Here is a 461,373-nt window from a genome sequence, read left to right as displayed (position 1 = left end):
TCGCGCCCAGCGCGCCGAAGGCCAAGCCGGCGTCCAGCGCCTCGCCGGCGCGCGCCGCCGGCTCCGCGGCCGCGTCCGCGGACGCCGGCGCGCCCGAGCTGCCGCCGCTGCCGCTCCGGGAGTTCCAGGAGGCCGACTTCTCCGAGAGCGACCGGAGCCGCGACCCGTTCCGGAGCTTCGAGTCGCTCTTCGCCACGCAGGCCCGGGGGCGGGTGACGATCCAGCGCCAGGTGCTCGTGGATCGCTTCGCGCTCGACGAGCTCAAGCTGGTCGGCGTCGTTTCGCGCGCCCCCGCCCGCGCGCTGCTCACCGATCCGACGGGGCTCGGGTGGGTGGTGAAGGTGGGCGACTTCGTCGGCAAGGCCGAGATCGTGCACGCCGGCGGCCCGACGGGCGTCGACGTGGCCGTGAACTGGCGGGTCGACCGGATCCGCGACTCGGACGTCGTCTTCATCCGCGAGGACCCGTCGCACCCGGAGATCCCGCCGACCACGCGGGTGATCGCGCTGAGGCCGCTCGGCGACGCGGACGAGTCGTCCTTCGGTTCGCCCTGACCGCCACGAATTGGGCCCGATCCGGGCACCCGAAGTAGCCTCCCGGCAGCGTGACGCAGATCTCGCGTCACCGCGAAGCGGGAGTGCAATGAAGAGCAATCGAGACTATCGCCCGAGGCGGGGCGCGCTTCGCCGTGCTGCGGCACTCGGGATGATGTTGATCCTCGCTCCTGCGGGAGACGCGGACGCCGCCGCCCCGATCCGGGTGAGCGACGTCAGGCTCACGGCGCCCTCGGAGGACAGGGCCGAGATCGTGGTCGCGACCAGCGGCGCGCCGCGCTTCTCGGCGCGCGTGGCGGACGGCGGCAAGCGGATCCTCGTCGACCTCGAGGGCGCCGAGGCGGCCGGCGCGCCCGGCGCGATCACGGACGGCAACGCGATCGTGGCGGGGGTGATGACCCAGGGGTTCGGCGCGGCGGCGCAGCGCACGACGCGGGTGCTCGTGCAGCTCGGGCGCCCGGCGGCCTACCGGATCCGCGCCGAGCAGGGCGCGCTCGTGATCGAGCTCGCCGCCGCCGACGCGACCGCGCCGATGGCGGCGCGGGCCCCGGTCTCGCGCGAGGCGGCGGCGCCGGCCCGCGAGCCGGCGACGATCACCGACGTGCGCTTCGAGCACCAGGCGACGGTCGACCGGGTCATCATCGAGCTCTCGTCGATCCCGAGCTACCGCGAGTCGACCGGGAGGGCCGGCCGCCGGGTGATCGAGCTCAGCGGCGCGCGGCTCCCCGACGCCCTCCAGCGCAAGCTCGACGTCGGCGCCTTCGGCGGCCCGGTGCGGGCGATCTCGGCGTTCCGGCGCAACAGCGACGGCTCCAAGGTCGTCGTCGAGGTCGAGCAGGCCGAGGGCGCCGCGGGCGCGCTCGCGCGCGAGGGCAACGCGCTCGTGCTCAGCGTCGCGAAGGGGGCGCTGCCCTCGACGCTCTCGGGGATCGGCGTCGACGGGGGCGCGGCGCGGCGGACCCGCACGGTGGCGCGCGAGGATCTCCTCGGGGACGCGGCGCCGAAGGTCGAGACCTCGTTCGACGGGGCGGCGAGCAGCCAGGAGTCGCTCGTCGAGCCCGACCAGGCCGGCGCCTTCACGCCCGCGCTCGCGGGGCAGCAGCGGCGGTTCACGGGGCGGCGGATCGACCTCGACCTGAAGGACGCGGACATCCACAACGTCCTCCGGCTGATCTCGGACGTGGGGCGGGTGAACATCGTGACCGCCGACAACGTGAGCGGGACGGTCACCATCCGGATGCGCAACGTCCCGTGGGACCAGGCGCTCGAGACGGTGCTCCAGGCCAAGGGCCTCGGCGTGGTCCGGCAGGGCAACATGATCCGCGTCGCGCCGATCGCCGATCTCAACAAGGAGCGGGAGCTCGCGATCGCGCGGCGCAAGAGCGAGCTCCAGCTCGCGCCGATCGAGACGCGGCTCATCCCGATCAACTACGCGGAGGCGAAGGACCTCCAGGATCGCGCGAAGGACATGCTCTCGCCGCGCGGCTCGCTCGCGGTCGACGAGCGGACCAACGTGCTCATCGCGCGCGACGTCGCGGGCAACCTGAACCAGATCGAGGAGCTCGTGCGCTCGCTCGACACGCAGACGCCGCAGGTGCTGATCGAGGCGCGGGTGGTGGAGGCGACGAGCCGCTACGTGCGCGACATCGGCATCCAGTGGGGCGGCGACGGGACGTTCAGCGCGGCGACCGGCAACCCGACGGGGCTCGTGTTCCCCTCGGCGATCGGCGTCGCCGGCGGCGCGACCGACACGAACACCCCGACCGGCGGCCTCTCGCCGTTCTCGAACTCGGTCTCGAACCCGAACTTCGCGGTGAACCTGCCGGCCATCGTCGGCGCCGGGCAGGGCGGCGCGCTCGGCTTCACGCTCGGCTCGATCAACAACACCGTCAACCTCGGCGTCCGGCTCTCCGCGGCCGAGGCGAGCGGCATGCTGCGGATCATCTCGAGCCCGCGCATCCTCACGCTCGACAACCGGGAGGCGCGGATCAGCCAGGGCACGCTGATCCCGTTCTCGCAGATCAGCGCCCAGGGCGTGCAGACGACCTTCCAGGAGGCGAAGCTGCAGCTGCTCGTCAAGCCGCACGTCACGTCGGACGGCAGCGTCGCGATGCACGTGAAGATCAACCGCGACGAGCCCGACTTCAACCAGACCTCGGCCCGCGGCGACCCCACCATCCTGAAGCGCGAGGCGGAGACCGACCTCCTGATCATGGACGGGCACACGGCGGTGATCGGCGGGATCTTCACCCGCAACACCGGCCGGAACCTCGATCAGGTGCCGTTCTTCGGGGACATCCCCGTCCTCGGCCTGCTCTTCCAGCGGCGCCGCGCGAGCGACACCCGGAGCGAGCTCGTCATCTTCCTCACGCCGCGCATCGTGAACCGCGCCGAGGCGCTCGGCCGCTAGCCGCGCCGGGGCGCGCCCGCCGCGCGCCCCGTTTGCCTCCGATCCCCTCGGACCTCCCTCAGACGCGCTTCCGCCGGGTCGCCTCCCGCATCTGCGGGACGGCGGCCGTCACGACGCCGCGCAGCCACGCCCGCGCGGGATCGTCCTCGGTCCGGCCGTTCCAGGCCATCGCGATCTCGATGGGCGGCAGCTCGAACGGCAGGTCGAAGGTGCGGAGCGGCATCAGGCTCGAGAACGCGCGGCCGAGGCGCGTGGCCACGGTGGCCACGAGGTCCGACGACGTGACGACGTGCGGCAGGAGGAACACGTGCGGCACCGCGATGACCTCGCGGCGCGCGACGCCGCGCGCGGCGATGAGGTCGTCCGCGCCCCCGTCGTCGGCGCCCTGCCGGGGGACGACGGCGTGCCCGAGGGCGGCGTAGGTCTGGAGGTCGACGCGCCCGCGCGCCCTCGGGTGGCTCGCGCGCGCGAGCCCGGCGAAGCGATCGTCGAAGAGCGCCGCGCGGCGCACGTCGGGCGGGAGCGCGCCCTCCGGGAAGGCGCCGATCGCGAGATCGATCTCGCCGTTGCGGAGCGCGTCGGCGGCGCGGGCGTCGAGGGGGAGCAGGTGGAGCGCGAGCTTCGGTCCGGTCTCCGCGAGCACCTCGTTGAGCTGCGGCAGCAGGAGGAGCTCCACGTACGCCGTCGTGGCGATCCGGAACGTGCGCTCGCTCTCCCTCGGCTCGAAGGGCGGCCTCGTCCCGCCGAAGAGGCTCGCGAGGTCGTGCATGATCGCCGCGACCTGCGGGGTCATCGCCTCGGCGCGCGAGGTGAGCGCCATCTGCCGCCCGACCCGGACGAGCAGCGGGTCGGAGAACAGCTCGCGCAGCCGCGTCAGCGCGTGGCTCATCGCGGGCTGGCTGAGCCCCACCCGGCGGGCCGCGTGGGTCACGCTGCGCTCCTGGAGCAGGGCGTCGAGCGCGATCACGAGGTTGACGTCGATCGCCGAGAGATTCACCCGCGGAATGATAAGCGAATCACGCATCCATGCGATGGATACTTACGTTTTCTTGCGCGCGGGCGTGCGCGGGGGCGAGCGAGCGCACAGGAGCGTGGGCGGCGGGGTGCCTGCGGCGCTGTCGTGCGGCCAGCGCGGCTGCTAGGGTCGCCCGCGGCTCCGCCCGACCGGCGGCGCCCTGCGGAGACCATGACATCGACCGTTCTGCTCGGGGGGATCGACCACTTCCACCTCATGAACGATCGCGCCATGCGCGCGCGCGGCCAGGCGGGCAATCACTGTCTGTTCGTGCTCGAGCTCGACGGCCGCCTCGACCTCGGCCGGCTCGCGGCGCGCCTCGAGCGCGCGACGCGGGCGCTGCCGGAGCTCCGCTTCCGGCTCGACAACAGCGTGCTCGGGCGGGTGGGGCGGCCCCGCTGGGTGGTCGATCACCACCGGCGCGCCCCGGAGCCGCGCCTCCACGAGGTCGCCGGCGAGCGCGAGCGCGCGGCGCGCGTCGAGGCGCTGCTCGCAGAGCGGATCTCCGGGGAGCGGCCGTGGGCGCTCGACGTCGTGCGCGGGGCGGGGGAGGGCGACACGGTCGTGCTCCGCCACCACCACGCGCTGACGGACGGCAGGGGCGCGGACCGGCTCGTCGCGTGGCTCGGCTCCGGCAGCGGCGACGCGCCGGACGACCCGCCGCTGCGGCAGGAGCGGCACGACGCGCCCGAGCGCCTCCTCGCGGCGATGGGCCGCGACGAGCGGCTCGCCCTGGCGCGCGCCTACAAGGCCCACGTGCTGGCGCTCGGCCGCGCGCCCATCCTGTCGCTCGCGCGCGCCTGTCCGGGGGTGCGGGCCGCGACCTCCCGCGTCGCGCGGCTCGCGCTGTCGGCGGAGGAGACCCGCGCCTTCGATCTCCGGGTGCGGCAGCGCGCGCGGCTCGCCGAGACGAGCCTGATGCTGATCGCGGCGGCGCGGCTCGCCGACCGCGCGCTCGTGGCCCGCGGCTTCGCCCCGCCGCACCACGTGGTCCCGCTGCCCCTCTCGCTCGATCCCAAGGGGGGCGCGCGGCGGCTCTTCGGCAACCACCTCACGATGGTCCTGCTCTCGCTCGGCCGCGACGAGCTCTACGACGACGCCCGCGCGGTGGCCCGCGTGGCCGAGCAGCAGCGCGCGATGGTGCGCGACCGGCTCGATCTCGCGATGGTCGCCGCGCTCGATCTGGCCCGCTGGCTCCCCGGGCCGGTGTACCGCTGGCTCGGCGACCAGCCGTTCGAGGGCGAGCTCGCCTCGCTGATCGTCTCGAACCCTGGCGCCGTGACGGTGGACCGGTTCGCGGGGCTGCCGGTGCGCTCGGCGTACCCGCTGCCTGCGGTGGTCACGCCGCCGGGCTTCCAGGTCATCTTCAGCCGCTTCGGCGGGCGCCTCTCGGCGTCGATCGTCTATGGCGACGGGCTGCTCCGCCCGGACGAGGCGGCGGCGATGCCGGGCGCGCTCCGCGCCGAGCTGCTCGGAGAGCCCGCGCCGCCGGCAGGCGGCGGGGTATAAGGGCCGGCGTCATGCGCACCTTCGACATCGTCATCATCGGCAGCGGCATCGCCGGCGGCTTCCTCGCGCGGCAGCTCCGCCTCGCGCGGCCGGATCTCGGGGTCCTCGTGCTCGAGGCCGCGGGCGCGATGGAGGACTACAAGGTCGGGGAGAGCACGGTGGAGGTCGCGGCGAACTACATGGTTCGCCGGCTGAACCTCGGCACGTACCTCTACCAGCACCAGCTGCCGAAGAACGGGCTCCGCTTCTTCTTCGACGGGCCGGGCAAGGATCTCCCGCTCCCGCGGATGAGCGAGATCGGCTCGGACCACATGCCGTTCCACCCGAGCTTCCAGCTCGAGCGCGCGCGGCTGGAGCGCGATCTCGTCGCGATGAACCGCGCTGCGGGCGCGGAGGTCGAGCTCGGCGCCAAGGTGGTCGACCTCGCGATCGACGGCGGCGGGCGGCACAAGGTGGTCTACGAGCAGGGCGGCGAGCGGCGCGAGGTCGCCTGCCGCTGGGTGTGCGACGCCTCGGGCCGGCGGCACGTGCTCCTCCGCAAGCTCGGCGTGAAGGTGCACAAGGAGACGCGGCTCAACACCGCGGCCGCGTGGGGGCGTTACCGCGGCGTCGCGGGGCTCGACGCGGTCACGGACGCGGCGTGGCGGTCGCGCGCGCGGTACACGTCGCGCCACCTGTCGACGAACCACTTCATGTACGACGGGTACTGGATCTGGTTCATCCCGCTCGCCGGCGATCTGATGAGCGTGGGCGTGGTCTTCGACAAGGACCGCATCGGCGAGGGGAACGCGCCGGCCGGCGCGCTGCCGGGGCCGCGCACGCGCGCGGACTTCGAGCGCTTCCTCGGCGCGCACCGCGCCGTGCGCGAGCTGCTCGAGGGGGCGGAGCTCGAGGATTTCCAGGCCTACGCCCACCTGCCGTACCACGCGGACCGGTACTTCTCGACCGACCGTTACGCCGTCACCGGCGAGGCGGGCGCGTTCACCGATCCGTTCTACAGCCCCGGCTCTGATTTCATCGCGACCGCGAACGAGTTCATCACGCAGATGATCCTCGCCGACGTGGGTGGCGACCGGGCCGGGTTCGAGGAGCGGGTCGCGGCGTACGACGCGTACTACCGGTTCAAGTACGACAGCACGCTGCGGCTCTATGAGCGCATGTACCCGGTGTTCGGCAGCTTCGAGCTCTACCGGCTGAAGTACCTGCTCGATTTCAACAACTACTACAACCTGGTCGTCTGGCCGTTCATGGCCGACCGCGTGACGGACGTCGGCTGGATCCGGGAGGAGCTCCGGTTCACCGATCTCGTGCTGCGGGCCCTCTCGACGATGGGCGATCATTTCTCGTCGCTGGCCGCCGACCTGCGCGCGCGCGGCGAGTACTTCGCGCAGAACGAGGGGCGCTTCGCCAACGGGCTGAACGGCGTCGTGCAGCTGGAGACGCGGCTCGGGCCGTCGATCGACGAGCGGTTCCGGCGCGAGCAGGTCGATCGGGCTTACGGGAGCGTCTTTGCGGCGCTCGTGGAGAGGCGGCTCGCCGAGCGGGGCCTGTCCGATCGTGCGCGCCTCGTCTCGGAGCTCAAGCTCCCGCAGGTGCTCACGTTCCGGGACATCACGCCCGACCGGCTCGCGCGTCTGCTCGATCGCATCGGCGAGCGGATGACGAAGGATTTGCGCGCCGAGTTTCCGGACGCCGGGGTCGAGCGGGTGGATCTCGGTTCGGGCGGTGAGGTCTCGGTGACCGGCCCTGCGGAGGGGACCGAGGTGCACGCGGCGGTCCTCTCCCGGGCGCGGTCGCTCTGGGACGCCTCGGCGGGCTCGCTCGCGCACGTCGCCCTCTGATCCGGGGACAAAAAAGCGCCGTTTCCGATGTACAAGCGCCCGTTCCGCAGTATCACAGCGGCCGATGCGGTGGCGAGCGGCAGGTGGGCGTTTGGGTCAGTGGACGGTCTCGGTGGCGCTCTCGATCAGCGCCATCGGCGCGTGTGTCGGCGCGGCTACCGAGGGCGGCGCGCAGCCTGCGTCGCCGCAGGCTCCGTCGCAGGGGTGGGTCACCGCGGCGTCTGAGGCGGATGCCGGTCCGCGGTGTCCGCACGGCGCGCTGGAGGATCCGCACCATGGTTTCGTGCGGTGTCTCGAGCCTGGCGAGGCGGATGCCGGCTGGCTTCCGCCGCCCCCGCAGCCCGAGCCTCCTCCGGACGACGCCGGCGCCCCGCCGCCCGACGGCGGCCCTATCGACGGCGGCGCCCCCGACGCCTCTATCGTCTCGGCCCCTCCTCCGCTCGTGGAGGTCAAGGAGCCCGAGTTCATGAACGGCGACGTCCCGAACGTGGCCAAGCGTCTCGAGAAGGTCTCCTCCGACCTCGCGAAGTGTGTTGCCGACAACGGCGGTCTCTCTGGCGCGACGGGCACCATCAAGCTCCAGTTCCTGGTCCGCGTGCGTGGCCGTGCCGAGGGGGTGGAGATCCTCGACGCTCGCGGCGTGACCCCCGATGCACAGCGCTGCATCCGTCAGTTCCTCAAGAACCGCGCCATCGGCACCCCCAGCGCCGACCCGGTGGGCGTCACCGTCACCCTCTCCCTCCGCGCCTCGAAATAAGAAAAATAAGGACCCCACCCCCCTTGGAAGAGCCGGTGCGGGCAGGGGGGCTCGCGAGCGGGCGGGCGGGGGTGGGCCCCACGAATCCGAGGGCCGGCCCGCATCGCAGCGCTCACCTCCCGGACCGCGTTCCTCCGTCCAGCCGGCCATAGCCCTCCAAAAGGCCCGAGTTCGTGGGGGGACCCCCGCCCGCCCGCTCGCGAGCCCCCCTGCCCGCACCGGCTCCGTAGCCGCCGTGGGTTGACGCCGCCCCCGCCGCTCCTATCCTGCCGCGCCGCCGTGCCCGACCCGATGCTCACCCGCGAGATCGCCCGTCGAAAGACGTTCGCGATCATCTCCCACCCCGACGCTGGCAAGACCACGCTCACCGAGAAGCTCCTGCTTTACGGAGGCGCGATCCAGCTCGCCGGCGCCGTGAAGGCGAAGAAGGCGCGGGCCCACGCGGTCAGCGACTGGATGGAGATGGAGCGCGAGCGCGGCATCTCCATCTCGACCAGCGTCCTTCAGTTCCCGTACAAGGGCCGCCTCCTCAGCCTTGTCGACACCCCCGGCCACGCCGACTTCAGCGAGGACACCTACCGCGCCCTCATGGCGACCGACGCGGCCATCATGATCCTCGACTGCGCCAAGGGCGTCGAGGCGCAGACGAAGAAGCTCTTCCGCGTCTGCAAGCTCCGGCAGATGCCGATCTTCACCTTCGTCAACAAGCTCGACCGCCCCGGCCGCGACCCGTTCGAGCTCATCGGCGAGGTCGAGGAGGTCCTCGGCATCGGCGTCTACCCGGTCACCTGGCCGATCTCGGCCGGCGGCAAATTCCGCGGCGTCTACCACCGCGAGCGCAAGCAGGTGTTCCTCTTCGAGCTCGTCGCGCACGGCGCCGAGATCGCCCCGATGGAGGTCGTCTCGCTCGACGCGCCCGAGCTCATCGAGGCGCTCGACGAGGAGGGCGCGCGCCAGCTGCGCGAGGACATCGAGCTCATCGACGCCGCCGGCGACGCCCTCGACCGCGACAAGCTCGCCCGCGGCGAGGTCACGCCGATGTTCTTCGGCAGCGCCATCACCAACTTCGGCCTGCCGCAGTTCCTCGACGCCTTCATCGAGCTCATGCCCCCGCCCGCGCCGCGCGGCAGCGACAAGGGCCCCATCGCCCCGGACGACGAGCGCTTCACCGCCTTCGTCTTCAAGATCCAGGCGAACATGGACCGCGCCCACCGCGACCGGATCGCGTTCCTCCGCGTCTGCTCCGGCCGCTACGAGCGCGGGATGAAGGTGCACCACGTGCGCCTCGACCGCGACATCCGGCTCACCAACCCGGTGCAGTTCATGGCCCAGGAGCGCACGCTCGTGGAGGACGGCTTCGCGGGCGACATCATCGGCGTCTTCGACCCGGGGTTGTTCCTCATCGGCGACTCCCTCTGCAGCGGCTCGCCCGTGAAGTACGCCCCGCTGCCGCAGTTCCCGCCGGAGCAGTTCGCCCGCGTCGTCATGATCGATCCGATGAAGCGCAAGCAGCTCAAGAAGGGGCTCGAGCAGCTCGCGCAGGAGGGCTCGGTACAGCTCTTCCGGCCGCCGGAGGGGCGCGAGGGCGAGGCGATCCTCGGGGTCGTGGGCGAGCTCCAGTTCGACGTCGTGAAGCACCGGCTCTCGGCCGAGTACGGCGTCGACGCCCGGATCGAGCGGCTCTCGTTCAGCCTGGCGCGCTGGGTCGAGGGCGAGCCGGTGCCCCTCGCCGAGCTCGAGTCGAACCTCTACGGCTACGGCGCCCTCGACGTGCACGGCAACGCGGTCGTGCTCTTCAAGGGCGACTGGCAGCTCGAGGCCTGCGCGAAGGCGTTCCCCAAGACGCGCTTCGTCGAGCTCGGCGGCTCGATCAACCCCGTGTAATCAACCCCTTGGCGCAGAGCGGCGCGCGCCGCTCTGCGCCGCGGCGCCGTTAGTCCGAGAGCAGCGCCCGGAGGTGCCGCACCGAGGGCGAGCCGTGGCTGAGCAGCCGGTCGTGGTAGGCGCGCTCGGTGAAGCCCGGCTTGCCCTGGTGCTCGGCGCGCAGGCGCATCATCTCGGTGAAGCCGTGGAAGTACGTCGTGAGCTGCGCGCTCGTGAGCCGGGCGCGCCGCCACTTGCCGACGGCCTCGCCCTCCTCCTGGAACGCGTCCCGCGTCATGAGCGCGATCGCCTCCTTCTCGTCCATCGCGCCCGCGTGCACGCCGTGGTCGATGATGGCGTTCGCCGCCATGCGCAGCACCATCTTCTGGCGCTGCATCCGCACCTTCGGGCCGCCGAAGCCGTGGTGGGCCATCAGCCACTCGGTGTAGACCGCCCACCCCTCGACGAACGGGCCGCTCGAGAAGACCGCGCGGAACTTCGAGGGGAACGCGTTGTTGTGCATGAGCTGCAGGAAATGGCCCGGCATCGCCTCGTGGATGGTGAGGTCGGCGAGCATGCTCGTGTTGTACTCGCGGTAGAACGAGTCGACGCGCGCCTTCGGCCAGTCCTTCGGCGTCGGCGCGATCGCGAAGACCGTCTCCTGCTTCGCCTCGAGCGGCCCGGACGCGTCGCAGTAGGCGATCGCGACCCCGCGGCGGTACTCCGGCATCTCGATCACCCGGCAGGGCTCCTCCGGGACGCGCACGAGGTCGCGCCTGCGGACGAAGTCGGTCGCCTCGGCGAGCAGCCGCTCCGACGCCTTCACGATGGTGGCGTTCGTGGGGCGATCGGCCGCGATCGCGTCGAGGACCTTCCGGATCGCCGTCATCTTCTCGTCCTGCGCCTCGACCCTCGGGAACGGCTGCTTCCCGAAGAGCTCCGGCCAGAGCTCCCGCGAGGTCTCGAGCATCTCGTCGTGCGTCGCCGCGAGCAGCGCGCGGGCGCTCGTCACCACGCCGTCGATGTCGACGGACGCGTCGTCCAGCGCGAAGCGGAGCTTCTTCTCGAAGCGCGCGCGGCCCAGCCGGAAGTCGCCGTTGCTCCGCGGGAGCAGGTCCTTCTCGAGGAACGCCTGGAAGCCCTCGAGCGCCGCCGCCGCGGCCTTCGCCGCCGTTTCGAGCTCGGCCTTCTGGGCGGGCACGGACGCGAACAGCGCCGGGAGCTCGGCCTTGCAGAGCGCGATCAGCCCCTGGTTCTGCGCGATCGCCGTCTCGGTGTGGATGCGCGGCGGCGCCCCCGCGAGGCGCTGCTGCGCGCTCCGGACGAGCGCGGGGATGCCCGAGAGGCGGCCCTGCAGGCTGCGCATGCGCTCCTCGAGCGGCGCGAAGCTCCGCGTGATCAGCGGGTCGAGCCCGTCGCCGATGAGGCCGGTGGCGACCATCGGGTTCCACGTCGCCTCGCGGAGCTCGTCGATCGCGAACAGCCAGGAGCGCAGCTGGTTGTCGATCATCGCCGCGTCGACGCGGCTCTGGAGGCCGAGCCGATCGAGCGGCAGCGCGGTGAGCTCCGACAGCGCGCGCTCGATCGTGCGCCGGCGCGCGGCCTCGCCCTGCTCGGTGATGTCGGGCCACGCGCCGTCGTACCGGTGGTCCCCCGCCTCGGTGGCGCGGACCGGCTCGTCGCGCAGGTACTCCTCGAGCACGCGCGCCGACAGCGCCGCGAGCGCCTGCTCGGCGCCGGCCGCCGCGTCGCCGGCGCCGGGCCGCGCGTCGGCCGCGCTCACGACGGGCTCCTTGGCCCCGGGCGGCGCGGGCGGCGGGACCGCTGGCTCGGCCGACCCGCACGCGCAGAGCAGCGCGACGAGCAGCAAGAGGCCGCCGCGGAGCGGCCGCCGGGCGGTGGAGGGAGCGTCGGACGGATCATGGTGTCGCACCTCGGCGTTCTTAGCGAAAGCCCGCGAAGAAACTAGCGAAAGCTGGCGGCGAGGGGAACGCGCGCGCCGGGGGGAGGAGCGCCGGCCTCACGGCGCGCTGCCGAGCGACGCCTTCGCGAGGCTGGAGATGGCGTCCATGTCGCCCTGCACCGCGTCGAGGAGCGGGCCGAGCGCGAGCCGCAGCTGCTTCGAGTTCGGGTGCCGGAGGATGCGCGCCACGCTCTCGGCCGCCAGCTCGCTCAGATCGTGCTCCACGTAGCGATCGATGTGGGCGCTCGACAGCGCGAAGCCCGGGAAGGCGGTGCGGCAGAGCGCGTCGACGAGCTCGCCCACGAGGCCCGGCGGGATCGCCGCGGTGCTCAGCGCCATGCGGGCCTTCTGCGCGCTGATCGTGCACGACTCGGCGCGCAGCTGGCTGATCACGGGCGAGCCGAGCACCGCGTGCCACCGGGAGAGCTCGGCGGCCCGGCTCGCCTCGAGCTCGCCCGGCGGCGCCTCCGAGGCCGGCAGGAGCGCCGCCATCTGGTCCGCCGCGCCCGGATCGATCGCGACGCGGCGCACGATGATCAGGTCGTGCGCGCGCAGGCACCCGAGGAGCAGCCGCGTCGCCGCGTCGCGCAGGAGCGGCGCGAGCGCGGCGGCGATGACCGTGGGGGGCGAGCCGACGAGCCCCGGGCTCGACCCGCGCCCGTTGCCGGCCCCCGCGCCGCGGAGGCGGTAAGCGCCCGAGCTCGGCGGCGAGCGCACGCTGGACGGGGGGATGCTCGACGGCGAGCCGTGGCCGAGCGCCGGCGGCGGGCTCGGCAGCTGCCCGACGTTGCGGCTGCTCGGCGGCGGCGGCGCGCTGGTGGGCATGCCGCCCGGCGGCGGCCGGCTCGACGGCGCGCGCGTCCCGGCGCTCCGCAGCGGGTCCGCGACGAGCGGCGGCACCGGGGTCAGCCGGTTGCGGCGCGACTGCGTGGTGCGGTCGGTCACGACGTGCAGCGACGCGAGCTCGATCGCGCGCAGCGCCGGGACGCCGCGCGGCGCGCGGGCGGCGATCGCCGCGGCGAGCTCGGCCTCCCTGCCGAGGAGCGGCTCCTGCTCGCCGGTCTCGCGCAGCAGATCTCCGGCGATCTGCGCGCACCGCTCCGCGGCCTTGCTCGCGGCGCTCTGCGTCTGCGGGTCCTTGAAATAGAGCGTTAACTTTCCCCGCACGGTCTCGCGGCGCGTGGTCGCCGTGACGACCTGCGAAGCGCTCTCGACGTTGGCAGGCTCGCGGCTCCCGAAAGGCCAGAATCCCATGCGGCCATTGTCGCGCGATCCTGGGCCCGGGCGCGAGCGCTTCCAGCGGCTCGCGCCCTCACGCCCGCTCAATGGCGAGGAGGAACCGATACATAGCGATTGCCGCGCTCGTAGAAGCGCCACGGTTTCTTGGCCCACGCACCTGCGTAGTCCACGTTGATGCGAGGTGACCTACCAATGGGCCCAGCCGCGCCGGGGAGCAGCGAGAGCTGGGCGCCGCAGACATCCATCCCGTAGGCGGCGCGATCGAGCCCCAGCGCCTTGCAGAGCTTCCCGGGGCCGTTGGTCAGCTCGACCCGCCCGGGCGCGACGCCCCGCCTGCGGCTCATGAGCGGGAGCCCGAGCACGGGCTCGATGGCGCGGACGAGCACCACGTGCGGCTCCCCCTCCGAGGCCACGACGATGTTGAACGCCCAGTGCATGCCGTAGAGCATGAACAGGTACGCGTAGCCCGCCGGGCCGAACATGACCTCCGTCCGCACTGTCCGCCGCCCTCCGGCGCTGTGTGCGGCGAGATCTTGCGGGCCGCGGTAGGCCTCGGTCTCGACGATCCGGCCGGCGGCGACGCCCTCGGGCGTCCTGTGGACGAGCACCTTGCCGATGCACGCCCGCGCGACGATGAGCGGGGGTCGCGCGTAGAAGTCGCGGGGCAGCGGCGACGCTCCTTCGAGGAGCGCGGCGGCTCGGTCGCGGGGGGCGGGCGGCTCGGGCGTGGGGCGCGTGGTGGGCACTCGGCTCTCCGGCGGACGTCCGGCGCGCGGACGAGCGCGCCGTCAGGAAGGGTGGCCCGGGCGCGTCGCCCGGAAGCGCTCGTCGACGAACGCGAGCACGTCGTCGCGGTGCTTCGTGGCCTGGAGCTCGTGATGGAAGACCGCCGCGACGCGCAGGTCGGGCGCGATGACGTAGGTGACCCGCCGGGCGACGCCGATGAGCGGCCAGAGGACGCCGTAGGCGCGGCTCACGCTGCGGTCGTCGTCGGCGATCATCGGGAAAGGGACCTTGTGCGACTCGGCGAACCGGCACTGGGTCCGGTGATCATCGGTGCTGATGCCGACGAGGCTCGCCCCGGCGAGCGCGAGCTCGACGTGGTTGTCGCGGAACTGCCGGGTCTCCACGGTGCATCCGGGGGTGAACGCCTTCGGGAAGAAGAACACGACCGTGCAGAGCCCGCCCTGCCGGGACAGCACGAAGCGCTGGCCGTCCGTGGCCAGCTTGTCGATCTCCGGCGCGAGCTCACCGACCTTCAGCATGCCGCCGCAATCTGCCGCAAGTCGCCGCCCGCGTCGACAGGCGAGGGGGCGCCGCGCGCCGGCGCCGCCGGCCGCGATCCGCGCGGTCCTCCGGAGGACGTCACGTGTCGATGCCGAGCCGCTTCAGCCTGTAATAGAGGGTCGTGCGCTGCATGCCGAACTGGCGCGCGACCTCGGCCTTGTTCCCGCCGCAGCGCTCGAGGGCGGCGAGGAGCTCCCGCCGCTCGATGTCGTCGAGCTGCGAGCTCAGGTCGAGCTTCGGCCGCGACGAGGCCGGCGCGGCGAGCGCCTTTCCGGCCGCGTCCGCCTCCGGGTCCGCGGCCTTCGGCGGCCGGGCGGGCGGCTCGGCCGGCTGGGGGCGCGCGGTGAACGCGAGGTGCTCGGGCAGGATCACGTCGCCGCGGGAGAGGATGGCGGCGCGCTCGACCACGTTCTCCAGCTCGCGCGTGTTCCCCGGCCACGCGTAGGCCGTGAGCTTCGCGATCGCCTCGTCCGAGAGCGACGTGGCCGCGCGCGCGTTGCGGCGCGCGTACTTGCGCAGGAAGTGCTCGGCGAGGGCGCGGACGTCCTCGCGCCGCTCCCGGAGCGGCGGCAGCCGCAGCGGGAACACCGAGAGCCGGGAGACGAGCTCGGGCAAGACGCCCGCGCGCGCCCACGCCTCCTCGATGCCGGGCGTGAGCGACAGGACGACGCGCACGTCGACGCGGGTGGTCTCGGTCGACCCGAGCCGCTCGACCTCGCCGTCGGCGAGCACGCGGAGCAGCCGCGCCTGGAGCGAGGGCGTGAGCGGCGCCGGCTCGTCGAGGTAGATCGTCCCCCGGTGGGCGAGCTCGAGCCGCCCGGCCCGCTCGGTGAACGCGCCGTCGAAGGCGCCGCGCCGCCAGCCGAACAGCTCGCGCTCGAGCGCCTCGCCGCGGAACGCGGCGCACGTCACCTTGACGAACGGCTGCTCCTCGCGCGGGGAGCCCACGTGGATCGCCCGGGCGACGACCTCCTTCTCCGCCCCCTCCTCGCCCTCGATCAGCACGTGCGTCGCCGCCTTCGCCACCTCGCCGATCCGGGCGGCGACCTCGCGCATGGCGTCGCTCTCGCCGGCGATCTCCCCGAAATCGATCGGGTCGCGCTGCTCGCGCTCGAGGTAGCCGGCGTAGTGGGCGAGCTGCTCCCGCAGCCGCCGGTTCTCCCGGACGGTCGCGACGCCGGCGATCGCCTGCCGGAGGACGACGGCGAGCTCCTTCGAGTTCCAGGGCTTCTGGACGTAGCGGTCGACCGCCCCCGAGTTGACCGCGTCGATGAGCACGGTCATGTCCGCGTAGGCGGTGAGCAGCACGCCCGCGGCGTCCGGCCGCCGCTCCTTCGCCTGCTTGAGGAACTCGATACCGCTCATCTCCGGCATCCGCTGGTCCGCGACGATCACCGCGGGATCGAGCCGCTCGAGGAGCGAGAGGGCCTCGGCGCCGCCCAGCGCGTAATGGAGCTTGAACGACTTCCTGAAGGCGAACCGGAACGCATCGAGGTTGTCCTGCTCGTCGTCGACGACGAGGACGTCGAAGCTGTTCCAGTCCAGATCGCGCATCGGGTGGCCCTGCCTCCCAGAGTTACTACAGCTCGGCGCGACCGTGACAGCGGAGGTGGCGCCGCCCGGCCGCCGGCGCGGGCTCAGCCCCGGGGCCGCGCGGACTGCCGCGGACTGCCGCGGTCCGCCGGCGGCGTTCCGCGGTCCGCCGGCGGCGTCCTGCCGTCCGCCGTCCCGAGAGGGGGCGTCCTGCGGTCCGCGCCGCGGCGCGGACCGCACAGGACACCCCGACGGAGGCGAGCGTTCGTCCGGCCGCGACGCCGGCGGCGCCGGGGCGGATCGATTTCTCCGCCGCCCCAGAAATACGCGGTAAGCTCCGCGCCCGCCCGCGAAGAGGGCGGGCTGGGCGAGCCCCACACGGAGGAAGCCGGATCATGCTCGAGGACATCATCAAGGAGCTGCGCGAAGGGATCGACAAGGCCATCGAAGCTCTCCGGCGAGACCTGGCGAAGGTGCGCACCGGGCGCGCCAACGCGGCCATGCTCGACGGCATCCGCGTCGATTACTACGGCGTGCCGACGCCGATCGTGCAGATGGCCACGGTGTCCGTGCCGGAGCCCCGGCTCATCACGATCAAGCCCTGGGAGAAGAACCAGGTGAAGGCGGTCGAGAAGGCGATCCGGGAGAGCGATCTCGGCTTGAACCCCCAGGTGGACGCGGATCTCATCCGGCTTCCGATCCCGCCGCTGACCGAGGAGCGGCGCCGCGAGATGGTGAAGCTCACCAAGAAGAACGGAGAGGACTGTAAAGTTGCCATCCGGAAGCATCGTCGAGACGCCAACGAGATGATCGACACCCTCGAGAAGGACGGCGAGGTCAGCGGCGACGAGGCCGACCGGTCGAAGAAGAAGGTCGAGGACGTGGTGGCCGAGGGGACGAGGCAGGTCGACACGGTGATCGCGACCAAGGAAAAAGACATCCTGGACGTGTGAGCGGGGCCGCCGCGGCGCTGGCGGCCGAGCGCGAAGGTCGGGCCGCACGATGCGGCGTCCCTGGTCATCGCGCGATGGGCCCGGGTCCTCGGGGCGAGGGGGCGCGAGGGGGCGCGTGGTCCGCGGCCACGTGGCGCCGCCCGGCGTGAGCGGTGGCGCCGCGCGCGCCTCGTCGAGGACGGCCCTGCCTGGAGGTGCCCCGCAGCCCTGCCGGCGGGGCCCGGGGCTGAGCCGGCGCCGGCGCCGGACCGACGCCCGGGCCGACAATGAAGCGTTCAACGAAAAAGAGGCTTGCGGTCCCCCCGGTCCGAGTCGGTAGGATCAGGAAGGTCGGCGAGTGGACGTCTGAAGACGCCCATTACGGTGCGAGAGGCCCTGCTTGACAGGTTTTCGGTAGCATGAAACGGTTGGTGCTCGAAGCCAAAGGCCCGGAGCCGTCTCAAGGATTCCCGAGGTTATGCGAGCGATCGCTTCAGGAATGACGGACGTTGGTCTCCAACGCGACCACAACGAGGACAGCTACGCCGTCCTGTCGGAGTATGACCTGTTCATCGTCGCGGACGGCATGGGGGGCCACCGCGCGGGGGACGTAGCGAGCAGGCTGGCGACCGAGTCCATCGCGGACTTCTTCCGGTCCACGTCGCGGGAGGACGCCACCTGGCCATTCCACTTCGACACCAGCCTGTCGGAGGAGGAGAACCGGCTCCAGGCGGGCATCCGGGTCGCCAACCGCCAGATCTTCGAGCGCAGCATCCGGTCGCGCGACTGCGCCGGGATGGGCACGACGGTCGTGGGGGCGCTCTTCTCGAAGAAGAAGAACCGCATCTACGTCGGCCACGTCGGCGACAGCCGCGCCTACCGCGTCCGCAAGGGCTCGATCAGCCAGCTCACGCGCGATCACTCGCTCTTCAACGACTACATCATGGCGATGCCCGAGCTCACCGAGGAGCAGCGGGCCGAGCTCCCGCGCAACGTCATCACCCGCGCGCTCGGGATGAACGACAGCGTCGCGGTGGACCTGATCAGCGACGAGCCGCAGCCCGGCGACGTCTACCTGCTCTGCTCGGACGGCCTGAGCGGGATGCTCTCGGACGATCAGATCCTCCAGATCGTGAGCTCGACCGAGGAGGTGCCGGAGATGTGCCGCCGCCTCATCGCCAAGGCCAACGAGAACGGCGGCGAGGACAACATCACGGCGCTCGTGATCCGCATCGACGAGCAGGACGAGGCCGAGCTCCCGAACAGCGCGACGATCGGCCCGCCCGCCGACTCGCAGCAGGTCAACATGGGCGAGCGGTCGACGGTCCCGGCGGCGTCGGCCTCGCGCTCCGAGAAGAGCTGACGCGCCAAGGGGCGCGGCATGCGCCCGCGCGTCCCGGCCTCGCGCTCCGAGGAGCGCCGCCGCGCGGGGGGCGCGCGCTCAGCCCCCCGCGCCCGCGGTCGGCTCAGCTCCCGCAGCTGTCGAGGGCGAGGGCGCCCCGCGTGATCTCGCAGGTGTACTGGCCGTCGGTCACGGACGGGCAGTCGAAGACGACCCAGATCTTGCCCGCGTCGACCCCCTGCTCGCTCTCCGCGTCGAACCAGAACTGGCACGGTTCGTCGGAGGTGGAGTTGAAGGTCGTGCCGCTCGTCTTCGCCGACGAGAAGCTGACGCTGCCGCTGGCGGGCATCTCCTTGGTCGCCGCGGGGCTGATGTCCACGATCTTGACGCGGACCTCCGTGGCGGCGGTGCTGTTCTTGAGCTCCAGCGTCGCCGAGACGTCGAAGGTGCCCGAGCCGGTCACGGTGCAGTCGACCGTGGCGCCCTCGTCGCCGTCGGCGACCATCCGGAGCCGCCGGGCCGCGCTCACCTCGCCGAGGACCTCCAGGTGGTTCCCCACGTTGCAGCTGGCGCCCGGTTTGACGAAGTTCAGGGAGTAGGCGGCGCGCGGGGTGGGCGGCGCCGGGTCGCTGCAGCCGAAGCCGAGCAGGGGTAGAAGGCCGAGCACGGGCACGAAGCCGAGGCGGGCGAGACTCATGGCAAGCTCCGGTGGTGGGTGGCGGCCCCGAGGCCGCACCTCGCTTCTATCGTATTCGAGGGCCCCCGATCAAACGGCGGCCGCGCCCCGCGCGACCGCGCGGCGAGCGCGAGCGGCCGCGCCCCCGCGCCCTGCGCGCGCGATCACCCGCGGGGCGCCTGCGCCTGCGCGTCCTCCAGCGCCTGCGCGACGTCGTTCCAGAGGTCGTCTCCGCCCTCCAGGCCGACCGAGAGCCGGAGGAGGCCGTCGGCGATGCCGAGCGCCTCCCGCGCCGCCGCGGGCACGGAGGCGTGGGTCATGATGGCGGGGTGCTCGGCGAGCGACTCGACGCCGCCGAGGCTCTCGGCGCAGGAGAAGATCGCGAGCCGCTCGAGGAAGCGCGAGGCGACGGGGAGGCCGCCGCGCACGACGAACGAGATCATCGCGCCGGGCGCGCGCATCTGCCGCGCGGCGAGCGCGTGGCCGGCGTGCGTGGGCAGGCCGGGGTAGTTCACGGCCTGAACGGCGGGGTGCTCGGCGAGCCTGCCGGCGATGAGCGCGGCCGACGCGCACTGCTGGCGCACGCGTACGCCGAGCGTCTTGATCCCGCGGAGCACGAGGTAGCAATCGAACGGGCTCGGCACGGCGCCGATCGCGTTTTGCAGGAACGCGACCCGCTCGGCGAGCGCGTCCTCCGAGGTGATGAGCGCGCCGCCGACGACGTCCGAGTGCCCGTTCAGGTACTTCGTGGTCGAGTGCGCCACGACGTGGGCGCCGAGGTCGAGCGGCCGCTGGAGCACCGGCGTGGCGAACGTGTTGTCGACGACGAGCAGCGCCCCGTGCGCGCGCGCGATCTCCGCGATCCCGGCGATGTCGAAGATCTTGAGCATCGGGTTCGTCGGGGTCTCGATCCAGATCATCCGCGTGGCCGGGGTGAGGGACTTGCGGACGACGTCGAGGTCGCTCATGTCGACCGAGGTCGAGGCGATCCCCATCGGTCGCATGACCTTGTCGAAGAGCCGGAAGGTGCCGCCGTAGACGTCGTCGCCCGAGAGCACGTGATCTCCGGGCCGGAGCGTGTGGAGCAGCGTGGCGGTGGCCGCGGAGCCGCTGCCGAAGGCGAAGCCGTGGCGACCGCCCTCGATCGCGGCGAGGCACGCCTCGAGCGCCTTGCGGGTGGGGTTGCCGCTGCGCGAGTACTCGAAGCCCTTGTGCTGGCCCGGCCGCTCCTGGGCGAAGGTGCTCGCGAGGACGATCGGCGTCATGACCGCGCCGCTCGTCGGATCCGGCGGCTGGCCGGCGTGGATGGCGAGCGTGTCGAGGGCGAGCCTGTCGTGACCTAGGTGGGGCTTCATGCGGTCGAGACTTATCCCACGGGCCGCGTGCGTCCACGGTTTTGGCGCCCGCGAGGGCCGGGCGCGCGCGCGCCGCCCGCGCTCCTGGGCCTGAGCTAGCCGCGCGGGGAGGCCGCGTCGCTGGCGCGCGGAGAGGCCGCGTCGAAGGCGTCGAGCAGCGCCCGCGCGCTCTCGACGCGCCGCTCCGGATCGCGGTCGAGGGCGCGGGCGAGCGCGCGGCGCTGCCCCGGCGAGAGCGCGCCCGCGGCGGCGAGCGCGTCGAGGCGGAGGCCCGACTCGCCGATCTCGACCAGCATCGCGGCCTGCTCGCGCGCGCGCGTGAGCGGCGCGCCGGTGGCGAAGGCGACGAGGGTCGCCGCCATGGCGTAGACGTCGCCGCGCGCGGTCGGCGGCGATTCGCCGCGGGCGATCTCGGGGGCGACGAACGGGAGGGTGCCCCGGTCGGCGGTCTCGAGATCGGGATCCATGCCGCGGAACCGCGCGGCGCCGAGGTCGACGAGGCCGACGTCGCCGAGCGGACCGAGCAGCACGTGATCGGGGCCGAGATCGCCGTGGACGAAGCCGATCGGGCCCGCGGCGTCCTCGAGCTCCTGGAGCTCGGCGAGGGTCTCGATGGCGGTCCGGACGACGTGGGCGACGAGCGACGCGGGCGGCGGACGGCCGCGGCCGCGCCATCCGTCGAGCACGTCGCGGAGCGAGGCGCCCTCGCGCCGGCTCTCGAGGAGGAAGGGGCCGTGGCGATCGACGCCGACGCGCGCGAGCGCGGGCAGGGCAGGGTGCCGGGCGAGGGAGAGCGCCTTCGCCTCGCGGACGATGGCGGCCCGCCCGGCGTGCGCGTGGAGGGCGCCGGGGGCGAGGCGCTTGCAAACCAGCGTGGGGCCGGGCGGCGGGCCTCCGAGCCGGACCAGCGCCACGTCGAAGGTGGCGCCCGCGCCGAGGTGCTCGACCAGCTCGGTGCCGTCGGGAGCGGGGTAGGGCATGGGCCCTCAGCCGCCCCCTCCCGGCGCCGGGGCCGCCTCGTCGCATTCGCGCAGCCACCGCAGCGCCTCCTCCGCGCCGCCCTTGCCGCGCACCGCGAGCGCCCACCGCGCCTCGCGCCAGCGCGCCACGAAATCGGCCCAGCGCGCCGGCGCGTCGCCCCGGCCGGAGAGGGCGGCGACCCGATCGTCGATGCGCTGGAAGGGGAACACCGGGTTGCCGAGCCCGAACCGCGCCTGCGCCCAGTGGACCACGCTGATGAAGAGGCCGTACCGGCAGCGGCCGGTCGCCTCGTCGACGCCCACGACCGGCGACCTCCAGTCGAGGTGGATGTCGTCGAGCTCCGGCAGGCGCGGATCGCGCTTGCCCACGCAGATGTGCACCGCCTCCTCATCGGGCCGGTGCACCTCGCGCCAGCTGTCCGCGTCGAGCGGCTCGCCGCCCCGGAGCAGCGAGCCCATGCTCCCCGCGAGGGCGCCGAGCAGCGGGCCTCGCTGGTGCTCGATCCCGCCGAGGATCGTGTCGCGCGCCATGCGGCGACCGCCCGTCCCGGCGCGCTGGCCGTCGAGGCGCTCGCGCATCGCCGCCGGCTCGGCGTAGACCGCTTTGAATCCCGCGCTCCCGCCGACCCACACGTTGCGCAGATACCTGATCTGCGCCCACAGCCCGAGCGCAGGGTCGATATCGCGGATGCGCTCGAAGATGCGCGCCACCACGTTGACGCACGACGGCCCGAACCGGGTGAGCGCCTCGCCGAGGTCGCGGGGCTCGGGGGCGCCCCAGAACGCGTTGTCCAGGTTGAGCTCCGCCCCGGGGCAGCGAGCGATCCGGTCGGCGAGGCTCCTCTCCAGCGCCTCGCGCAGCGGACCCTCCAGCCCGGCGAGGTGCGGGCCCGCGCCTGCGTCGAGTGAGCCGGTCATGCGAACATCGTATCACGCCGGCCGCGCGCATCGCCGTGCCGCCCGACGCGCGCCGCGGTGGGACCCGCGCCGGCGACGCGCGACGGAGCGCGCCGCGGCCCGCGCGGCGAGCTCACCGGCGGGCGTCGCCGCCGCCGCGCGCGCGGCGGCCTGTGGGATGGCCACGCACCTGCACGGGGGGAGGGCGGTGGCCAACTTTTCTTCGCGTCATGCGGCATATCTCTGCGTTCATCGCGAACGTGATAGAAGTCTTGAGAACGGCATGGATCCCAAGATTTTGGAGATGCTCTTCATCGCTGTTAGCAACGGCGTCGCCCTCTTTATCGGCGCTTACGTGGCGCGCAGATCGGCAGATCTCAGCGCGGACCGCCGGGCCGAGCACGAGGAGAAGGCGGAGCTCCAGCGACAGCGGCGGGAGGCGCTCCTGGAGCGGCTGGCCCTCCAGCGGCGCGCGCTCGACGACTACGCGCGGATGATCGTCCGGTGGTCGTCGGCGCCCGCGTCCGGGGCGCCGCGCACGCGGGAGGAGGACCTCGCGGCGGACCAGGAGTCCATCGCGATGTACGCGCAGATGGCCAACGCGTTCGGGAGCCGGCAGTTCGCCGAGCAGGCCGCCGCGACGCTGCACGCCGTGCGCGCCGGCCGCGGCAATGTCCAGGTGTTCCCGTTCTCCGTGCAGATCGCCTCCGCCTGCTACCAGGAGATGATCCGGGCGATCTCCGAGCTCGAGAAGGAGATCGGCCTGCCGGCGCCGCGGTCGCCCGCGCGGCCGTTCCTCCCGGACGAGGAGCTCGCGAAGGAGGCGACTCGGCTGTTCTCCAGGAACGTCGTGGAGCGCTCCGGGATCGATCTCGGCATGGTCGATCAGATCCTGGAGCGCGTCCGGGTGAACCCGTCCGAGGAGGCGGACAGCCCCAGGTAGGGGCTCACGCCTCCGGCTTCACTGGCTCCATCCCAGCCGGATGAGCGCGTAGAAGATGAGGAGGCGAGGCACCCGGAACAGCACCATGGTGAAGAAGTAGCGCGGCGGGATCCGGTACAGCCCCGACAGGTAGCAGAGCATCGAGAAGGGGACCGGCGAGACGCTCCCGATGGCGATGGCCCAGTACCCGTAACGGTCGAACAGCCGATCGATCTTGGGCCGCGTCCGCTCGAGGCGCGCCGCGAAGATGCGGAAGCGCGCGAGGTGGGCGGCGAGCCGGTATCCCGTGCAGCCGGCGAGGAGCGAGGCCACCGAGATCGCGATCATGGGCCCGACCTGCGAGCCTCCCGAGGTGATCGCCGTCAGCATGTAGAACTGCGGCGGGATGGGGAACGAGAACGCGTCGGCGAGGTAGGTCCCGACGAACATCCCGGCGAGGCCGAAGCGCTCCACGAACCCGCGGCCGAGCGCGTCGAGCTGGTCGCGCGCGAGGTGCGCCGCCAGCGCGATGAGGCCGAAGAGCGCGGCCAGGCTGAGCACCAGCTGGACCAGCGTGCGCCACAGATCTCGCCGGTCGTCGCGCGGGCGCGCCTCGCTCGTTGGCTGGCTCAGACCGCCTCCTGCCGGCGGCGCTGGAGCCGCTCGATGATCCGCCTGCTGCGGAGCGTGCTCTGAAAGATGCGCGTCGCCTTCTCGAGGGCGTCGAGGAGCCTCTGCGCGTCGCCGTGCTTGTCGACGGACGCGAACGGCCGGTGCGCGTTGATGACCTCGAACGAGTCCTGCTCGTCCTGATACGCCGAATAGAAGATCACGGGCACTTCGGGCTGCACCTTGCGGATCTGGTCGCAGACCCAGAAGCCGTCCTGCCCCGACATCCGCACATCGATGATCACGGCGCAGGTGTCCTCGGTGAACGCGGCGACCCCGTCCAGGGCCGAGGCGCACACGACGAGGCGATATCGCTCCGAGAGGAGGGCGCCGAGCGGCTGCCAGAGGCCCCTGTCCTCGTCGACCACGAGCACGAGAGGAAGCCGCGTGGACTCGGGCTTCTCGCGATCCGGCCGCTGGGCTGGATCGGCCCCGAGCAGGGTATCGGGTTCCTTGGAGGGCATTCGGCGTGGATCGTGGAGGGCGCGTCGGAGCGCCCATGACACAATGTACCACGCCCTGCGCATCCAGCCAGCGCGGCGGCGCGCTCGGCCGGCGCGCTGGCTCGATGCGCGGCGAGCTCGGCGCGCGGCGCGCAAGAGACGGCGCGGCGCGGGCGTGGCTCCGGCGCGCGGGGGCGCGCCGCGGGCGGCCGCGCCGTGGGCGGCCGCCCGGGATTCGTCTATGCTGGGCGCCGAGGCGTGGCCTCATGGTGAGGCCTGCAGGCCGTTTGCAACGCGCCGCGATCCTGCCGGATCGCGCGCTCGCCTTCTCGTGCGCTGACCCGGTCTGCCGGCCGGCAGCGGGTCGCTCGCCGGGGAGTGCCCCACAACCGAGATGAGCTGCCCATGAAGAACGCAGGACTCCGATCGATTCCCCTCGTCATCGCCGCTCTCGGCCTCTTTGCCGCGGGGTGCAAGGACGAGGACAACTTGCATGCGTGCAGTGAGCTCTGCAAGCACCGCATCCTCTGCGCGGAAGAGCAAGGGGACCCGCCGCCGAGCAAGACCAGCTGTGAGACCGCGTGCCTCGGCCTCGAGGGAGAAGGCCTCGTGGAGCGAACCGAGGAGTGCGTGAACGAGGCGTCGTGCGATTACGTGGCGTGCGCGGACCCCTGAGCCCGGCGAGCGCGCGCGCCGCGGGGGGCGGGGCGCGCCGGGCCTCCCGGCGGGGAGGCCGGCGCGATGACGGCCGGCGCGATGACGGCCGGCGCGATCACGGCTCCGCGTCGCACTCGGGCGCGTCGCGGAGCTTGCCCGAGGCGAGCGGCGCGTCGAAGCGCAGGAGCTCGAGATCGACGAGATCGAGGCGCTTGAACGTCAGGTTCAGCGGGCCGACCGACACGCCGGCTTCCGCCTCGGCGTAGGCGCGCACGCCGCCGTCGACCCGCGCGTCGTACGAGCAGTAGGGCGGCGCGGTCTCCGCGCTGACGCGCGCGTACGCCTGGACTCCGACGTTCGGACCGACGATGCCGTACAGGCGCGACCGGAGCTCCGCGCCGGCGCTCACCTTGCCGGACGCCGTGATCGCGCCGGGCGCCCCGATCGAGGCCGTCCCCGAGGCCGAGCACGAGGGATCCCAGATCGTGCGCCACGTCCCGTTCTTGTAGTCGACCCCGGCCTCGATCTCGGCGGTCGTCTGCGCCTCGGCCGCCACCTCGGCGGCCGTGAACGACAGCCCCACATCGGCCGTCGCCCGCGGCACGACGTTGGTCGTGACGACGATGGGCACGGGCCCCACCCAGAACGTCAGCGTCGGCAGCGGCACGCTCGGGACGCCCCCGGCGAGCTCGAGGAGATCGACCGTGCAGCTCCCCGTGACCGTGCCGGAGCCCTGGAGCGTGGCGCTCACGTCGAGCCTGCCCGAGGCGACGAAGCGGAGCTGCTTCAGCTCCGGGACGGGGTTGATCCCGCCGCGCGGGCCGACGTGGACCTCGAAATCGAGCACCGGAGAGAGCTCGGCCGTGACGTCGAGCGCCGCCGTCCCGTGCGCGGTGACCCCGCACGAGGCCGGGAGCGAGGCCGAGGAGAGCTCGAAGAGCTTCAAGGAGGCGCCGGACGCGATCTTCAGGGCCTCCGCCTGGCTCGCGATCGGCTCGTCGCCCTCCAGGCCGAGCTCGCGGGCGCGCGCGAGGTGCTCGTCGATGGCCTGCGCGTACTCGCGCGCGTCGTAGTGGACGTGGACGTGCCCCTCGGTGATGAACTCCGTGAGGTCGGCGGGGGTCGTCTCGAGCGCGACCCGCGCCGCGTCGAGCGCGCGGACGCGCACGACGCGGGCGAGGTAGCCGCCTCCCTGCGTGCCGCCGAGCACGTCGCCCGCGGCGAACGGCGGCAGGCTGCCGTCGTGGGTGATGACGAGCTCGCGCTCCCCGAGCTCCGCGGCGACGAACCCCGGCTCCTTCTCGGGCACGCGGGCGCGCTCGGACAGCTTGAGCGGCTGGACGACATCGACGGCGCCGGGGGCCGGCAGCTCGGCAGGATCCGCGACGTCGTCCGCCGTGGCGGCGCACGCCGCGAGCCCGGGCGCGCCGATCGCGAGGAAGACGGCGGAGATGAGCCGCGCGGCCAGCGCGCGGCTCCGAGGGAGCGTGGTTTTCATGGGCGCGGACCCTATGCGGGCACTGTGGCGAACCGGTTACAGCGGCGAGACTTGCTGTCTCCGGGAGATGGGATAAAGGCTCACCGCGATGGATGGATATCCATGAATCGATGTCTCCGGGGCTCGCGAAGAGCACTTATTGAATCGAGCGATGTACGGAGCCCCGCGCGACGCGCTCGTGAGATGCCGCGCGACGCGCTCAGGACGTGACGTGCGAGCGCGCTCATGAGGTGACGCTCGACGCGCTCATGAGACGACGTGCGAGCGCGCTCCTGAGGTGACGCGCGAACGCGCTCATCGAGGGCGACGGCGTGGAGCGCGTCGCGCGCTCGGACCGGGGCGCGCATCGCGCTCGCGCGGGGACGGCCGAGAGAGCGGGCTGCGGCTCGCGGGTGGAAGGAAGAAGGCAGAGCGCGGAGATCGCGCGCGTCGCTCCCGCGGGCATGCCGCGTCGGGAGGGCGGCCGGTCGCCGGGCGAGCCGCTGCGCGGGCCTCGCTGGAGGCGCCGCGCTCGTCAGGCGGTCGCTCGCCGGGCGCCGCCGCCTCTTGCGATGCGCAGGGCACGGCGCGCCCGTTCGGGAGGCGCCGCAGCCTGTACCGCGGCGCTCGGGCGAGGAACCCGGCAGGCCCGCCTCGGCGGTCTGCTGATCCGTCGTGATGCGATCAGCCTCCGGGGCACCCGTCGCTTGCTGGGCGGCCTCGGGCTTGTCCTACCTGGGGTGAGTAACGGGATTCGAACCCGCGACAACTGGAGCCACAATCCAGTGCTCTACCAACTGAGCTATACCCACCGTTCTTCGCGGCCCGGGGGCTGCGAAGGCCTGGCAGAATACTCAGCTCCGCGCAGAGTGCAATCGGGTAAACGCACGGCGCGTCGCTCTTTTTGGTCCGGGCTTACTTCCGGCTCCCCCCGGGCCCCGCGTTGCTCCCCGCGCTGGCCCCCCACCGCGCTGCTCCCCCCACCGCGCTGCTCCCCCCACCGCGCTGCTCCCCCCTCCCTGCTCCTCCCGCCTCCCTCAGAGCGTCGCCCACCGGCGCAGCGCGACCCGGCGGGCGCGGTCGAGGTCCGCGCGGTGGCGCGTCGAGATCGGCGCGCGCTGCGCGGGCGGCGGCCCGGATGCGCCCACCGGCTCGTCCGCCTCGCGGCCGGAGGCGGCGATCAGCGCCGCGGCGAGCGAGCCCTCGATCGCGGCCAGGTCGTAGCCGCCCTCCAGGAAGACGGCGAGCCGCCCCCCCGCCTTCGCGGCCGCCATCGCCGCGAGCCGGCGGCCCATCGCCGCGTAGGCCGAGCGCGACAGCTTCATCGCCGCGAGCGGATCGCGCTCGTGCGCGTCGAACCCCGCCGAGACCAGGATGAGCTCGGGCGCGTACTCGTCGAGCACCGGCAGGACGAGCTCGTCGAACGCCGCCTCGTAGACCGCGTCCGTCGCCCCGTCGGACAGCGGCACGTTCACCGTGTAGCCGGCGCCCTCGCCGCCGCCGATCTCCTCGGCGGAGCCGGTGCCCGGGTAGAACGGCCACTGGTGCAGCGAGCAGAACAGCACCCGCGGGTCGTCCCAGAAGATGTCCTGCGTGCCGTTGCCGTGGTGCACGTCGAAGTCGATCACCGCCACCCGCGACAGCCCGCTGCTCAGCGCGGCCCTCGCCGCCACGGCGACGTTGTTCAGGAGGCAGAAGCCCATGCCCGCCTCGCGCGTCGCGTGGTGGCCGGGCGGGCGCAGCAGCGCGACGCCGAGCCGACCGGGGCCGGCGAGCACCGCCTCGACGAGCGCCACCGCGGCGCCGGCGCCCCGCCTCGCCGCGTCGACCGAGCGCGGGACGACGTACGTGTCGGGATCGAGCGCGGCGTAGTGCCCGCTGACCCGACCGAGCGACTCGAGGTACCGGGGCGCGTGGACCCGGGCGAGCTCGTCCTCGGTGGCGTCGCGCGTCGCGACGCGCTCGATCGAGAGGCCCGCCGCGGCGCAGCGCTCGATGGCGCGGCGGGCGGCCTCGAGCCGCTCCGGGCGCTCGGGGTGCGCGCCGCGCGCGCGGTGTTGCTCGAACAGCGCGTCGTCGACGACGTAGAGGCGCGGGGCTTCGGAGTGCGGGTGATTCAAGTGCACCATGAGCTGGGTGGAGAGTTGTAGCAGCGCCGCAGCGGATGGTAGCTTGCCCTGAGCCCCCGAAAGAAGGAGTGGAGACGCAGGATGCGCGGAAAGATCATCGCAGTCTTCGCCGTGATTGTCCTCATGGTCGGAGGGCTCTCGTACGCCCTCACGCGCGCCTCCCTCGCGGAGATGGGGCGGCCGGGCGAGGCGTCGCGCGCGCTCGCGGCCGCCATGGCGCAGCTCCAGGTGGACGGCCTCGTGCTGGAGCGGTGGCTCGCCTCCCACGCGAGCGACCCGAAGCTGCGCGAGCCGTTCAACGCCGGCACCGCCCCGGCCCGCGCCGAGGCGGCCACGAGCGCCGCCAACGCCATCCGGGAGGCGGTCGCCGCCTCGCCCGAGCTCGGCAGGACCCCGCCCTCCCTCGTCGTCCTGGTGGACACGAAGGGCGTGGTGCTCGGACGGAACGGCTCCGCGCTCATGCGCGGGGACAACCTCGGCGCCGTCTACCCGTCGCTGAAGCGCGCCGTCGAGCAGGGGGTGACCGGCTCGGACGTGTGGGTGAGCCGGGCGCGCAACGAGCAGCTGCTCGCGTCCTACGCGCCGATCCGCAGCGACGCCGGGCAGATCATCGGCGCCGTCGCGGTGGGCACCGCGCTGAACGACGAGCGGCTGACCAACGCGAGCGAGCGCACGAGCGGGCGGCTCCTCGTGGTCGCGATGCAGTCGGGCGACGGGCTCGACGTCGTCGCGAAGTCGCGCGACACCCCCCCGCAGCTGGTCGCGGCGCTCACCGCGTCGCCGGCGAAGGACAGCGCCCTCCAGGCGCTGAGCTCCGGGCGGGCGGTCGACATCGGCGGGCTGTCCGGCGAGTACGGCGCCGTCGGGCACGCGCTCGAAGGCTACGGCGACGGGCGGCGGGCGGTGCTGCTCAGCATCGCGCAGATCCGGACGCCGGGGCTCGCGAGCTCGCTGGTCTGGCCGCTGCTCGGCGTCACCGCGCTCGGGCTCGTGCTCGTCGTGATCGCCGCCTACTTCCTGGACGCGTACATCTCGCAGCCGGTGTCCGAGATCGAGGACGGCCTGCTCGCGATCATGAACGGCCGGACCGACCTCCGGTTCGGGATCGAGCACGCCGAGCTCGGCGGGCTCGTGTTCCGGCTGAACTCGCTCCTGAACCAGCTGCTCGGCGTGCAGGAGGACGAGACCGACGCCGAGGGGCGCCCGTCGCGCGCGCCCACGTCGGCGTCGTTCCGGGACGCCCTCGAGGTCGACGAGCGGATGGCCGCGCTGTCCCCCGGCGAGATCCCGGCCGACGCCAAGGCGCTGCTCGAGGAGCCGGAGGACGCCTACTACGCGCGCATCTTCGCCGAGTACATCGCGGCGAAGAGGTCGCTCGGCGACCCGGTGGATCACATCACCCGCGACGCGTTCGTCGCCCGCCTCAAGGCGAGCGAGCAGGAGCTCGGGCGGAAGCACGGCAAGCCGATGCGCTACAAGATCGAGGTGCGCGGCAAGGAGGTCGTGCTCCTCGCCGTGCCGCTCGCCTGACGCGCGGCGCGCGCGCCCGGGGGCCGCGCGCCGCGCCGCGGCCGCTCAGTGCAGCACGGCGTCCGGGCCCTCGTGCGGCTCGACGCGCCCCGACGAGGGCTCGCGGCGGAGGGCGATCACGTCGGAGAGGTCGCAGCCGAGCGCGAACGCGGGCGACGACGTCGTGACGATCCACTGCACGTTGGGGAGCGCCGCCCGCAGGCGGGCGGCGAGCGAGCGCTGCCGGTGCGCCGGCTGCTGCGCCTCGATGTCGTCGATCAGGACCACGCCCTCGGCGAGCCGCGGATCGCCGGTCGGGTGGGCGGACGCGAGCGCGCGGAGCGCCAGCGCGCCGAACGCGATGGTGTGCCGCGCGCTCCGCCCGAGATCGTCGAAGTCGACGCGCTGGCCGTCCGCGCGCTCGAAGATCGGCTCGAGCCGCAGCGGATCGACGCCCACGTACGTCGCGTCGTGGCCCTCGAGCAGCGCCTCGAGCACCTCCCCGAGCGCGCGCTCGAGCGCGCCGAGCCGCGCTGCCTGCGCGTCCGCGCGCGCGTCGGGCCGCGCCTCGGGCTTGTTCTTCGCGCGGTCGCGCGCGATCGCGGCCGCCACCGGCACGAACGAGAGCACCTGCTTCGTCTCGCGGGCGAGGTCGGTGCGCGTCGCGTCGTCGAAGCTCGCGGCGGCGCGCACGTCGTAGCGGAGGATGCTGCGCTCGGGCGTCGTCAGCACGATCGCGGTGCGGGAGAACCAGCGCGCGCCCGAGAGCGCCACGAGGACGAAGCCCCCCTCGGCCGCGCGCCGCTCGAAGAGCGCCTGCTCCCGCCGCCGCAGGAGCGCCGCGTCCTCGGGCTCGTCGAGGCGCGCGTTCGGGCTCGCGACGCGCAGCGGGTGCGCGCGCGCCGGATCGTCGGTCCCGAGCATCCAGTCGGTGACCACGAGCGGGGGCGAGCCGTCGTCGCCGCGCGATTTCAGCTGTGCGACCGCGTACCCGGGCCGCGTCGACGCGATCGCCGACAGGATCGAGGTCTTGCCCACGCCGTCGCCGCCGAAGAGGACCACGAGCCGGCGCGGCGCGCCGTCGGCGTCCTCGAAGGAGAGCGAGAGATCATCGAACGGACCGACGTGGGCGAGGCGGACGCGGGAGAGCAGCACCGCCCGCGAAGCTACCACCGCGCCGCGCGCGCGGAACGCCGCAGCGCCCACCTGCGCCGCCGGTGCCGGCCGTCCGCCGGACGCACGGCGGCGCGGGCGGCGCGGAGGTCGGCGCGCGGAGGCGGGGGCGCGGAGGTCGGCGCACGGCTGCGATCGGCACGACGCGCGCCTTCGACGCGCCGTGGCATGCGCCACGCGTGGATTCCTTCGCTCCTCCAGCAAGCCCGCGCGCGCCGCCGGATGCGCGCGGCGGCGCCCGCGCATCCGGTGGCGCGCGGTGGCGCGGCGGCCTAGAGTCGTTGTCCGGGGTCGTATCGTGCTGCGCAAGCTGCCTCCGCCGGATTTCCGCTACGTGTGGCTCCACCCGGAGCCCGGCTCGACCGGCGCGCTCGCCGCGGCGGGGACCGCGGGGCTCGCGGGGGCCTCCGCGGCGATGTGGAGCGCCGGGAGCCACACGCTCTCGCTGGGGCTCATGGCGGTGGGGAGCGCGCTCGGCGTGCTCGCGCTGGCCCGCGCCGAGCACCGCCTCCGCGCCCAGCGCGGCGCGCGCGAGGTGGCGATGGCCGTCGTGCCCTGGGGCGTCCTCGTCGACCCGGACACCGAGCCGCGCGTGCTGCGGTGGCCCGCCGTGAAGCGGGTGAGCGTCGACGTCTCGCACACGATGCGCGGCGGGACCCCGGCCGTCGTGTCGAGCCTCGTGACGGTGCACACCGCGCGCGACGTGCTCGCCGGCCGCGCCGCGGGCGCGGTGGACCTCGAGCGGCTCCTCGCCAACCTCGAGGGCTACGCGCAGGAGGCGGCGCGGCCCGTCGCCGGCGACATCGAGGGGCAGACGGTGCTCGGCGACGGGGTGACCGAGCCGATCGCCGCGGCGCTGCTGCAGGCCGCGGACGGCGTCTGCGCGACCAGCCAGGGCGCCGCGCAGCTCGCGCTCCCGGGCGGCGGCTACCGCACCGCGGCGGCGCGCGCGGCCGCGCCCGAGACGGTCACGGTGCTGCGCTCGGCGCTGTCGTGGAGCTACGACTGCCCCGCCGACCCGCGGCCGCTCGCGGCGATCCTCGCGGGCGTGCTCGGGGCCACGGAGCTCGTGCCCGAGCTCCTGCGGCTCGCGAGCTCGCCGCACCCGGTGGTCGCCGCGTTCGGCAAGGCCGCGGCGCTCCGCCTCGGTGCGCCGCCGAACCGCGCCGGCTCGCTCGACGAGGTCGCGGCCTTCCTGTTCGAGGAGGACGTCGAGATCGGAAAGCGGTGGATCGCGTCGGCCCCGACACTTTGTTTGCGACCTGGCGCGGAAGCTTGCTAGCTAAAGGGGTCGGCAGCGCGAGCGCTGCGGTTCGAGCGGCCTGCGCGCGGGGGCCCTCGGCCCGCGGGGCCCGGTCCTCACGGCGCGCTGCGTTCGGGTCGTTCACCGCGCCGGGTCGGCTATGAAACGGGCTCCGTCGCCACCGAAGCCGTCTGCGCGAGGAGCACGCCGCGCGCTGGCCGCCGCGTGCCTCCTCGGCGCCTCGCTCGCCGCGTGCGCCGAGCCCCACGCGTCCGGGCCGCCGCCCTCGCAGAGCACCGCGCGCGCCGCGCCCTTGGACGCGCCGATCGCCGCGGCGGCCGCTGCCGCCGCCGCCGTCCCGCCGCTCGCGCCGCTCGCGCCGCACCTGCCCCTCGGCGCGTGGGTCGAGGCCGTGCGGCTCGAGCGCTGGGCCGAGGCGGCGGAGCGGCTCGACGCCCTGCCGATGGAGCAGCGGGCGCTGCCGGCGATGAAGTACGCGCGGGCGCGCGTCGCGCTCGAGCTCGGCGATCACGGCAAGGCCGTGGAGCTGCTCCACGGCCTGGAGCAGGAGCTGCCGCTGCTCGCCCGCGAGGTCTCGCGCTACCGCGCGGAGGCGGCGTTCGAGGTGGGGCCGTTCCTCGCGGCGGCGGCGTACTTCGAGGCCACGGGCAGCGCGCCCGGCCTCGCGCGCGCGGCGATCGCCTCGATGAAGGGCGGCGATCTCCAGAAGGCCCGCGCGCTCGCCGATCGGGCGGTGGTCGCGGCGCAGCGCGCGCGGCGGTCGCGCGACGAGGCGGCGGCGCGGCTCGCGCGGGCGCGGGTCCAGCTCGGCGTGCGCGACGCGGCCGAGCGATCGGGGGACAAGGGCGGCGCGAAGGCCGCGGCGGCGCTCGCGCTCGCCGACCTCCGGTGGATCGTGAAGAGCGCGCCGTCGTCGCCCGACGGGCGCGAGGCCGCGGCGCTCCTCGCCGAGGTGCCGGGGCCGCTCTCGCCGGACGACCGGCTCCAGAAGGTCGACGCCATGGTCGCCGGGGGCAGCGCGGCCGAGGCGATCGCCGAGCTCGACAAGCTCTCGGGCGTGCCGGCGTCGGAGCTCCACCACCGCAGGGCCACGGCGCTGTACCAGGCGCGCGACTACGCGGGCGCGGCCGAGGCGTTCCTCAAGGTCGCGGCCTCGCCGTCGGCGCGCCAGGCGGAGCAGCTGCACCTCGCCGCGCGCTCGCTCTCCCGGCTCCACCGCGAGGCCGAGGCGATCGAGCGGCACCTCGCGGTCGCGCGCAAGTTCCGGAGGACGCGCTGGGGCGAGCTCTCGAGCCTGCTCTCGGCGCGGCTCCTCATGCAGGTCGGCCGCTACGCGGAGGCGGTCGCGCAGTACGGCCGGTTCATCGACGCCTACCCGCGGAGCGAGCGGCGCGACGACGCGCTCTACGAGCGGGCGCTCGCGATGCTCTCGACGAGCGGCGCGGCCCGCGCGCGCAAGCCGCTGGAGCAGCTCGCGCGCGGCGCGCGCCCGGCCGACGCGGCGCGGCTGCGCGAGCTCGCGGGGCTCGCGGCGCTGCGCGGCGGCGATCGCGACGGCGCGGTGCGGCTCTGGACGGAGGTGATGAAGGAGCAGCCGCTCTCGTGGGGCGCGCTGCTCGCGCGCGCGCGCCTCGCGGCGGTGGGCGCGCCCATGCCGCCGCTGCTCGTCCCGGCGTCGCTCCGGGACGCGCGGCCGGTGGAGGTGAAGCTGCCGCCGGCCGCGGCGCTGCTCGCGTCGATGGGGCTCGACGGCGACGCGGAGAGCTACCTCGCCGAGAACGAGCGCGAGGTGACGGCGGCCTACGAGGGGCAGGAGAGCGAGGCGCTCTGCCGGATGTACGGCATGCTCTCGCCCGCGAAGCGCCGTTACCGGGTGGGCACGCAGGCGGTCTCCGCCGCGGCGCTCCAGCGCGCGCCGTCGGAGGCCGATCGCTGGACGTGGGAGTGCGTCTATCCGGAGCCGTACGTCGGCGAGGTGCGCGCGCTCGAGGCGCAGCACGGGCTGCCGAAGGGCCTGGTCCACGCGCTCATGCGGCAGGAGAGCGCGTTCGATCCCGTCGTGGTGAGCCCCGCGAGCGCGGTCGGGCTGATGCAGCTCATGCCGGCGACCGCGCGGAAGGCCGCGAGCGAGCTCTCGCTCGGGTTCGAGCTCGGGCAGCTCAAGAGCGCGCCGCTCAACCTGCGCCTCGGCGGCTTCTACATCGGCAAGCTGCTGCGGACGTTCGACGGGAGCCTGCCGCTCGCGACCGCGGCGTACAACGCCGGCCCCAAGGCCGTGTCGCACTGGCTCGAGGGGAAGATCGACCGGGACACCGACGTGTGGGTGGCGCGGATCCCCTATGACGAGACGCGCGCCTATGTGGGGCGCGTCCTCGCGAACCTGGCGCGGTATCAGTGGCTGGACGGCGGGGACGCGGCCGTGGAGATGCTCCCGCTGACGCTCCCCGCGGACGCGCGCGCCCCCGCCGACGCGTACTGAGGGCGTGAGGGCGGCCGCGCCGCGGCGGCGCGGGCGTTCTTCCTGCGCTGAAATTGCGCTGTGCGCTTGAACTCGAGGCCGGGTGCGCTCACCGTGATGGGGTGGCAGGAACCGCTGGCAGCGACGGCGTGTTCAAGCGCTGCGGGGTGCTCATCCAGCCCTACGCGGACGCGCGCTTCGTCGGCCGGCTGCTCACCTCGGCGCTCGCGTGGCTGCTGGTCGTCTTCTCGGTGGCCTCGCTCGTCGAGCCCATCGCCGGCCGGCTCGCGATGGTGCTCCTGATGCCGTTCGTGCTGCTCGGGTCGCTGCTCGCGCTGCTCTGCCTCGCGTGCCTCCTGTACACGCCGATCGCGTGGCTCTGCGCGGCGGTGGGCTCGTCCGGCGCGGCAGTCGTCCGGGTGAGCAACGCGCTCTGGATCGAGCGCCCCGGCGAGCGCCGGTCGTTCTCGCTGCTCTCGCTCACGCGCGCGCGGCTCTCGAGCTCCGGCGGCGAGGTCGCCCTGATGACCGACGACGGCGACGTCATCCGCGTGCGCGTCGACGACCCGGTCGACGCGGAGCGGCTGCTCGGCGAGATCGCCGCCGGGCGGGCGCGGGGCACGTGGAGCGCCCGGCTCTACGACGACGCGCCGCGGCCGCTCCGGCGCCGGCTGTTCGTCGGCGTGGCGACGCTCGTGTCGCTGATCTGCTGGTCGGTGCTCGATTTCGACCTGGCGCTCTCGCTGGGCGTCATCACGGGCGCCGCGGCGTGGGTGCTCGCGGCGCTGCTCCGGGAGGGCTCGGCGCTCCGCGTGCTCGTGGCGGGCAGCGACGGGCTCTCGCTCCGGGACGAGGCCGGCGAGCGCTTCGTCTCGTTCGGATCGATCGAGCGGGTCGACGAGACCGCGCTCGGGGTCGAGCTCGTGCTCACGGGGGGCGAGGAGCTGCCGCTGACCCTCGTGCCGCCGCAGCTGCTGCGCGATCCCAGCGAGACGGGGCTCAGCATGGTGCTCGCCGAGCGGCGCCGCGAGCATCTGCTCGCGCTCGTGCGCGCGCGGAGCGGGCGCGGCGCGCGCGAGGTGGGGCGGGCGGGCGCGCTCCTCGAGCGCCGCGGCCTGACCGCGCCGGCCTGGCGGGCGGCGCTGCGCCGCCTCGTGAGCGAGGCCGGCGCCGATTACCGCACGGCGAAGCTCACGCGGGAGCAGGCGTTCGCGGTGCTCGAGGACGGCGACGCGCCGGCCGAGCTCCGCATCGGCGCGGCGCTCGCGCTGTCGTCGTCGCGCGACGACCAGACGGTGGAGCGGCTGCGGATCGCGGCCGAGGGCTGCGCGAACCGCGACGTGCAGCTCGCCATCGAGCAGGCGGCCGAGGGCGACGAGGACGACGGGATGCTCGAGCAGGCGCTGTCGTCCTCGGCGGCGCGGCCGCGCCTGGACGCGCCGCGGTGCGCGACGCCGGCCGCGTGAGGTGACGCCGGCCGCGTGACGTGACGCCGGCCGCGCGCGGCTGCCCGGAGGGGCGCGCTCCTCGCCGGGCCAGCGGGCCGGGTCGATTCTTCTCGCCTTCCGGCCTTCCTGTTCTCAGAACTCTCTCCCGGAGGACGCGCGGCTCTTCTAGGCTGTGCCCAGCCGAGCTGCCGCGGGCGCCTGCGCGCCTGCGGTCCTCCGAGGTACCCCCGATGGAAGGCCCGCTCCAGGACCCCTACGCTTCGGTCGCAGCGCACGCGCCGCGCCCCCGCGCGCAGGCCGGCCGCGCCGCGCGGATCGCGCTGCTCGCGGTCGCGTTGCTCGCGTCGGTCGGGTTCGGCGCGCTCGTCGTGGCGCCGCGCCTCCGCGCGCCCGCGCCTGAGAGCACCCTCGTCGCGCGGCCGACGCCCGCGCTCGTCGTCGCGATCCGCGACCTGTCGCGGCTCGAGACCACCGAGGTCCACGTCGAGAAGGTCGTGGATCTGGCCGACCGGCAGAGCCGCCTGTTCGGCCTGGTGCAGGCCACCGACGCCCTCCTGCTCGTCGCGGTCGGGCACGTCACCATCGGCGTCGATCTCGCGCGGATCGGCGAGGGCGACATCGCGATGGATCCGGAGACCGGGGTCGCGCGGCTCACGCTGCCGGCGCCCGAGGTCTTCGCGACCCGGCTCGACGAGGATGCGACGTACGTCTACACGCGCAAGACGAGCCTGCTCGCGCGGCGCAACGAGCAGCTCGAGTCGCGGGCGCGCAAGGAGGCGACCGAGGCGATCGAGAAGGCCGCGCTCGAGGGGAACGTGATGGCGCGCGCGAAGGCGCAGGCCGAGCGGCAGATCACGGCGCTCGCGACCCAGCTCGGTGCGAAGCGGGTGGAGATCCGCTGGCGCGACGTGGGCGTCGGGGGGGACTGACCCGGCGCGGCGGGCGTTCAGGCTGGACCGGGGTTTCGACCCGATGGACGCGGGCGGAGCGCACGCGGCGAGCGTGAGCCACCTTCACCTCGAACCGGCGGTGATGCGGAGCGGCTGAAGGCGACCGTACGTCAACGACCGCCAGAGCCACTCCGCCGGCCCGAAGCGGAAGCGCGACAGCCATGCGCGCGCGAGCAGCGCCTCCAGCACGAAGACGGCGACCGTGATCGGGGCGATGTGGACCGGGCGGAGCCGTCCGGCCAGCCCGAGACCCCAGCCATAGAAGAGGAACGTGCAGATGAGGCTCTGAAGGAGGTAGGTCGTCAGGGCCATCTGCCCGACCGGGGCGATGCGCATCAAGGCGCGGCGCCAGGCGGGCTTCTGCATCAGCAGGACGACGGCGGCCGCGTACGCGCTCGCGAGCGCCATCGCCCCCAGCTCGGCGGGGATGACGAGCGCGATCCCGACGGACTCCGGGACGGCGACGCCGTGGCGCTGGAGGAGGCGGCGCCCGGCCATGAGCGAGGAGCCCGCGAGGCCCAGCCCGAGGCCCCAGGCGAGGAGCTTGCGGAAGAAGGGGAGGCGCTCGCCGGCGTCCTGGAGCAGCCTCGTCGTTCCGGCCCAATAGCCGACGAGGTACCGTCCGAGGACCCACGCGAAGTACCACAGCCAGATCCGCCCCACGTGGTAGTAAGCCTGCTTCACGTGGATCTCGGCGAGCGCGCCGCGGTCATGCCCGGTGATCGCCGCGAACACCTGCGCCCTGAACGCCGCGAGGTCGGCTGGCTCGGGCGTGACGTGCGCGACGACCGCCGAGGCGGCGGGGATGGATGCGACGAGCTGCGGCGCGAGCGTGAGCGCCACCGCCCAGGCGAGGAGCTTCGCGCCCCGCACGCGTCGAAAGAGCGCGAGGCCCACGCCTGCGATCGCGTACCCCCACAGGATATCCCCCCACCAGAGCAGCAGCACATGGCAGACACCGATGAACGCCAGCGCCGCGAGCCTCCGGAAGTGTGTCGGGAGCACGCTGCGCCCGCCTGCCTCGGCGCGCTGGAGCTGCAGCGCGAATCCGAGGCCGAACAGGAAGGTCAGGAGCGTCATCGCCTTTCCGTCGACGAAGACGTTGAGCAGGACGAGGAACACCTCGTCGGCCGGGCCCCTCTGCGCGATGAGCTGGTCGCGCGTCATGAAGGCGCGCCCGCTGAACCATGGCACCGCGTTGGCGAGGAGCACTCCGTAGAGCGCGAGGCCACGCAGCACGTCGAGCGCCGGAATGCGCTCGGCTGCGGCTGTCGGCGCCGCCCCTGTCGCCGCCGCTCTCGCCGGCTCGGCGTCGGCCCGGCTGGTGGCTGTCATCGTCGCAGGATGATAACGGCTGAGGAGGGCGCGCTCGCTAGCGCTGTGCGGCCACCAGCAGGAACATCGGCCGCTCCCGCTCCTCCGCGAGCTCCGGCCGGGCGGCGATCTGCGCGTCCGTCGGGCCCCATTCCTCCACGTGCGCGATGGCGAAGCCCGCGCGGAGGAGCGCGTTGAGCGTGGCGCCGATCGTGCGGTGCTGTTTCACCACGCCCTCGGCCAGCCAGCTCGTCGTGCGCGGGCCTTCCGCGAGGTAGCCATCGATCGGCCACGTCCTGCGCCCGTCCGCCTCGACCCGCCAGCCGGGGCGGCTCGGCGCCGTGTAGATCGGGTGCTCGACCGAGAAGACCAGGCGCCCTCCTGGCATCAGGGCCCGGTGCACCGCCGCGAGCAGCCCGCCCAGGTTCTCGATGTAGTGCAGGGCGAGCGAGCTGTAGGCGAAATCGAACGCCGCCTCCGGCAGGTCCAGCCGCTCCAGGTCCATCCGCGCGTAGGCGATCGCGTCGTCCGAGGTCGCCGACCTGGCCCGCTGCAGCATGCGCTCGGACACGTCCATGCCGAGCACATGGGCCGCTCCGTGCTGCCGCGCCCACCGGCAGAACCAGCCATAGCCCGAGCCCAGGTCCACCACGCGCAGGCCCGTCAGGTCGGGCACGAGCGCCCGCAGCGCCGGCCACTCCGGCGCCCCATCGAGGCCCTCGACGGACCGGCGGAGCTGGCTGTAGGCCTCGAAGAACCCGGGATCGTCGTAGATGTTCTGCGCCACGGCCGCTTCCCTCGCGACCCCGCAGATAGCCGACTCGAGCCTCGCCGTCGTCAGCTTTCGGGCCGCCGGGCGGTCCGGTCGCCGGGGCTGCCTGGGAGGCGCGAGCTTGCGCGCCCGCTGAGCGCGCCGTCCAGGCCGAGGTGGACAGATCTCCGCGATTGCAGCCATAGCGGATGACTTCGAAGGTTCATTTTTCTAAATGGCGCCCTGCCGGCGTCGCCACCCATTCGCAGCCGCGAACCTTGTCCCAGGGGGGCGACCATGCTGCGTATCGTCTGGCCTCTGATTTCCGTAGGCACCGTCGTCGTCTCGCTCGCAGCGTGCGCGCAAGGCACCACCTTGGACCACCCCGTCGACGGGAGCCACGGGGAGGATGGGAGCGCGGGGGGAGCTGGCCCGTTCGGCGCGATCGGGCATGTCGCCGAAGGCGGGAGCGCTCGCGACGAGAGCGGCTGGGATCCGCCGCCGGGGAGCTCTGCCGGCCCGTGCTCGGATGTGACGCACCACATCTATCTCGTCTCGCCCTACCAGGAGCTCTTTTCGTTCCATCCCGCCGACCTGGAGCTCCATCGCATCGGCAGGCTGGGGTGCGGCGATGGCGGCCCGTTCTCGATGGCCGTCGACCGGAACGGCGTCGCCTGGATCGTCGACTGGAACGGGTCGGTCAGCCGGGTCGACATCGCCACGGGTCGCTGCGAAGTCACGCCCTACAAGGTGGAAGACGGGGCACCGTTCCGCAATTTCGGCATGGCGTTCGCCGCCGACGACGGCCCCGACCAGGAGACCCTTTATGTGCGAGACGCGGTCTTCTTCAATGACACGGACGGGGCGAACCCCGCCCGGACGCTCGGCGTCTTCGACAGGCGGTCGTACGCGGTCCGCCCGCTCGGCCAGGGCGCGGGCGCCAACGCGGACCTGACGGGCACGGGCGACGGCCGCCTCTTCGGGTTCGTGAAGCAGCCGGCGGGGGTGTCGTCCGTGAGCGAGCTCGACAAGCTCACCGGCGCCACGCTCTCGGAGAGAGCGCTCCCCGGCGTGACCATCGGCTCCAGCTGGGCGTTCGCGACGTGGGGGGGCGACTTCTGGTTCTTCGTGACCAACGACGAGGACGCGCTCTCGTCCAGGGTCTATCGCCTGGACCCTGACTCCCAGGCCCCGCCGGAGCTCGCGGTGCCCGTGCTCCTGACCGCGGTCATCGGCGCGGGCGTCTCGACGTGCGCGCCGACCGAGGTGCCCCATTAGTCCGTCCGCCGGTCGAAGCGATCGCGCGCGACCGCCGCGCGCGAAGGGCTCCTGGCGATCGCCTTCCGGGTGTAAGCTGCCGGGCGACGAGCGCGTTGCTCGGAACATGAGGATGAGGAGCGCCTGCGCATCGCCCTTGGTCTTGATCGTTCTGGGGATCGTCGCTGCGTGTGCAGCAGAGACCCCGTCGCCCGACTCTCCCTCCGCCGCCGGCGAGCCGCCCCCGGCCCGGGACTGCACCCAGATCGGGTGCGTCAACGGCTTTACCCTCCGGCTCGCGTCCGAAGCGCCCTGGCCTGCCGGTGCGTATCGCTTCGTGATCACCGCCGACGGCGAGACCACCACCTGCGAAGGAAAGCTGCCGCTGCCGGACTGCGCGGCGGGCCGCGCGCTCACGTGCAGCGGCCCGAGCCTGCTCATCGGCGAGTCCGGCTGCGCGTTGCCGCCGAGCGCCCACGGGTTCTCCGAGATCCAGATGAGCTCCGCGCCCGGGCAGGTCACCGTCGAGATCTCGCGCGACGGCACGTCCCTCGCCGAGGCAGACTTCTCCCCATCGTACGTCGAGTCGCGCCCCAACGGCCCTGGCTGCGAGCCCGTCTGTCGCTCGGCCAGCGCCACGCTGAACGTGAAGTAGCGCCCCGCGCCGGCCGGGCGCGGCGCGATCCAGCGGGCAATGCATCGATGAAGGGTCGAGGGGCGGCCCATTCAGATCGATGCTCATTCGATTCTTCCACTTCGCACCAACGGCGCGTCACGGCATGTTGGCGAACCAGCGGTCGAGGATGGTTTGCGCCCGCCCGAGCTCCGAGAGCTCCGTCACCTCGTTTTGAGCGTGCATCGTCCGCTCCATGCCCGGTCCGAAATTCGCCGCCGGGATCTGGAGCGCCGCGAAGCTCGCCACCTCGGTCCACGTTTGCCGGGCCTCGACGCCCTGAACGCCGCTCTGTTCGAGGGTGGCGATGAGCGCGTGGCTCCGGTTCGGCGGCGCCGGCTCGGAGAGCTCCTCGAACCGGACGGCCCCTACTCGGTCCACGAGCGCGATCAGCCGGTCTTGCGAGGCGTGGGAGTCCGTGCTCGGACCGAACGTGTGGTGCACATTCACTTCCAGATGATCCGGCACGACGCTGCCGGATCGGCCTCCGTGCGCCGAGGTGGCGCTCATCATTTCATACCACGTGAGGCCGTCCACGACGTCGGGTACTGGCTCGAACGCGGCCAGGCGGGAGAGCACGCGCGCGAGCTTATGAATCGCGTTCACGCCGGCCCCGGGCAACCCGCTGTGCCCCGTGCGGCCCGCGAACGCCAGCGTCGCGTGCGTGGAGCCTCCCGCGCCGAGCTGAAGCTTGTTGTCCGTCGGCTTGAGCACCAGGGCGAAGTCGGCGCTCCGGAGCTCGGCGTCCTTCGCCATCACCAGCCTGAGCTCGCTCCCGTCGAAGCCGCGCCCTCCGCCAGCGTGAAAAACGAGGGTGATATCGGCGCGCACCGGCGGCCTGCGCCCGGCCAGATCGAGCATCAGGCAGAGGCCGCTCTTCTCGGCGGCTCCAGCGCCAAGCACGCGGCCGTTCTCCGTCCGCGCCTCCCCGCGATTCCCCGCGTTCGCCACGTCGAGCTGCCCGACGAGGAGGACCTTGGGGCCTCCCGACCCGCGCGTGAGCGGCGCCACCAAAGAGTTCCCGTAACGGCGCAGCGGTGAGGCCAAGGAGAGCGATGCGAGACGTTGACCCAGCTCGTCGGCCAGCAAGCGTTCCTCGCCCGTCGGCGAGGGGATCTTGCATAGCCACAGCAAATTCTCGAGGAGCTCCACGTCGACCTCCGATCCGAAGCAACGATGCGGGCTGGCGCCTCGGCGGAGGCGCAACGTGCGCGCCAGCGACCGAGCCGCTCAGCATCGACCCGCTGGCGAGAGACCGTGCAGCACACGTCGCGCGCGCGCAAGGGTCGCGTGCGGGCGCCGCGCAGCGCGCTGGCTCACCGCACATGGCGGCGCGTGGCGCGCTCGCTCAGTCATTCGGCAGCGGGGCGGGGAGCAACAAGATCGCCGTGAAGCCCGGCCCCAGCGGGGTCATCCAGCGCCGCGCCCGCCCGTGACCGAAGGACTGTACCTTGCCCGCCGCCGCGAGGGCGTCGAGGGCCCGCTGCACCGTGCGCTGGCTCGCGCCGAGGGCGAGCGCCAGGGCCGAGCTCGACCAGGACTCGCCGTCGGCGAGGAAGGCGAGCACCGCCGCGTGCTGCTCCTCGACGGGCCGCGCCAGCACGACGACCTCGCGCGCGAGGCGGGGCGCCAGCGCGAAGCCCCGCCGCGTCGCGCTCACGCTGGCCAGAGCCCGCAGCGTCGCGCGGAGCCGCCCGATCTCGACCCGGAGCCGCGCACGATGCGAGTCGTCGGCGCGCTTCGCCTCGAAGGCCGTCGCCACCAGCGTGTCCCTCGGCACATCTCCGGGCCATGCCTCCGCCAGCGCGCGCGCGAGCGCGAACAGGACCGGGCGTCGCGCGAGCGAGACCGCCGTGCGCGCGTCGCGCACGACGTGGCGACAGGCATCCACGACCAGCGCCTCCGACGCCAGCAGCGCCTCCACCTCCTCGAGCAGCAGGGGGCGCGCCTCGCCGCGCGCGATCAGGCGTGCTGCCGGCGTGGTCAGGGTGAGGGCCGCGCCCTCGACCTCCGCCGTCAGCGCGGGGACACCCGCCTGGCGCGCGGCGCGCGCGGCCCGGGCGAGCGCAGCGCGCGCCGGCTTCGTCCGGAGGCGCCGCATCGCGATGCCGGCGACGACCAGCTCGTGGGCGGCCTTGAGCGCGGGCGGCAGGGGCGCCGGGTCGAGCTCGGCGAGCCTGTCCTCGGCCTCGTCGAGCCGTCCGATCAGCAGCAGGCGCCGGATCTCGAGGACCCGCGCATGCGCGGCGTTCACCCGGTCGCCGTGCGCTTCGAGCGTCATCCGCGCCGCGTCGAGCAGCTTCGCGGGCCAGTCCAGGTCGCGCGACGCGAGCGCGATCTCGGCCTCGGCGACCGCGCATCGCGCGCGGGCCACGGCCTCCTTCGCGCCGAAGGCGCGCGCCGCCCTTCGCAGGAGAGACTTCGCGCGCGCGAAATCGCCGAGCTGCGCCATCGCGATGCCGCGCAGCGCGAGCGCAGGCGCGTCGTCGCGCAAGGCGACCCGGCTCAGCGCGCCGAGCGGATCACCCGCCGCGAGCGCGCGCGCCGCGGCCGTGATCAGTGAGTCCATCCGAATCCCGCCACACTTGTAACTCCCGCCCGTTCGGCGCCCGATCCTAAACTACCTCACGACCGATTCAAGGAGTGAAGACGATGACGGCACACATGATCGGGACACGCGAAGACTGGCTGGCGGCGCGGCGCGAGCTGCTGGAGGCGGAGAAGGAGCTGACGCGGCGCAGCGACGAGCTGGCGCAGCGACGCCAGGCGCTGCCATGGGTCCGAGTCGAAAAAAACTACCGCTTCGAGACGGACGAGGGGGCGGCCTCGCTGGCGGACCTCTTCCGAGGGCGCTCGCAGCTCCTCGTCTACCACTTCATGTTTGGACCCGATTACGCGGCGGGCTGCCCTTCCTGCTCGATGATCGCGGACGGGTTCAACGGGTTCTCGGTTCACCTGGCCAACCACGACGTGATGCTCTGGGCGGTCTCGCGGGCGCCGCTCGCGAAGCTGCAGGCGTACAAACGGCGAATGGGCTGGACCTTCCCCTGGGCGTCGTCGTCTGCGAGCGACTTCAACGCCGACTTCAATGTCTGGTTCACCGAGGAGCAGCAGCGCAAGGGGGGTGTCGACTACAACTACCGGCGCGAGACTGCGTTTGTGTGGCGCCCGGGCCAGGAGGGCGGCGGCGAGGGGGCGGAGTCCAAGATCGCGGCCATGTGCGGGACCGACACGGCCACGTTCCACCGCGATCGGCCGGGCATGAGCGCGTTCGTGCTGGAGGACGGCGCCGTCTACCACACGTATTCTACGTATGCGCGCGGCTTGGACGGGCTGTGGGGCGCGTACCAGTGGCTCGACCGCGCTCCCAAGGGGCGCAACGAGACGGGCGTCTGGTGGCGTCGTCATGACGAGTACGATGCGCCGGCGAAGAGCGTCGGCGCGCCGTGCTGCGGGTGATCCGGGCGTCGCTGTCGACGGTGCGACGGGAGGGCGAGATGCCTCGACGCCGGCGCGCTCTCCCCTCCGCGACGAGCTGAATGGACGGCGAGGAGCCTTATTCGCGCACGCGGTTCTGGCGATCGTGGATGCTCACTCCGAAGCATCGCGCGAGCGTCCGGTAAAGCTGCGAGACAGAAGAAGCCCATCGACCTCGACGCGCTGCTCGACGCGCTGCTCGACGCGGTCGAGCGCTACGTCTGATGAGCTCGCCGCGCGCGGGGGTCCCGCGGTCTGATGGACTTGACGCCGTCGGAGGCGTTTGCTCGTCTGGCCGGACGGACGTCCAGGAATGAAGCCAACCTCTCGCACGCACTTCGCTCCCGCCGAGAGCACCGTCGCCGCCGGCGGAGGCCGCCGCCCCGCCATCGCCGATGTCTTCCCCGGCGCGAGCGAGCTGAGCGCGCTTTGCCGGGAGAAGGACTGGGGCGCGACGCCGCTCGGCCCTGTCGAGCGCTGGCCGCAGAGCCTGAAGACCGCGGTGAGCATCGTCCTCAGCTCGAGCTTCCCGATGATCGTGCTCTGGGGGCCGGAGCTCGTGCAAATCTATAATGACGCGTACCGGCTGCTCATGGGCGCCAAGCACCCGGCGGGGCTCGGACAGGCGAACCGGGAGTGCTGGCCCGAGGTCTGGCACATCAACGAGGGCATCTACCCGCGCGTCTTCCAGGGTGAGACGATCTCCTTCAAGGAGACGATGTACCCGCTCGCCCCGCATGGCCGAGTCGAGGAGCATTACCTCACGCTCTGCTACAACCCCGTCCGCGACGAGTCGGGCGCGGTGGGCGGCGTCTTCGTGACGGTCTTCGACGTCACCCAGGAGGTGCGGACGCGGATCGAGCGCGACCGCGCGCTGGCGGAGGCCAAGGCGGAGCGGGAGCGCCTCTATGAGGTGTTCATGCAGGTCCCGGCGATCATCGCCGTGCTCGAGGGGCCGGAGCACACGTTCACCGTGGCCAACCCGCGCTACCTCGAGCTCGTGGGCCGGCGCGACCTGGTCGGCAAGCCGCTGCGGGAGGCGCTGCCCGAGGTCGTCGGCCAAGGGTTCCCGGAGCTCGTCGACTCGGTGCGGCGCAGCGGCAAGCCGTTCGTGGCCCACGAAGCGCTCGTGAAGCTCGATCGCCGCGGCGACGGCGTGCTGGACGAGGTCTACCTCGACTTCGTGTACCAGCCGCTGAAGGACGCGGGCGGGAGCGTCTTCGGCATCATGGCCCACGCGGTGGAGACCACGGAGCAGGTGCTCGCCCGCAAGCGCGTCGAGGAGCTCGCGGCGGAGCGGGCGGCCATGCTGGGGCAGATCGCAGACGCGGTGGTGACCTTCGACAGCGAGGGTCGGGTCAACTTCCTCAACGACATGGCGCGCGCCCTGTATCCCGAGCTCCGCGCCGGGGCGACGCTCGCCGAGCAGCAGGAGCGGCTCCCACTGGAGCGGCTGGACGGCACGCCGTACCCGGCCGAGCAGCTCCCCCCGGCGCGGGCGCGGCGGGGCGAGCGGGTGATCGACGAGACGTGGGTCGTGCGCAGCCCCGGCGCGGCGCCGCGCCGCATGCAGGGCAGCGCGGTGCCGGTCTACGGCGAGCAGGGGCGGCACATCGGCGTGGTGCTCACCGCGCGCGACGTCACCGAGCAGCACCGGCTCCAGCAGCAGCTCGAGCACGAGCGCAACCGGCTGAACGACGTGTTCCTGCAGGCGCCGGCGGCGATCATGGTGACGCGCGGGCCGACGCACGTCATCGAGGCCGCCAACCCCCTTTACGCGCACGTGACCGGGGAGCGCCCGCTGCTCGGCAGGACGGTGCGGGAGGCCTTCCCGGATCTCGTCGACCAGGGCTTCCCCGCGCTGTACGACCAGGTGCTCGCCACGCGCGAGCCGTACGTCGGCAACGAGGCGCTCGTGCGGGTCGAGCGCTTCGGGCGCACGGAGGAGGCGTACTTCAACTTCGTCTATCAGCCGCTGATCGGGGAGGACGGCAGCGCCTTCGGCGTGATGACCCACGCGATCGAGGTCACGGACATGGTGCGCGCGCGTCAGCAGGCGGAGCAGCGGGCCGTGGAGCTCACGCGCCTCACGCAGGCGCTGGAGCAGTCGAACCGCGAGCTCGACCGCTTCGCGTACGTCACGTCGCACGACCTGAAGGCGCCGCTCCGCGGCATCGCGAGCCTGGCGCAGTGGCTTCAGGAGGACGTGGGCGAGCTCCTCTCGCCCGGCTCGCAGGAGCACATCAAGCTGCTGCTCGGGCGCGTCCACCGCATGGAGGCGCTGATTGACGGGATCCTGGCCTACTCCCGCGCGGGGCGGGTGCGCGACGCGGCCGCGCCGGTGGACACGGCGACGATGGTCAGGGAAGCGCTGGATCTCCTCGCGCCGCCGGAGCACGTCCAGATCGCGGTGCAGCCGGGGCTGCCCACGCTGATGGCCGAGCGGGTGCCGCTCCAGCAGGTGTTCATGAACCTGCTCGGCAACGCCATCAAGTTCTCGGCGCTGGCGCGCCCCGATCCCCTCGTCCGGCTCGGCTTTCGGCCGGCGGGCGACGCGTTCGAGTTCTTCGTCACCGACAACGGCCCTGGCATCGCGCCCGAGTACCACGAGCGCATCTGGGGCATCTTTCAGACGCTGGAGGCCCGCGACAAGGTCGAGGGGGCCGGCATCGGCCTCTCGGTGGTCAAGAAGATCATCGAGACGCGGGGCGGCCGGGTGTGGGTCGAGTCCACGCCCGGCCACGGCGCCACGTTCCGGTTCACCTGGCCCGCATAGCGCGGAGGAGCCCCAGGACAGCATGCGGGGCACCGGACGCGTGCCGCGGGGCGGCGCGGCTATTGCAGCGTCATGGTGTAGGAACCATTGGCGCGGAGGCCGATCATCTGGATGACCCGGACGACGTACTCGCCAGGTTGCTCGAAGAGCCGCGATACGTCGTTGTCACCTTCCAGAAGATACTCCTCGAGGGGGAGCTCGTCGGCCGGCGCATCGCGCCGGATCACCTCGACGCGGCCAGTGTCCGTATCCCGCAGCACGATGTGGACGTTGGCCGATGCGCCTGCGCTCACCAGGAACCAATCCTCGTCTTCTCCCTTGGCCAGCTCCCACGTGCCCTCGCCGGCCTCGCCGGCCTCCAGCGTGGTCGCCGTCTCCAGGGACGCCCCGTGATCGTCCGCGTAGAGGGAGATGTAACGTTCGAGCTCTTCGGGTCTCGGGAGCAGCGGCGACGTGACCAGCTGTTCGCCCAGCGACGCTCGGAGGTAGTATGTGCCCGTCTGGCTCGGCTTGAACGAGACGGCCCGTTCCGAGGCCGATGCCACGAGGTTCTGCTGGGCATCGAAGAGCTCGAGAGGCAGGCGGCCACCGAGGGAGTAAAGCGTGTTCGCCTGCAGATCGACGGCGAACATGTCCGCGTCGCCGGGCGGCTCGATGCGCGCGCTCCACTCGCCGGGATCGACCGCGCTGGCCGAATCGGGGCCATCGCCGTGGTCGTCTTCCACGTGGCACAGGGGCCGCGACGGGTCGTCCGTGTGCCCCTCGCACGCGCGAAAATCCCGGAGGAGACCCAAGTAAAGCGAGAGCCAGCGGGAGAAGACCTCATGGTTCTCCTCGTTCATGGTCGACTGATCGACGGCGCCTTGCATCTGGTCGGCTCGAGCCAGCATCCTATCGATCTGTTCGAACAACGTGGGGCTCTGGTTGCGCCGCAGCCAGTCCGCGAACGCGTCTCGGTTCTGTTCGAGCGTGCGCCCCTCGTTGGCCACGTAATCTGGCCGGGACACGCCGACCAGGTCGAAGTCGTAGGGAGCATAAACGATCGCCTTACGATCGACGTCGGCCATCATGACCAGGTTCTTCCCGTCGATCCCGTCGTACTGAATCACGAAATCGTTCAGCAGGTTCAGCAGCACTCGACCATGCTGGTCCACCTCGAACTGCGAGGTGTCGACCCCGGACAGGTCTTCCCATTCCTCCATGCCGCAGCGCTCGGCCATCTCGTCCTCGGGCTCGCGCACGAACGCGAGGTGCGTCTCCTCCTTGCCGGTCGGCGCGTCGTGGTAGGTGAGCCGTACGAGCCGCGTCTTGAGCGAGGGCACCTGAAGCTGATCGAGCACTTGATAAACGGTGTCCTCCATCAGCAGGCGCTGTTCGTAGGTCTCGAGAGAGTCCGCCTTGAGCGTGGGAGACAAGCCTTCCCTGTCCCCGCAATGCGTGACGAACTTCACCGACTTGCCGAGGTGCGCGAAGATGTTGTCTTTCTGCTTCTCCTCGAATTTGAGCGAGAACGGGCGAAAGCCGCAATGGAAGCGCGAAACTCCCCGGGCGATGATGTTCGCGGTGATCGGCGCAGCGCCGCTCTGGTCGCTCAGCTCGATCACGGCCTGCGAGCCCGATTCCTCTTTTGTTGGCGCGCTGTTCAGCTTCGTAAAATCGGCAGAGATCCGCATGTTCAACACGTCGCGGCTCTTGAACATGGGCGATTTTGAGGCGTCGCAGGTGAACATCTGCGAGCCCGGCGGCGTGTCGGCGTGCGGCTCATCGCCGGGGTCGGCGGGCGTCTCATCGCCAGGGTCGGCGTGCGGCTCATCGCCAGGGTCGGCGGGCGTCTCATCGCCATCGGGATCCAAGATGGATTCCTTCGGGTTGTTGGGCGGCTCACTGGAGCATGCCCCGCTCAACGCGAGTCCAGGCAAGAGCAGGGCCGCGAGGGTGATCAAGCGCGCTTGGTTCATAGGACATACATCCATTGCGAATGGTTGGTGCCGCGAGAGGAAGCATTGGCGCCGCGGATGGAATATTCAAACCATGGTAAACGGCAATGCTTTTCTCATGTGCAACTACATCGTTGATGCCGTCAGGGGGCGCGAGCCTTCAGACGATTTGCCGTGGCGTCCTCGGCTCGCTCGCCTGGACACCTGGAGGGGTGTCGTCGCAGAGGTTTCGATCCAGCGAAACGCGATATTTGCTATCGCATGAAAGAGTTTGGACGCGTTCTGCTGCTTGCTCGTCCATCGCCGCTTCCGCTGCGCGAGCGATCCGTGACGCGTCCACGCGCGGCCTCGTCGTGCTTCAGCGCGCGATCAGCTCCCCGTCGGAGGTCCACCCCACCTTCGCGTCGGGCGCCGTGGAGCCCGGCTCCGGGAACCACAGCGTGATGCGACCGCTCGTGGGCTCGCGCTCCGATTCGGGGAACCCGAAATCGGGATCGCCCGGGTAGCTCCGCTGCTCGCCGTCCGCCAGCGTGACCGTCATCTGCCGGATGAGCGCGCCCTCCAGCTCGAACGCCACGCGGCGGCCATCGGCCAGGGTGACGCCGCTGCGACCGATCGATGTCGGCGCGTTCGCCAGCCACGCTTCGCGCATCGCGAGGCGCGGATCGCCGATGCGCTGGGCGTGCTCGCCGCAGGCCGGCGGCGCATCGCCGAGGCGCGCGCACACCGCGTGGAAGAACGCGCTCGCCGCATCATACTCGCGCACGAAGCGATAGCGCGTGGCCAGGATCTCGTCGTCGAAGATCGGAACGTTGGCGAGCGGCTCCGCATCGATCTGGTTCAGCGCGACCTGCACCGCGGCGATCCCATCGACGATGGCAGCTCGGAGCGCGTCCGCCGGCACCTCTTCCCGCAAGGTCCAGATCAGCTGCCGGAGCGACTGGCCTGTCTCGTGATCGGCGCGACCGAAGCCCCAGAACGCGTCCGAGACGGACTGCTCGTAGACGTCCATCCTCCGGCGGCAGTCGACGGGCGTGCCCCCTTCGTCCAGCACCTTGCCATGGCAGGGATCACCGTCGAACACGTGCGCGAGGATGTCGGCGATGGCCTCATTCGCGGCGGTGCTGAGGCGCTCGCCGAGCGGACCGGAGGCGAGCCAGAGGCCGTAGTGCAGCGCATGGCCCAGCTCGTGATTCACGACGTCCCTCTCCAGGTAAGGGTGTGCGCGCGTGGGCTGCGTGGAGTGTCCGAGCAGGATGTAGGAGCAGTTCCTGCGCAGCGGCAGCTCGAACTCGCCGTTGTCGGTTTGAAACGAGAAGGCCCCATCGGGGCCCAGGAGCTGCTCGTGCTTCCGGCGCAGCGCCTGCGCAATGTCTGCCGGGCCGACGTCGGGGTTGTCCGCGTGCTTCTCCACGTCTTCGAGGAAGCCGCGATGCAAGGGTGGCCGCTCGCACGTGAACGCGTCGATTCGCTCGATCGCTGCCCGGTTCGAGGGCGCGCTCGCGACCTCCGCCTCGAGCGCGCGCAGGTCGTCGAAGATGCGCTCGCCGTAGAGCTGCGGCAGGGCCTCCGTCGCGCTCGTCCCGGGCGGCGGAGAGATGAACAGCCGCGCTGGCGCGTGCGGCAGGCTCAGCCCTGCCTCCGCCCAGTACGCGAGGAACGCTCGCGCCGAGGGCAGCACGTCGGCCTCGAAGCGCTCGCGATCGGCCTCCGTGGCAAACGCTGCGCGCGCGACGACCGGCTCGACGAGGGGCGCCGACTGCGGTGTTGCCTCCTCGCGATCTCGGAGATCGAGCCCAGCGCTCGTCATCGGTTCCACGTCACACGCCGCGAGCAGCGGGGCAAAGGCAATGACAATGGCTTTTTTCATGTTGGGTCTCCAGGAAAGAGGGGGGCTCCCGTCGGGCCGGCGCGTCATGCGCCGGCTCGTCAATGGTCCTATTCCGCGCCGTCCCGTGTTCCTTTAAGCTCTGCGGACGATTTCTCGCCCGCCGTGCAGAGCCACAGCCGCCACTCGACGCCCGTCCTCAAGGATCGGTCTCCGGGTCGTCGCAGTCGCGCCGCCCCCAACCGCGAGCGCCCGTGTGGATGCCGCGCGCCGGAGGATGCCGGCGCGCGGCGGCGGCCTGCAGGCTGGCGGGCGGCGGGGGAGGGGCCCAGCTCCAGATGCTGCGCAGGTTTGCGTTACCGCGTAGACTGGCCGCCCGGGCCAGGCAGGCCGGGAAGGATTTCACGATGCCCGCGCACACGCGCCAGTCCCAGGAAAACGACGGTCGCACCCGTCACACGGCCCGCGCGCGCTGGAGCCTCGCATCATGAACCACATCGACGTCCGGCTCGCCTGCGAGCCGCTCGGAGCCTGCGTCGTCCTGGAGCTCCTCGGGCGGGAGGCGATGGATGCGCTCTCATCCTGGGAAGTGGTCGTCGCCATCCCGGGAGAGGTCGATCTCGCCGCGTTGCTCCGCGCCCCGGCCACGCTCGCGATCGTCGATCCGGCCGAGGGGTCGGCGCGGCTCGTCCGCTTGCTCATCATCGAGGCGAGCTTCGATCTTCGCCACGGCCGGGACCGCGTCTGCGCGCTCCGCCTCTCGGATCCTCCGTGGCTACTCACCCAGCGCGGCGGCTACCGCGTCTTCGTCGAGGAGACCACCGAGCAGATCGTCACCGAGGTGCTGACGGGCGCTGGCATCCCCGCGACAGCCATCGAGCCCCGGCTCGCGAGCGCCTACCCGCTGCGGGCCCAGTGCGTCCAGTACGCCGAGGCGGAGTGGGCGTTCGTCGAGCGCCTCCTCGCCGACGAGGGGATCTCGTACTGGTTCGAGACCACGCCCGAGGGCGAGCACCTCATCGTCTTCGGCGATGGCACGGAATCACACGACGGAATCGAGGGCGGCGTGACCCTCCCCTACGCCGGGCCCACCGGGACAGAGCTCGGCTCGCGCGCGCTTTTCTCGCTCGAGTGGGAGGAGCGGGTCGTCACCGATCGGGTCACCGTGCGGGACTTCGACGTGCGGCACCCAGGCGTGTACGTCGACGGCCATGCCGGCGAGGGGGAGCTCGGCTGGCTCGAGTACCCGGCCGGCGTCACCACGCTCGAGGCCGCGACCGCGAGGGCCGAGCGGCGCCTCGAGCAGCTTCAGCGGGACAGAATCACCGTGACCGGCGAGAGCGATTGCTCGCGCCTCAAGCCGGGGCGCATCGTCGAGATCGCGGGCGCGGAGCTCTTCGAGCAGCGGATGCTCATCACCGAGGTTTCGCATCGCTTCGCCCGTCCGCTCCCGGACGGCGGCCGGGCAGTGCCTTACAGAAACCGTATCACGCTCAGGCCCACGAAGTCGTCGGACAGCGGCGCTCGCCCGCCCTATCGGCCCGCGCTCCGCCCCGCGCCCGCGGTGGAGCACCTCGACAGCGCGGTGATCACGGGCCCTCCCGGCGAGGAGATCCATGTCGATGATCTCGGCCGGGTCAAGCTGCGCTTTCTCTGGGATCGCGCCGGCATCCAGGACGATCGCTCCTCGCACTGGACCCGCTGCCTCCAGCTTCCGGTCGGCGCTTCGATGTTCCTTCCCCGCGTCGGCTGGGAGGTCACGGTCGGATACCTCGACGGCTCGCCCGATCGGCCGTTCGTCCTCGGCCGCGTCTACAACGCGACCGCCGTCGCGCCGTACCCGCTCCCCGCGGCGTCGGCGACGACCTCGTTCCAGTCCTGGACCACGCCGAAGAGCGGGATGACCCAGGAGATCAAGATGGTCGACGACGCAGGACGACAGGAGTTCTTCGTCCACGCCTCGAGGGACTTCTCGGTCAAGGTCGGCGGATCGGAGACGATCCGGGTCGGCGGAGACGAGGAGCACTTCGTCGGCCTGTCGCTCACGAGCGAGGTGTTCGGCAGCCACTTCGCCGGGATCGCGGCGATGCAGACGGTCGACGTGGGGCAGGAGATGCTCCTCTCCGTCGAGGGGTCGAACCAGGAGCTCATCGGCGGGGCGGAGCTGATCAACGTCACCGGCAACCGCGCCGTGCTGGCCGACAGCGCGTGTGTCGAGGTGATCGGCGCCGGCTATACGCTGCTCTGCAACCAGTCGAACGTCCACACGGCCGGCGCCTGCACCCGCGTGGTGCTCGGAACCACGTCGCTCACGGGCGGCCTCGGCGTCACCGAGTCGGTGGCGGCGGCGCGCACGTACGTTTGCCGCGGCTCGCGGACGATCACCTGCAGCGGGTATGCCGAGTCGGTGCTCGGCGGCAAGCGGAGCAAGGTGGGCGCGGTCAACGAGCGGGCCGCGGGCAACGTCGGCGTCGAGGCGTCGAGCGGCTCGATCACGGCCGGTACCGTGGAGATCCACGCCGGCGGCAAGGTCTCGATCAGCGCGCCCATGGTGACAATCGACGTCACCGGGAGCATCGAGGCAGGCACGCTGAAGCTGGGCGGCGGCAAGCTCACGACGAGCGGGAGCATGACCGAGGTGAGCGGCGGCACGACCACGAGATCCGGCGGAGGGAAGGTGGGCGGTTGAGCGACCGGAACATTGTCCTGGAGATCCCCGACGTCAGCGCCGAGGTGCGCGTTCATTCGTGCGAGATCGAGGAGCGCGTGGGCGCCCCGACGGTAGCCCATGCGCGCTGCACGGCCTTCGTCAGCGGCGCGCCCGCCGAGCTCACGTCGCTCGATCTGATCGGCCGCGCCGCGACCCTCTCGCTGCACTTCCACGGCGTCGTGCGGCGCTTCGAGCTCTCCGTCGAGGCCGTCGAGGAGCGCGGCGGCCACGCGCGCGTGGCCCTCGCCTCGCCCGTGGCACGGCTCGACGACACACGCGATTACCGGGTCTTCGTGGACGAGAGCGCCACCGAGATCGCGGCGCGCGTCCTCGGCGAGCATGGCGTCCGCCTCGATCTCCGCGCCCGTCGCGCGGCGGCGAAGCGACCCCACTGCGCCCAGGTGTTCGAGAGCGCTCTCGCCTTCTGCGCCCGCCTCCTCGCCGAGGAAGGGATGAGCTGGTTCCCCGACGCGGAGGATCCCGCGCTCCTCCACGTCGCCGACGCGCCCGTGACCTTCCTCGAGACGGGCGTCGTGACTCCGTGGCGCGCCGAGGCAGGCTTCGAGCTCGGGCGGGCCCTGCATGCCGCGCGGATCCGGAGGCGGGTGACGGTCGAGAAGGCCGCGCTCAAGGACTACGATTTCACGCGGCCCATGCTCGAGCTGAGCGGCGCCTCCGGAGACGGCGCGCTCGAGTGGTACGAGTACCCAGGCGGCTTCCGCGATCCGGACGCGGGTAGCGAGCTCGCCGCGATCCGCCTCGCCGAGCGGAGCGCCGAGGCGACCGTCCTCGAGGGCGAAGCCACCGAGCCGGAGCTCCGCGCCGGCGGCATCTTCGAGGTGACGAGCGCGCCCGAGGAGCTCGGGGAGGCGCGCTGGCTCGTGCTCGCGGTCGTGCACGAGGCGAAGGCGCAGGGCGGTCCGGCGGAGCTCCTCTACGGCGCGCGCTTCCGGGCGGTCCCCGCGCGCGGCGGCTTCCGGCCGGCGCGCACCTCGCCCGCCCCCCGCGGCGGCGCCGGCACAGCGGTGGTCACCGGCTCGCCGGGCGAGGAGATCGCCCTCGACGAGCACGGCCGCACCCGGCTCCTGCTCCGCTGGGACCGCCACGGCAGCCCCGACGCCCGGAGCTCCGGGTTCGCCCGCGTCGCTCAGCCCCAGCTCTCGGGGGCGATCTTCAATCCCCGCGTCGGCTGGGAGCAGCTCGTCGGGTTCGGCGATCAGGGCGGAGAGATCCCGGTGATCCTCGGCCGGATGTACAACGCCGTCCAGGCGCCGCCCGCCTCGTTGCCCGCGAAGCAGGTTGAGACCCACTTCGGAACAGCGACCACGCCGGGCGGCTCGAGCGGCAATGGCCTCCGGATCAGCGACGCCGCCGGGCAGGAGGGCTTCGCGATTCAGGCCTCGGGCGACTACAAGGAGCAGATCGAGAACGACAAGGTCGTCGAGATCGCCGTGAACCACACGCGCACGATCGCCGGCGAGCGGAAGGTCGTCGTCAAGGAGCGGGTCGTCGAGAAGGTCGCCGGCGAGCAGTCGATCCAGGTCGGCGGGCTCCGCAAGGTGACCGTCGATTCGAACTATGGGCTCCACGCGGCCTCCGAGACGGTCGCCGTCGGCGCCGCCCGGGTCATCCGCGCGGGCGGCGACTACATCACGAAGACGCCGACGTTCGTCCGGGTGGTGGGCGGAGTGAAGCAGGAGATCGGCATCGAGCACCAGAGCGTCTTCACCAACGGCGTGTCGACGCTGCTCGTCGGCGGCTCGGTGAACACCACCGGCGGTCTGTCGGAGTCGGTGGGCGTCGCCGGCGCGGCCGTGATCAAGGTCTCGGGCGCGCAGACCATCGCCACGGGCTCCTATGGCCTCACCGTGCGAGGGCTCTACGCCGAGAGCTACGCCTCGCGCAGCGCCACGGCGGCGGGCAACATCATGGAGAGCTTCGGCAAGGCCACCTACGCGTCGAAGGGCGCGGCCAGCATCACCGGCTCCGAGGTCGCGATCCAGGCGATCGCGAAGCTCACGATCAAGGCGCAGGGCGTGACGGTCACCATGACGCCCGCATCGATCACCGTCTCCGGCGACTATGAGAGCTGCACGCCGAGCGTGGAGGAAGGGATTCACTACTATGGCTAGATCGCGCACGGTCCAGCAATCGGCCGCCCGCCCCGTCCGGGGCAGGGCAGCGCCCCTCGGCCCCGGGCTCCACCCTGGCGTCGTGGAGATGGCCGTGGCGCGCGGCGACGGCGAGCCGCGCCCCGCGTACCAGGTGCGCACGAGCGGCGGCCGTCGGCTCCTCGCGGCGCTCGACCCCGGCGTCTCGCCCGCGTTCATGGACGAGTGCATGCGCGAGGGCCGCACCGTGGTGCTCGCGGACGCGCCCGCCGGTGTCGGCGGCGCCAGCGTCGCCATCCTGGGCGCGCTGCAGACCGCCTCGGCTCCGGCGCCGGACGCGCACGGCACGCTCGCGCTCGAGGGGCGTCACGTCCGGCTGCGCGCCCGCGAGACGCTGGAGCTCGAGGTGCCCGGGTCGAGCTTCCGGATCGAGCCCGGCGGTGCGGTGCGGCTCGAGGGCGACCGGCTGGTGATCGACATGGCGGCGCTCGTGCGGATCTTCTCGGCGCGGGTGGAGCTGCCGTGAGCGGCGTTGCGTTGACGATCGAGGGCGCTCTCGACCTCGTGCCAGCGCGCCTCGGCGGCGTGGAGCGGCTCGGCGAGGCCTCGGTCCTGGAGCTCGATCTCCACGGCCCGAAGGACGCGCCTGTCGCCACCAGCGCCGTGCTCCGCAAGGCGGGCCGGGTCGTCCTCGACGCCCCCGCCGGGGCTCGGGTGATCGTCGGCGTCGTCACCCGCTTCGTCGTGATCGCGAGCGATCACGAGCACCGCCGCGCCTACCGCATGACGCTCGCGTCACGCTTCGCCCTGCTCGCGCTCACCCGGAGGGCGCGCAGCTTCCAAGAGCTCACGGCGCCGGAGATCGTCGAGCAGGTCGCGCGCGGGGGCGGCTACACGACCGTGCGCAAGGACCTCCACGCCTCATACCCCAAGCTTCGCTTCGTGGTGCAGTATCAGGAGAGCGACGCCGCCTTCATCCGGCGCGTTTGCGAAGAGCACGGTCTCTACTTCCGCTTCGAGCCGAACGGCGACGGCAACGACGAGATCTTCGTCCTCGAGGACGACTCCACCGCGGCCGAGGACGCGACCCCGGACGGCATCCCGCTCGTCCCCCGCAGCGCCCTGGACGATCCGCGGCCGGTCGCGGTGGACGCGTCGCGGCGTCTCCGGCGCGCGGTCGGCAAGGTCACCCTCCGCGACTACAACCCCGACCGGCCGCGGCTATCGCTCGAGGCCAGCGCCTCGGGCGGGACCGGGGCCGAGCAGGAGGTCGAGGTGTACGAGGCGCCCGGCGGCTTCACCTCCCCGGCGGAGGGCGAGGCGCGGGCGCGGATACGGCTCGAGTCGCTGCGCGCCGATGCCGCGCGCGTCTCGTTCGACACGAACGTGCTCGCCCTCTCGCCCGGCGCCGGCTGCCGCCTCATCGAGCCACCGGACGGCCACGGCGTCGTCCGGATCGCGGGCGAGCACGTCGTGACGGCGGTCCAGCTCCGCTGGGACGCCGCCGAGGGCGTCTTCCGGGCCAGCGTGGACGCGATCCCGCGGCGCGTGCCGTTCCGCCTCCCGAAGATCACGCCGAGACCGCGTATCCCGGGGGTGCAGTCGGCCTGGGTCACCGGCGAGCGCGGGCAGGAGATTCACCCCGACGCGCTCGGTCGCGTCCACCTCCGCTTCCACTGGGATCTGCACGGCGAGACCGACCATCGGAGCAGCCTCCCGGTGCGGGTGATTCAGCCGCAGGCCCCAGGAGGGCTGGTGGTGCCGCGCGTGGGCTGGGAGGTCTTCGTGATGTTCGAGGACGGCAACCCCGATCGGCCCGTCGTGCTCGGCCGCTCGTACAACCAGATGCAGCCGCCGCCGCTCGCCCTGCCCGCGAACAAGACGGTGACCTCGATCACGACCGACAGCTCGCCGGGCGCGGGCGCGCGGACGGTCCTCCAGATGGACGACGCCGCGGGCCGCGAGCACCTCCTCGTCCACGCGCCGTTCGCCAAGGACACGTCGGTCACGCGCAAGCACGCGGTGCAGACGCTCAAGAACGAGAACCTCCAGATCGGCGCGACGCTGAAGGCCGACGTCGGCGGCAACGAGTCGCTCTCGGTGCACCTCGGCTTCATGGGCGGCTACGGCTCCCGCAGCGTCAAGGTGGGCGCGGCGCAGTACCAGAGCGCGGGCGGCAATTTCGTGAGCCAGGTCGGCAGCGAGACGGACGTGGTGCTCGGGATGCTGGCGGAGCAGGTCGGCAATCCCGTGAGGGGCGCCGCCAACCTCGCGGTTTCCGCCGCGCTCTCGAAGATCGGCACGAAGGGCGTCGCAGGGCAGATCGCGGCGGCCACGCTCGGCGCCGCCCGCGCCGCCTACGAGGGATATCAGGCCAAGGGCGCGGATGGCGCGCTCGCCGCGGCCAGGGACAGCGCGATGGGGAGCGCCATGGCGCTCCTGCCCGGGGGCGAGGCGATCATGGCGGCGGTGAAGGGCTCGTCGAGGCCGATGCCCTGGGATCACGGCCGCCCCGATCAGGGCACGGCGGCGCCCGGCGGCGGCGGCGCGGGCGCTGGCGGCGCCGAGGGCGGCCCCGCAGGCCCCGGCCCCGGCCACCGCAGCGTCGCCGCGAGCTCCTCGTACACCGAGGCGGTCGGCGCGCTCTACGCGGTGATGACCCCAGGCCCTGTCTCGTGGGTCACCGTCGGCCCGGCGACGACCCTCATCAACGGGAGCCACACGAGCAAGGCCGCGAAGGCGGGACTGCGGGTCGGCGGCGGCCTCGGCGAGTGGCTCGGTTCGTTGAACATCAACAGCACGGGCGTCATCGGCCGGAACGTCACCGGGATCATGAGCTCGGACGTGAAGGGCGCGCTTCGCGTCAACTCGGGGGGCACGTATACGCTCACCGCAAAGAGCGCGCTCACCCTCAAGGTGCAGGGCAACCTCCAGCTCGGGGGCAGCCCGATCACCTTCAGGTGCGGCGCCTCCGAGCTCACGGCCACACCGGGCGGCGTGAAGATCAAATCCCCCTCCATCACGATCACCGGAAGCTCGAGCCAGTCGGGCTCGCTCACGCACCGATGACGCTCTCGGTCCTCGGCCTTGGCCTGATCTCGCCGGCTGGCGCCTCGGCCCGCGATCACGTCTTCTTTCTGCGCGCCGGGGCACCGCCGCCCCCGCCCTCGCCCTTCCTCGGCCCCGACGGCCGCCGGGTCGACGCCCGCTACTGCCCGTGGATGAAGCCCCGGAACGCCGACGCGGACCGTCTCCTCGCCCTCGCCCGGAGCGCCGCCGCCGAGGCCCTCGCCGCGCTGCCCAGAGGTGCCGCCGCGGCGGTCCCTCACTTCCTCGTGACCCCCGCGCCCCGCCCGGGCCTGCGCGAGGAGGCGCTCGCCGGGCTCGCCCGAGGCCTCGCTCCCTCGGCGCAGCGCTTCACGGGGGCGGCCGGCGCCTTCGCCGCGCTCGCTCGGATTGCAGAGCTCATCGAAAGCCGCGCGATCGGGGCCGCGCTCCTCGTCGGTGTCGACTCCTTCGCCGGCCTCGACGCGCTCGCCGACCGGCAGGAGCGACCCCCGAGCCCCTGGCTGCTCGCGCCGCCGCCGCCCTCCGAGGGCGCGGGCGCGGTCCTGCTCGCCTCCCCGGAGCAAGCCTCGCGCTTCGGCCTCGCGGTCCTCGGCGAGATCGTCGCGAGCCGGTGCGCGCCCGGGCGCGCGACCGACGAGGACGACGAGCCCGTCGACGCCGCGTCGATGACCGCGCTCTTTCAGGGCCTGCCCGCATCGAGGCCGATCCAGGCCGTCTTCGGGCAGGGCCGCGTCGACGCGCTCCGCTGCCGCGAGTGGGAATGGACCGCGGCGCGCTCGGCGGATCGCCTCGCCTCGAGCTACTTCGGCCCGTGCCTCGAGGCGGAGGTCGGCGCGCTCGGCGCGGCGGCGGGCGCGATGAACGTCGCCTATGCCTTCGCGTCCTTCCGCCACGGCGCCGCGCCCCCCGACGCCGCCTCGTGCTTCGTGGCCTGGGCCATCTCCCGTGACGGCACCCGCGGCATCGCGCTCGGCTGCGCGCCTCCTCCGCCAGCAGACACGACCGCGGACGGAGCTCGCGTGCTGCTGCCGCTCGCCGTCGAGGTGACCGCGCGGTACGTGGAGCGCGACCCCTTCGTCCCGCCGCCGGAGCCGCCCGAGGAGGAGACGGACGACGATGCGCGGCGCGACGAGGACGTCGCCGGGACGCAGGCAGGGGCGCCCGTGGCGGCGGCGAACGACGTGGATCCGCTGCTCCCGGCCCTGCCACGCGAGATCGCCCCCGCGGCGCCGGTGCGGCTCGACCCCGAGCGGGTGATCGAGCTCGCGCTGCCCAGCTTCTACGCCTCCGTCGTGGCCCACTGCGGGGAGCTCGCCGCCGCGCTCGCCCGCGATCGCCTCGAGGCCCCGCGCGCGTGGCTCCCGTCGACCGAAGCGCGGCTGCTCCGCCAGATCGACGCGATCGTCGCCGCGGGCCCGCGCGCGGTCATCGAGCTCGCCGCCTTCTGGGAGCGCTCGATCGACGACCCCTGGAGGTCGTCCGCGGCCGCGCTCGCGCTCGCGGCGTTCGCGGGCGACGACGCCCTCGCCGCGATCCACCGCGCCATCCACCTCCTGCCGCCTGACGCCGAGGACCACGCGATCACGGTCGCCGAGGCCCTCGCGCACGCGGAGCACCCCGGCCTCGAGGACCTCACGCGCGCGCTCTCCGCGTCGGCGCACCCGATCGCCCGGGCCATCGGCGTGACGCTGCTCTCCTCCCGCGGCGAGATCCCGCGCGCCGCGCTCGGCGTCGCGCTCGACGACGACCACGACGCGGTGGTGCGCGCCGCGATCTGGGCCTGCGAGCGCCTGCCCGTCGCGCAGCGCGCCCGCTTCACGGAGCAGCTCTGGGCTCGCTGCCGCGCGGCCGCCCCGGCGGTGGCCTGGTCGGCTGCGCGCGTGCTCGCGATCGGGGGCGAGCCCGATCTCCACCGCGACGACGCCCTTTGCGCGCGCCTCGGTCCGCGCGCCGCGGAGCTGTTCGTGCTCGCCGGCGGCCCCGCCGACTGGCCGCGCCTCGAGGCCCTGCTAGGCCGCCACCGGCCCACACGCGCGTCCCTCTCCGCCGTGGGGCGGTTCGGCTGCCCCGCGTCTTCCGACTGGCTGATCCGGCACCTCGACGGGGAGCTCGCCGACGACGCCGCGGAGGCGCTGCGCACGTTCCTCGGCCCGCTCGTCCCGGCTGCGCGGGCGTCGGAAGCGGGTGCCTGGCGGGAGGCGCTCGCGGCGCAGCCCCTCGACCCGAGGGCGCGCTACCGGCGGGGCCGCCTCTTCTCGCCCGCGGTGGTGGCGGACGAGTGCGCCTCGGGCGAGCTCTCGCGCCTCGCCCTGGAGCAGCGCCTCGACGAGCTGCGCGCCCGCCTCCACCTGCCCGAGCTCGTCGACGTGAGCGGCCCCCATGCGCGGGCGGAGGCGAACCTCACGACCTTCCTTGCCCTCGCGCGGAGCCGGGGCTGACCGCCGCGCGCACCCCAGAGACGAGAGAGACACCGTGGCGACGATCAACCTCAAGGCCATCGCGACGACGCAGAGCAACCACTTCTGCCCCGGCCCCGTGCCGGCCATCAGCACGTCGCCGCCGACACCTCCGGCCGGTCCGGTGCCGGCCCCGTACCTGTACGCGGCGTACTCGCGGAGCGCGACGGGCACCGCCGACCGCCTTCAGGTCGCGGGCGCGCCGGTGCTCGTGAAGGGCAGCTGGATGAGGGTCGCGCCGCTGGGCAACGCCCCTTCCCAGCCGACCGGCGGCGACGTCGTGACGCACGTCGTGGGCGGCGTGGGCAACGTCTACACCGCGTCGACCAAGGTGATGGCCGGCGGCTGCGGCGTCGCGTGCACCGGCGACCAGGTGCATCTCAACGTCATCGACTCCAAGGCCAACATCTCGCAGGTCAGCGGGGTGCTCCTGATGGCGGCCATGGTCCGGGCCGCCGCGTACGATGGCAGCGCCGTGAACGTGATGGTGACGCTCGATCCGATCTCGGTCGCGTCCGGCGCCGTGGTCGACGAGAACCTGGACCTCTCGATCCCGGGCCTCATCCCGATCGACTGGAAGCGCCTCTACAGCTCCGCGCGCAACCGCGAGCACACGCCGCTCGGGCGCGGCGGCTGGACGCACGCGTACCACCAATGGATCGACGTCGAGGGCGACGTGCTGCGCCTCCGCGACGCGGACGGCGCGACGATCACCGTGCGTGACGCGAAGCCGCGCGAGCCGGCCTTTCACCGGGGCAAGCGCCTCGTGGTCACCCGCGACGGCCGCGGCGGCGCCACGGTCTTCTCCCTCGACACGCGCCTCACGCGGACGTTCTCGCCCGCCGGCGGAGGACGCGCCTATCTCCGCGAGATCTCCAATGAATCCGGGCACAGGGTCGCCCTGGAGTACGAGGCGGAGCGGCTCGTGCGGATCATCGACACCGCGCGCCGCGCGATCGCCCTCACCCACGACGGCGACGGCCACATCGTGCGCCTCGAGGTCTTCCCTCCGGGCGGCGAGGGGGGCGCGCCGGTCTACGCCGTCTCGTTCGCGTACGGCGACGGCGGCGAGCTCGTGCGGGCGACCGATCCGCTCGGCCACAGCGAGTCGTACGGCTACGACGAGCAGCGCCGCCTCACCCTGAAGACGCTCCCGAACGGCCTCTCGTTCCACTACCGCTACGACCCCGACACGGGCCGCTGCGTTCGATCCTGGGGCGACGGCGATCTCCATGCCGGCGACCTCACCTACGATCTCGAGCAGGGGATCACCCGCCTCACCGGCAACCTCGAGCCCCGCGTCTTCACCTGGCGGCTCGCGGACGGCTCGGTGGTGCGCGAGGCCTCGTCCGACGGCCTCCGCGCGCAGGATCTCGAGTTCGACGATGACGGCCTGCTCCTCCAGGCAAGGGACGCGGCAGGCAACACGCTGACCTTCACGCGCGACGCGCGAGGCAACGTCACGCGCTACGACGATCCGCTCGGCCCGCTCGTCGAGCTCGAGTACGCGGACGACCTCCTGGTGCGGCGCCGCATCGGCGGCGTGACGACCGAGCACGCCTACGATCACCGGGGCCGGCTCGCCTCGGTGAAGTACGCGTCCGGCGCGCTCCTGTCCATGCAGTACGACGAGCAGGGCCGCCTCGCCGCGGTCCACGGGCCCGACGGGCTCCGCGGCGGGTTCGTCTACGACGAGCACCACAACGTCGTGGAGGAGCGCACGCCCCGCGGCGGGGTGCGCCGCTTCCGCCACGACGCGCTCGGGCGGCCGGTGGTTTACATCGATCCGCTCGGCCGGGTGACGCGCCGGGAGCTCGACGCCCTCGGCCGGACGCTCGCGCTCCACCTGCCCGACGGGACCACGCTCCACTTCGAGTACGACGCGCTCGGCCGCCTCACGCGCCGCACCGACGCGCTCGGGCGCACCGAGACGTTCCGTTATGCCGGCCTGAGCTCTCCTGTCGAGGTGGTCTCGCCCGACGGCTCGATCTGGTCGCTCTCCTACGATCTGAACGAGCGGCTCCAGCAGGTGAAGAACCCGAAGGGCGAGACCTTCGAGCTGCGCTATGACCGCTCCGGCAGGCTCCGCGAATACCGCGCCTTCGACGGCCGTGTCGCGCGGGCCTGGCACGGCAAGAACGGCCGCCTCGCGCGCGTGGAGAACCCCGACGGCACCTTCCGCGCGCTCCGCTACGACGGCATGGGCAGGATCCTGGCCGAGGAGACGCCGCACGGCGCGATCAAGGTCGAGGCGCCCGACGACCGCACCGTCGAGTATGTCTTCGACGATCCGGCGGGCGTGGTCCGCGTGCGCATCGAGCACGACGCGCTCGGCCGCGTGGCCGCCGAGACGCAGAACGGCCGGACGATCCGCTACGAGTACGACGCCCAGAACCGCTGCACGGCGCGCCACCTGCCGGCGGGGCACGTGACCCGCTACGCCTACGACGAGGAGGGCAACGTCACGTCGATCGATCACGACGGCTACCGTGTGGATCTCCAGCGCGATCTCGCCGGAACGCTGCTGCGGAAGGTCTTCGTGGGCGCGGGCGTGGACGCGCGGCGCGAGATCGATCCGATGGCGCGCCCGACCCGCGACTGGGTCGGCGCCCCCGGGCGCACGCTCGTCGATCGCCTTTACCTGTACGACGCGCGAGGCGCGCTCGTCGAGCGCAACGACATGCGCTGGGGCGTCACGCGTTACCGCTACGATCCGCACGGGATGCTGCTCGACGCGAGCTCGGCGAAGGGGCGCGAGTCGTTCGAGTACGACGCCGGGGGCGCGCTGAAGCCGGCGGGCGCGGCCTGGGAGACGGGGCCTGGCGGGCTCCTGCTCCGCACCGAGGAGGCCGCGTATGCCTACGACGACGCAAACCGGCGCACCCGCGAGACGCGCTCCGACGGCGAGACCGAGTATCTCTGGGACTGCCGCGGCCAGCTCCGCGAGGTCCGGCGCCCTGACGGCTCGCGCGTGCTGTTCGCTTACGACCCGTTCGGCCGCCGCGTCAGGAAGGAGGTCGTCCCGCCGGTCTCGCCGACCGCGCCCGCCTCGGAGGCGCCGAGGCCCCGCGTCGTCGAGTACCTGTGGGACGGCATCTGCCTTGCCGCCGAGCTCGACTCCGAGCGCGGCCTGCGCGTCTTCGTGCACGAGCCGGGGACGATGCGCCCGCTCCTCCAGCAGGAGAGCGGCGTGGTGTACGCGGTGATCACCGACCATCTCGGCACTCCGACCGAGCTCATCGGCCCCGAGGGGGAGGTCGCGTGGTCCGCGTGCCACGCGGCGTTCGGCAGGGTCGTCCAGGCAGCGCGCCCCGAGGGAGGCGCGCCCGTCGCGTCGCCCTTCCGGCTGCTCGGCCAGTACCACGACGAGGAGACGGACCTCTGCTACGTCCGCTACCGCTACTTCGATCCCAAGGTGGCGCGCTTCCTGAGCCCGGATCCGCTCGAGCTGCTCGGCGGCCGCAACCTCTTCGCCTTCGATGGCAGCCCGACCACGCACGCTGACCCGCTGGGCCTCGCCTGCGTCATCGTCGGCAACCCGGCGAGAGACCGGTTCGTCGCCTACTGCATTTCCCGCATCAATCCGAACCCGAACAACTACGCGATCGTGGTGCACGGGACAGCCCATCACGTGGCGGTGCCGGACGCGAACGGGGTCCACTCCTTCCATACGCCGGGCCAGCTCCTGGCCATCGTCAACGCTGCCGGAAACTACAACGGCGCGGCGCTGATCACGCTCAACTCGTGCAACACGGGCCGCATGCCGAACGGCGTGGGCGCGCAGGTCTCTGCCGCTTACCCCAACCGTCAGGTCCTCGCCCCGAGCGACATCGTCTGGGGTCTCGGCGAGCGGATCGCGCCTCAGCAAGGGGTGGCCAACAGCTCGAACTATGTGCCGCGGCCCGGCGAGCCTGACCCCGTCCCCGACCCGGCGCGCCCCGGACAGTGGAACTCATTTTATAACGGCATGCCCCATGTCAACAACCGGCACGACCAGTACACGACGCTGCCCGTGCCGCCCGCGCCTCCGCCGGGCAGCTAGCTCCGCGGCGCCCCAACCGCTCCTGACTGCGTGAGAGGTCTCGCCCAACGGGGCGGCTCGCGGCGAGGCGGTCTGCGTCGCGCGGCTTCTCCAGCGCGGAACCAGGGACGAACCTGGGCGGGGTGCTAGGCTCGCGCGTGGTAAAGGACGACCTGATGCCGGTAGCGACCGCCGAAATCCATGGTGAGCCACAGGTCGCCTTCCTCGCCGGCCACCAGACAAGATGAGGAGAACTGGCTCGGATCCGTGTGGAACGGGATGGGAATACGCTCCCAGTTCCCTCCTCGACCCAGACGGTAGATGCAGAGCGGCGACGTGCGGTCGTGAGAGCATACGACGAGCCCTCCCGACGGCGTGGCCAGGAGGTTGTCCACCCTGTAGTCCCCCAAGAAGGGCGGCAGCATCTGCCATGTGCCCTGGGCGCGACGTGCGATGAAGCGCTCCCCGGATCGCAGCGAGCCCCGCGCGAGGAGCTCGTCGCCTCCACCTCCGGTATGCACTGCGACGCTCTTCTCATCCACGCCGGGTGGCAACACGAGCTTCTCCGGCGTGAGCTCACCTCGCGGGAACACCCACCACCCAGGTTCGAGGCGCGTGGACTGTGTCACGCAAACAATCACGTCGCCGGATCTCGTCGTGCGGAGCCCCATGGGCGGGTTCCAGCCATCCCACAAGAGCTTCTCGGCGAGGACGGGAGGGATGGGCCTGTCCGAGCCGTCGAGCCGCCGGAGGGCGCCGTCGACGCCCATGGCGAGCACCCCACCGGCCCACGTGCAGATCCACGCGAGATCCGGCTGCTCCACCCATCGCCCGCGCTCCTCGTCCCAGCGGACCACCGCGTTTCGCGGAGATGCCGCCGTGATGATCCCCGGCATCGCCGGAGACGGGCCGGCGGCAGCGTGCGCCCGCCATCCCACGTTCGTGGCGAGGGCCCAGACGCGATCAGGCCATCGGCCGGCCATGTCCTTGATCTCTTGCGGAACGACGGGCGGCGGAGACACCCCATCGGTGCTCGGCGCCACCACGACCTCGGTCCTCCGCGGATCGTGGAGCCGCCCGCCGTGGGCCCGCGCCACGTGAGGCCCGGTGACCGCGAAGATCGCTCCTTCAAGGCGGTGAAGCTCGATGGGCTGCTGGGATGATGCGATTGCCGTGAACATGCCGAGATAGACTCCTCCTCGTCACTGCTTGCTTCGGATGCGCTCGCCTGCGGCGCGCAGCTCATCCAGCCACTTCACCCGCAACCGCGGGTCCGCCGCGAACCTCGCCATCCACGCCGAGTCCTCGTCGCGCTTCCCTTCGGGGGTGAGCCCGTACCGCACGATCGTCGCCCGCTCGGCCGCCGGGCTCGCCGCGATCTCCGCGAGCATGGTGACGTAGTCCTTGAGCGAGAGCCGGGGCCCGGGAGCGGCCGGCGAGGGCGCGGACTCAGCGAATGGAAGCGTCTGTTTCGCGATCGCGAAGACCTCGCTCGTGGCCTGCTCGACCGCGCCCGGCAGGGCGCCCGCGGCGGGCGAGGGCGCGGACTTGGCGAATGGAAGCGTCTGCTTCGCGATCGCGAAGACGTCGCTCGTGGCCTGCTCGACGAGGCCCGGCGCGGCGCCCGCGGCCGGCGGTAAGGCCGGATCCTGGGACGGCGGAGCGCCGCGCTCGCTCTCGCGCGGCGCGCTGCCAGCGAAGGGGAGCGCCGGCGCGATCGGGCCCGGGAACGCCAGCGCCGTCTGCTCGTCGAGCCCCTTCCGGACCACCGGCGCACGCGGCGGAGGTGGTGGCGACACCGGCGGTGCGCTCACCGGCTGCAGGAAGGGCAGGATGGGCTCTGCGATGTTGGACAGCGGTTGCGTCTCGCTCAGCGCGACGCTCGCCGTTCTCTGCTTTGCTTGCCCCTTGGCGGCGCGGCGCGGCCTCCGCGTCGGCGCCTTCAGCGTCGGCGGCTCCGGCCGGACCTCGGGCGCCGGACCGGGCGCAGCGGCGAGGAGCGCGGTCGCCTCGTTGCGCGCCTCCTCGTCGGCCGCGATGCGCTCGTGCCAGAAGCCGAGCAGGCGGAAGACGTCGCCCTCGCCGAGGCCGCGTGCCTCGAGGAAGCCGAGCGGGTCCTCCGCGGCCGTGAAGGCGCGGAAGAAATCGAGCCAGGCGCGGAGCTCTGTGTCGAGCGGCGGCACCTTGCGGTCGACGTGCGCCTGAGCGGCCAGGCGATGCTGGTCGCACGCCTCGACCAGCGCCCCGTCCTCCATCGCGCTCTCGGCGAGCCGCGCGGACCACGTCGCCTCCACCTGCGGCCACGCTGCGACCGGGATCGCGGCGTGATCCAGGCTCTGTTCCAGCGGAACGCCCTCGGCGACGTACGCAAGGACCGCCGCGTACGCCGAGAGCGCCACGCCCGCGATCTCGGGATCTGCGGGCGGCGTCGGGTCGGCGGTCCTCTCAGCCATCGCCGCGCACCACCACCTCGCGCAGCACCCGACGGCCCCGGCCGATGGGGAAGACCGCGCGCGCCACGAGCTCCACCCGCCGCGCCTCGGGCTGGAGCAGCACGGTATCGATGGGCGGCCGCGCGACCACGCGCTCCCCGGTGTCGTAGCGCGCGCTCGCTGCCAGCGGGAGCGCCGGGAGCGCGAACACGAGCGGATCGAGCGACATGCCGTGTACGCCCACCGGATCGCCGGGCGCGAGGTGCTCCTCGAACTGCAGCGAGGGGTGGGCGACGTTGCCGAAGCGGACGTCCTGATCGTCGGGCGGGAGCGGCATCCGGGTCGCCTTCCACCGCGCGTCGAAGGTGCCGGCGTATTCGAGGCGCGGGGACCAGTGCGTCATGATCGCGCCGAAGCCCATCGGGGGATGGCGATCCGAAGGTGAGCCGTGGGGCCGGTCCGGGTGCTCGATCTGCGGGGCCGGCTGGTCGACGAGCTCCGCGGCGCTCTTAGCTACGCCGACGCCCGCAGGGTTGCGTAGCTCGATCACCGAGAGGTCCTCGGACATGCCGCCGTAGGCCCGCTCATAGACGATAGGCGTCCGGAGGAAGGGCTGGGCGGGCCCGATCCTGACGCCGAAGACGCCCCGGGAGAAGACACGCTGGCCGTGGACGCGCAGCGGCGTCAAACGCCGCCTGACCTTCACGACGACGTCGAGCACCGGCACCTTCGCCGGGGCTATCGCGTCGCCGGTGACCACCACGTCCGTGCCGAGCTTGGCGACGCCGAGGTCGGACGGGAAGCGGAGGCTGCTCCGGGGGCTCCCGGGATCCCAGGGCTCGTCGGCGATGCGGACCGGGGCCGGATCGTCGGCGAGCGTCGGTCGGCCGCTCCGGTCGACGATGAAGGTGCCCTTGATGATGGCGACGAGGACGTCGTTCCCATCCCGATCGATCAGGGGTACGGGCTGGACTGCGAAGGGGGACTCGTTCGCGACGCTCATGGAGATGTCCGCTGAAAGCGCCCGCATCGTACACGGCGTGGGTTCGCTGATCTGTTCCGCAGCGTCGGTCGTGGCGTCGGCGAGGAACGACGACTGGGCATGAGTTCAGTGTTTTGGGGCTCGATCCTGACGCCGCAGGCGCCGTACTCGTCGGCAGGGCCATTGTGCGGCTCGGCCGCAACGAGGACGCGCGCCTGCTGGCCTGCACCGCGAGCCCGCTGTGCTGGCGCGTCTTGTGGGGCTTCCTGAACCGCGACGGCCCCCGCATCAGAGAGGCGGCGCGCCTGCAGGTGCAGGACGTCGACTTGGATCGCGGCGCGCTGCGCCTCGAGAAGAACAAGACGAACGACCCGCGTCCAAACGTATCTCGTGCAGAGATACCTTTGTCTCCGAGATACCTTTTCGGGCGCTCTCGGGCGACCTCTGTCACGGTTGTTCACGAACCCTACACGGATGGAGGTACGGCATGGCATCGGTGGCTCTCGCGCGTGGCTCGTCACACCTTGCTCTTCGTGAGTCTGACAACAGCATGCGCGCGATCGAGAGGACGACCCTGGAGACGCCCGTCGACGGATCGCGGAGCCCCAGGGCCGTCAGCTCCTCCGCCATGGCCACCGCGACGCTCGCAATCCCGCTGGACGGGCTCACGATCACAGCGCCGCAGCCGGAGATGCTCTCGCAGAAGAACGTCGCGTCGGTCACCGGGATCCCGGCTCGCGTGTTCCTCGACACGATCCGCGCGCCGGGCTTTCCCCTACCGGTCGCGAAGCTCGGCAAGCTGCGCCTGGTCCGGCGCGAGGCGTTCGTCGCCTACCTCCAGGCGCTGGGCGGTGACCGGGCACCGCGTCGAGCCCCAGCGGAGGACGAGCGGACCGGGGTTGCGGCGGTGCTGGCGGCTGCCGGCCTTGAGCCGGTCCAGCAGCCGCGGGCCGGCCGAGCGAGCGCCTCTTCCGAAGGCGCGAGGCGTGGCAGGCTGCCGCCGAGGTAGCGCGGGTCCGCTTGGCGCTGCCAGCGGCGTCGCGTGGGCGTGCGTGGCAGACCGGGGGCCAGCCACGACAGCGCCGGTCTCCCAGCTATCGGTGCAGGGCGCTCCGCGCGGGGCCGCCCCGAGGTGGAGCACCGCCACGCTCGAGGGCGCTGGAGGTCCCTCACGGTGCGGTTCCGCGAGCTCGCCGGCCCTCTCTCGAAGGCGTCTCAGGCGTGGGCGCCGCCGGCGGCGCCGGGGAAGGGGAGCCGGCGTCCTGAGCGAGCGCTCCGGAGCGGGCACCGAGCCGGCCGACGAGCGCGGCGAGCGCGGCTTGCACCGCGGCCTGAGCTTCGTGGAGCGCGTCGAGGCGACGCACCCAGCTCGAGAAGCGCACGCCCTGCGGTCGTCGCGGGATCGGCTCCCGCGGGTCCGGCCCAGCGCCGAGTGCGGCCCGCGCCTTCGTCCGCCGTGCGAGCGCCTGCTCGAGGACACGCTCCTCGGGACGCTGCCGTGTCGCAGGATAGACGAGCCCGGCGCAGCGGCGGCAGCGCAGGCCCGGCGCAGCGAGGTACAGCACGGCCGCCCGCGCGGAGCAGCCGGGACAACGCGCCCAGAGCCGGAGGCCGCCGGAGGCCACGCGGGTCGTCTCGAGCTGCACGGTGATCGTCCCGGCCAGCACGAGGCACGTGCCGGCGATGGCGAGCTCGACATCGGTGTCGACCTCGCCGCGTCGGGCGGCACTGGCAAGCGCAGCGATGTTGACAGAGGCGATCTCAGCGGTCCTGCATCTGCGCACGCCGGCATCGTAGCAGGGCTCGATGCCGAGCCTTGAGAGCAAGCAGCGGAAGGTCAGGTCATCGAGGCCGGCGCGCTCTTACCTTGGCGATGATCTCATCGTGCGGGATTCCACCTCAACGTAGCGCATTCTCCCTCTCCCAGCGCTCCTGCGCCGCAATCACGTCGTCCGCGGCGCGGACACCCGAGACGAAGAGCGCCGCGTGCGCGGGGTCGTCGAGGTCGAGACCAAACCGGAGCATCACGACGCGGTCGCGCGGCGGGACGGCGCGGAGGATCGCGGCGGCGGAGCGGTCGCGGCGTCAGGAGGGCATATTACGAGCATCCCAGCGTTGCCGGCTGACGTCGTAAACGAGAAGTATACTAAGGTGCAGCTCGTCAATATCCGGCTGCCGTGCACGAGAAACGTCCTCGGCTGCCCGTCTTTGGAGTGCAACAGCGGAATCGTCGATGGGACGGCGGGTCTTCCGCAGGGGGCGGCGCAGCGGCGGTGCTCCGTGAGGCCGGCCTCGTGCCGGGCCCCTACGCTGGCGGGCCGCCCGTGCGTGAGCGCGACCGCGAATCGCGCTAGAAGAGCGTCGCCATGCCCCGCAGGCCCACGGGATCGCGCTTCCGCAACGACGCTGGTCGGCTCTACGTCCGCGTCCTCGTCGGCGACAAGGACCGCGAGAGCTTCCCTCTGGATCCCAAGCTGACCGCGGAGCAAGCCGAGAGGCACGAGGAGCTCGTCGTCGACGTGGCCGTGCGCCTGCGCGCCTCGCGCAACGTCGCGCGCGACGCGATCGTCGCGCTGCTGGAGCGTGCTGCGGTGGGCGAGGGGAGGGGGCGCTCCGCGACGTCATCGCGGCGGTCGACGTCGTCTGCAGATGGGGGACGTCGACCTCGGGCGCGGCGCGCTGCGCCTCGAGAACAACAAGACCAACGGCCCGCGCGCCTGGGCGCTGTCGCCCGGCGTGCCGCAGGCACTGTGCGCCCGGCTCGCGCTTCGCGGCAACCGACGCCCTCCGCGCCGCTGTTCGTCAACGAGGACGGCGAGCGCGTCAGCGTCGAGCACGCGGCCGAGCGGCTCCGCGCTCACGTTCAGCTCGCTGGCATCGGTCGCTCGGAGCTCTTCGAGGACTCCGACGAGCGCCAGCAGGTGCGCGCGCACGACACGCGCTCCACCTTCATCACCGTCGCCCTCGCGAACGGCCGGAGCGAGACCCGGGTTGCCGACCGGACCGGGCGCCGGAGCTCCGTCGTGAGCCAGAGGTACCGCCAGGCGGCCAGGACGTTTGCAGAGCTGGGCCTTGGCGAGCTAGCTTCCCTCGCCGAGGCGCTCCCCCAGCTGGGGGGAAAAGCCAGCGGAATAGCCAGCGAAGGGGGTGGCGCGGAGCATGGCGACGCGATAATAACCAGCAAATTCAACAACTTGGCCCCGTGGCGAAATGGCAGACGCGGTGGATTTAAAATCCGCGGCCCCTCGCGGGCGTGCCGGTTCGAGTCCGGCCGGGGCTACCTCATGGGTGACGTGCCGAGCTGGCCCGCGCTGGCGTGATGGGGGGCTCGGTGCTTCCAGCTGAAGCCGCCAGCTCGACCATCCGCGGCGCCAGCTCGACCATCCACGGCGCCAGCTCGACCATCCGCGGCGCCAGCTCGACCATCCGCGGCGCCAGCTCGACCATCCGCGGCGCCAGCTCGACCTGAGCTGCTTGCCCGCTTCGAAGGGGATCAGGTCGCTCTGTGTCCCACGTGGCGCCGACCTGCCGGGGACGCCGCGCCCCCGTCACGGTCTGATGGCGCTTGTCACGGTCTGAAGGGAAGCGGCGCGCGCCCCGTTTGGCGCTCCTCTAGGGCTCGACAAACCAAGTGGACTCGAGTAATGGGAGCGCCACTACATGGATCTGGACATCGATTGTCTGCGTGAGGCGAAGGTAGAGAACGTAGAACGCCTTGCACACGCTCTGGGCGTCAGGCTGCCCGAGCACAAGCGTCATGACAGGCGTGCTTACACCCGCGAGCTCATTCGCGTGGTGATGCAGGGCATCCGGCGCGATGCCGAGCGGTTCCGCAGCCGCAGGTTCTTCGGTCGCAGCTGACGATTCTACCCACACAGTACGCCCCCTGAGCGTGCCGGCTGGACTGTCCGTTCCCGCCGAGCCTTCGCTTGTTGCGTCTCCGCGTTGGTCGTTCCTCGTTCCTGGCCGAACCGTAGGCCCCCGGAGGGGCTGTTCTCCGCGCGGTGTGGGGGATGGGCCGATGTTTGAGCCTTTGCCTTTGCTCCTCCGGCTTGCCGGAGGAGCAAAGGCAAAGGCGAGTTCGGCGGGGCCCCCACACCGCGCGGAGAACAGCCCCTCCGGGGGCCGATCCGCCCGGAACCACCTCCCGACCTCCCGACCTCCCGACCTCCCGACCCCCGCCCCCCGCCCGCCGCCGGCTCCTCGCCGCCGCCCCCTACCGCCCCTGAGGCTTGCTCCGCATCGCCAGCCGGCTCCCCGTCACGCGGCTCCGCGCCGCCAGCAGGAGCGGCGCCGCCGGCGTGAGCGGATCGACCAGGTCGTTCACCTGGAGCATCGCCTTGTCCGTCACCTTCCACGCCGCCGAATGACCCGACACCCCCTGCTGGGGCGACCCCGCCAGATCCAGCGCTCGGCTCAGCTCCCGCCCCACCCGCTCGATCCGCGCGAGCTCCTCCCGCGACGCCCCCCCGTCCTTCGCCGCCGCGTAGATCGCCCGCACCACGCCGAGCAGATCTCGAACGGCATCGAATGGAAACGGCGGGGTGCTGACCGGAATGGGCACTGCGCCAATGTACAGCAACTCGCCGTTCGATGGAGCATTTGCATTCCGATGACGCGCATCAGATTTCCACAGGATCGTCTCAGTTGTAATTTCGAAAACAGAAAAAATCAGTTGAGCGGACCCACCGCCTCCTCTACCGCGGCGATCAGCGCCCCGCTCCGGATGAGCTCGGTCGCCGCCGCGATGTCCAGGTAGAGCGGCCGGTCCTCGACCAGCTCGGGCACCACCCGGCGGATGGCGGCGTGGGCCGCGGCCACCCCCGCGCTCGGGCGGAGCGGGCGCCGCTGGTCCACCCCCTGCGCCGCCGTGATGAGCTCGATCGCCAGCGAGCTGCGGACGTTCTCGATCACCTGCGCGAGCTTGCGGGCGCTGATGCTGCCCATGCTCACGTGGTCCTCGCGGCCGGCGCTCGAGGGGATCGAGTCGACGCTCGCCGGGTGACACAGCACCTTGTTCTCGCTGACCAGCGACGCGCTCGCCACCTGGGCGATCATGAACCCCGAGTGCAGCCCGCTCCGCGGCGCCAGGAACGGCGTAAGGCCCGTCGAGAGCGCAGGGTTGACCAGCTGCTCGACCCGCCGCTCGCTGATGTTCGCGAGCTCCGCCGCCGCCACCGCGGCGAGATCCAGGGCCAGCGCCACCGGCTGCCCGTGGAAGTTGCCGCCCGAGATCAGCTCGGCGACCCCCTCTCCGCCCCCTTCTCCGCCTCCTTCGCCGAGGAACACCGTCGGGTTGTCCGTCACGCTGTTGACCTCCCGGGTCAGCACCTCGGCGGCCCAGGCGAGCGCGTCGCGCGTCGCGCCGTGCACCTGCGGCATGCAGCGGAGCGAGTAGGCGTCCTGCACCCTCGGGCAGTCCGCGTGGCTCTGCATGATCTCGCTGCCCCCGAGCAGCGCGCGCAGGTTGCCGGCCGTGCCGGCCTGGCCCGGGTGCGGGCGCACCCGCATGAGCCGCTCGTCGAACGGGCGCTTCGAGCCCATCAGCGCCTCGAGGCTCACCGCGCCGGCGATGTCCGCGACCGTGCAGAGCGCGGCCGCGTCCCGCAGCGCGAGCGCGCCGAGCGCGGCCATGTACTGGGTCCCGTTGATCAGCGCGAGCCCCTCCTTCGCGGCGAGCTCGATCGGCGCGAGGCCGGCCTTCGCGAGCGCCACCGCGCTCGGCATGAGCTGCCCTTCGAGCCGCGCCTCCCCCTCGCCGATGAGCGACAGCGCGAGGTGCGCGAGCGGCGCGAGATCGCCCGACGCGCCGACCGAGCCCTGCGCCGGGATGCGCGGGCACACGCCGCGCTCGAGCAGCGCGGCGAGCAGGTCGAGCACCTCCGTGCGCACCCCCGAGTGCCCCAGGGCGATCACCTGCGCGCGCAGGAGGATCATCGCGCGCACCTCGGCGTCGCCGAGATCCGGCCCGACCCCGCAGGCGTGGCTCCGCACGAGGTTCCGCTGGAGCGCACGGATGTCGTGATCGGCGATGCGCGTCTCCGCGAGCGCGCCGAAGCCGGTGTTGATCCCGTACACCGCAGGCGCGGCGTCGCCCGCCGCCGCGATCGCGTCGATCGCCCGGCGCGAGGCCGCGGCGCGCTCGCGCGCCTCGGCGCAGACCGCCACCGGCCGCCCGCGCCGCGCGACATCCTCGAGATCCGCCAGCGAGAAAGGGCGGCCCAGGAGCAACGGAGACAGAGAAGGAGAGACGGCGGCGCGCGGCGTGGAGAGGGTCACGGGAGCGCACGCTAGAGCGGCGGATGCCTCGAGAAAAGCCGCTGGCGGCGCGATTCGCGGCGCCGCTCGGCCGCCCGCCAGCGACGGACGAGGCCCGGCAGCGACCCGGCTGGAAAGCGCGGAATCGTGCTCTGCCGCCGGCGGCGGGTCGCCCCGCCGGCGACGGAAGAAGAATCCAGTGCCCCGCAGGGATCGATCCGCCTATCCTGCCGGCGCGCTCCGGCCTGCGCCGGCGCGCGGCCGCTTGCTTCCGATGCGCTTCGCCCTGGCCCACCTCGCCCCCCTTGCGCTCGCCGTCGCGCTCGCCTCGCCGAGCGCCGCTCAGCCCGTCGAGGGCGCGGACGCGGGGCCGGGAGCCCCGCCGGCCGCGGCAGACGCCGACCGCTTCGAGGAGCGGCTCGTGCTGGACACCGGCCGCTCGCCGCCGCCCCCGCCGGACCCGACCCGGTCGACGTTCTCGGTGCAGGGCGAGTACCAGCTCCGCTACCGCGCCATGACCGACCTCCGGCTCCGGGCGCCGCCCCTCTCGGATCCGGGCGCGACGACGCTCGGGCAGAACCAGTACATCGCTCACTGGCTGCGCCTCTCGCCGCGCTTCCACTACAAGGACAAGGCCTCGATCGTGGCCCAGATCGACGTCGTCCGCGGGCTCATCGCCGGCGACACCACGCGGCACGTCGAGCAGGTGCGCGACGCGCGCGCCGCCCTGGCCTGGTACGACGTGCACCCGCGCTACCTCTACCTGGAGGTGCCGTCGTCCGTCGGCGTCTTCCGGGTGGGCCAGCAGGGCGCGCACTGGGGGATGGGGCTCGTCGCCAACGACGGCGATCGCGCGAGCTTCTTCGGCGACTACGAGCGCGGCTCGCTCGTCGAGCGCGTCATGCTCGAGGCGACGCCGATGGGGCGGGCCGGGCCGCTCGTCGTGACCGTCGCGGCCGACCTCGTGTTCGAGGACAACGCGGCCGACCTGCTCGGGAACGACGTCGAGGGGCAGGACGAAGGGGAGGGCGATCGCGCGGTCCAGGCGGTCGTGTCGGCGCTCTGGCGCGAGCGGCGCGGCGAGGTCGGGATCTACGGCGCCCTGCGGCGGCAGGCCCGCGAGCGCCGCGCGAACACGAGCCCGGCCCGGTTCACCGAGGCGCTCGCGGCGGCGGTGATCGACGTGGCCGGCAGGTTCGACGCGCCGGTGCCAGGGGGCGGCGCCCACGTCTACGGCGCGCTCGAGGCCGCGGTGATCCTGGGCGCGGCGTCGTTCGTCCCGCGCGGGCCCGAGCCGCTCGCGGGCGCGGCGGCGGGGCGCGCGCCCGTGGCGGTGCGCTCGGTCGGCGGCGCGGCCACGCTCGGCGCGGTGCACGTCGCGGGCCGCGGGCTGCGGCCGGCCGATCGGTGGGGGCGCGTCGTCACCGAGCTCGAGGCCGGCTACGCGTCGGGCGACGACGACCCCAGGGACGACGTGTCGCGGCGGTTCACGTTCGACCCGAGCCACAACGTCGGGCTCATCCTCTTCGACCAGGTGCTCGCCTGGAAGACGGCGCGCTCGGCCACGATCGCCGAGCGGGAGCTCTTCGCCGCGTCGCCCGAGCCCGGGATCAGGTCGCTGCCCTCCAAGGGCGGCGTGTTCGGCGCCGCCTACGTGAACCCGCGGGTCGTGGTGCGGCCGGCGCGCTGGCTCGACCTCAAGGCGGGCGCGGTCATCGCCGAGGCGACGGCCGACGTCGTCGACCCGCACAACCCCCGGGCGGGCGGCGTCCTCGCCAACTACGACGGCGGGGACAAGCGCCGCCGCGATCTCGGCGTCGAGCTCGACCTCGGCGTCGACGCGCGCATCGCGATGGGCAGGCTCGTCACCATCCAGCTCGGCACCGAGGCCGGCGTCCTCTTCCCCGGCGGCGCGTTCGACGACGCCGCCGGCACGGAGCTCCCCGATCAGTACCTGCTCACGCTCAAGCTGGGCGTGATCCACTGATCCGGCCGGGGCTCGCCGGCCCTCGAGCGAGCTCGCGCGCGACACGGCAGACGAGGGCCGCCCAGGGTGGTAGAGGGCGTCTGCGTGGCGGGTGCGGCGCGGCGGGCGCGCGGCTCGTCGAGGTCGGGCGACGGCGCCGGCCGCGGCCTCGCCCTCCGGAGGAGAGACATGGGAGAGAAACGATGCGCAAACGACTCGCGCTGAGCCACCTTCCGACCCCGATCCAGCGCCCGCGGCGGCTGGCCGAGGCGCTCGGCGTCGACCTCTACGTGAAGCGCGACGACATGACCGCCGGCGCGGAGGCCGGCAACAAGGTCCGCAAGCTCGAGTACCTGCTCGCCGCCGCGCGGGAGGAGGGCGCCGACTGCGTGATCACCTGCGGCGGCCTGCAGTCGAACCACGCGCGCGCGACCGCGCTGCTCAGCGCCTCGCTCGGCCTGCGCTCCGTGCTGTTCCTGCGCACCGCGGATCCGTCGGCCGGGGCGCCGCTCGGGGGCAACGTGCTGCTCGATCGGCTCGCCGGCGCGGAGATCCGGCTGATCTCGCCCGAGGCGTACCGGGGCCGCGACGCCGTCATGGCCGAGGCGGCCGCCGAGATCCGCGCGGCGGGCGGCCGGCCGTACGTGATCCCCGAGGGCGGCTCGAACGGCCTCGGCGCGCTCGGCTACGTGCGCGCGATGGAGGAGATCCGGAAGCAGCTCGACCTCGGCCTCGCGGGGGGCAAGCCGTTCGACGTCGTCGTGCACGCGTGCGGCTCGGGCGGGACGGCGGCGGGCTCGGCGCTCGGCGCGGCCCGCTACGAGGTGGCCGGCGAGGTGCGCGCGATGGCGGTGTGCGAGGACAAGGCGACGTTCGCGCGCGTCGTGGTCGCGATCATGGACGACGCGCGCTCGCTCGAGCCGCGCCTCGGCGCGCCCGCCCACCTCGTGATCGACGACTCCGCGCGCGGGCCGGCCTACGGGGTGTCCACGCCGGAGCAGCGGGCGCGGATCGTGAAGGCGGCGCGGCTGTCGGGGCTCATCCTCGACCCGGTGTACACGGGCAAGGCGTTCTCCGGGCTCTGGGACATGGCCGAGCGGGGCGAGCTCTCGGGCAAGCGGGTGCTGTTCCTGCACACCGGCGGCCTTCCCGGGCTCCTCGCGCAAGGCGCCGACTTCGCCGACGCTGTCTAGGGCGGCCCGCTTCGCCGGCCGGGTCAGGCCCCGCCGCGCCACCACGCGTCGGCCAGCGACGCGTCTTCCAGCGTGTCGATCTCCATGTAGCCGCCGTGCGTGTCGATCTTGTGCAGGGCCGCGCCCGACTCGAGCATGTGCTGGAGCAGATCGATGAGGTAGGCGCGCCGGAACGAGCGGCCCTCGCGGAACTCCGGCCGCTCCGCGAACGCGGCGCGCGCGGCGTCGAACGCGGCCAGCAGCCGCGCGGCGCCCCGCGCCGACAGCTTCATCACCCCGATGAACTCGCCCGTCGCCGCCTCCGACGGGATGCGGCGCGAGATCTCCACGACGCGGTCCCCGTCGGCGCGGAGCTTCTCGGCGTCGGTCTCGGGGTGCTGCGAGCGGTTCACATACCGGCGCCGCCAGTCCGTGTCGCAGGCGAGCGCGATGTCGTGCGGAGAGCGCACCAGATCCGCCACGATCCCGGGCCGGTAGACGATGTCCGCGTACGTCGAGACGAAGCCGCCCTCGAGGTGCTCGCGCGCGCAGAGCAGCGAGAGCAGGATGTTGTTCTGCTCCCAGTCGCGGTTCTCGACGTACGTGAGGTCCGGGTAGGCAGCCCGGATCACCTCGGCCTTGTAGCCGCAGACGAACACGACGTCCGACCGCTTGAAGCCGCCCGCCGCGAGCGCGTCGAGGATGCCGTCGAGCATCGGGCGGCCGAGGATCGGGACCAGCGTCTTCGGCAGCTCTTCGGTGAGGTGACGCAGCCGGCTGCCCCGGCCCGCCCCGATGATCACGGCCTTCACGGCTCCGCCGATACCACGAACGGACTCGGGAGAGCCCAGGGACGTAAGGATCCGCGAGAAAACACGCGGGATCCCGGCCCCGTTATGGAAACGTGACCGTGCGCTGACCCCGTGCCGCGGACCACCGGGCTACGACCCGAGCATGGAGATCGCGGTCGTCCTCATCGCCCACTCTACGCTCTCGGTCTTTTTCCAGACCTTCTTCCTGCACCGGTACGCCTCGCATCGGATGTTCACGATGTCGAAGCGGTGGGAACGGATCTTTCACTTCCTGACGTACCTGACGCAGGGCTCTTCGTACCTGGTTCCGTGGGTTTACGCGATCTTGCACCGCATGCACCACGCGTACAGCGACACGCCGAAGGACCCGCACTCGCCGCGGTACTACTCGAGCGTCGTCCCGATGATGCTCGACACCGCGAAGCGCTACGACGCGATCTACGACGGCACGGCCGACGTGGAGCCGCGCTTCCGCGGCGGCTACCCCGAGTGGCGCACGCTCGATCGCATCGGCAACTCGTGGATCAGCCGGCTCGCGTGGGGCACGGGCTACGTGGTCTTCTACGCGGCCTTCGCCTCGCACTGGTGGCAGTTCCTGTTCCTCCCGCTCCACTGGACCATGGGCCCGCTGCACGGGGCGATCGTGAACTGGTGCGGCCACCGCTACGGCTACCGCAACTTCAACAGCGACGACGACTCCCGCAACACGCTGGCCCTCGACCTGGTGACGCTCGGCGAGCTCTTCCAGAACAACCACCACAAGTACGCGATGAGCCCGAACTTCGCGGTGCGGTGGTTCGAGATCGACCCGGCCTACCAGGTCATCCGCGTGTTCGCCTGGCTGGGCATCCTCCAGATGTCCGACAAGGTCCAGGTCGCCCGTCTCGAGCCCGAGGTCGCGCGGGCCGAAGGGTAGGGGCGACCTTCCCCCCCGGCCGCGCGCGCAGCGCGGCCGGTGCGCGAGACCGCGCGCACGGCGCGGCCGGCCCGCGAAACCGCGGCGCCGAGGCGCGCGGAGGCCCCGCGCGGAGGCCCCCTCGAGGTTACTCGAACAGCAGCCGGAACGCGCCGGGCACGTCCTTAGGCCCGATCTTCACCTTGCGCTCGTTGAACTCCGGGAGACAGGCCTGGTAGGCCGCGTCCACCCGCAGATCGCTCCCGTCCCAGCTCGGCCGCCAGATCTCCATCGTGTCACGCGCCAGGTCGATGACGTCCCTGAACTGCCCGCGCTCCTTCAGGATCTGCGTGCTGAGCCCGTACATCAGCAGCCCTCCCGGGATCGCCCCGAGCGCCGTCGTCGCCAGGGCCGGATAGCAGATGCGCGCCGTCTTCACCCCGAACTTCCCCTGGATCTCCGCCATCGTCTGGCGCTGCAGCTTCTTCGCGCCGGCGAGCGGGCCCATCGCGTAGACCGGATCGTCGCTCGGGTAGTCGTAGTCGCAGAACGACACCACGCTCTCGCCCTTCGCGAGCAGCCCCGCCGCGGCGAGCGGCTCGGCCCACAGGAGCGACGACGTGCCCATGAACTTGTTCGTCCGCTCGATGTCCGCGTCGTTCGCGACGTCCACCTCGACGAGCCCGAGCTTGCGGATGTTCTCGGGGCGCGAGAAATCCGGCACCTGGAGCACCGGGTCGAACGCGACGTCGAGGTCCTTCACCTTCGTCGGCCCGTGCTCCGCGTACCGCTTCATCGCGCCCGCCGCGATGCCGTTCACGAGGTGCACCGCCCGATACCGCTCCTTCAGCGCGGCGACCACCTCGTCGATCACCTGCGGCCTCGTGGCGTCGTTGTTCCAGAAGCGCGCCGTGAGCCCCTCGGCCGCCGCCGCGTCCGTGATCGCCTTCACGTGGTGCGGGCCGATCTGCATCTTCTCGCTGTCGAAGTGCACCGCGAACACGGCGGCCCGCTCCCCGAAGAGCAGCTGCAGCGCGAGCGCCCGGGTGATGCCGTTCGAGCCGCCCAGGATCAGCACCGCCGTGTCCGGGGCGATCTGCGTGCCGGCCGGGCTGATGCGGGCGCGGTGCGCCGCGAGCTGCTCGCTGGCCACGCGCGCGCCGTGCTCGGCCAGCGCGCCGACGAACGAGCGGCGATCCAGGCCGCCGAGAGGAAGCTTCTTGAAGGTCTCTAGGTCATCCATCACGTCCGGCGTCTTACCGTCTCCCGCGGTCCGCGTCACGACTGGACAGCTGGCGCCCGTCCCGGCGCGCCCCCGTCGCGGCGCCGAAGGCGGAGCCCCGCCTCCGTCCGAGCCGTGATAGAAGGATCCCGTGAAGACGGTTCTTGTCACCGGCGGCAGCGGGTTTATCGGGCGCGGTCTCGTGAAGGAGCTGCTCGCGCGGGGGGATCGGGTGACGGTGCTGACGCGCGACGTCGGGCGGACGCAGGCGTCGCTGCCCGGGGCGCGCGTCGTGTCGTGGAGCCCCTACAGCGCGGGGCCGTGGTTCGAGGAGCTCGACGGGGTGGACGGCGTGATCCACCTGGCGGGCGAGTCGATCGTCAAGCGCTGGTCCGAGGACGCGCGGCGCGAGATCGTGAACAGCCGCATCGACACGACCCGCCTCATGGGCGAGGCGATCGGCAAGGCCAAGCGCAAGCCGAGCGCGTTCGTCTGCGCCTCCGCGGTCGGCTACTACGGCCCGCAGCCGGGCGAGAAGGTGCTCGACGAGGGCGCCCCGCCCGGGCAGGGCTTCCTCGCCGACGTCGTGGTCCGCTGGGAGGAGGCCGCGCGCGCCATCGAGGAGCAGCACGGCGTCCGCTCGGTGCAGCTGCGGATCGGCGTGGTGATCGGCGAGGGCGGCGGCGCGCTCGACAAGATGATCGCGCCCTTCCGGTTCTTCCTCGGCGGGCCGATCGGCGACGGCAAGCAGGTGATCCCGTGGATCCACCGCGACGACGTGGTGGCGCTGACCCTGCTCGCCCTCGACAGCGACGCGGTGCGCGGCCCGCTCAACGTGACCGCGCCGCACGCGGCGACCGGCGAGGAGGTCGCGCAGGCGATCGGCGCCGTGCTCCGCCGGCCGTCGTGGCTCCGCGTGCCCGAGGCCGTGGTGAAGCTCGGGATGGGCGACGCGGCCGAGATAGTGACCACGGGGCAGCGCGCCTATCCCCGGCGGGCGGAGGAGCTTGGCTACAAGTTCCGCTACGCCCAGCTGACGCCCGCGCTCGAGTCGATCTTCAGCCGCTGACTTCAGCCGCTGAGCGAGCGGCCCGCGCGCGGCCCGCGCGACGAGCGCCCGCGGCGGAGCGGGCGCCCATCCGCCCCGGCGGCGATGGGTCTGCCTGGGCAGCTGGGCGCCGCGCCGCGGCGCCCAGCTGCTGCCACGCAAGAAGAGCCGCCGGTGGCGCGCTGAGAAGTCGACCGTTGTCGAGCAGCGCACCATCGGGAGCCCGGACGGCGGTTTCCCAGCGCTCCCCCAAGCGCTCCGTCCGCTTCCATGCTTACGACATCGCGCGCCGAGAAGCTTTCGGGATGAGTTGGATTGGCGCGTGCAGGGTATCCCGACTCATGGGCGCAGCGCATCCCCCCATCGCGACGCCAGACACAAAGTCGTTAGGGGAATCCCTTTGCCGCAGCGCACAATCGCGGGGTTGCTCGTCGGAGGCGGTTTTCCAGCGCGTGAGCGGGGGTGAGGGGCGGACGCAGCCAGCTGTCGCCGTCCGGACAGGCAACCACCCCGGCGTCGCCCGGCGCGGGGCGGCGCGGCCGGGGGCGGACAGGCGCGCTCGTACGCTCATGGGCTGATGCCGCGACTCTGGAGGATCTCGCGCACCACGGCCTGCGCGGACGTGGGCAGCTCGGCGAGCGAGGCGCGGGCGAGCTCCACGAACTTCATGCCGCGCGCGCGCTTCAGCGCCTCGACGGCCGCGGCGCGCTCCTCGGCGCCCTCGTGCTGGAGGATGCCGAGGAGCATCTCGCCGGCCTCCAGCGTGTCGATCTTCGCGATCGCGCGCACGGCGCTGGCGCGGACGGCGGGCGCCTGCGACTCGCGGTAGATGCGGGCGAGCGGATCGAAGGCGTGGGCGAAGCGGAGCTCTTCGAGCGCGCGGGCGGCCTCGTGGACGACGGTGGGGTCGGGGTCCACGAGCGCGTCGCGGAGCGTGATGAACGTGCGCTTGTAGAGGAAGCGGGAGAGCGCGCGGACCACGGCCACCCGGATCTTCGGCTCGGGGCGGCGGAACAGGTGCTCGAGCGGCGAGAGGATCGTGTAGAGCTCGACCGTCGCGAGCTGCTCGGCGAGGCTGATGAGCTGCTGCGCGGGCGAGCGCTGCGCCGGGGCGGCCTCGGGCGTCGCGCCCTCGACGGCGAGCGCGGTCAGGCGGGCGAGCATCGCGCGGCGGCGGGTGACCTCGGACCACTGCGCCGGGTCGAGGACGATGTCGCCGCACGCCTGGCTGGCGCTGCCGGCCTGCTCCCACTCGACGAGGTCGATGTGCCAGACGTCGGGGAAGCCGAGCTCGTGGCGGAGGTGCGCCGGCAGCGGCGACGCGTCGATCGGCAGGTCCTGCGCGTTCACGTAGCGGCCGCCGGCGCGGGCGTAGTGCTTCTTCCGGGTCTCCTCGAGCGGCAGCTGCGTGAGGGCGCGGTAGACGCTGCCCACCTTGCTGTACTGCCCCGCCTCGCCGAGCGCGATCACGGCGGCGAGCAGCGCGTTCTCGGCGATCTCGGGCGGCGCGGCGCGCTTCTGCGAGACGGCGGACACCTCCTGCCAGAGCCGGGCCTGCGCGAGCACGGCGAAGTTGGCGACGGCGGTGAGCCCCTCTTTGCGCGCGTAGGCGGCCATCTCGCGGGCGAGCGTGGCGGCGGCGGAGATCTCCCCCTGCTTCTCGGCCGCGGCGACGGCCTCCTCGTAGGACTGGAGCGCGTAGTAGCGCAGGTGGTCCTCGCGCAGGATGCGGATGACGTTCACGTAGCCCTCGAGGACGTGCTCGAAGGCGCGGCTCTCGCGGCCGACGGCGATGAGGACCTGGTAGCAGTCGAAGGCGCGCTCGCGCTGGCCGATGGTCTCGTACCGGTCGGCGGCCTCCTCGAGCAGGTGGACCGAGGCGAAGACGGCCTCGCGCGCGGCCGTGGCGTCGCCCGTGCGGAGCGAGGTGCGGGCGAGGTTGAAGCGGGCGAGGCCGGCGGCGTAGAGGTCGCTGCCCGACGAGGAGAGCAGCTGGGCGAGGCGCGACCAGAGGGCGCGGGCGCGGGCGAAGTCCTGGCCGCGCTCGCGGGCGATGGCGGCCTGCGCGACGAGGCCGGCGGCCTCGTACTCGTCGGCGGCGCGGGCGTAGAGCCGCCTCTGCCGCTCGGGGTCCTGCTCGCGCTCGGCCCAGGCGAGCACGGTGCGCGCGCGGTCGATGGGCGGGACGTGGGCGATGAGGGGGCGCTGGCTGTGCTCGCCGCCCGCGTACCAGGCGACGGTGAGGGCGCTCCTCGGGTCGCCGAGCCGGACCAGCACCTCGCGGAGCTCGTCCGTCATGGCGACGTAGTCGTCCTCGCGGGCGATGGTGTGCTGGAGGGCGCTGAAGAGCGCGTCGCGCGCGCGGGAGAGATCGCTCCTGGCCAGCGCGGAGCGGGCCTCGTCGCGGAGCTCGTGCAGGGGGCGGACGCCTTGGGTCATGCGCGGAGCGAGCGTAGTACACCACGGCGGCGGCGGCCGGAGGGGCGCGGCGAGGGAGGGGCCGTAGAACATCGCATCGCGGGCGCGGCGTGAGGCGCCCCGCGGAACCGCGCGATCCCGGCTGTAGCTCTGGCGGCGGGCTGCTAGAGGGGCGGCCGCCATGAAGCTGCTCCTCCGGATCCTGCCGCTCACCTGCTCCGCCGCTGCCGTCGCCTCGTGCGGCGGCGGGGTGGAGCGCACGCCGCTCGTCGTCGAGGTCGGGAGCGCCGCGGCGCCGCGCGAGGGAGCGCCGGGGTCGCCCGACGCGCCGGGCGCCGCGGCGCCGCGCGACGGGGCGCCGGGCGATCACCGCTTCTGTGGCTGGCTGCACGAGTTCCTCGGCGATCCCGCGTCGACGGAGCTCGGCTACGACACCTTCGCGGCCCGCGCCGAGGCGTTCGACGCCGTCCACCCGAAGTGGTGGCGCGTCGCCTCGCCGACCACGTTCGAGAACCACCCGCGCGGCCGGTCGGCGCCGTTCGCGGGCTTTCACGACCCGCGCGTCCTCGACCGCACGACGCCCGGCGGCGGGCGGACGCGGCTCGTCCCGCTCGTCGCCGCGGTCGACCGGCCGGATGTCGTCGCGGTGCACGCGATGATCCACGAGCCCGCGCTCCGGGCGCAGCACGTGGCGGGCCTCGTGGCCCTCGCGGTGGAGAACGGCTACGACGGGCTCGACATCGACTACGAGCACCTCGCGTCCGTGCTCGGGCCGGGCGAGACCGTGGAGGCCGAGCGGGCCTCGTTCTCGGCGTTCATCGACGAGCTCTCGCGCGCGCTCCACGCGGCCGAAAAGACGCTCTCGCTCGCGGTCCCGGCGGTCGCCTCCGCGACGGGCGTGTTCGACTACGAGGCGCTGAGCGCCTCGGCGGATCACGTGCACGTGATGAGCTACGACTACCACTTTGGCGGCGGCGCCCACGCGGGCCCGGTCGCGCCGCTCGGGTGGGTGGAGCGGACGGTCGCGTACATCGGGGGCCTCGAGGGCGGCGCGCGCCGCGAGAAGTTCATCCTCGGCCTGCCGAACTACGGCCTGCTCGGGCCGGAGGCGCCGGAGGGCGGGGGCGCCGTGGTGGGGTGCGAGCCGCTCGGCAAGTGCCTGGAGCTCGCGGGCGGCGACGGCTACGACACGAGCACCGACCACATGCGCCGGTGCCCGGAGGACGGGGCCGCGCGGTTCGCGGCCGGGAGGGCGCCGAACCAGGTCCTCGCGAGCGGAGAGCACCTCTTCTTCGAGGACCTCGGGTCGCTCGAGGAGAAGGTCGCCGCCGCCAGGCGCGGCGGGCTCGGCGGGGTGACGTACTGGAGCATCGGCGGCGAGCCTGGCGAGGCGGCGTTCTTCTCGATGATCGAGCGCCACTTCCCCAGGTGATCGCGCCGCGGCGCGCCGGGGCGCCTCAGACCTTGAGGCGCCGGGGCGCCTCAGACCTTGAGGAAGATGCCCCGGCGGTGGAGGGGGTAGAGGAGCACGAGCCAGAGGGCGACGGCCGCGAGCGCGAAGGCGAGGGAGGCGTTCAGCGGCGAGAGCCACGACGCGAAGAGGCGCGTGTAAACGAGCTCCAGCGCGCTCGTCCTCGCGCCGTCGTCTCCGGTCCTGCTCACGTGATAGAGCAGGTGTCCCATCATGGTCGAGCCCACGTAAGCCGCGATGGGGTTCGCGCCGAAGATCAGGAACGGAGCGCCCCAGCGCCGCCACCCCTTCAGGTCCACGATCCACACGCAGGCGGCGAGGACGACCGCGGCCACGCCGGCGGTGAACAGCGCGAACGAGCTCGAGTACAGGCTGCGGTTCCACGCGAACCACGGCGCCCAGGCGGCGCCCAGCGCGATCCCCGCGGCGCCGGCGGCGAGGAGCCCGGCGACGCGCGCCTGGAGCCCTACGGGCGCGGTGAGCCAGCGGCCGCCGAGGCTCCCCAGCATCACCGTCATCGCCGCGGGGAGGGTGGGGAGGATGCCCATCGCGTCCCAGCCTTTGCGCGCGATGTGCCCCTCGAGGAAATACCGGTCCACCCGGGCGGCCAGCGTCTCGTGCGGATCGTCGAGCGGATAGAGCCGGAGGACGAGCCAGTAGCCGATCAGGGCCGCGGCGATGATGCCCGCCTGCTGCCGGGCGGTGGTCTTGAGGCAGAGGAGCGCCGCGAGCACGTACGCGGCGCCGATGCGCTGGAGGACGCCCGGGATGCGCAGCGCCGTCAGGCGCTCTTCGGGAAAGAACGGGAACGCCGACAGGAACAGCCCGAGCGCGATGAAGATCGCGCCGCGCCGGACGATCTGGAGGGCGAGCTCGCGGTCGGTCGCGCCGCGCGCGCGGCGCCCGGACATGGAGATGTGCAGGGTCACGCCGACGATGAAGAGGAAGCAGGGAAATATCGTGTCTGCGAGTGTGCAGCCATCCCAATACGAGTGGGCCAGGGGCGGATAGATGGCCGGGAAGCTGTCCTGGAAATTGACCAGGAGCATCGCGACGATGGTCATTCCGCGGAAGATGTCCAGCGATTGGAGCCGCATGCGATGAATGTAGTGCGCGTGGCATGATGAGCCATGACGGCGTCTCTCCATCGTGCGTTGTCCGTCAGCGGCATGACGAGGGCGTTGCTCTGTACGTGCCTGTCCGGCGTGCTCGGCTGTTCGGGGGTTCGCGGCGCCGGCGCGCCTGCCTCGGCCTGTCGGGCGCCGGCTGCCGGACGGTCCTGGTCGCGCGGCCTGGCGGGGGGAGCCGGCGCGGGCCGGGCGAGCGGAGCGATGGCGGCGCGGCCGAGCGGAGCGATGGCCGGCGATCTCGGGCGGGGCGGCGGCGCGCGCCGGGCCGCCGTGCGTGCGCGCGGGGCGAGCGCGGCCGTCTCGCCGCGTGGTATGGTGCGCGCCGTCACAGCGAGAGGAGATTTCTGCCATGGCACGCACCCCGTCCACGATGCTTGAGCTCGGCACTCCGGCGCCCGACTTCCGGCTGCCGGATTTCAACGGAAAGCAGGTGGCGTTGTCGGACTTCACCAGGGAGCGGGCGCTCCTCGTGATGTTCATCTGCAACCATTGTCCGTTCGTCAAGCACGTCCGTCACGAGCTCGCCCGGCTGCGGCGCGACTATCGCCCCGAGGACGTGGCCATCGTGGCCATCAACCCGAACGACATCGTCGCCTATCCGGCGGACAACGCCGAGGCGATGGCGAGGGAGGCGCGCGAGTTCGGTTATACGTTCCCGTACCTCCTCGACGAGGCGCAGCAGGTGGCCAAGGCCTATCGGGCGGCCTGCACGCCGGATTTCTACCTCTTCGGCCCGGATCGCCGGCTGGTCTACCGCGGTCAGCTCGACGACAGCCGCCCTGGCAACGACGTCCCGGTGACCGGCCGCGACCTCCGCGCCGCCATCGACGCGGTGCTCGCGTCGGCGCCCGTCCCCTCGGATCAGCGCCCGAGCATCGGGTGCAACATCAAGTGGAAGCCCGGCAATGAGCCGGAGTATTACGGGCGAACTTCGTAGAAATTACAACCGGCGTACGTCCCAGTGCTCGCCGTGGCGGCCGCTCGACCCGAACCGCCGCCGCCGACGACGCGATCGCGTACCAGAAGCGCTGAGAGAGGGGAGCGACTTGGGCTGCCGGGCAAAACGATCTCGGCGGCCAGCGGGGGTGAGAAGACCTACGCGCGGAGCCGCTCGAGCACGCGCACGGTCGGCTCCGGACGGTGCACCGGATCCGGCCGGCGCGGACGCTTCACGTCGGCAACATAGTACCGGGTGCGTCATCGCACGACATCGGCGTCCTGACGGTGATCGACGCGTCCAGGGGTCGGGCGTCGACGGCTCGACGACGAGGAGATGCCGACCATCACCCCTGTCGGATCCGCCCCCGCAGCCGGAGGTGTGAGCCCTGCCTGGTACGGCGATTGCGCTGCCGCGGGCCGCGTTTGTCATGGACCACAGGGGGCCAGGACACAGTAATGTAGAGACACTGCGCGCGCCTGGGGCCGCATCTCGGGGGGGAGCACCTTGCGAAGCCACGACATCCATCTGCTTGGCAAGCAGATCTTGGCATCGCGCCGAGCTCCACCCCCCTCTGGCGCGCCGATCGACTTGCGCGATCCGAAGGTGGCTTGTCCTCCTACTCCATGAGCACCCCTACGACACGGCATGGCGAAGGCCAGGGCCAAGGGAGTCGACCTCCTATGCAGATATGGATCGATCCGGAGCGCCAGGTGCTGGCGAAGAGCGCCGCGAAGGCGCTCAAGGACAACGCCGTGCACAACCGCAGCGGTCTCCCGCCGTTCCGGTTGTCGCAGGTCGCGCAGCAGATCCTGGACGAGCTGTTCTCTTTCCTCGCCACCGGCGACGCGGCGCCCGTCCTGTCGCTCGGGCACAAGCTCGGGCAGCAGGGGCTCGGGCTGCGCGCCCTCCTCGGGCTGAGCCGCGCTCTCCTGCGCGAGGTCCTGGCGCGCCTGCCCGAGAACGCGCCCGAAGGGCTGGAGCAGGTGGCGCGCGTGAACGACTACCTGACCTTGCTCGTGGATGCGGTGGCGGAGCACGAGAACAGCGCGATCGGCGTCCAGCGCGACGAGATGCAGCTCGCGCTCGAGCGCGCCATCCAGAACCGCGAGCGCGAGCTGCGGCGCGTGATCCTCGAGCTCTCGACGCCGATCATGCCCGTCCACGACCACATCCTGGTGCTGCCGCTCATCGGCAAGCTCGACGCCGAGCGGGCGGCCAGGATCACCGAGTCGCTGCTGCGCGAGGTCGTGGACCGTCAGGCGCGCACCGCCATCATCGACGTGACCGGCGTGCCGTCCATGGACGCGGAGGCCGTCGCCGCGCTCGTGCGCACCGCGCGCGCGCTCGACCTCCTCGGCACCCACCCGGTGCTGGTCGGCATCCGCCCGGAGGCCGCCCGCGCGCTGACCGACCAGGGCATCCCCCTCGCGGGCATCGTCGTCCTGGCCAACCTTCAAAGCGGCATCATGCATGCGCTGCGGCGGGAAGGGCTCGACGTGTGTGGCAGCCCGCTCCCGCAGCGCGCGGCTGCTCGTTCGTACCGCGGCGGCTGAAGGGGCGCGCCGCGCGCTCGCGCTAGGAGGGCACCATGGAGATCGACATCACCAAGCCGCACGTCGGCCGGGTTTACGACTACGTTCTCGGCGGGCACCACAACTACGACGTCGATCGCCGCGCGGCCGCGGCGATCATGAACCTCGTACCGACCTATCCGAAATGGGCGAAGCTCAACCGCTGGTTCATCCAGCTCGTGGGACAGCGATGGTCCGAGGCGGGCATCACGAACGTGCTCGATCTCGCCTCGGGGCTCCCGACGCAGGGCCACCTCAACGACTACCTGCCCGACGCGCGCATCCTGTTCTCGGACATCGATCCCGTGAGCGTGATCTACGGCGAGCAGCTCCTCGCCGACAAGCCGAACATGCGCTACGTCCAGGCCGACGTTCGAGAGCCGTCGTCGCTCCTTGCCGCGGCGGCGCAGTTCTTCGGCGCGGAGCGCCGCGTCGCGGTGGGGTGCATCGGCATCGCGTACATGATGGACGATGAGCGCTTGAGTGACCTCCTGCGGAGGGTGCACGCGTTTTGCGCCCCTGGCAGCGTGCTGGCCCTCAGCTTCATCGAGGCGCGCGCTACCTCCGCTGCGCACCAGCTGAACGGCGCCGCGGCCCTCGCCGGGGTCCAGGTCTACCCGCGCACGCCCGAGGAGATCGCGGCGCTCATGAAGCCATGGAAGGTGCGTGAATGCCGGCCCCTCGTGGCGTGGCTCGATCTCGACAACTTCCTGACCCGGGAAGAGTACGAGTCGAGCCCGTTCGACATGCTGGGCTTGATCGCGCACCACTGAAGGTCCCTCCGCGCCCCCACCGCCCGGTCGATCCCCCCGAGCCCTCGGCCGCGCTCACCCCCGCAAAATCGCCCCCTTCACGCGTCTCCCCCCGCCGATCGTCGACTCCCGCCCCCTTTTACCCCCGTAGGCCCGAGGAGGGAGGTGGCGGTGCACGGCGCCTGGGGGATGGGCCGATGTTTGAGCACGCGCCCTGAGCCTTACCCGCAGGGTAAGGTTCAGGGCGCGTGCGAGTTCGGCGGGGCCCCCAGGCGCCGTGCACCGCCACCTCCCTCCTCGGGCCGGTCTTTCTCGACGAGGATGGCCTTGGCCGCGCTCGCCCTCGCCGCCCCGCTCGCCACCGTCGCGTGGTCGACCACCCAGTGCGCGTCCAGGAGGTCCAGGTAGTCGAGATCGAGCTGCCCCCCCGACGGCAGCATGAACACCGCCGAGATGTGCGCGTGGCTCTGCACCGCCTGCACCATCTCCCGCGGGATGTAGAGCGCCGCGTGCGTGAACAGGTGCACCACCGGCGTGCGCGGATCGTGGTGCCGCGTCAGGTCGAGGTCCGTCGCGAGCTCGGCGAACACGCGCGCCGGGTTCCTGCCGCGCTCCCCCTTGAACGACAGCAGGTGCGCCGTGGGGAGCTGGCCGTTCTTCGCGCGGTAGAGCTCGTAGAGCCGCGCGTCGAAGAAGCGGAACGCCACGTCCTCGCCCTCGAGCAGCAGCCGCTTGCCCGTGGCGATCGCCATCCCGCGGGCGAACGTCTGGCGATCGCCGCGCATCGAGGCCGACGCGTCGATGAGGAGGTAGTGGATGCGCCGCTGCTCGTCCCGGCTCTGCTCGCGCGCGAAATAGAGCACCTCGTTGTCGGCGATCCGGCGCGCGAGCTCCACGTCGTCCCAGGCGAGCTCCGTCAGCACCATGCTGTCGATCGAGCCGCGCGTGCCGAGCCCCGAGTAGCCGTGCGCCGCCGACGTGCCCGCCGCCGGCCGCGTCTTCGTCTCGAGCACGCTCGGCAGGATCTCCAGCGAGAAGTTCACGATGTCGTTCGCCTCGGGCGACGAGAGCGCCGCGAGCAGGTCGACCTGGGCGAGCGCCCCGGCCGACGCCTCCGAGCCCAGCATGCCGAACAGGCGCAGCGTCTCGACGTCGAGCGCGTCCGACATCGTGAGCACGTACAGCCGCGACATGTCGAGCGCCTCCAGCGCCCGCTGCTCGAACTCGCGCCGCGCCGACAGGAACAGGCCGCGCAGCTGCGGCTCGATCCCCTCGAACAGCGCCGCGTCCGCCGGGAGCATCGCGCGGTAGGCCGGCGCCGCGTGGGTGCGCGCCGCGACCGCGCCGAAGAGCCGCGAGAGCACCACCGTGACCAGATCGTCGCTCATCCGGAGCTGCGCCGCGCAGCGCGCGGCCTCGCTCTCGGCGAGCTCCCGGAGCATCGACCGGTACCCGTCCAGGATGCGCTCCGCGTCGCGCAGCCGGCCCGCGAGCTCCCTCGCGTCGCAGCGCGGGCCGATCTCGAGCTGCTCGCGCGGCGTCGAGAAGAGCAGGCCCGCGTCGTGCACCATCGCGAACGGCAGCACCACCCCGAGCCGCTCGAGGCTCTGGTGCCAGCGGATCGCGCGCAGCGCGAGCGACGAGCTCAGCGGGCGGACCTGCGAGAACGCGAGCGTGCCGAGCGGGCCGGCGATCGAGGGGTTGGCGAGCTGCGAGGCGGGGACCGGCACGGCTACAGGTTCGTGACGCAGCGGAAGCCGATGCCCGGCGCGCTCGCCGTCGCGAGCTGGTGGTAGCGGAACGCCGGGTTCAGCCAGAGCAGGACGCCGCCGTTGTAGCCGCCGCCCCGGATCGCCTTGCGATCGCCGGCCGGCGCCCCCTTCGGGTTCACCTGCTCCTCGTCCTTGTAGGTCTCGAACCAGTCCGCGGTCCACTCCCAGACGTTGCCGACGACGTCGTGGGCGCCGAACCTCGTCTTGCCCTTCGGGAACGAGCCGACCGGCGCCGTGCCGTAGAAGCCGTCGTCGGCGTCGTACATGCGCGTGCTCGGCGTGAGCCCGCGCGCCTTCTCCCACGCGGTGCACTCGGTGCCGCACGCGTTCATGAAGGTCTTGTCGCCGGGCTCGTCGCCCCAGGGGAACTTGCGCCCGTCGGAGCCGCGCGCCGCGTACTCCCACTCGGCCTCGGTCGGCAGGCGCTTGCCGTGGACCTCGCAGTATGCGTCCGCGAGGCTCCACGGCACGCAGTTGATCGGGTGCTTCTCGAGCCCCGGCTTGCCGAAGGTGCAGTGCTCGGCGAGGACCGTGAGCGCCTTCTGGTGCTCGGCGTCGGACACCCCGTCCGCCTTCGGGTAGTCGGGCGTGGTCGGGGGTCGCTTGCACTCGCCCTTGTCCGAGCACGCCTTGTAGTCGCCCGCGGTCACCTCGTGGATGTCGATGCAGAAGGTGTCGAGCGTCACCTTGTGCGCCGGCTGCCACAGCTTGAAGCCCGGCTCGTCGGAGCCCATGAAGAACTTGCCGCCGGGCACGAGCACCATGCCGGAGGGGCACTCGGTCCGCCGCGCAGGGACCGCGGCCGCGGCGGTCGCGGCGCTCGCCGTCGCGACCGCCGTGGCGGACGCGGTGGCCACCGGAGCGACCGGCGGCGCCTCCGGCGCGGGCGGCTCGGAGCGGAGCAGGCCCCAGACGAGCGCGCCGCCGGCCGCGAGCGCGAGCGCGGCGCCGCCGAGCGCCAGCGCGGCCTTCGACCTCGGCGCCGCCGCCGACCGCTGCGTCGCCGCGTCGTTCGCGGTGCCGCCCGTGCTGCTCGTGTCGGCGGCGACCGACGTCGGCTTGGCCGAGGCGGCGGGCCCCGGCGCCGTCGCGGGCGCCGCCAGCGTCGCCGCGACCTGCGGATAGGACAGCCGCGGGGCGGAGGACATGCGCGGGGCGGAGCCGCGGGCCGTCTGTGCCCCGGAGGTGGGCGCGGGCGGGCCGTTGCCCGTGGCGAGGGCCCAGGCCGGATCGTCCGGGAAGACGGCCCGGCGCAGCGCCGCCCAGAAGCGGCCCATGGTGGGGAACCGATCCGCCGGCGCGACGGCGAGCGCCTTCTCGAAGACCGCCTCGACCTCGTCGCTGACCGTGAGCCCCAGGGTGCGCGGGGTCGGCCGGCGCGACGGATCGCGGCTCGCGACGGCGAGCTGGAGGTAGTCGTCGCCCTGCAGCGCCGGCGCTCCGCCCAGCATCGCCTCGATCATGATGAGCGCCATCGCGAAGACGTCGGTCCAGGGCCCGGTCGCGCCGTGGGTCCGGCTGAACTGCTCGGGGGCGCCGTAGCTCGGGGTGAACGCGGTGATGTCCTTGCCGGTGTGGGCGAGCGCCGTCGCCGCCGCCGCGTGCTCGGCCATCACCTTGGCGATGCCGAAATCGAGCACCTTCACGAAGGTCGAGGCGTCGCGCGGCGGGCCGATGACGAACAGGTTCGCCGGCTTGATGTCGCGGTGCGCGATGCCGCGCGAGTGCGCGAGCTCGAGCGCGACCGCCGCCGACTCGAGCAGCGCGATGGTCGCGAGCAGATCGCGCGGCGGCGCGCCCCGGGTCGTCTCCTCGTAGAGGACCTGGTCGAGCGGCTTGCCGTCGAGCCACTCGAGGACCATGTAGGGCAGCCACTGCCCGTCCGGCGCGTTGAAGGTGCCGATGTCGCGCGCCTGGACGATCGCGGCCGAGCGGCTGGAGAGCTCGGCCATGAGCTTGCCCTCCTGGATGAACGCCTGGAGCAGCTGCTCGCGCTGCTCGGTCGGCGCGTCCGCGAGGAGGGTGAAGCACTTGAGGGCGACGGGCTGCTTCCAGATGACGTGCTCGGCCCTGTAGACGACGCTGAAGCCGCCCTCGCCGACGGCGTGATCGACCCTGTACTTGTCGGCGATCAGGCTTCCGGCGATGTTGAGCGGATCGCGGCGGTCCGAGTTCTGGCTCATGAGATCCCTGCGCACCGCGGCGGGGCGCCGATCGGAGCGCCTCGTGCGTGCGTCGGGGTCATCTTAGTGGCCCGGCGGCGGCAGGTTGGAACTCTTTCGCGCGGTCGGGCGTCCGCGCCGCCCCCGGCGCCCGCCCTCCGCCGCCGCGCCCCGGCGGGCGCCGCCGGCCGCCCCCGGCGCCCCAGGTGTCCGGTATGACGGATGTTGCCGCTCCCGTGTCCTGGCGCACAGTCGTCGGTTTTTGAGCGCTATTGTCGAAGATTCAGGATGTGTTGACAGATGCCGATGTCCGTTATATTGGACGTCGGCACGGTGGCTCTCCGCTGGCGTGGCTGATCTCAGCTGGGCGCTCGCGCGGCGGTCTGGCGTCTGCGCGTGTGGCGCGAAGCGCAGGCCGCGGGGCGCGAGGGGCCGCCGTCGGCGAGGGCGTGGTGCGCCTTCGCGCCGGCGGCTCGGGCCGCCGGGCGCGCAGCACAGGGTCTGATCCGAGGACAGGACGCTTGAAATCGATCCATCGAAAGAAGTCGCACACGGTCCGCGCGGCGGCGGCGCTCTCGCTCTTCGCCGCCGCGCTCCCCCTCCAGGCGTCTGCGCAGGCGCCCGCGGCGCCCCCGCCGGCCCCGGCGCCCGCGCCGCCGCCCCCGGCGCCGCAGGAGATCGGGGCGGCGGAGGGCGTCGAGCCGCTGAGTCGCCGGGTCGCGGAGCTCGAGCAGCAGCAGCGCGCGCTGCTGGAGCGCCTCGACGCGGAGCGCCGGGCGGCGGCCGAGAAGGAGGCCGCCACCGCGCCGAAGCCGGCGAAGGACAAGGGCGGCGACGTCAAGGTCACGGCCGCTCCTGGAAAGGGCTTCACCGTCAGGACGGCGGACGACACCTTCTCGTCCACGATCCGGGCCCGCGTGCAGGTCCGCGAGACGTTCACGCACACCGCGGAGGACGACACGCACGAGATCAACGTGAGGACGGTGCGTCTCACGACGAGCGGCCATTTCATCTCGCCCGATCTCAAGTACAACGTGCAGCTCGCCTTCGGCGGCAACGACTTCGAGAAGGACAGCCCCTCTCCCATCTTCGACGCCTTCGTCGAGCACACGGGGATCCGCGATCTCAACGTGCGTGTCGGCCAGTTCCTCGCCCCGTTCAACCGGGCGCGGACCCTGCGCGAGGTCTCCATCCAGCAGACCGACCGCCCGATCGCCGTCCGCGAGTTCAACCTCGATCGCGACGTCGGCTTGATGCTCTCGTCGCCCGATCTCTTCGGCCTGGGAGGCAGGCTGCAGTACAACCTCTTCCTCGGCGGCGGCGAGGGGCGCAACCGCTTCGGCGCCCAGGAGCACGGCCCGCTCGCGGTGGCGCGGCTCGCCGTCCGCCCGTTCGGCGCGTTCGACGACGATCAGGACGGCGACCTCTCTCGCGAGGCGAAGCCCCGGCTCGCGGTGGGCGTCACGGGCGCTTACAACCATCAGACCAACCGCCAGCACAGCACCTTCGGCACGACGCTCTCGCTCGGCGCGGCCGACTACCTGCACGGCGCGGCCGATCTCATCTTCAAATACGCGGGCTTCTCGCTCGCGGCCGAGGCCGTCGTGCGCCACGCCGAGCGGGACTCCTTCGAGGGCGAGGTCGACGGCGCGGTCGTGCGGGAGTGGACCCGGTCGGGTTACGGCTACTTCGCCCAGGCGGGCTACCTGCTGACCGACCACGTCGAGGTCGCCGCGCGCTGGGACCAGATCTTCGCGGAGCGCGGCACCGATCCGAAGCTCGTCGATCTCGTCGACGCGCAGGGCAAGCAGGTCGGCGGCGGGCTCAATGTGTACCTGAACGGCTATGCGCTGAAGCTCCAGGGCGATTACTTCTACATCTTCGGCAAGGACGCCTCCGAGGGCCGCCACGTCGCTCGGCTCCAGCTCGACGCGAGCTTCTGAGGGGGAGGGGGCGCCGGAGGGCAGCGTTTTCACGCTCGAGCCATGAGCCCCGGTGCACGCGGCCTGGCCGGCCTCTGGCCTGCCTTGGCCGGCCAGGCCTGGCGTGCCGAGCCTGGCCAGAAACATGCGCGGCGCGGTGGAGAGCACGGGTCTCCGAGGTGCCGCGCGTGGCTTCGTTCTTGCCATGGCGCTCCTCCCCGGCGCGATCGATTGCGCCGTTTCAGGGAAGGAGTTCACCATGGCTCGTTCATTCACCTCCCAGGATCTCGTCGCTCTCCCCCGTCTCAATGCTTCCGAGTCGGTCGTGCTCGCCACGGAGCTCATCACGGTGGCTGACGCGAGGGAGAAGCAGCTCAGGCCGAAGAAGCTCCCGGAGGCGCTCGGGCGGTCCAAGGGCCGCCTCGCCGCCGCCGTCGCCACGCTCGAGGCGCTCACCCGGCCGCAAGGGGGCGATCCGGTGGAGACGAAGACCAAGCCGAAGGCCGATCGCCTCCTCGACAACGCGTGGAGCGGGACGTTCGATTGGCTCGGAGGGTGGTGCAAGCTCCCGCCGGAGCGGAACCCGAGCCTGGATGAGGCGAAGGAGCTGTTCAAGCTCCTTTACCCGGACGGCCTCTCGTTCACCCGGCTCCCGTACAAGCTCGAATGGAAGGAGTCGAAGGCTCGCCTCGACGCGATCCGGAGCGCGCGGCACGACAGGACGTTCAAGAAGCTGGGCGGCGAGGCGTTCCTCGCTCACCTGGAGGAGGCGCACGAGGCCTACGGCCGGGCCCTGCACATCACCGCGCCGAAGCCCGAGAGCGCGCCGACGGGCGACGTGCGCGCCGCGTTCCTGGCGACGCTCGCCGCCCTCCGCGACTACGCGGCCCGGGTCGCCGCGCACGCGGATCCGGACGTGCCCGGCAGCGAGGAGGTCAGCGCGGCGCTGCTCGCGCCGCTCGCGGCGTGGGAGTCGCGGCCCGCTGCATCGAGCAGCGAGGCCGGCGACGACACCGAGGCGCCCTCCGCGCTCGCCGCGCCGCCGGAAGCGGAAGAGGAGGCCCTGGCCGATCCGGCGTGAGTCGAGCTTGAGGCTGTGAAGCGGCTTACGTTTCTGAGAAAAGACAAGCGTTCTTCATAGGATGCATCTCCACGGACCAGAACGCGTTGTGGTCGCGGGCGAGCGCGGTCGCGACGGACCAGAACGCGTTGTGGTCGCGGGCGAGCGCGGTCGCGACGGACCAGGACGCGTTGTGGTCGCGGGCGAGCCGGGTCGCGAGGGGACCAGGTCGCGTCCTGGTCGCGGGCGAGCGCGCTCGCGGGGAGACCAGGACGCGTCGTGGTCGCGGGCGAGCGCGGTCGCGAGGGGACCAGGACGCGTCGTGGTTGTGGGCGAGCGCGGTCGCGAGGGGACCAGGACGCGTCGTGGTGACGGTTCACCGCGGGGGCGCGCCTCGCCTGGCGAAGTGCGCGTAGTAGCGCTGGAAGATGTCCTGCCACCTCGAGTGCTCCGCCGGGTTCCCGCGGAGCCGCTCCTTCCAGGCCGCATCGACCGCCGACCGCATCTCGCCAGAACCCAGGCCGTAGCGCCGGAAGATCTCCTCGGCCGTGGCGGGCGACAGGGCCAGCTCCGCGCAGAGCGCGGCATACGCGGCGAGCGGCAGGATCGTGTCCAGCGCGTCGGGGAGGGGCGCTGTACCTCCGTCGCCGGCCGTGCTCGAGGGCCTGGAAAGCGGCGATGCTGCGGCAGCTCCGGTCCCAGTGGCCGGCGTGGACGCGGTTTGCGTCAGCAGCTCACGGGGGATCGCGAGGTGTAGCGACGTCTCGTGGAGCTCTGCTGCGGCCGGCGGAGCGGGCTTCGACGCTGCCAGAGCTCCGCCAGGTCTCGTGGGATCCGCTGCCGCGAAGGGGATCGCCGGGCCGCGAGGGGGAGCCTGCACCGGTGACGTCTCTGCGACCTCCCGGGGGGCTCGCGGCTGCTGCGGCCGGGCTGTCGGTGGGGACGGCGCGGGAGCCCCCGAGGCTCCGGCCGTGAACGGGAGAGCGGGGCCACGGGGAATGTCCGAGAGCGGCGCGGTTTCCGCGATCACAGGAGGCGGGCGCTTCACCACCTTCGCCGCGCCGGATCGCGGGAACGGCAGCTCCGGCCCTCGCGGAACGTCGGACAAGGGGGCGGTGCCGGTGAGCGACTCCGCAGCGCGAGGAGGCTTCGGCTCGGCCTTTCCGGTCGCGAGCTCGGCGTGCACGAGCACGAAGGGGACCGCTGCGCCTCGAGGGACACCCAGCAGGGGCCCCGTGCCGTGCAGCGCCGCCGGGGCCATGAGGGGCGCCGCAGGGCCGGCCATCGCCTCGGAGGACGGCACGGCAGGCGCGGACGAGGCCGCCGCTCCCCGCGCCTCGGCCATCCTCGACGGACGCAGCACCCGGGGGCCAGCCCGGAGCGGCCCCAGCTTCCCGGGCTTCGCGTGCAGATCCTTGAGCAGCTCGCCGACCTTCGCGTCCTCTGCAGCGCGCCGCGCCCAAAGGCGGCGGAGCCGCGCGACGTCGTTCATGCCCAGGTCGTTCTCCTGCAGCAGCTCGAACGGGGCCGGGTGCGCCCCGAAGGCGGCAAGGAAGCTCGCCCAGGCGGCCGGGTCGCTCGCGAGCGGCTCGACCTGTCGATCCAGCCAGTCCTCCGCCCGTGCCAGCTCCAGCTCGTACGCCGCGAGCAGCTCCGGCTCGGCGGCCAGCCGCTGCTTCCAGGCAAGATCGGCCCGCGCGAACGTACGCGGCAAAAGCCCCTCGATCGCGAGCACGTCCGCGAGCGGGAACCCCTCGGCCACCGCCGCCCTGACGGCCGCGTACCGCGCCAGCGAGATCCCTTCGCTCGCCCCCTGCGCCCCTGCTGCGGGCTTCGTGGCTGCCGCCATCTCCCTGCCTCTACTCGCCGACCAGCACGGTGCCGGAGGCGATCACGCTCCCGTTCGGCGCGTCGGCCGGGTCGTTGCAGGTCATCGCCGGATCCCCGAGGTGCGCGGCGGGCTTGTCGTTGATGAGCACCGTCTTGCTGCTCGCCTGAACCCGGGCCTGGTTCGACGGCGGCCGCTGGAACGTGCCCCCGGGAGGTACGTGCGCGGGCGCGTTCGCCGCGGTGCTGCCATGGATAGCGGCCGGTTTGCCCTCGATCAGCACGTCGCGGCTCAGATCGCCGTTCAACGTCCCGCGGAAAGGCAGCGGCGCCGGCGTGGGCACCGGCCCGCCAGGCGAGGGGAGCATCACCACGTGCGTGTCGATGCCGACGACCTCGTCCCCTTGCTTTGCCGCGGGCTTGCCCGCCTTCGGCCCATGCGCTGGCATGCTCGCTTCTCCTTCTCTTTCTCTCACGGCGATCACCGGCTCACGGCCCGCAGTAGGGCGCGAGCGAGTTCCAGGTCTTCTCATTCTGGGGTCCCCAGCTCTCGCGCTGGAGCAGATACTGCCCCGGCGTCATCCGGCACGGCGGAACCCCGTCGCCCAGTATCCACACCGGATCGTCGCTAGAGGTGGCACCTCGCGCCCGCGCGCTGGCTTCGTCCAGCGGTACCTCGGAGTCCTCCTGCACGGGCTCTCTGGGCGGACTCTCCACCATCTCGGGCAAGAGCCAGCGCTTGTCATGGGTGCGTTGTTCTTCATTGAACGTCGCCACCCGGGCGCGCTGAATCGGTGGACATAGGCCGACCTGCTCCCTCGGCGCTGCGGACGGACGAGGAGCGGCGTGCGCGACGCCGGCTTCAGGCTGGGCTCGTCGCGCCGCTGGGCGGCAGGCAGAGGCAGAGAAGGCCACACCGACTGCGACGAACCCACCAAGGAGAACAAGACGACTCATCTCGCGCCTCATGATACCCGATTGGAACGGTTGGGACACGGCGTCGACCTACATCGCGGCCGCCTGTCGTGCCTCGGTTTCGGCCTGCTTGGCTGCCGCCAGCGCCGCGTCCGCAGCATCCAGCGCCCTCGGGCTGCCACCCTGCGATCGGCGCGGCCATGCGGCGTCCCTCTGCCGGGGGCACGTCGGCTCGATCGGGGGCACGTCGCTGCGGAAAACCTCCGCGCTGTGCCAGGCAGCGGGCGAGCTCCGGGATGCCGAGCGCGCCGCCTCCTGCGACGGGCACGCGTCGCCATTGTCGCTCCGGTGGGCCAGCTCCTTGGCGAACCGCTGGGCGTAGTCATGGGCGACGTCGGCTGCGTGTAGAGCGCGAGCCCGTACATCGTGATTTGGGCGAGCCGGGTCGCGACGGACCAGGATGCGCTCGGCGGAAGGCGGACCGGCGTCCCGGTGGCTCGGGAGAGATCGTGGCTGCCTCCTGCACACGCGACGAACGCTTCCAGCGTCGGCCTGAATTTTCTCGTTTTGTGGAGCGTTTGATGAAGATTCTCGGCGATTGACGCTGCGCGTACAGCATGCGTACCGTGGCTTCGTGCGTCATGTCGCTCTGGCGGGTAGGGCTCGGGGCCGGCGTTCTCTTGCGCTCCTCGTGCTGGGCCTGGTGGGCGTGAGCGGCGTCTCGGGGTGCCTGTACCTGGGGAATCACTGCTGGGAAGAGCAGACGTGCGACGAACCCCCGCCGGCGTTGCCGCCGCCTCCGCCGGATCCGTGCGACGGAGAGCTCGGCGCCGCGCCGCCGCTGGACGAGTGCGGGGTGTTCGTCAGCGCATCGTCGGGCGACGACGCGAGCCCTGGCACGAAGGGCGCGCCGGTGAGGACCCTGAAGCACGCGATCGGGCTCGCCGCGCACGGACGAGGCGACGGGGAGCCGCCGACCCGGCGCGTGTACGCGTGCGGCGAGACGTTCGAGGAGGAGATCTCGCTGCCTTCCGGGGTCGACCTCTGGGGCGCCCGTCGCTGTGGGGACGGCGGCGACTGGTCGTACGCGTGGTCGGTCGTCGGGCCCGATGAGCCGACCACGATCGCTCCGCCCGCGGGGATCCCGGTGCGCGTCCTCGGGGGCGAGGACGCGACGTCGACGATCTTCGGGGTGCACGTCGTGGCGGCGGACGCCTCGGCGCGCGACGGCAAGTCGTCGATCGCGATGATCTTGAGCCAGGGGGCCAGGGCGATCGTGCGGGAGAGCGCGATCGTCGCGGGCAACGGCAAGGACGGGGAGCCGGGCGAGGACGCGCCCAGCGAACGGGCCAAGGACGGCGTGGCGGGGAACGACGGCGCGGACGCCTGCACGGCGGACTTCGCCGTGGGGGCCCTGCCGGTCGTGACCGTGTGCGACGACGGCATCGAGTCCGTGGGCGGATCCGGGGGCGACGGAGGGCTTGATTCGGGGCGCGAGGGAGCGGTCGGGCAGCCCGAGCCGGCGGAGAATCCGGACGGCTATGGCCATCCAGGGGGCGGTGCGGGCAGCCAGCCGTGCTCACCGGGGGAAGACGGCATGAAGGGCCTCGACCGGGAGCGCGCTGCCGGCGCGGCCGGCACCGGCTACCTCGGCATCGATGGCTGGACCGGCGTCCGGGGCGAGGACGGGAAGAGGGGCGGCGTCGGCCAAGGGGGGGGCGGCGGTGGCGGCAGCAAGGCGCGGGGGAACATGGTCGCGTGTGATGTGGGCAGGCCCCAGGGCGGCGCGGCCGGCGGCTCGGGCGGGAGCGGCGGCTGCGGGGGCAAGGGCGGCAAGGGGGGCGGCTACGGCGGAACGAGCGTCGCCATCGTCGCGCTGTACGGCAGCGCGGTGACGCTCGTGGCGACGGAGGTCACCGCGGGCAACGGCGGCAACGGCGGGGTTGGTGGAAGGGGCCAAGCGGGGGGCGTGGGTCGGCAAGGCGGCCACGGTGGCAAGGTCAATGGTGGCAATGGGCACATGTGGCCCGCGTGCCCCGGTGGCTGGGGAGGCGACGGCGGTCGCGGGGGCGATGCCGGGGGCGGCCTCGGCGGTTCCTCTTACGGCGTCGCGTCCGCCGGCGCCTCGGTGACCTTCGGACCGGGGGCCACGGTGCACCTGGGGCACGCCGGCGACGGGGGGCCCGGAGGCAATGCAGCTCCCGGCGAAACAGGCGGCAAGGGCGGCACTGGCGATTCCATGCCCTACCGCCAGTTCGATGTGCCCGATCCGGGACCGCCGCGTTGAAGGGCCCCCTGTGCACCATGCGCCGTCGAGGGAGAACCATGAACATGCCCCGAGCGACCTGTCCGTTGCTTGTCTTCCCGCTCCTCGTGGCCGGGTGCAGCACCGCGCCCGACACCGTCGACCCCAGCGGAGCGCCGTGCGACGGCGCCGCCTCGTGCCACGATGAGGCGCCGCCGGAGTCGTTCTGCCTCGACCGTCTCGCCGCCGATGTGCTGGAGGACGGGTGCGGCGTGTTCGTGGCTGGCCTCTTCGGCAGCGGCGACGATGCGTACCCCGGCACGCGGGAGAAGCCGCTGCGCACGCTCCAGCGCGGCATCGAGCTCGCGCGCACCGGGCGAGGCCGTGTGTTCGCATGTTACGACGGCTTCTTCGGTCCCATCACGTTGCCCTCCGGCGTGGATCTCCTCGGAGGGTACGACTGCATCAACGGTTGGGGGCGCCTCGCCGGCGTGCGCACCATCGTTCAGCACGAGGAGGTGAGCAGGCGCCACGAATTCGTCCTCACCGTGGAACCGGCAAGCGCGGGGGACTCGGGCGCAGCGGACGGGATCTCGACGATCGCCGACGTGGATTTCTTCGCGCAAAGCCCGATTGCCATCATGGTTCGATCCGACACCGCGGTGGAGCTCACCCGGAGCTGGATTCGCTCCTACTATGGAATCGGGGGCGAACCCGGAGAGGGGTGGCCTGGGCTCAACCGAGCCCCCGACGGCGCGCACGGGAAGTACGGCGGCGACGCGTGCTCGGCGGAGACCGTGGCCGGCGGGCCTGCCATCGTGAACCCTTGCGACGGCGGGCTCCCGAGCGTCAGCGGCAAGGGCGGGGACGGGCTTCCCAGCGGCGCCGAGGACGGGGGCGACGGCGCGCCCCGTCCGATGTCGGCTCCCGCGTACTCGGGCGGCGGCGGAGCCGGGGACCCGCCGGGCATGGGATGTCACAACGCGCACTTCGGCAGCTACGGCACGCCGGGCACCGCCGGTGCGGCGGGCAAAGGCATCGGGCGCATCACCGAGACAGGGTGGGAGGGCGACCGAGGCGGCGACGGCACCCGGGGCATGCCGGGCCAGGGCGGCGGCGGGGGCGGCGGCCGGAGGGGAGGGCTCAGCGTGTGCGGCGTGGCGTCCAGGGGAGGCGCCGGGGGCGGATCGGGCGGGGCTGGCGGCTGCGGCGGCCGAGGGGGACGAGGGGGCGGCAACGGCCATCCGAGCATCGGCATCGTCGCGCTCCAGGCTCGGCTCGCCGTGCGCGACATCACGATCGAGACGAACGACGCCGGCCCGGGCGGCGAGGGGGGTCGGCCGGAGCGAGGCGGCAGACCCGGCCGAGGCGCGCCGGGAGGCGCGGTGGGCGATGGCACGTACGGCTGTGAGGGGGGCAACGGGGGCGACGGGGGCGACGGGGGCTATGGCGGCCCCGGCCGCGGCGCCGACTCGATCGGCATCGCCTACCTCGACGAGGACCAGCTCACGGTGGAGGGCGTCACCTTCCTGCTGGGGCCGCCGGGCAAGGGCGGCATCAGCTGGGACTGGGAAGGCAACATGTTCTCGGGCGAGGACGGCGCCGCCGTGGAGACGCTTCGCTTCCCTGAATAGTCCGGGCTCGCCTTCGAGAGCCGGCGGGGGTCATCCCCTGTGCGGGGGGATGCTCGCCATCGGACGGAGCTCCGATGAAGCGCGCGTGACGTAGCAGGAACAGCCATCGACGAGCGAGAGTTGCTCGAAGCGCTCGGCCCGGACATGGCAAGAAGGCGAGCCCGAGGTGCGGAAGGTCTCCGCGACAAGGCTTTCTCGTCCAGCGGGGCAGGAATCCCCGCGCCCGGACGGGCAGGTGAATTTCTTCCAATACGTCTTCGTCGCGATCCTCTAGGAAGCTGGCATGCGCCGTTCCCCGGGAGCGGTGCAGCTCGATGCGAGCACGAAGGAGCGCGACGATGACGAAGAGCCAGGTCCCCCCCGTCCCCGAAGGTCAGACGTGCATTCCTTACCTGACGGCGCGTGGCGCCGCGGAGGCCATCGATTTCTACAAGCGCGCTCTCGGCGCACGCGAGGAGTTTCGCGTCACGATGCCCGATGGGCGGATCGGCCACGTCGAGCTGTCGATCGGTCGAGCCCGGTTCTACCTGTCGGACGAGTATCCCGATCTCGGCGCCGTCAGCCCCGCGACGCTGGGGGGCACCAGCGCGAGCGTGATCGTCTACGTGGAGGACGTCGACGCGCTCGCCGCGCAGGCCGCCGCGGCGGGCGCGACCATCGAGCGCCCGCCGCGGGACACGCCGTTCGGGGACAGGATGGCCTGGCTCCGCGATCCGCACGGCCATCGCTGGGGGCTCGCGAGCCGCATCGAGGCGATCTCTCCGGAGGAGATGCAGAAGCGCCTCTCCGCGACGTAGCTCCGTGTCGAGGAGGTCCGAAGAGCCAGAGAGAGGAACCACGGAGGCACAGAGGGCACAGAGGCAGGGGAATGAAAGCTCTCTCCCTCTTCCTCGGTGTCCTCTGCGCCTCTGTGGTTCAATTCTTCTCCTTCACGGAGCCAGGAACGTCAGGGGCATCGAGCCGCGGTGTGCTCGCCGTTGGCGTCGAAACGGTCGGTCTCGGTGCCGCTCAGCCGGACCACGACGTTGGCGGCGTCGATGCTCACGATCTCCAGCGTGCCGGACGTGAAGAGGCCGCCGATCCGCGAGCAGTCGCCGTCGCCCCTGTCAGGGTCGTTTACATGATAAAGCGATATCAGATGAAAATTCTCATCGCTGAAATCGATGACGCCGGGCACCTGCAGCGTAGGGGGAATACGGAAGCTCACGCGCCATTCGCCGCATTCGAGCGCCGCGTTCGGAGCCGCGCAGGAACGCGCCGGCGCGCCGAGGATGACGAAGAGATCGTTCGGATCGTAGGGAGGCCCGCCGCCCGTGGCGGAGCTGCTATAGGGATCATCCGGCCGCTCGGGGAGCTGACTCCCGAGGAGCGCGATCGCGCCCGCCGTCGCCGACTCGGCGCCGCCCCCGGTGCCGGAGTTACCGCCGCCCCCGACCGGCGAGCCGCCCCCGGTGCTGGAGTTACCGCCGCCCCCGACCGGCGAGCCGCCCCCGGTGCTGGAGTTTCCGCCGCCCCCGACCGGCGAGCCGCCCCCGGTGCTGGAGTTACCGCCGGCGCCGCCGCTGCCGGTCCCGTCGGCGTCATCATCGGGCCCTGCCGCATGACCGCTGTCGTCGCCGACCTCCACGAAGGCGGTGCAGCCGGCGCCGAAGGTCTGGAGCATCATCAGCCCAAAGAACAATGAAATGGATGTGTTCGCGAGGCGTCGCATTCCTGTCTCCCCGGGCCTGTTCGCGCAGCCCGTTGTCATCCCCCTGCCCTTCATGGCCGCGTGGGCGAGAGCTTATGAGAGAAAATCGATGTCGGTCGCGAATCGCGGGGAACCAGGGATGATTCAGGGGAAATCGACGCCGAGCAGGACGTCCGCCGTCCCGGCGAGCGGCGCCATCTGGAAGATCTCGCGATCCCGGCCCTGCGCGTCGACGTAGAAGAAGGTGTCGCGCACGAGCGGCACGATCAGCCCGAGGCCGCCGCCCGCGGTGAGCGGGCCGACGAGCCGCCGGGTGAGACGGACGTCGAGCGCGCCGCCCGCGGTCAGGCGCTCGTCGGCGCGGTCGACGCCGAACCCGAGGCCGCCGACGCGGAGCGCGCCGAGGCGGGCGCCGGCGCACGCGGAGAGCCGCGTGGCGCTCCCGAGCGAGACGGGGCACGCGGACACGAACCCCTCGCCCCAGGAGAAGCGCGTCGAGGAGGCGCCGGTGATCGCCTCGTTCGGGAACCAGACGGCCCCCCCGACCTCGAACGACCAGAACCGGGGCGGCGTGAGGCGCGCGCGGATCGCGGCGGCGGCGCCGGGCGAGGGCAGCAGGCCAAGCCCGAAGAGCGGACCGGCGCCGACCTCGACACGCCACGGCGCCGGCGGCGGAGGCGCCGGCGGCGGGACCGGGATCAGGATGCGCTGCACGAGGATCTCCGGCTGCGAAGGCGCCGGCGCCGGCGCCGGCGCCGGCGCCGGGGGTGGAGGCGGAGGCGCCGGCGGCGCGCCGGGGGACAGCACCGCGCTGGGGTCGATCATGAGCGCGATGGCCAGCGCGAGCTCGTCGTCGATCGCCCCGCAGCGGGGCGACGCCGTGGCGATCTCGCGCGTCCCGAGCAGCGCGCCGTCCGCATCGGCGACCGCGATCACCGCGCGCCACCCGCCGGAGGCGCCCGGCTCGACGCGCCCCTCGATCGTGAGGTCGGCCCGGGCCGCCGAGACGAGCGCCGCGCGCCCGAGGCGCGCCTCCACCGCCTGCGCGAGCGCGCGCGCCGCGACGCACGCCTCGGCGCCCGCGAGCCGGACCCAGCTCAGCGACGCCGTCTGCTCCCCGGAGGACGCGCGCGCGGGGCGCGCCGCGGCGACGAGCGCCGCGGCGAGGAGCGCGAGGCGTGCTGCGCGGCGCGCCATCACTGGCCCGGCGAGGCCACGATCCCGACGTAGGTGGGCTCGGGGACGGCGGTGACGCGGCCGGTCGGCTCGAGGGCGCCCGTCGCCTCGTCGACGCGGAACGCGACGATGTCGTCCGAGCCCTGGTTCGCGACGAGCATCAGCGCGCCGGACGGCGAGAGCTGGAAGTGGCGCGGGGTCATGCCCTCCGTCGGCGCGTGGCCGACCAGCGACAGCGTCCCCTGGTCGGGATCGACCGCGAAGATGGCGATGCTGTCGTGGCCGCGGTTCGACCCGTACACGAACTTCCCCGACGGGGAGACCTGGATCTCGGCGCAGGTGTTGCCCCGGCCGCTCACACCCTCCGGCAGCGTCGAGACGGTCGCCACGACGGAGAGCGCCCCGCGCGACGGGTCGTAGCTCAGCGTGGTGATCGCGTCGGCAGTCTCGTTGATCACGTAGGCGAACCGGCCGTTCGGGTGGAAGTCGAGGTGCCGGGGGCCCGCGCCGGCGGCGAGCGCGACGGCCGCGGGGTCGTTGGGCTCCACCTGGCCCATGTCCGCGTCGAACGTGAGCTGGGCGATGGAGTTGAGGCCGAGGTTGGTGACGAAGGCGAACCGGTTGTCCGGGTCGGTCACGACGTGGTGCGACCTCGGCATGCGCCCGTCGAAGGCGATCTGGTCGACCGCTTCCCCGAGCGCGCCGTCGTCGCCGACGGGGAGCACCGCCGCCGTGCCCCCGCCGTAGTTGGCGACGAGGACGAAGCGCCCGGCGCGATCGAGGGAGAGGTGGGCAGGGCCCTCACCCTGCGAGGATACCCGGTTGAGGAACGAGAGCGTCCCGTCGCCCGCGTCGATCCGGAACGCGGCGACCGCGCCCGACGCCTCGCCGTCCACCTCGTCGAGCTCGTTCACCGCGAAGAGGCGCCGGCGCGCCGGATCGACGGCGAGGAAGGTCGGGTTCATCTCGGCGTCGAGCGGGCCCTCCACGGCCGAGAGCGCGCCGTCGGCCTCGTCCAGGCGGAAGACGAAGATGCCCTTGCGCCCCCCGACATAGACCAGGGGCGCGACGGCAGGCGGCGCGCCGCCGCCGCCCGCGCCGACGCTCGCGCCGACGCTGCCCGTGCCGCTGCCGCCCGTACCGCTGGCCGCCGTCGTGGCGCCGCCCTGGCTGATGCCGCCGCCGCCTCCGGAGCTCCCCGCCGTCGCGCCGCCGTTCGCGGCCCCATCGGCGCATCGGCTGCATCCGAGCCACAGCCCGGCGGCCAGACAGAAGAGGAGGCGCTGCCTCGAGCGGTCCGCGTTCACCGGACATGCGTTACCCCCGGCCGGCGCCGCGGGGCAAGCGCCACGGCGCTCGTCAGGCCCGCCCGCGCAGCGCCCCGGCGGCGGCGCCGAGGAGCGCGCCGGCCGCGATCGGGAGGCCGTGGGCGAGGGCGACGTGGATGAGATCGTCGAGCTCGCAGTGCGTCCCGAGGCCGACCACCACCGCGAGGCCGCACAGGGCGCCGATCGCGGCGCCGCGCCACGCCGGGGCCGAGAGGAACGAGCGGCGCAGCACGAGCGCCGCCAGCGCGAACGGCACGAGCCCGGTGCCGACGGCGCTCGCGATGCACCTGAGGTGCAGCTCCAGCGGCACCGGCGGATCGGCCACGCGCGACGTCGCGACGGCCGCGGCCAGGAACCCGACCGGCACCGCGGCGACGAGCGTCTGGAGCGCCCGCACGCTGGCCGGCAGGCCCCTGGCGCGCGGCCTCAGCGCGAGCAGCAGGCCGAGGCCGGAGAGCGCCGCCCCGACGGCGAGCGGGACGGCGACCCCGGGAGACCCGAGGTCGTCGCGGAAGCCCTCGATCCAGCTGAAGATCAGGATCCAGGCGAGCCCGACCATGCCCGCGATCAGGACGCGGCGCTCGCGCGCCGGGCGCGTCAGCGACGGCTCGGCCGGCGCCGCCGCCGGGGCGGGCGGCGGCCGGGCGACGAGGTGGGCCGCGGGATCGGGGATGTCCTCGAGCCCGCTCAGCAGGTCACGCTCATTCGCCATCGGCACCTCCCCGGACGCCCGGCTGCCCCTTGCCGCGGCGGCCGCTCCGCTCCGGTTTCGCGGCCGCGGGCCCGTCGTCCTTTGCTCTGGCGCCCTTCTCCGCGCCCCTGCCTTCGCCTGGTCCCGCGTCGGACTGCCGCTTGAGCTCCTCGAGCGCGGCGCGCAGCGCCTCGTAGGCGCGGAACGCGCGGAGCTTCACCGCGGTCCCGGTCGTCCCCAGGATCGCCGCGGCGTCCTGCACGCTCAGGCCCTCGTACCGGATCAGGATGAACGCCTCGCGCTGCGACGCCGGGAGGCGCGCGAGCGCGCGCTCGACCGCCCGCGCCGTCTCGGTGGCGATCGCCACCGCCTCGGCGTCGGCGCCGCGCGCGTCCGGCGGCTCCGCGCCCGGATCGCTCGGGAGCCGCTCGGTGCTGCGGTGCTTCTGGGCGCGCGCGTGATCGACGTACACGTTCCGCGCGATGGCGTACGCCCACGGCGTGACGGCGCCGCCCCGGGCGAAGGTCGATCGGGCGCGGTGCATCCGCAGGAACGTCTCCTGCGCCAGGTCGCCGGCGAGCGTCTCGGAGCCGCACATCCGGGTGAGGTACGCGAGGAGGCGCGCCGAGAGCGCGCGGTGCAGCTCGGTGAACGCGCGCGCGTCGCCGCACGCGTACCGGTCCATCGCTGCGTTCAGGGCGAGCTCGTCCATGGCGCCTCTGACGGCATACACCGTCTGCGCGCCGGCGATCAGCACGGCGCGGCGCCCGGCGCGCCGATGGCCGGCGCGCGCGACGGTCCGAGGAGCGCCCCGCGCTCGGCGAGGTCGCTCAGGAGGGCCGCGGCGCTCGCCAGCACCGGGCCGTCGACCGGGTGCCCCAGCGCGGCGCAGCCCTGGACCACGGCGTCGCCGAGCGCGGCGCCCGCGAGGAGGCGGTCGAGGAGCTCGGCCGCGAGCGGCGTGAGCTCGAGGAAGCGCACCTCGTGCCCGGCGTCGCGGTACACGAGCAGGCGCGTGGGCTCGCGGGCCGGCACGTCGCGCGCCGACTCGGCGCCTTGGAGCCGGTGGACCGCGTGCTCGTAGCGCGCGAGCGCCGCGGCCCGCTGGAAGCGCACACCGCGGTCGAGCGAGAGCGCCTCGCCGGGGGCAGGCGCGCCCGGCGTATCCGGTCCGCGCGGCGCGTCCGGGTCGCCCGTCGCGCCGGGGTCGCCCGTCGCGCCGGCGTCGCCCGTCGCGCCGGCCTCTTCCTCGTCCGGCTCGGCGCACGCCGCCGCGAAGGCGGCGAGCTCGTGGCGGGCGAGATCCGCGAGGTAGGCGGGCACCTCCGGGTCCTCGACCCAGCGCGGCGCCGCGAAGGCCACGAACGCGAAGGCGATGTCGCGGAGGTAGCGCGACCGGGGCAGCTCCGCCTCGAGGAAGCGCGCCGCGTCCGCCTCGAACCGGGCGCCGAGCCGCGCCGCGGTCCGCGGGATCCCGGCGCGGATCGCGCCGGTCAGCCCGCGGCGGACCAGGCTCCGGTAGAGCAGCAGCCGCCTCGGCGGGAGCGCGGCCATCGCCTCGAGGTCCGGTCCGTCGAGCCCGGCGCTGGCGAGCCACGCGCGCGGGTCGGCCGCGATCGCCTCGCCGTCCGGCGCGCTCACGCTCGCCTGGAGCGCCCGCTGCAGCGCCGCGAGCTCCGGCGGCGGCCCGTCCATCGCCGCTGGCGCCGCGGTCGCGCCCGGGAGCTCCGGCGGCGGCCCGTCCGTCGCCGCTGGCGCCGCGGTCGCGCCCGGGAGCTCCGGCGGCGGCCCGTCCGTCGCCTCGCGCGCCGCGCTCACGCCCGCGCCTCCCGCGCGGCGAGCCCGCGCCGGTACGCCGCCTCGACCTCGGCGAGCTCCGCGAGCAGCGCGTCGAGCGGCGGCACGTCGTTGTCGCGCTCCAGCACGACCGGCACCGGCCCGGTCCGCGCGACCGCGCGGGCGAGCAGGTCGAGCACCGGCGCGACGACCGGCGCGCCGTGCGTGTCGACGACGACCCCCGCGTCGTCGCGCCATTCGTGCCCGGCCACGTGCATCGAGACGACGCGCGCGGGTGGAATTTTCTCCAGGTACGCGACCGGATCGAAGCCGTGGTTCCTGGCGTTGACGTAGACGTTGTTCACGTCGAGCAGGAGCCCGCAGCCGGCGCGCTCGAGCACCTCGACGAGGAAGTCGGCCTCGTCGAGCGAGGCGCGGCCCGGGACCAGGTAGTAGGTGATGTTCTCGATGGCCATCGGGCGCTCGAGCCGGTCCGCGGCCTCGCGGATGCGGGCCGCGGCGTGGGCGGCGGCCGCGGAGGTGAGCGGGAGCGGCAGGAGGTCGTGCAGGAACCTGCCGTCGACGCCCGAGAAGCAGAGGTGGTCGCTGTGGAACGGCGGGTCGAGCCGATCGACGAACCCCCGCAGCGCGCGCAGGTAGCCGTCGTCGAGCGGATCGACCCCGCCGACCGAGAGGGTGAGCCCGTGCGTCAGGATGGCGCGGTGCTCCCGGACGCGCGCGATCGCGGCGGGGTAGTAGCCGCCGCGGCGCATGTAGTTCTCGGGGGAGAGCTCGAAGAAGGGGACGGCCAGCGCCGCGCCGCGCGCGCGCTCGTTGGGCGCTTGCGCCTCGAGCGCCGCGAGCACCTCGTCGAGGAACTCCCATCGGAGCCCGAGGCCGACGCCGGTGAGCGCGCTTTCGGTCATGGGGGCGCGGGGCGGGCGGGGCCGACCGGGATCAGGCGCAGGTGCCCTGGCCGCAGCCCGCGTGGCCGGGCTTCTTGGCGGCCGCCTTCTTCGCCGCGGGCTTGGGCGCGGCGGTCGGCGTGGGCGGCGTGGGCGCGGTGGCCGCCGGGGTGGCCGTGGGCGCGACCTGCGGCGAGGTCGCGGCGGACTGCGCGCCGCTCGGCGGGGCGGCGGAATCCGGCGCGGCCGGGGCCGCGGGGACGTTCGCGCCCGCGGCGGCGTCGCCGGAGGTCGCCTCGGCCGGCGCGGGCTCGGCCGGCGCGGCGGGGGCGGCCGGGGTCGCCTCCTGCTCGGCGGGGACCTCGGTCGCGTTGACCGGCGCCTGCGCGCCGCCGCAGCCGCCCATCAGCAGGGCACCGGCGCTCAGCGCGGCGAGGCTCTCGTAAATGCTCTTCTTCGACAGCATCGTGTGGCTCCTCTGGTTCTCGTCGTGACGGGCCTGCGCCCACTACGGGCGAGGCGTGATCCGGTTTCCCGGCGGCGCACGGAGCGCCGTGTCATCTCAGAGCCGCCGCGGCGCCGCAATGGCTCCCGGGCAGGCGGCGCGCGCGGCTCACCGCGCCGCGCTGCCCGCCGGCGCCGCGGCTGCGGCCGGCGCCGGGGTCGCGGCGCCGGCGGTCGCGGTGAGCTCGAGCGACACCATCGCCTCCTTGGCGACCTTGGGCGCCAGCACCTCGAGCGTCTTCTGGGCGAGCTTGCCGAACGCCTCGCGCGGCCGGACGTCGTGCTCGGCCAGCCCGACCGAGAACGGCTTCGCGGTCTTCACGGTGACGCCGGCGGGCCTGTCGCCCTCGTACCGGAACGTGGCGATGAGCTCCACGGTCTTCGGGGTCTGCCGCTGGTGCAGCAGGAGGTCGCCCGACGCGGTGACGGTCACCGTCCGCTCCGCGCCGGACAGCTTCGAGAGGTCCTTCTCGCCGGAGGTCGAGATCGACCGGATCGCGAACTGGGCCTTGGCGTTCTTCTCGCGGACGTCGTCGGGCGTGTCCTTGGAGATCTCGAGCCAGGTGCGCGCGTGCTCGTTCTGCACGTCGCTCTTCTTCTCCTCGCCGGGCTTGCCGTCGTCGCCCACGGCGGTCTGGAAGAGCTCGAGCGTGGAGAGGTCGACCGTGATGAGGCCCGTGGTCTTCGTGATGTCGGCGGGATCGACCTGCAACGTCCCCCCGGCGGCGCCCTCGATCCGCCCGCGGATCTTCTCTCGCGGCGCATCCATCGCGAGCTCGACCTTGCTGCCCGCCCGGTCGATCGCGAAGGCCGCCGCGGCGGGCGCCTTCGCTTCCGGGGCCTTGAGCTCGGTCGCGGCGGGCGCGAGGGGCTGCGGCTCTCCCTGGCAGGCGGTCGCGCCGGGCGCGGCGGCCGCGAGCACGACGAGGAGCAGTGTCCTAGTCCGTATCGTCTTCACGCTCGTCTCCTGGGTCTCATGGGGTTGGTGCTCGCGGCCGTGATCGCGTGGCGCTCTCCACTGGAGCAGGAAGGTAGGAGGGCGGGAAGGGCGATCGGAGCTGCCCTGTCTGCCCGCCCGTTCGCTCGATGTCATCGTTGACCCGAGCGATGCCGTGGCCGCGGGGGCGCCCGATCCGGGCGAGCGGTGGCTCGGCGCGCCTCGCTGGATGCTGCGTACGGGTCTACGTGCGAGCGGCGGCGCGGTTTCGGCGGTGGATGCGGCCGTGAGGCGGCGTCCGCGCGGGCGGGCGTGCGGCGCGGGCGAGGGCGTCGGACCCGGGCTGCACAGCCGCGCGTGGCCTGCGGTGTGCACGCGGCGGTCGTCGGAGGCGGAACCGGTCCAGCCGGGGGGAGGCGGAGCCGGGGCCATCCGGGGGGAGAACTGCAATGAGCACGCGACGATTCGCGGCGTCGGCCATGGCTGCCGCCGCCATGATGGCGCTCGCTGGCGCGGCGGAGGCGCAGGGCGCGGCGCGACAGGAACAGCGCGACCGGCCGGCGGGCAACGTCCCTCCGGCGGATCAGCCGCTGATCCGGCGCATCCCCGAGCCCTCGATCGCGGTCGAGGGCGGCTTCGGCATGCTGGGCTACCTGGGAGGGACGGCGGGGGTCGGGCCCACCTGGAACGTGCGCGTGACCGGGAGCATGTCGCCGCGCGTGGCCGTCGAGGGCAACTACATCGGCTCGGTGAACCAGCGCGCGACGCTGGGCCGGTCGCTGGTGCTGACGTCGCTCGACGCGGGGGTGCGTTACAACGTGTTGCGGGCCGACGAGGCGATCGTGCAGCCGTTCGTGGTCGCGGGGGTGGGGTACGCCGGCTGGGCGGGCGAGGGGGGCGATGCGTTCGCGCTGACGGTGCCGGTCACCGTGGGGGTGGAGCGGCTGGTCACGCGCAACGTCAAGGTGGGCGCCCGGCTCAACTTCCGCCCGGCGTTCTTCGACGACCTGACCGTCCGGGGCGCTGCGACCCAGACGGGCGGCGACAGCTGGGCGCTGCTCGCGCACGGCGGCGGCGCGTTCTGACCGGGGTTGAGGCGGGCAGCCCGACCCGGGTTGAGGCGGGCCGACCCAGGTTGAGGCGGGCCGACCCAGGTTGAGGCAGCCCGACCCGGGTTGAGGCGGCCCGACCCAGGTTGAGGCGGCCCGACCCAGGTTGAGGCGCGCGGTCCGGCCGGGGGCCTCTGGCCGCCGAGGCAAAAGCGCCGGACGACCTCGTTCCGTGGAGTAGTCTGCCGGGCGCGCTGGTCGGCGACCTGCCTTCCGGTCCCCGGCCCAGCCTCACCCACGGAGAACGACGGCATGAACACGCGCAGCTGCTCGCCCCGCCGGGGCCTGCTCTTCTTCTTCACGGGGCTCGCGCTCGCCGGGAGCGCCGCCTGCACGCCCCGGCAGCAGGCCACCCAGGGGACGTCGACGACGGCGACCGGCCCGACCCCGGAGCGCGACTGCTCGGTCGGGCCGCTCCTGGATTGCCCCGAGGGCCAGCTCGACGGCTGCGCCAACGGGACCACCTCGGTGCACCGGTGCGTGGAGGCGGGCCCCGGGAAGTGCCTCGACATCCGGGCTGCGCTCGTGAAGTGCCAGGAGGACGAGATCCTGACCCACGACGGCTGCCCCGAGCCCGCCTACATGCAGCGGTGCGCGCCCAGGCCGACGCAGCAGCAGCAGCCGTGACCCGGCGGCCCGCCGGGAGCTCCGCGGGCCGTGTCATCGACGAATACTTCCGTAACTACGCAGGCTTACGCCCCGATCTCCCCGCGGGGAGCTTCGTGTCCGAGATCACCGGCCCCCCCTCGTACGACCCGGCGCCGCCCTCGCTGCCCCAGGTCTCGACCTCGCCGGGGGGCGCGTCCTCTCGCTCGCCGGACGACGTGATCGGCCCGCGGACCCCGGGGACGTCCGCCTGCGGGTGGGGCAGCTTCTCCTCGCTCACCTCGCGCTCGGGCCGCGGGGCGCCCAGCTGGTCGTGCGTTGTCTCGTCTCCCATGTTTCCTCCTTCCGGAGGCCTCTGGGGCCGGCGCGCGCGATCGTCCACTCCCTCCCCGGGCGGCCGCCCCGGCGCTCGCCGCCGGCCTACCCCTCGGCGTCCCCGACGGGGATCGTGAACCGGAACGTGGTCCCCACGCCCACGCGGCTCTCCACCTGGATGGTCCCCCCGTGCGCGACCACGAGCTCCCGGGCGATGGCCAGCCCGAGCCCCGTGCCCTTGTAGCCGTTCCGCTGGCCGCGCCAGAACCGCTCGAACAGGTAGGGCAGCTCGTCCTCCGGGATCCCCGGCCCCGTGTCCGCCACCGAGAAGACGACGTGCTCCTCCCGGTGCTCGCACCGCACCGTGACCGACCCCTGGGCGCCGGTCACCTTGAGCGCGTTGCTCAGGAGGTTCGAGAGCACCTGGAGCACGCGATCGCGATCACACGCGACGAGCGGGACGTCCTCGGCCGACGCGGCGCCCAGGTGGATCCCCTTCTCCTGAGCCAGCGACTCGAACGTCTCGACCGCCTCCCGGCCGATCTCCCGCGGATCCTGCGGCTGCCGGCGCAGCGCCAGCCGGCCGGCGCGCAGGCTCGCGAAGTCGAGCAGGTCGTGGAGCAGCCGGTCCATCCGGTGCGCCGACCGCTGGATCGCCTGGATCGCCTTCGCGTCCCCCTTTTCCCCCCGCGCCGCCGCGCGCTTGGTCATCACGGCGGCCGCGGTGATGATCGCGCTCAGCGGGTTCCGGAGGTCGTGGGACACCGTGGCGAGCACGTTGTCCCGGAGCTCGATCGCGCGCTGCGCGGCCTCGTAGAGCCGCGCGTTGTCCGCGGCGAGCGCCGCCCGCTGCGCCAGATCGTGCGCGACCGCCAGGTCCGCCTCGTCGTAGACCCGCCCGGACTCCGCGGTCGCCAGGATGATACAGCCGAACGTGCGCCCCCGCGCCACCATCGGCACCACCATGGCCGACGTGATCCCGAGCGCGCGGACGAGCCGGCGGAAGGCGGCGTGCTCGCCGAGCGAGGCGAGCAGCGGGTGCGACAGGTCCCGGACGAGCTCCGGGCGCTCGGTGCAGAGGACCTGCTCCATCAGCGCCGCCAGCGCCGGGGGCGGATCCATCTCGCGGAAGAGCGCGCGCGCCCTCTTCACGGTCTCCGGGTCCGCGTGCGTCAGCGTGACCCGCCGCGCCGCCTCGAACTCCGGGAGCGTCTGGATGACGCACCAGTCCGCGAGCTCGGGCACCGTGAGGCGGCCGAGCCGGTCGAGCGTGCCCTGGAGATCGAGGCTGTCGCTCAGGGCGGCGCTCGCGGCCGCGAGGAAGCGCTGCCCCTGCTCGGCGCGCGTGCGCTCGGTGATGTCGAAGAAGGTGACGACGCCCGCCGAGACGCGCCCGTCCGGATCCCGCACCGGCGACGAGCGCACGAGGATGCGCCCCCACGTGCCATCGCCGCGGAGAACGTCGATCTCCTCGTCGTCCACGACCTCGCCCGTCGTGACGGTGCGCGACAGCGGCCACTCCCACGTCTCGTACGGCTTGCCCGACCGCGGGTGGAAGCCGCGGCCGGTGTAGCCCTCGATGCTCTGGATGCCCTCGAACGACTGCCGGAAGATCTCCGTGGCCTGCCGGTTCGTGAGCAGGACGCGCCCCGTCTGCCGCTCGCCGATGATGAGCCCCGCCGGCATCTGCTCGATCACGGTCGCGAGCAGCGCGCGGGCGTCGTCCGCCTGGTGCCGCGACGCGCGCTCCTTCGCGACGAGCTGCGCCTGCACGATGATCCCGGTCGCCCGGCTGGTCATCGTGCGGAGCATCAGCATGTCCTCCTCGGAGAACTCCTCGGCGTTGCGGGAGCCGAGGATCGCGACGCCGATGGCGTGCCCCTCGTGGAGCAGCGGCACGCCGTAGACGGCGCGCAGCCCCCTCGACCGGATCTCGCGCGCGGTCGCGGGCAGGGCCGGGAGCGCGGCGTCGAGCGAGGTGGGCCCGCGCAGCGCGAGCACCGCGCGGGCGAGCTCGCGCGTCGCCTCGAGCGGCGGGCCGAGCAGCGGCCCATCGTCGAGGCCGGCCGTCGCGTGCACCTCGAGGCCGTCCCCGAGCAGGACGATCGCCACGTCCACCGCGGCCGCCGCCTCCCGCGTCGCGCGGATGAGCGCCTTCAGGAAGGTGTCCAGGTCGCTGCTGCCGAGGGCGGCCGCCGAGATGGTGTCGAGCGCCTGGAGCAGGCGCACGCGCGCCTCCTGGTAATGCGACACGGCGCCCGCGATCGCCTCGTCGATCGCCGCGTTCAGCCGGATGAGCTCGCGCCCGCCGTTCCCGCCGCCGTCGCGCTCCCAGAGCTCCAGGATCACGGCGCGGAGCGCCGCGTACTCCATCACCACGTCGGAGAGGTCGTACCCGTGGGCCAGCCGGTTCAGCGCGTGATACCCGGGCATGCCGCGGAGCCTCCGGTCGACCGCGGCCTCCGCGCCCTCGCTCCCGGTGGCCTCGGCGATGTACGCGAGGACGCTCGGGATATGGTCGGTCAGCAACGTATCCGACAGCCGCCGCGCCGGGCTCAGCGATTGGACCCGCTGCTTCCACTTCTCCAGGACCGCGTCGTGATGGCGCTGGATGAAGTCGGAGAGCCGCTTTGGGTTCGGTCTACCGAGCTGCTCCATCGAGGTCCTTACGATAGCGCGAAACCTTGAGCATGTGTTCACCTCGCGCCCCGCCCCGCGCCGCGTGGAGTCGAGCTGGCGGGCGGGAGTCGCTCCCGGGCGGAGCGCGCCGCGGCGCAGAGCCGCGCCCTCAGCTCCGGATGCCCGGCGCCTCGTGTCCGCTCTGGGCGACGTACTCCAGGTATCCGCCGCCGTAGACGCGCGGCCCGTCGGGCAGGAGCTCGAGGACGCGGTTCGACAGCGCGGCGAGGAAGCGGCGATCGTGCGAGACGAACAGCATGGTGCCCTCGAACGAGGAGAGCGCCTCGACGAGCATCTCCTTGGTCGCCATATCGAGGTGGTTGGTCGGCTCGTCGAGCACCAGGAAATTCGGCGGATCGTAGAGCATGATCGCGAGCACGAGGCGGGCCTTCTCGCCGCCGGACAGCACGCGACACGGCTTGTCGATGTCGTCGCCGGAGAAGCCGAATGCGCCGGCGAGCGTGCGGAGCGAGCCGATGGAGGCCTGGGGGAAGGCGGCGACGATGGACTCCCAGACGGAGCGGGTCGGGTCGAGGAGCTCCATCGCGTGCTGCGCGAAGTACCCCAGCTTGACGCTCGCGCCGACGCTCACCTGGCCGGCATCCGGCGCGGAGGCCCCGGCGATGAGCTTGAGGAGCGTGGACTTGCCGGCGCCGTTCACGCCCATGACGCACCAGCGCTCGCGGCGGCGGATCAGGAGGTCGAACCCGTCGTAGATGGGGCGGCCGCCGAACGCCTTCTTGACCCCGTCGAGCCGCGCCACGTCGTCGCCCGAGCGCGGGGCCGGCTTGAACTCGAAGCGGATGGTCCTCCGGCGCTTCGGCGGCTCGACCTTGTCGATCTTCTCGAGCTTCTTCACGCGCGACTGGACCTGCGCCGCCTTGGCGGCCTGCGCCTTGAAGCGCTCGATGAAGCGCATCTCCTTCGCGAGCATCGCCTGCTGGCGCTCGTATTGCGCCTCGGCCTGCTGCTCGTTGATGGCGCGCTGCTGCTCGTAGAACTCGTAATTGCCCGAGTAGCTGGTGAGCTCGCCGCCGTCGATCTCGATGATCTTGGTGACGATGCGGTTCATGAACTCGCGATCGTGCGAGGTCATGACGAGCGCCCCTGGATACTGCTTCAGGTACCCTTCGAGCCAGATGATCGACTCGATGTCGAGGTGGTTGGTCGGCTCGTCGAGCAGGAGCGCGTCGGGCCGCATGAGGAGGATGCGCGCGAGCGCGACGCGCATCTTCCAGCCGCCGGAGAGGGCGCCCACGTCGCCATCCATCATGGCCTGGCTGAAGCCGAGGCCGGCGAGGATCTCGCGCGCCTTGGCGTCGAGCGCGTAGCCGCCGAGCTCTTCGTAGCGGGCCTGCGCCTGGCCGAAGCGCTCGATCAGGCTTTCCATCTCGTCCATGCGCTCGGGGTCGGCGAGCGCGGCCTCGAGCTCGCGGAGCTCCGCCGCGACGACGGAGACCGGGCCGGCGCCGTCCATGGTCTCGGCGACGGCGCTCCTGCCCTTCATCTCGCCGACATCCTGGCTGAAGTAGCCGATGGTGACGCCGCGGTCGATCGCGACCTGGCCGCCGTCGGGCGCCTCTTCCTTGGTGATCATCCGGAAGATCGTCGTCTTGCCGGAGCCGTTCGGCCCCACCAGGCCGACCTTCTCGCCGCGGTTCACCGCCGCGGAGGCCTCGAGGAAGAGGATCTGCTTACCGTGCTGCTTGCTGATGGAATCGAGGCGGATCACGAGGGGCGCTGCCGCGGGGAGGCGGCTCCTTTCCGCGCACGTATACCAGACGGCCCGTCGCGCGACGTGGCAATTTTTCCGCCGCAAGGTGGTGACCACACCGGCGGCTGGCCTGTGATAAATCCACGTCGTGCGCACCTTGGGATGGAGAACTTTGCTTATGAGAGCTCGATTTTCTCTGCTGGTATGCGGAATCTTGGCTGCGGCCGCGAGCGGCTGTGGTGACGGCGCCGATTCTCCCGGATTTTCCTCGGAAGGGGGCGGCGATCCGGGCGGCTCCACCGGGGGCCAGATCGCCACGAGCGGCAGCGGCAGCGGCAGCGGCAGCGGCAGCGGCAGCGGCGGCGTGGGCGCGAGCGGCGCTACGAGCGGCGCGACGAGCGGCGCTACGACGGCGAGCGGGTCAGGCGGCGCGGGCGGCGGCGGGTCCGGGGAGGGCGGGCTCGGCGCGGGGGGCGGCGGGAGCGGCGGCGGTGGCGGCGGCGGCGGCCCGGGGATCTGCCCGGGAGGGCCGTATGCGGCCGATCCGCTGCCCGCGAACCGCAGGGCGGAGCGGGTGCGCGGCGGGTTCGACTACGTCGAGGGGCCGGTCTGGGTTGCCGAGCTCGGCGCGCTGTTCTTCTCGGACATCCACCGCGCGCAGCGGAACCAGGCGCCGCTCAACGGCCCGCCGGCGACCCTGCACCGGTTCACGCCTCCGGGCTCGTTCGAGGTGTTCATCGAGAACAGCTCGACGAACGGCCTCGCCCTGTCCACGGACGGGGAGCTGATCGCGTGCACCCACGACACGCGCGACATCTCCGCCTTCAACCTCGGCACGAAGGCGCGGCGCCCTGTGGCCGAGCTCTACGGGGGCAAGCGGTTCAACTCGCCGAACGACGTCGCCGTGCGGGCCGACGGCAACGTCTATTTCAGCGATCCGGAGTTCCAGCTCACCGGCTGGCCGGAGCTGCCGACGTCGGTGTACCGCGTGTCGCCGTCCGGCGAGGTGAGCGTCGTGGGCACGATGAACGAGCCGAACGGCGTCGCGCTCTCGCCCGACGGGCGCGTCCTCTATGCCACCGAGTTCAGCATCGGCCGGATCCGGCGATATCCGCTGGACGAAGGCGGCGCGCCCGGCCCCTCCGCCGATTTCGCCTCGGGCCTCATGAAGGCCGACGGCATGGGCGTCGACTGCGCGGGCAACCTCTACGTCGGGTGGACGGGCGGCGTCGAGGTCCTCGCGCCGTCCGGCGCGAGGCTCGGCACGATCGAGGGGATGATCGAGGCGTCGAACGTCGCGTTCGGCGGGGCCGATCGGAAGACGCTCTACATCACGGCGGGCGACTCGCTCTATTCGATAGCGATGAACATCCCCGGGTATCCCTACTGAAGGCGTGGCCCGCCGGGCGGCTCCATCCGATTCGACGCCAGGGCGCAGGGCGCGAGGCAGCGGAGAGGGAGCGGCGGGCCTTGCCACTCGGCGCGTGCGAGGGCAAAAGGCCCGCATGAGCAAGGTCCAGATCCTCTCGTATTCCGGGTGCAGCACCTGCAAGAAGGCCTTGAAGTGGCTCGGCGAGCGCGGCGTCGACGTCGCCGTGCGGCCCATCGTCGACGAGCCGCCGACAGCCGAGGAGCTCGCCCGGTGGATCCCGGCCAGCGGGCTCCCGGTGCGCCGGTGGCTCAACACGAGCGGGCAGAGCTACCGCGCCCTCGGCAAGGCGCGGGTGGACGCCGCGAGCGACGCGGAGGTCGCGCGGTGGCTCACCGAGGACGGGAAGCTCGTCAAGCGGCCCGTGCTGGTGAAGGGGAGCCGGGTGCTGGTGGGCTTTCGTGAGGACGACTACGCCGCGCTGTTCGGCTGAGGCCGCATGGGGGCTGCCTACGTCGCTCCCCTGATGTGGGGGCCGCTCCCTCGATCTGCGTCGTCGCGCAGCGGAATCGCCGGCGCCCGGCGCCCGGCGGGCGCGGGGGGCAGGAGGCGGAGCGGCGACAGCCGCGTGCCTCGGCCATGTTCACCGTTCATTCGGGCAAAAGATCGTCCTATATTCGCTTATGAAAACCTCGGGACGACCATGAAAACGAAGATGTTGCGGGCTCTCGTTCGGTGCACCGGCGAATGTACCATCGCGATGCTAGGGCTCGGATGTGCGCAGATCTTCGGCTTCGACAAGGACTACCAGGTCGATGGCGGGGCCTACGGGGGCGGCGGCGCAGGCGGCGGCGACGGAGGGAGCGCAGCCGCGGGCGGCGGCGCAGTCACGGGCAGCGGCGCAGGAGGCGCAGCCACGAGCGGCGGGTCGGGGGGCGCGGCCACGGGCGGCGGCGCAGCGGGCGCAGGCGGCGGGGATCCGTGCAAGGTCTTCGAGGCGATGCCGGGGGAGATCCTCGACCTGTCGCTGATCGACGACATGGAAGATCAAGACCTCTCGATCCCCACGGGGGACGGCGCGAACCCTCGGGCAGGGCTCTGGTTCAAGGACAACGACCTGTCACCGGAGGGGATCCACGAGCCTGAGAACGAGCTCGACCTGATGAGCACCGTTGATCCTCCGCGCGGCGATAGCCTCGTGGCCGTGCACACCAGCGCCAACGACGGCTTCCGCGATTGGGGAGCCGGCGTCGCCTTCTTTCTGGACAACGATGACTTCTACGACGCCTCCGAGTTCCGTGGCATCACCTTCTGGGCTCGCGCCGGGGACAGCTCTGCCGGGAGGATGAAGGTGATGTTCGTCGATCGGCAGACCCGTCACACAGGGGGCATCTGCGATCTCGAGGCGGGTGGATGCTACGACCATTTCCACCAGTACGTCGTGCTGGCGGACGACTGGAAGCGCTTCAAGCTTCCAGCGGCGTGCCTCAAGCAGGCAGGCTTCGGTGATCAGTTCGACGCGCCCGCCATGGACCAGCTCTGGGGCTTCTATTTCTTCTTCGAGCCGGGGCAGGCGTTCGATGTCTGGATCGACGACGTCGCCTTCTACCGGTAGGCGCAGGGAGGGCGCCTCAGGGCGCCGAGGTGAAGCGGCCTTGCCGGACCTGGCTCAGCTCGAACGAGCTCTCCGGGTCTAGGGTCTTGTCCGTCGTGCCGCTGCGCGTGCGGCTGATCACGACGTCCACATCGCAGCTCTCGGGCTCCTGCGAGCTCGTCGCTTCCAGCTCGCCCGCGTCGATGGTGTACGTCCCCGGGTCGCCCCCGACATCGAACGTCTTGGAGAAGATGCATCTGCCGTCCACGCGGATCACCATGTCGTCGCCCGACCCGCTCGGCGCCCACGTGATCGTGAGGTCCTCGCCGCGCGGGACCGGATCCTTGGGCAGCGCCTCGAGGTCGAACGGGTCGGGGAGCGTCCCGGCGTTGTTCGGCGCGTCGTCGTCGTCCTCGCGGTCCAGCCGCACCGTGAGCTCGGTGCCTCCCTCCCCGACGTCGAAGTGGGCCTCGTAGACTCCGGCGCTCTCGGAGGACATCTCGACCTCCTCGCCGTCCGCCGTCGCGGAGATCCGGTCTCCCGCGCTCAGGATGACGTAGGTGTTGCTCTCGTCGCCGCCCGCCTTGAGCGTGGCCTTCACGCTCGTCGACGACGCGCTCTCGGCGGTCGCCTCTATCGTCGCGGAGATCCCTCCGGTGCGGATCTGCTTCGAGTCGAGCGTCTCCGTGCAGCCCGCGAGCAGCCCGGAGGCCGCGAGCCCGAACATCGCCATCGTGGTCTTCGTGATCATGAATTGCCCTTTCCTCATCGCCATACCTTTCCCGCCCGGGCGCGCCGGCCTGTAGTTTTTTATTGATGCTACACCGAATCGTGTCCATCGTGTCCACCGACGAGGCGCACGTTTCCGACGAATCGGGGAGATCCCGACGTGGATTCACCTGCATCGACGCCGCAACCTGGGTGCAGGCTGGATGCCAGGCGACGTGAGCCCGCCGCGGCGGCGTGGCGCGCCGACGCGCGCAGCGCGATGGGCGCCGCGGGCGAGCTGCGTTACGGGCGGGTTGCGCCGGCGGCGGCGGGCGCGCGCCGGCTCACCACCGGCTCTGGACCGCGACGCCGCCGCCGGTCGGCCCGGCGAGCAGCGACCAGCTGACCGTCCCGGCCTGCGGGCGGGGCGCGGCGCTGGCTTGCGGGCCGGACGGGGAAGGCTCCGTCAGGAAGAGCAGCACCGCCGCGCCCGCGAGCGCCGCCCCGGCGCTGAAGCCGATCGTGCTCACGGTCCCCAGGTCCTTCGCGCGGTCGCCGGCGGCCTTCGCGACGGGGGTGTCGCATTCCGCCACGCCGGGGCCGACGTCCTTGCAATCCTTGTCCGCGCGGCTGCTCTCGTTGAGCGCCATCCATCCGGTCACCGAGCCGACGATCAGCCCGCTCACGGCGAGCCCGCCCGCCACGTACGCCAGGACGCGCTGGCCGCTGGGCCCGGACCCCTGCGGAGCCCCCGCGGCGCCCTTCGCGCCGTTCGCGGGCGGCGCGCCGAGCGGGTCGGCCGGCCGAGCCGCCGGCCTGTCGGGCGGAGGCGCCTCGCGGGGGAGCTTCACCTCGAGCGCGATCGTCTTCGCGTCGGACTTGTCGATCGTGAACCGCACCTCGTGCAGCGGCCCCCCCGGCGCCCTCGTCGTCACGACGTGCTCTCCCGGGTTGACGGGGAGCGGGATGCCGAGGGCAGGCCCCTCGAGGGTGACGCCGTCGCGCTGCACGACCGTGCCCGCGGGCGCGTCGTCCGGCAGCGACAGCGTGAGTTGCGGCACGAGCGGCGCGAGCGTGTCGCGCTGCTCGACCGCGACCTTGTAGCGCTCGATCTGCTGGAGCTTCTCGGCCTCCGACATGCGGGAATACAGCGCCAGAAAGTCGTTGTAGCGCGCAACGGCGGTGGCGATGCGCCCCCACTGGGCCTCGCACTCGGCGAGCGTGAACAGCCGACCTGCGCGTGGATCGAGCCGATAGCTCTCGGCGAGGGCAGGGCAACCCCTCGAATGTCGGCCCGCCAGCATGTCCGCGAGACCGCGGTTGAAGAGCGACTCGGCCACGGCCACGGCGTCGGGTTGCGCGCTCGCCGGAGCGGTGAGAGCGATGCTCAGCAATCCGCTCACTAGAGGCGCAGACCAGGCGAAGCGCATCGGTGGATGCAGGAGATACCACTCCTGGTATCGCCGCAGGCAAGAAAACAGCGCTCCGCTGTCGCCGCGTCAGCGCGGGCGCTGCGTCAGTCCGCCGAGTAGAGCGATTCCCGGGGCTTGGCCGAGGAGGACGTCGGCGGCGTCGGCGTGCGCCCCGCGCTGGACGACGGCGCTGCGCTGGAAAGCGGCGCTGCGCTGGACGGCGGCGCTGCGCTGGACGACGGCGCTGCGCTGGACGGCGTGGCTGCGCTGGACGGCGTGGCGCCGCGAGGGTGCGGCGCCGCGCGAGGCGGCGGGAGCGCGTCGTTCGCGCTCGCGGACGCTGCCGCGGCGGCGGGCGCCACGTCGCCGTCCTCGTGCGGCGCGGGCGTCGCGGTCGCGGGCGCCGCGAGATCTGGCGCTGCGGGCGGCCCGGAGGCTTCGCGGAGAGCGGGCACCGGCACGGCGGATGGGAAGGGCGGTATGGAGATCGGCGGGGCGGGTGCCGCCCGGGCCGCCGGCGCGTCGGCCGCGCCGGCGCCCCCCGGAGCAAAGCGCGCGCCCCCGCCCAGCGAGGCGAAGGCGATGGCGCCGCCGCCGATGAGGGCGACGGCCGCGATCGCGACCGTGGACCAGCTCCGCGGCGACGTGGCGGCGACCCTCGTCTCCAGGCCCGTGTTGGAGGACTGGGCGGGCGCCGGCATCGATGAAGCGGGCCCCTGGTGTGCACGCGGGAGCGGCGTGTCCACCACGGACAGGCGCGACGACTTCGCCGGCGCGGGCGCGATGTCGAAGACCTCGGCGAGCGCCTCGATCGCGGCGGATGCGGTCGGAAAGCGCGCCTCGGGGTCGCGCGCCGTAGCCTTCGCGAACCATGCGTCGAAGGCCGGGGGCAGCTCCACCCCGTCGGCCGCCGCGCGCGCGCACGCGGGCTCCTGCGGGCCGTACATCGCGATCACCGCGAACGCGAGCGTGTTGCTGAACTCCCGCATGTCGTTGAGCCAGTAGGCCTTGCCGACGAGGAGCGTGTACGCGATCATGCCGAGCGCGAAGAGGTCGGCGGCCTTCGAGATGGACGCGCCGCTGAACTGCTCAGGCGCCATGTAGAGCGGCGTCCCGAGGGCCGCGGTCGTCGCCGAGTCGAGCGCGGTCTCCGCGACGAGCTTGGCAATGCCGAAATCGAGCACCTTGATGCGGAACTCGTCGTCGTCGCCGAACGCCGCCAGGAACAGGTTCGCCGGCTTGAGATCGCGGTGGACGACCCCGGCGGCGTGCGTCTTGTCGAGGGCGATCGCCGTCTGGCGCATGTAGGCGACGGCCTCTTCCGGCGACAGGCGCCCGAGGCGGCGGATGCGCTTGCTGAGCTCCTCGCCGCGGAGCAGCTCCATGACCAGGAACGGCATCCCGGTCTCCGGGTCGATCCCGGCGTCGAACACCTCGACGATGTGCTCGGTGGCGATGCGGGCGGCGACCCGCGCCTCGAGCTTGAACCGGGCGTGGAACTCGGGGTTCTCGGCGAGGTGCGGGTGCATCACCTTGAGCGCTCGACGGCGCTCCGTCTCGATGTGCACGACCTCGTAGACCGCGCCCATCGCTCCGGTCGCGATGCAGCGCACGACGCGGTACCTCCCTGCAAACAGCCTCCCCTCGATGAAGTTCAGCGACATGGGTCCACCGCGTCGATCGAGCTTACACCATGAGGTCGGACGGCTGCATCCAGGAATGATCGTCGCATGTCCGCCCACAGCGCTCGCCCGGTGTAGGCCGCGCTGGCGCGCTCCGTGCGCTCTCTTCGCAATGTCGCCGCAATGTCGCCGCGGTGTCGCCGCCGTGCTGCCGCCGTGTTGCGCCGCTTGCCCAGCTCGATCTCGGCATGGCCGAGCTCCACGCCCACCAGCTCAGTTACGATGCCGTGGAAGAATTCGAAGTCTGGAGCGACGTCTCCTGCTATCGAATCGACGCGGCTCACGCCGCCGATGTCCCGCCGGGCGCCGGCGCCGCCTCGCCCGGGCAGGGAGCGCCTCCGGCGGTGGCAGACCCGCCTCAGAGCACGAGCACCGCGAGCAGGCGGGGCCCGTGGAACAGGTCGAAGCCGCCGATGTCGATCTTGCGGCCGACCGTGTAGGTCGTCTCGTCTCCACGCCTCGTCGCGTGGATGCTGGACACGATGCCCTGGCCGACCGCCTCGACGTTGTAGGACAGCTCGGTCAGCAGGCGGAGCCGGCTGAGGTACGACGTCAGCCGGAGCCGGAGCCCCACGGACAGGTTGCCGGAGAGCGCGATCATCGTCGCCTCGTCGACCTCGCGCGGGCCGCCCGGGACGGCGGGATCCGCCGAGAAGGCGTAGCGCACCGGTCCGGCGCCGCCGTAGAGACCGAGGTCGCCGAACGGCGCGACCCGCGGCCACTCGCCGTTGCCCATCCGCAGGCTGAAGCCGCCCTGGTAGAAGCGCGATGTCACGCTCTGGGCAGGGCTCTGCCGCTCGAAGACGTAAACATCGCCGGTGCCCGGCTCCCGCTCGCGGAGCGTGTAGAAGATGCGCGGGAGCTTGTAATCCATGTACCGGAAGCCGACGAGCAGCTCCTCGAGGTAGAGATCGTCCGCGGCCTCCGGGAAGAGCTTCGTCACGTCGAAGCCGACGTCGATCTGGCGGACCAGGAGCTGGAACGGCGCGCTCGCCACGGCGCCGGCGTCGCGCCCGGTCGCCGCATCGACGGCGAGCTCGGTGACGTTGCCCGAGGTGAACCGCGCGATCTTGAGGCTCGTGCTGATGCCGACGAGGTCGGCGCCGATGTCGAAGACGTCGCTCGCGAAGCCGTTCAGGCCGATCAGCTTCCCGAGCGAGCTGTCGTACGCGATGTCGCCCCCCGACGAGAACAGCCGGTCCGTCTTGAACCCGGCGTTGAGGCGCGCGGCGTTGCGCACGTGCTCGAAGTCGTACGTGAGCAGCGCGCGGCCGCCGACCATGAACACGGGATCGACGTCGTAGGCGAGCCGCCGCGTCCTGCCCCGGTAATCGTTGATGCCGCCCGAGGAGCTCGGGCTCGCGAGCTGGTGGAAGAAGAGGAGCTCGACGTCGCTCTTCAGCTGGAGGTGGACGGCGTCGAGGCTGATCGCCCGGCCCTGCTCGAGCAGGCTCTCCTGCATCTCGAAGCCCGCCGTGTCCTCGAGCGGCGTCCGCGCCGGCACGGAGAGCGCCTCGGCGCAGGCGGAGAGCGCCTCGCGCTGCTCCTCGAGGACCCTGGAGAGCGCCTCCGCGCGCGCCGCCGTGGCCCCGTAGCCCGGCTCGCCGCGCGCGACGCGCCGGGCTTGCTTCACGACGTACGGCGCCACGGCGAGCGCCTCCGTGTGCATCCGCAGGAGGAACGACGTGACGCGGAGGGCGTCGCGCGCGATGGTCGCGGCGGGCTCCTGCCCCGCGCTCGCCGCGCGGAGCTCGGCGGCCGCGCCCGCGATGTCCCGTTGCGCTCCGGCGAGCGCCCGCCGCCGCGCGGCGACCTTCCCCTTCGCCGCGGCGAGCTCGGGCGTGTCGGGCGCGCCGAGCGGCCTTCCGGCCGAGAGCCGCTCGACGCTCCGCTCCTCGACGGCGAGCGCCCGCGCGTGCTCCGCGAGCGCCTGCCACGCGGCCGGCAGGCGGCCCGCGGCGCTGGATGCGGGCGGGGGCGCCGCGGGCGGCTGCGCCGCGGGCGCGGGCGGGGGCGAGGGCGCCGTGGGCGGGGGCGCCGTGGGATCACGCGCGGCGAGCGCCGCCAGCGCGTCGAACAGCCGCGCGAACGCGGGCGGCGCTGGCCGAGGCGCCGCCGCGCGGGCGAGCGCCTCGTCGAGCTTCACGCGGTAGAGCTTGGCGAGGGGGACCTCGTGCTCCCCGTCGTACGGCGCGGCTTCCTCGAAGCGCTCGCGGAGCCGCTCGCCCTCGTCGTCGTCGAGCCGGAGCGCCGCGATCCACGCGTCGCCCGGGGAGTAGGGGGTGTTCGCGAGGACCTCGTCCGCCAGCCAGACCGCGCGCTCCAGATCGGCCGCGCGGTCGTCGACGATCGCGCGGCGGGCGTCCTCGTTGGCGAAGGCGCGCGCCGCGCGGACGTTGTACGTGGCGGGGACGCACGCCGAGGCCGCGGCTGCGGCGAGGAAGAGGCCTGCGAGCGCCGGGCCCGGTCGCACCGGCGCGAGCCTACCACGGCGCGCGAGCGCGCCTCCACGCTGTCACGCTGTCGACGCACGGGGCGGCGCGCGGGGCGACGCGCGCGGCGCGCGGGGCGAGGCGCGCGCGTCGCCGGCGTGGCTGGCGTGCAGGCGCGGCGTCCGTTCACGAGCGCACTGGACGCCGCGCCGCCGGCCTGCTCAGAATGCGCGGCCGTGGCTGCCAGCCGACCCAACGAGATTGACGGCGCGCGGGCCGAGGCCTTGCTGAGCCGTCCCATCCGCGCAAGACAGCGCAAGACAGCGGTCGCTGACGGAGCATGAGCAACGCGTGAAGGAGAAGAACCGGGATGAATGATGCCACATCCAGCTGCGACATCGGCATGATCGGGCTGGCCGTCATGGGCGAGAACGTCGCGCTCAACATGGCCGACCACGGGTTCAAGGTGGCCGTGTACAACCGCACGGTGCAGGTCGCGAAGGACTTCGTCGCGAGGAACCCGAGCACCCCCGGCGGCCTTGTCTACTGCGAGACGCTGAAGGACTTCGTCCGCGCCCTGAAGAAGCCGCGCAAGGCGGTGATCCTGGTCAAGGCCGGTCCGCCGGTGGACATGGTGGTCAAGCAGCTCATCGAGGCGGGCGTCGAGCCGGACGATATCGTCGTCGATCTGGGCAACTCGCTCTGGACGGACACCATCCGTCGGGAGCATGAGTACGCGCAGCAGTGCAAGTTCTTCGGCTCGGGCGTGTCGGGCGGCGAGGTGGGGGCGCGCTTCGGCCCCTCGCTGATGCCGGGCGGCGATCCCGAGTCCTGGAAGCACCTGGAGCCGATCTGGCGCGCGATCGCCGCCAAGGTCGACCCTGCGACCGGCAAGCCGATCGAGGGCGCGGCCCCTGGCAAGCCGGTGGAGGGCGGCGTCCCCTGCACGGCGTACATCGGGCCGAACGGCGCGGGCCATTACGTGAAGATGGTCCACAACGGCATCGAGTACATCGACATGCAGCTCATCTGCGAGGCGTACACGCTCCTCGACGGGCTGCTCGGGCTGTCGAAGGACGAGATGTCGCGGGTGTTCGCCGAGTGGAACAGCGGCGATCTCGACTCGTACCTCATCCAGATCACCGCGGACATCCTCCAGCAGAAGGACCCTGTCCAGCAGGACAAGCCGTTCGTCGATTTCGTCCTCGACACGGCGGGGCAGAAGGGCACCGGCAAGTGGACGAGCGGCAATGCGCTCGACATGGGCATCCCCGCGAACGCCATCGCCGAGGCGGTGTTTGCCCGTTGCCTCTCGGCGCTCAAGGACGAGCGCGTCGAGGCCTCGAAGCACCTCTCGGGGCCGACGCCGACCCCGGTCAAGGATCGGCAAGGGACGATCACGGCGATCCGCGACGCCCTGTATTGCTCGAAGATCTGCGCCTACGCTCAGGGGTTCCAGCTCATGGCCGCCGCCCAGGCGGAGTACAAGTGGAAGCTCGATTTCGGCACGATCGCGAGCATCTGGCGCGGCGGATGCATCATCCGCGCGCGGTTCCTCCAGAAGATCACGGAGGCGTACACGCGCAATCCTGGCCTGACGAACCTCCTGCTCGACCCGTACTTCAACGATCAGATCAAGCAGGGTCAGGCCAACTGGCGCAAGGTGGTCTCGATCGCCGCGCAGAACGGCGTCTGGGCGCCGGCGTTCATGTCGGCCCTGTCGTATTACGACGGTTACCGCGCGGCCCATCTGCCCGCGAACCTCCTGCAGGCGCAGCGCGACTACTTCGGCGCCCACACCTACGAGCGCACGGATCAGCCGCGCGGCAAGTTCTTCCACCTCGACTGGCCCCACCCCTCCCGCCCTCAGCTCGAGATCAAGGGGACCGGCGGCGGCCACTGACCGCCCCCGCGACCCCCTCCTGACGGCCCGGGCCCGAGCCGGGCCGGCCAGACCGCCGCCCCGGCGAGGCCTCGCCTCAGGTGATGCCTCGCCTCAGGTGAGGCTGATCCGCGGCCGCAGGTTCCGCTCGCGCAGGAACGGCTCGAGGTCGTCCATGATGTCGAGCTGCACCCCCGCCAGGCTCATCGCCGCCGCGATCGTCTGGATCCCCATGCGCCCCAGCTTGTTCATCTCCGGCGGCGGGCGGACCACGATGTGCTCGATCCGGTCGCGCACGCTGAGCCCCCACTGCGTCAGGACCACGCGCGCCTCGGTCTCGTAGCGCACCATGAGCGCCATGTCGTAGATGAAGTACGCCCGCTCCCCCGGGCGCATCACGCCCACGAGCTTCTGGTACGCGTCGACCGAGATGAACCGCGCCAGCTCGCCCGTCGCCGCCGTCTCGCGCAGGAGCTGCACCACCATGCCCGCCGGCTGCGTGATCCACACGCCGACGCTCCCGCTGTCGTCGAGCAGGTGCGGCTGCCTTCGGAACGCAAGTCTGCGGTTCGACGGAAGCATCTCTCTAATGACAATAGCCATTCCGGCTACCGGGGCCCGCCCGCGACGACCGGAGGCGCTCCGCCCGCCCATCCGGCCCGGCAACGCCGAAGCATGCTGCTGTTCCACACATCACCGGCCGAGCTCCTTCCTCGGGGTCAACGCTGCGCCATGGTGGTCCCAAACGGCGAATACGACCAGAAATGTGCGATTCTGCCGCCTCAGGCCGCCGGTGGCAACGTCGCGCTGCGGCGCCGGACGCCACCGCGATCCCTTCCGGAAACTTCCCGGAAACACTGGAAAACGGCGGCCCCTCGCGGACGCCCGCTCAGCCCCGGCACGGCCACCCCCGGCGCGCTCTTCGCCGGCCGCGGCGCGGCGAGCGGGGGCGACGCGCGCGGCCGATCAGGCGAACAGCGCGGCGCAGGCCGACCCGATCAGGTTGACGTGCTCGAGCCGGGCGATCCGCGGCTCGACGCGCGCGCCGAGGAGGCCGCGCAGCGTCTCCTGCACCCGCGGCGCGTAGCGCGGATCGCCCCAGAAGAGGCTGCCCTCGGCCAGGATGCCCACCCCCGGGGGGCTCTCGAGCACGTCGGCGACCGCCGCCAGCGCCGCCGCCACGAGGTCGGCCGAGCGCTGCAGCAGGTCGCCGGCGACCCGCCGCGCGTCCCCCGTGCCCTCGTCGCGGAGCCGCACCAGGTCCGCCGAGCTGGTCAGCGGGGCGTGGTCCGGGCACAGCCGCGCGAAGAGCCGCGGCAGGTAGGCCCCGGACACCGCCTTCTCGAAGCGCTGCGCCCCCGGGTTCTCCGAGCTCGCGTCGACCTCCGCGTCGAAGGGCTGGAGGTGCGGAGGGTTGAAGTTGCCGTTCTCGAGGTTGACCGCCATCGGCGCGACGAAGTGCCCCGTCTTGAGCTTCGGGATCCGACCGGCGGGGAGGAACGTGGCCATGTTGGTCCCCGTCCCCACGATGAGGCCGATGAACGCCGCGGGCGAGGCCCCGCCGTGCGTGAAGGCGCCCCCGAGCAGGCTCGCCACCGTGTCGTTCAGCACCCGGACCGGGCCGGGCCGGAGCCTCCGCGCGGCGAGCGCCCGGCCGAGCCGCTCGCCCACGTTCGTGCCCTCGACCCCCGTGATCTGGACGCCCTTGGTCCAGCGGAGCAGCCGCGCGTCGAGCGACGGCAGGGTCTCCGAAGGATACGAGAAGCAGTACCCCACCGGCAGGCCCTGCACGGCGCCGAGGCGCTCGACCAGCTCCGCCTGCACATCGAAGAAGGCGTCGCCCGCGACCTCGGGCCCGCCCGGGAACTTCGCCGGCGCGGGCCCGGCCACGATGCGCGACACGCCGCCCGGCTGGAGCTCCACGATGGCGGCGCGCAGGTTCGTGCCGCCGGCGTCGACCACCACGGCGCGGCCGGTCATCCCCTCCGGCGGCGGCGCGAGGTAGGCGGGCAGCGCGGCGATCTCGGTGCCGGGCGTGGAGAGGCCGAAGACGATTCGGGCCGCGAGCGTGCGGCGAATGTCCTGGAGCTCGGTGAGCGAGAGCTTCATCAGGGAAATTCTTACCCTCTGGCTCCTGAGAAGGAAATAACTTTGCACGTCCGGCCGCGAGCGTGGTTGGCGCCGGCCCCGCTCGGACGGTAGATGTCCAGCGCGCCGCCGCCGCGATTGCGCTCTGCGTCACCTGGAGGACGTGGCCGAAGAGGGGTTATCGTCCACACCGAAGACGACCGGATAGACCACCGTCGCGACGCTCTTGCGATCGGCGGGGGAGGGGAATCGGAGGCCGCGGAAGACGTCGAGCACGCAGCCGACGACCTTGGGGTCGCGGAGCGGCGGAGCGGACGACGACGGCGCCGCGGCGCCGGGCGAGGGGAGCGCGATGAGGAGGGGCGCGTCGGCGGGCGGGTGGTCGGCGTCGCCCGCGTACGTCACCTTGCCCTGGCCGTCGACGACGAGGTGCACGGGTATCCGCCCTTCGAGCTTGGGATTTGCACGAACGCCCTTTTCGTAGCAGGCGCGCATGGCGCCGAAGTTCTCCTGGACGACGCGCCGCACGACGTGCGGCGGGATGTGGGCTTTGCCCTTGATCGGCTCATAGGGGTTGCTCTTGCAGCGGCCGGCGATGCTCCGCACGACCTTCGCGTCCTTGTCGAGCTCCCGCTCCAGCCCGGCGCGCGCGGCGCCCGCCTTCTTCGGGTTGCGCCCGTTGAGGATGAGCGACGCCCGCAGCTTGCGGACCGCGGTGCTCGTCCGGGCGAAGCTCTCCTGGATGTTCCTGGCCTCGCGGGCGAGCTCCGGATCGGCGGCGCGGACGGCGGCCGCGTCGGCCCACAGGTCGAGCCGATCCGCGATCCGCAGCAGCACCTCGGGGGGCGTGCTCAGGTCGGACTCCCGGAGCACCTCGATCATCCGCGAGGCCTTCTGCACCTCGGGCCCGAGCGCCTTGCAATCGGCCTCGATCGAGCGCGCGACGCGCCCCTTCGAGGACGAGGCCGCGGGGGCGCGAGCCTTGTCCGCGGCGCGCTCCTTCGCGGCCTCGGGCGCGGCGTCGCGGGCGAGCCGACTCCCGGGCGAGCGCAGCGCAGCGCGCTCCTTCTCCACGGGCGACGGCAGGAGGGCTTCCTCGGGCGACGGCAGGAGGGCCTCCTCGGGCGACGGCAGGAGGGCCTCCTCGGGCGACGGCAGGAGGGCCTCCTCGGGCGACGGCGGCGGGGATTTCTCAGGCGAGGGCAGGAAGGCCTGCGCGGGCGACGGCCGCGGGGTCTTCTCGGGCGAGAGCCGGATGGCCTCCTCGGGCGGGGGCAGGGCGGCGCGCGCCTCTCGGATCGAGCTCTCCGGGACCGCGATCGGGGCAGCGCTCCGGAGGTGCGCGGGATCGGCGTCGGTTGCTGGCTCTCCCTGCGACGCCGCCCCGCAGCCCAGCAGGGCATGAACTCCGACGAGGACGAGCAACGCGCTTCGCATCGGTTCCTCCGAGGTCCGTCCGACGTACGGTCCGCCGTTTTGATACAGTACACCGGTCCGAGCAACCACCGCACGCGAAACGGCGGCGCCCTTCCGGAAAGTGCGACAGGCGGGGCAGAGGGCCCTCACGCGCTCACCCTCGCGAGCGCCGCCCACGCGCGAGGCCGCCCGCGCGCGAGGCCGCCCACGCGCAAGGCCGCCCACGCGCAAGGCCGCCCGCGCGCGAGGCCGCCCGCGCGCGAGGCCGCCCGCGCGCGAGGCCGCCCGTATCGGAGCGCGCGGCTCAGTACGGCGAGGAGGACGTCCGGTCCACCTTGTCGGCGTCGGCGGCCGGGGCCTTCGACGCGGCGGCCTTGTCGGCGTCGGCCGCCGGAGCCTTCGACGAGGCGGCGATGAGCTCGCGGATGCTGCGCTCCAGCTGCTCTATCCTGATCGGCTTGCTCAGGAACATCGCGTTCTCCACCTGGCTGAGGCTCTCTCGGATGGCCGGGTCGCGCGTGCCGGTGAGCAGGATGATCGGGAGGTCCGCGCGGACCTTCCGCACCATGGAGACCAGCGTCAATCCATTGATGTCAGGCAAGTAATAATCCGTGACCAGGACGTCGGCCTGCATGATGAGCGCCCGGTTCTCGAGGGCATTCCTGCCGTTGAGGAAGCAGTGCACGCGATGGCCGTCGAGCGTGAGGATGTCCTGCCATCCTTCACACAGCTCCTCGCTGTCCTCGACGATGATGATGTTCAGGAGCATGCTCCCACCGCCCATCGGACCTGCGTGTCGACCTTCACGCCGGGCATTCACGACGGATTAGCAGCTCGTGCGGCAGGCGTCGAGGATTCCAAAATCCAACGCCTTGTCCCGCTCGAAGCGCTGGCCGGCTCCGGCGCGGCTTCGGCGCGCCGGGCGAGGCCGAGAGTAAGGCGCCGCCTTACATGAGAGCACGTAGTCCAGGCGAGATCGCCGCGGATTCAAGCCGCTCCGGCCGGCCGTGGGGACGAGGCCAGCGCGGCGTCCGGCAGCCGACGACCCGCGGCGACCGGCGGCGACCCCAGGCGAGCGTCTGTTCCGCGTCTGGCCGGGGGGCGGCCTCAAGCCTGTCTCTGGGGCAGCTCCAGCTCGAAACACGTATTCTTGTGCTCCGTCACGAGCCGCAGGTCGCCTCTGTGGTGATGCGCGATGTTCCGCGAGAGGCTGAGGCCGAGGCCGGTGCCGTGCTCCTCCTTCTTCGTCGTGAAGAACGGGGTCATGATCTTCTCCGCGAGCGCGGGATCGATCCCCTTGCCGCTGTCGATCACGCGCACGTAAACCCTGCCGTCCGACGGGCGCGCCTCGATCCGGATCCATCGCTCCCGGAGCGCCGAGATGGCCTCGACGGCGTTGTTGATCAGGTTGATGAGGATCTGAATGATCTGGACGGGGTAGCAGTCGATGACGAGCTCCTCCTGCGGCAGATCGAAGCTCAGCTGGACGCTCGCCTGCTGGAGCCGGAAGCCGCTGACACGGACGGCTTCCCGGATGAGCTCCTGGACGTTGTGAGGGCGGAGCTTCTCGGACTCCATCCGGGTGATGGACCGCAGGCCGGAGATCACGTTGGTGATGTTCTCGACCATGCCGTCGATCTCGGTCGCGACGCGGGCGAGGCGCTCCTTCTCCAGCTGCCCCCGCTCCGCGAGCCGCTTCAGGAGATCGGTCTTCGTGGTGATCACGTTGAGCGGCGTGTTGATCTCGTGGGAGATCCCGGCCGCGACCTCGCCGAGCGACGCGAGCTTGCTGAACCTCGAGAGCTCCTCCTGCTGGGAGAGGATGAGCCGCTGCGCCTGGACCCGCTGCGTGACGTCGAAGATGAGGAGGATGAGGTAGCTCGGCTCCTCGCCGCCGAAGCTGACCGTGGCCGTCCTGAGCTCGATCCAGAGCTCGCCGCCCGCCCGCTCCGCCAGGTTGATGGTGAACGACGCGAGCGGCCTCTGTCGGGCCGCGTCCGAGACATCGGCGATGCGCGGCGACTCCGCGCCGCGGAGGACGAGGTCGAGCAGCTCGTCGAGCGCGAGGCCGTGGAGCTCGGGCTCGCCCTTGCCGACCTTGTCGGCGAACTCGTTCGAGGCGAAGGTCACCCGGTAAAGCCCCTGGTCCGACTCGAGGATCGCGAGGCCGGCGTTCGACGCGGAGACGACCTTCTTGAAGACCTTGAGGTGCTGCTCCTGGAGCACCCGCTCCGTGATGTCGAGCGCGATGGTGCAGACGGACTGGGCGGTGCGTCGGTCGTCGAGCAGGGGGAACTTCGATGAGAGCCAGTAGCGGAGCTTGCCGCCCACATGCAGGCTCTCCTCCAGCCACATCGGCGACCGGCTCTTCAGCACCTCGAAATCGCGCTCCCGCAGCGCGCTGCCGGCCTTCGGGCCGAACAGCTCCTCGTCCGTCCTTCCCAGCACGTCCTTCTCGGAGCGCCCGAGGACGTCGCAGAAGCGCTGGTTGACGTAGACATAGGCGCCGATCGAGTCCTTCATGGTCACGAGCGCCGGCGTGTTGTCGAGGATGGCGGAGAGCCGCTCCTTGCTGACCCTGCTCTGGGTGAGCGCGTGCACGAGCTCGGTGTTGTCGACGAAGCTCACGACGGCCCCGTCCGCCTCGCCCTTCGACCCCGGGATGAGCTGGATGCGCGCCTCGAAGTGCCGGTCGAGGACCTCGAGCTGGAGCCTCATGGGCCGCCGCTCGCGCAGGCTCTCGATGACGAGATCGAGGACGGGCTCGACGTTCAGGTGCGCGAGGGCGGCGCGGACGTGCTGGCCGCGGTCCACCTCCGAGATGCGGAACAGGTGGCGAGACGCGGGGTTGTAGTCGGTGAGGCGGAGGTTCTTGTCGACGACGAGGAGGGGATAGGCGATCGCGTTCTGGATCGCGACGAGCCGCTGGTTGAGCGTCATCAGCTCGGACGACTTGACGTTGATCTCCTGGTTCAGCGTCGTCAGCTCCTCGTTCGCCGACTGGAGCTCCTCGTTCGTGGTCTCCAGCTCCTCGTTGGTGGACTGGAGCTCCTCGTTGGACGACTGGAGCTCCTCGTTGAGGGCCTGGAGCTCCTCGCTCGCGGTGTCGTGCTCCTCGATGATGGTCTGGAGGTGCTCCCGCGCCGCCGCGAGCTCCTGCTCGAGCCGCCGGATCTGCTCGTCCGGCGCGAGGCGGGAGCCGCTCGCGGGCGCCCTCGCGGGGCGGGGCGGGTCGTGCGCGTGGCTGAAGCAGACGATGAACTCGGTCCCGCCGTCGGACGGGAGCGGCACGACGGTGAGCTGGAGCTTCCGCTCCTCTCGGTCGACGACGAACGTGTGCCGGTGGTCCCCCTTCGCGGCGTGGCCCGACCGCGCGGCCCGGTGGAGCAGCGCGGCGAGCTCGATCGCCACGTCGGACGGGAGCAGCTTCTGGATCGAGACGCTGGGCTCGCCCTTCGGGAAGTTCAGGTACCGGTTCGCGTTCCCGAAGACGTGCCGCACCCGGTGGTCGTCGTCGACGAGGACCGAGTCCGGCGCGAAGCCGTTCACCATGGCGGTGAAGAGGTCCATCGCCGTGGTGGACTGGCGATCCTTCGTGATGAGCGCGCTCTCGCGGTTGAACTCCTGCCGAGAGTACGACCGCGGGAGATCGCCCTTCTTGCCGGACCGGGCGAAGATCTTCGCGTTCTTGTCCGTGAGCTCGAACAGGTCCCCCACGGTCGTCGCCGACTCGGACTTGCCGAGGAACAGGACGCCCTGGTCGTCCATCGCGAAATGGAACGTCTTGAGCGTGTGCTCCTGCAGGTGGGGGTTGAAGTAGATGAGGACGTTGCGGCACGAGACGAGATCCAGCTTGAGGAACGGCGGATCCTGGGCGACGTCGTGGCGCGCGAAGACGATGGCGTCACGGACGTAGTCCTTGATCCTGAACCACTGGTCCTGCTCGTCGAAGTACCTGGACCGCAGCTTGGAGGGAATGTCGGCGACCGCGGCCTTCTGATAGAGCCCCTTGCGTGCGACGGACATCGCCTGCTCGTCGATGTCCGTCGCGAAGATCTGGACGTTGAGCTGCTTGTTCGCCTTCTCGAGCGCCTCGAACACGAGGATGGCGATCGAGTACGCCTCCTCGCCCGTGGCGCAGCCGACGACCCAGGCGCGGAAGCTGTCGCCGGTGCGCTTCTTGTCGATCCGCTCGACGATGGAGGCCGCGAGGGCCTTGAACGAGGCCTCGTCGCGGAAGAACGACGTCACCGAGATCAGGATGTCCTGGAAGAGGAGCCTGCCCTCCTCGGGGCGCACGCGGAGGTAGTCGGCGTAGGCCTCGATCGACTCGCAGCGCGTGGCGATGACGCGCCGCTCGATCCGCCGGCGGACGGTGGTCTGCTTGTACTGGGCGAAGTTGACCCGGCTCGCCTTCTCCAGGAAGGTGAGGATGCTGTGATACGGGTCCTGCTGGCTCAGGCTGAGCTGCCGGAGCGAGGCGTCCGGCTGGTCGGAGCGGCCGGCGAGCTCGTTGAACTTGCTGAGCTGATTGGCCATCTCCTCCAGGCCGAGCTCGAGGTCGACGGCGCCGGTCTGCTTCGCGGCGCGCGGCATGCCGTCGTACTTGGCCGACTCGGGGGTTTGGCAGATGGTGACCCCGCCGGCGGCCTTGATGGCGCGGACGCCCTGCGCGCCGTCCGACCCGGTCCCCGAGAGGACGACGCCGATGGCGTTCTCGCCGTAGTGCTCGGCGATAGATTTGAAGAACAGGTCGACCGAGGGCTTCGGGCCGACCTTGGTCTCGGGCTGCCGCAGGAGGAGGACGTCGCCGTCGACCACCACGTCGGCGTTGGGCGGGGTCACGTAGACCGTGTTCGCGCAGAGGACCTCGCCCTCGGTGACCTCTTTGACGCTCAGGGTGGTGGAGTGGCTGATGATCTCGACGAGCCGACTCCGATGCTGCGGCGCGAGGTGCTGCACGATGACCAGGCTCATCCGATCGGCGGTCTTCAGGCCGCCAATCAGGATCCGGAGCGCCTCGAGGCCCCCCGCGGAGGAGCCGATCCCGACGACGTAGGTGGGGCCAGCCACGGCGAGCTGCTCGTGGGCGGCCGGGGCCCCGGCGCTCTGGGCGATGAAGCCAGGCGTGCGATCCTCCAGCTTGGGTGCGACCTGCGCAGTCGCTGGCTTCTTGTTCCTGCTGGATGGCCGCCTGGCGCGGCTGCTGTTCTTCGTTCTCATGGAGACAACAGACCGCGAGGGCGCGGGGTCATGAGGGTACCGGATGCGGGCGTAGGGAGCCATCCGATACCACGCTGCCCGGGCCGGCGCAGCGGGCCGCGCGCGGCCGCGCGCCCCCGACGCCCCTCGCTCGGCAGCGCCGCTCCGCGAGGATCGCGCGCCGGGCGAGCGCAGGGGGTGCCGCGCGGGCCGGGGATCGTGCAGGATGCAGCGAGCCTCACGCGGACGGACGCAAGGGGCGGTCGAGAGTGGACAACGTGAACAAGCGCGAGAAGAACGGCCGCGGCGGGAAGGACGAGCACGACAAGGGCGGGGGCGAGCTCGCCGAGGCGGCGCGCGCGCTCGAGCGCGAGCTCTTCCGCTTCGAGGAGCTCGCGGAGTCGGCGCGGCGGCTGTCCTTGGACACGCGCAAGGGGATCGAGCGCGCGGCGAAGTCGACGACGGAGGCCGCGGAGGCGCAGCAGCGCGTGAGCGTGGCGCTCGGGTCGCTGATCGCGGCGATCGCCGCGGCGCGCGATCGCCACGAGGCGACGGCGACGGCGCTGGCCGCGCGGGGGGAAGAGATCAAGCGGCGGGCGGAGCAGCTCGGGGAGCTGTTCCAGCGCTTCGCGGCGCTCGGCGAGGAGGGGCGGAACATCAACCAGCTGGTCCAGGAGGCGGCGGCGCGCCAGCGCGAGGCGACGAGCCCCGAGCAGATCGCGGAGGTGGTGGCGGCCATGGACGAGGTCGAAGGGCGCATGGGGCGCCTCGCCGACGAGGCGCGCGAGCTGGCTCAGGCGGCGACGGCGGCGGGAATCGTGGACCTCGCGGAGCAGGCGGACGGAATGCGGCAGCAGGTGACCGCGATGCGGAACAAGGTGGGGCTCCTGAGAAAGGGGCTGGTCGCGCGGCTCTCGGGGAGGACGCAACCGAACTAGCACCACTGTGTCACAGCCGGAGGGACTGGAGCCTGGGGACCTCGGCGTGTCGACGGTGGCAGCTGGGGCACCGGGGCAGCCAGCGGGTCAGCACGCGGGCGATGGCGAGACGACAGGTGGCGAAGGAGTCGCTAAAATGACGCTCAGGCCGCGAGCGGGAACGGCTCGGGGAAACGCGTCCGTTCGGCCGAGGGGGGAAAATGCCGCGCGCGTTCGGCGACAACGAACGCGTAGCAGCTGAGGGCGACGGTCACATGGTGGTGCCAGCCGGGAAAGCGCCGGCCTTCGAAGTGATCCAGGCCGAGCTCGCCCTTCAACTCCTCGTAGACCTTCTCGGTACGGTAGCGCTCCTTGTAGATGCGCACGATCTCCTTCCGGGACATACGGGCCGGCAGCGTCGTGAGGGCGAACTTCGTCGGCTGACGCTCGCCGTCGAGCCACTCGATCAGGAGCCAGACCGGCTCGTGGTGCGCGATCGGAATGCCATCCCGGTTCGCAACGCGCACGCGCCGCAGCGCGAAGCGCGACGACAACGTGCGCCCGGTCCCTTCGCGCCAGGCAATCCGCCGAAAGGCGCGGCGGCCGAGGCGTCGCCCCAGTTCGCCCACACTCACCGGGGTGCACCGCTCGGGGTCGCTTCCGCTGAGCAACAGGACTTTGGTAGGGGCTTCGATCCCGACGGCGTAGTCGAGCCCCAGCAGGCGCACGGTCTCCCGGAAGTCATGGGCGTTGCCGTAGAAGGGATCGGCGAGCACGATGTCGCCGGGTATCCCCTCGCGCACGGCGCGCTCGATCATGCCGAGCGCCAAGTCGATCCTGCTCTTGTACTGCACGGAGGCAGGAATGCGGGCTTCGCGCCGTCGCGCCGGATCGTCGGCCCAGCTCCGAGGCAGGTACAGCTCGAAGTCGATGGGCACGTGGTGGTAGCGCGTCGCCACGCTGAGGCTGATGCCGATCTGGCAGTTGGTGATCTTGCCGGCGGAGCCGGTGTACTGCCGTTGAACCCCCACCGAGTGCTCGCCCTTCTTCAAGAAGCCGGTATCGTCGATGATCCACGCCGAGATCGGAGCGTGCTCGGCCATCGCCGCGATGGCGTAGCGGGCCGCGTACCGGCGCACGGCGTGGTCGTCCCAGTGCGCGTTCGAGATGAAATGCTGCAGGCTCTGGTGCGCCGCCTGCACGCGCGCCGGGTCGGGGCAGGCTCGCGCAGCGAGCGGCTCGATGCTCTTGCGTTCCGCCTCGCCGAGCAGCCCCATCGCATAGATCGCGAACGACTCGCGCCGCAGCGGATGGGCAAGGATGTCCCCGATGCCCGAGAAGTAGGCGTCCAGCCGCTGCTGGGCAGCGGCGTCCATCGTGTACTCCACGGCACAGCAGGCTGCGTCGCGCCCACGGCGCGGCAAGCTCCGGTCCGCAGAAAGGCTCCAGCCTTCCGGGAGATTCCTGGGGGTAGCATCGGCTCATCCCGCCCGGTCGCGACACAGTGGTGCTAGAGCGGCGTCAACAGCTTCGGATACCTAGAGCAGTTTTCGCTCGGGTTCATGCAGACGTCTTCCGTCCTTCGTCTCTCGTCCCCGTCTTCCGTCTTCCGTCTTCCGTCTTCCGTCTTCCGTCTTCCGTCTTCCGTCTTTCGTGCTCGTCCTTCGTGCGCGTGCGCGTTGACTCCCGGGAATCGCGCACGCGCACGCGCACGGAAGACGGGGACGAGAGACGAGGACGAGAGACGGGGACGAGAGACGGACGACGGCGTATCAGTCCCAGCTGAAAACCGATCTAGACCGACGGGGCGCGACAGAGCGTGAAGTAGTGATCGAGCGCCTTCTCTCCCTTGAAGGCGGCGCCGATCGAGACGTCCCTGGAGACTCTGCGCATGAAGTCGCGCGTTCCGTTGTACACGAAGGCCTGGAGGCCCTTGCTGTTGGGAACGACCTGGGGCCAGCCGTCGGGCACGGGGCCGTCCGGGACCTGGAAGTAGTCGATCACCACCGCGCCGCGCTCCTGCCAGGCGAGATTGCCGGCGGTCGGGACCGCGACGAAGAAGCCAGGACCGATCCAGGAACGCGTGAGACCCTCGTTGTACCCAAAGAGCCGGGCGCCGCCGTCCTCGGGACGGGCAAAGCGCTTCTCGAAAAAACGGAACGGCGACGGGAGAGGAAGACTGTTCCTGCCCTGGTGATGAACCGCGACGCGGCGCGAGGTGCCGTCCGGGACGAAGAAGTCGAGCGTGATCGGGGGGGAGTGGCTCGCGGCGGCGTAGAGCGACCGCTGATCCGCGCGGGTCGTGGTCGAGAGGGCGCTGAGGCGCTCGTCGTGCGTCAGGCCATCAAGGTACTCCGCGAGGCGAGCGACCGGGGCGTTCTGGCGAAGAAGTTGGATGAGCTCCGACATGGGCAGAGGAGCATAGCAGCGTCCGCTTTCGACGCAGGCGGCCAGCCTCGCCGCGACGCGAGGCTGGCCGGACGAGGCGCGCCGCGGGCGCGGAGCCTCAGCGGCAGTCGGAGGGAGAACGCAGCAAGGCGGCGGCGCGATCGGTCAAGTCCGCGCCGTCGAGGGCGGCGGCGAAGCGGCGGAACGCCGGCTCGTCACCGCCCGTCAACACGAACGCCGCGCAGACGGCGCCGGGATGGACGGAGCGGGCCGCGGGCGCGCGAAGCACCCGAGTCAGGCCCGCGAGCGCCGCCTCGTTGCCAGCCGCGGTGGGCGCGGCAGAGGCGACGACGGCGCGGAGATCCGCGGCGAGGACGTCGGAGACGTCGGTCACGCCGAGCACGCCGGCGAAGAAGTCGCGCCACGCGGGGAGGGCGGCCTGGTCGAGCCCGTCCAGGTACGTCGCGAGGTGCCGGAGCGCGAGGACGCGCGCGCGCACCGAGCTCGACGCGAGCGCGACCGGCCCCCACGTGCGGAGCGCCGCGTCGGGCGACAACCTGAACTTGGACAGGTACTGGAGCCGCGCGTCGGAGACGCCGCCGTACGCGAGCCCGGCCCGCAAGAGGGCCCAGTCCTCGGCGAACAGCTCCTCGGGCGAGACGACAGCGCTGCACGCCGCGTAGCTGTCGACGTAGTCGAGCCCGTAGCTGTGCGGGGCGCCGGCGAAGAGGCCGGCGAGCACGCTGGACCACGCGCCGCGGACCTTGGCGTCGAGGCCCGGCGCGCTCGCGGCGTCGCACGCCGCGGCGAGCGCCACGGCGCGGGCCGCCTCGCCGTCGAGGTCCTCCAGGAAGATCTCGAGCTGCTCGGGCGCGAGCCCCGCGGGCAGGCCGCCCTGGAGCGCGGCGAGCTGGTGCGCGCCGCCGACCTCGAGGAAGCGCGAGACCGCCTCGGGATCCGACGGCACGCGGCGCGGGGCGAGCGCCGCGGCGTAGGCCTCGAGATCGCGCTCGGTGCCGAGGAAGGCCCACTCGGGGTGGCGATCCAGCGGATCGACGACGAGGAGCTCGGAGGGACGCGCGGGCGCGACCTCGACGCGCTCGCCGGGCGCGAGCGCCTGCACGCGGGTGGCGCCGTCCACGGAGACCCAGGCGAGCTCCAGCGGGGCGACGAGCGCGCCGTCCGGGTCGCGCAGCGTGACGAACGCCCCGCCCGACGGCGCGGGCTCGACCGCGAGGCTCGGGAGCGCCTTGGCCGAGGCCGCGCGCCGCGCGCGGGCGAGCGCCTCCGGGCCGAGCGCCGGCGCGAAGGCGTCGAGGAGCGCGTCCGTGCCGATCGTCCCGAAGCGGCGCTCCGCGAGCACGCCGCGGAGCGCCGACCAGAAGGCGTCCTCGCCGGTGAGGCTGCGGATCTGGGTGAGCAGCCAGGCCGCGCGGTCGTAGGGGCCGCTCGTGTACTTCTCGTCCGGCGCGAGCGACGGGTCGCGGACAGCGTCGCCCGCGCGGGGGCCGAGCTCGTCGCCGTTCAGCGTGCCCGCGCCGCTCTCGTCCGTGTAGGCGCGGACGCCCTCCTGCTGGAGCAGCGTCGCCATGCCCTCCTTGATCCAGAGGTCGTCCCACGTCTCCACCGTCACCAGATCGCCGAACCACTGGTGCGCGAGCTCGTGCGTCGTGAGCAGGAGATCCGAGGCGAGCGCGGGCTCGGTGCTCCGCTCCTCGCGCTGGAAGCTGATGCTCGCGTGCTCGACCCCGCCCACCGAGAAGTCCGGCAGGAGCACGAGCGCGTACTTCTCGAACGGGTACGGCACGAGCAGCTCCTCGAAGCGGCCGATCGCGCGCGCGATCTCGTCCACCATCTTGCCGTGATCGCCGGGCAGCCCGCGGCGGTGCCAGACCGCGATGGGGAGGTCCCCCCTCGCGCCGCGCTCGACCTCGAAATCGCCGATCGCGAACGCCATGAGGTAGGGCGGCAGCGGGTAGGCGGTCTCGTAGCGGACGAGGCGGCCCGAGGCCCCGAGATCCTCGTCGGCGACGAGATCGCCGTTCGCGATCAGCGACTCGCCGCCGTCGACGCGCATGGCGACCGAGAACACCGCCCGATCCGAGGGCGCGTTGTGGCACGGCATCCACCGCGACGCCCCGAGCGGCTCCGAGATCGTGTAGACCGCGCGCACGGCGACCGGATCGCCCTTGCGCGCCGGCACCGCGCGGAGCGCGTCGCCGGAGAGCGCCTCGTAGTCGATCTCGAGCGCGATCGGCTCGCCGCGCGACGCCTCGGGCACGCTCGAGAGATCGACCGCGAGCGCCTCGCGCGCCGGGTCGAGCTCGTGCGGGAGCGCGCCGCCGTCCTTGCGACGGACCTCCTTCACCTCGGCGACGGCGCTGTCGAGCACGACGACCCGCGGGCCGTCGCCGGTGATCGACAGCGTGAGGCCCAGCGTCGCGACGAGGCGGCCCCGCTCCCAGTCGAACTCGCCCCGGAGATCGTACCGCTCGACGTCGAACGCGCTCCCCTCGAGCGGCGCCGGGCCTTCCCCCGAGCACGCCGCGGCGAGCGATCCAAGCAGCAGGCAGGCCACCCGGAACGCTCCGGAGCGGTGTTTCTGGACAGTGCAGTGCATCGGTCTCCCTCGATCGAAAGAGGAGCTTCCCCTCGCCGGCCCGACGCCAGAGCCCGGCACCCCGAGCCCGAGTCGGCGCAGCGACGCATAACTGACCGCGGGACAGTTACAGAACCAGGGCCCGCGGCCAAGCGAAGGCGACGCCCCGGAGCGCCGCGGCGGGGCGCTCGGCGCTGAAAAAACGGGGCGCTCGGTCGTGCGTGTCACGAGCGCGGCGCGCGGGCCGTCGGCGCGGGCGAGCGCCGCGTCGCGCGCGCAGGCGCTGTCCGAGGCGCGCGCACTCCTGCGCACTATGGGCGCGTCGCACCGGTCATTTCGCCTTTCATTTGCAAGGGTTGCAGCGACCTATGCGAGGATGCTGCCCGCCATGGCACATCATAGAGAGGGGTGCAGGAGGGGGCGCTCGCTTGTCGCGCCGCTGGCCGTGGGCGCGGCGCTCGCCGTCGCGCTCGTTCCGAAGAGCTCGTCCGCTCAGACGTGGGCCGACGGGCGGACGACGCCGGTGCTCGACGAGATCGTCGCGCTCGACAAGACGGGGGAGCCGCGCTGGCCGTACGGCGAGGAGGACGTCGCGGGCGACGGCATGGGGACGTTCGAGGCCCCGGAGCAGTCGATCGATTTCCGCGCGGCGTACGCGGTCGCCGACGCGGGGCGGCTCTGGGTGCGCGCTTACGTGTCAGGGACGACCGCGGTCGGCGCCCAGGCGACGCTCTTCGTGTTCATCGACGCCGACAAGAACCGGGGGACCGGCGGCACGGCCCGGGCGCCCGAGATCGACCCGCGGTTCACGGAGGACGATTCGCCGGGCGGCTACGAGGTCGTGCTCGGCGTGAAGGGCGACGGCACGCGCGCGGGGGTCTGGACGTTCGCGGCCTCGGGGAGCTACGAGCCCCTCACGGTCACCGACATGCAAGTGGCCACCGAGGCACGGGCCGACGTCGATCCGCTGCTGCTCGGCGAGGAGACGCGGGGATACGCGCAGGGCTCGATCGCGCTCGACATCGTGGGCGTCGACGCGACGTGCAACGCGAACCTGTACTTCCGGTCGGTGAACGACGCCCCGGGGCTCGGGTCGGGCGATCTCGACGTCGGCATCTCCGCCCCGTGCATGGCCGGCGATGCGGACGGCGACCGCGTGCCCGACGTGATCGTGCCGCCCTCCGGCTGCACGGACGACGCGGACTGCGCCGGCCGGGGCGTCTGCGTGGACGGCGACTGCATCCTCCCGGTGTCGTGCGTCGACGACGCGGACTGCGACGCGGACGAGGACTGCTCGCCGGATCACCGGTGCGTCCCCACGCCCAGCGGCACCTGCACGTCGAACGCCGAGTGCGGCGATCTCGTGTGCGTGAGCGGGCAGTGCGGCCCGTGCTCACCGGGCTCGTCGGCGTGCGGCGGGGACCTGGTCTGCGCGCCGACCGGGCGCTGCGTCGAGGGCGGGACGGCTGGGGTCCAGGGCGGCGCCTGCGCCTGCACGGCGGGGCCCGCGCCCCTCGGCGGCGGCGCCCTCTCGCTGCTCGCCGCCGGCGGGCTCGCGCTCGCCTGGCGCAGACGCCCCCGCCGCGGACCGGGGGCTGGCCGATGAAGAGGAGACCCATGCGCGCACGGACCACCGCCGCCACCGCCTGCAGCATCGTCACGATCCTCGCCGCCGCGACGAGCGCGTCGGCGCAGGAGACCAACATCGACGTCGAGCGCTTCAAGCCCGCCGTCACCCACGACGCGTTCGTCGTCACCGAGGGCTCCGGCGTCCGTGAGCCCGCGGATCCCTGGGAGTTCGGGCTGCTCCTGAACTACGCGCACAACCCGCTCATCTTCGCGACCGGCGACCGGGACGTGCGGACCCAGATCGTGAGCGGCCGGCTGGGCGCCGATCTCATGGCCTCGGTCACCATCGCCGAGCCGTTCGCGCTCGGCCTCGACATCCCGTTCTTCCTCTTCCAGTCGGGGGAGGGCTCGCCGTCGTTCGGGGGCCTCGGCGACATCCGGCTCGTGCCGAAGCTGCGCATCCTCGACGACCGCGACTCCATCGGGCTCGGCCTCGTGGCCGAGCTGCGCGTGCCCACGCACACCGGCGACTTCGCGGGCGGCGCGCGCAACGTGGTGTTCTGGCCGCGCATCGTCCTCGATCACCGGTTCGCGCCCGGCCTCAGGTTCGGCGTCAACGCGGGCGTCGCCATCCGCGAGGGGACGACGTACCGCAACGTCGAGGCGGGGAGCGAGCTGACGTACGCGGCGGCGCTCGGCTACCGCTTCGGCGGCATCGACGGCAAGGTCGAGATCGGCGCGGAGGCCAACGGCGGCATCGGCTTCACCGCGGACGACCTGAAGGAGGAGGAGACGCCGCTCGAGGCGCTCGGCTACGTGAAGATCAACCCGAGCGAGGAGTGGGAGATCGTCGCGGGCCCGGGCATCGGCGCGCTGGCCGGCTACGGCGTGCCGCTCTTCCGCGTGTTCGCGGGCGTGAAGTACACGCCGACCTCGCACGACCGCGACCACGACGGGGTCGACGACGAGCGCGACCAGTGCCCCGACGTGGCCGAGGATCGCGACGGCGACTACGACAGCGACGGCTGCCCCGAGGAGGACGCCGACGACGATCACGACGGCGTGCCGAACGCGGACGACGAGTGCCCGGACGAGAAGGAGACGATCAACGGCGTCGAGGACGACGACGGCTGCCCGGACAAGGGCGATCCGCGGGTCACGTACGAGCAGGGCGAGTTCGTGATGCGGGATACCATCCGCTTCCGGACGGGTTCGGCCGAGCTCGAGCCGGAGTCGTACAGGACCCTCGACCAGGTGGCGCTCGTCCTGAAGGCGAACCCCGAGATCGAGCACGTGCGGGTCGAGGGGCACACCGACGAGACCGGCACGCGCGAGCTGAACCAGGAGCTGAGCCAGCAGCGCGCCGACACGGTCCGGAAGTACCTGATCCAGAAGGGCGTCAGCCCGGGCCGGCTCACGGCCGAGGGCTTCGGGTCGGACAGGCCGGTGGCCGAGGGCGACGACCCGGCGAGCCTGGCGAAGAACCGCCGCGTGGAGTTCGTGATCGACGAGTGATCGACGAGCGAGGCGCGCTCCTCCTCCGGAGCGCGCCTCGCCCACCGCGGCGCCGCAGGCCGCGCCTCGCGCGGGCGGCTGCCGCGCGCCGGAGGCCGCCGCCGACGCTCGTCAGAACCGGCCGTGGATCCCGAGCCCGCCGCCGTTCGCCCCGACGGCGGGCGTGACCACGATCCGCGCGGCCGCGGGCTGCGCGTCGCCGAGCGACGTCACGAACAGCGCGACGCCGGCCGCGAGCCCGAGCCCCCCGACCACGAAGCCGACGTTGGACAGCGTCGCCGCGCTCTTGGCGTCGTCGACCAGCGAAACGCCCTGATCGTCGCAGAGCGTCTCGGTCCGGCAGTGCTCGTCCTGGGCCCGGTTCCACCGCGCGCCGGCGATGAGCCCGAAGATCGAGCCGGTCACGACGCCTGCGACGCCGACGCCGCCGGCCACGAAGGCGAGGGTGCGGCGGGTGCTCGCGCCGCCGTCGTCGCCGCCCGCGGCCGGCCGGAGCGGCGCGGCCGGCGCCGACGCGGGCGGCCCGCCCGGCTGCGGCGGCGCCGCCGCGGACGCCCCGGCCGCCGCGTCGTCCTCGAGCGGCGGGATCGCCACGGTGACGACCTTGCCGGGGCCGGCGGTCTGCGCCTCCACCGAGAACGGCTTCTTGCCGGGCGCGGTCGCCTCGATGCGGTGCTTGCCCGGGTCGACCGGCAGCGGCGCGCCCCACGCGCCGGTGTCGAGGACCGCGCCGTTGCGCCGCACGACGAGCCCGTCGGCCGGCGCGCTCACCGCGACGGCGAGCCGCTCCAGCCGCTTCTCCAGATCGGCCGCGCGGCGCGTCGCCTTCGCTTCGCGGTCGGCCTGGCCGGCCCGGCTCGCCATGTCCGCGGCCTCGCGGAACGCCGCCCAGGCGCTCGCGGTCCGGCCGAGCCGCTCGAGGCAGTCCGCCAGGTTCCACTGGGTGCCGTAGCCCGGATCGAGCCGCTGGCTCGCCGCGAACTTGGGGCACGCCTCGGCGAGCTTGCCCTGCGCGACGAGCTCGCGCCCCTCGCGGAAGAGCGCCTCGGCCGCGGCGGCTTGATCCGCCGACGGCTCCGCGCGGGCCAGGCCCGCGGAGAGCGACAGGAGCGCGGCGACACACCACGCGGCGCGCCTATTTCCTCGATGTCTCGTCATCGTCGTTCCTCGGGGGCCTGGGGGGCGGCGGCGGCCTCACGGCGGACGGCCTCGGCGCGGGCGGGCGCGCGGCGACGCCGGCGCTCGCCGACGCGGCGGCGCGCGCTGTCGCCGTCGGCGGGGGCGGCGCCGCGGCCGTCGAGGAGGCCGCGGCCGGCGCCTCCCCGGGGGCCGGCGCGCCGGTGCCCGGCGGCTCGGCCTCGGCGCGCGGCGCCGGCTGGGCCTCGGCGCCCGCGGACGGCGGCGGCGGCTCGGCCTCGGCGCGCGGGGGCTCCGGGTCGGCCGACGGCGCGGCCGGGGGCGACCCCGTGCCGCGCACCGCGAGGTAGACGCCGGCCCCGCCCGCGATCGCGGCGGCCAGCACGCCGCCGGCGAGCAGCGCCACGGGCGCGCGCGACGCCGGGCGGTCGCTGCGGTTCGACAGCCCCACGCTCGTGGCGGGCGCCGTGCCCGAAAGCGCGTGCGGCCCGGCCGGCGCGCCCGACGGCCGCGGCTGGCCCGGCGCGGCGTCGAACGGCGCGCCCGACAGCCGTGGCGGGGTCGACGCGGCGTCGAACGGCGCGCCCGACAGCCGTGGCGGGGTCGACGCGGCGTCGAACGGCGCGCTCGGCATGCGCGGCGGGCCGGAGGCGGCGCCGAACGGCGCGGCGGCCCCGAACGGCGCGCTCGGCGCGGCGGCCCTGAACGGCGCGCTCGGCGCCCGCGACGCGCGCGTGGCCGCGTCGAGCGGCGCGAGCATCGCCTCGACGATCGCCTCGCCGTGCGGCAGGAACGCGCGCAACGCCGCCGCCAGCTCGCCGGCGCTCGCGGTGCGGCCGGCCGGATCGATGACCAGCGTCCGGTGCACCACGTGGGCGACCTCCGGCGGAACCCACGGCGCGACCTCCTGGATCCAGCGCACGGGGGTCGTGCAGATGGCCAGGACGAGCTCGCCGAGGCCGGTCAGGTGCTCGTTGGGGCGGTGCCCGGACAGGGCGTGGTACAGGCTGATCCCGAGCGACCAGAGGTCCGAGCGCGCGTCGATCGCGCCGCTGCCGCGCGCCTGCTCGGGCGACATGTAGAGGGGCGAGCCGAGGAGCGCGCCGCTCTTCGTCATGGCGCCGTTGCCGAGGCTCTGATCGGTTACCTTGGCGACGCCGAAGTCGAGGAGCTTGACGACGCGCTGGCCGCCCGGCTTGCGCGCGAGGAACAGGTTCGCCGGCTTGATGTCGCGGTGGACGATGCCGGCCTCGTGCGCGCGCTCGAGCCCGAGGCAAGCCTGAAGGGCGACGCGGAGCGCGAGATCGACCGGCAGCGGGCCGAGCCGCTCGATGAGGGCCTGCACGTCCTCGCCGTCGAGGAACTCCATCGCGATGTACGGCGAGCCGGTCTCGCGGTCGCGCCCGGTGTCGAACACCTGCGCGATGTGCTCCGATTCGACCGCGCCGACCGCGCGCGCCTCGCGCTGGAAGCGGCGGAGGAGCTCGTCGTCGGCGGCCTGGCCGAGGATGACCTTCACCGCGACGCGGCGGCCGGTGCCGGTGTGCCGCGCCTCGTAGACGGCGCCCATGCCGCCCTGGCCGAGCAGCCGGACGATCGCGTAGCGCTCGTCGAGGACGCGGCCGATCATGACGGGAGGCCCGGAGCGGCGGCTTGGGGGCGAGCCGACTTCACGGACGCAGGCTAGAGCACCTCCGCCCCCGCGTCACGCCTCGCCGCAGCTCCTGCACCACGGCAGCCTCACGAGCGTGCGGTGCGATGTCTCGAAGGTCGAGAGGTCCTGGATCAGGAGCCGGCCCCCGAGCCTCGACGGCGTGTACCCCGAGAGCACCTTCAGCGCCTCCAGGGCCACGAGCTGGCCGAGCAGCTGCGCCATCGCGCCGGCCTGGAGCGCGGGCTCGCCCCGGGGGCCCGCGGCGGGCGGGGGGGTCAGCGCCTCGGCCATCGCGCAGACCCGGCACGCCGTCGCGCCCGGGAACACGACGGGACCGAGGACGGCCGTCGCCCCCGCGAGGTCCGAGAAGAGGGAGACGATCCGCGCGCGGTGGCCGAACCGCGCCACGCGCTCCAGGAGCTCCGCGTCGTCGCCGCGCACGGCCGCGACGAGGAGGTGGGGGCGGTCGTCCGGGGCGAGGAGGTCGTCCGAGCGCAGCGCTGCGGCGGGGCGCTCGTCCACCCGGCAGCGCGGCGCGCGCTCGCGGACCAGCGCCGCCAGGGCGCCGCGCCGCGACGCGCCGAGCGCCGCCTGACCGCGCGCGCGGACCACCGCGGCGTCGCGCGGGCCGACCGGGACATCGCCGTCGTCGATCAGGCGGAGCGCGGAGATGCCGGCCGCCGCGAGCGCGAGGGCGGCGGCGGCGCCCCACGGCTCGAGGCCCACGACGAGCACGCGCGCGGCCGCAATCCGCTGCGCCGCCTGCTCCGGGGCCGAGGACCACCTGCGGAGGAACTCGAGCTGCCCGCGGAGGCGCTCGCGATCCGGGGGCTCCGCCGCTTCGGGCGCGGGCTCGATCAGCCCGCGCGCCGCGAGCAGATCGAGGAGCGCGAGCACGCTGTGGCCCGAGTAGTCGGCGAGCGCCTCGACGATCGCCTCCCGGTCGCGCGACCCGTCGAGCAGCGGCGCCACCCGCTCGAGGAACGCGCTCACGTCCGCGCCGGTGAGCTGGAAGGTGCCGAGATCGGATCGGAGGATGACCCCCGCGTCCGTGGGCGTGATGCTGGCCGAGCGGCTGAGTCGAATTCTGGGCATGGTCCTCTCCGACGCTCCCTGTTCAGCCGCGCTGGGCCCCTTTCGGCCCCTCGGCCGGCCCGGGCTGACCGACGCAGACGATGTACATGGCGTCCTCTTCGGCCGGGAGCGCGAGGAAGGCCTTGAGCTCGTCGTCGTAGAAGCCGCCGATCGCCACCGGGCCGAGGCCCATGGCCGTCGCGACGAGGTAGAGGTTCTGGCCGAGGTGCCCCGCGTCGAGCCACAGGAAGCGATAGCCGCGCTGGCCGTACTTCCACATGGTGCGGAACGGGACCGCCGTGATGATGACCACGACGTTGGTGCTCCGGACCATGTCCTGATCCAGCGTCAGATCCGTGAGCGCGGCGTGCGCGAGGCCTTCCCGGCGGAGCTCGAGCTCGTGCGCGCGCGCGTCGTAGTGATAAAGGCCGTCCGGGAGGTCCTCCACGGCCTGCGTCGCCACGTAGATCTCGAGCGGATACCGCCCCCCGGCCGACGGCGTCGGCCGATCGCTGCACCAGTCCCCGTCGATCGTTCGCAGCCCGCGGACGCCGTAGCTCGCGTGAAGGAGCCGCCCGAGCGCCGAAAGGGGCATCGGCCGGAGGGCGAAGTCGCGGACCGACCGCCGCCGCTCCAGCACCGCGCCGAGCGGGGCGTCGATCGCGAAATCGCGCCCCGGCAGCGGCGTGCGCGTCGAGCCGGCGTAGGTGCGGAAGCGGAGCGGCTGGAGATCTCCGTGGAACGGCGGCTCGACCGGCCGCGCCCTCACGTGGGAGGACTGGAGGTGATAGAGCCGCGCGACGTCCGCCTCTTTGCTCCTTGCCATGGTGTCCTCGCTCAGGCCATCGGGTGAGGGTCCGGGTTGATCCCGTGGGGGGCCATCGAACGGAGGCGCGGATTGCCGAGCCGCGCGAGCTCGTGGCCGAAATGGATCTGCTGGAAACCGGGCCCGAGGGCCCGGGCGACGCGGAAGGGGGTCGCCGCGAGATCGGGCGAGGTCACGTCCACGATCGCGATCCGCAGGCCCGCGGCCTGGACGCGTCGGGCGAGCTCGGAGAGGGTGACATTCTCGGGTTCCTCGAGCGCGGCGGCGGTCACCGTGCCCCCCTGGCGGAGGAAGGAGAAGGCCGCGGCGCGGCTCGGGGGGACGTAATAGATCGCGTGATCCTCGAGCGTGCGCACGTCCTCCGGCCGCTCGGGGATGGCGAGCTCCTCGCCGGCCATCAGGCGGAAGACGTAACCGACGATCTGACCTTGCTCGAGGACGGCTTTCCTGATCGCGGTGAGGGGGCTCAGGTGGGCTCCGAGCGAGACCGTCGCGCCGGGCCAGCGTTTTCCATCGCCGTACCCCACGCACATGACCACGGGGACCGCGATGCCCACGTCGAGGAGATACAGCTCGATCCGGGCGCCGCGCTCCCCGAGCTGCCGGGCGATCTCGTGCACCTCGGGGTCGACCGAGTCGTCGGGCAGGATGCGCCGCCCTGGCCTGCGGGCGAGCCACGAGATCATGAAGGCGTCGCGCTCGATGAGCTCGAGCGCGGCCCCCATCGACGCCGCCTCGAGCGTCGGGCCGGCGGCGAGCCCGTTCGACGTCACCTGGCAGAAGTAGGCGTCGGGCCCTGCGCAATCGCCGTAGTAGGTCGGGAGCGCTGGCACGTGGACGGGCGCGCGGGTGTCCAGCCAATGCCCGAGGACCCATTCGATCGGCGTGGTCGGGTCGAGCCGCGCGTAGGGGAACCCGGGCCTCGCGTACTGCTTCTCGCCGTAGAGACAGAGCTGCTCCGGAGCGACGAAATCGCCCTGCATCTCGGCGACCGGGGCGCGGAGCAGCCCCTGCTCGTCGAAGAGCCTCGCGGAGTAGCGCTCGACCGCCTCGCCGGTCGCCCTGATCAGGGCCTCGACGGCCGTGGTGCCCTTTCCGGTGCCGACCTCCGGCTCGTCGCAGCAGCGCGCGTGCGCCGCGCCGTCGGTGTAATTGCTGAGGACCGCGCTGGCGATGATCGGCGCCTCGGGGGCGAGCGCCGGGTGCATGGCGCCCAGCGCGAGCCGCTGGACGATGCCGGTCCGTGGATCGACGACGCCGGCGAGCATCCGCCGGAGCTCCGCCGGATCGCGCGCGTCGCGCAGGCGTGCGCGCGAGCCCCTGCGCGCGCTCCCCGCGCCCAGGGCGCCGGCGGCGCCGCCGCAGATCGGGCACCAGGGCATCTGCAGGACGGCGTGGAACGACGCCTCCAGGTCGATCAGGCTCTGGATCACGAGGTGCCCGGCGAGCCGCGACGCGGCGCGGTTCACGAGCAGATCGACGGCCGCGAGCGCGACGGCGTGGCCAAGGAGCGCCGGCGTGGGCGCGAGGTACGTGCGCGCGCGGCGCCCGGTGCGCCCGGCGAGGAGCGTCGCCTGGAGCGCGTGATCCGCCTCGGGCTGATCGCTTGTAGCGAGCCTCCGGAGACGGCAGCAGTTCCAGCACGCCGTCTCGCCCGGAAAGACGGCGGGGCCGATCACCGCCTCGAGCCCCTCGAGGTGCGCGCTGAGCGAGGGGGTCGACGTCGCGTGAGCGAAGCGGGCGACGCCCTGAAGAACGAGGAGATCGTCGCCGGAGACGCACGTGAGGATCAGGTCCCAGCCGGCGTCCTCGAGGACGAGCGGGCGATCCGCGGCCGCGATCAGCGCCCCGGGCGTGACCGCGCAGCCTGGCGCGATCCGCGAGAGCGCGAGGGCGAGCGAACGCGCGCGATCTTTACCGAGATCGGCCTCGGCGAACGGGCCGAGATCGTCCGCGGCGACCTCGCTGTCGTCGAGGACGTGGAGCGCGCCGACGCCCGCGGACGCGAGCTCGGCGGCCGCGACGGCGCCCCAAGGCTCGAGCCCGACCACGAGGACGCGCGATCGCGCGAGCTTCCCGCGCGCCTCCTCCGGCGCGGGCGGGGCGCTCCCCGCGAGCGTGGGCGCGGCGGTCGATGGGCTGGGCAGTTGAATGGCCACGCGAGATCTCCAGGTAAGGGCAGCGCCGCCGCGCCGCGCCTTCGGTAAAGAGGTTCAGTTCTGGCGCTCAAGGAGCGAGTTCCCGACAAGCCAAGGAGAGACGAGCCTCGCGTGCGGCCGGCGCGCCAGCGCGCCCGAACGTGGTGAGCCCAGCAAGACGGGAAGATGTCGTTCTCGATTCCTCACGACCCTCGTCTTCCTCCGGAGAGCCGTCGAACGGCCCCGCCGGCCCTCTGGGCTAGCTACAGCGGCCGCCGCACCTGCCGCCGCACCGACCGCCGCACCTGCCGCCGCACCTGCCGCCACACCGACCGCCGCACCTGCCGCCGCAATAGCCGCCGCAGAAACCGCCGCAGCTGTGGCCGCAGTAGCCGCCGCAGAAGCCGCCGCAGTTGTAGCTGGCCGGATTCGCCAACTCCATTGCTTCCAGCTTGCTCGACAGATCGTCGATGGCGTTGCGGAGCTCCTTTATCGATACATCCAGATCCTTCGGCGCACCATTACCGTTGTTCGAGTCACTCATCGCAGAGCCTCCCACGAGTACGTGAGACAGGCAAAGGCTCTTCGTCAATCCGATGGTTCGTTGTATGGCGACGGATGTCGCCCTGGTAGGCCCGTTTGCCAAGATCGCTTGTGACCTCCAGAGCGCCGGTCACGCTGGACTCCCGCGAAGATCGACGCATGGGAAGAGGATCGCAAGGGACGCAAGGGACGCAAGGGGAAGAGGAGACTATAATTCCATCTCTGTCTCCTTGCGCCTCTTGCGCCCTCGCGGTCCCTCCTCTCGCTGCACGCCGTGCTCTTCCAGCTCGCTCCTCGGCGGATCCGGCGGGCGCCGTGACGTGTTGAACCTGGCTGACTTTCAGCCTGTTCGGTGCTCTGGCGCCCCTCCGCTCGGGCCGGAGAGCCGCCGGGGACGTCGGGGATGAACCGCCTCCGTCGCGTCGCCCCGCGCCCGCCGAAGAACCCTGGATAACGCGGCGCCCTGCGCGCGCGCATCCATCGCGCCATGGGCGCTGTCTCATTAATTGCCTTCCTTCCCCCTGTCCGGTACCGGGCCCGCCTCCTCCCGGGCGCTCGGCGCTCGTTCGCAAAGGGGTGTCATGCATCGTACTTCGCTCGGACTTGCGATAGGTGGTCTATCTCCCTGGTTCCTCGCCGCGGCGACGTGGCTCTCAGGCTGCGGCGCCGCGGAGCGCTCCTCCCCGCAGGGCCTGGCCGAGGCGGGGTGCGCGGGGTGCACCGTGCTGAAGGGAGGTACGGTGTTCGACGGCGCGCGCGCGGCCAGGGCAACGGTGGTGATCGAGGGCGACAGGGTGAAGCAGGTCGTCCTCGACGAGCGCGACGTCGAGATCGTCGGCGGCGAGATCGTCGACGTCGCCGGAAAGACGGTGCTCCCCGGGCTGATCGACCTCCACGTGCACTCGCTCAGCGCCGCAGGGCCCTACGCGTACCACGACGGCGACCTCCACCTCGAGGATCACACGAAGGCGATGCTCCGGTCGGGCGTCACCTCGTACCTCGACCTCGGCTCGCTCCAGCACGTCATCTTCGAGCAGCGCGCGCGCGCCCGCGCCGGCGAGGTCCTCGCGCCGCAGCTCTTCGCCGCCGGACCGCTGCTCACGGCGACCGGCGGGCACCCCTGCGTTCACGGCAGCCCGCCCGGCGACTTCTGCCTCTTCATCGACTCTCCCGCCGACGTCGCCGGGGCCTTCGAGGCGCTGCTCCCGGCCGCCCCCGACGTCATCAAGATCGTCCTCGAGTCCGGGGGAGCGCGGCCGCTCCCGCGCCTCTCGCCCGACTCCGTCGCGGCGATCGCGCAGGCCGCCGGGGCCGCGGGCGTCCGGGTCATCGCGCACGCGACCTCGGCCGCCGACGTCGAGGTCGCGCTCGACGCCGGCGTGACGCGCTTCGCGCACGTCCCGGACCAGGACCGGATCTCGCCCGAGCTCGCGCGCCGGATGGCCGCCGCGGGGGCCGTCGTGGTCCCGACGCTCGCGTTGACCGACGGGCTCTACCGCGCGGCCCACGGGGCGCTCACCGAGCTCGACGACCCCGCCCTCGGCGACGACGTGCCGGCCGACGTGATCGCCGCCCTGCGCGACCCGTCGCTGATCGCGGAGCTCAGGACAGCCCGTTACAAGGAGCTCGTGGCGGCGTGGCGCGCGCGCGGGGTCGAGAACCTCATGACCTGCTACCGCGCCGGGGTCACCATCGCCGCCGGCTCCGACGCCGGCAACCCGGCGGTCTTCCACGGGCTCGCCCTGCGCCGCGAGGTCGCGCTCCTCGTCGAGGCGGGGATGCCGCCGATCGACGCGCTCGCCGCCGCGACGCGCGCGGCCGCGGACGTGCTCGGGCGGCCCGACCTCGGGCGCATCGAGGAGGGGGCGCTCGCGGACGTGCTCGTGGTCGACGGCGATCCGCTCGCCGACGCCCGCGCGCTCGAGCGGGTCTCGCGCGTCTACAAATCGGGCGTCCTCCTCGATCGCGACGCGCTCGCGCTGCCCCGCGGGACGAGCCTCTCGAGGCAGCCGCGGACCGGCGCCGGCCGCGGCGACACGTGCCTCGGCGCGCCGGAGTGCGGCGACGCGCTGTCGTGCAGCGCGGATCAGCGCTGCGCCGCGATCTGCGATCGCCCCTCGGCCTGCGCGCCGGGGAGCGCGTGCATCTTCGACGGCGGCTCGCCCACGGGCGGCTCGTGCGTGGACGGCGACGGCTGCGACCTCTTCGCGCAGGACTGCGAGAACGGCGCCGCGTGCGTGTTCCTGGGCAACGGCGCGACCTCGTGCTGGTACGCGGGCGCGGGCTCGGGCGGGCAGCGGTGCGACGCCCTCTTCGCGTGCGCGCCCGGCAGCCAGTGCGACGAGGCGTCGAGCACGTGCAAGGACCTCTGCGACCCGCGCGGAGCGCGCGCCCGGGCGTGCCCGGGCGGCAAGAAGTGCGTCGACCGCTCGGCGATCGCGGGACTCCCCGTGGGCGTCTGCGACTAGGCCGCTCCGGGCGCGGCGCGCGGCGTCCTCCGCCGCGCCGCGCTCACCGCGACGCGAGCATCCAGGCGATCACGGTCCCCAGCGCGAAGAACAGGAGCCCCGCGCCGGCGAGCACGGCGCGCGAGGTCCGCCGCTCGATGAAGCTCGCCGCGGCCCGGAGGCTGGTCGGGGCGCCGACGGCGAGGCTCGTGTCCGGCGCGCTCATCCTCTGGATGGCGGCGTCGAGCGCCACGAGCACCGCGCGCGCGTGGGGGAAGCGGTGGTCCGGATCCTTGGCGAGCAGGCGCATCACGACCGCCTCGAGCGCGGGCGGGACGACGATGCCGGGGGTGCGCTCGGCGATCGGCGGCGGCAGCGTCGACCGGTGCTGGGCGAACAGCGCCGAGGGCTCCACCGCCGTGAAGGGGTGCTTGCCCGCGAGCATCTCATACAGGATGACGCCGAGCGCGTAGAGATCGGCCCGCCGGTCGACCGAGCGCATGCCGAGCGCCGCCTCGGGCGCCATGTACGCCACCGTGCCGAGCAGCACCCCCGCGTTCGTGAGCGAGCGGCGCGAGCCGTCGTCCGTCGTGAACGAGAACTGCTCGATCGGGACCTTCGCGAGGCCGAAATCGATGAGCTGGACGCGCTCCTCCGGCCCGTCGAGGACCATGATGTTGAGCGGCTTCACGTCCCTGTGCACGATCCCGAAATCGTGCGCGGCGTTCAGGGCGGTCGCGATCTGGCGCGCGATGTTCACCGCGCGCGGCGGGGAGATGGGGCCTTGGTCGATGAGCTTGCGCAGCGTGACGCCGCGGATGAACTCCATCACCATGAACCACGCGCCGTCGTCGAGCTGGTTGATCTCGTAGACCGCCGCGACGTTGGGGTGGAAGATGTGGCGCCCGGCGATCGCCTCGCGCTCGAAGCGTTCGATGAGCTCCGGCAGCTCCTCCGCGTCCGGGTGGAGCACCTTGACGGCCACGTGCTCGCCCGTCGCGAGCTTCGTGGCCCTGAAGACGGCGGCGATGCCGCCCATCGCGACGAGCTCCTCGATGCGGTAGCGGTGGAGGAGCGTGCGCCCGATGAGCGTCATCGCCCGCTCGCGCGCCGCCGAGCTCGCCTGACCGCCCGCGAGGTACACCGAGTCGCTCATGCGGCGGCGCCTCCCGGCCGAGCCCCCCGCGCGCCGGCAGCGCCGCGGCGCAGGGCGCGCGCAGCCGCCGCGCGCCCGCAAGGCGCCTGGCGGCGGAACAGCGGTTCCACCCTGGCTGACATCATAGGCGCTCGCACCGGGCGTCCCGAGGGTAGCGCCCCTCCGGGCGCGGCGCCATCGTCACGGTTCGGCCTGGCGGTGGAACACGCGCTCGCGCGGGCTCATGCGGCGCGGAGGCTGGAGCTCACGGAGCGCGGGTGAGCCGCGCCGCGCGAGGGGCGCTCAGCGCGCTCGGCGCGGGGCCGCCCGTCCATCTCCCTCCGGCCATCTCCGCGGATCTCCGCGCCCTCGCGGCCGTTCGCCCGGGATTCGACCGCTCCTCCGTGATGCCGAGTCGCCCGCTGCGCCGTCTCCTGCGCTCCTGGCGCGGGCTCATCGCGCCTTCGGCCGGACAGCGCCGGACAGCGCCGGACAGCGCGCGAGGAGCCCTCATGGCCTGTGGCCCGCGGCGGCGCGCGCGAGGAGAGACGCTGGTCGCGAGATGCGGAGTCGCGCCCGCGCCCCGCCGACGCGAGACCCCCCGCTCCGCGCGGGGCGGCGGCCGCCCGTCGCCGGCGGAGCGCGACCACCTCTCGGCAGATCCCGCGACTCCGCCGGGCTCCGTTCCGCGCGTCCCGCGTGCGGGCAGGATGAAGAGGAGGAGAGCGCGAGGGCAGGGCCACGGCCGAGCCGGCTCTGGCGCGCGAGCTCGACCACGGCGGTCGCGCCACGAGCAGCCCACATCGGCGCCCGTCGTGCGTGGACGAACGCGGTGTGATCAACACGCCAAGTTCGCAGATGCGTTTTTTCGATGGGCTCGTGTAGCCTCTATTCGTGGAGGTTTCCATGCACAGCACCATGCGTCGCACCGTTCTCCCCGCGCTCTTCTCCGGACTTGCCGTGGCAGCTTGCTCCGCTCCCGAAGCGTCGAGCCTCTTCGCTACCGGCGGCTCCGGGCCGGGGGGCGTGACCTCCGCAGGCGGAGGCGATGGCGGCGCGCCGGGCGACGGGGGCGCCGGCGGCGAGGGCGGCGAGGGAGGCCGTGGCGAGGCGGGCGCGGGCGGAGGCACCGGGGGCACGGGCGCGGGGCCCGTCATCGTCGACGAGCCGCCGGAGTGCGGCGACGTCTACGTCGACTGCGATGGGGACGAGCAGAACAGCTGTGAAATCAACGTGACGAACGACGCGCTCCACTGCGGTACATGCCCCGTCAGGTGCGACGGCATCTGCCGGGACAGCGCCTGCGGCCGGCCGACCCGCCACGTCTCCGGCCAGCAGGATCCGCTCTACATCGCGGTCTCCCGCCGCACCATGTTCTGGACCAACGGCGAGCAGGGCGTCGTCAGGCAGTATGTGATCGGCGACGAAGTCGCGAAGAACCTCGCCACCAACCAGATCCAGCCGGCGGACATCAAGGCCGACGACACCCACGTCTTCTGGGCCAACCAGGGCAATAGCGGCGAGGAGGACGGCCAGGTGATGCGGACGCGCATCGGCGGCGAGGAGGAGCCGGTCGCCATCGCCGCAGGGCAGGCCGCGCCCTTCGGCGTGGCGATCGACGACGTGTTCGTCTACTGGACGAACCGCGAGCGCGGCGGCTCCGTGGTCCGCGCGCGGAAGGACTCGAACGGCAATGGGCCCTTCGTCGTCATCTCGGAGGGCGAGGGGACGACCCACGCGCTCGCGGTCGACGCGACCCACGTCTACTGGACGATCCGCGACGACAGCGGCCGCGTGCTGTCCGCGCCCAAGGACGCCACGAGCAACACCCCGCCCAAGGAGCTGGCGGCCGATCAGGGCGAGGTGCGCGAGATCGCGGTCGACGCGACGCACGTGTACTGGACGACCAGCAGGACCGGCACGGTCATGCGCGTGGCCAAGGCCGGAGGGCGGCCCACCGCGATCGCCACCGGGCTGATGAACCCGAGGGGCATCGCCGCCGACGCGACAGGCGTCTACTGGACCGACCCGACGTCGCCGAACATCATGAGGAGGCTGCCGAACGGCATCATCGGCGCCTTCGTCGCCGGGGAGCCTTCGCCCTACGGCATCGCCCTCGACGCCGAGCGCGTCTACTGGACCAACGGGCTCGGCACGGGCGGCACCCTGATGAGCGCTCCGAAATAGCGACCACAGGCGGCGCGGGGGGCGTCCGCGCCCGCGCCGGCTCGCGCCCGAGGCGCCCCGCGGCCCACCGGGCGTCGACGCGCCGCCGCCCCGGCCTCCGTCGCGCGTGGAGGCGGGGGCGCGGCGTGCTACAAGCTCGCCCCGTGCTGCTCGAGACGTTTGCCGTCGGTCCGCTGGGGTGCAACTGCTCGATCGTCGTCGACCCGGCCAGCAAGGCCGCGGTGGTCATCGATCCGGGGGGCGATTTCGACAAGATCCGCGCGCGCCTCGAGCAGGCCGGGGCGACGGTCGCGGCCATCGTGCACACGCACACCCATATCGATCACGTCGGCGCCACCGCGCCTCTCCAGCGCTGGTCGGGCGCCGCGGCGCGCATCCACGAGGCGGACCGCTTCCTCTACGACATGCTCCCGGTGCAGGCGGCGTTCCTCGGCATCGCGGCGCCGGAGCGCTGCGAGCTCGACGGCGACCTCGACGACGGCGCGGTCGTGAAGGCCGGCGGGCTCGATCTGCACGTGCTCCACACGCCGGGGCACACGCCGGGCAGCGTGTCGTTCCTGGCCCTCTCCGCGACGGGCGCGGTGGCGTTCACGGGGGACACCCTGTTCCGGCGCGGCATCGGCAGGACCGACCTGTGGGGCGGCGACTCGGAGGCGATCTTCCGATCCATCCGGGGCAAGCTGCTCACGCTCGATCCGTCGACCCGCGTGGTGACCGGACACGGCCCCTCGACGACCATCGGCGAGGAACGCGACAGAAACCCTTATCTGCGCGCGTGATCCGCCGTGGGTCGGTCGCGGCGCCGTGGCGCCGCGCGATCGCAGGGGCGCGAAGGTGGAAAACGGGGAGAAAATTCCTGCCGATCTCTCCGCCTTCCCGCCTCGAACGCCCCGCGCGCCGGCGCCGCTTTCCGGCGAGAAAGTGCTTGCATCCCGCCAGGATTCTTCTGAAAAATGCCGCACGACGAGAGCGCGCGCCGCGCCCGCTGGAGCGGGGTCGACCGCCGTCCGTCGCGGAAGTCGAGCACGATGAGCACCGATAGCGCGCCCGCCACGAAGGTCGATCTCGAGATTCTCCCCACGCAGCACCCTCTCGGCGACGCGGATCGCGCGCAGCGCATGCAGAACCCCGGCTTCGGGCGCGTGTTCACGGAGCACATGGTCGTGATCCCGTACGCGGCGGACAGGGGCGGCTGGGTGCGGGGGCAGCTCAAGCCGTACGCGCCGATCACGCTGGATCCCGCGGCGATGGTGCTGCACTACGGTCAGGCGATCTTCGAGGGGTTCAAGGCGTACCGCCAGCCGGACGGGCGCATCAAGACGTTCCGGCCGGAGGCGAACGCGCAGCGCTTCAACAGCTCTGCCCGGCGGCTGGCGATGCCGGAGATGCCGGTCGAGCTGTTCGTGGGCTCCGTCGACGCGCTGATCCGCCAGGATCGCGCGTGGGTGCCCGCCGCGGTGGGCGAGAGCCTGTATCTCCGACCGTTGATGTTCGCGACCGAGGCGGCGCTCGGGGTGAGGTCGTCACGCGAGTACGATTTCCTGGTGATCGCGTCCCCCGCGGGCGCGTATTTCCCCCAGGGCGTGAAGCCGGTGACGGTCTGGATCTCGGAGGATTTCGTCAGGGCGGCGCCGGGCGGCACGGGCGCGGCCAAGTTCGCCGGCAACTACGCCGCGAGCCTGCTCGCGCAGATGAACGCGGCGGCGGAGGGCTGCGCGCAGGTGGTCTGGCTCGATGCGGTCCACCGCCGGTATGTCGAGGAGATGGGGGGAATGAACATCTTCTTCGTCTACGAGGAGGGCGGCCGCACCGTGCTCGTGACGCCCGAGCTGACAGGCACGCTCCTCCCGGGCATCACCCGCGACAGCATCATCCAGCTCGCCCGCGATTTCGGCTATGGCGCGGAGGAGCGCAAGGTCACCTTCGACGAGTGGCGCGCGGCGGTGCGCGAGGGCCGCATGACCGAGGCGTTCGCGTGCGGCACGGCCGCGGTCATCACGCCGATCGGCGCGGTGAAATCCCGCGAGGGGACCTTCGCCATCCACAACAACGAGACGGGGCCGGTGGCGGCGCGCTTCCGCGAGGCGCTGCTCAACATCCAGCACGGCCTCGCCCCGGACCGGTACGGCTGGATGCACGACGTGGTCTGACGAGGAGGCCGCGCGCCGCGCGCGGTCCTCGATCGGCCGCCGCGCGCGCGGTCCTCGATCGGCGCCCCGCGCGCGCGGTCCTCGATCGGCGCCCCGCGCGCGCGGTCCTCGATCGGCCGCCGCGCGCCTCGTGAGCCGCGCGGCGCGCGCGCCTACTCCGCAGCCTGCGATTTCTTCGCTTTCGCCGTCATGCCGTATTCGTGCAGGCGGTACTGGATGGTGCGAATGCTGATGTCGAGGAGCTCGGCCGCGCGCGTCGTCGAGCCGTTCGTCGCCTCGAGCGTCGACAGGATGGCATAGCGCTCGATCTCCGCCATGGTGGCGCCCGGGATGCGCAGGGCGCCCTTGGCGACCGGCGCCGCGTCGATGGGGAGGTGCTCCGCGTCGATGCGCGTCTCGTCGCACAGCACGACGGCCCGCTCGATCGCGTTCTCGAGCTCGCGCACGTTCCCCGGCCACCGGTGCGCGACGAGCTTCGCCCGCGCCGCGTCGGTGAACCCCTCGATCTTGCGGTGGTTCTCCGCCGCGAACCGGCGGAGAAAGTGGTTCGCGAGGAGCAGCACGTCGGTGTCGCGGACGCGCAGCGGGGGCATGTCGATGTGGACGACGTTGAGCCGGTAGTAGAGGTCCTCCCGGAAGCGGCCCTCCTGCACGGCCGCCGCGAGGTCGCGGTTCGTCGCCGCGATGAGGCGCACGTCGACCGACACGGTGTCGTTGCCGCCGACGCGCTCGAACATCCTCTCCTGGAGCACCCGGAGCAGCTTCACCTGCGTCGAGGGCGCGATCTCGCCGACCTCGTCGAGGAAGAGCGTCCCGCCGTGCGCCTGCTCGAACCGCCCGATGCGCCGCTTGTCGGCGCCGGTGAAGGCGCCCCGCTCGTGGCCGAACAGCTCGCTCTCGAGCAGCGACTCCGCGAGCGCCGCGCAATGCAGCGTCACGAAGGGCGCCCTGGCGCGCGGGCCCTTCGCGTGGATGGCGCGCGCGAGCTCCCCCTTGCCGGTGCCGCTCTCGCCGGTGATGAGCACCGTCGCCCGCGCGCCCGCCACCTGCCGGGCCATCCGGTAGACCTTCTGCATCGCCGGGCTCGCCCCGATGAGCCCCTCGACGCCCTCGCCCTCGCGCTCGCGCAGCTGCCGGCGCAGGTTCTCCGCCTCGGCCCGGAGCGCGCTCCGCTCGAGGGCGCGCTCGAGGGAGACGAGGAGCGCGTCGAAGTCGACCGGCTTCGTCAGGTAATCCTCGGCCCCGGCCCGCATCGCCTGCACCGCGGAGCTCACGTCGCCGAACGCGGTGACGACGATCACCGGCAGCGCCGGATCCTGCTCGCGGAGCTTCCCGAGCAGCGTCACCCCGTCCATCCTGGGCATCTTCAGATCGGTGACCACGACGTCCGGCGGCCGCTCCGCCGCGACCTCGAGCGCCGCGGCGCCGTCGGCCGCCGCGTCCACGGCATAGCCCTCCTGTCGCAGGAGCTTCTCCAGCCCCGAGCGCGCGCTCGCCTCGTCGTCCACGACGAGCACCCTCGCGCCCTGTCTCTTCTCAGCGTTCATGTCGTCCCTTCCGAAGGCCGCCAGAGGATACCGCGCCTCTCGGGCGTCGCGATCCTCCTTCTGCCGCGGCGCGCCTCCGCCGACGACGGCGCGCCTCCGCCGACGACGGCGCGCCGGCGAGCGCCGGCTGGAGGCCCGGCGCGAGGGCCGCGCCGTCATCGACCGAGCGCGGCCTCCCGGAAGCGACGAGGCGCCGTCAGCGGCTCTCGGTCGCGTCGACGTTGCCGCGGATGCCCGCGCCGAGGTCGGAGAGCTCCGCGGCGAGCATCACGGTGAGATCGTCGGCCGTGACGATGCCGGTCACCTTGCCGTCGTGGCGGACGATCGGCAGCCGCCGGACGCCGCGCTCGCGCATCAGGCGGAGCGCCGTCTCGATGCTGTCGGACTGCTGGAGCGTCGTGGGGTCGTACGTGACGATCTCGGACACCAGCGTCTTCTCGGGCTCGCGCGCGTCGGCCATCACCCGCATCACGAGATCGCGATCGGTGAGGATGCCAATGGCGCGCGCGCCCTGCGTGACGACGACGCAGCCCACGCGGAAGTCGCGCATCCGGCGCGCGACGTCGAGTGCGGTCTCGGTGAGGTCGGCGCTCACGGCGCCATGCTCGAAGCGGCTGAGGCACATGCCAGGACCCGTTGCACGACGCGCGCCACGGCGGCCGAGCCCGGCGCTCCGCGCCCGGCGTCCCGCGCCCTGGCCCGCGGGCGCGCCGCGGGCCCGGATCCGCGGTGCTCATGGCGGCGGGAGGCCTCGCGGCGAAGGTCGCCGCGCGGCGGGGAGGTCGCAGCGGTTGCACGGGGGCGCAAGCCGTTCGCCGGGCCGGGGCCCGCCGGCGAGGGCCGGGGCTCAGGCCGGGGTGGGGGAGGGGCGCGGCGCAGGGGCGCTCGGCGGCGCGCCGGCGGCGCGAGAGGACACCGCCTCCACGCTGGAGCGGAGCTCGGCGCTCAGGGCGGCGTAGTCCAGCGGCTTCGTGTGCACCACCGCCTCGGGCTCGAGCCCTCGCCCGAGCCGCGCCACGAGCTCGGGGTAGCCGGTGAGCACGAAGAGCGGGAGATCGGGCCGGAGCGACCGCGCGAAGCGCGCGACCGCGAGGCCGTCGGCGTGGGGCATGCGGAAGTCGGTCACCAGGACGTCCGGGGCCGGCGTCCGGGCGAGCCGCGCGAGCGCGAGGGCGCCGTCGGTGGCCAGCTCCACCCGGAAACCGTCGTCTTCGAGCAGGCGCGCGAGCAGGCGCGCGGTGCGGACGTCGTCGTCCACGAGGAGGATCAGCGGCTGTTCGAGGCTGCGTGGTTCCACGTCGGGCGATCTACCAACTTGCGTGCCAGCGCCGGGGGGCGGCCCGCGCGCGCCGCCGCGGCGGGGAGCTCAGCCGGACAGGCGGATCGGCAGCGTCACGCGGAACAGCGTCTTCCCCGGGCGGCTCTGGAACTCGATGGCCCCCTCGTGATCGGTGATGATGCGGTGGGCGATGGCCAGGCCGAGCCCGGTGCCGTTCGGCTTCGTCGAGTAGAACGGGTCGAAGATCGGCGCGCCCGGGGTCGCGATCCCGGGGCCGTCGTCCTCCACCTCGACGACGGCGTGGCGCGGCTGCCGGCGCGCGCGGAGGGTGACGGCGCCGCCGCCGGCCGCGCCCACCGCCTCGAGCGCGTTGCGGAGGAGGTTCAGGAGGACCTGCTCGATCTTCGCGGGATCGAGGTCGAGCACGACGTCGGTCGAGGGCAGATCGACCGTCACCTCGGCGTGCGCGCCGCCGCCGTCCGAAGAGGGGGCGACGCGCGCCGCCCGCTCGCAGAGCGCGACGAGGGACGTCGGCTTCACGACCAGCGGCTTCGGCCGGGCGAAGTCGAGGAACTCGCTCACCAGCTCCGACAGGCGGCGGATCTCGTCGCGGACGACCTGGATCGCCTCCACGGTGTCCGGATCCCTCATGCCGGCGCGCGCGAGCCCCCGCTCGAGGAAGGTCACGTGCAGCTGCGCGCCGTTGAGCGGGTTCCTGATCTCGTGCGCGAGGCCGGCCGCGAGCGTCCCGACCGCGGCGAGCTTCTCGCTCTGGCGCACGCGCGCGGCGAGCGCCTTCTCGTCGGTCGTGTCCTGCCCGATGGCGAACAGCACCACCTCGTCGTCCGCCGAGGAGGGGGCGTACGCGAGCTGCCATCGCACGTCGCGGATCTTGCCGGAGCGCGCGCGCAGGCTGCTCTCCAGCAGATCCGCGCCGGGGCGGCGGCCCGCGGCGACGTCCCTCACGAGCGCGCCGTGATCGGCGCGGAGCTCCTCGGGGAGGAGCGCCTCGACGAACGGCATGCCGAGGATGTCCTCGCGCGCGAACCCGGTGATCCGCTCGGCCTCGCGGTTGAAGAGCCGCACGACCGCCTGCGCGTCGAGGCCGACGACGAGGACGCGGGCGAGCTCGACGGCGCTCTTGTACCGATGCTCGGTGCGCGCGAGCGTGCGGCCGACCTGCTCGCGGTCGAGGCGCTCGGCGCGCTGCGCGCGCGCGAGGAAGTCGTCCCGGTACGTCTCCAGCATGATGGCGAGCTCGAGATCGAGCACCTTGCTCACCGCGGATCGGACCGCGATCGCCTGCGCGAGGGGCGCGCCCTCGGCGATCTCGTCGAACGCGAGCCGGATGAGCGTCATCGCCGTGAACATGTACCGCTGCGGCAGCCCGACCCGGACGTGGATCCGCCCGATCTTCGCGGCCTCGTCGAAGTACGCCGCGTCGTAGGGCCCGGTGCAGATCCGCGTCATCCAGCGGACGAGCGATCGCTTGAGCCGCTCCACCTGATCTTCGCCGGTGAAGACGTCGTGCGCGCCCTCGTGCTCGCGGATGCGGTCGTAGAACTCGCCCGCGATGCGGGGGAAGTGCGGCGCCGCGTGCGCGTGAAACGCGGCCAGCCGGGCAGCGTCCTCCTCGTCGAAGCGAACGTATCGCTTGATCTCGTCGAAGAGCGTCTCGCGCGCGGGCACGGCGCCAGAGCCTACCATGAGCACACGTTCGCGGCGGCGGGCCATGATCTCGCGCGCTCCAGGATCGCCTCGAGCGCCGCCGCGTCCTCGCCGCCGCGCGCGACGATCTCCGGCGAGGGCGGCGCCTCGTACGCGGAGCCCACGCCGGGGAGCGCGCCGATCTCGCCGGCGCCGGCCGCCCGGTAGAGCCCCTTCGGATCGCGCTCGCGGCAGACCTCGGGAGAGACATCCATGTAGACCTCGACGAGCCGCGGCGCGAGCGCGCGGGCGCGGTCGCGGTAGGCGCGGCGGTGCGCGGTCGCGGCCACGACCGCGATCGGCCCCTGCCGCGCGATCAGCGCCGCGAGCCGCGCGAGCGTCTCGTAGAAGGCGTCGCGCTCCCGCGGCGTGTAGCCGGGCCGCGGGACGAGCGCGTCGCGCACGTCGTCGCCGTCGAGCAGGCAGCTCGCCCGGCCCTCGCCGAGCAGCGCGCGGTGCACCCGCGCGGCCAGGGTGGACTTGCCCGACGCGGGGAGCCCCGTGATCCACACGACCCCGCCGCTCACGCGAACAGCCCCTCGGCGTCGGCCGGATCGAAGCGCGGGGCGTCGAGGGCGCGCTCCGCGAGGGTGAGCAGCGCGTCCCTGGCGCGCGGCGTGACCGCGGGGTACCAGCCGGGGTTGGCCAGCACGAGCGCGCGCCACGCGAGGAACGGCGCCGCCGCGTCGAGCACGCCCGCGGCGCCGCTCCAGCCGAGGTAGACCTCCCAGAACCGCCGCCACAGCGCGCCGAGGCCGCCCTGCCATGCGCCGGGCGCGTCCAGCGCGAAGAACACGTAGTTGATGGCGAGGCAGGTGACGTCATCCGCGGGATCGCCCTGCGATCCGCGGCTCGTGTCGAGGAGCGTGAGCCGCGACGCGCCGTCGAACACGATGTTGAAGGGGTGGAAATCGCCGTGCGTGCGCGCGAGCCGGTGGTCCTCTCCGCGGAGCTTCCATCGCCACTCGACGCAGCGCCGCTCGATGGCCTGGAGGCGCGCGGGCGGCGCGCCCGGCGCGTCGTCCGGATAGCCGTCGATGATGCCGAAGACGCCCTCGCCGTGGCCGACGAGATCGCGCACCGCGCGGCGGTAGCTGCCCGGCTGCGCGCCCTGATCGCCGTGGAGCGCGATGAGGTAGCTGGCGAGCGCCTCGCAGCGCGCGAGATCCTCCGGGCGCGCGCGGCGCTCCCGCGCGATCCGCCGCAGATCCGCGGCGTAGACGTCGCCCTCGGCGTAGGTGGTCAGCAGGTAGAACTCGCCCGCGTCGCGCAGGGACAGGGAGCGCCCGTCGCGGGTCAGCGAGCCGACGTCCACGACCTCGACGTGCGCCGGGATCGACCCGAAGGTGTCGAAGGCGAGCAGCATCTCCGCCGCGCGATCCGCCCGCCGGTCGTGCCCGAACGCGTTCGCGGTCGACGTGTGCAGCACCAGCCGCTGCCTCGAGCCATCGCGCCTCACCACGGTGATCCGGCGGGGGACGCCGTAGCCGGCGGCCTTCTCGGTCAGGTCGTGACCGGGGCCGCCGTCCGGTCCCAGGGTGGTGATCTCCTCGACGCGGGCACCCGGCAGGGCCGCCTCGACGAGCTCGCGGAGCTGGCGTGAGGGATCGGGCTCGGCAGGCAATACCATCTTGGCGCTCATGGTGTGTCCTCGGGCGCGTGGGCGTGGTGACGTGCTGACGTGGCCATCGAGGACCACCGAACGAGCAAAAAGCAGGCCGCGTGCCGGATGAGCCTGGTCGCGCTGCCGGGCGGGTTGTTGCGAGATGCCGACCTCGATCCGGGCGGGGCGGCGCGCGTGGCGGCAGGCCGAGGGGGGGCGGCCGCGCTCGCAGGACGTGCGCCCGCGCGCGAGGCGTGCGCGGCGTCGTGGGAGGTGCGGATCAGGTGTGCGGGCGGCCGAAATGCGGGAGGTCGAGCGGGATCGGCCCGACGTGGTAGGGCCGCATCATCTCGTTGTCCTCGTGCTCGAGGATGTGGCAATGCCATATGAACGCGCCCTCGTGGCGGAACTTCATCTTGATGCGCGTGATCGCGTTCTCCGTCGCGTTCACCGTGTCCTTGAAGCCCGTCTCCCAGGGCTCCGGCGGGCTAATCGCGCCGGTGTCCTTGTCCTCCCGATTGAGGACCTGGAACTCCACGTTGTGGACATGGATCGGGTGCGGCATGTAGGTGTCATTGTGGAGCTCCCAGATCTCCGTGTCCCCGGGGTCCGGGTCCTCCGTGATGCGGTCGTGGAATTTGAGGCCCAGCCGCTGCCCGGTCTGAAGATCGATGATCCCTTGCAAGAGCAGGAGGGAGCGATCGTGCGCGGTCGTCTTCTCCGTCAGGAGCAGGGGGCGTGTCAGGCGCTCCGGTCCGTGCGGGGTGAAGCAGGGCAGCGTGAGTTGGTCCGGCGGCGTGCTCGTGTCCACGCTCGTCGCCGGCACCACCCGGAACAGCATCACCTCGGTCGTGTAGTCCCGTTGCTCTTCTGCCACGAGCGCTGCCATGTGGGCCAGGTGAGCCTGCGTGGGCCCGCTCTCGGAGACGTTGAGGAGGAGGATCTCCGCGCCGACAGGGATGTTCGTGAAATCGACGATGAGGTCCGCGCGCTCGGACGGACCGAGCGTGAGCGTGTCGACCTCGACCGGAGCGGGGAGGAAGCCTCCCGCGTCCGTGCCTATCACCCAGAACCTGTGGACCTTGGCCCCGTCGCTGAGCCGCAGGCCCACGTACCGCGTGTTGCAGGCGTTCAGGACGCGGAAGCGGTAACGACGCTGCTCGACCTCCAGGTACGGCCACGTCCGGCCGTTGACGACCATGGCGTTGCCCACGAAGGCCGGCACCCAGATCGGCGGCGGCTCGTCGTGCCCGGGAGCCGTCCCGAAGGCCGGGGCGTCGTGCCCGTTGCTCTCCGGGTAGTAGAGCGAGCCGTCGTCCTTGAACGTGCGATCCTGGATCACGAGCGGGATCTCGTACACCCTTGTGCCTGGACAGTCGCCCAGCCTCGGCGGGGGGCCTGGCAGCACGCCCGGCGGCAGGTCGTCGGGGCCGCCGCGGATCAGGTAGAAGCCGGCCGGGCCCGCGTACACGTTGACGCGGGTGATGCCGAGCGTGTGGTCGTGATACCAGAGCGTCGCCGCCCGCTGATCGTTCGGGTATTCGTACAGGGCAGCCCCTGGCTCCCACAGGCTCGCGAGCGACTGGGGATTCTTCTTGAAATAATCGAAGTAGGTGCCGGTCCTCGCGTATTCCGGGGGAATATCGGACGCCGCGGGGAGATACCAGGCCTCCGGGTGGCCGTCGAACTCCTGGGCCACCGGGGCGATCCCGTGCAGGTGGGTCACGATCGGCACCGGACCCCGGTAAGGCCCGTCGGGGCAGTGGCGCGTGTGCTTGCAGGACGAGTCGCGGTCCTTCAGCCCGCCGGGCGGGTTCGCCCAGTGGAGGGTCGGGTCGACGGGGAGCAGGTGCGGGAGGAAGCGGCCGGTCAGGGGATCTTTGAGATCGTTGATCCACTTCACGCGCACCGGCCTCCGCCACTCGGCCTCGATGGTGAACGCGGGATACGAGAACGTCTCCGGGTGATGGATGGACCCGTAGCCCCACACCGTCGTGGGCGGCAGGCCGAGCTCCGGCGGCAAGATGTGCCGCTGGAACTGCCGGACCGCGATCTCGTAATAGTCGACCAACGCGCCAGGGCCGAAGTGCTTGCCCGACCGCGGCATGACCTGCGGGATCGCGAGCGGCTGCGTAAATCTGGGGATATCCCCGGCGTGGAGCGTCGGCGCGTGGCGAGGGACAGCGCGCGCGAGCCCATGGCGCCGGAGCACCACGAGACCGCCGGCCGCGGATAAGCCGTACTTCAAGAGCAATCGTCGCTTCAACGAGGGCATGGGACCTCCTGGCGCCGCCATCGGTGGTGGTGCGCGCGCAGGAGTAGGATGGCGGGTATGTGGGTCCAAGCACCCAGGAGGTACCGGATTGGGGTTGCTGGACCCACATGAACGGGTCCTGAAATGGCACGCAGAGTGCGGCGCTCAGGCGCTGTTTTCCTGACCGGGTTCGCCTCGGTCGGGGCGCCGTGCGCCGCGGCGCGCCCGACCTGTCAGGCGATCCAGCGGCCCTCGAGGCCGAGGATCACCCGCGCGGGCGATCGCGTCATCACCGCTCGATGAGGAGAGGCCGCATCATCTCGTGGTCCTCGTGCTCGAGGATGTGGCAATGCCACACGAACAGCCCGGGGTTGCCGAACTTCACCTTGATGCGCGTGATCTGACCGGCCAGCGCGCCGACCGTGTCCTTGAAGCCCTCCTCCCCGGGAAACGGAGACGTGGGCTCCGCGGACGGGTCGAGCGCCTGGCGGTCGACGACCTGGAACCGCGCGTTGTGGAGGTGGATCGGGTGGTCGTCCTCGGTGAAGTTGTGGAGCTCCCAGAGCTCGATGTCGTCCACATCGGGCTTCTCCGTGATGGGCTCGTCCCAGTGGAGCGGCACCGGCCCGCCCGCGGCGTCGACGATGCCGAGGAGGTTCCGGATCGGGCCCACGCCCTCCAGCATCTCCTCGTTCATGGACACGCGGCGCATCGCCTTCTCGTCTCCGAGCGGATGGAACGCCGGCAGCACGAGCTTCTCGGGAGGCGTGCTCGTGTCCCTGCTCGTCGCCTTCTTCACCCGGAACTGCATGACCTGGCCCGTGGTGTTCGGGTCGGCCACGGCGGACATGCCCGGCATGCCGCCGTGCGCCTCCGGTCCGACGTTGAGGAGGAGGATCTCGGTGCCGACCGGGACGCGGCTGAAATCGACGATGACGTCCCAGCGCTCGGCATTTCCAATGACGAGCTCCTTCATCTCCACGGGCCTGGGGAGGAAGCCTTCGTCGGAGCCGATCACCCAGAACGGGAGCCCGTTGCTCAGCCTCAGGATCAAGAGCCTCGTGTTGCTGCCGTTCAGGAGGCGGAACCGGTAGCGGCGCCGCTCGACCTCGAGGAAAGGCCACGTCCGGCCGTTGACCAGGATCGCGTTCCCGAGGAACTCGGGAACCCAGTACGGCGCCACGGGGCCGTTCGGTTTGTACACGTCCTCGGCGAGCTCAGGCGGAAGCCCGCGGCTCTTCGGGTAGAAGAGCGAGCCGTCGGCGTTGAACGAGCGGTCCTGGATCACGAGCGGGATCTCGAACACGTCGGCGCCCGGACGGTCGCCCGGCCTCGGCGCGGGTCCGGGCAGCACCCCCTTCGGCAGATCGTCGGGACCGCCGCGGATCAGGTAGAAGCCGGCGAGCCCGGCGTACACGTTGAGCCGGGTGATGCCGAGCGTGTGATCGTGGTACCAGAGCGCCGTCGGCCGCTGGCGGTTCAAGTACTCGAAGACGGCCGTCCCTCGCTCCCACAGGCGCCCGAGCCGTGATGTCCTCCGGAAGATGTCGTAGAAGGTCCCGGTCTTCGCGAAGCCGCGCGGGATGTTCTCCGCCTTCGGCAGAAACCACGCTTCCGGGTGGCCGTCGCTCTCCTGCTCGACCGGGGTCACCCCGTGGAGGTGGGTGACGATGGGCACCGGGCCCCGGTAAGGATCCGGCGGGCAAGGGCCGCTGAACCTGGGGGCCGTGTCGCGGCCGTCCACCCCGCCGGGCGGGTTGGCCCAGTGGAGGGTCGGGTCGACGGTGAACAGGTGCGGGAGGAAGCGGCCGGTCCGCGGGTGGGTGAGGTCGTTGATCCACGTCACGCGCACCGGCTTCCGCCACCTGGCCTCGATGGTCCACCCGGGATACGAGAACGTGTCCGGATGCCGGGCGGAGCCGTACGCCCACACCGTCGTGAGGTCGAAATCCGGCGGCAAGACGCGCTGCCTGATCTGCCGGACGGCGATCTCGTAATCATCGATGGGAGCGTCGTGGCCGATGCGCCCCCGCGCCTCGGGCATGACGGGCGGAATGAGCAGCGGCAGCCTGTACTTGGGGATATCGCGGCCGCGCAGCGTCGGTGCCGACTCCGGGACGAAGGCGCATTCGCCGACGCTCGCGAGCGCGACGCCCTCGCGGCGGAGCATAAGGAGCCCGCCCGTCGCGGTCAGACCGTACGTCAAGAACAGTCGTCGATTCAGTGAAGACATCGGATCTCCTTGCGCCGCAATCGGCGACGCGAGCGCGCGACCATCATGACGGCCGCGCAGATCCGAGCCATCCAGGAAGCTCCGGATTTAGGGTTCCTGCGCGTTCACGAGCAGGTCCCGAATCACCATCGATGCGCTGCGATCGAGCGCTGTTCGTCCAGCTGGAATCCGCCTCGGTCGAGGCGCACGGCGCTCATGGGAGGTCCGATGACATGATGCGTGTCATCGATCATCAAGCGGCGGAACCGCGAGCGACCTCTCGTCGGCGAGGTCGCTCGCGGCGCCAGAGCGGGTTTCGTCCGCCGGCTACTTGCCCGCCGGCCACTGGTCCTTCGGGAGGTCCTTGTAGACGTCCTCGACCTTGTGGAACCCGTCGGCGATGACCGTGGACGCGAGGTTGCTCTTGTCCACGGCGATCGGGGCGATGAGCACGCTCGGGACGTCCTTCTTCCCGTTGTTGACCGTCTGCGTCTTCTCGCCGATCTGCTCCTTCTTCGCCATCTTGATGGCGAGCTCGGCGGCCTTCTCGGCGAGGGACTTGATCGGCTTGTAGACGGTCATGCTCTGGGTGCCGGCCGCGATCCGCTGGCAGGCGGCGAGCTCGGCGTCCTGCCCCGAGACGACGACCTTGCCGGCGAGCTTCTGCTCGCCGAGCGCCTGGACCGCCGCGCCCGCGAGCCCGTCGTTCGAGGCCACGACGGCCGTGACGTTGTTGTTGTTCTTGGTGAGGGCGTTCTCGGTGATCTTGAGCGCCTCGACCGGCTGCCAGTCCTTGGCCCACTGGTCCGCCACGACCTTGATGTCGCCCTTGTCGATGAGCGGCTTCAGGATGTTCATCTGCCCTTCGCGGAAGAGCTTCGCGTTGTTGTCGGTCGGGGAGCCGCCGATGAGGAGGTAGTTCCCCTTCGCGGCCTGCTTCACGAGCGCCTCGGCCTGGAGCTCGCCCACGCGGACGTTGTCGAAGGACACGTAGAGGTCGACGTCGGAGTCGAGGATCAGCCGGTCGTACGCGATGACGGGCACGTTCTGCTTGTGCGCCGACTCGACGATGGTGGCGGTCGTCTTGGCGTTGTGGGGCACGACCACGAGCACGTCGACGCCCTGCGTGAGCAGGTTCTCCGCCTGCGAGTTCTGCAGGGCGTCGTCGCTGTTCGCGGACTGCACGAGCACCTGCGCCCCGAGCTGCTCGGCCTTCGCCTTGAACAGGTCGCGGTCGCGCTGCCACCGCTCTTCCTTCAGGGTATCCATCGAGAAGCCGATCGTGATCTTCTTCTTGTCCGCACCCTTGGCGTCCGCGGTCTTCGGGGCTTTGTCATCGGTCTTGCCCGCGTTCGTCTCGCCCTCGGAGGCCGGCTTCGAGCAGCCGGTCGAGAACGCGAGCGAGATCATGGCCATGAGAAAGGTGGAGCGACGAATCAAGGTGACCTCCGAGTCAGATGAGGGATAGAGGGCCCGTGCTCGGGCCGATGGCTACTCGATTGTGTTGATGTTGTCCGCGTAGCTCATGATGATGTTGAGCGTTTCCGTGTCGTCGTCGTACACCGAGTACCACCCCTGGAGCTCGTGGGGCGGATCGCCGATGTAATCGTTCCCGAGGAGCCAGTAGTCGTTGCCGTCGTCCGACGGCCTCCCGGTGCCGGCCCACGCCCAGAAGTTCACGCCCGCGAGCTCCGGGTTGTTGACGACGGCGTCGAAGACGGTCGAGTAGTACTCGTTCCGCTTCTCGACCGTCGACGCGACGGGCTCGGACTTGTCGTCCCGCGCGAGCCCGAACTCCTCGACGACGATCGGCTTGTTCAGCGCCTTGGCGTGCTCGATCTGCAGATCGATGTACCCGTTGCTCTTCGTGATGGCCGCCTGGAGCGACCTGGCGGCGGTGCTGTCGGCCGGCAGCGACGGGTCGTACCACTCCCAGTTCTCCGGCCAGACGTGGAAGGTGAGGTAATCGATGCCGGACACGTCGTGGAAATCCCGGTAGTCGCTGTTGGCGTAGTCGCCCCAGTTGTACGAGAGGTCGCCCTCCGAGCCGATCGAGACGAGGTGGTTCTTGTCGATGTCCTTGATGAACTTCGCGTTCCGCTCGACCCAGAGCTTGAACACCGCGCCCCAGCCCTTGAAGGACCGCGGCTCGTTCCCGAGCTGCCACGCCATGATCCCCGGGTGGTCCTTGAGCTTCTCGATGACGACCTTGGCCCGGCTGAAGTAGAACTCCTGTGCCTTCTTGTTGCAAAAGAACAGGCTGGAGAGATCCATCTGGTCGGGCCAGGGGTTCGTGTTCGGGTCGAGCGTGCCCGAGTGGGGGATCGCCCACTCGTTGATGGCCACGGCCTGGCAGTCCTCGCCGGTGCCCTCGCGGAACCGGATCGAGCCGTTGAACGGCACGTCGTAGCCGGCCGCGAGCAGGGGGGCGTTCGTCTCGGGGTGGGTCAGGCCGACCTGGTACGGGCCGAAGTCCTCCCCGCAGGAAGTGCCCGGCTCCTCGTGGGCCCACTTCATGTACTGGGGCATCCCGCCGGACCAGTGCCAGAAGTCGTTCAGCGTCATGACCGCCTTCATGCCGCGGCTGTGGATCTCGTCGAGCACCGTCACCAGGTGGTCCGCGAACTCCTCGAGCTTCGGGTCGGCGCACGGCTCGTCCGACGACGCGGGGAAGATCCGCTGCGGGCCGTACTGCTGATCGTTCTGCTGCGACTCGGGGATGTCGCCCTCGCTGAGCGCCATGATGCGGAGGTTCTGAACGCCGTGGGCATCGAGGATGTCGAGCTCCGTGCGCAGGCGCTCGAGGGGGATGAAGGGAGCCGACCAGAAGTTCGTGCCCATGTACTTGTACGGTTTCCCGTCGAGCGTGAGCATACTACCTTCCGCGCGGACGTAGCACTTTTCGGGTTGCTCGGCGCACTCGGGCGCCCCGCCGCCCCCGGTTCCGTCCCCGCCGCCCCCGCCTCCGCCGTCGCCGTCGCTGCCGCCGCCCCCGGCGGCGTCGCTGCCGCCGCCCCCGCCTCCGCCGTCGCCGCCGCCGGTCGCGTCGCCGCCGCCGCCCCCGGCGCCCCCGGTGCCCGAGGCCGCAGGGTCGGTCGTGTCGGACGTGCACGCGGCGAGGGAGAGCAAACCCAAAGCGAGCAACAAGGTCTTCTTCATCGTCGGTCGTTCCTTACCTGGTTCGAGTGTCGTTCCTCAAGCGTGGCTGAGCGCCGCCGCCGCAAGCACACGGCCGCGCGCGGCGGCGCGCCGGGCTGGCGCGCCGCCGTCGTGGCGATCGTGTTGCCGTGGCCACAGCGAGCTGCCCGGTCTCGCGCCGATGCAAATCTCCGCTCAGGGTGTCGTCGTCGCACCGGCGCGGCTCATGGCAGACCACTTAATCGGTTCAGCGTCAACAGCGAAGTCGCGCCGAGCGGCGCCGCACCGGCGCGGGCGCGGCGCTCGAAACGAGCGGTGGAGCTCGGCGGGCGCGGCGCCAGGAACGCGCCGGAGAGATCGCGGAAGAACGCGCCCGGGACGCGCCGGCCGGGGTTGGCCGGTGAGGTGCGCCACCGGGCGTGGCGGGGGTGTTCAGGCTAGAATGGCCGAGCGTGGCCGAGCCGCTGGGCGCTCGGCTCCGCGGAGGACGGGGGCATGTCTCCGAGCTTGATCCTGTTTGCGGTGCCGGCTTTTTTCGCGCTCATCGGCGTCGAGCTCTGGCTTTGCCGCCGCCGCGGGCGGCGCGACTACCGCTTCTCGGACGCGCTCGCCAACCTCTCGTGCGGGGTCGGCCAGCAGGCGCTCGTCTCCGTCGTGAGCGGCGGGGTGCTCGTCTATCTCTTCCTCTTCGAGCGCGCCGCGCTCGTGCGGCTGCCGCCGGGCGCGGCGTCGAGCTGGCTGGCCTGCTTCGTCGCGGTCGACTTCTGCTATTACTGGGCGCACCGCGCGAGCCACCGCGTGAACTTCCTGTGGGCGGCGCACGCGGTCCACCACCAGAGCGAGCACTACAACCTCTCGGTCGCGCTGCGCCAGAGCTGGGTCCAGCGGGCGTTCTTCTGGCCGTTCTTCTGGCCGCTCGCCTTCCTCGGCTTCCCGCCCGCGATGGTCGTCACGACGTATACGCTGAACATCCTCTATCAGTTCTGGATCCACACGCAGCTCGTCGGCCGCCTCGGTCCGCTGGAGTGGGTGCTGAACACCCCGTCTCATCACCGGGTGCACCACGGCGTCGATCCCGAGTATCTCGACAGGAACCACGGCGGCGTGCTCATCGTGTGGGATCGGCTGTTCGGCACCTTCCGCGCGGAGGGGGCGCCGCCGCGGTACGGCGTGGTCCAGCCGCTCGCGAGCTTCAGCGCGCTGCGCGCGAACGTCGACCCGTGGCGGAAGCTCGCGCGCATGGCGGCGGCGGAGCCGCGCCTCGCCGGCAAGCTGCTCGTCTGGCTCCGGCCGCCGGACTTCCGGTCCGCGGCGGCCCCGCCCGAGGAGGGCCCGCTGCGCACCGATCCGGGCTACGTCCTCCACGACGTCGAGCGCTCCCCGCTGGTGCGCGCGCTGGCGGCGGCGCTGTTCCTCGCGGCGCTGCTCGGCGCGATCGCGTTCCTGTACGCGGCGCAGGGCCTCGCCCGGGGCCCGCTGTGGGCGGGGGCGGCCGCCATCGTCGCCGCGCTCGCCGCGGTCGGAGCGCTGCTCGACGGGCCGAGCTCGCCGGAGGCGCGGGGCGCGGAGGCGGCCGCGAGCTCGCCGAAGGGGCTGCCGATCTCGCCGGGCTGAGCCCGCGCCGCCCAGGCCGGCCAGCCTGCGCCGGCGGGCGAGCCTACGTGACGACACCCAGCGGGCGCTCAACCCCGCTCCGCCGCGTCGGGGTTGGCGGACAGAGGGGATGGTCGATTTCGTGCTCGCGCGCGCGGCGTGCGTGAATGCCGCCGGCATGCGCTTGAGATCGATGGCGAGATCGCATATCCCGGATCCATCGGTCTCGAGGTGCCGGGAGCGTATCGGCATCTCGAGAGCGGTTTGCTCTTCACCGCGCCGGCGCGAATGTCGACGCCGCCTCGGGTGGAGCTGGCCGAGCGACGATCTCGCTGAGAGTCGCGCTCGGGAGAACGTCATGGACCCCGGTTCCAGGGAGAGTTGCGACATGATGACTCCGGCATGGTCGTGGGCCCGGGCGCTCCTCCTGAGCGCCGTCGTCCTCGCGGCGGCGCCAGGATGTCCCTCGAATGTCCGCCCGGAGGACGAGCCGCGCGCTTCCGGCGGCGGGGCGGGCGCGAACGACGGCGGCGGCGGGGCTGGCGGCGCCGGCGGTGGCGGCGGCGGCGGCGGGGCAGGGGCGTGCGTCGACGACGACCCGTGCACGGCCGAGCGCCTCGATGGGTCCGGCCAATGCATCTACCCGGCGGCCCCGGATGGAACGCCCTGCGGGCGTGGCGACGTCTGCTCGGCCGGCGATCGGTGCGTGGGCGGCGCGTGCACGGAAGTGCCCGTCTCGATGCCCGCGGAGATCTACGGCACGGGTTGGGGCTACGGCGCGGCGCCGGCCGAAGGCCCCAGCTTTCCGCTGGAGGGCATGGCGGAGTTCCTGTCGAACGACCGGATCCTGTTCGGCGAGCGGCTCGGTGGGAACGGCCTGTCGCTGTCCCTGGTCCGGGTGGACGAAGGCGGATTGCAGCGGCTGGGCCAGCGCACCCTGGACATCGGCGTCGAGCATTACTTCGGCAGCTGGGACTGGTCGGACGGGCTCCTCACCTCGTTGGTCCCGCTGGGGCCGGACCGTGTCGTCGTCGTCGGGACGCGGCAGCGGCTGGAGCTCCTGGGGCTGGAGGGCGACCGCATCACGACGCTGTCCCAGCGCGCGCTGGACCCCCGCAGCGACAGCATCGTCGGGGGCGCCGGCCGCGGGGACCGCTTCTGGACCTGCGCCGGATCGTGGGTGAGCGCGTGGCGCGTCGGCGCCGACGACGCGCTCGTCGAGGAGACCGCGCACGCCTTCCAGCTCCTGGCGGGGACATGCCGCTCGCTCGCCCTCTCCGCGGACGGAGCCGTCCTGTGGGTCGCGACCTCGCACGGCCTCGTGCCCGTGGACGTGTCATCGCCGGCCGGGCCTGCCCTCAGGCCCGCGATCTTCGCCTCCCAGGCCTTCTTCCACATGCAGCTGAACGACACGTACCTCGTCGCGCAAGAGCTGCTCCGCTACGGGGATCTGGGCAGCATCCACGTGTTCCGCGTGGCGGACCTGGACGGCGCGGAAGAGCCGGCTCCGGTGAAATCGTTCTCGCCGGACGAGGGGGCCGATCTCTGGGACCGCCCCCTGGGGTTCGCGCTCCTCGACGACGACCTGCTCGTCGAGTGGTTCCGCGTGAACGGCGCCACCCGCTCCTACGTCGTGGACCGCCACGCCCTGAGCCCGGCGGGCGTCTCGTCCGCGCTGGGCAGCCTCCTCGTGCGCGAGAGCGACGAGGCAGGGCTGCTGCCCTCTCCGCTCCGGCTCGCGGCCCGGGGGCGACACGCCGCCTTGCATCCCTGGCGCCGCGTCGTCGCGCTGGAGGGCTCGGCCGCGATGCGATTCCGGACGGGGCTCCACCATGGCTCGCTGGAGCGCATCTGGGCTGGAGAGGACGGCGCGGTCCTGGCGGTGGGGCCCTTCGGCGTGCACAGCGTGGATCTGGGAGATCCGATGGCGCCCGTCCTCACGGCGGGAGGGACGGTGTTTCCGCCGGACATGCAGCGGCTGCGGCTCGCCCCCGCGCCGTCCGAGGCCGGCGCGCTCGATCTGGTGACGCTGCCGTCGAGCGAGCCCAACGTGCATCAGGAAGGCGGCACCGCCGTGCTGAGCTGCCTCGGGCCGGGCGAAGGCGGGCTCCTGGCGCCGTCTGGCCAGCTGCGGATCGAGGGTGGTCCTGCGATGCTGGCGTCCGCGCCAGGCCAGCTCTTCCAGGCGGCGCCGATCGACGGGGGTGCCTTGCGGCTGCGGCGCTTCGCGCTGCCCGCGCGCTGCGCCGGGGAGCTCCTCGGGCCCGCGTCCGAGCAGATCATCACGCCGCAGGTCTCCAGCGCGCCGCGCGTGGCCCAGGCCCTCGCTGTGGACGGCGAGCGCGCCGAGGTGCTGCTGGGTCAGCTCTACTACGAGGACCTGGTGGCCGAGATATCGCTGCGCTGGTTCTCCTGGACGGGCGCTGGACCGGTGGCCACCGGTACGCTGTCCGGCACCGGGGACCTCACGGCCGTGGCCCTCGCCGGCGACCGCGCCCTGGTCATCGAGAATCGCCAGCACGTCTACGTGCTGCGGCGCGACGGGGAGGACATCGTCGTCCACAACCACGTCGACCTGTCGCAGGCACCGAGCCCGATGCAGGCATCGCGGATCCTCTCCTTCGATGGAACCGTGGCCTGGTTGGCCGTCGTCTCACCGTCCGCCGGGGCGCTCGCGCTGCTGGCGGACGACGGGACCGAGCTCGCGCGCTATCCCACGCCGAGCCCCGTGCGGTCCCTCGCGCTCGCCGGGGAGCGGCTCGTCCTCGGGATGAACGAGGCCATCACCATCGCGGCGCCGGTGTGCGGCGCGAGCCGGAGCGCGCGTCGCGCGGCCGGCCCGTCCCCCAACTTCCTACAGAATTGCGACAGCGGGTGCAGCCCGTGAGGTGACGTGTTCCCTCGGGGCTCGGACGGCGCAGCCTCGCCGGTGTCGGGGGCGCTCGCTCCGCGACGCCCGAGGACCGCCGGGCGGAGCGCGGCGCGACGCGATGTCCAGTGCGCTGACAGGCGCTGCCATCCTGGCAGGCTGGCCCCTCGGGCGCGGGGCCTCCGGGGCGCGGATTTCCGCTGTTCTCTCCCGGCATGGAGCGTGAATGGCGCGCTCGCATGGCCATCGAGACGACATCCATCGATCGCGAGGACCGGCTCGCCGGCGTCCTCCTGGGCACGGCGGTCGGCGACGCGCTCGGCCTGCCGCGTGAGGGCCTGTCGCGCCGCCGCGCCGCCCGCCTCTTCGGCGCGGCGCCGCTCGAGCACCGCTTCGTGCTCGGCCGCGGGATGATCAGCGACGACGCCGAGCACGCGTGCATGACGGCGCAGGCCCTGCTGGCCGCGCCGGGGGACGCGGCGCGGTTCGCGCGGTCGCTCGGGTGGCAGCTCCGCGGCTGGCTCGCCTCCCTGCCGGCGGGCGTCGGATACGCCACGTTGCGGGCGATCCTCAAGCTCTGGATCGGGTTCTCTCCGGAGCGGAGCGGCGTGTTCTCGGCCGGCAACGGCGCCGCGATGCGCGCGCCGATCCTGGGCGCGACGCTCGCCCTGACGCCCTCGCGCATCGAGCCCATGGTGCGCGCGTCCACGCGCCTCACGCACACCGATCCGCGGGCCGAGGAGGGCGCGCGGATCATCGCCCTCGCCGCCGCGTATGCCGCGGTGCGCGCGCCGGAGCAGGTGAATCCGGCCGAGCTCTTGCCGATGCTCCGCGAGCGAACCGCGGATCCGGAGCTCGGCCGCCGGCTCGACTGCGCGGCGGAGCTGCTCGGCCGGCGCGCGTCGGCGGCGGATTTCGCCGGGGCGATCGGGCTCACGGAGGGCGTGAGCGGGTTCATCGTGGACACGGCGCCGGCGGCCCTGTTCTGCTGGCTCGCGCACCCGGGCGATTTCCGGCGCGCGGTGGAGGACGTCATCCTGCTCGGCGGCGACGCCGACAGCACGGGCGCGATCGTCGGTGGCCTCGCGGGCGCGACGGTCGGGGCGCGCGGGATCCCCGGGGCGTGGCTCGACGGGATCGCCGACTTCCCGCGATCGGTCGCGTGGATGCGGCGCCTCGGCGCGCGGCTCGCGCGGGCGTTCCGCGGCGAGGGCGCCGCGGCGGGGGAGCGCGTTTCCGGTGGGGAGGGGCCGCTCGGCCTCTTCTGGCCGGCGCTGCCGGTGCGTAACCTGATCTTCCTGGCGCTGGCGCTGGGGCACGGATTCCGGAGGATGCTGCCGCCTTATTGAGGAAGGCCGAAGCTCAGGGTGGATCAGAAACCCACCTTGGCGAGGAAGGTGTCCTGCGCTGTCGCGGCGGCGAGCGTGCTCTCCCCGAGGGTGATCGTGCCTGCGAAGGTGCCGGCGATCACCGCGCTGCCTCCCGCCGAGGCGGCGAGGTGCATCAGCCTCTGGTCGCCCGCGTCGCCGTAGCTCTGGCTGAAGACGACGTTGCCGTCGGGGTCCAGCCTGGCCAGGTATATGTCCTCGCCGCCGGAGCTCGTGAGCGTGTCGCCGCCGAGGCCGAGCGTGCCGGTGAACGAGCCCGCGAGGACGATGGTCCCGACCCCGTCGACGGCCAGCCGCATCTCCTGCACCTGCGGGATCCCCCGGCTCCAGAGGGAGGTCGCTGCGCCGTCGAGCTTGCTCACGCGGCGCGCGCCGTGAGGGACGGCGCTGCCGAGCACGGTGTTCCCCGACGCGTCGATGGCGAGCTGCCAGGTCTCCGCTTCGGCGCCAACGCAGGTCCGGTCGAGCACCTCGCCGGCGGGGCTCAGCGTGATCAGATCCCCGCAGGCCCTGTGGACGATATCGTCGGGCAACATCTGAAGGATGTTCACGCTCCCGACGGTCACGATCTCGCCGTTTTCACGCGTGGCCAGGTCGTCGGGGCGCTCGCTGTCGTCGTCGTCCCCGAGCATCCTCTGCCATGCGAGGGCCCCTGTCGCGCCGTCGAGCTTGCGGACGAAGCCATGGGTCAACCCCATGGTAGAGGACTTGGTTGCGCCCGCCACGAACACGTCCCCTGCGTCGTTCATCGCCACCGCGTTCTCGATCTCGACGAACGCAACGAAATCGCGGTTCCAGAGGTGCCCGCCCGATGGATCGAGCTTCACGACGCGGTGATAGAGCTCGGTGAACGATACGCCCTGGTCCTCGAGATGCACGAGCACGAGGGCCGTCCCGAGCAGCGCGATGTTCCCCGACGCATCCGTCGCGATATCGAGGGCCGCGTGGTCTTCCCCCTCGAACGTGCTCGCGAAGAGGACATGTCCGCTCGGATCGAACTTCGCGACGAACGCCTCGGGACCGGCGGTCCGGGGCAGGACGGGGCCGGCGCCGAGGTCCACGGGGCTCGTGAACGAGCCGGCGATGATGGTGTTGTCGAAGGCGTCCACAGCGACAGCGGTGATCGAGAGGTCGGAGAACTGCTTGACCCATTGCGCGGTGATCGAGGGAGCGCAGTCGCTACCGCCCTCGTTCACCTCGCCGTCGCAGTCGTCGTCGACCGGGGTGGCGCACGTCTCCGGCTGCGGGAACGCCTCGCCCTCGCACGGCCCGAGGCTCGTGCCCTGCGCGTCGCAGAGCGCCGTGCCGGAGGTGCACGCCCCGACGTCCGCGGTGCCCGGCGGGCCGGAGTAACACCGGACGCGCTGGTTGGGCGGGCAGACGCAGCTCTCGCCCTCCTCGTTCACCTGGCCGTCGCAGTCGTCGTCGATCGGGGTGAGGCATGTCTCCGGCGCGGGCAGCACCTCGCCCTGGCAGCGGCCGAGCTGCGTGCCGTCCGGCTGGCAGCGCGCGGTGCCGGCGGCGCAGCGGCCGACGCCCTCGGTGCCGGCAGGGCCGGAGTAGCAGGGGACGACCGCGTCGGGGAGGCAGGCGCAGCCGGCGCCCTCCTCGTTCGTCTGGCCGTCGCAGTCGTCGTCCACCGGCGTGGCGCACGTCTCCGGGCTTGGCAGCACCTCGCCCTCGCACGGCCCGAAGCCCGTACCCAGCGCATCGCAGCGGGCCGTGCCGCCGGCGCATCGGCCGACGCCCTCGGTGCCGGCAGGGCCGGAGTAGCAAGGCACGACCTCGCCGGGGGCGCAGGCGCAGCCGGCGCCCTCCTCGTTCGTCTGTCCATCGCAGTCGTCGTCGACCGGCGTGAGGCACGTCTCCGCGGCCGGCAGGACCTCGCCGACACAGGGGCCAAAGCCGCTGCCGTCCTCCCTGCACCGCGCCTTGCCGGCATCGCAAGCGCCGACGCCGAATGTCTCGCGGTCGCCGGAGTAGCAGAGCACCTCGGTTCCGGGGACGCAGACGCCGTCGCCGCCCGACCCGCCGTCGCCGCCCGAGCCGCCGTCGCCGCCCGACCCTACATCGCCTGAGCTGCTAACGCTGGTGTCGCCGCCCGACCCGCCGGAGCCGCCGGAGCTCCCGTTGCCATCATCGTTCGGCACACACCCGCCCACCACGCCAAGCAGGAGCGCCGCCCACCGCCGCCGTCCGCGCAAAGCAACCGCCGTGCTGAAGGGAACCAATCGATCTGTATCTTTCCGCATGCACCCTAGGATGCGCGCGTGTGCGGCGCCGTTCACGGCAGTTTCCCCGCGCTGATGATGTCGACCACCAGGTCCTCGGTCGTGGGGGGGCGAGCAACTCGTTTGATTTTGAAGAGCGTTTGGTCTCCAGTTCCCCTCGAGACGGGACCTGGGACATTCGGGAGGAGACATGGCAAAGCGAGTCGTGCTTTTGATCACGGATCCCGCGTGCGCGCAGTCGCAAGGGATCGCCAACGCGATTCTCGGCGCCTTGTTTCGCGACGACGAGCTCTGCTTCATCATCGCGCCCAACCCGCGAAATGCTCCGATCCGGCTCCAGACGTTCGGGGACAAGCTCGGCTGGCAGAACAGGAACATCGAATATCAGAAGCGTAGCGGTGGGTACTTCAGCGTGACACACCTCACCGAGACGAAGCTCGACGCCGCCGCGTCGGTGACCGAGCTCGTCCTCTGCCGTTACATCATCGAGCATGTCGGTGTTCGATACCTGGGCAACTTCGACGGCGCGGTCGACCGCATGTACGACGACGTTGACCTTCGGGTGCTGCGCCAGGAAATCGCTGAGTTCGAATTTTGGCGTCTTTGGGTTTGTTCGTCCAGCGGATAGTCCTCGCGTCGTCACGGCAAAGGGTCGTGACCCCGCAGCTCCGGACCCGCCCGGAGCCGGAGACGAACTCAGGAGGACCGAATGACCTGCCGCAAGTACGAACCGCTCACCCAGGACAACGCCGCCGTCATCCTGGTCGACCACCAAGTCGCCCTCATGACCGGCGTCCGCGACTACTCGACCGGCGAGTTGGAGCACAACGTCGTCGCCCTGGCGAAGGCCGCCAAGTCGCTCAAGCTGCCGATCGTCGTCACCACGACGGCGCGCGACAGCATGTGGGGGCCGACCTTCCCCCGAGCTCGTCGAGGCCTTGCCTGGCGTCGAGATCATCGATCGCTCGACCGTGAACGCCTACGACGACCCGCGCGTTGCCAAGGCCATCGAAGCGACCGGCCGCAAGAAGCTGATCTTCGCCGGCGTCTCGCTCGATGCTGGAGCGCACAACCTCCGGCTCCGTGCCGTCGGGGCCTCCATTGTCAACCAGGCCCGCAGCAGGTCGTTAAGACCGCTTCTACGGCGAGCAAGCCGTCGGGCTGGAGAGCGTGGCCCCCGCATGCTCTTGCACCAGCTCCTTCACTTGGGAGGCCGGCACCATGAACGACTTGTATTCGTACGGAGGGTCGAAGGCATCGCCGCTGCCCGCCTGATTTCCGGAGCAGCCCTCGAACAGGTTGCCCGTCGCCTCTTGCACGGAGCCGTCTCCATTCTGCTTGCCCAAGTCAATCGGCTCGTTCTGGTCGATGAAATGGTTGTTCTCGGTCAACACGTTGCACTTGAAGCCGTTCGATACGCCGAGCTTCGAAGGGCCTACCGAGGTATCCTCCGTGTAGAGGTTGTTGACGACGTGGATCCACCCGTACCGGCAGCGGGGTTGGCGTTCTGCGACCCCCGTCCACCAATTGAACATGAAGGTGATGTTGAGCTTGCCCTCGCTCACGGGCTCGTTGTCCGAGGATGCGATCAGGTTCGACAGGTTGTGATCCCCTCTCTTGCTGTAGCCGAAGATGCTCCACGTGAACGTCACGTTGTCGGCCCCCTTGACGACGTCGGCATTGCCATCTTGCCCGTCCCAGAACTCGGCGTGGTCGACCCAGATGTTCTTGGAGTTGCCCTCGATGCTGATGTTGTCCCAGGCCTGGTCGCCGTACCGCCAAACAGCCCCAAAAGAATTATCTTCCTATTCATGAGGACCTCAGAGGCCGGCCATGCAATCTCTGAACCACGGGTGATACCCCTCTGCCGTATAAGAAAGACCCATGGCGCTCCGGACTGCGTAAACTGCTCCGATCTACACTGTCAACCGGGAGTTGACGCCTATATTCAGGCGTGTGAAGGACCTCGGCTAGAAACAACGGACCGAACGCTTCGAGGCCATGGGTCGATGAGCCGACTCACGGCTCGCCACCTTGCGCACCCTGCTCCTTGACCACGCTGATCTCCCCGTCCGCCTCGAGGCAGGCCGAGCGCACCGTGGCGATGTCCGTGATCCCTTGCCTGCGAAGGGCAGCCTGTAGCTCCTCCTCGGTGACCATTTCCCGGCGCATGTTCCGCCACTGCGGGCGGCCGTCTCGGACGAGGACCGTCTGCGCGTCGCGCAGGTACCGCCGCAAGAAGGGGACGCGGAACTCCAGGATATCGAGCACGTAGCCCCAGGCGACGATGAGCGCGATCATGAGCAAGACGTCCGCGGGCGAGGTCGAGCCGCCCATGATGCCGTCGGCGGCCATGCCGCCGATGAGGATGAGGGCGAGCATGTCGTTCGGCGAGAGATGTCCCGTGCGTCGCTTGGGGATGACGCGGATCAGGATGACGAGGGCGAGATAGACGAGCGTCGTGCGCAGGGCGATCTGCCAGAGGGGCTTGGAAAAACCAAAGAACCCTTCCATAAGCGTCCTCCCGCTGGTACGGCCGCGCGCGTCAGCGCACGGAATGGGAGCGCCGGAACAGCTGACGAACCTCCTCCGCGAGGCTCTGGACGGGACCTTCCACGGGCAGTCCCGGAACGACATCGCGGATCGGCAGGCCTCGCACCGGAGGAGCCGGAAGGCCCCACTCGGCGAGCCAGCCGACCAGCTGTGCCGAAGAGCTCGCGTAGACGATGCGGCCGAGCCGGACCCAGCCATGGGCCGCGGCGCACATGGGACAGTGTTCGGTCGAGGTGAAGACCGTCGCCGCGGCTCGCTCGTCGGGGGCGAGGTGCGCGGCCGCCCAGCGCGCCAGGGCGAGCTCCGGATGGCAGGTCGGATCGCCGCCGCCCACGCGGTTGTGATCCTCGGCGAGGACCGTCCCGTCCGCCGCGACCAGCACGGAGCCGAACGGTTCGTTGCCGGTCTCCAGCGCCAGCGCCGCGAGCTCGACGCAGCGACGCAGGTGTCTCATCTCGATATGGCTCGGCATGGTCGTCTCCTTCGGGGCGCGGGAGCGCTGCTTCGTTCGCGCTGGAGGGCCCCTCGCAAGAAAGGGACCGCTCCAGAGCCGTCGGTGAATGCGTGCTCGGCCGCCGCCGCGGGACCGCCGAGCCCCGGATCATGGGCAGCCGGGCGGGCTCCCGGCGCGGTCGATGCAGGCAAGGCGAGCCCGCGTTGGCGGCGCCGGACGAACGGCTACGTATCTCGGACGAGATATCATGGTCGCGCCTCGCGCCGCCTCCAAGAATGTAGGCCCGGCCCCCCGCGCGAAAGCGAGAGGCAGCGTCCGGAGCGATCGAGCGCTCGAAGGGAGAGTGGACGTGAAAATCGGCGTGATCGGCACAGGAAACATGGGACGTACGTTCGGCCTGCTCTGGGCGTTCAACGGGCACGACGTCCTCTTCGGCTCGAGGGACCGCGCCAAGGCCGCGGCGGTCGCCGCCAAGCACGAGCGGGCGCGCGCGGGTGACTTCGACGACGCGGCCGCGTTCGGCGACGTGATCCTCTACACGGCGCGCGGGGTCTTTCCGTCGACGCTGCTGCGCGCCCCGCAGGCGCTGGCCGGAAAGGTCGTGATCGACTGCAACAACCGCGACTTCGACGCCCGCATCGATCGCCCGACGCCGGAGGTCTCGCTGGCCGAGCGGCTCGCGGCGGACGTGCCGCAGGCGAAGATCGTCACGGCGTTCCAGACGATCCCGCACGTGGTCGCCGAGCTCGGGCGCGACAAGCTCGCCCCGCAGCGCATCTCCGTCTTTTTATGCTCGGACGACGCGGCGGCAAAGGCCACCGTGCGGGGGCTCGTCGATGAGCTGGGCTTTGTGGGCATCGACAGCGGCGAGCTCAAACGCGCCCGGCTCCTCGAGGCCGTGGGGGACTTCATTCGGCTGCACATCGGCGCCAGGGGCCATGGTCTCTTCACGTCGCTCTCCATCCAGCCGGTGCAGAGGTGAGCGATCTCGTTCCGCGCGGTGCGACGTTGCTGCGTGAGCAGCAGAGGTTCAGCAGCTCAGCTGCCCGGGGAGACGGGCAGACCGAAGCCTCCGCCTTCCGTCGCGACGCCGGTCCGGGGCCTTGGCCCGCGGCGCGCGTGTACCGGGATGGCCGCGGCAAATCTACGGTGAGGGGGGCTGGAACGGGGCGTGCTTGTGGCGGCGATCGGGCCGCCGTCCGGGCGCGCTCGGGACTGCCGGGAGAGTGCCATGACCGACCTCATCATCGAACGACAGACCAGCCCTGTGCGGCTGGAGATACGACCGCTGACGCCCGTGATCGGGGCGGAGCTCCGCGGCGTCGATCTGCGCAAGCCGCTCGACGCCGCCACGGCGCAGGCGATCGAGCAAGCGCTTGTGCAGTGGAAGGTGATCTTCTTCCGCGATCAGGACCTCAGCAACGAGCAGCTGCTCGCCTTCGGCCGCTCCTTCGGCCCGCTGACGCCGGCCCACCCGATCGCGCTGGGGCTCCCCGAGCACCCGGAGATCTGGGAGCGCGAAGCCGGCGAGTACCGTCAGAGCCACCGGCAGGACCTGTCGATCCCCACCGCCAAGCCGCCGCGCGACTACAAGGGCTGGCACATCGACATCACGTTCGTCGCCAATCCGAACAAGTATTCCATCCTGCGCGGCGTCCGGATCCCGCCGTACGGCGGCGACACGTTGTGGAGCAACCTCGAGTGCGCCTACGACGGCCTGTCGCCGACCATCAAGGCGCTCTGCGACGGGCTCAGGGCCGTTCACCGCACGAGCAGCTACGACAGCGGAGAGCCCAGGCCGGGCCGCAGGGCCGCCGGCCCGTTCGCCGCGCTCCATCCGCTCGTGCGCGTGCACCCGAGGACCGGACGTAAATCGCTGTTCGTCAATCCGGGGACGACGAGCCACATCGTGGGCCTGCGAGAGCGCGAGAGCCAGGCGTTGCTCGATCTGCTCGCCGACGAGGTGACGAGGCCCGAGTACACGGTGCGCTTTCACTGGACGGCTGACGCCATCGCCGTGTGGGACAACCAGGCCACGGCCCACGCCGGCCCGATCGACTACGCCCACTTCGATCTGCCGCGCGTGGTGCGCCGCATCACCGTCGCCGGGGAGCTGCCGGAGGGGCCAGACGGCTTCCGCTCGCGGCCGCTCGAGGGCGAGCTGTTCGGCGTGATCGGCTGACGCTGGTCACAGCTTCGAGGCGGCGTGGTCCCAGTTCACCAGGTTCCACCATGCCTCGACGTACTTCGGCCGGGCATTGCGGTAGTCGATGTAATACGCGTGCTCCCACACGTCGCACGTGAGCAGCGGCGTCTTGCCCTCCGTGAGCGGGTTCCCGGCGTTGCCCGTCTGCACGATCTCCAGCTTGCCGGAGCTGTTCTTCACCAGCCAAGCCCAGCCCGAGCCGAACTGACCGACGGCCGCGGCGCTGAACTTCTCCTTGAACGACGACACGCTCCCGAACGCCGCCTCGATCGCCGCACGGAGCGCGGCGGGCGGCTCACCGCCGCCCTGCGGCTTCATGCTGTGCCAGTAGAACGTGTGGTTCCACACCTGAGCTGCCTGGTTGAAGACCGCGCCGGACGTCGTGCGGACGAGATCCTCGAGGCTCTTGCCCGCGAGCGCCGCGTCCGCCGCCACGAGCTCGTTCAGCTTCGTGACGTACGCGTTGTGGTGCTTGCCGTGGTGGAAATCGAGCGTCTCGGCCGAGATGTGGGGAACCAGCGCGTCTCTGGAGTAGGGGAGCTCGGGAAGGGTGAAGGTCATGGTTCTGTTCCTCGTGTTGCCTGTCGACGGCCACGCGCTCGTCGCAGCCCGTTGTGAGTAGCTTGGCGAAGACCTTCGGGTGGCGCTCCGGCCACGGATCGAACGTCCGCGCGTCGCGGCCAATCAGCCGCTCCGCGTCGCCGGGTCCGGCGGCATCGTAGCAGCCGCCGGCGGGTGCGTGTGGCGCCTTGCCAACGAGTTGGCAGTTTTCCATCCATTTGGAGAGACGGCCTCCCGGCCAGCGGCCACGCCAGCGGCGGGCTCGGCGGGCCCCGGGGTCCGGCGGATCACACGAGGCCGGAGAGCGGGCCGGAATCGGGCTTGCGGTTCCCGATGCTGCTCGTCTCGAGGCCCATGAGCTGCGCGATCGAGACCAGGAGCTTGGCGTGGTCCTGCCCGTCGACATCGAGGTAGCGCCCGGTCTTCAGGGCCCCGCGCGCGCCCCCCGCCATCACGAAGGGAACACGCTCCATGCGGTGCGCCGTGCTGCCGAGCTCCCTACCCACCACGACGAGCGTGTTGTCGAGCAGCGTGCCGTCGCCCTCGCTCACGGCGTCGAGCCTCCCGAGCAGGTAGGCGATCTGCTCCGAGTACCAGGCGTCGATCTCCTGGAGCTCCCGTCGCCCTGCCGCACGACGTGATCCGTGAAGCGGGCGCTCTCGTTCAGCATGGCGTTCGCCATCTCCTCGCCATACGCCGGGAACAGCTCCTGGTCCTTCTGCGCCTTGGGCAGCTCCGAGAGCCCGAGCCACTGCTCGTGGAACAGCGCGATCGTGGCGCCCGCCCTCGGGTCCTGCAGCATGCGGTCGACCTGACTTTCGAGCACGTCGCGCTCGAGCAGGCTGCTGTCTTCGGCGAGATCGACCAGCTCGGTGTCGGGGATCGAGTTCCACAAGAAGAACGAGAGCCGCGAGGCGAGGCCGTAGCCATCCATCGGCTCGGGGGTCGCGGAGGGGACGCCGGACCCGCCGACATCGGCGTGGTACAGGAACGACGGCGACTGCAGCAGTCCCTCGATCACGAGGCGAAAGCCGCGCGACGCCCCGCCCGATCGCCGGCCGCGCTCGTAGAGCGCGACGAGCCCCTGCATCTCATCCGCTTCCAGGGGGCGGCGGTACGCGCGCTGCCCGAGCCGCTCGACGAGCTCGGTCGCGCACGCGGTCCCATCGTCGTCCGCAAGGCTGCACGGCGCGATCAGGTCCATGCGCTCCTCGGCCTCCGAGGCCACCCGCGCCGCGAGCTCCGCCGCCTGCAGGACGAGGAGCTCCGTGATCGGAGCGATGGCGTTGCTGTGGAACGGCCCCATGCGCTCGTCCGGCGCGAGCGCGTCGGCGGGGCGCCCCTCGGCGCCGAGCAAATCGCGAACGGCGTTGTTCAGCTGGTCGCGCGTGAGGCGGCGGAGCCTGGTCAGGCCCACGTGAAGAACACCGTTGTTCGCCTCGCAGGCGTCGGCGATCGCGGAGGCGTCGTTCGGGAGCGCCGGGACTTCGGACTCCTGGCTGCCGACGTCGTCCCCGCCACCAATCTGTCCCATACATCCAGGAAGCAGCATTGCACCGCATAGGCTCGCGATCCCGGCCCATGGTCTCTGTTTCGGTCGGTTTACCCACAAGTTCATGTCAACTCCTTGTGCGGCGTAAGACATTGATGCCAAGCGCAAGCCCGCGCTGTCCATCGCGACGCGTCGTCGGGGGCGACGTCGGGATGGCCGCGGTTCGCCGCGCGGTCGTTGCGAAAAGAGAGTTTTACTAAACCGGTTAACATGATCAAATATATTTGCGCACCAAATCAGTAAAGAAATCCAGGAGTGGCATACCCGAGGTCCCGAGGCGCTCGGGCACACTCGCGACGACGAACGGCGAGCTTGGGAGTGTAAAGACTTATAATTAAATACATTAAACTTCGTTCTTTTTGCGCCTTTGCGCCTTCATTGCGCGCTCTCTCTCCGGATTCCTGCGAGTGGAACCAGCGGCCGGCGGCGCTCTCCGAGGGAATCCGCCTGGAGCGCCGTCATCGCCGCCCGTTCGCCGCTCGCTCGTGGCATGCTGTCGCCCACGGGCCGCCCCATGCGCTTCGTCACGTACGCCCCGCCTCCACCCCTCGGCCGCTTCGTCGGCCAGCTCTGGTACTACGCCGCCCCCGAGCTCCCCGACCTGCTCGAGCGCGTGCTCCCCAGCGGCGCGATGAGCCTCCTCATCAACCTCGCCGAGGACGAGCTGCGCTGGTACGACGCCGCTCCTGCCGCCGCCGTCGCCCGCTGCCACCGCCTCTCCGGCATCGCCGTCTGCGGCGCTCACGCCGAGCACTTCGCGATCGACACGGCCGAGCAGCGCGCGATCGTCGGCGCCGAGTTCACCCCGGGCGGCGCCCTCCCGTTCTTCGGCCCGGCCGCCGAGGCGCTCAGCGGCAGCCACGTCTCGCTCGACGCGCTCTGGGGCCGCGAGGCCGCCCTCGTCCGCGAGCGCGTCCTCGAGGCGCGGACCCCCGACGAGAAGCTCCGCGCGCTCGAGGCCGCGCTCGCCGCGCGGCTCGTCCGGCCGCGCGCGCCGCTCGCGCGCGACCCCGCGGTCGACTTCGCGCTCGCCGCGTTCGCTGACCCCTCGCGCGCGTACACCGTGGCCGACGTGACCGGGCAGCTCGGGATGAGCCCGAAGCGCTTCATCCGCACCTTCACCGAGCAGGTCGGCCTCACCCCCAAGCGCTACTGCCGCGTGCAGCGCTTCCAGCAGGCGATCGCGGCGATCGAGCGCGGCGAGCGCGTCTCGTGGGCGGGCGTCGCCGCCGCGTGCGGCTACTACGACCAGGCGCACTTTATCCACGACTTCCGCGCGTTCGCGGGCCTCACCCCGACCGAGTACGTCGCGCGGCGACGCGTGCGGAACCACGTCCCGCAGGGCGGCTGAGCGATCGCCCGCGGCTCGGCCGTCGTCGCCGGCTGACCCCTGCCGGCACGTTTTTACAATACCCGGTCCGGCCGCGCGGACATCCTCCGCCCATGACCACGCGACCTCACCCCATCGCCCCGCCCCCGTACCACACCGTCGTGTCGCACCTCGTCGTGGCCGGCGCCTCGGACGCCATCGCGTTCTACAAGAAGGCGTTCGGCGCGATCGAGAAGCTGCGCCTCGCCGACCCGGAGCGGGGCGGCGCCATCGTCAGCGCCGAGCTCGTCATCGGCGACTCCGTGCTCACCCTCGCGGATGAAGCCCCCCAGTGGAACGCCCGCGGCCCGAAGGCGCTCGGCGGCTCGCCCATCGTCATCACGCTGAACGTCGAGGACCCCGACGCCGTCGCCGCGCGCGCCATCAAGGCAGGGGCCAAGATCATCTATCCCATCAACGACCAGCTCTACGGTCGGCGCGAGGGCAGGATCGAGGACCCGTTCGGGTACCAGTGGAAGCTGTCGGCCGTCATCGAGGACGTCTCCGTCGAGGAGATGCAGGCGCGCATGGCGAGCGTGTAGGAAGAGAAGGGCCCGAGCGGCGCCCTCGCCGCGCGCCGTCCGCCGGCGTCGCTCCGCCGCCGTCTCGCCGGGGCGCCGCCCGCGCGCTCGCGGGCCGCGGCGCGCGCCGCGGCCCCGAGGCTCACCGGGCCCGCCGCCTGCGCGCGCGGGGCGAGGGCGCGACGGAGCTCGCCGGCTGCAGCTCCTGCAGCTCGAGCGGCGCGGGGCCGCACGGCACGCACGCCGCGAACCTCGCCGATCGCGGCGCCCGCGACGACTCCGGCAGGGCTGCAGGCTCGGTCCAGTCGCAGGACACGAGCTCGCCCCCGGGGTCCGTGGGCGTGAGCGAGTCCGCCATCGAGTGGACCGAGCGCTTCATCTCGGTGAGGCGCGCCAGCTGCAGGACGATCGCCACCAGCCGCTCCGGATGGAACGGCTTGAGCAGGACGTGGTGATACGCCGCCTCCTTCGAGCGCGCGTACTCCTCGGCCCCGGTGATCAAGAGACAGCTCGTGTAAACGGGCATGCTCGAGACCTTCCGGAGGAGCTCGTCGCCCCTCATCCCAGGCATGATCAGATCCGAACAGACCAGGTGAAACTCCCTCGTTTCGAGCAGTGCGAGCGCGTGCTCCGCCGACGTACACTCCACGACGTCGACCTCCGTGGAGAGGACCGCTGAGATGCTGCTCAGCATCTGCTCGTCATCCTCGACCACGAGGACGCAGTACCTTCGCCGGCACGATGAGCTGACGGCGCCTCTGTGTTGACCCTGCGAAGAGGTGCGATGGGCTCTTACGGTCGATGACACGGTGGCTGCCTCCTGCGGCGATCGCGGGTCCGCGCCCCGTGCCGCGTTGCCGCGGAGGTGCGCGAGCGCGCTTGCGTCTGTTCGAGCGCCTGCCCGGCGCCCCCCGCGCCGACGGCCTCTTCCTTGGAAACTACACGACCACGTTTGTCGGAGTCAACACCGCAACACGCCCTCTCGGCGGGTCGAACAGCAGATCTCGAGATCCGTTCGACCTGCGTAAATTGGTGTATTTCAGGTAGCCCGGACGTCGAGGGTGCGACGTGAACGAACCGGAGCATCGCTGCTGTGGGCGCGATGCATGATAATTAACAATGCGCGATGTTCGAATCTTCACACGGGTGAATGATGATGAACAAGGGCGTGATGTTCGAATCTTCACACTGGCGCGCGCCGGGGGCCCCGCCGAGCCTGCCAGTCCCGCGCTCCGGGAGGCCCCGCCGAGCCTGCCAGTCGCGCGCCCCGGCGGGCGCGGCTGAGCCTGCCAGTCGCGCGGTCTCCGCGCGTCACGCGGGCGGCCTCGTTCCTGCTCGGCGCCGCGGCGGTCTCGACCTCATCAATACCAGCCCTGCGTGCGTCATGAGCGCCGGAGGCAAGTCGCGCGGGCGATTTTGCGACAGCTGTGACCAACCGCCCCATCGCGGCCCCCGGCTGTCGTGGACAGGGCGGGCGTCCGCGTGGAGCGCCTCTTGCACACAGCCCCGGCACTGGAGGTCAAGGTGGCACTTGATTTGTTGAACGAGCCGGGAACACCGCTCGAAAAACAGCAGTTCGATTGGCGGGAGCTGGTCAGCATCCCGTCCAGCAAGCTGAACGATGACGCGTTCACCCGCGTCCGGATCATCTTGATGAACGGCATCGAGTCGGAGGCCGTGCGCTTCTCGCACGCCTGCGCTCGCATGAACGGCGCGCTCCAGCAGGAGCTCGCCCGCATCCGTCGGGTCGAGCATCACCAGCAGACGATGGTGAACTGGCTCCTCCCGGGGGACCTGTCGGTGCTCGAGACCACCATCGGGTTCGAGCAGGTGGCCATCGAGGTCACCGCGTCGGTCGCGATGAACGAGCCCGACGAGTACCTGGCCCAGGTCTATCGCTTCGGGATGCTCGAGGACTTCGATCACCTGTACCGCTACGCGGCGCTGATGGACCGGGTGCACGGCAAGGACGCGAACAACATCCTGCAGTGCTACACGGACATCTGCCCCGGCAGGCCCACGAGCGTCGAGCACCGTCACCCGGACGACGACCTGCGGGCCCCCTACGATCGGAGGACCGCGGCGCCGCTCTCCAAGCTGCACGCGCTCACGATCATGGCGTCCGAGCACCAGACGCACGACTACTACATGAACGTCGGCCCGACGTTCGCCGACCCCATGGCCCGGCAGCTCTACGCGGAGATTGCCTCCATCGAGGAGCAGCACGTCACGCAGTACGAGTCGATCATCGATCCCAACGAGAGCTGGCTCGAGAAGTGGCTCCTGCACGAGGCGACCGAGGTCTACAACTATTACAGCTGTGCGAAGTCCGAGTCGAACCCCAGGATCAAGGCCATCTGGGAGCGGTTCGTCGACTACGAGCTCGGGCAGCTGCACCACGTGCGCCGCCTGTTCGAGCGGATCGAGGGCAGGGACTCGGCGGAGCTCCTGCCGGCCAAGCTGCCCGATCCCATCGAGTTCCGGAGCCACCGCGAGTTCGTGCGCCGCGTCCTCCAGGGCGAGGTGCACCTGCGCGCGGTCGGCAAGGACATCGTGGATCCCATGCAGATCCCGGAGTCCCCGCAGACGCTCGCGTACCGCGAGCGGATCAACATGAACGGGTCGCCGTCCGAGGCGGTGGCCGCGGGGTACGTGTGGGTCCCCGGGACGGAGCTCGCCGCGCAGGCGGTCCCCGGCAAGGAAGCGAACGGCAACGGCGCCAGGCTGTACCAAGTGAGGTCCGCATGAAGACCGAGACGACCGCGGGGATGAACCGCACCGGGATGGACATGTCCCCGATGGACTCGAAGGAGGTCATCGTCGGGGCGAGGATCATGCCGCCGAGCAGCGTGGGCGACGATTCGGCCATCGCCAACGTCGTCGCCCACTACGCGCGTCGGGAGGCGCGGGTCGGCACCATGCCTCCTCCCGGTACGCTCAAGGGCGCCGTGAAGTCGGCCCTCCAGCTGCTGAAGGGCGAGGCGCCGCTCGTCCTGCTCGACAAGCTCGGCGAGCGCCTCGCCTTCGAGCGGGCGGGGAGCCGGCTATGGAAAGGGGTGCTCGCGAAATTCGACGCGCTCGGGTCGTTCGAGGGCGGGCCGACGCGCGCGGAGATCGAGCAGATCTACAGGGAGGAGGCCGAGCACTTCCTCCTGGTCGCCTCCGTGATCCGGATGCTGGGCGCCGATCCCACGGCCGAGACGCCGCTGGCCGACGTCCACGGGGTCGCCTCGTGCGGCCTGATCAAGGTCGTCACCGATCCGAGGACCAACCTGGCCGACGCGCTGGAGGCGATGTTGATCGCCGAGCTCACGGACAACGACGCGTGGGACGTGCTCATCGACATGTGCCAGGGCATGGGCGATGAGGTCCTGTCGCAGTTCCAGGCGGCGCGCGCCGCCGAGGCGCGGCACCTCACGATGGTGCGCTCCTGGGTGAAGGCGTCGGTGCTCGCCCGGGCCCAGGGGGACGACACGCCGAGCAGCAGGACGGCGAGCTGAGCCGCGCGGCGGGCGAGGGGACGGTCGGTTCTTGTAGGAGCCGGCGGGACCTTCGCCCGCGCGCATTTTGTGGGCGAGCCGCGGCCCTGCGAGCGACGCACCGGCTCGACCAGAGCGCGCCCGATCCGCTAGGATGGCGCGCCGGCCCGCGATCGGGCCGCGCGCGACGGCGCTCTGGGGGTGCTCTTCATGCTGGAACAGCTTCGTTTGCAGCTCGGCGGTCGACACGAGGAGCCCAAGGTGGCTCCCGAGGTGACGGACGTCGTGGTCCTCGTCCCCGGATTCCTCGGCTTCGATCACTTCGGCGGCTTCTTCTACTTCGCCGACCGCGTCTGCGGCGCGCTGCGCGGCGCGCTCGAGGTGAAGCTCGGCCGCCCCGGCCTCGTCCCGGTGATCCCTGTCACGTCGCGGCCCACGGCGTCCCTCGCCGAGTGCCAGGCTTCGTTGATCGTCTTTCTCAAAAAGGTCGTCCAGCAGTTCCCGAGCGCCAATCTCCACCTGGTCGGCCACAGCACCGGCGGCGTGCACGCCCAGCTGCTCACCAGCGCCCGGCCTCAGGGCAAGGACCGCTGGGACGACGAGGACCTCGATCCGGTGAGCGGGTGGCGTCCGAGGATCCGGTCGGTCGTCTCCCTCTGCGCGCCGCACTGGGGGACGTACCTCGCCCACTCCGACCTGGCGCGGCTGGTCGGCTCCGGCGTCGAGCCGGGGTCGGTGACGGCCATTCCGCCGCTCTTCAACCTGCTTCGCCTGACGGTGGTCGAATCGGCGCTCTCGGCGTTCGATCTCACCTTCGCGACGGTCACGGAGCTGTGGGGGTTCTTCCTCGACGTGGGCAACAACCGGAAGCTCATCGACGCCCTCACGCCGGAGAGCATGGCCGAGGTGCGGGAGAGGGACAGGAGCGCCGGGCCGCGGCATCCGGCCCGCCTGCGGAGCTTCGTCACCGTGGCGAACGCGAGCGACGACTCCGATCCTTTCTTCGTCGACCTCCACAAGCGGGCCGCGAACACGGCGTCCGGCGCGCCGAGCCGGATCGCGGCCGAGGCCATCAGGCGCCTCGAGGACGAGCTGCGGCTGCACGCGCAGGGGGGGCCGCAGCGGCCGTGCCGCGTCATCAAGTTCCCGGACAGCCCCGCTGGGCCGATCTCTCCGTCGAGCAACGATGGTGTCGTCAACACCGCCCATCAGCTCGTGGAGCCGGGGTCGCCGGAGGAGCTCGCGGCGATCGTGGTCGCCGACCACGCCGACGTCATCGGGCACTACGACCGCTGGGAGCTGCGCGCCGCGCGCCCGGGCGAGGAGGTCCGCTGGTCGCGGTTCAAGCGGGGTCTCTTCCGCAGCGGCTCGCGGTTCCGGGACGAGCAGTTCTTCGAGCTGTACGCGGCCATCGCCGACGAGCTCCTCCCCGGGATGACGGCGGGCGCCGCGCGGTCGAGCGCGCCTCCAGCGGACCGCGCGGACCGCGCGCGGCCGGCCGCGCCGAGCGCCCCGCCGCCGGCGGAGGGCTGAGCCGCTCTCTCGATCACCACCCGCGGCCCGCGTGCGGCTAGACTCCGCGCAATGTTCTGGTTCGATGCCGTCCTGCTCGGGGTCCTCGAGGGCCTGACCGAGTTCCTCCCCGTCTCGTCCACCGGTCATCTCATCCTGCTCGGCGCGTGGCTCGGCCATGAGAGCGAGGCGGCGAAGACGCTCGACATCGTGATCCAGCTCGGCGCGGTGCTCGCCGTCGTCGTCTACTTCCGCGAGCGGCTCGCCGTCACCGTGCGCGGCATCTTCCGGCGCGATCCGGACAGCCTCCGCCTCGCGCTCGCCCTCGCGTTCGCCTTCTTCCCGGCCGCCCTCGTCGGCTTGCTCTTCCACAAGGCCATCAAGGCGCACCTCTTCGGCCCCGGCCCCGTCGCGGTCGCGCTCATCGCCGGCGGCTTCCTGATGATCGGCGTCGAGTCCGCCCGCCGGCGCAGGCCGGACCAGGGCGCGCCCCGCGTCGAGGACGTGACGCTGCAGCGCGCGCTCGCGATCGGCGTCGCCCAGTGCTTCTCGCTCTGGCCTGGCGCGTCGCGCTCGATGACCACCATCGTCGGCGGGCAGCTCTCCGGCCTCAGCACGGCTGCGGCCGCCGAGTTCTCGTTCCTCCTCGCCATCCCGACGCTCGGCGCCGCGACCGTCTTCGACCTCGCCAAGAACGGCCGCGCCCTCCTCGACGCGCCCGGCGGCGCCGCCGCGCTCGCCGTCGGCCTCGCCGTCTCGTTCGCGGTCGCCCTGCTCGTGATCGCGGTCTTCCTGCGCTACCTCAAGCGCTACGGCCTCGCGCCGTTCGGCTGGTACCGCATCGCGCTCGGCGCCGTCGTCCTGTGGCTCTGGGTCGCGAGCCGCACCGCGCCGGTCGACGCGGGCGCCGCGGCCGAGCCCGCGCCGCGCGGGGACGTCGCGGCCTCGGCGGGCGCCCTCGCCCGCGCCGGCGATCACCCGAGCCGCCCGTAGGCGTACAGCCAGCGGGCCGTCGTCGCCCCCCGGTTGCGGACGGTGTGCACAACGCCGGCCGGGATCTCGATCTCCTCGCCGATGCGCGGCACGAGCGTCTTGCCCGCGAGCGTGAGCTCGAGCTCGCCTTCGAGGACCATCAAGAGCTCGTCGTCGTCGTGAACGAAGTCCTCCCATACGCGGCCGGGCGGATCGGTCCAGAGCCCGCCGTGGAAGCCGCGCGCGCGCCAGCGCTCCAACACCTCATCGCGAGTCGCCATGTCCATGCGCGCCAGTTTGCCCGAGGCGCAGGCGATCCTGCCCGCTTCTTCGACGTCGGATCCTCGTCGGGACGGACGGCGCTGGCGCGCGTTGGTCGGAGGAGCGACGGCGCCCGCGAGCGCGGCGGCGCTCCTGTGGGCGCGCGGAGCGGCTGGACGCGCGACCTCGTCAAAAACAGCAGAAACGGGCTCAACGACGGAAGCGACGGAAGAGCGACGGAAGGACGACGGACGCGACGGAAGAGCGACGGAAGCGACGGAAGAACGGCGGAAGCGACGGAAGAACGGCGGAAGCGACGGAAGGCGCAACGGCCCGCTTGCGAAGGACGTCGCGTCGGGCTAGGATGCTTCTTCTCACGAACGTCCCTGGCCCTCGACACGACGCTTTCCCTCTTCCCTCTCGCGAGGGAGACTGCAGCTCGCTCGGACGACTGGACGACGCACCGTGTGACCGCGCGGGAGTTCCGCGCGGCACGTCTCCGTTCGATCCGTTACGGCTTCGTCGGATGGCAGGCCGAGAGCGCCTCATGGCGCATCAGAAAGCCGTAAAAGCAGGATGACATGGGAAATCGTCTCTACGTAGGAAATCTTTCGTTCAGCACCACCCGCGAGACGCTCGAGTCCGCGTTTGCCTCGGCCGGCGAGGTTCGCGAGATCGCGATGCCGACCGATCGTGAGACCGGGCAGCCGCGCGGCTTCGCGTTCGTGACCATGGGCTCTGTCCAGGCCGCGAACAGCGCGATCTCGCAGCTGAACGGCGCCCTCCTGGATGGCCGCCCGCTCAAGGTCAACGAGGCGCAGGAGCGCCCGGCGCGCGGTGGCGGCGGCGGCTTCGGTGGTGGTGGCGGTTACGGCGGCGGTGGTGGTGGCGGCTACGGCGGCGGCGGTGGCGGCTACGGCGGCGGTGGTGGCGGCCGCGGCGGCCGCGGCGGCGGTCGGGACCGGTACTGATCACCGGCGCGGCGCGGCGGAGCTCATGCTCCGCCGCGCTTGCGCTTTCAGAGCGCGCCCGAGGGCGCTGAAGAACGCGCCGGAGGGCGCCGAAAGGCCTGGTTCCGCATGCAGAAGCAGGGAGCATTGAAGCGGCAAAAGGAACGCGCACGGCAAGAGAAGCAGCGCGAGAAAGACGCGAACCGCGTCGCGCGCCGCAAGGAAAAGGGCCCCGGCAGCAACGGCGCACCGGGAGAGGATCCGGACATCGCGGGGATCGTCCCGGGGCCTCAGCCCCCGGTCGTGGAGTGAAACGCGCCGCGCCCAGCCGGGGCGCCGAGGGCGCCCTGCCCGAGCCGGCGACCGATCCGGACAGTGCTGCGCGGCCGACCGAACGGCAGCAGTTCATCGAGCAGAGCGCGACCGCCGTGGGCCAGGCGTGGGCCGAGCGGTGGCGTCAAGACCTCCATCGCGAAGGCCGCCCCACCGCGGGCGGATGGCCCGGCACGCTGCGCGAAGCGCGGACTCAGGTGGAGATCGCCCTCCCGGGCGAGCTGCTGCGCCGCAAGATGCCCGCCATCACCGGCGTGGAGCGCGAGCTCGCCGCCCGGACCGCGTACGCGAGCGCGCGGGACGAGTGGCGCAGACATCTCGAGCCCGAGGCGCCGTAGAGCGGCGGTCACCCGCTCCGGATATGGGCCCGTCGCGAGCGGCGGTCACCCGCCCGGGAGATGGGTCCGGATCGGCGTTCCGACCGGCCCGCGTTCAGACCTGCGCGACCATCTCACCCGCTCCGTCGTCTCTCGAGCCCGATCGCTGGCGAGGCGGCCGGCGTGGCCGGGGCGCCGCTCGTGACCTCGCCCTGGGCCCGCTCTTCGCGGGGGGCCCGATTCAGCCGGGTACGGCGCGGTAGATCGCCTCTGTGCTGATGACATCGACGTCGCCCGTAGGGCCGACCTCGATCGGGTGGGCATGGAAGTCGATCCCATCCGCCCTGACGTCGTCGAGCGTGGGCGTCGTCTCGGTCGCGGTGCCGTCCGTGCCGATACGGTAGATGGTCCCGACGAGATTGACCATCACACCGCCGGGCGGATTCGAAGGTGCGCGCGGCGGAGAGGTCTCCATGGTCGTGCGGTCCCGCGATACGAGGATTTGAGCGGGGACGCCACCATATCGAGGATGTAGAGGCGATTGTCGGTGCCCACATCCATGCTTGTCATGCCGGCATCGGCGTTTGGATCGACGTTACAAGCTCGCATCCCACCCGTGCCCGCCGAACGAGCCCCCATCGCGCAGAGCTCAGGTCGTGTCGAGAGATGGCGACAGGGGCAACACCGGTGCGCTCAGGCGCGCAGCCGGAACACCCACGCTCCATCGCGCGCGCTCACCCCGCTGCTTGCCGCCGGTCGGTCGAGGCGCGGCGTGCCGGAGCTCCCGGTGAGCCGTCGCAAGCGCGGTGCGCCGCCTGCTCCGGTGCTCTCAAGGCCGCTGCGCCCCGCGGTCTCGCCCCCCATCGACGCCCTCGTCGCGGAGCGACGCCTGATCGCGGCCACGGCCGTCGCTCGAGGCGTCGCCGCGAGGATCGCGAGGATGTGCTCCAGGACGTGCTCATCGCCGCCTGGAGAGCCGTCCAGGAGGGCAGATGCCGCCCCGATCCGCGGGCCGAGCGGCGCCGCGCGCTCCAGGGGACTCAATCCGGCCACGACCGCCCGCAGGCTGCAGGTCGCCCGAAGGGCGCTCGCCGACCGGAGCGCGCGGCGGCCCTGGCAATCCGGGCGCCGCCACGGCGCCGGCCCCAGGTGCCCGCCATCTCCTGCGCGGGTGACCGCCTCGCTCGTTCGGTACGCTGCCGCGGGGCCCGACTTCCGGTCGAGCTCGCTCAAACGTCCTCGGGAGGCGCGATCCGCTCGCACCGTCCGAGGCGGCCTCAGGCGAGGGCCGCCGTCCCCGGTCCCTATGCCTGAGGGCTCGACCGGTACGTGGCCGTGGCGACGTACCGGAGGACCCTGGAGCAGAACGCGTTGCCACAGCTGCCCCGACACACGCATTCGCCCTCGAAGCGCGCCGTGCGCGTAGCGAGGGCGCTCAGCACCTCCTGCGTCACGTCGTAGCCGCCGTTGTCGCAGGAAGAGTACGAGCACGGCATCTCGAACAGCGCTGCCGCGTGCTCGACGACGACGCGGCGGATGTACTGCGTGTCATTCTTGGCCGCGTCGGGCCTGGCCTCGCGGATCTCCAGGTTCAAGCTCGTCAGATCCGGCACCCTGTGAAGGAGCTTGCCAGCTGCCTGCTCCCGCTTCCCGCGGAGCAGCATGCGCTCCTCCCGCTCGATATTCCTGCGACGGTTCGCTGAGTACATCGACCACCTCTGTCACGCAGGAATGCACCAAGCCCCTGCCGTTATTCAGTATAGCGCACGGAGCGGGGCGGCGCATGCACAATCTGGGCTCTCCCGGAGCTCGGCGATCCCGTAGATTCAAGCGGCCCGGAGGAGAAGCGACGAAGGCCCCGGCGAGGGGGTGATGGTGGACCGCCTGCGCCGGATCGACATCCGCTGCTCGCGACGCCCGGAGCGCCCCAGAGCGCGTGAGAAAATTCCAATGTCGAGCGGAATGTGTCGAACGCGGCGAGCGGGCGTGAGCGTACCTGCGCAACACGTGCTCGACGGCAGCGCGGATCTCCAGGAGATACGATGAGCGCCGCTGGCCGAATCTCCTGGAGAGCGCTTCCGTCGCCGCGAAAAGGCCTTACGTTGCCCTCGATATGCACGAAGCAGCCCTGCGCGACCCGCCGCGGTCGCCCTCAGAGGAGACTCCGCACCAGCACGAGGATCGGCTCGCGCGCGCCAGCGCTCTCGCGGGGTGCGCGCCTGTGCCCGCCCGCTGGGACAACGTCCTCGCCGGGACCGCCGGCTGGACCGACCCCACCCTGTTGAAGAGCCAGCGATTCTACCCGAAGGGCGCGTCGAGCCCGGAGCAACGGCTCAAGTTCTACGCGTCCCAGTTCCCCGTGGTCGAGGTCAACTCGACCTATTACGCCCTCCCCGCCACGGCGACGGTGGCGCAGTGGATCCAGCGGACGGCGCCCGACTTCGTGTTCAACATGAAGGCGTTCGCGCCGCTCACCCAGCATCCGGTGGAGCCCGCCCGCCTCCCCGCGGACGTCCAGCGCGCCCTGCCGCCGGCGCTCCTCGACAGGCGCCGTCTCTATCCCGGCGACCTGCCGGCCGAGGCGAGAGACGTGCTCTGGGACCGCTTCCGGCGAGCCGTCGAGCCGCTGCGGCAGGCGCGCAAGCTCGGGTACGTGCTCTTCCAGTTCCCGCCGTGGTTCACGGCGACGCGCGGCAACGTGAGGGTCATCGAGGACTGCCGCGCCCGCATGGAGGGGATCCCGCTCGCCGTCGAGCTCCGTCACGCGTCCTGGGGCGAGCCCGACCGCATCGAGCGCGTCGTGGACTTCCTGCGGGATCTCGAGGCCTTCTACGTCATCGTCGACGAGCCGCAGGGCAAGGAGAACAGCATGCCTCCCACCCCGCTCGTCGCCGATCCGCGCCTCGCCGTGGTGCGCTTTCACGGCCGCCGCGAGGAGACCTGGGGCGCCTCGGTGAGCGTGAACGAGAAGTTCAGGTACGTTTACGATCCCGCGGAGCTCGACCCCTGGGCCGAGACCGTCGCGCGGCTCTCCCAGGAGGCGGAGCGGGTCCACGCGATCTTCAACAACTGCGTGTCCGATTACGCCGTGCTCGGGGCCAGGGGGCTCATGGCCCTGCTCGCCCGAAGGGCCGAGTCGCTGGACCGCGAGCCGGCCCCGGAACACGCAGCCTCGACCGTCCACTGAGCCCCGGTCGCCCTCGCAGCGTCCGCGGACACCCCGCGTCCGGCGCCTCCTTCGGCGCTCGCGGCGTCGCCGCGGCCGCGGAACACGGTAGGCTCCGCCGCGATGATGCAGTCCAGAGCGGCGGGCGCCCCCCGCCTCGCAGCGCCTCCGCGCCGGTCGCGGCGCGCGGCCGCGCTCCTCGCGGCGCTCGCGCTCGCCCGCTGCGGGGGCGCGCCGCCCCGACCCGCGCCGCAGGAGGGCCGCGCGCCCGCGCCGGCGCACCCCGCGCCGCCGGCGCCGGAGCTCCTGCGCGCCCGCTGGGTCGACGCGAGCGGCGCGACCACGGTCGGCCCCCGGGTCGCGGGCGGCACCATGGCCCTGCTCGGCGGCCGGCGCGTCCTCGTCGGGAGCGACGGCGCAGCGCGGCCGGAGACCGCCCCCTGCCCGGAGCCCCTGATCGAGCTCGCGCTCGTGCCGTCCGCCGCCGGCCCGCGGCTCGTGGGGCGCGGGGTCCACGGCGTCTACCGGTTCGACGATCCGCTCGGCGCGCCCGCCATCCTCGCCCGGTCCGAGACCGAGCTCCTTCGCATCGGCGGCGGGCCCGCCGTCGTCGCGGTGTGGGACGCGGCCTCGGATCTCCCGAGCTTCCTCGACATCGAGACCGGGCAGCCGCGCGCGCTGCCGGGCTTGCCCGCCCTGCCGCTCCGCGCCGTCGCGTTCCGGGACCTCCGGCAAGGCGCCGGGCTCTTCGAGGCGGCGGGGCTCGCGGTCACGGCCGACGGCGGCGCGTCGTGGCGCCCCGTGGGCCCGGCGCCGCCTGGCGACGGCCAGGGGACCGACCCCGCCGCCCTGCTTCACCTCTCCGGCCTGCGCCTGCGCGGCGACGCGCTGCTCGCGGTCGCGCAGGGCGCCGCGGCGCCGCCCGGGCAGCGCGAGGCGCGGATCCTGGTCGCCGAGGCGCGGCTCGCGCCGGCCGGCGACGCGCCCGAGCCCGGCGCGGACGCCCCGCTGCTCCGCTGGATCCGCGCGACCGGGCGCCACCCGCTCGAGGCCGCGATCGCGAGCGGCGCGGCGTGGGGGAGCGCCGCGATCACGGCGAGCCACGGCCTCCTCGCCCGCGTGGACCTCGCCTCGGGCGCGCTGCACGAGACCGCCAGCTTCGGCCGCGGCGACGGGTGGCTGAGCGCCTGCGGCGTCGGCCGCGCGGGGCGCTCGGCGTGGGTGGCCTGCGCGCTCGGGGAGGAGGGGGCGGACAGGCGCCACGATCCGTTCGGCGTGCTCCAGGTCGCGGCCGCCGGCGGCCCCCTCGGCCGCGAGCCCCCGGTCCTGCTGCGGAGCGGCGAGGCGGAGCTCCGGGTGTCGCCGAGCGGGGGCGCCATGCTTCTCGCGCCGTGCGACGCGGACGAGGAGGGCAGCGCGTGCGTGCGCCAGCCGAGCGGGGCGTGGATCACGGTCCGCCCGGGCACCGACATCCACTGGCGCGGCGCGGGGCCGCTCGCCGACGGCCGGATCGCGATCGTGCGCGGCCTGTGGGACAGCGACGTGGCGCCCCGCGAGGAGCCCGCCGCCGAGCCCGCGCCCCGCGGCGGACAGGGCCGCGAGGGCGCGCAGGGCCGCGAGGGCGCCGCGGCCGGGGCCCACGTCGCGGTGATCGATGCCCGCGGCCGGGAGGAGCCGCTGATCCCGCTCGGCTGGCTGCGCGGCGGGGGCGGCGACGTCCACGTGGTCAGCCCGATCGAGGAGGGGCACGACGGCGCCCTGTCGTTCGTGGTCGCCGACGAGGCCGGCGAGCTCACCGCCGCGGTCGTGCCCCGCGGCGGCGACGCGTCGCGGGCTCGCCTGGCCGGCGCCGCGCACGCGCTGATCCACGGCGGCCGCGGCGTCGCGGTCGGGGAGGGGAAGGTGCTCGCGTCGACCGACGCCGGCCGCTCGTGGGCGCCCGTCGAGGCCCCGCCCCGCGCCCTGGAGGCCGCCGCCCAGCTCGGCGACCTGCTCGCGGAGCCCGGGGTGCTGGCCGTCAACGAGGTCGGCCTCAAGATCGACGCCTACCTCCGCGTCGGCTGGGGCCCGGCGCTGCCCGCGCCGGGGGCGCCCGCCGCCGGGCCGGCGCTCGACGCCGCGCCGCTCCTGCCGCCCCGCCCGCCTCCGGCGCTCCCGGAGCGCGCGCTCGCCTGCACGGCGCAGCCGGGGCCGCCGCCCGCGCCGCCGGGCGTGCCGCCGCCGAGCAGCGCGCAGGAGGCGCTCGCGCTGCTCGCGGGCGGCGCGGCGCCCGGGCCCGCGGGGCAGCGGCACGCCTCGTCGGTGAGCGACCGGCGCTGGGGCCCGCTCTCCACCGTGGCCGTGCTCGAGGCGACCGCGCCCGACGGCGCGGCCGGGCGCGCCGGCCCGGGGCGGGGCGCCGCGGCGCCGCGCGCCTCGTGGACGCTGCGCTGGCTCGACCCCACCGAGCTCGGGGCCCGGGTTCGCTCGTGGACGGGCCCCGCGCCGGCGGGCGTCGGCCGGGACGCGATCCTGACGCGGTTCGCGGCGTCCGGCGACCGGATCGTCTTCGGCGTGCGCGCCTCGGGCCGCGACCTGCTCGTCCGGGCGAGGCCCGGCCGCGGCCCCGAGGTCGTCGAGGCGCCGCAGGAGCTGATGCCCGAGGCGGAGGTCACCTTCGGCGAGGCGCCGGACGGGCCGATCGCGTGGCTCCGCGGCACGTCGCTCATCGCGTGGCGATCCGGCGAGGCCCCGCGGCCGATCGCCTCGCTCGCGAGCCGCGGCGCGCGCGCGCTCGGGCAGCCGACGGCCGCCGGCGTGCCGCTGCTGCTCGGCTTCCGCGACCTGACCCTCGGCCGCACGGTGCCGATCCCGCCCGCGGAGAAGGCCGCGCCGGGCGCGCCCGCGCAGCGCGGCGCGCGTGGAGCGCCTCCGGAGACGGCCGCGCCGGGCGCACCTCCGGAGGCCGCCACGCCGGCGAAGGCCCCGCCGCTCCTGCCGCTCGATGGCTGGGAGATCGCCCCGAACGTCCGCGCCGAGCTCACCCGTCTTCCGGCGTGCCCCGCGCGCCCGCGCGGCGACCGCTTCGTGCTGGACCGCGCGAGCGCCGCCGCGACCCTCGACGGCCGCGGCGCGATCGCGAGCACGGCTGTCTATGACGTCCGTGTGTCAGGGCGTGACGCCTGCGTGGCGAAGATCGCCGCGCTGATCGAGCCCGAGCGCCGGGCCGAGGCCCCGCCGAGCGCCCGCCCCGGCGCGGGCGAGATCGCGTATGTGCGCGCCGATCTCGCGGCCCAGCGCGCCGAAGGCGGCGAGCGCGGGATCGGCGAAGGCGCTGGCAGGCTCGGAGGAACGGCGCGCGGCGCCGTACGTGGAACCGCGCGCCGCCTCGCGTGCTCCCTGCCCGTCCGGCCCTGAAGCGCCGCTGCCGCGGGGAGCTTCGTGCTCGACGCCCCACCCCTCGCGCGGCTATATGTTCGCGCGCTATGTCCTCTTCGAAACACCCGCGCTCCTCGCACCGCCATCTCGGCGATGGAGTCGAAGACAAGCTCGTCCCGCTCGAGGCGCTCGACCCGCTGAAGATCGGGTCGTTCGACGACCTGCTCCGCGCGATGAGCCGGACCGCCTTCAGCGGCCGTGCGCTCGGCGAGGCGTGCGACGTGCTCGAGACGATGGTGCGCGACGAGGACTGCCTCGTCGTGGCGACCTTCTCCGGCGCCATGACGGTGGCCAAGATGGGCGTCGTCATCGTCCGGATGATCGAGGCCGGGATGATCGACTGCATCATCAGCACCGGGGCGCTCATGGCGCACGGGCTGAGCGAGGCGGTCGGACTGACCCACTACAAGGCGAACCCGGCCATCTCGGACGAGGCGTACTTCGAGAAGGGGTACAACCGCGTCTACGACACGCTCGAGATGGAGAAGAACCTCAACGCCATCGAGGTCTTCGTCCGGAAGGAGCTCGACAAGCTGGACAGCGGGTCGCCCTGGTCGAGCGAGATCATCTGCCGCCAGCTCGGCAAGGCGCTGGCCGAGATGGGCGACTCGCCCGGCGTGCTCCGGAGCGCGTACCTCCGCAACGTGCCCGTCTACGTGCCGGCCTTCACCGACAGCGAGATGGGCCTCGACGTGGCGACGTGGATGCTGCGCAAGGTGAAGGCGCAGCACGGCGACAAGCCGGGCTTCGACGTGTGGCGCGAGGCGGTGCCGCCGCCGTACAACCCGTTCCTCGATCTCCTGAGCTACGCCCGCCTGGTCCGCACGAAGAAGCGCCTCGGCATCTTCACCATCGGCGGCGGCGTCCCGCGCAACTGGGCCCAGCAGGTCGCGCCGTTCTACGACATCGTGGGCGATCGCCTCGACATCGAGGTGGATCACCCGCGGTTCCAGTACGGCGTCCGCATCTGCCCCGAGCCGGTGCACTGGGGCGGCCTCTCCGGCTGCACCTACTCCGAGGGCGTGAGCTGGGGGAAGTTCACGGCGCCGCAGGAGGGCGGCCGGTTCGCCGAGGTGTACGCGGACGCCACGGTCGCCTGGCCGCTCCTCGTGCGCGCCCTCCTCGAGCGGCTCGGCAAGATGCCGAAATAAAGGAGCGAGCCACCATGCGCGCCGCCATGCCCCGCCCGCCGCGCCTCCTCGAGGCGCTCCTCTCCCTGGCCGCCGCCGGCGGCGCGCTCCTCGCCGCCGGCTGCCCCTCGCAGGAGGAGCGCGTCTGCGATCTCATGTGCGACTGCAGCGGCTGCAGCGAGGCGCGGTACCGCGAGTGCGTCGACAAGACGGACGCCGCGAGGCAGGCCGCGGTGGAGGCGAGCTGCCCCGCCTTCCTCGACGAGTACCTGGCCTGCGTCGACGCGGAGGCCGAGTGCAAGGACGACGTGCTCTCCTACGACGGCTGCGTCGACCAGGAGAGGGACCTCCGCCAGTGCGGCGTCTTCGTCTTCCGCACCGTCTGCGAGCAGGCCAACGAGCGCCTCATGGGGTGCGGGCAGGGGGCCCCCTTCGGGAGCGGCCCCGAGGCGTGCCCCGAGGAGGTCGCGTGCAACGCCGAGTGCATCGTCCGCGTGTCCTGCGATGGGCTGAACGGGATCGACTTCGAAGAGGCCCAGCGCTTCAACGACTGCAACAGCAACTGCTTCCTGAAGCCCTGAGCGCCGGGCCCCTCACGGGCCTGCGATGAAGCTGTCCTGGTAGCCCGGGTCCTCCACCTCGAGCGCGGCCGGGGTGGCCGCGAGCGGGCGGGTCGTGTCGAGCATGACCGCGAGCTCGCTCGTCGCGCGGCTCCCGAGGCTCGCCTCGTACGCGCCGGGGTGCGGCCCGTGCGGGACGCCGGCCGGGTGGTGCGAGATGCTGCCCGGGCCGACGCCGCGGCGCGAGGTGAAGTTGCCGCGGCAGTAGAACAGGAACTCGTCGCAGTCGACGGACGAGTGCGGGTAGGGGCACGGGATCGCCTCCGGGTGGAAGTCGACCGGGCGCGGCACGAAGCTGCAGACGAGGGCGCCCCGCGCCGCGAACGTGCCGTGCCAGTCCGGCGGCAGGTGGACGAGCCCGACGCGCGCCTGGAAGCGCTCGATCGGGAACGCGAACGGGTACACCGTCCCGTCCCAGCCGACGACGTCGAGCGGAGAGCGCTCGCAGGCGAAGCCGTGGAACGCGCCGCCGCGCTTCACGACGAGCGCGCGGATGCCCTCGTCGAGCGGGCCGACGAACGTGGGCCGCCGGAAATCGCGGTGGGAGTACGGCGCGTCCATCCGCAGCTGGCCGACCTCGTTGCGCCACTGCCGCGGGAGGTGGACGTCCGCGGCCTGGATCGAGAGCCAGCGCTGGGGGGCGGCGTCCGGGAGGAAGCGGTGGAAGAGCCCCTTCGGGACGACGACGTAGTCGTCCTGCTCGAAGCGGAGATCGCCGAGCATCGTGCGCAGGACGCCGCCGCCTTGCGCGATGAAGAGCAGCTCGTCGGCGTCCGCGTTCGCGAAGTACACCGGATCGGCGGCGTCCGGCTGGGCGAGCCCGATCACCACGTCGTCGTTGAAGAGCAGCGGCACGCGGCAGTCGATCGCGGGCCCGCCCCGCCGCGGCAGGTCCTGCGACCGGTAGTGCCGCTTCGCGAGCGGGCGCGGCGGCGCGGCGACCGGCAGCGCGAAGCCGTGCTCGGCCCGCGCGAGCCGGTGCTCGTGCGGCCGGCGCTCGTGGTAGGCGATCGTGTAGGGGCCGTCGAAGCCCGCCCGCGTCAGGCACTCCTCGTAGCGGAGCTCCCCGGCCGCGCTCCGGAGGGCGGTGTGGTGCTTCGGGGGGACGCTCCCGGCGACGACGCGATCGAGCATCAGCCGCGCCCCTCGGCCTTCTGCTGCCGCTCGATGCTCTCGAACAGCGCCCGGAAGTTGCCGGCGCCGAAGCCGCGGTCCCCCTTCCGCTGGATGAGCTCGAAGAAGAACGGCCCGGCGTCCGGATCGCGGTGCGTGCCGGACGACTCCTTGAGGAAGATCTGGAGCAGGTACGACCGCGCGCCGTCGCCGTCGACCAGCACCTCGAGCTCGCGCAGCGCCGCCACGTCCTCGTCGAGCTGCCCGACGCCGAGCCGCTGCAGGCGCTCGGGCAGGAGGTCGTAGTAGGCGGCCGGGGTCGGCATGAACTCCACGCCGCGCGCGCGCATCGCCCGCACGGCGGCGAGGATGTCGTCCACGGCGAGCGCCACGTGCTGCACCCCGTCGCCGCGGTGCTCCTCGTTGAAGACGTTGATCTGCGAGCTCTTGAAGTGCGGCCGGTAGGGCTCGTTGTTGGCGAACTTCACGCCCGAGCCCGGGTCCCACATCACGGCCGAGCGCAGGCCCGAGCCGTGGCCCGCGTCCTTCGCGACGTCGTTCGTGTGGAACGCGATCTGCCAGAACGGCTCGAGCCCGAGCACGTGCTCCATCCAGAGCAGGGCGGGCGCCATCGTCTGGAAGTTCGAGGTGATGTGATCGAACCGGGCGATCCCGAAGCGGTTCTCGCCGCCCTGGGGCGCGCCGTGGGCCACGCAGCCGGGGAACAGCGCGGGGTAGCCGTGCCGCTCCACGAAGCGGAAGGTGGTGTCCCCGAACGGCGTCGTGATCGAGAACGAGGCGAAGGTGCCCCCGCCCTCGGTCACCCGGTGGATCTCGTCGATCGGCGTGCCCCCGCGGCCGTCGAGCAGCCGGAAGGCGCGGTCCACGTCCTCCACCTCGAAGACGATCGTGCCCACCCCGTCGGGGTGCTTGCGCAGATAGCGCCACGCCCGCCCGCCCTCGCCGATCGGCTGCGAGCAGACGATGGCGCACTCGCCGGCCTGGAAGACGACCGACCGCTGCGCCGCCGCCGCGTTCAGCTCCGGCGAGCTCGCGGCGGTCTCCTGGAAGTCGAGCTTCTCCGTATAGAACCTGCGGCTCCGCTCCAGGTCGCGCACGTAGTAGTGCAGGGCCTCCACCCGCTTGATGCCGATCGACTCCACCTTGGCCATCTGGGTCCTCCGTCGCGAGGGGTGAACGCAGGGGGTGAGCTACGCGCCCGCGACGGCGTCGACCTGGCGGTCGGCGTGGGCCGCCTGGAAGGCGGGCAGCGCCATGCACGCCGCCTCGATCCGCGTGAGGGTCGAGAGCGGCGCGAGGTCGACGTCGTAACGTCGCGCATTGTAAAGCTGGGGCACGAGGAACACGTCCGCCACGGTGACCTGATCGCCGACGCAGAAGCGCCCGCAGAGCTCGCCCGCCGCCGCCTGGAACGCGGCGAGGCCCGACGCGATGAAGCGGCGCCCGAACGCCCGCTCGTCGCCGCCGAGCTCGTCCCGCACGTACTTCAGGGTGGCGGTGTTCTGCATCGGCTGCGTGCCGGAGTTGATCATCTCGGCGAGCTGCCGCGCCTTGGCGCGCAGGTACGGATCCGCGGGCAGGAGCGGCGGCGCGGGGAACAGCTCCTCGAGCAGCTCGATGATCGCCACCGACTGCGACACGCGCCGGACGGCGCCGCCCTGCTCGAACTCGAGCAGCGGTACCTGCGCCATCGGGTTCTTGGTCCGGTAGTCGTCGCGGAGCTGCTCGCCGCCGTCCCGGACGAGGTTCACCGGCCGGTACGCGTGCTCGATGCCCTTGTGGGCGAGGGCGATGCGCGCGCGCCAGCTGCACGAGCTGCGCCAGTAGCCGTAGAGCGTGAGCCCCGTGAGCGCGACGCTCATCCGGCCACCACCCGCTGCGCGATGCGCCCGAACAGGCTCTCTCCCGAGCGATTCAGCATCTCGATCATGATCGTGTCTCCTGGCTTCATGAAGGGCGTCCTCGCCGCCCCGTGCGCGAGGATCTCGAGCATGCGCCTCTCCGCAAGGCACGACACGCCGCGCGCCGGATCCCGGTTCGAGACGGTGCCGCTGCCGAGCAGGGTCCCGGCCGTGAAGCTGCGGGTCCTGGCGATGTGCTCGATGAGGTCGAAGAACGAGAAGTGCATCTCCGGGCCGGCCTCGGGGTCGCCGACGAGCGCGCCGTTGTACGTGGAGCGCAGCCGCAGGTGGACGCGCCCGTCGCAAAACGCGTCGCCGAGCTCGTCCGGCGTGATCGCGAACGGGGAGAACGCCGTCGCCGGCTTCGAGCAGAAGAACCCGAAGCCCTTGGCGAGCTCGGCGGGCACGAGGTTGCGCAGCGTCACGTCGTTGGCCAGGAGGAACAGGCGGATGTGCCGGTGGGCCTCGTCGCGGCGCGCGCCCTGCGGCGTGTCGCCGAGGACGGCGCAGACCTCGGCCTCGAAATCGAGGCCCCAGGCCTCGTCGCGCAGGACGATGTCGTCGGTCGGCCCGAGGAGCACGCCGGAGCCGCCCTGGTACACGAGCGGATCGGTCGTGAGCGTCTCCGGAGGCTCGGCGCCGCGCGCCTTGCGCACGAGCTCGATGTGGTGGATGTACGCCGACCCGTCGATCCACTCGTACGCGCGGGGCAAGGGCGCGGCGAGCTCTTCCAGGGCGAGCGGGGCCACGGCCGCGCCGCCGCGCTCGATGTCGTCGGCGATGCGGCGCAGCGCCGGCTCGGCGCGCTCCCAGTCGTCGAGCGCGGCCTGGAGCGTGGGAAACGCGGCGCCGGCCGGCGCGTAGGCGAGGCCGTCGCGGCGGACGACGATGAGCGTGCCGTCGCGGCCGGGGCCGCGGAGAGAGGCGAGCTTCATGCGGGGGCGAGCTCCTGGTGCGGTACGGTGCTCTCATCGTCTCCGCTTGACAAGCACGAGGCCGCTCGCGCCTGCTAGTGCAGTGCCCCTCGCGTCGCGCGCGGCGAGCGACCAGGTGACCGGCTGAACGGATCTGCATGAACACCGGACTCGATGTTTTCTCGACGCTCCACCACCTGGTGCAGCGCGCCATGGCCAGCCTCCCGGGCGCGCAGCGCGGCGGCCTGCTGGTGCGCGCGGGACGGCGGCTCGTGTACACGGCGACCGTGGGGCTCGACGGCATCCTGCCGGGCAAGCTGCGCACGCCGTCGGACGGCGGGCTGCTGAGCGCGTCGGCGCCGTTCGGTCCGGCCGCCGCGCCCGAGGCGGCGCGCGGCCCGTGCCTCGTCCCCGCGGCCGCGTGGTACCGGGCGCACCTGCCCGAGGTCGCGGAGCGGCCCGGCTGGCCGCCCGAGGGCGCGTATGTGCAGGTCGTGCCGGTGCCCCTGTTCGGAGGGCCGGGCGCCTACCTCGCGCTGGAGCAGCCGGACCACGCGCCGCTCTCGGGCCCGTACCGCGCGCTCGTGGAGTCGGTCGCGGAGAGCGCGGGCGCCGCGCTCGAGCGGCGCGGCCTGTTCGAGGAGAAGGCGCAGGTCGCCCAGGAGCTGCGCCTGCTCGAGGAGGTGCTGAGCTCCGTCGCCGAGTCGGTCGACCTCGTGGAGCTCATCGAGACGCTCGCGGACGGCATCCGGAGCGTGCAGACGGGCCCGCGCTGGGGCACGATCGACCTCGCCATCCTGGAGGACGCGGGGCGCGAGCCCGCGGCGGACGCGGGGCGCACGCTGCGCCTCTACAAGGCCCCTCGCCGGCCGATGACGGCGTACTGGAACAACGTGCGCGACGGCGCGCTGGCCGCGGGGCGGGATCTGCGGGTGGCGGTGGGGTTCAGGAGCGGGCTGGGCGCCGACCCCGCGTCGCAGGAGGCGCTGTTCGAGGAAGGGCTCCGCCGGGGCGTGAAGGGCATCGCCGTCGCGCCGATCGATCCGGCGGCGCTCGAGCCGCTCATCCGCCGCGCGGTCGCCGCGGGCGTCGCGGTGGTCGCGATCGACTCGCCGACCGTGCAGGGCAGCGCGGCCCCGGTCTACATCGGGACCGACAACCGCGTCGCCGGCAGGCTCGCGGGCGAGGTGATGCTGCGGCTCCTGCCGCAGGGCGGTCTGGTCGTGACCCAGGCGGCCTCCTTCGCCGTGTCCAACGCGGGCGAGCGCCTCGAGGGCTTCCGCGAGGCCGTCGCCGGCTCGGCGATCCGCATCGGCGCGCCCCTCGAGAACCACTTCGACCCCGCGCGCGGGATCGAGCTCGCCACCTCCGCGCTGCGCGACGACCCCGAGATCGCCGGCGCGTTCGGGGTGTGCAGCGAGAACGGCCCGAGCTTCGGCGCGGCCTCGGTGACGCTCGGCCGGTCCGGGGATCTCAAGCTCGTCGCCTTCGACCTCATCACGCCCACGGTCGCCATGCTCCAGGACGGCGTGATCCACGCCGCGGTCGTGCAGCGCGAGTACGACATGGGGTACCGCGGCGTGCAGGTGCTCTACGACATGGCCACGCGCGGCGTCGAGGCGGCGCTCGAGGCCCTGCCGGCGTCGCGCTTCATCGACACGGGCCTCGACGTCGTGACGGTCGAGCGCACGCCGTTCTCGGTGGCGCTCTCGGATCACCTCGCCATGAGCTCCGCCCGCCGGATCACGAACCGCCGGCTGGGCGCGTCGGGCCGCGGGCGGCCGCTCGAGTTTCTGGTGATCGGCATGGCCGAGCGCGAGAGCCTCGTCGACGACGAGCGCGCGCCGGTCGTGGAGGACTCCCTCGTGGGCCGGGTGATGAGCTCGTGCAGCTCGCTCGTCATCGACACCGCGTCGAGCGAGTACCAGCACTTCAGCGACGTCGTCGAGGCACGCTGGAACGGCGCGCGCACGCTGGTCGGCGTGCCGCTGCTCTCGCGGGAGGCGGTCCTCGGGGTCCTCATGCTGAGCAGCCCGCGGCCCGACGCGTGCTCGGCGAACGACCTGGCGCTGATCGAGCGCGTGGCCTCCGTGGCGGCGGTCGTGCTCGAGAACGCGCGGCTCCTCTCGCGGATCAAGGAGCGGACGCGGGAGCTCGAGTCGCTGAGCCGCCGCCAGGAGGCGCTCCTCGACACGATCGCCGCGATGTCGAGCCCGGCCGTGCCGATCGCGCCCGGCGTCCTCGTCATGCCGATCGTCGGCACGCTGGACGCGCAGCGCTCCGGCCGCTTCATCGAGGCGATGCTGCAGGAGATCTCCGAGCACAAGGCGCGCGCCGTGATCATCGACGTGACCGGCATGGCGGTCGTCGACGCGAGCGCGGCGAGCCACATCGCGCAGGCGGCGCGCGCCGCCGCGATGCTCGGGTCCGAGGTCGTGCTCGTCGGGATCGCGCCGGAGGCGGCGCGGCTCATGGTGGATCAGGGGCTCGACCTCGGGGGCATCGTCACCCGCTCCACGCTGGAGCTCGGGTTCTCGTACGCGCTGGGCAAGACCGGCGGGCGGGTGGTCTACCGGCGCTCCTGAGCCGCGGCGCCCGCCGCCCTCGCGCCGCGCGGCCCCGCGCGGTCAGCGGTCCCGGCGGAGCTCGACGGCGGCCGCGACCAGCGCGGCGATCTTGGCGACGTCCACGTCCTTGGCCGAGCGGATATGGACGTTGCTGGCCCGCTTGGCGTCGCCGGTGAGCAGGCCGCCCGGATCGGGCAGCTCGGCGCCGTGCTCGAAGCCGAGGTTCACGCCGAAGCGCTGCGGGGCGAGCCAGCAGATCTGGTGCTTGTGCGCGTCGCCCATGCGGAAGCTGATGATCCGCCAGCCTGGATAGACGTGCTCGTGCACGTCGGGGATGATGCGGAGGAGCAGCTTGCGCACGCGCAAGGTCAGCTGCTGCGCTGCGGGAGGATACTCGCTCAGCAGAGCGGTTACGGCCGGATCGTCGGACACGATCTACTCCGTCTACTCGGTCTACTCGGTTGCTGGCAGGCCCCTCGGCCGTTCGTCCTTCGCGATCCAGACGGTCTTGATGTTCACGAACTCGCGCAGACCGTACGACGAGAGCTCGCGGCCGTGGCCGGACATCTTGACCCCGCCGAACGGCAGCCGCGGGTCGGACACGACCATCCCGTTGATGAACACCTGGCCGGCCTCGAGCTCGTCGATGAGGCGCTCGCGCTCCTGGGGGTCGCGGGTCCAGGCGCTCGCCCCGAGGCCGAACCGGGTGGAGTTCGCCATGTGGATGGCCTCGTCGAGGTCGGCGACGCGGAAGACGGCGGCCACCGGGCCGAAGAGCTCGTCGTCGGCCGCCGGGGAGGGGCTCCGGACGTCGGTGAGCACGGTCGGCGGGAAGTAGTTGCCTGGCCCCTTCAGCCGCTTGCCGCCGGTGAGCAGGAGCGCGCCCGCGGCCACCGAGGCCCGCACCTGCTCCTCGAGCTCCGCGGCGATCTGCGCCGTGGCGAGCGGCCCGACGTCGACCGACGGGTCCATCGGATCGCCCACCCGGAGGCGCCGCATGGCCGCGACGAAGCGCTGCTCGAACTCCGGCACGACCGACTCGTGCACGATGAAGCGCTTCGCCGCGATGCAGGACTGGCCGTTGTTGATGATGCGCGCCTTGATCGCGGTCCCGACGGCGGCGTTGAGGTCGGCGCTCGGCAGGACGATGAACGGATCGCTGCCGCCGAGCTCCAGCACCACCTTCTTGAGGTGCTTGCCCGCGTGGGCGCCGACGCTGCGCCCCGCGTTCTCGCTGCCGGTGAGCGTCGCGGCCGCGACGCGCGGGTCGGCGAGCAGGCGCGGCACCACGTCGGTCCCGGTGAGCAGCGCCTGGAAGGCGCCCTCCGGGAAGCCGGCCCGGCGGAGGATGTCCTCGATGGCGAGCGCGCAGCGGGGGACGTTCGACGCATGCTTGAGGAGGCCGACGTTGCCGGCGACGAGCGCCGGCGCCGCGAACCGGAAGACCTGCCAGAACGGGAAGTTCCACGGCATGATGGCGAGCACCGGGCCGAGCGGGTGGAACGCCACGTAGCTCTTGCCGGCGTCGGTGGCGACCTCCTCGGGGGCGAGCAGGCGCTCGGCGTTGTCGGCGTAGTAGCGGCACACGGTCGCGCACTTCTGGGCCTCCGCGACGGCGGAGCCGATGGTCTTGCCCATCTCGAGCGTCATGAGCCGCCCGAGCTGCTCCTTCTCGGCCTCCAGGATCTCGGCCGCCCGGCGGAGCTTCTGGGCGCGCTCGGCGACCGGGGTCTGCCGGAAGCTGCGGAACGTGGCGTGCGCGCGCGCCACCTTCTGCTCCAGCGCCGCCGACGAGAGGGGCTCGAAGGTCTCGAGCGTCTCTCCCGTCGCTGGATTGATCGTCGCGATCGCGGTGTTCACGGATGTGCCTCCTCTTCGAGCTTCGAGCGCCGGGGGGGCCGCGCCCCGTCTCCTGCCAGCCGAGAGCGCGCCGAGCGATCCCGGCAGGCGAGCTTGAGCCAGACCTGCCTCTTCTTGCAATGGTCAGCGAGGACGAACCCGCCTCTGTTCCCGCTGCCGCGTCGATGCGTCGCCCGCGAGCGCAGGGTGGGGGCGGAGGGGGGTCGCCATCGCACGTCCTGTTCATTACGCAGAGCGGGATGGCCCGCAGCGGATCCCCTGCCGTCTTCGACGCGGAGCGCGCGGGTTCAGCCCGGGCGACGCGGGCCGGCGAGCGCGCGGCGCTCGCCCCGCCGGCCGCCGACGACGCCGCCGGCCTGCTGTCCCGCGCGGGCGAGCTGGAGGTGAGGGTAAGGGCGCTGGAGTCGCTCCTGTGCGCCGGCGTGCCCTTCATGGTGGCGGGGGCGTATGCCTTCTTTGCGTACACCGGCATCTTCCGGGACACGAAGGATCTCGACGTGATGCTGGAGGAGCGGGAGGTGCCGGCGGCGTTCAGGGCGCTCGAGCGGGTCGGCTTCGAGACGTCGCTGCTCGACCCGCGGTGGATCGGGAAGGCGTATGCCGGCGATCGCTTCATCGATCTCATCTTCTCGTCGAGCAACGGCTTGGCCGTGGTGGACGGCGGCTGGTTCGAGCACGCGCGCCCGGCGACGATCCTGGGGCACTCCTGTCTGATCGCGCCGGTCGAGGAGATCATCTTCACGAAGGCGTTCGTGGACGAGCGGGAGCGGTACGACGGGGCCGACGTGAACCACCTCATCTACGCGTGCGGCGACGAGATGGACTGGGAGCGGCTCCTCGACCGGTTCGGCCCGTACTGGGAGGTCCTGTTCGCGCACGTCACGCTGTACCGCTTCGTCTATCCCGGCGCGCGGAGCCGGGTGCCCGAGTGGCTCGTCGCGGAGCTGTGCCGGCGCACGCTGGAGCAGTCGCGGGCCGGCGACGCGCCGCTCCGGGTCTGCCGGGGGAACCTGATCAGCCGGCGGCAGTACGCGCACGATTACGAGGAGCTCGGGCTCGTGGCTGCGCCCGCCGGCCCCGCGCCCGAGGCGGCGCTGGGGTTGCCGTGCCGGAAGCGCCGGCGGTCCGGGGCGGCGCGGCGGCGCGTCGGCAACGCGGGGGCGCAGGTCCGCGAGGGGGCGCCTTGCGGCGCGGATCGTCTGGGGGCGGAGGTCGAGGCGGCGCGGCTCCGCAAGCCGGGGTCATGAGCGCCGTCGCCGGGGGCAGCGGGGATCACGGCAAGCGGCGCGTCGCGGCGGCCTCGGACCTGCATTGCCGGCCGGAGCACGGCGGCAGGATGCGCGAGCTCGTGCGGGCGGTGAACGCGGAGGCCGAGCTGCTCGTCCTGTGCGGCGATCTCACCGATCGCGGCCACCCCGAGGAGGCGAAGGTGCTGGCCGACGCGCTCTCCGGGCTGTCGGTGCCGTGCGCCGCGGTGCTCGGCAACCACGATCTCGACCGCGGCTCGGGCGCCGAGGTCACGAGGCTCCTCGGCGACGCGGGCGTCGAGGTGCTCGACGGGGATCACCTGGTCCTGCGCGACGACATCGGGGTTGCGGGCGTGAAGGGGTTCATGGGCGGGTTCGGGAGCGCGACGCTGCAGGCGTTCGGCGAGGGCCCGCTCAAGGCCTTCGTCCAGGAGGCCGTGACCGAGGCGCTGAAGCTCGAGGCGGCGCTGTCGCAGCTCGACAGTGACAAGCGGATCGTGATCATGCATTACACGCCGATCCCGGAGACGACGGTCGGCGAGAACGTGGAGATAAGGCCATTCCTTGGGACGAGCCGGCTGGTCGCGCCGATCGATCTGTACGGCGCCGACGTCGTGTTCCACGGCCACGCGCACCACGGGGCGCTCGAGGGGCGCACGCCGCGGGGGACGCCGGTCTACAACGTGGCCATGCCGCTGCTCAGGAAGCTCACCGGGCGATCGTTCCTCGTCATGGAGGTGTGAGGGACGCGCGCCGGATGGAGTCTCCTCTTGGGTCCTCATGACGAAGCGACGAGCGCAGCGGGAGCACCGGATCGGGGTCATCTCCGACACGCACGGCCTGGTGCGACCGGAGGCGCTGGTCGCGCTCGCGGGCTCGGAGCTGATCGTGCACGCGGGCGACGTCGGCGGCCCCGAGGTGCTCGCCGCGCTCGCGGCGATTGCGCCCGTGACGGCGGTGCGCGGCAACAACGATCGCGGGCGCTGGGCGGACGGCTTGCCGGAGCGGGCGACGGTGCGGGTCTCGGGCGCGACCCTGCTCGTGCTGCACGACGTCAAGGAGCTCGGTCCGGGCGACGGCGCGGCGGGGTATGCGGCGGTGGTGGCGGGGCACTCGCACCGGCCGGGGATCCGGGAGCAGGACGGCGTGCTCTTCCTGAATCCCGGGAGCGCGGGGCCGCGCCGCTTCAAGCTGCCGCTGTCGGTCGCCCGGCTGATCGTGCGGGGCGCCGCGGTGACGGCCGAGATCGTGCCGCTCGAAATCGTGTCCTCCTAGAGCAGTTTTCGCTCGGGTTCCTGCAGACGTCTTCCGTCTTCCGTCTTCCGTCTTCCGTCTTCCGTCTTCCGTCTTCCGTCTTCCGTCTTCCGTGCTCGTCCTTCGTGCGCGTGCGCGTGCGCGATTCCCCGGAGTCAACGCGCACGCGCACGCGCACGAAGGACGGAGACGAGAGACGGGGACGAGAGACGGGGACGAGAGACGGAGACGAGAGACGGAGACGAGAGACGGAGACGAGAGACGGAGACGGAGACGGAGACGAGAGACGGAGACGAGTGGCGGACGACGGCGTCTCAGTCCCAGCTGAAAACCGCTCTATGAGCGCCGGCCTCCGTGCTCCTGCAGGAAGTCCCGAATCGCGCCGAAATAGGCCGGCGCGAAGAGGAGGATATCGTTGTGCCCGGCGCCATTGATGAGGCAGAGCTCCTTCTTCTCGTGCGGGACGGCCGCGTGGTTCTCGCGGGCGTGGAACGGCGGGAGCAGGCTGTCGTGCGCGCCGTGCAGCGTGAGGACGGGGATCTCGACGCGCTTCAGGAGCTCCGGGTTGGAGAAGCGGCGGTGCGCCTCGTCGCGCAGGTCGCCGAGCTCGATCTGGAAGAGGGCGAGGAGGTGCCGGACGTCGCTGAAGCCGCTCTCGAGGATCAGCGCGCGGTAGGCGTGGCCGCGCTCGCTGGCGATGCGCGACGCGGGCGAGCTGCCGAGCGAGCGCCCGAAGAGCAGCGGCGCGGGCGGCCGGTCGAGGCCAGCGGCGCGGCTCTTCTCGGCGAGCTCCCGCTCGAAGAAGTCGGCGACCTTCGCCGGGTCGTCGTGGAGCGAGCGCAGCGTCGGTCGGCCGCCGCTCCAGCCGTAGCCACGGTAATCGACGATGAAGAGGTTGAGCCCGATGTCCCGCCACATCTCGGCGATGTCGTCGTAGTCGGGGACGGTCTCGCCGTTTCCATGGAAGGCGAGCACGGTCGGGTTCTTCGGGTCGGCGAGGTGCCATCGCGCCCCGACGGCGACGCCGGGGCCGACGGGGATGTCGTAGTCCGTCGCGCCGCCCCGCGGGCTCTGCGGCACCTGCCTGGGATAGAAGACGCCGGCGGCGTCAGGGCTCGCTTCGAGCGCGCGGAGGAGGGAGTCGAGCTGGCTGTCGGGATCGTTCGTCGGCATGGATGACCGGTTCCGTGGAGGTCGGCGGGGGCGGCGGGCGTGTGAGGATACGTCGCGGCGGGGCCGGACGGTATGCGTGGCGACGTCCGCGAGGGCGGCAGGGCGCGCGCCGCGGCTGGATGGCGGCCTAGGTGGCCACGATCACGCCCTGCACCGCGGGCTCGCCGTACTCGGCGCCGCCGGTGCGTACGACGAGGTTCGGGAGGATCTCCGCCACGCCGGCGCCGTGGGTATGGCCGCAGAGCACCTCGATCCGCCGCTCCGGGTGCCGCTCGGCGGCCTCGCGGATCGCCTCGCCAGCGGCCTTGCAGGTGAAGTGCGGGAGCCAATCGTCGTTGGAGATCTGACCTTCATGCCAGCAGGCCTCCTTGAACGGCGGGACGTGCGTGGCCACGATCACGCGCCCGTACCGCTCGAGGGCTTCGGGCAGGACGCGGCGGAGGTACGCCGCGGCCTCGTCGCCGAGGCGATGCAGGGTTTCTCTCCGGCGATTCCGATCGAGGGAGGCGAGCTCCTTGATGAGCACGTAATCGTTGAGCGTCACGGGCGACCTCTCGTAATTGCCGAGGCGGGCGTCGGCCCAGCCGTCGTGGCCGACGAGGGCGGTGTCCGGGCCGAGCTCGAGCGGTGGGATCGACGGGAGCCACTTGAGCCACGGGGAGGTGGCGGAGAGCTCGGCGGCCTCGGCGCGCACGGCGGCGATGCTCCCGCGGTAGAAGTCGTGGTTGCCGAGGACGAAGTAGAGCGGGCGCTCGATGGCCCGGGCGACGGTCTCGAGGAGGGGGCGGAGGCTCGCGGCCTCGGCGATGTCGCCGGTGAAGAGGACGGCGTCGCAGGCCGTGGCGGCGAGGGTCGCGCAGAAGCCGGCGAGATCCTCGCGAGAGAGGAAGTTGAGGTGGACGTCGGTCGCCCAGGCGAGGCGGAGCGGGGTCGGCGCGGGCATGGTGCAGGGTAGCCCCGCCGGGGAACGAGCGTAAGCAGGCCGGCGTGTCGTGGTGACGCCGGCGGATAACTCGCTCGGCGCTCCTGCGGGGGAAAGGACCGGGGCGCTCCGGCCGGCTACTCTTCGCTGTCCTCGTCCACCACCGGCACGAGCTCGATGTCGATCTCCTGAGGAACGAAGTCCTCGCATTCGTCGCTCATGACGGGCGTGAGCGTCTGCGCGAACTCCTGGTAGCCTGTCCCCGAGATCTCCACCCGCGTCACCCCTACGGTCCACAGCTCGCAGACGAGCTCCTCCAGCGCATCGGGGGGAGGCTTCGCGCGATCGACGGCGCACACCACGTTGGCCTCGTCGAGCGTCTTCCAGGTGCTCGGGTCGTTCAGGACGAAGGTCGGTTCCTCGGCCGCGCTCCACGCCACGTGAACGGCGGTGTCCGGCGGGACGGGGGCGCCTCTCGCGCGCACCGCGATGGTGAACATCGCCTGTCGCGGCCCCATCGGGCAGCCGTCGGCGCCGCCCATGCCCGAGCCGCCGTCCCCGCCGCCCCCCGGGCCCTTGCAGGCGCCTGCGGAGGCGGCGGTCGCGAGCGCCGCCGCGGCGAGCGCCGCGAAGGCCGTGAACGATAGGGCTCGACCTGGCGCGAGGGGAAGGCGTGCAGCCACGAAGGCGAGAGGGTAGGGGGGCGACGCTGGCAAATCCAGCGAGAGCAGGGTTTGTGCAGGACGTCCGCCCGAGCGCCGCGGCGCGGGCGCTCTCCAGCTCAGCCCTGGGCCTTGAGCTCTGCGATGTCCTTGAGGAGCGCCTGCTCGTGACCGTCGGGCTTCACCTTCAGGTACGTCTTCCGCAGCACGCCCTGCGGATCGACGACGAAGGTCGTCCGGTCCCAGTAGAAGTTGCCCTTCCACTCGCTCTGCCCGACGCCCGCGGCCTTGAGGAGCTCGTGCTTCGTGTCGGCGAGCAGATCGATGGTGAACGAGAACTTGTCGCAGAAGCTCTTGTGCGACGCGACGTCGTCCTCGCTCACGCCGACCACGGCGACGTTGGCCTTGTCGAAGTCCTCCTTGGAGGCCGTGAACGACTTGCCCTGGATGGTGCAACCCGGCGTGTCGTCCTTCGGATAGAAATAGACGACGAGCCATTTGCCCGCGAAGTCCTCGAGCTTCACGGTCTTGCCGTCCTGGTTCGGCAGGGCGAAGCGCGGGAACGGCTTTCCAATCTCAACGCTCATCTTCTCTTTGCCTTTGGCTGTGGGCCGGAGGTCGGCGCCTCCTGGCCGGTGACGGTCCTGATGTGGTGGAGCGGTGCCGCCCGGGCAATCCTCCCGCCGCCCGCGCCGGATCAGCGCGGGATGAGCCCCCGGAACCAGGCCGCCACCGACGAGGAGGACTCGTCCTGGTGGAGCGAGTCCGGCCCTTCCAGCTCGTCGGCGAGCCCGCCGAGCGGCCCCTCGCTGCGCGGGGGGTGCGAGCTCGAGTGGGTCTGCCCGTGGAGCACGCTCGTGGACCCGTCCAGGGTGGGCAGCAGGTTGAGGCCGCTGCCGCTCGAGGTCGGCTCCTTCGTGAGCGACTTGAACTCGAGGAGCATCATGTCGATGAGCTCGGCGATCTTCTGCGTCCCGTCGACCGCCCGCGCCGGCCCGCCCTTGGCGCGCTCCACCAGCGCGGCCACGTCGTCCTCGCTCACCGGGCGGCCGAAGCGGTAGAGGAAGCGGGTGAGGTCGCGCCCGAGCTCGCGCGCCGTGTGGTAGCGGGCCGCCGGATCGCGGGCGAGCGCGCGGCGGATGATCTGCTCGAGCTCGCGCGGCACCTCGCCGTTGATCTGCTGGAGCGAGGGGACCACCGCGTCGCGCACGAGCCGCACCGTGATGTAGTCGGAGTCGCCGAGGAAGAGCCGGCGCCCGGCGAGCATCTCCCAGAGGATGATCCCGAGCGCGAAGATGTCGACGCGCTGGTCGACGCCCTGCTCGAGCACCGTCTCCGGCGCCAGGTAGCCGAACTTCCCCTTGATGATGCCCGCGTCGCTCTCGGCGAGCTGGCTCGACGCCTTCGCGAGCCCGAAGTCCACGATCTTCACCTCGCCGTAGCGGGTGATGAGCACGTTCGCCGGGGTGATGTCCCGGTGCACGATCTGGAGCGGCTTTCCGTCCGCGGTCGCGAGGTCGTGCGCGTAGGCGAGGCCCTGGCACATCTTCGCGGCCATGAACGCGGCGACCTCGACGCTCATCGGCCGGCCCACCTTCTTCTGGTGCTCGAGGAGGGCCCGGAGGTCGGCGCCGTCGACGTACTCCATGACGATGAAGTAGGTCCCGTCGCCGACGCCGATGTCGAACACCGACACGACGTTCGAGTGCGAGAGGTGCGCCGAGAGGCGCGCCTCGTCGAGGAACATCGCGATGAACTGCTCCTTCTTGCTGAGCTGCGGCAAGACGCGCTTGATCGCGACCTGCTTCTTGAACCCCTCGATCCCCGCGCTCTCGGCGACGAAGACCTCCGCCATGCCGCCGGAGGCGAGGCGCTTGATGACCCGGTACCGCTGCTGCTCGGACATGCCCTGTCTGTCGTCCTCCCGCCCCGTCCCGTCTCGTGTGCCCAGTCTAGCGGCTCGGGGCCGGCGGCGGATGAAATCCATGCGGCGCCGCGCGCGCGCCCCGGGTCACCGGAACGTGGCGAGCGCTGCGACCGCCGCGAAGGAGAGCCCCACGAGCGCGGCGAGCGCGAGCACCGACAGGACCGGCTCCGCCCGTACGGTGGCGAGCAGCCGGCCGCGATCTTCCCTGGACAGCGGCGCCCCGTCGGCTCCGTCCTCCCCCTCGCCGCCCGACGCTGCGGCGAGGTGCGCCGCGAGGCGCCGCCGCGCGGTCCGGGCGCGGAGCGCGAGCAGGAGCATCTCGGCGACCCCGGCGGCGCCGAGCACCACGAGGCCGGCGCGCCGCGCCCGCGAGGCGCGGGCCCGCTCGCGCGCCTCGGCCGCCGGCACCCCGTCCGCGAGCAGCGCCACGCGCCGCGGCGCGACCGGGCTCGCGGCGGGCGAGAGCGGCCAGGCGACCGTGCCCGCGCCTTGCTCGTACGGGTCGCTCGCGACGACCGCCCATCCCACGGCGCCGGGCGGCTGCCCGTCCGGGAGCGCCAGCGTCCCCGAGAAGAAGCCTCCGCCATCGGCCGCGAGCGGGACCACCGCCCCGAACAGGCGGCCGTGCCCGCCTCCGATCGAGACGTAGGCGTAGGGCTTCGGCGCCGGCGAGGTGAGCCGTAGCTCTGGCCGCTCGCCCGCGAGGCCGGCCGGGTCGAGCCAGATCGCGCCTGGGATCACGGGCAGCCTCCCTTCCCAGGAGCCGCTCGCGCCCCGCGCCCCGGGCGGCGCCGCGCTCCCGGGGCGCGCCGCGCGCAGCGTGAGCTCGACGGTGTGCGCCAGCGGCCTGATCGTGAGCTCCACGGCGCCCCGCGCGTCGGCGGTGATCTGCGCCGGCCCGCTGCCCTGCCCCCCGAGCTCCGCCCCGACGGCGCTCGCCTCCACGCGCGCCCCTGGCACGGGCGCTCCGTCCTCCGTCTCGACCGCGACGCGCACCGGCTCCGGGAACGGCGCGGCCATGGCGCCGCGCGCGACCGTGACCCGAAGGCGGAGCTCCCCGTGCGCCGCGCCGGGCAGCGCGCTCGCGTGCGCCGCGCCGGGCAGCGCGCTCGCCTCCGCGGGGAGCGGGGGCGAGAGCGGCACCTCCTGCTCCAGGAGCGCGTCGCCGCCCCGCCGGATCCGCACCACGACCGGCGCCTTCAGTCCGCCGCCTGCGCGCAGCAGCGCCTCGCCGATCCCGTCCTTTCCGGTCGAGCCGCTCCATCCCGCGAGCGGCGCCCCCCCGGACGTCGCGCTCACCTCGATCGCCGGCAGCACCGCCGGATCGTCGGCGCCGTGGAGCCGGCGCACCCCTTCGACGCGGAGCGCGAGCGCCTCGCTCCCGGCGACGGGGGCGCCCCACACCCGCACGCCGGTGGCCATACGCTGCGCGCCGGGTCCCAGGAACACGAGCGCGGCGAGCCCGATGCTGAGCGCGGGCAGGACGTAGGTCGCCGCGTCGGGCATCGATCTCATGGTCGTCCCAGCATACCTCTCCGTCCCTGCCGCGCGGGCGAGCCTCGGGTCAGGCTGGCTGCCCGTGCGGACCGCTGGTGGTGTGCCGAGCCCCTTTGCGTCCGGGCGTCTCCTCCGATAGGAAGCCGCCGATGGCAGCCGACAGACCGGTGAAGCGCAAGCGCAAGGGCTCGGGGTCCACGGGGCAGGGTGGCGAGGTGCTCCTCCGGCAGCGGACCGATCCGCGGAGCGAGCGTCGTTTCGAGCCCAAGGCGTCGCTCGAGCTAGCCCTCACCTTGCTCGGCATGTCCGTCGCGGCGCTCCTTGCCGGCGCGGGCGTTTACGGCCAGTGGTTCCGGGGCGAGGAGGCGGGCGCGCACCCTGCTGCTCCGTACCTGCTCGTCGGTGCGCTCCTCCTCGGCGCCGCGGCGGGCCTGTTCGGCCAGTGGTCGATGAAGCCCGTCCGCGTCGGCGATGCCGGCGTGGCGCTCGAGAACGGGCCTGGCGAGATCGAGCGCATCGGCTGGAGCGAGGTCACCGGCCTGCTGCTGTCGGAGTCGGCGCTCACGGTCCAGGGCGGCGGCACGGTGATCGCCATCCCGCTGCGCGCGCATCTCGCAGCGGCTTCCCGCGTCCTTTCGGAGGCGAGGAAGCGCATCCCCGGCCGCGTCGCCGACATCAAGGAGGACGCCCTGCCTGCGCCCGACGACGCTGCCGGCGAGGTACGCCCGCTGGAGCCGCCCCAGGTGGCCGGCCTTCACTGCAAGGCCACGGACAAGCTCATCGCCTTCGAGGCCGACGCTCGCCTCTGCGGCCGCTGCGGCGAGCTCTACCACAAGGACGGCGTCCCCCCCCGCTGCGTCACCTGCGAAGCCCCACTGCGCTAGAGCGGCGGTCGCCCGCTTCGGATACGGGCCCATCTCGGCGTTTTCGGTGCTCAGCGCACTGGAGTGCGCCTCCGCGCCGAAAACGCCGATCTGGACCCGTCTCCTGTGCGGGCGACCGCCGCTCGGTGAGCGCCTTGGCGGTAGGCTCGGCACCCCGCCCGCGCGCCGCCGACCCTCAGAGCCCGAAGCGCGCCGCGTTCTCCCGGAGGAACGCGATGTACACGTCCGCCTCCTGGTGCGACGGCACCTCGCCCGCCTCGACCGCCTGCTCCAGCGCCCGCTTGACCTCGCCCACACGACGCGACGGCGGCAGCCCGAACGCCTTCATGATGGCGTCGCCGATGCCGCTCGGCAGCGGCGGGACCACCGCGTCCTCGGCCTGGACATGCAGCACCCGCTCGGCCAGGTCGCTGATCTGCTTCAGCCCCTTCCGCTTCTTCTCGGGCCGCTTCGTCGTGATGTCCGCCCGCGACAGGTCGAGCACGTCGTTCAGGCAGCCGCCCATCTCCTTCGCGAAGCGCCGCACCGCGCTGTCGGTCCACGACGGGTCGTACTGGCTCGCCCGCAGGTGGTGCAGGATGAGGAAGCGGATGCTGCCCTTCAGCGCCTCCTCTTTCGAGAACAGCGGCAGCCGCCGGTCGATCTTGTCGAACATGCGCGCGCCGACCTCGGCGTGACCGAAGAAATGGACCTCCCCCGTCGGCGAGATGGTGCGCGTCCTCGTCTTGCCGATGTCATGGAGCAGCGCCGCCCAGCGGACCTCGAGCCTCGGCACCGCCTGACGCACCACCTGCTTCGTGTGCTTCCAGACGTCCTTGTGGCGCCACTCCCCGTCGCCGAACCCCACCATCGCCTCGACCTCGGGCAGCATCGCCGCCAGGGCGCCCGACTCGAGCAGGGCGTCGAGCCCGGCCTCGGCGTCGTCGCTCATCATGATCCGGTCGAGCAGCTTGCGGACGTCGGGCAGGTAGATCGCCGCCGCCGCCTTGAAGTCGGCGGGGCGCCCCGAGATCACCCGGGTCGAGGGGCGTGGCTCGGCGGCCGCCTCGGGCTGCGCGGGCTCGGCCCGCTCTGCTCGCTGAACGGCCCACTCGAGCGCCTCCATCGCCCGCTTCGGGCTCGCTTCCTGGGTGAGAATCTCCTGCACGCTGTCCTTCCACACTTTCGAGGTTACGGATCGCCCGCGGCGCGCCGGTCGCGCGGCCCGCACGGGGGTCCGCCGGTTTAGAGCCAGCCGGTACTCCGCGCAATGGTTCGTCGCTCGGCGCCGGTTCGTCCGCGTCGCGCGTCGCGCGTCGCGTCGGAGCGCGCGCCGGTCCGCCGGAGACGGCGCGTCAGGTGCGGAGGAGCCTGCCCACGTGGTCCCTCTCCCACGCGAGGGAGCGCTCGTAGTCGCGGAAGAGCCGCTCGCGGGCGAGGAACTGGGGCGGGTGGAGCATCCGGCGCCCGTTGCCGTGGCTCGCGGGCATCACGTGGTGGAGCATCTCGTGGTAGATGACGTAGGAGATGAAGTAGCGGGGGACCCAGGGCCGGTCGAGCACCGGGTGGATGCGGATCAGCCGCTCCACCGCCGAGTAGCTCCCGAGCTTGATGGTGCGCCGCGGCTTCCGCGCCTTGGTCCGCTTGCCCCAGGTGATCAGCGCGTCGACCACGCCGCCGAAGTACGTGTGGTTCACCTTCTGGAACAGGGTCAGCAGATCGTGCGTCCGCCCCTGCGTCGAGAGCGGCGTGCTCACCGGCCGGCTCGCCCGGATGCGATGGCCGTTCTCGTCGATGTACTGGCCGACGAGGAGCGACGCGGCCCGGTCCTGGTTCACCACGTACCGGACGAGCGCATCCTGAACGACCGCCGGCGCGTCCAGGAACATGTGGTGGACGCGCGCCTGCAGGATCCCCTCCCGCAGCGAGGAGGAGATCATCTGCCGGTAGTTGTCGGTCACCGAGAGGAGCACCGGCCGCTTCTGGGCCAGCTCCAGGCGCCGGACGAGCGCCTGGCGCGCCCCCTCGTGCACGTAGATCTGCGGCTGGCCCGACGGCAGGGCGATGTCGAGCGGGTGGTGGCGGGGGTCGGGCACCCGGACGACGGCCCGCGAGACGCGCGGCCACAAGGAAGAGGGTGCTGCGCCCTTCCCACCGCTGCGCGACAGACGGCCTGGAGGGGGTTGAGCGAAGGGGAAGACCATCTGTCCCGCCATCTCAATCCTCCTTATTTGGGCGTATTCTCGGGTGGGATCCTTGTCAAGCGAGCGGCCGAAATCATCGAAATCATTCGGATTTGTAATTACGTAAGCAGGGGGCCGGCCCCGCCTGCGGGGGTGCGGCGGGGGCCCTGGCCGCCGCCCGCCCACGATCTGGATTTCCACCGCAAATTCATGGACTTGCCTGGGCCATCACGGCGCGGCGACGAGCCGCTCCGGTCGAGCCGGCTCGGGTCGCGCAGCCTTCCGCCTCGGACGCGTACGTCTGCTCCCGCTCCATCCCGATGACACGGCGCGCGCGGCGCGTCCTCGCTAGGCGAGCTCGCGCGGGTCGAGGATCCGCACCACGCGCCAGCGGTCCTGCGCGCGCGGGTCGGGCTCGAGGGCGACGATCAGGGCCGTGGTGAAGGCGCGGAGGACCAGGCCGGGCGCGCCCCGGCCGGACGCGTCGACGAGCGTCCGGACGAGGTGCTCCACGTTCGGCTGGTGCCCGACCAGGAGCGCGTCGGCCCCGCCTCGGGCGAGCGCCGCGACGAGCGCGAGCGGCAGGTCGGCGTCGACCGAGAGCTCGTCCCGGATCTCGACCTCCGGCGCGCCGCAGCGGGGCGCCACGATCTCGGCGGTCTCGCGGGCGCGCGCCAGAGGGCTCGCGAGCACCCTCGAGAGCGGGGCGCCGCCCCGGACGCGGTGCAGCTCGATCGCGACCCGCTCGACACGGTCGCGGCCCTCGGGGGTGAGCCTCCGGTCCGCGTCCCGTCCGCTCGCCGACCGGTCCTCCGCCGGGCCGTGCCGCATCACGTAGAGGTGCATGGCGGTGGCGGCCCGCGTCAGTTCGTCTTGCCCGGGGCGCGCCGGGCGTCCTGGCCGGACGGGGCCGCCTCGCCGCGACCCTTCGCCTGCGCGGGGGGCTCGGCCGCGGCGGCTCCGCCCTTCGGGGCGGCGGCCGCGGCGCCGTTCGCCGCGGCGCTCCCGCCGGCGCGGGAGATGCCGTGCTTCGCGAGGACCATCGACTCGATCTTCTCGAGCACCGCCGGGTGCTGCTCGAGGTAGGAGCGGGCGTTCTCCCGGCCCTGGCCGATGCGCTCGCCCTGGAACGAGAACCAGGAGCCGCTCTTCTCGATGATGCTCGCCTCGGTCGCGAGGTCGATGACGTCGCCGCTGTGGCTGATGCCGTGGCCGTAGAGGATGTCGAACTCCACCTCGCGGAAGGGGGGGGCCATCTTGTTCTTCACGACCTTGACGCGGGTCCGGTTGCCGACGACCGCCGGCTCCTTGCCGCCCGCGGCCGCCTCCTTGATCGCGCCGATGCGGCGGATGTCGAGCCGGACCGAGGCGTAGAACTTGAGGGCGTTGCCGCCGCTCGTCGTCTCGGGGCTGCCGAACATGACGCCGATCTTCATGCGGATCTGGTTGATGAACATCAGCAGGCACTGCGAGCGGGAGGTCGTCCCGGTCAGCTTGCGGAGCGCCTGGCTCATCAGCCGGGCCTGGAGGCCGACGTGGCTGTCGCCCATGTCGCCCTCGATCTCCGCCTTCGGGACGAGCGCGGCGACGGAGTCGACGACGATGATGTCGACGGCGTTCGAGCGGACCAGCATGTCGGCGATCTCGAGCGCCTGCTCGCCGTAGTCGGGCTGCGAGATGAGCAGCTCGTCGGTCTTCACGCCGAGCTTCTTGGCGTAGTTCACGTCGAGGGCGTGCTCGGCGTCGATGAACGCCGCCGTCCCGCCCGCCCGCTGGATGGCCGCGATGGCGTGGAGGGTGAGGGTCGTCTTGCCGCTCGACTCCGGCCCGTAGATCTCGACGATGCGGCCGCGCGGGTAGCCGCCGATGCCGAGGGCGATGTCCAGGCCGAGCGAGCCGCTCGGCACGGCCGCGACCTCGTCGTGCAGCGTCTGCCCGTCCTTGAGGCGCATGATCGCCCCTTTGCCGTACTCCTTCTCGACGCTCGCGATCGCGAGCTCCAGGGCGGCAGACTTCTGCTTGGTGTTCTTCTCGTCGCTCATGCGTACCTCGGGGCGGGGGGCCGAAGGGAGGGGAGTCCGAAGGGGATCACGCTGCCGGATCCCCGACGTGCGGGGCAACAGTTTCCGGCAGCTTTACTGTCCGGTTGTTCAGGAAGCAAGACCCCCGCACCCCGGATAGGACTGAAAACGTCCGCGCGAGGGCACGGCCGGGCCGGGCCGGACGGGCGGCGCGCGCGGTTGCCGTGCCGGGCGCCGCGCCGGGCGCCGCGCCAGGACCGAGCCCGGGCGGACCGCCTCCGGACAGGGCGATGACGTCGCGGTCGGAAGCGCCGTTTCCCGGCTGCTGTGGAGTCTCACAAGCCGGGCAACAATCGTGATCGTCGCACACCGGGAACCCTGGCGGACTCTTCATGTGTGGGCCACACCTTCCGCGTGGGGGGCGGGGGCCGCTTTTTCCCGGGGTTTTCCCTGGGCCGGTACGAGTTCGTCCTGCGGGTGGCCGCAGGCGAGACGGGGGAGGTCTGGGCGGGTCGGCTCAGGCGCGAGCACGGGTTTCAGAAGCTCTTTGCCATCAAGGTGCTTCACCCCGAGCTCTCGCCCGACCCCGACGCCGTGCGGATGTTCCTGGAGGAAGCCGCGCTCGCGGCGCGCATCCGGCACCCGAACGTGGTGCCCGTCGTGGATCTCGGCGAGGAGGGCGGCACCCTCTTCTATGTCATGGAGTGGGTCAGCGGCGAGCCCCTCTCGGCGGTGCTGCGCGCCGCGCGCGGGCGCCCGGCGCCGGTGCTCGCCGCGGCCCGGCTGGCGTACCAGATCTGCGCGGCGCTCGACGCGGCGCACGAGCTCCGGGACGAGGTCGGCAACCCCCGGGAGCTCCTTCACTACGACGTCTCGCCCGATAACGTCCTCATCACGTCCGAGGGGCTCGTCCGCCTCGTCGACTTCGGCATCGCGAAGTTCGAGGAGGAGCGGCTGTCGGAGCGCCGGCCTTCGCTCCGGGGCGACGGCGGGCGCGCCTTCGCCGCGGCGGCGGGCGGCGAGGGGGGCGCGCTCCTGTTCAGGAGCAGCGCGCCGTACATGGCGCCGGAGCACATCCGGGGGCAGCCGTGCGACCGGCGGGCCGATCTCTTCGGGGTGGGGGTGCTGCTCTACGAGCTCCTCTCGGGCGCGCACCCCTTCCAGGCCGACGACAGCGAGAGCACGATGACCCACATCGCGAGCGAGCGGCCCGCCGCGCCGCTGTCGTCGCGCGCCGTCCCGTCCCGCCGCGGGTTCGCCGAGCGGCTGAGCGCGGCGCCGCCGCCCGAGCCGATCCCGCCCGCGCTCGATCGCCTCGTCTCCGAGGCGCTCGCCAAGTCGCCCACCGCGCGCACGGCGACGGCCGCGCAGCTGATGCGCGCGCTCGAGGAGGCGGTCCCGGGCGCCGCGCACCCGGGCAACGACGCGCTGGTCGCCGGCTGGATCGGGCAGGTGCTCGGGAACGCGTCCCACCTCCGCACGCAGCAGCTGCGCGCCGCGCTCGAGTCGCTCGATCCGGGGGGCGGCGCGGCCGACGAGGCGGAGCCGCTGCCCGCCTGGCGGCGGTGGGCGCAGGCGGCGTGGGCGTTCGGGGCCGCCGTCCTCGGGGTCGCGCTCGCCGGGACCACGGCGGTGAAGGACAGCCCGCTGCCGCCGGCCTCGTTCACCGCGCCCGCCGGGCCGCGCGTGGACACCGCCGCGAGCAGCCTCGGCGCGCCCCCGCGCCGCCGGGGCGCGGCGACCACGCCGCACCGGCGATGAGCCAGCGCCGGCGCGAGGTCGGGCGCCGCCGAGGGAGCGGGGCCGCGCGTGTCAGGCGTCGACGGTGCCTTCGAGGATCGCGCGCGGGCCGTCGATGAGCATGAAGGTCGCTTCCTCCTCGCCGACCCTGGCGAAGAGGGCGTCGATGCCGCCGCGGACGTCGGCGACGTCCCTCGGGGCGTGGGCGTCGCTGCACGCGGCGTAGTAGTAGCCCTCCTCGAGCAGCTGCTCCGCGGCGCGGCGGGGGGCGCGCCCGTACTTGCCGGTGAGGGCCGCGACGTCGAGGAGGAGGACGGCGCCGGCGTCGAGGAGCGGATCCAGCGAGGAGCAGTCGTCGAAGACCGGCTCGTAGCGCTCCGGGTGGGCGATGACGGGGCGGAGCTTGCGGCGGCTGAGGTCGAAGATGCGCTCGGCGACGCGGACGGGGAAGCTCCGGGTCGGGAACTCGACGAGCGCCGCGCGGCCGCCGGGGTAGGGGAGGGCGCTGCCGTCGAGGAGGCGCTGGAAGACGACGTCATCGAAGAAGTGCTCCGACGAGAGGTCGAGCGCGGGCAGGCCGCGCGCGTCGTCGGCGCGGCGCAGCGCGGCGCACGTCGCGTCGTAGGCGGCGCGGAGGCTCTGCCGGGTGTTGTCGAACATCCCGGGGCGCATGTGCGGCGTGGCCACCACGGTGTCGAACCCGGCGCCGCGGAGCGCGGTGAGGAGGGCGAAGCTCTCCTCGACGGTGCGGGCGCCGTCGTCGATGCCGGCGACCCAGTGGCAGTGGAGATCGATGAAGCCGCGCATCGTGCGGTCGAACTTAGCAAAGTTGGCCGCCCCCGTGCGCTGCGACCATCCTTCGCGTGGAGGAGGTGTTCGTGTCGCTCTCGTTATCGAACCAGCAGCTTGTGCCGGAGCCCGGGTCGAATGGCGGCGCAGGGGGCCATCGCGGCGACCAGCAGGGAGGCCGCGCGGAGCGGCCCGAAGGCCGAGGCGCGCTCTCGGCCGAGGAGGGCGCGGCGGCCGCCGGGGAGGCGGCGCCCGCCTCCGAGCGGCGGCGCCGCCGCAGCGACGACCCGATCACCGCGCTGCACTATCAGCTCTCGACGACGCGCTCGGAGGCGAACCTGGACGTCGTGGTCCTCGTGGACGACAGCGGCTGCCTGGTCGCCGGGGCGGGCGCGTGGCCCGCGTGCGAGGAGCTCGCCGCCTACGCCCCGCTCCTCGCCAACCCGGACGCCGTGCAGAACGCCGCGGTCGGCTCGCGCATCGCCGCGCTCACCGCGGAGGTCGAGGTCCAGAGCCTCGCCGTGGCGGGCGGGGAGGTGCTGCTCTGCGGCCGCGGCGGCACGGCGGAGCGCGGCGCCTCCATCGCCCGGGCCGCCGCCGGGTGCCTGCGCATCCTCCGCGCCGCAGCCTGAGCGCATCGTCCACCCGCCGCGGGCCGAGCGGTCGTCCGGCCGCGGCCGGAGCGCTCGCCGCGCAGCCGGACGAGCGCTCGCGCCCCCGGTTCGTGCTACAAGGGGCCGCGACCTCAGGTCGCGCGCCATGCCCGGCCCGCTTGCACCCCCTCGAAACACCCCACCCGCCGCCCACGCACCCCTCCGGGCGGACGACGCCGGCCTGGCCCGGCTGCTCGCCTCCCGCAGGGTGATCCTCTGCGTCGGCTGCGGCGGCGTCGGCAAGACGACCACCACCGCGGCGCTCGGCCTCGCCGCGGCCCGCCGGGGCAAGCGCGTGCTGTGCCTGACGATCGACCCGGCGCGCCGCCTCTCCCAGAGCCTCGGGCTCGAGGAGATGAAGACCGAGGCGCAGACGATCGAGCCGGCCCGGTTCGCCCGGGCGGGGGTCGACGTGCCCGGCTCGATGACGGTGATGATGCTCGACACGAAGTCGACGTTCGACGGCCTCGTCGCCTCGCTCGCCCCGTCGCCCGAGCAGCGCGACCGGATCCTCGGCAACGTCCTCTACAAGTACATCTCCACGTCGCTCGCGGGCACGCAGGAGTACATGGCGATGGAGAAGCTCTACGCCGTGAGGAACGACCCGAGCTACGACCTCGTCCTGCTCGACACGCCGCCCACGGCGAACGCGCTGGATTTCCTCGACGCGCCCGAGCGGCTCGTCGGCGCCATCGACAGCGCGGCGACGCGCTGGTTCGTGCAGGCGTTCCAGAGCTCCGGCAAGCTGTCGCTCAACCTGCTGGCGCGGTCGACCGCGGCGGTGCTGCGCGGCATCGGCAAGCTGACCGGCAGCGGCTTCCTCGAGCAGATCGCGGCGTTCATCAGCGAGATGAACGCGGTCTTCGGCGGCTGGAAGCAGCGGGCGGACGCGGTGGCGTCGGCGCTGCGCGGCCCCGACGTGGCCTACGTGCTCGTCACGACGCCCGATCCACTCTGCGTGCGCGAGGTGCTGTTCTTCGCCGATCGCCTGCGCGAGCAGGACATGCGGCGCGACGCGTTCGTCGTGAACCGCGTCCACCCGGTGTACGGCGCCCTCCCCGGCGCCGCCGAGATCGCCGCCGCGCTCGACGGGAGCGGCCTCGCGCTCGGCCCCGGCGCGGCGGCGCGCCTGCTCCAGGCCGCCGAGGACGAGACCCGCATGGGCAAGCTCGATCACCTGAACCTGATCGCCCTCGAGGCGGCGCTGGAGGACGAGCAGAACGGCGGCAGCGTCCGCGTCGACGTGCCGGCGTTCCCGTACGACATCTACGACGTGGCCGGCCTCGCGAGGATCGCCGACGTGCTGGCGCCGCTGCCCGGGGCGGCGGGGTAGCCGGCCGCTTCCGTCGAGGTGCGGCGCACGCTGCGGTGCGGCAGCGCCCCCCGCGGTGGGCGCGCGCGTGCCGCGGTGGGCGCGCGCCCCCGCGGCGCGGGCTAGCTGCGGCGGCGGCGCTCCTTGTACTTCACCCGGACCGGCACGCCCTCGAGGCCGAACGCTTGCCGGAGCTGGTTCGACACGTAGCGCCGGTAGCTGAAGTGGAGCTTCTCGGGATCGCTCGCGACGACGACGAACAGCGGCGGCGACGTCTCGGCCTGCGTGACGAAGAACAGCCGGGGCGCGCGCCCGCCGTGCGTGGGCGGCGGGTGCGTGAGGAGGATCTGCTCGAAGAAGCGGTTGAGCTCCCCGGTGGGCACGCGCTTCCGGTAGGCGTCGGCCACCTGGCCCACCGTCTCGAGGAGCTTCGCCACGCCGCGCCCGCTGCGCGCGCTCACCTGCACGATCGGCGCCCACGGCACGAACGCCAGCTTGTCGCGGGCGTCCTGCTCCGCCTTCGCGAGCGCCTTCCGGTCGAGGAGATCGATCTTGTTCAGGCCGATCACGACGCCACACCCCCGGTCGACCGCGAGGCCGAGGATCTTCGCGTCCTGCTCGGCCACGCCCTCGGCGGCGTCGCAGAGCAGGAGCACGACCTCGGCCCGCTCCATCGCGCGGATCGCGTGCATCACGCTGACCGCCTCGACGGCGCTGTCCTCCTTCGCCACCTTCGCCTTGCGCCGGATGCCGGCCGTGTCGATGAGCAAGAACCGCTTGCCGTCGCGCTCGGCCAGGGTGTCGATCGGATCGCGCGTCGTGCCCGGCTGCGCGTCGACGAGCATCCGCTCCTCGCCCGCGATGCGGTTGACGAGCGACGACTTCCCCGCGTTCGGGCGCCCGATGATGGCGATGCGGAGCGCCCCCTCGGCCGACGCCTCGGGCGCCGCGGGCTCCTTGGGCAGCGCGGCCTCGATGGCCATCTCCAGATCCGAGATGCCGCGGCCGTGGAGGGCGCTGATGGGGATGAGCCGATCCATCCCGAGGCGGTACAGCTCCGCCGCCTCGGCCTCGGCGCGGGGCGAGTCCGCCTTGTTGGCGACGTAGATCACGGGCTTGCCCGCGCGGCGCAGGAGGCCGAGCTCGGCGTGCTCGGACGGCGTGACCGGCGTCACGGCGTCGAGCACGCACACGATCACGTCGGCCTCGGCGATGGCGAGGTCGATCTGCCGCTTGATCCCCCGCCGCATGGGGTCGTCGCTCTCGGGGTCGAACCCGCCCGTGTCGACGAGCGTGAAGCGCCGTCCCCGCGAGGTGACGTCGCCGTAGTGGCGATCGCGGGTCACCCCGGGCTCGTCGTGCACGATCGCGACGCGCTTGCCGACCAGCCGGTTGAACAGCGTGCTCTTGCCGGTGTTGGGCCGCCCGACCAGCGCCACGATCCCGGCCGAGGGCGGCGGGGCAGGCGCGTCGGCCGCGGCGGCCTCGAGGGCCTCGTCGGCGAGCTCCGCCGCGAGCACGCCGCTGTCCTCCGCCGGATCGTGGCCGCTCTGCTCGAAGGCAGCGCGCCCCTTGCTCACGCCCGAGCCGCTGCCCTTCTTCGCGCCAGCGGCCGCCTTGCCGGGCGCGGCCGCGGTCTTGCCGGACGCCGCGGCGGCCTTGCGGGGCGCGGCAGCGGCCTTGCCGGGCGCGGCAGCGGCCTTGCCGGGCGCGCTCTTTCTGGGAGCGACCGCGCTCTTGCCCGAGGCGGCCGCGCTCTTTCTGGGAGCGACCGCGCTCTTGCCGGAGGCAGCGCCCTTCCTGGGAGCGACGCCGCCCCTCTTCTCGGGGCCACCGCCCGTCTTCGTCGCCCGGCCGCCGCCGGCGGCGCCCTGACCGCGCCTGGTCTGCCTGGAAGGAGCTGGTTTCGCCGCGCTCACGAGGTCTCTCCCTTGTTGTAACCGAGCTCTTCCAGCGTCTGGAGCGACTCGCGCCACTCCGGCGTCACCCGCACCCAGAGCTTGAGGTTCACCTGCCGCCCGACGAGCTCCTCGATCCGGAGCCGGGCCTCCGTGCCGATCCGCTTGAGCTGCTCCGCGGCGGCGCCGATCAAGATCTTCTTCTGCCCGGGCCGCTCCACGTGGATCGTCGCGTCGATGTGCAGCGCGCCGTCGCCCGTCGGCTCGACGTAGCGCTCGATCTGCACGGCGCTGGCGTGCGGCACCTCGGCCTTCGTCGCGCGGAGGATCTGCTCGCGCACGTACTCGGCGGCGAAGAAGCGCGTGGGCCTGTCGGTGAGCTCATCGGGCGCGAAGCCCCAGGCCCGCTCGGGGCACAGCTTCGCCACCTCGTCCAGCACGCGCTGGACGCCGTCCTCGCGCAGCGCCGAGATCGGGACGATCGCCGCGAAATCACGGATCTGCCCGAACGCGTCGAGGAGCGGCAAGAGCCGCGCCTTGTCCCGCACCCGGTCGACCTTGTTGAGCACGAACACCACCGGCGCCTCGCTCCCGAGGTCCGCGAGCAGCGCGAGGTCGCCCGGGTGCGGCGCGAACGGCGGGCCGTCCTCGCCTTCCTTCGCGCGCCGCGGGAGGCGCGCGGGATCCGGGGCTTCCGTCACGAAGACGATGACGTCGGCGCTCCGCGCCGCCTCGCGCGCCGCCTGGTTCATCACGCGCCCGAGCTCGGTGCGCGGCCGGTGCAGCCCGGGCGTGTCGAGCAGCGCGATCTCGGCCGGGCCGTGGTGCACGACCCCGAGGATCGCGTCGCGCGTCGTCTGCGGCGTCGGCGAGACGATCGCGAGCGGGTGGCCGAGCGCCGCGTTGAGCAGCGTCGACTTGCCCACGTTCGGCCGCCCCACCAGGGCCACGCGCCCGGATCGCCGCGGCAGATCGAGCGACGCGTCGGCCTCCTCGACCCGCCTCGGCTCGGCGCGCTTCCTTCGCTGCTGCTGCCCGCCGCCGAGCGCGCCCGCCGCGCGCTCCGGGAGCGGTCGCCCCTTCGCTTCGCCCCCCGGGCGAGGCGCGCGCCCCGCCTTGCCGCGGGCTGCGCTGGAGGAGCGCGCCGCGGCGCCGCGGTTCTTCCCGGCGCCCCGCTCCGCATCTCCCGCCTTGGCAGCGCGCTCGGCGCCGCCCCGGTCCGCATCCCCTGCCTTGGCGGCGCGCTCGGCGCTGCCCCGGTCCGCCTCGCCTCGCCTGGCCGCGCGCTCGGCGCCGCCCCGCTTGCTCGCGCCGCGCGATCTGTCGTCGGGATGCGCCTCGTCTTTGCGTCGGGACGGGCGCGCCCGCGGGATCGCCGCGTCGCCCGTCGGGGATTCCTCGCCGGATGACGCTCCCGGGCGGCCGGCGCGGCCACCGTTCCTGGCGGGACGGGGGCCAGCGGCGGCCTGGGAGGGCTTCGGCGCCTGCGGGCGCGTTCTCGCGCCCTGGGGCGCGCTCGGGGGACGGCCTTTCACCACGCCGCGCGCGATAGCAGACGCCCACGGGGGCTACAAACGCTTCCCTACGATCCGTGGTCAAGCGCGCGCGAAGGCGGTAAGGGGATGCCTCGCATGTCGAGCGTCCACCGAGGGGATCCACGAAGCGGAGCCCCGCCCGCTGCCCCCGACCCGCCCGCGACCGGAGCCTCGTCCCACGACGAGGCGAGGCCGCGCGAGGACCGCTCGGCCGAGACCGGCGGCGCGCCGGCCGATGGTGCGGTGGACGGCGGCTCGCGCGGCGGCCCCGCGCGGCTCGCGGCCCTCGCGCTCGCGGCCCTCGCGCTGCTGCCCCTCCTCGGCACGAGCGGGATCTGGGACCCCTACGAGCTCGACCGGGCCGACCTCGCCCGCCGCATCGCCCTCCACGTCTTCCACGCCCCGCGCGGCGTGGAAGGCGTGGATCTCGCCGATCCAGCCGGGCAGCTGCCGACCCTGACCGACCTCGGCATGGGCGAGCTCGGGTTCACCTCGATGGCGCTCGGCTTCCGGCTGTTCGGCCTGCACGACTGGGCCGGGCGCCTCCCGCTCGCGCTGTGGGGGCTCGCCGGCGCGCTCGTGCTCTACGAGTTCCTCGCCCGGCTCGTCGACCGCAAGGCCGGCCTGTACGGCGTCGCCGTCCTCGTCACGATGCCGCTCTACGTGATGCAGGCCCGCACCATGCTCGGCGACATCGTCACCATGGCCGCGCTCACGATGGCGTTCTGCGGGCTGACCGGCGCCCTGCTCGAGGGCGGGCGAGGGGCGCGGCGCGGCGCCCTGCTCGCGCCGGCCGCGTGGATCGCGGTGGGGCTCCTCGGCCTCGCCGCCGGATACCTCAGCCGCGGCCTGCTGATCGGGGTCGCCGTCCCCGCGCTCGGCGCCGGCCTGACGTGGATCGTGCTCCGCACGTCCGGCGCCTGGCCCGCGCCCGAGCGCCCGCGGCCCACGCTCGGCGATCTCGTGGGCGGCGCGGCGCTCCTGCTCGGCATCGCCGCGGCGGCGAAGGGCCTCCTCGTCCTCGCGAGCTCGAGCGCCGACGCGCCGCTCCCGCGCGCCCTCGGCGTCGCGCTCCTCAAGAAGCCGCCGGTCGAGTCCACGTTCGATCTCACGCTGCGCCAGCTCGGGCACGCCCTCTTTCCGTGGAGCGCCTTCCTGCCGTTCGCCGTCGGCCGGCTCTTCCGCGCGCCGGCCGCGGCGCAAGCCGGGACGAGGACCTGCGCCGCGGCGGGCCTCGATCGCGAGGCCGGCGTCCGGATCGCCCTCGTCGTCACGTCGGCGCTCGCCTACGGCGCCTTCGCGCTGCTCGCGCCGCACGCCGGGGCGCTCCCGTTCAGCGGCCCCGCGCTCCTCGCCGCGATCGCCGCGCTCGCCATCCGCGATCTCGAGCGCGGCGCCCCCTCCTCGCGGGCGCTCGCCGTCGGCTGCTCCGTGCTCGCCTTCGTCCTGTACCGCGACCTCGTCCTCTCGCCGGACCGGGCCCTCAGCGTCTTCTCCGTCGACAAGCCCGTGTTCCCGAAGAGCTTCGAGGAAGAGGCGGCCTCGGCGATGCGCTTCGTCCTGATCGCGTTCGCGGGCCTCGTGGCGCTCACCTGGTTCGAGGAGCAGCCCCGCGAGATCGACCGCGGCCTCAAGGCGTGGGCGCGTCGCCTCGACGCCGACGTCCGCGCCGGCGCCGAGGAGCTCGCGCGCATCTGGGGCGGCAACCTGCTCTTCCTGCTGATCGTCCTCGAGGCGGCGCTCGTCGGCGTCGGCGCGATGATCTTCGTCGGCAAGCGCATCGGATGGGGGACCGTGGCGCGGATGCCGAACCACCTCGCCGCCTACGGGATGAACGCGTGGTGGGCGCTGCCCTTGCTGCTCGCCGTCGGGCCCGTGGCGCTCATCGCGGTGCGCGACGCGTTCCGCTTCGTCGTCGCGCGCGCCTCCGTGCCCCGCGCCCTCGGCACGCCGCTCGCCGGCCTCGTCGCCGGCTTCGCGCTGAGCTTCTGGTACTACCCCGCGCTCGCGGCCCAGCTCTCGCCGAAGGAGGTCTTCGAGTCGTACGAGTCGCTGCGCAAGCCCGGCGAGCCGCTCGCGACGCTCGGCGTCCGGAGCCGCGCGGCGGCCTACTACCAGGGCGGCGAGGTCGCGTCGTTCAACGACGCCCCGCAGGCGCTCGCCTGGCTCACCGCCCCCGCCGCGGAGGGCTCCGCGGACAGCGCCGCCGCTCCCGGCGCGCGCCGCTGGCTCGTCGTCAAATCTGACGAGCTACCCAGGTTGAACAGCCTCTTCCGCAAGCACCACGGGCGCAACCTGCCCGTGCTCGACGGCCGATCGAGCCAGATCGTCCTCGCGTCGAACGAGCTCGGCGGCCGTCCGAACGAGAGCTGGCTCAGCCGTGTCGTGCTCGACGAGCCCGTCGCTCCCGCGAACCCGCTCGACGCGATGTTCGACGATCAGCTGGAGGTGCTCGGCTGGGAGCTGACCGACGACGACGGGCAGCAGGCCTCGAGCGTGATCCCGCAGAAGATCTACCACCTGCGGACCTTCTTCCGGGTGCACCGGCCGATCGCCGGCAACTGGAAGATGTTCGTTCACATCGATGGGTTCCAGCGCCGTTACAACGGCGACCACGCCGTGATCGAGGGGCGCTACCCGATGAGCCTGTGGCAACCGGGCGACGTCATCGTCGACGACCACGAGCTCCAGCTCGAGCCCAACTTCACCCCGGGCGACTACGCGCTCTACTTCGGCTTCTTTTCCGGGGATGCGCGCTTCGAGGTGACGCGCGGACCTGAACACGAGAACCGCATCCGAGGCGGCGTCATCCGCGTGCGGTGAGCCGCCCGTTGTAGGATTCCCGACGCATGCCGCGGCGCGCGCGTGCTCCTGTGCGCCCGGCGACCCACGCGCGGTCCTCGTCGTCGAGCGCCCTCGACGCGCGTGCGGAAAGCGGCTAGTCGCAGAAACATGACCGGGGGCCGTGGTGACTCCAACCATCCGCCCGACACGCCTGGCGGTTTGTCGGCCACCCCCGCGCAGAACGGCGCCTACGGGGACGCTGGCCACACCGGCGAGGATGCCGAGTGCGAGATCCCCCCGGATTCGCTCAACCGACGCTCGTCCGAGCGGCTCGACGTCACCTGGCTCGTGGACTGCGAGACGGATGACACGTTCCTCTACGCCTCCATCACCAACATCTCGGAGATGGGCATCTTCGTCCGCACGACGCAGCCGCTCTCGATCGGCACGCGCCTCACGCTCCGCTTCTCGCCCCCGGGGGCCGAGAGCTCGTACGTGCTCGAGGGGACGGTGCAGTGGGTGAACGAGGTGCGCCCCCTCCACGACAACCCGAACCCGGGCATGGGGATCCGCTTCGTCGATCTCACGCCCGACGATCGCGAGCGCATCGTCGACACGATCAGGACGATCGCCTACATCCGCGATGCGCCGGTGAGATCGAACTGACGCAGGCGCCGGCGCGCGTCCGCGGCCGTCAGCGCCCCATCACGGCGTCGGGAGGCACGGCGTCGGGAGGCACGGCGTCGGGAGGCGCCGCCTGCGCGGGCCCCTGCTCGTCTGCGCGCGGCGCCGCGGACTTCGCGGCCGGCCGCGGCGCCGCGGCGGGGCGCGCCGCCGATGCCGCGGCGGGGGAGGCGGCCACCGGGGCCGCGTTGTGCGCCTGCGAGCGCGCGGCGTTCGCCTCGAGGCCCGCGAGCATCTGCTCGGCGCGGTCGCCGTACCCCTTCGCGGAGCGGAGCGCGAGCAGCAGCTCCCGCGCCTTCCCCGTCTCCCCGGCCGCCTGATGACACCGCGCGGCCTCCCACATCGCCGCGTGCGCGGCGGGCGTGCCCGGGTACTGCGCGCCGACCTCGTCGAGCTTGCCGACGGCGGCCGCGCAGCCCGACGTCCGTTGCAGCGTCTGCGCGTCACGCAGCGCCTGCCTCGCGCCGTCCTCGGGGGCGGCTGCCCCGCGCGCGCTCTTCTCCTTCGCCGCCTCCGCCGTCGGCCTCGGCGGCTCGCTCGCCTTGGCCTCGGCCATGCGCCGGCCGTCGCCCTCGTCCGCCGGCGCGGCCAGGGTCGGCGCCGGGGCGCTGGGCGGCTCGAGCTGATCCGACGCAGGCTGGCCCCACTCGGTGACCCGCACGGGGGCCACGCCCGTCTTCGGCCGCAGCAGCAGCAGGCTCGAGCCGATGACGAGCACGAAGAGCGCCGCCATCGCCAGCTGCGGCCGCATCGCGTGGCTGCCGGCCCAGGCCAGCGCGCGGAGCGCCTTGCGCCGGAACGGCGTCTTCTTTTGCGCGACCTCGACCGCCTCGAGGATCCGCGCCTCGAGCTCCTCGCTCGGCTCCTCGAGCGGCAACGGACCGGCGTCGCGAGCCGCGCGCAGCCCCGCGAACGCCGAGGCGCACCGGGCGCAGCTGTCCATGTGGCGCTTCATGGCCGCATGCGTCAGCTCGTCGAGCTCGTCGTAGAGCGCGTCCATCACGTGCTGGTCGAACTTCTCGCAGTCCATAGACAGCTCTTCCGGCGCGCTAGCGCAGCGCCCTCGCGTAATCCTCGTACTCCGAGAGCGCCTCCTGGAGCCGCTCGAGGGCGTAGCGCATCCGGCTCTTCACCGTGTTCTCGGGCACCCCGACGATCTGGGCGATGTCCTTGAAGGGCACGCGCCCGATCTCCCGGAGCAGGAAGACCTCCCGCTGCTCGTGCGGGAGGCCCTCCACGGCGCGGACGATGAGCTGCCCCATCTCGGCCCCGATCGCGACGCGATCCACCGCGGCCTGGGGCGCCGGGTCCGCGGTCCGCTCGCCGAGCGTGGGGCCGTCGCCGTCGCCGGAGCCCTGGTCGAGCGACGGGTGGCGCCGGAGCGACATCTTGCGCAGGTGATCGATGCAGACGTTGCGCGCGATGGCGTAGGCCCACGTGGTGAACCTCGCCTCGTGCTTGAAGTCGGAGGCGCTCTGCACGATCTTCACGAACACATCCTGCACCAGATCCTCGGCGACCGCAGGCCCGCGGACCTGCCGCAGGATGAAGTTGTAGATCGGCGTCTTGTGCCGCCGGACGAGCCCGGCAAACGCGGCGCGGTCGCCGCCCTGAAAACGCATCATCAGGGCTTCGTCCGTGACCTCCTCTCGAGAAATCGGGACCATCCTAGCTCCCGGAGCGGCCGAGCCTCTGCGGCGCTCCTTCGGCGGCCCGAGCGGCGGGGTGTTCGTTTCGACGACCGCGGCGCCGGATCGGACGCGCAGCGCGGCTCGAAGATCTGAGGCGCTCTCCTTCCCCTGACACAAGCGCACCTTAGCGGATCCGCCCCCGAGCGAGCGAGCCCCCTTCGCCCGCGTCGATGGGAGGGCCGCTGGCGTCCGGAGGCGCGCCCGCGCTCGGCCCCGTGGCGCCCTCGTGGCAGCGCATCGTCGACCGGCCGAGGACGCCGCGGGCGCGCGCCGGGTGAAGGGGGCAGCACGTTTTCCTCTGCACGTTTCTGCACTTTTTTTGCATGGTCCGCGCCGCCGTCGCGCCGCCGGCGGCGGGGCGCTGCGCCGGTAGAGCGGAAGCTGTCCAGGTCGTTGCGCTCCGAAGCCCGCCGCCACTAGACTCCCCGGCACCGGGCGTGAGGTCGCCCCCCTCTGCTGACGAGGGTAAAACCACGAGGTTACCTTTCGATGCGACTTATCAGGATGCTGGCTGTGGGGGTGGGGGCCTCGTTCTTGATGGCCGTGCCCGCCTTCGCGCAGAGCCCGGGCGGCGCGTCGGGCAAGGCCGCTGCTCCTGCCGCCTCGGTGGCGCCGGCCGCCTCGGCGCCTGCGAACGCAGCGCAGGCCGCCCCCGCGACGGGCGCCGCGGCTGCATCGCCCGGCACGACGGCCGCGCCGGCTGCGTCGCCCGGCACGACGGCCGCGCCGGCTGCATCGCCCGGCACGACGGCCGCGCCGGCCGCGAACGCAGCGCAGGCCGCCCCCGCGACGGGCGCCGCGGCTGCATCGCCCGGCACGACGGCCGCGCCGGCTGCGTCGCCCGGCGCGACGGCCGCGCCGGCCGCGGGCGCCGCCGCCCCGGCGATGGATGGCCCGACGTACGCGGTGCGGCTGCGCGATCTGGAGCAGCGCATCGACGAGCTCAAGGAGCAGATCCGCCGCAGCCATACGCGGCTCTCGCTCCTCAGCGACACGATCCTCTCCGGCGGCGGCGCCGGCTCGCGCGCCTCGATCCGGTTCAACAACGAGCTGTCGAGCGCGTTCCGCGTGACCCGCGTGCTGATCGTGCTGGATGGCGCCGTCCAGTACAACAAGACCGATCAGTCGGGCGCCCTGGCGGAGCAGACCGAGATCCCGATCTTCAACGGCTCGGTCCCGCCGGGGGATCACACCCTCCAGGTGCTCGTGAACCTGCAGGGCAACGGCTACGGGGTGTTCTCGTACCTGCGCGGCTACCGCTTCGAGGTGCGCTCCAGCCATTCCTTCACGGCGGTCGAGGGCAAGACGATCAACCTCCAGGCGGTCGCGTTCGAGAAGGGTGGGGTCACGACCCCGCTCGAAGAGCGCCCGGCGGTCCGTTTCGTCGAGAAGATCGTGAGCGGCCTCTCGGACGCTTCCGGGCAGCCGGCCGCCGCCGCGGGTGGCAAATAGGTTCGAGCTCGTTAGGACAAGTCGCCATGACCTGGGACTCCGGATCGCGGGTTACCCCTGCCTTGCTTGGCCTGCTCCTGCTCGGCGCGGCCACGACCGCGGCCCCTGCCGACGCGTGGGCCCTGGACTCCGAGCGCGCCTACACGAGCGCCTCGCAGCAGATCAGCAGCGTCTCGTCCGGGCTGGGCGCCATCCAGGCGGCGATCCAGAAGTCCCGCGGCGAGCAGCGCACCCCGGAGCAGCGCATCGCGGACGCCGTCCTGCTGATGGGGTCCAGGGACTACGAGCGCGCGGCCAACGTGCTGAACCAGGTGGTCGAGAAGTACCCTGACCACCCGACGGCCTTCCCGGACGCGCTCAACCTGCTCGGCGAGACGTACTTCCGCTCGAAGCAGTACCTCTCGGCCCGCCGGGTGTTCCAGCGGATCGTCGCGAGCGGCGCCGAGCCGCGCTTCGCCGCCTATCAGGAGAAGGCGCTCGGCCGGCTCGTGGACATCTGCCTCCGCATCAAGGACTACGACGCCCTCGACGCCGTCTTCGCCTCGATGAACAACGTCCCGTCCTCCGCGGCGGGGAGCGCCCTCTCGTACGCGCGCGGCAAGGGCCTCTACGTGAAGAAGGACCTCGCCGGCGCGAAGGCGGCGCTCGGCGCGGTCGACCCGCGGAGCGAGTACTTCCACCAGGCGAGGTACCTGCTCGGCCTGATCGCGGTGAAGGAGGCGACGCCCCCGCCGGAGCCGCTCAAGGAGGGCGACGTGCCCCCGGCGGTGCCCAAGACCCGCTACGTCGCCGCGATCGACCTGTTCCAGAAGGTGACGCAGCTGCCGGCCGACACCCCGGAGCACCGGCGCGTCATCGACCTCGCGTGGCTCGCGATCGGGCGGCTCTTCTACGAGGCCGACCAGTGGGCGCAGGCCGTGCAAGCGTACGGCCACATCGATCGCGTCTCGCCCGAGTTCGGGACCATGCTCTACGAGCTCGCCTGGGTGTACGTCCGCCTGGGCGACGTGGATCGCGCCCAGCGATCGCTCGAGATCCTCGCCATCGCCGAGCCGGACAGCCAGAACATCGCCGACGGCTCGCTGCTCCGCGGCGACCTGATGCTGCGCGCCGGCCGGTTCGAGAAGGCGCTGAAGGTGTACGAGGGGGTGCGCGCCACCTACGACCCGATGCGCGCGCGCGTGGACGCCTTCCTCGGGTCCACGAGCGATCCCGCGGTCTACTACGACAAGCTGAGCCAGGAGCAGCTCGAGGCGCTCGACACGAACGCCGCGCTCCCGCCGCTCGCGGTCCAGTGGGCGCGCGAGGCCGAGGACGGCCCGGCCGCGTTCGCGGTCATCGACGACATCCACTACTGCCGCGAGCTGATCAAGCAGTCGAACGAGCTCATCGAGAAGCTGAACGCCGTGCTCAGCTCGCCCAACCGGGTGCGCGCGTTCCCGGAGCTCAAGGCCGGCGAGGAGAAGGCGCTCGCGCTGCTCAACCGGGTCGCGCTGGCGCGCCTCGCGCTCGGCCAGGGCATGGACGACGTGGAGGACGATCCGCTCTCGGGCGAGATCGGCAGCGCGCGCGCGCGGCGCCGCGCGCTCGAGAAGCGCCTCTCGAGGGTGCCCGTCACCGACGCCGACTTCCAGGACCGGGAGGCGCAGGCGCTCAAGCAGTGGAACACCCAGTCGCAGCGCCTCCAGCAGCTGACGCTGCAGATGGACACGCTGCAGGCGACGATCAACGGGCTCCGGCGGCTGCTCCACGAGGGGCCGCAGGCCGGGGTCGTCCGGGATCCCGCGAGCATCGCCCGCTTCGAGCACGAGCTCGCGCAGAACGAGCGCGACCTCGCGCTCTACCGCCAGCAGGCGGACGTGCTCCGCAAGCAGGTGAGCGCGGGCCGGGTGCAGGTCGGCTTCGGCGATCAGCGCTTCATCGAGGACGCGCAGACGCGCAAGGCGCACCGCGACGCGCTGATGCGGGAGGTCGAGCTGGCGGCGGCGGGCGCCGGCGGCGCGGATCTCGCGGCGTACGCGCAGCGGATCACGCCGTTGCTCCGCTCCGGCGACGCGGCGGACGCGCGGGTCGAGGCGGCGCTGCGCGAGATCGAGGGCGAGGTCGCGCAGAAGTCCTCGGGCCTCCGGCAGATCGTCAGCCGGGAGACGGCGAGCGTCGTGCACTACTCGGTGCAGCTCGACGCGCTCGACCGGGAGGCGCGGCTCGTCGTCGGCGAGGTCGCGATGCGAAACTTCGGCCTCGTCCGCGACCGGCTGAAGAACATCATCCTGCGCGCCGACGTCGGCATCACCGAGGAAGCGTGGGAGGTCCGCGAGGAGCAGATGACGCGTGTTCGCAGCCTGCAGGTCGAGCGCGCCCGTGAGGATCGGGTCCTCAAGGAGGAGCTCAACGAGGTCCTCGACGACAGCGGCGATCCGGAGGATGAGAAGTGAGCAAGGAGCAGGGCGGCGCGAGCGCGCCGCAGATCTCTGACGCGTCGCGCAGCGGGGCGCAGATCCTCGGAGCGGCGGGTGCGCGCGGCCCGCTCGGCGATGTCGTGAGGGCGAGGCGCCGTCGCCCGCGCGGCGCGCTCGGGGTGGCCAGCCTCGCCCTGGTGCTGGCGGTCGCGCCCCTCGCGCTCTCCCAGCCCGCGCCTGCGCCGGCGACCTCCGCCGCGCCTGCGCCGGCGCCGACAGCGGCCGCGGCGCCGGCTCCGCAGACCGGAGCCGCGGCGCCGGCTCCGCAGACCGGAGCCCCTGCGCCGCCGGGCTTGCCGCCGGTGCAACCCTTCGCGCCGCCGATGTCCGTCGGGCGCAAGCAGGCGCCGCCGCCTCCTCCGCCGACGCCCGCCCAGCTCGCCGCGCTCGCGGCGCTCGAGAAGGAAGCGGCCGCCTACGAGAAGGCGGCCCGCGACTACCGGAGCGCCATCACCCGCATCGTGCAGCACCACTACGAGGACAGGCGCCGCCGCATCCTCTCGTCGCTCGACCGCGAGATCGAGACGGAGCGGAAGGGCCTCCGCGACGCCCGGGAAGAGGCGATCCGCCGGCTCGAGGTGTTCGTCCAGCGCTACAGCGGCCCGAACGCTCACCCCGAGAACACGCCCGACGCGATGTTCCGCCTGGCCGCGCTCTACGAGGAGCGCGCGCGCACCGACTCCGACGCGAGCGAGGATCTCAGCGTCGCGCTGCTCCCGGCCATCGCGCTCTACAAGCGCGTCATCCACGAGTTCCCGCAGTACCGCGAGCTCGCCGGGATCTATTACTACCTCGGCCACGCGCTGAACGACTCGGTCCGTTTCCCCGAGGCGCAGCAGGTGTGGCGCTCGCTCGTCTGCCACAACAAGTACCCGTACCCCGTCGCGACCGACCCGAAGGACCCGACGCGCGACACCGTCGGCAAGCTCCCGCAGGACCACGACGCCGACTACTGGACCGGCTGGGAGGCGCGCCACCCGACGCCCATCGGCTCGGGCGGCCGGGCCCAGCCCGCCCGCAGGCCCGCGCGGGGCAAGGCCCCCGTCGTCGAGGACGAGACGGCCTACCTCGATCCCTACCCCGACGATTGCCAGCCGATCCCGCAGAAGACGGCGCTCGGCGCCGAGCCCCGGTACGTCGCCGAGGTCTGGTGGCAGATCGGCGACTACCACTTCAACGAGATCGACCGCGCCGGCGGCCCGTTCAACTACAACAGGGCGGAGTCGGCGTACCGGCAGTCGATCAAGTACAAGAAGCCGCCTGTCCACGGCGTCGCGATGTACAAGCTCGCCTGGACGTACTTCAAGCAGCAGCGCTACGAGACCTCGGTGCGCCAGTTCATCGAGCTGCTCCGCTACACCGACGAGCAGGAGAAGCTCACGGGCGATCCAGGCGCGGATTTCCGGGCGGAGGCGTACACCTACATCGCCGGCTCGCTCACGTACCTCGACTTCGTCGGCCCGGGGCCGGAGGAGCCGTACATCCCGCGGAACGACGTCCTCGACGTCGAGACCGACCCGCGCATGGCCGAGCAGAAGATGCGGATCGCCATCGAGCGCGTCCAGGATCCCAAGCTGATCCCGCAGGATCAGAAGTGGACGGTCGAGATCTACAAGGCGCTCGCGCTGGAGTTCAAGGAGCTCAACCAGTATCGGAACACGGTCGAGGTGAGCGAGATCATCCTCCAGAAGTGGCCGATGCACCGCGACGCGCCCGTGATCCAGAACCAGATCGCGGACATCTACGACACGCTCACGTCGCAGTCGCGCGAGGGGACGGCCGAGCGGGCGATGAACTCGGCCAAGGCGCTCGAGGCGCGGACGAAGCTCGCCCAGTACGTCGGGATGACGCCGTGGGTCGAGGCCAACAAGGACGACCCCGAGGCGATCCAGACCGCCGAGCGGCTCGTGCGCGGCGGGCTCCGCCGGGCCGCCGCCGATCACACGAACGCGGGCAGCGCCCTCGTGCAGCAGGCGCTGACGATCAACGAGAAGGAGACGCGCGACCCGATCTTCGAGCGGGCGCTCGGCGAGTATCGCCTCGCCGCGCAGGGGTGGGCCGGCTACCTGGCCCAGGACGAGAACGCCCCGGACGCGTACGAGAGCCGGTACTGGCTGGCCGACGCGCACCACATGGTCGTCGTGATCACGGTGGCCATGGATCGCTCGCCCACGCGGCAGGAGGTCGAGCTGGCGAGGAGCTCTGCGGTCGGCGTGCGGGACTCCAACGAGGACGACAAGTACCTGCAGCCCGCGGCGTACATGGTGGTCGACACCGCCCACCAGGCGCTCATGGATCGGCACAAGCTCTTCCAGCGGACGAGCGGCGCCGAGGGGCTCGAGCCGCGGGAGAAGGTCAAGATCGTCGGCGAGGGCGACGAGCAGCGCGTCGTCGCCGAGCCGCTGCCCCCGGAGGTCCAGGCGGCCGTCACCGCGCGGGACGAGTACATCCAGCGCGTGCCTCCCGCGCTCGACGCCCCGAAGAACCTCGATCTCTACGCGTTCCAGGCGGCGGACTACTACTTCCTCTACGGCCAGTTCGCCGAGGCGCGCCGGCGGCTCGAGCCCATCTACGACGCGCAGTGCGGCAAGACGGAGTTCGGCTACAAGGCGTGGGAGCGGCTCACGACGATGTCGAACCTCGAGAACAACGTCGAGCAGAGCCGCAAGCTGGCCGAGGCGGCGCTCACGCGGAGCTGCGCTGTCAGCGAGGAGCAGAAGCTGAAGGAGGGCGACATCGCCCGGCCGACGATCTCGCGCGGCTACTACCTCGACGCGGCCCGGGCCTTCGAGAAGGCCGAGAAGATGCCGGACGGCCCGGCGCGCGTCGCCGCCTGGCGCGAGGCCGCGGCGCTCTACAAGGTCGCGCTCGAGAAGGCGCCGGCCCGCGACGAGGCGCCGGAGGCCGCCATGAACGGCGCTTACTGCTACAAGCAGGTGGGCGACTACGACCAGGCCATCGCGATGTACTCCCTGTTCATCAAGGAGTACGGAAATGAGGAGAACCTGGCGAAGCTCGAGAAGGGCGATCCGGAGGCGAACCCGCCGAAGAACCCCGATCCGAAGCGCTACGCCGAGCGGGTGAAGTACCTGAAGCAGGCCTACGACGCGCTCTCCGCCGCGTACGTCCTCTTCTTCAACTACCGCAGCGCGGCCGAGACCTACGACACCATCGCTCGCAACACGCGGTTCGAGCAGGCGGCGCGCCGGGACGCGGCCCGGAACTCGGTGCTGCTCTACGCGAACATCGGCGAGCGCGACAAGATGGCGGCCTCGCGCGCCACCTTCATGAGCCTGAACCCGCCCCCCGAGCAGAAGGCCGACATCGACTTCCTCGTCGCGTCGGCGGATCTGAAGGCCTGGGACGAGCAGGGGCCCGACGAGGGCCCGAACCGCGCCGCGCGCACCAAGGCCGTGCAGTCGATGGAGGCTTATTATGCGGCCAACAAGAACAACCCGGCCGCGAGCGGGTATGTCGTCCAGGCGGCCTACCACGCGTCCAAGATGCGCGGCGCCGCCGGCGATCCGAAGGCGCGGGAGTGGTGCAAGAACACCATGACGGCGTTCACGTCGTTCCGGAGCAGGGCGACCGGCGACAAGAAGACCCTCGGGTCGGTGCAGGCCGACATGGCGGCCGAGTGCGCCTACAAGGCCATCGACGACCGCATCAAGGCCGAGTTCGACTACGACACGGGGCACCACCGCTACGAGGGCGTCATCGATCAGGTGAAGCGGGCCTTCGAGGCCGACATCGCCAAGGCCAACGATCGGTACTGGAAGGAGCTCCAGGAGGTCATCACCGCGTACGAGTCGCGGCCGTGGTCGGTCGCCGCGCGCGCGCGGCAGGGCTCGCTCTACGACTCCTGCCGCACGGGCCTGTACAACGCCCGCCCGCCGGGCCTCCGGCTCTACACGGACAAGGAAGAGAAGCTGCTCAAGCTCGCCGAGACGAGCGATCGCGAGGATCTCCAGGAGACGGCCGACGCGCTCCGGCAGAACCGGCGCGAGCAGTGGCGCGCGGCGCGCGAGCGGAGCCTCAACGACGCCGACAAGGCGATGGTCAAGTTCTACGTCGAGTCCGTCGTCTGGGCGAAGGCGTGGAAGGTGCGGAACCCGGCGGTGGACTACGCGATCCAGCGGCTCGCGTTCTTCACGGATATCCTCGGCGACGCCAAGCTCCGCGAGTGGAGCCAGGGGGTCATCGATCCCGAGACGAAGCGTCCGTTCGAGTACAAGGATGGCATCTTCCTCCGGACGCGGCCCGGCATGACTCCGCCGCTCGCCCCCGACGGCCTCCCCTTGCCCCTGCCGGTCGTGCCATGAAGCGCCGCCTCTCCGTCACCCTCTTCGTCAGCCTGCTCGCGGTCGTGTCGCCGTTCGCCCTCGCGTCCTGCGGCGAGGAGGCGACGCCGCCGCCCAAGGCGCCCACCCGCCCCGTCACCGGCCCCGCTGGCGCGGCCCCGCCCGTCCAGTCGCCGTACGGCATGAACGACGCGCCGAGCTCGATGCGGCCGTACGATCAGCCTGCCCCGGGGGCGCCGGCGGCCATGAACGCCCGCGCGGCGGCCATCTACCAGGGCGGCCTGCAGGCGTTCGCGAACGGCGACCTCGCGAGCGCGAAGGCGCAGTTCGCGCAGGCGACGCAGGCCGATCCGCGCGCCCACCAGGCCTTCTACTCGCTCGGCGTGGTGCAGGAGCGGCTCCGCGACGAGGGCGCCGGCGCGAGCTACCGCCAGGCGTTCACGCTCGTGCCCGACTACGAGCCGGCCATCGTCGCGTACGCGATGCTCCTCGCCCGGAAGGGCCAGCTCGGCGAGGCGGAGCGGCTCCTCAACGAGAAGCGCGGCCAGATGCCGAAATCGGCGGCCGTCGCGGCGACGCTCGCGGAGATCAAGTCGCTCCAGAAGGACACCGGCTCGGCCCAGCGGCTCGCGCAGGAGGCGCTGAAGATCAACCCGGACTACCGGCCGGCGATGGTCATCATCGCCCGCGATCACTACAGGAACCGGCGCCTCGATCTCGCGCTGTACGCGCTCCAGGCGATCCTCGACGGGTTCGAGCCGGTCAGCGAGAACCCGCCGCGCGACAGGGACAACGCCGAGGCGCTGCTGCTCCGCGGCCTGATCTACCGGGAGCAGGGGCAGCGCGCCGCCGCGCTGGAGGAGTTCCGCAAGGCGGTGACGCGCCGCCCCGATCTCGTCGAGGCGCGGGTGCAGCTCGCGACCTACCTGCTCGAGGCGGGCAACGCCCAGGAGGCGCTGCCCCTCCTCGAGGGCGCCGTCCGCTTCGACTCGGAGCACGTGGCCGCGCACCTGAACCTCGGGGACGCCTACCGCCTGCTCGAGCGCTACGCCGACGCGAAGCGCGAGTTCGACTGGGTGCTCGCCCGGAACCCGAACCTGCCCCAGGTCCACTACGACCTCGGCCTGCTGTACCTGTTCGCCCCGAGCATCCCCGGCATGACGCCCAAGCAGCAGGTGGCGGAGGCGATCAAATCGCTCACGCGGTTCCAGGAGCTGCGCAACAAGGGCCAGCGCGACGACTCGGAGGAGCTCCTGAACCGCGCCAAGCTCAAGGAGGGCGAGCTCAACGCGGCTGCAGCCGCGGCGCAGCCCGCGGCTCCGCCCGCCGCCGAGGCGGACGGGGGCGTCGCCGACGCCGCGACCGACACGTGAGGGAGACCATGAGCATGTACAAGGCACTTGCGCTGGGTTCGGTCCTGCTCGCGATCCTCTGCCACGGCGAGCGCGCGAGCGCGCAGGAGAAGGGCAAGCAGCGCGGGGTCATCACGCTCGCCGAGGTGACGATCACCGGCCGCATCCAGAAGCCCATCGCGGCCGTCGACGTCAGCCGGATCCAGCCGAAGCTCACGCTCGCCGAGCTGCGCCAGCCCTTCCTGGACCGCATCGAGCAGGCGATCTTCAAGGAGCCGTTCTAGTGCCTCGGACCGGAGATCTCGCCGGATTTCCGGGCGCGCGCCGCGGGCGGTAGGCGGCGGCGTGTCCGCCGCGCTCTTCATCGCGCTGTCGATCGCGGCGAGCGGCGCCTGCGCCGCGATCTCGTGGAAGCACCCGGCGCAGGTCGCGCGCGCGACGGGCAGCGACCTGACGGCGCTCGCGCGCTCGCTCCGCGCGCTGCCCGCCGAGGCGCGGCTCTCCGAGCTGGCGAGGCGGTCGCCGCCGGAGAGCTGGGAGCGCCGGCTCGCGCTCGAGGTCATGTCCGCCGCCGACCCGCGCGCGAAGATCGCGGCGGCGAACGACCTCCTCGCCGACCTCGAGCAGCGGCTCGACGCGGGCGCGGGGTGGCCGCGCGCGGCGGCGCGCCTCTCGGCGTTCGCCGCGCTGCTCCTCGCCACGCTCTCGTTCCTCGCGCAGGCAGGGCCCTCGGCCATCGCGCTCGTCCTGGTCGCGGGCGCCGCCGGCACGATCGCGTCCGCGGCGGCGGGGCGCGCCGGCCGCGCCGCGGCTTCGCGGACGCGAGAGGCCGTCGACGCGCTCGTCGGCGTCGCACTGGGCCCGCTCGACGGCGCCGCCGGAGCTGCTCGCGCGCCGAGCGCATCGCCGCGACGAGCGCGCCGCGCGCGCCCCTGAGCGCGGCGCGCTCTCCTGGACCGCCCCCAGCTGTCCGTGTACCCTCGCGGGCTGTGGTGCCCTCCGCTGCGCAGCGCTCCTTCCGCGGATCCAGGCCCGGGGCCCGCCGGGCCCTGGGGCGCGGCTCCGCCCGCCGCGCGCGACCGGCGTCGGCCCCTGCGTCGTCCCCTCTCTCCCGGAGTCCTTTGGAATGACCCAGCAGCACCCGCACCCCACCCCGTCGCGACCCGGCCAGCCCGGGCAGATGACCGCGGTCATGCGGGCGGTCGCACCGGTGACCGGCCCGAAGGTCCTCAGGATCGGCCTGGTCCAGGGGGGAAAGGTGATCGAGGAGCGCGTCATCAAGCAGCGCACCCACGTCACCATCGGGCCCAGCGAAAAGAGCATGTTCGTCATCCCGAGCAAGAGCATCCCGCCGAGCTTTCGGCTGTTCGAGCTCGTGGGCGGCGAGTACTTCCTCAATTTCCTGGACGGGATGACCGGCCGCGTCGCCTTCAAGGCCGGCGTCTCGGAGCTCTCCGCGCTCAAGTCGTCTGCCAAGCGCGTGGCCGTGGGCAATGCCCAGGCCTATCAGGTCCAGCTGAGCGAGGAGGCGCGCGGCAAGATCGTCGTGGGGGAGACGACGTTCCTGTTCCAGTTCGTCGCGCCGCCGCCGGTGCAGCCCAAGCCGCAGCTGCCCGTCTCGGTGAAGTCGGGGATCGCGAACGACATCGACTGGACGACCACGATTATCGCCGCGTTCTCGTTCCTGTTCCATTTCGGCGCCGTCGGGTCGATCTACTCCGACTGGATGGATCCGGTCGTCGACGATGAGGTCGACGTCGCGGCGCTGCTCGAGTCCGTCAAGCAGCTGCCCCCGCCGCCGGTGGTGGAGCAGCCGAAGGAGAACGTCGAGGCGCCGGCCGCGACGGCGGCGCCCACCGCCGAGGCGCCCAAGGCCGCGAGCGGCGGCGGGAACAAGGGCGCGGCCGCAAGCGCGGGGAAGGGCTCCGGCGGGATGAGCGACGCCCGCGCCTCGGCGCTCACCAACGAGCTCGCGCAGCTCGACATGCAGATGCTGGGCGCGCTCAATTCGAGCGGGAACGCGACGGCCAGCGTCCTGAGCTCCGGCGATGTGCCGACGGGCCTCCTCGAGAACGCGGCCGCCTCCGGGTCGGGCGTCGGCAAGGGGGGTGTGGCGGGATTGAACATGGGGGGCGCCGGTGGGGGCACCGTGCGACCTGGCGCCGCCGGCGGCGGCGGCCTTGCGACCATCGGCAACACCGGGACCAGCGGTCCGGCGACCGCCGGTTCGGCGCAGCAGGTCAAGGGACCGGTCGGCAACGCCCAGGTGGGCGGCCCCGCGGTCGCCGGCGGGAGCGTCTCGAACGCGCCCTCCGTCGTCGCTGGGATGACCGCTGGATTCCGCCGTTGCTACAATAAAGGGCTGCAGGAGGACCCGAGCATGAAGGGGTCGGTCCGGATCACCGCGAAGATCGGCCCGAACGGCGAGGTGCTCTCGGCGACCCCCTCCGGCGGCTCCGGCCTGTCCGGGACCGTGGTCTCCTGCGTGGTCGCGCGCGTCCAGAGCGCGCAGTTCGCGCCGCCCGAGGGCGGCGGCGCGACGGTTGTGATTCCTGTCACCTTCGTCAGCCAATAGGCCCGACGCCCCCCAGAGCCGTGGACAAGACGCAATCCTCTCCCTTCGCGTGAAGGTGAATGGTGTGATGCCGTCGCGCATCCAATGGGGAGAAACCTGGTACGGGCCCTCCCGACAGGGCGAGCTGCTGGCCGTTCGGCATGTTCATTGCGTTTTGACAACCACGTCTGCCCGCACTTATACTCCGCGGGCCTGACTTCCGGAGGCTTCGATGAAACGTGAACAGATCCCCGGCTTCGCAGCAGTTGCGCTGATCTCGGTCGTCATCGGCCACGGCATCGCTGCTGCGCAGGCGCAGACGGCGCCTCCGCCGGATGCGTCCGCGGGCCTCGCGCGGCAGGTGACGCTCTCGCCGGCCGAGCAGCTCGCGCAGAGCGAGACCTTCCTCGCTCGGATGGACGGGGCCCGGACGTCCGTGCGCCGCCAGCTCGAGACGGCCCGTTCGCAGCGAGACGTCGTGAAGACGCTCTGCTTGAACGACAAGCTGAATCAGATCGACGTCGCCATCCGCTCCGCCCGCGAGCGGCGGCAGGGCCTGGAGCTCGCGGTGAATCGGCGAGACGCCGATCTCTCCAATCACGAGTTCACGATCCTGACGGTCCTGCGCCAGCGCTCCGAGCAGCTGACGGCCGAGGCCAACCAGTGCATCGGCCAGGAAGCGGGCTATATCGGCGAGAGCGCCGTCAAGGTCGATATCGATGAGAACCTCCCCAAAGAGGATCCTTCCGAGTATCCCGTCAGCCAGATCATCATCGAGCCGCCTGCGTGCAGTAGCTGTTTTCGGTAGGCGACCGCCTCTCTCGGATTGCCACTGCCCAATAGGCGATGAAACCTCGTGACACCATAGTCGCTGCCGTATTCACACTAACTCTGTCCCCGGCGTCGGCCCTTGCGCAGGATCAGCCCTGGCTCAAGGATCGTCGCTACACCGAGGGCATCGGGATTCGCGCCGGCGATCTCGAGCTGCACCCGGGGATCGCCGCGGAGTTCGGCTACGACTCCAACTTCTTTCGCAGGGACGAAGAAGACGTGGCCAGCGCCGACGACATCGGGCCTGTCGGCTCGATGCGGCTCCGGATCACGCCTTCATTTTCGCTCTCGACGCTCAGCCAGCAGCGCCACGAGGTGACGCCCGACGCGCCGCCGCCGGACGTCGAGTTTCGCGCCGGCATCGCCGCGACCTACGATGACTTCTTCCCGGTCTCCGGGCCGGAGCGGGGGCAGGAGCGGCTCGGCCAGCAGCGGAACATCGGCGGCTCGCTCGACGCCAACCTGACGATCCTGCCCCAGCGCCCGTGGTCCGCGGTCCTCGACGCGTCGCTCGGCCGGACCATCGCTTCCTCGGACATCGGGATCTCCAACCAGAGCTTCCGGCGCGTCCACGCGGGCGCGGGAGCAGAGCTCGTGTGGACGCCGGGCGGCGGGCTGCTCGATTGGCGCCTTGGCTACCGCTTCGCGGGCACGTTCTTCGAGCTCGACGAGTACGAGAGCCTGACGAACATGCAGCACATCATCCGGACGCGGGGGCGCTGGCGCTTCTTGCCGCGCACCGCGCTCATCTACGACGCGTCGCTCGGGTTCGTCGATTATCCGAATCCGGGCGCCCAGCTCTCCTCTCACCCGCTGCGCGCGCAGCTCGGGATCAACGGCCTCGTGACGCCGTCGTTCGGCCTCCTCGCGATGGCCGGCTGGGGCGCGAGCTTCTACACGCCGACCAACGACGGCGACGTCGTGAACGACTTCGACAGCGTCATCGGCCAGCTCGAGCTGAAGTGGTTCCTGACGCCGAATCCGTCGACCGACCCTGCGGCGGCGACGCTCGCGCTCTCGTCGCTCTCGGCCGGCTTCACGCGCGACTTCCACGACAGCTTCCTCGCGAGCTACTTCGAGCGCGACCGCGGATACCTCAAGCTGACCTACTTCTTCGGCGGACGGTTCCTGCTCATCCTCGACGGCGGCGTGGCCGCCCACGTGTTCCCGGGGATCCCGGCGGATAGCGGGCGCCTCGTCGCAGCCGAGGAGCCCTGGACGGACATCCGTATCGATGCCTCTCTGTTCGGCGAGTACCGGTTCGCGGACTCTCTGGGGATCAACACCACGCTGCGGTATGGCAACAACATCAGCAGCACCGCGCTGACGATCCTCGACGAGTCCAACGCCCAGAACCATCTCGGATGGCAGCAGTTCGAAGCCTATCTGGGCGTGCGCTGGTTCATGTGATGCGACGCTCAGGTCGGTGGGCAGCCGCCTTCCTCGCGCTGGTGATCGCCGCCTGCTCGTCGCGCCAGCCCGGGCCGGTGAACCTTCCGCCTCCGGTGGAGGCGACGACGATCGGTGTCGGGGACGTGTTCGAGCTCCGCGTCGTCGGGGAAGACAAGCTGCCCACGACGTTCACCGTCGCGCCGGACGGCACCGTCGACTTCCCCTACGTGAAGCGGCTCAAGGTGGCGGGCCTCGAGCCTCAGGAGGTGGCAGAGCTCGTCCGGGCGAAGCTCATGGAGGGGCAGGTCCTCACCGACCCCAGCGTGAGCGTGAGCATCAAGGAGTACAACTCGAAGCGGGTCGAGGTGCTCGGCGAGGTGCAGAAGCCCGGCTCCCTGCCGCTCCAGCCTGGCATGACGCTGCTCCGCGCCATCTCGATGGCGGGCGGGTTCAACAGCATCGCGGACAAGGACCGGGTCACGATCCGCAGGAAGTCCCAGGGCAAGACCGTGTTCGCCACGGTCTCGGTCGAGGACATCATCGACAACAAGATCCCCGACGTGCCCCTACAGGCAGGGGACTCGATCAACATCGCCCAGCGCGTCTTCTGAGACGACGCGCCCGAGCGACGGCGCGCCGTCCGCCGCCGCTCGATCGACGTAGCGCGACGTGGCGCGCGGCGCGCTCAGTTCTTTCGCGCGAGGCGGAAGTGCTTCCGGCTCGTCGCCGGATCCACGGTGGGAGGCTCGATGCGGAGCATCGTCAGCGAGACCTCGCGCACGCGGCCGTCGCGCTCCTGGCGGAGGCGGATCCGCTCGCCGTCGGAGCTGATCACGGTGCACTCGCCGAAGTGGAAGTGGGTCACACTGTCGCCCACTTCCGGATAGATCTCCTCTTCCTGGCGAGGGCGAACCGGGCGCTGCGGCAGCGGCACGGCCACGGGCTCAGCGACCGATGCCGCCGGGCGGGCAGGCTCTGGAGCGGGGGCCGGCGGCGCTCCGCGGGGCGGCTCGGCGGCCGGCGGCGGGGCCGCAGCGCGGGGCGGCTCGGCGGCCTGCGCAGGAGGCGCCGCGCGCGCCGGCTCGGCGGTCTGCGCCGGAGGCGCCAGCCGGGGCGTCTCGCTCGCCGGGATGGCGGTCGACTGGGCCACGAGCTGCATGAGGCCCGTTCGATCGTCGAACGTCCGCGCGAGGGGCAGATCGTCGAACGCCGTGACGCGGAGCTCGAGCCCGTAAACCCGAGCCCAGACGAGCTCGCCGGCGGCGAGCTGGAGACCGACGCCAGACTCGCGGGCGAGCGTGGCCGACAGGCGCAGCGAGGTCTCGCCCTGCTGGAGCGCGACGCTCCCGGAGAGCGCCACCACGTCGCACGGCCCCTCGAGGACGCGCGTCTTGGCGTAGGCGCGGGAAGCTTGATCGAACAGCGCGATCTCCGCCTTCTCGAGCGAGCCGATCCCCTCGATCCAGCCGGCGCGCGCCTCGGCCTCGTCGAGGGCGCGCACGAGCGCCGCTGGGAGCTCCTCGCCCCGATCGAGGCGGATGATCAAATGACGGGCACGGCGTGCCTCGAGGACATTCATCGCAGTTTCTTTTCTCCGGTCGTCGAGGAGGCTGCGCCCGGAGCACGGCGGGCTTCTTCCGAGCGCCGAGCGCGGGTCGCCGTCACCTCGATCTGGGGCGCGCCTTTCGCGCGCATGGCTGATGTGTCGCCAGCGGCGGCCGTGATCCGGTCCGCCGGGATACCTGCGCTGGCGAGGAGCTCCTTGACGGCGCTCGCGCGCGCGCCGGCGAGCTCGATCGCGCGCGCGGACGAGTCGCCCTGGCGATCGGGGTAGGCCTCCACGATGACGACGTCGAGGGGCATGCGCCCGCGCATGAGCTGGGCGATCATGCCGATCTGCGCCGCCAGGGCCGGCGGTACCCGCGCGCTGCCCGCGGGGAAGCGGGCCAGGCCGTCGAGGAGGACCCGATCGCCGGACCACTGCGGCAGCGACCTGGCCGTCGGCTCGGGGCAGCCGTCGGCGTCGTTCGCGCCGTCGATCGTCTCGGCCGTCACGGGGCACGCGTCGGCCGCGTCGGCCACGCCGTCCTCGTCGTTGTCGGGATCGGGGCAGCCGTCGTCGTCCTGGAAGCCGTCGCGATCCTCGGGGGCGTCCGGGCACCTGTCGACGGCGTCAGGGACCTGGTCGAGGTCGTTGTCGGGATCGGGGCAGCCGTCGTCGTCCCTGAAGCCGTCGACGTCCTCCGCGCCGTTCGGGCACGTGTCGCGCTGGTCCGGGATCCCGTCGCCGTCGTTGTCGGGATCGGGGCAGCCGTCGCTGTCCTGGAAGCCGTCGCGATCCTCGGCGGCGTTGCGGCAGGCGTCGGCGTCGTCCGGGACGCCGTCGCCGTCGTCGTCGGCGTCGGGGCAGCCGTCGCCGTCCTGGAAGCCGTCGATCGTCTCGGCCTCGTCCCGGCACCGATCGCGGCCGTCGGGGATCCGATCGCCGTCGTTGTCGGGATCGGGGCAGCCGTCGCCGTCCTGGAAGCCGTCGCGATCCTCCGCGACGGCCGGGCACGCGTCGTCGCGATCCAGGACGCCGTCGGCGTCCGCGTCGCGCCCCATCGGCGCATAGCGCAGCCCCAGGTTGAACCGGAAGCGAGGCGCGGTGAGCGTGCCCTCGGCGGAGAACGGGATGGCGCTCCCGCCGCCGGCGGACAGCGAGACGTCGCCGGCGAGGAACGGAGCGCTCGTCGCCGAGAGGATCCACTCCGCGGGCACCAGCGCCGCGTCGCGGGCGGGCTGCTCGGCGAGCGTGTAGAGGGCGAACGCCTCCGCTGACGCCGTGAGCCAGCGGCCCGGGAGCACGTCGACCGCAGCGCCGACGGCGCCGAGGAGCTGCGAGCCGATCTCGACGTCGTACACCGCGCTCGATCCGCGGATCCGGGCCCCGACCTCGGCCGCGAGGCGGAGGTCGCCGAGCTGGTACGCCGCGGCGGCGGTCGGCGCGAGCGTGACCGTCCCGGCGCTGGCGAACGCGGCCTTGTCGCCGGTGGGCAGGCCGAGCTCGAGGCGCGCTGCGAGCGAGAAGCCGTCGAGGGGGCCGCTCCGGGGCGGCGGCACGATCGCGAACGCCGCGCCGAGGCGCGCGTCGCGCATCACGCTGCGGTGCAGCACCGCGTCGGTGCCGAGGACGTCGGCGAAGCCCGCGCCGTCCTGGTACAGCGTGACGGGCGCGGCGATCGTGACCTCGAGGCGATCGGTGAGCCCGAGCGACCAGACGAAGGTCGCGTCGATGATGTTGTCGAGCACGTGGACGACCGTCCCGCCGGGGTCGGGCGAGGCGACGCGCAGGCCCGCCGGCCGCGACAGGTAGCTCGCCACGAGGCCGAACGAGGCCTTCGCGCTCGGCGCCGTCCCCGTGCTCCCCACGGCGAAGAAGGGGCCGCCGCCCGCGTGGGGCCAGAGGTTGTCGGCGTCGATGCAGGTCGACAGCCCGTGCGCCGGCGCGCAATCATCCGCGCGCGCCGGCTCCGGAAGGAGCGCCGCCATGAAAAAACCGGAGGCCACCAGCAGCGGGAGGCTTGATCGTGCCGGCACCCTCCAATTGGCGCGCATCGCGCCCGACCCTCTACTACTGCCGGGGTGAGAGTCAAAACAGCAATCGTCTCGGCGCGATCTGGGGGCACCCGACGCTCCGTCGGCGCGCTGCGCTCCGCGGTCGGTCCCGCGCCGTGCTACGACCACGCCCGGCCGGGGCCGGCGCCGCCGGCGCCCGCACGACCATGATCGACGACGCGCACCCGCTCCTGCTCGGCTCCGGCTCGCCGCGCCGGCGAGAGATCCTGACCACGCTCGGCCTGCCTCTCCGCGTGGCGGCGGCCGAGGTCGACGAGGCGGGCCGCCCCGGGGAGGGGGCCGCGGCTTACCTCGGGCGGGTCACCCTGGCGAAGCTCGCGGCCGCGCGGCGCCTGCAGCAGGCGGTCGGGGCCGGCGCGATCCTCGTGGCCGACACCTCGGTGATCCTCGGCGACTCCATCCTCGGCAAGCCCCGGGACGAGGGCGACGCGCGCGCCATGCTCCGCGCCCTCTCGGGCCGCGAGCACCAGGTCTGGACCCGGTTCGCCATCGCCGGCGCCGAGGCAGATCTCGCGCCCGCGGCCGCCCCGGGCCGCGCCGAGGCCCTCCACGCGGAGACGGTCGTGACGCGGGTGCGCTTCCGGAAGCTCGACGACGACGAGGTCGCGTCGTACGCGGCGACCGGCGAGGGGCTCGACAAGGCCGGCGCTTACGCGATCCAGGGGATCGGCGCGTTCGCCGTCGCGGGCATCGAGGGCTCGTACTCCAACGTGGTCGGCCTGCCGGCGTGCGAGGTCGTCGCGGCGCTGCGCGCCGCCGGCTTGCTCGCGCGCTTCCCGCTGTCGCCCGCGCGCTCGTCATGAGCGACGACGCCGCGATGGCCGCGCGCCGCCGCGACGGAAGCGCGATCTTCGCCCTCGCCCTCGCCGCGCGGATCGCCATCGTCGCCTGGGCGGCCGGGCGCTTCCCGCCCACCGCCGACGGCACCTACTACCACCGCATCGCCGAGCGGATCGCGGCGGGGCTCGGCTACACGTGGCTCTGGCCCGACGGCGTCGTCACGTACGCCGCGCACTATCCGGTCGGCTACCCGGGCGCCGTCGGCGCGCTGTACGCGGTGTTCGGCGCGCGCCCTGCGGTCGCCATGCTGCTCAACGCCATCGTCGGCGCGCTCGCGGCGCTCGCGGTTCACCGCCTGGCGGTCCGCGCCGCGCCGCGCTCGCGCGCCATACCGGCGCTCTCGGGCGCGCTCGTCGCGCTCCACCCCGGGCTCGTCGCGTACACCCCGGCCGTCATGACCGAGGGCGTCACCGGCTCGCTCGTCGCCTGCGCGGCGTGGGCGTCGGCGCGGGCGCGCGAGCGCCGCCCGGCGCTGGCCCCGTTCGCCGTCCTCGGGCTGCTCGTCGGCGCCGCCACCCTCGTCCGCCCGCAGGCGCTCCTGCTCGCGCCCGTCTTCGCCGGCCTCGCCCTCCTCGGCGCTCCGCGCGGCGACGGCGCCCGTCTCCGCGGGTCCCTCGCCGCGGGCGCGGCGCGACGCGCGGCGCCTGTCGTCGTCACCGTCCTCGCGGCGCTCCTCGTGTGCGCGCCGTGGACCGCGCGCAACTGCGCGCGGATGAACCAGTGCGCGCTGGTCAGCGTGAACGGCGGCTGGAACCTCCTCATCGGCGCGGACCCGGCCTCCACCGGCGCCTGGGCGCCCATCCAGGTGCCCGAGGCGTGCCGTGAGGTCTTCGACGAGGCCGGCAAGGACGCGTGCTTCGGCCGAGAGGCGCGCCGCTACATCGCGGAGCACCCGGGCGCATGGCTCGGCCTCGTGCCCCGGAAGCTCGCGGCGACGTTCGACTATTGCGGCGCGGCCGGGTGGTACCTGCACGCCTCGAACCCGGCGGCCTTCACCGAGGACGACAAGGTCGCGCTCGGCGCCGTCGAGACGGTCTTCGAGCGCCTCGTCCTGCTCTGCGCGCTCATGTGGGCAGCGCGCAAGCCGGCGCCCGGCGCGCTCGCCGCCCCTCACCCCGACGACCGCGCTCGCGGTCCCTCGCTCGCGCAGCGGGCGCTCGTGCCTGCCCGGCTCGCGCTGTTCGCGCTGGGGGTCGTCGCCGCGCTGCACGTCCACGCATGGGTGGGCTACCTCGCGCTCCTCGGCCTGGCGCTGCTCCAGGGTCGCGCGCTGCTCCGGGCGCCGGTGCTCGCGCTCTCGGCGCTCGCCGTCCTCGCCGCAACCGCGGCCACCCACGCGGTGTTCTTCGGGGCCGGGCGCTACGCGCTCGTCGCCTTCCCGCTCCTCTCGGGGCTCGCCGCCCTCGCCGCGGCGCGCCAGAGCCCGGAGCAGCCGCGCGTCGGCGCGCCGCACCCCGCGGGCGGCGCGCCCTCCGCGCCGCCGCTCGGGCGCGGGTCGAACGACGAGCTACTTTGACAGCGCCGCCCGGGCTGCTGCATCCTAGGCGCCCGCCGGCTCGGGAGCGCGTGCCCCCGGCCGGCGAACCTGGAGGAGAGACGGATGCCCTTGATTGAAACGGAAGAGGCGGCGCGACGCCTCGCGCGCGCCATCGCAAGCGATCTCTCGCTCTACAACGAGGAGAAGATCGTGCAGGGCATCCAGCAGGATGACCTCTTCACGGTCCTCTCCGAGGAGATCGAGGAGGGCCGCGCCCTCTACAAGAGCCGCGTCTCGCCGGATCTCTACCAGAAGAATTTTTACGACCGCGCCCTCGTGGACATCCTGATCAAGTCCAAGGGCCACATCAAATCGAAGATCTGGTAGCGAGCCTCCGCAGCTGGTCGAGCGCCCTGCGCATGTCCGCTGGCAGCGCGCTCTCCCAGCGCACCGGCCTCTGCGTGGCGGGGTGGATGAACCCGAGCACGCGCGCGTGCAGGGCCTGCCGCCCGAGCTCCTCCGCGATCGCCCGTACCGCCGGCTTCTTCGGCGGCTTGCCGTAGAGGGGGTCGCCGAGGACGGGCGTCCTGCCGCGCTCGGCGAGGTGCACCCGGATCTGATGGGTGCGGCCCGTCTCGAGCGAGCAGGCCACGACCGTCGCCGCGTCGCCGAGCCGCTCGAGCACGCGGACGTGGGTCACCGCGCGGCGCGGCGCCGCGCCGCCCGCGCCGGGGTCGCTGCGGATCCACGACGTGAAGCGGAGCCTGTCGGTCGGGTGGCGGCCGTGGAGCGTGTCGTAGGTGGCGTCTCGCGCCTCGCCCGCCACGATCGCCGCGTACTCGCGCTCGATCTCGTGCCTCGCGAACCGCGCCTTCAGCGCCTCGCGGGTGGGCTCGTCCTTGGCCACGACGAGCAGGCCGCTCGTGCCTCGGTCGAGCCTGTGCACGATCCCGGGGCGGACATGGCCCATGGGATCGCGCGGATCGGCCGGCGCCAGGGCGAACCCGGGCAGGGCGAGCAACCCGTTGACCAGCGTGCCCGACGCGTGCCCGCGCGCCGGATGCACGACGAGCCCCGCCGGCTTGTCGATCACGAGCAGGTGCTCGTCCTCGTACACCACCGGGATGGCCACGCCGGGATCGGCCATCGCTGCGGACGGCGACGGCTCCTCCGGCCGGATATCGACCAGGGCGCCCGAGCGCACCGCCACCGACGCGCGCGCGGGCTCCCCATCGACGAGGACCCGACCGGCGGCGATCCACCGCTGCACCGCCGCGCGCGAGGTCGCGCGGCCGGCGCGCTCCATCAGGTGGACGACGAGCTTGTCGAGGCGGTCGTGAGGGTCGCCGTCGTCCACCCGAAAGTGGAGCGCTTCCGCACCGGCAGCCATCGCGTTCGTCACGGGCGTCGTTCACGGCCGAGCGGCGCCAGCCGAGCGGCGTCGCTGCCGCGCGATCAATACTCCGTATCGCCCTCGTCGTCCTCTTCGGCGGTCCCGAGCTCGGGGTTGAGGGCGACGTGCGACTCGAGGTCCTCGAGCCGCTGCGCTTCGGACAGCCTGGCGAGGCCGCACTGCTCGACGAGGTACAGGTCGAACGCCGTGTAGCGCGGGAAGACGCGGACGTTGGTGTCCTCGTTGTCGAGGCCGAGGATGACGAGCTCGCCGTCCCGCCTGGCCTCGCCGAGGTAGAGCGCGTTCCACGGGTGACCGGGGAGGTTGGGCAGCCGCACGACCTTGCCCCGGAGGCGCGACTCGGTCCAGCCGAGGTCGGTCTTCGCCTCCGCCAGCTTGCGGACCGAGGTGAGCTTCGGCCGCGGCGCCGACGGATCCTGGCCGAAGCGATGCCGCCCCTTGAACCGCGGGCCCAGGCTATCGAGGGTGAAATCGAACTCCAGGAACGCCCGCAGCGTGGGCGGCAGCTCGACCATCAACTTCGACTCGAGCGCATCGAGCGCCGCCTGGCTCGCTCCCACGGCGGCATGGCTGGAGGGGCGCTTCTTCAGTTGCGCGATCACCCGATGCACAAGCTCAACGCCACGTTCGATCGATGCCATGGTTCCACGGGCCGCGGTTGCGCGGCGTTCTTCAGGACCCAAAGGGCCTCACTGGGGCCGCGTTCTCGGCCCCGGTTGTTGCGGGCTCGTCGCGCGCTCGGGCGGCACTCTACATCAGCCGACCGGGAGCGCGTCCCTCTATGGTGCCTACCGGTCCGGTCCGCTCGGTGTCAACCCGCGATCGCACCTGCTGTCGATCATTCATCCGCAGGAAGCGGCCGAGCGGCGCCTCCCTTGGTCCCCCGCGCGCCCGTCACCCACGCCTCGACGAGCGAGGTCCGCCTCGCTCCCGTGAGCGGAGGGTACGCCGCGCCCGCCAGATCAGGACGACGACCGCGCCGAGCACCACGGTCGCGCCGACCGCCAGGATGACCCATTGTGGCGCAGGATAACGGCCGCGCTGCAGGCCAGGAGGCGGCCGCTCGACCTCGATCTGGAGCTGCGCGCCCACGGGGCCTCGTTACACGCGGACGCGTCGACCCGCAACTGATCCGCGGCGTGAGCCGGCGGATTCGGCGCGTCACCCCACCCGCCGGCCGCCCGACGCCTCCCGTTGCCCAGCCACGCGAGGGCGAGGCGGCAGGCCGCACGGGACATGCAAGCAGCCGGTCGGCACCAGGGGATCAAAACTTGCCTTCATGGAAACTCGGGCGTGTACATTGAAGCGACGCGTGGGCACCCTGCGGCCGGTGCGAGAGGGTGAGAGATGAAGCCGGGCTCTTCAGCATGGGTCGGGGAGGCGCGTCGGCGGTCCCCTGGGATTCGACGATTCCTCTTCGCGATCGGGGCGTGGGCGGCTCTCGGGGGGATGGCGGGGGCGTGCGGCCGGACGAGCCTCCTCGAGCTCCCGGGGGCCGACGTCGGCGGGCTCGGAGGCGGCGGGGGCGGTCCGACCAGCGCGAGCGCGTCGACGTCGTCGAACGGCGGCGGCTTCGGAGGCTTCGCGGCGTGCGGCGGCGACGCGGACTGCGACGACGGCGACGCCTGCACCCGCGACAGCTGCGTGGACGAGCGCTGCGACCACGCGCCCCGCGACGACGACGAGGACGGCGTGGGCCCGACGATCTGCGGCGGGAGCGACTGCAACGACTTCAACCCGTCCGTCTTCCCGGGCGCTCCGGAGATCTGCACGGACGCGGCGGACAACGACTGCAACGGCGTGAGCGACTGCTTCGATCCCGCGTGCGCCGCAGGACAGGACTGCGGCTGCACCCCGCGCCCCGGCGGTGAGCGCTGCGACAACGGCGTCGACGACGACTGCGACACGCTCGTCGACTGCTTCGACGCGGACTGCTCGGGGACCCGCGCCTGCGCCTGCTCCGCCTCGGAGACCGGGGCGTGCGGCAACGGGGTCGACGACGACTGCGACGGCACCTTCGACTGCGACGACGGCGACTGCGGCTCCGACCCGCGGTGCGCCTGCAGCGCGACCGGTGAGCGCTGCGACAACCGCACGGACGACGACTGCGACCTCCTGGTCGACTGCGCCGACCCGGACTGCCGCAGCAGCTTTCCTTGCGTGTGCCAGCCGCCCGGCTCGCTGGAGCGATGCGACGACGGCCAGGACAACGACTGCGACGGGCGCGTCGACTGCGCGGATCCGCAGTGCATCACCGCGCCGGCCTGCGAGGTCTGCGTGCCGGAGGTCTGCGACGACGGCGTCGACAACGACTGCGATGAGCACATCGACTGCGCCGACACCGCCTGCGTGTTCGCGCCGAGCTGCGCGCCGACGGCGGAGCAGTGCAACAACGATCTCGACGACGACCGCGACGCCCTGATCGACTGCCAGGATCCGGACTGCGCGAACAACCCGGTGTGCGTGCTCGAGCAGGCGAACTGCCTCTCGCCGAAGCGCATCCCCGGGACCGGCACCTACACGGGGGACACCACCGGCCACGTGAGCGAGACCCGGGGCGCGTGCGGCGGCGACGCCGGCGAGGCGGTCTTCTACTTCGTGCTCACCGCGCCGTCGCGCGTGCACCTCGACACGCGCGGGTCGAGCTTCGACACGACGCTCTACGTCCGCACCGGCATCTGCAACAGCGGCCGGGAGATCGGCTGCGATGACGACAGCGGCGGCGGGTCGTGGGCCTCCCGGCTCGACTTCGGCATCCTCTACCCGGGCACGTACTTCGTCTTCCTCGACGGCTTCACGGTCGATCCCTTCGGCGGCGCGAACGAGGGCCCCTTCGCGCTCAACGTCGAGATCGTCCCGAACCCGAGCGAGATCTGCGACGACGATCTCGACAACGACGGCGACCACTACGTCGACTGCGCCGATCCGGACTGCGGCGCCTTCGGGCCCTGCCGCGGCTGCGCGGGCGGCGCCGCGCCCGGCCCCGAGTTCGGGACCGCCGCGTGCACCGACGGGATCGACAACGACTGCGACGGCACGCTCGACTGCGCCGACGAGGACTGCAGCGCAAGCGACTTTTACGTGACGGAGTGCTGCGACGGCCGCGATGACAACGGCAACGGGATCCCCGACGATTTCAGCTGCCGATGCGCCTCGGACGCGGATTGCGACGCGGGGCAGATCTGCTACACGCACACCGCGTACACGTGCGGTTTGCCCTGCAACAGCTTCTTCGGGAGCATTTGTCCCTTCGTGGCGCCGGGCTCGCACTGCAACGACGCGACCAGCCAGTGCGAGTTCTGAGGGCCCGCGGGCCGGCGCCTTCGCCGGCGCCGCGCGCACGGCGCTCCCCTGCTGGCGGTCGCCCGGGCTAAGGTCACGCCATGGAGATCCTCATCATCCGCCATGGGCAGGCCGTGGATGACGCGCCTGACCTCGGCGACGCCGGTCGCTGGCTCACGGGCAAGGGTCGCAAGGTGACCCGGCGCGTCGCGAAGTGGCTCGCGAAGCAGAAGGGCCGACGCCCTGCGGCGATCTGGACGAGCCCCCTCGTGCGCTCGGTGCAGACCGCGGAGATCATCGCCGAGGCTGCCGAGCTGACCGACGACGTCTCCGTCATCGCCGAGCTCTCTCCCTCGCGAGACACCGCCGAAATACTCCGCCTGCTCTCGCAGTATCAGGGGGCTCAGCCGCTGGCGCTCGTGGGGCACGAGCCCTCGCTGTCGGCGCTTGTGACATCGCTGCTCGGCGACGTCGGCTGGACGGGCCTGAAGAAGAGCGGCGTCGTCGCCGTGAGCTGGGACGGGCGTGGGCCGGGTACGCTGCGCTTCGCGCTGGATCTGAAGGCCATGAAGGCGGTCGACCCGGTGAAGGAAGCGCAGCAGCAGGCGCCTCGCTCCCGCTGAGCGCCGCCCGCGCCTCGGCGCCGCTCAGCGCACCGACCGCTCCACGGCGCTCAGCACGTCGACGTCGCGCACGCCGTCCGCTTCGGCGCGGTACGACAGCACGATCCGGTGCCGCAGCGCCGGGATCAGCAGGGCCCTCACGTCGTCCACGTCGGCCGCTGCTTCGCCGCGGAGCGCCGCGCGCGCCTTGGCCGCGATCACGAGCGCCTGGCTCCCGCGCGGCCCCGCGCCGTAGCGCACGTAGTCCCGGACCTCCTGCGCGGCGCGGTCGGTCCCCGGCCGCGTCGCCCTCGCGAGGCGCACCGCGAGGTCCACGGCCTCGTCGGTCACCGGGATCCGCGGGATGAGCCGGCCGATCGCCCGCACCTCGGCCGCCCTGAGCACCGCCTCGATCGCGGGCGGCTTCCCCGACGTCGTCCTCCGCGCCACCTCGCGCTCCTCGGCCTCGCTCGGGTAGGTGACGTGGATCTCGAGCAGGAAGCGGTCGAGCTGCGCCTCGGGCAGCGGGTATGTTCCCTCCTGCTCGATCGGGTTTCGCGTCGCGAACACCTGGAAGGGGTCGGGGAGGGCGTGCGTGGTGGTCCCGACGGTCACCTTGCGCTCCTGCATCGCCTCCAGCAGCGCCGCCTGCGTCTTCGGCGGCGTTCGGTTCACCTCGTCCGCGAGGACGAGGTTGTGGAAGATGGGCCCGGGCTGGAAGCGCAGGCTCCGGGAGCCGTGCTGCTCGTGCAGCACGTCGGTCCCCGTGATGTCGGCGGGCAGCAGGTCCGGCGTGAACTGGACGCGCCCGAAGCTGAGGTCGAGCGCCTTGGCGAGCGACGACACGAGCAGCGTCTTGGCCAGCCCCGGGACGCCGACGAGCAGCGCGTGCCCGCGCGCGGCGAGCGTGATCAGCATGGCCTCGACAACGTCGTCCTGCCCGACCACCGCCGCCGCGATCGCCGAGCGGAGCCGCTTGGCGCCTTCCGCTGTGCGCTCGAGGAGCGCGGCATCCGAGAGGGAGCTCGACCCCTCGTCGGCGGTCGTCTCGGCGTCGTTCCTGTGGTCGGGATCGCTCATAGGGCCAGGGCTCGTACCCCGAGGCCGCGATGCCGACAAGGACCCGGCGGAGCCGGCGCTCACCGCGGCGGATCCTGCTCCGTGGAGGTTTGCTCCGACAGGTGAGCAGGTGTTAGCAATCGATCGCAATGGCGCAGAGCTCTGAGGCCCGGGAGAGGAGGGGGCCGCGCGCGGCGGACGGGGAGGCGCAGCGCGAGGTCAAGGTGAGCGAGCCAGCGGACGAGCCGTACAACGGCGGCGCCGGCGCGGCGGAGGACGGCGTGGAGGCCCCCGGACCGGGTGGGCAGGGCGCCCCTGATGAGGGCGGCGGGTCGAACGGGGAGGCGCCGTCGGCGCCGCTGGAGTCGCTGAGCCTGCACGACGGACCGATCCCGCACGCGCCGCTGTCGCCGGTCGCCGGGCCGTGGCGTTCCTACAAGGAGATCCTCGCGAACCTCGCCCAGCGCGTGCTCGAGGCGCAGCGCCCGATCCGCATCCTCCAGGCGCTCCGGTGGGAAGCGGACGTCGAGGAGCAGTTTCTCCGCGCGAAGCAGCGCGAGCTGCCCAGGGTGACCTACGCGGACGACCTCGGGTTCGATCCGGCGGCGAAGCAGCGCGAGCTCGAGGAGATCCTCCGCGACGCCGAGCGGGACCTCGGCAAGCGCGATCGGCTCGGCCAGATCCTCCGCGCGACCGCGGACGAGTACAGGAAGGTCGTGAGCATGCTCATGGGGCGGGGGACCAAGGCGTTCTACGACCTGTCCCGCGAGCTCTACGGCTCTCCGAAGGACAAGCTGCCCGACGGAAAGACGAGCGTGCGGGACATGGGGTTCGTGCTCTACGACCTCCTGACGGCGATCGGCGGCGAGCGGCTCGGCCCGTCGCAGCAGCGCGAGATCACGGCGGAGATGGCGGCGCTCGAGCTGAACGCCCGCTTCGACCGCTTCTTCGGCGGCGCCTCGATCCGCGTGCAGGTGGACGATTCGCTCCTCGCGGATGCCGCCGCCGGCAGCGACTACGTGAAGATCCGGAGCGGCGCGATGTTCTCCAGGAGCGACGTCGACATCCTCGAGGCGCACGAGGGATGGGTGCACGTCGCGACCAGCCTGAACGGGCAGGCCCAGCCCGTGGCGCGCTGGCTGGCGAAGGGGCCTCCGCGCACCACGGCGGTACAGGAAGGGCTCGCGGTCCTGGTCGAGATCCTCACCTTCAGGAGCACGCCGCGTCGCGCGAAGAAGCTGAACGACCGCATCCTCGCGGTGGACAAGGCGGAGGACGGGGCGTCCTTCCTCGACGTGTTCGAGTGGTACCGCACCGAAGGGTACGAGGAAGAGGAGTGCTTCCAGAACGCCCGGCGCGTCTTTCGCGGCGGCGTGCTCGCGGGAGGGGCGCCGTTCACGAAGGACGCCTGCTACTGCAAGGGGATCGTCCTCAACTATGCCTTCATGCGCGCCGCCATTCAGCACGATCGGGCGATGCTCATTCCCTTCCTGTTCGTGGGGAAGGTCGCGCACGAGGACGTGCCCGTCCTCCACGCGCACGTGACCGACGGGATCATCCGCCCGCCCCCGTATCTCCCGCCGATGTTCGACGACATGAGCGGGCTGGCGATCTGGATCTGCTACTCATCCTTCTTCTCGCGCCTCGGCGGGACGGCGCTCGCCGAGCACTACGGCAGGATGCTGGAGCGCTGATCGCGGCCGCCCGGCGCGCCGCGCGCGGCGGCGCGCCGCTCACGCGGGCGGCGGCGCGGAGGCCTGCGCGCTCGGGCCGGCCGCGCGCGCGTGGGCGGTCGCGTGCGCCACCGCGATCCAGAGCCTGCGCCGGATCGCGTCCGGCACCTCGGGGACGACCCTGGCCGCGTCGAGGAGCGACTCTTCGTCCGCCGCGCGGGACCGCTCTGCGACCGGGAGGCTCAAGGGATCGCGCAGCGCGCGCCGGTCCTCGGCGTTCATGCGCTTCACCGCCACGCGGAAGTCCTCGCGGGCGAGGCGGAGGCGGTTGCGCACCGTGTTCTCGTTCACCTCCAGATCGCGCGCGATGTCGGCGCTCGTCATCTCGAGCAGGTCGTGCATGATCAGGACGACCCGCCGTTCGAGGTCGATCGCTCCGAGCAGCCGGCCGACGAGCTGGCCGCTCTGCTCGCGCGCAAGCAGCTGTTCCGAGCTCAAGCCCGGGTCGGCGAGATCGAACGGCCAGCTCGCCCCCGCGCCGACCGCGATCTCTCGGCGGCGATGGGCGCGCCCGCGGTAGTGGCCGACCTGCCGCCAGGCGATGCCGAACAGCCAGCGCCTGAGGGGCTCGCCGAGCGGGCTCGCGGCCTGCGGAGCCCTGCGGCCCGCGCCCGGCTCGCGGCCGGAAGGGCAATGGCCAGCGCGCGCCCCGTCTGTGCCGCGCCTCGGATCGAAGCTCTCCAGCGCGTGGTACGCAGCGATCATGACGTCTTGCAGGACGTCGTCGATGTCGCGCTCTGCCACGCCGAGCCATCGGAGCGCTTGCCGGAGAAACGACAGGCCAATCGTGTACACGGTCTCGAAGCTGGGCCGCTCCAGAAGCGGCACGTGCTCAAGAGGCTGTTGCATGCCTGAACTTACGTGCAGCAGCCCGTGCTGATTTGAAAATCGTCAGACCACCCCAAGGAAGCTGTCTATTGTAATGAATATTACGTGCAGCGCCGCGCGTGCTGCGCGCGTTCACTTGCCCTGGAACACCGGTTTCCGTTTCTCCGTGTAGGCGGCGAGCCCCTCGCGCGCGTCCTCCGACGCGAACAGCTCGGCCTGGAGCTCTCGCTCGAGGGCGAGCCCCTGTTCGAGCCCCACCTCGAAGCCTGTCTGCACCGCGCGCTTGATGCGCCCGACCGCCAAGGCCGCGCGACCCGGCAGCGTGAACGTGTGCCCGTACGCGAGGATCCGGTCCATGAACTCGTCGTGGGAGGCGGTCTCCCAGACGTCGTTGACCAGGCCGACAGCTAGGGCCGTCTCGAAATCGAACGTCTGCCCCTCGCACATCAGCTGGATCGCCCGAGATTTACCGATGAGCCTGGCGAGACGCTGGGTGCCGCCCGTGCCGGGAAGGACGCCGAGCGCGACCTCCGGGAGGCCGATCTTGCCGGCGTTCTTGCGGGCGATGCGGAGGTCACAGGCCATCGCGATCTCGAGGCCGCCGCCTACAGTGTGGCCGTTCAGCGCCGCGATGCAGAGCTTTGGCGTGTGCTCGAGCCGGCTCAGCGTCTCGTTCGCGTGGAGACAGAAGTAGTATTTGAACGTCGGATCCGATTCGCGGAGCATGTCGATGTTCGCTCCGGCGCAGAAGAACTTTTCGCCGTGCCCGGTGATGACGATGACATGCACATCGTTGTCGAAGCGGGCCTCGAGGATGGCCGCGTCGAGGTCCTTCATCATCTCGTGGGTGTACCCGTTGACGGGCGGATCATTGAGGGTAAGCAGCGCGACGCCTGCAGAGGTGGCGTAGTCGACGAGAGCCATGGGCGCTCTTTACCAAACCGTCAGAAAAAGCGCTGCCCCCTGGTAGAAAGGCGCGGAATTGTGCTACCCCGCAGGGACGTGCTCATGAACGCGCAGGACGTGCGGCAGAAGTTAAAAGAACTCATGGTCGAGGAGCTGAACCTCGAGGGGAAGACGCCGGCGGACATCGACGACGCCGCGCCGCTGTTCGGCGAAGGGCTGGGCCTCGATTCGCTGGACGCGCTCCAGCTCGCCATGAGCGTGGAGGAGCGCTTCGGCGTCCGCATCCCGGAGGGAGACGAGGCGAGGCCGATCTTCGCATCGGTGGACGCGCTCGTGGCCCACATCATCAAGTCGACCGCGGCCGCGTGATCGCGCCGCAGAGAGCCGTTCGAGCGTGCGAATCTGGGTGACGGGCATCGGGGTCGTCTCGCCCCTGGCGCGCGGGGCGAGGGCGACGATGGACCGGCTCATCGCAGGCGAGCGCGCCTTCGCGCCGCTCTCCCTGTTCGAGATCCCCGGGACGCGCGCGCGCATCGCCGCGGAGGTCCGCGACCTCTCCCCGGAGGACGTCGCCCCGCCGGGCGAGGCGGAAGGGTGGTCCCGGACCGACGCGATGGCGGTGCTCTCGGCCCGCGAGGCGCTCGCGCACGCGGGCGTCGACCCCGCGGCGATGCCGGTCGATCTGGTGGTCGGCGGCACGACCGCCGGGATGTTCGAGACCGAGGAGCTGCTCGCCTGGCTCTCGCACGACCCCAGCGCGATCGCTCCCTTGAAGCGGATGCTCTCGCACCCGCTCTCGTCGACGGCCGACCACGTCCGCGCCGCCGTCGGCCCGTTCCGCCGGGCGAGGAGCGTCTGCAGCGCCTGCTCGAGCGGCGCGAACGCCCTCTTGCTGGGCGCGGCCTGGCTCCGCGCCGGCCTGTCCACCCGCGTGCTCGCGGGGGGCGCCGACGGCCTGTGCCGGCTGACGTACACCGGCTTCGGCGCCCTCGCGGCCGTCGATCCGGATCCGTGCCGCCCGTTCGATCGGCGGCGCGCCGGGCTGAACCTGGGCGAGGCTGCGGCGTTCCTGCTGCTCGAGTCGGAGGACGCCGCGCGCGCGCGGGGAGCGGAGCCGATCGTCGAGCTCCGCGGGTGGGCGACCGGCGCCGAGGCGCATCACATCACGAACCCCGAGCGCGAGGGGCGCACCGCGGCGCGCGTCATGCGCGACGCGCTCCGGTGCGCGGCGCTCACGCCGTCGGATCTCGACTACGTCAACGCGCACGGCACCGCGACGCCGCTGAACGACGTCATGGAGAGCGCCGCCCTGCGCGCCTGCCTCGGCGCCGAGGTGAGCCGCATCGCCGTCTCGTCGTCCAAGGGGCAGATCGGGCACACCCTCGGCGCTGCGGGCGCGGTCGAGGCGGCGATCACCGCGCTCGCCGTCGCGCGCGGCGTGATGCCGCCGACCGGCGGCCTCGAGGAGGTCGATCCGGAGTGCCAGCTCTTGCACCTCAAGGAGGCGCGCGAGGCGCCGGTCCGGGCGGCGATGTCGAACTCCTTCGGCTTCGGCGGCACGGACAGCGTGCTCGTGTTCGCGCAGCCCGATCGGTTCCCGCCGCCGCTCGGCGCCGGCGGCGCGCCCGTGCGGCGCTCGGTGGTCGTGACGGCGGCCGCGACGATCGGCCCGCTCGGCGTCCTCGCGACCCGCGGCGGCGCCGCGTACCTCGAGCCCGGCCCTCCGCCAGCCGAGGGCTCGATCGCCTTCAACACGGGCGCGCACCTCGATCTCGCGCGCGCGAGGCGGCTCGATCGCGCCGGCCGCCTGACGACGTCCGCGATCCTCACCGCGCTCTCGGACGCCGGCCTCGGCGGCGCGGCTCCGGGCGATGCGGGCGCGGGCGACCCGGCCGACGTCGCGCCGAGCCGCACCCTGCCCGGCGCCATCGTCGGCGCCTCGTTCGGCAGCGTCGACGCCTCGACCGCCTACATGCGGCGCATCTACGACAAGGGGGCGAAGTACGCGAGCCCCGCCGATTTCCCGAACCTGGTCCCCTCGTCGCCGGTCGGGCACGCCTCCATCTACCTGGGCCTCCGCGGGCCGGTGTTCGCCATGGCCGACCTCGGCGCGACCGCGGAGTCGGCCATGGTCACGGCCATCGAGCTCATCACCGCCGGGGAAGGGGAGGCGCTCGCCGCCGGCAGCGTCGAGGAGGCGAGCCCCATGATCGAGCGGTGTCTCGGTCCGATCTGCTCGCAGGTCGTCAGCTGCGGCGTGCGCAGCGAGGGCGCCGCCGTGCTGCTCTTCGAGAGCGCCGCGCGGGTGCGCGAGCGGGGCGCGCGCCCGGTGGCGACGGTGGCGTGGTGGAGCTCCTGGCGCGGCGACGGCGCGGGGATGCTCGCGGGAGCGCCGGCGCCGGCGCCCCTCCGCGCTCCCGGGGAGGTCGCGCAGCGCGCGCAGCCCAGCGCACCGTCGCCCGCCGCCGTGTTCGTCGGGCGGAGCGAGGAGCGCCTCACCGTCTGCCTGCGCGGCTCGCCGTGGGCCGAGGTGCCGTGCTCCACGCTGGCGCCGCGCGCGGGCGATCACGAGGGCGCTGGCGGGTTCGCCGCCGCCGCGGCGGTGGCGGCGCTCGCGAGCGGCGCCCTCGCGAGCGTGCTCGTCCTGGGCGGCGCACCCGACCGCGGATACGCCATCCTGCTGGTCGCTCCCGGCGACGCGTGACGACATCGCTGCCTGCGCCCGGCCATCGTGAGCGCCGCCTCGTGAGCGCCGCGTGCCTCCTGCTCTCGCTCGCGTGCGCCCCCGCCTGCGCCGCCAACGTCGCGCGGCGCGGCAGCCCGCTCGACGCCGAGTTCGCGCGGATGCTGCCTCGGCCGTCGCCGGGCACGCCCGCCGCGCGGCCCGATCCGTCGGCGTGGCGCGAGGGGCGGGAGCGCCTCTCAGCGCTCCGCCGCGAGGTCGAGGGGGCCGGCCCGCGCACGCTCCGCGTCCGCCTCGCGCTGCGGGAGCCGCGCACCGGCCAGGTGCTCGAGGCGCGCGGGGCGATCGCGATCGCCCCGCCGGCGATCGACGGGCGCGCGCCCGCGGCGGGCGGCGCGGTCGTCGCGCCGGAGGGCGCGCTCCGGATGATCCTCCTCGGTCCAGGCGGCACCACCGCGCTCGATCTGTGGGCGCGCGGCGACCGCTTCCGCTTCGCCGTGCCCGCGCTCGATCTGCTGAAGCGCGGCGACGCCTCGACGCCGCGAGCGTCGCTCCGCGGCCTGCCGGTAGATTTCCTGCGCTGGTGGATGCTCCACCCGGCGGCGGGGACGCTGCTCTGGTACGAGCGCGCCGCGAGCACGGCCTCGTTCGTCCTGCGAGACGGCGACGCCGTGATCGACCTGCGGCTCGACGACCGCGGCCTGATCGGCGCGCGCCGCACGACGTGGGCGGCGGAGGGCGCGCGCCGGCGAAAGCTCGACGAGGAGGTCGTGATCGCCGAGGGCGTGGGCTGCGGTCATGTCCGCTACGCGCAGGCCTCGACCGGGCTGCTCGTCACCGTGACCTGCGAGGCCGAGGAGCGGGATCGCGCGCCGGACCCGCGCGCCTTCGTCGATCCCGACGCGATCGGGCCGGAGGACGGCTCATGAGCGACGCCTGCGTCATCGCCTCGGGCGCCGTCTCTGCGCTCGGCCTCGGCCCTCTCGCCTACCGCGTCCCCGGCGCCGGCGAGCCAGCGCCGGTCGCGATCGCGCGCGACGAAGAGCTCGCGCGCGCCGGTCTCCTGCGGCCCTTCGCCGCCCGCGCGCCCGCGGCGCTCGGCGTCGCTCCGGGGGCCGATCGCGCCACGGATCTCCTGAAGGCGGCGCTCTCGCAGACGCTCGCGGCGCTGGAGCGCGTGCGCCCGGGCTGGCGCGGCGAGCGCATCGGCATCGCCCTCGGCACGTCCAGCGGCGGCATGCTCACCGCGGAGCGGTTCTTCGCGGCCCGGGCCGAGGGCGCCGACGCCGGCTCGCTCGCCGCGCTGGCCTCCGGCGCGACCTACTTCGCGCCGTTCAACGACGCGCTCGCCGCGTTTGGGCTGGAGCGGACCCCGCTGCGCACGCACCTGCTCGCGGCGTGCGCCGCGAGCACCCTGGCCATCGGCCTCGGCCTCCGCTGGCTCGATCGCGACGCCTGCGACCTCGTGCTCGCCGGCGGCTACGACGCCCTCAGCACCTTCGTCGCCGCCGGCTTCGAGGCGCTCCGCGCGACCACGGCGTCGAGCTCGCGCCCGTTCCGCCTCGGCCGCGACGGCATGGCGCTCGGCGAGGGCGCGGCCGTCGTCGCCCTCGTGCGCGAGGATCGCCGCCGCGGCGCCCCCGTGATGGTCCGGGTCGCCGGCTTCGGCGCCTCCACGGACGCGGTGCACATCACCGCCCCGGATCGGACGGGCTCGGGGCTGATGCGCGCCGGCGCCGCCGCGCTCGCCGACGCCGGGTGGCCTGCCTCGCGCGTCGGCCTCGTCAGCGCCCACGCCACGGCGACGCCTTACAACGACGCGATGGAGTCGCGCGCGATCGCCGCGCTGTTCGCCGCGCCTCGCCCCGCGGAGGGCTCGGGCGCCGCGCCCCCTCCGCCCGTCGTCCACCCGTTCAAGGCCCAGATCGGGCACACGCTCGGGGCCGCGGGCGCGCTCGAGTCGCTCGCGGCCGCGGCCGCCCTCGCGGCGTCCATCGCCCCGCCGGCGGCGTCCGAGGGCGAGCTCGACCCCGACGCGCCGGCCCTCCTGCTCGAGCGCGCCGAGCCTCGGCCGCTCGACGCAGCGCTCAAGCTCTCGGCGGCCTTCGGCGGCGCGAACGCCGCGCTCCTGCTCACGTCCCGCGCGAGCGGGCGGAAGCCGCGGCGCGCTCGCCCGGTGCACCTCCGCGCAGCGGCCCGCGTGACGGGCTTCGATCTCGGGCGCCTCGCCGAGGCCACGGGCATCCCGCGCGACCGCCTCGCGCGCCTCGACGCGCTCTGCCGTCTCGGGCTGACCGCCGTGGCGGCCCTCGCCGACGTCGTCGGCGAAGGCGCCTTGCGGGGCGCCGGCATCGTCGCGGGCCACGCGCTCGCGACGATCGACACCAACGACGTCTACGACGCCCGCCGTCGCGCGCGCGGCGCCCGCTTCGTCGAGCCGCGCCTCTTTCCCGCCACGTCGCCGAACGCGATCGCGGGGGAGTGCGCCATCGCGTACCAGCTCACCGGGCCGAGCTTCGCGGTCGGCGCCGGGCTGGGCGGCGCGCTGGAGGCGCTCCGCGCCGCGGCAGAGCTCGTCGCGTCCTCCGACGCCGATCGCATGGTCGTCGTCGCGGCCGATGACGCCGGGCCGGTCGCGCGCGAGCTCCTCGGCCTGACGGTCGCGCAGCACCGCGCGGTCGCCTGCGGCGCCGTCGCGCTCCTCCTCCAGGCGGATCCTGGCGACGCCGGGCGCCTGCGCGAGGTCGATCTCGACCTCCCGGTCGACCACGACGGCCCCGTCGGCCACCTCGCCCTCCTCCGCTGGCTCGACGAGCACGGCTAGCGGGGGCGCCCGTCCGTGTCACCCGCGGCGGTCTTGATCGCTTCGCTTGCCGATCCGCACCCCGATCTGGCAAGGTCCCCGGCTGGAATCAGCTGCTTCCCCTGAGCGTTGTCCTGCCCGCGTATGCTCTGCCGCCAAACAAAAGCTGTCGCTTCGTTCCTCGTCGTGGCTTCGACCGTCCTCGCCGGCTGCGCCACCCACTACATTCCGAACACGGACGTCGAGGACAACGACGACAACCGCAAGATCATCTCGTTCTGCGAGAAGTACCGCAACGCGGTGGAGAGCAAGAACGTCGGCGCGCTGCTCCAGCTCGCCTCGCCCAAGTACTACGAGGACGGCGGCAACATCGACGCGTCGGACGACCTCGATTATGCCGGCCTGCGCGAGTACCTGAACGGCAAATTCCAGGACGCGCGCGCCATCCGCTACGAGATCCGCTACCGGCGCGTGCTCCGGGAGGATGACGTCATCTACGTCGACTACACGTTCAGCGCCAGCTACCGCATCCCGGGTCGCAAGGGCGAAGAGTGGCGCCGCAAGGTCGACGACAACCGCCTCGAGCTGGTGGAGCACCAGGACGAGTACCGCATCGTCGCGGGGATGTAGCGCCCGGCCGCGCCGCCCTGCGACGGGAGGGCGCGGCGCTAGTTCAGCGCGCTCTTGGAGGAGGGCGCGTCGAAGACGCCCTTCTCCTTCGCGGCGGCGAGCACGCGGAGCGCCGTGCGGTAGCCGCGCAAGACGAGCGGCTTCGCGGCGAACCGGTTCATGTAGCTGTAACGGCCGATCGCGGGCGCCACGTCGAGGAAGGTGACGCTCGGGTAGAGCTTGGAGAGCAGCTCGACGCCGCGGCGCTCCTTCTCGGCCAGGAGGATGCTGAGCGACTGCCGGACGACGCCGGGCGCGCCGCTCCTCGCGATCGAGCGCTGCGATTCGTCGCGCTCCTCGGGGCGGTAGATGTTCGAGATGATCACGATGTTGGCGCCGGCGTTCACGGCCACGTCGGCGGAGAGCGTCCGGATCACCTCGCCGCTCAGGTGATAGCGGCCGTTGATGCGGTAGGGCCGGAACAGGCCGGGCACGCAGCAGCTCGCGGCCACCGCCTGGCTGATCGGCGTGGCCTCGTCGTAGCCCGGGCCGAACACGACGCGCTTGGCGCTGTCCACGTCGACCGCGGTGACGTAGACCGCGTGCGGCAGCTGCCGGAAGTCGTTGATCGGCAGCGTCCGGCGCACGTAGCGCTCGAGCCGATCGATCGAGAACACCCCCGAGCAGAGGTACCCCGGGTCGAGCAGATCGCGCAGGGCGGGCGCCCCGAAGAAGCTCGACACGTGGAGGCGAGGCCCGCGGTGTCGTCGCCTCCACGGCAGGCGGTACGCGTCGAGCAGCACGTCGAGCGGGATGTCCTGCCCGTACGTCGCGCTGACGAGCGCGCCGGCCCCCGCGCCGACGTAGATCTCCGGATGGATCCCGAGCTCCTCGCAGGCCTTCAGCACGCCGAGGTGCGCCAGGCCGCGCGCCGCCCCCCCGGAGCCAACGAACGCGATCTTGAGGCGGCTCATCGAGCCCTGATCTTGTCGGAGATGCGGCACGAGCGCAAAGCCTACTGTAGCTGGAAGTCCTCGAGCAGCCGATAGATCTTGAATCGCGGTCCGTCTCGCCGCAGCCACACCACGATCTCGTCGCCGAGCAGCCGGTCCGCCGCGATCCGCGCGGTCATGATCGGCACGCGGATCACGATGTCCTGGTCGTCGAGCGTCTCCGGCTGGATCGCGGGGTGTTGCGGCGTCGCGAGCACGTCCTCCGCCCGGAAGATCTGTAGCTCCGATTCGCGGTAGACCGGCTCTCCGGCGAGCTTTCCATACTCGAGCCGCCGGAACCGCTGCTCCCAAAAGAGCCCGGCGCTCGGCGGCTGCCCCGATCCGCCGGAGCCGGTGTGGATCGCGAGGGCGTCGCGCGTCAGCAGCTCGCCCAGGGCCTCGCTGTCCTCGGCGATGATCCGCTTGAAGAGCTCGGCCACGACGTCCAGCGCCAGGCCGACGCCGAGCGGCGTCCGGAGGGTCACGACGCTGTCCCTCACGTCCGCCTGGTTCGCGGGTCGCGGCGGGACGCTCGCCAGATCGATCGCCACGCCGTCCGGACGGCGACGATCGTCGGGGAGCTCGGAAGCGGCGGGGAACGAGGCCGGGCCCCCCAGCCCGCACCCGAGGAGGGACGAGCCGATGAGCGCCGCGAGGATCAGAGAGGGGAGCGCCGGCGGCGCTCGCGAGGTGTCGGGGACGCCGGCCGGCGCTGCGTGCGCCGCGGCCCATTGCGGGCCGTGGGGGCGTTCAGATCGGCTCGATCGCTGGAGCATCGGCGCGCGTGAACGTCACGATCGCACGCTCGCCGACGTGGGTCCACCCCGCGGGGCACTGGTCGTCGTCGAAGTCCGACGCGACGAGCGTGAGCCGGCTCGCGGCGTAGTCGGGCATGCGCATGCGGCCGAGGCCGCCGTCGCTCAGGAGCCGCTCCATGTCGTCGCTGCCCTGGTAAATGCGGTACGCCATCGGCGTGCCGCCGTGGGCCGCGAGCAGGTACTCCGGGTTCGTGACCACGATGTTCATCGCGCTCGGCCCCGCTCCTTCCTCTGCGCAGAGCCGATCGACGAGCGCGATGGAGGACCGGAGCGCCGCCCGCGCGCTCGCCGCGTCCACGTTGGGCCGATCGAGCTGGCCGCTGTCGTGGAGGAACGAGAGGAACAGGTGGAAGAGGATCTCGCTGTCCGTCTCGCCGCGGACGTCGCGCTGGAGGAACTGCGGCAGCGAGTCGCTGAGCTGGCTCCGCAGTCGGGCGAACCCTTCGACCGTGCCCGTGTGGGCGAACAGCCACTGCCGGTAGCGGAACGGGTGCGTATTCTCGGTGCGCAGGCTGCCGACGGTCGCAGCCCGGACATGCGCCACGAGGATGTCGGCGCGCACGTCCTTGGTCATGTCGACCAGGCTGATCTCGGGTCGATCGTCGATGGGCCGGCGCTTGAGGAGAATCTCTCCTCCCTGGTAGAAGCCGACGCCCCAGCCAGGGATCACGCCCTCCTTTCGGCGAACCGTGAGGGCACGGTCTTCAAGCTCGATCGCACGCGCGCCGAGATCCGGACGGTTACCGATGAAGCCGACGAGACGAGCCATAGCTTTGTCCTCGCGAGTTGGGCCGGGGGGCGGGGGCAGGGTCCGGCTCGCCGGTAGAGCGCTCCCTCATCTGCAAGCAGGGGTGGCTCCGTCGGTCGGCCGAGTGAGCGTGGGTCGCGCGTTGCGCCCTATACTTTCTTGATACGACAGAGTCGCCCTGCAAGCGGAGCAAAAACGGATCCCCAGCGGCGACGCTCGTCGCGGGCACGGCCTGACCACACTGCCCGCCGCTCGTCTCGGCGGTCGCTGGTCGCGTTACCTCTCACTCATGCTCCTCGTCCCACGGAGCGCTCCCACCCGCTCCTCCTCCCCGCGCACAGCGGCGAGCCTCATCCGCTTCTGCGCGTCGGCTCATCGCGTCGGCACCGTGGCGCATCGCGCCGTGGGGCGCGCTCCAGCGCTCGGCCGCCCCGCCGGTAGCTCGCCGGCCTCGCGGCGTGCGGCCGGCACACGCGGTTGCTGCACAGCGGGCAGCGGCGCAGCGGCGGTCGCGCAACGTTTGCGGGGCAGAGCGCGGCGGGGCGAGGTCGGCCCCGCGCGGCGCGCGAGGTGAAGGTGAGACAGCGCGGCAGCCAGAAAACCGGCAGGATCTCTGACGCGCGGCACTACGGCGAGAGCCGATTCAGCATCCGCGGGAACGGGATGGTCTCGCGCACGTGGGGCAGACCGCAGATCCAGGCGACGCTCCGCTCGACACCCAGCCCGAACCCCGCATGCGGGAAGGTGCCATACCGGCGCAGATCCAGGTACCAGCTGAACGCCTCGGGGGGCAGCTTGTGCGCCTCGATTGCCCGCTCGAGTGTGGCGAGATCGTCCTCACGCTGCCCGCCCCCGATCACCTCACCGTAGCCCTCCGGCGCCAGGACATCGACGCAGAGCGCGAGCCGGTCGTCCGTCGGATCGCGCTTCATGTAGAAGGCTTTCACCTGGGCCGGATAGCGGTGGATCATGACGGGGCGATCGTACCGGCTGGAGATGATCGTCTCGTCCTCACCGCCGAGATCCTCGCCCCAGGGAAAATCGGGAACTCCAGCCTCTCCAGCCGTCTTGCGTTTCTCCGCGCGCGCCTCGTTCAGGAGGGCGACGGCCTCGTCATAACGGATGCGCGGGAACGGCTTCTTGACGGCCTCCAGCTTCGTGACGTCGCGCTCGAGCACGGCGAGCTCGGGCCGGCGCCGCTCGAGGACGCGCTCGACGATGAAGCAGAGGAAGTCCTCCGCGAGGTCCATGTCGCCCTCGAGGTCCATGAACGCGACCTCGGGCTCGACCATCCAGAACTCGGCCAGGTGGCGGCGGGTCTTCGACTTCTCCGCGCGGAACGTGGGCCCGAAGCAGTACGCCTTCCCGAACGCGGCCGCCGCCGCCTCCATGTAGAGCTGCCCGGACTGGGTGAGGTACGCCGGGTCGCCGTGGTAGTCGGTCTGGAACAGCGTGCTCGTCCCCTCGCACGCGTTCGGCGTGAAGATGGGCGCGTCGACGAGCGTGAACCCCCGCCCGTCGAAGAAGTCGCGGATGGCCTGGATGATGGTGTGACGCACGCGCAAGATCGCGTGCTGCCGCCTCGAGCGCAGCCAGAGGTGGCGGTGATCCATGAGGAAATCGGTCCCGTGCTCCTTGGGCGAGATGGGGTACTCGCCCGTGGTGGGGCCGAGCAGGCGGAAGCCGGACGCGACGACCTCGAACACCCCGGCGCGCTTCGGGTGCGCCTTCACCTGGCCGGTGACCTCGATCACGCTCTCCTGGGTGACCTTGTCGGCGGCCGCGAAGACCTCGTCGCCGACGTCGCTCTTGGCCATCACGCACTGGACCGTGCCGAAGCCGTCGCGCAGCTCGAGGAAGTGGAGCTTGCCGCTCGAGCGCTTGTTGTAGAGCCATCCGCGGAGAACGACCTTGCCGTCGACATGCGCGCTGAGGTCGCTGGTAGCGATCACGGGCGAGTCCTGCATGGGTGCCGGAAATAGCACGGTTTAGTTGCGGCTGACGCCGGCTCCGGCCAAAAATGGCGCCATCGTGGCCTTCCGAAAGCCTCGCGCGCTCTGCATGCCTGCGTTGTCCAAGCTGCTCGCCGCGGGGGGCAAGCTGCTCGCCGCAGGGGGCGTCCTGCTCGCCGCGGGGGGCTGCTCGTTCCTCTATCCGGAGCTCGCGACCCGGCTCCGCGAGCCCCCGCCAGAGCAGGAGCTGCACCCGCCCCCGCCTGAGGACGTCCGGTGGCTCCGGGTCGTCCGGGCGAGGATCCCGGAGCGCACGCGGGACGGCCGAGCCTGGGATCCCGAGGCGGGAGGCCTCCCCGACCCGTATGCCCGCGTCCTGGTCAACGGCGAGGAGATCTTTCGGACCAAGGTGCAGGAGGACACCGTCGACCCGACGTGGCCCGACGGCCCGAGCGGAAACTTCCACGTCTCGCCCGAGGATCGGCTCCGCGTGGAGGTCTGGGAGTCGGACGCCCTCGTCGACAAGCCGATCGGGGTGCGCGACATCGGCCGCCCGACCGACACGCAGCGCGCCGCCGGGGAGATCGAGGTCGAGCTCGACGGGGGCGGCTGGCTCACGCTGGCGTTCGAGCCGGCCCACGCCAAGCTCGGCCTCGGCTTCTGGTACGAGCTGCACTCGGGCGCCGCGTTCATCTCGCGGACCGTCGAGGGCGGGCCCGCCGAGCGCGCCGGGCTCCGCAAGGGCGACGAGGTGCTCGAGATCGCGGGGCGGCCCGTGCGACGGCTGTCCGTCGCCGCCATCCGGGGCGCGTTCGACGCCGCGCCGCGCGCCGGGCTCGTGCTCCTGGTCAAGCACGCGACGGGCGCCACCGAGCAGCTCAGGCTCCACGAGGGCCCCATCTATCCGCTGTTCGACCGCTTCGCTGCCGCCGAGTAAGGAAGCCAGCGCGCCGTGAAGATCCCGCCGTTCGGGCTCACCACCCAGGAGATCCGCGAGGAGCTCGCCCCCCTGCGGAACGACTTCTCGATCGCCGTCTGCCGCGCGAAGAACCCGTTCAACATCGGCGCCATCATCCGCGTCGCGCACTCCTTCCTGGTGCGCGAGATCTTCCTGATCGGGACCGAGCCCTATTACGAGCGCGCCTCGATGGGCATGCAGAAGTACGAGACCATCGTCGAGTGCCCCGACGAGGCGACCTTCCTCGAGGCGGCGCGCGGCCGTCCCCTCATCGGCGTCGAGCGCGACCACGCGCGGCAGACCCTCTGGGAGGCGCCGTTTCCGCGCGGGCTCGTCTTCCTCTTCGGCAGCGAGGACGACGGGCTGCCGCCGGCGCTGCTCGACGCGTGCGAGGACGTGGTCGCGATCCCCATGTACGGGATCAACCACTCGTACCCGGTGGCGATCGCCGCCGGCATGACGATGTGCGAGTGGGCTCGGCGCCGCGACCCGCGCGGCGGCGTCGGCCGCGCCGGGGGCTGAGGCGCGCTTCCGCGGGCCCGCCGCGCGCGAGGGGCCGCTACTCGCGGGAGCGCTCGAAGACGAGCAGCTCGCCCAGGAGGGCGTGGTCGAGCGTCCCGGCAGCGCGCATCCCGAGCTTCTCGATCACCCGGAGCGACGCGCGGTGCCAGGCCGGCGTGGTGGCGATCACGCGCCGCACGCTCGCCTGCTGCAGCGTCCAGTGCAGGACGGCGCGCGACCCCTCGGTCGCGTAGCCCTGGCCCTGGGACCTCCCCTCGACGCCGTAGCCGATCTCCACGGTGCCGGTCTCGTCGGGCCGGCCGTTCAGCACCACGCTGCCCACGACGACGCGCTCCTCCTGCCCGCGCGTCACCATCAGCCGCGTGCCCCACAGGAAGGCCTCCGGGTCGTCGCGCAGCCGGTCGAGCGGCGAGCTGAAGGCGCGCTCGACGAGCGCGCGCCCGGGCCAGGCGTCGGGGAAGCGCGCGCCGGAGATCGCCTCGGCCTCGAGGCGATCTCCGCGGATGACCGCCTCGAGCAGGGGCAGCGAGACCGGGGTCAGCTCAAGGCGCTCGGTAGTCAGGGTGCTCATCGCGAACCTGCGCGGATCAGATCACGCGTCGCGGCCTGCCGGAAGTCGAAATGGAGAAGGGCCGACTTCCCCAGGAGGAAGCCGGCCCTCACCCGACGGGCTTAGCTGCCCGCGCCGCGATCAGAAGTCGTGGCCGTGGCCCGCGTGGGCGCCGCCGGCCGCCGCCTTCTCCTCCTTCGGCCGCTCGGCGATGAGCGCCTCGGTGGTGAGCATCAGGCTGGCGACGCTGGCCGCGTTCTGGAGCGCCGACCGGACGACCTTGACCGGATCGATGACGCCCATCTCGAGCAGGTTGCCGTAGTCGCCCGACGCCGCGTTGTAGCCGAACGAGTCCTTGCCCTCGCGCACCTTCTGCACGACGATCGAGCCCTCCTCGCCGGCGTTGGCGGAGATCTGGCGGAGGGGCTCCTCGATGGCGCGGCGGATGATGTTCACGCCGAACCGCTGCTCGTCGTTGACCTGGATCTTCTCGAGCGAGGTCTGCGCGCGGATGAGCGCCACGCCGCCGCCCGGGACGATGCCCTCCTCGACGGCCGCGCGGGTCGCGTGGAGCGCGTCCTCGACGCGGGCCTTCTTCTCCTTCATCTCGGTCTCGGTCGCAGCGCCGACCTTGACCACCGCGACGCCGCCCACGAGCTTCGCGAGCCGCTCCTGGAGCTTTTCGCGGTCGTAGTCGCTCGTCGTGTTCTCGATCTGGGCGCGGATCTCCTGCTGCCGGGCCTTGATCTTGTCCTTCTTGCCCTGGCCGCCGACGATCGTGGTGTTGTCCTTGTCGATGATGACCGTCTTGGCACGGCCGAGATCGCTGATCGTGACGTTCTCGAGCTTGAGGCCGAGCTCCTCCGCGATCACCTGGCCGTCCGTCAGGACGGCGATGTCCTTCAGCATCTCCTTGCGGCGATCGCCGAAGCCAGGCGCCTTCACGGCCGCGCAGTGCAGCGTGCCGCGGAGCTTGTTCACGACGAGGGTCGCGAGCGCCTCGCCCTCGACGTCCTCGGCGATGATGAGGAGCTGCTTCTGGCTCTTGGCGATCGCCTCGAGCACGGGGAGCAGGTCCTTCATGTTGGAGATCTTCTTCTCCGAGATGAGGATGTAGCAGTCCTCGAGGTTCGCCTTCATCGCCTCGGGGTCGGTGACGAAGTACGGCGAGAGGTAGCCGCGGTCGAACTGCATGCCCTCGACCACGTCGAGCGTCGTGTCGGCGCTCTTGGCCTCCTCGACCGTGATCACGCCCTCCTTGCCGACCTTCTCCATGGCGTCGGCGAGGAGCTTGCCGATCGTCTCGTCGCCGTTCGCGCTGATCGTGCCGACCTGCGCGATCTCCTTCGCGTCCTTGGTCTGCTTGGCCGAGCTGTGGAGGTGCCCGACGATCGCCTCGACGGCCTTGTCGATGCCGCGCTTGATCTCCATCGGGTTGTGGCCGGCCGCGACGAGCTTGGAGCCCTCGCGGTAGATCGCCTGGGCGAGCACCGTGGCCGTGGTCGTCCCGTCGCCGGCGATGTCGCTCGTCTTCGAGGCGACCTCGCGGACCATCTGGGCGCCCATGTTCTCGAAGCGGTTCTCGAGCTCGATCTCCTTGGCGACCGTCACGCCGTCCTTGGTGACCGTCGGCGAGCCGAAGCTCTTCTCGATGACGACGTTGCGCCCCTTCGGGCCGAGCGTGACCTTGACCGCGTCGGCGAGGGCGTTGACGCCCGCGAGGATCATGCTGCGGGCGGACTCGTTGTAGATGATTTCTTTGGCTGCCATGGTGTCTCTCCTAAGTTCCTGCTATCGCCCGCGTCACTTCTCGATCACGCCGAGGATGTCGTCCTCGCGGAGGATGAGGTGCTCCTCGCCGTCGATCTTCACCTCGGTGCCCGAGTACTTGCCGAAGAGGACGCGATCGCCCTCCTTGACGTCGAGCTTCCGCACGGTACCGTCCTCGCCGACCTTGCCGTTGCCGACGGCGATGACCGTGCCCTCGATCGGCTTCTCCTTCGCGGTGTCCGGGATGTAGAGACCCCCCTTGGTCTTCTCTTCTTCCTTCACGCGCTGAACGATCACGCGGTCCTGGAGCGGTCGAATCTTCATCTTTGCGAATCCTCCGGGGACGAGCGGCCGCGTCCCACGAGACGGCAGGACCCAGACGGCCTGCCTGAGCAGCCGCAAGGTCCCATACGATTGCAGTCTGGGCACTTTGCTAGCACTCACCTCGGGGGAGTGCTAGCGAGCGCGCCGAAGATAGCCACCCCCTCCAGGGTGTCAAGCGCGGGTCAGCCCGGCATTTCGCGCGCTGGCAGCCAGGCGCCCGGGTGGCTGTAAGTCCTGGAGATTGCAGGGGAAGGTGCGGGGCGTGCGGCTGGGCTTGGCGCGGTCCCTCGGCTAAAGTGAGCGTATGAGGGCGGAAATGCGGCTGCACCGTGACGCGACGCCCTCACGGTCTCCTGCCCGAGGGAGGCCGACAGGACGTGTCTGGTTGACCTGAGCGCGTGGTGGCCCGGGTTACGTCGGTATCCAGGGTGCCCGCGCAAGTGAGGTGCCCCCGTGAGCCAAGCGATCTCTGTGTCCCCGAGCATGACCCGCTACTTCCAGGAGGTTGTGGACGAGGCGCTCCGAGTTCGGAACGTCGCCGTGACCGAGGCGGCGTCGAGTTACCTGGTCGGTCTGCTTTGTGCCTTCGCTCACCCGGACGAGCACGCCGAGTCCACCTTCAACCAGCCCCTGACCTTTCTCCTGCGCGACGCCCTGGAGGCCTCCGGCGCCGAGCGCTTCCGGCGGCTGCGCAACCTCGGCGACGGCGTCCTCTACGTGGTCGGCTTCTTCGGCGGCCACATCGAGCTCAAGGGCATCGATCGACGCTACGTGGTCGGGGTCGGGTCGACAGCCTACCACCACGCCGCCGCGATGCTGCGCCTCAACGCGCGCGGCGGCCAGGGCCCCGACGTCCTCGCGGAGATGGCCGAGAAGTTCGAGCGCTTCGTGAGCGTCTTGAACGATGTGGCCGACGGCACGCTCGCGTCCGGCGCTCGCGATGAGCGCTCGGTGCTCCGGCTGTACGAGCGCTGGGTCCGCACCGGCTCCAGCCGGCTCGCCGACGAGCTCGGGGCGCGCGGGCTCGTGCCGAGCCGGGGCACGGGCGGGCTCAACTGATGCGGGGCGCGACCTTCCCGGCCCGGATCCAGCAGCACCTCGCGCGCACCTACGCGCTCGACGACGCCCCCGCCGTCGACGATTTCATCCGGCCGACGGACGGCGGCGCGCGCGAGGCGCTGCTGATCCGACACGCGGACGGGGACATCGAGGTGGCGCTGCACCTGCCCGCCCGCGCGATCTCGCGCGGGCGGGAGGGGACGTTCGACGAGATCTGCCAGATCGTCGAGGGGGTGAGCCACTTCCTCTATGTGGCCGAGCGGGCGCGCAGGGAGCTCCCGGCGACCCAGCTCGAGCTCGAGCTCCAGGCCGAGGTGGACAAGTACGTGCTGCTCGTCCACGGCGGCCTGGCCGAGGAGGTCGAGCTCCCGGGCCCGCCGCTCCGGCGCCGCCACGAGGCCGCGCCGCCGGGGCCAGCGCGCTTCGAGCCCGAGCGCGCCGCGCGGATCCGCGCCCACCTGTTCGAGCGCGTCACCTTCATGGATCCGCCGGGCACCGAGGCCGGGGATCGCTACCGGATCGCGAACGACCTGGCGGCGCGGTTCGTGGGCCGGCTGGAGGCCGAGTTTGCTCGCCGGGGCCGGTACGCCGAGCTGCTCGCCGCGCTGCGGCGCTTCTACGCGGCGGGACAGACGGAAAAGATCGCCCTCGCGCGAGCGGCGTGATCTCGGTCTCGCCGGCGCTCGGGGTCGCCGCGGGAGGGCGGCTCCGAGCGCGCGTCGCGTCCCCATGGGCTCGTTCTCTCTTGACCGGTTCGCGCGCACGTACTCTCATCCGCATCCACGATGCCTTCCGCGAGCATGACGCCGCCCCGTGTGCTGGTGGCCGAAGACGAACCGGCGATGTTGAGCCTCGTTGCGCGCCACCTGAGGAACCTTGGCTTCTCCGTGATCGAGGCCTCCGAGGGCGATGCCGCCTGGGAGCTCGCGCGCGAGCACCAGCCGGACCTCGTGATCCTCGACGTGATGATGCCCGGCATGAGCGGCTGGGAGATCTGCAAGCGGCTGAAGAGCGACACGTCCGACGGCCGGCCGTTCGCGAGCACCGGCGTCATCATGCTCACCGGGATCGGCGAGAACCTGAACGAGATGACGTCGCCGCTCTTCGCCGCCGACGCCTGGCTGAACAAGCCGTTCGATTTCGCCGACCTCGACGCGCGGGTGCGCGAGACGCTCGCGCGCTACGCGAAGCCGCTGCCCGACGCGAACGGCAGCAAGGGCCAGCCGAGCGCAGCGGGTGAAGAGCGCGAGGAGGAGCAGCCGTCCGGAGAGCGCGCGACGGGGGCGAAGAGGCCCGCGGCGAACGGCGCCGCGACGGGCAGGGCGGCCGCGAAGAAGACCGCGGCGAAGCCGGCGGCGAAGAAGGCGGCCGCGAAGCCCGCTGCGAAGAAGACCGCCGCGGCGAAGAAGCCCGCTGCGAAGAAGACCGCCGCGGCGAAGAAGCCGGCGGCGAAGAAGACCGCGGCGAAGCCGGCGGCGAAGAAGGCGGCCGCGAAGCCGGCGGCGAAGAAGACCGCCGCGGCGAAGAAGCCCGCCGCGAAGCAAGCGGCGCCCAAGAAAGCCGCGGCGAAGAAGCCGGCCGCGACGAAGAAGGCGGCCGCCAGCAAGGCGGCGCCCAAGAAGAAGGCGGCGAGGTAACCTGGCCGGGACGCCCGCGCCGTGCGCGGGCCCGGTCAGGTCGTTTCCACCGAATCCGTCGAGCGCTCGTGCTCGTCTGCTGGCGCAGCGGCGCCGGGGATCCATCCGGTCGTAACCCGGAGGGAGCGCCCTCACGCGCTCCCGGAAGCGCGATCGATGCCGGCGGTCGCTGAGCGCCGAGGCTGGCCCGCGCGGGAATGATCGGGGTTCGCCGCGCGTCATGCCCTCACGCGTCGCGCGCAGCCTCCCAGGAACTTTCGGGCGCCCGACCCATCAGCAGGTACAATGCTGCGACGTTTCCTCTTCGAGGGGCCCCGCGGGGGGCGCCCGGAGCGCTGGGCACCGTGAGCGACTCTCGCACGAAGCATCTGGACCGTATCCGCAGCGCCGCGCGCGCGGTCGAGCTGCGGCTCCGGGTCGGGCGCGCGCTGCGCGCGCTGCCGACCGCGCTGACCCTCGCGCTGGCGATCGCAGCCGGGACGCTCGCCGTCCACAAGGCGCTCCCGGCGCACCTGAGCGAGCCGCGCGCCCGGCAGCTCCTGCTCGGCGCGGGGCTGCTCGTGCTGGCCACCGTCGCGCTGGCGATGCTGCGCCGCCTGCCCCCCCGCGCCGGTACGGTCGCCCTCGACCGGCACCACGGCCTCCACGACCGGCTGACCAACGCCCTCGCCTTCGACGCGCTGCCCGCGGCGCAGCGGACCGCCCTGATGGAGGCGGCGATCGACGACGCCTGCGAGCACGCGGCCAGGCTGCGCCCCGCCGGCGCCGCGCCGCTCGCGTTCCCGCGCGAGCTCTGGGCCTCGGCCGCGGTGGGCCTCGGCGTGCTCGCGGTGGCGCTGCTCGAGGTGCGCACCCCGCGGAAGCAGGCGCCCGTCGCGCAGACGATCGACGCGCTCGCGATGTCGCCCGACGACATCGAGCTCTTCAAGGACGCGGCCAAGGCGCTCGACCGGCAGGATCAGAGCCCGGAGATGAAGTCCGCGGTCGAGCGGTTCAACCAGCTCATCGAGGACATCGCCAACAAGCGCCTCGATCGGACCGAGGCGTTCCGCCGCATGGAGGCGCTCGAGCGCGAGCTCCTCAAGGGCGCCGAGGCCGACCTGAAGGCGCTCGAGGAGGCGCTGAAGGAGACCGGGCTCGACCTCAAGAGGAGCGACCTGGCGAAGGGCGTGGGGGAGTCCCTCGAGAAGAAGGATCTCGAGCAGGCGAAGAAGGAGCTGAAGCAGCTCGCCGAGAAGCTCCGCGACAAGAAGCAGAAGCTCGACAAGGCCGAGATCGAGCGGCTGCGCAAGGCGCTCACCGAGGCAGCCTCGCGCCGCAAGGAGGCCCTCGCCGCGATCAACGAGAAGCGGGCCGAGGTGCGCGAGCAGCTGCTCAAGCAGAAGCAGAAGGCCTCCGCGAACGAGCAGCGGAAGTCCGAAGAGGAGCGGCTCCTCAAGAAGAAGGAGCGCGAGCTGGAGCGGCTCGACCGCGAGGCCGAGCAGAAGGAGCGGACCGGGCGCCAGCTCGACCGGCTCGACCGCGAGCTCGCCAAGGCCGCCGAGGATCTGATGCGCGACCTTGGGATGTCCGCGGACGATCTCGAGCAGGCCGCCGAGGACATCAACCGGATGCAGCAGGAGGAGATGTCCGAGCAGGAGAAGGAAGAGCTGCGCCAGCGCCTCGAGGAGCTCCGGGAGCTCGTGCGCCAGCAAGGGCAGGGGGGCAAGCAGCGGATGGCGAGGATGCTCCGCTTCGGCAAGCGCGCGCGCGGCAACCAGGGCAGCGGCGAGGAGCAGCAGGGCCAGGGCCAGCAGGGGCAGGGCGACGGCGAGCAGGAAGGGCAGGACGGCCAGCAGGGCCAGGGCCAGGGCCAGGGCAAGGGCGGGCAAGGCCAGGGGCAGGAGCTGGTGATCGGGCCCGGCGGGAAGAAGATCCTGATGCCCGGCGGACAGGGGCAGGGGCAAGAGGGGCAGGGGAGCGGCAAGGGCAACCAGGGCGGCGGCAACCAGCCCGGAGGCGACGGCGCCGGCTCCGGCCGCGGCGGCGAGGTCGCGGGCAAGCGCACCGACCCGAAGATGGGGACCCAGGACGTCCAGGCGCAGGGGCTCGACACCCAGCAGGGGCCCTCGAACAGCGAGGTGATCCTCAGCGCCGCCGAGCGGGGCTTCAAGGGGACCGGCTACAAGAAGGTCTTCACGGACTACCACACGGTCGCAGAGCAGCAGATCAACAAGGATCAGATCCCTGATGGATACCGGTTCTACGTGAACCGGTATTTCCAGCTCATCAGGCCGCGCGAGTGAGTCGAGCCATCGGCTCGAGCGCGACCGCGCCTCTACAGGCGCTCCGCGGCAGCGGGCGCGAAGCAGGAAGCTATGGCCGAGAAGACGAAGGAAGCAGCGCGGGCCGAGGTGGACGAGTTCCGCGCGAGCATCGGAGAGCTGCGCGAGGAGGTGGGGAAGGTCATCGTCGGCAACCGCGACGTGGTCGACGGCGTGCTCACGTGCATGCTCGCGGGCTCGCACGCGCTGCTCGAGGGCGTGCCGGGGCTCGGCAAGACGATGCTCGTCCGCACCATGGCCGAGGCGCTCGACCTCCAGTTCTCGCGCATCCAGTTCACGCCCGACATGATGCCCGCCGACATCATCGGCACCACGGTCATCGACGAGAGCGCGGGCGGGCAGCGGTCGTTCTCGTTCCGCAAGGGGCCGATCTTCGCGAACATCGTCCTCGCCGACGAGATCAACCGGGCGACGCCGAAGACGCAGAGCGCGCTCCTCGAGGCCATGCAGGAGCACCGGGTCACGGTCTCGCGGCAGAGCTACACGCTGGAGGAGCCGTTCTTCGTCCTGGCGACGCAGAACCCCCTCGAGAGCGAGGGGACGTACCCGCTGCCCGAGGCGCAGCTCGATCGGTTCTTCTTCAAGCTGCACGTGCCGTTCCCGAGCCGCGACGAGCTGAACGCGATCCTGGAGCGGACCACCGGCACCGACGCGCTGGCGGCGCGGCCCGTCCTCGACAAAGCGCGGATCATCGCCATGCAGCGGCTCGTCCGCGAGGTGCCCGTGGCCAAGCACGTGCAGGACTACGCGGTGCGGCTCCTCCAGGCCACCCACCCCACCGAGGGCGACACCCTCGACGAGGTGAAGCGGTTCGTGAAGTTCGGCGCGTCGCCGCGAGGGGCGCAGGCGCTCCTGCTCGCCGCGAAGATCAGGGCGCTGTTCGAGGGGCGGTTCGCGGCGTCGGTCGACGACGTGCGCGCGTGCGCGCTGCCCGCGCTGCGGCACCGCGTGCTCCTCAACTTCGAGGGGGAGGCCGAGGGCGTGAAGACCGACGAGGTGCTGCAGGCCATCCTGAAGCGCTTGCCGGAGAGCAAATGAGGCGCCGCCGAAGGTAGCATGGGGCTCTTCGACGCGTTCAAGCGGGCCGCCGCGCCGCTGCGGCGGCTCTCCGCGGTCTCCGCCGGCGCCTCCGACGAGGATCTCTTCGACGACGAGTTCCAGCGCAAGCTCGACTACCTCGCGATGGTGAGCCGCCGCGTCTTCTCGGGCGCGATGCGCGCGGAGCGGCGGACCAAGAAGACCGGCTCCGGCGTCGAGTTCGCCGACCACCGCGACTACGCCCCGGGCGACGACTTCCGGTACCTCGACTGGGCCGCGTACCAGCGCTTCGACCGGCTCCTCATCCGGCTCTACGAGGAGGAGGAAGACCTCTCGATCTACTTCATCCTCGACACCTCGGCGTCGATGGCGTTCGGCGACGGCGCGAAGCTCAGGCACGCGAAGCGCCTCTGCGCGGCCCTCGCGTACGTCGGGCTCGCCAACCTCGATCGGATCGCGATCGTCACCGCGACCGACGAGATCAGCGGGCGCATGCAGTCGACCCGCGGCAAGGCGCGCATCTTCAGGATCTTCCGCTTCCTCGGGCAGGCGCGGGCCGACGGCGCGACCGACCTCGGCGAGGCGATGAAGACGTTCGTGGCGCAGCACAAGCGGCGCGGGCTCGCCGTGATCCTCAGCGATCTCTACGATCCGGTGGGCTTCGAGCGCGGCATCAACGTGCTCCGGTACAACCGGTTCGAGCCGTTCGTGCTCCACATCGTCGACCCGAGCGAGGCCCGGCCCGCGCTGCGCGGCGACGTGCGCGTCTACGACTGCGAGACCGGCGACGAGCGCGAGGTCACGGTGACCGCGAAGGTGCTCGACCGCTACGCCGAGGCGTACGAGAAGTACCTCGACGAGATCCGCCGGTTCTGCACGTCGCGGCAGGTGAGCTACTTCCGCGCCGACGTGTCCGTCCCCTTCGACGAGCTGATCCTGCGCGTGTTCCGCAGAGGCGGCTTCCTCCGGTAGCGATGCTGCACTTCACCGGCGTCCCGCTCGCGACCCTGCTCCAGATAGGCGCCCTCGCCGGGGCGGTGGTCGTCGTCTTCTACATCCTCAAGCTGCGCCGGCGGCCGGTCGCGGTCCCGTTCTCGAAGATCTGGGAGCGCGTCCTCCGGGACAAAGAGGCGACGAGCCTGTTCTCGCAGCTGAAGCGGCTGCTCTCGCTGCTCTTGCAGCTCGCGCTCCTCGCGCTGCTCCTGCTCGCGCTCGGGGATCCCCGCCCGCAAGCGAACCTCGTCGAGGGGCGCAACATCGTCGTCCTCATCGACGCGAGCGCGAGCATGCAGGCCGTCGACGTCGCGCCGTCGCGCCTCGAGCTCGCGAAGGAAGAGGTCAGGAAGATGGTCCGCGGCCTGTCCGGCAGCGACCGCATGCTGCTGGCCCAGATGGACGCGGCCGTCACGCCGCTGTCCACGCTCACCGGCGAGATCTCCGACCTGGAGGCCGCCCTCGCGGCGGTGAAGCCGACCGACGCCACCGCCGACTTCGCGCGCGCGCTCCGCTTCGCCGGCGACACCCTGAGCGGGCTCCCGTCGCCGGAGGTCATCGTCGTGAGCGACGGCGCGCTGGGCGAGCCGGCCGACGCCGGCGGGCCGGTGCGCCTCGGCGACGTCAAGCTGTCGTTCCTGCCCGTCGGCAAGGGGGCGCGGAACGCCGCCATCACCGAGTTCTCGGTGCGGCGCTACCCGCTCGACAAGAGCCGCTACGAGGTGATGCTCGAGGTCACGAACACGAGCGACGAGCCGCTCGACCTCGAGCTGTCGCTGCTCGGCGACGGCCAGCTCACGGACCTGACGCGCCTCCGGCTCAAGCCCAAGGAGAAGCTGCCCCGCTTCTACCCGAACCTCTCCGGCGCGTCGAAGACGCTCGAGGCGAAGCTCGCGCTGGCCGACGGCGGCTCGGACGATCTCCCGGCGGACGACCGCGCCTACGCGCTGCTCCCCGAGCGGCGCCGCGCGCGCATCCAGGTCGTCTCCGCGGGGAACATGTTCCTCGAGGCGGCGCTGCTCCTCGACGAGTACCTCGACGTGACGTTCGTCGAGCCGCAGCGCTACCCGGCGGCGTCCTCGTTCGACGTGACCATCTTCGACGGCGTGGCGCCGACCGTCGCGCCGGGCAGCGGGAGCCTGCTCTACCTGAACCCGACCGGGACCAACCTCCCGTTCGAGGTGAGCAAGGAGATCCTCGACGACGATCCGAACTACGGCCTGGGCTTCGACGAGCTCGACGCGAAGCACCCGCTCCTGCGCTACACGGCGCTCAGCGACGTGAACATCGCGCGCGCCCACGTGCTGAAGGGCAACAAGGAGGACAGGGTCGTCGGCCGGAGCCACAGGGGCCCGCTGCTCATCGAGGGGCGGCGCGGCGGCGTGAAGTTCGTCGCGCTCGGCTTCGACGTCCGCGAGAGCGATTTCCCCCTCCGCATCGCCTGGCCGCTCTTCCTGCTCAACGCGATCAACAACTTCGTCGAGGAGGACACGAGCTACATCTCCTCGTTCCGCACGGGCGCCGTCTGGCACATCCCGGCGTCCTCGTCCGCGGAGTCGGCCAGCCTGGAGCTGCCCGACGGGACGAAGCGGGCGGTCCCGATCCAGGACGGGCGCGCCGTGTTCCTCGGGCAGCACGCCGGCTTCTACACGCTGCGCGTCGGCGCCCCCGGCGCGGAGGAGGTGAGCATGTTCGCCGCGAACCTCTCCGCGCCCGAGGAGAGCGCGATCGCCCCCGCCGCCGAGCTCAAGGTCGACGGGCGCGGCGCGGGCGCCGTGGGCGAGTTCAAGATCGGCGTTCGCCGCGAGCTCTGGGTCTACCTGCTCGCGGCGGTGCTCCTCGTGACCGCGATCGAGTGGTTCACGTACCACAGGAGGGTGACGGTGTGAGCGCGTTCACTGGCCGCAAGTTCCGCGTCGTCGCGTGGGCCATCACCTGCGCCGCCCTCGGTGGGATCCTGTTCTGGGCGTACCGGAAGTACGTCCTGCTGCATCCGGATCCGACGCTCACGTGGGTGCGCGAGGGGGTGAAGTACGAGCTCCTCAACCCGAAGATGCTCGGCGCGCTCTTGCTCGCGCCCTGGTTCGTCGGCGTCCTCGCGGGCTCGCTCGCCGATCTTCCTCTGCCGCAGCGCGTGCTGTCCGTGCTGCTGCGGATCGCCTTCGTCGCGCTGATCGCGCTCGGGCTGTCGCGGCTCGCGAGGACGGCGACCACGGAGAAGGTCGCCACCATCTACCTCATCGATGTCTCGGAGTCCGTCACCGACGAGTCGCTCGACGACGCGCGCGCGGCGCTCGACAAGGCGTTCGCCGAGAAGCCGGAGGACGGCGTCATCAAGGTGATCACGTTCGCGCGGCGGCCGCGGCTCGTCGAGCGCGCCGCCGGCGAGGCGGCCGGCGGCGACGCGGAGCGGCGCGCGCCGGCCATCGGCCGCCACCTCGACGAGAAAGGGCAGCGCGGCGACCTCGGCGCGGGCTCGAACCTCCAGGCCGCGCTCCAGCTCGCCTACGGGCTGTACCCGCCCGGCTACCTGAAGCGCGCCGTGCTGATGTCGGACGGCGTCCAGACAGACGGCGACCTCCTCGCCGAGGCCAACCGGGCGCGCGACTTCGGGGTGCGGCTGTTCTCCATCCCGTACCGGCGACCCGCGCCGCCCGAGGTCGCGGTGCGCGAGCTCAGGATGCCGGACCGGGTCAAGGTCGGCGAGACGTTCGAGATCCACGCCGACATCTACGCGAGCCGCGCCACCAAGGCCCGCGCGCGGCTGTTCCAGGGGGAGGCGCTGAACGGCCTCGAGGGCATCCGGGATCTCGAGCTCAAGGCGGGGCCGAACGACGTCGTGTTCAAGAGCGTCGTGCGCATCGCGGGGCAGGTGACCTACGCGCTCGAGCTCGATCAGATCGCGGACGACAAGTTCAAGGAGAACAACCGGTACGCGACCACCATCGACGTGCCCGGGCGCCCGTCGGTGCTCTACATCGAGGGGACGCCGCAGCACGCCGGCCCGCTCTCGAGCGCGCTCACCGCGCAGCAGCTCGACGTCGACGTCAGGCCGCCGGCCGGCTTCCCCGGCTCCCTCAAGGAGATGGAGCGCTACGACTTCCTGATCGTGTCCGACACCCCGAAGGAAGCGCTCAGCCTGCAGGGGCAGGAGATCATCGAGAGCTACGTGCGCGATCTCGGCGGGGGGTTCCTCTTCGCCGGCGGCGAGTCGGGGTACGGCCTCGGCGGCTGGTACCGCACCACCATCGAGCGGATCCTGCCGGTGCGGATGGACAACGAGCGGAAGAAGGACATGCCGAGCGTCGCGATGGCGCTCGTCATGGATCGATCGGGGTCGATGACCGGGCTGCCCCTCGAGATGGCCAAGGCCGCGGCGAAGGCGACCGCGGGGGTCCTGTCGTCGGACGACCTGATCGAGGTCATCGCGTTCGACTCGGCGCCGACCCGGTACGTGAAGATGCAGCCCGCGCGCAACCGCTCGCGCATCGCCGGCGAGATCGCGCGCATCCAGCCGGGCGGCGGGACCGAGATCTTCGCCGCGCTCGACGCCGCCTACCAGGACATGACCGTGACGCAGGCGCGCAAGAAGCACGTCATCCTCCTCACCGACGGCAAGGCGTCCACGGGCGGCATCCGGGACCTCGTGTCCGCGATGATCGCCGAGTCGATCACCGTGACCACGGTGGGGCTGGGGAACGATCTCGACGAGCAGCTGCTCAAGATGATCGCCGACGTGGGCGGCGGGCGCTTCCACGCGGTCCCGGACCCGAACAACCTGCCGCGGATCTTCACCAAGGAGACCGAGATGGTGGCGCGCGCGGCCGCCGTCGAGGAGTGGTTCCCGGTCACGCAGGTCGGCGACGCGGCGTTCCTCCGCGGCATCGACGTCCGCACCGCGCCGAACCTGCACGGCTACGTCTCGACCAAGCTGAAGCCGCCGCCCGCCCAGGAGCTGCTCACGAGCGACACCGAGGAGCCGATCCTCGCGCGCTGGCGGGTCGGCCTCGGGTGGACGCTGGCCTGGACGAGCGACGTCAAGGCGCGCTGGGCCGTGGAGTGGCTCCGGTGGCCGGGCTTCGAGAAGTTCTGGGGGCAGCTCATCCACGAGCACATGCGCCAGAAGCACCGGCGCGAGCTCGACATGAAGGCCGAGATCGTGGACGGAGAGCTGCGCGCGTCCGTGGACGCGTTCGGGGCGGACGACCGGTTCGAGAACAACCTGACCTCCCGCCTCAGCATCATCGGGCCCGAGCCGGGCGGGGCGACGCGGGTGGTCGACATGCGTCAGACCGCGCCGGGCCGGTACGAGACGGCGCTCGCGCTGGATCGGTACGGCTCCTTCCTGCTGCGAGCGGAGCACCTGCGCGAGGCCGAGGACGGCTCGCTCCGGCCCCTCGCCGTCAGCTACGGCCACGTCTCGAACCCGTACCCTCGCGAGTACGCGAGCTTCGAGCCCGAGCTCGCGACCCTCGAGAAGGCCGCGACGTCGACCGGCGGCGCGGTCGATCCGACCGGCGTGGCGGCCATCTTCGACCCGGCCGGGGAGAAGGTGACCTTCCACGAGGAGCTCTGGCAACGGTTCATCTACGCCGCGATGGTCGTCTTCCTGCTCGACCTGTTCGTCCGGCGGGTGCGGCTCTTCGACCGGAAGTTCGTCGCGCGCCGCGGGCGCGGGGTAGGAGGCCGGAGCCTCCCCGCCGTATGACGGCCCGCGGCACAGCCGAGCCCTGCATGAGCGCCGATCCCGCGATCCGCCCAGGCGTCGCGCCCAGCGCCGGCGAGCGAGCGTCAGGTTGTCCCCGACTCCGCTGCATGAATCGCTGTGCCCCAGACCGCTGGTCCGCACCATTTCGCGACGCGAAGGGGCTGTCTTGGGCTAGTTTCCCCTTATAGACCGGTGGTAGAGGAGCCCTGGAAAGCAGCGAAGGACGTGAACGCGCTCGAGGCCTCCACCTCTCGGCCTCCGGTAGGTCGTCCGCTCATCATCAGCGGAGATCCGCTCGCCTCGCTCCGCGGCCGCGGGGCCTCGGTCTCGTCCACCACCGCCCTCGGCCGGCTGCTCCGCGAGTCGCCTCGGACGATCGCGGAGCTGCACGAGCAGGAGATCGCGCTGGGGATCGACGTGGTCCGGGCCCTCACGTCCGCGACGACGACGCGCGCGCTGGCGCCCATCGGCATGGCGTTCCGCGCCGCCGCGCTCACCGGGACCGCGGTCGAGCTCGCCACGGAGGCGGCGGGCGCGGCCGCGCGTCGCGTGGCGGTGGCCGGTATCCTGGGCCACACTGCCGCCGCGCCCATGGCCGACCGGATTGCGGAAGATTACGCGGTCCATGCGGCCAGGCTGGCGGCCGCCGGCTGCGAGATCCTCGTCGCGTGCGGCTTCGATCCCGTCCAGGCGGCGTGCGTCTCCCCCGCGGTCGCGCGGCTCGCGCGCCGCGCGGCGGTGGTCAGCGCCAGCACGACGCAGCTGGCGACGTGGGCGCTCGTGGAGCTCGACGGGGCCGGGCGCACCGCCGACGGAGAGGGGTTCGAGGAGGCCGCCCGGGGGGCGCTCGAGAGCGGCGCGGACGCGCTGCTCTTCGAGGTCCCGTCGGTCGACCTCGGGCTGAGCATTCTCCGGCGCCTCGAGGGCGTCGCCCACGAGGTCCAGGTGGGCGTGCTGCTCGGCGTCGAGCCCGCTACGGCCGACGCGGCCGAGCGCCCGGCGCCCGCCGAGGCCTGCGACGTCTGGGCCGCGTCCGCGGTGCGGCTCATCGAGGCGGGCGCGCGAATGCTGGGGGGAGGGACGGGGACGACGCTGGCGCACCTCGGCGCGCTCGCGAAGATGCTCCGTACGACGCAACGCGCGCCCCTGCTCAGGCGCGCGCTCTAGGCGAGGACGAAACCAACCGGAAACGTGATGATGGCCGACGCAAGCCACGCGAGTGAGTCGAAGTCTCAACCGTTGAAGACGTTCGACGACCTGCTGTTTCCCTTCCACGAGGCCGTGAAGCCCGAGTCGCTCCACCGGATCGGCGCCGAGGCGGAGAAGTTCGGGGTCGACGCCACGACGGGCGCCGCCATCCCGTACGAGGGCGCGCGGAGCGTCCTGTCCGTGCTCCAGGCGCTCGTCGAGCGGCACGGCTGGACGCCCGAGCACGAGACCCCCGGCGGTCCGCTGATCGCGCTCGCCCGGAACGGCGCCTCGGTGACCCTCGAGCCGGGCGGGCAGCTCGAGCTGTCCGGGGCGCCCCTCGAGAGCATCCACCAGATCTGTCTGGAGATGAGCGGGCACCTCGCGGAGCTGCGCGACATCTCCGCCGAGCTCAATTTCGCCTGGCTCGGCATCGGGTTCCACCCGTTCGCGTCGCAGGCCGAGCTCTCCTGGGTGCCCAAGGCGCGCTACGCGATCATGCGGCGCTACCTGCCGACGCGCGGCGCGCACGGCCTCGACATGATGCGCCGCACCGCCACGGTGCAGGCGAACTTCGACTACGCCAGCGAGGAGTCGGCGATGCGCGCGCTCCGCGTGTCGCTCCGGCTCTCCCCGCTGGTGACGGCGATCTTCGCGAACTCCCCGTTCTACGAGGGCGCGCTGTTCGGCGGGCGGAGCTACCGCGCCAAGGTCTGGCTCGACGTCGACCCCGCGCGGCAGGGGCTGCTCCGCAACGTGCTCGAGCGCGGCCGCCGCTTCTCGGACTACGTCGCGTGGGCGGTGGACGCGCCGATGTTCCTCATCAAGCGCGACGGCGAGGTGATCGAGAACACGGGGCAGACGTTCCGCGACTTCCTGGAGCACGGCTTCCAGGGGCACCGGGCCACCCGCGCCGACTGGGAGATGCACCTCAACACGCTGTTCCCGGAGGTCCGGCTCAAGCGGACGATCGAGGTCCGCGGCGCGGACTCGCTGCCGGCCAACCTCGTCTGCGCGCTCCCTGCGCTGTGGACCGGGATCCTGTACGACGCCCGCGCGCTCGACGAGGCCGACGCCCTCTCGGAGAGCTTCAGGTTCGACGAGCTCGAGGCCGTGCGCCCGATGATCGCCGAGCGCGCGCTCCGCGCTACATTCCGCGGCAAGCCGCTCGCGGCGATGGCCGAGCGGCTCCTGTCGATCGCGTCGGGCGGCCTCGAGCGTCGCGCGCGCCTGAACAAGAACGGCAAGGACGAGCGCGCCCACCTCGAACGGCTCAGCGCGCTCGTCGCCAAGGGGCAGTCCCCAGCCGATGCTCTCGTCGATGGACTCAGCAACGACGACCCGGACCTGCGCAGCAAGATCCTCCACCGTGCGAGGATCTGAGCGCGGCTCGCCGCCGAGCAGGCGCGGGGCGAGGGGCGCACCCGGGGGAGGACGAAGGCCGGCATGACGCTCGTCTATCTCCTGGGCACCGCGCTGCTCGTGCTCCTCAACGCGTTCTTCGTCGCCTCCGAGTTCGCCATCGTCAAGATGCGACCGACGCGGCTGGAGCAGCTCGTGCGCGAGGGGGACGCGCGGGCCCAGCTCGCGCTCCAGATGTCGCAGCGGCTCGACGCGTACCTCTCGGCCAACCAGCTGGGCATCACGCTCGCGTCCCTCGGGCTCGGCTGGATCGGCGAGCCGGCGATCGCCCACCTCATCGAGCCGCTGCTCGCGCCGCTCGACGCGTGGTCGGGTGTCGGCGCGCACGCCATCGCCGTGGGCATCTCGTTCATCATCATCACGGCGCTCCACACCGTGATCGGCGAGCTCGCGCCGAAGTCGCTCGCGATCCAGCGGACGGAGAAGGTCACGCTCTGGGCGGCGCGGCCGCTGCACGGCTTCTTCGTCCTGATGTGGCCGGTGATCTGGGCGCTCAACTCGATGGCGAACGGGTTCGTCCGGCTGTTCGGGCTCCGTCCGGCGGGCGAGGAGGAGATCGCGCACACCTCGGAGGAGCTCCGGCTGCTCTTGACCAAGAGCCCCGCGGGGCTCGACCCGGCGCTGCGCAGCATGCTCGTGCGCATCTTCGACCTGCGTCGGCGCACGGCGAGGCACGTGATGTCGCTCCGCACCGACGCGGCGACGCTGCGCGCGAACATGACGATCGAGGAGGCGGTGCGGACCGTGGCGGACGCCGGGTACTCCCGGTATCCGGTGCTCGACGAGCAGGGCAAGAACGTGCTCGGCTACCTGCACCTCCGCGACCTGTTCGACGTCCTGAGCCACCGCCGCCGCGCGACGCGCGTGGCCGAGCTGCTCCGCAAGCCGATCTTCGCGCGCGAGAACACCTCGGTCGAGCGCCTCCGCCTCGAGATGCAGGCGCGCCAGGTGCCGGTGGCGATCATCACCTCGGCGTCGGGCGAGTTCATCGGGCTCGTCACGATGGAGGACCTCATCGAGGAGATCGTCGGCGAGATCCGCGACGAGAACGACGAGGAGGTGCCGCCCATCCACCGCCGCGGCGGCGGCATCGTCGACGTCGACGGCCGCGTGCTGCTCGCGGACCTGGAGCGCGACGCCCATATCGTGCTGCTCCCCGAGGTGAAGACCGTGGAGACCGTCGGCGGGTATATGCTCGGCCGGCTCGAGCACCCGCCGGAGGCCGGCGAGCGCGTCGAGTGCGAGGGGTACACGCTCGTGGCCATGGACGTCGCCGGCCGGCGGGTGCGCCGCGTCCGCATCGTCCCGACCGACGCGGCCGGGGGCGAGCGGTCGTGACGATCGCCGCCCCCGACGCCGCGGATCCGCGCGCCGGCGCCGTCCGTCGGGGGCGCCGCCCGGGAGGGCGGTGCACGCCCGGGCGCGCATCCCGGAGCCGGGTGGTTCGGGGGCGAGCTGCACGCGGATCCAGGTACAAACTTCGGCAGACCGGTACTACGCTGGCTCCGTAAGTGGAAACGCTTGCAACTCGGATCTTGCGCGATGGCCCGCTGAACGAGCTCGATGCCGTCGGCTGGGCCATCCGTCTCGCGAAGAGGATCGAGGCGCTGCACGCCCTCGGCGTCGCGCACGGCGCTATCTCGCCCGAGTGCGTGCTCACGACCGCGGTCGATCGCACCTCGAAGGCCATCCTGGCCGATCTGCGGCAGACGCCGAGCCGCATCGCCTACCAGTCGCCCGAGCGCGTCGCGGGCGGGACGCTCTCGCCCGGCGACGACGTGTGGGCGATCGCGGCGACGCTCTACGAGGTGCTGACCGGGACGAGCGCGTTCGGCGGCGGGAGCGACGCCGAGACGCGGCAGCGGATCGCGAGCTCCTCGCCGGCGCCGCTCGCGGTCTTCGACGTCGGCGACGACGATCTCCAGCGGGTCCTCGACGACGCGTTCCAGCGCGATCGCTCCCTCCGCACGACGAACGCCGCCGCCTTCCGTCGCGCCCTCGAGGAATGGCACCCCGACCCCGCGGTGCGCACGCTGCTCCCGCTCGACGACGAGGACTCGACGAGCGACGAGGACGACGACGAGGTGCGGACGCTGATGCGCGTCGCGCCGCTGAGCTCGAGCCAGCTCGACGCGATCATCGCGCAGCGCGCGGCGGCAGCGGCGGCTGGGCAGCCGCCGCCGCCCCTCCCGCCCGAGCGCCCGCAGCCGCCCGCGGCGTACCACGGCGCGCCGGCGCCGAGGCCGGGCGCCGCACCTGTCCCCCGGGCGCCCGCAGCCGCGCCGGTCGCTCCCGCAGCGCGGGGCCCCGCGCCGGCCGCGCGGGGGCGGCTGCCGGGCATGGGGGCGGTCCCGCTGACCCAGTCGTTCGGCGACGACGGCGAAGGCGAGGAGCACGTGACGCTCATGCGGGAGGGGTCGCTCGACGCCCGCGGAGCGGCTGGGCCGGCCGCGGCGACGCCCCCGCGCCTCGGAGGGACGGCGTCCGTCGCGCACCGCGTGGGCGGCGTCGGGCGGCCCGGAGCGAGCGCGGGGTCGCCGGCCGGAGGCCCTCGCGAGGCGTCGGCGCTCGGGGTGCCCGGCGCGGCGCTGTCCGGGCGCGAGCGTCCGGGCGCGGAGCTCGGCGCGCCGGCCAGGCCGCAGCCTCGGGAGGGCGACATGCCCTTCCTCGGCGATCTCGACGACGACATCCACGACGAGCCCACGCTGGACGCGCCCACGGTCGTCGATGACGACGACGACGAGGACGACGTCCCGACGCGGACGCGGGAGGCGCCCCAGGGCACGTCCGACGCGCCGCTCCAGGTCGCGGCGGCGCCCCTCGGAGCGGCTCCCCCCGGAGCGGCGCTCGCCGATGCGACGGCGAAGGGCCGCCCCGCTGGAGCGCCGCTCGATCGCGCGCCGGGGTCGCCGCTCGCCCCTGCGCCCGCGAGCGCCGACGCCGGTGGGCTCCGCGAGCCGAGCGCCGCTGCCGCCCGTGCGGCGGGCCCGCCGCAGCCAGCGTCGCCGGCCCCGCAGAGAGCCTTCCCCGCGCAGCCGAGCGCCGCGCCGGCGCAGCAGGGCTCAGGCGCGCCGTCGCAGCAGGGCTCAGCCGCGCCGGCGCCGGCGCCCTTCGGCAAGCTCGACGACGCCATGCTCACCGACGCGCCGCCCGACCGCTCGGGGCGGCTCGGGATGATCATCGCGGTGATCGTGGCGCTGCTCCTGGCGGCGGGGGCGATGCTGTTCGCCGCGCAGCTCGGCCTGCTCGGGGCCGCGCCCGGCGCGCCCGGGCCGCGGGAGGTCCAGCCGGTCCCCGCGCCGGCCGTCGCCTCGGCCGCGGCTCGCCTGCGGCCGGGCCGCCGCCTTGTGGAAGCTCTGGATTTGCGCGTCGAAGCCGCCCATGTCCACGCGCTGCAGCGCCTCGGGCCGGAGGCCTGAGCGGCGCGCGGTCGCCTCGGTCCGCTCGGGGAACGGCGAGATCCACACCAGCCTCCCGCCGGGCGCGAGCGCGCGCGCGGCGCCCTCGACGAAGCGCTCGAGCTGGGCCTCGAGATCCCCCGTGCGCTCGACGCGCCGCCCGAGGGGCGGGTTCGTCAGGATCAGCGTGGGGGCGTCGCCCGGGGGCGGCGCGCCGTGCGCGTCGCGCTGGAGGAGCTCCGCGCCGCGCGCGCCCACGGCGTCGAGGTTCTCCCGCGCGACCGCGAGCGCCCGAGGATCGCGATCCGAGCCCACGATCCGCCGGTACGGCCCGAGCAGGGCGCGCTCGCAGAGCTCCAGGCCCGAGCCGACGAACGGATCCCAGACGACGTCGTCGGCGCGCACCCCCGCGATGCGCGCGAGCGCCGCCGCGATCGTCGGGTGCGACGCCGCGGGCACGTCGCCCCGGCGGTACGCGAACCGCGGGTCGGGCAGGCGCGGGGCGAGCTCGACCCGGGCGCGGCCGGCGCCCTCGTAGACGACCACGTCCCACGTGCTCTGGGTCGGATCGTTCACGAGCTCCGGCGCCTCGGCCTCCACCGCCGCCGCGGCGCGGAACACCGCGGCCCGGCGCTTGCCGCCGCCGGCCCAGTCGATGCGGTAGCGGACCGCGCCGTTCGTGAAGCGGCCCAGGATCTCGCGCGACTCCCGCGAGAGCAGCCGCTCGGCGACGGCCGCGGCGAGATCGGCGCCCGGCTCGAGCTTCCGCAGCGGCAGCGGCAGCGCGAACGACAGCATCGTGCGGGCCCCGAACAGCGTGTCGAGGCGGCCGCTCAGCATCACCTCGACGCGCGTGCCGCCGCACGGATCGCTCCGGAGCTCGGGGACGAGCCCCCCGCCCGGAGAATCCCGGTCGAGCGCCGCGAGCTCCTCGGCGAGGATCGCCTCGAGCCCGCGCCGGCAGCGCACCGCCACGCGCGTCGGGCGCTCTGGCGCGCGATCGCCGGCGATCTCCGACGGCTCGCCGCGCGTCAGGGTCCTCCTGGCCAGGAGCTCGGCGCGCGCGCGCACGCCGGCGGTGTCGTCGTCGCCGCCGAGCTCGGCCAGCACGTCGAGCGCGGCGCCGCCGCCGACCTTGCCGAGCGCGTCGATCAGCGCGCGGCGGACGTCGGGCGAGCGCTCGCCGCGCGCCGCCTCGGCGAGCGCCTGCTCGACGAGCGGCCGATCGACGTCCGCCGCGGGCGGCTTGCCGAGCGCCACCGCGGCCATCCGGCGCGTGCGGCGGTCGTCGTCGCGGAGGCGCGCGACCAGGTAGTCGCGCGCCCGCCCGGCGATCTCGGGCTCGAGCGGCGCGGCGGCCATCAGCTTGCCGACGAGCCGGGTGAGCGGCGCGCGCAGCGACGGCGGCGCGGCGGCGGCGCGATCGAGCGCGGCGGGCAGCGCGGCCGCGCCGGCGCGCCGCAGCGCCCGCTCGGCCAGCTCGGCGGGCTCGCCGGCCGCCTCGAGCAGCGCGATCAGGGCGGCGAAGTGGCGGCGCCCCGGGGTGAACCCCGGGTCCGACAGGGCGCGCTGGAGGTCGGGGTCGGGCGTGGCGGGGGAGCTCATGGGGTCTCGGATCTCCACGTTTTCATTGAGGATCTCGCCGTCCGTCGCCGGCCGGGATCCGGGGGGCGCCTGCGCCGCTCGCCGCGCGGGCCCGACTTTCGCGACAAGCGCGGCGTTCCGGCAAGCTCTTTCGGCGCGGGCGCTCTCGGCGCTCTCGTTTTCGGTCCCCGGGTCGCTAGAGTTCCACCATGCCGGATCTGAGCCAGGTCATCCCGCGGACGGCGCTGCCGCACGACGTGCTGCGCGCAGCGCTCGGCGCGCTCGAGGCGGGGCGGCGGGTGGTGCTCGCCTCGGTGGTGGCGCGGCACGGGTCGGCGCCGTCGACGCCGGGGCAGAAGCTCTGCCTGTTCGAGGATCTCACCGCGATCGGCACGATCGGGGGCGGCGCCGTCGAGCGGGCGGCGCTCGGGATCATGGGGCGCGCGCTCGACGAGCTCGCCACCACCCCGAAGCTCGAGACCTTCCGGCTGGGCCCGAGCCTCGGCATGTGCTGCGGCGGCTCGGTCGACGTCCTCATCGAGCCGATGCTGCCCGCGGTGCACGTCGTCGTGATCGGCGCCGGGCACGTGGGCGCGTTCGCGGCGCCGCTCCTCGCGTCGCTGGGCTTCCGGGTCACCCTCTGCGACGCGCGCGCCGCCGCCGCCGACCCCGCCCGCGTGCTGCCGTCCGCGCCGCTCGCCGGCGTGCCGCCGCCGCACGACGGCGCGCAGCAGGGGCCCATGCCGGCGCTCGCGGAGCAGGTGCGGCTCGTGCTCGCCGATCACGACGACCCCGAGGTGACGGCGGGCCTGCCGAGGGATCTCGGCGAGGCGGCGGCGCTCGTGATGACGCACGATCACGGGCTCGACCAGGAGGCGATCGCGTGGGCGCTCGCGCGCGGCTTCGGCTACGTCGGTGGGGTCGGGAGCCGGGCGAAGGCGGCGCGCACGCGCGCGCGGCTCGAGGCGAAGGGGGTGGCGGAGCGCGACGTCGCGCGGGTCAGGATGCCGGTCGGGCTCGACATCGGGGCGCGCTCGCCGGCCGAGATCAGCGTCGCGCTCGCCGCGGAGCTCATCGCCTGGCGCTCCGGGCGGCAGCGCGCGCGGTGGTCGTCCGCGCCGTCCGCGTCGCCCGTCGCGGTCGCGCCGGCAGGGGAGGAGCAGGCTCGATGAAGACCGTGATCACGATCGTGCTCGCCGCGGGCGCGGGCAAGCGGCTCGGGGGGCCCAAGGCGCTGCTCGCCTGGCCCGCGGCGGAGAAGGGCGGGGCCGAGCGGCCGCTGGCGATCGCGCACGCGGAGGCGCGCCTCGCGGCCGAGAGCGCGCGGGTGCTCGTGGTGGTGCGCACCTCCATCTTTCACGCGCTGCTCGCCCACGTGCGGCCGGGCATCGACCTTGTCTCGTGGACCGCCCCGGACGACCTCGGCCCGGCGGGCTCGCTGGCCGTCGCCGCGCCGCGCATCGGCGACGCGGACGCCGTCGTCGTGACGCCGGTCGACGTGCCCCCCGCGAGCGCCGCGACGGTGGGGCGGCTGCTCGCCCGGCTCGACGCGGGCGCGCCGTCCGCGGCGGCGCCGCTCGCGGTGCGGCCGCGGCACCTCGGCCGCGGCGGCCACCCGGTGGTGCTGCGCGCCGAGGCGCTGCATCGCTACCTCGAGGCGGATCCACCGCCGCTCCGGGATCACCTGAGGGCGCTCGGCGACCGGTGCGTGGACGAGGAGGTGGACGATCCGGGGGTGCTGCACGACCTGAACGTCCCGGTCGACGTGCTCCGCGTGCTCGGGGGGCCGCCGCGCTTCTTGGCCTGACGGAAGCCGGCGCGGCGGCGTTCGCTGACGTCGCGCGCCGGGCGTGGGGGCGCGCGGCGCCGGGTCGACGTCGCCCGGGCGACCGGGCTATCGTCGGTGAGGAGGAGCAGAAGAATGGCGACGAGCCCTCCAGCCTCAGCAAGCGCCGTGGGGATCAGCGTGCCCCGCGCCGACGGCCCCCCCAAGGTCACGGGGGCGTCGCGCTACGTCGACGACATCCCGGCGATGCCGGGCGAGATCTTCGGGCGCACGGTGCGGAGCCCGGTGCCGCGCGGGATCCTCCGCGGGGTACGGTTCGACCCCGCGTTCGACTGGAGCGACGTCACGGTGGTGCTCGCCGAGGACGTCCCGGTCAACGTGGTCGCGCTGATCCTGGACGATCAGCCGATCCTCGGGACGGGGAAGGTGAACCACGCGTACGAGCCGATCGTCCTGCTCGGCTGCGCGGACCGGCTGAAGCTCGCGCGGGCGGTCCAGGCCGTCGCGCTCGACATCGATCCGCTGCCGCCGGTGCTCGACATGCGCGCGTCGCTCGAGCGCGAGGAGATCATCTGGGGCGCCGACAACGTCATCAAGCGGTACCTCATCACGAAGGGGCGCCCCGACGCCGAGCGGGAGCGCGGCGAGGCCGCCATCGACGCGGCGCTCGCGCGCTGCGAGGTGGTCGTCACCGGCACGTACGCCTCGCACCACCAGGAGCAGCTCTACATCGAGCCGCAGGGGGTCATCGCCTGGTGGGACGAGGCGGGCGCGCACGCGACCGGCTCGATCCAGTGCCCGTTCTACGTGCACAAGGCGTTCCTGAGGGCGTTCGGGCTCCCGCCCGACCGGATCCACATCACCCAGTCGGTGACCGGGGGCGGCTTCGGGGGCAAGGAGGAGTACCCGTCGATCATCGCGCTCCACGCGGCGCTCCTCGCGAAGAAGAGCGGCCGGCCGGTGCGGATGATCTACGACCGGACCGAGGACATCGAGGCGACGACGAAGCGGCACCCGGCGTCGTGCGAGATCACGAGCGGCTGCGATCGGGACGGCACGCTCCGCGCGCTGAAGGTCCGGATCCTCATGGATGGCGGCGCGTACGCGACGCTGTCGCAGGTGGTCCTGTCGCGCGGCGCCCTCCACGCCTCGGGCGCGTACCGCTGGGACGACGTGTGGATCGAGGCGACCGCCGTCGCGACGAACACGCCGCCGAACGGCGCCTTCCGCGGCTTCGGCGCGCCGCAGACGATCTGGGCGATCGAGCGGCACCTCGACCGCGTCGCGCGGGAGCTCGGCCGCGATCCGCTCGAACTGAAGGCGAAGAACGTGCTGCGCCCCGGCGACTCGACCGCGACGGGGCAGGTGCTCCACGCGAGCGTGGCGGGCGAGGAGTGCATCGCGAAGGCGATCGAGGCGAGCGGCTACCGGCAGAAGCGCGCGTCCGGCCCGGTCGTGCGCGGGCGCGTGGCGCGCGGGGTCGGGCTCTCCGTGTTCATGCACGGCGCGGGGTTCACCGGGTCGGGCGAGCGGTACTACAAGGGCAAGGTCGCGCTGGATCTCGCGCCCGGCGGGCGCCTCCGCATCCGGACGGCGTCGACGGACATCGGCCAGGGGACGGAGACGGTGTTCCGGCAGATCGCCGCGGACGCGGCGGGGCTGCCGCTCGATCGGGTCGAGTTCGCGGTGCCGTGCACGACGACGGTGCCCGACTCGGGCCCCACGGTGGCGTCGCGCACCGTCATGGTGGTCGGGTCGATCCTCGAGGCGGCGGCGCGCGAGCTCGCGGGCCGCGTGCGCGCGGAGCAGGAGGCGGCGCGGCAGCGCGCCGCGGCGGAGGGGCGCGCGGGCGCGGCGGCGCCGAGCTTCGAGGAGGCGGCCGACCTGCTGCTCGCCCGCGAGGGGCAGGTGACGTCGCTGAAGCAGTACGAGCCGCCGGGCTACGTGCGCTGGGACGACGAGGCCTACAAGGGAGACGCGTACCCGTGCTTCGGCTGGGCGTGCGACGTGGCCGAGGTCGAGGTGGACCTCGACACCTTCGAGGTGACGGTCGTCGACTTCTGGTCGGCCGCCGACGTGGGCAAGGCGATCCACCCGGTGATGTGCAAGGGGCAGATCGAGGGCGGCAGCCTCCAGGCGATCGGCTGGGCGCTCTCCGAGGAGATCGTCTGGCAGGGCGGCAAGATCAGGAACCCGCGGATGACCAACTACATCATCCCGACGTCGCTCGACGCGCCGCCGTTCCACGTCGACCTCGTCGAGGCGCCGTTCCCGTTCGGTCCGGGCGGCGGGGCCAAGGGCATCGGCGAGATGCCGATGGACGGCGGCGCGCCCGCGATCGCCGCGGCGGTCGAGCACGCGACGGGGATCGCCGCGTGGGCGCTGCCGCTCACGCCGGAGCGCCTGTTCGAGGCGGCGCGCGGCGCCGCGGGGGGAGGGGAGCGCGCATGAAGGTATCGCTCGTCGTGAACGGCTCGCCGCGCGAGGTCGACCTGCCGCCGCTCTCGCGGCTGCTCGACGCGCTCCGGGGGCCGCTCGGGCTCACGGGCACGAAGGAGGGGTGCGCGGAGGGCGAGTGCGGCGCGTGCACGGTGCTGATCGACGGCGATCCCGTGAACGCGTGCCTCGTCGCGATCGGGCAGTGCGAGGGGCGGCGCGTGACGACGGTCGAGGGCCTCGGGGCCGCCGGGCACCTGTCGCCGCTGCAGCGCTGCTTCATCGAGGAGGGGGGCGCGCAGTGCGGGATCTGCACGCCCGGCATGCTCATCTCCGCCGAGGCGCTGCTCGCGCGGAACCCGGATCCGTCGGAGCTCGAGGTGCGCGAGGCGCTCGCCGGCAACCTCTGCCGCTGCACCGGCTACCAGCGGATCGTCGAGAGCGTCCGCGCCGCGGCGGCGCTCCGCCGCGGCGGGGGAGGGGAGGCGCCGTGAGCATCGCGGATCTCGGGCTGTTCGAGATGCGGCGCGTCTCGGGGCTGGGCGCCCTGTGCGAGCTCGTGGCGGAGCAGGCCGCGCGCGGCGCGGCGGTCGCGCTCCTGGCGGGCGGCACCGACTGGGTCGTCGAGCAGGAGCTCCGGCCGCCGCTCGGCGCGCCGGCCCCGGGGGGCGCCGGCCCGGCGGCGCCGCCGCTCGTCGTCGACGTGTCCCGGCTCTCGGACCTGCGCGGCATCTCGATCTACGGCGGCACGCACGGCGACACGCACGGCGACACGCTCCGGGTGGGCGCCGCGACGACCTACCTCGAGATGCGCCGGAGCGACGCGATCGTGGAGCGGGCGCCGCTCCTCGCGCGGATGAGCCGCGACGTGGGCGCGGTGCAGATCCAGGCGCGCGGCACGCTCGGCGGCAACCTGGCCACGGCGTCGCCGGCGGCCGACGGCGTCGCCGCGCTCGCCGCCTACGACGCGACCGTCGTGGTGCAGAGCGTGCGGGGCGAGCGGCGCATCCCGATGAGCGCCCTGCAGACGGGCTACAAGCGCACGTCGCGCGCGCCGGACGAGGTGATCGTGGCCGTGGAGATCGCGCTGCCGGAGCGCGGATCGCCCTGGTACTGGCGGAAGGTCGGCGCGCGCCGGGCGCAGGCGATCTCGAAGGTCGCGCTCGCGGGGGTGGCCGAGGTGCGATCCGGGCGGCTCGCGCGGCTCGGGCTGGGGATGGCGTCGGTCGCGCCCACGACGGCGCTCCTGCCGACCGTGCGCGCGCTGTGCCTCTCGCGCCCGCTCGGCGAGCTCACCGCGGCGGAGGTCGACGCCGCGGTGGCGCAGGACATCGCGCCCATCGACGACGTGCGCTCGACGCGGGCCTACCGGGAGCACTGCGCTCGCGGGGTGGTGCGAGAGCTCCTCCGGCAGCTCGGCGCGCCGGTCTGATCACTCCATCCAGTCGAGCTGCGCGGCCTCGGGCCGGCGGCTGCGCCCGCCAGCTCGCGCCGGCCGCTCGCGCGACAGCGGCGCGGGCGGAGGGTCCATGTCCACGTCGTCGCAGCGCGCGCACCGCCGCGGGGTGTCGGTGCCGGCCTGGAAGATGGTGACGCAGCCGCAGGCCTGACAGATCATGCCGATGTCGTAATTCATGAGCACTCCTCGACGACGAACGCTCCGGGGCGGCCCGAGCGGCGGGAGGATGCGCTGAACGGGCGACGCGCGCGCGACGGCGCTGCAACATCGCGCGGAAGGGATCCGAGCCGGGCGGGACCAAGCCCGGGCGGGTGCGCCGAGCCGCGCGCCGGCGGGGGGCTGTGCGCGGCGGCGCGCGGGTGGGCGCTCGGCCATCCGCCGAGACGGGGGCCGGGGAGCTTGCGCATGCAACACCACCCGGCATGTCTCACTTCGGGCCATGCCTTCTGAGACGCCTCGTCGCGCGCCACACGAGGCGCGCCTGAGACGTAGAGTCCCCTGAGAGCTTATGGCACCTCGTTCGGTGCTCGATCGCGCCCACCCGTGCGCCGCCGCGCACAGCCCCCCGCCGGCGCTCACGTCGCCTTGCGAGGAGGGCCGACATCGAGACGCCGAGATGCAGGGCGCGCTGGACGTGCACGGAAACGCCTCCAAAGCATCCCTCCGATGCCGAAGCAGGCACCGAAGCCTTAGGCGATTGACACATGAGCGAACGCCCCAAGAGCGCTGGCCTCGTAGTTCGTCTCCTTATCGCGGTGGCCGTGCTCGGCCTCGTCTTTGGTGGTGGATGGAATCGTGCGTTGTTCGCCTTGCTGCACCCGATGGGGACTCTTCGCCGCCCCGCCCGGACAAACTCAAGAGCGCCGTCGTCGAGCGCCACGGCGACGCGATCCGGTTCCGCCCCACGCGGCTTCGGTGTCACGAGCGGCGGCCGGTACGGCGCCTCGGCGCTGACCGCTTCGCACGCCTGCGTCCACTCCGCCGTCGTGCGCACCGCTGCGCGTGACGCCCGCGACGTGCCGCGCCGTGCCCAGCATCGGCCGGTGGGCTGCCAGCACGTCGCGGCTCCCTGCCAGCACCTCCCGGCGACTCCCCCAGCAGCCCCGGGATGCCTGCCAGCATCCGCTGGTACGGCTCCTCGAACGTGCTGGTACGGCTCCTCGAACGTGCTGGTACGGCTCCTCGGACCTGCTGGTACGGCTCCTCGAACGTGCTGGTATGGCTCCTCGAACCTGCTGGTACGGCTTCTCGAATCTGCTGGTACGGCTTCTCGAACGTGCTGGTACGGCTTCTCGAATCTGCTGGTACGGCTCCTCGAATCTGCTGGTACGGCTCCTCGGACCTGCTGACACGATTCCCGGCCGTCTCGGCGGCGCTGGCCCCGCTCCCGGCCCGCTGGGCCCACGCGCCGGTGCGCAGGGGCGCCCCCCGGGCGCGCTGGCGCAGCGCCGCGGAGACGCAATCGTGCTCTCCGGATCGCCGGAGCACGCCTTGAGCGCTGCGAGCTCTGCCGTCGTGCTACGCCTGCCCGCTCGCCACCCCCACTGGAGGTAGGTTCATGGGAATCGAATTGTCGCAAGAGCAGCACGCCGTCCTGAAGGAGACCCGCGCGGTCGCCACCCCCGCGGAGTTCCGGACCCTCCTCGATACCGCGCGCCCCGAGATGGACCGCATCGTCCGCGAGGTCATGGAGCCGAGCCAACCCATCTCGACCACCCTCACGGAGCTCCGGGACCTCTACCTGTCCGTCGTCCAGTACGAGGCGCCGCTCGCCAGCAAGGCCTACGGCCCCGAGCGCCGCGCGCTGCTCCGCAGCGCCATCCAGCTGCTCGACACGGCGAACCTCTGGTTCGGCGAGGGCAAGCGTACCGGCGCCTACCAGGTGCGGCCCGTCGACCAGGTGATCAAGGCGAGCCGGCCGTGGCGCGCGCGGCTCAAGGCGTTCGCCGACCAGGCGTTCGCGTTCGAGCCGGACGTCGCCGACCAGTTCGCCGACGTCAACACGAGCGGCACGCTCACCGAGGAGACCAGCGACCTCGCCATGCTGCTCCGGCTCGCCGAGCAGCACCAGACCCGCCTGTCGCCCGTCGGCCTCACCGAGGAGTTCCTGCGCGAAGGCAGCGCCTTGCTCGACGAGGTGAGCGGCCGCGATCTGCTCGGCATCCTCGGCCTGCGGAACCGCGAGGAGGCGATGGTGCTCCGCAACTCCATCGTGACCTATGCCACGCTGCTCGGGCACGAGGCGCGCGCCGCCGGCGTCAACGCCTGCTGGGACATCCCCGAGGGCAAGCGCCGCTTCAGCGCCGCCTCGTTCCGCAACGCCCTGCGGCGGCTCCGCCCGAAGCGCCGGGGCACCGCCGCCGCGCCGGACGAGCCGGCGCCGCCCGAGCCTCCGTCGGTCGAGCCGACAGGCGCGCCGGTCTGAAGCCACGCCGGATCGAGAACGCGGCGCGCTAGCGCTGCGGACCCGCCGTAACCCTCCGTCATTCAACTGCCTCGGCTCACGCCTGCCCGCCCAACGACATGCCGGTCTGCCGCGGCGCGAAGCGCCGCCGACAGCAGCGGCTTGCTGGGCCGTATGCGTACCGCACGGCGTCCTGAGTACCCTGCGGGTTCATAAGATAGGCTCTCTCCAGTTCTCGAGCATGAGCGGGTACCCCGCATCTTGGATCTTGACGAAATGGCGCGTGTTTCCCGTTGCGACAGGAAGTCCATGACGGATCGCCGTCGCTGCAATCAGAGTATCCTCGATCGTCAATTTGCTTCCCAGGCGCTCAAGATCGGCTCGGATCCGGCCCGCGAGCTCGGCTGCCGTAGGGTCAAGCCACAAGACCTCTGCTCGCGCCAGCAGCGACAAAAATTGTTGAATCCGATCGTCACGACCCACGCGCGAATAGCCGTAAACTACCTCCATCACGGTGATCACTGAGAGCGTATAGCGTCCTAGCTCTGCGTGATACTTGCGCGCCCTCTCTGCGATGATCGGATCCTTCGCCTTGAGGATCTCGGACCAGATGTCCGTATCAAGAATGGTTCTCGTCGCCATTGAAAGCCTCGCGCCCCTGGTGGCGCGACATGATCGCGACCTGGTGGATCTCGTCGGCGAGCTCCGGCTCGTCGGCGAGCAGTCCTAGGAACGGATCGTCCGGTGGGTTCGCCTGCCCCGCCGGCTCGCTCCGGGGGCCGCCCAGCTCCCGAATGATGCGTTCGACGAGCGTGCGCCGCGCATCGGTCGGAAGACTACGGATCTCCTGGAAAATTTGCTCGGCGTCCATCATGCCCAACCTCCACTTCCGCCGCTGTCCAGTCTACCATGTCGCGCCGTTCCCGCCGTTCCCGTCGCGGCAGCCGCTCTGGGGACGCAGGCAGCGCCGGAGGTGGGGCCTCCGTCAAGGGCAGCCTCGGAGCGAACGGTGGCGCAGGGATCGCAGGAGCAGAGGCTGCAGCCGCGCCCGACGGCACCCCACCCCTGCCCAGTCGAGCGCGATCCCTGGCGGACGGAGCGCCGTCGTACCGAGTGCCGTCGTCATGAGGCCCCGCGCATCCTGGCCGTGGAAGCGGGCCCCGATCGAGAGCGAGGCAGGCACCGGTGGATTGCGCTCCCGCTGCGCACGTGTCCACGGCTCTCCTTCGTCGGGCCTGGGAGGCCGCGGTCACGCAGGCCCACCCGTGCAGCATGACGCCCGGCGGCCCAACGCCTCGCCAATCTGCTGCGGGGCGGGCTGCCGCGCGAAGCGCGGTTGCCCGAACCGGCAGCCGCATTGGCTTGTTCGGCGCCCGGTCAGGAAGAACGAATCACGCGACCACCACCGCGGCTTGCGTTCTCCCGTCGTCATCTCGAAGGGCTGCGCGTCTTTCGTCGGCGCGCGGGCTGCCGCCCCGATGCCGCCCCGAGCCGCTTCTGAATCGCCGCTTGCGTTTGGCGGGGCAGCGTCGCGAGGTACTCCTCCGATAACGCACGAAGCATCGCGTCCGGCAACGCGAGCACCGCCTGCGCCTCGGTGAGCCCGGCGAGGCGCTGCTCGGGCGCGTACGCCTGCAGCACCTGCTCCGGGGCGAGCCCCGCGAGGCGCTGCTCGGGCGCGTACGCCTGCAGCACCTGCTCGGGGGCGAGCCCCGCGAGGCGCTGCTCGGGCGGCAGCCGCGCAACGAGGCGTGCCAGCGCCTGCTCGAAGCTCTCGACGACCCGCTTTTCGTCCTTCATGTGCCGCTTCCTCTGCCCCGGGAGGGGGTGCCGAACTTGCTCGACATGCTCCAGGAGCGCCCAGAACACCGCGACCTCCGCCGGGGAGAGCGCCGGGATGCCGCCGGGGTCGGCGACCATCCCAGGGGTCACAGTGTACAGCAGATGCTCGCCCTCGCGAGCGTTGGCGGGCACCGTCTCCACCACCCGCAGCGGGGAGACACCGAGCCGCCCCTCGTGCGTGCCCGGCCCGGTCGGTGTGAGCGTGCAGCCGAGCGACATCAGCGCCTCGGTGAAGCGCGGGGTGAGGCTGGGCGCGAGCACGCGAAGGGCGACCGCGGCGGGAGCTTCGATCTCGGCGACCACGAGGTACTGGAGCGCATACGCGAGGAGCATGCGCGCGTCGTCGCGCTCGAGCTCGTCGGTCGGCCCCTTGAAGTGCACGAGCGTGTGCTCGGCCAGCTCGCCCACCACGCTCGTGAGCAGGCGCGGCCTGGGTGGGGCTCCGCGACGGCTGCGACGGAGGATGACGATGTCGACGCGGAGCGGCTCGCGGGCGAGCTGGAACTCCGAGATGCACTGGTACCAGCCCTCGGGGAGCACGTGCTCCAGGAGCGCGACGAGCACCGGGTGCCAGGCGGTGTAGACGCGAACACGCCGCTGTCGCTGCGAGGATCGAACCTCGCGCGTCGTCGCCGTGCGGTTGCCCTTCGCCATCAGGAGCAGCGCTACCACGACCGTCGCCGGCCGGCGACTTCGTGGCGTGGCGCGGTGACATCGGCGACGACGTCGCTTTGCCCCGCGGCGTTCCCGACCGCATCAGGTGTTGGGCGACAACAATCGTCGGCTATGCGCTCTGGCGCCGAACGGCCAGGGCATCAGCCGCGGTGCGTAGCGCCGTCGGATCCATTGCCTTGTTGGGCAGCTGGTTCGAGGAAATGCGCTAAAGATCGCAGGAGCAGGAGGAACCGGGCGAATTAGAGAGAGTGCCATGTTTGCTCCAGAAACGTAACGATGCCTCGACCGGGGTTGTACCGGGGGTAGCGCACAGTAAATGTCGCTCTCGCCGCCTCGTACGTGTCGCTCGGGATCGCGCCGAGATCCTTCGCCAGGAACAGGACTGCGAGGGACGGGGCCCGTGACTCACCTTGATTACAGTGGATCACAAGATCACGCCCGGCATTCCATTGCTCTGCTGCGAAGCTTCGGAAGACACGGAATGACTCTGACTTGAAAAGTGGAACTGGAGGATCGATCAGATTGAGGTAGAGATGCTCACTGCGTCGAAGGACAATGTAGTGCGCATGTGCGGCTGAAAGATTGCCCGTGTAACCAACGGCGCGTTGATGACAAGGGGACTTGCACGCGTGGATGTAAGACCGCTCGCCGACCTCATCGGAGCAGCATCCGATGTCTCCTACATAGACCCGCTCATGAACCTCGATCATGGCTTCCCCTGTGGCTGTGTCTCACGGATATCGTCCGCATGGTTCACGCATGGATACGGAACACGAGCCCGGGATCGAGGCTGGAAGCACGGAAGGGTTGAGCCCTTCGTTCGACTCATTGGTCGTTAGGGACCGAAGAACGCCTCGAGCGCAGCTGCTGTAACGCGCTTAGGCATCCCCTTGGCTTGCGACAAGTCTTTGATGATCTCCGTGAAGTCCAGCTTTCGCCCGCCGTTCCTCTTAACGAACGAGAGCGCGTCTTCGTAGGTTCGAATATCGATCAGGCTCGCTACCGCGCCCGATTGGTACGGGTTGCAGTTATCGCACCACCAGACGAGGTCAACATTGATTCCACTGTGACTGCTGTATGCCGTCCCGCGGGTTACGGGGTGCATACACTTGACTCCTCGGATCTTGCCTGTGCACTGTTCGACGAACGGCTTCCCGTTCAGGATGCCAATGTAACGTCGGAGGGTCGCGACCAGAGCTGCGAGTTGCGGTTTTGGCTGGTCTTGCTCCAGTGCCCAACTCACGTAATCGGGGTACTGAATAAGCAACCGGCGAGTATCTACGTCCGCATGCTTTCCGAAGCCGACCACTGCCATACTCCGCCTCTGCGCCTGAAAACCGGCTGGACGTGTAGCATGCAAGCGCGGCTGACGCAACGTCGCTCCGCGCCTTAGACGCCGGGTCTTGATGCTCTCGCGTGACGGACCGACAGCGACGACCTTCTCGGACGCGGCGGGCACGAGGGCCATTCAGCCTCGCCAGCGCTGCTTCGGAAGTGAAGGAACGAGCGTCCGTCGGCCCAACGTGCAGGCAATCAGCCGCGGGGCGCCGTGCCGAGCGGAGCGAGGCTCGGCGCCCCGTCGGCTGCATTGCCTTGTTGGGCGGTGTTGACGGTCGAGCTGGTTGATGGCGATCCATTCGGGCTGTTTGATGAGCATCGCCTTGGCGAGCGGCTCCGGTCATGGCCGCGATGGTCGGCCCATCGCCCGGCCGACGGTGTGCTCGGGCGCGTCAAGGGTTCCCTCGCGCGGCTCGGCGGCTACGCCGCCCTTGACCCGCCCTCCGCGCCCCGGCAGCGCTGTCGCGTGGGCGATGGGCGGACGGAGCCTCCGGCGGGGGCTTCGGACACCGGATGGTTGATGGCCATCAAGCACGTGGGCGAGCCATCATCCAGCCTGGGCGAGAAGGGGCTCGCGGCCATCATCTACCTCGGGCGGCAACACACATCATCGACCGCGGCCCTCTCGGCGTCATCAGCCCCCTTGGCCGCTGACCGCCGCGTCAGCGGGGAGCGCCTTGAGCTCCGACCCCACCCCGTCGTCCCGGCCCCACCCATCGTGAAAGGTAGCGTACCTGACGGCTGCGCCGCCTCGTCAAGGAGATCAACGCGTGCTCGTGCGGGCTCCACACCGGACGACTCGAGCTCGGCCGCGGCGTCCACGCCGCGCGCTCGCAACGGGCATCCCCCTCGCCGATCCCGCCATCGTCACGCCCACCGGGGCAGCGCCGTCCCGAAGCAGGCGGGCGGCCTAGGACCTGGGCGCCGGCGTGCCATGGGCGATGCCGCGCGTCACGCACGTGACGTGGGCGCCGCCTCGTTCCGCAGCGACCTCGAAGCGCCTGCCCAACGTTCGGGATCACGGCTCGCGGGGTCGTGCCTTGCGTGGCCGGCCCCGCTTGACCGGCGGAAGCTCGCGCGGGCGGAGCAGCACACCGGGCCGGACGCCGAGCGCGTCGGCCAGCTTCACGAGGCCTGCCATCCCGACGTTGGTCTGGGCGTGCTCGACCTTCTTGAGGTAGCGGAGGCCGACCGCTGCCGCGTCGGCGAGCTCTTGCTGCGTCATGCCGCGCTTCAGGCGGATCCTTCGGACGTTGGCCCCGATGAAGTTGAGCACCTCCTGCAGCCGGGGATCATGCATGGGGAAGTCGTCGGCTCTCGTGCGAGGTGGAATAGTGCCCGCTAGGGCACATTTCGATTGCCCGGTCGCCTTCCGCCACCGTAAGCTCCCTGCAAGCAAGTGCTGCCCGCGACGGCGCCAACCGTCCGGGCAGCGTGGCCGAACCCCGCACCACGAGGTCCGACATGAGAACAGTACGTCCGCGCCCCGAAGAGGGCCAAGAGATCGATCCGCCCTCGCGCCGCCGCCGGCGCACCGCCGCCCGCGGCCGGCTCGGTCGCCCGCCCGAGCCCCGTCACGCGTCGTCTCACCCCGCCGTCTACCTCGAAGCCGCGGCGCTCCTCGAACAGCGCCCGCTCATCCGCAGCACGCTGCGCGCCCGCGGCGTTCGCGCCGCGGACCTCGACGACGTCACGCAGGAGACCGTGCTCGGCGCCTTTCGCAGCATGCGCGCCGGCCGCTTCCGGCCGTCGCCCGATCAGCCGCCGGGCGACGCCCTGCGCGCCTGGTTGGCGGCGGTCGCCTCGCGGCAGGCTTCGCACTACCGCGACAAGGCGTACCGCCGATATGAGGTGGCCGCGGTCGATCCCGACCGGCTCTCTGCCCTCGCAGCTCCCTCGCCGGAGCCGCGCCTCGTCGCGCGCGGGCTGCTCCGCGCCTTCCACCACCTCCGCGCGGAGCTGCGCGACGTCCTGGCGCTCACCGCCACGGGCCTCACGATGCGCGAGATCGCCGAAGCGCTCGCGATCCCGAGGCCGACCGTCGCCACGCGGCTCCGCCTCGCGCGGCGCCTCTTCGCCCGAGCCCTCACACGCCGGCGGAGGTGGCCGCGATGAGCACCGCCCCCGTCGACGCGCCTGCCGCGACGGCGGCCGAGATCCCGACCGCGACCGAGGCCGGCCTGATCGAGATGGTGCTCGGCATCCCGGCCGTGGGGCCGCGCATCCTCGGCACGGCCGCCCTCCCGTCCCTCGGTCGTCTCTCTCCCGCGGCGCTCGCCGAGCGAACCCAGATCGCGCTCCTGGACGCCACCCGGCTCGCCGCGGCCTTCGAGCTCGGCCGCCGCGCTCACGCCGCGCGCGCTCGCCGAGGCGCGCTCCTCACCGACGCCGCGCGCGTGGCGCGTTACTTCGGCCCGAAGCTCGCTTCCCTCGTCCACGAGGAGCTCTGGATCGCGTCGCTCGATAGCCATGGCCGCGTGCGCGAGACGCGCATGCTCGCTCGCGGTGTCGACGACGCCGTCTACGCGGGCCGCGCGACCATCCTGCGCGCTGCGCTGGACATGGCAGCCGTCAGCTTCGTCCTCGCCCACAACCACCCGAGCGGCGATCCGACGCCGACCGCGGAGGACGAAGCCATGACCCAGCAACTGCGCGACCTCTCCCATGAGCTCAACGTCCCGCTCCGGGCCCACGTCATCGTCACGCCCAGCGGGCGATACTCCGCCGTCCTGGAGTAGCCGAGCGCCGCGGGGCTCCCACGACGTCGCCGAGTTCACCGCGTCACGCCACGACGTCGCCGGCGGGCGGCGTCCGTGGTAGCGCTGCTCCGGATGGCGAGGGGCAAGCGCGCAGCGACGACGCGCGACGGGCGAGCCCGCAGCGACAGCGGCGTGCTCGCGTCTACACCGCCTGGCACCCGGTGCTCGTCGCGCTCCTGGAGCACGTGGTGCCCGAGGGCTGGTACCAGTGCATCTCGGAGTTCCAGCTCGCGCGCGAGCCGCTCCGCGTCGACATCGTCATCCTCCGGCGCCGCCGCCGGGGCGCCCCGCCCGCGCCGCGCCTGCTCACGAGCGTGGTGGGCGAGCTCGCCGAGCACACGCTCGTGCACTTCAAGGGGCCGACCGACGAGCTGGAGCGCGATGACGCCCGCATGCTCCTCGCCTACGCGCTCCAGTACCTCGTCGTCGCCGAGATCGACGACCCCGCCGCGGTGGCGCTGCGCGTCGTCGCGCCCCGCGTGACCCAGCGCTTCCTCGGGGCGCTGAGATCGCTCGGGTGCGCGCTCGCCACGACCGGACCGGGCACGCACGAAGGACGGCTCGGCGTCTTCCCGCTGCGGGTGGTGGAGACGGTCCCGGCGACCGCTCGCGCGGGCGAGCATCTGCTGTACACTGTGACGCCTGGGATGGTCGCCGACCCCGGCGGCATCCCGGCGCTCTCCCCCGAGGAGATCGCGGTGTTCTGGGCACTGCTGGAGCATGTCGAGCAGGTCCGGCATCCCCTGCCGGGGCAGAGGAAGCGGCACATGAAGGACGAAAAGCGGGTCCTCGAGAGCTTCGAGCAGGCGCTGGCACGCATCGTCGCGCGGCTGCCGCCCGAAAAGGTGCTGCAGTCGTACGAGCCGGAGCAGGTGCTGCGGTCGTATGCGCCCGAGCAGCGCCTCGCGGGGCTCGCGCCCGAGCAGCGCCTCGCGGGGCTGAGCGAGGCGGAGGCGGTGCTCGCCCTGCCGGACACGACGCTCCGCGCGCTGTCGCAGGAGTATCTCGCGACGCTGCCCCGCGAAACGCAAGCGGCGATCCAGGAGCGCCTCCTGGCAACCTCGAAGCGCCGGCCGGCGCGCCAGCGAAAGACACGCACGTTACCGCGATGACCCACGGCGGTCGCTCGGGCAGCGGCTGCCCGAACCCCGCGCACGGCCGCGGCGGGGAAGACGACGGCCGGCGACCCGGTCGATGTGGCGACGGGGCGGGTGTTCACCGTGCCGGTGGTGGATCTGGTGCTGCCCGCGCCGATGCGGCTCGTCATCGCGCGGCAGTGCTCGTCGTCGGCGGCGGCGATCGAGCGCGACGTGGGGCTCGGCTTCGGGTGGACGCACGCGCTGGCGTGGGAGATCGAGGAGCGGCGGCGGGGGCTCGCGCTGTGGCGCGGCGACGGGACGCGCGAGCCGATCCCGAGCCTGGAGCCGGGGCAGTCGATCCGGCTGTCGCCCGCGCGCTCGATCGCGCGCGAGGACGGGTGCTACGTGCTGCGCGACGAGCACGGCCACCTCCGGTACTTCCGCCAGGTCGTCGGCACAGGGGGAGGTGCTGGCGGAGATCGAGATGGACGCCTGGGGCAGGGTCAGCGACGCGTCGCGCGGCGCGACGAGCTTCAGGTTCCCGGGGCAGTACGAGGACGAGGAGACGGGGCTCTACGACAACCGCTACCGGTACTACGACCCGGAGAGCGGCAGGTGCATCAGCCCGGATCCGAGTTGCATCCAGGCGTCGCTGCACGCGCATGCGTATGCGGGGAACAGGCCGGAGTCGGCGATCGATCCGGATGGGCTGCAGACGACCGTGAGGATCACGCGCAAGGACCGCTCCGTCATCGAGCGCAGCCAGGGGCAGGCTGACAAATCCCCTCACTTTGTGGCCGATTCCTACGAGAAATTGAACATGAAGGCGGGAAGGCAAGAAGAATTCCCAGAGATTTTGCTTCCCGTCTTCACGTGAATTCCCCGAAAAATTGAGGGGATTCCTCAGAGGGGCAGGAGCAGCCGTGTCACGTCGCGGTGCAGCGGGCGCTGTCGCCCTGCACGGCGCACACCGCTGGAGCGGGCCGCGCGACCATCCTGCGCGCTGCGCTGGACATGGCAGCCATCAGCTTCGTCCTGGCCCACAACCACCCGAGCGACGATCCGACGCCGACCGGAGAGGACCATGCGATGACCCACGAGCTGCGCCACCTCTCCCATGAGCTGAACGTCCCGCTCCAGGCCCACGTCATCGTCACGCCCAGCGGGCGATACGCCGCCGTCCTGGAGTAGCCACCGCGGGCCGCAGCGCGCCAACCTCGCCTGAGCTCCTGCCGAGGGGAGCGGGGGGCGTCTATGCGCGGGAGGAGCGCAGAGCTCGCGCCCGGGCTCGGCCGGCCCGTCGTCTGGGTCGGCGGAACGAGCTCGCCCTAATACCGCGGGGCAGAACTCCCGCCAGGGATCTGCCGCGCGAGCGAAGAGAAATTAACGCAAAGGCGCAAAGGCGCAAAACTACAAATCTTTTTGCATTTTTGCGTCTTTGCGTCTTTGCGCCTTTGCGTTGAACTCTCTTTCTCCGGATCCCTGGCGGGCAGAACTAGCGGGTCGCGGCGAGCCCCGCAGCGCGCGGGCGCCGCTCCGGCGACGTCAGAGCAAGGTCAGGAGGCGCCGGGCGCGGGCCTCGGCTGCCTGGATGATCTGCTCGGACTCGGCCCCGGGGATCTCGAGCTTCTTGCACAGCGCGGCGATGTACTGCTTCTCGGCGTCGTGCTGCTCGCCGTCGACGAAGGTGAGCAGCACCGCGTGCTGGAGCAGCGCGCGGCGGTCTTCGCCGCCGAGCTCGCCGAGCGGCACGTCGTCCAGGGTCCTTCGCTGGGCGGCGTAGGCGCGGATCTCCTTGGCCTGATCCTCGTTCGCCTCGAAGGCCGCGATCAGCCCCTCCACCATCTCGCGCTCGGCGTCGTGGAACTCGCCGTCCGCCCACGCCACGCTCACGAGCGACTTCACGATCGCCATGCTCTGCTCTTGCATGGCGACGAGTGTCGTCGCTCCTCCGGGGCAACGTCAATCGTGAGGGGGCGGCGTCCTCGCCTCCGCCTGCGGCACGGCGTCGAGCGCGCCGCGCGCGAGCGGCTCGGCCAGCGAGGCGAAGAGCTCCGGCCGCAGCGTCCCGGCGAGCCCTGCGAAGAGCAGCGCGAGCGCGACGAGCGCGAGCCACAAGGACAGGCCTCTCCGGCGCGGGGTCACCACGGGCGAAGGCGGCCTGCTGTCCTCGTCCAGCGCGAGCGGCTCGGCGTCGGGCGCGGCGCGCTCGGACGGAACGGGACGGCTCGCCCCGGAGAGCGGCGGGCGCGCGCCCTGGAGGGTGAGCGCCGAGAGCGTGGCGAGGGATGCGACCGGCGGCGGCGTGAGGGTGAGGTCGAGGCCCGCGAGCGCCTTCATGCTGCGCGCGGCGCGGCGCTGCGCGCTGTACTCCGACTGCGCCGCGAAGCGCGCGACGAGCTCGTCGACCCGGGAAGCGCCAGCGCCGGCGCCGTCCGCCGGGGGGCGCGCGCTCGGGGACCGCCGCGAGGCGCTCCACACGATGGCGTCGATGGGGCCGAGGCCCGCCGGGCACGGCTCCTCCGCCGGTGCCGCGTCCGCGGGCGGATCGGAGGGAGCGGCGTCCGCGCGCGGGTCGGCCGGAGCGGCGTCCGCGCGCGGGTCGGCCGGAGCGGCGTCCGCGCGCGGGTCGGCCGGAGCGGCGTCCGCGCACGGGTCGGCCGGAGCGGCGTCCGCGCGCGGGTCGGCCGGAGCGGCGTCCGCGGGCGGCACGACGTCGGGCGCCGACACCGGGGCCACGGCCTCCACCGCGAGCGATGCCTCGGCCGGCAGGGCAGGAGCCGCCAGCGGCGCGGAGGCCGGCGCGGGCAGAGCGTCGTCGCTGCGCGGCGCCGGAAGCGGCCAAGGCAGCGTGTGCCGCGCCGCCGGCGTCTCTTCGACCGACGCGGCCGCCGCTCGAGGACCCACGGGCAGGCCGCCGAGGTGCTCCCGATGGACGAGCGGCCAGCCGCCGTACGCCGGCGTGACCTGGAGAGCTGCTGCCTCCTCGACCTTGTAATGAATGGCGGGCGCGCGCGCGGTCTCGACCGCCTCCGGCGGGACGTCGATCACGTCGGCGGTCGCCTCCGCCGGAGGGGCCGCCACGGCGCCCTCGGCCGCCACCATCTCGGCCCAGACGGCCGTGGCCACGGTGGGCGTCGGCTCCTGCGAGAGCGGGACGACGCCGGCAGGATCCGGCGAGAACTCGACGAGGATGGACTGGGTCGGCGTCGGCTCCCGGGGAGGCGACTCGACGACGGCGGGGGCAGGGGAGACGTCGACGAGGAACACCTCGATCCCCTCCGGGCTCGTGAGCGCCTCCCCGTACGCCGAGGCGCCGCAGACGACCGGCGAGGAGGCGACGACGGCGCGCGCCTCGGCAGGCGCATCCGCCTCCACCGCCGGCGCGATCGGCGAGCTCGACGCGATCGGCGCCACGGGCGCGATCGACCGCACTGGCTCGATGAGCTCCGGGATCAACGGGATCTCGGCCGGCGCTCCGTCCGCCTCGACCTCCACGACCGCCTGCACGACGGTCGGCGTAGGCTCCGGAAACGCCTCCGCTTGCGCGGCGGCGTGTGCGGGAGGCTCGACCGCGTCGGTCTGCGCGGCGGCGTGGGCGGAAGGCTCGGGCGCCCCGGCATGCTCGTCGGCGACTGCGGCGCGCTCGGGTGACGGCTCGACGGCGGCGGTCCCAGCGACCTCGCCCGTGATCGCGGGGGAAAGCGAACGCCCCGCGGTCTCGCACGCGACCAGCCCGGGGCTGAGGGTGAGCTCGACGACCGCGGGCGCCACCGGACCCGGGCTGAGGGTGAGCTCGACGATCGCAGGCGCCGCCGGCCCCGCCGGGTCGCGCATCGCAGCGCCGTGGTCGCGCGCCGCGACCGCTGCCTCTTCGCGCGGCGCGCGCTCCGGTCGCGCGGGCGGCGGCTTCGCCCCGTCGCTCGCCCCCTGGGCCGCCGGCCTCTCCTGGACCTCCGCCCGCGCGCGCCTCAGCCGGCCGGCCTCCTTGGCGCGCAGCGTCTCGCGGGCGAGCCGCGCCAGCGCGCGCCGGGCCGCGTTGCGGTTCACCGGGATCAGCGCGGCCTCGAGCTCCCGCGCCACCGCGTCCGGGTCCTGCTCGAACGCGGGGCGCGGGCGCGCCGTCGCCGCGAGGTTCGGCATGCTCCCGGCCGACGCGGAGAGCAGCCGCGCGAGCAGATCGCGCAGCAGCCGCGCCGCCTCGGCGGGCGCCACCGGCTCGCCGCGCGAGCGCACCGTGACCGTGCCCTCGGTCGTGAGCAGCACCGCGCGATCGTCCAGCCGCAGCGGCAGCCGCGACGTCGCGTCGCCGACCGCCAGCGCGAGGTAGCCCGACGTCTCCGGCACCAGCGAGGCGCACCGCGCGTGCGCCGCCGCGAGCACCTCCTCCAGCGTGACGCAGGCGCTCACGAGCGCCCCCGCGCCGCCGCGCCGCTCGATCCGCCCGCGCGCGCCGGCCTGACCGGCACCCCCGCCGCCTCGAGGTACGCCTTGGCCTCGCCGATCGTGTACTCGCCGTCGTGGAAGATCGACGCGGCGAGCGCGGCGTCGGCGCCGCCCTCCACGAGCCCGGCGCGCAGGTGATCCAGGTTCCCCACGCCGCCCGAGGCGATCACCGGGACCGGCACGGCCCGCGCGATGGCGGCCGTCAGCAAGAGGTCGTACCCGTCCCGCGTGCCGTCGCGGTCCATGCTCGTGACGAGCAGCTCGCCGGCGCCCGCGCGCGCGATCTCCTCGGCCCACGCGACCGCGTCGCGCCCCGTATCGCGCCGGCCGCCGTGGGTCACCACCGTCCAGGCCACGCGCGAGGGATCCGGGATCCGGCGCGCGTCGATCGCCACCACGATCGCCTGCGTGCCCCACCGATCCGCGGCGCGCCGCACGAGGTCGGGATCGTTCACGGCGGCGGTGTTGATCGCCACCTTGTCGGCCCCGGCGTGGAGGAGCGCCTCGATGTCCTGCTCGGACTTGACGCCCCCGCCGACCGTCAGCGGGGTGAACAGCACGTCCGCCGTGCGCGCCACGACGTCCAGGATGATGCCGCGCTTCTCGTGCGACGCGGTGATGTCGAGGAACGTGATCTCGTCCGCGCCCTCGGCGTCGTAACGACGGGCGGCCTCGACGGGATCGCCGGCGTCCCGCAGCCCCACAAAGCGGACGCCCTTCACGACGCGGCCGTCCTTGACGTCGAGGCACGGGATGATGCGCTTCGCGAGCATACGTCCGCGTTAGCGTAGCTGCCGGCCGCGGGCCAACTGTTGCGCGGCGCGCCGGCGCCTGAGCCGCGGGGCGCCTTCCCGTGGATTCGCCGTCGTTTCTGCCGCGAGGACGGCGCCGCGCGCGCGCCGGATCGCCCGGAGCCTGACCGCGCCGCGGTTCCTCGCTACCATGGCGCCCATGCACTGCCCGCACTGCGGGAAACCGATCCCCGAGGGCGCGAACGTGTGTCCGCACTGCGGCGCCGCGCTCGCGCTGCCGGGCGGAGCCGCGGGCTATCTGAAGCCCGCGGCCCGCACCATGGTCGGCGTCGCGCTCCCCGATCTGCTCCGGCAGGGGCCGTCTGCTCCGGCCGATCCGGGCGGCGCGGGCCATGGCAAGGCCGCGCTGCCGCCCGTGGCCGGCGGGCCGGGCGCCGCCTCCCGCACGATCGTCGGCATGCCCGCCGCGGCCTTCGGCCCGGCGCCCGGACAGGCGGACCCGCGCCTGTCCGGGGGCACGCTCGCCGCGGGGACGCCGGGGGCAGCCGCGCCGCGAGCGCGCTTCGATGCATCGGCGCCGCCGGGCGCGCCGGTCTACCCGCCGCCGGGCGCGCCGGCGTACGCGGCCCCGGGCGCGCCGGTCTACCCGCCGCCGGGCGCGCCGGCGTACGCGGCCCCGGGCGCGCCGGTCTACCCGCCGCCGGGCGCGCAGCTCCTCGATCAGACGGTGCCCCTCGCCCCGAGCCTCGCGGCGCGCGGTCCGGCGCCGCCGCCGGCCGCGTCCCGCACGCTGGTCGGCGTCGCCCGGCCCGGCATCGCGCCGCTCGCGCCCGGCGCCCCGGCCGACCCCGGGCCGGATCCCGACCTCGAGGCGCGCTACCAGCCGGCCGGCGAGCTCGGCGCCACCATCGCCCCGGTGCGCTTCCGCGCCCCGGAGCTGCGGAACCCGGTGCTCATGCGCCCGCACCGCCTGAAGCAGCGGCTCGCGCCGGCGCCGCCGCAGCGGCGCGGCCGCTCGTCGCGCCGGGCCGTCGTGGTCGTGGCCGCGGGCGGCGTGCTCGCGCTCGGCGCCGTCCTGTTCGCGCTGCTCTGGCCGAGCGCGCCCCCGGTGACCGCGCGCCCCCGCGCCGACGCCGGCGGCCGCGAGGTCATCGAGCTCCGGTGCGACAGCTGCCCCGACGGCACGGCGGTCTCCATCGGCGAGGGCCGCGCGACCATCGCCGGCCGCGTCGCGCAGATCCCGCTCGCGAGCCCGCTCTCCGTCGGCGAAAATCACATGAAGGTCGCCATCGACCGCCCCGGCAGGGGGCGCGATGAGACGGTCGGCGTCTCCATCCACGTCGCGTACCGGATCCGCCCCGACCTCGGCACCCTGCAGGGGGAGCGCCCCTCGATCCAGGTCGTGGTCGAGGCGAGCAAGGGCACGCAGGTGACGCTCGACGGCAAGGAGGTCACGCTCGCGAGCGGCCGGGCCATCGAGTCGATCGACGTCACCGAGGCGGTCACCGGGCTCTCGGACGAGACGAAGACGCTGAGCCGGCAGGTGCCGTACACCGTCGCGCCGCCCGATGGCCCGCGCGAGCAGGGCGTGGTGAGCGTCGCGGTCGGCATCGTCCCGCTCGGCATCGAGGCGCCCGGCCCGAGCGTCGTCATCGACAAGGAGAGCTTCGTGCTCGCCGGGCGCACGGCCCGCGGCGCCCAGCTCTTCGCCGGCGCGCACCCGATCACGGTCCGCCCCGACGGCACCTTCGCGCACGTGATGAACGTCTCGTCCGTGGGCGCGACCCAGTTCGAGGTGCGCGCGAAGATGCAGGGCATGGCCCCGCGCATCGCGAAGATCGCGGTGCGCCGGGTCGACCGGCTCGAGACCGCCGCGAAGGAGTTCGCCGGCCGCAACCCCATCGGCTACGTCGAGCTCGCCGCGGGCGGGAAGGACGTCATCGGCAAGCCGATCGCGCTGACCGGCGAGGTGCTCGAGGCGCGCCGGCAGGGATACTCGACGCTGATCCTGCTCTCGATGCCGCGGACGTCCGGCTGCAAGGCCGGCGCGACCGCCGCCGGCGCCGCGGCGCGCTCGTCGGACGCGTGCAAGGTCCGCCTCGTCCACGGCGCCGACAACCCCGCCCAGCGCGGGGACGTCCTCACCGCCTACGGCAGCGTCGCGCCCCCGTTCCTCGCGCCGGGCGGCGCCGAGATCCCCGAGGTGTGGGTCGAGTTCACCGTGAAGGGCGCCCGGTGAGCGCCGCGCGCCCGACAGAGCGCCGCCCGCGCCGGCCGCGCCGCCTCGCCAGGGTGGGCCTCGTCGCGGCCGCGGCCCTGCTCCCCGCGGCGGCGCCGTTCGCCTTCGCCGACGCGGTGGACACGAGCCGGCCGCACACGATCGTGGTCGGCGCGCCCCGCGGCTTCGCGCCGAGCGAGCGGCTCGACGCGCGCCGCACCGGCCGCTCCGCGGCGCGCCTGCCCTTCCCCGCGCGCGAGGTGTGGCGAAAGCAGCTCCGCGGCGGCATCGACGCGGCGCCGCTCGCCGACGCCGCGGGCGATCTCGTCCTCACGCTGACCGTCCCCGAGGTCGTCAAGCTCGGCGCCGACGGCCGGGAGCGCTGGCGCGTGCGCATCGGCGACAGCGCGCCGCTCGCGCCCGCCGCGATCACGAGCGACGGCACCATCGCGCTGATCACCTCGTCCGGCCTCGCCGTCGGGCTCACGCCCGCGGGGGGCGTGTGCTTCGCGGTGCCCCTCGGCGTCCGCGGGCGCGACGCCGACGTGACGCCGCTCGCGCTCGACGACGGCGGGCTCGTCGCGGCCGCGGGGCGCTCGCTCGTCGAGCTCGCCGCGGACGGCAGCGTGCGCGCCCGCGCCGAGCTCCCGGATCGCGCGACCGGCGCCCTGCTCGCGGGCCCCGACGGCACGCTCGTCACCACCGAGTCGGGCGCGGTGCTGACGTGGCGTCCGCCCAGCGCGCCGAGGCGGCTCGGCGCCCTCGGCGGTCTGCCCCGGCGCGGCGCCGCGCTGGCCGACGCCCGCACGCTGCTCGCGGTCGTCGACGGCCGCCGCCTCGTCGCGCTGGATCTGCCGACCGGGACCACCGGCGTCCGCGTCGGCGGCGCCTTCGGCGCGCTCGACGGGCCGCCCGCCATCGGCGCCCGCGGCGTGGCCGTGGTCCTCTCGACCGCCGGCCTGCTCGTCGGGGTCGACCCCTCGGGCAACGAGGCGCTCCGGGTCCCCATCGACCGGGCGCTCGCGGCCCCGCCCGCCGACGGTGGCCTCTCCGGCTTCTTCGGGCCGGTGGACGCGAAGCCGAGCCCGCCGGTCGTGATCGACCGCGCGGGCCGCGTCGGCTTCGTGCGGGCGAGCGGCCGCGCCGGCGTGGTCGAGGCGGACGGCAACGTCTCGATCGCCGCCGAGCGCGTCTGCGCGGCCCCGGTCGCCGTCGTCCCCGCGGGCGAGGAGCGGATGGCGATCGCGTGCCGCGACGGCACCGTGGTGATGCTGGCGCGCTGAGCCGCGCCGCGCGGCCGCGGCTCGCTTCACGACGGCGCGGCCGGCCGCGCGGGGCCGCGGCCGGCGTACCGGGGGGACGCCGCGGGTCAGCTGCCTTCGCTCGCCGTGGGCGGGCTCCACTCCTTCCAGGTGCCCTCTTCTTCCTTGTACAGCGTCGACCCGCCCGTCGTCTTGAACCGCGCGATCGTGATCTGGCCGTCGAGCGTCGCCGCGTCGGCCTCCTCGTACAGGGGCTTCGCGAGCGCGTCTGCGGGCAGCATGTGCATGCTCACGACGAACTCGTCGGCGTTCGCCTCGGCGATGCAGAACCCGTTGCTGCTGGCGTTGCTGAAGGCGAGGTAGGGATTGACCGGGAGGGCGTCGGAGTCGGTTTCGACGAGGTAGTTGTCGATGTCGACAGCGATGCTCTCCGCGCCCATGGCGTGCTTCAGCAGCGGATGGCTGGCCACCTGCCTCTGCAGCCGCGACTGGTACGTGTCCGACGAGATCGCGGCGCCGACGAACTCCACGATCTTCGCCGGCTCGGCGTCGGCGCGGTCCACCGCCGGCGTCCCTGCGAGGAAGGCGCCGAGATCGCCCGTGATCGCCACCACGTTGCCGGCCGTCGCGATCTCGCTGAGCAGCGCGTTCCGCTGCTCGCGGAAGCCGTCCCAGCCGTCGCAGCTCAGGTAGAAGCGCCGCTTGAGCGGGTCGTCCTCCGCGAAGGACGGCGTGAGATCGATGGCGAGCTGCGAGAGGCAGTATTCGTTGCCCCACACCTTCCACGTGCTCTTGGACTCCTTGATCGTGTCCTTGAACCAGGCCAGCTGCGCCTCCCCCATGACCATGGTGTCGCTCCCCGTGGACGGATCGTACACGAACCGCGAGGCCGCATCGAAGGTCTCCTTGACCACGAAGTAGCGCGACCCGAACGCGCTGTAGAAATCGGGCTTCTCGAGCGTGAAGTCGACGTACTTCCCGAGATCGACGTAGGCGATCCCGTGGTCCAATTCCGCGTATTTCCCTCCGGTGATGAGGGGCAGCGGCTCCTCTTCTCCCCGCTGCTCGTTCAGCTTCTCCACGACCGCGTTGACGAACGAGGCGCTGATGGTGCGGGGCCGCTCGTCCTGCGCGAACCCGAGGCTCGGATCGAAGCCGAGCACGGGCGCGGCCTCCTCCAGCGCCGTCGCGTACAGGCCTTCGTCGTAGGTATCGATATCGTCGATGTAGCTGCCCGCGTGCTCGGGCTCGCTTCCGAGCTCCCCCAGCCTCGCGATGACCTTCCCCGGGAAGCCGTCCTCCGGGATCAGGTGATCCGCGCGGTGGGTGCGGAGATCCGTCATCACGAGGTGGACGTGCTTCCCGAAGGTGAAGTCCCGGTAAATGGTGATGTCCTGGGGGTAGTCGGCCGTCCTGTCGTAGGTGAAGTCGTCGCCCGCCGGGTAATCGACAGGCATGTACTCGAACCACGCCTGGTTTGCCGCCTTGCGCCGCTCCACGTCCGTCTCCGGCTGCCGGCCGTTGAAATAGGTCGCGGTCGCGCCGTAGCATTCGCTGGAGAACTCGTGATCGCCCCAGATGGCGATCATGGGAAACAGCTCGTGCACCCGCTGGAGCGCCCGGTCGGACCGGTACGTCTTGTAGAGCTCCCGGTAGTTGCTCAGCGACCGGGCGGCGTGGTACGGGGCGCCCTCTGCCGGCTCGAAGGCGATCGCGCCGTTCACGTCGGAGAAGGTGACCTTGCGCTCGTCCGAAGGGGTCTGGATGCTCGGATCGCCGGTCGTCTCGTAGATGTAGTCCCCGAGGTGGACGACGAAGTCGACCTGCTCTCTCGCCAGGGCCGCGTAGGCGTTGAAGTAGCGACCGACGTAGTCCTGACACGACACGAAGGCGAAGCGCACCGGCACGTCCGCGTCGGGCGTCGGCGCCGTCCGCGTCCGCCCGATACGCGAGCTGACACAGCCGTTTCCTGTCGTGTAGTAGAAGCGGTAATAGTAGGTCGTCCCGGGGTTCAGGCCGCTCACCTTGACCTTGACGCAGTGGTCGAAGTCCGCCCGGGCGACCACCGAGAGCCGCGTGCTGGTCGATCCCACGGCGGCCGCGCTGCTGGACGTCGGCGTGAGCGCCACGAGCTGCGTGAACGCCTCGTCGAGCGCGATGACGAGCGCCAGGTTGACATCCGCCGTCTGCTGGCTGTCGACGAGCCGGGTCCACAGCACGACGCTGTCGGGCCTCGGGTCTCCGGAGGCCACCGACTGGGGAAAGTACGCGTCGTCCTCGTGCGCGTCGCACGCGTCGGCCCCCCCCTCGTCCTCCGAGCAGGCCGTGGGCACGACCACCGCGCCGGCGGTTACCAGGGTGGCGCGAAGAAAGTCTCTGCGTCGCATCATCGATTGAAGCCCTCCAACGACGGATACACCCCGGGCGCTGCGCGCGCAACGGCGGCGCCGGGCCCGCCCTCGCGCCGCGCGCCCGAGCGCTCCTCGGGCTCGCTCGGGCGCCGCGGCCGCAGCATGGCGCCTCGTCGCGACGGGCGCGAGCGCGACTTGACGTGCCGAGTCAGGCGGCCTCTCGTGTGCGTCCCACCTGTCGCCTCACCTGTCACCCGACCCACCTCTCACCTATCGCGTGCACGCCATGCTCCAGACCAGCCTCTCCCCTGATGCGCTGCGCGGCGCCCTCGCGCGCCTCCGCAGCGACCACCCTGGGCTCGATGGCGCCGGCGCGCGTCAGCCGGTCCATACCGTCTACGGCGGCGCTCACCTGTTCAAGGCCGACACGGCCCGCAAGCTCGGGGCCGTGGCGCTCCGCGCCGTCGAGGAGCACGCGCCCGACTTCGCCGCCTTCGCGCGGGCGATCGGCCTGCCGGGGGCCGACGGGCTCCCGGGGGACGGCGCCGGGGCGCTCGCGCTCTCGGCCGCCATCGAGGCCGGCGGCGGCGCGGCGGCGGGCGCCTCCGGCCCGGCGCGGCTCGCGCACGCGGTGCACGCGCGCGTGCTCGACAAGCTCCGCCGCGAGCCCGTGGAAGATCTGCGCATCGACTTCGAGGACGGCTACGGCGTGCGCCCCGGGCACGAGGAGGACGCGCACGCCGCCGCCGCCGGCCGCGAGGTCGTCCTCGGCATGGCCGCGGGCGGCCTGCCGCCGTTCCTCGGGATCCGGATCAAGCCGCTCGGCGACGGGCGCGCCGAGCGGGCCCTGAGGACGCTCGATCTCTTCCTCTCCTCGCTCGTCGCCGCTTCGGGCGGCGCGCTCCCGCCCGGCTTCGTGGTGACCTTGCCGAAGGTGGCCGCGCCCGAGCAGGTCTCCGCGCTGGCGGACGCCCTCGACGCGCTCGAGGCCGCGCTGCGGGTGCCGGCCGGCTCGATCCGGATCGAGCTGATGGTCGAGACGCCGGCCTCGATCATCGGCCCGCGGGGCGAGATCGCGTTGCCCGGGCTGGTCGAGGCGGCCCGCGGGCGGTGCGTCGCGGCGCACTTCGGTGCGTACGACTACACGGCGAGCTGCGAGATCACGGCCGCCCACCAGCACCTCGCCCACCCCGCGTGCGACTTCGCGCGGCACGTGATGCAGGTCGCGCTGGCCGGCTCCGGGGTCTGGCTCTCCGACGGCGCGAGCAACATCCTGCCCGTCGCGCCGCACCGCGCGCGGCCCGGCGGGGCGCCGCTCTCGCCGCAGCAGGCGGAGGACAACCGCCGCGCGGTCGTCGGCGCCTGGCGGCTGAAGTACGAGCACGTCCGTCGCGCGCTCGCGAGCGGCTACTACCAGGGCTGGGATCTGCATCCGGCGGAGCTCCCCGTGCGCTACGCGGCCACCTACGCGTTCTTCCTGGAGGGCGTCGAGGCGACGGCCGCCCGGCTGCGGAGCTTCATCGAGCGGGCCGCCCAGGCGACCGTCGCCGGGACGGTCTTCGACGACGCCGCGACGGGGCAGGGGCTGCTGCGCTTCTTCCTGCGCGCGATCAGCGCGGGCGCGATGACTGAGGGCGAGGCGGCGGAGCGGACCGGCCTCACGCCGGACGAGCTCAGGGGGCGGTCGTTCCCTGCCATCGTGGCGCGCCGGAGCGCGTGATATGGGGGGCTCGGAACGGACGGCGGCGCGCGAGGGCCCGAGCCCGAGCGAGAGGAGGATCGATGAGCGCGATCACGACGCACGTGCTGGACACGTCGCGGGGCCGCCCGGCGAGCGGCGTGCTGGTGGTGCTGGAGGTCGGTGACGGCGACGGCTACCGGGAGGTCGGCCGGGGCACGACCGACGACGACGGCCGGCAGCGGGGCCTGCTCCCGCCCGGCGAGCGCCCGGTCGAGGGCGCCTACCGGCTCACCTTCCACACCGGGGCCTATTATGCGGCGCTCGGGTCCGAGAGCTTCTACCCCACGGTCTCGGTGCTCTTCGAGATCCGGGACCCGGCGCAGCACCATCACGTCCCGCTGCTGCTCAGCCCTTACGGCTACACCACGTACCGCGGCAGCTGAGCGCGCGCCCGGTGCCTCGCGACGGATGCTCGGCCGCTCGAGCGCGGCGCGCTGGATCCGCGCGCGGATCGCCCTCGGCGCGCTCGAGGGGCCGCGGCGGCGACGGCCTGGCGCGGCGCGTGGCGGAGGGGCTCGTGATACGATGGACGCTGCCTGGCGTCGGGCCAGCGGGAGGGGGAACGGTGGGCGCTTTACGAACTCGCTCGGGTGAAGCACGGGGTCTCCGGCGCGGCGCTGGCTTGCTTTGGGTCGCGACGGCGGCCCTCTGGGCGGGGTGTACGCCGGAGGTGCGGCGCTTCGTCGAGCCGGGCGCCACGGGAGGCGATGGCGCCGCTTCCGGTGCAGCAGGTGGATCCGCGGTTGGGGGAGGCGGTGACGGCGGCGAGGCGGGTGGCGGCGGCGAGGCGGGTGGCGTCGGCGGCGGCGAGGCCGGCGGCGGCGGCGGCGAGGGCGGCGGCGGCGGGATTGGCGGCGGTGGCGAGGCCGGCGGCGGGGGGAGCTCCGTGGCGTGCTCTCCGGCGGAGGCGCGGTGCGCCGGCGATCGCCTGGAGGTGTGCGACAGCGACGGGCAGTGGCGGCGTGCCGCCTGCGCCGGATGGTGCGGCGCGGGCGCGTGCGTCGTGCCGCGGAGCTGCGAGGCCGGCGGGGCCGGAGCGGGCGAGACCTGCGGTCCGGAGCGGAACCAGCCCTGCTGCGCGAGCCCGCGCGTTCCGGGCGGCAGGTACGACCGGAGCAACGACGCGGCCCATCCCGCGGAGGTGAGCGATCTTCGTCTGGACCGGTACGAGGTCACGGTCGGACGGTTCCGCAGGTTCGTGGAGGCGTACCCCGAGAGCCGGCCTGACGGCGGCGAAGGAGCTCACCCGGCGATCCCGGGGAGCGGCTGGGACGACGGGTGGGGCGCTCGTTTGCCGGCGAGTCGGGCCGCGCTGAGGGAGGCGTTGAAGTGCAAGCCGGGATTGCACACGTGGACCGACGATGCGGGAGAGAACGAGGCCAAGCCGATCAGCTGCGTGAGCTGGTTCGTCGCGTTCGCGTTCTGCGCCTGGGATGGCGGGCGGCTCCCGACGGAGGCGGAGTGGAACTATGCGTCGGCCGGCGGGAGCGAGCAGCGGGAGTATCCGTGGGGCAACGCGTTTCCGAACGCGACGTACGCCGTCTACGACGTGACGGGCAGCGCGGCTGTCGGCTCGAAGTCACCGAGGGGCGATGGCCGGTGGGGGCAGGCCGACCTCGCGGGGAACCTGTGGGAGTGGACCCTGGATATCGACGGGCCCTACCTCGATCCGTGCCGCGATTGCGCGAAGGTCGAGGGCGGCGGTGCGCGGGTGATCCGCGGCGGCAGCTGGTGGCAGCCTGCAGCGGAGGACATCTCCACGCTCCTGCGGGAGAGCTGGGATCCGGCCGATCTCACGGACGCGCTCGGCGTCCGCTGCGCGAGGCGGCTGTAGCGCTGGCCGCGCTGCGCGAGGCGGCGCTGGCCAGCGCCGTGCGGCGCCGTCAGGGGGAGATGAGGTAGATGACTGTGAAGGCCACGGTGAGCGTCGCGGCCGCGAGCGCGATGAGCTTGGGCATGGTCCAGTCGTCTTCGATCTTCGGGTTCTCTGTGCTCATCGGGTGCCTCCGCCGTGCTCTCCGCGCGCGTCGCGCGCGCCCGTCTCCTGGCAGAACGCGGACTCGCCGTCAACCCTGACCCCCGGCCGCGGCGGGCCGGCCGCCCTCAGGCGGGCGCCTCCGCCGCGGCTTCGCCGGCGCCCTGTCCGCCCGCGTGCAGCATGGCCAGCCGCACCACCTCGGGCAGCAGATCGGCGAGCAGGTCGCGCAGCGACGCCCGGTCGAGCTCGTGCCGCTCGATCCAGTCGAGGCTCGTCGCCTCCACGAACCCGATCCACCCGCGGAGCGCCACCCGGAGCGCCGGAGGCCGCTCGGCCACCGGCGCATCGGCGAGCAGCTTGTCGAGGAACCGGCTGCGGGTCTCCTCGATGATCGCCAGCACCTCGGCGTCCGAGCCGATGCCGCCCCGGAAGACGGCCGCGTACGAGATCCCCTGTCGCTCGACGTAGGCCAGATAGGCGTCCAGCCCGGTGCGCAGCCGCTCCGGCACCGGCACGTCGTCGACGTCCAGCGACCGCTCGACGAGCTCGCGCGCCGCTTCACGCAGGACGGCAATGTAGAAATCGCGCTTGGTTGGAAAATAATGGTAGAGAAGCCCCTTCGAGATGCCTGCGGCCTGCGCCACCTCGTCGATCGACACGTCGTCGTAGGCTCGCTGGCTGAAGAGCTCGAGCCCCAGCGCGAGCAGCTGCGCGCGGCGTGCGTCGAGGTCGAGCCGCTGCCGGGGCGGCTTGCCCTCGCCGCGCCGGGACGTCGCGGCGCGGGACGGCTTTCGGGTCGAGATCATGAGTGGCGGACACTCTACGCTTCCGTCGATCCGGGTTCAATCTCGGCAGAAGCGGCGACTTGGGTCCATGCATTGGGCCGCTCCTGTCCGCGTTCGTCGTCGACTCGGCTCGCCGGGCGCGACGGTGGAGGGGCTATGTCCGTCGCAGCCCTCCTCGCCGCGGCGCCGCCGGGCGTGCGTCGTGCGACGCGCGCGCGGGCCGGCGTCGTCTTTGCTCTTCGTTGCGCCCTCGCATGGCGCATCCCTGGGATGTGCAGGAGGGAGACATGCCGCATCTCACGATGTCCGCTCTGGGCGCCGTCCTCTTGGCGGCGGCGCTCGCGCGCGCGGCGTTGCCTGAGCGTCCGATCCGGCCGCTCACGGCCGCGCTGACCGGGCAGGACGGAGCGCCCGGCCGCGGCGATCGGCGGGGGAGCGGCACGGCCCGGCTCACGCTCGATCTCGCCCAGGGCGAGGTCTGCTTCGACCTCACGGTCTCCGGCATCGCGCCAGCGATCGCGGCGCGCGTCCACGAGGGCTCTGCCGGCCATGCGGGCCGCGTCGTCCTCACGCTGATGCCGCCGACGGGCGGCAGCTCCACGGGCTGCGTCGGCGCGTCCCCCGACGACCTGAGCGCGCTGCTCACCGCGCCGGAGCTGTATTACGTCGCCGTCCGCACCGCCGATTTCCCCGACGGCGCCTTGCGAGGCCAGCTGTCGCGCTGACGCCCGACAGCCGGATAGACCGGCTTGCAGACAGGGCTCGTGCTGGCGCAAAAGCCTTCTGGCGCCCCCTCCTCGGCGGCCGTGCCCCCCCCGGGGATCTACGCGCCCCACAGCAGCTTCTTCAGCCGTATCTCCGTGATCTTCCGCTGCTCCTCCGCGGCGATGTGCAGCTCCTCGTCCGGCGTGTGCTCGATCCGCTCGCGCAGCATCTCCAGCATCTCGTCCGCGCTCTTCCCGGTCGCGCAGACGATATAGATGAACCCGAACTTCTCGTCGTAAGCCCGGTTGTAGCGCGCGAGCGCCTCCCGCGTCTCCTCGGCGGCCGCGCTCATCCCCGCCTGCTCCTGGCTCGAGAACCGCCTCGCCGTCGCGCTCGCCTCCGCGGCGTCGGCCTGCGGCCTGGTCTCTCCGATGCGGGGGTGCGCGCGGAACGCCTCGAGCCAGTCCTCCGGGCCGAGCCGCGCGAACACCTGCGACGCCGTCGCGCAGAGCGCCTCCTCGTCGCGGAACGGCCGCGCCGCCGCCATCTGCGACGCCCACGAGGACGCCCCGCACGCCGCGCGGAGCTCCGCCTCCGCCTCGCGGTCCGTGAGCGCGTTGAGCCAGCGGAGCCGCTGCTCCGCCGCCCCGCTCCGGGTCGCCTTGCCGAAGATGCGGAGGCGGCTCACCCCGCCGTCAGGATAGATGTTCAGCCGCACGTGCGTGAACGGCCCCGCCGCGCGGAGCTCCTCCTCGAAGAGGTGCCGCGTGTGCGCCTGGAGCTTCGTCTGCGGCACGATCTCCCGGAAATCGCTCGCGCCGGCGAGCTCCTCCGGCGGGCGCCCCGCCGCGTCGATCCCCTCGATCATGCAGCTGTCGGGGTAATTGCCCTTGAAATGGTTGGTGTCGACCTCGATCCGGTGGATCTCGCCCTGGGCCGCGAGCGCCACGAGCGCCCAGTCGTACCCGGGCCCCCTCCGGCGGCGCGTCTCCCAGCCCTCTCCCATGTTCGCCGCCCGGCCGGGCATGATGAGGTTGTGGCGCACCCCGAAGAACATGTCGCTGCACGAGAGCACGCGGGCGCCGTTCTCCGCGGCCGCGAGATCGAGCTCCGCGCCCGCGCGGTCGAGCCGGCGAAAGTCGGGGACGGCATCGCCGTGCACGCGGAGGCGCGCCACCCCGCCGTCCGGATAGATGTTCAGGCGGAGGTGCGTGAACCGGAAAGGGCAGCTCACCGCGAACGCGTTCTGCGCGTCGCCCGCGAGCGGCGAGCGCGGCAGGATCTCGACCCAGTGGGTCCGCGGATTGAGCAGCTCCTCCACCCGCGCGTCGGGCCGCGCCGCGCACGCCTCGATCGAGCAGTGCTCGGGGTAGTTGCCCCGGAAGAACGCCGTGTCCACGACGACCCCGCGGATGATCCCGGGCAACCCCAGCCGGACGAGGCACCAGTCGAACCCGGGAGTCCGGCGCCGGCGCGTCTCCCAGCCATCCATCCACTTGCCGCGATCGGTGTACTCGTGCTCGAGGAACACCGGCTTCGACGCCTTGAGCAGGTTCTCCTTCGGCGCGAAGAACTCGTCGTTCGCCGAGATCACCGCGCCGCCCAGGCGCTCCGAGGCGAGATCGAGCGCCTCCGCGAACGCCGGCCCCGTCACCCCTCTCGCTTCAGCCATCGCCCTCTCGCCTCTCCGGAGAAGCTCCCGCGGTCGAACACCCTCTCGCCGCGGAGGTAGGTGGCCTGGACGACGCCGTGGAGCTCCTCCCCCGCGTACGGCGTCACCTTGTGCCGGTGCTGGATGAGCGGCGGCTCGACCCGGAAGCTCGCCTCCGGATCCCAGATCACGAGATCCGCGTCGAACCCGCGCCGGATCTCCCCCTTCTGGCGCAGCCCGGCGAGCCGCGCCGGCCCCCGGCACAGCCAGTCCGCGAGCCGCTCGAGCGGGATGCCCCGCTTCCGGGCGTCGGTCCACACGATCGACAGCCCGAGCTGCAGGCTCGAGATCCCGCCCCAGGCCGCGTCGAAGTCGCCGGCCTCGAGCCGCTTGAGCTCGGGCGTGCACGGGGAATGGTCGGAGACCACGAGATCGATGAGCCCGCCCTGCAGCGCGGCCCAGAGCTCCTCGCGGTTCTCCCGCTCCCGGATCGGCGGAGCGCACTTGAAGGGCGTCGCGCCGTCCGGGATCTCCTCGGCGGCGAAGTGCAGGTAATGCGGCGTCGTCTCCGCGGACAGCGCGGCGCCGCCGTCGCGCGCCCGCCGCAGGATGTCGAGCGCCGTCGCCGACGAGAGGTGGACCACGTGCGCCGCCGCGCCGGTCGCCTGGCAGAGCGACGCGAGCAGGGCGATCGCCTCGTCCTCCGCCTCGCGCGGCCGCGAGCGCAGGTAGGCGGCGTACGTCCGCGGATCCAGGCCGGCGATCGCCGCGCGCGCCGCGTCGATCGGGCCGGGGAGCTCGGCGTGGACGAGCAGCGGCGCCCCCGTGCCCGCGAGCACCTCGAGCGCCGCCCGCAGATCCGCCTCGGCGACGTGGCCGAACTCCGCGACGCCGGAGTCGACCATGAAGCACTTGAAGCCGAGCGCGCCGGCGTCGAGCAGCGGAATCAGCTCTCCCGCGTTGCCCGGGACGGCGCCGCCCCAGAACCCCACGTCGACGAGGCAGCGGCCCGCGGCCGCGCGCGCCTTTTCCTCGAGGTGCGCGACCGTGGTCGTCGGCGGGATGCTGTTGAGCGGCATATCGACGAGCGACGTCACGCCGCCGGCGGCCGCGGCGCGCGTCGCCGTCTCGAACCCTTCCCACTCGGTGCGTCCGGGCTCGTTGATGTGCACGTGCGCGTCGACGAGGCCGGGCATCACCACCGCGCCTCGCGCGTCCACGACCGGGCAGCCCTCCGGCACCTCGTCGTGCCCGGCGACGGCGGCGATCGTGCCGCCCTGGATGTGCACCGAGGCCGGCCGCACCGCGCCCCCGGTGACCACCCGCAACCCGCGAACGATGAGGTCCGGCGTCATCAGGGGCGCCAGGATATCACGGCGCCGGGCGGCCCGCCGGGGCGGCGCTCCGTCGCGGCTCGAGCGCACGCGCTCCGTCGCGGCTTCATCGCGCGCGCTCCGTCGCGGCTTGAGCTCTCGCGGTCCTGCTCCTACGCTGCCCTGCGTGAGCGCCGACGGCCGAGCTGCGCCGCATCAGGGCGGCGCACCGGGGCCCAGCCCCGTCCCCTGGGAGCCGCTCTTCTACGAGAAGAGCCGTCTCTACTGGCCCATCCGTCCGTGGGCCGAGGCGTTCTCGGGGTGCGTCGACTGGCCGCCGGTCGAGGGCTATGGCCGCGCGCTCGGCGAGGGCTTCCCCGTCCGCTTCGTGGAGCAGCCGCCGAGGCCGCGGCGCCGCGGCCGGCGCGGTCCGCTCGACCGCTCGTCGCTCTACGACGCGCGCATCCACGTCGAGGGCTGCGTGCCCACGCGCCCGAGGAACTGGCACGACTTCCTCAACATGCTCGTGTGGGCCGCGTTCCCGCGCGCGAAGGCGGAGCTCCACGCGCGCCAGCACCGGGCGATCGCCGCGCGCCTCGACCCGTCCGCCGAGGCGCTCCCGCCGGCGCGCACGCGCGAGCTCGACGGGCTCGCGCTCCTCGACGAGGGCGGGCTCTTGCTGCTCCACGACGCGCGCCGGGCGCCCCTGCTCGAAGACGCCGCAGATCTCGGGCGCTGCGCCGGTGAGGCGCGGGGCGCCGTGCAGCGGGGCGAGGCCGCGGCGCTCGTCTTCGGCCACGCGCTCTACGAGAGCCTCCTCCGGCCCGGTCCGACGGTCCACGCGCTTGTGCACCTCATCCCGTGCGAGGGCCCGCTGCCCGCGGCGCCGGGCGCGCTCGTCTCGCTGGCCGACGCTGGTCTCTGCGGCGCGTTGCGATCGCCTGGCAGCTTCGCGCACCCCGAGCGCAGCGCGCGGCTCCCGGTCGACGAGCGCGTCCTGTGCGCCTGAGCGGCGCTCCGTAGCGCGACGTTCGCTGTCGCTCCAGACGCCGCGCCGGAGAGGGGGTGTGTTCTCGAAGAAAGAAACCGACGCCCGGGCGCGGTTGACGCGTCGAGCGATCGCTGCTTCAACTCCGCCTCATTACCGTGGAAGCTGAAATGACTTGGGCGCGAAGGTGCCTCTCGCGCGTCGCGCCGATCTTCATGGCAACTCTGAGCCTCGGGCTCGCGGTGGGCTGCGGAGGCGTCCGCTCGTCGTACGTTCCGACCGCGGGGAGCCCGCGCGCCATGCAGCCCAGGCCGACCGAGGATGTCGAGGTGTTCCTCAGCAGGCCCGAACGTCCTTTTCACGAGGTCGGGATGATCGAGGTCCAGCAGAGCGCCCTGAGCAGCGCCGGCGCGAACGCGCTCGTGAACGAGCTCCGCCGCGTCGCCGGGCAGCAGGGCTGTGAGGGGGTGCTGCTCTCCGGCGCGAACGACGCCGTCCTCGGCCACGGCTACAGAGCGCCCGGGAGCGTGCGGACCCTGAAGGGGTATCGCGGGACGTGCCTCGTGTTCAAGGACACCCAGCAGCACGCGCCGCCGCGCGGCGGGGGCGGCTTCCTGTTCGACACCGACGTCGCCGCGAGCGGCGAGGCGTGCGCCCGCGCCTCGCTGCAATGGGTCGCCGTCGAGCCCGGGCGCTTCACGTGCAGCGGCGTTCCGGAAGGCGTCGGCCTGCGCGCGACTGCCGCCCTCGGCTTCTGCGCAGATCGCCTCTGCAGCGTCGAGCTGCGGGCGGAGCCGAGCGGCAGCGGCGCTTCTGCGTGGCAGGCGGAGCTGCGCGAGCTCCGCGCGGCGCTCGTGGGCAAGTACGGTCGGCCCGCGAGCGAGGAGGGCGCCTACGCGCCCGACTGCGCCTCGGACCCCGACGCATGCTCGAAGCCGGGTCGCTTTGCGCGCATCCTCCGGTGGGCGTGGGCGTCGGGGGAGCGGATCGAGCTCGTCTTGTCGGTCTCCCAGACGCCTCGCGGCGATCTCGCCTACCGCACCGGGGAGCTCCTCCTCTCGTACAAGAAGGGAGCTCCGCTCCCGCAGCCCGCCCCCGCGCCGAGCCGCACGGGGCTGTGATCGGCGCAGCGAGGCCGCCTTCCGGACCGGCGAGGTCCGCTGGATGAGCTTTCTTGGGCGCGCAGCAGAGCGCCAGGGGGGCGAGGACATGCAGCTCGGCCGCTCGACGGCAGCTCCCCGGCGAGCTGCCCAGAGCCGACGAGGCGCTGGAGGCGGGTAGCGCGCCAGCGCGCAGCAGGCTTGTGCATTTTTGCACAGCCGGCGCGCACATTTGCCGTCTCCCCGGTACGCTGCCGCGAGCGCATGCTCGCGCGCAGCGTGGCTGGGAGAGTCGCATCGTGATGAGCTGGGACGACCTGCGGTATCTCCTCGCCCTCTCCCGGGCGGGCTCCCTCGCCGGCGCCGGCCGCGCGCTCGGCGTCGATCACACGACCGTGGGCCGTCGGGTCGAGGCGCTCGAGGAGGCGCTCGGCGTGCGGCTCTTCGTGCGATCGCCCTCCGGATACGCGCTCACGAACGACGGCCTCGGCCTGATCCCCGACGTCGCGCGCGTCGAGGAGGCGATCCTCGCCATCGAGCGCGGGAGCCTCGGCCGCGACCAGCGCCTCACGGGCACCGTGCGGGTGACGGCCGCCGAGGCGTTCGGCAGCCGCTTCATCGCGCCCCGGCTCGGCGCGCTCCACGCGGCGCACCCGGGGATCTCGGTGGAGCTCGTGACCGCGATCCGCGCGCTCGATCTCTCCCGGCGGGAAGCGGACATCGCGGTCCGGTTCTTCCGCTCGACCGAGGGCGGCCTCGTGGTCCGGAAAGCGGGCGTCGTCGGCTGGGCGGTGTACGGCGCGCGCGCCTACGTCGAGCGCCGCGGCGCGCCCACCGCGGCCGATCTCCCGGCGCACGCGCGCATCGGCATCGAGGCGCCCGGCGCGATGCCGCCGGAGCACGTCTGGTTCGAGCGCATGGCCGCGGGCGGCCCGTGCGTCCTCCGGAGCAACAGCACGGCGTGCATGCTCGGCGCCGCGCGCGCCGGGCTCGGCGTCGCGCTCCTGCCGTGCTTCATCGGCGACCACGAGCCGGACCTCGCGCGCATCCCCCTGCCGGACGAGCCCCGCCGCGCCGTCTGGCTCACCGTCCACCGCGACCTCCAGCACGCGCCCCGCGTCCGCGCGGTGCTGGACGCCCTCGCGCGCATGCTGACCGAGGAGCGCGCCGTCCTCAGCGGCGACTCTCCCCCTCCGCAGCCCGCGAGCGGCCCGGGCGGCGACCGGAGCCCCCGCGCCGCCGCGCCCCGCAAGGCCCGACGAAACAAGGAGACGAAACGATGAGCACCCCCGAGCTTCACCTCTACATCGGCAGCAAGAACCTCTCGTCCTGGTCGCTCAGGCCGTGGCTCGCCATGTCCCACGCTGGCGTCCCGTTCGAGGAGCACGTCATTCCGTACGAGCTCCCCGACTGGGTCGATCGGGTGGCGCAGCGCTCGCCGACGCGCAAGGTGCCCGCCCTGCGCCACGGCGAGCTCGTCGTGTGGGAGTCGCTCGCCATCTGCGAGTACGTGGCCGAGGCGTTCCCCGGCGCGCGGCTGTGGCCCGAGGGGCGCGATGCCCGCGCGATCGCGCGCGCGGTCAGCAGCGAGATGCACGCCGGCTTCGCCGACCTGCGCCGGGAGCTGCCGATGGACGTCGCGCGGCGGTACCCGCGGCGCGCGATCTCGGACGGCGCCGCCCGCGACATCGCGCGCGTCCTCGAGATCTTCCGCGACTGCCGCTCCCGGTTCGGCCAGGGCGGGCCGTTCCTGTTCGGCGCCTTCTCGATCGCCGACGCGATGTTCGCGCCCGTGGTGACGCGCCTGCTCTCGTACGACGTCGAGATCGACGAGGTCGCGCGGGCCTATGCGGGCACCATCACGTCGCTCCCGGCGATGGCGCGCTGGTCCGCGGCGGCCGCGGAGGAGGTCGAGCGAAACCCGCACCTCACGGCGCCGGCGGGCAGCTCGTACGCCAAGGCGGCCGGCGGCGCGGCGGCGCCCTGAGCGGGCGTGAGGCTTGCCGGCTACGCGGACGACATCGTCGCCGCGCTCAGCGCCCCCGCCGCGCCGCGAGCGCGAAGACGAGCGGCAGGCGGCGCCCGAACTTCTTCATGCGGAGCTGCCCGGGCGGCCCTTCCTCCATGTCCGGGAAGATGTCGTAGGGCGACCAGTCGAGCTCCCGGAGCCGCTCCAGGGTGAGGCCTGCCTCGAGCAGCGCTGTCACCACCGTCCCGATCCCGTGGTTGAAGCCGACCTCCCGGAGCTTCACGCGCGCGTCGCGGTCGGCGTAGGTGCCTGTCTGCTCCGTGACGATCGGCTCCCCGTGCCCGTCGTACGCGTAGGCGATGTGCTCGAACGCGTCGTCGAAGGTCCAGACGAGCGGGTGGAACTCGACGAGGTGCAGGACGCCCCCCGGCTTCAGGCACGCGGCGGCCGCGCGCGCCCACCGCGTCATGTCCGGGAGCCAGCCGAGGACGCCGTACGAGGTGAAGACGATATCGAACGTCTCGCCGCCGAGCGCCGCGGGCGCGTCGTAGGTATTGGCCTCCACGAACCGCGCGTCGATCGAGAGCTCCGCGGCGAGCGCGCGAGCAGCCTTGATGGCCTCGTCGGAGAGGTCCAGCCCGGTGACGCGCGCGCCGAGCCGCGCCCACGAGAGCGTGTCCTGTCCGAAGTGGCATTGAAGGTGGAGGAGCGTCTTTCCCCGGACGTCGCCGACCTGCTCGATCTCGATCGGCTTGAGGGAGCTCGCGCCGGCCCGGAAGGCGGCCAGATCGTAGAACTTGGACCCCAGGTGCACGGGGGTGCGCGCGTTCCAGGCGCGGCGGTTCGTGTCAAACCATTCGGCCTCGGTCATGCGCGCTGGTCTATCACGGCGCCCGCCGCGGCGCCTCGCGCCGCCGCGCTGCGGAGGATCCATTCGGCCACGGCGAGGTTGATCGCCCAGCCGGCCCCCATGGCGAGCGCCCTGCTCATCTCGTCGCGGATCCCGCCGAACAGCAGCCAGGGCACGTGGGTCAGCACCTGCGTGCCGGCCCCGAGGGCGAGCGCGTAGCCGCGCATCATCCAGGCGCGGTGCCCGGCGATGTCCCGGCGGCGGACGGCGGCGAAGCCGAGGCAGATACACAGCGCCATCGCCGAGCCCACCGCCAGCCGGAGGGCATGGAGCAGCGGGCCGTCGTGATCGACCGGGGGATAGGCCCAGGTCAGCCATAGACCCGAGAGCGCGGCGATGAGCCCGACGGGGACCAGCACCCGCCCAGCGCCTCGGTGCCATCCGGGGCTCCGGCGGCGCAGGCCGGAGGAGAACTGGAACGCGCCCAGGACGCACCAGACGCTGACGCTCAGGATGTGCAGCGCCACGGGCACGGGATCCGCGAAGAACCGCGCGTTCTCCGGGGTGATCTCCGCGCCGCCGGCCAGCCCGATCAGGCGAACGGCGCCGGCGGCGACCGGGACCGCGCTGAGCGCGATCAGCAGCGCGGGGACGCGCCATGCTCCCTTCGCCGAGGGGGCCCTCGTGCTCGACCGCCCTCGTCTCCGGTCCTGAAGGCGCCGGCCGTTCGGCGGCGACAGGGAGGGTGAAGCATAGGACGCTGCAGCGCTCTCATCCATCATGCGCTCGAGCGTAACGACGGCCCCGGCCGCGAACATCGGCAGAGCGGCCAAATCGCAGCCGGCCGAGAGGCGGACCGGGAGGTCGTACTTTCGGCCGATCAGCTCTGCATGCGATGGGTCTCGTAGGCCCAGATGGCGATCTCGACCCGGTTGCGCGCGCCGAGCTTGGCCATGAGGCTGGCGATGTGGCTCTTGACGGTGCTGAGGCTGATGTGGAGCTCTTCGGCGATCTCGGCGTTGGTTCGCCCGCGGGCCACGGCGAGGAGGACCTCCTCTTCCCGGTCGGTGAGGGCCTCCCTCGGCTGCGCTCGCGGCAGGGGGCGCCGGGCGTCGGCGAACGCGCCGAGGAGCCGCGCGGTGATGCTGGGCGCGATCAAGGCGTCGCCGCTCGCGGCGGCGCGGACGGCCTGGGCGAGCAGGTCAGGACCGGCGTCCTTCAGCAGGAAGCCGCGGGCGCCGGCCTTGAGGGCGCCATACACGTAGTCGTCGTGGTCGAAGGTGGTGATCACGACGACCCCGATGGGCCGGTCGACGCCCGGGCCGGCGAGCCGTCGCGTGGCCTCGATGCCGTCGATGCCGGGCATGCGAATGTCGAGCAGGCACACGTCGGGGCGAAGCTCGAGCGCCAGCCGCACGGCCTGGTGGCCGTCGGCGGCGGCGCCCACGACCTCGATGCCGGGCTGGGCATTGAGGATCATGGTGAGCCCGGTGCGGACGATCTCTTGATCGTCGGCGACGATGACTCGAATGCTCATAGGGCCGGTCCCCTTCGAGGCAGCACGGCGGTCACCGTCCAGCCGCGCTCCGGGCGCGGGCCCGCGTGGCACGTGCCGCCGAGCAGCTCCGCTCGCTCGATCATGCCGAGGAGCCCGTAGCCCACCGAGGCGGGCTGGCGAGCGTTCGCGGGGGCGCCGTCGTCGCTGACGCGCAGGCTCACCGAGTCGCGGTCTGCGGAGACGCCGACGTCGATCCGCGTCGCGTGCCGCGCGTGCCGCCGAGCGTTGGTGATCGACTCCTGCGCGAGGCGGTAGATGGCGGCTGACACCGACGGTGAGAGGTCGTCGAGGTCCCCGGAGAGCTCGACGTGGATCTCGGGGCCTTCGGCGGACCGGTGGGCCAGGCGATCGAGGTCTGCGATGCGCGGGCTCGGCGCGAGATCGGCGGACTCGTCTCGCCGCAGGAACCGGACCATCGCGCGCATCTCGGTGAGGGTGCGCGACGCCTCGGTCTCGATGACGCGGAGCGCGTCGATCGCGGCCTCGGGGTTCCTGGACGACGTGGCCAGCCCGGCCTGCGCGCGGATGGCGATGGCGGACACGTGATGGGCGACCGTATCGTGGAGGTCGCGCGCGAGCTGCGCGCGCTCGCGCAGCTTCACCTGTTCGAGCTCGTGCGAGCGCGCGCGCGCCCGATAGCGGACCGCCGCGCCGAGCGCCATGGCGGAGAGCAGGACGGCGAAGGCCCCGATGACGTCGCTCGTCTTCGCCCGATCCGCGAGGAGGCCCAGCGACGCCGAGACCAGGAGGATGGGCGAGCCCATCATGACGTCGCGTCCGGCGCCCCACCGGAGCAGGGAGTAGGGGAGCAAGAGCAGGAAGGCCGCCGTGTGCAGCCTGGGGAGGTCGCCGCCGGTCGAGAGCCGGGTCAACGCCATGGCCGTGCTCGCGCCGAACGCGATCACGACCATCGACAGCGGCCTCGATCGCCGCCACAGCACCGTGGGCGTGAGGGCGAAGCCGACCAAGAGAGAGGCGGATGTCCACGAGCCATCCAGCCTCACGGCCAGCTCGACCAGCCCAGTCGCGACGAGCACGCCGAGCAGCGCCCAGTCTCCCTTGCCTACGCCGGGTGGATGAGGCGCTCTCGGCTCGGACCAGAGGAGGCGGGGCAGCTCGCGCAGAAGCCTCACGCGGTGTCCGCCGCCTTCGGGTCGTACCCCAGGTTCGGCGACAGCCACCGCTCGGCCTCCTCGAGCGTCATCCCCTTGCGCTTCGCGTAGTCCGCGACCTGATCCCTGCCGAGGCGCCCCACCATGAAATACCGCGCCTCGGGGTGCGCCAGGTAAATGCCGCTCACGCTCGCCGCCGGCGTCATCGCGCAGGTGTCGGTCAGCTCGATGCCGACCGAGGGCGCGTCGAGCAGCGCGAACAGCTTGCGCTTCTCGGTGTGCTCCGGGCACGCCGGATACCCGAACGCCGGCCGGATCCCCCGGTATTTCTCGGCGATGAGCTCTTCGTTGCTCAGCGCCTCTGCCGCGCCGTACCCCCAGTCCTTCCGCGCCCGCTCGTGGAGCAGCTCGGCGAACGCCTCCGCGAGCCGGTCCGCGAGCGCCTTCGCGATGATCGCGCTGTAGTCGTCCTTGTCCTTCTCGTACGCGCGCACGACCTCATCGAGCCCGAGCCCCGCCGTCACCGCGAACGCGCCGACGTGATCGGCGAGCCCGCTCTCCCTCGGCGCCACGAAGTCGGCGAGCGACAGGTATGGCTTCACCCCGCCCACGGCCTTCTCGCCGTCCTCCTCGGCGCCGCCCGCGGCCTTCACCTGCTGCTGCCGGAGCATGTTGAACCGGACGAGCTCGCGCGAGCGCGCCTCGTCGCCGTAGAGCACGATGTCCCGCTGCTCGCCGCTCGCCGGCCAGAACCCGTAGACGCCCCGCGCTTGGATCAACCTGCCGTCGACGATCCGCTGCAGCACCTTCTGCGCGTGGTCGAACAGCTCGCGCGCCGCCTCGCCGTACTGCGGGTGCTCCAGGATCTGCGGGAACGGGCCCCTGAGCTCCCACGCCGTGAAGAAGAACGTCCAGTCGATGTACCGCGCGATCTCGGAGAGCGGGACGTCGTCCACCACGCGCCGCCCGGTGAACGACGGCGCCGCGATGTCCTCGGGCCGCCACGCGATCTTGAGCCGCCCCTCGTCCGCCGCGGCGAGCGTCACGAGCGGCTTCGCCCGCTTCCTCGCGAAGAGCTCGCGCAGCTTGGCCTGCTCCTGCCGGTTCTGCGCGTCGAACGTCTGCCGGTTCGTCTGGTCGAGCAGGCTCGACACCACGCCCACGGCCCGCGACGCGTCGAGCACGTGCACCACGGTCCCGCCGTACTCCGGCGCGATCTTCACCGCCGTGTGCTGCCGGCTCGTCGTCGCCCCGCCGATGAGCAGCGGCAGCCGGATGCCCCGCCGCTCCATCTCGCGCGCCACGCTGACCATCTCGTCGAGCGACGGCGTGATCAGCCCGCTCAGCCCGATCATGTCGGCCTTCTCGCTCAGCGCCGTCTCCAGGATCTTGTCCTGGGGCACCATCACGCCGAGGTCGACCACCTCGTAGTTGTTGCACCCGAGCACCACGCCCACGATGTTCTTGCCGATGTCGTGCACGTCGCCCTTCACGGTCGCCATCACGACCTTCCCCTGGGACGACGTCCCGCCCCCGGCGGCCTTCTCGGCCTCCATGAACGGCAGGAGGTACCCGACGGCCCGCTTCATCACGCGGGCGCTCTTCACCACCTGCGGGAGGAACATCTTCCCGGCGCCGAACAGCTCGCCGACGATCTTCATCCCGTCCATCAGCGGCCCCTCGATGATGGAGAGGGGCTTCTCGTACTTCTTCCGCGCCTCCTCCACGTCCGCCTCGATGAAGTCGACGAGCCCCTTCACGAGCGCGTGCGACAGCCGCTCCTCGACCGGGCCCTCGCGCCAGGCGAGGTCGAGCTCCTTCTTCTTCCCCTTGCCCTTCACCTGCTCGGCGAACTCGACGAGCCGCTCGGTGGCGTCCGGGCGCCGGTTGAAGATGACGTCCTCCACCCGCTCGAGCAGGTCCTTCGGGATGTCCTCGTAGACCGCGAGCTGCCCCGCGTTCACGATGCCCATGTCCATGCCCGCCCGGATGGCGTGGTACAGGAAGGCCGAGTGCATCGCCTCGCGGACGACGTTGTTCCCGCGGAACGAGAACGACAGGTTCGACACGCCGCCGCTGATGCGCGCCCCCGGGCAGGTCGCCTTGATGATCCGCGTCGCCTCGATGAAGTTCTTGGCGAACTCGTTGTGCTCCTCGATGCCGGTCGCGATCGCGAGGATGTTCGGGTCGAAGATGATGTCCTGCGGATCGAAGCCGGCCTCCTCGGTGAGCAGCCTGTACGCGCGCTGGCAGATCGCGACCTTCCGCTCCACCGTCTCGGCCTGGCCGACCTCGTCGAAGGCCATCACCACGACCCCCGCGCCGTAGCGGCGGATGGTGCGCGCCTTCCTGAGGAAGTCCTCCGGCCCCTCCTTGAGGCTGATCGAGTTGACGATCCCCTTGCCCTGGATGCACTTGAGCCCCGCCTCGATGACCGACCACTTCGAGCTGTCGATCATGATCGGGATGCGGGCGATCTCGGGCTCGGTGGCGATGAGGTTCAGGAACGTCGTCATCGCCTGCTCGGAGTCGAGCATGCCCTCGTCCATGTTGACGTCGAGGATGTTCGCCCCGCCGCGCACCTGGTCGAGCGCCACCTCCAGCGCGGTCGTGAAGTCGCCCTTCTTGATGAGCTCCATGAACCGGGCCGAGCCGGTCACGTTGGTCCGCTCGCCGATCATCAGGAAGTTCGTGTCGGGCCGGATGACGAGCGTCTCGAGGCCGCTGAAGCGCCCGAAGCCGTCGCGCGCCGTGGGCAGGGGCCGCGGCCTCCGCTCCGAGACCGCCCGGACGATCGCGCGGATGTGGTCCGGCGTCGTCCCGCAGCAGCCGCCGACGATGTTCACGAGCCCGCTCTGCGCGAACTCCGCGAGCAGCCGCGACGTCGTCTCCGGCTGCTCGTCGTACTCGCCGAACGCGTTGGGCAGGCCCGCGTTCGGGTAGCAGCTCACCCGCGCCCGGGCGAGCTTCGCGAGATCCACGAGGTAGGGCCGCATGTCACTCGCGCCGAGGGCGCAGTTGAGGCCGACGCTGAGCGGCCTCGCGTGCTCCACGCTCGTCCAGAACGCGTCGATCGTCTGGCCGGCGAGCGTCCTGCCGCTCCGGTCGGTGATCGTCACGCTGAGCATGATCGGCAGGCGCCGCCCCTTCTCGGCGAAGACCTCCTCCATCGCGACGAGGCACGCCTTCATGTTCAGCGTGTCGAGGAACGTCTCCGCGAGCAGCACGTCGGCCCCCCCGTCGACGAGCCCGCGCACCTGCTCGGCGAACGCGCGCCGCAGCTCGTCGAAGGTGACGGCGCGGAACGACGGGTCGTTCACGCTCGGCGAGATCGACAGCGTCTTCGGCGTCGGCCCCATCGAGCCCGCGACGAAGCGCGGCTTGTCGGGCGTGCGCGCCGTCCACGCGTCGGCCGCCTTCCGGGCGATCTGGGCCGCGGTGAGGTTGATCTCGTAGGCGAGCGACTCGAGCCGGTAGTCCGCCTGGGCGATCGAGGTGCCCGTGAAGGTGTTCGTCTCGATGATGTCGGCGCCGGCGTCGAGGTACGCGCCGTGGATCTCCGCGATGACGTCCGGCCGCGTCAGCACGAGGAGGTCGCTGTTGCCCTTGAGGTCGATCGCGTGGTCGCGGAAGCGCTCGCCGCGGTAGTCGGCCTCGCCCAGGCGGTAGCGCTGGATCATCGTGCCCATCGCGCCGTCGAGGCACAGGATCCGGCTGTCGAGGATCTCTTCGAGGCGCGCGGGGCGTTCGCTTCCGTTCATGGCTCTGCTCTTCTCCTGGGCTTCTTTACCGTGGGTGCGGCGGCCGCGGCGCAGCCGTCCTGTTGAGAGGGCCCCGCGGCCCGGGGTCCTGCGTCCTCGCCCTCGCGGGCCGGCGGGGCGGCCTCGGCCGCGCCCTCCTTGCGGGCGTGGACCGAGATCGCCTCGAAGTGCGGGGGGCGCTTCTCGCGCGAGGTCACGTCGCAGGCGTCCACGGCGAGGCCCGCGGCCTCGAGCATCGCCCGGAGCTCGCGCGGCTCGAAGCCGAAACGCACGTGGCTGTACGTGACGGCCGCGATCTCGTGCCGGTGCGTCTTCAGCGTCACCCCCGCGAGCGCGCCGCCCGGCCGGAGCACGCGGGCCGCCTCGGCGATGGCGCGGGCGGGCGACCGGGCGAAGGTCAGGCAGTTCATCAGCATCACCTGATCGAACGACGCCTCCTCGAACGGCAGCTCGTGCATGTCGCCGCGCGCGAAGCGGACGTTGCCGAGGCGCGCGAGGCGCAGCCGGGCGGCCTCGATCACGGTCTCGCTCGCGTCGAGGCAGGTCATCGTGCGGCACCGCGGCGCGACGAGCTCGGCCAGCGCGCCGTCGCCGGAGGCGATGTCGAGCACGTCGCCGAGGGACATCAGGCCGAGCAGCCCGCGCAGCGACGCCTCCCAGGTCCGCCCCGGCGAGTAGTGCCGCTCCATGCGCCCGGCCACCGAGTCGGCCCAGCTCGCCCCTCCGGCGCGCGCCCGCACGACCTCGCGGACGCGCTCGCGATCCTGCTCGATCAGCGGATCTTCCGTGGTCGCCTCGAGCAGGGCCCAGACCCGCCGCGCCTCCTCGGGCATGGCGCCGTGGCTCATCGCGTAGAAGGACGACGCCCCGTCGCGCCGGTCCTTGACCAGGCCGGCCTCCCGCAGCTTGCCGAGGTGCGTGGAGACCCGGGACTGCGCGAGCTGCGTGACGTCGGTGATCTCGGCGACGCTCAGCTCCTCGCGGCCGAGCAGCGCGAGCAGGCGGACGCGGGTCGGGTCGCTGAGGAGCCGGAGGAGCTCGGTGGTGGCCGTGAGGTCGGGCAACGCGTATCTCTCAATCCGGATGAACGGATGATAGCGTGGCGGACCGGCGGGCGGGCGTCAAGCCTCGCCTGTGGCGGGCGAGGACAGCGGCCCTCAGCTGCGGCCCCCCGGCTGCGGCCTCACCGGGAAAAGGGCGGGTTCCCCTGCGCGAACGGCGGCGCTACCTGGACGACCGGGCGGTCAGGTCGAAGGCGTACCCCGTTCCGGTTGAGGCACTGGCGGACATCGCTGGAGGTGCGTATCTTTGGCTAGCCCTGAGCACCCCACCCCAGGGCACGGCCGGCCGGGCGCACGCGCGGTTCGCCCTCCATCGGGGCGAGCGCCCCCTCGGGCAGGACATGCCGTCCCCCGCCGGACAAAGCACGCAGAGGAGATTCAGGATGATCACGATCACGCAGAAGGCAGCCGAGAAGGTGATGGAGATCGCGACCGCGGAGGAGCTGCTGGGGCAGGGGCTGCGATTGCGCGTCGTGGGCGGCGGATGCGCCGGCTTCTCCTATGACCTGTACTTCGAGGACAAGCCGACCGAGTTCGACGAGGAGTTCGAGGACCGCGGAATCAAGCTCTACATCGACCCGCTCAGCTTCCAGTACCTCGACGGGACCGAGATCGACTACGTGGAAGGCCTCCACGGCTCGGGCTTCAAGTTCAGCAACCCGTCGGTCAAGAGCACCTGCGGTTGCGGCTCCTCGTTCTCCGTCTGATCCCGCGGCTCCGAGTTCCTCGGACCCCGCGCGCTCGCGCCTCCTCCTGAACCTCGCTTCCGTCCTGGCTCGCTCCGCCCGTCGGCGGAGCGGCCGACGTGAGATGCACACGGGCGCCGTGCGCGCGTACGCCCGGAGCATCGAGACCTTCCCGGCTCTCTAGCGGCTCCTTTTTGCCTCAGCGCTCGCGCGGGCGAGCCTGAGCCGCGTGCGCCATGGCTTCGCAGCCACGGTGTACAAGCTGCCCGCCCGGGGCGGCATGCCAGCTGCATCGCAGCCTGGGTGGGCTGCTCTCTTCGGAATCTCGAACCAACCGCTTCGGCGGCAAGTGCCGGCGGGGCGATCAACGCGATCGAGGTCCGGCTTCGGCCGGCCTCGGCCGCAGGAGCCGAGGTCCGGCGTCGGCCGGCCTCAACAACCGAACCGGGGTCTTCGGACCTCGAAGGAAACCCTGTGCAAACGTCCCGAGATCAGGCCAGCGCAGTTTCGCGCTACATCACGCATGTTCGGCAGATCCCGGAGCTGTCGCGCGAGGAAGAAGTCGAGCTCGCTCGACGGTGGAGGGACCACGGCGACGAGCAGGCCGCAGCCGCGCTCGCGCTCGCGAACCTGAGGCATGTTGTCTCGATCGCGATCAGCTACCGGCGGTACGGGATCCCGCTCGCCGACCTCATCGCCGAGGGGAACTTCGGGATCGTCCACGCGATCCGCAAGTACGACCCTGACCGTGGAAATCGCTTCGTGACCTACGCGGCCTACTGGATCCGGGCGTACATCCTGAACCACGTCATCCACTCCTGGAGCCTGGTCGGCGTGGGCTCGGGCCCGCTGCGCTCGAAGATGTTCTTCCGGCTGCGGCGGGAGCGGGCGCGCATCGCGGGCCTGGTGGGCGAGGGGGAGGAGGGCGATCGGCTCCTGGCCGAGAAGTTCGGCGCGCCCGCGGAGAAGGTGCTGGAGATGGCGCACCGGCTGGAGGCCCGGGACGTGTCGCTCGACACGAAGGTCTTCGAGGACGGCGCCCGGTCGCTGGTCGACACCCTGCCGGCGGACGACCAGGACCAAGAGGAGCGCTTCTCCCGCGCCGAGGAGGGGGCGCTGCTCCGCGAGCGGCTGACGCAGGCCGTGGAGAACCTCGACCCGCGCGAGCGGTACATCGTCGAGACCCGGATGATGGCCGACCCGGAGGAGGAGCTGTCGCTCGCCGAGATCGGGCGCCGCCTCGGGGTGTCGCGCGAGCGGGCTCGGCAGCTCGAGGCGCGCGCGAAGAAGAAGCTGCGCGACCGCCTGCAGCCGCTGGCGGCGTAGCGCCTTGCCACAGGTGAGCGGCGGGCGATCACAAAAGCACGGAGCCCCGCCGGGGCGGGGCTCCGTGGTCGCAGGGGACGTAAGCCGAGTTCTGTTGCGCGGGGGGTCGCCCCCCTCGCGCTGGCGATCATTCCTCTAGGACGCGCGTCGCCGCGCGCCTCAAGCAGCCAACCCGGAGGCCTGGGGCGGGCAGCCCTTGCCGTGGCGGCGGTCGCCGCCGCGGACGCCTCCCTACGCGGCCTTGCTCCAGGTGGGGTTTGCCGTGCCGCCCTTGTTGCCAAGGGCGCGGTGGGCTCTTACCCCGCCGTTTCACCCTTGCCGCGCGGCGAGCCGGCGGAGGCTCGGAGCGCAGCCCGTCCGGGCAGGAGGCTCCTCGCCCTCGCGAGGCGCGCGGCGCGGCGGTCTGTTCTCTGTGGCACTTTCCTCGAGATCGCTCTCACCGGGCGTTACCCGGCACCCTGCCCTGCGGAGCTCGGACTTTCCTCCCGCGACCGGGTTCCCCCGGCCGCCGGCGATCGCCTGTCCCGCTGCGACGCGGCGAACATAGTCAAGGGACGCCCGAACGCCAATACCTCCGCGCCGCGCGCCGGCCACGTCCCGGGCAGCGCGGGAGCGGGCCTCTGCCGCGGCCCGCTGTGACAGCTGTGGCAATTTGCTATCGGCTCGTCGAGCCATCGAGTCATCAAGCCGCCGCCGCGGGCCTCGCCACGGCGGCATCGCGACGCGGGGCGATCAGGTGCGGCGGAGCTTCTGCGCCATCTGCGCACCCAGCTCGGCCGAGCGGTTCGACGCGGCCTCGACCGCGTCGATCAAGGTGCGCCGGAGGCCGCCGGCCTCCAGCGTGTGGAGCCCCGCGATCGCCGTGCCGCCGGGGCTCGTCACCATGTCCTTCAGGCGCCCGGGGTGCTCGCCGGTCTCGAGCTGCAGCTTGGCGGCGCCGTACACGGTCTGCGCCGCGAGCAGCAGCGCCGCGTCCCGGCCGAGGCCGACCTTCACGCCGCCGTCGGCCAGCGCCTCGATCATCAGCATGACGTACGCGGGGCCGCTGCCCGACAGGCCGGTCACCGCGTCGAGCAGCGACTCGTCGAGCACGACCACGCGGCCGACCGCCTGGAACAGGGCCCGCGCGATCTCGACGTCGTCGCTCGTGGCGTGGCTCCCGGCGGCGATCGCCGTGGCGCCGGCCAGCGCGATCGCGGCGGTGTTCGGCATGCTGCGGATGACGCGCGCGCCCTCCGGCAGGCGCGCCTCGATCGCGTCGATCGGCACGCCGGCCGCCACCGAGATGACGACGTCCGCGCGGCCGAGCCCCGACGAGATGGGCGCGAGGATCCGATCGACGATCTGCGGCTTGACGGCGATGACGAGCACGTCGGCCCACTGGCAGAGCGCCTCGTTGTCGTCGGTGGTCTCGATGCCGTACCGCGCGTGGAGGAACGAGAGCCGATCGCTCTTGAGATCGCTCGCCCTGATCTGCTCGGCGCCCACGGCGCCCCCCTGGACCAGGCCTCGGATGAGCGCCTCTGCCATGTTCCCGCCGCCAAGAAACCCGATCTTGCGCCCTCGCAGCTGGCCGTCGTCGCTCCCCATCGCCCTCGCTCGCCTCCAGGAGCGCGCACCCTAGCAGCCTTATCGAGCCCGCGGCTCAAATCTCGACGGACACCGCCGCCGGCGCGGCGTGCCGCCGGGGACGGGCGGCCCGGCGCGCGGCGCCCGCCCGGCCCGGCGCGCGGCGCCCGCCCGGCCCGGCGCGCGGCGCGCGCCCATGTCAGCGGACCTCGTGGGGTTATTTGTGCGGCGGAATGAACGCAGTCGGTCCCCTGTTCGCCGAACGCAGGACGGGACCTTTCGACTGCATGACGGAGATTCCATGATTCAAGCGGTTTCCTATCGCTCTCGCGCCTCGGCCCTGGCGCTGCTCTCGATGGCGGCGCTGGCGTTCGGCGGGTGCGGCCAGCAGGCTCACGCCACGCCCCCTTCCACCCAGGCCGCAGCCGCCGCGCCCTCCGCGGCGCCGCCGCCCGTCTCCACCGTGACGCTCCCGCCGGCGCCGGTGCCGGCCACCTTCGACGTCGCGGCGCTGTCCGAGCGGGTCAGGCCGATGGTCGTCAACATCACGACGACGCACGAGTCCCGCGGTCCCGAGGGGCTCGACCCCTTCGATTTCTTCTTCGGCCCGCACGGCGGCGGCCGGCTCAACCCGCGGGGCGGCCAGCGCCCGCCGCAGACGGCGCTCGGGACCGGCTTCATCATCGATCCGAGCGGCTACGTGGTGACGAACGAGCACGTCATCCACGAGGCCTCCGGCGTGCGCGTCCGGCTCGCCGACGAGCGGGAGTTCGAGGCCGAGGTCGTCGGCCGCGATCCCAAGCTCGATCTGGCGCTCCTCCGCTTGAAGGGCGCGAGCGGCCTGCCCGTGGCGCCGCTCGGCGACAGCGAGCAGCTGCGGGTCGGCGAGCACGTGCTCGCGGTCGGCAACCCCTTCGGGCTCGGCCACACGGTCACGCTCGGCATCGTCAGCGCGAAGGCGCGCGCGATCGGCGCGGGGCCGTACGACGACTTCATCCAGACCGACGCCTCGATCAACCCGGGCAACAGCGGCGGGCCGCTGTTCAACTGGCGGGGCGAGGTCGTGGGCATCAACACGGCGATCCGGGCGGGCGCGAACGGCATCGGCTTCGCGATCCCGGTCGACGCGCTGAAGGACGTGCTCCCGCAGCTCCGCGAGAAGGGCTTCGTCGAGCGCGGCAAGCTCGGCCTTTCGTTCCAGCCCGTCACGCGCGAGCTCGCCGCGGCGCTCCAGCTGGACACGCCCAAGGGCGCGCTCGTCGCCGAGGTCGAGCCGGGCGGGGCCGCCGCGCGCGCCGGCATCAAGCCGGGCGACGTGATCGTCGACGTGAACGGCACCCCGATCCTCCACGCCGAGGAGCTACGGCGCAACGTGGCGCGCAACGCGCCCGGCTCGGAGATCGAGGTGACCGTGGTGCGCGGCCAGAAGCGGCAGGAGCTCCGGGCCAAGCTGGACGCGCTCCAGGACGAGGAGGGCGACGCGCAGGGCCGCGTGCGGCCGATCCAGGGCGCGCGGCCCGAGCGGCAGCAGAGCGCCGAGAAGCTCGGCATCCACGTCTCCGACGTGGCGGGCGGCGGGGTCCGGGTCGACGGGTTCGCGCAGGGCGTCGACACGCAGGAGCTCCAGGTGGGCGACGTGATCATCGAGGTGAACGGCGCCCCGATCAAGGACGTCGCCGGCCTCCGCGCGGCCATCGGCAAGACGAAGGAGGGGTCGACGGCGCTCCTCAAGGTGCGGCGCGGCAAGGTCGTCCAGTTCGCGGCCGTGCCCGTCCCCGCGCGCTGATCCCGCGGCGCGGCGCGCGCCGGTCCGCGCCGGTCCCCCCAGCATCACCCCGCGCCGCGCCGCCGGCCGGCGGCCTCTCCTTCCTCCGACGCGCTCGCGGGCGCGGCGCTCGCAGGCGCACCGCCGGCGGCGCGCGCCGCCTCGAGCGCTCGCTTCTCCGCCTCCGTCTGCTCCACCTGCGCCTCGAGCACGTCGGTGCCGAGGTAGCGGAAGACATAGATGCCCCCCACGAACATGCAGAGGAACAGGGTGAGCACCCGCCACAGGACGACGTACGGCACCACGAACGCGCCCTCGACCCAGGGCGACATGAGCGCGTTCGAGCCGAGCTCGGCGACGCCGCTCGCGCCGGGCGTGGGGCTCATGTAGAGCGCGAAGTTGAGCACCGTCTGCGTCAGGACGACCTGGACGATCGGCGGGCCCACCGAGACGAAGGTCGAGGGCGTCGTCGGGATGCCGAGCCCGAGCAGGATGAAGTAGGCGACGGCGAACCGCGACCAGAAGAAGCCGAACGTGAGCAGCAGCGCGGCGGCGTAGGCGCGCTTCCCGCGGCGCATGTAGATGCGGAAGCCCTTGTGGAACTCGTCCACGCCGTGCAAGACGCGCGCGGTCGTGGCGTGGGGTGCGGCGAGCGCGGCGTCGGCGCGGGCCCGCAGCCGGGGCACGCGCCGGGCGACCCGCATCGCGGCGCGCAGGAGCCCCCCGAGCGGCACCGACAGCGCGCGGACGATCGCCTTGAGCAGCGGCGGGTACGCCGCCGCGAAGATCAGCCCGACGAGCGCCGAGCCGAACATGGCGATGGTGAAGAAGAGCAGCCACTCGATCTGCGGGCCCCCGTGCAAGACCAGCATCCCGCTCTGCCGCAGCGCGAAGATGGCGACGGCCGAGAGGAGGAAGAACGAGACCGTGCACGAGGCGGTGAGCAGCTCCGCCGTGGCCACGTCGACGAGCCGCATGCCCCCGTGCACGAGCACGGCGGCCTGCGACGGCGCGGCGCCGGCCTGCCCCGGGGTCACGCCGGCGCAGAACATCAGCACGAACTCCGAGGTCACCGCGGTGCGCACGCGGAGCCCTGGCCAGAGCACGCGCCCGAGGACCCAGATCCTGAGGCCGCCGAACACGCCCTCTTGCAGGGCCAGCACGGCGCCGACGAGCAGCCAGCCCGGCCGCACGTGCGCGAGCCCGGCGGCGAGGCTCGCCTGCTTGTCGTGGATCTCGCTGTAGAGCACGTACGCGAACGACGCGAGCGTGAGCGTGACGATGACCTGGATGCCTCGGATCAGGGTGGCGCGGTTCATACGGGGGCGCGCAGCCGGGGTGATCGCATGCGCATGCCCCTATACCCTGTCGCCGGCGCTCGCGACCGTCATGCGGCGGCGCTCCCGGCGCGAGGCGCGCCGCAGAGCGGCCCCGACCACACGGCGCGCGCCGGTGCGAACCACGCTTCGCGGAGGCGTTTTCGCTCCTCCAGCGCGCCGCGCGCCGTCGTTCGTCGTCGACGCGAAGCGTGGCTGTCACGCGCGCCCCGCGCCTTTCGAGGCTCGGGCGAGGAAGATGTCTATTGCGTCGCCGAGGATGGCTCGCAATGCTGGCCGCCTCATGGCGGCACGTAAGATCGCTATCAGCACCGGCGGCGGCGACGCGCCCGGGCTCAACGCTGTGATCCGCGCGGCCACGCTCGGCGCGCTCGAGCGTGGCTGGGAGGTCTGGGGGATACGGCAGGGCTACCGCGGGTTGCTCGACGACTCGCCGGACGGGCTCATCCGGCTCGATCGCGAGCGTGTGCGGGGCATCGCGCACCTCGGGGGCACCATCCTGGGCACCGCGAACCGCGGCGATCCGTTCCACTACCCGACGCCGGGCGAGCACGGGCTCGTGCCGCGGGATCGGTCCGAGGACCTCGTGCGGCGGTTCCGCGCGCTGGGGTTCGACGCGCTCATCGCCGTGGGCGGCGACGGCTCGATGCGGATCGCGCACGAGCTCCTCCAGCGCGGGCTGCCCCTCGTCATCGGCGTGCCGAAGACGATCGACAACGACGTCTGCTGCACGGACATCACGTTCGGCTTCGACACGGCCGTGTCCATCGCGACCGAGGCGCTCGACCGGCTCCACACCACCACCGAGGCGCACGAGCGGATCATGGTCGTGGAGGTGATGGGGCGGCACGCGGGCTGGATCGCGCTCAACGCCGGGATCGCCGGGGGCGCCGACGTCATCCTGATGCCGGAGATCCCGTTCCGGTACGAGCCGATCGCCGACAAGATCCGCCTCCGGGAGTCGCGCGGGCGGCGCTTCTCCATCGTGGTGGCGGCGGAGGGGGCGCATTCGCAGGGGGGAGAGCTGATCATCAAGGACGCGGGCGACGCGTTCCGTCGCACCGCTGTCCTCGGGGGCGTGGCCGAGCGCGTCGCCAAGGAGCTCGCCGCCCGGACGGGCAAGGAGGCGCGCTCGATGGTGCTCGGCCACCTGCAGCGCGGCGGGGGGCCCACGACGGCGGACCGCCTGCTCGCGCTCCGCTTCGGCGCGGCCGCGGCGCGCTGCCTCGTCGAGGACTGCGGGAGCGGGATGGTCGCGCTGCGGGCGAACCGGATCGAGCTGGTCCCCCTCGACGAGGTCGCGGGAAAGACGAAGACGGTGCCGCTCGACTCGGACACGGTCGTCACGGCCCGCGAGATGGGCCTGTGCTTCGGCGACGAGCCGACCGGCCACTTCGCCGCGACCTGACCCGCGGGCGCGCGGGTGGGCTGCTGTCGGCCGTCGGCCCGGCAGGCGCCGTGGTGGGACTGTCCAGGTTCGCCCTCGGCCGGCGTTTCGCGCAGCGCGTCGTCGGCCGGACGGCCTGAGCGAGGCAACCAGCCTCGTGTTTGACACTCGTCGAAGGGGGCCGATATCTTGGGTTCCCCTCCGAACCCGCGCACACCCGGAACATGACGAAAGTCCTCGTATTTGAGAGCGATCCGGCGTTCGCCGGGGAGCTCCGCACGGAACTCGGCCGCCTTGGCTGCACCGTTCAGGTCGTCGACGACGGCAACGTCGGCCTGCAGGCCGCCGCGGCGGATCGCCCCGACCTCATCCTCCTGTCGATCGAGCTGCCGCGCATGAACGGCTTCTCGGTCTGCAACAAGCTCAAGAAGGACGTGCAGCTCAAGGACGTCCCGCTCGTCATCATGTCGAGCGAGTCGAGCGAGGAGACGTTCGAGCAGCACCGCAAGCTCAGGACGCGCGCGGAGGACTACATCCACAAGCCGATCGCGTTCGGCGAGCTCCTCGAGCACATCCGCAACTACGTCCCGCTCGACGGCGACGAGGCCGAGGCCGATCCGATCATGATCGACGAGGCCGAGGTGCTCGAGGCCGACATCGACGAGGACTCGGGCGATCCCACGATCATCACCGCGGCGGTGTCCTCGAACGGCACGCCCGCGAGCGTCGCGCCGCCGCCGCCCGCCGCGCCGAGGCCGCCGTCCGCCGCGCCGCCGCCGCCGCCGGCCCCGCCGCGGCCGCCGTCGGTCGCGCCGCGGCCGCCGTCCGCCGCGCCGCCGCCGCCCGCCGCCGCCGCGCAGGATCGCGCGCGGGCGCCAGGGCCGACGAAGCCGCCGCAAGCGCCCGCGGTGAGGTCGGATTCCGGCAAATCGGACGAGGACATCGAGGAGTTCATCGGCGGCGCGTTTACCCGGTTGATCCGCGACGAAGAGGAGGAGCGGACCGACGTCAGGCCCTCGGTCGCGCCGTCGACGCGGACGCCCTCGGTCGCGCCGTCGACGCGGACGCCCTCGGTCGCGCCGTCTGCGCGGACGCCCTCGGCCGCGCCGTCGACGCGGACGCCGACGTCCACCAGCACGCCGTTGCCGGCCTCGGCGCCGCCGCCGGTGAGCTCGTCGCCCGTGGCCGCCTACCGCGCGCCTGTCTCCGAGCGCGGGGGCGCCTACCGCGCGCCCGTCTCCGACCGCGGGGGCGCCTACCGCGCGCCCGTCTCCGAGCGCGGCAGGCTGACCCCTGCGCCGCCGGCGCCGCGATCCGACGCCGACGCGGGCGAGATCGAGCGCCTGCGCGCCGAGCTGGACCGGTCCAAGGACGAGATCGTCCGCCTCACCAAGGAGGTGGCCGCTGCGCGCGCCACGTCGCACCGCCTCGAGGGAGAGCTCTCTTCGGCGAACGACGGCAGCCAGGAGGCGGCCCGCCTGCGGCGCGAGCTCGAGGAGCTCAGGGCGAAGGCCGCGACCGGCGGCAGCCCCTCCAGGCCCGGCGGCGTGTCGAGCCGCGAGTTCCTCGATCTCCGCGAGGCGCTGAACAAGAAAGACAAGGAGATCCTCGCGCTCCGCGACCAGATGTCGCGCAAGGACAAGGAGCTCCTGGAGCTCCGGGATCAGGCGCTGTCGCTCGAGCGGGAGAAGGCCGACCAGGTCGACCGCATCCTGGAGCTCGAGCGCGCGAGCGAGGACCTCGACGCGCAGGTGGCGTCGCTGCGCGCGGACAAGGAGCTCGCCGCGAAGCGCGCCGACGACTTCAGGGCGCGCGCCGAGAAGCTGCAGGCGCAGATCGCCGGCCGCGACGCGGATCTGTCGGCGGCCCGGCAAGCGCTGATGGACGCGGAGGCCGCGCACACGGAGGCGCTGCGCTCCGCGTCGGACGAGAGGGCGCAGGCGATCGCCGCCGTCGAGGCGTCGGCGCGGCGCGAGATCGAGGAGAGCGCGCAGGCGGAGCGAGAGCGCTTCGAGCAGGCGGCCGCGGCGCACCGGGCGGAGGTCGAGCGGCTGAGCGCCGAGCACGCCGCCCGTGTGGAGCAGCAGGCCGCCGAGCACCGCGCGGCCGCCGACAGGCTGGCCGGCGAGCACGCGGCGGCCATCGACAAGCTGGCCGGCGAGCACGCGGCGGCGCTCGAGCGGGCGAAGGCCGAGCACGCGGCGACGGCGGACGGCCTGAGGGCGGAGCACGCCGCTGCCATGGACGGCCTGAGGGCGGAGCACGCCGCCGTCGTCGATCGGCTCAGGGCCGAGCATGCCGCGGCGACGGATGGCCTGAGGGCGGAGCACGCGGCGGCGCTGGACCGGCAGAAGGCGGAGCACGACGCGGCGGTCGCGACGTCGCAGCGCGAGCACGAGGCCGCCGTCGAGGCGCTCCGGCGCGAGCACGCGGGCGAGACCGAGCGGCGCGACCGGGAGCACGCGGCGGCGCTGGACGCGGCGCGCGCCGAGCACGCCGCCGCGCTGGACGCGGCGCGCGCCGAGCACGCCGCCGCCGTCGAGCGCATGAGCGCGGAGCACGCGGCCGCGCTGCAGGGGGCGCGGGCCGAGCAGGTCGCCGCGCTCGAGCGGCAGCAGGGCGAGCACGCGACCGCCGTCGAGGCGCTGCGGGGCGAGCACGCGGCCGCGCTGGAGGCGCTGCGGGGCGGGCACGCGGCCGCGCTGGAGACGCTGCGGGGCGAGCACGCGACCGCGCTGGAGACGCTGCGGGGCGAGCACGCGGACGACAGGGAGCGGCGCGATCGCGAGCACGCGGCCGCGCTGGAGGCGCTGCGGACCGAGCACGCGGCCGCCGTCGAGGGGCAGGCGAACGAGCACGCGCGGGCGCTCGAGGCGGCGCGAGAGGACTTCGCGGCGCGGCTCGCGGCGCGAGAGCGCGAGCTGGTCGAGGAGCGCGAGGAGGCCGTGCGCGCCGCCGAGCAGGCGCACGCGGCGCGGGTGGCCGACCTCGAGGCGCGCGCCGCCGAGCGGCAGGCGCAGATCGAGGCGGCGCACGCGCAGGCGCTCACCGACCTCCGCGGGGCGCACCAGGCCGAGATCGCCGAGCGCGAGGCCGCGTGGGCGGCGCAGAAGCACGAGCTGGACGAGATCGCCCGCGGGCTCTCCACCGAGCTCGGGCAGGCGCGCAACCAGGTGGCGCACCTCGAGGCCCGGGCGCACGATCTCGAGCAGCAGCTGGAGCAGCGCGCGGCCGAGCTCTCCGCCCGCACCGGGGAGCGCGACCGCCTGCAGGGCGAGCTCGCCGAGCGGGCGCGGGACGTCGAGGCGCTCCAGGGCCGGCTCGCCGAGGCCGAGCAGCGGGAGAGCGAGCTCGGCGCGCAGCTCTCGCACCGGACCGAGGAGCGCGACACCCTGAGGACGCAGGGCGAGCAGCTCGCGGAGCAGCTCGCCGTCGAGCGAGCCCGCCTGCAGAAGGCGCGCTCGAAATGGGGCGAGGACCGCGCCTCGCTGGAGCGCGCGCGGGAGGCGCTCGCCGTCGCGCTGTCGCAGATCGAGCAGAACGAGGTGCTGTCGGTCGAGTGAGCCGGCGGCGCTCGCTGGCGCGGGCGGCGCGCGGGGCGATCAGCGCGAGAGCGCGGCCGCCCCGAACGCCTCGGGCAGGAGCGCTGCCAGCGAGGTGAGCCGGGGCGGCGCGCCGCCGTCGGCGGCGATGAGGCGGATCGGGAGATCGGCGGCGAACTCGGCGAGGGTCTGCCGGCACATGCCGCACGGGCTGCCGAGGACGGCCCCGCTGGTGGCGACGGTGAGCGCGATCGGGTCGCGCTCGCCGGCCGCGACCATCTGCACGATGGCCGAGCGCTCGGCGCAGATGGCGAGCCCGTACGAGGCGTTCTCGACGTTGCAGCCGGCGAACACGCGGCCGGATCGCACGAGGATCGCCGCGCCCACCCAGTAGCCCGAGTACGGCGCGTGCGCGCGCTCCCGGACGGCGAGCGCCGCCCGGTCGAGCGCGTCCCAGTCGATCGCCGGCGCCGCCCCGGCCGCGGCGGGCGCCTCGCCGGCGTCCTGCGGGGCGCGGCTCACGACGCCGCGCTCCCGGCCGCGGCCTCGGCGCCGACGCGGCGGACCCACGTCGAGAGCAGCGCCGTGAACCGAGCGCGCGCCCTCCGGGCGGTCTCCTCGACCTCCTTGTGATCGAGCTCGCGCTGGGTCAGGCCCGCCGCGAGGTTCGTGATGCACGAGATGGCCGCGGCCGGCACGCCCATGTGCCGGAGCGCGATGATCTCCGGGACGGTGCTCATCCCGACCGCGTCTGCCCCGAGCGTGCGCAGCATCCGGATCTCCGCCGGCGTCTCGTACGTCGGGCCGAGCAGCCCGGCGTAGACGCCCTCGCGCAGCGGGACGCCGGCTTCGCTCGCCGCCGCCCGCGCGAGATCGAGCAGCCGGGGATCGTGCGCGTAGGTCATGTCGGGGAAGCGCTTGCCGAGCGCGTCGTCGTTCGGCCCGACGAGCGGGTTCGTCCCCATCAGGTTCAGGTGATCGGTGAGCAGCATGAGATCGCCGGCGGCGAAGCCGAGGTTGATGCCGCCGGCCGCGTTCGTCAGGAGCACGGCGCGGCAGCCGAGCCGCGCGAGCACGCGCACGCCGAACACGGCCTTCGCCGGCGGGTGCCCCTCGTAGAGGTGCGCGCGGCCCTGCAGGCAGGCGACCGGCACGTCCCCGACGCGCCCGGCGCAGAGAAAGCCGGCGTGCCCCTCGACGGCGGGCCGGGGCATGCCGGGGATCTCGGCGTAGGGGACCTTCACGAGCCCGGAGAGCTCGTCGCCCCAGCCCCCGAGCCCTGAGCCCAGCACCACACCGACGCTCGGAAGCGCCGGAATTCGTTGGCGAATGACGCGTGCGGCTTCGTCGAGCTCGGCCAGGAGGGTCATCGCGACAAGCTACCCCAGGGCGACGCAAAGGGTAAACGTCGCAGATGCACAGCGACATCGACCGTGATAGGGTCGCCGCCCTTTCGGGGCAAGTGACGACGATGGGCACCAAGATCGAAGATTTCTTGAAGGAAAAGAAGATCGACCCCCGCCGCATCCTGGCGGCGTCGGTCAAGATCGAGCGGCTGCAGCCCGAGGACCGGGCGATCCGCCTGACCAAGCGGCTGGCGCGCGGCAGCGAGGACGCCGCGAAGAAGAAGGAGGCCGCCGGCGCGAAGAAGCCGCGCAGCGGCCGCCCGGTGACCGACCGCACGCTGAGCGCCGCGTTGCAGGGCAAGCCGATCAGCGGCCCCGCGAAGACGCGCCTGCTGCGCGCGGTCAACCGCATCCTGGAGCAGAAGAAGCAGGAGAAGGTCGAGCTGTCGGCGCTCTTCGACCTGCCGAAGAAGGGTGGCGCCGCGGCGGAAGGCGCCGAGGCCGCGGGCTGATCGTACCGGACGGCCCGGACCCCTACGGCTCTTTCCACCGCCCGGCTTGAGCGCACGTCGGCCCCAGGCCGGAGCGGGCTCAAGCCGGGCACTTTTTTGTCGGTCCGGGGCTGACGCCGGTCGCTACACGCGATCGCGGCGGCGGGAGCCCAGCTCGAGCAGGTCGGCGGCCACGAGGGCCACGGTCAGCGACACGGCGATGATGATCATGCGCTGGAAGGTCGCGCCAATGTGCCCGGAGGAACAACTTTTGTGCGCTTCCGGGCGTCACTGCGGGCCCGGGGGCGGCGCCACGCGCGCGCGAGGCCACGCAGCGGCCTGAATGATCCGGCTGCCGGGCGCATCAGAGGCTTTGTGCATACCGTGGAGGTCGAGACGGGGGCGTTATGGGCGCACCTCTCGCGGTCGTTCTTGTTCCCCCTCGGCTGGGGTGCGCCGGCCGGCCGCGCGGACGAGCTGCCCGCCCGGGCGGCCGAGGGCGCGCGCGTAGCGCTCGACGTGACGTCCGCTGGCGACGACCTCTCTCGCCGTCCGGAGCTGGTCGCCTCGCCATCGAGCTCCATGAGCGCCGAAGGGGCGGATAGGCTTCCGCCCGTGACCGAGCCCGACGACGTGGGCGAGTGGATCCGCCGCTTCCAGAGCGGCGATCCCACGGCCTTTGCCGAGATTTTCCGCCGCTATCGCCGCGACGTCGCGCGGCTCGTCTTCCGGATGCTCGGACCGTCCGCCGACGCGGAGGACGTCATCCAGGAGGTGTTCATCCAGGTGCACCGGAGCCTGGGGGACTTCCGGGGGCAGTCGAAGTTCACGACGTGGCTCCACCGGGTGACGGTCAACGCCGTGCTGATGGCCCGGCGCGCGGCGCGCTCCCGGCCGGTGTTCGCGGGCGAGCCCAGCGTCGAGCTCGAGGTCGACCGCGGCATGCTCCCGGACGAAGACGCCGCCCGCGCCCGCAGGATTGACGCATTCCGTCGGGTGCTGGAGCGCCTCCCCGAGAAGAAGCGGGTCGTCTATGTCCTCCACGAGCTCGAGGGGATCGCGCCGACCGAGATCGCGGAGATCGTCGGCGCGCCGGTCCTGACCGTCCGGACGCGCCTGTTCTATGCGCGCCGCGAGATCGAAGCGATGATGCGCGCCGAGCCCGCGCTCGCCCAGCTCGCCGCCGAGCTGGCCGAGGGCGGCGCGGACAAGGCGGACGGCGCAGGTCCGGAGGCGGCGCGCGCGCGGGTTTCTGTGGGAGGCGCCGCCGTGCGGTATCCCGCGGCGGATGGATCGGCTGTCGACGCGGAGGACATGTGAGCGGCGCAAAGCAGTACGAGCGGGCACGGGAGCACATGGAGCGGCTGCTCCGCGCCGAGGAGCCTCCGGAGCCCCGCTGGGACGAGATCGAGCGCGAGCTGTTCGCGCGGATCGAGCGGCCCGCTCCGGTGCGCCGCGCCGCTCCGCCGCGGCGCTCGCCGCTCGGGCGCGCGCTCGCGTTCGCGGCGGCCGCGGCGGCCATCGCGTTCGCGGTGCTCGCGGCCGGGCGCTCCGCCCCGCCCGTCGTGGCGACGTCGACGCCGCCGCGCGCCCGCGATCTCGCGGACGTGCCGAGGGCCGCCGGGGCGGCCGACGATCTGGATTTCCGCGCCCTCCGGCCCGGCGACGCCGTCGAGACCGCCGCCCACGCGATCTCCTTCGCCGACGTCGGCTCGGTGCGCTGGACGCTGCTGCCGAACAGCCGCGCCGTGGTGCGCGCCGTCGGCGCGGCGGGGGTCGGCCACGTGATCGCGCTCGAGCGTGGCTCGGTGCGGGCCGACGTCGTCACGCGCGCGCCGGAGGAGGGCCTCGTCGAGGCGTTCGCCGTCGAGGTGGACGGCACCCGCGTCGCGGTGCACGGCACGCTCTTCACCGTGACCCGCCTCGCGGATCGCGTGGAGGTCGACGTGGAGCACGGCACCGTCGCGGTCGGTCCCGCGGCGTACCGCGGCGCGACCACCGCGCACCTGCTCGTCGGTCCGTCGCGCGGCACCTTCTCCCTCGACGGCGGCCGCGAGGCGCGCCTGCTCCAGCGCCCGGCGCCGGAGGGCAACGCCGCGCCGGAGGGCAACGCCGCGCCGGAGGGCAACGCCGCGCCGGAGGGCAGCGCCTCGCTGGAGGACGGCGCGCCCGCCGCCTCCCCGACGGAGCCGGCGCGTCCACCCGCGCCGCCCCGGCCCACCGCCGGCGCGACCGCCGGCGTGCGCCCGCCGAGCGGCGCCGCCGCGGCCCGTGTGGTCGTCGCTCAGGCGGAGGAGACCGCCGCCGCGCCCGCCGCGCCCGCCGTCCCGGCGGTCGCCGAGCCGCCCTCGACGGTCGCCGAGCCGACGCCCGCGCCGGCGATCGAGCCGGCGATCGAGCCGGCGCCGGCCGCCCCGGCGTCGGTCGCCGACGTTCAGGCGACGCCTCCCCCGCCGGCGCTGACCCCGGCCTCCGTGCAGTCGCAGCTGTCGAGCTGTTTCGCGCGCGAGGCGGCGGGCGGCCCGTCCCTGGTCCGCAAATCGGTCGCCTCGACGCTGCGCATCTCCGTGCGACCGGACGGCAGCGTCGCCGCCATGCGCTTCGACCCGCCGCTCCGGCCTGCGCTGCAGGCCTGCGCCCAGGGCCTCTACCAGGGGCGCTTCGCGGGAGGCCCGATGCACCTCGCCATCCCCTTCATCATCGAGGACTGAGCGCGGCCGCGGCGAGGAGCGCCGCGCGGCACGTCGCGCGGAGGCTCAGAGCGAGCCGAGGAGCTGCGTGAGCGCGTAGGTCTCCCGCGCCCCCATCACCCCGAACTGCACCCCCATCCCCTCGGGGGTGGTCCATCGCACGACCGACGGGATCGCGGCGGCCTGCTTCAGGCCCTCCAGCGACAGCAGCACCTCGATGCTCGCCCCGAAGGGAGCCGGCGAGGTGGTCTCGATGAACATCCCGCCGAGGCTGATGTCGCGGCATATCGCATCGATGCGCGGGCCGTCGCCGATCCGGAACGCGATCGAGAGCTCGATGGGCTTGCGCGGGTGCTTGCGGTGATCTCGCACGTTCCTCGCTGGTTCGGTGCGCGGCGCTGGAGGTCGCCGCGTGGGGTATTCTGAGGCGCGGAGGAGACGATCAATGTCGCGAGCCGAGAGCGCCTCTGTCAAGCGCCGGGAGCCGCGCTCGGCCCCGTCGACCCCGTCGACGCGCCGCCCGGCCGGTGGGCTTCCTCATCTTCTTCCCGCACGCGCGATCGAGGAGCGCGCGCCGGAGCGCCGCGGCTTACGGCGGCACCTCGAAGGCTGGGAGCCGGGGCTCGTGGCCGTCTTCATCGCGGGCTCCGCGGCGATCCTCGCGGTGCCGCGCGCGGTCGAGCCCGCCGAGCTGCCGCTGCCGCTCGCCGACGCGCGCGCGATCGCGCGGGTGCGGGACGCGGACATCGCCCGCGCCCGCGAGGCCGAGCAGCTCGGGCTCGACGCCGAGGTGCGCGCGCTCGGCTCCGCCATCCGCGCGTTCGGGATCGTCGACGCCGACGCGGACCACACCGAGGCGGAGCTCCTCGCCGCGCGCAAACGCGTGATCGAGGCCGCCGGCCCCGCGCTCGCCCAGGGGGACGACGCGGTGCTCCGGCTGCGCGCCTACCAGATGAGCTCGTTCGTCCGCGAGGTGCGCCGCTTCGAGGCGACCGGCGAGGCGTCCGACGAGCTCCGCGAGCTCGGCGGCGACTTCCCCGGGCTGCTCCGCCGAAACGCGTGGCTGACGGCAGGGGGCGCGGGGCCGCGCGACGGCGGCGAGGCGCGCCGCGTCGCCATGGACGGCGCCGCGCTCGGGGCGCTGTTCAAGAAGCGCTGGGACGCCATCGTGGGCCTGCGGCGCGCGCCGTTCGGCGTGGCGCTCGACGAGGAGCGCGCGCTGTACAGGTTCCTGCTGTCGCATCCGCTCAGCGGGAGGAGCGCGCAGGAGCTCGCGGCGCCTGCCGCGGAGACGGCGGCGCGCCTCGAGCCGCAGGCGGGCGAGCCGGGGCCGCGCTCGCCCGCGGCGGCGCTCCGGGCAGCGGAGGCGCAGCGCGCCGAGGAGCACTACCGCCTGAAGAAGATCGACGAGCTCGCCGCGCTCGATCCGGCGTATCCCAGGCACCTCGCCCGCGGCATCGCGCTCTACCGGCTGGGGAAGTTCGTGCAGTCGGCGGACGCCTTCCGCAGCCACCTGGACCAGCACCCCGACGGGGCGCACACGCTGCGGGCACAGAACTTCCTGCGCGCGGCGCTGGAGCGCGCGAGCGAAGAGCGGTTCTAGCGCGGCGCTCTTTCAGCCGGGCGAGCGCGCGCTGGACGAGCGCGTCGAGCTCGCCGCGCCGTCACGGGCCCCTGCGCATCCCGCCGGGCCGGTAGGGGCGCCCGCTGATCCCCTTGGCGGGGTTGCCCTGCCCGCCGCGCCCCCGGCGCGTCTCCATCTCGTTCATGATCCCGTGCATGGCCGACGCCTGCAGGAACCGGCGAGCGGCCGGAAACACCTCCTGCTCCTCGCAGGTCACGTGCCGATGGTACGCGGCGCGCAGGTCCTCGATGAGCTGGGGGAGCTTCTCCAGCGCCTCGGAGCCGCCGTCTCGCTCGATCGCGGCGCGCAGCTCGTTGATCGCGCGCTGATGCGCCTTGTGCTCCTGCCGGAGGCGCTCGAGCGTCGGCGCGATGGCCTCGAGCACCGCGAGCCGCGGGAACAGCGAGCGCTCCTCGTCCTCGTGGTGCCGGCTCATCGATCGCTCGAAGTAGGCCACCACGCTGGAGAGGCCCTCGAGCGCGGCGGCGCGCCCGCGGGGATCGCCGAGCGCCCGCGCGGCGCGCGCGAGGTCGTTCAGGTTCTCTTCCAGGCTCCGGTGAGCGGAGGCGAGCTTCTCGAGCGGATCGTTCCGGTCATCGGGCATCAATCGATGATCGAACAAGAGCGCGCACGCGTGGAAGTCATTTTCTCTCCGCGCACGCGGTTTGGCGCGCCGCGCGCTGGCCATCCGACCCCCTCGCCGCCTGGCCAGCGCGGGGACGACATCCCACCTTGAAGGAAGGATCGCGCCGCGGCGCAGCCCGGGCCGCTACGGGAGGCTCGCGTTGCGGGGCAGCTCGAGCCGCAGCTCGGGGGCCAGCATCTCGCGCGCGAGGTGCACCTCGAGCAGGTCGATGACAGGGCTCTTCGACACCGCCCGGAGCCGCTCGTCCGCGCCCGCATCGCCGGCCGCCTTCTTGGCCATGGCCGTGTAAAATTGCGCCTCCACGCGCTGCGCCGCGTTCTGGGCGAGCTTGCCGAGATCCGCGTCGCTGATCTTGCCGTTCGCCCACGCCGCGAGCTTTCCTGTCCAGGACGCGCGGTTCACCGCGCTGTCCAGCGCGCGGCCCGCGGTGCCGTCCGTCGCGACGCCGAGGGAGCGCTCCAGCAGGAGGACCCAGAGCCCGCCGTAGACGAGATCCTCCTCGTCCAGGTTCGCCTCGAGGCCGCGCTTCAGCGCCCGCCGCGCGGCGGGGAGATCGCGCTCGACGAGCGCGCGCCCCACGGCGTCGAGCATCGTGGCGCCGAGCTGCGGCGGCTCGGCGGCCACCAGGGCGAACGCCCGCTCGTAAGCCCGGGTCGCGCCCTTCTCGTCGCCGTAGCCGTCGAGGATGCGCCCGAGCAGCCGCTCCGTCCGCGCCTTGGCCCCGGGATCCCGCGCGCGCTGCCGGGCGTCGAGCGCGGCGGCGAGCGCCGCGTCGAGCGACTCCTTGGCCCGGTCCTGCGTGCCGGCCTCGCGGTGGAGCTCGAAGGCGAGCAGGTGCGCCTGGATGACCTCGAGCGGCGCGGTGCGCGCGTCCGGCGCGCCCAGCGCTCGCCGCACGTCCTCCAGCGCGGCCTGGAGCTCGCCGGACTGCCGCTCGGCCATCGCGAGCAGCGTGAGCCCGTTGACCGTCGGCTCGGCCGCCGTCGCCGCGCGGAGCAGCGGCAGCGCGCCGGCGAGGTTGCCGGCGCGCAGCTCGAGCGACGCCATGAGGGACCGGACGCGCGCGCCCGACGGATCCACCGCGGCGCCGCCGCGCGCCGCCCGGTCGGCGAGCACGAGCAGCGGACCCGCGGCGTTGTAGGTGCGCCGCGCGGCCTCGAAGTCGTCGTTCGACGCCTCCTCCGAGAGCGCGCCCAGCACGAGCCCCAGCGCGGACCCGAGCGCGCCGGCGCTCGGGCGGTCGCCGAGCGCGCCGGCCAGGAGGAGCGGCGTCGCCTCCGACATGCCGAGGCGGATCATCACCTGGGAGAGCAGCGCGGCGCTGTCGTAGCTCTGCGGGTCGCGCCGGTAGGCCTCCAGGGCCGTGCCCCAGATCGCCCCGTCGAGCAGGTCCTGCAGCATCCCGGTCTCGGCGTCGCGCTCCTGCGTGTCGTGGTGGGCGAAGGCGGCCGCGAGCGCCTGCCACGAGACCGCGTCGCCGTCGGACGCCGCGGCCTTGAGCCGATCGTACAGGCCGGGCGGGATCACCCGGCGCGCGCTCGTGCGGTCGATCTGCTCGAGCGCGCCCTGCGCGTCCCCCCAGCGCAGGAACAGCGCGGCCATGCTCGCGCCGCCCGACTCCAGCGCGCGCGCCGCCTCGACCGCCTCCTCGCGCTCCGGCCGCTTCCCCCCTTGCCGGTACTCGATGTTGAACTCGATCGCCCGGTCGATCCACGCCGCGGTGGCGGCGGCCGCGCGCTGGATCGCCTCGGGGCGGCTGTCGAGGAGGGCGCGCGAGACGGACGCGCGCTGCTCCATGCCGAGCTGCTCGAGCGGCCCGCCGGTGCGCGTATCCTTCATCCAGCGGTCGAGCGCGGCGAGGTGCTCGTCGACCTCGGCGCGGGCCCGGCTGCCGGCCGGCAGCGCGGCGGCGCGGAGCTCCATGAGCGCCCGCACCCGCCCCTCGTCGCCGCGGGGGCTCAGCCGCTCGATCGCGCCGGCGAGGGCGCGCTCGCCCACGGCGTCGATCATCTCGGCGTGGCCCTCGCCGGGACGGACGAGGTAGAGCGCGCCGCGGACGCTGTCGACGCCCCGGCTCGGCTGCCCGGCGTGGAAGCGCGCCGCGGCGTGCGCGAGCTGCCGGCGGACCACGCCGATGAGCAGGCCCGTGCGCTGCGGGCTCTGCTTGCCGTCGCGCACGATCGTGTAGAGGCTGGCGGAGAAATCGGCGTCGCGGACCTCGACCGGGGCGGCGCGGCCTTCGGCGCCGGGCGGCCCCTTCGCCCCCGGCGTGCCGGAGGCTGCGCAGGCGAGGGGAGAGAGCGCGAGGGCGAGCGCGGCGAGACCCCGGGCGAGACGGCGCCGGGGGGGCAGGGTCGGCAGCGACATTGCGAGGCAGTGTACACGGGCACAGCGTGCGCGCACCCCCCGGTCCGCTCTGTCTTCAGCGCTACCGCGCGCTCCAGCGCTACCGCGCGCCGTCGCCGAGCTTGCGGCCGAGCAGCTTGGAGGCGAGCGTTTCGCCGAGCTCGCTCATCATCAGCTGCTCGACCACCGCGTCGGTCGCGCCGCGCTCCGCCTCGCTCGCGTACTGGAACTCGATGCCCATCCCCGCCGGGGCCGTCTCCGTCGCCTCGGCGGGCATCACGATCCACTTCACCCGGCCGCGGAGGCGGAGCGGCTCGGCCAGGTTGCGGATCGAGAGGGCGAAGACGAACTCCGTGCCGATCGCGAGCGGGCGCTCTGTTCGGATGAAGGTCCCGCCCTTCGAGATGTTGCGCGTGTAGTCGGCGAAGAACGTGTTGAGTCGCTTGTACTCCACGCTCAGCTCGATCGCGGCGCGATGGGCTGAGCGGCGGTCTGGCTCCGTCACGGCTCCACCCTACCACGCCGCGCGAGGGCCAGAGTAAAGTCGCCGGCCATGGAACTCGGTCATGTCAGGGCGGCGCTCGCGAGCGGGCGGCGCAGGGCCTCCGCGCTCAAGGACGGGGCGCTCGTCGCCGGACGGGCGGTGACGCAGACGGGGCTCCTCGCCGCGCTGCGTTGGTCGGGGCTCAAGGTCCTCGCGCGCGAGCTCGCGAAGGGCAAGGCGAACCCGTCGCTCCTCTTCCGGTTCTACGCCGAGAACAGCCCGCACCGCATCGCGGTGATCGATCCACGGAGCCTCGGGCCGCGGAGCCTCGGGCGCCGCGCGGCCGAGGGGGAGGCGACGGCCCCGGCCGAGGATCGGGTCTACTCGTTCTTCGCGCTGAACGAGGCGATCGAGCGGCTCGGCCACGCGCTCGACCGGCGCGGCGTCGGCCCGGGCGCGACCGTGCTGCTCGCGCTCAAGAACCGCCCCGAGTTCGTGATGTGCCAGATCGCGCTCGCCCGCGTCGGCGCGTCCGTGGTGACGGCCTCCTGGCGATCGACCCCGGCCGAGCTCTCGTACCTCGCCGGCCACTCCGGGGCGCGGCTGCTCGTGTTCGACGCCGACATCGCCGACGTGATCCGCGAGGCCGCGCCGCGGCTCGAGGGGATCCCGCCCGAGGCCATGATCGCGGTCGGCGAGGGCGCGCCGGGCTTCTCGCGCTTCGACGAGCTCCTCGCCGAGCCCGGCGCCGCGCCGGACCGCAGCGAGCGCGCGGCGGTGGTCATGTACACCTCCGGCACGACCGGCAAGCCGAAGGGCGCGGTGCGCGGCTTCGGCGGCGGGGTCGTCATGTCGGCGCTCGGCGCGATCGGCGCGACCCCGATGCGCGCGGGCGACGTGCACCTCGCGGTGTGCCCGCTCTACCACCTCACGGCGTTCGGCTTCGTGAACCTGTCGCTCGTCCTCGGCGCGACGATCGTGATCTTGCCGGAGTTCCATCCGGAGCTCTTCCTCGAGGCGATCCAGCGCTACCGCGTGACCACCACGGCGGTCGTCCCGACGATGCTGCACCGCGTGCTCGAGCTCGGCGAGGCGCGCATCCGCGCCCACGACACGTCGTCGCTCACCGCGATCTTCACCGGCGGCGCGCCGCTGCCGCCGGCGCTCGCGGCCGAGGTCATGGGGGTGTTCGGCGACAAGCTCTTCAACTTTTACGGCGCGACCGAGACGGGCATCGTGACGATCGCGGGCCCCGAGGATCTGCGCGCGTCGCCGGGCACCATCGGGCGCCCGGTCGCCGGCAGCGCGCTCCTGCTCGTGGGCGACGACGGCAGGCCGTGCCGGGACGGCGAGGTGGGCGAGCTCTACGTAAGGAGCCCCCTGCTCGTGTCCGGCTACCACAGAGATCCCGGCGCCACGCGCGAGGCGACGCTGGACGGCTACTTCTCGGTCGGCGACCTCGCGCGCCGCGACGCGCGCGGCTGCTACCACATCGAAGGCCGCAAGCGGGACCTCATCATCTCGGGCGGCGAGAACGTGTACCCCGCCGAGGTCGAGGCGGTGCTCCACGATCACCCGGCGGTCGCCGAGGCCGCCGTGGTGGGGGCGCCGGATCGCGCCTGGGGGGAGCGGGTGCGCGCGTTCGTCGCGCTGCGCCCCGGCGCGTCCGCGAGCGAGGACGACATCAAGGCGCACTGCCGCGCCGCGCTCGCGGGCCCCAAGGTCCCGCGCGAGATCGTCTTCGTCGACGCGCTGCCGCGCAACCCGACGGGCAAGGTGATGAAGCGCGAGCTCGCCGGACCCGAGCGGAAACCAGCGGGATAGGCGCGCCGCTAGCCGCTGTCCCGGGGGGGCGATCGATGCTATTTCGCACCTCGTGCGGGATCCGTACGAGGTATTGGGCGTCGAGCGTTCCTCGACGCAGGATGAAATCAAGAGCGCTTTCCGGCGGCTCGCCGCGCAGCACCATCCCGACAAGAACCCGGGGGACCAGGGCGCGCACGTCCGCTTCAAGGAGCTGAACGCGGCCTACCAGATCCTGAGCGACCCGCAGAAGCGCGCGGCGTTCGATCGGTTCGGCCCCGCCGCCGTCGGCGCCGCCGCCGGCTCGGGCTTCCAGGGCGTCCCCTTCGACATGCAGGACCTCAACCTGGACGCCATCTTCGGCGACCTGCTCGGCGCCCTCGGCATCAAGGTGGGCGACCGCGGGACGCTCCAGAAAGAGGTGCGCATCAGCTTCGAGGAGGCGGCGTTCGGCTGCACGAAGCAGATCACGTACGATCGCGTCGAGCCGTGCGGCGACTGCGCCGGCTCGGGCTCGGCGCCTGGCTCGTCGACCGAGCGGTGCGCCGCGTGCGCGGGCCGCGGCCGCGTCCGGATGCAGCAGGGGATGTTCCCCATCGCGATCGAGCGCCCGTGCGGGAAGTGCCGCGGCACGGGGCGGATCGTGATCGACCCGTGCAAGACGTGCCGCGGCGCCGGCCTCGCGGCGAAGCAGAAGACGATCGAGGTGACCATCCCCGCGGGCGTGGAGAACGGCGCGACCCGGCTCGTGGAGCGCGGCGGCAACGCCGTCCGCCCCGATCGCGGGCCGGGCGACCTCGAGCTCACCATCCGCGTCGCGCCGCACGAGCTCTTCCGCCGCGTCGGCGACGACGTGGTGTGCGCCGTGCCGATCTCGTTCGCGCGCGCGGCCCTCGGCGGCGAGCTGGAGATCCCGACGCTCGACGGCAAGGGCCGGCTGCGGATCCCCCCGGGCACGCAGCCCGGCTCGGTGCTCCGCATCAAGGGCAAGGGCATACCGCGCCGCGTCGTCGGCGGGCGCGGCGATCAGCTCGTTGAGGTGAGCGTCGAGGTGCCGACGCAGCTCACCGCCTCGCAGAAGGAGCTCATCTCACAGCTGGCGAAGGAGCTCGGCGAGAACGTGCAGCCGCAGCAGGTCACCTTCATGGACAAGCTCAAGGGGCTGTTTGGTTGACCCGCCCCGCGCCCGCGGGCGATCCTCTCCGTCCCGCTGAACGCCGGGGCACGAGCGCTGCCTCGAGCGCCTGCGCCGACACGGCGACGGAGGCATCGGACATGGACAAGCCGAAGTTCATCGACGTCCTGAGCGACTCCACGGGAGAGACGGCCGAGAAGGCCGTGCGCGCCGCGCTGCTCCAGTACCCGGACGCGGGGGTGCAGATCCGCCTCCACACCCGGGTGCGCACGCCGGAGGTCGCGCGGCCGGTGCTCGAGCGCGCGGCCCGGGAGGGCGCGCTCGTGGTGTTCACGGTGGTGAGCCCCGAGCTGCGCGAGTTCGTGCACGCCTCGACGGCCCAGCTGAACATCGAGGCGATCGATCTGATCGGCTCGCTCATCGTCCGGCTCGGCACCTTCCTCGACCGGGAGCCGATCAACCTGCCGAGCGCGATGCTGCCGCTGAGCGAGGAGTACTTCCGGCGCATCGAGGCGGTGGAGTTCGCGGTGAAGAGCGACGACGGCAAGGAGCCGCGGAACTTCAAGCGGGCGGACATCGTCCTCGTCGGCGTCTCCCGCACGTCGAAGACGCCGCTGTCGACGCTGCTCGCGCAGCGCGGCCTCAAGGTCGCGAACCTGCCCCTCGTGCTCGGCGTGGCGCCGCCGCCCGAGCTCATGGACGCCCCCCAGGACCGGGTCGTCGGCCTGACCATCGGGATCGACCAGCTCTGCGCGATCCGGCAGGCGCGCCTGCGCCAGCTCGGGATGCCGGCCGAGACCAACTACGCGATGCGCGAGCACGTCCGGCAGGAGCTCGACTACGCGAACCGGCTCTTCGCCGCGCACCCGGAGTGGCCGGTGGTCGACGTCACCGGGCGCGCCATCGAGGAGACGGCGGTGATCATCCTGGAGCACCTGAAGGAGCGCGACGAGCGCGCGAAGGCCGCGCGGTCGTCGCTGATGTGAGGCGGCGCTAGCGGACGAGCGGGACGCGCGGCGCCGCCGCACGGCGCGCAGGCGGGGGAGCGGCGTGTCCGGGTGGGCTGCGGCGTGTCCAGATGGGCGGGGTGCGTGTCCAGATGGGCGGGGTGCGTGTCCAGATGGCTCCCCGAATGGCGCGCGCCAGTCGACGCCGCGCCCGCTCAGCGGGCGAGCGCCCGCGTCTCCCCGACGTCGAGGATCCAGAGCGCGTCTTCCGGGAGCCCGCGCGCCTGCCAGCCGGCGCGCGTCCGCTCCGGCGGCTCGCCGGGGGGCTCGTCCGTGAGCCGGTACGTGCCCCAGTGCATCGCCACGAGGCGGCGCGCGCCGAGCAGGACGCTCGCCTCGATCGCCTCCTCCGGGCACATGTGCTGGGGCTCCATGAACCAACGCGGGTCGTAGGCGCCGATCGGGAGCATCGCCCAGTCGATCGCGCCGGCGCGCCGGCCGATCTCCGCGAAGCCGTCGAAGAAGGCGGTGTCGCCCGAGTGGTACGCCGTCCCCTCGGCGGCGCGCATCAGGTACCCGCCCCAGAGCGCGTCGTTCCGGTCCCAGGGGAAGCGCATCGACCAGTGGCGCGCAGGGACGAGCGTGATCTCCACCCCGCCGACCACGGCGCTGCCCCACCACTCGAGCTCGACGATCCGCTCGGCGCCCGCCTCGCGGAGGACCGCCTCGTGGCCGACGGGCGCGACGTAGACCGGCGCGCTGCCCAGCCGGGACAGCGTCCACGTGTCGAGGTGATCGCGGTGGTTGTGGGTGATCAGGACCGCGTCGACGGGCGGCAGCTCGCCGAGCGGGATGCCAGGCGGCGCGAGCCGGCGCAGCGGGCCGGGGCCGTCGCGGTAGATCGGGTCGATGAGCAGCCGCGCGCCGCCCAGCGTGACGAGGAAGGACGCGTGGCCGATCCAGGTGAGCGACGGCGCGGCGGCCGCGACGAGCGCGCGGTCGTAGGGCCGCACGGGCGCCGAGAACCCCCCGGGATCTTTACGGTTCCTGCCGGCGATGGCGTCGACGACCTTCCAGCGGAGGATGTCGGCCGGGCCGCGGATCGGTCGGGTCGCGAGGTGATCGAAGCGTCCCATGGCGAGGATCCTCCGGCGGGGGCCGCCGGTCAGCTCACGATCTTGAGGGCGCGGCCGACGAGGACCTCGTTGTGGCTGCCGGTCCGGTACCCGCCGAGATCGAGCGTCACGTACCGGAAGCCGTGCCGCTTGCCGGCGGCCACGACCTCGGCGCGCACGGCCGGCTCGGCGGCGCGCGCGAGCTCGCCGGCGTCGAGCTCGATGCGCGCGAGGTCGTCGTGGTAGCGGACGCGGACCTGGCGGAACCCGAGGCCGCGCAGCGCGGCCTCGAAGCCGCCGATCTGCGCGAGCCGCTCGCGCGTGACGCTGGTCCCGTAGGGGATGCGGCTGGAGAGGCAGGCGGCGGCCGGCTTGTCCCAGATGGGCAGGCCCACGCGCGCCGCGCCGGCGCGCACGTCGGCCTTGCTGAAGCCGAGCTCGACGAGCGGGCTCACCACGCCGGCCTCGCGCGCCGCCTCCAGCCCGGGGCGGTAGTCGCCGAGGTCGTCCGTGTTGGTGCCGTTCAGGATCGCCGCGAGCCCCCACTCGGAGCGCTTGCGCACGGCGATCCGGTAGAGCTCGCTCTTGCAGTGGAAGCAGCGGTCGGGGTTGTTCGCCACGTAGCGCGGGTCGTCGATCTCGGACGACTCGACGAGCCGGTGGTCGGCGCCGATGAGGCGGGCGATCGCCGCGGCCTCTTCCTTCTCGGCGGGCGCGAGGCTCGGCGAGACCGCGGTCATGCCGACGGCCTTCGGGCCGAGCTCCTGGTGGGCGACCGCGAGGACGAAGGCGCTGTCGACCCCGCCGGAGTAGCAGACGAGGACGGAGCCGAGCTCCCGGAGCCGAGCGCGCAGCCCGGCGAGCTTCGTGTCGATGAGGGAGCCCTCGGGCGTGAGCGACGGCGCGGACATGGCGATCCTCCCTTTACCACACGCCGCCTCGGGCGCCGGTCCGCCCGGCGCCCGCGGGGCGACCCGAGGCCGCCGACGCCAGGTTACTTGCGGTTCGAGCGCCGGTTCTGACACGCTACAGGGCGAGATGGACTCGAAGAGGAAGCAGGCAGGCCGCACCGCCCTGCCGTTCGCGGTCGCGGCGGCGCTCGCGGCCGCCGCGCACGCCGGCCAGGGGTGCGGAGACAACCGGCTGCCGCCGCGGGACCTGCCGCGCGCCGACGAGCAGCGCCCGCTCCCGCGCTGGTACCCGGAGAAGGCCTGGTCGGAGCAGGGCGGGGAGAGCCAGGTCTACATCCAGGGGAAGATCGTCTTCGAGACGAACAAGGCGGCCATCCGGCCGGGCAGCGAGAAGACGCTGGAGACGCTGCTCCAGTTCCTCAAGGAGCACCCCGAGGTGACGCGGCTCCGGATCGAGGGGCACACCGACGCGCAGTCGAGCGAGGAGCACAACCAGGAGCTCAGCGCGAAGCGCGCGCTCGCGGTCGCCGACTGGCTGGTCGACCACGGGGTCGAGAACATCCGGCTGATCGCGGTGGGCTTCGGCGAGTCGCGCCCGCTCGGGCCGAACGAGATCGCGGCGGGGCGCAGCGAGAACCGCCGGGTCGAGTTCCACGTGGCCGAGGTGGACGGGCGCCCGTTCCAGGGGCAGGACCCGTACGCGGGCGGCCTCGCGCTGGAGGTGCTCAGCCTCGAGGAGCGCAAGCTGCGCGCGGAGCAGGCCGCGCAGCCCAAGGCGCCCCCGCCCCGCAAGGCCTTCGTGGCGACCGGCGACGAGATCAAGCCGGTGCCGGTCAAGCCGCCGGTCGAGGCGTCGGGGCCGGAGGGCGAGCCGCTCAAGCCGAGCGCGCCGGCCAAGGAGGCGCCCGCGAAGGGCGGCGCGCCGGCCGGCGGGGGCTGAGCGCCCCGAGGGCCCGAGGTGGCGCGCGCGGCGGGCCGACGGCCGCGCCTGAGCGCCGTCAGGGCCCGAGGTGGCGCGCGCGGGGCGCCGGCGTGCGGTACCGCGAGAGGAGCGCGAGCGCCGCGTCCAGCGACGCGCCGTAGGGGAGCACGTTGCCCTTCGGGGTGGCGTACTCGAGGTAGAGGTTGTCGTCCGTGGACAGGATCGGCCCGCCGTCCTCGGCCGCGTCGGCGACGAGGCGGTCGAGGTCGTCGCCGGACGTCACGAGATCGTCGAGGAGGTCCGCGAGCCGCGCGCCGGCGAGCGTCGCCTGGAGCGCCGGGCGCGCGTCGAGCGCCGCGAGGCGCGCCTCCGAGGCGACGAGCGGCGCGGCGCTCGCGACCAGGATGCCCTGCGCGCCGCCCACGAACAGCGCGACATGCGGGAAGGCGCTGCGCATGGTCCGGATCACGACGGCGAGCTCGCGCCGCCGGATGTGGTGGAGCTGCACCCACTGCTGGAGGACGCCGCCCTCGGCGAGCCGGGACCTGGCGAGCTCGTAGAACTCGCGGCTGTAGAGGCTCGCGGCGCCCGCGAACCAGACGCTGGTGAGCTCGATCGCGATGAGGTCGTAGCGGCCCTCGGCGGCGACGAGCAGCTCGTTCCTGCCGTCGTTGAGCGAGAGCCGGACGCGGGGGTCGTCGAGGGCGTTGAGGCTCGGTCCCGCGAAGAAGCGGCGGGAGGCCTCGACGATCGCGGGCGAGATCTCGGCGACGTCGATGCGCTCGAAGGGGTAGGCCGCGATGGTGCCGGTCGTCGTGCCGGTGCCGAGGCCGATGACGAGCGCCGCGCGCGGGTGGCGGACGAAGAGCGAGGGGAAATGCGCGAACCGCCGCTGCGCCGTCATCTCGGGGCCGTCATCGCCCTGGAACTTGCCGTTCGTGTACATGGTCGTGACGCCGGCGCGGCGCGCGACGGTGGTGACGCCGCCGTGCACGTCCTCGCGCACGAAGTCGATGCGCTCGGGCCGCGGCCCCATGGCGAAATAGACGTTCGCGCCGCTCGTGAGGCGGGCCATGTCCCAGCGCGGCGCGAGCGCGGCGAGGGCGGCCGCGGCGGCGGCCGCCGCGAGGGCGCGCTCCGAGCCGAGCGCGGGGAGGATCAGGTAGCCGGTGATGATGGAGCCGGCGATCGTGCCCAGGGTGTTCGCGGAGGTCAGCCTGCCGACGCGCGCGGCGACGTCGGCGTGCGCGGCGGCGCGCGCGAGGAGGAGCGGGAAGGTGGTGCCCATGCACAGCGTGGGCAGCGCGAGGATCGCGAGCGCGGCGAGCGCGCGGCACGCCTCGCGGCCGGCCCAGCCGTCGACGTGCTTGCCCGCGAAGGCGAAGAGCCGCGGGAGCTGGTCCCAGAGCGGGGTGGTGGCGGCCAGCGAGAGGGCCGTGGCGACGAGCCCGCGCCAGAGCGCGCCCTCGCCGTGGCGCCGCGCGAGGGCCGGCGAGCGCGCGGCGCCGACCGCGAGGCAGACGAGGAAGACGGCGAGCATCAGCCCGAAGGCGTAGGCGCTGTTGCCGATGAGCAGCGCGAGCAGGTGCGTCTCGACCACCTCGGCGGCGAAGACCAGGAAGCCCGAGGCGAACGCGAGCGGCAGGAGGAACGACGCCTCGGCGCGGCCGCCGGCGGGCGGGAGGGGAGCGCGCGACGAGCGCGCCTCGGGGGAGGGCGCCTCGGGGGAGGGCGCCGTAGACGACGAGCGGGCGTCGAGGGCGGCGGCGGGCGGGGCGAGCGCGGGGCCGCGGAGCCCGGCGGAGATCGCGACGGCGCCGAGGATGAGGTTGGCGATCGCCGCGGACCAGAGCGCGCCGCGGATCCCGAGGAGCGGGAGGACCACGTAGGCGCCGGAGAGCGCGCCGGCCGCGCCGCCGGCCGTGTTGATGGCGTAGAGCGAGGCGAGGCGGCGCGCGGCGTCGTGCTCGGCCGGGGGCGCGCCGTCCGGCGCGGCGCCGGCGCGGAGGATGCGCGAGAGCACCGGGAGCGTGGCGCCCATCGCGACCGTGGGGACGACGACGACGAGGGCGGTCAGCGCGGCGCGCGCCACGGTGAGCAGCGCGAGCGAGTCCGGCGCGGCGCGGGCGACGGCGACGTAGGCCGAGGTCAGCGCCTCGAACAGGAACGGCGAGACGGCGCAGATGGCGCCGACGATCGCCTCGAGGGCGCCGTAGACGACGAGCGGGCGGCGGGCGGCCGCGGCGTGGCGGCCGCCGAGGTGCGCGCCGAGGGCCAGGCCGCCCATGAAGGCGGCGAGGACCGTGCTCACGGCGTAGGCGGTGGCGCCGAAGACGTAGGCGAGCAGCTTGGAGAAGGCGACCTCGTAGAGGAGGCCGGTCGCGCCGGAGACGAAGAACAGGGCAGCCACGAGCGGGAAGCGGGAGCGCACGGGCGCGCACGCTAGTACAGGCGCGCGAGGAGCAGGCACCTTCGCGGTGGGCGACGCGCCGTCCCCGGCGCCGCTCTTCGGGCGAATCCGGACCTCCAAGCAGCGCCGGCGCGACTGGTGCCACGCCGGCGCGGGCCCTTGATCGCCGGCGTGGCCGCGCGTCCCCGTGTAGCTCGCCCCGCCCTCGCCTCCGCCCCGCCGCCCTCGCCCCGGAGCCCCGCGCCGTGACGGAGCCGCCGGCCTCGGGTGTGGCCGCGCCGCCCCTCCCTGGCGGCGCGGTGATCGAGCTCGACGGCGTGATCCTCCGTTACGGCGCGCACGTCGCCGTGCGCGGCGCCTCGCTCCGGCTCGACCCCGGCGCGATCCACGCCATCGTCGGCGAGAACGGCGCCGGCAAGTCCACGCTCCTCAAGCTCGCGGCCGGCGTGCTCGCGCCCGACGCCGGCGCCGTCCGCGTCGACGGCGCCCCGCTCCGGCCGGCGACGCCGGCCGAGGCCGCCCGCCGCGGCGTGGGGATGGTCCACCAGCACTTCATGCTCGTCGGGAGCTTCCTGGCCCTCGAGAACGTCGTGCTCGGCTGCGAGCCCACGCGCGGGTGCGGGCGGCTCGACCTCGCCGCCGCCCGCGCCCGCGCGCGCGCCCTCATGGAGGCGGCCGGGCTCTCGATCCCGCTCGACGCGGCGACCTCCGCGCTCACCGTGGGCGAGCGGCAGAAGCTCGAGATCCTGCGGGTCCTCTACCGCGGCGCCCGGGCGATCCTGCTCGACGAGCCCACGGCCGTGCTCTCCCCGATCGAGGCCGACGGCCTGTACGCGACCCTCCGGCGCCTCGCGCGCGAGGGCCGCACGGTCGCGGTCGTGACCCACCGGCTCGACGAGGTGATCCGGTTCGCGGACCACGTCACCGTGATGCGCCGCGGGCAGGTCGCGCTGTCGCGGCCCGCGGCGGGCCGGTCCGCCGAGGCAGGAGAGCGCGGCGCCGAAGGAGAGCTCACCCGCGCGATCATGGGCGGCGAGCCCCCGCCGCGGGTCGATCGGCCGCCGCTCGGCGAGGGCGCGCCGGCGGCGCTCGAGATCGCCGGGCTGACCGTGACCGGCGCCGGCGGACGGCGCCTGCTCGACGGCGTGACCCTCACGGTGCGCGCGGGGGAGATCGTCGGCGTCGCGGGCGTCGAGGGCAACGGCCAGCGCGAGCTCGTGCGCGCCCTCGCCGGGATGGAGCCGCGCGCGGCCGGCCGCGTCGCCGTCGGCGGCGTCGATCTCTCCTCGTGGGACATCCGCGCGCGCCGCGCGTGCCTCGGCGTGGTGCACGAGGACCGCCACGCCGAGGGCGTGCTCCTCGGCGCCTCGGTCGGCGACAACCTCGTCCTCGGCGACCTCGGCGAGCTCCCGCGCGGCGCCCGCGGCCGCGACGCCGAGGCGGCCCTGGTCGCGCGCCGCGTCGCCCGCTTCCGCGTCGAGCCGCCCGATCCGTCGCGCCTCGCGGGCGAGCTCTCCGGCGGCAACCAGCAGAAGATCGTGGTCGCGCGCGCGCTCGATCGCGTCGCCCCGGCGGCGCGATCGAGCGCGCGCGCGGCGATCCGGGCGCCGCGCCGCGCGGCCGCGGTCCTCGCTCAGCCGACCCGGGGGGTCGACGTCGGCGCCGCCGCGGTGATCCACGCGGCCATCGCCGAGGCCGCCGCGGCGGGGCTCGCGGTCCTCGTGATCAGCGCGGACCTCGGCGAGCTCCGGCGGCTCTGCCATCGGCTCCTCGTGATGCGGAAGGGCAGGATCGTCGCGACGCTCCCGCCCTCGTGCTCCGACGAAGAGATCGGGCGCGCGATGCTCGGCCTGGAGGCGGCGTGAGCCCCGCCCGCGCGGCCGCGCGCTTCCGGGGCGGGCTGCGCGAGCTCCGCGGAGCCGCCCTCCCGGCGGCGCTCGTGCTCGGCGGCATCCTCCTCGCCCTGAACCTCATCTCGTTCAGCTTCGGCGAGGCGCCCGCGCCGATCCTTCGCCGCGCCTTCGAGGGCACGTGGGGCACCCCGTACGGGGTCGGTCAGGTGCTCTTCAAGGCGACGCCGCTCCTCTTCACCGGGCTCGCCTTTTCCATCGCGCTCCGCGCGGGCCTCTTCAACATCGGCGCCCAGGGGCAGCTCGCGATGGCGAGCCTCGCGGGCGCCGTCGTCGCGGCCCGGCTCCCTCCGGGCACGCCGTGGGCCGTCGCCGTCCCGGCGTCGATCGCGTGCGCCATGGCCGCGGGCGCCGCCGTCGCGCTCGTCCCCGCGCTCCTGCGCGCCCGCCTCGGCGCCCACGAGATCATCAGCGGGATCATGATGAACCGCGTCGCCGACGCGCTCGCGCCGTGGCTGCTCGCGTCGGTCCTCGGCAGGGCCGCGATGCGCACCGCCGACGCCATCCCCGCGGCCACGCTGCCGCGGCTCGACCGGCTCGTCCCCGCGCTGCGCGGCAGCGCCGCGAGCGTCGCCTTCCCCCTCGCCGTGGCGCTCGCGTTCGCGGCGCACCGCGCGCTCTCGCGGACCCGCGCGGGCCGCGAGATGCGCTTCGTCGGGCAGTCGGCCGAGGCCGCGCGCGCGGAGGGCATCGACGTGCCGCGCCGGCGCCTCGCGGCGCTGCTCGCCTCCGGCGCCGTGGCCGGGGCCGCCATGACCGCGACCACGCTCGGGTACAAGGGGTACTACGAGCTCGGCCTCGGCGCGGGCGCGGGCTTCTCCGGGATCCCGGTCGCGCTGCTCGGCCGCGGGACGCCGCTCGGGCTCGTGCTCGCGGCCGTGCTGTTCGGCACCCTCGAGCAGGCCGGCCTCGCCATCAACGCGCGCGTGCCGAAGGAGGCGATGGACGTGCTCGAGGCGCTCGCCATCGTCCTCGTCGCCGCCGCGGGGAGGAGCGGCGAGCGCGCGGGCCGCGCCGAGGGGGCGCCGGCGTGAGCTCGCCCGCGCTCGTCCTGCTCGCCGAGGCGCTGCGGATCTCCACGCCGTACGCGTGCGCGGCGCTCGGCGGCATCTGGGCCGAGCGCTCGGGCGTCGTCCAGATCGGCCTCGAGGGGGTGCTGCTCGCCGGCGCGTTCGCCTCGGTGGCGGTCGCCCACGCGAGCGGCAGCGCGGCGGCCGGCCTCGCCGCCGCGATCGCCGCGGGCGCCGCCCTCTCGCTCGGCCACGCCCTGATCGTCGAGCGCGCCCGCGTGCACGCCGTCGTCAGCGGCATCGCGCTCAACCTGCTCGCCTACGCGGGGACGCGCCTCCTCCTGCGCGGGCTCTACGACAGCGCCTCGAGCTCGCCCCCGATCGAGGGCTTCCGCGCGGGCCCGACCGGGAGGAGCGGCGCGGCGCTGCTCGCGCGCGTGCTCCTCGATCCGGTCGTCCTCGCGGCGGCGCTCGCGATCGCGGCGACGCCGCTCCTCCTCGCGCGCACGCGCTTCGGGCTCCGGGTGCGCGCCGCCGGCGAGGACCCGGCCGCCGCCGCCGCCGCGGGCGTCCCCGTGACCCGCGTCCGCTGCGCCGCGCTCGCGCTGTCCGGCGCCCTCTGCGCGCTCGGCGGCGCGCACCTCGCCTACGACCAGCACCGCTTCGACTCCGGCATGTCGAACGGCCGCGGCTTCATCGCGCTCGCGGCGGTCGTCGTGAGCGGCCTCCGCGCCGGCCGCGCGGCGCTCGCGTGCCTCCTGTTCGGCGCGCTGGAGGCCCTTCAGATCGCGCTCCAGTCCGCGGCGCGCGGGGCGTCGCGCGCGGCCGATCTCGCGCAGCTCCTGCCGTACGTCGCGACGCTCGTGGCGCTGGGGCTCGCGGCGCGTCGCGGCGCCGCGTCAGGGGGCGGCGCCGCGCCGTGACGTCGACGCGCTCCAGCGCGGCCCCGGCGCGGCGCGAGGCCGCGCCCTGGGGGGGAGCGGCGCCGCTACGGATCCGCGCCCTTCTCCGGCTCGATGCCCTCCCACCAGGCGGAGAGATCGATCTCGACCGCGTCGAACGGCGCGGCGCGCACGCTCTCGTCCGCGCCGTGGATGCCGAGCTCCATCCACTTGCCGTCGACCTGCTGGGCGACGAGCAGCGTCCGGTCGCGCGGGTCGACGTACCAGATGTGCGGGACGCCGATCTTCATGTAGAAGCGGCGCTTGACGATCTGATCGTAGCTCGCCGTGCTCGGCGAGAGGATCTCGCAGACCCAGTCCGGCACGAGGGTGATCGGCCCCTTGGCGGGGAGCGTCGGGAGGCGCTCGCGGCGGAAGCCCGCGACGTCGGGCGATATCTCCGGCGCGCGGGGCAGCTGGATGCTCGGCTCGGGGAGGATCCACCAGCCGCCGGGGCCGCCGCGTCCCCGCTGGAACGGGTTCGTCAGGTCGGTCGTGATCAGCCCCTCGACGCTCGCGTGCGGCGCGCGCGGGCGAGGGAACGCGTAGAGCGTGTCGTCGAGGATCTCGCCCCGCCACGTCGGCGGCAGCGCCTCCAGGTCGGCGAGCGTCGCCGGGCGGACGAGCCTGGGTGCGAGTTCCATGGGCAGCCTCGAGGAAAATTTACCCCAGCGGGGCGGCGCGCGCTCCACAGAACGATCGCCCCGCGCCGCCTCGTCACCAGCCTAGCCGCTGCAGCCGCTCCCGCGCGCCCTTGACCCCGAAGATCGTCTCCTCGCCCGGCGGCACCACGGGCGCGAGCAGCACGGCCGCGAGGATCGCCGTCACGACCAGCGGCGCTCGCGCGTCGCCGCCGGCGACCGGCGGCTCGCGCACCTGCCAGGCCCGCCGCGCCCGCGCGAGCAGCGCGTCGAACCCGCGCCCGCCGATCGCCCGCACCCCCGCGGCGGCCGCCGCCCGCAAGAGAGGCGCGCGATCCAGCGGCACCGTCAGCACGAGCACCCGGCTCGGCGCGGCGCCGGACCGCGCGACGTCGACCTCCACGGCGTCGGCCATCGGCGTGGCCCCCGACGGGTACGCCTTCTTCTGCACGAGCGTCAGCTCCGCGCCGAAGAAGACGCGCGCCTGGTGCGCCCAGCGGTGCTCGTCGATCCGCGCCTCGGGCTCCGGCGACAGCAGCGACCAGCCCTGGCCCGGCGCCGCGAGCTCGATACGTCCTTCCGCCCACCCGTTGACATCAAATTCCATTCGCGCGCCCGCTGCCACGGTAATCCCGGCTCAGCCTGCTCCGGATCGCGCGAAGGCGCGACCCGTGCTCTATAGTCGTGTCATCTAGGCTAAAGGTGAGCCCTGCATGCCGAAGTCCGATCCGGCGTCGGAAGAGCAAGGCCGGGCCGCCCTGAGGGCGGCCCTCTTTGTACATCGCCGCGCGCCCCTCTCGCGCCAGCTCGCTCGCCGCGGCCTCGGCCCCTACCGCGGCTACGGCGAGCTCCTCGAGGCGATCGAGCGGCTCGCCGATCGGGGGGCGCAGCTCTCCCTGATCGGGCGCTCGATCCGCGGCGAGCCGCTGCTCGCCGTCCACATCGGCCCAGTCCGCCCGCCCGGTGACGGCGGCGACCGGCCGGGTGTAGGTCGCCCAGCGCTGCTCTCCCATGGCGGGCGGCGCTTCGCGAACGGCGCGCCGCCCCGCGGCGCCCACGTCGGCGGCGACGCGCCGGGGGGCGCGGGCGAGCCGCCGGCGAACGACGTCGCCGCGGCGGAGCTGGCCGGGCGCGCCGGGCCGCTCGACCCGCGCGGCGTCGGCCCGCTCGATCCGCGCCGCGCCGCGGGCGCCGGGCCGCGCGGGCGGACCACGGTGATCCTGTCCGGGATCCACCCCCTCGAATGGGTCGGCATCGAGGCGAACCTCGCGCTGCTCGAGCGCCTCGCGACCGAGGACCTCGGCGGCCGATCGATCTTCGCCGTCCCGATCGTGAACCCCGACGGGCTCCTGCGCGTCGAGATGAACCTCCGCGCCGGGCGCCACCGCTACGTGCGCGGCAACGCCCGGGGGGTCGACCTCAACCGGAACTTCGACGCCGGGTGGTACGAGCGCGGCCTCGTGCAGCGCCTCATCGGGCTCGTCGTCTCGCCCGGCAGCCGCCCCGCCAGCGAGCCGGAGGTCGAGGCGATCGCGCACGCGCTGTCCTCGCGCCGGATCGACCGCGCCCTGTCGCTGCACAGCGCGGGCGGCGCCGTGCTGTACCCGCCGGCGCACAGCCTCTGGCCCGTGGCCGACGCCGCCGAGCACCGCGCCTTCGCCCGGAGCGTCGCGCGCGCCGCGGCCCGCAGGCCGTACCGCGCCATGTCCTACGTCCGCTTCGCCTGGGGCATCCGCAAGGCGGGCCTGGAGATCGACTGGCTCCACGACCGCCACGGGGCGCTGTCGCTCCTCGTCGAGTGCTCGCGCGGCGGGCTCGGCCTGCGACCGTCGCGGCTCGTCGAGCCGTTCGCCTGGTACAACCCCCGGAAGCTCGACGACGCCACGCCGCCGCTCGTCGAGGCCGTCCTGCCCTTCGTGAAGGGCGCGCGCGCCTGAGCGCGCAGCGCGGGGCGGCTCGCTCGGGCGCAGGCGCGCGCCCTCAGGACTCGACCGGCTCGCCGACGGGGAGCTTCTGCAGGCCGAGGAGGACGCCGACGGCGGCGAAGCCCGCCGCCATGAGGCCGTAGGCCGAGAGCGCCCGGTGCTGGATCAGCCACCCGGCGCCGATGGGGCCGACGATCTGCGCGAGGCTCGCCAGCGACTGGCTCACGCCGAGCGCCGCGCCCTGCTCGTCGCGGCCGACGCTCTTCGTGAGCAGCGTGGTGACGGCCGGCCGCACCACCGCCGAGCCGAACGCCCCGATCCCCACGAGCACGAGCAGCGTGGGCAGCGTGTACGCCACGCCGAGCAGGCCGTAGCCGATCACCATCGTGCCGAAGCCGATCAGCGCGAGCCGCTCCTCGCCGAACCGCTTCGCCAGCCGGCCGATCGCGCCGCCCTGGATGCTCCCGCCGACGAGGCCGGAGAACGCGTAGAGGTAGCCCGTCTCCTTGACGCCGAACGCGAAGCGCCGCTCGAGGAACAGCGCGAGGCCGCCGATGAGCGTCGAGAACGAGAGCGTGAAGGCGAAGAACTCGAGCAGCCGGCGGCGCGGGAGCGGCCGGTCGAAGAAGCGGCGGAAGGCGTCCCCGCGGCCGATCGCCGACGCGCGGGCGGGCGCGGCCGCGGCCGCCTCGGGCGAGGCCGCCGGCGCGATCGGCTTCGCCGGCAGCAGCGTGGCCGTCAGGAGGATCGACGTCAGCGACAGCGCCGCCGCGCCGTAGGCCGGGGCGCCGTAGCCGAACCGGCTCGCGAGCTCGCCGGTGATGGCCGGGCCGAGAAGGAACCCCGAGCCGAAGGCGATGCCGATCAGGCCGAACGCCCTGGTGCGCTCCTCCGGCCGGGTCACGTCGCTGATGTACGCCTGCGCGATCGTCAGGTTCCCGGCCGTGAGGCCGTCGATGATCCGCCCCACGAAGAGCATCGGCAGCGAGCTCGCCGAGCCGATCACGAGGAACCCGAAGAACGTGCCGGTCTGGCTCGCGAGCAGCGTCGGCTTGCGGCCCACCCGGTCGGAGATCCGCCCGAGGATCGGCCCGGAGACGAGCTGGCAGACCGCGTAGCTCGCCGCGAGCACGCCGACCACGAGCTCGCTGGCGCCGAAGTGCTCGGCGTAGAACGGGAGCAGCGGCAGGACGAGCGTGAGGCCGAGGACGTCGACGAAGACGGTCAGGAAGATCGGCAGGAGCGGCGAACGGCGCATGGTGGCTTTCGGTGGCGATGGACGGCGGCGAGGACCGCGGGCGATCCGCGCCGGGGTGGCCCGGCCGGCCGACGGGCGCCCGGGCGGCGGTCTCCTCATGACCCATCTGCGCCGCGGTGGGTACCCTCCAGCGCGCCCCGGCGGCATAGCCCGGCCGGCGCGCCGGCGCCGGCGCGCCGGTCGGGCTTGCGCCGGCCGGGATCAGCGCCCGGCGGGCCTGGCCGCGCGCGCGTCCGGACGCGCGTCGGGGGCGCGGAGCGCGAGCGTCATCTGGATGTCGTCGAGGGTGGCGTCGCCCACCCGGAACGCGTCGGGGCGGGTGCCGATCGGGACGAAGCCCATCCGCGTGTAGAGCCGCATGGCGCGCTCGTTGTTGGAGAAGACGCCGAGATCCAGGTACGAGAGGCCCGCCTTGTCGCGCGCCCAGGCGATCGCCGTCTCGAGCAGGCGCCGGCCGTGGCCCTGCCCGGTGTAGGGGCCGAGGATGCCCATCGCGACGACGGCGCGGTGGCCCTCGGACCAGACGCGGCCGCCGCGCAGCTCGATGTGCCCGATGACGCGCGCCCGCGGCTCGGTCGACCGGAGCAGCCAGGCCCGCCCCCAGAGCGGCTCGTCGAGCGCCTTGCTCCAGCGGTCGCGCGCGCTCTTCTCGACCTCGTCGGGCGCGAGCGACGTCACGACGGCGAAATGGGGCGCGCCGCGGCGGCCGGACTCGGCCACGTGCTCGACGAGGTAGGTCATGAAGGCCCGCGCGTCCGAGAGCTGCGCCGGGGTGATGGCGGGGAGGGCGGGGGAGGCGTCCATGCCGTGGCGCGCGCTGCGCCTCGGGGAGCGTAATGCCGCCGCGGCGCCGGCGCGACCTCCAAGCCGCGGACGGGGCGGGGCCGAGCGACCGCGGGCTCACCCGGCGCGACGGCCGGCGACGGCCGCGCGGGTCACGGCGCCCGCGGGGATCGCCGAGCGGCCGCGCGCTCGGGTCGCTGGTGCTGGGGGGAGAGAGGGGGAGGGGAGCGCGGGGGCCCCGGCGCGGGGCCCCGGCGCGGCGAGGAGCGGATCAGTCGGGGTACACGCCCAGCTGATCAGGATCGGCGACGCCGAGCTGGACCATCATCTGGAGCATGTAGTCGGGCACCGACTTGTAGCTCTTCAGCTCGTACGCGTAGTGGTTCTTGTAGATCGTGAGCTGCGCGCAGTTCGGGTTGATGTTCTGGTCGCACGGCTTCACGGCCTCCAGCTGACCGCTGTTCGCGTTCAAGTCCCTGACCGCGGGATCCGGGACGATGATCGCGGCGCCGTCCGGGTGGTGCATGACCATCGCGCGACCGTACTTGTTGAAGCCCGGGCCGTACTCGGCGGCGTACGCGGGATCCCCGGATACGGCGACTTCATACGACGGATCGAGCTGGTACCCCTTCGACGTGAGGTCGTTGGCGTATTCGAGCACGCGCGCCGCGATGCCCTTCTGCACCCACTTGCCGCCGGAGTCCTTGCAGGTCGCCCTGTCCTTGCCGGTCCCGAAGAGGCATTCCATGCCGTACGTGCGGGCGTAGTAGATCTGCCCGGACGTCGGGTCCTGCCACTCGATGCGCTGCTCGATCCCGGGCTCGGCGTCGGTGCCGAGCCGGTAGATGCGCATCATGTCCGTCCAGTTCGTCTTGCCGTTCGCGGGGATGTACGCGAGCGTCCAGGCGATCAGGAACTTCTGCACCTCCCAGCCGACCTGCGGATCGACCGCGATGGTGCGGGGGACGTTCTCCGGGTTGAAGTCGCCGCCGATGTAGTTCGAGCAGAGGTTCTTCCCGCCGCTCGGGAAGCAGACCTTCGGCCCCTCGTTCGGCCACCAGCTGACCCAGCCCATCGGGCGCGCCGGGTACTGCGTCGCCAGCGGGTCGGGATCCTTGCTGTCCTCGTCGACCACCGGGATGCCGTTCTCGTCGGCCTCGAGGCGAGGCGCGAGGAGCGAGCGGTCGCCGGTGAGGGCGTTGGCGAGCAGGCGGCGGTAGCCCTCGGGCAGCACGTCGGCCATGCCGACCGCGCGGAAGCGGGCGTCGTAGAAGTCGCGGCGGGAGCTGCTCACGAACCGGTCCTCCGACTCGGAGAGCAGGATCGCCGCGTTGATCTTGTCGTAGTAGCTGCCCGCGTTGATCGTGAAGTCGGTGTCGAAGTCGCCGTTGACCTCCGAGTTCTTGTTCGCGAGCGGGTGACCGCCGAACCCGATGTCCTTCAGGTAGCCGGTCGATCCGTTCGGGATCTGCACCAGCACGTCGCTGTTGGCCTGGCCGCCGAAGCCGCTGAAGTCCTCGCCCGCGCCGTAATCGTCGCTGTCGTCGTTCGACCGCAGGATGCCCCACTCGGACCACGGGTTCTGCGGATCGAAGGCGTCCTTGTTGCGCAGGTAGTGCGGCCCCACCTCCGGGCGGGACAGCTGCCGGGCGAAGTGGTCGAAGGCCACCGTCGCGGCGATGACGTTCTCCTCCAGGCTGCCCTCGATGAGGAGCGGCCACAGCGAGTCGAACGACAGGCCCTGGTTCGTCGCGAGATCCTGGTAGATCGTCCCGAAGAACCCGATGCCGCCGGCGATGCCGAGGAGCTTCTCGTTGTAGCGGCTGTAGGACCGGTCCGCCGCGGCGCGGACGTTGAACGTCGTGCGGCCGCGCCGGAAGTTGTCGAAGATGTGCCTGTTCTCCTGGGAGGTGATCAGGAACATCAGCTGCTCGTACGGGTCGGCGCCGTTGTCGTGGCGGAAGACCGAGACGTTGCCGGTGTCGGCCCAGTTGTCGCTCGCGAACGCGTACGGCACGCGGACCCGACCCCGATCGTCGACCGCCGGGCCGCCGCGGAAGGAGATCAGGTTGGTCTCCTTGTCCTCCGGCTTGCGGAGGTTCCGCCAGCTCACGTAGTCGACCGGCTGCTGGCGGCAGCGCTTCGTCTCGGTGCCGACCGTGACGATGCCGCCGTCGATGACCTGGTGCCACTTGCCGTCGAGCGCCTCGTTCCAGCTCGCGGGCGCCTTCGTCTCCACCTCGTAGCAGTCGCGGATGACGTTGTACTGCTTCTGGAGCTGGGAGTAGTGGAAGTCCGAGACGCTCCCGCTGCCCTTCGCGTACGTGCCGTACTTGATGCCGGCGAGCCCGCCGAAGGTGTCGGTCGCGGCGAGCAGCGCGCCGCCGACCTTGCCGCCGGCCAGGTAGTTGCGGTCGCCGTTGTCGTAGACGCTCACCGTGTCGCCGTAGAAGAAGCGCGCGGCGGCGAAGTCGTAGACGCCGAGGCCGACCAGGTCCTGCGAGACGTCGCCCGGGTAGTCCATGACCGTGGAGTGCTGGAACATCCAGATCATGTTCTTCTGCTCTTCGTCCGTGATCGCGTCGTAGTAGCGGGGGCCGACGCACTCCTCCGGGTTCTCCCCCGGCGCGCCGGTGCACGGGTCGTCGATCGTGCCGTTCTTCGTCCTGAGCTGCCAGTACTGGGGCCGGAAGAAGAGCGAGGCGTAGGTGCTCACGAAGTTGTGCCGGAGGCCGATGGAGTGCCCCATCTCGTGCGCGATGACCGCGTACTGGTAGCGGCGCTGGATGTACTTGAACATCCGCTCGTAGCGCCCCCGCCGCTCCGCGGACGTCTCGTTGTCGCCCGGGGGGAACTTCTCGCGCAGCGCCTCCGCGAGGCCCGTCATCGCCGAGGCCTCGGGCGCCTCGTGCAGGATGCAGGCGCCGCGCTCGGCGAGCGCGCTGTCGTGCATGCGGCGGAGCTGCGACTGCACCTGCGGGTTGTTCATCGCGAACGGCGACGCCGCGTCGGCGAACGGCCCCTCGACCGGCACGCCGGCGGGGATGCCGGCGCGCTGGAGCATCGCCGGGTTCATGAGCTCCGCCTCGGCGAGGCTGCCCCGGGCGGCCTTCATGCGCGCGCTCACGACCGCCTGCTGCGGGGAGGGGACGTCGCTCCGCACCGCGATGTCGGCGACCTTGGCCTTCATCGGCTCGATCACCGCCCGGAGCTGCGGGGAGATGCCCTGCGCGACGAGGTTCTTGTACGCCTCGGCGTCGAGCTTCGTGACGCTCGCGAGCCGCGAGGTGACCTCGTCCTTCGTCATCGTGGGCCCGGTCCCGCCGCCCGAGGCGCGGCTCGCCTGCGCCCAGTCGCGGATGTACTTGCCCTCGGTGACCTCGGAGGTCGAGATCTCGCCGTTGATGTAGCGGACGAGGTCGACCAGCCCCTGCGCCGCCAAGTCGGTCTGGTGGCTCCAGATGTTGATGCTGGCGGCCACCTTCTCGCCCGTGATCGGGTCGTCGCCGTCGACCATGATGCCCCACGGCGCCGGGGTCTGCGGCTTGTCGACGATGAGGACGCTGTTGTAGCGGAGGTCGCCGAGGCGCGGGGAGAGCCCCTCTTCGCCGCAGGCCGGGTGATCGCCCGCGATGACGGGGTTGTGGCAGAGCACGATCACCGACGGCTGCGTCACGACGTTGCCGATCGCGAGCGTCGCCTGGTCGTTGTTGCGCCGCTGCGAGAGCTTCGTCACGGCGTCCCAGGCCGCCTGGTCGCACTGCGGCGCGTCCCAGCCGTCCGCGCGGCGGCACGCGTTGAGGTCGCGCGAGATCGCGACGGCCTCGTCGATGTCGTCCTGCTGGCCCTTCCACATCGGGAACCGCGCGTCGCAGTCGGCGCCGCCGGTCTTCCGGCACTCGACCAGGCGCGAGGTCTGGATCGAGGTCTTCATCGCGAGATCCCACTCCTCGGCGGCCCAGTTGGTCGCCTCGAAGAGGTCCTCCGACGTGTCGCCGCCGATGTACCAGGGGATGACGACCGCCTCGCGATCCGCGTAGGGCAGCGTGCACTTCTGCTTGAACACGTCGCACTGCGAGCCCGCGCCGGCCGCGGCGCACTCGTCGGCGGTGCCGTCGTTGTCCTCGTCGCGGTTCGGATCGGCGTTCAGGTCGCCCGACACGAGGGCCGTCTCCCGCGTCGCGCAGGCGATCGCCCCCTCCATCGTCTCCGGGTTCGCGTAGAAGTGGCTGCGCTTCCAGAGGTTGTAGCGGGCCGCGAAGCGCCGCCACTGGTTGTCCAGGATCCCGTAGTTGCGCTCGTAGCCGTAGCGGTAATCGAAGTTGAAGATGCCGAACGCCTGGAACCTCACGCCGTCGAAGTCGACCGGCTCGTAGTCGGTGTCGACCACCTTCTTGAACGACTGCCGGATCGTGATCTCGATCGGGTTGCAGTTGCCGTACGGGTCGGTGCCGCCGGCGAAGTCGCCCGGGAGCATGCAGGCCGGGAACTTGTCGATGCCCCAGCCGAGGCTCGAGAGGTCGAGCATGGCGGGCGTGGCGAACGCCTTCGTCGTGACGTCGAAGTAGCCGTTCGCGGCGTCGAACTTCGGGGCGTCGGCGGCGTTGGGGTCGTTGACGGTATAGGCGAGCGGCTCGTACTCGACGCCTCCGTAGAGGCCGAGCTGCGAGAGGGTGTCGAAGTTGTAGGCGTCGGTCGCGAGGTTGCGCGACCAGTCCACGCGCATGTACTCGCGCTCGTACCAGAGCCTGTCCGTCGTGTTCTCGACGATGACGTTCGACTCCTCGCCCGTCGCCGGGTTGTAGTCGCGGCGGATGTCGAAGTGCGACTCGATGGCGTAGCTCGCGACGATCTGGCCGTCGTTCGTCGTCTTCTTGGTGAGCCCGTTATAGGCGTTGCCCTTGGTGTCCGTGCCCTCGATCCGCTCGTAAGCGAGCCGAGCATTGAGCTGATGCTCGGTGACCTCCCACTTGATGCGGGAGACGGGCTGAGCGTAGGTCGACGTGAAGAGCCCGTCTTGGGCAGAGCCGTACCCGACGTCGATGACCGTACCCCGCATGTAGAACTCGGGGTCGTCGGCGATGTCGGCCAAGCTCCCTCCGACGAAGAAGGACTTGGCGAGCGCATCGCTCTGGACCTTTCTGATGGACTGCCGCTCCTCGGCGCAGCCCGCCCCCACGACGGTCAGCGCGACGGTGCCGAGGAGCACCGCGCGCCTAAAAATTCGATTCATCAACGATCCTCCGGAAGCTGCCTGTCGAGATCGATGCACAAGCCGGCCCTTCGCGACGCACCCGGCGCGGCGCGAGGCATTTCCCCCCAGGCAAGAACGCTGCCAACGGTCGAAGGCGAGCTCTTTCGATAAGTTAAGCACTTGTCGCACATTTGCACCGGGGGTGGCGTTAAAGAGTTAACTGCCGCCGGTCGGGCCTCGGGCCGGCGCCGTCTCCGGGGTGACGGTGGCCGCGAGCGCGGGTCGGGAACGGTGGTCGGGAACGGCGCTCCGGAGCGCGGGTCGGGAACGGTGGTCGGGACGGCCGATCGCGCGCTGGCCGGCGGCTGCGTCCGCTGGCGGGCTGCCGCCGGGGTCGACAAGTCGTCCCCTGACACGTTCTTTGGTATGGTCGCCGCGTGCACTCCCCCTCGCATCGAGCGCGCGGGTCGCGCAGGCGCGCGGACAGCCCTGTTGGCGGTGCGCTGCTGCGCGGGCGGCGCGGCGGCCCGCGAGCGGGCGAGCGCGGCGGCCGGGGGGTGACGAGCGAGCGCGAGGGGCGCGGGCGGGTGCCGGGCGCATGAGGCATGAGGCTCTCCTCGGCCGCAAGGTGGCCGGGCGGTTCACGATCACCCGCTTCCTCGGCGAGGGCGGGATGGCCAGCGTCTTCGTCGCCGAGCGCGACGCCGAGCCCCGCCGGGTGGCGATCAAGATCATGAACCCGGAGTTCACCGCGGACCGCGCGTTCGTCCGGCGCTTCCAGCGCGAGGCGAAGGCGGCGGCGCGGGTGAAGCACCCGAACTCCGTCAAGATCTTCGAGTACGGGGTCGAGGGCGCGCTCAGCTACATCGTGATGGAGCTGCTCTCCGGGGACGACCTCTACGTCCTCCTCGAGCGCCACGGCGCCATCGGCCAGGCGAGGGCGGTCCGCATCCTCTCGGAGGTGTGCGAGGCGCTCGCCGTCGCCCACGAGATGGGCGTCGTGCACCGCGACCTCAAGCCCGAGAACATCATGGTGGTCCCGGACCCGACGCACCCTCACGGCGAGCGCGTCAAGGTGCTGGATTTCGGGATCGCCAAGATCCTCGACACCGCCTCGTCGGGCGATGAGCCCGAGATCCAGGCCGATCCGCTCTCCGTCGTGACGCGCGCGGGCACGTTCGTCGGCACGCCAGCGTACATGTCTCCGGAGCAGTGCGGGCTGCTGCCGGTCGATCAGCGGGCGGATCTGTACACGTGCGGGGTGCTGCTGTTCCAGCTCGTCACGGGGCGGCTCCCGTTCGAGGGGGAGACGCCGCTCCACACGGCGACGCTCCACATCCACGCGCCGGTGCCGGCGCCGCGCAGCTCCGCGCCGGGGATCGACCCCCGGCTCGAGGCCCTGATCGTGAAGGCGCTCGCCAAGCAGCCGGCGGACAGGCACCAGACGGCGCGCGAGCTCGGGTACGCGCTGCACACCCTGCTCGCCGATCTGCCCGACACGGCCGTGGGGCTGGGGCCGATCTCGCGCCGCCAGCCGAGCTCGCTGTTCTCGCGGGACCTGCCGCGGGGGCCGCTGTCGTCGCTCCCGCCGCTCACGTCGCTGCCGAGCTCGACGTCGGCGCCGGTCTCCGGCCCGGCGCCGCGGCCGGAGGTGTCGATCGAGTCGGCCAGGACGCTCGTCTCGGGCACGGCCGGGCCCGAGGCGGGGCCGCCGCCGCCGGCGAGGCTCCACACGCCGGCGCTCGAGCTCCCGCCCACGCTCGATCCGCCGGGGGTGTACCCGTCGCTCGGCGCCGAGCCGCAGCGCTGGGCCGGGGAGTCGGTGCCGGAGATCTCGCTGCAGCTCCCGTCCTGGTCCCACAGCGAGAGCGAGGCGCTGCTCTCGGGGAACGGCCTCGCCGCGCCGAGCTCGCCCGACGAAGCGGGCGAGGACAGCACGCTGACGATGGTCCGCCGCGACGAGCTGCTCGGTCCGCCGAAGGTCCGCGTGCACGCGGCGTCGTCCTATGACGAGGGCGACGAGCTCGACCTCACGCCTCCGGGGCGCGAGGTGAAGGCGACGCTCCGTTCGGCCGAGGACTTCGGGCTGGGCACGCCGGAGAAGCGGGCCGAGGTCGGCCTCGTGCGCGTCGACTCCGCGCCGACGCCGCCGGTGCCGCCGACGCCGCAGAGCCCGCAGTTCGATCCGGGCGCGGCGGCGTGGGATCGGCGAACGAAGCGCGTCGCCAACACGCTCCGGCTGGTCTCGTCGCCGCCGCCGGCCGACAGCCAGCTGCCCACGTTCCAGCCTGGCGAGCTGCAGGCGGTGATCCCGCCGGCGCCCTCCGCGCCGAGCGCGGCCGGCGCCGGGAGCGCCGGCGTCGTGGTGCGGGCGGCCGCGGCCGGGGTCGCCGCGCCGGCGGCCCCGGCGGAGGCGCTGCCGTTCGAGCTCGCCTCGACGCTCGCCGCGGAGCGCGCGTCCCTGGAGCGCAGCGCGACCGTGCCGGATTTCGCCGCGCCGCCCGCGCCGTCGCGCGAGCCGAGCTGGCTCGCCGGCAAGCGCGGGCTCATCATCGGCTTCGTCGCGGGCATGATCCTCACGGCGGCGGCCATGGCGCTGCTGATGCGCCTGCTCTCCTGAGGCGCTCGCCCGGACGCGCGCCGCGCGGGGCAGCGCGGCGGGAGCGGCGCTTCAGGGGATGTCGTACGTGAGCAGCCGGCACTCGATCGGGCCGTTGAACACGGTGAGCGACCGCTCCGGCCGGCGGCGCATCGCGCGCTCGATGTCCTCGGTGCCGGCGAGGAGGGCGACGCGGTGGCCCGCGAGCCGCGAGAGCGCGGCCGCCATGTCGCGGTAGAGGGCGAGCGTGCCCGGGAGGCGCTCGCCGTACGGCGGGTTGGTCAGCACGTGGCCCGGCGGCGCCGTCGGCGCGACCGCGGCGATGGGCTGGCAGCGCACCTCGATCTGCACGCCGGCCATGCGGGCGTTGCCGCGGGTGATCTCGGCGGCGCTGGGGTCGATGTCGGCGGCGAGGATCGGCGGGCCCTCGGGCCGGATCCGGGCGCGGGCGGCGTCGCGGAGCGCGGTCGTGCGCTGCGCGGCGGCGTGATCGTGGCAGGCCCACCGCTCGAAGCCGAAGCGCTGCGCGCGCAGGCCGGGGGCGATGTCCCGCGCCCAGAGCGCCGCCTCGAGGGCGATGGTGCCGGCGCCGCACATCGGGTCGACGAGCGGGCGGGCGCGGTCCCAGCCGGAGAGGCGGAGCAGCGCGGCGGCGAGGGTCTCCTTGAGCGGCGCCCCGCCGATGTGCGTGCGGTAGCCGCGGCGGTGGAGCGCGGCGCCGCCGAGGTCCGCGTAGAGCGTCGCGCGGTCGCGGACGAGGTGGACGAAGAGGGCGAGGTCCGGGTCGTCGAGGTCGACCGACGGGCGCGCGCCGACGCGGCGGCGGATCTGGTCGACGATGGCGTCCTTGGTCCGCTGGGCGATGAACTGGGTGTGGGTCAGCGCGCTCGAGCGGCAGGAGGCGCGGACGGCGAGCGTGTGGACCGGGCTCAGGTACGGGGCCCAGTCGACGCGGGAGACGCCTTCGTAGAGCGCGTCCCCGCTGGGCGCGTCGAAGGACGCGAGCTCCGCGAGCACGCGCACGGCGGTGCGGAGCTCGATGCAGGCGCGGAAGCCCTCGTCCGCCGCGCCGGAGAAGTGGACCCCGCCGCGATCGGCGCGGACGCCGCGGAATCGGAGCTCGCGGAGCTCGTCGCGGAGCGCGGGCTCGGTGCCTTTGGCGGCGGTCGCGAAGAAGTCCATGGCGACCGGGCTTGTAGCCGAACCGCCGGCTCCTGGCCCTCACGAACGGCGGCCGCGGCGGCCTTCGCGAGCGGCCGCCGCGGCGCCGCGGACGCCGCGCCGCCGGGCGAGCCGCGCCGGTCGCGGGGCCGCGCGGCCCGCGGCGGTGGCACCGGATTCGCACGGAGCTCGGCGAGCTCGTTGATGTGTGGACCGGGCGCAGGCACGCGCCGGCGCTCGGCAGAAGGGGGGGTGAGCGGACTCGGCCTTCCCGGGGCCGCTCCGGGGCGTGGCGCCCGCGCGCGTCATGGCGCGAGCGGGCGGGGAGCGAGAGCGCTGCGCGGCGGAGGGCGCCGGCGCGGCGGCAGGAGAGGAGGGGGAGCCATGCAGCGTCGGACGGCGGCCGTGCGCGGCGTCAACGTCGCGCTCGGGATCTGGTTGTTCATCTCGGCGTTCCTCTGGCGGCACAGCCAGGGGCAGTTCACCAACGCCTGGGTGGTGGGCGCGCTGTGCGTGCTCTTCGCCCTGCTCGCGATCTGGGCGCCCCGGGCGCGCTACCTCAACGCGCTCCTGGCGATCTGGCTCTTCGTCAGCGCCTGGTCGATACCTGCGCTGTCGGCGTGGACGGTGTGGAACAGCGCGCTCGTCGCCATCGGCATCCTCATCGTGTCGCTCGTCCCGGCCGAGGTGGAGGTGCGGGGGGCGCCGACCGTGCCGCGGCTCTAGGGGCTGTGGGTCGGCGGGGCGCGCGAGGGCGGGGCGCCGCGCCCGATCCGGCGCCGCCCCGCCGGCCGGGCGCGTTTCCACGGCCGGCTCGCGGCGTGTTCGCCTCGCAGCGTCGATCGTGTATAGCGGCGTCGCGAGCGGCGCGCCCGCGAGAGGATGCCCCCATGAAGCTCAGCGTCAACGTGAACAAGATCGCGCTCCTGCGGAACTCGCGGGGCCACGACGCCCCGAACGTCCTCTCGTTCGCGCAGCGGATCGTGTCCTACGGGGCGCACGGCATCACGATCCACCCGCGGGCCGATCGGCGGCACATCACGCCGGACGACGCGCGGGCGGTGACTCGGCACATCACCACCGTCGAGACGAACTTCGAGGGTGATCTCCGCGAGGAGTTCCTGGACCTCACGCTCGAGCTCAGGCCGACGCAGTGCACGCTGGTCCCGGTCACGCCGGGGGAGCTCACGTCGCACCGCGGCTGGGACGTCGTGAAGTGGCGCTTCGTCCTGCAGCCGGTGGTGAAGCGGCTCAAGGAGGAGGGGATCCGGACGAGCCTCTTCGTCGAGGCGGACCCCGCGGTCGTGCCGGTGGTCGCGGAGATGGGGGCCGATCGCATCGAGATTTACACCGGGCCTTACGCGGAGGCGTTCGATCGCGGCGATCACCGCGCGGAGCTCGACAAGATCGTCGCGACCGTGAGGGCCGCCGCGGCGGCCGGGGTCGGGATCAACGCGGGGCACGACCTCACCGTGGAGAACCTCGCGCCGCTCGTGAGCGAGGCGCCGCAGATCCAGGAGGTGTCGATCGGCCACCACCTCGTGGTGCGCGCGCTCGAGGTCGGCATGAAGCAGTCGGTGCTCGATTACCTCGCGGCGGTCGAGGGGCGCGGCGCGCAGGCGCGGTAAGCGGGGTCGGCGAACGGGCTGACGCGGCGCGGGACACATCGTCCTCCGTCTCGCGTCCCCGTCGTCCGTCTTCGTGCGCGTCATTCGTGCGCGTGCGCGTGCGCGATTCCCCGGAATCAGCGCGCACGCGCACGCGCACGCGGACACGGTCGACAAACTCGGGCTGCACTGGATGAGGCAGCTCGCCGTTCCGTTCCTGGGCCGTCGCTCGCGCTTCGCGGGCTCCAGGCTTGCGGGTGGGACAGCGAAGACATCAGGGGAAGGAGTGGAAGATCGAGCGCCGGAGCGTGGGGCAACGAGCGGCGGGCGAGCGGATGGCGCTCGTGGTCGAGCGGTTGCTCCGTCGCGCCAGCGAGGCGGGCGTCAGCGGAGGGGGACATGAGCACGATAGGGATGTATGCACGGGTCTCGACAGGCCGGCAGGAGCAAGAGCGCACGATCGAGTCGCAGGTCGCGGCCATTGACCACCATGTTGCGGCGATGGGAGCGACGATCGACCCGGAGCACCGCTACCTCGACGATGGCTGGTCGGGCGAGACGCTTCGGCGCCCAGGGCTCGACGCGTTGCGCGACGCCGTAGCGCAGGAGCAGCTCGACGCCGTCGTGATGTATGACGCGGATCGGTTGGCGCGGCGCTTCGTTGATCAGCAAATTGTGCTTGACGAGCTCACGCGCAAGGGCGTTGAGCTCATCTTCATCCACGGCGGGGCTGCGCGCACCGACGAGGAGCGGATGGCGCTGTCGATGCGCGGGGTCTTCGCCGAGTACGAGCGCGCCAAGATCCTCGACCGGACCCGCCGTGGCATGCTGCATCGGGCACGCTCGGGCGCGCCGCCGGGGTGGGCCAATCCTCCGTACGGCTACCGATACCTGCCGGGAGCTCGGCATCAGCCAGGCACGGTGGTGGTCGAGGAGTGCGAAGCGTCGGTGGTACGCCAGATTTTCGCGTGGGTAGGCTACGAGGGCCTGCCCTTGCGGCACGTTGCGCAGCGGCTCGAGGAGCAAGGGACCGCGAGCCGCAAGGGTCGGCCATGGCAGACGAGCACGATCGGGGGGCTGCTGCGCAACCGTGTGTACGTGGGCTGTGCCCATCACCAGAAGTACGAGGCCGCTGAACCGCGGCGCCCGCGCGATCGGCGCCACTACCGCCGCCGGCGCAAGTCGTCCTTCCGGCGCCGGCCGGAAGAGCAGTGGATCGGTGCGAGCGTGCCGGCGCTCGTCGACCCGGAGCTGTTTGCCACGGTGCAGCAGCGCTTGCGCGACAACCGGCAGCGTACGGCGGGGCAGGTTAAGCGCCCCTATCTGCTGCGGGGGCTGCTGATCTGTACTGAATGTGGCCGAACGCTGTGGGGACGCGCCACGGATTCCGGCGGGCGCGGCGAGTACCGGTACTACACTTGCGGCGGGCGGGATCGGTTCAACGGGCGTGACGCCGCCCCGTGCCCGCGCCCCTCGCTGCGCGCCGAGGACGTCGAGCAAGTGCTCTGGCAAGACCTGGAGCGCTGGCTCCAGGAGCCCGAGCAGCTAGCGGCCCAGCTCGACGCGCAGCGCGATAAGGCCCACACGATGCTGGAGGCGTACGAGCGGGAGCGCCGACGTCTCGTGCGCGAAGCGCGAGCCATGGAGGGAGCGATCAGCCGGCTGGTGGACGCTTACCAAGCCGGAGCGATCACGCTCGACGAGCTTCGAGCACGCCGAGACCGACTCGACGAAAGCAAGCAGCAGTGCGAGGCACGGCTCGCGCAAGGGCAGCACGACCAGCGGCGTGCGCTGCAGCAGCGAGAGGTCGTCGACGAGCTCCGGCAGCTGAAGGAGCGGCTGCGCCGAGGGCTGGAGCGCTGCACCTGGGAAGATCGCCGAGCGATCGTGGAACTGCTCGTAGAGAAGGTCGAGGTGACGACCACGATGCTGCGCGTGCACTACATCGTGCCGCTAGACCTCCACGGTAGTGGGGCGGGCGGGCACGGCGACGCGCGCCACCGTACGGACAGGCCGAAGGGTAAGCTTTGTCGACCGTGTCCGCGTGGTCACGCGCACGCGCACGGAAGAGCGAAGACGGGAGACGGAAGACGGGGACGAGAGACGTAGAGCGAGAGACGTAGAGCGAGAGACGTAGAGCGAGAGACGTGGCGAGAGCCGCTCTATATCTCGTCTCGGCGTCTCGTCTCGGTGGTTCGAATTTTATTGGTTTAGAGCCGCTATGAATTGATGCGCCGCGCCGGCATATCGATCTCTGAGAGCTGGTGTGTTGCCGCGTCTCGCAGCGTGCTTTGCGAGAGATGCGTAGTCGACAAGATTGGCAATCTCCGCTCAGGCGCTCGAGCCCCCGCGTGCCCGATGTCGTCGCGGGTGGGAGCGCGCCGGTCTTCCATGAGCCCGCTCGTGCGCTTCTCGTGCAGGATAACCAAGCTCGCTTCGTATGGCGATACGAAATTGCCAAATCGATTCCCATGTGCCCTGTCGCACAGATGGGCAATTGTCGATTGCCATTCATGAAGTCGGTCCTGTAGGGTCATCACACTACGGCTTGCGGTTAAGACGTACGAAAGGGGAGCGAGACGTCATGACATATCTTCCTACTTGTTCTTCCATTGGAGCACAGGGGCTTCGCCGCCTCGGCTGCGCGATCGCAGCGGCCTCTGCGCTCACCGCGATGTCGGCTCCGGCGAGCGCGCTCCCGGCGTTCCCCGGCGCAGAGGGCTTTGGCGCCGTCGCGACCGGCGGGCGCGGCGGGCGCGTCATCAAGGTCACCAACCTGCGATCGAGCGGGGCGGGGAGCCTGCAGGCGGCGCTCGACGCGAGCGGGCCGCGCATCATCGTCTTCGACGTGAGCGGCGTGATCGAAGGGGATGTCGTCGTCCGGAATGGAGACGTGACGATCGCCGGCCAGACCGCGCCGGGCGCGGGCATCACCGTGCGCGGGCGCCTGCTCTCCAGGTACTCCAACGCGGTCAACAATGTCATTGTAAGATTCTTGCGAGTCCGCCCCGTGCACAACGGCTCGGCCGGAGAGCAGTTCGATGGGGCGCAGTTCTCCCTGAACTCGAAGCTGATCCTCGATCACGTCTCGATCGCCTGGGGCGTCGACGAGACCCTGGATCTCTATGAGGCAGACGACGTCACGGTCCAGTGGTCCACCATCGAGTCGTCGGCGACCACGGGGCATCCAGAGGGGGTGCATAATTACGGCCTCATCAACGGCCCTGACGGCCATCGGATCACGTTGCATCACAACCTGTTCGCCCATCACAAGGCGAGGTGCCCCGCGGTCGCGAACGGCCCCGCGGATATCCGCAACAACGTGGCCTACAACGTCAGACACGGGTTCGTGCACCACAACCGGGCGAGCGGCCAGTTCAACATCGTGGGCAACGCGTACATCAAGGGGCCGAGCGATCAGCTGATCCCCTTCTATTTCGACGGCAGCGCCGGCGCGGGGCTCAAGTACTTCCTCGCCGACAACTTCATCGACGATCCCGGCAAGTTCACGGGGGTGGTCGACAACCCCTGGCAGAAGCCGTACCTCCACCCGAGCTTCAGCCGGCTCAACAAGCCCGAGTCGTACCGCGCCTCGTCGCAGTTCAACTTCTCGCGCGACGTCCCGGGCTACATCCCCGTGACGACGCACCGCGCGGAGGACGCCTATCGGCTCGTCCTCGCGCAGGCCGGCGCGCTGCCGCACGACGTCGTGACGAAGGGCGTCCTCCGGAACATCGAGCGCCGCGACGGCGCGTGGGGCGCTCGCTACGTGAACAACCTGATGGAAGGGCTCACCCCAGGGACGGCGCCCGCCGACGCCGACCGCGACGGGATGGCGGACGCGTGGGAGCGCGCGCACGGCCTCAGCTCCTCCAACGCAAACGATCACAGCCGGGTGATGCCGTCCGGATACACCGCGATCGAGGAGTACATCAACGAGCTCGCCGCCGCGCTGATCAGCACGGCGGAGGCCAGCGTGGCGTTCCAGGGCGACGAGGCGGACTAGCGAGCTCGGCCCCGGCGCGCGCCGCGGCGCTCACCGCCCGCGCACCGAGCCGCCACAGCCGCGCCGCACCGCGTCGGCCGCGCCCCTTTGCACGGCCCGTCGCGCCTGCTAGGTTCCCCCCCGGCGCCCACGGGAGCGTCCCGGACGAGACGCGCCGTACCCGGTCAGGATAAGACGACGCAGCCACATTACGAGGAGATTCGTCATGTCCTGGCTGTTGTTGTTCCTGGCAGGTCTGCTCGAAGTCTGCTGGGCCGTCGGACTCAAGTACACACAGGGCTTCACGCGCCCCCTGCCCACCGTGCTCACGATCTCCGCGATCGTCGCGAGCCTCGTCCTCCTCGAGGCCGCCTCGCGCACCCTGCCCATCGGCACGGCCTACGCCGTCTGGGTCGGCATCGGCGCGTTCGGGGCGGCGATCGCGGGCATCGTCCTCTTCGGCGAGCCCGCCACGCTCGCGAGGCTCGGGTTCCTCGCGCTGCTCGTCGTGGCCATCCTCGGCCTCAAGCTGTCGAGCTCCTGAGCCGCCGCCGCGCGGCGCGCACGACCGAGCGCCCCGCCTCGACTAACCTCTCCCCATGCACGGAACCCCCGAAGCCCGCGCCCTGCACGCGCAGTTCCCCGCCATCGACCTCCACGCCGACAGCCTCATGTGGTCGCGCTGGGTCGGCTACGATCTGCACGAGCGCCACGAGCCGATGCTGCCGCTCGCGGCCCTGGGCGGGCACGTCGACGTCCCGCGGCTCGTCGAGGGCGGCGTCGGCGCGCAGTTCTTCGGCCTGGTCTCGCTGCCCATCGGGCAGCGGCGCGGGCTCGCCGCCGTCGTCGACGAGCAGATCGACCTCCTGGAGCAGGCCGCCCTCGCGCAGCCGGATCGCCTCGTCAAGGCGCGCACCGCCGAGGACGTCGAGGCGGCGAGGGCCCGCGGCGCCGTCGCGGCGCTGCTCGGGATCGAGGGCGCGCACGCGCTCGAGGGCGAGCTCGACACGCTCGAGCGCTTCGCGCGGCGCGGCGTGCGCTACCTCGGGCTCTGCCACTTCAGCGCCAACGACGTGTGTTATCCCGCCTACGGCCGAGGTCGCAGGGACGGTGAAGGCCTCACCCCCTTCGGCCGCGACGTCGTGCGCCGCGCCGAGGATCTCGGCGTCATCGTCGACCTCGCGCACATCAACCGCGCTGGCTTCCTCGAGGTGTGCGCGCTCGCGCGCCGGCCTCCCATCGTCAGCCACACCGGCGTCGCCGGCGCGTTCGACCACTGGCGCAACATCGATGACGACCAGCTCCGCGCCCTCGCCGACCGCGGCGGGTGCGCCGGGGTCATCTTTTGCCCGCTCTACCTCGGCGGCAACGGGCTCGCTCCCGTCGTCAAGCACCTCCTGCACATCATCAATGTTGCCGGCGAGGACACCCCCGCGCTCGGATCCGATTGGGACGGCTTCATCGTTCCCACACGCGAGCTCCGCGACGCCGCGCACCTTCCGCTCTTGACGGATGCTCTGCTCCAAGCTGGGTTGAGCGAGCGTGTCATCGGCAAGTTGCTGCGCGGCAACGCAATGCGCATCTTGCGCGACAATCCGCTTCCAACGCAGCGCTCGGTTGCGTAGCCTCTCGACAGGGCCGTCGGGGTGGGTGGTCCCTCCGGCGCTGGTCGAACTCATCCTCACGCGGAGCGGACGCAGGCCATGACTCTCCATCGCCTCGCTGCACAGGGCTACGCGACTGCAGCGGATGCTTACGAGAAAGGGCGCCCCGACTATCCGCGCGGCGCGATCGAGCTCCTGCTCGACACGCTGCGCATCGACGCCGGAAGCACGGTGCTCGATCTCGGCGCGGGGACCGGCAAGCTCACGCGCCTGCTCGTGCCGACGGGCGCCCGGCTCCTCGCGCTCGAGCCGGTCGAGGGGATGCGCCGCAAGCTGGGCCAGATGGTCCCGTCCGCCGTCCTGCTGGACGGCGTGGCCGAGGCCATCCCCCTGCCCGAGGCGTCGGTCGACGCCGCGGTCGCCGCGCAGTCGTTCCACTGGTTCCACGGCGACCTCGCGCTCGCCGAGCTCCACCGGGTGCTCCGGCCGCGGGGGCGCCTCTCGCTGCTCTTCAACCTGCGGGACGAGCGGGTCGACTGGGTCGCTCGCATCTCCCGCATCCTCAACCGCTACGGCCGCGATGCCCCGGTCCACCGGATCGGCGCGTGGCGCCGGCCGTTCTCCGAGACCCGCCTCTTCGCGCCGATCGGAGAGCACGAGTTCACCCACTCGCAGGAGCTCGATCTCGACGGGCTCCTCGAGCGCGTCGCCTCGATCAGCTACATCGCCGCGCTCCCCCTGAAGGAGCGGTACTCGGTCCTGAACGAGGTGCGCGATCTGGCCGGGAGCCACCCGGAGCTCGCGGGCAAGAGCGCGTACCTCTTCCCGTACCGCACGCAGGTGGCCTCCTACGAGCGGCGCTGAGCCCCCGCGCGCACGCGCGCCTCCGCCAGCCGAGCTCGCCTGTTCGCGAGCGCCCTGCCCGCCAGTCCCGCGGCCTGCCCGCGCGCGCCCCGCCCGCCGAGCATCCCGCGCCCGCGGCGCGAGGCGCCGTGCTAGAGCGGCGCCCCATGTCGGCGCATGAAGTCGTGATCGTCGGCGGCGGGCCCGCGGGCCTGAGCACGGCGCTCTTCCTCGCCCACCATCGCCCGGCCCTCACCGACAGGATCGTGGTGCTCGAAAAGGAGCGCTACCCGCGGGACAAGTGCTGCGCGGGCGGGCTCGGCCAGCGCGCCGACAGGGCGCTCGCGGCGATCGGGGTGACGATCGACGTGCCCTCGGTCGTGGTGCACGGCGTCAGCGCGGCCTTCCAGGCGGGCGAGATCGCGCTCCGCGAGGGGAACATCGGCCGCGTCGTCCGGCGCGTCGAGTTCGATCGCGCGCTCGCGCTCGCCGCGCGCGCCCGCGGCGTCCGGATCGTCGAGGGGGCGCGGGTCACCGCCGCCTCGCTGGGGCCGGGCGGCGCGCGGGTCGAGAGCTCGGCCGGGGACTTCGACGGCCGCGTCGTCGTCGGCGCGGACGGCGTCGGCAGCGTCGTCCGCCGCGCGATGGGGCTGCCGTTCGGCCGGCTGCGCGCGCAGGCCGTCGAGGTCGACACCGAGCCCGTCGCGGGGGACCGGGCGCGCGACCTCCTGCACTTCGAGATGCGGGATCGCTCGTTCGCCGGCTATCTGTGGGACTTCCCCACGATCGTGGGCGGGCGCGAGCTCGTCTGCCGGGGGGCGTACGTGCTGCACGAGGGCGCCCTCGGCGCGGCGCGCCCCGCCCCCGACGCCGAGCGCGTCCTCCGGAGCCGGCTCGCGGCGCTTGGCCTCGACCCGGACCGCTACCGACGGAAGCGCTTCGCCGAGCGCGGCCTCGACCCGAGGGCCGCGATCGCGCGGCCCGCGGCCCTGCTCGTCGGCGAGGCCGCGGGCATCGATCCGATGCTGGGCGAGGGCATCGCGCAGGCGATCGCCTACGGCGCCCTCGCGGGCGCGTACCTCGCCGAGAAGCTCGAGGCCGGCGACCTCGGGTTCGGCGACTGGGGCCGGCGGGTCGAGCGATCGCTGCTCGGCCTGGACCTCCGGTTCCGGCGCCGGGCGATGCGCGCCTTCTACGGCGCGCCGCGGGAGCGCGTCGAGCGCTACCTCCTCCGCGAGCCGTCGTTCCTGCGCTTCGGCATGCGCCACTTCGCCGGCAGCCCCCAGCCGGCGCCCGACGCGCTCCGCGCCGCGGCGACGGGCGCGCTCGTCGCCGGCCGGATCGGGCTCGACCGCCTGGTCGCGTCGCTCCCGCCGTAGAGCGGCGGTCACCCGCTTCGGATACGGGCCCATCTCGACGTTTTCGGTGCTCAGCGCACTGGAGTGCGCTTCCGCGCCGAAAACGCCGAGCTGGACCCGTCTCCTGTGCGGGTGACCGCCGCTCTGTAACGCCATGTATCAGAGACGGGTGAAGACCGCTCTGGCGAGGCGCGCCGCGCCCGGCCGACGGCGCGTCCGTGTGCGCTGCACCACGGAGCCGCGCCCGTGAGCGGCGACACCCCCGAGGCACCCGCATGCTAGCATCGCGGGCCATGATCGCGCCGCTTCAGCCGGCGGTCGGGATGCTCTTCGGGGAGTTCCGGATCGTTCGGCCTCTCAGCGCCGGGGGCATGGGCGCCGTGTACGTCGCCGAGCAGGCGAGCACCGGCAAGCTGCGCGCCCTCAAGCTCATGCACCCGCAGCTCTGCGCGGACACCCGGCTGCGCGAGCGCTTCGAGCAGGAGGCGCGCGTGGGCGCGCTGGTCGAGAGCGATCACATCGTGCAGGTGATCGGCGCCGGCGTGGACGCGGCGAGCGGCGTGCCGTGGCTGGCGATGGAGCTGCTCGAAGGGGAGGACCTCGCGCAGCGCATGAAGCGCAGCGGGCTGCTCGCGCCCAAGGACGTGCACGAGATCTTCCGGCAGCTCTGCCACGCGCTCGGCGCCGCCCACCGGGCGGGCGTGGTCCATCGCGACATGAAGCCCCAGAACGTCTTCCTCGCGAAGTCGAACAGCGCGACGGCGCCGTGGTCGGTCAAGGTCCTCGACTTCGGCATCGCGAAGATCGCCGCGGAGGCGAACACGATGGCGACCGCGTCGCTCGGCACGCCCCTCTGGATGGCGCCCGAGCAGACCGACGCGCGCGGGCAGATCACGCCGGCGACCGACGTGTGGGCGCTCGGGCTCATCGCCTTCGCGGCGCTCACCGGCCGCATGTACTGGCGCGCCGCGAACGACCCGATGGGCACCGCGATGCCCGTGCTGCTCCGCGAGATCCTCTTCGAGCCGATCGACCCGGCCTCGACGCGCGCGACGGCGCTGGGGCGCGCCGGCTGCGTCGTGCACCCGTTCGACGCCTGGTTCGCACGCTGCCTCGCGCGCGAGCCGTCGCAGCGCTTCCAGACGGCGCAGGAGGCGTTCGACGCGCTCGGGCCGGCGCTCTTCGTCGATCCGCGCAGCGTCCGCCCCCCCGGCGCCGCGATCTCGGTGACGCCGCCCGGCATCGCCGCGGCGGTCACCCCCGCGGGGACGGCCTCGTCCCTGTCGATGACCGGGCCGACCGAGATGGCCACGGACGCGCAGCGCCCGGCGGACGCGCGCGCGGGCGGCCGCGGGGGCGCGTCGACCGCCCCCCCGCCCGCGGATCGACCGCGGCCGGGCGCGTCCTTTCCGCCGGCCAGCGCGCCGGCCCTGGCGAGCAGCGCGCCGGCGCCGGCGCCCTCGAGGCCAGCCATGTGGAAGCCGATGCTGCTCCTCGCCCTCGGCCTGCTCGGCGGCGCCGCGGCGGCGCTCGCGTTCTCCACGGGCCGCGCGCGGCGCGAGGTCCCGGTGGCGCAGCGGCTGCCCGAGCCGGCGCGCCCCACGGTGATCAGCGCCGGCCGCGGCGACGAGGCGCGCCCGCCGGCGTCGGCGGACGGCGCGGACGCAGAGCAGCCGCCGCCAGGCCCGCGCCAGGGGCCGGTGCCGGTGCTCCTGCCGAGGGTCCCGCGCCCCTCGCGCGAAGGCGGCGCGACCGCGGCAGCGACCGCGGCGGCGACCGCGGCGAGGCCGTTCGATCACGCCGCGGCCCACGCCGCGCTGCAGCGCAAGGGGTCGACCGCGCCGATCCACTGCAGGGGCAAGGAGGGGCCGAAGGCGGTGACCGCGCGGGTGTACTTCAACCCCGCGGGCGCCGTGCAGCGCATCAGCATCGATCCGCGGGTCGCGATGACCCCGGCCGGGACCTGCGTGCAGATGGTCCTCAGCTCCGCGCGGGTGCCGGCGTTCGACGGGAACGAGCTCCAGGAGGTCTCGACGACGGTCGCGCTCGAGTAGTGGTCAAATTGGAACATGAAGGTGGGAAGGCGGGAAGAAAACCTTAATGATCTTCCCGCCTTCCCGCCTTCGTGTGGACTCTCTCTGGGCAAAGTTGACCACTACCCGCGGCCCGATCACGGGTCGACGGAGACGCACTCGCCCTCGCCGCGGAAGTGCCCGAGCGTGCGCGAGAGCGCCGCGACGAAGGCGCCGAGATCGTCGATGTCTCCGGCGCTGCCCGTCCCGTAGGGGCCCTCCTCGATCGCGACGAGGCGCACCGCGGCGAGCTCCTCCAGGGTGACGGCGCCGTCGGCGTCGGCGTCCGCGGCGGCGATCGGCGCGAAGCGGCGCGCCGCGGCCGCGGACTGGAGGTCGTCGTAGAAGAAGTGGTCGCCGTGGATCGTGAGCTCGACGGTGTCGGTGCCGCCGTTCGTGACGAGGACGCCCTCGGTCTCCTTGCCGGCCTTGTCGCCCTTGCAATCGGCGTAGCGCGTCGCGAGCGAGAAGGTCCAGTCGAGGCGCTTCTCCTCGCCGCCGTCGCCCTTCCGCGCGGTCGCCTCGATGTGCACCGACGCGCCCGCGGCCAGCATGAGCGCCTTGTCCTCCTCCGTCGCCCCGTCGAGCGCGGTGTCCGCGTCCGCCGGGCCGATCTCGTAGGAGACGCGCTCCCAGGGCCTGGCCTCGAGGCCCTCGAACGTCACGACCGGCTTCACGCCGGGCTTCGTGTGGTCGAACAGGATCGAGCCCTCCATCCGCGCCCCGACGTTCCCCTCGCGATCGGCGACGGTCACGTTCCGGAGGACGAAGAGGAACTTCTCGTACCGGATGCTCCAGCCGTCCTCGAGATCGGCGGCCGGGATCTCCTGCTCGATGTACTCCTCGCCCCACGTCGAGAACGCCACGCTCCCGGTCCCCGACGCGCCGTCGTCGCCGCAGCCGGCGAGCGCCGCCGCGGCGAGCGACAGCGCCGCCGCGCACAAGCTTCCCGTGGTCCTCATCGCTCCTCCTCCTTCTGTTCCTGCGGCGCGCCGGGCGCGAACGAGAGCGCGTAGGCGGTCCCCTTCTTGAGGCCCCGCACGAAGCCGCGCTGGGCCTGGCTCTCCGGCTCGAGATCGGCCGGCGCGCCGTCCTCGCCCTCGGCCACGGCCTCGAAGTCGACCTGGTCGAGCCAGACCGACGGCTTGACCACGAGCGTCACGACGCCGGGCCCGTCGAGGTAGACCTCCTCGAAGACGCACCCCTCGACCGCCGGCTCGCCGGTCACGTCGCTCGCGACGTCGGCGGCCAGGGCGCGCGCGCGGAACACGCGGGCGGCGTCGCCCTTCTCGGCGCGGCCCTCGAGGGCGACGACGTGCCCGTCGAGCTCCGCGGCGAAGGGGCCCGCGGGCGGCGCGCCGAACGTGAAGCGCGCGGATCGCACGACGCCGCTCACCGCGTCCGCGTCCGCGAGCGCGGTCGTCCCCTCCAGCAGGTCGACCGAGGTGGGCTGCGCCATCTGGCCCCGCGCCTCGCCGGCCTGGTAGTGGCCCGGGTGGGCGTGCGCCTCCGGGACGGCCCACCGGGCGAGCCGGTCGAGCAGCGAGGGCGCGCCGCCGCGGCCCGGGGCCGCGCGCCGCGCCGTGAACGGAGCGCCCTCGAAGTAGTAGAGCGGCCCGATCGACAGGTGCGCCTTCGACAGCGTGACGGTCCAGCCGAGCGCGTTCGTGAACGGCGCGACCGACGCCGCGTCGGCGGCGACCTCGGTCGCGAGCGTGAGGCGCTTGCCCGCGGTCGCGCCGTCGCCCCCGGCGCCGCACCCTGCGGCGAGCGCCGCGGCGAGGAGCCCCGCCGCGGCGAGCGCGGCGCGCCGGCGGGGCGCTGGTTTCTGTGCTGTGGTGGAGCTCATCGAGGACCTCATCCGAGATAAAGGGACAGCGAGACGAGGAAGCTGCGGGGGGCGCCGACGGTCACGTGCCGCGCGGGCAAGAGGTCGGGCGCCGCGCCCCGGGTGAAGCTCGACGGGTAGACGAACTCGCCGTCGAACCAGGCCGCGTCGAGGAGGTTGTAGACGTCGAGCCCGAGCTCGACGCGGTGGTAGCGGACGTGCGCCGTCACGTCGGTGAGGAGCGCGTCGCGCCCGAGCTCCCCGTACGGCAGGGGGCGGCCGTGGAGCAGCGTGACGCCGGCGCCGGCGCGGGCCTCGAGGCGCCGGCCGAAGAGCGCGCCGAGGCGCGGCGTCGCGGCGAGATCGGCGCGCGCGACGACCTGCGGCACGAACGGGAGGAGATCGCCCGCGGCGTAGCGCCCGCCGGGAGCGGTGAAGGCGGCCCGGGTGTACGTCATGCCGACGCTCGACACGAGCCACGGCGCGGGGCGCGCCACCGCGTCGAAGGCCACCCCGGTGCGGGCCGTGGCGGGGACGGGCTCGTTGCGGCCGGTCGCCTCGTCGAAGACGAGATCGTCGGTGAGGCGCGTGTGGAACAGCGCGACCGACGCGCGCACGAGCTCGTCCGCGTAGCGGAGCCCGGCCTCGGCCGAGAGCGCGCGCGTGAACGGGGTCCGCTCGCCGTCGCCGAGGCTGCGCGCCTGGGGCGAGCGGAACCCCTGGCCCACGCTGGCGAGGGCGCGCAGCCCGGGGAGCAGCGCCACGTCGACCGTGCCCTTGCCGCCCACGTGGATGCCCTGCGCGCTGCGCGCCTGCGCGCCCTCGCCGGCGTGGTCGACGACCTGGTACGCGAGCCCGTCGGCGCGCACCCCGCCGCGCACCGTGACCCGCCGCGCGGGCCGGATCGACACGTCGAGGTAGCCGGCGAGGTCGGTCGCGCGGACCTTCGCGTCGACGAGCGTCGCGGTCGGCCGGCCGTCGACCGCGGCGAGGCGCCGCTGCGACTGCTCGATCCAGTCGGTGCGCGCGATGACGCCCGCCTCGAGCGCGTCGCGATCCGAGAGCAGCGGGAACCTGAGCCGGTACGAGGCGGTCGCGCCCGCGGTGATCGCCTCGTTGAGCTGCTGGGTGGCGTCGCCGGAGGTCGGGTCCTCGAGGTAGCCGGTGTAGTTCGAGCGCAGCCGGAGCGAGCGCAGCACGAGGAACGGCGCGAGCGAGAGGCCCTCGCCGCGGGCGGCGTCGGCGCCCGCGCCGCGCAGGTCCACGACGAGCTGCGCGCGCGACGAGTCGCCGCCCTGATCCGGGTCGTACGAGGCGAAGCGGTCGACCTTGCCCGCCTCGAGGTCGTCGAGGCGCAGGACGCCGGCGGAGGCGAAGCGCGAGGCGAACGCCGAGGCCATCACGCGCGCGCGGACGCCCGCGACGGGCTCGTAGACGCCCTGCGCGACGGCCGAGGTCCGGCTGGCGGCGCGGGCGGGGCCGAAGCCGTCGGTCGCGTACGCCTCGAACGCGGCGAACGTGGTCTCGTCGGCGCCCTCGGGGTGGTAGGCGAGGAAGAGCCGGCGGGCGCCGAACGAGCCGGCGGACGCGGTCGCGGTGATCCCCGGCTCGTCGTAGCCGAGCTCGAGGCGCACGCTGCCGGCGACGGCGAAGTCGCCCTGGCGCGGGTCGTACGACCCGGGTTGCGCGCGGAGCTCGCGGATCACCTCGGGCATGACGAAGTGGAGATCGGCGTAGCCCTGCCCGTGGACGTTGGACACCTCGTTGACCGGCGCGCCCGCGACCCAGATCTCGAGGTCCTGCCCGTGGACCGCGTCGAAGCCGCGGAAGAAGATCTGGTGCGCCTTGCCCTCGCCGCCGTGCTGGGCGGCGAACACGCCCGGCACGAGCTGCAGCACGTCGCTCGCGGTGCGGTGGGGCGCCGCCCTCACCTCGGCCCGCTCCCGCACCGCCTCCGAGGCGCTGCGCGGCGGCGCCGCGCCCTGCACCACGACCGAGACCGGCGCGGCGCCGACGGCCGCGCCCGGGCCAGCGCCGCCGTCCGGCGCCGCGGCCGAGGTCTCCGCCGCCGGCGAGGCCTCGGCGGCTGCCACGGGCGGCGGCGGGGGGGCCGCGCCGTCGCCGGCGCGCGCCGGCGCGGCGGCCGTGGTGATAAGAAGCGGCGCGAGCGCCGTGCGCAGGGAGAGGGTCACAGCGGGACCGTCCGTAGCACGATTTGGAGAGATCGTGCTACGGAATGGATGCGCTCGCTCGTCTGGAACGGCGTCGGCGTGCCTGCTCGGGCTCGGGCGACGGGCGCGGGGCGCCCGCGGCGTTCATGATCGCGGGCCGCCGGGCCCCGCGTCGGGGCGCTCGGAGGTTATTTTTCGACGCCCGCTCGATTCGTGCGCTCCGGCGGATCGCGACGGCGATCGCGACAAGATGTCGCATTCAGGTTGGTGACGACGCGGCCTATCGTTGCGCGCGTCGTTGTTCCTCAGGAGGACTCTCATGAAACGCGGTCTTCATGCATTACGGCTCTTGTTCCCGCTGGCCGGGGCGGCGCTCTCGCTTACGGCGTGCGGCGGCGGCGAAGGTGGGGTGAACCCCGTCGATGGCACATCGACCTCGACGGGCGTCGGCGGCGACGGCGGCGCCGGCGACGGTGGGCGCGGCGGGGCCGGCGGCGAGGGAGGGACCGGCGAAGGGGGGACCGGCGAGGCAGGCGGCGGGGGCGGGGACACCGACGCGGCGATCGCCGTCGAGCTGGCGTTCGAGGGCCGCGTCAACGACGAGGTGTTCTCCTGCAGCGACACGTACGCTGTCGGCGCCGCGGCGACGGACGTGAAGCTCAACGACTTCCGCCTGTACATCCACGATGTACGCCTGCACCGCGCGGACGGCGAGAAGGTGCCGCTCACGCTCGAACAGGACGGGAAGTGGCAGCTCGAGAACATCGTGCTCCTCGATTTCGAGGACAAGTCCGGGAGCTGCGCCAACGGGACGCAAGAGACGAACGCGCGCGTGCTCGGGACGGTTCCGGCCGGGGACTACGACGGGCTGTCGTTCAAGCTGGGCGTCCCGTTCGAGCGGAACCACGGCGACGCCTCGGTCGCGCCGTCGCCGCTCAACCTGACCGGGCTGTTCTGGAGCTGGAATCACGGGTACAAGTTCCTGCGCATCGACAGCGTCCCGGAGCAGGGCGGGGACCCCTTCATCATTCACGTCGGGAGCACCGGCTGCGTCGCCGGCGACGGCGGCGAGGTGACCGCGTGCGATCGCCCCAACGTGGCCGAGATCGTCTTCGAGGGCATCGACCCGCTCGCGACGAAGGTGCTCGTCGACTATGGGGCGCTCGTCGCGGACACCGACGTGTCGGCGAACGCGGGCGGCACGCCGGGCTGCATGTCCGACGCGACGGATCCCGACTGCCCGCCGCTGTTCACCCACCTCGGCATCGACGTCACCGACGGCTCGCCGCGCCCCGAGCAGCAGTCGTTCTTCAGGATAGAATAGGAGCCATGACGATGACCGCACTGGTGACCGCGCTCCGCCGCGCCGCGCTCTCCTCTGTCCTGGCCGCGCTGGCGGCCCTCGCCTGTGCCTGCGGCGACGGCGAGGGCACGCCGGGCGCTGGCGGGACTTCGGGGGAGGGCGCCGGCGGCCAGGGCGGGGGCGACGGGGGAAGCGACGGGGGCGGCGGTGGCGGCGACGCGGGCGCGTTCGCGTGGGGGCTGCCGCCGGGCTTCCCGGTGCCGAAGGTCCCCGAGGACAACCCGATGTCGTCGGCCAAGGTCGAGCTCGGCAGGCGGCTGTTCTACGACAGGCGCCTGTCCGGCAACGGCACGTACTCCTGCGGCTCGTGCCATGTCCAGGAGCTCGCGTTCACCGACGGCCTCGCGACCGCGAAGGGCTCGACCGAGCAGTTCCACGTGCGCGGCTCGATGAGCCTGGCCAACGTCGCTTACCTGACGACGCTGACGTGGGGAAATCCGCTGCTCGACTCGCTCGAGGAGCAGGCGCTCCTCCCCATGTTCGGCGAGACGCCGGTCGAGCTCGGGCTCGCGGGCATGGAAGAGGAGCTGTTCCAGCGGCTCCGGGACGAGCCGCTGTACCAGGAGCTCTTCCCCGCGGCCTTCCCCGGCGACGAGGACCCCATCCGCCTCGACACCATCACGAAGGCGATCGCGGCGTTCGAGCGGTCGCTGCTCTCGTACCGCTCGCCCTACGACCGGTACCGCTACGACGGCGACCCTTCGGGGATGTCGGAGGCGGCGCTGCGCGGCATGGATCTCTTCTTCTCCGAGAAGCTCGAGTGCTTCCACTGCCACGGCGGCTTCAACCTGTCGGACTCGGTGCAGCACGACGGGACCACCTTCACGGAGGTGATGTTCCACAACACGGGTCTCTACAACATCGGCGGGAGCGGCGCTTACCCGGAGGGCAACGCCGGGGTCTACGAGATCTCGGGCAACGAGGTGGACATGGGCCGGTTCCGCGCGCCCACGCTGCGCAACATCGCCCTCACGGCGCCGTACATGCACGACGGCAGCATCGAGACGCTCGAGGAGGTGCTCGACCATTACGCCGCCGGAGGGCGCACGATCGAGGAAGGCCCCAACGCCGGCGTGGGGAGCAAGAACAAGTTCAAGAGCGAGCTCATCACCGGGTTCGATCTCACCGAAGAGGAGAAAGCAGACGTGATTGCCTTCCTGGAGAGCTTGACGGACGATGAGTTTCTGACGGACCCGCGCCACGCGGATCCGTGGGCGGAGGCGCCGTGAGCCGGACACCCCTCCTTCACCGGGCGATCCTCGTCCCCGCGCTGGCGGCGCTCGCGTCGGCCGCGATGTACGTCGGGGCCTGCGGTCACGGCGACGACCACGACCATGACGACACGTCGGCCGTGCCGGAGCTGGCCGACGTCATCTTCGAGGGGGGCGCGACCGACGAGGCGCTGGTCGCGCTGCTCGCGGCCGACCCGAAGGACGAGCCGTCGCAGGGGACGGTGTTCGACGCGCCCGAGGACGGCGCGGCGGTCTCCGGCGACGCCGCGCCGGCGCTGACCTTCCACGTCGCGGGCGCGGCGCGGTGGACGGCCCCGGGGGCCGCGCCGGCGCTCGGCTTCGCGGGCGCTCGGCCAGGCGTGCCGGCGGCGGGGGCGCCGGCGGCGGGGGCGTCGCCGTGGGCGGAGCTCGGCGCGCTCCTCGGGCCGGTGCGCGCGGCGCGGGCGCACGGGACGCCGATCAACGGGCGCGCCTACTTCCTGGTCTTCTCGACCGCAGAGCGCGAGGGGCTGCTCCGGGTGTTCACGATGAAGCTGAGCTACACGCCGGACGCGGCGGCGTGGGACAAGCTCCGCGCCGCCGGCGGGCCGATCACCGTCAGCGTGCTCAACGCGGTGTTCGAGAACAACCGCATCGTGCAGGGCGGCGGGCCGTTCACGGGCGAGCCGGTCACGTTCTCCGTCGCGCCCTGAGGGCATCGCGCCGCGCGCCGCGCGTCGCCAGCAGCGCGGCGCGACGGCCGCTGCGGCCCTCCGCGGGAGCGCTCGTGGAGGCTCAGGGCGAGCGAGGGAAGATGAGCACGTACGCGCCCGGCGCGGGGTTGAAGAGCACCGTCTCGTCCGGGTGCGCCTCCCGGTCGAAATGGGGATACCAGGGCAGCGCCCGCCAGGACTCCGAGTCCTTGATGAACTCGCGCACGATGAGATCGAGCTCCACGTACTTCCCGCCGGTCGCCGCGGAGAGCTCCGGTCCGAAGCTCCAGCGCTCGCGCCCGGGGCGCGGGGCGACGTCGTTGTGGAGCGCCCCGCCGTAGGCGATCACCATCTTGCCGGCGGCGTCCTCGCGGCCGAGCAGCGCCTTCGCCTCGGCGGCGGTCAGGCGCGCGATCATCTCCAGCATGGCCGTCACCGCGTCCGGCCCCGCGCGCACGATGGCGTCGTACTCCTGGCAGGAGGGCGCGAGCAGGTGCGGGCGGATGCCGAGCCGCTTCGCCTCGCTGCCGAGCGCGAGGAACTCTCCCTGGTTGCCCGCCGACTGCGTCTGGGTGACCGCCTTCTGCTCCTCTTCGACCCGCGCCACCCGTGCTTTCTTGCAGCGCGGATCCACCGCCCAGAGCTCGACGATGAGGTCCGAGGCGCGGCCGGCGAGCGCCGGCAGAAGGAGCTCGGTGAAGCGCCGGGTCGCCGAGGGGACGCCCTCCGTGCCTTGCTGGGCGTGCGCCTCGCCCACCGCGAGCACGCGCGGGCCGCTCTGCAGAACGTGGGCGAAGGCCTGGGCCGGCGCATCGAAGGCGAGGCAGCCGAGCGCGCCGCAGGGCGCCGGGGCAGCGGAGGCGGGGGCCGTGGCCGCCGTGGCCGCCGTGGCCGAGGCAGCGGGGCCGGAGGCCTGCGGGGCCGGCGGCGGGGCGGCGGACGGCGCGCTCGGGCCGACGGCGACGGCGCTCGCGGCGCCCGCGGAGGGAGCGCCGCCGCCGGCCGGCGCGCCGCAGGCCGCGAGCAGGGCCGCGGCCACCAGGGAGGTTCGCGGGGTTCGCATGCGGGCATCTTAGCCGGGCTCGGAGATCCGCTGCGCGCCGGGCCGCTCCGGAGCAGCCGAGCGGCTCCTCGGCCCGGGCCGCGGCCCCCCGGCGGCCTCGCGAGGGCTACCAAGAGCCAGGGCGATGACCCATGGATCGCGGGGCGTGACGTGATGATCGAGGGAGCCTCGTGTCCAAACGAAGCAAACACCGTGGGCGAGCGAGCTCGATGGGACATCGCGGGCGCGACCGCGCGGCGCGAGAGCTCCATGACGAGATCGCTCGGCGCTCGGCAGAGGACGCGCGCAGCGCGCACGGAGAGGGGGGATCTTCAATCATGACCATGAGGATGAGCGGGCGGACGGAGCACGAAGCGAGCTCAGGACACGCGGAGTCCGCGATCGCCAACAGCCTGGAGCAGGTGCGCGACATCCTGTGCGGCGCCCAGCTCCGCGAGCTCGCTCGCCGGCTCGCGCACACCGACGCTCAGGTCGCCGCCCAGGCGGAGGAGCTACGGCTCGAGGCGCGACGCCGCCTCGACGTGCTGGAGGCGCACGTGCGCAGGGAGCTCGAGGCGCTCGCCGCGTCGCTCGAGGCCCAGCGCGCGGCCGGCGCCGGCGCGCTCGGCAGCGTGGCGCGCGACGCGCGGGAGGGGCTCGAGCTGCTCGAGCAGCGGGTCCAGCGGCTGGAAGATCTCGTGGCGCGCACGCAGCGGGAGCTCCGGCAACAGCTGCTCGACCAGTCCAAATCGTTCCTCGACGAGGCGCGGCGCACGCGGAGCGAGCTCTGCGCGATGGTCGAGCGCGAGCTCGCCGTCCTGTGGACCGACGGCGCCGACGCGGCCCAGCCGGACGCGCCGGCGCGGGAGGGGCCCGCGGAGTCGGAGCGCTACCAGAAGGCGGCCCCCCGCTCGGACGAAGCCGCGTGAGGCGCCCGCGCCGCTCTGGCGAGCGGCGCGGGCGTGGAGGGCCGGAGACGAACGATGGGACAGCCGAGAGCGCGTCGCGGGCCGCCCCCGCCGGTCAACAAGACGCTCGAAGACCTCCGCCCCCTGCTCGTGGGCCCCGAGCAGCGCCGGATCCGGCGGCTCGAGGAGCGGCTCGACCAGTCGATGGCCGAGATGGTCGCCGGGGCGCTGCCCGAGGCGGTGGTCGAGAGCCGCAAGAAGGGCGAGGCGCTCTCGTGGGCGCTGGATCCGCTCATCACCAGCGCGATCCACGAGCGCGTGCGCCGGGATCCGGGGTCGTTCGCGGACGCGATCTCCCCCGCCATGGGGCCGGCCATCCGCAAGGCCGTGGCCTGCGCCCTCCGGGGGATGATCCAGCGCCTCAACGAGGCGCTCGCCCTCGGCCTGTCCTGGGAGAGCCTGCGCTGGCGCCTGGAGGCGCGGCGCACCGGGCGCCCCTTCGCGGAGGTGGTGCTGCTCCGCGCGATGGTCTACCGGACAGAGCAGCTCTTCCTGGTCCACCGCGGGACGGGGATCGTCCTCGAGCACGTGAGCGCCGAGGACATCCCCTACAGGGATCCCGATCAGGTCTCCGCGATGCTCACCGCCATCGACGCGTTCGCCCACGACGCGTTCCGGACCGACGCGCGGCTCCAGCGCTTCTGCGTGGGCGATCTCACCGGGTGGGTCGAGCACGGACCGTCGGCCCTCCTCGTGGCCATCGTGCGCGGCGTGGCGCCGCAGGCGTACGGGACCGTCCTCTGCGAGACGCTCGAGCGCGTGCACCTGACGTACGGGGACGAGCTCGCCGGTTTCCGCGGCGATCGGTCGCCGTTCTCCGGCACCCGCGAGCTGCTCTCGACCTGCCTCCACCAGCAGCGCAAGCCGGTCCCGCGCGGGAGCAGGCCCGCGCTCGCGGCGGCCGCCGTGCTCGTCGCGATCGCCGCGACCGCCCTCGCCGTCCGGACGCGCGCCTCGTGGGAGGACCAGCGCCGCTTCGCCGGATGGGCCGAGGCGCTGCGGCGCGAGCCCGGCCTCATGGTGACCGCGGCGGAGCGGCGCGGGGGCGAGGTCGCGTTCTCGGGCCTGCGCGATCCGCTCGCCGAGGACCCGCGGGCGGTGATCGAGCGCGCCGGCCCCGCGCGCACGCCGGTGACGCTGCGCTTCGAGCCGTTCTACTCGCTCGATCCGCAGATCGTCGAGCGCCGGGCGGCGCGGGCGCTGGAGCCGCCGCCGGGCGTCGCCCTCTCGCTGCGCGGCGGCGTCGTGGTGGCCAGCGGGGTCGCGCCCGAGCGCTGGATCGAGCGCGCGCGCTGGACGGCGGCGGTGCTGCCGGGCGTCTCGGGGTTCGACGGCGCGCGCCTCACGGCCCAGGAGGCGATCGAGCGGGCGCGCGCCGCGGCGCGATCGCTCGAGGGGATCGAGCTCCTCTTCCGCCGCGGCGCCGCCCGGCTCGCCGCCGAGCAGCGCGCGCGCGCCGCCGAGGCCGCGGCCGCGGCCGCGCGGGAGATCGCGCTCGCGCGCGAGGCCGGCATGACCGCCGAGATCCGCGTGGTCGGCTACGCGGATCCGGTCGGATCGGAGGCGTCGAACCGGGCGCTCAGCCTGGCCCGCGCGGAGCACGTCGCGGCCGAGCTCATCGCGCGCGGCGTCCCGGCCGAGCGGCTGCGGGCGAGCGGCGGCGGACTGCGCGGCGGCCTCGCGCCCGCGCCGTGCCCCGGGGGAGCGGCGGGTGCCGGGTGCGTCGTCGGCGGCGCGGACGAGCGGCGCGCGCGCAGCGTGATCTTCCTTGTGGACCTGCGCCCATCGATCAAGGAATGAGCCATGGGGGAGAAGCGCAAGGTCTGCGTGCTGGGCGCCACGGGGGTCGGCAAGACAAGCCTCGTCGCCCGCTTCGTGCGCAGCATCTTCTCCGAGGCTTACCGGACGACCATCGGCGTGACGATCGAGACGCGGCGCGTGAGGTGCGATGATCGCGAGCTCGATCTCATCCTCTGGGACCTGAGCGGAGAGGACGAGTTCCAGGACGTCCAGATATCGTATGTGCGCGGCTCCGCGGGCTTGCTCCTCGTCATCGACGGCACGCGGCGCCGCACCGTGGAGACGGGGCTCCGCCTCCACGCCGCCGCGCGGGCGATCGCCGGGGAGCTCCCGTCGGTCGCCGTCCTGAACAAGGCCGATCTCACGGCGGCGTGGGAGATCGACGAGGCCGCCGAGGCCAGGCTGAGGAGGGCGGGCCTCTGGGTCACGAGGACGAGCGCCAAGACCGGGGCCGGGGTCGAGGGCGCGTTCAGCGCGCTCGCGTGCGCGATGCTGGCGAGCGAGGCGCCCGTGTGGCGGGGCTGATGGACATGGACACCCGGATCCTCTCGGTGCTGGACAAGCTCGTGCTCGAGCGCGTGCGCGACGGCGCCTTCGTCGTCCGCGGCGAGCCGCCGCCCTGGTTCCTGCGGCTCGGGATCGCGCCGCCGTGGCGCGATACGCCGCTCCGGATCGACCGCGCGCTGCCGTTCCTGGAGGTGTTCCTCCCCGAGGCGGAGCGGGCCTGGTCCGCGGACGGAGCGCCGAGCGTGCACTCCGACGGCTGGACGCAGATGACCGAGGACGACGAGGCGCTGCACCTCGAGGCCACGGCGCTCTGCGTGGGCCCGTCGCGGCTGCTCGTGATCACCCGGAACGACGCGCTGTTCCACGAGCGCCGCCGCGTCCTCCAGCGGGCGCGGGAGCTGCGCCTCGTGCACGAGGCGCTGTCGCGCGAGATCGAGCGGAAGGACGTCCTCGTCCACTGCGTCGTTCACGATCTCTCCGGCCCGCTGAACAGCCTCCTCGGCGCCCTGTCGCTGCTGCAAGAACAGCCGCTCCCGGAGAAGTGCGGCGCGCTCGCCGAGGTCGCGCTGAAGGCCGCCCTGCGGCAGCGCGAGCTCATCCGGGAGATCCTCGACATCTTCGCCGCCGAGGGGGCCTCGCTCGGCCCTCCCGGCGGCGATCTCGCCGAGGTGGCGGACCTGCGCGGCGCCGTCGCGCAGGTCGTCGAGGCGCTGCTGCCCATGGCGCGCAGCCGCGGCGTTCGCCTGGAGGGGCCTCCGGAGACCGGCGGGGGACCGCCGTGCCGCGTCGTCGGCGAGGAGCGCCGGCTTGCGCGCGTGGTCTCCAACCTCGTCGAGAACGCGCTCCGCTTCACGCCCGCGCGCGGGGCGGTGCGGGTGCTCGTGCGCGACGAGCCCGGATGGGCGCGCGTGACGGTCGAGGACGAGGGGCCGGGCGTCTCGCCCGCCATCGCCCCTCACCTGTTCCAGAAGTTCGCGCACGGCCGCGATCCGGAGGCGGGCAGCGGCCTCGGGCTCTACGGCGCGCGGATCGCGGCGGAGCGGTGGGGCGGGGCCATCGGGTACGAGGCGCGGCCGGAAGGAGGGGCGAGGTTCTGGCTTCGGCTGCGGCGCGTCGGCGCGCCGGGCGAGGCGAGGGGCAGAGGGGCCCAGGGAGAGACGTAAAGGGAGTGATGCCATGGCCAAGCTCTTGCTGGTCGACGATGATTCGGGGACGCTCGCGTGGATGGCCGAGGCGCTGGAGGGCGCGGCCTACGACGTCAGGACGGTGCGCGGCGGCGGCGCGGCGCTGGAGCTCCTCCGCACCTGGACGCCGGACCTCATCCTCGCCGACTTCTTGATGCCCGAGATGGATGGCTTCGCCTTCAACCGGCTCGTGCAGTCGCGCGAGCGGGTGCCCGTGATGCTCGTCTCCGTCGTGAACAAGCCGGCGGAGGCGATCCTGCGGGGGGTCGCCGGCTACGTGCGGAAGCCCGTCACCGCGGCGGAGCTCCGCGCCGCGGTCGAGCGCGTGCTCGGCGCCGTCGAGGGGGTCACCCTCCTCGTCGTGGACGACGACGCGGACATCCGGGCGTGCTACCGGCTGATCCTCGAGCCGCGCTTCACCGTGATCGAGGCCGAGGACGGGCGCGCCGCGCTCGATCTGCTCTCGCGCGAGCCCGTGGCGCTGGCGATCGTGGACGTGCACATGCCCGTCATGAACGGGGTGGAGCTCATCCGCGCGATGCGCGAGGACGCGAGGTTCTGCACGATCCCGGTCGTGGTGCAGACGAGCGACCGGGCGGCGGCGCGCGCGCCCGTGTGGACCGACCTGCACGTGGCGCAGACGATCCTGAAGGACGAGTTCCTGGACTGGCTCATGACCCAGATCGACGCGCACCTCGCGCCGGCGCCGCCGCGCGAGGCCGAGCGCGCGTGGCCGGCCGTGAGCCGCTAGAGCGCCGATCGGCTTGGAACGCCCGAGAATGAAGAGATTTGAACCACAGAGGGCACAGAGGGGAGAGATGAAATAGGAATTTTTATTTCTCTCCCCTCTGTGCCCTCTGTGGTTCATTTTTCTCGCGGCTTCAACTCGTTAAAATCACGTGAGCTCCGCCCCGAGCGTCAAATGGTCGCTCGGGCGGAGGCGCCAAACAAGCTCCGGTGGCACGCTTGGCAAGCCTCTTCATCACGTTTAGAGTCCGGCGTAGCTCCTGGGCTCGAGGAGGGGATTCCATGCGGAAACACCGCCTGACAGGCGTGTCTGCGTCGATCGCTGCGACCATGGGCGCCGGCGAGGTCTGCTCCTCAAGGACGGTTGGACTCTGGCGTAACGACGTCCGCGGCTGTAGCCCTGCCGAGTGAGCCGGCTGTGACGGTCTCCATCCCGGCGCCGGGCGCCGTCAGCCCGGCGTCCACTGCGGGTTCGCCGTGAACAGCCCGGAGCCGATGCTGATGTCGTAGGCGAGGAACAGGCCGAAGCCCACGCTGAGCAGGGCCGCGGCCGCGCCGAGCGCGCGGTGCATCCCGCCGAAGCGCGCGCTCGTGTACGCGAACGGCACGGCCAGCATCCCGGTGATCAGCATCATCCCGGCGATCGTGCCCGCGCCGAACAGCGCGATGTACCCGAGCCCCCACCGCGGATCGTGCACCGTGGTCAGCACGAGGAGCGCGACCGCCGCGGAGCCGGCCACCCCGTGCACCACGCCGATGAGCAGCGGCCGGAGGCTCACGTAGAGGCGCGACCCGCCGAACACGCGGTCCGCCCAGCCGACGCCGTGGCGGTGGCCGTCGTGGTGCTCCGCCGCCTGCGCCTGCGGCTCGCCCCGCCGGACCGCCCGGTAGATCCGCAGGAGGTGGTACGCGCCGAGGCCGATCAGCATCAGCGCGACCGTGAGCTCCATGGCCAGGCCGACGTGCGGCGGCACCACCAGCCCGAACAGGAGGATGCCGCCGCCGATGAGCATCAGCGTGACGGTGTGGCCCAGCCCCCACATCGCGCCGATCAGCAGCGCCACCCCGAGGCTCCGGACGCGGCTCACGATCGTCGCCACCGCGATCACGTGGTCCGCGTCGGTCGCATGGCGGATGCCGAGGGAGAAGCCGAGGAGCAGCAGCGGAAACGCCGAGGCGATCATGGCTCGCTTCGTAGCACGGACCGCGCTCCCCGTGCCACGGCGGCGTGATTGACGGGCTCTCGGTCACGCCGGCCCCGCGCCGCGCCGGCATCGCGCATCGCGCGCCGCGCCCGATCGATCGGCCCTGTCCGGCCGGCAGCGCTTCGCGGGCAGATCCGGTGAAGAATGTCCTCTCGACCCGATTCAAGAAAGCAGGCTCGTCGATCGTGTCGCGACGCCGCGGCGACACCCGATCAGCGCAGCCTCGAGGCGTGCTCGACGATTCGCAACCCTCACAACCCTCGTCCCACGGAGCGTCGCTTTCAGCGTGGTTCGAGGAATCCAGATCCCTTGTACGAACGCCCGGTCCACGCGACCACCGACGTCGTCTCCTCCTGTCCCCTCATGTCAGTTGGCGTGGTCTCGACTCAGCGCGTCGATGGCCTGTTGCATCCAGACCGCGTCCTCTTCGGCTTGCTTGAGGCCGTGCCTCATCTGCTCGCGCAGCACCCCCGTGGTCTCGCGGATGCCCCGCCGAAAGACCTCGGCTGCACGCTCGTGGACGACCTTGAGCCACGGGGCCAGGGCGCGCTTGTCGAGCGGGCCGGGAGCGTCCAGGACGGTGATGCAGGCCTCGATGGCCTCGCGCATGGCACGGGATTCGAGCGCGTCGGCGAAGGCGGAGAACTGGAGCAGCGACTCTCGCAGCGCAGCGCGACCGGTCGATGAGACTCTCTCTGTCATGGCCGCGCTCAGCCTACCACCTGGGCGACGCCTCCGCCCGTGCGCGCGCTGCGATTGCGCGCCTCAGCGCAGGTGGGATCGGCCCGCCGTCTCCAGCAACATCGCGAGCACGAGCGGGTCGCCGAGGCCGTGCTCTGCGCCCATGTGCGCGCGGAGGCGCGCGAGGCGCGCAGCGTCCTCCAGAAACAGCGGCTCGTCGAGCCGGGCCGCCGCCTCGCGCAGGATGCCCTCGCGCTCGGCGAGCAGCGCGGCCGCGCCGCTCGGATCGCCTCGCCCGACGCGGGCGGCGGCCTCGGCCAGCGACTCGCCCGCGGCGAAGCCCTGAAGAGTCCGCGTCATCGAGGCGTCGACGGACGCCGCGCTCGCCGCGTCGCTGTCCGCATAGCCCACCTCGACGGGGATCTCCTCGATCACGTTCTTCCTGGAGAGCCGGTCCTTGTACTTGAGCTCGACGGTCGCCAGCGCGCGCTTCCCCGTGCCGGGCTCGGCGCTCAGCTTGAGCAGCAGGGCGTGGCGGTCATCGCGGGCGAACATCGGCATGAAGAAGCGCAGGCCGCCCTCGGCGTCGTCGCGCCGGTCGACCGCGATCCGGTCCCGCGACAGGGCGGCGAGGTCGGCCGCGATCTCCTGGGCGCGGACGCGGGAGGCCTCGGCGTCGTTCAGCCGGCGCGAGCCGTAGACGCGGAGCAGGTCGACGCCGCGCTTCAGGCGCACGCGCACCTCGACCGCGGTCGCCACCGGGTCGAGGCGCTTGTCGAGCTCGGTCGAGAGCGCCGGCGCGATCTGCTCGGGGTGCCGCAGGTAGTAGTAGCCGCCGGCCCCGTCGCTCGCGATCGCGCTCATGAGCTGGCCGTCGTAGTCGTCGCCGAGCCCGAGCGCGCTCGTCTGGACGCCGCGCTGGAACGCGTCGAGGGCGAGCCGCGCGAGCCGCTCGCCGTGCGTGAGGCCGCTGGTCGCGCGGCCGTCGGAGACGAGCAGCACCACGCGCACGGCGTCCTCGGGGATGTCGGGCCGGTTCGCCTGCGCGTAGCCCAGCGCGAGCCCCGCGCCGATGTTCGTGCCGCCGCCCTCGCGGATCCCCTCGATGAGGCCGCGGATCGCCGCGCGGCGCGGGCCGACCGGGCCGTCCTGGATCAGCACCTCGGCGTCGCTCGAGAAGGTGGTGAGCGAGAAGTCGTCGGTGGGCGCGAGGCGGTCGACGAGCGCCTGCGCCGCGCGGCGGGCGCTCTCGATCGGCGCGCCGGCCATCGAGCCGCTCGTGTCGAGCACGAGGTGCACCGAGAGGTGCGGCCGCGCCGCCGCGGCCGCGGCGGAGGAGCGGAGCGCGAGGCGCAGGTGGACGGCGCCGCCGCCCGGCCCGAGCGCGGCGCGCTCCAGGTCGGTGCGCAGGCCGAGCGCCTTGCCGGGGCCGAGCGGGACCTCCGGGGCGTAGCGGGCACCGACGTCGCTGACGAGCTCGCGCTCCGCCTCGGGCACGACGCCGCGCGCGAGGGCGGCCTCGAAGGCGGCGAGGTGGCCGCCCCCGGGCCGGTACGTGGTGGCGAAGCGGCCGTTCGGATCGAGGGGGACCTCGGCCTCCGGGGCGTACGCGGCCGCGCCCGGCGGCGCGGCGCCGGCGCGCCCGTGGCCGCTGCCGAACCCCTGGCCCGACCCGGCGCCCGCGCCGTGCCCGATCGTCCCGATGGCGCCGAGCCCCATTCCCTCTTCGCGGCCACCGTCGCCCAGGCCGTGGAGGGGGAGGCCGGCGCCGCCCGCGCCCGTGGGCGCGGCGGGCTGGCCCCAGGGCTGGCCCCGCGCCCACGGCGGCGCGCTCGGCTGGCCGCCGGCCCCGGCGTTGAGCAGGCCGATCATCCCGAACTCGGCGGCGTCGCGCAGCGCCTCCCGCGGCGTCGCGTACGGCGCTGGGCCGTCGCTCGGGCCGGCCACCCCCCACCGGTTCCCGGTCGCCATCGCGCGCGCGGGCGCGCCGCCCATGGATCCCTCCTCGCCCTTCGCCCTCGCCCCCGTCCCGCCCTCCTTCGCGTCCGCGCTCGGCTCGCCCTCCTGCTCGATTGCGGCGCGCAGCTCGCGCGCGTCCGCGGAGGCGAGGTACTGCTGCACGAGCGCGATCCGGTCCGCGCTCATGCCGGGGAACGGGTCTCCGGGGGCAGGGGGCGGAGCCCACCGCGCCAGCGCGCCGAGCAGGCCGAGGTGCAGGGCCGCGGAGGCGGCGTGGAGGGCGAGGCTCTTCCAGCTCACGAGCGACCGGCGCGCGCGCTCGCCCGCGGCGGCGTCGGCGGCGACCTGGATCCGCACGCCCGCGATCTCGACGTCCACGCGGGCGTGGGCGGGGAGGGGCACGAGCACCGCGCCTTCGACGTCGGCGAGGTCCGGCCGGGTCGCGCCGGCGTGCCGCGCCCGCGCGTCGGCGGCGGACAGGGGCGCGCCGCCCAGGGCGAGCGTTCCGGTCGCGGCGCCGAGCAGGACGAAGCGGACGCGCCCCGCGGGGTCGACGTCGAGGAGGGGCGCGCGCCGCGCGCCGAGCACGCGCCCGGGGAGGAAGAGATCGCACGGGCGCCCGTCGGCGCGCCCCTCGCCGACGTCGAAGGCGCGGGGCGGCGCGAGGTGCTGGACGAAGAGGACGGTCGTGCCCCACGAGACGAGGATCTCCACGGAGCGCACCGCGGTCTCCGCGGCCTCGCCGGGGCTCGCCGCGTCCGGTGGCTCCGCGGCCGTGGGGTTCGCGTGGGTGGTGGCGGCGGCGCCGCCCGCGGCGTCCGATGGGTTCGCGCTGGGCATGGATCTCCCCTGTGCGCCGCGCGGAGCGGCGCGCTCATGTCGTCAGAAATCCGGCAGCAGGCGCGCGGATCCGCGCCCTCCGGGCGACGCGCTCGGCCCCTCCGGCCGGCGGTCCGTCGTGCCAGCGACAGACAGCGGCGCCGGGGGGAGGTTCCGGCGGCGAGGGGGGACGGGCGTCGCTCGGCGGGAGTGCGCCGCGGGCGGCGGTCGGCGAGGGCGGCGCGGCGCGCGGGCATGCTGCAGCGCGGGCCGTCGGCCGATCAGCTCCAGCCCACCTGCAGCACGCACGCCCCCGCGCTGCCGCCCCCGCAGCGCAGCTCGAGGAGGCGCGTGGTCCGCCCCGACGTCGCGAGCAGCGCGCGCAGGAAGCCGCTCACGTAGCGGCACATCACCGGCGCGAGCCCCTCGGGCAGCCACACATCGACCTTCGCGCTGTGGGTCGAGGTGCGCTCGAACTGGACGCGACCCCACGCGTGGAACCGCCGGAGCAGCGGCCCTGCCACCTCCAGCAGCGCCTCCGGGGAGCGCGCGACCTGGAGCCTGCGCAGCATCTCGGGGAGCGCCGCGCTCGCGAGCGCGCCGCCGACGGCCTCCACGCTCCCGGGGACCTCGCCGCCGAGCGCGCGCAGGTACGCGACGAGCGGCGCCACCGGGTAGAGCGCCGTGTCGTCGGTCGCCGCGGCGATCGCCGCGCGGTCCGCCGGATCGAGGCTGCCCCACGCGCGCGCCTCGACCCCGTCGCCGAGCCGCCGCGCCGCCGCTTCCCTGCAGAGCCGGAAGGCCAGGCCGCGGCTCTGCGGCGCGCCGTCGTGCGGCGCCGGGACCTCCGCCGGCGCGCGCTCCCCGGGGCTCGCGAGGAGCGCGGCCGCGAGCGCGTCGGCGAAGGCGACCGGCGAGGCGAGGCGCCGGGACGGCTCCGGATCGAGCGCCCGCGCGAGGAGGGCGTCGACGCCCGGGGGGAGCCCCGGCCGCGCGCTCGAGGCGGGCGTGAGCTCCCCGCGCCGCTGCATGGCGACGATGCCGTCCGCGCTCGCGGCCTCGAAGGGGGCCCTGCCCGTCAGCATGGCGTAGGTGACCGCCGCGAGGGCGTAGGTGTCGAGCGCCGGCTGCGGGTCGGCGGCCTCGGGGATGAGCTGCTCCGGCGCCGCGTAGCCGCGCGTCCCGCCGACGAGGTGGGGCCGCCCGCGCCCGAGGCGCAGCCCGAGCCCGAAGTCGATGAGCACCGCCCGCTCGATCCGCGTGTCGAGCAGGATGTTCCCCGGCTTCACGTCCGCGTGCACGTACCCCTCGGCGTGCATGCTCGCGAGCGCGCCCGCGATCTGGCGGACGACGGAGAGGACCTGGGGGAGGGGCATGAGCCCGCCCTGGGGCGCGCGGTCGACGATGTGGCGGTGGATCGTCTCGCCCTCGACGTACTCCAGGATGAGGTACATGCGCGCGCCGTCGAGCCTCCCCCAGCCGTACAGCTGGACGATGCTCGGGTGCCTGAGCCGCGCGAGCGCCTCGGCCTCGCGGAGCAGCGCGCCGTCGTCCGGCTCGGTCAACACCTTGAGCGCGACGAGCTGGCCGAGGAGCTTGTCGCGCGCGAGGTAGACCTGCGACTGCCCGCCCTCGCCCAGGATCGCGGTGATCCAGTACTTGTCGTCCACGAGATCGCCGGGGGCGAGCCGCGCGGGGGCGTGGCGCCGGGCGAGCGGCTCGGGCGGCGCGGTGCTCTCGGTCGTCGGCAGCGACGTCGCCCGATCGACCGACTCGGTCACCTGGGGCGAGAGGCCGGAGCGCCGCGCGAGCTGCTCGCTCACCAGCCTGGCCGCGAGCTGGAGGGTCGCGATGCTCCCCGCGTCGAACTGCCGGGGCTCGCCGGACACCGCGCACACGCTCCCGACGGCCCCGACGCCCTCGAGCACGACGGGGAATCCGGCGTACGCGCGGATCATGTTCATGGCCACGAGCGGGTTGTCGGCGAGCGCGGGGTGCTCGCGGGCGTCCTCGACGATGAGCGGCGCGTTGTCGCGCGCGACGTGCTCGCAGAACGACCACGAGCGCAGCGTCCCGCCGGCGAGGGTCAGGTCGCGGGGGAGGCCGGTCGCGCCGAGGAAGATCTGCCTCGACGAGTCGATGACCGTGACCACGCTGGCCGGCGTGCCCACGCCGCGCGCGACGAGCTCGGCGACGACGACGAGCTCGGGGTCGGGGGTCGTGCTGCGCAGGCCGCGCCGCGCGAGCTCGGCGTCGCGCGCGGGATCGTCGAGCGGATCGGCGGCGGCGGTCTGCGCCCCGCGCGACCGGGTGGGGGCGTCGCTCGCCGGCGGGAGCAGCGCCTCGAGGAGCGCGTCCGCGGTGGCCGGTTTGTGGACGACCGCCGCGACCTGCTCGTACCGGCGGATCTGGTCGAGGAAGGCGCGGAACCGGGAGGTGACGATGAGCCGGGCGGGCGGCGGCGTCGGATCGGCCGCGCGGACCCAGCCCTCGCCGGCGGCGCGGTCGAGGTCCGCGACGATGGCGTCGGCGGCGGCGCAGTCCTCGGGGGCAGGGCGCGCGCCGGGGGGCATGCAGACGGACCAGCCGGCGCCCCGCAGCACCTCGGCCATGTAGTCGCGCTCCGTGGCGATGGGCTCCAGCAGCAGGACATTGCGCGCCATGCGCCCGTCAGCGTACCTCGCCGGGGCGGAGCGAGGCGCGGAGCATCGGTGCCGGCGCGGTCGCGGCAGGCGGGCGCGTGGGTGGCGGTGACGGGCGAGCTCGGGGCGAGCGAACCCGGCGGTCGGTCGTCTTCGGACGATCGATCCCGGCGGTCGTCCGCGGACGTGGGAGGGGGTGTTCCTTCTGCCCGAGGCGGAGAGCATGATTGATGGTGTTCCAGAGGATTCACCTGGCGACGGGAGGCGCCCGCGCGTCCCAGCCGCCATTGCAACGCAACCGAGGAGCGTCGTGCTGCCGAATCTCGTCGCGGATCGATCGCCGGCAGGGCGCGTGGGTGAGACAGGCCTCCACGGCCAGGCGAAGCACCGAAGAATTCCGCTATCAAACCCGACCGTGCACCGGAGTACCTCGCCGGCCGGCCAACGCCCTAGCGAACCTCAGCGGGCGAAGCCCGTCTGATTCATCGCCCTGTTGGGCCGCATCCCTCAACCGTCAGGAGAGCACTTCGGCGGCGGTCTTCGCCCCGAGGACGTTATCGAGCCAGCGGTCGAGGATCGCCATGTCCGTGCATGCCTGGACGCGCGCTCTCTCGTTCTCGGTGAGGACGATCCCCGCACGCGCGAGCAGCCGCAACAGCGTATCCCTCTTGCCCTTGAGCTCGCCCTCACGCATGCCCTCGAGCTTGCCGCGATCGATGAGCTTCTGCACGAACGGGGGAAACGTCGCCTCGCCTTCGATCTGCCGTTCCATGACCAACGCCTCCAGAGCCTGCCGCATCGGCTCACGCAACGCGTTCCAGATGAGCTGAAAGTAGACCATCGCGTGCTCCTGGTCGAGCCGGCCAAGGGCAACGAGCGCCGCCAGGACCACGGCGAGCCCGTTCGGCCCGTTACCGTGCGCCACCGCCGAGAGCACGAGAGGCGGCGAGAACGGGCAGCCGAGCATCGCGATGGTGGCGCTCCACGCGAAGGTGACGGTGCGCGATAGCATCATCACCGCCCGCGACGGGGGCAAAGGCGGCGACGGCGGGGAGCCGGAGGAAGGCGGCCCTGGCGGGCGTGGCGCACCAGGAGGCGCCTTCGGGGACGGCACGTGGTCCTGCCAGGGTGGCAGCGGCGGCCTCGGAGGCGACGGCGGCTACGGCGGTCCCGGGCGCGGCGGCGACTCGATCGCCATCGCCTACCTCGACGAGGACCAGCTCACGCTGGAGGGGGTCACCTTCGAGATCGGGCTGCCGGGCCCAGGCGGAACGAGCTGGGATTGGTCTGGCGAGGAGATCACGGGGGAGGACGGCATCGCTGTCGAGACGCTGCGCTTCCCTGAGTAGGGTCGACGGGGAGGCTCTGTGAACCGGTATCGATAGCGCGTTAGCGGCGACGCGCCCGGGCCCACGCGACAGCGCACGTGAGCCTGATGTCAGCAAGGTGGACGATCGCGCCGAGCTCCAGGAATCTCACGCCAGGCCGCGGCGCCGAGCCCATGGCTTTCAAGCGGCGCACGTCGACGAGAGCCTGCTGAGCGCGTTCCCGCGCAGCGTCATTCCAGAGGAGCGGCGGCGGCGAGTCTACTGGAACGGCGCGCTCGCGCGCGCGGAGGTGAGCTCCAGCTACAAGCCGGCGCGCAAGCTATGGCGTCGCGAGCGACAAGGCCACTACATGCCCAGCACGGTCGGCGTGCGAGTCGCCGGCGAAGCGGGCAAGCCGGACACCTACGTGCCGCTCGATCGCCTGCTAGGTTGCGACATCCTCGAAGAACAGGGCGCGCCAGACGCAGCCAGCCGGGCTCATGTCACGAGCCCGTCCTGAAACGTGATGCTGCCGAGCACGAACGTCTGCTCGGTGTACCGCCTGTCACTCGTTCCAGTTCTTCCACTCGTCCCAATTCTTGGACTGACTCTGCCACACGCCCGTGTTGTTGTAGTCGCCACCGTCTTTGAGGAACGCGTCCTTGCGGGAGTTCTCCCCGCCGAGGTGCCAACGCATCCAAGCAACGTTCGCTCCGGCGCCGTCCCAAGGCCCCGAGCCGTGACCACCGCCCTTCATCTTGCCGAGCCAGACTGGCCCCTTGTTGCCGGCGTTGTTGAAGTCACCCTCGGCGTTGGGCGCCTCTTGACCCGTTTCACCGTAGATGATGCCGACAGGGATCTTGAGATTGACGAGGGCGTTGTGCTCGAAGGAGCCGCTGTTGTCGAGCAACGCGGTGGAGACGCGCTTATCGGTTTGAGCAGCCGCTTCCGACGACAGCCCGCCCATCGAGTGCCCGAACACACCAACGCGGTCGAGGATCAAGCGGCCGTACATGGGGCTGTTCTGATCGGCGTCCTGAGCCTCCAGCCAATCGATCGCCGCCGACATGAGCACGGCGTCGCCCGTCGACTCTCGAATACCGACGAGGACGAAGCCGTGCGAGGCCATGCGCGTCAGCAGCTGTAGGTAGTCGCGAGGAGGGGTACCTCCGCCCGGACCCCAAATGGCCACCGGGTGCTTCTTGTTGGGCTCGGTGGTGAGCGTCGTCGGCCTGACGAGAATGTGGCCACCGCCGCTGAACGAGAGGTCTTGAACCGTCGTCTCGAGCGGTCCGTTAGCGTTCACATTGTCACCCGCCAGCACCACTTCGGGCCGATCGACCTGGCCGCCGCTACCGCCCGCGCCCGAGTCGCTGCCTCCGGAGCTCGTGCCGGTGCCTGCGGACCCCGCAGTGGTACCACCCGAGCTGTTGCCAGCGGCCTCGCCCGTGCCGCCCGCTCCGGCGGGGTCAGCGCCGCCGCCAGAGCTGGTATCGGTTCCGCCCAAGCCCGCGGCACCCGAGCTCGAACCGCTCGCCCCTGGGCTGTAGCTGTCGCCGGGAGAGGACTCGCTCGAGCAAGCAAGAACTAGAATGAGAACAGAAGGAGCTAGTTGCCTCATGGGATACCTCGGAGCTCCGAGCGCGCTTTCTTGACGACGGCCCTCAGGCCAACCTGCTACCGGAGCGGAAAAATCCGAACGACTCGCTGCTGTGCGGCGGCTGCGATGTGAACGCACACATGACCCGATTCCGCTACGAAGTCCACCTATTCCGCTGCCGCGCGATTGTTCAAACCGCGCTAAACGACGGGGCTTGCCCGCGTTCAGCTGGCAAGCGCGGCGAGCCCTGAGCGCTTCCCGGTCGGTCACGCGTCCGCGATTGGCGTTGGAACCGCTGGCCAATACGGAGGATGACGGTAGCTCCCTTTCTGGGGTGTTTTCGCTGGCATCCTCGACGAGATCGAAGCCCTGTTGTTCTCGCGCACGGAGCGGGAACCATCCTTCTATCTGGGCCTCTTCTGACCATGGCTTCTTTTGGTACTCCGAGGGGGCATAGCCTATCCGAGGGACCTCAGGTCGACTGCGCCTGGGCCAGGACAGGCATGGATACTCACCTCGAACCTTGCTCGTATCCAGCTGCTGCGCCGGCGATTACACCGCTGCTGGGGATTGATAAATCCACACGTGAGACGAGTCTTTAGCCTTGCTTGCGATGCTTCGTCAGGTCGTGCCTCTCCTTGCTCTTCCACATCGAAAGAGCGATTGCGGCGATCTTGCGGGCGATCGTCAGCTTCGCCAGGTTCGGCTTCGTGCCCGCATCGATCAGCCGCTGGTAGTCCTGTTGCAACGGCTCGTTCGGCAGCTGCGTGATCACCGTCGTCGCCGCGCCCTTGAAGACGTTCTTCAGCGTGCGGTTGTGATTCAGGTTCAAGCCGCGCGTCTTCTGTACCTCGGCCCGCCTCCAGCCGACTTCTTTGGTCTGGATCCAGTCCGACGTCGAGCGCATCACGATCCCGAGGCCGCAATACGACCAGAACTGCCGCTTGGTCCGGAACCGCGCCGGCGACACGACGATGGGCATCATCTGCGCCACCCGGATCGGCCCCAGCCCAGGGCACGACTCGAGCACCCGGCTCATCGGGTGTCGGTGCGCTTCGGCGACGAGGCCCTTCTCCGCTCGCCGCCGCACCGCTTCCACCGCATCGTACTGCGCGTAGAGCATCGTCGCCGCCGCACGGCTCGCGTTGGGCAGCTTCTCCAAAAACTCCCCGCGGCCCTGCTCCGAGTACACGCTCTTGCCCGCCACGGCCACGCCGCGCGACCGAAGCAACGCTTTGATCCGGTTCTGCACCCGCATCACGTCCTGCACGATCATCGCGTGGGTGCGGCCCAGTTCGCCCAGCGTCTTGTGCTCGCCCACCTCCTTGAACACGCGCGTCTTGATCGCTCCCGTGCGCAGTTGCTCGGCCAGCCGGAACGCGTCGCGCTCGTCGCTCTTCTGGCCTCGGCTCTCCGAGACCATCGCCACCACGATCTCCTCCGCGTGCGGCGAGAGGATCTCGTAGAGCCACCTGCTTTGCGTCCCTTCCTCGAACACCACGTGCCTCTTGCCGGTGATCGTCTTGAGCTGCTCCACGAGCGCTTGGCCGTTCGTCTCGACCACGTGCGACCCCTGCCGCTTGCCGCTCTCCCCAATCACCGCAAACGTCCTGCTTGCGGCGTGAGCATCCAGACCGATATACTTCTGCACTGGCGCCCCCTTTCGCAGCTGCGTGGACCTGCAAACCAGCGCTGGCCTCGACGAACGGAGGGCGCCAGCCCTTCCGCAGGCTCGCTGTCATGGGCTCGCTCGCCTCGACGCCACCCTCGCGGCCAGTCAGCCCCACCTGCCCCGAGCTCGAGCCCCAGCGGAGCGCCCCTCCGCCGTCGCCCACGGTTCGCGTGAGGCACCGCGCGCAGCTCGTGTCCGGGCCGCCGCAGGCGCCCGCGCAGCGGGGCGATGCGCCTGGACACGAGCGAGCACGGTGCCACCGTCCCCAGGCGACGGCGAAGATGCGCCCACGTCGCCGGTCGGACCGGCGCCGTCGGCGCATGCGGGGATCTGCGGGCACGGGGCTGCGGACGCCACGTTCCCAACATGCCTATCCGCCGCGCCCGCGCGAGCGGAGGAGCCTCCGTCGGCAGACCCAGATGCCGCAGGATAGCGACGATCGCCGACGGCTCCTCCACGGTAGTTGCCGGCGGCGTAATCGGCGAGCGTGGCCTTGAGCTCGGTGGTCATGAGGCTCGGGTTGCCGGCAGCCTCGAGTGATCGAGAAACGCAGACGTGCCCAGCGCACGCGCGCCGGTGCCCCGTCGTCGGGCTTCATCGGGTGGCTCATCGGCGCCTCCTTCGCGGCGGCGCCAACGCGGACATGGGGACGGCGCAGCTCCTCGACGGACACGGACCGGCCCGTGGCGGGCGCGCCGCCGCCCGCGGGTCTTGGCTCATGAGGGCCTCCTTCACGAGCGACGTCTCGTCGTCGCTCGAGTGTTCGACCCTACATTGCCGCGGAATCCCCGCGGAGATCACCTCCTCTGCGGGGCGCGAGGCTCAGGCGCTCCCCCTCAAGAAACGTGATCCGTAGGGCACCGAGATCGTCGTGAGCGGCGCCAGCAGCTCGAGCATCGTCCTCACCTGCTGCGTCTGCGTACCCTCGAGCCGATCGACGATCGAAGCCGGCACGCGCCCGACGTCGGCGCCGATGAGTCGCGCGCAGATCGAGACGAACACCCCCGTGCGCAGGAAGGGGCCCTGCCACCAGCCGAGCCATCGGCGCGTCGTGCGCGCCGGCACCCCAGTCCGCCGCCGGATCTTCGCAGCCGCGCGGAGGAGCACGCGGCATGCCGGCACGAAATGACGGGAAAACCCGAGGAGAGGGCCAGCTCAGGGGGGGGCGGCGCCATGGCGGATGGGGCGGCGACCGCGCCCCACGCCACCGCACGACGGCCCAACGCATTGCCGCTGTGCTGCGGGCCGCGCCGCCCCGCGCGGCGCGACGGGGAGCTCATCGAGCGGCGATGGCACCACGGCAGCTCCGTCGCTCGCCGGCCCCTACCGCGGGCGCGTCGTCCCGGATAAGCTGCCGGCCGTGCCGCGGAGCGCCGGGCACCGACGTCGAGGCGCAGCGCGCGAGCCGCCGTCGGGCCTCGGCGGATCTCCGAGGCATCAGGACCAGACACGCCGGAGGGAGCACCCATGGACGAAGTTGCCATCGCCCGATACATCGCCGACACGTTCGCTGGCGTCGACGTCGAGCGCCCGGAGGCCGGCGGCAGCGCCCCCGAGCTCGCGTGGGGCGACACGTTCTTCATCTACGATCCCGAGCGCAACCTCGAGCCCAAGCACAGGTTCCCGTTTGCGACCATCGTCACCAAGGACTACGGCGACTTCGACCGCGCCTCGAACCTGGATCGCCCGGGCGTGTTCCGCCTGAACATCGGGGTCGGCAAGGACACATACCGTGCGTTGTTTGGCGCCCCGCCGCCAGCTCCCGGCCAGGCGGGCGCTGAGAGCCTCGCGAACGCTGGCCATGACTTCACGGCCCTCGACCGGATCATGCCGCACCCTGTCTATGCGCCGCAGTCCTGGGTCTGCGTGCTCAACCCGAGCGACGCGACGTTCGAGGCGGTGCGGCCATTGCTTGCCGACGCGTACGAGCTGGCCGTCAGGAGGCGCGCCAGATCCCGGGCCGCGGAGGAGCCCTGACCAGGCGCTGGACATCAGATCCCGGCCGGGCTCGAGGTCAGCGCGCCGCCGAGCGAGATCCAGCTCGACCAGCCGCCGTCGTAGTACTTGTGCCAGATGGCGTTGTCGGTGCCGCGCGCGAACACGACCAGACGCCCCTCGGGCGTGACCGCGGAGCCGGGCTGATCCACCGTGGCGCCGCCGAGCGAGATCCAGCCGGACCAGCCGCCGTCGTAGTACTTGTGCCAGATGGCGTTGTCGGCGCCGCGCGCGAACACCGTGAGCCGCCCCTCGGCCGTGACCACCGCCGACGGACCCGAGGCGATGGCGCCGCCGAGCGAGATCCAGCTGGACCAGCCGCCGTCGTAGTAGCGGTGGACGAGCTCGCCGCTCGAGCTCCTCGCGAAGACGACCAGGCGCCCCTCGGCCGTGACGACCGCCGCCGGATCGTGCGTCGTCGCGCCGCCGAGCGAGATCCAGCTGGACCAGCCGCCGTCATAGTACTTGTGCCAGATGGCGTTGTCGGTGCCGCGCGCGAACACCGTCAGCCGCCCTTCGCGCGTCACGGTCGCGGCGGGGGCCGACGCGAGCGGGCCGCCGAGCGAGGTCCAGCCCGACCAGCCGCCCTCGTAATACTTGTGCCAGATGGCGTTGTCCGCGCCCTTCGCGAACACCGTCAGCCGGCCCTCCCGCGTGAGCGCGGCGGAGGGCGCCGAGGTGAGGCTCCCGCCGAGCGAGGTCCAGCCGGACCAGCCGCCGTCGTAGAACTTGTGCCAGATGGCGTTGTCCGAGCCCTTGGCGAACACGACGAGCCGCTGCGTCACGTCGCGCAGGATCGGGGACTCCTCGAGGATCGACGTGATCCTGACGCCGGAGTTCGCGCCGCCGCTCGAGGTGCACCCGCCGTTCGTGTGGACGCCGACGATCTTGCCGGACGCGGCGTGGAGCACACCCGAGCCGGAGTTGCCGCCGAGCGTGTCGAGCGAGCCATACTGGATATAGTCGCCGCTGAAGCTGGTGGCGGGGCCCGCGTCGACCTGCTTGGGCTCGCCGCTCGGGTGGCCGATGACGGCGAGCATGTCGTTGACGGCGGCGTCCGTCGTCGAGACCACCGTGAAGCCGTAGCTCGCCGCGGCGCTCCGCGCGAGCTGCACGATGGCGTAATCGAGGCCGCCTTGCCGGTACTCGCGCAAGGACACGATGTCGAACGACTCCGCGGTCCTGAGGTTGCCGCTCGGGTCCTCCTGGTAATCGAAGTTGACGCGCATCTCGACGGCCCCCTGGCTCGCCGAGATCGGCGTGCTCGAGGCGGTCCGGGGCCAGGTCCAGCCGTTGCCGTCGGGATCGAAGCAATGGCCGGCGGTCAAGAAGAGGTTGTGCGCGATCAGCGTGCCGGAGCAGGTGCGGGTGCCGCTCACGTTGCCCGGGTTCGCGTAGCGGGACGCGAGATCGCTCTTCCACTGGATCTGCCCGACCGGGGACTCATGCGCTCCGACGAACCCCGTCGTCACGCCGAGGGTGCCGTCGTACTGCTCGACGTGCTGGAAATCGGTCGTGGTGCCGCAGATGGTGGGCTGTGCGACCTCACCCACGAGCTGCTCGTCGAGATCGGGCGCCGCCACGCAGCCCATCATCATCGCCGATGCCGCCGTCAACGCGCTCGAGACCCTCGCGGAAATTCGCATGTGGATTCACCCTCGGTTCGTGTTCCGCAGGTCGACGGGGAGCCCTCGCGGCCATCGCCGGATCCGGCGGCGCCAGGGAGGCGTGCCTGCTTGTCCGGAGCAATGGCAACCTCGATGCCACCGGCGCGCGCGGCCGATCGGGGCGATTCGGTCGCGAAAATCACCGTTGCGCCGGCTTCAAGGCGCCCCGCTAGAGGCTGCAGTCTTCAGGGGTGGCGGCTCGCGCCATCACCTGGAGGGCGCCACGAGCGATCCGCGCCGCGGTGGCGCGCGGCATGCCGTCCGGGGTGGAGGAGGCTCACGGCGCGGTATCACAACGTGGACTTGCACTCCTCAGAGATACACACGTGGTTCGCGGGGCAATCCGCGTCCGACGCGCAGAGCTGGCCCGACGGCCCCTCGCACGTGTCACCGGTGCAGATCTGACCCCGGAGGGGGCAGTCGGCGTCGATCGTGCAAGGCGCAGGGCCATCGGCGATGCAGGTGCCGTTTCTGGCGCAGAGCAGAGCCCCAGGGCAATCGGCGTCCGCGACGCATTCGGGGTCGACCAGAGGCACGCAGCGCTCCGTGCCCTTCGCCGGCAGCGTGGACTTGCAGACTTCACCCATGCACACGTGGTCTTCGCCGCACTCCGCGTCCGACGTGCAGTGACCCTGCTCTGGCCCCTCGCAAACGCCATCGGAGCAGAGCTGGCCATAGACGGGGCAGTCGGCGTCGGTCGCGCAGAGCCCCGCGCCGAAGCCGCAGGAGTCGCCTCTCATGCAGAACTGGTCACCCGGGCAATCCGCGTCCGTGGTGCACTCGCAGAACGCCGAGCCATGGACGCAGGCGCCGCTCATGCAGGTTGACCCCACAGGGCAATCCGCGTCGACGGCGCACTGGCCGGACGCCGCGCCGTCGACGCAGGCGCCGTTCACGCAGGAGCGCCCCGAAGGGCAGTCCGCGTCCGCGGCGCAGCTCGCCTGGCACGCGCCCGCGCCGCACGTCTCCCCTGGGCCGCATTCGGCGTCGGTGCTGCACGCGACCTGCTGCTTGTCCTGCCCGATCGCGATGATCTCGGGAGTGCACGAGAACATCGCCGCCACGATCGTCAGGCCCGCTGCGCCGATGAGCATCTGGATTTTCATGTTCGCTCCTCTCCACCGGCTCATGGTCGCGCGCGGAGGAATCCGTGTGAGAAACGTCCTCTCGAATCATTTCTCTTCGCACGCAGCGCGCACGCGGCCCGAGTACGGCGAACCGGGGCTCTTCCGCAGGAGCTCGACCATCGCCGCGCGACCTTCCGCCGTCTTGCCGAGATCGCACAGCGCGACGACGCGGGCAGCGGCCCGCTCCTCCCGCAGCTCTTGCCCGCCCGCATCCGCGGCGTCGAGCAGCGAGAGTGCGCGCGCCGGGTCGCCGCGCCGGAGCGCCTCGTGGACCTCGCGCAGCCGCCGCGTCTCGGCGACGAGCGGGTCTTCCGCCGGCACCTCGGGCGGCGCTCCCGGTCCGCCGGAAGCGGCGGGCCGAGGCGCCCGCCTGGGCGTCGTGGGCTGCGTCCTCGCCGCCTGGGGCGGGTCGAGCTCCTCGCCTTCCGTCGGCTCGATCGGCCGGGGCGGCGCGCGCGGGCTCTCCGCCGACGCGCGCGGCGCGCGGTCGTCGCTCGCCGCCGGCTGCGCCGCGGCCGCCGCGCGCGCTCTCTCGATGACCGCCGCGCTGGCCGTGCTCGCGCGCGGAACGGCCTTCGGCTCGCCCTGCGCCGCATGCAGCGCGGTCACGACGGCCGCGGGCGCGAGCAGCGCCACGACCCCCCACGGCAGCGCCGCCTTGGCCGAGACCATCGCAAAGCCGGCCTTCGCGGCCCCGCCCGCCGTGACGGCCGCTCCGACGGCCAGGCTCTTCCGCAGCTTCGCGCGCACGCGCGCGCGGTCCGCCGCCGTGCTCCGATCGCCGTTGCGGGCGGCCTCGATGATCGATCGCGACAGGGGCCCGAGCTGACTCATGCCTCCCTGCCATTCTGCGTGCTCCGCGCCGCGCGCCGGGGCCCTGCGTTCATCGCGACCTCCACCCGTCGCGCGCCCGCAGGCGCGCCACGCCCTGCTCGAACTCCTTGCGAGCCGCCCGGAGGCGCGCGTAAACGGTGTTCAGGTTGGCCCCGGTCGCCTCCGCGATCTCCGGCGCCGTCATCTGCTCGAGCTCCGCGAGCACGAAGACGGCGCGCTTGTGGTCGTCCAGCCCCTCGAGCAGCGCGTGCAAGAGCCGCGTCGCCTGCGCCTGCGCCAGCGCTTCGTCACCGCCGGCCGCGCCGCTCTCCACCTCGTCCGGATCGAGCGGCGGGGCCAGCGATCGCGCGAGCGGGCTCTTGCGGACGTAGGCCCTCCGGTGCTCCCGCGCGACGCGCGCGACGATGCCCGAGAGCCACGCGCGGACCGTGGAACGGGGCTCGAACGCCGGGAGCTTCCGGTGGACGACGAGGAACACCTCCTGCACCGCGTCGTCGGCGTGGCAGTCCGGGACGCCGAGCCGGCGTACGTTGCGCCAGACGAAATCGAAATAGCGCTCGTAGATCGCGTCGAACTCGAGCGCGACCGCGCAGTCTGCCGCTTCTGCCGGGGGCGCAACCTCCGCTCCGGCAGACTCGGCGCTCAGGGTGACGGCACGGGCGGCCACCCTCGCCCATGGCCAGCGCGCGCCGATTCCGTGAAGAAAACGACCGCGCCCGTCACAACGCGAGCTCGAGCCCCAGGGCCGCCCGCGCCGCGACGCTCGGCTCGTGGACCTCGCCGACGCCTTCGAGCACGAAGCGCGGGCGCTCGAGCGGCACCACCGCCTCGAGACGGAGCCTCAAGCGCATCCACGGCGCCACGATCCAGGAGGCCGCCGCGCCGCTGCGTAACGCGACCCACACGCCGCTCCCTTCGCCTGGGTCGCTCACGCCGTACCCCTCGGCGTGCATGCGCCCGAGCTCGACGCCGGCGCAGGGCACGCCGACCTCGAAATCCGGGCGAACGGCGCGCTCGAGAGGCGGCAAGAGGGCGCACGCCGTGAGGGAGCCGGCGACGAGATCGATGGTCCCGCCGGTGCCGGGCTTGGCCGCGGACTCCGCCCTTCTGCCGGGCCAGAACGAGGCCCCGGCCTCGAGCCGCGCGGGGCCGACGACGACGCCCGCCCAGGGCTCGATGGCGCCGCTCAGCCGTTGCATCGTGCCCAGATCGCTCATGCCGCCGAGCCCGACGCGAAACAGGGGGGCTCTCTCGGCCGAGCCCTCCGTCGGCCGCGCGCGCGCCCGCGTCGGCGGCGCGGACCTGGGCGGGGCCGTGGGCGGGCCCCTCGGCGGCGCGGGCTCGGCGGCGCGAGCGGCGGCGGCCGGGGGCTCCGGGGCGGGATTGGCCGGACGCGCCCCGGCGATCGAACGATCGTCCGCCGCTGCCGTGCCCGACCGCGCCGCGGCGTCCGGATCGATCGCCATCGCCACGATGAGGGCCCCCGCGTCGGCGAGCGCGCGGCACGTCGCGCCGCGCACGGTCCGCGCGCTGCTCCATCCGTCGCGAGAGAGCTCGATGTGCAGCTCGAAACCGCTGCCCGCGGGCGCGATCGCGCCCACCGCCCGCAGCGCGCCGCTCGAAGGGGGGCTCTGGTCTCCGAGGAGCCGGGTGATCTCGGCCTCGACCGCCGCGCCCTCGGGGCAGCCGGCGGGGGCCGTCCACCGCAAGGCGAAGGGGCGATCGTCGGCGCGCGCGGCGCTCGAAGCGAGGGGCGCAACGCACGGCGCCACGATCGCAAACAGCAGCGCTCGCGCCCTCCTGCGTGACGTACGCATGCGCGCCGCATGCTACCACGGGGCGCAGGCGGCGGGCCGCTAGCGAATGCAGGCTTCGTGGGGCAGTCCGAGGATGGCGTCGCGCCCCTCGGAGAGCGGCGAGTTGAACGGCACGGCGCCGTCTTTGCCCGCGGTCGCATTGACGTAATCCACCAAGTCTTGGCCGGCGCGGAGCTTATGCACGCCGATCAGCGCGCGCGATTCCCCTGAGTAATCCTGGGAGAGATCCCGCGCCGCGCCGCCGCCGCCCGAGACCGCGGCTTCGTAGGTCGCGTCGATGACGCACTCGTCGTCGGAGAACCAGGCGAACGACCCGGTGGCGGTGAAATTGCCGTCGTCCACGACGTTGCTCGAGAGCCGCTTCGTCGTCCATTCGTCGAAGGCGGCGCCCCGATCGCTCTTCTCGCTCTGGACGGGCGTTCCGCCCAGAAAGACGTTGTCTTCGAACAGCAGGGTGCCGCCGACCCGCACGCTCGCGAAGTCCTTGTAGTAGTTCATGAACACGTTGTTGAACATGTGCGAGGAGCCGCGGCGCAACAAGGGCACCCTCCGGGCCGTGCCGCGGCCTTCGTCGTAGAACGGCTCGCTGGTGATGAACGCGTTGTGATGCATGGTGGTGGTGATCTGAGCGTCGATGGTGTGGTCGTCGCTGGATCCGTGCAGGGTGGCCCGCTTCACGTCGAGGACGCGGTTGAACGACATGGTGATGTCGTGGGCGCCGACCTTCACGTCGAAGGCGGAGTCCCCGGTGAAGCTGAAGCTGCTCTTGTGAATCCAGATGTCGTGGGACGCGCCGGTGGAGCGGATCATGTCCGGATCCAGGCCGTGGTCTTCCACGTGACCGGCGCCCTTGAAGCTCAGGTGGGTGAGGATCACGCTCTCGGCGGTCTGGGTCGGCGTGCCGGTGCTGTCGCGGCCGATGGCGAAGCCGCTGAAGCGAAAGACGGCGCGGCTCATGCGACCATCGATGGTGGTGTTGGAGCCGATCACCACGTTGCGGATGGGCAGGCTCGCGTCGTTCAGGGCGACGTTGAAGAACTGGTGTTCGCAGTCGGCCGCCGGCACGCCTTTGGCGCTGCACCACTCCTGATAATTGACGCACTGCCGCTCGGTGGCGCCCAGCTTGGCCAGGACCGCGGGCTCGCCGCATTTCAGGCGGTACATGGCGATGTCGTGATCGCTCTTGAAATCGTCCTTGTCGAACACCACCCAGTTGTGCTCGTCGCTGGAGACGGCGTCGTAGATCTGCTGCTCCACCGAGACATCGGAGCGGGTGGTGATCACCGTCAGGCGGCTGTTGCCATTGGGGTCGAAGCCGCCCAGCGCTTTTTCCCCGTACCCCACCGGCCGCCCCAGGGTCTGCGCCAGGCACTGGACGATCTTCTGGTCGCTCTTCAAGGACGACTCGCGCCAGTTGATGTCCGGGTTGGTCACCAGGTCGACGCAGTCCGCGGAGGTCCCAGGATCGCCTGGACCGCCGGAGGATGAGCTCTCGCCGCCCGACGAAGCGCTGGAGCTGCTGGACGAGGGCCCGGCGCCGCCGGCCGAGGCGCTGGAGCCGCCGGCCGAGGCGCTGGAGCCGCCGGTCGAGGCGCTGGAGCCGCCGGCCGACGCGCTGGAGCCGCTGGACGAGGAGCCACCGGAGCTGGAGCCCGTCGTGTCGTCACCGCAGGCGGGAAGGGCGGCCATCAGCGCCGCAAGAGAAAGCGCGCGCAGAGACATGGTGCGCGTGAACAGGACCCGGTGTTGCATAGGACCTCACGCATCAGCAATACTCGGGCCACGGAGCGCAGCCCGCGCGATGACCTGAACGCGCGCCTCTGCTGTAATGTTTCACCATGGTCCGCCTTTCGCCATTCTCCGCCGAAAGATCCAGTCGCCACCGTCAAATGGTGTTGTACACGGTGTCAACCGGGAGTTGACACACGGACCCGTCGGTGCGTGGGCGAGTCAACGTGAATAGAGCCGCTGCGAGCGTGTAGAAGTGCCGTCAACACGGCTGCACACATTCGTCGCCGGCGCCGCTGCGCACGATTGCGACGGTCGAATGGATTCCCTCTGTCGAGATCCTGTGATGTGCTCGTAGAATTGCGTCCTGCGCTCGTCGTCGCATCGCGAGCGCAAGGAGCCTATGCACCAGGTTCCTGTCCCGGGGGCTGGTGAATCTCGGGACGTCCGCACGGAAGGAGAGAGCATGAGCATCGAGGTTGGCGCCGTCGCGTGCATCAGGAGGGTGACGAGCTTGCTGGCCGTCGGCGCAGGGCTGCTCGCGGGAGGCTGCGCCGAGGTATCGACCGGCGAGCCGGCGGCCCTGGGGAGCGCCCGCCTCGCGTCGTCCGCGCTCGGCGCCGATCGGACGGAGGAGCGCCGCCACCACGGGCACGGGAGCGGCGGCGCGCGCGGCAGGTGGCGATCGCGCGGCGTGGGCGGCGGAGGAGCCCTCTTTTCACCGTCGATCAACCCCCACGACGGCCGCGAGATCTTCATGGCCAGCGACATGCGGGGCGTGTACCGCACGAGGGATTTCGGCAGGAAGTGGACGAACCTCGATTTTCGCGACATCCAGGGCGGCGTCCTCTCGCAATTCCGGTTCACCGCCGACCCGGATGTCCTCTACGCCGTGACCTACAGAGGCCCCGAGGACGTCATTTTCGACGCGGCCACGCTGGCCAAGAGCACCGACGGGGGAGCGACGTGGGAGGCGCCCGTCACCACCCCGGGGACGCCCGGAGACGCCCACTACCTGTTCGCGGACCCCTGCGACACCGAGCGGCTGCTCATCTCGGACATGCGCCAGCTCTACGCTTCGCTCGACGGCGGCAGCAGCTTCCACCTGGTCCACACGACGGACTGGCCCGGCGGCCTCCGGGTCGGCGGCGTGCACTGGGACGGCGACGACATCTACGCCGGCACGAGCGACGGGCTGCTCGTCTCGCGCAACGGCGGCGCGAGCTTCGCGCTCGACACCTCGATCGGCGGCCTCCCGCAGGGCGAGAAGATCGTCTCGTTCGCGGGGGTCGGGCACGGCAGGCGGGCCCGCTTCTTCGCGGTCACCTTCTCCGCCGCCGACAGCGGCGGCAACCCCCTCGTCACCGCGAACACGACCGGCGGCGAGCTCGACGCTTACGCCGGCCTCTATCGGCTCAAGCTCGGCGAGAAGCGCTGGATCCCCGCGACGAACGGGCTCGGACCGAGCGACAAGCTCGCGTTCGTCGCCACGTCCGCGGACGACCCCGGCGTCGCGTACGTCGCCGGCGGCGACCGCCAGACGCTCGCGCCCATCGTGCTGAAGACCGTCGACGGCGGGGCCAGCTGGCGGCACGTGTTCCGGAGCGATCACAACGCCAACATCGCCACCGGCTGGAGCGGGTTCGGCGGCGACATGGGCTGGGACTTCGGCGAGTACGCGCTCGGCCTCTCGGTGTCGCCCGAGGATTCCCGCCGGGTGGCGATCACCGATCTCGGGTTCGTCCACGTCAGCGACGACGGCGGGAAGAGCTTCCAGCAGGCGTACGTGGACCCGGCGGACGAGAACCGGAGGGGCACGGATACCCCGAAGTCCCGGTTCTACCGCACGAGCGGCGTCGAGCAGACGTCGGGCTGGTGGCTGAGCTTCCCCGACAAACACACCATCTTCGCTTCGCTCACGGACATCCGGAGCGCCTACAGCGAGGATGGCGGCAGGTCGTGGGCTCGCGACGGCGCGAACGGCCTGACCCTGAACACCACCTACCACGCCGTCCAGCACCCGATCACCGGAGCGCTCTACGCGGCCACCGGCAGCGTCCACGACATCTACCAGAGCCCCTGGATGCGCGACGCCCGCATCGACGGTACGGAGGCCCGCCCGGCCAGAGGGGGAATCATGATCTCCGAGGACAAGGGCGCCACGTGGTCGCCCGTCGCCGATCTGGGCCGCCCCGTCATCTGGCTGGCGCTCGATCCGAACGATCCGGACCTGCTCTATGCGAGCACGGTCAACAGCGTGTCGGGCGGCATCGTCCGCCTCGATCTGAGCGCGCCCGGCGCGGCGCCCGAGCCGCTCCCCGCCCCGCCGCGGACGCAGGGGCACGCGTTCAACGTCCACGTGCTGAAGGACGGGAGCATCGTCGCGACCTACTCCGGCCATCAGCCCGGCAACACCCGGACGTTCACCGATCGATCGGGCGTGTTCCTCCTGCCGCCCGGCGCGTCGGCGTGGGAGGATCGCTCCTCGCCGGAGATGCACTACTGGACGAAAGACATCGTCGTCGATCCGAACGACCGCACCGAGAGCACGTGGTACGTGACGGTGTTCAGCCACGACGACCGCTTCTTCGGCGGGCTGTACCGGACGAGGGATCGCGGTTTGACCTGGCAGCGCATCAGCGACAAGGTCCGCGTCGAGTCGTGCGCGATCGACCCGCGCGACCCGGACCGCATGTACATGACGACCGAGCGGGACGGGCTCTGGATCACCGAGAACCTCAACGACGACGCGCCGACGTTCTTCCGCGACGACGGTTACTCGTTCCAGCAGCCGGTGCGGGTGTTCTGGAACCCGCACGACCTCGACGAGGTGTGGACGGTCAGCTTCGGCGGGGGCATGCGCGTCAAGCGCGAGCGCTGATCGCGCCTCCGTCGTGCAGCGTCGGGCTCGAGCGCGAGCCCGGCGCGCGCGGGAGATCGCGGCTCCTGCGGCGCAACGCCCTGTCGCAGGCCGCGCGCCCGTCCTTCACGAAACCCGCTCGGCCGTCGTGGGCTCGTCCCCCGATCGCCCCCGGCGGGCCGCCGCGACGCGCTCGGAGGCGGCGCTTGCGCAGACGCGTCGAGCGTGACAAGCCACGTGGCATTCGCGGCCGCGGGGCGGGCCCGAGGGACGGAGCCTCCGGCGCGTTCACCGCAACGGGCATACCGGTCTCGAGAGCGACTGTCGCGGACAGCCCCGCGCCCCGCTGACAGCGAGCCAGCGCGCCCCGGCTCGCAGCATCCCCGTCGTCGACGTGCCCTCTCCACGCTCGCTGGGACGGCCCGCCGCGCCGCGCGCGGCACGCCCGCTCAGGAGAATCGCTCATGCCAGACGCGTGGAGCGGAACGGTCGTGCGATCGCGCCGCGGCTACCCCGGCCGGGGTGGCCCGCGTCTTCGCACAACGATGCTCCGCTCGACGCCAGCGCTCGCTCCTTGCACCTGAAAGTCCCGGATTACCCCCTCGTCCGAGAAGGAGGTATGTGTGTCGTTGGACCAGCGGTTTGTGAAGATCTGGATCGGAGTCTTGCTCGCGCTCGTCTCCGCTCCAGCCGGAGCCACCCCGCCCCCGGACAGCGCCGGCTGCGACGAGGCTGGCTGGGGGGTTCCCCCTGATGCGATGGAGAGCGCTGCGTCCCGGGATTTCTGCGACCTCGATGCGCCCTACACCGAGCGGCCCTTCGTGGCCGACGAGACGACCGGCGTCGCCTGCCCTGATGCCCCCGCGCTGTCTCCGGTCTGCACGGGGCCCTTCTGCCCCGCCAGCGGCGTTTGTCTCGGGACCAGGACGCTGCACGAGGATCTGAATGCTTGCCAGGGGGCGCGCTGCTGCCTGCCGGGCTCCGTCGACCCGGACGGCGTGGTCAACGTCCTTCCCTACCTGGCGAGGCCGGCGGAATGGCCGTTCTCCGCCGACGCGTCCGTCGACCACAGCACGAACGTCGACGACAGCCCGGGCATCGCGACGGCCATCGAGTGCGCGGCGTCGCGGCGCGCCCGCAGGCGCATCGTGGCCTTCCCCGCGGGGCGATACGTGCTGCGCAGCCCGCTGCGGCCTCACTACGACGCGCTGACCCTGGAGGGGCCGGAGCTGTCTCCCCACGCCGGCCCGGGCGATCCCGGGACCGCGACCCTCGTGGCGATCCCCTGCAATCCGGAGCAGTACCCCGGGGCCATCCAGGTCAGCGAGGTCGTCAAGCGGGACGGGACCGCCGTCAGCGCGGTCCGGGGGCTCTGGATCCGCAATCTGCAGATCGCGCTCACGGATGGGCCACGCAGGACGGCCAACAGCGGCATCCACCTCAACACGTGCGCCGACTGCAAGGTGGAGAACGTCATCGTGCGCTACACGCCCCTCGCGCCCCAGCTCCCTTCCTGCAAGCCGTCCAATCTGGAGGGCATCGGCTTCTCCTGGGGCTCCGGGGGCGTCATCCGGAACGTGATCGTGGACGGCACCGCGAAGGGCGGCATCTACCTGTCCTCCATCGCCGGGCACCACGACACGCCGCCCATCCTCGTGGAGAACTGCGAGATCAAGAACATCAATGGCCCGATCGGCGCCAGCGCGATCAAGATCATCACCGCCAACGTGACCGTGCGAAACTGCAACGTTCACCACAGCTTGATCCATCCCGTCGACGGCTCCGCGACGGGCAGCGGCGGACATGGCCTGTGGATCTCCGCCCAGGTTCCCCCTAGGCCCGGGATCCCCAGCGCGGTGCCGGCGAACGTCGTGGTCCAGGACAGCTACTTTCATCACAACGGCGGCGCCGGCGTCATGCTGGCGAGCGCCATCGAGGAGGACCGTCCGACGGGGATCCTGATCGAGCGGGTCGTCTCCGCATACAACGCGAGCCACGGCGTGCACGTCCAGGCAGGCACCGGGGTGGCGCTCCGGGACGTCGCGTCCTGGGGAAACGGGCTCTACGGCGTGCTCCTGAGCTCGCGAACGACGCTGCCCGTGACCGCGGTCCGGGTGGGAGACGTGACCCTGAAGCGATTGCTCGTCTTCGACAATGCCCTGCGCCTCACGTCGGGCTCCCATCCCGGCATCAAGATAGAGGCCAGCGACGTCACGGTCCGCGGCGCCACGGTGGGGCGCTGCGACCCCTCGCGCGGGAGGCAATCACAATCCATCCAGCAGCAATGCTGGCTGTCGGGGCCGGCTGGCGCCCAGGCGCTCTTTCATCCGGAGGATAACGTCATCTCGGGCGTGAGCACGCAGGGCGTGAGCGCGCCAGAGGTGCTGGCCTGCCCCTATTGAGGAGCGCCGGGAGCGGCGCGGGCAGGGGCTGCCCGGCGGCGACGGCGACGCGGGCGCGCCGCGCAACGGCTCGCCCGGCTGCCACAGCCCCGCGCGCCCCGCCTACGCCCTCCGCCGCCGCCCCCAGAGCGCCATCGCCCCGAGCAGCGCCGCCCCGAGCGCCGCGCGCTCGCCGGCCCCGCCCCGCGGATCCCCCGCGGCCGCGCAGGCGCAGCCGCCGCCCAGCCGCAGGAGGACCTGCGCCTGCTGCGGGCCCTCGCACAGGTCCACGGTGAGCGGTCGCGCCGCGCTCCGCCCGCCCCCCTGATCGAGCGGCGTCTCGAGGTTGCCCGTGTTCCGGTTGTCGTGGTGGAAGCTCTCCCACGCGACGAGCGCGTCGGTCGTCGCCTCGGTGTGCCACGCGAAGAGCCAGCCGTCGCGGGTGCCCACCACGACCTCGAGCGTCCCGTCGCCGTCGAGGTCGCCCACCGCCGGCGTCGTCGCGATCGACTGGCCGGTGAACTTCGGGAACCCGCGCGGCTCCCGGCCGCACCCGTCGAAGGCGTGCAGGAAATAGCCGCTCGATCCCGTCAGCACCTCGGGGTAGCCGTCGCCGTTCAGATCGACCACCGCCTGGCTGCTGCCGACCGTGTGATCCTCGAGGACGAACGGCGCGCGCGGCAGCATCGCGCCCGACCGGCCGCTCCAGACCGCGAGCAGGTGAGCGGGCCGCTCCGCGCCGCGCTCGCCCGCGAGCGCCAGCGCGGCCGCCTCCGAGGCGCCGGCGGCGATCACGTCGGGGGTGCCGTCCTGATCGACGTCGCCCAGCGCCGGATGCGAGAGCAGCGGGAGCATCGTCCGGGCGCCCGCGGCGGGCGAGAGCGGGCCGAACGTCGGATCGAGCCCGGCCGGCGAGCCGCCCCGCGCAGGCGGCAGCGCGCCGGCCGGGGTCGCCAGGAGCCCGTCCTGCGCGCCCGGCGAGGCCGGGAGCACGAGCGGCGGCGCGCCGTTGCCCTGGACGACCCCCGCCAGCGTGCCGCCGAACCGGCCGACGACGCCCGAGGCCGCGATCCCCTCCGCGACGAGCGGCGCGAGCGAGAGCGACGGCATCGTGACCGGCCAGCCCGCGAGCACCGGCCCGGAGGGCGCGGCCGCGCCGCGCGCGTCGAGCACGTAGACCGCCCCGGCGTCGCCGTCGTCGCCGAGCCGCTCGCTCGACCCGACAAGCAGGTCCGGGAGCCCGTCGCCGTTGAAATCGGCGACGGCCGGCGTCGCGAGCAGGCGGCTCCGCGCCGGCTCCTGGGCCAGCGGCCCCTCGTAGTGCACCTCCACCGGCCAGCCGCGCAGCGCGCCGCCGTCCGCGTCGAAGGCGTAGACTTTGCCGTCGAACGCCGCCTGGATCACGTCGAGCAGGCCGTCGCCGTCGAGGTCGGCGAGGACCGGCGCGGCGAACGCCCCCCGCGCGATCCGCGCGTCCGCGGACATGCACGGCGCGCTCGCCGGCGCCCCGAGATCGAGGGGGCAGGAGGGGATCTCGGGCAGGCGCACCGGCCAGCCGTCGCGGAGCGAGCCGTCCGCGCCGATGACGTACACCGTGCCCGGCCAGGTCGAGATCGCGATCTCCTGCGCGCCGTCGCCGTCGAGATCCGCGATCGCTGGCGCGCCCAGGATCGGCTCGCGGCCGAGCTTGTCCCAGGCCACCTCGTCGTACGCGTTGGCGCGCCGGTAGGAGGCGGGCGAGGCCTCCGGCGTCTCGGGATCGAGGCCGTCGGCGTGGCGTGTCCGGAACGGGAACCCCGGCAGCGGCTTGGGGCCCTTCGGCGTCGCCTTCAGCACGCGCAGCTCGCCGCCGGCCGTGGGGTAGATGATCTCGCGCCCCCCGTCGCCGTCGAGATCCGCGAGCTTCGGGCTGCCCTCGCCGCTGTCGCCGATGAGCAGCGGAAAGCCGTCGACAAGCGTCGGATCGCTGGCGACGTAGTAGGTGCGCCGCGCCTCGCTGCGCACGTCGCCGGCGGCCCCGCCATAGCGGGCGGTCGCCCAGGCGCGCACCGTGATCGCGCGGTCGTTCTCGCCGTGGGGGCTGTCGGCGTCGCGGGCGTGGGACGTGTCGATGGTGCGCACGTCGAGCGAGGCGAGCGGGCCGCCGGCGCCGATGACGACCGTCGGCGCGACGTTCACCTCCCGCTGGAGCACCCTGAAGTCCGACTCGAGCGGCTGCACGCCGGGCGCCCACTCGATCGCGTAGTCGTACGCCGTCGCCCGCTTCGCCGAGATGGTGCCCTCGATCGGCACGGGCACCTGCACCTGATCCTTGTAGAGGACCTCGAACCAGCGCGGCGACGTGAGGTCGATCGCGGGCGGCACGCGCCCGTCGCGCAGCGCCTCGACGGCGCGGTTCGCGTTGACGCGGCCGTGGCCGAACCGCTGATCGAACCCCGGCTGCGAGGCGCGGTACGGCGACCCGGGCTCGCGCGACTCGGGCACGTCGATGTCGTCGGCGCTCACGATGAGCAGGCCCTGCGCCTCCGCGGGCGACAGGGCGACGCCGCGCTCCAGGGCGGCGGAGTACAGGAGGCCCGCGACGCCGGCGAGCTCGGCGGTCGCGTCGCTGGCGCAGCCGGCGCTCGACACGGCGAGCAGGTTGTTGCCGCCGAAGCTCGAGCACGGGGAGGCGTCGAGGAAGGTGGTCGACGTCCGGACGCTCTGGCCGTCGTAGCGGACGGCGCTCACGGGCAGCGCGTGGTTGCTCATCGCGGGCGCGCTGTGGTGGCGCGAGCCCTCGTCGCCCACCGACGCGACGACGAGCGTCCCCTCGCCGTGGGCGTAATCGAGCGCCGCCTGGAGGAAGGCGGTGCTGTCGACGGCGGTCACCGGGCACTGCACGACGTCGGCCCGGAGGTCGGCCGCGTAGAGGATCGCCTTCGCGAGGTCCTGCGCGTCGGCGACGCGGCTGTCGCCGACGCGCAGCGGGACGACCCTGCACAGCGGGCAGGCGCCCGCGCCGCCCATCCCGTTGTTCGTCTGCGCCGCCGCGACCTTCGCGCCCTCGGTGCCCTGGCCGTTCAGGGTGTCGTCGAACGGATCGTTGTCGTTCTTGAAGAAGTCCCAGCCCGCGATGTCGTCGACGTAGCCGTTGTCATCGTCGTCCTCGCCGTCCGAGAAGTGGAGGAGGAGATCGCCGGCGTCGAGCCGGCCGTTGCCGTTCCGATCGCCCCGCGGCCGCCCCGCCGACGCCGCTGGCGTGAGCCCCGGCGTGTCCTTGTAGTCCGAGGCCGAGAGGACCCCGTCGCCGTTGCAGTCGAAGCCGGCGAGCTCGCCGTCGCCCGCGCACGGCGTGCCGTCCGCGTGCAGCGGCTTGTGGGGTTCGAGCTCGCCCCGGTTGAGCCACACCTTCTCGAGGAGATCGTCGTCGTTCCAGAGGATCCCGGAGCCGGTGACGGCGATCCGGACGCGCGGGTCGCCCTGGGTGCGGCGCCAGGCGAGATCGATCGCCATGCCGGCGGCGGACTCCTCCGGGCGGGGGCGCACGCTCCCGCTCGGGGCCGGGAGGAAGGAGTAGAAGGTCCACTGCCCGCTCTGCGTGGCCGAGGGGCCGTACTCGGGATCGTTCGGCCAGTTCTCGGGATCGGCCATGTCCGCTGCGCTGGCCGAGGCGGGCGGCGGCCAGCCGCCGGACGCGTCGGAGGGAACGAGCGCGCCCGCCGCGGCGCCGCCGAGCGCCCCCAGACAAGCAAGCGAGGGAAAGCGAAACCAGCGCATGGGCCTGGACCCTACCATCGGTGAAGGCGCGCGAGGGAACCGGCGCGCGCGGCGCAACCGGCGCTCTCCGCACGAAATCGGCGCTTTTTTCGGGGCGGGCGCGGAGGCGCGAGGCGCTCAGGGCAGGCAGAGCGCGGGGGTGGGGTGCTCGGCGCAGTACGCCGGGTCGTCCGGCGGACCGATGCGGAGCACCATGTCCTGCGAGGCGAGGCGCGGCCGCGCGCCGCAGACGTCGGGGGACGGCGCGGCCTCCGACGGCGCGCACACGCCGGCCTCGTTCGGCACGGTCCAGGCCTGGCCGGTGCCGTAGATCAGGTTGAGCGCGTAGCGACCCTCGGGCAGGCAGCCGTAGACGATCTCGATCGGGCGCCCGAACTGCCGGGCGAGCGCCTCCTCGACCCTGTCCTGCTCGGCGATGATGTCGTTGCCTTCCTTGTCCTTCGCGTGGCTTACCACGAGGACGCCGCCCCGCTCCGGCTCGGTCGGGCGCATGCAGAGCGCGGCGGGCCGGACGCCGACGAGCGCGCTGTCCCGCGGCTCGTTGAGCGGCTCCGCGCCGAGCGTGGCCGTGGTCAGCAGGTCGTCGTAGATCGTGAGCCCCTGGAGGAGCACCGCGGGCGCGGCCTGGCTGACCAGCGGATCGCCGGCGCTCTGCTTCGCGAACACCGCGATCGGGAAGAGCGCCGGGAGGAGCGCCGAGTCGGGCACGTGATCGTC

The 461,373-nt window shown here is 72.8% G+C and carries 354 protein-coding genes, 2 tRNA genes, 1 other RNA gene, 5 pseudogenes and 1 riboswitch (2 of these 363 cut by a window edge); of the genes and pseudogenes, 181 read left to right on the top strand and 181 right to left on the bottom strand.

Going from position 1 to position 461,373, the window contains the following annotated elements; genetic code table 11:
* Nucleotides 1–554: the 3' portion of a pilus assembly protein PilP gene (locus WMF33_RS36190; protein ID WP_437332884.1), read on the top strand. Its footprint begins 91 nt before the window's first position; only the last 554 of its 645 coding nucleotides appear in the window; the start codon falls outside the window, past its left edge; the stop codon is at nucleotides 552–554.
* Between the two features lie 151 nt (nucleotides 555–705).
* Nucleotides 706–2,964: a type IV pilus secretin PilQ gene (locus WMF33_RS36185; protein WP_437332883.1), complete on the top strand. Its 2,259-nt coding sequence runs from the start codon at nucleotides 706–708 to the stop codon at nucleotides 2,962–2,964.
* A gap of 58 nt (nucleotides 2,965–3,022) precedes the next feature.
* Here the strand turns inward: WMF33_RS36185 and WMF33_RS36180 are convergent, their stop codons facing one another.
* On the bottom strand, nucleotides 3,023–3,988 hold the full coding sequence (locus tag WMF33_RS36180) for a LysR family transcriptional regulator (RefSeq protein ID WP_437332882.1): 966 nt from the start codon (nucleotides 3,986–3,988) through the stop codon (nucleotides 3,023–3,025).
* 162 nt (nucleotides 3,989–4,150) lie between these two features.
* On the opposite strand from WMF33_RS36180, the gene WMF33_RS36175 reads away from it, so the two are divergent.
* From WMF33_RS36175 to WMF33_RS36160, 4 genes are all read left to right on the top strand, one after another.
* Nucleotides 4,151–5,488 carry a wax ester/triacylglycerol synthase domain-containing protein gene (locus WMF33_RS36175; protein ID WP_437332881.1) on the top strand — a complete coding sequence of 446 codons (1,338 nt, stop codon included), beginning with the start codon at nucleotides 4,151–4,153 and terminating at the stop codon, nucleotides 5,486–5,488.
* A gap of 11 nt (nucleotides 5,489–5,499) precedes the next feature.
* A complete protein-coding gene (locus tag WMF33_RS36170; protein ID WP_061628349.1) occupies nucleotides 5,500–7,329 on the top strand; it encodes an NAD(P)/FAD-dependent oxidoreductase in 1,830 nt (609 codons plus the stop codon).
* 112 nt (nucleotides 7,330–7,441) lie between these two features.
* Nucleotides 7,442–8,086, top strand: a complete 645-nt coding sequence (locus tag WMF33_RS36165) for a hypothetical protein (protein ID WP_437332880.1) — start codon at nucleotides 7,442–7,444, stop codon at nucleotides 8,084–8,086.
* Between the two features lie 291 nt (nucleotides 8,087–8,377).
* Entirely contained in the window at nucleotides 8,378–9,970 is a 1,593-nt protein-coding gene (locus WMF33_RS36160; RefSeq protein WP_437339552.1) for a peptide chain release factor 3, read from the top strand.
* 49 nt (nucleotides 9,971–10,019) lie between these two features.
* Here WMF33_RS36160 and WMF33_RS36155 read toward each other — a convergent pair whose 3' ends face one another.
* From WMF33_RS36155 to WMF33_RS36135, 5 genes are all read right to left on the bottom strand, one after another.
* The gene (locus WMF33_RS36155; RefSeq protein WP_437332879.1) at nucleotides 10,020–11,882 is read right to left on the bottom strand and encodes a DUF885 domain-containing protein; all 1,863 of its coding nucleotides are present in this window, start codon (nucleotides 11,880–11,882) and stop codon (nucleotides 10,020–10,022) included.
* A gap of 87 nt (nucleotides 11,883–11,969) precedes the next feature.
* Nucleotides 11,970–13,166 carry a hypothetical protein gene (locus WMF33_RS36150; RefSeq protein WP_437332878.1) on the bottom strand — a complete coding sequence of 399 codons (1,197 nt, stop codon included), beginning with the start codon at nucleotides 13,164–13,166 and terminating at the stop codon, nucleotides 11,970–11,972.
* 68 nt (nucleotides 13,167–13,234) lie between these two features.
* Nucleotides 13,235–13,897 carry a DNA-3-methyladenine glycosylase gene (locus WMF33_RS36145; RefSeq protein WP_437332877.1) on the bottom strand — a complete coding sequence of 221 codons (663 nt, stop codon included), beginning with the start codon at nucleotides 13,895–13,897 and terminating at the stop codon, nucleotides 13,235–13,237.
* A 42-nt stretch (nucleotides 13,898–13,939) separates the two neighbouring features.
* Nucleotides 13,940–14,416 (bottom strand): peroxiredoxin, encoded by a 477-nt coding sequence (locus tag WMF33_RS36140; protein WP_437332876.1) that lies wholly within the window; start codon nucleotides 14,414–14,416, stop codon nucleotides 13,940–13,942.
* Between the two features lie 100 nt (nucleotides 14,417–14,516).
* The gene (locus WMF33_RS36135; protein WP_437332875.1) at nucleotides 14,517–15,992 is read right to left on the bottom strand and encodes a sigma-54-dependent transcriptional regulator; all 1,476 of its coding nucleotides are present in this window, start codon (nucleotides 15,990–15,992) and stop codon (nucleotides 14,517–14,519) included.
* Nucleotides 15,993–16,366: 374 nt separating this feature from the next.
* Between WMF33_RS36135 and frr the strand changes: the two genes are divergently transcribed.
* Both frr and WMF33_RS36125 read left to right on the top strand, forming a co-directional pair.
* Nucleotides 16,367–16,924 carry a ribosome recycling factor gene (frr, locus tag WMF33_RS36130; RefSeq protein WP_061622296.1) on the top strand — a complete coding sequence of 186 codons (558 nt, stop codon included), beginning with the start codon at nucleotides 16,367–16,369 and terminating at the stop codon, nucleotides 16,922–16,924.
* Nucleotides 16,925–17,402: 478 nt separating this feature from the next.
* Nucleotides 17,403–18,266 carry a Stp1/IreP family PP2C-type Ser/Thr phosphatase gene (locus WMF33_RS36125; RefSeq protein ID WP_236644138.1) on the top strand — a complete coding sequence of 288 codons (864 nt, stop codon included), beginning with the start codon at nucleotides 17,403–17,405 and terminating at the stop codon, nucleotides 18,264–18,266.
* 103 nt (nucleotides 18,267–18,369) lie between these two features.
* On the opposite strand, the gene WMF33_RS36120 is transcribed toward WMF33_RS36125, so the two are convergent.
* The 4 genes from WMF33_RS36120 to WMF33_RS36105 all read right to left on the bottom strand — a co-directional run bounded on the left by WMF33_RS36120 (nucleotide 18,370) and on the right by WMF33_RS36105 (nucleotide 22,174).
* Nucleotides 18,370–18,942: a hypothetical protein gene (locus WMF33_RS36120; protein WP_437332874.1), complete on the bottom strand. Its 573-nt coding sequence runs from the start codon at nucleotides 18,940–18,942 to the stop codon at nucleotides 18,370–18,372.
* A gap of 143 nt (nucleotides 18,943–19,085) precedes the next feature.
* On the bottom strand, nucleotides 19,086–20,276 hold the full coding sequence (locus tag WMF33_RS36115; RefSeq protein WP_437332873.1) for a cystathionine gamma-synthase: 1,191 nt from the start codon (nucleotides 20,274–20,276) through the stop codon (nucleotides 19,086–19,088).
* Between the two features lie 95 nt (nucleotides 20,277–20,371).
* Nucleotides 20,372–21,256 carry a protein kinase domain-containing protein gene (locus WMF33_RS36110; RefSeq protein WP_437332872.1) on the bottom strand — a complete coding sequence of 295 codons (885 nt, stop codon included), beginning with the start codon at nucleotides 21,254–21,256 and terminating at the stop codon, nucleotides 20,372–20,374.
* Nucleotides 21,257–21,262: 6 nt separating this feature from the next.
* Complete coding sequence (locus WMF33_RS36105) at nucleotides 21,263–22,174, bottom strand: hypothetical protein (protein WP_437332871.1); 912 nt, start codon at nucleotides 22,172–22,174, stop codon at nucleotides 21,263–21,265.
* A 262-nt stretch (nucleotides 22,175–22,436) separates the two neighbouring features.
* On the opposite strand from WMF33_RS36105, the gene WMF33_RS36100 reads away from it, so the two are divergent.
* Nucleotides 22,437–23,096, top strand: a complete 660-nt coding sequence (locus WMF33_RS36100) for a hypothetical protein (protein ID WP_061621378.1) — start codon at nucleotides 22,437–22,439, stop codon at nucleotides 23,094–23,096.
* A gap of 18 nt (nucleotides 23,097–23,114) precedes the next feature.
* Here the strand turns inward: WMF33_RS36100 and WMF33_RS36095 are convergent, their stop codons facing one another.
* Both WMF33_RS36095 and WMF33_RS36090 read right to left on the bottom strand, forming a co-directional pair.
* Nucleotides 23,115–23,636, bottom strand: coding sequence for a YqaA family protein (locus WMF33_RS36095; RefSeq protein ID WP_437332870.1), 522 nt, complete (start codon nucleotides 23,634–23,636; stop codon nucleotides 23,115–23,117).
* Between the two features lie 68 nt (nucleotides 23,637–23,704).
* A complete protein-coding gene (locus WMF33_RS36090; RefSeq protein WP_437332869.1) occupies nucleotides 23,705–24,208 on the bottom strand; it encodes a response regulator in 504 nt (167 codons plus the stop codon).
* 384 nt (nucleotides 24,209–24,592) lie between these two features.
* On the opposite strand from WMF33_RS36090, the gene WMF33_RS36085 reads away from it, so the two are divergent.
* Nucleotides 24,593–24,862 carry a hypothetical protein gene (locus tag WMF33_RS36085; RefSeq protein WP_061625543.1) on the top strand — a complete coding sequence of 90 codons (270 nt, stop codon included), beginning with the start codon at nucleotides 24,593–24,595 and terminating at the stop codon, nucleotides 24,860–24,862.
* A gap of 97 nt (nucleotides 24,863–24,959) precedes the next feature.
* On the opposite strand, the gene WMF33_RS36080 is transcribed toward WMF33_RS36085, so the two are convergent.
* The 3 genes from WMF33_RS36080 to WMF33_RS36070 all read right to left on the bottom strand — a co-directional run bounded on the left by WMF33_RS36080 (nucleotide 24,960) and on the right by WMF33_RS36070 (nucleotide 28,450).
* The gene (locus WMF33_RS36080) at nucleotides 24,960–26,342 is read right to left on the bottom strand and encodes a hypothetical protein (RefSeq protein ID WP_061625544.1); all 1,383 of its coding nucleotides are present in this window, start codon (nucleotides 26,340–26,342) and stop codon (nucleotides 24,960–24,962) included.
* 715 nt (nucleotides 26,343–27,057) lie between these two features.
* Nucleotides 27,058–27,133, bottom strand: a tRNA-His gene (locus WMF33_RS36075).
* Between the two features lie 225 nt (nucleotides 27,134–27,358).
* Entirely contained in the window at nucleotides 27,359–28,450 is a 1,092-nt protein-coding gene (locus tag WMF33_RS36070; protein ID WP_437332868.1) for a histone deacetylase family protein, read from the bottom strand.
* Nucleotides 28,451–28,531: 81 nt separating this feature from the next.
* Between WMF33_RS36070 and WMF33_RS36065 the strand changes: the two genes are divergently transcribed.
* Nucleotides 28,532–29,980, top strand: coding sequence for an MXAN_5187 C-terminal domain-containing protein (locus WMF33_RS36065; RefSeq protein WP_437332867.1), 1,449 nt, complete (start codon nucleotides 28,532–28,534; stop codon nucleotides 29,978–29,980).
* 45 nt (nucleotides 29,981–30,025) lie between these two features.
* On the opposite strand, the gene WMF33_RS36060 is transcribed toward WMF33_RS36065, so the two are convergent.
* Entirely contained in the window at nucleotides 30,026–31,114 is a 1,089-nt protein-coding gene (locus tag WMF33_RS36060) for a hypothetical protein (protein ID WP_437314445.1), read from the bottom strand.
* A 316-nt stretch (nucleotides 31,115–31,430) separates the two neighbouring features.
* Here WMF33_RS36060 and WMF33_RS36055 point away from each other — a divergent pair, with 316 nt between their 5' ends.
* From WMF33_RS36055 to WMF33_RS36040, 4 genes are all read left to right on the top strand, one after another.
* A complete protein-coding gene (locus WMF33_RS36055; RefSeq protein WP_061621228.1) occupies nucleotides 31,431–32,414 on the top strand; it encodes a hypothetical protein in 984 nt (327 codons plus the stop codon).
* Nucleotides 32,415–32,688: 274 nt separating this feature from the next.
* Nucleotides 32,689–34,875, top strand: a complete 2,187-nt coding sequence (locus WMF33_RS36050; RefSeq protein WP_437332866.1) for a transglycosylase SLT domain-containing protein — start codon at nucleotides 32,689–32,691, stop codon at nucleotides 34,873–34,875.
* A 101-nt stretch (nucleotides 34,876–34,976) separates the two neighbouring features.
* Nucleotides 34,977–36,320 carry a hypothetical protein gene (locus WMF33_RS36045; protein ID WP_437332865.1) on the top strand — a complete coding sequence of 448 codons (1,344 nt, stop codon included), beginning with the start codon at nucleotides 34,977–34,979 and terminating at the stop codon, nucleotides 36,318–36,320.
* A gap of 212 nt (nucleotides 36,321–36,532) precedes the next feature.
* Nucleotides 36,533–37,231 carry a DUF4230 domain-containing protein gene (locus WMF33_RS36040; RefSeq protein WP_437332864.1) on the top strand — a complete coding sequence of 233 codons (699 nt, stop codon included), beginning with the start codon at nucleotides 36,533–36,535 and terminating at the stop codon, nucleotides 37,229–37,231.
* An 84-nt stretch (nucleotides 37,232–37,315) separates the two neighbouring features.
* On the opposite strand, the gene WMF33_RS36035 is transcribed toward WMF33_RS36040, so the two are convergent.
* Both WMF33_RS36035 and WMF33_RS36030 read right to left on the bottom strand, forming a co-directional pair.
* Nucleotides 37,316–38,587, bottom strand: a complete 1,272-nt coding sequence (locus WMF33_RS36035) for a DUF418 domain-containing protein (RefSeq protein ID WP_437332863.1) — start codon at nucleotides 38,585–38,587, stop codon at nucleotides 37,316–37,318.
* Nucleotides 38,588–38,624: 37 nt separating this feature from the next.
* Nucleotides 38,625–39,353, bottom strand: a complete 729-nt coding sequence (locus WMF33_RS36030) for a class I SAM-dependent methyltransferase (protein WP_437332862.1) — start codon at nucleotides 39,351–39,353, stop codon at nucleotides 38,625–38,627.
* Nucleotides 39,354–39,692: 339 nt separating this feature from the next.
* Here WMF33_RS36030 and WMF33_RS36025 point away from each other — a divergent pair, with 339 nt between their 5' ends.
* Together WMF33_RS36025 and WMF33_RS36020 are read left to right on the top strand one after the other, a co-directional pair.
* Entirely contained in the window at nucleotides 39,693–40,595 is a 903-nt protein-coding gene (locus WMF33_RS36025; protein WP_437332861.1) for a hypothetical protein, read from the top strand.
* Between the two features lie 136 nt (nucleotides 40,596–40,731).
* Nucleotides 40,732–41,229, top strand: a complete 498-nt coding sequence (locus WMF33_RS36020) for a hypothetical protein (protein ID WP_437332860.1) — start codon at nucleotides 40,732–40,734, stop codon at nucleotides 41,227–41,229.
* Nucleotides 41,230–41,346: 117 nt separating this feature from the next.
* Here WMF33_RS36020 and WMF33_RS36015 read toward each other — a convergent pair whose 3' ends face one another.
* Nucleotides 41,347–42,258: a M20/M25/M40 family metallo-hydrolase gene (locus tag WMF33_RS36015; RefSeq protein WP_437332859.1), complete on the bottom strand. Its 912-nt coding sequence runs from the start codon at nucleotides 42,256–42,258 to the stop codon at nucleotides 41,347–41,349.
* Nucleotides 42,259–42,595: 337 nt separating this feature from the next.
* Nucleotides 42,596–43,816, bottom strand: a complete 1,221-nt coding sequence (locus tag WMF33_RS36010; RefSeq protein ID WP_437332858.1) for a helix-turn-helix domain-containing protein — start codon at nucleotides 43,814–43,816, stop codon at nucleotides 42,596–42,598.
* Between the two features lie 83 nt (nucleotides 43,817–43,899).
* On the opposite strand from WMF33_RS36010, the gene WMF33_RS36005 reads away from it, so the two are divergent.
* Together WMF33_RS36005 and WMF33_RS36000 are read left to right on the top strand one after the other, a co-directional pair.
* The gene (locus WMF33_RS36005; RefSeq protein ID WP_061627925.1) at nucleotides 43,900–44,706 is read left to right on the top strand and encodes a DUF899 domain-containing protein; all 807 of its coding nucleotides are present in this window, start codon (nucleotides 43,900–43,902) and stop codon (nucleotides 44,704–44,706) included.
* 331 nt (nucleotides 44,707–45,037) lie between these two features.
* Nucleotides 45,038–47,500, top strand: a complete 2,463-nt coding sequence (locus WMF33_RS36000; protein ID WP_437332857.1) for a PAS domain-containing protein — start codon at nucleotides 45,038–45,040, stop codon at nucleotides 47,498–47,500.
* Nucleotides 47,501–47,559: 59 nt separating this feature from the next.
* Here WMF33_RS36000 and WMF33_RS35995 read toward each other — a convergent pair whose 3' ends face one another.
* Together WMF33_RS35995 and WMF33_RS35990 are read right to left on the bottom strand one after the other, a co-directional pair.
* Nucleotides 47,560–49,458, bottom strand: a complete 1,899-nt coding sequence (locus tag WMF33_RS35995; protein WP_437332856.1) for a hypothetical protein — start codon at nucleotides 49,456–49,458, stop codon at nucleotides 47,560–47,562.
* 337 nt (nucleotides 49,459–49,795) lie between these two features.
* Nucleotides 49,796–51,307 (bottom strand): hypothetical protein, encoded by a 1,512-nt coding sequence (locus WMF33_RS35990; protein ID WP_437332855.1) that lies wholly within the window; start codon nucleotides 51,305–51,307, stop codon nucleotides 49,796–49,798.
* A gap of 445 nt (nucleotides 51,308–51,752) precedes the next feature.
* Here WMF33_RS35990 and WMF33_RS35985 point away from each other — a divergent pair, with 445 nt between their 5' ends.
* From WMF33_RS35985 to WMF33_RS35960, 6 genes are read left to right on the top strand one after another with little or no spacing between them, the layout of a single operon-like run.
* Nucleotides 51,753–53,954, top strand: a complete 2,202-nt coding sequence (locus tag WMF33_RS35985) for a type VI secretion system Vgr family protein (RefSeq protein WP_437332854.1) — start codon at nucleotides 51,753–51,755, stop codon at nucleotides 53,952–53,954.
* Complete coding sequence (locus WMF33_RS35980; protein ID WP_437332853.1) at nucleotides 53,951–56,107, top strand: type VI secretion system Vgr family protein; 2,157 nt, start codon at nucleotides 53,951–53,953, stop codon at nucleotides 56,105–56,107. Before WMF33_RS35985 ends, WMF33_RS35980 begins: the two co-directional genes overlap by 4 nt.
* Nucleotides 56,100–56,612 carry a hypothetical protein gene (locus tag WMF33_RS35975; RefSeq protein WP_437332852.1) on the top strand — a complete coding sequence of 171 codons (513 nt, stop codon included), beginning with the start codon at nucleotides 56,100–56,102 and terminating at the stop codon, nucleotides 56,610–56,612. The genes WMF33_RS35980 and WMF33_RS35975 overlap by 8 nt, the downstream gene beginning before the upstream one ends.
* Entirely contained in the window at nucleotides 56,609–59,155 is a 2,547-nt protein-coding gene (locus WMF33_RS35970) for a type VI secretion system Vgr family protein (protein ID WP_437332851.1), read from the top strand. Before WMF33_RS35975 ends, WMF33_RS35970 begins: the two co-directional genes overlap by 4 nt.
* The gene (locus tag WMF33_RS35965) at nucleotides 59,152–61,593 is read left to right on the top strand and encodes a hypothetical protein (RefSeq protein WP_437332850.1); all 2,442 of its coding nucleotides are present in this window, start codon (nucleotides 59,152–59,154) and stop codon (nucleotides 61,591–61,593) included. The genes WMF33_RS35970 and WMF33_RS35965 overlap by 4 nt, the downstream gene beginning before the upstream one ends.
* Nucleotides 61,594–61,627: 34 nt before the next feature.
* On the top strand, nucleotides 61,628–65,653 hold the full coding sequence (locus WMF33_RS35960) for an RHS repeat-associated core domain-containing protein (RefSeq protein WP_437332849.1): 4,026 nt from the start codon (nucleotides 61,628–61,630) through the stop codon (nucleotides 65,651–65,653).
* Nucleotides 65,654–65,778: 125 nt separating this feature from the next.
* On the opposite strand, the gene WMF33_RS35955 is transcribed toward WMF33_RS35960, so the two are convergent.
* From WMF33_RS35955 to WMF33_RS35945, 3 genes are read right to left on the bottom strand one after another with little or no spacing between them, the layout of a single operon-like run.
* Nucleotides 65,779–66,813: a hypothetical protein gene (locus WMF33_RS35955; protein WP_437332848.1), complete on the bottom strand. Its 1,035-nt coding sequence runs from the start codon at nucleotides 66,811–66,813 to the stop codon at nucleotides 65,779–65,781.
* Nucleotides 66,814–66,834: 21 nt separating this feature from the next.
* Nucleotides 66,835–68,085 carry a hypothetical protein gene (locus WMF33_RS35950; RefSeq protein WP_437332847.1) on the bottom strand — a complete coding sequence of 417 codons (1,251 nt, stop codon included), beginning with the start codon at nucleotides 68,083–68,085 and terminating at the stop codon, nucleotides 66,835–66,837.
* Nucleotides 68,078–69,067 (bottom strand): DUF2169 family type VI secretion system accessory protein, encoded by a 990-nt coding sequence (locus WMF33_RS35945; RefSeq protein WP_437332846.1) that lies wholly within the window; start codon nucleotides 69,065–69,067, stop codon nucleotides 68,078–68,080. The genes WMF33_RS35950 and WMF33_RS35945 overlap by 8 nt, the downstream gene beginning before the upstream one ends.
* 607 nt (nucleotides 69,068–69,674) lie before the next feature.
* Between WMF33_RS35945 and WMF33_RS35940 the strand changes: the two genes are divergently transcribed.
* From WMF33_RS35940 to WMF33_RS35930, 3 genes are all read left to right on the top strand, one after another.
* Nucleotides 69,675–70,055 (top strand): hypothetical protein, encoded by a 381-nt coding sequence (locus WMF33_RS35940; RefSeq protein WP_437332845.1) that lies wholly within the window; start codon nucleotides 69,675–69,677, stop codon nucleotides 70,053–70,055.
* A gap of 2,187 nt (nucleotides 70,056–72,242) precedes the next feature.
* Nucleotides 72,243–72,326: transfer RNA gene (locus WMF33_RS35935), tRNA-Leu, on the top strand.
* Nucleotides 72,327–72,706: 380 nt separating this feature from the next.
* On the top strand, nucleotides 72,707–72,907 hold the full coding sequence (locus WMF33_RS35930) for a hypothetical protein (protein ID WP_437332844.1): 201 nt from the start codon (nucleotides 72,707–72,709) through the stop codon (nucleotides 72,905–72,907).
* Between the two features lie 355 nt (nucleotides 72,908–73,262).
* Here the strand turns inward: WMF33_RS35930 and WMF33_RS35925 are convergent, their stop codons facing one another.
* On the bottom strand, nucleotides 73,263–73,610 hold the full coding sequence (locus tag WMF33_RS35925; RefSeq protein ID WP_236644122.1) for a hypothetical protein: 348 nt from the start codon (nucleotides 73,608–73,610) through the stop codon (nucleotides 73,263–73,265).
* A 107-nt stretch (nucleotides 73,611–73,717) separates the two neighbouring features.
* A complete protein-coding gene (gene hutH / locus WMF33_RS35920; RefSeq protein WP_437332843.1) occupies nucleotides 73,718–75,325 on the bottom strand; it encodes a histidine ammonia-lyase in 1,608 nt (535 codons plus the stop codon).
* A gap of 253 nt (nucleotides 75,326–75,578) precedes the next feature.
* Here hutH and WMF33_RS35915 point away from each other — a divergent pair, with 253 nt between their 5' ends.
* Complete coding sequence (locus tag WMF33_RS35915; protein WP_437332842.1) at nucleotides 75,579–77,291, top strand: hypothetical protein; 1,713 nt, start codon at nucleotides 75,579–75,581, stop codon at nucleotides 77,289–77,291.
* Between the two features lie 182 nt (nucleotides 77,292–77,473).
* Nucleotides 77,474–78,463: a D-cysteine desulfhydrase family protein gene (locus WMF33_RS35910; protein ID WP_437332841.1), complete on the top strand. Its 990-nt coding sequence runs from the start codon at nucleotides 77,474–77,476 to the stop codon at nucleotides 78,461–78,463.
* 23 nt (nucleotides 78,464–78,486) lie between these two features.
* On the opposite strand, the gene WMF33_RS35905 is transcribed toward WMF33_RS35910, so the two are convergent.
* On the bottom strand, nucleotides 78,487–79,254 hold the full coding sequence (locus WMF33_RS35905) for an NTP transferase domain-containing protein (RefSeq protein ID WP_437332840.1): 768 nt from the start codon (nucleotides 79,252–79,254) through the stop codon (nucleotides 78,487–78,489).
* Nucleotides 79,255–79,396: 142 nt separating this feature from the next.
* Between WMF33_RS35905 and WMF33_RS35900 the strand changes: the two genes are divergently transcribed.
* A complete protein-coding gene (locus tag WMF33_RS35900; protein ID WP_437332839.1) occupies nucleotides 79,397–80,170 on the top strand; it encodes an acyl-CoA desaturase in 774 nt (257 codons plus the stop codon).
* Nucleotides 80,171–80,297: 127 nt separating this feature from the next.
* Here the strand turns inward: WMF33_RS35900 and WMF33_RS35895 are convergent, their stop codons facing one another.
* Nucleotides 80,298–81,392 (bottom strand): hypothetical protein, encoded by a 1,095-nt coding sequence (locus WMF33_RS35895; protein ID WP_061627418.1) that lies wholly within the window; start codon nucleotides 81,390–81,392, stop codon nucleotides 80,298–80,300.
* Nucleotides 81,393–81,522: 130 nt separating this feature from the next.
* On the opposite strand from WMF33_RS35895, the gene WMF33_RS35890 reads away from it, so the two are divergent.
* On the top strand, nucleotides 81,523–82,440 hold the full coding sequence (locus tag WMF33_RS35890; protein WP_020739106.1) for a TIGR01777 family oxidoreductase: 918 nt from the start codon (nucleotides 81,523–81,525) through the stop codon (nucleotides 82,438–82,440).
* A gap of 546 nt (nucleotides 82,441–82,986) precedes the next feature.
* Here WMF33_RS35890 and WMF33_RS35885 read toward each other — a convergent pair.
* On the bottom strand, nucleotides 82,987–84,858 hold the full coding sequence (locus tag WMF33_RS35885) for a HEAT repeat domain-containing protein (RefSeq protein ID WP_437332838.1): 1,872 nt from the start codon (nucleotides 84,856–84,858) through the stop codon (nucleotides 82,987–82,989).
* A 160-nt stretch (nucleotides 84,859–85,018) separates the two neighbouring features.
* Between WMF33_RS35885 and WMF33_RS35880 the strand changes: the two genes are divergently transcribed.
* On the top strand, nucleotides 85,019–86,269 hold the full coding sequence (locus tag WMF33_RS35880; RefSeq protein ID WP_437332837.1) for a glycosyl hydrolase family 18 protein: 1,251 nt from the start codon (nucleotides 85,019–85,021) through the stop codon (nucleotides 86,267–86,269).
* A 50-nt stretch (nucleotides 86,270–86,319) separates the two neighbouring features.
* Here WMF33_RS35880 and WMF33_RS35875 read toward each other — a convergent pair whose 3' ends face one another.
* A complete protein-coding gene (locus tag WMF33_RS35875; protein ID WP_437332836.1) occupies nucleotides 86,320–87,405 on the bottom strand; it encodes an acyltransferase family protein in 1,086 nt (361 codons plus the stop codon).
* Nucleotides 87,406–87,787: 382 nt separating this feature from the next.
* Between WMF33_RS35875 and WMF33_RS35870 the strand changes: the two genes are divergently transcribed.
* The 3 genes from WMF33_RS35870 (at nucleotide 87,788) to WMF33_RS35860 (ending at nucleotide 90,722) form a co-directional block, all read left to right on the top strand.
* Nucleotides 87,788–88,375, top strand: coding sequence for a thioredoxin family protein (locus tag WMF33_RS35870; RefSeq protein WP_437332835.1), 588 nt, complete (start codon nucleotides 87,788–87,790; stop codon nucleotides 88,373–88,375).
* Nucleotides 88,376–89,058: 683 nt separating this feature from the next.
* Complete coding sequence (locus tag WMF33_RS35865; protein WP_437332834.1) at nucleotides 89,059–89,931, top strand: STAS domain-containing protein; 873 nt, start codon at nucleotides 89,059–89,061, stop codon at nucleotides 89,929–89,931.
* 35 nt (nucleotides 89,932–89,966) lie between these two features.
* A complete protein-coding gene (locus WMF33_RS35860) occupies nucleotides 89,967–90,722 on the top strand; it encodes an SAM-dependent methyltransferase (RefSeq protein ID WP_437332833.1) in 756 nt (251 codons plus the stop codon).
* 218 nt (nucleotides 90,723–90,940) lie between these two features.
* On the opposite strand, the gene WMF33_RS35855 is transcribed toward WMF33_RS35860, so the two are convergent.
* Nucleotides 90,941–92,431 (bottom strand): hypothetical protein, encoded by a 1,491-nt coding sequence (locus tag WMF33_RS35855; protein WP_020739085.1) that lies wholly within the window; start codon nucleotides 92,429–92,431, stop codon nucleotides 90,941–90,943.
* Between the two features lie 2 nt (nucleotides 92,432–92,433).
* Nucleotides 92,434–94,656, bottom strand: coding sequence for an SUMF1/EgtB/PvdO family nonheme iron enzyme (locus tag WMF33_RS35850; RefSeq protein WP_437332832.1), 2,223 nt, complete (start codon nucleotides 94,654–94,656; stop codon nucleotides 92,434–92,436).
* A gap of 500 nt (nucleotides 94,657–95,156) precedes the next feature.
* Here WMF33_RS35850 and WMF33_RS35845 point away from each other — a divergent pair, with 500 nt between their 5' ends.
* Nucleotides 95,157–96,578: a porin gene (locus tag WMF33_RS35845; protein WP_437332831.1), complete on the top strand. Its 1,422-nt coding sequence runs from the start codon at nucleotides 95,157–95,159 to the stop codon at nucleotides 96,576–96,578.
* A gap of 238 nt (nucleotides 96,579–96,816) precedes the next feature.
* Nucleotides 96,817–97,638, top strand: a complete 822-nt coding sequence (locus WMF33_RS35840) for a hypothetical protein (protein ID WP_437332830.1) — start codon at nucleotides 96,817–96,819, stop codon at nucleotides 97,636–97,638.
* A 355-nt stretch (nucleotides 97,639–97,993) separates the two neighbouring features.
* Here the strand turns inward: WMF33_RS35840 and WMF33_RS35835 are convergent, their stop codons facing one another.
* From WMF33_RS35835 to WMF33_RS35825, 3 genes are read right to left on the bottom strand one after another with little or no spacing between them, the layout of a single operon-like run.
* Nucleotides 97,994–99,466, bottom strand: coding sequence for a hypothetical protein (locus WMF33_RS35835; protein WP_437332829.1), 1,473 nt, complete (start codon nucleotides 99,464–99,466; stop codon nucleotides 97,994–97,996).
* Nucleotides 99,467–99,476: 10 nt separating this feature from the next.
* On the bottom strand, nucleotides 99,477–99,893 hold the full coding sequence (locus WMF33_RS35830; protein ID WP_437332828.1) for a PAAR domain-containing protein: 417 nt from the start codon (nucleotides 99,891–99,893) through the stop codon (nucleotides 99,477–99,479).
* 40 nt (nucleotides 99,894–99,933) lie between these two features.
* Nucleotides 99,934–100,221, bottom strand: a complete 288-nt coding sequence (locus WMF33_RS35825) for a hypothetical protein (protein ID WP_437332827.1) — start codon at nucleotides 100,219–100,221, stop codon at nucleotides 99,934–99,936.
* Nucleotides 100,222–101,068: 847 nt separating this feature from the next.
* Between WMF33_RS35825 and WMF33_RS35820 the strand changes: the two genes are divergently transcribed.
* The 3 genes from WMF33_RS35820 (at nucleotide 101,069) to WMF33_RS35810 (ending at nucleotide 105,035) form a co-directional block, all read left to right on the top strand.
* Nucleotides 101,069–102,646 carry a hypothetical protein gene (locus WMF33_RS35820; RefSeq protein WP_437332826.1) on the top strand — a complete coding sequence of 526 codons (1,578 nt, stop codon included), beginning with the start codon at nucleotides 101,069–101,071 and terminating at the stop codon, nucleotides 102,644–102,646.
* 38 nt (nucleotides 102,647–102,684) lie between these two features.
* Nucleotides 102,685–104,238, top strand: coding sequence for a hypothetical protein (locus WMF33_RS35815; protein WP_437332825.1), 1,554 nt, complete (start codon nucleotides 102,685–102,687; stop codon nucleotides 104,236–104,238).
* Nucleotides 104,239–104,576: 338 nt separating this feature from the next.
* Entirely contained in the window at nucleotides 104,577–105,035 is a 459-nt protein-coding gene (locus tag WMF33_RS35810) for a VOC family protein (protein WP_437332824.1), read from the top strand.
* A gap of 149 nt (nucleotides 105,036–105,184) precedes the next feature.
* Here the strand turns inward: WMF33_RS35810 and WMF33_RS35805 are convergent, their stop codons facing one another.
* The 9 genes from WMF33_RS35805 to WMF33_RS35765 all read right to left on the bottom strand — a co-directional run bounded on the left by WMF33_RS35805 (nucleotide 105,185) and on the right by WMF33_RS35765 (nucleotide 113,266).
* Nucleotides 105,185–105,904, bottom strand: coding sequence for a hypothetical protein (locus tag WMF33_RS35805; RefSeq protein ID WP_437332823.1), 720 nt, complete (start codon nucleotides 105,902–105,904; stop codon nucleotides 105,185–105,187).
* A 168-nt stretch (nucleotides 105,905–106,072) separates the two neighbouring features.
* Nucleotides 106,073–107,125: a hypothetical protein gene (locus tag WMF33_RS35800; RefSeq protein ID WP_437332822.1), complete on the bottom strand. Its 1,053-nt coding sequence runs from the start codon at nucleotides 107,123–107,125 to the stop codon at nucleotides 106,073–106,075.
* On the bottom strand, nucleotides 107,125–108,411 hold the full coding sequence (locus WMF33_RS35795) for a lactonase family protein (RefSeq protein WP_437332821.1): 1,287 nt from the start codon (nucleotides 108,409–108,411) through the stop codon (nucleotides 107,125–107,127). The genes WMF33_RS35800 and WMF33_RS35795 overlap by 1 nt, the downstream gene beginning before the upstream one ends.
* Nucleotides 108,412–108,463: 52 nt before the next feature.
* Nucleotides 108,464–109,144, bottom strand: a complete 681-nt coding sequence (locus tag WMF33_RS35790) for an NrsF family protein (protein ID WP_437332820.1) — start codon at nucleotides 109,142–109,144, stop codon at nucleotides 108,464–108,466.
* Complete coding sequence (locus tag WMF33_RS35785) at nucleotides 109,134–109,835, bottom strand: RNA polymerase sigma factor (RefSeq protein ID WP_437332819.1); 702 nt, start codon at nucleotides 109,833–109,835, stop codon at nucleotides 109,134–109,136. Before WMF33_RS35785 ends, WMF33_RS35790 begins: the two co-directional genes overlap by 11 nt.
* Before the next feature lie 38 nt (nucleotides 109,836–109,873).
* The gene (locus WMF33_RS35780; RefSeq protein ID WP_437332818.1) at nucleotides 109,874–110,941 is read right to left on the bottom strand and encodes an HvfC family peptide modification chaperone; all 1,068 of its coding nucleotides are present in this window, start codon (nucleotides 110,939–110,941) and stop codon (nucleotides 109,874–109,876) included.
* Entirely contained in the window at nucleotides 110,938–111,825 is an 888-nt protein-coding gene (locus tag WMF33_RS35775) for a DUF692 domain-containing protein (RefSeq protein ID WP_437332817.1), read from the bottom strand. The genes WMF33_RS35780 and WMF33_RS35775 overlap by 4 nt, the downstream gene beginning before the upstream one ends.
* A gap of 31 nt (nucleotides 111,826–111,856) precedes the next feature.
* The gene (locus tag WMF33_RS35770) at nucleotides 111,857–112,270 is read right to left on the bottom strand and encodes a hypothetical protein (RefSeq protein ID WP_437332816.1); all 414 of its coding nucleotides are present in this window, start codon (nucleotides 112,268–112,270) and stop codon (nucleotides 111,857–111,859) included.
* A 147-nt stretch (nucleotides 112,271–112,417) separates the two neighbouring features.
* Entirely contained in the window at nucleotides 112,418–113,266 is an 849-nt protein-coding gene (locus tag WMF33_RS35765) for a hypothetical protein (protein ID WP_061624169.1), read from the bottom strand.
* A 428-nt stretch (nucleotides 113,267–113,694) separates the two neighbouring features.
* On the opposite strand from WMF33_RS35765, the gene WMF33_RS35760 reads away from it, so the two are divergent.
* Both WMF33_RS35760 and WMF33_RS35755 read left to right on the top strand, forming a co-directional pair.
* The gene (locus WMF33_RS35760) at nucleotides 113,695–114,330 is read left to right on the top strand and encodes a hypothetical protein (protein ID WP_437332815.1); all 636 of its coding nucleotides are present in this window, start codon (nucleotides 113,695–113,697) and stop codon (nucleotides 114,328–114,330) included.
* Between the two features lie 276 nt (nucleotides 114,331–114,606).
* Nucleotides 114,607–114,981, top strand: coding sequence for a hypothetical protein (locus tag WMF33_RS35755; RefSeq protein WP_437332814.1), 375 nt, complete (start codon nucleotides 114,607–114,609; stop codon nucleotides 114,979–114,981).
* Nucleotides 114,982–115,036: 55 nt separating this feature from the next.
* Here the strand turns inward: WMF33_RS35755 and WMF33_RS35750 are convergent, their stop codons facing one another.
* The 3 genes from WMF33_RS35750 to abc-f form a co-directional block, all read right to left on the bottom strand.
* Entirely contained in the window at nucleotides 115,037–115,294 is a 258-nt protein-coding gene (locus WMF33_RS35750; protein WP_437332813.1) for a hypothetical protein, read from the bottom strand.
* Nucleotides 115,295–115,380: 86 nt separating this feature from the next.
* Nucleotides 115,381–117,933 carry an ATP-binding protein gene (locus WMF33_RS35745; RefSeq protein WP_437332812.1) on the bottom strand — a complete coding sequence of 851 codons (2,553 nt, stop codon included), beginning with the start codon at nucleotides 117,931–117,933 and terminating at the stop codon, nucleotides 115,381–115,383.
* 130 nt (nucleotides 117,934–118,063) lie between these two features.
* Nucleotides 118,064–119,686, bottom strand: coding sequence for a ribosomal protection-like ABC-F family protein (gene abc-f, locus WMF33_RS35740; RefSeq protein ID WP_437332811.1), 1,623 nt, complete (start codon nucleotides 119,684–119,686; stop codon nucleotides 118,064–118,066).
* A 196-nt stretch (nucleotides 119,687–119,882) separates the two neighbouring features.
* On the opposite strand from abc-f, the gene WMF33_RS35735 reads away from it, so the two are divergent.
* The 3 genes from WMF33_RS35735 (at nucleotide 119,883) to WMF33_RS35725 (ending at nucleotide 122,652) form a co-directional block, all read left to right on the top strand.
* On the top strand, nucleotides 119,883–121,058 hold the full coding sequence (locus tag WMF33_RS35735) for an SMP-30/gluconolactonase/LRE family protein (protein ID WP_437332810.1): 1,176 nt from the start codon (nucleotides 119,883–119,885) through the stop codon (nucleotides 121,056–121,058).
* A 115-nt stretch (nucleotides 121,059–121,173) separates the two neighbouring features.
* Complete coding sequence (locus tag WMF33_RS35730; RefSeq protein ID WP_020739063.1) at nucleotides 121,174–121,530, top strand: arsenate reductase family protein; 357 nt, start codon at nucleotides 121,174–121,176, stop codon at nucleotides 121,528–121,530.
* 267 nt (nucleotides 121,531–121,797) lie between these two features.
* Nucleotides 121,798–122,652 (top strand): hypothetical protein, encoded by an 855-nt coding sequence (locus WMF33_RS35725; protein WP_437332809.1) that lies wholly within the window; start codon nucleotides 121,798–121,800, stop codon nucleotides 122,650–122,652.
* A 16-nt stretch (nucleotides 122,653–122,668) separates the two neighbouring features.
* Here the strand turns inward: WMF33_RS35725 and WMF33_RS35720 are convergent, their stop codons facing one another.
* From WMF33_RS35720 to WMF33_RS35700, 5 genes are all read right to left on the bottom strand, one after another.
* Complete coding sequence (locus WMF33_RS35720; protein WP_437332808.1) at nucleotides 122,669–123,382, bottom strand: hypothetical protein; 714 nt, start codon at nucleotides 123,380–123,382, stop codon at nucleotides 122,669–122,671.
* Between the two features lie 301 nt (nucleotides 123,383–123,683).
* Nucleotides 123,684–124,742 carry a hypothetical protein gene (locus WMF33_RS35715; protein ID WP_437332807.1) on the bottom strand — a complete coding sequence of 353 codons (1,059 nt, stop codon included), beginning with the start codon at nucleotides 124,740–124,742 and terminating at the stop codon, nucleotides 123,684–123,686.
* 113 nt (nucleotides 124,743–124,855) lie between these two features.
* The gene (locus WMF33_RS35710; RefSeq protein ID WP_437332806.1) at nucleotides 124,856–126,415 is read right to left on the bottom strand and encodes a serine/threonine-protein kinase; all 1,560 of its coding nucleotides are present in this window, start codon (nucleotides 126,413–126,415) and stop codon (nucleotides 124,856–124,858) included.
* Complete coding sequence (locus tag WMF33_RS35705) at nucleotides 126,406–126,717, bottom strand: hypothetical protein (protein WP_437332805.1); 312 nt, start codon at nucleotides 126,715–126,717, stop codon at nucleotides 126,406–126,408. Before WMF33_RS35705 ends, WMF33_RS35710 begins: the two co-directional genes overlap by 10 nt.
* Nucleotides 126,718–126,791: 74 nt before the next feature.
* Nucleotides 126,792–128,906, bottom strand: a complete 2,115-nt coding sequence (locus WMF33_RS35700; RefSeq protein WP_437332804.1) for a hypothetical protein — start codon at nucleotides 128,904–128,906, stop codon at nucleotides 126,792–126,794.
* Nucleotides 128,907–129,235: 329 nt separating this feature from the next.
* Between WMF33_RS35700 and gndA the strand changes: the two genes are divergently transcribed.
* Complete coding sequence (gndA, locus tag WMF33_RS35695) at nucleotides 129,236–130,768, top strand: NADP-dependent phosphogluconate dehydrogenase (RefSeq protein ID WP_437332803.1); 1,533 nt, start codon at nucleotides 129,236–129,238, stop codon at nucleotides 130,766–130,768.
* A gap of 93 nt (nucleotides 130,769–130,861) precedes the next feature.
* On the opposite strand, the gene WMF33_RS35690 is transcribed toward gndA, so the two are convergent.
* The 5 genes from WMF33_RS35690 to WMF33_RS35670 form a co-directional block, all read right to left on the bottom strand.
* The gene (locus tag WMF33_RS35690; protein WP_020739056.1) at nucleotides 130,862–131,329 is read right to left on the bottom strand and encodes a hypothetical protein; all 468 of its coding nucleotides are present in this window, start codon (nucleotides 131,327–131,329) and stop codon (nucleotides 130,862–130,864) included.
* 384 nt (nucleotides 131,330–131,713) lie between these two features.
* Entirely contained in the window at nucleotides 131,714–132,856 is a 1,143-nt protein-coding gene (locus tag WMF33_RS35685) for a hypothetical protein (protein WP_437332802.1), read from the bottom strand.
* 129 nt (nucleotides 132,857–132,985) lie between these two features.
* The gene (locus tag WMF33_RS35680) at nucleotides 132,986–134,272 is read right to left on the bottom strand and encodes a hypothetical protein (RefSeq protein WP_437332801.1); all 1,287 of its coding nucleotides are present in this window, start codon (nucleotides 134,270–134,272) and stop codon (nucleotides 132,986–132,988) included.
* 283 nt (nucleotides 134,273–134,555) lie between these two features.
* Nucleotides 134,556–135,035 (bottom strand): response regulator, encoded by a 480-nt coding sequence (locus WMF33_RS35675; protein ID WP_437332800.1) that lies wholly within the window; start codon nucleotides 135,033–135,035, stop codon nucleotides 134,556–134,558.
* A gap of 323 nt (nucleotides 135,036–135,358) precedes the next feature.
* The gene (locus WMF33_RS35670) at nucleotides 135,359–139,474 is read right to left on the bottom strand and encodes a chemotaxis protein CheB (protein WP_437332799.1); all 4,116 of its coding nucleotides are present in this window, start codon (nucleotides 139,472–139,474) and stop codon (nucleotides 135,359–135,361) included.
* Nucleotides 139,475–139,731: 257 nt separating this feature from the next.
* Between WMF33_RS35670 and WMF33_RS35665 the strand changes: the two genes are divergently transcribed.
* Nucleotides 139,732–140,391: a hypothetical protein gene (locus WMF33_RS35665; RefSeq protein WP_437332798.1), complete on the top strand. Its 660-nt coding sequence runs from the start codon at nucleotides 139,732–139,734 to the stop codon at nucleotides 140,389–140,391.
* 143 nt (nucleotides 140,392–140,534) lie between these two features.
* On the opposite strand, the gene WMF33_RS35660 is transcribed toward WMF33_RS35665, so the two are convergent.
* Entirely contained in the window at nucleotides 140,535–141,746 is a 1,212-nt protein-coding gene (locus WMF33_RS35660; RefSeq protein ID WP_437332797.1) for an IS701 family transposase, read from the bottom strand.
* Nucleotides 141,747–141,929: 183 nt separating this feature from the next.
* On the opposite strand from WMF33_RS35660, the pseudogene WMF33_RS35655 reads away from it, so the two are divergent.
* Nucleotides 141,930–142,025, top strand: a pseudogene (locus WMF33_RS35655) (hypothetical protein); the annotation flags it as partial.
* Between the two features lie 139 nt (nucleotides 142,026–142,164).
* On the opposite strand, the gene WMF33_RS35650 reads toward WMF33_RS35655, so the two are convergent.
* Together WMF33_RS35650 and WMF33_RS35645 are read right to left on the bottom strand one after the other, a co-directional pair.
* Nucleotides 142,165–142,779 carry a hypothetical protein gene (locus WMF33_RS35650; RefSeq protein ID WP_437332796.1) on the bottom strand — a complete coding sequence of 205 codons (615 nt, stop codon included), beginning with the start codon at nucleotides 142,777–142,779 and terminating at the stop codon, nucleotides 142,165–142,167.
* Nucleotides 142,780–142,876: 97 nt separating this feature from the next.
* Entirely contained in the window at nucleotides 142,877–145,378 is a 2,502-nt protein-coding gene (locus WMF33_RS35645; RefSeq protein WP_437332795.1) for a M1 family metallopeptidase, read from the bottom strand.
* A 367-nt stretch (nucleotides 145,379–145,745) separates the two neighbouring features.
* Here WMF33_RS35645 and WMF33_RS35640 point away from each other — a divergent pair, with 367 nt between their 5' ends.
* Together WMF33_RS35640 and WMF33_RS35635 are read left to right on the top strand one after the other, a co-directional pair.
* Nucleotides 145,746–146,963, top strand: coding sequence for a hypothetical protein (locus WMF33_RS35640; protein WP_437332794.1), 1,218 nt, complete (start codon nucleotides 145,746–145,748; stop codon nucleotides 146,961–146,963).
* A gap of 11 nt (nucleotides 146,964–146,974) precedes the next feature.
* Entirely contained in the window at nucleotides 146,975–148,441 is a 1,467-nt protein-coding gene (locus WMF33_RS35635; RefSeq protein WP_437332793.1) for an OmpA family protein, read from the top strand.
* A 111-nt stretch (nucleotides 148,442–148,552) separates the two neighbouring features.
* Here WMF33_RS35635 and WMF33_RS35630 read toward each other — a convergent pair whose 3' ends face one another.
* The 5 genes from WMF33_RS35630 to WMF33_RS35610 all read right to left on the bottom strand — a co-directional run bounded on the left by WMF33_RS35630 (nucleotide 148,553) and on the right by WMF33_RS35610 (nucleotide 155,291).
* Nucleotides 148,553–149,599 carry a hypothetical protein gene (locus tag WMF33_RS35630; protein WP_437332792.1) on the bottom strand — a complete coding sequence of 349 codons (1,047 nt, stop codon included), beginning with the start codon at nucleotides 149,597–149,599 and terminating at the stop codon, nucleotides 148,553–148,555.
* Nucleotides 149,577–151,208: a protein kinase domain-containing protein gene (locus WMF33_RS35625; protein ID WP_437332791.1), complete on the bottom strand. Its 1,632-nt coding sequence runs from the start codon at nucleotides 151,206–151,208 to the stop codon at nucleotides 149,577–149,579. The genes WMF33_RS35630 and WMF33_RS35625 overlap by 23 nt, the downstream gene beginning before the upstream one ends.
* 75 nt (nucleotides 151,209–151,283) lie before the next feature.
* Nucleotides 151,284–152,327 (bottom strand): TOMM precursor leader peptide-binding protein, encoded by a 1,044-nt coding sequence (locus WMF33_RS35620; protein WP_437332790.1) that lies wholly within the window; start codon nucleotides 152,325–152,327, stop codon nucleotides 151,284–151,286.
* A 22-nt stretch (nucleotides 152,328–152,349) separates the two neighbouring features.
* Complete coding sequence (locus WMF33_RS35615; RefSeq protein WP_061627645.1) at nucleotides 152,350–153,132, bottom strand: SagB/ThcOx family dehydrogenase; 783 nt, start codon at nucleotides 153,130–153,132, stop codon at nucleotides 152,350–152,352.
* An 11-nt stretch (nucleotides 153,133–153,143) separates the two neighbouring features.
* Entirely contained in the window at nucleotides 153,144–155,291 is a 2,148-nt protein-coding gene (locus tag WMF33_RS35610) for a TOMM precursor leader peptide-binding protein (RefSeq protein WP_437332789.1), read from the bottom strand.
* A 1,103-nt stretch (nucleotides 155,292–156,394) separates the two neighbouring features.
* On the opposite strand from WMF33_RS35610, the gene WMF33_RS35605 reads away from it, so the two are divergent.
* On the top strand, nucleotides 156,395–158,281 hold the full coding sequence (locus WMF33_RS35605; RefSeq protein ID WP_437332788.1) for an amidohydrolase family protein: 1,887 nt from the start codon (nucleotides 156,395–156,397) through the stop codon (nucleotides 158,279–158,281).
* A gap of 43 nt (nucleotides 158,282–158,324) precedes the next feature.
* On the opposite strand, the gene WMF33_RS35600 is transcribed toward WMF33_RS35605, so the two are convergent.
* The gene (locus WMF33_RS35600) at nucleotides 158,325–159,416 is read right to left on the bottom strand and encodes a serine/threonine-protein kinase (protein ID WP_437332787.1); all 1,092 of its coding nucleotides are present in this window, start codon (nucleotides 159,414–159,416) and stop codon (nucleotides 158,325–158,327) included.
* An 897-nt stretch (nucleotides 159,417–160,313) separates the two neighbouring features.
* Between WMF33_RS35600 and WMF33_RS35595 the strand changes: the two genes are divergently transcribed.
* From WMF33_RS35595 to WMF33_RS35585, 3 genes are all read left to right on the top strand, one after another.
* Complete coding sequence (locus WMF33_RS35595) at nucleotides 160,314–161,582, top strand: hypothetical protein (RefSeq protein WP_437332786.1); 1,269 nt, start codon at nucleotides 160,314–160,316, stop codon at nucleotides 161,580–161,582.
* A 125-nt stretch (nucleotides 161,583–161,707) separates the two neighbouring features.
* A complete protein-coding gene (locus WMF33_RS35590; RefSeq protein WP_061627649.1) occupies nucleotides 161,708–162,361 on the top strand; it encodes an MBL fold metallo-hydrolase in 654 nt (217 codons plus the stop codon).
* Between the two features lie 249 nt (nucleotides 162,362–162,610).
* The gene (locus tag WMF33_RS35585; protein ID WP_437332785.1) at nucleotides 162,611–163,732 is read left to right on the top strand and encodes a branched-chain amino acid aminotransferase; all 1,122 of its coding nucleotides are present in this window, start codon (nucleotides 162,611–162,613) and stop codon (nucleotides 163,730–163,732) included.
* 152 nt (nucleotides 163,733–163,884) lie between these two features.
* On the opposite strand, the gene WMF33_RS35580 is transcribed toward WMF33_RS35585, so the two are convergent.
* From WMF33_RS35580 to WMF33_RS35535, 10 genes are all read right to left on the bottom strand, one after another.
* Nucleotides 163,885–165,279 (bottom strand): sigma-54-dependent transcriptional regulator, encoded by a 1,395-nt coding sequence (locus tag WMF33_RS35580; protein WP_437332784.1) that lies wholly within the window; start codon nucleotides 165,277–165,279, stop codon nucleotides 163,885–163,887.
* Nucleotides 165,280–165,475: 196 nt separating this feature from the next.
* Nucleotides 165,476–165,874, bottom strand: a complete 399-nt coding sequence (locus WMF33_RS35575) for a CBS domain-containing protein (protein ID WP_437332783.1) — start codon at nucleotides 165,872–165,874, stop codon at nucleotides 165,476–165,478.
* A 252-nt stretch (nucleotides 165,875–166,126) separates the two neighbouring features.
* Complete coding sequence (locus WMF33_RS35570) at nucleotides 166,127–166,576, bottom strand: response regulator (protein WP_437332782.1); 450 nt, start codon at nucleotides 166,574–166,576, stop codon at nucleotides 166,127–166,129.
* 69 nt (nucleotides 166,577–166,645) lie between these two features.
* Entirely contained in the window at nucleotides 166,646–168,247 is a 1,602-nt protein-coding gene (locus tag WMF33_RS35565; RefSeq protein ID WP_437332781.1) for a protoglobin domain-containing protein, read from the bottom strand.
* A gap of 11 nt (nucleotides 168,248–168,258) precedes the next feature.
* Entirely contained in the window at nucleotides 168,259–168,792 is a 534-nt protein-coding gene (locus WMF33_RS35560; protein WP_437332780.1) for an adenylyl-sulfate kinase, read from the bottom strand.
* The gene (locus WMF33_RS35555; RefSeq protein ID WP_437332779.1) at nucleotides 168,789–169,907 is read right to left on the bottom strand and encodes a phosphotransferase; all 1,119 of its coding nucleotides are present in this window, start codon (nucleotides 169,905–169,907) and stop codon (nucleotides 168,789–168,791) included. The genes WMF33_RS35560 and WMF33_RS35555 overlap by 4 nt, the downstream gene beginning before the upstream one ends.
* A 241-nt stretch (nucleotides 169,908–170,148) precedes the next feature.
* Nucleotides 170,149–172,143, bottom strand: a complete 1,995-nt coding sequence (locus WMF33_RS35550) for a multicopper oxidase family protein (protein ID WP_437332778.1) — start codon at nucleotides 172,141–172,143, stop codon at nucleotides 170,149–170,151.
* 268 nt (nucleotides 172,144–172,411) lie between these two features.
* The gene (locus tag WMF33_RS35545) at nucleotides 172,412–174,355 is read right to left on the bottom strand and encodes a multicopper oxidase family protein (RefSeq protein ID WP_437332777.1); all 1,944 of its coding nucleotides are present in this window, start codon (nucleotides 174,353–174,355) and stop codon (nucleotides 172,412–172,414) included.
* A gap of 306 nt (nucleotides 174,356–174,661) precedes the next feature.
* Nucleotides 174,662–175,750: a D-xylose ABC transporter substrate-binding protein gene (xylF, locus tag WMF33_RS35540; protein ID WP_061627654.1), complete on the bottom strand. Its 1,089-nt coding sequence runs from the start codon at nucleotides 175,748–175,750 to the stop codon at nucleotides 174,662–174,664.
* Nucleotides 175,751–175,825: 75 nt separating this feature from the next.
* On the bottom strand, nucleotides 175,826–177,208 hold the full coding sequence (locus tag WMF33_RS35535; protein ID WP_437332776.1) for a glycoside hydrolase 5 family protein: 1,383 nt from the start codon (nucleotides 177,206–177,208) through the stop codon (nucleotides 175,826–175,828).
* Between the two features lie 759 nt (nucleotides 177,209–177,967).
* On the opposite strand from WMF33_RS35535, the gene WMF33_RS35530 reads away from it, so the two are divergent.
* The 3 genes from WMF33_RS35530 to WMF33_RS35520 all read left to right on the top strand — a co-directional run bounded on the left by WMF33_RS35530 (nucleotide 177,968) and on the right by WMF33_RS35520 (nucleotide 183,283).
* Entirely contained in the window at nucleotides 177,968–179,086 is a 1,119-nt protein-coding gene (locus WMF33_RS35530; protein ID WP_437332775.1) for a sterol desaturase family protein, read from the top strand.
* Between the two features lie 367 nt (nucleotides 179,087–179,453).
* Nucleotides 179,454–181,952 (top strand): hypothetical protein, encoded by a 2,499-nt coding sequence (locus tag WMF33_RS35525; protein ID WP_437332774.1) that lies wholly within the window; start codon nucleotides 179,454–179,456, stop codon nucleotides 181,950–181,952.
* Between the two features lie 221 nt (nucleotides 181,953–182,173).
* Nucleotides 182,174–183,283, top strand: coding sequence for an ADP-ribosylglycohydrolase family protein (locus WMF33_RS35520; protein ID WP_437332773.1), 1,110 nt, complete (start codon nucleotides 182,174–182,176; stop codon nucleotides 183,281–183,283).
* Between the two features lie 23 nt (nucleotides 183,284–183,306).
* On the opposite strand, the gene WMF33_RS35515 is transcribed toward WMF33_RS35520, so the two are convergent.
* Nucleotides 183,307–185,472, bottom strand: a complete 2,166-nt coding sequence (locus WMF33_RS35515; protein ID WP_437332772.1) for a MopE-related protein — start codon at nucleotides 185,470–185,472, stop codon at nucleotides 183,307–183,309.
* Nucleotides 185,473–185,743: 271 nt separating this feature from the next.
* On the opposite strand from WMF33_RS35515, the gene WMF33_RS35510 reads away from it, so the two are divergent.
* Entirely contained in the window at nucleotides 185,744–186,181 is a 438-nt protein-coding gene (locus tag WMF33_RS35510) for a hypothetical protein (RefSeq protein ID WP_437332771.1), read from the top strand.
* Nucleotides 186,182–186,262: 81 nt separating this feature from the next.
* Nucleotides 186,263–186,644: pseudogene (locus tag WMF33_RS35505) on the top strand (isochorismatase family protein); the annotation flags it as partial.
* Nucleotides 186,645–186,692: 48 nt separating this feature from the next.
* Here the strand turns inward: WMF33_RS35505 and WMF33_RS35500 are convergent.
* From WMF33_RS35500 to WMF33_RS35490, 3 genes and pseudogenes are all read right to left on the bottom strand, one after another.
* Nucleotides 186,693–187,307, bottom strand: a pseudogene (locus tag WMF33_RS35500) (pectate lyase family protein); the annotation flags it as partial.
* Between the two features lie 265 nt (nucleotides 187,308–187,572).
* On the bottom strand, nucleotides 187,573–188,067 hold the full coding sequence (locus tag WMF33_RS35495) for a DUF421 domain-containing protein (RefSeq protein ID WP_437332770.1): 495 nt from the start codon (nucleotides 188,065–188,067) through the stop codon (nucleotides 187,573–187,575).
* Between the two features lie 31 nt (nucleotides 188,068–188,098).
* Entirely contained in the window at nucleotides 188,099–188,578 is a 480-nt protein-coding gene (locus WMF33_RS35490; RefSeq protein WP_437332769.1) for a nucleoside deaminase, read from the bottom strand.
* A 331-nt stretch (nucleotides 188,579–188,909) separates the two neighbouring features.
* Between WMF33_RS35490 and WMF33_RS35485 the strand changes: the two genes are divergently transcribed.
* Both WMF33_RS35485 and WMF33_RS35480 read left to right on the top strand, forming a co-directional pair.
* The gene (locus WMF33_RS35485) at nucleotides 188,910–189,542 is read left to right on the top strand and encodes an NADPH-dependent F420 reductase (protein ID WP_437332768.1); all 633 of its coding nucleotides are present in this window, start codon (nucleotides 188,910–188,912) and stop codon (nucleotides 189,540–189,542) included.
* Nucleotides 189,543–189,791: 249 nt separating this feature from the next.
* Complete coding sequence (locus WMF33_RS35480; RefSeq protein ID WP_437332767.1) at nucleotides 189,792–190,742, top strand: TauD/TfdA dioxygenase family protein; 951 nt, start codon at nucleotides 189,792–189,794, stop codon at nucleotides 190,740–190,742.
* 6 nt (nucleotides 190,743–190,748) lie between these two features.
* On the opposite strand, the gene WMF33_RS35475 is transcribed toward WMF33_RS35480, so the two are convergent.
* The 3 genes from WMF33_RS35475 to WMF33_RS35465 form a co-directional block, all read right to left on the bottom strand.
* On the bottom strand, nucleotides 190,749–191,327 hold the full coding sequence (locus tag WMF33_RS35475) for a superoxide dismutase (protein ID WP_061624455.1): 579 nt from the start codon (nucleotides 191,325–191,327) through the stop codon (nucleotides 190,749–190,751).
* 287 nt (nucleotides 191,328–191,614) lie between these two features.
* The gene (locus WMF33_RS35470) at nucleotides 191,615–191,878 is read right to left on the bottom strand and encodes a hypothetical protein (protein WP_437332766.1); all 264 of its coding nucleotides are present in this window, start codon (nucleotides 191,876–191,878) and stop codon (nucleotides 191,615–191,617) included.
* Nucleotides 191,875–192,861: a DUF1592 domain-containing protein gene (locus tag WMF33_RS35465; protein ID WP_437332765.1), complete on the bottom strand. Its 987-nt coding sequence runs from the start codon at nucleotides 192,859–192,861 to the stop codon at nucleotides 191,875–191,877. Before WMF33_RS35465 ends, WMF33_RS35470 begins: the two co-directional genes overlap by 4 nt.
* Nucleotides 192,862–193,369: 508 nt before the next feature.
* Between WMF33_RS35465 and WMF33_RS35460 the strand changes: the two genes are divergently transcribed.
* Nucleotides 193,370–194,230 carry a helix-turn-helix domain-containing protein gene (locus tag WMF33_RS35460; RefSeq protein ID WP_437332764.1) on the top strand — a complete coding sequence of 287 codons (861 nt, stop codon included), beginning with the start codon at nucleotides 193,370–193,372 and terminating at the stop codon, nucleotides 194,228–194,230.
* Between the two features lie 92 nt (nucleotides 194,231–194,322).
* On the top strand, nucleotides 194,323–194,790 hold the full coding sequence (locus WMF33_RS35455; RefSeq protein WP_437332763.1) for a VOC family protein: 468 nt from the start codon (nucleotides 194,323–194,325) through the stop codon (nucleotides 194,788–194,790).
* 121 nt (nucleotides 194,791–194,911) lie between these two features.
* Here the strand turns inward: WMF33_RS35455 and WMF33_RS35450 are convergent, their stop codons facing one another.
* On the bottom strand, nucleotides 194,912–195,484 hold the full coding sequence (locus WMF33_RS35450) for a response regulator (protein WP_437332762.1): 573 nt from the start codon (nucleotides 195,482–195,484) through the stop codon (nucleotides 194,912–194,914).
* Nucleotides 195,485–196,293: 809 nt separating this feature from the next.
* On the opposite strand from WMF33_RS35450, the gene WMF33_RS35445 reads away from it, so the two are divergent.
* From WMF33_RS35445 to WMF33_RS35430, 4 genes are all read left to right on the top strand, one after another.
* Entirely contained in the window at nucleotides 196,294–197,517 is a 1,224-nt protein-coding gene (locus WMF33_RS35445) for a hypothetical protein (RefSeq protein WP_437332761.1), read from the top strand.
* Nucleotides 197,514–198,269: a ferritin-like domain-containing protein gene (locus WMF33_RS35440; protein WP_437332760.1), complete on the top strand. Its 756-nt coding sequence runs from the start codon at nucleotides 197,514–197,516 to the stop codon at nucleotides 198,267–198,269. Before WMF33_RS35445 ends, WMF33_RS35440 begins: the two co-directional genes overlap by 4 nt.
* A 189-nt stretch (nucleotides 198,270–198,458) precedes the next feature.
* Nucleotides 198,459–199,781 carry an esterase/lipase family protein gene (locus WMF33_RS35435; RefSeq protein WP_437332759.1) on the top strand — a complete coding sequence of 441 codons (1,323 nt, stop codon included), beginning with the start codon at nucleotides 198,459–198,461 and terminating at the stop codon, nucleotides 199,779–199,781.
* 51 nt (nucleotides 199,782–199,832) lie between these two features.
* Nucleotides 199,833–200,753 carry an undecaprenyl-diphosphate phosphatase gene (locus tag WMF33_RS35430; RefSeq protein ID WP_437332758.1) on the top strand — a complete coding sequence of 307 codons (921 nt, stop codon included), beginning with the start codon at nucleotides 199,833–199,835 and terminating at the stop codon, nucleotides 200,751–200,753.
* Here WMF33_RS35430 and WMF33_RS35425 read toward each other — a convergent pair.
* Nucleotides 200,735–201,013, bottom strand: coding sequence for a cupin domain-containing protein (locus WMF33_RS35425; protein ID WP_437332757.1), 279 nt, complete (start codon nucleotides 201,011–201,013; stop codon nucleotides 200,735–200,737). The genes WMF33_RS35430 and WMF33_RS35425 overlap by 19 nt on opposite strands.
* 561 nt (nucleotides 201,014–201,574) lie before the next feature.
* Here WMF33_RS35425 and WMF33_RS35420 point away from each other — a divergent pair.
* The 3 genes from WMF33_RS35420 to WMF33_RS35410 all read left to right on the top strand — a co-directional run bounded on the left by WMF33_RS35420 (nucleotide 201,575) and on the right by WMF33_RS35410 (nucleotide 202,614).
* Nucleotides 201,575–201,964, top strand: a complete 390-nt coding sequence (locus tag WMF33_RS35420; protein ID WP_020739007.1) for an RNA recognition motif domain-containing protein — start codon at nucleotides 201,575–201,577, stop codon at nucleotides 201,962–201,964.
* Nucleotides 201,965–202,072: 108 nt separating this feature from the next.
* Complete coding sequence (locus tag WMF33_RS35415; protein ID WP_437332756.1) at nucleotides 202,073–202,255, top strand: hypothetical protein; 183 nt, start codon at nucleotides 202,073–202,075, stop codon at nucleotides 202,253–202,255.
* Entirely contained in the window at nucleotides 202,252–202,614 is a 363-nt protein-coding gene (locus tag WMF33_RS35410) for a hypothetical protein (RefSeq protein ID WP_061626016.1), read from the top strand. The genes WMF33_RS35415 and WMF33_RS35410 overlap by 4 nt, the downstream gene beginning before the upstream one ends.
* 220 nt (nucleotides 202,615–202,834) lie before the next feature.
* On the opposite strand, the gene WMF33_RS35405 is transcribed toward WMF33_RS35410, so the two are convergent.
* Both WMF33_RS35405 and WMF33_RS35400 read right to left on the bottom strand, forming a co-directional pair.
* Entirely contained in the window at nucleotides 202,835–203,068 is a 234-nt protein-coding gene (locus WMF33_RS35405) for a hypothetical protein (protein WP_437332755.1), read from the bottom strand.
* An 829-nt stretch (nucleotides 203,069–203,897) separates the two neighbouring features.
* Entirely contained in the window at nucleotides 203,898–204,302 is a 405-nt protein-coding gene (locus tag WMF33_RS35400; RefSeq protein ID WP_437332754.1) for a hypothetical protein, read from the bottom strand.
* Between the two features lie 512 nt (nucleotides 204,303–204,814).
* Between WMF33_RS35400 and WMF33_RS35395 the strand changes: the two genes are divergently transcribed.
* The 4 genes from WMF33_RS35395 (at nucleotide 204,815) to WMF33_RS35380 (ending at nucleotide 210,887) form a co-directional block, all read left to right on the top strand.
* Entirely contained in the window at nucleotides 204,815–205,780 is a 966-nt protein-coding gene (locus tag WMF33_RS35395) for a DUF72 domain-containing protein (protein WP_437332753.1), read from the top strand.
* Between the two features lie 102 nt (nucleotides 205,781–205,882).
* Nucleotides 205,883–209,155 carry a hypothetical protein gene (locus tag WMF33_RS35390; RefSeq protein ID WP_437332752.1) on the top strand — a complete coding sequence of 1,091 codons (3,273 nt, stop codon included), beginning with the start codon at nucleotides 205,883–205,885 and terminating at the stop codon, nucleotides 209,153–209,155.
* A gap of 68 nt (nucleotides 209,156–209,223) precedes the next feature.
* Entirely contained in the window at nucleotides 209,224–210,327 is a 1,104-nt protein-coding gene (locus WMF33_RS35385) for a deoxyhypusine synthase family protein (RefSeq protein ID WP_061628233.1), read from the top strand.
* A 14-nt stretch (nucleotides 210,328–210,341) separates the two neighbouring features.
* Nucleotides 210,342–210,887, top strand: a complete 546-nt coding sequence (locus tag WMF33_RS35380) for a hypothetical protein (protein WP_437332751.1) — start codon at nucleotides 210,342–210,344, stop codon at nucleotides 210,885–210,887.
* Between the two features lie 12 nt (nucleotides 210,888–210,899).
* Here WMF33_RS35380 and WMF33_RS35375 read toward each other — a convergent pair whose 3' ends face one another.
* The 4 genes from WMF33_RS35375 to WMF33_RS35360 are packed head-to-tail and all read right to left on the bottom strand — an operon-like array spanning nucleotide 210,900 to nucleotide 214,896.
* Entirely contained in the window at nucleotides 210,900–212,060 is a 1,161-nt protein-coding gene (locus tag WMF33_RS35375) for a homogentisate 1,2-dioxygenase (protein WP_437332750.1), read from the bottom strand.
* On the bottom strand, nucleotides 212,060–213,211 hold the full coding sequence (locus WMF33_RS35370; protein ID WP_437332749.1) for a 4-hydroxyphenylpyruvate dioxygenase family protein: 1,152 nt from the start codon (nucleotides 213,209–213,211) through the stop codon (nucleotides 212,060–212,062). Before WMF33_RS35370 ends, WMF33_RS35375 begins: the two co-directional genes overlap by 1 nt.
* Nucleotides 213,212–213,250: 39 nt before the next feature.
* A complete protein-coding gene (maiA, locus tag WMF33_RS35365) occupies nucleotides 213,251–213,922 on the bottom strand; it encodes a maleylacetoacetate isomerase (protein WP_437332748.1) in 672 nt (223 codons plus the stop codon).
* Nucleotides 213,919–214,896, bottom strand: a complete 978-nt coding sequence (locus WMF33_RS35360) for a fumarylacetoacetate hydrolase family protein (protein ID WP_437332747.1) — start codon at nucleotides 214,894–214,896, stop codon at nucleotides 213,919–213,921. The genes maiA and WMF33_RS35360 overlap by 4 nt, the downstream gene beginning before the upstream one ends.
* Before the next feature lie 137 nt (nucleotides 214,897–215,033).
* On the opposite strand from WMF33_RS35360, the gene WMF33_RS35355 reads away from it, so the two are divergent.
* A complete protein-coding gene (locus WMF33_RS35355) occupies nucleotides 215,034–217,460 on the top strand; it encodes a substrate-binding domain-containing protein (protein WP_437332746.1) in 2,427 nt (808 codons plus the stop codon).
* Nucleotides 217,461–217,502: 42 nt separating this feature from the next.
* On the opposite strand, the gene WMF33_RS35350 is transcribed toward WMF33_RS35355, so the two are convergent.
* Together WMF33_RS35350 and WMF33_RS35345 are read right to left on the bottom strand one after the other, a co-directional pair.
* Nucleotides 217,503–217,874, bottom strand: a complete 372-nt coding sequence (locus WMF33_RS35350; RefSeq protein ID WP_437332745.1) for a DUF1801 domain-containing protein — start codon at nucleotides 217,872–217,874, stop codon at nucleotides 217,503–217,505.
* Between the two features lie 21 nt (nucleotides 217,875–217,895).
* Nucleotides 217,896–219,302 (bottom strand): NAD-dependent succinate-semialdehyde dehydrogenase, encoded by a 1,407-nt coding sequence (locus tag WMF33_RS35345; protein WP_437332744.1) that lies wholly within the window; start codon nucleotides 219,300–219,302, stop codon nucleotides 217,896–217,898.
* A 239-nt stretch (nucleotides 219,303–219,541) separates the two neighbouring features.
* On the opposite strand from WMF33_RS35345, the gene WMF33_RS35340 reads away from it, so the two are divergent.
* From WMF33_RS35340 to WMF33_RS35330, 3 genes are read left to right on the top strand one after another with little or no spacing between them, the layout of a single operon-like run.
* On the top strand, nucleotides 219,542–220,549 hold the full coding sequence (locus tag WMF33_RS35340; protein WP_061622663.1) for a hypothetical protein: 1,008 nt from the start codon (nucleotides 219,542–219,544) through the stop codon (nucleotides 220,547–220,549).
* On the top strand, nucleotides 220,546–221,292 hold the full coding sequence (locus WMF33_RS35335) for a metallophosphoesterase family protein (RefSeq protein WP_437332743.1): 747 nt from the start codon (nucleotides 220,546–220,548) through the stop codon (nucleotides 221,290–221,292). The genes WMF33_RS35340 and WMF33_RS35335 overlap by 4 nt, the downstream gene beginning before the upstream one ends.
* Before the next feature lie 37 nt (nucleotides 221,293–221,329).
* Nucleotides 221,330–221,824 (top strand): metallophosphoesterase family protein, encoded by a 495-nt coding sequence (locus WMF33_RS35330; protein WP_437332742.1) that lies wholly within the window; start codon nucleotides 221,330–221,332, stop codon nucleotides 221,822–221,824.
* A gap of 315 nt (nucleotides 221,825–222,139) precedes the next feature.
* Here WMF33_RS35330 and WMF33_RS35325 read toward each other — a convergent pair whose 3' ends face one another.
* The 6 genes from WMF33_RS35325 to WMF33_RS35300 all read right to left on the bottom strand — a co-directional run bounded on the left by WMF33_RS35325 (nucleotide 222,140) and on the right by WMF33_RS35300 (nucleotide 228,002).
* Complete coding sequence (locus WMF33_RS35325) at nucleotides 222,140–222,976, bottom strand: alpha/beta hydrolase (protein WP_437332741.1); 837 nt, start codon at nucleotides 222,974–222,976, stop codon at nucleotides 222,140–222,142.
* A 127-nt stretch (nucleotides 222,977–223,103) separates the two neighbouring features.
* Nucleotides 223,104–223,919: a metallophosphoesterase family protein gene (locus WMF33_RS35320; protein ID WP_437332740.1), complete on the bottom strand. Its 816-nt coding sequence runs from the start codon at nucleotides 223,917–223,919 to the stop codon at nucleotides 223,104–223,106.
* Between the two features lie 116 nt (nucleotides 223,920–224,035).
* The gene (locus WMF33_RS35315) at nucleotides 224,036–224,581 is read right to left on the bottom strand and encodes a hypothetical protein (protein WP_437332739.1); all 546 of its coding nucleotides are present in this window, start codon (nucleotides 224,579–224,581) and stop codon (nucleotides 224,036–224,038) included.
* A gap of 98 nt (nucleotides 224,582–224,679) precedes the next feature.
* The gene (locus tag WMF33_RS35310) at nucleotides 224,680–225,147 is read right to left on the bottom strand and encodes a peroxiredoxin (RefSeq protein WP_437314284.1); all 468 of its coding nucleotides are present in this window, start codon (nucleotides 225,145–225,147) and stop codon (nucleotides 224,680–224,682) included.
* A 110-nt stretch (nucleotides 225,148–225,257) separates the two neighbouring features.
* Nucleotides 225,258–226,466 carry a serine/threonine protein kinase gene (locus WMF33_RS35305; protein WP_437332738.1) on the bottom strand — a complete coding sequence of 403 codons (1,209 nt, stop codon included), beginning with the start codon at nucleotides 226,464–226,466 and terminating at the stop codon, nucleotides 225,258–225,260.
* A gap of 105 nt (nucleotides 226,467–226,571) precedes the next feature.
* The gene (locus tag WMF33_RS35300; protein WP_437332737.1) at nucleotides 226,572–228,002 is read right to left on the bottom strand and encodes a hypothetical protein; all 1,431 of its coding nucleotides are present in this window, start codon (nucleotides 228,000–228,002) and stop codon (nucleotides 226,572–226,574) included.
* Between the two features lie 131 nt (nucleotides 228,003–228,133).
* Between WMF33_RS35300 and WMF33_RS35295 the strand changes: the two genes are divergently transcribed.
* Nucleotides 228,134–228,868 carry a hypothetical protein gene (locus WMF33_RS35295; protein WP_437332736.1) on the top strand — a complete coding sequence of 245 codons (735 nt, stop codon included), beginning with the start codon at nucleotides 228,134–228,136 and terminating at the stop codon, nucleotides 228,866–228,868.
* Between the two features lie 175 nt (nucleotides 228,869–229,043).
* Here WMF33_RS35295 and WMF33_RS35290 read toward each other — a convergent pair whose 3' ends face one another.
* From WMF33_RS35290 to recA, 4 genes are all read right to left on the bottom strand, one after another.
* On the bottom strand, nucleotides 229,044–230,015 hold the full coding sequence (locus WMF33_RS35290; protein WP_437332735.1) for an HDIG domain-containing metalloprotein: 972 nt from the start codon (nucleotides 230,013–230,015) through the stop codon (nucleotides 229,044–229,046).
* Between the two features lie 187 nt (nucleotides 230,016–230,202).
* Nucleotides 230,203–230,943: a hypothetical protein gene (locus WMF33_RS35285; protein ID WP_437332734.1), complete on the bottom strand. Its 741-nt coding sequence runs from the start codon at nucleotides 230,941–230,943 to the stop codon at nucleotides 230,203–230,205.
* Between the two features lie 435 nt (nucleotides 230,944–231,378).
* The gene (gene sixA, locus WMF33_RS35280; protein WP_061622571.1) at nucleotides 231,379–231,876 is read right to left on the bottom strand and encodes a phosphohistidine phosphatase SixA; all 498 of its coding nucleotides are present in this window, start codon (nucleotides 231,874–231,876) and stop codon (nucleotides 231,379–231,381) included.
* Between the two features lie 17 nt (nucleotides 231,877–231,893).
* A complete protein-coding gene (recA, locus tag WMF33_RS35275; RefSeq protein ID WP_437332733.1) occupies nucleotides 231,894–233,072 on the bottom strand; it encodes a recombinase RecA in 1,179 nt (392 codons plus the stop codon).
* A 375-nt stretch (nucleotides 233,073–233,447) separates the two neighbouring features.
* On the opposite strand from recA, the gene WMF33_RS35270 reads away from it, so the two are divergent.
* Complete coding sequence (locus WMF33_RS35270) at nucleotides 233,448–234,812, top strand: serine/threonine-protein kinase (protein WP_437332732.1); 1,365 nt, start codon at nucleotides 233,448–233,450, stop codon at nucleotides 234,810–234,812.
* A gap of 51 nt (nucleotides 234,813–234,863) precedes the next feature.
* Here the strand turns inward: WMF33_RS35270 and WMF33_RS35265 are convergent, their stop codons facing one another.
* Nucleotides 234,864–235,598, bottom strand: coding sequence for a tyrosine-protein phosphatase (locus WMF33_RS35265; RefSeq protein WP_437332731.1), 735 nt, complete (start codon nucleotides 235,596–235,598; stop codon nucleotides 234,864–234,866).
* A gap of 71 nt (nucleotides 235,599–235,669) precedes the next feature.
* Between WMF33_RS35265 and WMF33_RS35260 the strand changes: the two genes are divergently transcribed.
* Together WMF33_RS35260 and WMF33_RS35255 are read left to right on the top strand one after the other, a co-directional pair.
* The gene (locus WMF33_RS35260) at nucleotides 235,670–236,212 is read left to right on the top strand and encodes a hypothetical protein (RefSeq protein WP_437332730.1); all 543 of its coding nucleotides are present in this window, start codon (nucleotides 235,670–235,672) and stop codon (nucleotides 236,210–236,212) included.
* A 229-nt stretch (nucleotides 236,213–236,441) separates the two neighbouring features.
* Entirely contained in the window at nucleotides 236,442–237,566 is a 1,125-nt protein-coding gene (locus WMF33_RS35255; RefSeq protein ID WP_437332729.1) for an ArsA family ATPase, read from the top strand.
* 101 nt (nucleotides 237,567–237,667) lie between these two features.
* Here WMF33_RS35255 and der read toward each other — a convergent pair whose 3' ends face one another.
* Both der and era read right to left on the bottom strand, forming a co-directional pair.
* Nucleotides 237,668–239,464 (bottom strand): ribosome biogenesis GTPase Der, encoded by a 1,797-nt coding sequence (der, locus tag WMF33_RS35250; protein WP_437332728.1) that lies wholly within the window; start codon nucleotides 239,462–239,464, stop codon nucleotides 237,668–237,670.
* Nucleotides 239,461–240,981, bottom strand: a complete 1,521-nt coding sequence (era, locus tag WMF33_RS35245; protein ID WP_437332727.1) for a GTPase Era — start codon at nucleotides 240,979–240,981, stop codon at nucleotides 239,461–239,463. Before era ends, der begins: the two co-directional genes overlap by 4 nt.
* Before the next feature lie 93 nt (nucleotides 240,982–241,074).
* Between era and WMF33_RS35240 the strand changes: the two genes are divergently transcribed.
* Both WMF33_RS35240 and WMF33_RS35235 read left to right on the top strand, forming a co-directional pair.
* Nucleotides 241,075–243,801, top strand: coding sequence for a glycosyltransferase family 39 protein (locus WMF33_RS35240; protein ID WP_437332726.1), 2,727 nt, complete (start codon nucleotides 241,075–241,077; stop codon nucleotides 243,799–243,801).
* A 129-nt stretch (nucleotides 243,802–243,930) separates the two neighbouring features.
* On the top strand, nucleotides 243,931–244,428 hold the full coding sequence (locus tag WMF33_RS35235) for a TIGR02266 family protein (RefSeq protein WP_437332725.1): 498 nt from the start codon (nucleotides 243,931–243,933) through the stop codon (nucleotides 244,426–244,428).
* A gap of 28 nt (nucleotides 244,429–244,456) precedes the next feature.
* Here the strand turns inward: WMF33_RS35235 and WMF33_RS35230 are convergent, their stop codons facing one another.
* A complete protein-coding gene (locus tag WMF33_RS35230; protein WP_437332724.1) occupies nucleotides 244,457–245,476 on the bottom strand; it encodes a zf-HC2 domain-containing protein in 1,020 nt (339 codons plus the stop codon).
* A 19-nt stretch (nucleotides 245,477–245,495) separates the two neighbouring features.
* Nucleotides 245,496–246,113, bottom strand: a complete 618-nt coding sequence (locus tag WMF33_RS35225) for an RNA polymerase sigma factor (protein WP_437332723.1) — start codon at nucleotides 246,111–246,113, stop codon at nucleotides 245,496–245,498.
* Between the two features lie 528 nt (nucleotides 246,114–246,641).
* Between WMF33_RS35225 and WMF33_RS35220 the strand changes: the two genes are divergently transcribed.
* The 10 genes from WMF33_RS35220 to WMF33_RS35175 all read left to right on the top strand — a co-directional run bounded on the left by WMF33_RS35220 (nucleotide 246,642) and on the right by WMF33_RS35175 (nucleotide 261,089).
* Nucleotides 246,642–247,589, top strand: a complete 948-nt coding sequence (locus tag WMF33_RS35220) for a hypothetical protein (protein WP_437332722.1) — start codon at nucleotides 246,642–246,644, stop codon at nucleotides 247,587–247,589.
* 26 nt (nucleotides 247,590–247,615) lie between these two features.
* On the top strand, nucleotides 247,616–250,024 hold the full coding sequence (locus tag WMF33_RS35215) for a tetratricopeptide repeat protein (RefSeq protein WP_437332721.1): 2,409 nt from the start codon (nucleotides 247,616–247,618) through the stop codon (nucleotides 250,022–250,024).
* Nucleotides 250,021–254,370 (top strand): tetratricopeptide repeat protein, encoded by a 4,350-nt coding sequence (locus tag WMF33_RS35210; RefSeq protein ID WP_437332720.1) that lies wholly within the window; start codon nucleotides 250,021–250,023, stop codon nucleotides 254,368–254,370. The genes WMF33_RS35215 and WMF33_RS35210 overlap by 4 nt, the downstream gene beginning before the upstream one ends.
* On the top strand, nucleotides 254,367–255,722 hold the full coding sequence (locus WMF33_RS35205; protein ID WP_437332719.1) for a tetratricopeptide repeat protein: 1,356 nt from the start codon (nucleotides 254,367–254,369) through the stop codon (nucleotides 255,720–255,722). Before WMF33_RS35210 ends, WMF33_RS35205 begins: the two co-directional genes overlap by 4 nt.
* Nucleotides 255,723–255,736: 14 nt before the next feature.
* On the top strand, nucleotides 255,737–255,985 hold the full coding sequence (locus WMF33_RS35200) for a hypothetical protein (RefSeq protein WP_020738965.1): 249 nt from the start codon (nucleotides 255,737–255,739) through the stop codon (nucleotides 255,983–255,985).
* Between the two features lie 61 nt (nucleotides 255,986–256,046).
* On the top strand, nucleotides 256,047–256,637 hold the full coding sequence (locus tag WMF33_RS35195) for a hypothetical protein (protein ID WP_437332718.1): 591 nt from the start codon (nucleotides 256,047–256,049) through the stop codon (nucleotides 256,635–256,637).
* Nucleotides 256,638–256,827: 190 nt separating this feature from the next.
* On the top strand, nucleotides 256,828–258,276 hold the full coding sequence (locus WMF33_RS35190; RefSeq protein ID WP_437332717.1) for an AgmX/PglI C-terminal domain-containing protein: 1,449 nt from the start codon (nucleotides 256,828–256,830) through the stop codon (nucleotides 258,274–258,276).
* A 211-nt stretch (nucleotides 258,277–258,487) separates the two neighbouring features.
* Nucleotides 258,488–259,063, top strand: a complete 576-nt coding sequence (locus WMF33_RS35185) for a hypothetical protein (RefSeq protein WP_020738962.1) — start codon at nucleotides 258,488–258,490, stop codon at nucleotides 259,061–259,063.
* Between the two features lie 38 nt (nucleotides 259,064–259,101).
* Nucleotides 259,102–260,496, top strand: coding sequence for a hypothetical protein (locus tag WMF33_RS35180; protein WP_437332716.1), 1,395 nt, complete (start codon nucleotides 259,102–259,104; stop codon nucleotides 260,494–260,496).
* Nucleotides 260,496–261,089, top strand: a complete 594-nt coding sequence (locus WMF33_RS35175) for a polysaccharide biosynthesis/export family protein (RefSeq protein WP_437332715.1) — start codon at nucleotides 260,496–260,498, stop codon at nucleotides 261,087–261,089. Before WMF33_RS35180 ends, WMF33_RS35175 begins: the two co-directional genes overlap by 1 nt.
* A 74-nt stretch (nucleotides 261,090–261,163) precedes the next feature.
* On the opposite strand, the gene WMF33_RS35170 is transcribed toward WMF33_RS35175, so the two are convergent.
* Both WMF33_RS35170 and WMF33_RS35165 read right to left on the bottom strand, forming a co-directional pair.
* Nucleotides 261,164–262,057 (bottom strand): PPC domain-containing DNA-binding protein, encoded by an 894-nt coding sequence (locus tag WMF33_RS35170; RefSeq protein ID WP_437332714.1) that lies wholly within the window; start codon nucleotides 262,055–262,057, stop codon nucleotides 261,164–261,166.
* Nucleotides 262,054–264,075 carry an OmpA family protein gene (locus WMF33_RS35165; RefSeq protein WP_437332713.1) on the bottom strand — a complete coding sequence of 674 codons (2,022 nt, stop codon included), beginning with the start codon at nucleotides 264,073–264,075 and terminating at the stop codon, nucleotides 262,054–262,056. Before WMF33_RS35165 ends, WMF33_RS35170 begins: the two co-directional genes overlap by 4 nt.
* Before the next feature lie 167 nt (nucleotides 264,076–264,242).
* On the opposite strand from WMF33_RS35165, the gene WMF33_RS35160 reads away from it, so the two are divergent.
* The 3 genes from WMF33_RS35160 (at nucleotide 264,243) to WMF33_RS35150 (ending at nucleotide 266,800) form a co-directional block, all read left to right on the top strand.
* Nucleotides 264,243–264,899, top strand: coding sequence for a Maf family protein (locus tag WMF33_RS35160; RefSeq protein WP_437339551.1), 657 nt, complete (start codon nucleotides 264,243–264,245; stop codon nucleotides 264,897–264,899).
* Entirely contained in the window at nucleotides 264,896–266,452 is a 1,557-nt protein-coding gene (locus tag WMF33_RS35155; RefSeq protein ID WP_437332712.1) for a hypothetical protein, read from the top strand. Before WMF33_RS35160 ends, WMF33_RS35155 begins: the two co-directional genes overlap by 4 nt.
* An 84-nt stretch (nucleotides 266,453–266,536) precedes the next feature.
* The gene (locus WMF33_RS35150; protein ID WP_012238561.1) at nucleotides 266,537–266,800 is read left to right on the top strand and encodes a hypothetical protein; all 264 of its coding nucleotides are present in this window, start codon (nucleotides 266,537–266,539) and stop codon (nucleotides 266,798–266,800) included.
* Here WMF33_RS35150 and WMF33_RS35145 read toward each other — a convergent pair.
* Together WMF33_RS35145 and WMF33_RS35140 are read right to left on the bottom strand one after the other, a co-directional pair.
* Nucleotides 266,781–267,803: an RluA family pseudouridine synthase gene (locus tag WMF33_RS35145; RefSeq protein WP_437332711.1), complete on the bottom strand. Its 1,023-nt coding sequence runs from the start codon at nucleotides 267,801–267,803 to the stop codon at nucleotides 266,781–266,783. The two genes, WMF33_RS35150 and WMF33_RS35145, sit on opposite strands and share 20 nt — an antisense overlap.
* 65 nt (nucleotides 267,804–267,868) lie before the next feature.
* Nucleotides 267,869–268,429 carry an SMI1/KNR4 family protein gene (locus WMF33_RS35140; protein ID WP_129578364.1) on the bottom strand — a complete coding sequence of 187 codons (561 nt, stop codon included), beginning with the start codon at nucleotides 268,427–268,429 and terminating at the stop codon, nucleotides 267,869–267,871.
* 847 nt (nucleotides 268,430–269,276) lie between these two features.
* On the opposite strand from WMF33_RS35140, the gene WMF33_RS35135 reads away from it, so the two are divergent.
* Nucleotides 269,277–271,130: a MopE-related protein gene (locus WMF33_RS35135; RefSeq protein WP_437332710.1), complete on the top strand. Its 1,854-nt coding sequence runs from the start codon at nucleotides 269,277–269,279 to the stop codon at nucleotides 271,128–271,130.
* A gap of 80 nt (nucleotides 271,131–271,210) precedes the next feature.
* Entirely contained in the window at nucleotides 271,211–271,732 is a 522-nt protein-coding gene (gene sixA, locus WMF33_RS35130; RefSeq protein WP_437332709.1) for a phosphohistidine phosphatase SixA, read from the top strand.
* 24 nt (nucleotides 271,733–271,756) lie between these two features.
* Here sixA (WMF33_RS35130) and WMF33_RS35125 read toward each other — a convergent pair whose 3' ends face one another.
* Nucleotides 271,757–272,791 carry an AAA family ATPase gene (locus WMF33_RS35125; RefSeq protein ID WP_437332708.1) on the bottom strand — a complete coding sequence of 345 codons (1,035 nt, stop codon included), beginning with the start codon at nucleotides 272,789–272,791 and terminating at the stop codon, nucleotides 271,757–271,759.
* Nucleotides 272,792–272,919: 128 nt separating this feature from the next.
* Between WMF33_RS35125 and WMF33_RS35120 the strand changes: the two genes are divergently transcribed.
* Nucleotides 272,920–274,464, top strand: a complete 1,545-nt coding sequence (locus tag WMF33_RS35120; protein ID WP_437332707.1) for a flavohemoglobin expression-modulating QEGLA motif protein — start codon at nucleotides 272,920–272,922, stop codon at nucleotides 274,462–274,464.
* A gap of 39 nt (nucleotides 274,465–274,503) precedes the next feature.
* On the opposite strand, the gene WMF33_RS35115 is transcribed toward WMF33_RS35120, so the two are convergent.
* Nucleotides 274,504–275,352 carry an RNA polymerase sigma factor gene (locus WMF33_RS35115; protein WP_437332706.1) on the bottom strand — a complete coding sequence of 283 codons (849 nt, stop codon included), beginning with the start codon at nucleotides 275,350–275,352 and terminating at the stop codon, nucleotides 274,504–274,506.
* 111 nt (nucleotides 275,353–275,463) lie between these two features.
* The gene (locus WMF33_RS35110; RefSeq protein ID WP_061621831.1) at nucleotides 275,464–276,255 is read right to left on the bottom strand and encodes an enoyl-CoA hydratase/isomerase family protein; all 792 of its coding nucleotides are present in this window, start codon (nucleotides 276,253–276,255) and stop codon (nucleotides 275,464–275,466) included.
* Nucleotides 276,256–276,339: 84 nt separating this feature from the next.
* Here WMF33_RS35110 and WMF33_RS35105 point away from each other — a divergent pair, with 84 nt between their 5' ends.
* The 5 genes from WMF33_RS35105 to WMF33_RS35085 all read left to right on the top strand — a co-directional run bounded on the left by WMF33_RS35105 (nucleotide 276,340) and on the right by WMF33_RS35085 (nucleotide 282,353).
* Nucleotides 276,340–276,606 carry a phosphopantetheine-binding protein gene (locus WMF33_RS35105; RefSeq protein WP_044989135.1) on the top strand — a complete coding sequence of 89 codons (267 nt, stop codon included), beginning with the start codon at nucleotides 276,340–276,342 and terminating at the stop codon, nucleotides 276,604–276,606.
* 25 nt (nucleotides 276,607–276,631) lie between these two features.
* Nucleotides 276,632–278,941: a beta-ketoacyl synthase N-terminal-like domain-containing protein gene (locus WMF33_RS35100; protein WP_437332705.1), complete on the top strand. Its 2,310-nt coding sequence runs from the start codon at nucleotides 276,632–276,634 to the stop codon at nucleotides 278,939–278,941.
* Nucleotides 278,938–279,849: a hypothetical protein gene (locus WMF33_RS35095; protein WP_437332704.1), complete on the top strand. Its 912-nt coding sequence runs from the start codon at nucleotides 278,938–278,940 to the stop codon at nucleotides 279,847–279,849. The genes WMF33_RS35100 and WMF33_RS35095 overlap by 4 nt, the downstream gene beginning before the upstream one ends.
* The gene (locus tag WMF33_RS35090) at nucleotides 279,846–281,744 is read left to right on the top strand and encodes a beta-ketoacyl synthase N-terminal-like domain-containing protein (RefSeq protein WP_437332703.1); all 1,899 of its coding nucleotides are present in this window, start codon (nucleotides 279,846–279,848) and stop codon (nucleotides 281,742–281,744) included. The genes WMF33_RS35095 and WMF33_RS35090 overlap by 4 nt, the downstream gene beginning before the upstream one ends.
* A 165-nt stretch (nucleotides 281,745–281,909) precedes the next feature.
* Nucleotides 281,910–282,353 (top strand): hypothetical protein, encoded by a 444-nt coding sequence (locus WMF33_RS35085; RefSeq protein WP_437314247.1) that lies wholly within the window; start codon nucleotides 281,910–281,912, stop codon nucleotides 282,351–282,353.
* Nucleotides 282,354–282,391: 38 nt separating this feature from the next.
* Here WMF33_RS35085 and WMF33_RS35080 read toward each other — a convergent pair whose 3' ends face one another.
* From WMF33_RS35080 to asnS, 4 genes are all read right to left on the bottom strand, one after another.
* The gene (locus tag WMF33_RS35080) at nucleotides 282,392–283,306 is read right to left on the bottom strand and encodes a patatin-like phospholipase family protein (RefSeq protein ID WP_061627614.1); all 915 of its coding nucleotides are present in this window, start codon (nucleotides 283,304–283,306) and stop codon (nucleotides 282,392–282,394) included.
* 41 nt (nucleotides 283,307–283,347) lie between these two features.
* Nucleotides 283,348–284,100 carry a hypothetical protein gene (locus WMF33_RS35075; RefSeq protein WP_437332702.1) on the bottom strand — a complete coding sequence of 251 codons (753 nt, stop codon included), beginning with the start codon at nucleotides 284,098–284,100 and terminating at the stop codon, nucleotides 283,348–283,350.
* A complete protein-coding gene (locus WMF33_RS35070) occupies nucleotides 284,075–284,812 on the bottom strand; it encodes a class II glutamine amidotransferase (protein ID WP_236644106.1) in 738 nt (245 codons plus the stop codon). The genes WMF33_RS35075 and WMF33_RS35070 overlap by 26 nt, the downstream gene beginning before the upstream one ends.
* A gap of 704 nt (nucleotides 284,813–285,516) precedes the next feature.
* Nucleotides 285,517–286,857: an asparagine--tRNA ligase gene (asnS, locus tag WMF33_RS35065; protein WP_061627616.1), complete on the bottom strand. Its 1,341-nt coding sequence runs from the start codon at nucleotides 286,855–286,857 to the stop codon at nucleotides 285,517–285,519.
* 94 nt (nucleotides 286,858–286,951) lie between these two features.
* On the opposite strand from asnS, the gene WMF33_RS35060 reads away from it, so the two are divergent.
* Together WMF33_RS35060 and WMF33_RS35055 are read left to right on the top strand one after the other, a co-directional pair.
* The gene (locus WMF33_RS35060) at nucleotides 286,952–287,779 is read left to right on the top strand and encodes a PDZ domain-containing protein (protein WP_437332701.1); all 828 of its coding nucleotides are present in this window, start codon (nucleotides 286,952–286,954) and stop codon (nucleotides 287,777–287,779) included.
* A gap of 15 nt (nucleotides 287,780–287,794) precedes the next feature.
* Complete coding sequence (locus WMF33_RS35055; RefSeq protein WP_437332700.1) at nucleotides 287,795–288,322, top strand: TrmH family RNA methyltransferase; 528 nt, start codon at nucleotides 287,795–287,797, stop codon at nucleotides 288,320–288,322.
* A 37-nt stretch (nucleotides 288,323–288,359) separates the two neighbouring features.
* Here the strand turns inward: WMF33_RS35055 and WMF33_RS35050 are convergent, their stop codons facing one another.
* The 3 genes from WMF33_RS35050 to groES all read right to left on the bottom strand — a co-directional run bounded on the left by WMF33_RS35050 (nucleotide 288,360) and on the right by groES (nucleotide 290,966).
* Entirely contained in the window at nucleotides 288,360–288,893 is a 534-nt protein-coding gene (locus WMF33_RS35050) for a GNAT family N-acetyltransferase (RefSeq protein WP_020738936.1), read from the bottom strand.
* A 120-nt stretch (nucleotides 288,894–289,013) separates the two neighbouring features.
* Nucleotides 289,014–290,642, bottom strand: a complete 1,629-nt coding sequence (gene groL, locus WMF33_RS35045; protein WP_437332699.1) for a chaperonin GroEL — start codon at nucleotides 290,640–290,642, stop codon at nucleotides 289,014–289,016.
* Between the two features lie 33 nt (nucleotides 290,643–290,675).
* Nucleotides 290,676–290,966, bottom strand: a complete 291-nt coding sequence (gene groES, locus WMF33_RS35040; protein WP_020738934.1) for a co-chaperone GroES — start codon at nucleotides 290,964–290,966, stop codon at nucleotides 290,676–290,678.
* 453 nt (nucleotides 290,967–291,419) lie between these two features.
* Here groES and WMF33_RS35035 point away from each other — a divergent pair, with 453 nt between their 5' ends.
* The 11 genes from WMF33_RS35035 (at nucleotide 291,420) to WMF33_RS34985 (ending at nucleotide 306,673) form a co-directional block, all read left to right on the top strand.
* Entirely contained in the window at nucleotides 291,420–292,025 is a 606-nt protein-coding gene (locus WMF33_RS35035) for a hypothetical protein (RefSeq protein ID WP_437332698.1), read from the top strand.
* Nucleotides 292,025–292,690, top strand: a complete 666-nt coding sequence (locus WMF33_RS35030; protein WP_437332697.1) for a hypothetical protein — start codon at nucleotides 292,025–292,027, stop codon at nucleotides 292,688–292,690. Before WMF33_RS35035 ends, WMF33_RS35030 begins: the two co-directional genes overlap by 1 nt.
* Before the next feature lie 120 nt (nucleotides 292,691–292,810).
* Nucleotides 292,811–293,662 carry a response regulator transcription factor gene (locus tag WMF33_RS35025; protein ID WP_437332696.1) on the top strand — a complete coding sequence of 284 codons (852 nt, stop codon included), beginning with the start codon at nucleotides 292,811–292,813 and terminating at the stop codon, nucleotides 293,660–293,662.
* A gap of 344 nt (nucleotides 293,663–294,006) precedes the next feature.
* Entirely contained in the window at nucleotides 294,007–295,947 is a 1,941-nt protein-coding gene (locus WMF33_RS35020) for a hypothetical protein (protein ID WP_437332695.1), read from the top strand.
* A gap of 72 nt (nucleotides 295,948–296,019) precedes the next feature.
* Nucleotides 296,020–297,024: an AAA family ATPase gene (locus WMF33_RS35015; RefSeq protein WP_437332694.1), complete on the top strand. Its 1,005-nt coding sequence runs from the start codon at nucleotides 296,020–296,022 to the stop codon at nucleotides 297,022–297,024.
* Between the two features lie 18 nt (nucleotides 297,025–297,042).
* Nucleotides 297,043–297,996 (top strand): DUF58 domain-containing protein, encoded by a 954-nt coding sequence (locus tag WMF33_RS35010; protein ID WP_437332693.1) that lies wholly within the window; start codon nucleotides 297,043–297,045, stop codon nucleotides 297,994–297,996.
* A 2-nt stretch (nucleotides 297,997–297,998) separates the two neighbouring features.
* Nucleotides 297,999–299,906 (top strand): vWA domain-containing protein, encoded by a 1,908-nt coding sequence (locus WMF33_RS35005; RefSeq protein ID WP_437332692.1) that lies wholly within the window; start codon nucleotides 297,999–298,001, stop codon nucleotides 299,904–299,906.
* Complete coding sequence (locus WMF33_RS35000) at nucleotides 299,903–302,725, top strand: VWA domain-containing protein (RefSeq protein ID WP_437332691.1); 2,823 nt, start codon at nucleotides 299,903–299,905, stop codon at nucleotides 302,723–302,725. Before WMF33_RS35005 ends, WMF33_RS35000 begins: the two co-directional genes overlap by 4 nt.
* Before the next feature lie 225 nt (nucleotides 302,726–302,950).
* Entirely contained in the window at nucleotides 302,951–303,892 is a 942-nt protein-coding gene (locus WMF33_RS34995) for a homocysteine S-methyltransferase family protein (protein WP_437332690.1), read from the top strand.
* Between the two features lie 72 nt (nucleotides 303,893–303,964).
* Entirely contained in the window at nucleotides 303,965–305,296 is a 1,332-nt protein-coding gene (locus WMF33_RS34990; protein WP_437332689.1) for a glutamate--cysteine ligase, read from the top strand.
* A 63-nt stretch (nucleotides 305,297–305,359) separates the two neighbouring features.
* Nucleotides 305,360–306,673 (top strand): hemolysin family protein, encoded by a 1,314-nt coding sequence (locus WMF33_RS34985; RefSeq protein ID WP_437332688.1) that lies wholly within the window; start codon nucleotides 305,360–305,362, stop codon nucleotides 306,671–306,673.
* A 1,748-nt stretch (nucleotides 306,674–308,421) separates the two neighbouring features.
* Here the strand turns inward: WMF33_RS34985 and WMF33_RS34980 are convergent.
* Nucleotides 308,422–310,338: a HEAT repeat domain-containing protein gene (locus WMF33_RS34980; RefSeq protein WP_437332687.1), complete on the bottom strand. Its 1,917-nt coding sequence runs from the start codon at nucleotides 310,336–310,338 to the stop codon at nucleotides 308,422–308,424.
* 188 nt (nucleotides 310,339–310,526) lie between these two features.
* On the opposite strand from WMF33_RS34980, the gene WMF33_RS34975 reads away from it, so the two are divergent.
* The 5 genes from WMF33_RS34975 to WMF33_RS34955 all read left to right on the top strand — a co-directional run bounded on the left by WMF33_RS34975 (nucleotide 310,527) and on the right by WMF33_RS34955 (nucleotide 315,971).
* Nucleotides 310,527–311,489, top strand: coding sequence for an XdhC family protein (locus WMF33_RS34975; protein ID WP_437332686.1), 963 nt, complete (start codon nucleotides 310,527–310,529; stop codon nucleotides 311,487–311,489).
* Nucleotides 311,486–312,124: a nucleotidyltransferase family protein gene (locus WMF33_RS34970; protein WP_437332685.1), complete on the top strand. Its 639-nt coding sequence runs from the start codon at nucleotides 311,486–311,488 to the stop codon at nucleotides 312,122–312,124. The genes WMF33_RS34975 and WMF33_RS34970 overlap by 4 nt, the downstream gene beginning before the upstream one ends.
* Before the next feature lie 147 nt (nucleotides 312,125–312,271).
* Entirely contained in the window at nucleotides 312,272–314,554 is a 2,283-nt protein-coding gene (locus WMF33_RS34965) for a xanthine dehydrogenase family protein molybdopterin-binding subunit (protein ID WP_437332684.1), read from the top strand.
* A complete protein-coding gene (locus tag WMF33_RS34960; RefSeq protein WP_129578334.1) occupies nucleotides 314,551–315,033 on the top strand; it encodes a (2Fe-2S)-binding protein in 483 nt (160 codons plus the stop codon). Before WMF33_RS34965 ends, WMF33_RS34960 begins: the two co-directional genes overlap by 4 nt.
* Nucleotides 315,030–315,971: an FAD binding domain-containing protein gene (locus WMF33_RS34955; protein WP_437332683.1), complete on the top strand. Its 942-nt coding sequence runs from the start codon at nucleotides 315,030–315,032 to the stop codon at nucleotides 315,969–315,971. The genes WMF33_RS34960 and WMF33_RS34955 overlap by 4 nt, the downstream gene beginning before the upstream one ends.
* Here WMF33_RS34955 and WMF33_RS34950 read toward each other — a convergent pair whose 3' ends face one another.
* Nucleotides 315,972–316,175 carry a hypothetical protein gene (locus WMF33_RS34950; RefSeq protein ID WP_437332682.1) on the bottom strand — a complete coding sequence of 68 codons (204 nt, stop codon included), beginning with the start codon at nucleotides 316,173–316,175 and terminating at the stop codon, nucleotides 315,972–315,974.
* A 1,381-nt stretch (nucleotides 316,176–317,556) separates the two neighbouring features.
* On the opposite strand from WMF33_RS34950, the gene WMF33_RS34945 reads away from it, so the two are divergent.
* The gene (locus WMF33_RS34945) at nucleotides 317,557–318,423 is read left to right on the top strand and encodes a hypothetical protein (RefSeq protein WP_437332681.1); all 867 of its coding nucleotides are present in this window, start codon (nucleotides 317,557–317,559) and stop codon (nucleotides 318,421–318,423) included.
* 189 nt (nucleotides 318,424–318,612) lie between these two features.
* Here the strand turns inward: WMF33_RS34945 and WMF33_RS34940 are convergent, their stop codons facing one another.
* The 5 genes from WMF33_RS34940 to WMF33_RS34920 all read right to left on the bottom strand — a co-directional run bounded on the left by WMF33_RS34940 (nucleotide 318,613) and on the right by WMF33_RS34920 (nucleotide 323,557).
* Nucleotides 318,613–319,044 carry a type II toxin-antitoxin system VapC family toxin gene (locus WMF33_RS34940; RefSeq protein ID WP_437332680.1) on the bottom strand — a complete coding sequence of 144 codons (432 nt, stop codon included), beginning with the start codon at nucleotides 319,042–319,044 and terminating at the stop codon, nucleotides 318,613–318,615.
* The gene (locus tag WMF33_RS34935; RefSeq protein WP_437332679.1) at nucleotides 319,022–319,276 is read right to left on the bottom strand and encodes a hypothetical protein; all 255 of its coding nucleotides are present in this window, start codon (nucleotides 319,274–319,276) and stop codon (nucleotides 319,022–319,024) included. The genes WMF33_RS34940 and WMF33_RS34935 overlap by 23 nt, the downstream gene beginning before the upstream one ends.
* Before the next feature lie 554 nt (nucleotides 319,277–319,830).
* A complete protein-coding gene (locus WMF33_RS34930; protein ID WP_437332678.1) occupies nucleotides 319,831–320,898 on the bottom strand; it encodes a hypothetical protein in 1,068 nt (355 codons plus the stop codon).
* Nucleotides 320,899–321,754: 856 nt separating this feature from the next.
* Complete coding sequence (locus tag WMF33_RS34925) at nucleotides 321,755–322,234, bottom strand: hypothetical protein (RefSeq protein WP_437332677.1); 480 nt, start codon at nucleotides 322,232–322,234, stop codon at nucleotides 321,755–321,757.
* Between the two features lie 1,041 nt (nucleotides 322,235–323,275).
* Entirely contained in the window at nucleotides 323,276–323,557 is a 282-nt protein-coding gene (locus tag WMF33_RS34920; protein ID WP_020738909.1) for a helix-turn-helix domain-containing protein, read from the bottom strand.
* A gap of 164 nt (nucleotides 323,558–323,721) precedes the next feature.
* Between WMF33_RS34920 and WMF33_RS34915 the strand changes: the two genes are divergently transcribed.
* From WMF33_RS34915 to WMF33_RS34890, 6 genes and pseudogenes are all read left to right on the top strand, one after another.
* Entirely contained in the window at nucleotides 323,722–324,372 is a 651-nt protein-coding gene (locus WMF33_RS34915) for a sigma-70 family RNA polymerase sigma factor (protein WP_437332676.1), read from the top strand.
* The gene (locus WMF33_RS34910; RefSeq protein ID WP_437332675.1) at nucleotides 324,369–324,995 is read left to right on the top strand and encodes a JAB domain-containing protein; all 627 of its coding nucleotides are present in this window, start codon (nucleotides 324,369–324,371) and stop codon (nucleotides 324,993–324,995) included. Before WMF33_RS34915 ends, WMF33_RS34910 begins: the two co-directional genes overlap by 4 nt.
* A 182-nt stretch (nucleotides 324,996–325,177) precedes the next feature.
* Complete coding sequence (locus WMF33_RS34905) at nucleotides 325,178–326,128, top strand: hypothetical protein (RefSeq protein ID WP_437332674.1); 951 nt, start codon at nucleotides 325,178–325,180, stop codon at nucleotides 326,126–326,128.
* Between the two features lie 81 nt (nucleotides 326,129–326,209).
* Nucleotides 326,210–326,407, top strand: a pseudogene (locus tag WMF33_RS34900) (DUF6531 domain-containing protein); the annotation flags it as partial.
* A 154-nt stretch (nucleotides 326,408–326,561) separates the two neighbouring features.
* Nucleotides 326,562–326,972: an RHS repeat-associated core domain-containing protein gene (locus WMF33_RS34895; RefSeq protein WP_437332673.1), complete on the top strand. Its 411-nt coding sequence runs from the start codon at nucleotides 326,562–326,564 to the stop codon at nucleotides 326,970–326,972.
* Nucleotides 326,973–327,031: 59 nt separating this feature from the next.
* Complete coding sequence (locus tag WMF33_RS34890; protein ID WP_437332672.1) at nucleotides 327,032–327,286, top strand: JAB domain-containing protein; 255 nt, start codon at nucleotides 327,032–327,034, stop codon at nucleotides 327,284–327,286.
* 354 nt (nucleotides 327,287–327,640) lie between these two features.
* Here WMF33_RS34890 and WMF33_RS34885 read toward each other — a convergent pair whose 3' ends face one another.
* The 3 genes from WMF33_RS34885 to hisF are packed head-to-tail and all read right to left on the bottom strand — an operon-like array spanning nucleotide 327,641 to nucleotide 331,314.
* On the bottom strand, nucleotides 327,641–328,024 hold the full coding sequence (locus WMF33_RS34885; RefSeq protein ID WP_437332671.1) for a TerB family tellurite resistance protein: 384 nt from the start codon (nucleotides 328,022–328,024) through the stop codon (nucleotides 327,641–327,643).
* 33 nt (nucleotides 328,025–328,057) lie between these two features.
* Nucleotides 328,058–330,505: a hypothetical protein gene (locus tag WMF33_RS34880; RefSeq protein ID WP_437332670.1), complete on the bottom strand. Its 2,448-nt coding sequence runs from the start codon at nucleotides 330,503–330,505 to the stop codon at nucleotides 328,058–328,060.
* Complete coding sequence (gene hisF / locus WMF33_RS34875) at nucleotides 330,502–331,314, bottom strand: imidazole glycerol phosphate synthase subunit HisF (RefSeq protein WP_020738902.1); 813 nt, start codon at nucleotides 331,312–331,314, stop codon at nucleotides 330,502–330,504. Before hisF ends, WMF33_RS34880 begins: the two co-directional genes overlap by 4 nt.
* 178 nt (nucleotides 331,315–331,492) lie before the next feature.
* On the opposite strand from hisF, the gene WMF33_RS34870 reads away from it, so the two are divergent.
* Both WMF33_RS34870 and WMF33_RS34865 read left to right on the top strand, forming a co-directional pair.
* Complete coding sequence (locus WMF33_RS34870) at nucleotides 331,493–333,532, top strand: zinc ribbon domain-containing protein (protein ID WP_437332669.1); 2,040 nt, start codon at nucleotides 331,493–331,495, stop codon at nucleotides 333,530–333,532.
* On the top strand, nucleotides 333,529–334,794 hold the full coding sequence (locus WMF33_RS34865; protein ID WP_437332668.1) for a hypothetical protein: 1,266 nt from the start codon (nucleotides 333,529–333,531) through the stop codon (nucleotides 334,792–334,794). Before WMF33_RS34870 ends, WMF33_RS34865 begins: the two co-directional genes overlap by 4 nt.
* A gap of 86 nt (nucleotides 334,795–334,880) precedes the next feature.
* Here WMF33_RS34865 and WMF33_RS34860 read toward each other — a convergent pair whose 3' ends face one another.
* Nucleotides 334,881–337,163, bottom strand: coding sequence for an alkaline phosphatase D family protein (locus WMF33_RS34860; RefSeq protein ID WP_437332667.1), 2,283 nt, complete (start codon nucleotides 337,161–337,163; stop codon nucleotides 334,881–334,883).
* Between the two features lie 247 nt (nucleotides 337,164–337,410).
* On the opposite strand from WMF33_RS34860, the gene WMF33_RS34855 reads away from it, so the two are divergent.
* From WMF33_RS34855 to WMF33_RS34845, 3 genes are all read left to right on the top strand, one after another.
* Entirely contained in the window at nucleotides 337,411–338,844 is a 1,434-nt protein-coding gene (locus WMF33_RS34855; protein WP_437332666.1) for a DUF6986 family protein, read from the top strand.
* 62 nt (nucleotides 338,845–338,906) lie between these two features.
* Nucleotides 338,907–339,248 carry a hydroxyisourate hydrolase gene (uraH, locus tag WMF33_RS34850; RefSeq protein ID WP_061624017.1) on the top strand — a complete coding sequence of 114 codons (342 nt, stop codon included), beginning with the start codon at nucleotides 338,907–338,909 and terminating at the stop codon, nucleotides 339,246–339,248.
* A gap of 239 nt (nucleotides 339,249–339,487) precedes the next feature.
* Nucleotides 339,488–340,699, top strand: coding sequence for a formylglycine-generating enzyme family protein (locus WMF33_RS34845; RefSeq protein WP_437332665.1), 1,212 nt, complete (start codon nucleotides 339,488–339,490; stop codon nucleotides 340,697–340,699).
* 269 nt (nucleotides 340,700–340,968) lie between these two features.
* Here WMF33_RS34845 and WMF33_RS34840 read toward each other — a convergent pair whose 3' ends face one another.
* On the bottom strand, nucleotides 340,969–341,649 hold the full coding sequence (locus WMF33_RS34840) for a TetR/AcrR family transcriptional regulator (RefSeq protein WP_437332664.1): 681 nt from the start codon (nucleotides 341,647–341,649) through the stop codon (nucleotides 340,969–340,971).
* Nucleotides 341,650–341,915: 266 nt separating this feature from the next.
* Here WMF33_RS34840 and WMF33_RS34835 point away from each other — a divergent pair, with 266 nt between their 5' ends.
* Nucleotides 341,916–342,353 carry a CHRD domain-containing protein gene (locus tag WMF33_RS34835; protein WP_437332663.1) on the top strand — a complete coding sequence of 146 codons (438 nt, stop codon included), beginning with the start codon at nucleotides 341,916–341,918 and terminating at the stop codon, nucleotides 342,351–342,353.
* Nucleotides 342,354–342,451: 98 nt separating this feature from the next.
* Here WMF33_RS34835 and WMF33_RS34830 read toward each other — a convergent pair whose 3' ends face one another.
* Both WMF33_RS34830 and allB read right to left on the bottom strand, forming a co-directional pair.
* On the bottom strand, nucleotides 342,452–344,005 hold the full coding sequence (locus WMF33_RS34830; protein WP_437332662.1) for an allantoicase: 1,554 nt from the start codon (nucleotides 344,003–344,005) through the stop codon (nucleotides 342,452–342,454).
* Nucleotides 343,984–345,339, bottom strand: coding sequence for an allantoinase AllB (gene allB, locus WMF33_RS34825; RefSeq protein WP_437332661.1), 1,356 nt, complete (start codon nucleotides 345,337–345,339; stop codon nucleotides 343,984–343,986). Before allB ends, WMF33_RS34830 begins: the two co-directional genes overlap by 22 nt.
* Nucleotides 345,340–345,484: 145 nt before the next feature.
* Here allB and WMF33_RS34820 point away from each other — a divergent pair, with 145 nt between their 5' ends.
* The 4 genes from WMF33_RS34820 (at nucleotide 345,485) to WMF33_RS34805 (ending at nucleotide 349,372) form a co-directional block, all read left to right on the top strand.
* On the top strand, nucleotides 345,485–346,306 hold the full coding sequence (locus WMF33_RS34820) for a DUF3025 domain-containing protein (protein ID WP_437332660.1): 822 nt from the start codon (nucleotides 345,485–345,487) through the stop codon (nucleotides 346,304–346,306).
* Between the two features lie 194 nt (nucleotides 346,307–346,500).
* Nucleotides 346,501–347,406 (top strand): hypothetical protein, encoded by a 906-nt coding sequence (locus WMF33_RS34815; RefSeq protein WP_437332659.1) that lies wholly within the window; start codon nucleotides 346,501–346,503, stop codon nucleotides 347,404–347,406.
* Nucleotides 347,407–347,687: 281 nt separating this feature from the next.
* On the top strand, nucleotides 347,688–348,668 hold the full coding sequence (locus WMF33_RS34810; protein ID WP_437332658.1) for a LysR family transcriptional regulator: 981 nt from the start codon (nucleotides 347,688–347,690) through the stop codon (nucleotides 348,666–348,668).
* On the top strand, nucleotides 348,665–349,372 hold the full coding sequence (locus WMF33_RS34805) for a glutathione S-transferase family protein (protein WP_437332657.1): 708 nt from the start codon (nucleotides 348,665–348,667) through the stop codon (nucleotides 349,370–349,372). Before WMF33_RS34810 ends, WMF33_RS34805 begins: the two co-directional genes overlap by 4 nt.
* A gap of 46 nt (nucleotides 349,373–349,418) precedes the next feature.
* On the opposite strand, the gene WMF33_RS34800 is transcribed toward WMF33_RS34805, so the two are convergent.
* From WMF33_RS34800 to WMF33_RS34775, 6 genes are all read right to left on the bottom strand, one after another.
* Nucleotides 349,419–350,225: a class I SAM-dependent methyltransferase gene (locus tag WMF33_RS34800; protein WP_437332656.1), complete on the bottom strand. Its 807-nt coding sequence runs from the start codon at nucleotides 350,223–350,225 to the stop codon at nucleotides 349,419–349,421.
* Entirely contained in the window at nucleotides 350,222–350,986 is a 765-nt protein-coding gene (locus tag WMF33_RS34795; RefSeq protein ID WP_437332655.1) for a DUF2306 domain-containing protein, read from the bottom strand. The genes WMF33_RS34800 and WMF33_RS34795 overlap by 4 nt, the downstream gene beginning before the upstream one ends.
* Before the next feature lie 98 nt (nucleotides 350,987–351,084).
* Nucleotides 351,085–351,741, bottom strand: a complete 657-nt coding sequence (locus tag WMF33_RS34790; RefSeq protein ID WP_437332654.1) for a response regulator — start codon at nucleotides 351,739–351,741, stop codon at nucleotides 351,085–351,087.
* Nucleotides 351,738–352,895 (bottom strand): sensor histidine kinase, encoded by a 1,158-nt coding sequence (locus WMF33_RS34785; RefSeq protein WP_437332653.1) that lies wholly within the window; start codon nucleotides 352,893–352,895, stop codon nucleotides 351,738–351,740. The genes WMF33_RS34790 and WMF33_RS34785 overlap by 4 nt, the downstream gene beginning before the upstream one ends.
* Nucleotides 352,892–356,635 carry a methionine synthase gene (metH, locus tag WMF33_RS34780; RefSeq protein ID WP_437332652.1) on the bottom strand — a complete coding sequence of 1,248 codons (3,744 nt, stop codon included), beginning with the start codon at nucleotides 356,633–356,635 and terminating at the stop codon, nucleotides 352,892–352,894. Before metH ends, WMF33_RS34785 begins: the two co-directional genes overlap by 4 nt.
* Nucleotides 356,632–357,699, bottom strand: coding sequence for an ArsR/SmtB family transcription factor (locus WMF33_RS34775; protein WP_437332651.1), 1,068 nt, complete (start codon nucleotides 357,697–357,699; stop codon nucleotides 356,632–356,634). The genes metH and WMF33_RS34775 overlap by 4 nt, the downstream gene beginning before the upstream one ends.
* 380 nt (nucleotides 357,700–358,079) lie before the next feature.
* On the opposite strand from WMF33_RS34775, the gene erpA reads away from it, so the two are divergent.
* Complete coding sequence (gene erpA, locus WMF33_RS34770; protein ID WP_012238498.1) at nucleotides 358,080–358,403, top strand: iron-sulfur cluster insertion protein ErpA; 324 nt, start codon at nucleotides 358,080–358,082, stop codon at nucleotides 358,401–358,403.
* A gap of 453 nt (nucleotides 358,404–358,856) precedes the next feature.
* Nucleotides 358,857–359,708, top strand: coding sequence for a sigma-70 family RNA polymerase sigma factor (locus WMF33_RS34765; RefSeq protein ID WP_012238497.1), 852 nt, complete (start codon nucleotides 358,857–358,859; stop codon nucleotides 359,706–359,708).
* 66 nt (nucleotides 359,709–359,774) lie between these two features.
* Here the strand turns inward: WMF33_RS34765 and rnpB are convergent.
* Both rnpB and proC read right to left on the bottom strand, forming a co-directional pair.
* Nucleotides 359,775–360,239, bottom strand: an RNA gene (gene rnpB, locus WMF33_RS34760) — RNase P RNA component class A.
* 201 nt (nucleotides 360,240–360,440) lie between these two features.
* Entirely contained in the window at nucleotides 360,441–361,298 is an 858-nt protein-coding gene (gene proC / locus WMF33_RS34755) for a pyrroline-5-carboxylate reductase (protein WP_437332650.1), read from the bottom strand.
* 280 nt (nucleotides 361,299–361,578) lie between these two features.
* Between proC and WMF33_RS34750 the strand changes: the two genes are divergently transcribed.
* Nucleotides 361,579–363,063 (top strand): Do family serine endopeptidase, encoded by a 1,485-nt coding sequence (locus WMF33_RS34750; RefSeq protein WP_437332649.1) that lies wholly within the window; start codon nucleotides 361,579–361,581, stop codon nucleotides 363,061–363,063.
* Nucleotides 363,064–363,107: 44 nt separating this feature from the next.
* Here the strand turns inward: WMF33_RS34750 and WMF33_RS34745 are convergent, their stop codons facing one another.
* Nucleotides 363,108–364,361, bottom strand: a complete 1,254-nt coding sequence (locus WMF33_RS34745; protein WP_437332648.1) for a lysylphosphatidylglycerol synthase transmembrane domain-containing protein — start codon at nucleotides 364,359–364,361, stop codon at nucleotides 363,108–363,110.
* A gap of 301 nt (nucleotides 364,362–364,662) precedes the next feature.
* Between WMF33_RS34745 and WMF33_RS34740 the strand changes: the two genes are divergently transcribed.
* A complete protein-coding gene (locus tag WMF33_RS34740; protein ID WP_437332647.1) occupies nucleotides 364,663–365,787 on the top strand; it encodes a 6-phosphofructokinase in 1,125 nt (374 codons plus the stop codon).
* Nucleotides 365,788–365,990: 203 nt separating this feature from the next.
* Nucleotides 365,991–369,329: a response regulator gene (locus WMF33_RS34735; protein WP_437332646.1), complete on the top strand. Its 3,339-nt coding sequence runs from the start codon at nucleotides 365,991–365,993 to the stop codon at nucleotides 369,327–369,329.
* Nucleotides 369,330–369,368: 39 nt separating this feature from the next.
* Here WMF33_RS34735 and WMF33_RS34730 read toward each other — a convergent pair whose 3' ends face one another.
* Nucleotides 369,369–369,830: a cytidine deaminase gene (locus WMF33_RS34730; RefSeq protein ID WP_437332645.1), complete on the bottom strand. Its 462-nt coding sequence runs from the start codon at nucleotides 369,828–369,830 to the stop codon at nucleotides 369,369–369,371.
* Nucleotides 369,827–370,678: a purine-nucleoside phosphorylase gene (locus WMF33_RS34725; RefSeq protein ID WP_437332644.1), complete on the bottom strand. Its 852-nt coding sequence runs from the start codon at nucleotides 370,676–370,678 to the stop codon at nucleotides 369,827–369,829. The genes WMF33_RS34730 and WMF33_RS34725 overlap by 4 nt, the downstream gene beginning before the upstream one ends.
* Before the next feature lie 44 nt (nucleotides 370,679–370,722).
* Between WMF33_RS34725 and WMF33_RS34720 the strand changes: the two genes are divergently transcribed.
* The 3 genes from WMF33_RS34720 (at nucleotide 370,723) to WMF33_RS34710 (ending at nucleotide 373,856) form a co-directional block, all read left to right on the top strand.
* The gene (locus WMF33_RS34720; protein ID WP_437332643.1) at nucleotides 370,723–371,166 is read left to right on the top strand and encodes a hypothetical protein; all 444 of its coding nucleotides are present in this window, start codon (nucleotides 370,723–370,725) and stop codon (nucleotides 371,164–371,166) included.
* 594 nt (nucleotides 371,167–371,760) lie between these two features.
* Nucleotides 371,761–372,465 carry an RNA polymerase sigma factor gene (locus WMF33_RS34715; RefSeq protein WP_437332642.1) on the top strand — a complete coding sequence of 235 codons (705 nt, stop codon included), beginning with the start codon at nucleotides 371,761–371,763 and terminating at the stop codon, nucleotides 372,463–372,465.
* Entirely contained in the window at nucleotides 372,462–373,856 is a 1,395-nt protein-coding gene (locus tag WMF33_RS34710) for a FecR domain-containing protein (protein WP_437332641.1), read from the top strand. Before WMF33_RS34715 ends, WMF33_RS34710 begins: the two co-directional genes overlap by 4 nt.
* A gap of 45 nt (nucleotides 373,857–373,901) precedes the next feature.
* Here WMF33_RS34710 and WMF33_RS34705 read toward each other — a convergent pair whose 3' ends face one another.
* A complete protein-coding gene (locus WMF33_RS34705; protein WP_020738867.1) occupies nucleotides 373,902–374,207 on the bottom strand; it encodes a PilZ domain-containing protein in 306 nt (101 codons plus the stop codon).
* A 253-nt stretch (nucleotides 374,208–374,460) separates the two neighbouring features.
* Here WMF33_RS34705 and WMF33_RS34700 point away from each other — a divergent pair, with 253 nt between their 5' ends.
* Nucleotides 374,461–375,438 carry a hypothetical protein gene (locus tag WMF33_RS34700; RefSeq protein WP_437332640.1) on the top strand — a complete coding sequence of 326 codons (978 nt, stop codon included), beginning with the start codon at nucleotides 374,461–374,463 and terminating at the stop codon, nucleotides 375,436–375,438.
* A gap of 61 nt (nucleotides 375,439–375,499) precedes the next feature.
* Here WMF33_RS34700 and WMF33_RS34695 read toward each other — a convergent pair whose 3' ends face one another.
* The 3 genes from WMF33_RS34695 to WMF33_RS34685 all read right to left on the bottom strand — a co-directional run bounded on the left by WMF33_RS34695 (nucleotide 375,500) and on the right by WMF33_RS34685 (nucleotide 378,956).
* On the bottom strand, nucleotides 375,500–376,063 hold the full coding sequence (locus tag WMF33_RS34695; RefSeq protein ID WP_437332639.1) for a hemerythrin domain-containing protein: 564 nt from the start codon (nucleotides 376,061–376,063) through the stop codon (nucleotides 375,500–375,502).
* 165 nt (nucleotides 376,064–376,228) lie between these two features.
* Nucleotides 376,229–378,472, bottom strand: coding sequence for a hypothetical protein (locus WMF33_RS34690; protein WP_437332638.1), 2,244 nt, complete (start codon nucleotides 378,470–378,472; stop codon nucleotides 376,229–376,231).
* Nucleotides 378,473–378,551: 79 nt separating this feature from the next.
* Nucleotides 378,552–378,956 carry a PilZ domain-containing protein gene (locus tag WMF33_RS34685; protein ID WP_437332637.1) on the bottom strand — a complete coding sequence of 135 codons (405 nt, stop codon included), beginning with the start codon at nucleotides 378,954–378,956 and terminating at the stop codon, nucleotides 378,552–378,554.
* A 48-nt stretch (nucleotides 378,957–379,004) separates the two neighbouring features.
* Between WMF33_RS34685 and WMF33_RS34680 the strand changes: the two genes are divergently transcribed.
* The 3 genes from WMF33_RS34680 (at nucleotide 379,005) to WMF33_RS34670 (ending at nucleotide 382,859) form a co-directional block, all read left to right on the top strand.
* On the top strand, nucleotides 379,005–380,759 hold the full coding sequence (locus WMF33_RS34680) for a class I adenylate-forming enzyme family protein (protein ID WP_437332636.1): 1,755 nt from the start codon (nucleotides 379,005–379,007) through the stop codon (nucleotides 380,757–380,759).
* Nucleotides 380,760–380,811: 52 nt separating this feature from the next.
* Nucleotides 380,812–381,912 carry a molecular chaperone DnaJ gene (gene dnaJ, locus WMF33_RS34675; RefSeq protein ID WP_061625491.1) on the top strand — a complete coding sequence of 367 codons (1,101 nt, stop codon included), beginning with the start codon at nucleotides 380,812–380,814 and terminating at the stop codon, nucleotides 381,910–381,912.
* Between the two features lie 101 nt (nucleotides 381,913–382,013).
* Nucleotides 382,014–382,859 carry a pyruvate, water dikinase regulatory protein gene (locus WMF33_RS34670; RefSeq protein ID WP_437314179.1) on the top strand — a complete coding sequence of 282 codons (846 nt, stop codon included), beginning with the start codon at nucleotides 382,014–382,016 and terminating at the stop codon, nucleotides 382,857–382,859.
* 176 nt (nucleotides 382,860–383,035) lie between these two features.
* On the opposite strand, the gene WMF33_RS34665 is transcribed toward WMF33_RS34670, so the two are convergent.
* A complete protein-coding gene (locus WMF33_RS34665; protein WP_437332635.1) occupies nucleotides 383,036–383,956 on the bottom strand; it encodes an MBL fold metallo-hydrolase in 921 nt (306 codons plus the stop codon).
* A gap of 29 nt (nucleotides 383,957–383,985) precedes the next feature.
* Nucleotides 383,986–384,846, bottom strand: a complete 861-nt coding sequence (gene larE, locus WMF33_RS34660) for an ATP-dependent sacrificial sulfur transferase LarE (RefSeq protein ID WP_437332634.1) — start codon at nucleotides 384,844–384,846, stop codon at nucleotides 383,986–383,988.
* A gap of 127 nt (nucleotides 384,847–384,973) precedes the next feature.
* Here larE and WMF33_RS34655 point away from each other — a divergent pair, with 127 nt between their 5' ends.
* Nucleotides 384,974–385,786, top strand: a complete 813-nt coding sequence (locus tag WMF33_RS34655) for an OmpA family protein (RefSeq protein ID WP_437332633.1) — start codon at nucleotides 384,974–384,976, stop codon at nucleotides 385,784–385,786.
* Nucleotides 385,787–385,844: 58 nt separating this feature from the next.
* Here WMF33_RS34655 and WMF33_RS34650 read toward each other — a convergent pair whose 3' ends face one another.
* Nucleotides 385,845–388,199 carry a fused MFS/spermidine synthase gene (locus WMF33_RS34650; protein ID WP_437332632.1) on the bottom strand — a complete coding sequence of 785 codons (2,355 nt, stop codon included), beginning with the start codon at nucleotides 388,197–388,199 and terminating at the stop codon, nucleotides 385,845–385,847.
* 224 nt (nucleotides 388,200–388,423) lie between these two features.
* Here WMF33_RS34650 and WMF33_RS34645 point away from each other — a divergent pair, with 224 nt between their 5' ends.
* Genes WMF33_RS34645 through WMF33_RS34635 form a run of 3 tightly spaced genes read left to right on the top strand, consistent with a single transcriptional unit; the run spans nucleotide 388,424 to nucleotide 392,021 of the window.
* A complete protein-coding gene (locus WMF33_RS34645; RefSeq protein ID WP_437332631.1) occupies nucleotides 388,424–390,043 on the top strand; it encodes an ABC transporter ATP-binding protein in 1,620 nt (539 codons plus the stop codon).
* Nucleotides 390,040–391,122 (top strand): ABC transporter permease, encoded by a 1,083-nt coding sequence (locus WMF33_RS34640; protein WP_437332630.1) that lies wholly within the window; start codon nucleotides 390,040–390,042, stop codon nucleotides 391,120–391,122. The genes WMF33_RS34645 and WMF33_RS34640 overlap by 4 nt, the downstream gene beginning before the upstream one ends.
* Nucleotides 391,119–392,021, top strand: a complete 903-nt coding sequence (locus tag WMF33_RS34635) for an ABC transporter permease (RefSeq protein ID WP_437332629.1) — start codon at nucleotides 391,119–391,121, stop codon at nucleotides 392,019–392,021. The genes WMF33_RS34640 and WMF33_RS34635 overlap by 4 nt, the downstream gene beginning before the upstream one ends.
* Before the next feature lie 65 nt (nucleotides 392,022–392,086).
* Here the strand turns inward: WMF33_RS34635 and WMF33_RS34630 are convergent, their stop codons facing one another.
* Together WMF33_RS34630 and WMF33_RS34625 are read right to left on the bottom strand one after the other, a co-directional pair.
* Nucleotides 392,087–392,683, bottom strand: coding sequence for a Uma2 family endonuclease (locus WMF33_RS34630; RefSeq protein ID WP_437332628.1), 597 nt, complete (start codon nucleotides 392,681–392,683; stop codon nucleotides 392,087–392,089).
* A gap of 73 nt (nucleotides 392,684–392,756) precedes the next feature.
* A complete protein-coding gene (locus WMF33_RS34625; RefSeq protein ID WP_437332627.1) occupies nucleotides 392,757–393,287 on the bottom strand; it encodes a hypothetical protein in 531 nt (176 codons plus the stop codon).
* Nucleotides 393,288–393,393: 106 nt separating this feature from the next.
* Here WMF33_RS34625 and WMF33_RS34620 point away from each other — a divergent pair, with 106 nt between their 5' ends.
* Nucleotides 393,394–394,617, top strand: coding sequence for a M14 family metallopeptidase (locus WMF33_RS34620; protein WP_437332626.1), 1,224 nt, complete (start codon nucleotides 393,394–393,396; stop codon nucleotides 394,615–394,617).
* A 43-nt stretch (nucleotides 394,618–394,660) separates the two neighbouring features.
* Here the strand turns inward: WMF33_RS34620 and WMF33_RS34615 are convergent, their stop codons facing one another.
* The 3 genes from WMF33_RS34615 to WMF33_RS34605 form a co-directional block, all read right to left on the bottom strand.
* On the bottom strand, nucleotides 394,661–395,863 hold the full coding sequence (locus WMF33_RS34615; protein ID WP_437332625.1) for an MFS transporter: 1,203 nt from the start codon (nucleotides 395,861–395,863) through the stop codon (nucleotides 394,661–394,663).
* A 201-nt stretch (nucleotides 395,864–396,064) separates the two neighbouring features.
* The gene (locus WMF33_RS34610; protein ID WP_437332624.1) at nucleotides 396,065–396,667 is read right to left on the bottom strand and encodes an N-acetyltransferase family protein; all 603 of its coding nucleotides are present in this window, start codon (nucleotides 396,665–396,667) and stop codon (nucleotides 396,065–396,067) included.
* A 250-nt stretch (nucleotides 396,668–396,917) separates the two neighbouring features.
* A complete protein-coding gene (locus tag WMF33_RS34605) occupies nucleotides 396,918–401,879 on the bottom strand; it encodes a hypothetical protein (protein WP_437332623.1) in 4,962 nt (1,653 codons plus the stop codon).
* Nucleotides 401,880–402,438: 559 nt separating this feature from the next.
* Here WMF33_RS34605 and WMF33_RS34600 point away from each other — a divergent pair.
* Nucleotides 402,439–404,460 (top strand): serine/threonine-protein kinase, encoded by a 2,022-nt coding sequence (locus WMF33_RS34600; protein ID WP_437332622.1) that lies wholly within the window; start codon nucleotides 402,439–402,441, stop codon nucleotides 404,458–404,460.
* Nucleotides 404,461–404,511: 51 nt separating this feature from the next.
* Here WMF33_RS34600 and WMF33_RS34595 read toward each other — a convergent pair whose 3' ends face one another.
* Nucleotides 404,512–405,621 carry a THUMP domain-containing class I SAM-dependent RNA methyltransferase gene (locus WMF33_RS34595; RefSeq protein WP_437332621.1) on the bottom strand — a complete coding sequence of 370 codons (1,110 nt, stop codon included), beginning with the start codon at nucleotides 405,619–405,621 and terminating at the stop codon, nucleotides 404,512–404,514.
* 363 nt (nucleotides 405,622–405,984) lie between these two features.
* On the opposite strand from WMF33_RS34595, the gene WMF33_RS34590 reads away from it, so the two are divergent.
* From WMF33_RS34590 to WMF33_RS34550, 9 genes are all read left to right on the top strand, one after another.
* Complete coding sequence (locus WMF33_RS34590; protein WP_061624268.1) at nucleotides 405,985–406,326, top strand: SPW repeat domain-containing protein; 342 nt, start codon at nucleotides 405,985–405,987, stop codon at nucleotides 406,324–406,326.
* Between the two features lie 164 nt (nucleotides 406,327–406,490).
* The gene (locus tag WMF33_RS34585; RefSeq protein ID WP_437332620.1) at nucleotides 406,491–407,228 is read left to right on the top strand and encodes a pyridoxine 5'-phosphate synthase; all 738 of its coding nucleotides are present in this window, start codon (nucleotides 406,491–406,493) and stop codon (nucleotides 407,226–407,228) included.
* Between the two features lie 378 nt (nucleotides 407,229–407,606).
* Entirely contained in the window at nucleotides 407,607–409,316 is a 1,710-nt protein-coding gene (locus tag WMF33_RS34580) for a recombinase family protein (RefSeq protein ID WP_437332619.1), read from the top strand.
* 565 nt (nucleotides 409,317–409,881) lie between these two features.
* The gene (locus tag WMF33_RS34575) at nucleotides 409,882–411,213 is read left to right on the top strand and encodes a pectate lyase family protein (RefSeq protein ID WP_437332618.1); all 1,332 of its coding nucleotides are present in this window, start codon (nucleotides 409,882–409,884) and stop codon (nucleotides 411,211–411,213) included.
* 119 nt (nucleotides 411,214–411,332) lie between these two features.
* Nucleotides 411,333–411,397: riboswitch (guanidine-III (ykkC-III) riboswitch) on the top strand.
* Between the two features lie 21 nt (nucleotides 411,398–411,418).
* A complete protein-coding gene (gene sugE, locus WMF33_RS34570) occupies nucleotides 411,419–411,736 on the top strand; it encodes a quaternary ammonium compound efflux SMR transporter SugE (RefSeq protein WP_061624271.1) in 318 nt (105 codons plus the stop codon).
* A gap of 55 nt (nucleotides 411,737–411,791) precedes the next feature.
* The gene (locus WMF33_RS34565; RefSeq protein ID WP_061624272.1) at nucleotides 411,792–412,817 is read left to right on the top strand and encodes a dipeptidase; all 1,026 of its coding nucleotides are present in this window, start codon (nucleotides 411,792–411,794) and stop codon (nucleotides 412,815–412,817) included.
* 78 nt (nucleotides 412,818–412,895) lie between these two features.
* Nucleotides 412,896–413,660 carry a class I SAM-dependent methyltransferase gene (locus tag WMF33_RS34560; protein ID WP_437332617.1) on the top strand — a complete coding sequence of 255 codons (765 nt, stop codon included), beginning with the start codon at nucleotides 412,896–412,898 and terminating at the stop codon, nucleotides 413,658–413,660.
* Between the two features lie 146 nt (nucleotides 413,661–413,806).
* A complete protein-coding gene (locus tag WMF33_RS34555; protein WP_437332616.1) occupies nucleotides 413,807–415,018 on the top strand; it encodes an NAD(P)/FAD-dependent oxidoreductase in 1,212 nt (403 codons plus the stop codon).
* 272 nt (nucleotides 415,019–415,290) lie between these two features.
* On the top strand, nucleotides 415,291–417,051 hold the full coding sequence (locus tag WMF33_RS34550; RefSeq protein WP_437332615.1) for a serine/threonine-protein kinase: 1,761 nt from the start codon (nucleotides 415,291–415,293) through the stop codon (nucleotides 417,049–417,051).
* A gap of 116 nt (nucleotides 417,052–417,167) precedes the next feature.
* Here WMF33_RS34550 and WMF33_RS34545 read toward each other — a convergent pair whose 3' ends face one another.
* The 3 genes from WMF33_RS34545 to WMF33_RS34535 are packed head-to-tail and all read right to left on the bottom strand — an operon-like array spanning nucleotide 417,168 to nucleotide 421,089.
* Nucleotides 417,168–418,031: a hypothetical protein gene (locus tag WMF33_RS34545; protein ID WP_437332614.1), complete on the bottom strand. Its 864-nt coding sequence runs from the start codon at nucleotides 418,029–418,031 to the stop codon at nucleotides 417,168–417,170.
* Nucleotides 418,028–418,918 carry a hypothetical protein gene (locus tag WMF33_RS34540; protein WP_437332613.1) on the bottom strand — a complete coding sequence of 297 codons (891 nt, stop codon included), beginning with the start codon at nucleotides 418,916–418,918 and terminating at the stop codon, nucleotides 418,028–418,030. The genes WMF33_RS34545 and WMF33_RS34540 overlap by 4 nt, the downstream gene beginning before the upstream one ends.
* A gap of 8 nt (nucleotides 418,919–418,926) precedes the next feature.
* The gene (locus WMF33_RS34535) at nucleotides 418,927–421,089 is read right to left on the bottom strand and encodes a TonB-dependent receptor (RefSeq protein ID WP_437332612.1); all 2,163 of its coding nucleotides are present in this window, start codon (nucleotides 421,087–421,089) and stop codon (nucleotides 418,927–418,929) included.
* Between the two features lie 298 nt (nucleotides 421,090–421,387).
* On the opposite strand from WMF33_RS34535, the gene WMF33_RS34530 reads away from it, so the two are divergent.
* From WMF33_RS34530 to WMF33_RS34520, 3 genes are read left to right on the top strand one after another with little or no spacing between them, the layout of a single operon-like run.
* Nucleotides 421,388–422,392: an MbnP family copper-binding protein gene (locus WMF33_RS34530; protein WP_437332611.1), complete on the top strand. Its 1,005-nt coding sequence runs from the start codon at nucleotides 421,388–421,390 to the stop codon at nucleotides 422,390–422,392.
* 5 nt (nucleotides 422,393–422,397) lie between these two features.
* A complete protein-coding gene (locus WMF33_RS34525) occupies nucleotides 422,398–423,660 on the top strand; it encodes an MbnH family di-heme enzyme (RefSeq protein ID WP_437332610.1) in 1,263 nt (420 codons plus the stop codon).
* Nucleotides 423,657–424,355, top strand: coding sequence for a hypothetical protein (locus WMF33_RS34520; RefSeq protein WP_437332609.1), 699 nt, complete (start codon nucleotides 423,657–423,659; stop codon nucleotides 424,353–424,355). Before WMF33_RS34525 ends, WMF33_RS34520 begins: the two co-directional genes overlap by 4 nt.
* 82 nt (nucleotides 424,356–424,437) lie before the next feature.
* Here the strand turns inward: WMF33_RS34520 and WMF33_RS34515 are convergent, their stop codons facing one another.
* On the bottom strand, nucleotides 424,438–425,418 hold the full coding sequence (locus WMF33_RS34515) for a hypothetical protein (RefSeq protein WP_437332608.1): 981 nt from the start codon (nucleotides 425,416–425,418) through the stop codon (nucleotides 424,438–424,440).
* 317 nt (nucleotides 425,419–425,735) lie between these two features.
* Between WMF33_RS34515 and WMF33_RS34510 the strand changes: the two genes are divergently transcribed.
* Genes WMF33_RS34510 through WMF33_RS34490 form a run of 5 tightly spaced genes read left to right on the top strand, consistent with a single transcriptional unit; the run spans nucleotide 425,736 to nucleotide 430,607 of the window.
* Nucleotides 425,736–426,326: a hypothetical protein gene (locus WMF33_RS34510; RefSeq protein ID WP_437332607.1), complete on the top strand. Its 591-nt coding sequence runs from the start codon at nucleotides 425,736–425,738 to the stop codon at nucleotides 426,324–426,326.
* Between the two features lie 54 nt (nucleotides 426,327–426,380).
* Nucleotides 426,381–428,165: an OmpA family protein gene (locus tag WMF33_RS34505; protein ID WP_437332606.1), complete on the top strand. Its 1,785-nt coding sequence runs from the start codon at nucleotides 426,381–426,383 to the stop codon at nucleotides 428,163–428,165.
* Between the two features lie 3 nt (nucleotides 428,166–428,168).
* Nucleotides 428,169–428,690: a Rab family GTPase gene (locus WMF33_RS34500; RefSeq protein WP_437332605.1), complete on the top strand. Its 522-nt coding sequence runs from the start codon at nucleotides 428,169–428,171 to the stop codon at nucleotides 428,688–428,690.
* Complete coding sequence (locus WMF33_RS34495) at nucleotides 428,690–429,835, top strand: sensor histidine kinase (protein ID WP_437332604.1); 1,146 nt, start codon at nucleotides 428,690–428,692, stop codon at nucleotides 429,833–429,835. Before WMF33_RS34500 ends, WMF33_RS34495 begins: the two co-directional genes overlap by 1 nt.
* 13 nt (nucleotides 429,836–429,848) lie before the next feature.
* Nucleotides 429,849–430,607, top strand: a complete 759-nt coding sequence (locus WMF33_RS34490) for a response regulator (RefSeq protein ID WP_061627995.1) — start codon at nucleotides 429,849–429,851, stop codon at nucleotides 430,605–430,607.
* A gap of 445 nt (nucleotides 430,608–431,052) precedes the next feature.
* Here WMF33_RS34490 and WMF33_RS34485 read toward each other — a convergent pair whose 3' ends face one another.
* The 5 genes from WMF33_RS34485 to WMF33_RS34465 all read right to left on the bottom strand — a co-directional run bounded on the left by WMF33_RS34485 (nucleotide 431,053) and on the right by WMF33_RS34465 (nucleotide 438,846).
* Complete coding sequence (locus tag WMF33_RS34485; protein WP_437332603.1) at nucleotides 431,053–431,787, bottom strand: high-affinity nickel-transport family protein; 735 nt, start codon at nucleotides 431,785–431,787, stop codon at nucleotides 431,053–431,055.
* A gap of 387 nt (nucleotides 431,788–432,174) precedes the next feature.
* On the bottom strand, nucleotides 432,175–432,510 hold the full coding sequence (locus tag WMF33_RS34480; protein ID WP_020738821.1) for a hypothetical protein: 336 nt from the start codon (nucleotides 432,508–432,510) through the stop codon (nucleotides 432,175–432,177).
* 63 nt (nucleotides 432,511–432,573) lie between these two features.
* Nucleotides 432,574–435,288, bottom strand: coding sequence for a vWA domain-containing protein (locus tag WMF33_RS34475; RefSeq protein WP_437332602.1), 2,715 nt, complete (start codon nucleotides 435,286–435,288; stop codon nucleotides 432,574–432,576).
* A 260-nt stretch (nucleotides 435,289–435,548) separates the two neighbouring features.
* Nucleotides 435,549–437,930, bottom strand: coding sequence for a protein kinase domain-containing protein (locus tag WMF33_RS34470; protein ID WP_437332601.1), 2,382 nt, complete (start codon nucleotides 437,928–437,930; stop codon nucleotides 435,549–435,551).
* 493 nt (nucleotides 437,931–438,423) lie between these two features.
* Nucleotides 438,424–438,846, bottom strand: a complete 423-nt coding sequence (locus tag WMF33_RS34465) for a hypothetical protein (RefSeq protein ID WP_437332600.1) — start codon at nucleotides 438,844–438,846, stop codon at nucleotides 438,424–438,426.
* Between the two features lies 1 nt (nucleotide 438,847).
* Between WMF33_RS34465 and WMF33_RS34460 the strand changes: the two are divergent.
* Both WMF33_RS34460 and WMF33_RS34455 read left to right on the top strand, forming a co-directional pair.
* A pseudogene (locus tag WMF33_RS34460) lies at nucleotides 438,848–439,258 on the top strand (hypothetical protein); the annotation flags it as partial.
* 97 nt (nucleotides 439,259–439,355) lie between these two features.
* Nucleotides 439,356–439,736, top strand: coding sequence for a hypothetical protein (locus tag WMF33_RS34455; protein WP_437332599.1), 381 nt, complete (start codon nucleotides 439,356–439,358; stop codon nucleotides 439,734–439,736).
* A gap of 45 nt (nucleotides 439,737–439,781) precedes the next feature.
* On the opposite strand, the gene WMF33_RS34450 is transcribed toward WMF33_RS34455, so the two are convergent.
* From WMF33_RS34450 to WMF33_RS34440, 3 genes are all read right to left on the bottom strand, one after another.
* The gene (locus WMF33_RS34450; protein WP_437332598.1) at nucleotides 439,782–440,723 is read right to left on the bottom strand and encodes a poly(ethylene terephthalate) hydrolase family protein; all 942 of its coding nucleotides are present in this window, start codon (nucleotides 440,721–440,723) and stop codon (nucleotides 439,782–439,784) included.
* A gap of 691 nt (nucleotides 440,724–441,414) precedes the next feature.
* Nucleotides 441,415–442,467 carry an IS110 family transposase gene (locus tag WMF33_RS34445; protein WP_437332597.1) on the bottom strand — a complete coding sequence of 351 codons (1,053 nt, stop codon included), beginning with the start codon at nucleotides 442,465–442,467 and terminating at the stop codon, nucleotides 441,415–441,417.
* A gap of 843 nt (nucleotides 442,468–443,310) precedes the next feature.
* On the bottom strand, nucleotides 443,311–443,553 hold the full coding sequence (locus WMF33_RS34440; RefSeq protein ID WP_437332596.1) for a hypothetical protein: 243 nt from the start codon (nucleotides 443,551–443,553) through the stop codon (nucleotides 443,311–443,313).
* A 402-nt stretch (nucleotides 443,554–443,955) separates the two neighbouring features.
* Here WMF33_RS34440 and WMF33_RS34435 point away from each other — a divergent pair, with 402 nt between their 5' ends.
* Nucleotides 443,956–444,465 carry a DUF6194 family protein gene (locus WMF33_RS34435; protein ID WP_437332595.1) on the top strand — a complete coding sequence of 170 codons (510 nt, stop codon included), beginning with the start codon at nucleotides 443,956–443,958 and terminating at the stop codon, nucleotides 444,463–444,465.
* Between the two features lie 14 nt (nucleotides 444,466–444,479).
* On the opposite strand, the gene WMF33_RS34430 is transcribed toward WMF33_RS34435, so the two are convergent.
* The 6 genes from WMF33_RS34430 to WMF33_RS34405 form a co-directional block, all read right to left on the bottom strand.
* On the bottom strand, nucleotides 444,480–446,129 hold the full coding sequence (locus WMF33_RS34430; RefSeq protein ID WP_437332594.1) for a trypsin-like peptidase domain-containing protein: 1,650 nt from the start codon (nucleotides 446,127–446,129) through the stop codon (nucleotides 444,480–444,482).
* Between the two features lie 311 nt (nucleotides 446,130–446,440).
* The gene (locus WMF33_RS34425) at nucleotides 446,441–447,256 is read right to left on the bottom strand and encodes a DUF7107 domain-containing protein (protein WP_437332593.1); all 816 of its coding nucleotides are present in this window, start codon (nucleotides 447,254–447,256) and stop codon (nucleotides 446,441–446,443) included.
* Nucleotides 447,257–447,322: 66 nt separating this feature from the next.
* Nucleotides 447,323–448,111, bottom strand: coding sequence for a hypothetical protein (locus WMF33_RS34420; RefSeq protein ID WP_437332592.1), 789 nt, complete (start codon nucleotides 448,109–448,111; stop codon nucleotides 447,323–447,325).
* A gap of 49 nt (nucleotides 448,112–448,160) precedes the next feature.
* Entirely contained in the window at nucleotides 448,161–448,778 is a 618-nt protein-coding gene (locus tag WMF33_RS34415) for a sigma-70 family RNA polymerase sigma factor (RefSeq protein ID WP_063823552.1), read from the bottom strand.
* Between the two features lie 52 nt (nucleotides 448,779–448,830).
* The gene (locus WMF33_RS34410) at nucleotides 448,831–449,883 is read right to left on the bottom strand and encodes a hypothetical protein (protein WP_437332591.1); all 1,053 of its coding nucleotides are present in this window, start codon (nucleotides 449,881–449,883) and stop codon (nucleotides 448,831–448,833) included.
* A gap of 84 nt (nucleotides 449,884–449,967) precedes the next feature.
* Complete coding sequence (locus WMF33_RS34405; RefSeq protein WP_437332590.1) at nucleotides 449,968–451,650, bottom strand: pectate lyase; 1,683 nt, start codon at nucleotides 451,648–451,650, stop codon at nucleotides 449,968–449,970.
* A 472-nt stretch (nucleotides 451,651–452,122) separates the two neighbouring features.
* On the opposite strand from WMF33_RS34405, the gene WMF33_RS34400 reads away from it, so the two are divergent.
* Both WMF33_RS34400 and WMF33_RS34395 read left to right on the top strand, forming a co-directional pair.
* Nucleotides 452,123–454,537, top strand: coding sequence for a hypothetical protein (locus WMF33_RS34400; RefSeq protein WP_437332589.1), 2,415 nt, complete (start codon nucleotides 452,123–452,125; stop codon nucleotides 454,535–454,537).
* 602 nt (nucleotides 454,538–455,139) lie between these two features.
* Nucleotides 455,140–456,918, top strand: a complete 1,779-nt coding sequence (locus WMF33_RS34395) for a right-handed parallel beta-helix repeat-containing protein (RefSeq protein WP_437332588.1) — start codon at nucleotides 455,140–455,142, stop codon at nucleotides 456,916–456,918.
* 102 nt (nucleotides 456,919–457,020) lie between these two features.
* On the opposite strand, the gene WMF33_RS34390 is transcribed toward WMF33_RS34395, so the two are convergent.
* Complete coding sequence (locus WMF33_RS34390) at nucleotides 457,021–460,656, bottom strand: FG-GAP-like repeat-containing protein (protein ID WP_437332587.1); 3,636 nt, start codon at nucleotides 460,654–460,656, stop codon at nucleotides 457,021–457,023.
* 117 nt (nucleotides 460,657–460,773) lie between these two features.
* Nucleotides 460,774–461,373, bottom strand: partial view of a hypothetical protein gene (locus tag WMF33_RS34385; RefSeq protein ID WP_437332586.1) — the 3' end only. Its footprint extends 924 nt past the window's final position; 600 of the gene's 1,524 nt are visible here — the last part of the coding sequence; its start codon lies beyond the right edge, outside the window — the gene reads right to left on this strand; its stop codon occupies nucleotides 460,774–460,776.

The sequence above is a fragment of the Sorangium sp. So ce394 genome (genome assembly GCF_051474665.1).
GTDB lineage: Bacteria > Myxococcota_A > Polyangia > Polyangiales > Polyangiaceae > Sorangium > Sorangium cellulosum_D.
This window is presented reverse-complemented; position numbering and strand designations above follow the sequence as displayed.

Bases quoted from the DNA above. Each gene is read 5' to 3' on its own strand.
- WMF33_RS36185 (WP_437332883.1), top strand. From the start codon at position 706: ATGATGTTGATCCTCGCTCCTGCGGGAGACGCGGACGCCGCCGCCCCG.
- WMF33_RS36180 (WP_437332882.1), bottom strand. From the start codon at position 3,988: ATGCGTGATTCGCTTATCATTCCGCGGGTGAATCTCTCGGCGATCGAC.
- WMF33_RS36175 (WP_437332881.1), top strand. From the start codon at position 4,151: ATGACATCGACCGTTCTGCTCGGGGGGATCGACCACTTCCACCTCATG.
- WMF33_RS36170 (WP_061628349.1), top strand. From the start codon at position 5,500: ATGCGCACCTTCGACATCGTCATCATCGGCAGCGGCATCGCCGGCGGC.
- WMF33_RS36160 (WP_437339552.1), top strand. From the start codon at position 8,378: ATGCTCACCCGCGAGATCGCCCGTCGAAAGACGTTCGCGATCATCTCC.
- WMF33_RS36150 (WP_437332878.1), bottom strand. From the start codon at position 13,166: ATGGGATTCTGGCCTTTCGGGAGCCGCGAGCCTGCCAACGTCGAGAGC.
- WMF33_RS36140 (WP_437332876.1), bottom strand. From the start codon at position 14,416: ATGCTGAAGGTCGGTGAGCTCGCGCCGGAGATCGACAAGCTGGCCACG.
- WMF33_RS36135 (WP_437332875.1), bottom strand. From the start codon at position 15,992: ATGCGCGATCTGGACTGGAACAGCTTCGACGTCCTCGTCGTCGACGAC.
- frr (WP_061622296.1), top strand. From the start codon at position 16,367: ATGCTCGAGGACATCATCAAGGAGCTGCGCGAAGGGATCGACAAGGCC.
- WMF33_RS36125 (WP_236644138.1), top strand. From the start codon at position 17,403: ATGACGGACGTTGGTCTCCAACGCGACCACAACGAGGACAGCTACGCC.
- WMF33_RS36120 (WP_437332874.1), bottom strand. From the start codon at position 18,942: ATGAGTCTCGCCCGCCTCGGCTTCGTGCCCGTGCTCGGCCTTCTACCC.
- WMF33_RS36115 (WP_437332873.1), bottom strand. From the start codon at position 20,276: ATGAAGCCCCACCTAGGTCACGACAGGCTCGCCCTCGACACGCTCGCC.
- WMF33_RS36110 (WP_437332872.1), bottom strand. From the start codon at position 21,256: ATGCCCTACCCCGCTCCCGACGGCACCGAGCTGGTCGAGCACCTCGGC.
- WMF33_RS36105 (WP_437332871.1), bottom strand. From the start codon at position 22,174: ATGACCGGCTCACTCGACGCAGGCGCGGGCCCGCACCTCGCCGGGCTG.
- WMF33_RS36100 (WP_061621378.1), top strand. From the start codon at position 22,437: ATGGATCCCAAGATTTTGGAGATGCTCTTCATCGCTGTTAGCAACGGC.
- WMF33_RS36090 (WP_437332869.1), bottom strand. From the start codon at position 24,208: ATGCCCTCCAAGGAACCCGATACCCTGCTCGGGGCCGATCCAGCCCAG.
- WMF33_RS36085 (WP_061625543.1), top strand. From the start codon at position 24,593: ATGAAGAACGCAGGACTCCGATCGATTCCCCTCGTCATCGCCGCTCTC.
- WMF33_RS36080 (WP_061625544.1), bottom strand. From the start codon at position 26,342: ATGAAAACCACGCTCCCTCGGAGCCGCGCGCTGGCCGCGCGGCTCATC.
- WMF33_RS36070 (WP_437332868.1), bottom strand. From the start codon at position 28,450: ATGGTGCACTTGAATCACCCGCACTCCGAAGCCCCGCGCCTCTACGTC.
- WMF33_RS36065 (WP_437332867.1), top strand. From the start codon at position 28,532: ATGCGCGGAAAGATCATCGCAGTCTTCGCCGTGATTGTCCTCATGGTC.
- WMF33_RS36040 (WP_437332864.1), top strand. From the start codon at position 36,533: ATGGAAGGCCCGCTCCAGGACCCCTACGCTTCGGTCGCAGCGCACGCG.
- WMF33_RS36035 (WP_437332863.1), bottom strand. From the start codon at position 38,587: ATGACAGCCACCAGCCGGGCCGACGCCGAGCCGGCGAGAGCGGCGGCG.
- WMF33_RS36010 (WP_437332858.1), bottom strand. From the start codon at position 43,816: ATGGACTCACTGATCACGGCCGCGGCGCGCGCGCTCGCGGCGGGTGAT.
- WMF33_RS36005 (WP_061627925.1), top strand. From the start codon at position 43,900: ATGACGGCACACATGATCGGGACACGCGAAGACTGGCTGGCGGCGCGG.
- WMF33_RS36000 (WP_437332857.1), top strand. From the start codon at position 45,038: ATGAAGCCAACCTCTCGCACGCACTTCGCTCCCGCCGAGAGCACCGTC.
- WMF33_RS35995 (WP_437332856.1), bottom strand. From the start codon at position 49,458: ATGAACCAAGCGCGCTTGATCACCCTCGCGGCCCTGCTCTTGCCTGGA.
- WMF33_RS35990 (WP_437332855.1), bottom strand. From the start codon at position 51,307: ATGAAAAAAGCCATTGTCATTGCCTTTGCCCCGCTGCTCGCGGCGTGT.
- WMF33_RS35985 (WP_437332854.1), top strand. From the start codon at position 51,753: ATGAACCACATCGACGTCCGGCTCGCCTGCGAGCCGCTCGGAGCCTGC.
- WMF33_RS35975 (WP_437332852.1), top strand. From the start codon at position 56,100: ATGGCTAGATCGCGCACGGTCCAGCAATCGGCCGCCCGCCCCGTCCGG.
- WMF33_RS35965 (WP_437332850.1), top strand. From the start codon at position 59,152: ATGACGCTCTCGGTCCTCGGCCTTGGCCTGATCTCGCCGGCTGGCGCC.
- WMF33_RS35955 (WP_437332848.1), bottom strand. From the start codon at position 66,813: ATGTTCACGGCAATCGCATCATCCCAGCAGCCCATCGAGCTTCACCGC.
- WMF33_RS35950 (WP_437332847.1), bottom strand. From the start codon at position 68,085: ATGGCTGAGAGGACCGCCGACCCGACGCCGCCCGCAGATCCCGAGATC.
- WMF33_RS35945 (WP_437332846.1), bottom strand. From the start codon at position 69,067: ATGAGCGTCGCGAACGAGTCCCCCTTCGCAGTCCAGCCCGTACCCCTG.
- WMF33_RS35940 (WP_437332845.1), top strand. From the start codon at position 69,675: ATGGCCACCGCGACGCTCGCAATCCCGCTGGACGGGCTCACGATCACA.
- WMF33_RS35930 (WP_437332844.1), top strand. From the start codon at position 72,707: ATGGATCTGGACATCGATTGTCTGCGTGAGGCGAAGGTAGAGAACGTA.
- WMF33_RS35915 (WP_437332842.1), top strand. From the start codon at position 75,579: ATGCGCTTCGCCCTGGCCCACCTCGCCCCCCTTGCGCTCGCCGTCGCG.
- WMF33_RS35910 (WP_437332841.1), top strand. From the start codon at position 77,474: ATGCGCAAACGACTCGCGCTGAGCCACCTTCCGACCCCGATCCAGCGC.
- WMF33_RS35900 (WP_437332839.1), top strand. From the start codon at position 79,397: ATGGAGATCGCGGTCGTCCTCATCGCCCACTCTACGCTCTCGGTCTTT.
- WMF33_RS35895 (WP_061627418.1), bottom strand. From the start codon at position 81,392: ATGGATGACCTAGAGACCTTCAAGAAGCTTCCTCTCGGCGGCCTGGAT.
- WMF33_RS35885 (WP_437332838.1), bottom strand. From the start codon at position 84,858: ATGACCCAAGGCGTCCGCCCCCTGCACGAGCTCCGCGACGAGGCCCGC.
- WMF33_RS35880 (WP_437332837.1), top strand. From the start codon at position 85,019: ATGAAGCTGCTCCTCCGGATCCTGCCGCTCACCTGCTCCGCCGCTGCC.
- WMF33_RS35875 (WP_437332836.1), bottom strand. From the start codon at position 87,405: ATGCGGCTCCAATCGCTGGACATCTTCCGCGGAATGACCATCGTCGCG.
- WMF33_RS35870 (WP_437332835.1), top strand. From the start codon at position 87,788: ATGGCACGCACCCCGTCCACGATGCTTGAGCTCGGCACTCCGGCGCCC.
- WMF33_RS35865 (WP_437332834.1), top strand. From the start codon at position 89,059: ATGCAGATATGGATCGATCCGGAGCGCCAGGTGCTGGCGAAGAGCGCC.
- WMF33_RS35860 (WP_437332833.1), top strand. From the start codon at position 89,967: ATGGAGATCGACATCACCAAGCCGCACGTCGGCCGGGTTTACGACTAC.
- WMF33_RS35850 (WP_437332832.1), bottom strand. From the start codon at position 94,656: ATGAGCCAGAACTCGGACCGCCGCGATCCGCTCAACATCGCCGGAAGC.
- WMF33_RS35840 (WP_437332830.1), top strand. From the start codon at position 96,817: ATGGCTCGTTCATTCACCTCCCAGGATCTCGTCGCTCTCCCCCGTCTC.
- WMF33_RS35835 (WP_437332829.1), bottom strand. From the start codon at position 99,466: ATGGCGGCAGCCACGAAGCCCGCAGCAGGGGCGCAGGGGGCGAGCGAA.
- WMF33_RS35830 (WP_437332828.1), bottom strand. From the start codon at position 99,893: ATGCCAGCGCATGGGCCGAAGGCGGGCAAGCCCGCGGCAAAGCAAGGG.
- WMF33_RS35815 (WP_437332825.1), top strand. From the start codon at position 102,685: ATGAACATGCCCCGAGCGACCTGTCCGTTGCTTGTCTTCCCGCTCCTC.
- WMF33_RS35810 (WP_437332824.1), top strand. From the start codon at position 104,577: ATGACGAAGAGCCAGGTCCCCCCCGTCCCCGAAGGTCAGACGTGCATT.
- WMF33_RS35805 (WP_437332823.1), bottom strand. From the start codon at position 105,904: ATGATGCTCCAGACCTTCGGCGCCGGCTGCACCGCCTTCGTGGAGGTC.
- WMF33_RS35800 (WP_437332822.1), bottom strand. From the start codon at position 107,125: ATGGCGCGCCGCGCAGCACGCCTCGCGCTCCTCGCCGCGGCGCTCGTC.
- WMF33_RS35790 (WP_437332820.1), bottom strand. From the start codon at position 109,144: ATGGCGAATGAGCGTGACCTGCTGAGCGGGCTCGAGGACATCCCCGAT.
- WMF33_RS35785 (WP_437332819.1), bottom strand. From the start codon at position 109,835: ATGGACGAGCTCGCCCTGAACGCAGCGATGGACCGGTACGCGTGCGGC.
- WMF33_RS35775 (WP_437332817.1), bottom strand. From the start codon at position 111,825: ATGACCGAAAGCGCGCTCACCGGCGTCGGCCTCGGGCTCCGATGGGAG.
- WMF33_RS35770 (WP_437332816.1), bottom strand. From the start codon at position 112,270: ATGCTGTCGAAGAAGAGCATTTACGAGAGCCTCGCCGCGCTGAGCGCC.
- WMF33_RS35760 (WP_437332815.1), top strand. From the start codon at position 113,695: ATGAGCACGCGACGATTCGCGGCGTCGGCCATGGCTGCCGCCGCCATG.
- WMF33_RS35755 (WP_437332814.1), top strand. From the start codon at position 114,607: ATGAACACGCGCAGCTGCTCGCCCCGCCGGGGCCTGCTCTTCTTCTTC.
- WMF33_RS35750 (WP_437332813.1), bottom strand. From the start codon at position 115,294: ATGGGAGACGAGACAACGCACGACCAGCTGGGCGCCCCGCGGCCCGAG.
- WMF33_RS35745 (WP_437332812.1), bottom strand. From the start codon at position 117,933: ATGGAGCAGCTCGGTAGACCGAACCCAAAGCGGCTCTCCGACTTCATC.
- WMF33_RS35730 (WP_020739063.1), top strand. From the start codon at position 121,174: ATGAGCAAGGTCCAGATCCTCTCGTATTCCGGGTGCAGCACCTGCAAG.
- WMF33_RS35725 (WP_437332809.1), top strand. From the start codon at position 121,798: ATGCTAGGGCTCGGATGTGCGCAGATCTTCGGCTTCGACAAGGACTAC.
- WMF33_RS35720 (WP_437332808.1), bottom strand. From the start codon at position 123,382: ATGATCACGAAGACCACGATGGCGATGTTCGGGCTCGCGGCCTCCGGG.
- WMF33_RS35710 (WP_437332806.1), bottom strand. From the start codon at position 126,415: ATGTCGCTGAACTTCATCGAGGGGAGGCTGTTTGCAGGGAGGTACCGC.
- gndA (WP_437332803.1), top strand. From the start codon at position 129,236: ATGAATGATGCCACATCCAGCTGCGACATCGGCATGATCGGGCTGGCC.
- WMF33_RS35690 (WP_020739056.1), bottom strand. From the start codon at position 131,329: ATGCTTCCGTCGAACCGCAGACTTGCGTTCCGAAGGCAGCCGCACCTG.
- WMF33_RS35685 (WP_437332802.1), bottom strand. From the start codon at position 132,856: ATGAAGCTCTCGCTCACCGAGCTCCAGGACATTCGCCGCACGCTCGCG.
- WMF33_RS35680 (WP_437332801.1), bottom strand. From the start codon at position 134,272: ATGCGAAGCGCGTTGCTCGTCCTCGTCGGAGTTCATGCCCTGCTGGGC.
- WMF33_RS35675 (WP_437332800.1), bottom strand. From the start codon at position 135,035: ATGGGCGGTGGGAGCATGCTCCTGAACATCATCATCGTCGAGGACAGC.
- WMF33_RS35670 (WP_437332799.1), bottom strand. From the start codon at position 139,474: ATGAGAACGAAGAACAGCAGCCGCGCCAGGCGGCCATCCAGCAGGAAC.
- WMF33_RS35660 (WP_437332797.1), bottom strand. From the start codon at position 141,746: ATGGACGCCGCTGCCCAGCAGCGGCTGGACGCCTACTTCTCGGGCATC.
- WMF33_RS35650 (WP_437332796.1), bottom strand. From the start codon at position 142,779: ATGTCGGAGCTCATCCAACTTCTTCGCCAGAACGCCCCGGTCGCTCGC.
- WMF33_RS35645 (WP_437332795.1), bottom strand. From the start codon at position 145,378: ATGCACTGCACTGTCCAGAAACACCGCTCCGGAGCGTTCCGGGTGGCC.
- WMF33_RS35640 (WP_437332794.1), top strand. From the start codon at position 145,746: ATGGCACATCATAGAGAGGGGTGCAGGAGGGGGCGCTCGCTTGTCGCG.
- WMF33_RS35635 (WP_437332793.1), top strand. From the start codon at position 146,975: ATGCGCGCACGGACCACCGCCGCCACCGCCTGCAGCATCGTCACGATC.
- WMF33_RS35630 (WP_437332792.1), bottom strand. From the start codon at position 149,599: ATGACGAGACATCGAGGAAATAGGCGCGCCGCGTGGTGTGTCGCCGCG.
- WMF33_RS35625 (WP_437332791.1), bottom strand. From the start codon at position 151,208: ATGATCGGCCGCGTCCTCGACGAGCGCTACGCGATCGTCCGGCTGCTC.
- WMF33_RS35620 (WP_437332790.1), bottom strand. From the start codon at position 152,327: ATGCCCAGAATTCGACTCAGCCGCTCGGCCAGCATCACGCCCACGGAC.
- WMF33_RS35615 (WP_061627645.1), bottom strand. From the start codon at position 153,132: ATGGCAAGGAGCAAAGAGGCGGACGTCGCGCGGCTCTATCACCTCCAG.
- WMF33_RS35605 (WP_437332788.1), top strand. From the start codon at position 156,395: ATGCATCGTACTTCGCTCGGACTTGCGATAGGTGGTCTATCTCCCTGG.
- WMF33_RS35600 (WP_437332787.1), bottom strand. From the start codon at position 159,416: ATGAGCGACTCGGTGTACCTCGCGGGCGGTCAGGCGAGCTCGGCGGCG.
- WMF33_RS35595 (WP_437332786.1), top strand. From the start codon at position 160,314: ATGCGTCGCACCGTTCTCCCCGCGCTCTTCTCCGGACTTGCCGTGGCA.
- WMF33_RS35585 (WP_437332785.1), top strand. From the start codon at position 162,611: ATGAGCACCGATAGCGCGCCCGCCACGAAGGTCGATCTCGAGATTCTC.
- WMF33_RS35580 (WP_437332784.1), bottom strand. From the start codon at position 165,279: ATGAACGCTGAGAAGAGACAGGGCGCGAGGGTGCTCGTCGTGGACGAC.
- WMF33_RS35555 (WP_437332779.1), bottom strand. From the start codon at position 169,907: ATGAGCGCCAAGATGGTATTGCCTGCCGAGCCCGATCCCTCACGCCAG.
- WMF33_RS35550 (WP_437332778.1), bottom strand. From the start codon at position 172,143: ATGCCCTCGTTGAAGCGACGATTGCTCTTGAAGTACGGCTTATCCGCG.
- WMF33_RS35545 (WP_437332777.1), bottom strand. From the start codon at position 174,355: ATGTCTTCACTGAATCGACGACTGTTCTTGACGTACGGTCTGACCGCG.
- xylF (WP_061627654.1), bottom strand. From the start codon at position 175,750: ATGGCCATGATCTCGCTCGCGTTCTCGACCGGCTGCTCGAAGCCGGCC.
- WMF33_RS35535 (WP_437332776.1), bottom strand. From the start codon at position 177,208: ATGCTCACGCTCGACGGGAAACCGTACAAGTACATGGGCACGAACTTC.
- WMF33_RS35530 (WP_437332775.1), top strand. From the start codon at position 177,968: ATGTCTCCGAGCTTGATCCTGTTTGCGGTGCCGGCTTTTTTCGCGCTC.
- WMF33_RS35525 (WP_437332774.1), top strand. From the start codon at position 179,454: ATGATGACTCCGGCATGGTCGTGGGCCCGGGCGCTCCTCCTGAGCGCC.
- WMF33_RS35520 (WP_437332773.1), top strand. From the start codon at position 182,174: ATGGCCATCGAGACGACATCCATCGATCGCGAGGACCGGCTCGCCGGC.
- WMF33_RS35510 (WP_437332771.1), top strand. From the start codon at position 185,744: ATGGCAAAGCGAGTCGTGCTTTTGATCACGGATCCCGCGTGCGCGCAG.
- WMF33_RS35495 (WP_437332770.1), bottom strand. From the start codon at position 188,067: ATGGAAGGGTTCTTTGGTTTTTCCAAGCCCCTCTGGCAGATCGCCCTG.
- WMF33_RS35490 (WP_437332769.1), bottom strand. From the start codon at position 188,578: ATGCCGAGCCATATCGAGATGAGACACCTGCGTCGCTGCGTCGAGCTC.
- WMF33_RS35480 (WP_437332767.1), top strand. From the start codon at position 189,792: ATGACCGACCTCATCATCGAACGACAGACCAGCCCTGTGCGGCTGGAG.
- WMF33_RS35475 (WP_061624455.1), bottom strand. From the start codon at position 191,327: ATGACCTTCACCCTTCCCGAGCTCCCCTACTCCAGAGACGCGCTGGTT.
- WMF33_RS35465 (WP_437332765.1), bottom strand. From the start codon at position 192,861: ATGGGACAGATTGGTGGCGGGGACGACGTCGGCAGCCAGGAGTCCGAA.
- WMF33_RS35460 (WP_437332764.1), top strand. From the start codon at position 193,370: ATGCTGTCGCCCACGGGCCGCCCCATGCGCTTCGTCACGTACGCCCCG.
- WMF33_RS35455 (WP_437332763.1), top strand. From the start codon at position 194,323: ATGACCACGCGACCTCACCCCATCGCCCCGCCCCCGTACCACACCGTC.
- WMF33_RS35440 (WP_437332760.1), top strand. From the start codon at position 197,514: ATGAAGACCGAGACGACCGCGGGGATGAACCGCACCGGGATGGACATG.
- WMF33_RS35435 (WP_437332759.1), top strand. From the start codon at position 198,459: ATGCTGGAACAGCTTCGTTTGCAGCTCGGCGGTCGACACGAGGAGCCC.
- WMF33_RS35430 (WP_437332758.1), top strand. From the start codon at position 199,833: ATGTTCTGGTTCGATGCCGTCCTGCTCGGGGTCCTCGAGGGCCTGACC.
- WMF33_RS35425 (WP_437332757.1), bottom strand. From the start codon at position 201,013: ATGGCGACTCGCGATGAGGTGTTGGAGCGCTGGCGCGCGCGCGGCTTC.
- WMF33_RS35420 (WP_020739007.1), top strand. From the start codon at position 201,575: ATGGGAAATCGTCTCTACGTAGGAAATCTTTCGTTCAGCACCACCCGC.
- WMF33_RS35415 (WP_437332756.1), top strand. From the start codon at position 202,073: ATGCAGAAGCAGGGAGCATTGAAGCGGCAAAAGGAACGCGCACGGCAA.
- WMF33_RS35405 (WP_437332755.1), bottom strand. From the start codon at position 203,068: ATGGAGACCTCTCCGCCGCGCGCACCTTCGAATCCGCCCGGCGGTGTG.
- WMF33_RS35400 (WP_437332754.1), bottom strand. From the start codon at position 204,302: ATGTACTCAGCGAACCGTCGCAGGAATATCGAGCGGGAGGAGCGCATG.
- WMF33_RS35390 (WP_437332752.1), top strand. From the start codon at position 205,883: ATGATGCAGTCCAGAGCGGCGGGCGCCCCCCGCCTCGCAGCGCCTCCG.
- WMF33_RS35385 (WP_061628233.1), top strand. From the start codon at position 209,224: ATGTCCTCTTCGAAACACCCGCGCTCCTCGCACCGCCATCTCGGCGAT.
- WMF33_RS35380 (WP_437332751.1), top strand. From the start codon at position 210,342: ATGCGCGCCGCCATGCCCCGCCCGCCGCGCCTCCTCGAGGCGCTCCTC.
- WMF33_RS35375 (WP_437332750.1), bottom strand. From the start codon at position 212,060: ATGCTCGATCGCGTCGTCGCCGGGAGCGTCCCCCCGAAGCACCACACC.
- WMF33_RS35370 (WP_437332749.1), bottom strand. From the start codon at position 213,211: ATGGCCAAGGTGGAGTCGATCGGCATCAAGCGGGTGGAGGCCCTGCAC.
- maiA (WP_437332748.1), bottom strand. From the start codon at position 213,922: ATGAGCGTCGCGCTCACGGGGCTCACGCTCTACGGCTACTGGCGCAGC.
- WMF33_RS35360 (WP_437332747.1), bottom strand. From the start codon at position 214,896: ATGAAGCTCGCCTCTCTCCGCGGCCCCGGCCGCGACGGCACGCTCATC.
- WMF33_RS35355 (WP_437332746.1), top strand. From the start codon at position 215,034: ATGAACACCGGACTCGATGTTTTCTCGACGCTCCACCACCTGGTGCAG.
- WMF33_RS35340 (WP_061622663.1), top strand. From the start codon at position 219,542: ATGGCCCGCAGCGGATCCCCTGCCGTCTTCGACGCGGAGCGCGCGGGT.
- WMF33_RS35335 (WP_437332743.1), top strand. From the start codon at position 220,546: ATGAGCGCCGTCGCCGGGGGCAGCGGGGATCACGGCAAGCGGCGCGTC.
- WMF33_RS35330 (WP_437332742.1), top strand. From the start codon at position 221,330: ATGACGAAGCGACGAGCGCAGCGGGAGCACCGGATCGGGGTCATCTCC.
- WMF33_RS35325 (WP_437332741.1), bottom strand. From the start codon at position 222,976: ATGCCGACGAACGATCCCGACAGCCAGCTCGACTCCCTCCTCCGCGCG.
- WMF33_RS35320 (WP_437332740.1), bottom strand. From the start codon at position 223,919: ATGCCCGCGCCGACCCCGCTCCGCCTCGCCTGGGCGACCGACGTCCAC.
- WMF33_RS35310 (WP_437314284.1), bottom strand. From the start codon at position 225,147: ATGAGCGTTGAGATTGGAAAGCCGTTCCCGCGCTTCGCCCTGCCGAAC.
- WMF33_RS35305 (WP_437332738.1), bottom strand. From the start codon at position 226,466: ATGTCCGAGCAGCAGCGGTACCGGGTCATCAAGCGCCTCGCCTCCGGC.
- WMF33_RS35300 (WP_437332737.1), bottom strand. From the start codon at position 228,002: ATGAGATCGATGCCCGACGCGGCGACCTACGTCCTGCCCGCGCTCAGC.
- WMF33_RS35295 (WP_437332736.1), top strand. From the start codon at position 228,134: ATGGCAGCCGACAGACCGGTGAAGCGCAAGCGCAAGGGCTCGGGGTCC.
- sixA (WP_061622571.1), bottom strand. From the start codon at position 231,876: ATGCACCTCTACGTGATGCGGCACGGCCCGGCGGAGGACCGGTCGGCG.
- recA (WP_437332733.1), bottom strand. From the start codon at position 233,072: ATGAGCGACGAGAAGAACACCAAGCAGAAGTCTGCCGCCCTGGAGCTC.
- WMF33_RS35265 (WP_437332731.1), bottom strand. From the start codon at position 235,598: ATGCGCGGCTTCATCGATCTCCACTGCCACTGGGTCGCCGGCATCGAC.
- WMF33_RS35240 (WP_437332726.1), top strand. From the start codon at position 241,075: ATGTCGAGCGTCCACCGAGGGGATCCACGAAGCGGAGCCCCGCCCGCT.
- WMF33_RS35235 (WP_437332725.1), top strand. From the start codon at position 243,931: ATGACCGGGGGCCGTGGTGACTCCAACCATCCGCCCGACACGCCTGGC.
- WMF33_RS35230 (WP_437332724.1), bottom strand. From the start codon at position 245,476: ATGGACTGCGAGAAGTTCGACCAGCACGTGATGGACGCGCTCTACGAC.
- WMF33_RS35225 (WP_437332723.1), bottom strand. From the start codon at position 246,113: ATGGTCCCGATTTCTCGAGAGGAGGTCACGGACGAAGCCCTGATGATG.
- WMF33_RS35220 (WP_437332722.1), top strand. From the start codon at position 246,642: ATGCTGGCTGTGGGGGTGGGGGCCTCGTTCTTGATGGCCGTGCCCGCC.
- WMF33_RS35215 (WP_437332721.1), top strand. From the start codon at position 247,616: ATGACCTGGGACTCCGGATCGCGGGTTACCCCTGCCTTGCTTGGCCTG.
- WMF33_RS35205 (WP_437332719.1), top strand. From the start codon at position 254,367: ATGAAGCGCCGCCTCTCCGTCACCCTCTTCGTCAGCCTGCTCGCGGTC.
- WMF33_RS35200 (WP_020738965.1), top strand. From the start codon at position 255,737: ATGTACAAGGCACTTGCGCTGGGTTCGGTCCTGCTCGCGATCCTCTGC.
- WMF33_RS35190 (WP_437332717.1), top strand. From the start codon at position 256,828: ATGACCCAGCAGCACCCGCACCCCACCCCGTCGCGACCCGGCCAGCCC.
- WMF33_RS35185 (WP_020738962.1), top strand. From the start codon at position 258,488: ATGAAACGTGAACAGATCCCCGGCTTCGCAGCAGTTGCGCTGATCTCG.
- WMF33_RS35180 (WP_437332716.1), top strand. From the start codon at position 259,102: ATGAAACCTCGTGACACCATAGTCGCTGCCGTATTCACACTAACTCTG.
- WMF33_RS35175 (WP_437332715.1), top strand. From the start codon at position 260,496: ATGCGACGCTCAGGTCGGTGGGCAGCCGCCTTCCTCGCGCTGGTGATC.
- WMF33_RS35170 (WP_437332714.1), bottom strand. From the start codon at position 262,057: ATGAATGTCCTCGAGGCACGCCGTGCCCGTCATTTGATCATCCGCCTC.
- WMF33_RS35165 (WP_437332713.1), bottom strand. From the start codon at position 264,075: ATGCGCGCCAATTGGAGGGTGCCGGCACGATCAAGCCTCCCGCTGCTG.
- WMF33_RS35160 (WP_437339551.1), top strand. From the start codon at position 264,243: ATGATCGACGACGCGCACCCGCTCCTGCTCGGCTCCGGCTCGCCGCGC.
- WMF33_RS35155 (WP_437332712.1), top strand. From the start codon at position 264,896: ATGAGCGACGACGCCGCGATGGCCGCGCGCCGCCGCGACGGAAGCGCG.
- WMF33_RS35150 (WP_012238561.1), top strand. From the start codon at position 266,537: ATGCCCTTGATTGAAACGGAAGAGGCGGCGCGACGCCTCGCGCGCGCC.
- WMF33_RS35145 (WP_437332711.1), bottom strand. From the start codon at position 267,803: ATGGCTGCCGGTGCGGAAGCGCTCCACTTTCGGGTGGACGACGGCGAC.
- WMF33_RS35135 (WP_437332710.1), top strand. From the start codon at position 269,277: ATGGCGGGGGCGTGCGGCCGGACGAGCCTCCTCGAGCTCCCGGGGGCC.
- sixA (WP_437332709.1), top strand. From the start codon at position 271,211: ATGGAGATCCTCATCATCCGCCATGGGCAGGCCGTGGATGACGCGCCT.
- WMF33_RS35125 (WP_437332708.1), bottom strand. From the start codon at position 272,791: ATGAGCGATCCCGACCACAGGAACGACGCCGAGACGACCGCCGACGAG.
- WMF33_RS35120 (WP_437332707.1), top strand. From the start codon at position 272,920: ATGGCGCAGAGCTCTGAGGCCCGGGAGAGGAGGGGGCCGCGCGCGGCG.
- WMF33_RS35115 (WP_437332706.1), bottom strand. From the start codon at position 275,352: ATGCAACAGCCTCTTGAGCACGTGCCGCTTCTGGAGCGGCCCAGCTTC.
- WMF33_RS35110 (WP_061621831.1), bottom strand. From the start codon at position 276,255: ATGGCTCTCGTCGACTACGCCACCTCTGCAGGCGTCGCGCTGCTTACC.
- WMF33_RS35105 (WP_044989135.1), top strand. From the start codon at position 276,340: ATGAACGCGCAGGACGTGCGGCAGAAGTTAAAAGAACTCATGGTCGAG.
- WMF33_RS35090 (WP_437332703.1), top strand. From the start codon at position 279,846: ATGAGCGACGCCTGCGTCATCGCCTCGGGCGCCGTCTCTGCGCTCGGC.
- WMF33_RS35080 (WP_061627614.1), bottom strand. From the start codon at position 283,306: ATGAGCCGCCTCAAGATCGCGTTCGTTGGCTCCGGGGGGGCGGCGCGC.
- WMF33_RS35075 (WP_437332702.1), bottom strand. From the start codon at position 284,100: ATGCTCCAGCGATCGAGCCGATCTGAACGCCCCCACGGCCCGCAATGG.
- asnS (WP_061627616.1), bottom strand. From the start codon at position 286,857: ATGCAGGACTCGCCCGTGATCGCTACCAGCGACCTCAGCGCGCATGTC.
- WMF33_RS35060 (WP_437332701.1), top strand. From the start codon at position 286,952: ATGCCTGCGTTGTCCAAGCTGCTCGCCGCGGGGGGCAAGCTGCTCGCC.
- WMF33_RS35050 (WP_020738936.1), bottom strand. From the start codon at position 288,893: ATGAGCACCCTGACTACCGAGCGCCTTGAGCTGACCCCGGTCTCGCTG.
- groL (WP_437332699.1), bottom strand. From the start codon at position 290,642: ATGGCAGCCAAAGAAATCATCTACAACGAGTCCGCCCGCAGCATGATC.
- groES (WP_020738934.1), bottom strand. From the start codon at position 290,966: ATGAAGATTCGACCGCTCCAGGACCGCGTGATCGTTCAGCGCGTGAAG.
- WMF33_RS35030 (WP_437332697.1), top strand. From the start codon at position 292,025: ATGCGGGGCGCGACCTTCCCGGCCCGGATCCAGCAGCACCTCGCGCGC.
- WMF33_RS35025 (WP_437332696.1), top strand. From the start codon at position 292,811: ATGCCTTCCGCGAGCATGACGCCGCCCCGTGTGCTGGTGGCCGAAGAC.
- WMF33_RS35015 (WP_437332694.1), top strand. From the start codon at position 296,020: ATGGCCGAGAAGACGAAGGAAGCAGCGCGGGCCGAGGTGGACGAGTTC.
- WMF33_RS35010 (WP_437332693.1), top strand. From the start codon at position 297,043: ATGGGGCTCTTCGACGCGTTCAAGCGGGCCGCCGCGCCGCTGCGGCGG.
- WMF33_RS35005 (WP_437332692.1), top strand. From the start codon at position 297,999: ATGCTGCACTTCACCGGCGTCCCGCTCGCGACCCTGCTCCAGATAGGC.
- WMF33_RS34985 (WP_437332688.1), top strand. From the start codon at position 305,360: ATGACGCTCGTCTATCTCCTGGGCACCGCGCTGCTCGTGCTCCTCAAC.
- WMF33_RS34980 (WP_437332687.1), bottom strand. From the start codon at position 310,338: ATGAGCTCCCCCGCCACGCCCGACCCCGACCTCCAGCGCGCCCTGTCG.
- WMF33_RS34975 (WP_437332686.1), top strand. From the start codon at position 310,527: ATGCCGGATCTGAGCCAGGTCATCCCGCGGACGGCGCTGCCGCACGAC.
- WMF33_RS34970 (WP_437332685.1), top strand. From the start codon at position 311,486: ATGAAGACCGTGATCACGATCGTGCTCGCCGCGGGCGCGGGCAAGCGG.
- WMF33_RS34960 (WP_129578334.1), top strand. From the start codon at position 314,551: ATGAAGGTATCGCTCGTCGTGAACGGCTCGCCGCGCGAGGTCGACCTG.
- WMF33_RS34950 (WP_437332682.1), bottom strand. From the start codon at position 316,175: ATGAATTACGACATCGGCATGATCTGTCAGGCCTGCGGCTGCGTCACC.
- WMF33_RS34945 (WP_437332681.1), top strand. From the start codon at position 317,557: ATGGGAATCGAATTGTCGCAAGAGCAGCACGCCGTCCTGAAGGAGACC.
- WMF33_RS34940 (WP_437332680.1), bottom strand. From the start codon at position 319,044: ATGGCGACGAGAACCATTCTTGATACGGACATCTGGTCCGAGATCCTC.
- WMF33_RS34935 (WP_437332679.1), bottom strand. From the start codon at position 319,276: ATGATGGACGCCGAGCAAATTTTCCAGGAGATCCGTAGTCTTCCGACC.
- WMF33_RS34930 (WP_437332678.1), bottom strand. From the start codon at position 320,898: ATGGCGAAGGGCAACCGCACGGCGACGACGCGCGAGGTTCGATCCTCG.
- WMF33_RS34925 (WP_437332677.1), bottom strand. From the start codon at position 322,234: ATGGCAGTGGTCGGCTTCGGAAAGCATGCGGACGTAGATACTCGCCGG.
- WMF33_RS34920 (WP_020738909.1), bottom strand. From the start codon at position 323,557: ATGCATGATCCCCGGCTGCAGGAGGTGCTCAACTTCATCGGGGCCAAC.
- WMF33_RS34915 (WP_437332676.1), top strand. From the start codon at position 323,722: ATGAGAACAGTACGTCCGCGCCCCGAAGAGGGCCAAGAGATCGATCCG.
- WMF33_RS34910 (WP_437332675.1), top strand. From the start codon at position 324,369: ATGAGCACCGCCCCCGTCGACGCGCCTGCCGCGACGGCGGCCGAGATC.
- WMF33_RS34885 (WP_437332671.1), bottom strand. From the start codon at position 328,024: ATGCAAGAGCAGAGCATGGCGATCGTGAAGTCGCTCGTGAGCGTGGCG.
- hisF (WP_020738902.1), bottom strand. From the start codon at position 331,314: ATGCTCGCGAAGCGCATCATCCCGTGCCTCGACGTCAAGGACGGCCGC.
- WMF33_RS34870 (WP_437332669.1), top strand. From the start codon at position 331,493: ATGCACTGCCCGCACTGCGGGAAACCGATCCCCGAGGGCGCGAACGTG.
- WMF33_RS34860 (WP_437332667.1), bottom strand. From the start codon at position 337,163: ATGATGCGACGCAGAGACTTTCTTCGCGCCACCCTGGTAACCGCCGGC.
- WMF33_RS34855 (WP_437332666.1), top strand. From the start codon at position 337,411: ATGCTCCAGACCAGCCTCTCCCCTGATGCGCTGCGCGGCGCCCTCGCG.
- uraH (WP_061624017.1), top strand. From the start codon at position 338,907: ATGAGCGCGATCACGACGCACGTGCTGGACACGTCGCGGGGCCGCCCG.
- WMF33_RS34840 (WP_437332664.1), bottom strand. From the start codon at position 341,649: ATGATCTCGACCCGAAAGCCGTCCCGCGCCGCGACGTCCCGGCGCGGC.
- WMF33_RS34835 (WP_437332663.1), top strand. From the start codon at position 341,916: ATGCCGCATCTCACGATGTCCGCTCTGGGCGCCGTCCTCTTGGCGGCG.
- WMF33_RS34830 (WP_437332662.1), bottom strand. From the start codon at position 344,005: ATGGCTGAAGCGAGAGGGGTGACGGGGCCGGCGTTCGCGGAGGCGCTC.
- allB (WP_437332661.1), bottom strand. From the start codon at position 345,339: ATGACGCCGGACCTCATCGTTCGCGGGTTGCGGGTGGTCACCGGGGGC.
- WMF33_RS34815 (WP_437332659.1), top strand. From the start codon at position 346,501: ATGGCAACTCTGAGCCTCGGGCTCGCGGTGGGCTGCGGAGGCGTCCGC.
- WMF33_RS34810 (WP_437332658.1), top strand. From the start codon at position 347,688: ATGAGCTGGGACGACCTGCGGTATCTCCTCGCCCTCTCCCGGGCGGGC.
- WMF33_RS34805 (WP_437332657.1), top strand. From the start codon at position 348,665: ATGAGCACCCCCGAGCTTCACCTCTACATCGGCAGCAAGAACCTCTCG.
- WMF33_RS34800 (WP_437332656.1), bottom strand. From the start codon at position 350,225: ATGACCGAGGCCGAATGGTTTGACACGAACCGCCGCGCCTGGAACGCG.
- WMF33_RS34795 (WP_437332655.1), bottom strand. From the start codon at position 350,986: ATGATGGATGAGAGCGCTGCAGCGTCCTATGCTTCACCCTCCCTGTCG.
- WMF33_RS34790 (WP_437332654.1), bottom strand. From the start codon at position 351,741: ATGAGCATTCGAGTCATCGTCGCCGACGATCAAGAGATCGTCCGCACC.
- metH (WP_437332652.1), bottom strand. From the start codon at position 356,635: ATGAACGGAAGCGAACGCCCCGCGCGCCTCGAAGAGATCCTCGACAGC.
- erpA (WP_012238498.1), top strand. From the start codon at position 358,080: ATGATCACGATCACGCAGAAGGCAGCCGAGAAGGTGATGGAGATCGCG.
- proC (WP_437332650.1), bottom strand. From the start codon at position 361,298: ATGGGGAGCGACGACGGCCAGCTGCGAGGGCGCAAGATCGGGTTTCTT.
- WMF33_RS34750 (WP_437332649.1), top strand. From the start codon at position 361,579: ATGATTCAAGCGGTTTCCTATCGCTCTCGCGCCTCGGCCCTGGCGCTG.
- WMF33_RS34745 (WP_437332648.1), bottom strand. From the start codon at position 364,361: ATGAACCGCGCCACCCTGATCCGAGGCATCCAGGTCATCGTCACGCTC.
- WMF33_RS34740 (WP_437332647.1), top strand. From the start codon at position 364,663: ATGGCGGCACGTAAGATCGCTATCAGCACCGGCGGCGGCGACGCGCCC.
- WMF33_RS34735 (WP_437332646.1), top strand. From the start codon at position 365,991: ATGACGAAAGTCCTCGTATTTGAGAGCGATCCGGCGTTCGCCGGGGAG.
- WMF33_RS34725 (WP_437332644.1), bottom strand. From the start codon at position 370,678: ATGACCCTCCTGGCCGAGCTCGACGAAGCCGCACGCGTCATTCGCCAA.
- WMF33_RS34720 (WP_437332643.1), top strand. From the start codon at position 370,723: ATGCACAGCGACATCGACCGTGATAGGGTCGCCGCCCTTTCGGGGCAA.
- WMF33_RS34695 (WP_437332639.1), bottom strand. From the start codon at position 376,063: ATGCCCGATGACCGGAACGATCCGCTCGAGAAGCTCGCCTCCGCTCAC.
- WMF33_RS34690 (WP_437332638.1), bottom strand. From the start codon at position 378,472: ATGTCGCTGCCGACCCTGCCCCCCCGGCGCCGTCTCGCCCGGGGTCTC.
- WMF33_RS34680 (WP_437332636.1), top strand. From the start codon at position 379,005: ATGGAACTCGGTCATGTCAGGGCGGCGCTCGCGAGCGGGCGGCGCAGG.
- WMF33_RS34670 (WP_437314179.1), top strand. From the start codon at position 382,014: ATGGACAAGCCGAAGTTCATCGACGTCCTGAGCGACTCCACGGGAGAG.
- WMF33_RS34665 (WP_437332635.1), bottom strand. From the start codon at position 383,956: ATGGGACGCTTCGATCACCTCGCGACCCGACCGATCCGCGGCCCGGCC.
- larE (WP_437332634.1), bottom strand. From the start codon at position 384,846: ATGTCCGCGCCGTCGCTCACGCCCGAGGGCTCCCTCATCGACACGAAG.
- WMF33_RS34655 (WP_437332633.1), top strand. From the start codon at position 384,974: ATGGACTCGAAGAGGAAGCAGGCAGGCCGCACCGCCCTGCCGTTCGCG.
- WMF33_RS34630 (WP_437332628.1), bottom strand. From the start codon at position 392,683: ATGGAACTCGCACCCAGGCTCGTCCGCCCGGCGACGCTCGCCGACCTG.
- WMF33_RS34625 (WP_437332627.1), bottom strand. From the start codon at position 393,287: ATGGAATTTGATGTCAACGGGTGGGCGGAAGGACGTATCGAGCTCGCG.
- WMF33_RS34620 (WP_437332626.1), top strand. From the start codon at position 393,394: ATGCCGAAGTCCGATCCGGCGTCGGAAGAGCAAGGCCGGGCCGCCCTG.
- WMF33_RS34615 (WP_437332625.1), bottom strand. From the start codon at position 395,863: ATGCGCCGTTCGCCGCTCCTGCCGATCTTCCTGACCGTCTTCGTCGAC.
- WMF33_RS34610 (WP_437332624.1), bottom strand. From the start codon at position 396,667: ATGGACGCCTCCCCCGCCCTCCCCGCCATCACCCCGGCGCAGCTCTCG.
- WMF33_RS34605 (WP_437332623.1), bottom strand. From the start codon at position 401,879: ATGAATCGAATTTTTAGGCGCGCGGTGCTCCTCGGCACCGTCGCGCTG.
- WMF33_RS34600 (WP_437332622.1), top strand. From the start codon at position 402,439: ATGAGGCATGAGGCTCTCCTCGGCCGCAAGGTGGCCGGGCGGTTCACG.
- WMF33_RS34595 (WP_437332621.1), bottom strand. From the start codon at position 405,621: ATGGACTTCTTCGCGACCGCCGCCAAAGGCACCGAGCCCGCGCTCCGC.
- WMF33_RS34590 (WP_061624268.1), top strand. From the start codon at position 405,985: ATGCAGCGTCGGACGGCGGCCGTGCGCGGCGTCAACGTCGCGCTCGGG.
- WMF33_RS34585 (WP_437332620.1), top strand. From the start codon at position 406,491: ATGAAGCTCAGCGTCAACGTGAACAAGATCGCGCTCCTGCGGAACTCG.
- WMF33_RS34580 (WP_437332619.1), top strand. From the start codon at position 407,607: ATGAGCACGATAGGGATGTATGCACGGGTCTCGACAGGCCGGCAGGAG.
- WMF33_RS34575 (WP_437332618.1), top strand. From the start codon at position 409,882: ATGTCGGCTCCGGCGAGCGCGCTCCCGGCGTTCCCCGGCGCAGAGGGC.
- sugE (WP_061624271.1), top strand. From the start codon at position 411,419: ATGTCCTGGCTGTTGTTGTTCCTGGCAGGTCTGCTCGAAGTCTGCTGG.
- WMF33_RS34565 (WP_061624272.1), top strand. From the start codon at position 411,792: ATGCACGGAACCCCCGAAGCCCGCGCCCTGCACGCGCAGTTCCCCGCC.
- WMF33_RS34560 (WP_437332617.1), top strand. From the start codon at position 412,896: ATGACTCTCCATCGCCTCGCTGCACAGGGCTACGCGACTGCAGCGGAT.
- WMF33_RS34555 (WP_437332616.1), top strand. From the start codon at position 413,807: ATGTCGGCGCATGAAGTCGTGATCGTCGGCGGCGGGCCCGCGGGCCTG.
- WMF33_RS34550 (WP_437332615.1), top strand. From the start codon at position 415,291: ATGATCGCGCCGCTTCAGCCGGCGGTCGGGATGCTCTTCGGGGAGTTC.
- WMF33_RS34545 (WP_437332614.1), bottom strand. From the start codon at position 418,031: ATGAGGACCACGGGAAGCTTGTGCGCGGCGGCGCTGTCGCTCGCCGCG.
- WMF33_RS34540 (WP_437332613.1), bottom strand. From the start codon at position 418,918: ATGAGCTCCACCACAGCACAGAAACCAGCGCCCCGCCGGCGCGCCGCG.
- WMF33_RS34530 (WP_437332611.1), top strand. From the start codon at position 421,388: ATGAAACGCGGTCTTCATGCATTACGGCTCTTGTTCCCGCTGGCCGGG.
- WMF33_RS34525 (WP_437332610.1), top strand. From the start codon at position 422,398: ATGACGATGACCGCACTGGTGACCGCGCTCCGCCGCGCCGCGCTCTCC.
- WMF33_RS34515 (WP_437332608.1), bottom strand. From the start codon at position 425,418: ATGCGAACCCCGCGAACCTCCCTGGTGGCCGCGGCCCTGCTCGCGGCC.
- WMF33_RS34510 (WP_437332607.1), top strand. From the start codon at position 425,736: ATGACCATGAGGATGAGCGGGCGGACGGAGCACGAAGCGAGCTCAGGA.
- WMF33_RS34505 (WP_437332606.1), top strand. From the start codon at position 426,381: ATGGGACAGCCGAGAGCGCGTCGCGGGCCGCCCCCGCCGGTCAACAAG.
- WMF33_RS34500 (WP_437332605.1), top strand. From the start codon at position 428,169: ATGGGGGAGAAGCGCAAGGTCTGCGTGCTGGGCGCCACGGGGGTCGGC.
- WMF33_RS34495 (WP_437332604.1), top strand. From the start codon at position 428,690: ATGGACATGGACACCCGGATCCTCTCGGTGCTGGACAAGCTCGTGCTC.
- WMF33_RS34490 (WP_061627995.1), top strand. From the start codon at position 429,849: ATGGCCAAGCTCTTGCTGGTCGACGATGATTCGGGGACGCTCGCGTGG.
- WMF33_RS34485 (WP_437332603.1), bottom strand. From the start codon at position 431,787: ATGATCGCCTCGGCGTTTCCGCTGCTGCTCCTCGGCTTCTCCCTCGGC.
- WMF33_RS34480 (WP_020738821.1), bottom strand. From the start codon at position 432,510: ATGACAGAGAGAGTCTCATCGACCGGTCGCGCTGCGCTGCGAGAGTCG.
- WMF33_RS34475 (WP_437332602.1), bottom strand. From the start codon at position 435,288: ATGCCCAGCGCGAACCCATCGGACGCCGCGGGCGGCGCCGCCGCCACC.
- WMF33_RS34470 (WP_437332601.1), bottom strand. From the start codon at position 437,930: ATGGCGCGCAATGTCCTGCTGCTGGAGCCCATCGCCACGGAGCGCGAC.
- WMF33_RS34435 (WP_437332595.1), top strand. From the start codon at position 443,956: ATGGACGAAGTTGCCATCGCCCGATACATCGCCGACACGTTCGCTGGC.
- WMF33_RS34430 (WP_437332594.1), bottom strand. From the start codon at position 446,129: ATGCGAATTTCCGCGAGGGTCTCGAGCGCGTTGACGGCGGCATCGGCG.
- WMF33_RS34425 (WP_437332593.1), bottom strand. From the start codon at position 447,256: ATGAAAATCCAGATGCTCATCGGCGCAGCGGGCCTGACGATCGTGGCG.
- WMF33_RS34420 (WP_437332592.1), bottom strand. From the start codon at position 448,111: ATGAGTCAGCTCGGGCCCCTGTCGCGATCGATCATCGAGGCCGCCCGC.
- WMF33_RS34405 (WP_437332590.1), bottom strand. From the start codon at position 451,650: ATGTCTCTGCGCGCGCTTTCTCTTGCGGCGCTGATGGCCGCCCTTCCC.
- WMF33_RS34400 (WP_437332589.1), top strand. From the start codon at position 452,123: ATGAGCATCGAGGTTGGCGCCGTCGCGTGCATCAGGAGGGTGACGAGC.
- WMF33_RS34390 (WP_437332587.1), bottom strand. From the start codon at position 460,656: ATGCGCTGGTTTCGCTTTCCCTCGCTTGCTTGTCTGGGGGCGCTCGGC.